The 461,373-nt window shown below is 43.7% G+C and carries 432 protein-coding genes, 27 pseudogenes and 7 riboswitches; of the genes and pseudogenes, 158 read left to right on the top strand and 301 right to left on the bottom strand.

Features of this window, described 5'->3' with window-relative positions:
* The first annotated feature begins 25 nt into the window (after positions 1-25).
* Entirely contained in the window at positions 26-781 is a 756-nt protein-coding gene (locus tag PP175_RS13350; protein WP_272438849.1) for a GNAT family N-acetyltransferase, read from the top strand.
* A gap of 53 nt (positions 782-834) precedes the next feature.
* Here the strand turns inward: PP175_RS13350 and PP175_RS13345 are convergent, their stop codons facing one another.
* Both PP175_RS13345 and hmpA (PP175_RS13340) read right to left on the bottom strand, forming a co-directional pair.
* Positions 835-1,374 (bottom strand): TraR/DksA C4-type zinc finger protein, encoded by a 540-nt coding sequence (locus PP175_RS13345; protein WP_272438848.1) that lies wholly within the window; start codon positions 1,372-1,374, stop codon positions 835-837.
* Between the two features lie 301 nt (positions 1,375-1,675).
* Positions 1,676-2,938 (bottom strand): NO-inducible flavohemoprotein, encoded by a 1,263-nt coding sequence (gene hmpA, locus PP175_RS13340; protein ID WP_272443258.1) that lies wholly within the window; start codon positions 2,936-2,938, stop codon positions 1,676-1,678.
* Positions 2,939-3,216: 278 nt separating this feature from the next.
* Between hmpA (PP175_RS13340) and PP175_RS13335 the strand changes: the two genes are divergently transcribed.
* The 6 genes from PP175_RS13335 (at position 3,217) to PP175_RS13310 (ending at position 9,388) form a co-directional block, all read left to right on the top strand.
* Positions 3,217-4,071 (top strand): tyrosine-type recombinase/integrase, encoded by an 855-nt coding sequence (locus PP175_RS13335; RefSeq protein WP_272438847.1) that lies wholly within the window; start codon positions 3,217-3,219, stop codon positions 4,069-4,071.
* An 82-nt stretch (positions 4,072-4,153) separates the two neighbouring features.
* Positions 4,154-5,209, top strand: a complete 1,056-nt coding sequence (locus PP175_RS13330) for a type III polyketide synthase (RefSeq protein ID WP_272438846.1) — start codon at positions 4,154-4,156, stop codon at positions 5,207-5,209.
* 3 nt (positions 5,210-5,212) lie between these two features.
* Complete coding sequence (locus PP175_RS13325; protein ID WP_272438845.1) at positions 5,213-5,776, top strand: isoprenylcysteine carboxyl methyltransferase family protein; 564 nt, start codon at positions 5,213-5,215, stop codon at positions 5,774-5,776.
* Between the two features lie 103 nt (positions 5,777-5,879).
* Complete coding sequence (locus tag PP175_RS13320) at positions 5,880-7,079, top strand: aminotransferase-like domain-containing protein (RefSeq protein ID WP_272438844.1); 1,200 nt, start codon at positions 5,880-5,882, stop codon at positions 7,077-7,079.
* A gap of 11 nt (positions 7,080-7,090) precedes the next feature.
* Positions 7,091-8,065, top strand: coding sequence for a cupin domain-containing protein (locus PP175_RS13315; protein WP_272438843.1), 975 nt, complete (start codon positions 7,091-7,093; stop codon positions 8,063-8,065).
* A gap of 195 nt (positions 8,066-8,260) precedes the next feature.
* Positions 8,261-9,388, top strand: a complete 1,128-nt coding sequence (locus tag PP175_RS13310; RefSeq protein WP_272438842.1) for an NADH-dependent flavin oxidoreductase — start codon at positions 8,261-8,263, stop codon at positions 9,386-9,388.
* Between the two features lie 50 nt (positions 9,389-9,438).
* On the opposite strand, the gene PP175_RS13305 is transcribed toward PP175_RS13310, so the two are convergent.
* Positions 9,439-10,029, bottom strand: a complete 591-nt coding sequence (locus PP175_RS13305) for a molybdopterin-dependent oxidoreductase (protein ID WP_272438841.1) — start codon at positions 10,027-10,029, stop codon at positions 9,439-9,441.
* Between the two features lie 191 nt (positions 10,030-10,220).
* Between PP175_RS13305 and PP175_RS13300 the strand changes: the two genes are divergently transcribed.
* From PP175_RS13300 to PP175_RS13225, 17 genes are all read left to right on the top strand, one after another.
* Positions 10,221-11,252 carry an LLM class flavin-dependent oxidoreductase gene (locus tag PP175_RS13300; protein WP_272438840.1) on the top strand — a complete coding sequence of 344 codons (1,032 nt, stop codon included), beginning with the start codon at positions 10,221-10,223 and terminating at the stop codon, positions 11,250-11,252.
* Positions 11,253-11,455: 203 nt separating this feature from the next.
* Positions 11,456-12,040, top strand: a complete 585-nt coding sequence (gene mobA / locus PP175_RS13295; protein ID WP_272438839.1) for a molybdenum cofactor guanylyltransferase — start codon at positions 11,456-11,458, stop codon at positions 12,038-12,040.
* Positions 12,037-13,290, top strand: a complete 1,254-nt coding sequence (locus PP175_RS13290) for a molybdopterin molybdotransferase MoeA (RefSeq protein WP_272438838.1) — start codon at positions 12,037-12,039, stop codon at positions 13,288-13,290. Before mobA ends, PP175_RS13290 begins: the two co-directional genes overlap by 4 nt.
* Positions 13,290-13,817: a molybdopterin-guanine dinucleotide biosynthesis protein B gene (gene mobB, locus PP175_RS13285; protein ID WP_272438837.1), complete on the top strand. Its 528-nt coding sequence runs from the start codon at positions 13,290-13,292 to the stop codon at positions 13,815-13,817. Before PP175_RS13290 ends, mobB begins: the two co-directional genes overlap by 1 nt.
* Positions 13,817-14,278, top strand: coding sequence for a molybdenum cofactor biosynthesis protein MoaE (locus PP175_RS13280; protein WP_272438836.1), 462 nt, complete (start codon positions 13,817-13,819; stop codon positions 14,276-14,278). The genes mobB and PP175_RS13280 overlap by 1 nt, the downstream gene beginning before the upstream one ends.
* Positions 14,279-14,282: 4 nt before the next feature.
* Positions 14,283-14,525 (top strand): molybdopterin converting factor subunit 1, encoded by a 243-nt coding sequence (moaD, locus tag PP175_RS13275; protein WP_272438835.1) that lies wholly within the window; start codon positions 14,283-14,285, stop codon positions 14,523-14,525.
* Between the two features lie 624 nt (positions 14,526-15,149).
* Entirely contained in the window at positions 15,150-15,665 is a 516-nt protein-coding gene (locus PP175_RS13270; protein WP_272438834.1) for an HD-GYP domain-containing protein, read from the top strand.
* Positions 15,616-16,005, top strand: a complete 390-nt coding sequence (locus PP175_RS29950) for a flagellar brake protein (RefSeq protein WP_442870372.1) — start codon at positions 15,616-15,618, stop codon at positions 16,003-16,005. Before PP175_RS13270 ends, PP175_RS29950 begins: the two co-directional genes overlap by 50 nt.
* Positions 16,006-16,369: 364 nt before the next feature.
* Positions 16,370-17,479 carry an MFS transporter gene (locus PP175_RS13265; RefSeq protein WP_272438833.1) on the top strand — a complete coding sequence of 370 codons (1,110 nt, stop codon included), beginning with the start codon at positions 16,370-16,372 and terminating at the stop codon, positions 17,477-17,479.
* A gap of 12 nt (positions 17,480-17,491) precedes the next feature.
* Positions 17,492-19,600 (top strand): formate dehydrogenase subunit alpha, encoded by a 2,109-nt coding sequence (gene fdhF / locus PP175_RS13260; RefSeq protein ID WP_272438832.1) that lies wholly within the window; start codon positions 17,492-17,494, stop codon positions 19,598-19,600.
* A 12-nt stretch (positions 19,601-19,612) separates the two neighbouring features.
* Entirely contained in the window at positions 19,613-20,155 is a 543-nt protein-coding gene (locus PP175_RS13255) for a 4Fe-4S dicluster domain-containing protein (RefSeq protein WP_272438831.1), read from the top strand.
* 34 nt (positions 20,156-20,189) lie between these two features.
* A complete protein-coding gene (locus PP175_RS13250; RefSeq protein ID WP_272438830.1) occupies positions 20,190-20,723 on the top strand; it encodes a Rieske 2Fe-2S domain-containing protein in 534 nt (177 codons plus the stop codon).
* The gene (locus PP175_RS13245; protein ID WP_272438829.1) at positions 20,707-20,925 is read left to right on the top strand and encodes a hypothetical protein; all 219 of its coding nucleotides are present in this window, start codon (positions 20,707-20,709) and stop codon (positions 20,923-20,925) included. Before PP175_RS13250 ends, PP175_RS13245 begins: the two co-directional genes overlap by 17 nt.
* A 31-nt stretch (positions 20,926-20,956) precedes the next feature.
* Positions 20,957-22,168 carry an MFS transporter gene (locus PP175_RS13240; RefSeq protein WP_272438828.1) on the top strand — a complete coding sequence of 404 codons (1,212 nt, stop codon included), beginning with the start codon at positions 20,957-20,959 and terminating at the stop codon, positions 22,166-22,168.
* Between the two features lie 59 nt (positions 22,169-22,227).
* The gene (locus PP175_RS13235; protein ID WP_272438827.1) at positions 22,228-22,671 is read left to right on the top strand and encodes a hypothetical protein; all 444 of its coding nucleotides are present in this window, start codon (positions 22,228-22,230) and stop codon (positions 22,669-22,671) included.
* Positions 22,672-22,697: 26 nt separating this feature from the next.
* On the top strand, positions 22,698-23,270 hold the full coding sequence (locus PP175_RS13230) for a hypothetical protein (protein ID WP_272438826.1): 573 nt from the start codon (positions 22,698-22,700) through the stop codon (positions 23,268-23,270).
* A gap of 14 nt (positions 23,271-23,284) precedes the next feature.
* The gene (locus PP175_RS13225) at positions 23,285-24,385 is read left to right on the top strand and encodes a TIGR04053 family radical SAM/SPASM domain-containing protein (protein WP_272438825.1); all 1,101 of its coding nucleotides are present in this window, start codon (positions 23,285-23,287) and stop codon (positions 24,383-24,385) included.
* Here PP175_RS13225 and PP175_RS13220 read toward each other — a convergent pair.
* Positions 24,377-25,054 carry a Crp/Fnr family transcriptional regulator gene (locus PP175_RS13220; RefSeq protein WP_272438824.1) on the bottom strand — a complete coding sequence of 226 codons (678 nt, stop codon included), beginning with the start codon at positions 25,052-25,054 and terminating at the stop codon, positions 24,377-24,379. The two genes, PP175_RS13225 and PP175_RS13220, sit on opposite strands and share 9 nt — an antisense overlap.
* A gap of 424 nt (positions 25,055-25,478) precedes the next feature.
* Here PP175_RS13220 and PP175_RS13215 point away from each other — a divergent pair, with 424 nt between their 5' ends.
* From PP175_RS13215 to PP175_RS13180, 8 genes are all read left to right on the top strand, one after another.
* Complete coding sequence (locus PP175_RS13215; RefSeq protein ID WP_272438823.1) at positions 25,479-27,047, top strand: ATP-binding protein; 1,569 nt, start codon at positions 25,479-25,481, stop codon at positions 27,045-27,047.
* The gene (locus tag PP175_RS13210) at positions 27,040-27,669 is read left to right on the top strand and encodes a response regulator (RefSeq protein WP_272438822.1); all 630 of its coding nucleotides are present in this window, start codon (positions 27,040-27,042) and stop codon (positions 27,667-27,669) included. The genes PP175_RS13215 and PP175_RS13210 overlap by 8 nt, the downstream gene beginning before the upstream one ends.
* Before the next feature lie 24 nt (positions 27,670-27,693).
* Positions 27,694-28,884 carry an HD-GYP domain-containing protein gene (locus PP175_RS13205; RefSeq protein ID WP_272438821.1) on the top strand — a complete coding sequence of 397 codons (1,191 nt, stop codon included), beginning with the start codon at positions 27,694-27,696 and terminating at the stop codon, positions 28,882-28,884.
* A 596-nt stretch (positions 28,885-29,480) separates the two neighbouring features.
* Positions 29,481-30,638, top strand: a complete 1,158-nt coding sequence (locus PP175_RS13200) for a hypothetical protein (protein WP_272438820.1) — start codon at positions 29,481-29,483, stop codon at positions 30,636-30,638.
* 16 nt (positions 30,639-30,654) lie between these two features.
* On the top strand, positions 30,655-31,227 hold the full coding sequence (gene sipW, locus PP175_RS13195; RefSeq protein ID WP_272438819.1) for a signal peptidase I SipW: 573 nt from the start codon (positions 30,655-30,657) through the stop codon (positions 31,225-31,227).
* Between the two features lie 94 nt (positions 31,228-31,321).
* The gene (locus tag PP175_RS13190; protein ID WP_272438818.1) at positions 31,322-31,870 is read left to right on the top strand and encodes a TasA family protein; all 549 of its coding nucleotides are present in this window, start codon (positions 31,322-31,324) and stop codon (positions 31,868-31,870) included.
* A 65-nt stretch (positions 31,871-31,935) separates the two neighbouring features.
* Positions 31,936-32,607: a TasA family protein gene (locus tag PP175_RS13185; RefSeq protein ID WP_272438817.1), complete on the top strand. Its 672-nt coding sequence runs from the start codon at positions 31,936-31,938 to the stop codon at positions 32,605-32,607.
* A gap of 156 nt (positions 32,608-32,763) precedes the next feature.
* On the top strand, positions 32,764-33,786 hold the full coding sequence (locus PP175_RS13180; protein WP_272438816.1) for a hypothetical protein: 1,023 nt from the start codon (positions 32,764-32,766) through the stop codon (positions 33,784-33,786).
* 200 nt (positions 33,787-33,986) lie between these two features.
* On the opposite strand, the gene PP175_RS13175 is transcribed toward PP175_RS13180, so the two are convergent.
* On the bottom strand, positions 33,987-34,505 hold the full coding sequence (locus PP175_RS13175) for a gamma carbonic anhydrase family protein (RefSeq protein ID WP_272438815.1): 519 nt from the start codon (positions 34,503-34,505) through the stop codon (positions 33,987-33,989).
* A gap of 193 nt (positions 34,506-34,698) precedes the next feature.
* Here PP175_RS13175 and PP175_RS13170 point away from each other — a divergent pair, with 193 nt between their 5' ends.
* On the top strand, positions 34,699-36,606 hold the full coding sequence (locus PP175_RS13170; RefSeq protein WP_272438814.1) for an ABC-F family ATP-binding cassette domain-containing protein: 1,908 nt from the start codon (positions 34,699-34,701) through the stop codon (positions 36,604-36,606).
* Positions 36,607-36,692: 86 nt separating this feature from the next.
* Positions 36,693-37,778 (top strand): enoyl-CoA hydratase/isomerase family protein, encoded by a 1,086-nt coding sequence (locus PP175_RS13165; protein WP_272438813.1) that lies wholly within the window; start codon positions 36,693-36,695, stop codon positions 37,776-37,778.
* Positions 37,779-37,911: 133 nt separating this feature from the next.
* On the opposite strand, the gene PP175_RS13160 is transcribed toward PP175_RS13165, so the two are convergent.
* Positions 37,912-38,151, bottom strand: coding sequence for an AbrB/MazE/SpoVT family DNA-binding domain-containing protein (locus tag PP175_RS13160; RefSeq protein ID WP_272438812.1), 240 nt, complete (start codon positions 38,149-38,151; stop codon positions 37,912-37,914).
* Between the two features lie 201 nt (positions 38,152-38,352).
* Between PP175_RS13160 and PP175_RS13155 the strand changes: the two genes are divergently transcribed.
* The gene (locus tag PP175_RS13155; protein ID WP_272438811.1) at positions 38,353-38,541 is read left to right on the top strand and encodes an AbrB/MazE/SpoVT family DNA-binding domain-containing protein; all 189 of its coding nucleotides are present in this window, start codon (positions 38,353-38,355) and stop codon (positions 38,539-38,541) included.
* A gap of 226 nt (positions 38,542-38,767) precedes the next feature.
* On the opposite strand, the gene PP175_RS13150 is transcribed toward PP175_RS13155, so the two are convergent.
* Positions 38,768-39,493, bottom strand: a complete 726-nt coding sequence (locus PP175_RS13150) for a hypothetical protein (protein ID WP_272438810.1) — start codon at positions 39,491-39,493, stop codon at positions 38,768-38,770.
* Positions 39,494-39,675: 182 nt separating this feature from the next.
* On the opposite strand from PP175_RS13150, the gene PP175_RS13145 reads away from it, so the two are divergent.
* The 7 genes from PP175_RS13145 (at position 39,676) to PP175_RS13115 (ending at position 44,864) form a co-directional block, all read left to right on the top strand.
* The gene (locus PP175_RS13145; RefSeq protein WP_272438809.1) at positions 39,676-40,446 is read left to right on the top strand and encodes a DUF4931 domain-containing protein; all 771 of its coding nucleotides are present in this window, start codon (positions 39,676-39,678) and stop codon (positions 40,444-40,446) included.
* A 97-nt stretch (positions 40,447-40,543) separates the two neighbouring features.
* Positions 40,544-41,332 carry a class I SAM-dependent methyltransferase gene (locus PP175_RS13140; protein WP_272438808.1) on the top strand — a complete coding sequence of 263 codons (789 nt, stop codon included), beginning with the start codon at positions 40,544-40,546 and terminating at the stop codon, positions 41,330-41,332.
* Positions 41,326-42,270: a tRNA (adenosine(37)-N6)-dimethylallyltransferase MiaA gene (miaA, locus tag PP175_RS13135; RefSeq protein WP_272438807.1), complete on the top strand. Its 945-nt coding sequence runs from the start codon at positions 41,326-41,328 to the stop codon at positions 42,268-42,270. The genes PP175_RS13140 and miaA overlap by 7 nt, the downstream gene beginning before the upstream one ends.
* Positions 42,271-42,314: 44 nt before the next feature.
* Positions 42,315-42,551 carry an RNA chaperone Hfq gene (hfq, locus tag PP175_RS13130; protein ID WP_272438806.1) on the top strand — a complete coding sequence of 79 codons (237 nt, stop codon included), beginning with the start codon at positions 42,315-42,317 and terminating at the stop codon, positions 42,549-42,551.
* A gap of 126 nt (positions 42,552-42,677) precedes the next feature.
* On the top strand, positions 42,678-42,929 hold the full coding sequence (locus PP175_RS13125; RefSeq protein WP_272438805.1) for a hypothetical protein: 252 nt from the start codon (positions 42,678-42,680) through the stop codon (positions 42,927-42,929).
* 257 nt (positions 42,930-43,186) lie between these two features.
* Positions 43,187-44,209, top strand: a complete 1,023-nt coding sequence (locus tag PP175_RS13120) for a methionine ABC transporter ATP-binding protein (RefSeq protein WP_272438804.1) — start codon at positions 43,187-43,189, stop codon at positions 44,207-44,209.
* Entirely contained in the window at positions 44,202-44,864 is a 663-nt protein-coding gene (locus PP175_RS13115) for a methionine ABC transporter permease (protein ID WP_272438803.1), read from the top strand. Before PP175_RS13120 ends, PP175_RS13115 begins: the two co-directional genes overlap by 8 nt.
* Before the next feature lie 79 nt (positions 44,865-44,943).
* Here PP175_RS13115 and PP175_RS13110 read toward each other — a convergent pair whose 3' ends face one another.
* Positions 44,944-45,069: a hypothetical protein gene (locus PP175_RS13110; RefSeq protein ID WP_272438802.1), complete on the bottom strand. Its 126-nt coding sequence runs from the start codon at positions 45,067-45,069 to the stop codon at positions 44,944-44,946.
* Positions 45,070-45,278: 209 nt separating this feature from the next.
* On the opposite strand from PP175_RS13110, the gene PP175_RS13105 reads away from it, so the two are divergent.
* A complete protein-coding gene (locus PP175_RS13105; protein WP_272438801.1) occupies positions 45,279-45,461 on the top strand; it encodes a hypothetical protein in 183 nt (60 codons plus the stop codon).
* Between the two features lie 248 nt (positions 45,462-45,709).
* Here PP175_RS13105 and PP175_RS13100 read toward each other — a convergent pair whose 3' ends face one another.
* The gene (locus tag PP175_RS13100; protein WP_442870469.1) at positions 45,710-46,357 is read right to left on the bottom strand and encodes a thiamine diphosphokinase; all 648 of its coding nucleotides are present in this window, start codon (positions 46,355-46,357) and stop codon (positions 45,710-45,712) included.
* A 173-nt stretch (positions 46,358-46,530) separates the two neighbouring features.
* On the opposite strand from PP175_RS13100, the gene PP175_RS13095 reads away from it, so the two are divergent.
* The 6 genes from PP175_RS13095 (at position 46,531) to PP175_RS13070 (ending at position 53,269) form a co-directional block, all read left to right on the top strand.
* On the top strand, positions 46,531-46,698 hold the full coding sequence (locus tag PP175_RS13095; RefSeq protein WP_272438799.1) for a hypothetical protein: 168 nt from the start codon (positions 46,531-46,533) through the stop codon (positions 46,696-46,698).
* An 84-nt stretch (positions 46,699-46,782) separates the two neighbouring features.
* Positions 46,783-47,058: a hypothetical protein gene (locus PP175_RS13090; RefSeq protein ID WP_272438798.1), complete on the top strand. Its 276-nt coding sequence runs from the start codon at positions 46,783-46,785 to the stop codon at positions 47,056-47,058.
* A gap of 198 nt (positions 47,059-47,256) precedes the next feature.
* Entirely contained in the window at positions 47,257-48,144 is an 888-nt protein-coding gene (locus PP175_RS13085; RefSeq protein ID WP_272438797.1) for a TetR/AcrR family transcriptional regulator, read from the top strand.
* Positions 48,145-48,207: 63 nt separating this feature from the next.
* Entirely contained in the window at positions 48,208-51,381 is a 3,174-nt protein-coding gene (locus PP175_RS13080) for an efflux RND transporter permease subunit (protein WP_272438796.1), read from the top strand.
* Complete coding sequence (locus PP175_RS13075; RefSeq protein ID WP_272438795.1) at positions 51,374-52,765, top strand: efflux RND transporter periplasmic adaptor subunit; 1,392 nt, start codon at positions 51,374-51,376, stop codon at positions 52,763-52,765. The genes PP175_RS13080 and PP175_RS13075 overlap by 8 nt, the downstream gene beginning before the upstream one ends.
* A gap of 78 nt (positions 52,766-52,843) precedes the next feature.
* Entirely contained in the window at positions 52,844-53,269 is a 426-nt protein-coding gene (locus PP175_RS13070) for a hypothetical protein (protein ID WP_272438794.1), read from the top strand.
* A gap of 145 nt (positions 53,270-53,414) precedes the next feature.
* Here the strand turns inward: PP175_RS13070 and PP175_RS13065 are convergent, their stop codons facing one another.
* A complete protein-coding gene (locus PP175_RS13065) occupies positions 53,415-54,149 on the bottom strand; it encodes a CAP domain-containing protein (protein WP_272438793.1) in 735 nt (244 codons plus the stop codon).
* Between the two features lie 236 nt (positions 54,150-54,385).
* Here PP175_RS13065 and PP175_RS13060 point away from each other — a divergent pair, with 236 nt between their 5' ends.
* On the top strand, positions 54,386-55,315 hold the full coding sequence (locus tag PP175_RS13060) for an AAA family ATPase (RefSeq protein ID WP_272438792.1): 930 nt from the start codon (positions 54,386-54,388) through the stop codon (positions 55,313-55,315).
* A 33-nt stretch (positions 55,316-55,348) separates the two neighbouring features.
* Here the strand turns inward: PP175_RS13060 and PP175_RS13055 are convergent, their stop codons facing one another.
* Entirely contained in the window at positions 55,349-57,238 is a 1,890-nt protein-coding gene (locus PP175_RS13055) for a DHA2 family efflux MFS transporter permease subunit (protein ID WP_272438791.1), read from the bottom strand.
* Positions 57,239-57,422: 184 nt separating this feature from the next.
* On the opposite strand from PP175_RS13055, the gene PP175_RS13050 reads away from it, so the two are divergent.
* The 6 genes from PP175_RS13050 to PP175_RS13025 all read left to right on the top strand — a co-directional run bounded on the left by PP175_RS13050 (position 57,423) and on the right by PP175_RS13025 (position 63,905).
* Entirely contained in the window at positions 57,423-58,274 is an 852-nt protein-coding gene (locus PP175_RS13050; protein ID WP_272438790.1) for an HAD family hydrolase, read from the top strand.
* A gap of 564 nt (positions 58,275-58,838) precedes the next feature.
* Positions 58,839-60,113 carry a GTPase HflX gene (gene hflX, locus PP175_RS13045; protein ID WP_272438789.1) on the top strand — a complete coding sequence of 425 codons (1,275 nt, stop codon included), beginning with the start codon at positions 58,839-58,841 and terminating at the stop codon, positions 60,111-60,113.
* A gap of 19 nt (positions 60,114-60,132) precedes the next feature.
* Positions 60,133-61,401, top strand: coding sequence for a methionine gamma-lyase family protein (locus PP175_RS13040; protein WP_272438788.1), 1,269 nt, complete (start codon positions 60,133-60,135; stop codon positions 61,399-61,401).
* 100 nt (positions 61,402-61,501) lie between these two features.
* The gene (locus PP175_RS13035; RefSeq protein WP_272438787.1) at positions 61,502-61,912 is read left to right on the top strand and encodes a MerR family transcriptional regulator; all 411 of its coding nucleotides are present in this window, start codon (positions 61,502-61,504) and stop codon (positions 61,910-61,912) included.
* A 59-nt stretch (positions 61,913-61,971) separates the two neighbouring features.
* Positions 61,972-63,306 (top strand): type I glutamate--ammonia ligase, encoded by a 1,335-nt coding sequence (glnA, locus tag PP175_RS13030; protein WP_272438786.1) that lies wholly within the window; start codon positions 61,972-61,974, stop codon positions 63,304-63,306.
* Positions 63,307-63,413: 107 nt separating this feature from the next.
* Entirely contained in the window at positions 63,414-63,905 is a 492-nt protein-coding gene (locus PP175_RS13025; protein ID WP_272438785.1) for a DUF456 domain-containing protein, read from the top strand.
* 106 nt (positions 63,906-64,011) lie between these two features.
* On the opposite strand, the gene lexA is transcribed toward PP175_RS13025, so the two are convergent.
* On the bottom strand, positions 64,012-64,635 hold the full coding sequence (gene lexA / locus PP175_RS13020; RefSeq protein ID WP_272438784.1) for a transcriptional repressor LexA: 624 nt from the start codon (positions 64,633-64,635) through the stop codon (positions 64,012-64,014).
* 219 nt (positions 64,636-64,854) lie between these two features.
* Between lexA and yneA the strand changes: the two genes are divergently transcribed.
* From yneA to PP175_RS12985, 7 genes are all read left to right on the top strand, one after another.
* Positions 64,855-65,124 carry a cell division suppressor protein YneA gene (gene yneA, locus PP175_RS13015; RefSeq protein ID WP_272438783.1) on the top strand — a complete coding sequence of 90 codons (270 nt, stop codon included), beginning with the start codon at positions 64,855-64,857 and terminating at the stop codon, positions 65,122-65,124.
* Between the two features lie 55 nt (positions 65,125-65,179).
* Positions 65,180-65,395: a DUF896 domain-containing protein gene (locus PP175_RS13010; RefSeq protein WP_272438782.1), complete on the top strand. Its 216-nt coding sequence runs from the start codon at positions 65,180-65,182 to the stop codon at positions 65,393-65,395.
* Positions 65,396-65,448: 53 nt separating this feature from the next.
* Complete coding sequence (locus PP175_RS13005; RefSeq protein ID WP_272438781.1) at positions 65,449-66,108, top strand: YneB family resolvase-like protein; 660 nt, start codon at positions 65,449-65,451, stop codon at positions 66,106-66,108.
* Positions 66,105-66,296, top strand: coding sequence for a hypothetical protein (locus PP175_RS13000; RefSeq protein WP_272438780.1), 192 nt, complete (start codon positions 66,105-66,107; stop codon positions 66,294-66,296). The genes PP175_RS13005 and PP175_RS13000 overlap by 4 nt, the downstream gene beginning before the upstream one ends.
* Before the next feature lie 245 nt (positions 66,297-66,541).
* Positions 66,542-69,052 (top strand): U32 family peptidase, encoded by a 2,511-nt coding sequence (locus PP175_RS12995; RefSeq protein ID WP_442870371.1) that lies wholly within the window; start codon positions 66,542-66,544, stop codon positions 69,050-69,052.
* Between the two features lie 232 nt (positions 69,053-69,284).
* On the top strand, positions 69,285-70,112 hold the full coding sequence (locus PP175_RS12990) for a C40 family peptidase (RefSeq protein ID WP_272438779.1): 828 nt from the start codon (positions 69,285-69,287) through the stop codon (positions 70,110-70,112).
* A gap of 177 nt (positions 70,113-70,289) precedes the next feature.
* A complete protein-coding gene (locus PP175_RS12985; protein WP_272438778.1) occupies positions 70,290-71,357 on the top strand; it encodes an NAD(P)/FAD-dependent oxidoreductase in 1,068 nt (355 codons plus the stop codon).
* Positions 71,358-71,508: 151 nt separating this feature from the next.
* Here PP175_RS12985 and PP175_RS29945 read toward each other — a convergent pair whose 3' ends face one another.
* A complete protein-coding gene (locus PP175_RS29945; RefSeq protein WP_442870370.1) occupies positions 71,509-71,622 on the bottom strand; it encodes a helix-turn-helix transcriptional regulator in 114 nt (37 codons plus the stop codon).
* A 54-nt stretch (positions 71,623-71,676) separates the two neighbouring features.
* Entirely contained in the window at positions 71,677-72,246 is a 570-nt protein-coding gene (locus tag PP175_RS12980) for a shikimate kinase (protein WP_272438777.1), read from the bottom strand.
* A 432-nt stretch (positions 72,247-72,678) separates the two neighbouring features.
* Here PP175_RS12980 and PP175_RS12975 point away from each other — a divergent pair.
* Positions 72,679-73,906, top strand: a pseudogene (locus PP175_RS12975) (ISL3 family transposase).
* Between the two features lie 363 nt (positions 73,907-74,269).
* On the opposite strand, the pseudogene PP175_RS12970 reads toward PP175_RS12975, so the two are convergent.
* Together PP175_RS12970 and PP175_RS12965 are read right to left on the bottom strand one after the other, a co-directional pair.
* A pseudogene (locus PP175_RS12970) lies at positions 74,270-74,590 on the bottom strand (type I restriction endonuclease subunit R); the annotation flags it as partial.
* Positions 74,591-74,896: 306 nt separating this feature from the next.
* Positions 74,897-75,115 (bottom strand): annotated as a pseudogene (locus tag PP175_RS12965) (hypothetical protein); the annotation flags it as partial.
* A 343-nt stretch (positions 75,116-75,458) separates the two neighbouring features.
* Between PP175_RS12965 and PP175_RS12960 the strand changes: the two are divergent.
* From PP175_RS12960 to PP175_RS12935, 6 genes are all read left to right on the top strand, one after another.
* A complete protein-coding gene (locus PP175_RS12960; RefSeq protein ID WP_272438775.1) occupies positions 75,459-75,851 on the top strand; it encodes a polysaccharide deacetylase family protein in 393 nt (130 codons plus the stop codon).
* A gap of 215 nt (positions 75,852-76,066) precedes the next feature.
* Positions 76,067-76,204: a hypothetical protein gene (locus PP175_RS12955; RefSeq protein ID WP_272438774.1), complete on the top strand. Its 138-nt coding sequence runs from the start codon at positions 76,067-76,069 to the stop codon at positions 76,202-76,204.
* Positions 76,205-76,848: 644 nt separating this feature from the next.
* Entirely contained in the window at positions 76,849-76,989 is a 141-nt protein-coding gene (locus PP175_RS12950; RefSeq protein ID WP_272438773.1) for a hypothetical protein, read from the top strand.
* A 201-nt stretch (positions 76,990-77,190) separates the two neighbouring features.
* A complete protein-coding gene (locus PP175_RS12945; protein WP_272438772.1) occupies positions 77,191-77,595 on the top strand; it encodes a DUF2642 domain-containing protein in 405 nt (134 codons plus the stop codon).
* An 847-nt stretch (positions 77,596-78,442) separates the two neighbouring features.
* Entirely contained in the window at positions 78,443-79,270 is an 828-nt protein-coding gene (locus PP175_RS12940) for an NlpC/P60 family protein (RefSeq protein ID WP_272438771.1), read from the top strand.
* Positions 79,271-79,433: 163 nt separating this feature from the next.
* Positions 79,434-80,114 (top strand): DinB/UmuC family translesion DNA polymerase, encoded by a 681-nt coding sequence (locus PP175_RS12935; protein WP_272438770.1) that lies wholly within the window; start codon positions 79,434-79,436, stop codon positions 80,112-80,114.
* 163 nt (positions 80,115-80,277) lie between these two features.
* Here PP175_RS12935 and cas5c read toward each other — a convergent pair.
* The 3 genes and pseudogenes from cas5c to PP175_RS12920 form a co-directional block, all read right to left on the bottom strand.
* Positions 80,278-81,017: pseudogene (gene cas5c, locus PP175_RS12930) on the bottom strand (type I-C CRISPR-associated protein Cas5c).
* A 349-nt stretch (positions 81,018-81,366) separates the two neighbouring features.
* Complete coding sequence (locus tag PP175_RS12925) at positions 81,367-81,519, bottom strand: hypothetical protein (RefSeq protein WP_272438769.1); 153 nt, start codon at positions 81,517-81,519, stop codon at positions 81,367-81,369.
* A gap of 932 nt (positions 81,520-82,451) precedes the next feature.
* The gene (locus PP175_RS12920; protein ID WP_272438768.1) at positions 82,452-84,920 is read right to left on the bottom strand and encodes a bifunctional YncE family protein/alkaline phosphatase family protein; all 2,469 of its coding nucleotides are present in this window, start codon (positions 84,918-84,920) and stop codon (positions 82,452-82,454) included.
* A gap of 270 nt (positions 84,921-85,190) precedes the next feature.
* On the opposite strand from PP175_RS12920, the gene PP175_RS12915 reads away from it, so the two are divergent.
* Positions 85,191-85,352 (top strand): hypothetical protein, encoded by a 162-nt coding sequence (locus tag PP175_RS12915; protein ID WP_272438767.1) that lies wholly within the window; start codon positions 85,191-85,193, stop codon positions 85,350-85,352.
* Positions 85,353-85,402: 50 nt separating this feature from the next.
* Here PP175_RS12915 and PP175_RS12910 read toward each other — a convergent pair whose 3' ends face one another.
* From PP175_RS12910 to PP175_RS12770, 29 genes and pseudogenes are all read right to left on the bottom strand, one after another.
* On the bottom strand, positions 85,403-85,756 hold the full coding sequence (locus PP175_RS12910; protein ID WP_272438766.1) for an IS66 family transposase: 354 nt from the start codon (positions 85,754-85,756) through the stop codon (positions 85,403-85,405).
* Between the two features lie 337 nt (positions 85,757-86,093).
* Positions 86,094-87,326 (bottom strand): M20 metallopeptidase family protein, encoded by a 1,233-nt coding sequence (locus PP175_RS12905; RefSeq protein ID WP_272438765.1) that lies wholly within the window; start codon positions 87,324-87,326, stop codon positions 86,094-86,096.
* 18 nt (positions 87,327-87,344) lie between these two features.
* Positions 87,345-88,835, bottom strand: coding sequence for a M81 family metallopeptidase (locus tag PP175_RS12900; protein ID WP_272438764.1), 1,491 nt, complete (start codon positions 88,833-88,835; stop codon positions 87,345-87,347).
* A gap of 25 nt (positions 88,836-88,860) precedes the next feature.
* Positions 88,861-89,745 carry an alpha/beta fold hydrolase gene (locus tag PP175_RS12895; RefSeq protein WP_272438763.1) on the bottom strand — a complete coding sequence of 295 codons (885 nt, stop codon included), beginning with the start codon at positions 89,743-89,745 and terminating at the stop codon, positions 88,861-88,863.
* A 78-nt stretch (positions 89,746-89,823) separates the two neighbouring features.
* Positions 89,824-91,062 (bottom strand): MFS transporter, encoded by a 1,239-nt coding sequence (locus PP175_RS12890; protein ID WP_272438762.1) that lies wholly within the window; start codon positions 91,060-91,062, stop codon positions 89,824-89,826.
* A gap of 21 nt (positions 91,063-91,083) precedes the next feature.
* The gene (locus PP175_RS12885; RefSeq protein ID WP_272438761.1) at positions 91,084-92,670 is read right to left on the bottom strand and encodes an N-acyl-D-amino-acid deacylase family protein; all 1,587 of its coding nucleotides are present in this window, start codon (positions 92,668-92,670) and stop codon (positions 91,084-91,086) included.
* Positions 92,671-92,898: 228 nt separating this feature from the next.
* Positions 92,899-94,008: an o-succinylbenzoate synthase gene (gene menC / locus PP175_RS12880; RefSeq protein WP_272438760.1), complete on the bottom strand. Its 1,110-nt coding sequence runs from the start codon at positions 94,006-94,008 to the stop codon at positions 92,899-92,901.
* Positions 94,009-94,863 (bottom strand): GNAT family N-acetyltransferase, encoded by an 855-nt coding sequence (locus PP175_RS12875; protein WP_272438759.1) that lies wholly within the window; start codon positions 94,861-94,863, stop codon positions 94,009-94,011.
* A gap of 113 nt (positions 94,864-94,976) precedes the next feature.
* Positions 94,977-95,633 carry an amidohydrolase gene (locus PP175_RS12870; protein WP_442870369.1) on the bottom strand — a complete coding sequence of 219 codons (657 nt, stop codon included), beginning with the start codon at positions 95,631-95,633 and terminating at the stop codon, positions 94,977-94,979.
* 163 nt (positions 95,634-95,796) lie between these two features.
* Positions 95,797-96,687, bottom strand: coding sequence for a MurR/RpiR family transcriptional regulator (locus PP175_RS12865; protein WP_272438758.1), 891 nt, complete (start codon positions 96,685-96,687; stop codon positions 95,797-95,799).
* A 67-nt stretch (positions 96,688-96,754) separates the two neighbouring features.
* Positions 96,755-98,248 (bottom strand): amidase, encoded by a 1,494-nt coding sequence (locus tag PP175_RS12860; protein WP_272438757.1) that lies wholly within the window; start codon positions 98,246-98,248, stop codon positions 96,755-96,757.
* 59 nt (positions 98,249-98,307) lie between these two features.
* A complete protein-coding gene (locus PP175_RS12855; RefSeq protein WP_272438756.1) occupies positions 98,308-98,685 on the bottom strand; it encodes a RidA family protein in 378 nt (125 codons plus the stop codon).
* 1,201 nt (positions 98,686-99,886) lie between these two features.
* Complete coding sequence (locus PP175_RS12850) at positions 99,887-100,096, bottom strand: hypothetical protein (RefSeq protein ID WP_272438755.1); 210 nt, start codon at positions 100,094-100,096, stop codon at positions 99,887-99,889.
* Between the two features lie 564 nt (positions 100,097-100,660).
* Positions 100,661-102,019: an MFS transporter gene (locus PP175_RS12845; RefSeq protein WP_272438754.1), complete on the bottom strand. Its 1,359-nt coding sequence runs from the start codon at positions 102,017-102,019 to the stop codon at positions 100,661-100,663.
* Positions 102,020-102,118: 99 nt separating this feature from the next.
* Positions 102,119-102,733 carry a nucleotidyltransferase family protein gene (locus PP175_RS12840; protein WP_272438753.1) on the bottom strand — a complete coding sequence of 205 codons (615 nt, stop codon included), beginning with the start codon at positions 102,731-102,733 and terminating at the stop codon, positions 102,119-102,121.
* Between the two features lie 13 nt (positions 102,734-102,746).
* Positions 102,747-103,886: an XdhC family protein gene (locus PP175_RS12835; RefSeq protein ID WP_272438752.1), complete on the bottom strand. Its 1,140-nt coding sequence runs from the start codon at positions 103,884-103,886 to the stop codon at positions 102,747-102,749.
* Between the two features lie 18 nt (positions 103,887-103,904).
* Complete coding sequence (locus PP175_RS12830; protein ID WP_272438751.1) at positions 103,905-104,609, bottom strand: RraA family protein; 705 nt, start codon at positions 104,607-104,609, stop codon at positions 103,905-103,907.
* Positions 104,610-104,621: 12 nt separating this feature from the next.
* Positions 104,622-106,076: a UbiD family decarboxylase gene (locus PP175_RS12825; protein ID WP_272438750.1), complete on the bottom strand. Its 1,455-nt coding sequence runs from the start codon at positions 106,074-106,076 to the stop codon at positions 104,622-104,624.
* 23 nt (positions 106,077-106,099) lie between these two features.
* Positions 106,100-107,410, bottom strand: a complete 1,311-nt coding sequence (locus tag PP175_RS12820) for an MFS transporter (protein WP_272438749.1) — start codon at positions 107,408-107,410, stop codon at positions 106,100-106,102.
* Between the two features lie 44 nt (positions 107,411-107,454).
* The gene (locus tag PP175_RS12815) at positions 107,455-107,955 is read right to left on the bottom strand and encodes a (2Fe-2S)-binding protein (RefSeq protein WP_272438748.1); all 501 of its coding nucleotides are present in this window, start codon (positions 107,953-107,955) and stop codon (positions 107,455-107,457) included.
* Between the two features lie 7 nt (positions 107,956-107,962).
* Positions 107,963-110,329 (bottom strand): xanthine dehydrogenase family protein molybdopterin-binding subunit, encoded by a 2,367-nt coding sequence (locus tag PP175_RS12810; protein WP_272438747.1) that lies wholly within the window; start codon positions 110,327-110,329, stop codon positions 107,963-107,965.
* 13 nt (positions 110,330-110,342) lie between these two features.
* Entirely contained in the window at positions 110,343-111,209 is an 867-nt protein-coding gene (locus tag PP175_RS12805) for an FAD binding domain-containing protein (protein WP_272438746.1), read from the bottom strand.
* Between the two features lie 42 nt (positions 111,210-111,251).
* On the bottom strand, positions 111,252-111,719 hold the full coding sequence (locus tag PP175_RS12800) for an SRPBCC family protein (RefSeq protein ID WP_272438745.1): 468 nt from the start codon (positions 111,717-111,719) through the stop codon (positions 111,252-111,254).
* A 12-nt stretch (positions 111,720-111,731) separates the two neighbouring features.
* Positions 111,732-112,442, bottom strand: coding sequence for a cyclase family protein (locus tag PP175_RS12795; RefSeq protein WP_272438744.1), 711 nt, complete (start codon positions 112,440-112,442; stop codon positions 111,732-111,734).
* Between the two features lie 89 nt (positions 112,443-112,531).
* Positions 112,532-113,350, bottom strand: coding sequence for an IclR family transcriptional regulator (locus PP175_RS12790; RefSeq protein WP_272438743.1), 819 nt, complete (start codon positions 113,348-113,350; stop codon positions 112,532-112,534).
* A gap of 119 nt (positions 113,351-113,469) precedes the next feature.
* The gene (gene moaA, locus PP175_RS12785; protein WP_272438742.1) at positions 113,470-114,492 is read right to left on the bottom strand and encodes a GTP 3',8-cyclase MoaA; all 1,023 of its coding nucleotides are present in this window, start codon (positions 114,490-114,492) and stop codon (positions 113,470-113,472) included.
* 509 nt (positions 114,493-115,001) lie between these two features.
* A pseudogene (locus tag PP175_RS12780) lies at positions 115,002-115,315 on the bottom strand (transposase); the annotation flags it as partial.
* A gap of 36 nt (positions 115,316-115,351) precedes the next feature.
* A complete protein-coding gene (locus PP175_RS12775) occupies positions 115,352-115,747 on the bottom strand; it encodes a DUF6933 domain-containing protein (RefSeq protein WP_272438741.1) in 396 nt (131 codons plus the stop codon).
* 406 nt (positions 115,748-116,153) lie between these two features.
* Positions 116,154-117,437, bottom strand: coding sequence for an IS110 family RNA-guided transposase (locus tag PP175_RS12770; RefSeq protein ID WP_272438740.1), 1,284 nt, complete (start codon positions 117,435-117,437; stop codon positions 116,154-116,156).
* A 445-nt stretch (positions 117,438-117,882) separates the two neighbouring features.
* On the opposite strand from PP175_RS12770, the gene PP175_RS12765 reads away from it, so the two are divergent.
* Complete coding sequence (locus PP175_RS12765) at positions 117,883-118,866, top strand: aromatic acid exporter family protein (protein WP_272438739.1); 984 nt, start codon at positions 117,883-117,885, stop codon at positions 118,864-118,866.
* Positions 118,867-119,042: 176 nt separating this feature from the next.
* Here PP175_RS12765 and PP175_RS12760 read toward each other — a convergent pair whose 3' ends face one another.
* Positions 119,043-119,693: an alpha/beta hydrolase gene (locus tag PP175_RS12760; protein ID WP_272438738.1), complete on the bottom strand. Its 651-nt coding sequence runs from the start codon at positions 119,691-119,693 to the stop codon at positions 119,043-119,045.
* Between the two features lie 278 nt (positions 119,694-119,971).
* Here PP175_RS12760 and PP175_RS12755 point away from each other — a divergent pair, with 278 nt between their 5' ends.
* Both PP175_RS12755 and PP175_RS12750 read left to right on the top strand, forming a co-directional pair.
* Entirely contained in the window at positions 119,972-121,342 is a 1,371-nt protein-coding gene (locus PP175_RS12755; RefSeq protein WP_272438737.1) for a sugar porter family MFS transporter, read from the top strand.
* 330 nt (positions 121,343-121,672) lie between these two features.
* Complete coding sequence (locus tag PP175_RS12750; RefSeq protein WP_272438736.1) at positions 121,673-122,116, top strand: hypothetical protein; 444 nt, start codon at positions 121,673-121,675, stop codon at positions 122,114-122,116.
* Between the two features lie 60 nt (positions 122,117-122,176).
* Here the strand turns inward: PP175_RS12750 and PP175_RS12745 are convergent, their stop codons facing one another.
* From PP175_RS12745 to PP175_RS12725, 5 genes are all read right to left on the bottom strand, one after another.
* Entirely contained in the window at positions 122,177-123,136 is a 960-nt protein-coding gene (locus PP175_RS12745; RefSeq protein ID WP_272438735.1) for a DMT family transporter, read from the bottom strand.
* 15 nt (positions 123,137-123,151) lie between these two features.
* Positions 123,152-124,354 carry a Gfo/Idh/MocA family oxidoreductase gene (locus PP175_RS12740; RefSeq protein WP_272438734.1) on the bottom strand — a complete coding sequence of 401 codons (1,203 nt, stop codon included), beginning with the start codon at positions 124,352-124,354 and terminating at the stop codon, positions 123,152-123,154.
* Entirely contained in the window at positions 124,338-125,093 is a 756-nt protein-coding gene (locus tag PP175_RS12735; protein WP_272438733.1) for a 3,4-dihydroxyphthalate decarboxylase, read from the bottom strand. Before PP175_RS12735 ends, PP175_RS12740 begins: the two co-directional genes overlap by 17 nt.
* A 225-nt stretch (positions 125,094-125,318) precedes the next feature.
* Positions 125,319-126,578 (bottom strand): Rieske 2Fe-2S domain-containing protein, encoded by a 1,260-nt coding sequence (locus PP175_RS12730; RefSeq protein WP_272438732.1) that lies wholly within the window; start codon positions 126,576-126,578, stop codon positions 125,319-125,321.
* 107 nt (positions 126,579-126,685) lie between these two features.
* On the bottom strand, positions 126,686-127,963 hold the full coding sequence (locus tag PP175_RS12725; protein WP_272438731.1) for an MFS transporter: 1,278 nt from the start codon (positions 127,961-127,963) through the stop codon (positions 126,686-126,688).
* A gap of 261 nt (positions 127,964-128,224) precedes the next feature.
* Here PP175_RS12725 and PP175_RS12720 point away from each other — a divergent pair, with 261 nt between their 5' ends.
* Together PP175_RS12720 and PP175_RS12715 are read left to right on the top strand one after the other, a co-directional pair.
* Positions 128,225-128,998, top strand: a complete 774-nt coding sequence (locus PP175_RS12720) for an IclR family transcriptional regulator (RefSeq protein WP_272438730.1) — start codon at positions 128,225-128,227, stop codon at positions 128,996-128,998.
* Between the two features lie 20 nt (positions 128,999-129,018).
* The gene (locus PP175_RS12715) at positions 129,019-129,714 is read left to right on the top strand and encodes a class II aldolase/adducin family protein (RefSeq protein WP_272438729.1); all 696 of its coding nucleotides are present in this window, start codon (positions 129,019-129,021) and stop codon (positions 129,712-129,714) included.
* A 227-nt stretch (positions 129,715-129,941) separates the two neighbouring features.
* On the opposite strand, the gene PP175_RS12710 is transcribed toward PP175_RS12715, so the two are convergent.
* From PP175_RS12710 to PP175_RS12670, 9 genes are all read right to left on the bottom strand, one after another.
* A complete protein-coding gene (locus PP175_RS12710; protein ID WP_272438728.1) occupies positions 129,942-131,315 on the bottom strand; it encodes an MFS transporter in 1,374 nt (457 codons plus the stop codon).
* A gap of 242 nt (positions 131,316-131,557) precedes the next feature.
* A complete protein-coding gene (locus tag PP175_RS12705) occupies positions 131,558-132,370 on the bottom strand; it encodes a DODA-type extradiol aromatic ring-opening family dioxygenase (protein WP_272438727.1) in 813 nt (270 codons plus the stop codon).
* A 13-nt stretch (positions 132,371-132,383) separates the two neighbouring features.
* The gene (locus PP175_RS12700; RefSeq protein WP_272438726.1) at positions 132,384-132,578 is read right to left on the bottom strand and encodes a 4-oxalocrotonate tautomerase; all 195 of its coding nucleotides are present in this window, start codon (positions 132,576-132,578) and stop codon (positions 132,384-132,386) included.
* 15 nt (positions 132,579-132,593) lie between these two features.
* Positions 132,594-133,373 (bottom strand): 2-keto-4-pentenoate hydratase, encoded by a 780-nt coding sequence (locus PP175_RS12695; protein WP_272438725.1) that lies wholly within the window; start codon positions 133,371-133,373, stop codon positions 132,594-132,596.
* On the bottom strand, positions 133,370-134,398 hold the full coding sequence (gene dmpG, locus PP175_RS12690) for a 4-hydroxy-2-oxovalerate aldolase (RefSeq protein WP_272438724.1): 1,029 nt from the start codon (positions 134,396-134,398) through the stop codon (positions 133,370-133,372). The genes PP175_RS12695 and dmpG overlap by 4 nt, the downstream gene beginning before the upstream one ends.
* Positions 134,399-134,401: 3 nt before the next feature.
* Positions 134,402-135,286, bottom strand: coding sequence for an acetaldehyde dehydrogenase (acetylating) (locus PP175_RS12685; protein WP_272438723.1), 885 nt, complete (start codon positions 135,284-135,286; stop codon positions 134,402-134,404).
* 18 nt (positions 135,287-135,304) lie between these two features.
* On the bottom strand, positions 135,305-136,090 hold the full coding sequence (locus PP175_RS12680; protein WP_272438722.1) for a 2-keto-4-pentenoate hydratase: 786 nt from the start codon (positions 136,088-136,090) through the stop codon (positions 135,305-135,307).
* 9 nt (positions 136,091-136,099) lie between these two features.
* The gene (locus PP175_RS12675) at positions 136,100-137,536 is read right to left on the bottom strand and encodes an aldehyde dehydrogenase (protein ID WP_272438721.1); all 1,437 of its coding nucleotides are present in this window, start codon (positions 137,534-137,536) and stop codon (positions 136,100-136,102) included.
* 250 nt (positions 137,537-137,786) lie between these two features.
* A complete protein-coding gene (locus PP175_RS12670) occupies positions 137,787-137,996 on the bottom strand; it encodes a hypothetical protein (protein ID WP_272438720.1) in 210 nt (69 codons plus the stop codon).
* A 740-nt stretch (positions 137,997-138,736) separates the two neighbouring features.
* On the opposite strand from PP175_RS12670, the gene PP175_RS12665 reads away from it, so the two are divergent.
* The 3 genes from PP175_RS12665 (at position 138,737) to PP175_RS12655 (ending at position 141,635) form a co-directional block, all read left to right on the top strand.
* Positions 138,737-139,501, top strand: coding sequence for an IclR family transcriptional regulator (locus PP175_RS12665; protein ID WP_272438719.1), 765 nt, complete (start codon positions 138,737-138,739; stop codon positions 139,499-139,501).
* A gap of 5 nt (positions 139,502-139,506) precedes the next feature.
* Positions 139,507-140,445 (top strand): amidohydrolase family protein, encoded by a 939-nt coding sequence (locus tag PP175_RS12660; protein ID WP_272443256.1) that lies wholly within the window; start codon positions 139,507-139,509, stop codon positions 140,443-140,445.
* Between the two features lie 197 nt (positions 140,446-140,642).
* The gene (locus PP175_RS12655) at positions 140,643-141,635 is read left to right on the top strand and encodes a PhnD/SsuA/transferrin family substrate-binding protein (RefSeq protein WP_272438718.1); all 993 of its coding nucleotides are present in this window, start codon (positions 140,643-140,645) and stop codon (positions 141,633-141,635) included.
* 150 nt (positions 141,636-141,785) lie between these two features.
* Here the strand turns inward: PP175_RS12655 and PP175_RS12650 are convergent, their stop codons facing one another.
* The 9 genes from PP175_RS12650 to PP175_RS12610 all read right to left on the bottom strand — a co-directional run bounded on the left by PP175_RS12650 (position 141,786) and on the right by PP175_RS12610 (position 151,700).
* Positions 141,786-142,280 (bottom strand): tripartite tricarboxylate transporter TctB family protein, encoded by a 495-nt coding sequence (locus PP175_RS12650; protein ID WP_272438717.1) that lies wholly within the window; start codon positions 142,278-142,280, stop codon positions 141,786-141,788.
* Entirely contained in the window at positions 142,267-143,778 is a 1,512-nt protein-coding gene (locus PP175_RS12645) for a tripartite tricarboxylate transporter permease (RefSeq protein ID WP_272438716.1), read from the bottom strand. The genes PP175_RS12650 and PP175_RS12645 overlap by 14 nt, the downstream gene beginning before the upstream one ends.
* A 136-nt stretch (positions 143,779-143,914) precedes the next feature.
* Positions 143,915-144,931: a Bug family tripartite tricarboxylate transporter substrate binding protein gene (locus tag PP175_RS12640; RefSeq protein ID WP_272438715.1), complete on the bottom strand. Its 1,017-nt coding sequence runs from the start codon at positions 144,929-144,931 to the stop codon at positions 143,915-143,917.
* A gap of 198 nt (positions 144,932-145,129) precedes the next feature.
* Positions 145,130-145,354 carry a Rossmann-fold NAD(P)-binding domain-containing protein gene (locus PP175_RS12635; RefSeq protein WP_272438714.1) on the bottom strand — a complete coding sequence of 75 codons (225 nt, stop codon included), beginning with the start codon at positions 145,352-145,354 and terminating at the stop codon, positions 145,130-145,132.
* A 38-nt stretch (positions 145,355-145,392) separates the two neighbouring features.
* Complete coding sequence (locus tag PP175_RS12630) at positions 145,393-146,667, bottom strand: Rieske 2Fe-2S domain-containing protein (RefSeq protein WP_272443138.1); 1,275 nt, start codon at positions 146,665-146,667, stop codon at positions 145,393-145,395.
* A gap of 229 nt (positions 146,668-146,896) precedes the next feature.
* Positions 146,897-147,661: an IclR family transcriptional regulator gene (locus PP175_RS12625; protein WP_272443137.1), complete on the bottom strand. Its 765-nt coding sequence runs from the start codon at positions 147,659-147,661 to the stop codon at positions 146,897-146,899.
* A gap of 54 nt (positions 147,662-147,715) precedes the next feature.
* On the bottom strand, positions 147,716-149,116 hold the full coding sequence (locus tag PP175_RS12620) for a hypothetical protein (protein WP_272443136.1): 1,401 nt from the start codon (positions 149,114-149,116) through the stop codon (positions 147,716-147,718).
* Between the two features lie 132 nt (positions 149,117-149,248).
* Positions 149,249-150,343 (bottom strand): zinc-dependent alcohol dehydrogenase, encoded by a 1,095-nt coding sequence (locus PP175_RS12615; protein ID WP_272443135.1) that lies wholly within the window; start codon positions 150,341-150,343, stop codon positions 149,249-149,251.
* Between the two features lie 76 nt (positions 150,344-150,419).
* Positions 150,420-151,700 (bottom strand): Rieske 2Fe-2S domain-containing protein, encoded by a 1,281-nt coding sequence (locus PP175_RS12610; RefSeq protein ID WP_272443134.1) that lies wholly within the window; start codon positions 151,698-151,700, stop codon positions 150,420-150,422.
* Positions 151,701-151,940: 240 nt separating this feature from the next.
* Here PP175_RS12610 and PP175_RS12605 point away from each other — a divergent pair, with 240 nt between their 5' ends.
* Positions 151,941-152,183 carry a Rossmann-fold NAD(P)-binding domain-containing protein gene (locus tag PP175_RS12605; protein WP_272443133.1) on the top strand — a complete coding sequence of 81 codons (243 nt, stop codon included), beginning with the start codon at positions 151,941-151,943 and terminating at the stop codon, positions 152,181-152,183.
* A gap of 108 nt (positions 152,184-152,291) precedes the next feature.
* Here PP175_RS12605 and PP175_RS12600 read toward each other — a convergent pair whose 3' ends face one another.
* A complete protein-coding gene (locus PP175_RS12600; RefSeq protein WP_272443132.1) occupies positions 152,292-153,536 on the bottom strand; it encodes an MFS transporter in 1,245 nt (414 codons plus the stop codon).
* 300 nt (positions 153,537-153,836) lie between these two features.
* Between PP175_RS12600 and PP175_RS12595 the strand changes: the two genes are divergently transcribed.
* The gene (locus tag PP175_RS12595; protein WP_272443131.1) at positions 153,837-154,730 is read left to right on the top strand and encodes a LysR family transcriptional regulator; all 894 of its coding nucleotides are present in this window, start codon (positions 153,837-153,839) and stop codon (positions 154,728-154,730) included.
* Between the two features lie 115 nt (positions 154,731-154,845).
* On the opposite strand, the gene PP175_RS12590 is transcribed toward PP175_RS12595, so the two are convergent.
* Complete coding sequence (locus PP175_RS12590) at positions 154,846-155,010, bottom strand: hypothetical protein (protein ID WP_272443130.1); 165 nt, start codon at positions 155,008-155,010, stop codon at positions 154,846-154,848.
* Between the two features lie 342 nt (positions 155,011-155,352).
* On the opposite strand from PP175_RS12590, the gene PP175_RS12585 reads away from it, so the two are divergent.
* Positions 155,353-156,117, top strand: a complete 765-nt coding sequence (locus PP175_RS12585) for an IclR family transcriptional regulator (protein WP_272443129.1) — start codon at positions 155,353-155,355, stop codon at positions 156,115-156,117.
* Between the two features lie 52 nt (positions 156,118-156,169).
* Here the strand turns inward: PP175_RS12585 and PP175_RS12580 are convergent, their stop codons facing one another.
* From PP175_RS12580 to PP175_RS12560, 5 genes are all read right to left on the bottom strand, one after another.
* Positions 156,170-156,532 carry a polysaccharide deacetylase family protein gene (locus tag PP175_RS12580; protein ID WP_272443128.1) on the bottom strand — a complete coding sequence of 121 codons (363 nt, stop codon included), beginning with the start codon at positions 156,530-156,532 and terminating at the stop codon, positions 156,170-156,172.
* An 82-nt stretch (positions 156,533-156,614) separates the two neighbouring features.
* Positions 156,615-157,973 (bottom strand): MFS transporter, encoded by a 1,359-nt coding sequence (locus PP175_RS12575; protein ID WP_272443127.1) that lies wholly within the window; start codon positions 157,971-157,973, stop codon positions 156,615-156,617.
* A 191-nt stretch (positions 157,974-158,164) separates the two neighbouring features.
* Positions 158,165-158,656 (bottom strand): aromatic-ring-hydroxylating dioxygenase subunit beta, encoded by a 492-nt coding sequence (locus PP175_RS12570; RefSeq protein WP_272443126.1) that lies wholly within the window; start codon positions 158,654-158,656, stop codon positions 158,165-158,167.
* Between the two features lie 24 nt (positions 158,657-158,680).
* Positions 158,681-159,928, bottom strand: coding sequence for an aromatic ring-hydroxylating dioxygenase subunit alpha (locus tag PP175_RS12565; RefSeq protein ID WP_272443125.1), 1,248 nt, complete (start codon positions 159,926-159,928; stop codon positions 158,681-158,683).
* 6 nt (positions 159,929-159,934) lie between these two features.
* Positions 159,935-160,969: a PdxA family dehydrogenase gene (locus tag PP175_RS12560; RefSeq protein ID WP_272443124.1), complete on the bottom strand. Its 1,035-nt coding sequence runs from the start codon at positions 160,967-160,969 to the stop codon at positions 159,935-159,937.
* A 149-nt stretch (positions 160,970-161,118) separates the two neighbouring features.
* On the opposite strand from PP175_RS12560, the gene PP175_RS12555 reads away from it, so the two are divergent.
* Positions 161,119-161,925, top strand: a complete 807-nt coding sequence (locus PP175_RS12555) for an IclR family transcriptional regulator (protein ID WP_272443123.1) — start codon at positions 161,119-161,121, stop codon at positions 161,923-161,925.
* A 263-nt stretch (positions 161,926-162,188) separates the two neighbouring features.
* Here the strand turns inward: PP175_RS12555 and PP175_RS12550 are convergent, their stop codons facing one another.
* The 3 genes from PP175_RS12550 to PP175_RS29940 all read right to left on the bottom strand — a co-directional run bounded on the left by PP175_RS12550 (position 162,189) and on the right by PP175_RS29940 (position 163,813).
* Entirely contained in the window at positions 162,189-162,533 is a 345-nt protein-coding gene (locus PP175_RS12550) for a hypothetical protein (RefSeq protein WP_272443122.1), read from the bottom strand.
* 552 nt (positions 162,534-163,085) lie between these two features.
* Positions 163,086-163,499, bottom strand: a complete 414-nt coding sequence (locus PP175_RS12545) for a Gp49 family protein (protein ID WP_272443121.1) — start codon at positions 163,497-163,499, stop codon at positions 163,086-163,088.
* Between the two features lie 170 nt (positions 163,500-163,669).
* Positions 163,670-163,813 (bottom strand): Fur-regulated basic protein FbpA, encoded by a 144-nt coding sequence (locus tag PP175_RS29940; protein ID WP_442870468.1) that lies wholly within the window; start codon positions 163,811-163,813, stop codon positions 163,670-163,672.
* A 393-nt stretch (positions 163,814-164,206) separates the two neighbouring features.
* Here PP175_RS29940 and PP175_RS12540 point away from each other — a divergent pair, with 393 nt between their 5' ends.
* The 3 genes from PP175_RS12540 to PP175_RS12530 all read left to right on the top strand — a co-directional run bounded on the left by PP175_RS12540 (position 164,207) and on the right by PP175_RS12530 (position 166,579).
* The gene (locus PP175_RS12540; protein WP_272443120.1) at positions 164,207-164,635 is read left to right on the top strand and encodes a hypothetical protein; all 429 of its coding nucleotides are present in this window, start codon (positions 164,207-164,209) and stop codon (positions 164,633-164,635) included.
* 315 nt (positions 164,636-164,950) lie between these two features.
* Entirely contained in the window at positions 164,951-165,394 is a 444-nt protein-coding gene (locus tag PP175_RS12535; RefSeq protein WP_272443119.1) for a hypothetical protein, read from the top strand.
* A 357-nt stretch (positions 165,395-165,751) separates the two neighbouring features.
* Positions 165,752-166,579, top strand: a complete 828-nt coding sequence (locus PP175_RS12530) for an NlpC/P60 family protein (RefSeq protein ID WP_272443118.1) — start codon at positions 165,752-165,754, stop codon at positions 166,577-166,579.
* A 212-nt stretch (positions 166,580-166,791) separates the two neighbouring features.
* Here the strand turns inward: PP175_RS12530 and PP175_RS12525 are convergent, their stop codons facing one another.
* The 7 genes from PP175_RS12525 to PP175_RS12495 form a co-directional block, all read right to left on the bottom strand.
* A complete protein-coding gene (locus PP175_RS12525; RefSeq protein ID WP_272443117.1) occupies positions 166,792-166,950 on the bottom strand; it encodes a hypothetical protein in 159 nt (52 codons plus the stop codon).
* Between the two features lie 77 nt (positions 166,951-167,027).
* The gene (locus PP175_RS12520) at positions 167,028-168,662 is read right to left on the bottom strand and encodes a 2-hydroxyglutaryl-CoA dehydratase (protein WP_272443116.1); all 1,635 of its coding nucleotides are present in this window, start codon (positions 168,660-168,662) and stop codon (positions 167,028-167,030) included.
* Between the two features lie 76 nt (positions 168,663-168,738).
* Positions 168,739-172,200, bottom strand: coding sequence for a BadF/BadG/BcrA/BcrD ATPase family protein (locus tag PP175_RS12515; RefSeq protein WP_272443115.1), 3,462 nt, complete (start codon positions 172,198-172,200; stop codon positions 168,739-168,741).
* Between the two features lie 702 nt (positions 172,201-172,902).
* Positions 172,903-173,103: a cold-shock protein gene (locus tag PP175_RS12510; RefSeq protein ID WP_272440957.1), complete on the bottom strand. Its 201-nt coding sequence runs from the start codon at positions 173,101-173,103 to the stop codon at positions 172,903-172,905.
* A gap of 348 nt (positions 173,104-173,451) precedes the next feature.
* Positions 173,452-174,066, bottom strand: a complete 615-nt coding sequence (locus PP175_RS12505; protein WP_272443114.1) for a C40 family peptidase — start codon at positions 174,064-174,066, stop codon at positions 173,452-173,454.
* A gap of 449 nt (positions 174,067-174,515) precedes the next feature.
* Positions 174,516-174,818 (bottom strand): IDEAL domain-containing protein, encoded by a 303-nt coding sequence (locus tag PP175_RS12500; protein WP_272443113.1) that lies wholly within the window; start codon positions 174,816-174,818, stop codon positions 174,516-174,518.
* Positions 174,819-175,092: 274 nt separating this feature from the next.
* The gene (locus PP175_RS12495; protein ID WP_272443112.1) at positions 175,093-175,332 is read right to left on the bottom strand and encodes a hypothetical protein; all 240 of its coding nucleotides are present in this window, start codon (positions 175,330-175,332) and stop codon (positions 175,093-175,095) included.
* A gap of 223 nt (positions 175,333-175,555) precedes the next feature.
* Between PP175_RS12495 and PP175_RS12490 the strand changes: the two genes are divergently transcribed.
* On the top strand, positions 175,556-176,455 hold the full coding sequence (locus tag PP175_RS12490) for an SDR family oxidoreductase (protein WP_272443111.1): 900 nt from the start codon (positions 175,556-175,558) through the stop codon (positions 176,453-176,455).
* 400 nt (positions 176,456-176,855) lie between these two features.
* On the top strand, positions 176,856-177,422 hold the full coding sequence (locus PP175_RS12485) for a class I SAM-dependent methyltransferase (RefSeq protein ID WP_272443110.1): 567 nt from the start codon (positions 176,856-176,858) through the stop codon (positions 177,420-177,422).
* 61 nt (positions 177,423-177,483) lie between these two features.
* Here the strand turns inward: PP175_RS12485 and PP175_RS12480 are convergent, their stop codons facing one another.
* From PP175_RS12480 to PP175_RS12465, 4 genes are all read right to left on the bottom strand, one after another.
* Positions 177,484-178,239: an inositol monophosphatase family protein gene (locus PP175_RS12480; RefSeq protein ID WP_272443109.1), complete on the bottom strand. Its 756-nt coding sequence runs from the start codon at positions 178,237-178,239 to the stop codon at positions 177,484-177,486.
* Positions 178,240-178,402: 163 nt separating this feature from the next.
* Positions 178,403-178,756: a Rieske (2Fe-2S) protein gene (locus tag PP175_RS12475; protein ID WP_272443108.1), complete on the bottom strand. Its 354-nt coding sequence runs from the start codon at positions 178,754-178,756 to the stop codon at positions 178,403-178,405.
* The gene (locus tag PP175_RS12470; protein ID WP_272443107.1) at positions 178,753-179,868 is read right to left on the bottom strand and encodes an amidohydrolase family protein; all 1,116 of its coding nucleotides are present in this window, start codon (positions 179,866-179,868) and stop codon (positions 178,753-178,755) included. The genes PP175_RS12475 and PP175_RS12470 overlap by 4 nt, the downstream gene beginning before the upstream one ends.
* Positions 179,869-179,912: 44 nt before the next feature.
* Positions 179,913-181,247: an MFS transporter gene (locus PP175_RS12465; protein ID WP_272443106.1), complete on the bottom strand. Its 1,335-nt coding sequence runs from the start codon at positions 181,245-181,247 to the stop codon at positions 179,913-179,915.
* A 365-nt stretch (positions 181,248-181,612) separates the two neighbouring features.
* Between PP175_RS12465 and PP175_RS12460 the strand changes: the two genes are divergently transcribed.
* Positions 181,613-183,016 (top strand): sigma-54 interaction domain-containing protein, encoded by a 1,404-nt coding sequence (locus tag PP175_RS12460; RefSeq protein ID WP_272443105.1) that lies wholly within the window; start codon positions 181,613-181,615, stop codon positions 183,014-183,016.
* Positions 183,017-183,118: 102 nt separating this feature from the next.
* Here PP175_RS12460 and cysI read toward each other — a convergent pair whose 3' ends face one another.
* The 4 genes from cysI to PP175_RS12440 form a co-directional block, all read right to left on the bottom strand.
* Positions 183,119-184,837: an assimilatory sulfite reductase (NADPH) hemoprotein subunit gene (gene cysI, locus PP175_RS12455; RefSeq protein WP_272443104.1), complete on the bottom strand. Its 1,719-nt coding sequence runs from the start codon at positions 184,835-184,837 to the stop codon at positions 183,119-183,121.
* 26 nt (positions 184,838-184,863) lie between these two features.
* Positions 184,864-186,684, bottom strand: coding sequence for an assimilatory sulfite reductase (NADPH) flavoprotein subunit (locus PP175_RS12450; protein ID WP_272443103.1), 1,821 nt, complete (start codon positions 186,682-186,684; stop codon positions 184,864-184,866).
* A gap of 378 nt (positions 186,685-187,062) precedes the next feature.
* Complete coding sequence (locus PP175_RS12445; protein ID WP_272443102.1) at positions 187,063-188,430, bottom strand: alanine/glycine:cation symporter family protein; 1,368 nt, start codon at positions 188,428-188,430, stop codon at positions 187,063-187,065.
* Between the two features lie 104 nt (positions 188,431-188,534).
* A riboswitch (glycine riboswitch) is annotated at positions 188,535-188,654 on the bottom strand.
* Between the two features lie 271 nt (positions 188,655-188,925).
* The gene (locus PP175_RS12440; protein WP_272443101.1) at positions 188,926-189,462 is read right to left on the bottom strand and encodes a hypothetical protein; all 537 of its coding nucleotides are present in this window, start codon (positions 189,460-189,462) and stop codon (positions 188,926-188,928) included.
* Positions 189,463-189,656: 194 nt separating this feature from the next.
* Here PP175_RS12440 and PP175_RS12435 point away from each other — a divergent pair, with 194 nt between their 5' ends.
* Positions 189,657-190,205 carry a hypothetical protein gene (locus PP175_RS12435; protein ID WP_272443100.1) on the top strand — a complete coding sequence of 183 codons (549 nt, stop codon included), beginning with the start codon at positions 189,657-189,659 and terminating at the stop codon, positions 190,203-190,205.
* 62 nt (positions 190,206-190,267) lie between these two features.
* Here the strand turns inward: PP175_RS12435 and PP175_RS12430 are convergent, their stop codons facing one another.
* A complete protein-coding gene (locus tag PP175_RS12430; RefSeq protein WP_272443099.1) occupies positions 190,268-191,116 on the bottom strand; it encodes a deoxyribonuclease IV in 849 nt (282 codons plus the stop codon).
* Between the two features lie 151 nt (positions 191,117-191,267).
* On the opposite strand from PP175_RS12430, the gene PP175_RS12425 reads away from it, so the two are divergent.
* Entirely contained in the window at positions 191,268-191,594 is a 327-nt protein-coding gene (locus PP175_RS12425) for a YckD family protein (protein ID WP_272443098.1), read from the top strand.
* Positions 191,595-191,710: 116 nt separating this feature from the next.
* Here PP175_RS12425 and PP175_RS12420 read toward each other — a convergent pair whose 3' ends face one another.
* The 4 genes from PP175_RS12420 to PP175_RS12405 all read right to left on the bottom strand — a co-directional run bounded on the left by PP175_RS12420 (position 191,711) and on the right by PP175_RS12405 (position 194,504).
* Positions 191,711-192,028, bottom strand: a complete 318-nt coding sequence (locus PP175_RS12420) for a hypothetical protein (RefSeq protein WP_272443097.1) — start codon at positions 192,026-192,028, stop codon at positions 191,711-191,713.
* Between the two features lie 68 nt (positions 192,029-192,096).
* Positions 192,097-192,987, bottom strand: a complete 891-nt coding sequence (locus tag PP175_RS12415; protein WP_272443096.1) for a DMT family transporter — start codon at positions 192,985-192,987, stop codon at positions 192,097-192,099.
* Between the two features lie 128 nt (positions 192,988-193,115).
* Positions 193,116-194,138 carry an LLM class flavin-dependent oxidoreductase gene (locus PP175_RS12410; RefSeq protein ID WP_272443095.1) on the bottom strand — a complete coding sequence of 341 codons (1,023 nt, stop codon included), beginning with the start codon at positions 194,136-194,138 and terminating at the stop codon, positions 193,116-193,118.
* 45 nt (positions 194,139-194,183) lie between these two features.
* Complete coding sequence (locus tag PP175_RS12405; protein WP_272443255.1) at positions 194,184-194,504, bottom strand: ArsR/SmtB family transcription factor; 321 nt, start codon at positions 194,502-194,504, stop codon at positions 194,184-194,186.
* A 345-nt stretch (positions 194,505-194,849) separates the two neighbouring features.
* On the opposite strand from PP175_RS12405, the gene PP175_RS12400 reads away from it, so the two are divergent.
* The gene (locus PP175_RS12400; protein ID WP_272443094.1) at positions 194,850-195,152 is read left to right on the top strand and encodes a hypothetical protein; all 303 of its coding nucleotides are present in this window, start codon (positions 194,850-194,852) and stop codon (positions 195,150-195,152) included.
* A gap of 52 nt (positions 195,153-195,204) precedes the next feature.
* Here the strand turns inward: PP175_RS12400 and PP175_RS12395 are convergent, their stop codons facing one another.
* The 7 genes from PP175_RS12395 to PP175_RS12365 form a co-directional block, all read right to left on the bottom strand.
* Entirely contained in the window at positions 195,205-197,085 is a 1,881-nt protein-coding gene (locus PP175_RS12395; protein ID WP_272443093.1) for a sigma-54-dependent Fis family transcriptional regulator, read from the bottom strand.
* 271 nt (positions 197,086-197,356) lie between these two features.
* Positions 197,357-198,736 carry a dihydrolipoyl dehydrogenase gene (gene lpdA / locus PP175_RS12390; protein WP_272443092.1) on the bottom strand — a complete coding sequence of 460 codons (1,380 nt, stop codon included), beginning with the start codon at positions 198,734-198,736 and terminating at the stop codon, positions 197,357-197,359.
* 15 nt (positions 198,737-198,751) lie between these two features.
* A complete protein-coding gene (locus tag PP175_RS12385; RefSeq protein WP_272443091.1) occupies positions 198,752-199,990 on the bottom strand; it encodes a dihydrolipoamide acetyltransferase family protein in 1,239 nt (412 codons plus the stop codon).
* Between the two features lie 35 nt (positions 199,991-200,025).
* On the bottom strand, positions 200,026-201,060 hold the full coding sequence (locus tag PP175_RS12380) for an alpha-ketoacid dehydrogenase subunit beta (protein WP_272443090.1): 1,035 nt from the start codon (positions 201,058-201,060) through the stop codon (positions 200,026-200,028).
* A gap of 23 nt (positions 201,061-201,083) precedes the next feature.
* A complete protein-coding gene (locus PP175_RS12375) occupies positions 201,084-202,076 on the bottom strand; it encodes a thiamine pyrophosphate-dependent dehydrogenase E1 component subunit alpha (RefSeq protein ID WP_272443089.1) in 993 nt (330 codons plus the stop codon).
* 234 nt (positions 202,077-202,310) lie between these two features.
* On the bottom strand, positions 202,311-202,508 hold the full coding sequence (locus PP175_RS12370; protein ID WP_272443088.1) for a YozQ family protein: 198 nt from the start codon (positions 202,506-202,508) through the stop codon (positions 202,311-202,313).
* Between the two features lie 132 nt (positions 202,509-202,640).
* On the bottom strand, positions 202,641-202,859 hold the full coding sequence (locus PP175_RS12365) for an alpha/beta-type small acid-soluble spore protein (protein WP_272443087.1): 219 nt from the start codon (positions 202,857-202,859) through the stop codon (positions 202,641-202,643).
* A gap of 184 nt (positions 202,860-203,043) precedes the next feature.
* Between PP175_RS12365 and PP175_RS12360 the strand changes: the two genes are divergently transcribed.
* The gene (locus PP175_RS12360; protein ID WP_272443086.1) at positions 203,044-203,340 is read left to right on the top strand and encodes a hypothetical protein; all 297 of its coding nucleotides are present in this window, start codon (positions 203,044-203,046) and stop codon (positions 203,338-203,340) included.
* An 18-nt stretch (positions 203,341-203,358) separates the two neighbouring features.
* Here PP175_RS12360 and PP175_RS12355 read toward each other — a convergent pair whose 3' ends face one another.
* The 5 genes from PP175_RS12355 to PP175_RS12335 form a co-directional block, all read right to left on the bottom strand.
* The gene (locus PP175_RS12355; RefSeq protein ID WP_272443085.1) at positions 203,359-204,576 is read right to left on the bottom strand and encodes an MFS transporter; all 1,218 of its coding nucleotides are present in this window, start codon (positions 204,574-204,576) and stop codon (positions 203,359-203,361) included.
* Positions 204,577-204,686: 110 nt separating this feature from the next.
* Positions 204,687-206,045: an MFS transporter gene (locus PP175_RS12350; protein ID WP_272443084.1), complete on the bottom strand. Its 1,359-nt coding sequence runs from the start codon at positions 206,043-206,045 to the stop codon at positions 204,687-204,689.
* A 79-nt stretch (positions 206,046-206,124) separates the two neighbouring features.
* Positions 206,125-207,315, bottom strand: a complete 1,191-nt coding sequence (locus tag PP175_RS12345; RefSeq protein ID WP_272443083.1) for a CaiB/BaiF CoA transferase family protein — start codon at positions 207,313-207,315, stop codon at positions 206,125-206,127.
* Between the two features lie 35 nt (positions 207,316-207,350).
* Positions 207,351-208,121, bottom strand: coding sequence for an enoyl-CoA hydratase/isomerase family protein (locus PP175_RS12340; RefSeq protein WP_272443082.1), 771 nt, complete (start codon positions 208,119-208,121; stop codon positions 207,351-207,353).
* Between the two features lie 31 nt (positions 208,122-208,152).
* Positions 208,153-208,800 (bottom strand): GntR family transcriptional regulator, encoded by a 648-nt coding sequence (locus tag PP175_RS12335; protein WP_272443081.1) that lies wholly within the window; start codon positions 208,798-208,800, stop codon positions 208,153-208,155.
* Positions 208,801-208,986: 186 nt separating this feature from the next.
* Here PP175_RS12335 and PP175_RS12330 point away from each other — a divergent pair, with 186 nt between their 5' ends.
* Positions 208,987-209,922, top strand: a complete 936-nt coding sequence (locus PP175_RS12330; RefSeq protein WP_272443080.1) for an aldo/keto reductase — start codon at positions 208,987-208,989, stop codon at positions 209,920-209,922.
* 129 nt (positions 209,923-210,051) lie between these two features.
* Here the strand turns inward: PP175_RS12330 and PP175_RS12325 are convergent, their stop codons facing one another.
* The 8 genes from PP175_RS12325 to PP175_RS12290 form a co-directional block, all read right to left on the bottom strand.
* Positions 210,052-211,251, bottom strand: coding sequence for a NupC/NupG family nucleoside CNT transporter (locus PP175_RS12325; RefSeq protein ID WP_272443079.1), 1,200 nt, complete (start codon positions 211,249-211,251; stop codon positions 210,052-210,054).
* Between the two features lie 272 nt (positions 211,252-211,523).
* Positions 211,524-212,387 carry a bifunctional methylenetetrahydrofolate dehydrogenase/methenyltetrahydrofolate cyclohydrolase FolD gene (gene folD / locus PP175_RS12320; protein ID WP_272443078.1) on the bottom strand — a complete coding sequence of 288 codons (864 nt, stop codon included), beginning with the start codon at positions 212,385-212,387 and terminating at the stop codon, positions 211,524-211,526.
* A gap of 51 nt (positions 212,388-212,438) precedes the next feature.
* A riboswitch (ZMP/ZTP riboswitch) is annotated at positions 212,439-212,515 on the bottom strand.
* Between the two features lie 69 nt (positions 212,516-212,584).
* Positions 212,585-213,052, bottom strand: coding sequence for a 6,7-dimethyl-8-ribityllumazine synthase (ribH, locus tag PP175_RS12315; RefSeq protein ID WP_272443077.1), 468 nt, complete (start codon positions 213,050-213,052; stop codon positions 212,585-212,587).
* Between the two features lie 60 nt (positions 213,053-213,112).
* Entirely contained in the window at positions 213,113-214,306 is a 1,194-nt protein-coding gene (locus PP175_RS12310) for a bifunctional 3,4-dihydroxy-2-butanone-4-phosphate synthase/GTP cyclohydrolase II (protein WP_272443076.1), read from the bottom strand.
* A 57-nt stretch (positions 214,307-214,363) separates the two neighbouring features.
* Complete coding sequence (gene ribE, locus PP175_RS12305; RefSeq protein ID WP_272443075.1) at positions 214,364-215,011, bottom strand: riboflavin synthase; 648 nt, start codon at positions 215,009-215,011, stop codon at positions 214,364-214,366.
* Position 215,012: 1 nt separating this feature from the next.
* Positions 215,013-216,107 (bottom strand): bifunctional diaminohydroxyphosphoribosylaminopyrimidine deaminase/5-amino-6-(5-phosphoribosylamino)uracil reductase RibD, encoded by a 1,095-nt coding sequence (gene ribD / locus PP175_RS12300; protein ID WP_272443074.1) that lies wholly within the window; start codon positions 216,105-216,107, stop codon positions 215,013-215,015.
* A gap of 241 nt (positions 216,108-216,348) precedes the next feature.
* Positions 216,349-216,496, bottom strand: a riboswitch (FMN riboswitch).
* A gap of 97 nt (positions 216,497-216,593) precedes the next feature.
* Positions 216,594-217,403, bottom strand: a complete 810-nt coding sequence (locus PP175_RS12295) for a uroporphyrinogen-III synthase (RefSeq protein ID WP_272443073.1) — start codon at positions 217,401-217,403, stop codon at positions 216,594-216,596.
* A 123-nt stretch (positions 217,404-217,526) separates the two neighbouring features.
* Positions 217,527-217,961 carry a hypothetical protein gene (locus PP175_RS12290; protein ID WP_272443072.1) on the bottom strand — a complete coding sequence of 145 codons (435 nt, stop codon included), beginning with the start codon at positions 217,959-217,961 and terminating at the stop codon, positions 217,527-217,529.
* A gap of 145 nt (positions 217,962-218,106) precedes the next feature.
* On the opposite strand from PP175_RS12290, the gene PP175_RS12285 reads away from it, so the two are divergent.
* On the top strand, positions 218,107-218,247 hold the full coding sequence (locus PP175_RS12285) for a hypothetical protein (RefSeq protein WP_272443071.1): 141 nt from the start codon (positions 218,107-218,109) through the stop codon (positions 218,245-218,247).
* 249 nt (positions 218,248-218,496) lie between these two features.
* On the opposite strand, the gene PP175_RS12280 is transcribed toward PP175_RS12285, so the two are convergent.
* The 4 genes and pseudogenes from PP175_RS12280 to PP175_RS12265 all read right to left on the bottom strand — a co-directional run bounded on the left by PP175_RS12280 (position 218,497) and on the right by PP175_RS12265 (position 220,810).
* The gene (locus tag PP175_RS12280; RefSeq protein WP_272443070.1) at positions 218,497-219,063 is read right to left on the bottom strand and encodes a TetR/AcrR family transcriptional regulator; all 567 of its coding nucleotides are present in this window, start codon (positions 219,061-219,063) and stop codon (positions 218,497-218,499) included.
* Positions 219,047-219,781, bottom strand: coding sequence for an MBL fold metallo-hydrolase (locus PP175_RS12275; protein WP_272443069.1), 735 nt, complete (start codon positions 219,779-219,781; stop codon positions 219,047-219,049). The genes PP175_RS12280 and PP175_RS12275 overlap by 17 nt, the downstream gene beginning before the upstream one ends.
* Positions 219,782-219,857: 76 nt before the next feature.
* The gene (locus PP175_RS12270; protein WP_272443068.1) at positions 219,858-220,517 is read right to left on the bottom strand and encodes an SdpI family protein; all 660 of its coding nucleotides are present in this window, start codon (positions 220,515-220,517) and stop codon (positions 219,858-219,860) included.
* 30 nt (positions 220,518-220,547) lie between these two features.
* Positions 220,548-220,810 (bottom strand): annotated as a pseudogene (locus PP175_RS12265) (autorepressor SdpR family transcription factor).
* A 150-nt stretch (positions 220,811-220,960) separates the two neighbouring features.
* Between PP175_RS12265 and PP175_RS12260 the strand changes: the two are divergent.
* Positions 220,961-221,218 carry a YciI family protein gene (locus PP175_RS12260; protein ID WP_272443067.1) on the top strand — a complete coding sequence of 86 codons (258 nt, stop codon included), beginning with the start codon at positions 220,961-220,963 and terminating at the stop codon, positions 221,216-221,218.
* 338 nt (positions 221,219-221,556) lie between these two features.
* Here the strand turns inward: PP175_RS12260 and PP175_RS12255 are convergent, their stop codons facing one another.
* The 15 genes and pseudogenes from PP175_RS12255 to PP175_RS12185 all read right to left on the bottom strand — a co-directional run bounded on the left by PP175_RS12255 (position 221,557) and on the right by PP175_RS12185 (position 237,478).
* Positions 221,557-222,243 carry a glycoside hydrolase family 76 protein gene (locus PP175_RS12255; RefSeq protein ID WP_272443066.1) on the bottom strand — a complete coding sequence of 229 codons (687 nt, stop codon included), beginning with the start codon at positions 222,241-222,243 and terminating at the stop codon, positions 221,557-221,559.
* A gap of 328 nt (positions 222,244-222,571) precedes the next feature.
* Positions 222,572-222,904 carry a TM2 domain-containing protein gene (locus PP175_RS12250; RefSeq protein ID WP_272443065.1) on the bottom strand — a complete coding sequence of 111 codons (333 nt, stop codon included), beginning with the start codon at positions 222,902-222,904 and terminating at the stop codon, positions 222,572-222,574.
* Between the two features lie 278 nt (positions 222,905-223,182).
* Positions 223,183-224,217: a TauD/TfdA family dioxygenase gene (locus PP175_RS12245; protein WP_272443064.1), complete on the bottom strand. Its 1,035-nt coding sequence runs from the start codon at positions 224,215-224,217 to the stop codon at positions 223,183-223,185.
* Between the two features lie 39 nt (positions 224,218-224,256).
* A complete protein-coding gene (locus PP175_RS12240) occupies positions 224,257-225,012 on the bottom strand; it encodes a YheC/YheD family protein (RefSeq protein WP_272443063.1) in 756 nt (251 codons plus the stop codon).
* A 356-nt stretch (positions 225,013-225,368) separates the two neighbouring features.
* Positions 225,369-225,793 (bottom strand): annotated as a pseudogene (locus tag PP175_RS12235) (hypothetical protein); the annotation flags it as partial.
* 347 nt (positions 225,794-226,140) lie between these two features.
* Positions 226,141-226,626: a translation initiation factor IF-3 gene (gene infC, locus PP175_RS12230; RefSeq protein WP_272443062.1), complete on the bottom strand. Its 486-nt coding sequence runs from the start codon at positions 226,624-226,626 to the stop codon at positions 226,141-226,143.
* Positions 226,613-227,410, bottom strand: coding sequence for an ECF transporter S component (locus tag PP175_RS12225; RefSeq protein ID WP_272443061.1), 798 nt, complete (start codon positions 227,408-227,410; stop codon positions 226,613-226,615). The genes infC and PP175_RS12225 overlap by 14 nt, the downstream gene beginning before the upstream one ends.
* The gene (locus PP175_RS12220) at positions 227,389-229,080 is read right to left on the bottom strand and encodes an ABC transporter ATP-binding protein (RefSeq protein ID WP_272443060.1); all 1,692 of its coding nucleotides are present in this window, start codon (positions 229,078-229,080) and stop codon (positions 227,389-227,391) included. Before PP175_RS12220 ends, PP175_RS12225 begins: the two co-directional genes overlap by 22 nt.
* Entirely contained in the window at positions 229,062-229,943 is an 882-nt protein-coding gene (locus PP175_RS12215; protein WP_272443059.1) for an energy-coupling factor transporter transmembrane component T, read from the bottom strand. The genes PP175_RS12220 and PP175_RS12215 overlap by 19 nt, the downstream gene beginning before the upstream one ends.
* Positions 229,944-229,952: 9 nt before the next feature.
* Positions 229,953-230,702, bottom strand: coding sequence for a DUF4430 domain-containing protein (locus PP175_RS12210; RefSeq protein WP_272443058.1), 750 nt, complete (start codon positions 230,700-230,702; stop codon positions 229,953-229,955).
* Positions 230,703-230,769: 67 nt separating this feature from the next.
* On the bottom strand, positions 230,770-234,288 hold the full coding sequence (locus PP175_RS12205) for an S-layer homology domain-containing protein (RefSeq protein ID WP_272443057.1): 3,519 nt from the start codon (positions 234,286-234,288) through the stop codon (positions 230,770-230,772).
* 172 nt (positions 234,289-234,460) lie between these two features.
* Positions 234,461-234,663, bottom strand: a riboswitch (cobalamin riboswitch).
* Positions 234,664-234,776: 113 nt separating this feature from the next.
* Positions 234,777-235,571, bottom strand: a complete 795-nt coding sequence (locus tag PP175_RS12200) for a formate/nitrite transporter family protein (protein WP_272443056.1) — start codon at positions 235,569-235,571, stop codon at positions 234,777-234,779.
* A gap of 223 nt (positions 235,572-235,794) precedes the next feature.
* Positions 235,795-235,992 carry a YwbE family protein gene (locus tag PP175_RS12195; RefSeq protein ID WP_272443055.1) on the bottom strand — a complete coding sequence of 66 codons (198 nt, stop codon included), beginning with the start codon at positions 235,990-235,992 and terminating at the stop codon, positions 235,795-235,797.
* Positions 235,993-235,994: 2 nt separating this feature from the next.
* The gene (locus tag PP175_RS12190) at positions 235,995-236,192 is read right to left on the bottom strand and encodes a hypothetical protein (RefSeq protein WP_272443054.1); all 198 of its coding nucleotides are present in this window, start codon (positions 236,190-236,192) and stop codon (positions 235,995-235,997) included.
* Between the two features lie 122 nt (positions 236,193-236,314).
* The gene (locus PP175_RS12185) at positions 236,315-237,478 is read right to left on the bottom strand and encodes an SAM-dependent methyltransferase (RefSeq protein ID WP_272443053.1); all 1,164 of its coding nucleotides are present in this window, start codon (positions 237,476-237,478) and stop codon (positions 236,315-236,317) included.
* Positions 237,479-237,602: 124 nt separating this feature from the next.
* Between PP175_RS12185 and PP175_RS12180 the strand changes: the two genes are divergently transcribed.
* Positions 237,603-238,439 carry a protein-glutamine gamma-glutamyltransferase gene (locus tag PP175_RS12180; protein WP_272443052.1) on the top strand — a complete coding sequence of 279 codons (837 nt, stop codon included), beginning with the start codon at positions 237,603-237,605 and terminating at the stop codon, positions 238,437-238,439.
* A gap of 117 nt (positions 238,440-238,556) precedes the next feature.
* Here the strand turns inward: PP175_RS12180 and PP175_RS12175 are convergent, their stop codons facing one another.
* The 4 genes from PP175_RS12175 to PP175_RS12160 form a co-directional block, all read right to left on the bottom strand.
* Entirely contained in the window at positions 238,557-239,021 is a 465-nt protein-coding gene (locus PP175_RS12175) for a CBS domain-containing protein (RefSeq protein WP_272443051.1), read from the bottom strand.
* Between the two features lie 199 nt (positions 239,022-239,220).
* On the bottom strand, positions 239,221-239,382 hold the full coding sequence (locus tag PP175_RS12170; protein ID WP_272443049.1) for a hypothetical protein: 162 nt from the start codon (positions 239,380-239,382) through the stop codon (positions 239,221-239,223).
* Positions 239,383-239,491: 109 nt separating this feature from the next.
* The gene (locus PP175_RS12165; protein WP_272443048.1) at positions 239,492-240,307 is read right to left on the bottom strand and encodes a formate/nitrite transporter family protein; all 816 of its coding nucleotides are present in this window, start codon (positions 240,305-240,307) and stop codon (positions 239,492-239,494) included.
* A 431-nt stretch (positions 240,308-240,738) separates the two neighbouring features.
* A complete protein-coding gene (locus tag PP175_RS12160) occupies positions 240,739-241,110 on the bottom strand; it encodes a Na-translocating system protein MpsC family protein (protein ID WP_272443047.1) in 372 nt (123 codons plus the stop codon).
* 323 nt (positions 241,111-241,433) lie between these two features.
* On the opposite strand from PP175_RS12160, the gene PP175_RS12155 reads away from it, so the two are divergent.
* A complete protein-coding gene (locus PP175_RS12155; RefSeq protein WP_272443046.1) occupies positions 241,434-242,261 on the top strand; it encodes a C40 family peptidase in 828 nt (275 codons plus the stop codon).
* Positions 242,262-242,335: 74 nt separating this feature from the next.
* On the opposite strand, the gene PP175_RS12150 is transcribed toward PP175_RS12155, so the two are convergent.
* A complete protein-coding gene (locus PP175_RS12150; RefSeq protein WP_272443045.1) occupies positions 242,336-243,487 on the bottom strand; it encodes a thiolase family protein in 1,152 nt (383 codons plus the stop codon).
* A gap of 19 nt (positions 243,488-243,506) precedes the next feature.
* Positions 243,507-244,679 (bottom strand): annotated as a pseudogene (locus tag PP175_RS12145) (acyl-CoA dehydrogenase family protein).
* A gap of 161 nt (positions 244,680-244,840) precedes the next feature.
* Between PP175_RS12145 and PP175_RS12140 the strand changes: the two are divergent.
* Together PP175_RS12140 and PP175_RS12135 are read left to right on the top strand one after the other, a co-directional pair.
* Positions 244,841-245,176, top strand: a complete 336-nt coding sequence (locus PP175_RS12140) for a winged helix-turn-helix transcriptional regulator (RefSeq protein ID WP_272443044.1) — start codon at positions 244,841-244,843, stop codon at positions 245,174-245,176.
* 115 nt (positions 245,177-245,291) lie between these two features.
* Positions 245,292-245,657, top strand: a complete 366-nt coding sequence (locus tag PP175_RS12135) for a DUF1516 family protein (RefSeq protein ID WP_272443043.1) — start codon at positions 245,292-245,294, stop codon at positions 245,655-245,657.
* Positions 245,658-246,455: 798 nt separating this feature from the next.
* Here the strand turns inward: PP175_RS12135 and PP175_RS12130 are convergent.
* Positions 246,456-246,947: a VOC family protein gene (locus PP175_RS12130; protein WP_272443042.1), complete on the bottom strand. Its 492-nt coding sequence runs from the start codon at positions 246,945-246,947 to the stop codon at positions 246,456-246,458.
* Between the two features lie 175 nt (positions 246,948-247,122).
* Here PP175_RS12130 and PP175_RS12125 point away from each other — a divergent pair, with 175 nt between their 5' ends.
* The gene (locus PP175_RS12125) at positions 247,123-247,383 is read left to right on the top strand and encodes a hypothetical protein (RefSeq protein ID WP_272443041.1); all 261 of its coding nucleotides are present in this window, start codon (positions 247,123-247,125) and stop codon (positions 247,381-247,383) included.
* Between the two features lie 62 nt (positions 247,384-247,445).
* Here the strand turns inward: PP175_RS12125 and PP175_RS12120 are convergent, their stop codons facing one another.
* The 3 genes from PP175_RS12120 to PP175_RS12110 all read right to left on the bottom strand — a co-directional run bounded on the left by PP175_RS12120 (position 247,446) and on the right by PP175_RS12110 (position 250,561).
* On the bottom strand, positions 247,446-248,600 hold the full coding sequence (locus PP175_RS12120; protein WP_272443040.1) for a M20 peptidase aminoacylase family protein: 1,155 nt from the start codon (positions 248,598-248,600) through the stop codon (positions 247,446-247,448).
* A 43-nt stretch (positions 248,601-248,643) separates the two neighbouring features.
* Entirely contained in the window at positions 248,644-249,756 is a 1,113-nt protein-coding gene (gene menC / locus PP175_RS12115) for an o-succinylbenzoate synthase (protein WP_272443039.1), read from the bottom strand.
* 85 nt (positions 249,757-249,841) lie between these two features.
* On the bottom strand, positions 249,842-250,561 hold the full coding sequence (locus PP175_RS12110; protein ID WP_272443253.1) for a 3-ketoacyl-ACP reductase: 720 nt from the start codon (positions 250,559-250,561) through the stop codon (positions 249,842-249,844).
* Between the two features lie 163 nt (positions 250,562-250,724).
* On the opposite strand from PP175_RS12110, the gene PP175_RS12105 reads away from it, so the two are divergent.
* Positions 250,725-251,549 (top strand): dienelactone hydrolase family protein, encoded by an 825-nt coding sequence (locus tag PP175_RS12105; protein ID WP_272443038.1) that lies wholly within the window; start codon positions 250,725-250,727, stop codon positions 251,547-251,549.
* 96 nt (positions 251,550-251,645) lie between these two features.
* Here PP175_RS12105 and PP175_RS12100 read toward each other — a convergent pair whose 3' ends face one another.
* Together PP175_RS12100 and PP175_RS12095 are read right to left on the bottom strand one after the other, a co-directional pair.
* The gene (locus PP175_RS12100) at positions 251,646-253,163 is read right to left on the bottom strand and encodes a class I adenylate-forming enzyme family protein (protein WP_272443037.1); all 1,518 of its coding nucleotides are present in this window, start codon (positions 253,161-253,163) and stop codon (positions 251,646-251,648) included.
* Between the two features lie 167 nt (positions 253,164-253,330).
* A complete protein-coding gene (locus PP175_RS12095) occupies positions 253,331-253,552 on the bottom strand; it encodes a hypothetical protein (RefSeq protein ID WP_272443036.1) in 222 nt (73 codons plus the stop codon).
* 191 nt (positions 253,553-253,743) lie between these two features.
* Here PP175_RS12095 and PP175_RS12090 point away from each other — a divergent pair, with 191 nt between their 5' ends.
* Positions 253,744-254,538 (top strand): phosphatase PAP2 family protein, encoded by a 795-nt coding sequence (locus PP175_RS12090; protein ID WP_272443035.1) that lies wholly within the window; start codon positions 253,744-253,746, stop codon positions 254,536-254,538.
* A 54-nt stretch (positions 254,539-254,592) separates the two neighbouring features.
* Here PP175_RS12090 and PP175_RS12085 read toward each other — a convergent pair whose 3' ends face one another.
* A complete protein-coding gene (locus PP175_RS12085) occupies positions 254,593-255,030 on the bottom strand; it encodes a dual specificity protein phosphatase family protein (RefSeq protein ID WP_272443034.1) in 438 nt (145 codons plus the stop codon).
* Between the two features lie 379 nt (positions 255,031-255,409).
* Here PP175_RS12085 and PP175_RS12080 point away from each other — a divergent pair, with 379 nt between their 5' ends.
* Positions 255,410-255,901, top strand: coding sequence for a hypothetical protein (locus PP175_RS12080; RefSeq protein ID WP_272443033.1), 492 nt, complete (start codon positions 255,410-255,412; stop codon positions 255,899-255,901).
* A gap of 374 nt (positions 255,902-256,275) precedes the next feature.
* On the opposite strand, the gene PP175_RS12075 is transcribed toward PP175_RS12080, so the two are convergent.
* From PP175_RS12075 to PP175_RS29935, 5 genes are all read right to left on the bottom strand, one after another.
* Positions 256,276-256,470 carry a hypothetical protein gene (locus PP175_RS12075; RefSeq protein WP_272443032.1) on the bottom strand — a complete coding sequence of 65 codons (195 nt, stop codon included), beginning with the start codon at positions 256,468-256,470 and terminating at the stop codon, positions 256,276-256,278.
* Positions 256,471-256,516: 46 nt separating this feature from the next.
* On the bottom strand, positions 256,517-256,945 hold the full coding sequence (gene psiE / locus PP175_RS12070; RefSeq protein WP_272443031.1) for a phosphate-starvation-inducible protein PsiE: 429 nt from the start codon (positions 256,943-256,945) through the stop codon (positions 256,517-256,519).
* Positions 256,946-257,181: 236 nt separating this feature from the next.
* The gene (locus tag PP175_RS12065; protein WP_272443030.1) at positions 257,182-257,397 is read right to left on the bottom strand and encodes an alpha/beta-type small acid-soluble spore protein; all 216 of its coding nucleotides are present in this window, start codon (positions 257,395-257,397) and stop codon (positions 257,182-257,184) included.
* Positions 257,398-257,602: 205 nt separating this feature from the next.
* On the bottom strand, positions 257,603-257,767 hold the full coding sequence (locus tag PP175_RS12060; RefSeq protein WP_272443029.1) for an AmiS/UreI family transporter: 165 nt from the start codon (positions 257,765-257,767) through the stop codon (positions 257,603-257,605).
* Positions 257,768-257,791: 24 nt separating this feature from the next.
* Complete coding sequence (locus PP175_RS29935; RefSeq protein ID WP_442870467.1) at positions 257,792-258,115, bottom strand: hypothetical protein; 324 nt, start codon at positions 258,113-258,115, stop codon at positions 257,792-257,794.
* A 370-nt stretch (positions 258,116-258,485) separates the two neighbouring features.
* Here PP175_RS29935 and PP175_RS12055 point away from each other — a divergent pair, with 370 nt between their 5' ends.
* Both PP175_RS12055 and hmpA (PP175_RS12050) read left to right on the top strand, forming a co-directional pair.
* Positions 258,486-258,965, top strand: coding sequence for a PaaI family thioesterase (locus PP175_RS12055; protein ID WP_272443028.1), 480 nt, complete (start codon positions 258,486-258,488; stop codon positions 258,963-258,965).
* A 165-nt stretch (positions 258,966-259,130) separates the two neighbouring features.
* Positions 259,131-260,354, top strand: coding sequence for an NO-inducible flavohemoprotein (gene hmpA, locus PP175_RS12050; protein ID WP_272443027.1), 1,224 nt, complete (start codon positions 259,131-259,133; stop codon positions 260,352-260,354).
* A 75-nt stretch (positions 260,355-260,429) separates the two neighbouring features.
* On the opposite strand, the gene PP175_RS12045 is transcribed toward hmpA (PP175_RS12050), so the two are convergent.
* The 7 genes and pseudogenes from PP175_RS12045 to PP175_RS12015 all read right to left on the bottom strand — a co-directional run.
* Positions 260,430-261,455 carry a C-terminal binding protein gene (locus PP175_RS12045; RefSeq protein WP_272443026.1) on the bottom strand — a complete coding sequence of 342 codons (1,026 nt, stop codon included), beginning with the start codon at positions 261,453-261,455 and terminating at the stop codon, positions 260,430-260,432.
* 30 nt (positions 261,456-261,485) lie between these two features.
* A complete protein-coding gene (locus PP175_RS12040) occupies positions 261,486-262,796 on the bottom strand; it encodes an MFS transporter (RefSeq protein WP_272443025.1) in 1,311 nt (436 codons plus the stop codon).
* Positions 262,797-262,856: 60 nt separating this feature from the next.
* Entirely contained in the window at positions 262,857-263,492 is a 636-nt protein-coding gene (locus PP175_RS12035) for a bifunctional 4-hydroxy-2-oxoglutarate aldolase/2-dehydro-3-deoxy-phosphogluconate aldolase (RefSeq protein WP_272443024.1), read from the bottom strand.
* A gap of 17 nt (positions 263,493-263,509) precedes the next feature.
* A complete protein-coding gene (locus PP175_RS12030; RefSeq protein WP_272443023.1) occupies positions 263,510-264,460 on the bottom strand; it encodes a sugar kinase in 951 nt (316 codons plus the stop codon).
* 12 nt (positions 264,461-264,472) lie between these two features.
* A complete protein-coding gene (allD, locus tag PP175_RS12025; RefSeq protein ID WP_272443252.1) occupies positions 264,473-265,486 on the bottom strand; it encodes an ureidoglycolate dehydrogenase in 1,014 nt (337 codons plus the stop codon).
* Positions 265,487-265,661: 175 nt separating this feature from the next.
* Positions 265,662-266,666, bottom strand: coding sequence for a LacI family DNA-binding transcriptional regulator (locus PP175_RS12020; protein WP_272443022.1), 1,005 nt, complete (start codon positions 266,664-266,666; stop codon positions 265,662-265,664).
* Between the two features lie 233 nt (positions 266,667-266,899).
* A pseudogene (locus PP175_RS12015) lies at positions 266,900-267,745 on the bottom strand (reverse transcriptase domain-containing protein); the annotation flags it as partial.
* Positions 267,746-267,831: 86 nt separating this feature from the next.
* Between PP175_RS12015 and PP175_RS12010 the strand changes: the two are divergent.
* Together PP175_RS12010 and PP175_RS12005 are read left to right on the top strand one after the other, a co-directional pair.
* A complete protein-coding gene (locus PP175_RS12010) occupies positions 267,832-269,745 on the top strand; it encodes a tyrosine-type recombinase/integrase (RefSeq protein WP_272443021.1) in 1,914 nt (637 codons plus the stop codon).
* Positions 269,738-270,511: a tyrosine-type recombinase/integrase gene (locus PP175_RS12005; RefSeq protein WP_272443020.1), complete on the top strand. Its 774-nt coding sequence runs from the start codon at positions 269,738-269,740 to the stop codon at positions 270,509-270,511. Before PP175_RS12010 ends, PP175_RS12005 begins: the two co-directional genes overlap by 8 nt.
* A gap of 272 nt (positions 270,512-270,783) precedes the next feature.
* Here the strand turns inward: PP175_RS12005 and PP175_RS12000 are convergent.
* From PP175_RS12000 to PP175_RS11990, 3 genes and pseudogenes are all read right to left on the bottom strand, one after another.
* Positions 270,784-271,209 (bottom strand): annotated as a pseudogene (locus tag PP175_RS12000) (reverse transcriptase domain-containing protein); the annotation flags it as partial.
* Between the two features lie 238 nt (positions 271,210-271,447).
* Positions 271,448-271,615, bottom strand: a complete 168-nt coding sequence (locus PP175_RS11995; RefSeq protein WP_272443019.1) for a hypothetical protein — start codon at positions 271,613-271,615, stop codon at positions 271,448-271,450.
* Positions 271,616-271,713: 98 nt separating this feature from the next.
* Positions 271,714-272,211 carry a DUF2062 domain-containing protein gene (locus PP175_RS11990; RefSeq protein WP_272443251.1) on the bottom strand — a complete coding sequence of 166 codons (498 nt, stop codon included), beginning with the start codon at positions 272,209-272,211 and terminating at the stop codon, positions 271,714-271,716.
* A 243-nt stretch (positions 272,212-272,454) separates the two neighbouring features.
* On the opposite strand from PP175_RS11990, the gene PP175_RS11985 reads away from it, so the two are divergent.
* The gene (locus tag PP175_RS11985; RefSeq protein ID WP_272443018.1) at positions 272,455-272,607 is read left to right on the top strand and encodes a hypothetical protein; all 153 of its coding nucleotides are present in this window, start codon (positions 272,455-272,457) and stop codon (positions 272,605-272,607) included.
* 33 nt (positions 272,608-272,640) lie between these two features.
* Here the strand turns inward: PP175_RS11985 and PP175_RS11980 are convergent, their stop codons facing one another.
* A complete protein-coding gene (locus PP175_RS11980) occupies positions 272,641-273,417 on the bottom strand; it encodes an enoyl-CoA hydratase/isomerase family protein (protein ID WP_272443017.1) in 777 nt (258 codons plus the stop codon).
* A gap of 247 nt (positions 273,418-273,664) precedes the next feature.
* On the opposite strand from PP175_RS11980, the gene PP175_RS11975 reads away from it, so the two are divergent.
* From PP175_RS11975 to PP175_RS11965, 3 genes are all read left to right on the top strand, one after another.
* Positions 273,665-275,281, top strand: coding sequence for an ABC-F family ATP-binding cassette domain-containing protein (locus PP175_RS11975; protein ID WP_272443016.1), 1,617 nt, complete (start codon positions 273,665-273,667; stop codon positions 275,279-275,281).
* A 181-nt stretch (positions 275,282-275,462) separates the two neighbouring features.
* Positions 275,463-278,546 (top strand): heparinase II/III domain-containing protein, encoded by a 3,084-nt coding sequence (locus PP175_RS11970; RefSeq protein WP_442870441.1) that lies wholly within the window; start codon positions 275,463-275,465, stop codon positions 278,544-278,546.
* A gap of 72 nt (positions 278,547-278,618) precedes the next feature.
* On the top strand, positions 278,619-279,035 hold the full coding sequence (locus tag PP175_RS11965) for a DUF2203 domain-containing protein (protein ID WP_272443014.1): 417 nt from the start codon (positions 278,619-278,621) through the stop codon (positions 279,033-279,035).
* A gap of 124 nt (positions 279,036-279,159) precedes the next feature.
* Here PP175_RS11965 and PP175_RS11960 read toward each other — a convergent pair whose 3' ends face one another.
* Both PP175_RS11960 and PP175_RS11955 read right to left on the bottom strand, forming a co-directional pair.
* Positions 279,160-280,851, bottom strand: coding sequence for a methyl-accepting chemotaxis protein (locus tag PP175_RS11960; protein WP_272443013.1), 1,692 nt, complete (start codon positions 280,849-280,851; stop codon positions 279,160-279,162).
* A gap of 186 nt (positions 280,852-281,037) precedes the next feature.
* Positions 281,038-282,966 carry a glycoside hydrolase family 15 protein gene (locus tag PP175_RS11955; RefSeq protein ID WP_272443012.1) on the bottom strand — a complete coding sequence of 643 codons (1,929 nt, stop codon included), beginning with the start codon at positions 282,964-282,966 and terminating at the stop codon, positions 281,038-281,040.
* Between the two features lie 161 nt (positions 282,967-283,127).
* On the opposite strand from PP175_RS11955, the gene PP175_RS11950 reads away from it, so the two are divergent.
* Together PP175_RS11950 and PP175_RS11945 are read left to right on the top strand one after the other, a co-directional pair.
* Positions 283,128-283,661 carry a mismatch-specific DNA-glycosylase gene (locus PP175_RS11950; RefSeq protein ID WP_272443011.1) on the top strand — a complete coding sequence of 178 codons (534 nt, stop codon included), beginning with the start codon at positions 283,128-283,130 and terminating at the stop codon, positions 283,659-283,661.
* Between the two features lie 93 nt (positions 283,662-283,754).
* Positions 283,755-284,342, top strand: coding sequence for a guanylate kinase (locus PP175_RS11945; protein ID WP_272443010.1), 588 nt, complete (start codon positions 283,755-283,757; stop codon positions 284,340-284,342).
* Between the two features lie 88 nt (positions 284,343-284,430).
* On the opposite strand, the gene PP175_RS11940 is transcribed toward PP175_RS11945, so the two are convergent.
* From PP175_RS11940 to PP175_RS11925, 4 genes are all read right to left on the bottom strand, one after another.
* The gene (locus tag PP175_RS11940) at positions 284,431-285,084 is read right to left on the bottom strand and encodes an HAD family hydrolase (RefSeq protein ID WP_272443009.1); all 654 of its coding nucleotides are present in this window, start codon (positions 285,082-285,084) and stop codon (positions 284,431-284,433) included.
* A 24-nt stretch (positions 285,085-285,108) separates the two neighbouring features.
* Positions 285,109-285,669, bottom strand: a complete 561-nt coding sequence (gene thpR, locus PP175_RS11935) for an RNA 2',3'-cyclic phosphodiesterase (RefSeq protein ID WP_272443008.1) — start codon at positions 285,667-285,669, stop codon at positions 285,109-285,111.
* Between the two features lie 174 nt (positions 285,670-285,843).
* Entirely contained in the window at positions 285,844-287,853 is a 2,010-nt protein-coding gene (gene tkt / locus PP175_RS11930) for a transketolase (RefSeq protein ID WP_272443007.1), read from the bottom strand.
* A gap of 243 nt (positions 287,854-288,096) precedes the next feature.
* Positions 288,097-288,834: an SIMPL domain-containing protein gene (locus PP175_RS11925; protein ID WP_272443006.1), complete on the bottom strand. Its 738-nt coding sequence runs from the start codon at positions 288,832-288,834 to the stop codon at positions 288,097-288,099.
* A gap of 166 nt (positions 288,835-289,000) precedes the next feature.
* On the opposite strand from PP175_RS11925, the pseudogene PP175_RS11920 reads away from it, so the two are divergent.
* The 5 genes and pseudogenes from PP175_RS11920 to PP175_RS11900 all read left to right on the top strand — a co-directional run bounded on the left by PP175_RS11920 (position 289,001) and on the right by PP175_RS11900 (position 294,492).
* Positions 289,001-290,088 (top strand): annotated as a pseudogene (locus tag PP175_RS11920) (tetraprenyl-beta-curcumene synthase family protein).
* Between the two features lie 326 nt (positions 290,089-290,414).
* Complete coding sequence (locus PP175_RS11915) at positions 290,415-290,945, top strand: helix-turn-helix transcriptional regulator (RefSeq protein WP_272443005.1); 531 nt, start codon at positions 290,415-290,417, stop codon at positions 290,943-290,945.
* A 36-nt stretch (positions 290,946-290,981) separates the two neighbouring features.
* Positions 290,982-292,706: a hypothetical protein gene (locus PP175_RS11910; protein WP_272443004.1), complete on the top strand. Its 1,725-nt coding sequence runs from the start codon at positions 290,982-290,984 to the stop codon at positions 292,704-292,706.
* Complete coding sequence (locus PP175_RS11905) at positions 292,703-293,629, top strand: ABC transporter ATP-binding protein (RefSeq protein WP_272443003.1); 927 nt, start codon at positions 292,703-292,705, stop codon at positions 293,627-293,629. The genes PP175_RS11910 and PP175_RS11905 overlap by 4 nt, the downstream gene beginning before the upstream one ends.
* Entirely contained in the window at positions 293,626-294,492 is an 867-nt protein-coding gene (locus PP175_RS11900) for an ABC transporter permease (protein ID WP_272443002.1), read from the top strand. Before PP175_RS11905 ends, PP175_RS11900 begins: the two co-directional genes overlap by 4 nt.
* Before the next feature lie 465 nt (positions 294,493-294,957).
* Here PP175_RS11900 and PP175_RS11895 read toward each other — a convergent pair whose 3' ends face one another.
* From PP175_RS11895 to PP175_RS11885, 3 genes are all read right to left on the bottom strand, one after another.
* The gene (locus PP175_RS11895) at positions 294,958-295,587 is read right to left on the bottom strand and encodes a TVP38/TMEM64 family protein (RefSeq protein ID WP_272443001.1); all 630 of its coding nucleotides are present in this window, start codon (positions 295,585-295,587) and stop codon (positions 294,958-294,960) included.
* A gap of 121 nt (positions 295,588-295,708) precedes the next feature.
* Complete coding sequence (locus PP175_RS11890; protein WP_272443000.1) at positions 295,709-297,103, bottom strand: S-layer homology domain-containing protein; 1,395 nt, start codon at positions 297,101-297,103, stop codon at positions 295,709-295,711.
* A gap of 105 nt (positions 297,104-297,208) precedes the next feature.
* Positions 297,209-298,168 carry a sigma-54 interaction domain-containing protein gene (locus PP175_RS11885; protein ID WP_272442999.1) on the bottom strand — a complete coding sequence of 320 codons (960 nt, stop codon included), beginning with the start codon at positions 298,166-298,168 and terminating at the stop codon, positions 297,209-297,211.
* Between the two features lie 199 nt (positions 298,169-298,367).
* Here PP175_RS11885 and PP175_RS11880 point away from each other — a divergent pair, with 199 nt between their 5' ends.
* From PP175_RS11880 to PP175_RS11870, 3 genes are read left to right on the top strand one after another with little or no spacing between them, the layout of a single operon-like run.
* Positions 298,368-299,702, top strand: a complete 1,335-nt coding sequence (locus tag PP175_RS11880; RefSeq protein ID WP_272442998.1) for a glutamine synthetase family protein — start codon at positions 298,368-298,370, stop codon at positions 299,700-299,702.
* A 51-nt stretch (positions 299,703-299,753) separates the two neighbouring features.
* Entirely contained in the window at positions 299,754-300,650 is an 897-nt protein-coding gene (locus PP175_RS11875; RefSeq protein ID WP_272442997.1) for an acetamidase/formamidase family protein, read from the top strand.
* 25 nt (positions 300,651-300,675) lie between these two features.
* Positions 300,676-302,016 (top strand): APC family permease, encoded by a 1,341-nt coding sequence (locus PP175_RS11870; RefSeq protein WP_272442996.1) that lies wholly within the window; start codon positions 300,676-300,678, stop codon positions 302,014-302,016.
* 129 nt (positions 302,017-302,145) lie between these two features.
* On the opposite strand, the gene PP175_RS11865 is transcribed toward PP175_RS11870, so the two are convergent.
* The 3 genes from PP175_RS11865 to PP175_RS11855 all read right to left on the bottom strand — a co-directional run bounded on the left by PP175_RS11865 (position 302,146) and on the right by PP175_RS11855 (position 305,662).
* Positions 302,146-302,754, bottom strand: coding sequence for a DedA family protein (locus PP175_RS11865; protein ID WP_272443250.1), 609 nt, complete (start codon positions 302,752-302,754; stop codon positions 302,146-302,148).
* A 79-nt stretch (positions 302,755-302,833) separates the two neighbouring features.
* Positions 302,834-304,402 carry an ABC-F family ATP-binding cassette domain-containing protein gene (locus PP175_RS11860; protein ID WP_272442995.1) on the bottom strand — a complete coding sequence of 523 codons (1,569 nt, stop codon included), beginning with the start codon at positions 304,400-304,402 and terminating at the stop codon, positions 302,834-302,836.
* Between the two features lie 78 nt (positions 304,403-304,480).
* The gene (locus PP175_RS11855) at positions 304,481-305,662 is read right to left on the bottom strand and encodes an AI-2E family transporter (RefSeq protein ID WP_272442994.1); all 1,182 of its coding nucleotides are present in this window, start codon (positions 305,660-305,662) and stop codon (positions 304,481-304,483) included.
* 288 nt (positions 305,663-305,950) lie between these two features.
* On the opposite strand from PP175_RS11855, the gene PP175_RS11850 reads away from it, so the two are divergent.
* Positions 305,951-306,133, top strand: a complete 183-nt coding sequence (locus tag PP175_RS11850; protein WP_272442993.1) for a helix-turn-helix domain-containing protein — start codon at positions 305,951-305,953, stop codon at positions 306,131-306,133.
* A 79-nt stretch (positions 306,134-306,212) separates the two neighbouring features.
* On the opposite strand, the gene PP175_RS11845 is transcribed toward PP175_RS11850, so the two are convergent.
* Both PP175_RS11845 and PP175_RS11840 read right to left on the bottom strand, forming a co-directional pair.
* Positions 306,213-307,256, bottom strand: a complete 1,044-nt coding sequence (locus PP175_RS11845) for an AI-2E family transporter (protein WP_272442992.1) — start codon at positions 307,254-307,256, stop codon at positions 306,213-306,215.
* 158 nt (positions 307,257-307,414) lie between these two features.
* Entirely contained in the window at positions 307,415-307,633 is a 219-nt protein-coding gene (locus tag PP175_RS11840) for a hypothetical protein (protein ID WP_272442991.1), read from the bottom strand.
* Between the two features lie 173 nt (positions 307,634-307,806).
* On the opposite strand from PP175_RS11840, the gene PP175_RS11835 reads away from it, so the two are divergent.
* Genes PP175_RS11835 through PP175_RS11825 form a run of 3 tightly spaced genes read left to right on the top strand, consistent with a single transcriptional unit; the run spans position 307,807 to position 311,355 of the window.
* On the top strand, positions 307,807-309,174 hold the full coding sequence (locus PP175_RS11835; RefSeq protein ID WP_272442990.1) for a spore germination protein: 1,368 nt from the start codon (positions 307,807-307,809) through the stop codon (positions 309,172-309,174).
* The gene (locus PP175_RS11830; protein WP_272442989.1) at positions 309,171-310,262 is read left to right on the top strand and encodes a GerAB/ArcD/ProY family transporter; all 1,092 of its coding nucleotides are present in this window, start codon (positions 309,171-309,173) and stop codon (positions 310,260-310,262) included. The genes PP175_RS11835 and PP175_RS11830 overlap by 4 nt, the downstream gene beginning before the upstream one ends.
* Positions 310,252-311,355 carry a Ger(x)C family spore germination protein gene (locus tag PP175_RS11825; protein ID WP_272442988.1) on the top strand — a complete coding sequence of 368 codons (1,104 nt, stop codon included), beginning with the start codon at positions 310,252-310,254 and terminating at the stop codon, positions 311,353-311,355. The genes PP175_RS11830 and PP175_RS11825 overlap by 11 nt, the downstream gene beginning before the upstream one ends.
* A 37-nt stretch (positions 311,356-311,392) precedes the next feature.
* Here the strand turns inward: PP175_RS11825 and PP175_RS11820 are convergent, their stop codons facing one another.
* Positions 311,393-312,295 carry a LysR family transcriptional regulator gene (locus PP175_RS11820; protein WP_272442987.1) on the bottom strand — a complete coding sequence of 301 codons (903 nt, stop codon included), beginning with the start codon at positions 312,293-312,295 and terminating at the stop codon, positions 311,393-311,395.
* A 364-nt stretch (positions 312,296-312,659) separates the two neighbouring features.
* Positions 312,660-313,391, bottom strand: a complete 732-nt coding sequence (locus PP175_RS11815) for a glycosyltransferase family 2 protein (RefSeq protein ID WP_272442986.1) — start codon at positions 313,389-313,391, stop codon at positions 312,660-312,662.
* Positions 313,392-313,570: 179 nt separating this feature from the next.
* Here PP175_RS11815 and PP175_RS11810 point away from each other — a divergent pair, with 179 nt between their 5' ends.
* Positions 313,571-314,233 carry a polysaccharide deacetylase family protein gene (locus tag PP175_RS11810; RefSeq protein WP_272442985.1) on the top strand — a complete coding sequence of 221 codons (663 nt, stop codon included), beginning with the start codon at positions 313,571-313,573 and terminating at the stop codon, positions 314,231-314,233.
* Positions 314,234-314,375: 142 nt separating this feature from the next.
* Here PP175_RS11810 and PP175_RS11805 read toward each other — a convergent pair whose 3' ends face one another.
* The 3 genes from PP175_RS11805 to PP175_RS11795 all read right to left on the bottom strand — a co-directional run bounded on the left by PP175_RS11805 (position 314,376) and on the right by PP175_RS11795 (position 317,032).
* Positions 314,376-315,068 carry a glycosyltransferase family A protein gene (locus tag PP175_RS11805; protein WP_272442984.1) on the bottom strand — a complete coding sequence of 231 codons (693 nt, stop codon included), beginning with the start codon at positions 315,066-315,068 and terminating at the stop codon, positions 314,376-314,378.
* A gap of 116 nt (positions 315,069-315,184) precedes the next feature.
* Positions 315,185-315,832, bottom strand: a complete 648-nt coding sequence (locus PP175_RS11800) for a nitroreductase family protein (protein WP_272442983.1) — start codon at positions 315,830-315,832, stop codon at positions 315,185-315,187.
* Positions 315,833-316,048: 216 nt separating this feature from the next.
* Entirely contained in the window at positions 316,049-317,032 is a 984-nt protein-coding gene (locus PP175_RS11795) for an NAD(P)H-dependent flavin oxidoreductase (protein WP_272442982.1), read from the bottom strand.
* Between the two features lie 264 nt (positions 317,033-317,296).
* Between PP175_RS11795 and PP175_RS11790 the strand changes: the two genes are divergently transcribed.
* Genes PP175_RS11790 through PP175_RS11780 form a run of 3 tightly spaced genes read left to right on the top strand, consistent with a single transcriptional unit; the run spans position 317,297 to position 320,985 of the window.
* Positions 317,297-318,274, top strand: a complete 978-nt coding sequence (locus PP175_RS11790; protein ID WP_272442981.1) for a BMP family ABC transporter substrate-binding protein — start codon at positions 317,297-317,299, stop codon at positions 318,272-318,274.
* Positions 318,275-318,302: 28 nt separating this feature from the next.
* The gene (locus tag PP175_RS11785) at positions 318,303-319,859 is read left to right on the top strand and encodes an ATP-binding protein (RefSeq protein ID WP_272442980.1); all 1,557 of its coding nucleotides are present in this window, start codon (positions 318,303-318,305) and stop codon (positions 319,857-319,859) included.
* 55 nt (positions 319,860-319,914) lie between these two features.
* Positions 319,915-320,985, top strand: coding sequence for an NAD(P)H-dependent flavin oxidoreductase (locus PP175_RS11780; protein ID WP_272442979.1), 1,071 nt, complete (start codon positions 319,915-319,917; stop codon positions 320,983-320,985).
* 66 nt (positions 320,986-321,051) lie between these two features.
* Here PP175_RS11780 and PP175_RS11775 read toward each other — a convergent pair whose 3' ends face one another.
* From PP175_RS11775 to PP175_RS11760, 5 genes are all read right to left on the bottom strand, one after another.
* Positions 321,052-321,579, bottom strand: coding sequence for a methyl-accepting chemotaxis protein (locus tag PP175_RS11775; protein WP_272442978.1), 528 nt, complete (start codon positions 321,577-321,579; stop codon positions 321,052-321,054).
* A 41-nt stretch (positions 321,580-321,620) separates the two neighbouring features.
* Positions 321,621-321,704, bottom strand: a complete 84-nt coding sequence (locus PP175_RS29930; protein WP_442870466.1) for a hypothetical protein — start codon at positions 321,702-321,704, stop codon at positions 321,621-321,623.
* Entirely contained in the window at positions 321,686-321,856 is a 171-nt protein-coding gene (locus tag PP175_RS11770) for a hypothetical protein (protein ID WP_272442977.1), read from the bottom strand. Before PP175_RS11770 ends, PP175_RS29930 begins: the two co-directional genes overlap by 19 nt.
* A 933-nt stretch (positions 321,857-322,789) precedes the next feature.
* Positions 322,790-323,479, bottom strand: a complete 690-nt coding sequence (locus PP175_RS11765; protein ID WP_272442976.1) for a VC0807 family protein — start codon at positions 323,477-323,479, stop codon at positions 322,790-322,792.
* A 204-nt stretch (positions 323,480-323,683) separates the two neighbouring features.
* A complete protein-coding gene (locus tag PP175_RS11760; protein WP_272442975.1) occupies positions 323,684-324,583 on the bottom strand; it encodes a polysaccharide deacetylase family protein in 900 nt (299 codons plus the stop codon).
* A 248-nt stretch (positions 324,584-324,831) separates the two neighbouring features.
* Here PP175_RS11760 and PP175_RS11755 point away from each other — a divergent pair, with 248 nt between their 5' ends.
* Entirely contained in the window at positions 324,832-326,076 is a 1,245-nt protein-coding gene (locus PP175_RS11755; RefSeq protein WP_272442974.1) for a S1C family serine protease, read from the top strand.
* A 284-nt stretch (positions 326,077-326,360) separates the two neighbouring features.
* Here PP175_RS11755 and PP175_RS11750 read toward each other — a convergent pair whose 3' ends face one another.
* The 7 genes from PP175_RS11750 to PP175_RS11720 form a co-directional block, all read right to left on the bottom strand.
* Positions 326,361-326,972 (bottom strand): DedA family protein, encoded by a 612-nt coding sequence (locus tag PP175_RS11750; protein ID WP_272442973.1) that lies wholly within the window; start codon positions 326,970-326,972, stop codon positions 326,361-326,363.
* Between the two features lie 23 nt (positions 326,973-326,995).
* The gene (locus PP175_RS11745) at positions 326,996-328,210 is read right to left on the bottom strand and encodes an MFS transporter (RefSeq protein ID WP_272442972.1); all 1,215 of its coding nucleotides are present in this window, start codon (positions 328,208-328,210) and stop codon (positions 326,996-326,998) included.
* Positions 328,211-328,216: 6 nt separating this feature from the next.
* Positions 328,217-329,359, bottom strand: a complete 1,143-nt coding sequence (locus PP175_RS11740; protein WP_272442971.1) for an MGDG synthase family glycosyltransferase — start codon at positions 329,357-329,359, stop codon at positions 328,217-328,219.
* 130 nt (positions 329,360-329,489) lie between these two features.
* Positions 329,490-330,182, bottom strand: a complete 693-nt coding sequence (locus tag PP175_RS11735; protein WP_272442970.1) for a response regulator transcription factor — start codon at positions 330,180-330,182, stop codon at positions 329,490-329,492.
* A 23-nt stretch (positions 330,183-330,205) separates the two neighbouring features.
* Positions 330,206-330,955, bottom strand: a complete 750-nt coding sequence (locus PP175_RS11730) for an ABC transporter permease (protein ID WP_272442969.1) — start codon at positions 330,953-330,955, stop codon at positions 330,206-330,208.
* Positions 330,952-331,689 (bottom strand): ABC transporter ATP-binding protein, encoded by a 738-nt coding sequence (locus PP175_RS11725; protein ID WP_272442968.1) that lies wholly within the window; start codon positions 331,687-331,689, stop codon positions 330,952-330,954. The genes PP175_RS11730 and PP175_RS11725 overlap by 4 nt, the downstream gene beginning before the upstream one ends.
* A 68-nt stretch (positions 331,690-331,757) precedes the next feature.
* A complete protein-coding gene (locus PP175_RS11720; RefSeq protein ID WP_272442966.1) occupies positions 331,758-332,654 on the bottom strand; it encodes a hypothetical protein in 897 nt (298 codons plus the stop codon).
* Positions 332,655-332,856: 202 nt separating this feature from the next.
* Between PP175_RS11720 and PP175_RS11715 the strand changes: the two genes are divergently transcribed.
* Both PP175_RS11715 and PP175_RS11710 read left to right on the top strand, forming a co-directional pair.
* Entirely contained in the window at positions 332,857-334,398 is a 1,542-nt protein-coding gene (locus PP175_RS11715) for a multicopper oxidase family protein (protein WP_272442965.1), read from the top strand.
* Positions 334,399-334,510: 112 nt separating this feature from the next.
* Positions 334,511-336,508, top strand: coding sequence for a peptidoglycan D,D-transpeptidase FtsI family protein (locus tag PP175_RS11710; RefSeq protein ID WP_272442964.1), 1,998 nt, complete (start codon positions 334,511-334,513; stop codon positions 336,506-336,508).
* Between the two features lie 107 nt (positions 336,509-336,615).
* Here PP175_RS11710 and PP175_RS11705 read toward each other — a convergent pair whose 3' ends face one another.
* Both PP175_RS11705 and PP175_RS11700 read right to left on the bottom strand, forming a co-directional pair.
* Positions 336,616-336,930: a spore coat protein gene (locus tag PP175_RS11705; RefSeq protein WP_272442963.1), complete on the bottom strand. Its 315-nt coding sequence runs from the start codon at positions 336,928-336,930 to the stop codon at positions 336,616-336,618.
* 17 nt (positions 336,931-336,947) lie between these two features.
* On the bottom strand, positions 336,948-337,157 hold the full coding sequence (locus tag PP175_RS11700) for a hypothetical protein (protein ID WP_272442962.1): 210 nt from the start codon (positions 337,155-337,157) through the stop codon (positions 336,948-336,950).
* A 115-nt stretch (positions 337,158-337,272) separates the two neighbouring features.
* Between PP175_RS11700 and PP175_RS11695 the strand changes: the two genes are divergently transcribed.
* Genes PP175_RS11695 through PP175_RS11685 form a run of 3 tightly spaced genes read left to right on the top strand, consistent with a single transcriptional unit; the run spans position 337,273 to position 339,020 of the window.
* Positions 337,273-337,482, top strand: coding sequence for a spore coat protein (locus PP175_RS11695; RefSeq protein WP_272442961.1), 210 nt, complete (start codon positions 337,273-337,275; stop codon positions 337,480-337,482).
* 17 nt (positions 337,483-337,499) lie between these two features.
* Positions 337,500-337,862 carry a spore coat protein gene (locus tag PP175_RS11690; RefSeq protein ID WP_272442960.1) on the top strand — a complete coding sequence of 121 codons (363 nt, stop codon included), beginning with the start codon at positions 337,500-337,502 and terminating at the stop codon, positions 337,860-337,862.
* A 21-nt stretch (positions 337,863-337,883) separates the two neighbouring features.
* Positions 337,884-339,020, top strand: a complete 1,137-nt coding sequence (locus PP175_RS11685) for a zinc-dependent alcohol dehydrogenase (RefSeq protein ID WP_272442959.1) — start codon at positions 337,884-337,886, stop codon at positions 339,018-339,020.
* 70 nt (positions 339,021-339,090) lie between these two features.
* On the opposite strand, the gene PP175_RS11680 is transcribed toward PP175_RS11685, so the two are convergent.
* Positions 339,091-339,987: a LysR family transcriptional regulator gene (locus PP175_RS11680; RefSeq protein ID WP_272442958.1), complete on the bottom strand. Its 897-nt coding sequence runs from the start codon at positions 339,985-339,987 to the stop codon at positions 339,091-339,093.
* A gap of 130 nt (positions 339,988-340,117) precedes the next feature.
* On the opposite strand from PP175_RS11680, the gene PP175_RS11675 reads away from it, so the two are divergent.
* A complete protein-coding gene (locus PP175_RS11675) occupies positions 340,118-341,344 on the top strand; it encodes a benzoate/H(+) symporter BenE family transporter (protein ID WP_272442957.1) in 1,227 nt (408 codons plus the stop codon).
* A 104-nt stretch (positions 341,345-341,448) separates the two neighbouring features.
* Here PP175_RS11675 and PP175_RS29925 read toward each other — a convergent pair whose 3' ends face one another.
* Both PP175_RS29925 and PP175_RS11665 read right to left on the bottom strand, forming a co-directional pair.
* A complete protein-coding gene (locus PP175_RS29925; protein WP_442870465.1) occupies positions 341,449-341,688 on the bottom strand; it encodes a DUF1450 domain-containing protein in 240 nt (79 codons plus the stop codon).
* Between the two features lie 50 nt (positions 341,689-341,738).
* Positions 341,739-342,710, bottom strand: a complete 972-nt coding sequence (locus PP175_RS11665) for a cupin domain-containing protein (protein ID WP_272442955.1) — start codon at positions 342,708-342,710, stop codon at positions 341,739-341,741.
* 268 nt (positions 342,711-342,978) lie between these two features.
* Between PP175_RS11665 and PP175_RS11660 the strand changes: the two are divergent.
* The 4 genes and pseudogenes from PP175_RS11660 (at position 342,979) to PP175_RS11645 (ending at position 345,589) form a co-directional block, all read left to right on the top strand.
* Positions 342,979-344,342 (top strand): annotated as a pseudogene (locus tag PP175_RS11660) (transposase).
* A gap of 236 nt (positions 344,343-344,578) precedes the next feature.
* Positions 344,579-345,007, top strand: a complete 429-nt coding sequence (locus PP175_RS11655; protein ID WP_272442954.1) for an FtsZ/tubulin family protein — start codon at positions 344,579-344,581, stop codon at positions 345,005-345,007.
* Positions 344,935-345,372 carry a hypothetical protein gene (locus PP175_RS11650; protein ID WP_272442953.1) on the top strand — a complete coding sequence of 146 codons (438 nt, stop codon included), beginning with the start codon at positions 344,935-344,937 and terminating at the stop codon, positions 345,370-345,372. Before PP175_RS11655 ends, PP175_RS11650 begins: the two co-directional genes overlap by 73 nt.
* Complete coding sequence (locus PP175_RS11645) at positions 345,344-345,589, top strand: hypothetical protein (RefSeq protein WP_272442952.1); 246 nt, start codon at positions 345,344-345,346, stop codon at positions 345,587-345,589. The genes PP175_RS11650 and PP175_RS11645 overlap by 29 nt, the downstream gene beginning before the upstream one ends.
* A 504-nt stretch (positions 345,590-346,093) precedes the next feature.
* On the opposite strand, the pseudogene tnpC reads toward PP175_RS11645, so the two are convergent.
* A pseudogene (tnpC, locus tag PP175_RS11640) lies at positions 346,094-347,086 on the bottom strand (IS66 family transposase).
* 262 nt (positions 347,087-347,348) lie between these two features.
* On the opposite strand from tnpC, the pseudogene PP175_RS29920 reads away from it, so the two are divergent.
* Positions 347,349-347,435, top strand: a pseudogene (locus tag PP175_RS29920) (IS66 family transposase); the annotation flags it as partial.
* A gap of 20 nt (positions 347,436-347,455) precedes the next feature.
* Here PP175_RS29920 and PP175_RS11635 read toward each other — a convergent pair.
* From PP175_RS11635 to PP175_RS11605, 7 genes are all read right to left on the bottom strand, one after another.
* Positions 347,456-349,285, bottom strand: a complete 1,830-nt coding sequence (locus tag PP175_RS11635) for an IS1182 family transposase (RefSeq protein ID WP_272442951.1) — start codon at positions 349,283-349,285, stop codon at positions 347,456-347,458.
* Between the two features lie 820 nt (positions 349,286-350,105).
* Positions 350,106-351,773 (bottom strand): thiamine pyrophosphate-binding protein, encoded by a 1,668-nt coding sequence (locus PP175_RS11630; RefSeq protein ID WP_334314201.1) that lies wholly within the window; start codon positions 351,771-351,773, stop codon positions 350,106-350,108.
* Between the two features lie 19 nt (positions 351,774-351,792).
* Positions 351,793-353,397 carry an ATP-binding protein gene (locus PP175_RS11625; protein ID WP_272442950.1) on the bottom strand — a complete coding sequence of 535 codons (1,605 nt, stop codon included), beginning with the start codon at positions 353,395-353,397 and terminating at the stop codon, positions 351,793-351,795.
* 534 nt (positions 353,398-353,931) lie between these two features.
* Entirely contained in the window at positions 353,932-355,143 is a 1,212-nt protein-coding gene (locus tag PP175_RS11620; RefSeq protein ID WP_334314213.1) for a Y-family DNA polymerase, read from the bottom strand.
* A gap of 496 nt (positions 355,144-355,639) precedes the next feature.
* Positions 355,640-355,900 (bottom strand): metal-sensitive transcriptional regulator, encoded by a 261-nt coding sequence (locus tag PP175_RS11615; RefSeq protein WP_272442949.1) that lies wholly within the window; start codon positions 355,898-355,900, stop codon positions 355,640-355,642.
* Between the two features lie 319 nt (positions 355,901-356,219).
* Positions 356,220-356,447, bottom strand: coding sequence for a sulfurtransferase TusA family protein (locus PP175_RS11610; RefSeq protein ID WP_272442948.1), 228 nt, complete (start codon positions 356,445-356,447; stop codon positions 356,220-356,222).
* 24 nt (positions 356,448-356,471) lie between these two features.
* Positions 356,472-357,602: an MBL fold metallo-hydrolase gene (locus PP175_RS11605; RefSeq protein WP_272442947.1), complete on the bottom strand. Its 1,131-nt coding sequence runs from the start codon at positions 357,600-357,602 to the stop codon at positions 356,472-356,474.
* A gap of 1,270 nt (positions 357,603-358,872) precedes the next feature.
* Here PP175_RS11605 and PP175_RS29915 point away from each other — a divergent pair.
* The 5 genes and pseudogenes from PP175_RS29915 to PP175_RS11585 all read left to right on the top strand — a co-directional run.
* A pseudogene (locus PP175_RS29915) lies at positions 358,873-359,391 on the top strand (spore germination protein); the annotation flags it as partial.
* Positions 359,392-359,467: 76 nt separating this feature from the next.
* Positions 359,468-359,584, top strand: coding sequence for a hypothetical protein (locus tag PP175_RS29910; protein ID WP_442870464.1), 117 nt, complete (start codon positions 359,468-359,470; stop codon positions 359,582-359,584).
* Between the two features lie 34 nt (positions 359,585-359,618).
* Entirely contained in the window at positions 359,619-359,882 is a 264-nt protein-coding gene (locus tag PP175_RS11595) for a spore germination protein (RefSeq protein ID WP_442870440.1), read from the top strand.
* Positions 359,883-360,047: 165 nt separating this feature from the next.
* Entirely contained in the window at positions 360,048-361,400 is a 1,353-nt protein-coding gene (locus PP175_RS11590) for a cytochrome ubiquinol oxidase subunit I (protein ID WP_272442946.1), read from the top strand.
* The gene (locus PP175_RS11585; RefSeq protein ID WP_272442945.1) at positions 361,397-362,431 is read left to right on the top strand and encodes a cytochrome d ubiquinol oxidase subunit II; all 1,035 of its coding nucleotides are present in this window, start codon (positions 361,397-361,399) and stop codon (positions 362,429-362,431) included. The genes PP175_RS11590 and PP175_RS11585 overlap by 4 nt, the downstream gene beginning before the upstream one ends.
* A 336-nt stretch (positions 362,432-362,767) precedes the next feature.
* Here PP175_RS11585 and PP175_RS11580 read toward each other — a convergent pair.
* From PP175_RS11580 to PP175_RS11535, 10 genes and pseudogenes are all read right to left on the bottom strand, one after another.
* Positions 362,768-363,237 (bottom strand): annotated as a pseudogene (locus tag PP175_RS11580) (rhodanese-like domain-containing protein); the annotation flags it as partial.
* A 634-nt stretch (positions 363,238-363,871) separates the two neighbouring features.
* Positions 363,872-364,201: a class I SAM-dependent methyltransferase gene (locus tag PP175_RS11575; RefSeq protein WP_272442944.1), complete on the bottom strand. Its 330-nt coding sequence runs from the start codon at positions 364,199-364,201 to the stop codon at positions 363,872-363,874.
* A 19-nt stretch (positions 364,202-364,220) separates the two neighbouring features.
* Positions 364,221-364,481: a metal-sensitive transcriptional regulator gene (locus PP175_RS11570; protein ID WP_272442943.1), complete on the bottom strand. Its 261-nt coding sequence runs from the start codon at positions 364,479-364,481 to the stop codon at positions 364,221-364,223.
* A gap of 85 nt (positions 364,482-364,566) precedes the next feature.
* A complete protein-coding gene (locus PP175_RS11565) occupies positions 364,567-365,181 on the bottom strand; it encodes a 5'-nucleotidase C-terminal domain-containing protein (protein ID WP_272442942.1) in 615 nt (204 codons plus the stop codon).
* 90 nt (positions 365,182-365,271) lie between these two features.
* Positions 365,272-365,697, bottom strand: coding sequence for a metallophosphoesterase family protein (locus PP175_RS11560; RefSeq protein WP_272442941.1), 426 nt, complete (start codon positions 365,695-365,697; stop codon positions 365,272-365,274).
* A gap of 406 nt (positions 365,698-366,103) precedes the next feature.
* Positions 366,104-366,487, bottom strand: a pseudogene (locus PP175_RS11555) (DUF302 domain-containing protein).
* Between the two features lie 34 nt (positions 366,488-366,521).
* A complete protein-coding gene (locus PP175_RS11550) occupies positions 366,522-367,100 on the bottom strand; it encodes a sulfurtransferase TusA family protein (RefSeq protein WP_272442940.1) in 579 nt (192 codons plus the stop codon).
* A 14-nt stretch (positions 367,101-367,114) separates the two neighbouring features.
* A pseudogene (locus PP175_RS11545) lies at positions 367,115-367,896 on the bottom strand (sulfite exporter TauE/SafE family protein).
* A gap of 47 nt (positions 367,897-367,943) precedes the next feature.
* Complete coding sequence (locus tag PP175_RS11540; protein ID WP_272442939.1) at positions 367,944-368,339, bottom strand: DsrE/DsrF/DrsH-like family protein; 396 nt, start codon at positions 368,337-368,339, stop codon at positions 367,944-367,946.
* A gap of 404 nt (positions 368,340-368,743) precedes the next feature.
* Positions 368,744-370,026, bottom strand: a pseudogene (locus PP175_RS11535) (IS110 family transposase).
* Between the two features lie 283 nt (positions 370,027-370,309).
* On the opposite strand from PP175_RS11535, the gene PP175_RS29905 reads away from it, so the two are divergent.
* Complete coding sequence (locus PP175_RS29905; RefSeq protein ID WP_442870463.1) at positions 370,310-370,789, top strand: cytochrome c biogenesis CcdA family protein; 480 nt, start codon at positions 370,310-370,312, stop codon at positions 370,787-370,789.
* Between the two features lie 137 nt (positions 370,790-370,926).
* Here PP175_RS29905 and PP175_RS11520 read toward each other — a convergent pair whose 3' ends face one another.
* The 27 genes and pseudogenes from PP175_RS11520 to PP175_RS11390 all read right to left on the bottom strand — a co-directional run bounded on the left by PP175_RS11520 (position 370,927) and on the right by PP175_RS11390 (position 398,908).
* On the bottom strand, positions 370,927-371,061 hold the full coding sequence (locus PP175_RS11520) for a hypothetical protein (RefSeq protein ID WP_272442938.1): 135 nt from the start codon (positions 371,059-371,061) through the stop codon (positions 370,927-370,929).
* A 27-nt stretch (positions 371,062-371,088) separates the two neighbouring features.
* Positions 371,089-371,517, bottom strand: coding sequence for an RnfABCDGE type electron transport complex subunit D (locus tag PP175_RS11515; protein WP_272442937.1), 429 nt, complete (start codon positions 371,515-371,517; stop codon positions 371,089-371,091).
* A 168-nt stretch (positions 371,518-371,685) separates the two neighbouring features.
* Positions 371,686-373,034: pseudogene (locus tag PP175_RS11510) on the bottom strand (transposase).
* Between the two features lie 217 nt (positions 373,035-373,251).
* Positions 373,252-374,616 carry a transposase gene (locus PP175_RS11505; RefSeq protein ID WP_272439706.1) on the bottom strand — a complete coding sequence of 455 codons (1,365 nt, stop codon included), beginning with the start codon at positions 374,614-374,616 and terminating at the stop codon, positions 373,252-373,254.
* Positions 374,617-374,810: 194 nt separating this feature from the next.
* Positions 374,811-375,712, bottom strand: a pseudogene (locus PP175_RS11500) (DMT family transporter).
* Positions 375,713-375,843: 131 nt separating this feature from the next.
* A complete protein-coding gene (locus tag PP175_RS11495; RefSeq protein ID WP_272442936.1) occupies positions 375,844-376,560 on the bottom strand; it encodes a transglycosylase domain-containing protein in 717 nt (238 codons plus the stop codon).
* Positions 376,561-377,277: 717 nt separating this feature from the next.
* Positions 377,278-377,820, bottom strand: a complete 543-nt coding sequence (gene cobO / locus PP175_RS11490) for a cob(I)yrinic acid a,c-diamide adenosyltransferase (RefSeq protein ID WP_272442935.1) — start codon at positions 377,818-377,820, stop codon at positions 377,278-377,280.
* A 33-nt stretch (positions 377,821-377,853) separates the two neighbouring features.
* A complete protein-coding gene (gene cobA / locus PP175_RS11485) occupies positions 377,854-378,621 on the bottom strand; it encodes a uroporphyrinogen-III C-methyltransferase (protein WP_272442934.1) in 768 nt (255 codons plus the stop codon).
* Positions 378,622-378,670: 49 nt separating this feature from the next.
* The gene (locus PP175_RS11480) at positions 378,671-380,185 is read right to left on the bottom strand and encodes a cobyric acid synthase (RefSeq protein WP_272442933.1); all 1,515 of its coding nucleotides are present in this window, start codon (positions 380,183-380,185) and stop codon (positions 378,671-378,673) included.
* Positions 380,178-381,554 carry a cobyrinic acid a,c-diamide synthase CobB gene (locus PP175_RS11475; RefSeq protein WP_272442932.1) on the bottom strand — a complete coding sequence of 459 codons (1,377 nt, stop codon included), beginning with the start codon at positions 381,552-381,554 and terminating at the stop codon, positions 380,178-380,180. Before PP175_RS11475 ends, PP175_RS11480 begins: the two co-directional genes overlap by 8 nt.
* Positions 381,547-382,701 (bottom strand): cobalt-precorrin 5A hydrolase, encoded by a 1,155-nt coding sequence (locus PP175_RS11470; RefSeq protein ID WP_272442931.1) that lies wholly within the window; start codon positions 382,699-382,701, stop codon positions 381,547-381,549. Before PP175_RS11470 ends, PP175_RS11475 begins: the two co-directional genes overlap by 8 nt.
* Positions 382,698-383,471, bottom strand: coding sequence for a precorrin-4 C(11)-methyltransferase (gene cobM / locus PP175_RS11465; RefSeq protein WP_272442930.1), 774 nt, complete (start codon positions 383,469-383,471; stop codon positions 382,698-382,700). The genes PP175_RS11470 and cobM overlap by 4 nt, the downstream gene beginning before the upstream one ends.
* Positions 383,468-384,169 (bottom strand): precorrin-2 C(20)-methyltransferase, encoded by a 702-nt coding sequence (gene cobI, locus PP175_RS11460; protein WP_272442929.1) that lies wholly within the window; start codon positions 384,167-384,169, stop codon positions 383,468-383,470. The genes cobM and cobI overlap by 4 nt, the downstream gene beginning before the upstream one ends.
* A gap of 1 nt (position 384,170) precedes the next feature.
* Positions 384,171-385,379, bottom strand: coding sequence for a precorrin-6y C5,15-methyltransferase (decarboxylating) subunit CbiE (cbiE, locus tag PP175_RS11455; RefSeq protein ID WP_272442927.1), 1,209 nt, complete (start codon positions 385,377-385,379; stop codon positions 384,171-384,173).
* Positions 385,372-386,475, bottom strand: coding sequence for a cobalt-precorrin-5B (C(1))-methyltransferase (locus tag PP175_RS11450; protein WP_272442925.1), 1,104 nt, complete (start codon positions 386,473-386,475; stop codon positions 385,372-385,374). The genes cbiE and PP175_RS11450 overlap by 8 nt, the downstream gene beginning before the upstream one ends.
* Positions 386,476-386,478: 3 nt before the next feature.
* Positions 386,479-387,126, bottom strand: a complete 648-nt coding sequence (locus PP175_RS11445; protein ID WP_272442923.1) for a precorrin-8X methylmutase — start codon at positions 387,124-387,126, stop codon at positions 386,479-386,481.
* A 17-nt stretch (positions 387,127-387,143) separates the two neighbouring features.
* Entirely contained in the window at positions 387,144-387,914 is a 771-nt protein-coding gene (gene cobK, locus PP175_RS11440; RefSeq protein ID WP_272442922.1) for a precorrin-6A reductase, read from the bottom strand.
* Positions 387,911-388,930, bottom strand: coding sequence for a sirohydrochlorin chelatase (locus tag PP175_RS11435; RefSeq protein ID WP_272442920.1), 1,020 nt, complete (start codon positions 388,928-388,930; stop codon positions 387,911-387,913). Before PP175_RS11435 ends, cobK begins: the two co-directional genes overlap by 4 nt.
* A 13-nt stretch (positions 388,931-388,943) precedes the next feature.
* Positions 388,944-390,533: a precorrin-3B C(17)-methyltransferase gene (gene cobJ / locus PP175_RS11430; RefSeq protein WP_272442919.1), complete on the bottom strand. Its 1,590-nt coding sequence runs from the start codon at positions 390,531-390,533 to the stop codon at positions 388,944-388,946.
* 92 nt (positions 390,534-390,625) lie between these two features.
* Positions 390,626-391,432 (bottom strand): HoxN/HupN/NixA family nickel/cobalt transporter, encoded by an 807-nt coding sequence (locus PP175_RS11425; protein WP_272442917.1) that lies wholly within the window; start codon positions 391,430-391,432, stop codon positions 390,626-390,628.
* A 139-nt stretch (positions 391,433-391,571) separates the two neighbouring features.
* Positions 391,572-391,769: riboswitch (cobalamin riboswitch) on the bottom strand.
* 63 nt (positions 391,770-391,832) lie between these two features.
* On the bottom strand, positions 391,833-392,144 hold the full coding sequence (locus tag PP175_RS11420) for a DUF3892 domain-containing protein (RefSeq protein WP_272442916.1): 312 nt from the start codon (positions 392,142-392,144) through the stop codon (positions 391,833-391,835).
* Between the two features lie 63 nt (positions 392,145-392,207).
* A complete protein-coding gene (locus PP175_RS11415) occupies positions 392,208-393,392 on the bottom strand; it encodes a trans-sulfuration enzyme family protein (protein WP_272442915.1) in 1,185 nt (394 codons plus the stop codon).
* A gap of 358 nt (positions 393,393-393,750) precedes the next feature.
* Positions 393,751-393,868, bottom strand: a riboswitch (SAM riboswitch).
* A gap of 60 nt (positions 393,869-393,928) precedes the next feature.
* A complete protein-coding gene (locus tag PP175_RS11410) occupies positions 393,929-395,101 on the bottom strand; it encodes a trans-sulfuration enzyme family protein (RefSeq protein ID WP_272442914.1) in 1,173 nt (390 codons plus the stop codon).
* Between the two features lie 78 nt (positions 395,102-395,179).
* A riboswitch (SAM riboswitch) is annotated at positions 395,180-395,298 on the bottom strand.
* Positions 395,299-395,385: 87 nt separating this feature from the next.
* Complete coding sequence (locus PP175_RS11405) at positions 395,386-395,925, bottom strand: undecaprenyl-diphosphatase (protein ID WP_272442912.1); 540 nt, start codon at positions 395,923-395,925, stop codon at positions 395,386-395,388.
* A gap of 34 nt (positions 395,926-395,959) precedes the next feature.
* Positions 395,960-396,157, bottom strand: coding sequence for a hypothetical protein (locus PP175_RS11400; RefSeq protein WP_272442910.1), 198 nt, complete (start codon positions 396,155-396,157; stop codon positions 395,960-395,962).
* Between the two features lie 28 nt (positions 396,158-396,185).
* Positions 396,186-397,331 carry an MGDG synthase family glycosyltransferase gene (locus PP175_RS11395; protein ID WP_272442909.1) on the bottom strand — a complete coding sequence of 382 codons (1,146 nt, stop codon included), beginning with the start codon at positions 397,329-397,331 and terminating at the stop codon, positions 396,186-396,188.
* A 104-nt stretch (positions 397,332-397,435) separates the two neighbouring features.
* Positions 397,436-398,908 (bottom strand): sensor histidine kinase, encoded by a 1,473-nt coding sequence (locus tag PP175_RS11390; protein WP_272442908.1) that lies wholly within the window; start codon positions 398,906-398,908, stop codon positions 397,436-397,438.
* A 290-nt stretch (positions 398,909-399,198) separates the two neighbouring features.
* Here PP175_RS11390 and PP175_RS11385 point away from each other — a divergent pair, with 290 nt between their 5' ends.
* The 5 genes from PP175_RS11385 (at position 399,199) to PP175_RS11365 (ending at position 402,406) form a co-directional block, all read left to right on the top strand.
* Entirely contained in the window at positions 399,199-399,843 is a 645-nt protein-coding gene (locus PP175_RS11385) for a phosphatase PAP2 family protein (protein WP_272442907.1), read from the top strand.
* A 323-nt stretch (positions 399,844-400,166) separates the two neighbouring features.
* Complete coding sequence (locus PP175_RS11380; RefSeq protein ID WP_272442906.1) at positions 400,167-400,991, top strand: STAS domain-containing protein; 825 nt, start codon at positions 400,167-400,169, stop codon at positions 400,989-400,991.
* A gap of 164 nt (positions 400,992-401,155) precedes the next feature.
* Positions 401,156-401,386: a hypothetical protein gene (locus PP175_RS11375; protein ID WP_272442905.1), complete on the top strand. Its 231-nt coding sequence runs from the start codon at positions 401,156-401,158 to the stop codon at positions 401,384-401,386.
* The gene (locus PP175_RS11370) at positions 401,355-401,723 is read left to right on the top strand and encodes a CidA/LrgA family protein (RefSeq protein ID WP_272442904.1); all 369 of its coding nucleotides are present in this window, start codon (positions 401,355-401,357) and stop codon (positions 401,721-401,723) included. The genes PP175_RS11375 and PP175_RS11370 overlap by 32 nt, the downstream gene beginning before the upstream one ends.
* Positions 401,720-402,406 carry an LrgB family protein gene (locus PP175_RS11365; RefSeq protein WP_272442903.1) on the top strand — a complete coding sequence of 229 codons (687 nt, stop codon included), beginning with the start codon at positions 401,720-401,722 and terminating at the stop codon, positions 402,404-402,406. The genes PP175_RS11370 and PP175_RS11365 overlap by 4 nt, the downstream gene beginning before the upstream one ends.
* Positions 402,407-402,528: 122 nt before the next feature.
* Here the strand turns inward: PP175_RS11365 and PP175_RS11360 are convergent, their stop codons facing one another.
* From PP175_RS11360 to PP175_RS11325, 8 genes are all read right to left on the bottom strand, one after another.
* A complete protein-coding gene (locus PP175_RS11360) occupies positions 402,529-403,713 on the bottom strand; it encodes a levoglucosan dehydrogenase (RefSeq protein WP_272442901.1) in 1,185 nt (394 codons plus the stop codon).
* Positions 403,714-403,828: 115 nt separating this feature from the next.
* Positions 403,829-404,635 (bottom strand): sugar phosphate isomerase/epimerase family protein, encoded by an 807-nt coding sequence (locus PP175_RS11355; protein WP_272442900.1) that lies wholly within the window; start codon positions 404,633-404,635, stop codon positions 403,829-403,831.
* 36 nt (positions 404,636-404,671) lie between these two features.
* Positions 404,672-405,976, bottom strand: coding sequence for an MFS transporter (locus PP175_RS11350; RefSeq protein ID WP_272442899.1), 1,305 nt, complete (start codon positions 405,974-405,976; stop codon positions 404,672-404,674).
* 174 nt (positions 405,977-406,150) lie between these two features.
* A complete protein-coding gene (locus PP175_RS11345) occupies positions 406,151-407,122 on the bottom strand; it encodes a sugar phosphate isomerase/epimerase family protein (protein ID WP_272442898.1) in 972 nt (323 codons plus the stop codon).
* Entirely contained in the window at positions 407,119-408,303 is a 1,185-nt protein-coding gene (locus PP175_RS11340; RefSeq protein ID WP_272442897.1) for a Gfo/Idh/MocA family protein, read from the bottom strand. The genes PP175_RS11345 and PP175_RS11340 overlap by 4 nt, the downstream gene beginning before the upstream one ends.
* A 335-nt stretch (positions 408,304-408,638) precedes the next feature.
* Complete coding sequence (locus PP175_RS11335) at positions 408,639-409,628, bottom strand: LacI family DNA-binding transcriptional regulator (protein ID WP_272442896.1); 990 nt, start codon at positions 409,626-409,628, stop codon at positions 408,639-408,641.
* Positions 409,629-409,804: 176 nt separating this feature from the next.
* A complete protein-coding gene (locus tag PP175_RS11330; RefSeq protein WP_272442895.1) occupies positions 409,805-410,614 on the bottom strand; it encodes a spore coat protein in 810 nt (269 codons plus the stop codon).
* Positions 410,615-410,705: 91 nt separating this feature from the next.
* Positions 410,706-411,488 carry an SDR family NAD(P)-dependent oxidoreductase gene (locus PP175_RS11325; RefSeq protein WP_272442894.1) on the bottom strand — a complete coding sequence of 261 codons (783 nt, stop codon included), beginning with the start codon at positions 411,486-411,488 and terminating at the stop codon, positions 410,706-410,708.
* Between the two features lie 258 nt (positions 411,489-411,746).
* Here PP175_RS11325 and PP175_RS11320 point away from each other — a divergent pair, with 258 nt between their 5' ends.
* Positions 411,747-411,977, top strand: a complete 231-nt coding sequence (locus PP175_RS11320) for a helix-turn-helix domain-containing protein (protein WP_272442892.1) — start codon at positions 411,747-411,749, stop codon at positions 411,975-411,977.
* An 84-nt stretch (positions 411,978-412,061) separates the two neighbouring features.
* Here PP175_RS11320 and PP175_RS11315 read toward each other — a convergent pair.
* Together PP175_RS11315 and PP175_RS11310 are read right to left on the bottom strand one after the other, a co-directional pair.
* A pseudogene (locus PP175_RS11315) lies at positions 412,062-412,151 on the bottom strand (glucose-1-dehydrogenase); the annotation flags it as partial.
* A 21-nt stretch (positions 412,152-412,172) separates the two neighbouring features.
* A pseudogene (locus PP175_RS11310) lies at positions 412,173-413,035 on the bottom strand (GRP family sugar transporter).
* A 702-nt stretch (positions 413,036-413,737) separates the two neighbouring features.
* Here PP175_RS11310 and PP175_RS11305 point away from each other — a divergent pair.
* Entirely contained in the window at positions 413,738-414,874 is a 1,137-nt protein-coding gene (locus PP175_RS11305) for a conserved virulence factor C family protein (RefSeq protein WP_272443245.1), read from the top strand.
* Between the two features lie 120 nt (positions 414,875-414,994).
* Here the strand turns inward: PP175_RS11305 and PP175_RS11300 are convergent, their stop codons facing one another.
* The 10 genes and pseudogenes from PP175_RS11300 to PP175_RS11255 all read right to left on the bottom strand — a co-directional run bounded on the left by PP175_RS11300 (position 414,995) and on the right by PP175_RS11255 (position 425,990).
* Complete coding sequence (locus PP175_RS11300) at positions 414,995-416,296, bottom strand: (Fe-S)-binding protein (RefSeq protein ID WP_272442890.1); 1,302 nt, start codon at positions 416,294-416,296, stop codon at positions 414,995-414,997.
* Positions 416,296-417,699: an FAD-binding oxidoreductase gene (locus PP175_RS11295; protein ID WP_442870462.1), complete on the bottom strand. Its 1,404-nt coding sequence runs from the start codon at positions 417,697-417,699 to the stop codon at positions 416,296-416,298. The genes PP175_RS11300 and PP175_RS11295 overlap by 1 nt, the downstream gene beginning before the upstream one ends.
* Before the next feature lie 68 nt (positions 417,700-417,767).
* Positions 417,768-419,090, bottom strand: coding sequence for an MFS transporter (locus PP175_RS11290; RefSeq protein WP_272442888.1), 1,323 nt, complete (start codon positions 419,088-419,090; stop codon positions 417,768-417,770).
* 14 nt (positions 419,091-419,104) lie between these two features.
* Positions 419,105-419,797 carry a FadR/GntR family transcriptional regulator gene (locus PP175_RS11285; RefSeq protein ID WP_272442887.1) on the bottom strand — a complete coding sequence of 231 codons (693 nt, stop codon included), beginning with the start codon at positions 419,795-419,797 and terminating at the stop codon, positions 419,105-419,107.
* A 114-nt stretch (positions 419,798-419,911) separates the two neighbouring features.
* Positions 419,912-420,226, bottom strand: coding sequence for an NIPSNAP family protein (locus tag PP175_RS11280; protein WP_272442886.1), 315 nt, complete (start codon positions 420,224-420,226; stop codon positions 419,912-419,914).
* 12 nt (positions 420,227-420,238) lie between these two features.
* On the bottom strand, positions 420,239-421,357 hold the full coding sequence (locus PP175_RS11275; RefSeq protein WP_272442885.1) for an iron-containing alcohol dehydrogenase: 1,119 nt from the start codon (positions 421,355-421,357) through the stop codon (positions 420,239-420,241).
* A 55-nt stretch (positions 421,358-421,412) separates the two neighbouring features.
* Positions 421,413-422,732 (bottom strand): MFS transporter, encoded by a 1,320-nt coding sequence (locus PP175_RS11270; RefSeq protein ID WP_272442884.1) that lies wholly within the window; start codon positions 422,730-422,732, stop codon positions 421,413-421,415.
* A 242-nt stretch (positions 422,733-422,974) separates the two neighbouring features.
* Positions 422,975-423,898, bottom strand: coding sequence for an AEC family transporter (locus PP175_RS11265; protein ID WP_272442883.1), 924 nt, complete (start codon positions 423,896-423,898; stop codon positions 422,975-422,977).
* A 95-nt stretch (positions 423,899-423,993) separates the two neighbouring features.
* On the bottom strand, positions 423,994-424,842 hold the full coding sequence (locus tag PP175_RS11260) for an STAS domain-containing protein (RefSeq protein WP_272442882.1): 849 nt from the start codon (positions 424,840-424,842) through the stop codon (positions 423,994-423,996).
* A 256-nt stretch (positions 424,843-425,098) separates the two neighbouring features.
* A pseudogene (locus tag PP175_RS11255) lies at positions 425,099-425,990 on the bottom strand (acetate/propionate family kinase).
* Positions 425,991-426,209: 219 nt separating this feature from the next.
* Between PP175_RS11255 and PP175_RS11250 the strand changes: the two are divergent.
* A complete protein-coding gene (locus tag PP175_RS11250) occupies positions 426,210-426,521 on the top strand; it encodes a helix-turn-helix domain-containing protein (protein WP_272442881.1) in 312 nt (103 codons plus the stop codon).
* A gap of 172 nt (positions 426,522-426,693) precedes the next feature.
* Here PP175_RS11250 and PP175_RS11245 read toward each other — a convergent pair.
* From PP175_RS11245 to PP175_RS11230, 4 genes and pseudogenes are all read right to left on the bottom strand, one after another.
* A pseudogene (locus PP175_RS11245) lies at positions 426,694-426,813 on the bottom strand (PduL/EutD family phosphate acyltransferase); the annotation flags it as partial.
* Positions 426,814-426,999: 186 nt separating this feature from the next.
* Positions 427,000-427,119, bottom strand: a pseudogene (locus PP175_RS11240) (5-methyltetrahydropteroyltriglutamate--homocysteine S-methyltransferase); the annotation flags it as partial.
* On the bottom strand, positions 427,115-427,936 hold the full coding sequence (locus PP175_RS11235) for a methyl-accepting chemotaxis protein (protein WP_272442878.1): 822 nt from the start codon (positions 427,934-427,936) through the stop codon (positions 427,115-427,117). The gene PP175_RS11235 and the pseudogene PP175_RS11240, both read right to left, overlap by 5 nt.
* 102 nt (positions 427,937-428,038) lie before the next feature.
* Positions 428,039-429,160, bottom strand: coding sequence for a 5-methyltetrahydropteroyltriglutamate--homocysteine S-methyltransferase (locus PP175_RS11230; protein ID WP_272442876.1), 1,122 nt, complete (start codon positions 429,158-429,160; stop codon positions 428,039-428,041).
* A 145-nt stretch (positions 429,161-429,305) separates the two neighbouring features.
* Between PP175_RS11230 and PP175_RS29900 the strand changes: the two are divergent.
* A pseudogene (locus PP175_RS29900) lies at positions 429,306-429,443 on the top strand (LysE family translocator); the annotation flags it as partial.
* Positions 429,444-429,592: 149 nt separating this feature from the next.
* Positions 429,593-429,808, top strand: coding sequence for a LysE family transporter (locus tag PP175_RS29895; protein WP_442870439.1), 216 nt, complete (start codon positions 429,593-429,595; stop codon positions 429,806-429,808).
* A gap of 128 nt (positions 429,809-429,936) precedes the next feature.
* Here PP175_RS29895 and PP175_RS11220 read toward each other — a convergent pair whose 3' ends face one another.
* From PP175_RS11220 to PP175_RS11095, 26 genes are all read right to left on the bottom strand, one after another.
* Positions 429,937-430,965, bottom strand: a complete 1,029-nt coding sequence (locus PP175_RS11220; protein WP_272442874.1) for a LacI family DNA-binding transcriptional regulator — start codon at positions 430,963-430,965, stop codon at positions 429,937-429,939.
* A gap of 109 nt (positions 430,966-431,074) precedes the next feature.
* Positions 431,075-432,265, bottom strand: a complete 1,191-nt coding sequence (locus tag PP175_RS11215) for an MFS transporter (RefSeq protein ID WP_272442872.1) — start codon at positions 432,263-432,265, stop codon at positions 431,075-431,077.
* Positions 432,266-432,369: 104 nt separating this feature from the next.
* Complete coding sequence (locus tag PP175_RS11210; RefSeq protein WP_272442871.1) at positions 432,370-432,621, bottom strand: hypothetical protein; 252 nt, start codon at positions 432,619-432,621, stop codon at positions 432,370-432,372.
* Positions 432,622-432,725: 104 nt separating this feature from the next.
* A complete protein-coding gene (gene fba / locus PP175_RS11205; RefSeq protein WP_272442869.1) occupies positions 432,726-433,580 on the bottom strand; it encodes a class II fructose-1,6-bisphosphate aldolase in 855 nt (284 codons plus the stop codon).
* 41 nt (positions 433,581-433,621) lie between these two features.
* Positions 433,622-434,467, bottom strand: coding sequence for a 2-keto-myo-inositol isomerase (gene iolI / locus PP175_RS11200; protein ID WP_272442868.1), 846 nt, complete (start codon positions 434,465-434,467; stop codon positions 433,622-433,624).
* 20 nt (positions 434,468-434,487) lie between these two features.
* Positions 434,488-435,351 carry a sugar phosphate isomerase/epimerase family protein gene (locus tag PP175_RS11195; protein ID WP_272443244.1) on the bottom strand — a complete coding sequence of 288 codons (864 nt, stop codon included), beginning with the start codon at positions 435,349-435,351 and terminating at the stop codon, positions 434,488-434,490.
* Positions 435,352-435,404: 53 nt separating this feature from the next.
* Positions 435,405-436,439: a bifunctional inositol 2-dehydrogenase/D-chiro-inositol 1-dehydrogenase gene (locus tag PP175_RS11190; protein ID WP_272442866.1), complete on the bottom strand. Its 1,035-nt coding sequence runs from the start codon at positions 436,437-436,439 to the stop codon at positions 435,405-435,407.
* Between the two features lie 33 nt (positions 436,440-436,472).
* The gene (locus tag PP175_RS11185; RefSeq protein ID WP_272442865.1) at positions 436,473-437,915 is read right to left on the bottom strand and encodes a sugar porter family MFS transporter; all 1,443 of its coding nucleotides are present in this window, start codon (positions 437,913-437,915) and stop codon (positions 436,473-436,475) included.
* Between the two features lie 21 nt (positions 437,916-437,936).
* Complete coding sequence (gene iolE / locus PP175_RS11180; RefSeq protein WP_272442863.1) at positions 437,937-438,830, bottom strand: myo-inosose-2 dehydratase; 894 nt, start codon at positions 438,828-438,830, stop codon at positions 437,937-437,939.
* Positions 438,831-438,846: 16 nt separating this feature from the next.
* Positions 438,847-440,757 (bottom strand): 3D-(3,5/4)-trihydroxycyclohexane-1,2-dione acylhydrolase (decyclizing), encoded by a 1,911-nt coding sequence (gene iolD / locus PP175_RS11175; RefSeq protein ID WP_272442862.1) that lies wholly within the window; start codon positions 440,755-440,757, stop codon positions 438,847-438,849.
* A 13-nt stretch (positions 440,758-440,770) separates the two neighbouring features.
* Complete coding sequence (gene iolC / locus PP175_RS11170) at positions 440,771-441,766, bottom strand: 5-dehydro-2-deoxygluconokinase (protein ID WP_272442861.1); 996 nt, start codon at positions 441,764-441,766, stop codon at positions 440,771-440,773.
* Between the two features lie 27 nt (positions 441,767-441,793).
* The gene (gene iolB, locus PP175_RS11165) at positions 441,794-442,609 is read right to left on the bottom strand and encodes a 5-deoxy-glucuronate isomerase (protein WP_272442860.1); all 816 of its coding nucleotides are present in this window, start codon (positions 442,607-442,609) and stop codon (positions 441,794-441,796) included.
* Positions 442,610-443,037: 428 nt separating this feature from the next.
* The gene (locus PP175_RS11160; RefSeq protein WP_442870461.1) at positions 443,038-443,940 is read right to left on the bottom strand and encodes an ABC transporter permease; all 903 of its coding nucleotides are present in this window, start codon (positions 443,938-443,940) and stop codon (positions 443,038-443,040) included.
* Positions 443,941-444,087: 147 nt separating this feature from the next.
* Positions 444,088-445,593, bottom strand: coding sequence for a sugar ABC transporter ATP-binding protein (locus tag PP175_RS11155; RefSeq protein WP_272442857.1), 1,506 nt, complete (start codon positions 445,591-445,593; stop codon positions 444,088-444,090).
* Positions 445,594-445,685: 92 nt separating this feature from the next.
* Entirely contained in the window at positions 445,686-446,675 is a 990-nt protein-coding gene (locus tag PP175_RS11150; RefSeq protein WP_272442855.1) for a sugar ABC transporter substrate-binding protein, read from the bottom strand.
* Between the two features lie 80 nt (positions 446,676-446,755).
* On the bottom strand, positions 446,756-447,769 hold the full coding sequence (locus PP175_RS11145) for a Gfo/Idh/MocA family oxidoreductase (protein WP_272442853.1): 1,014 nt from the start codon (positions 447,767-447,769) through the stop codon (positions 446,756-446,758).
* A 525-nt stretch (positions 447,770-448,294) separates the two neighbouring features.
* Complete coding sequence (locus PP175_RS11140) at positions 448,295-449,263, bottom strand: 2-hydroxyacid dehydrogenase (protein ID WP_272442851.1); 969 nt, start codon at positions 449,261-449,263, stop codon at positions 448,295-448,297.
* 47 nt (positions 449,264-449,310) lie between these two features.
* Complete coding sequence (locus tag PP175_RS11135) at positions 449,311-450,078, bottom strand: enoyl-CoA hydratase/isomerase family protein (RefSeq protein WP_272442849.1); 768 nt, start codon at positions 450,076-450,078, stop codon at positions 449,311-449,313.
* Positions 450,079-450,082: 4 nt separating this feature from the next.
* Entirely contained in the window at positions 450,083-451,825 is a 1,743-nt protein-coding gene (locus PP175_RS11130; RefSeq protein ID WP_272442848.1) for an FAD-binding protein, read from the bottom strand.
* A gap of 23 nt (positions 451,826-451,848) precedes the next feature.
* On the bottom strand, positions 451,849-453,420 hold the full coding sequence (locus PP175_RS11125; protein WP_272442846.1) for an acyl CoA:acetate/3-ketoacid CoA transferase: 1,572 nt from the start codon (positions 453,418-453,420) through the stop codon (positions 451,849-451,851).
* 15 nt (positions 453,421-453,435) lie between these two features.
* Entirely contained in the window at positions 453,436-454,083 is a 648-nt protein-coding gene (locus PP175_RS11120; RefSeq protein ID WP_272442844.1) for an RraA family protein, read from the bottom strand.
* Between the two features lie 10 nt (positions 454,084-454,093).
* Positions 454,094-455,233 (bottom strand): acyl-CoA dehydrogenase family protein, encoded by a 1,140-nt coding sequence (locus PP175_RS11115; protein WP_272442842.1) that lies wholly within the window; start codon positions 455,231-455,233, stop codon positions 454,094-454,096.
* Positions 455,234-455,392: 159 nt separating this feature from the next.
* Positions 455,393-456,892 (bottom strand): aldehyde dehydrogenase family protein, encoded by a 1,500-nt coding sequence (locus PP175_RS11110; RefSeq protein ID WP_272442841.1) that lies wholly within the window; start codon positions 456,890-456,892, stop codon positions 455,393-455,395.
* A gap of 22 nt (positions 456,893-456,914) precedes the next feature.
* Positions 456,915-458,084: an iron-containing alcohol dehydrogenase gene (locus PP175_RS11105; RefSeq protein WP_272442839.1), complete on the bottom strand. Its 1,170-nt coding sequence runs from the start codon at positions 458,082-458,084 to the stop codon at positions 456,915-456,917.
* A gap of 100 nt (positions 458,085-458,184) precedes the next feature.
* Positions 458,185-460,056, bottom strand: a complete 1,872-nt coding sequence (locus PP175_RS11100) for a TRAP transporter large permease (RefSeq protein ID WP_272442837.1) — start codon at positions 460,054-460,056, stop codon at positions 458,185-458,187.
* Positions 460,057-460,238: 182 nt separating this feature from the next.
* Positions 460,239-461,261: a TRAP transporter substrate-binding protein gene (locus PP175_RS11095; protein WP_272442835.1), complete on the bottom strand. Its 1,023-nt coding sequence runs from the start codon at positions 461,259-461,261 to the stop codon at positions 460,239-460,241.
* Positions 461,262-461,373 lie beyond the last annotated feature (112 nt).

Genomic DNA, 461,373 nt, shown 5'->3' with positions numbered 1-461,373 from the left:
ATGGAGAAAAGACAGGAGGGCAATAATGAAAACGGACAGCCAGCTTGTTTTGTTATTAGAAGAATTGGGAGCCAACGCCTGGCCCTCTTACATCCAGCAAACAATAAGAACGTGGCGGCTGCGGGCTTCCTTTGGCGTTACGAAAAGAGCAAACAGTGTGTATGCGGCTGGCCCATTTCCAGACGAAAATTGGCTGGCTCTTGTTGAGGAATTCTATCAGCGGCGTTCGATTGTACCGGCTTTTCAGGTGGGCTCAGCGTCACCGCCTGAGCTGGACAGTATATTGGAGGCAAACGGTTACCGAATTGAATATCCATGCTTTTTAATGATGGCGCTCTGCAGTGAAATCATCAATCGTGTAAGAGATGAACAGCGATTTACGTGCACGTTAGCAGAGGAAGCGGATGATGAGTGGATTCGGGATTTTCTTATTTTAGAGGATTATCCACAGGAGCAGCACAGGGGGTATTCTCACATCTTCTCAGCGATTGGTCCCAGTAAGGCATTTCTGCGTTTGTATGAGAATGACGAAGTGATTGGCCTGGGGACCGCGGTAGTAGAGCGGAGTTGGTCAGGCTTAAGTAATATTATCGTTTCGCCTAGGCACAGGCAAAAAGGAGCAGCAGCCCAGATCATTCGCCGATTAACCCGCTGGGCTGCTGGAAGGGGTGCGGAACGTACATACCTGCAGGTTTTAACGGACAACGAACCAGCCCTTGCACTTTATGACAAACTTGGTTTCACGGCGGTATCGCAGTACCACTACCGCACACTGGAATAGGAGCGTCCGTCCGAATTAAGTAGAGGGCACGCATCCGTGCTCTCTGTGTTTGCCTATTCAGCCGGGTCTACTTTATGTGTTCTGTCATTGAAGCCTTCTACATCATCCAGCGCATCTTCATGCGGATCGCTTCGCCCCCTTACGAATGGCGGACTGAGAATATCTTCCTCTGCCGGACGGTCAATGTGGATGTCGGAAAGTTTTGGCGACCGTTCTTCGCCTGTATCCATTCTGTCGTGTACTTCCTGGTGTTCGATGCAGTAGGCAGCAGCCGGGTTTGCTTGCAGCCGCTCGAACGGGATTTGAGCCCCGCATTCCAGGCATTTACCGTATATGCCCTCCTCAATACGATGGAGGGCCGCTTCTATATCATCAAGCAGTTTTTGTTCGTGTTCATTTAACGCCACGGTCAGCGATCGTTCAAATACTTCGCTCCCCATATCAGCAGGGTGGTTATCATAGCTGGACAATTCCCCGGTCGATTCTATTATCGATTTATTCAAATCAGGCTCGCTTACTAAATCGCTGCTCACCAATTGTTCTTTTTGCTGCTCCAATTCCTGTTTTAACTGCTCAAGCTGTTTGTGGTCCATAAGTGCAGCTCCTTTCTCATCTGTTGCTCTATAAACGTATTTCCCGCAAGCGATGTGGATGAAACTTCGAGATGGATTAATTGAATTCGACATCTTTTTAAACGATCGTTTAAAAAGATGTCGAATGCAAGGGGGGAATTGTTTTTTTCTTAACGAGCGTGGTAAAAATAAACAAGGTGTAAAAAGAAAATGAACCTATGTTTAATCAGGCAGGAAGGAGGGCATGCCATTGTCCACCCAACCGATGTGCGAAAGCCGGAGGACATTGTAGACGCCTCTTTTTAGGTCACTTAATCATCCATTAATCTTCCAAATCGCCGCCTGTGCCGAAGAATTCATAATGGATTCTTTCTACGGGTACGCCCCATTTTTTAAGCGCTTTGTTGACTTCTTTCATAAAAGGCACCGGGCCGCAAAAGTAGAAATCCGCCTCTTTTGGCAGAACGGACTGCATCCACTCCAGTGTAATAAATCCTTCTTTATCATAATTTTGCGCTGCCTTATCCGCTTCGGTTGGGGATTGGTAAATGACAAAAGATTTTACATTTGAATGGTTTTTAGCTACTTGTTTCACATGGTCGTTCATCGCATGGACACTGCTGTTGATGGCGGCATGCGTGTAATAGACCTTCCTGTCTGGTTGTTCTGCCACCAGGGTGTTAAGCATACTTAGCATGGGTGTTAAACCTACCCCTGCGCTTATAAGCGCCACAGGAATCTGCTTATCCATGTCTAAGTAAAAGTCGCCTGACGGCGCGCTGATTGGAATGATGTCGCCTTCTTTGACATGCTTGTGTAAAAAGGTTGACACAACACCGGGCGGGTACCCTTCTTCTCTCGGATCTTCCCGCTTTACGCTGATGCGGTAATATCCCGTGCCTGGACGATCTGAGAGGCTGTACTGGCGCAAATTATGCCTGTATTCCTCACCTTCAATCTCTACATTGACCGTAGTATATTGGCCTGGCAAATAGGAGGCAATTGCTTTGCCATCGGCTGGTTTTAAATAGAACGATGTAATGATGGAGCTTTCCGGAACTTTTTTGTCGACAACAAAGTCGCGGAACCCAGCCCAGCCCCCTGGCGCGCTCTCTGTTGTTTTGTACATTTTGTCTTCCATTCGGATAAATGCGTCTGCGATTACTTCATAGGCTGCAGCCCATGCATCCAGTACTTCTTCTGTTGCGGCCGATCCTAATATTTCTTTGATAGCCTGAAGCAAATTTTCACCTACTATGGGGTATTGTTCAGGCTTGATGTTTAAACTCTTATGCTTATACCCAATATGTTCGAGGGCCGGCATAATAGCGCTTAAGTTCTCGATGTTTGCTGCAGCTGCATACACAGCATTTGCCAGCGCTTTTGGCTGGTGGCCTATCTTCTGATGGGTCTGGTTAAAAAGGTCTTTTAATTCCGGATGATTGCCCAGCAGCCTCTGATAAAATCGTTTCGTAATTTCCTCGCCGTGCTCTAGTACCGTAGGGAGAGTGGCTTTGACGATTGCTAATTTCGCGGGTTCTAGGGTCTTAACTGTGTTAAAGACTTCTTTCCAGGAATCATCCATTTTGTGTTTTAACGACTCGGGCACGTGTGTGTCCCCCTTGTTCAGTTTTATCGCTGGCTTTTTTATTAACGCGCAATGTATAAGGTCTTTTCCATTCTTATCCTTTGTGATCCTCGCTAAAATTATTCTTCGAGAGGGATCAAGATAGCCTAAGGAAGTCCAAAGAAACTGCGCAGTAAAATAAAAAAACATCAAAAGATAATAGGTTAAAAAGGAAAAAACGTATGTTCGGCTAATTGTATATATAGTTAGTATAGAGGAAAGGAGGAAAACAGCATATGGAATACCGTTTTCCGTATATGGCTGAATACGAAGAGTATTTGCTTCAGTTGATGCGGGCAGAGCTTACGATTTCTTCTTATATGATGGAATTGACCATGTTTTTCGCCTGGCTTGGCAGGCTTTATCCGAGTAAAGAAGTGTACGAGATTGGGTTTATGAATGTAACAGAATACATTGAGGAAGAAATCATATCAGGCAAGCAAATGTCGACCATTAACAAGAAAATTACGGCCCTAAAAGCTTACTTTCACTTTTTATGGCTTAAAGGAAAAGTGGGGATAGACCCGTGTGCAAAACTAAAGCGCAGGCCAAATCGGGCGGAGGATGAAGCTTTTTACTTAAGCGAAGATGAAATTGATTATCTTCTGCATACCATTAGGGAAGAAGCGAACGCGAAAAACGATGACGCCATTTTTGACCGAAATATGTCTTTCATTACGGTTTTTCTCTGGGCCGGGCTGCGTATACAAGAAGCCGCAAGTTTATTATGGAAAGACGTACAGTGGGTAGACGAAGGCGTCATAATCGGAGTGTCGCTGGGCAATGTACGCCGATTTATACTGCCTCTCGAGAAAGGAGAGTATCTAAAAAAATATAAAGAGCGTACTGGAACCACTCCGTTTGTATTTGAATCGCGTCAGGGAAAGCGGATGAGCCCGCGCAGTATCCAGTTTGTGCTAGAGACTCTTTCGAAGAAGTCAGGCATCAAGTTTCATGCGCAGAAATTGAGGAATACGTTTGCTGTTCAGCGGCTAAAGGAGGGGAATTCCTTTGAGGAAGTGGCAGATATGCTTGGCATTGAACAGCTGATTATACCAGAAGAAGTGTATAAAGAACTTGCATCAACTTAAAAAACGTTTGCTTGTCAGGTTTCTTCCTGCAAGCGGTGGGCAAAAATAAGGGCTACTGACGTAACAGAAGGAGCGATACACTGTGGCCCGAATCCGAGCTGTTGGAACCTGTCTTCCTCCTCATATACTGCACCAAGATGAAGTAAAAACATTTGCTAGCAACTTATTTGCAGGTTCATTCCGTAATATTGAACGGCTGCTCCCTATTTTTCAAAACGGAAAAGTGAAAACCCGCCATTTTTGCATGCCGCTTGACTGGTACGGTCAACCCCATTCTTTTGCCGAAAAAAATGAACGATATCGTGAGTGGGCGGTTAAGCTCGGAACGGCAGCTGCAGCCGATTGCCTCAACAAAGCCGACAGGAGCATAAAGGATATCGATCACCTATTTTTTGTGTCAACGAGCGGGATCTCCACGCCGAGCATTGATGCGTTGATTATGAATGAGTTGAAGGCCGGCGTTCATACAAAGCGGACACCGATCTGGGGACTTGGCTGCGCAGGCGGATGTGTTGGAATATCCAGGGCTTTTGAATATGTCAAAGCCTATCCGGAGCAAAGGGCGCTCTTGATTGCCGTTGAATGCTGCGGACTCACTTTTCAGCAGGAGGATAGGTCCAAAAGCAATCTTGTAGCGACCTCGCTCTTTGCAGATGGTGCGGCCGCTGTTTTGATTGAAGGCGAGCAATGCTTACCTGAAGGGCACGGTCCTCGGATTGAGCAGACACTGAGCACGTTATGGCCGGATACGCGAGACATTATGGGCTGGGAAGTAAATGATGCCGGGCTCAAGGTGATCTTCTCACGTGACATCCCGACTTTTGTACATAGCATGTTTAAGCCCAATGTTTACGAATTTTTGGAACAGCATCATCTCCGGACTTCCGACATTACCCACTTTATTACCCATCCTGGAGGGTATAAAGTTATCGAAGCGTATGCAGAGGTGTTTGGTGTGCCGCTCGATCGGTTTTCCGCCGCCCTTGATGTGCTGCAAAAGTATGGAAATATGTCTTCCGTAACGGTGTTGTTTGTTTTAAACGAAATTCTTAGCAACGGTATTCAGCCAGGAGAGTATGGAATTCTTACTGCACTGGGGCCGGGCTTCAGTTCGGAACTGCTGCTTGTAAAGAGGTAAAACATGATATTTTTTTATGGTGTCTTCCTGTTGCTTGTTATACAACGGCTTACTGAACTGTGGATTGCTAAACGAAACAGAAAGTGGGTGCTTGCGCGGGGCGGCATTGAAATTGCAGCCCATCACTACCCGCTTATCGTGTCGATGCATACGGCTTTTTTGATCAGCCTGTTGGCAGAAGTTATGTTGCATGGCTATCCGGTATCGCCTTGGTGGGCGGCTTTACTGATTTTGATGCTGGCCGTGCAAGTGCTCCGTTACTGGGCTATTGCTTCCCTTGGTCCCTATTGGAATACGCGAATTTTCATTATACCGGGAGCTAAAATTGTACAAAAAGGCCCTTATCTTTATATGCGCCACCCAAATTATCTCGCGGTTATCCTGGAAATAGCGCTTGTACCGCTGCTTTTTGAGGCCTATGTCACATTTTTTATTTTTAGCGTGCTAAATGCGCTGATGCTGCGACACCGGATTAAAGTGGAAGAAGAGGGGCTCGCCCGTTTTAGCTCCTATCAATCGGATATGGGCAACCGGGCCAGGTTTATGCCCGGACGCTTCAAATATTAACGCATCCCGGCCTGCCACCGAGTTGTGCAGCCTGAAGCCTTGCACTTATTTGGAAAAAGGTTTACTGTATTCTTACTATTTACTAAACAGAGGTGCAAGAGAAATGGAGTATTTATTCGCTAACATAACCAAATTATTCGAATCTTCTGCGGTTAGGGATATTTTAAAAGTCGTTAGCCAGGGAGATGTTATTTCATTCGCAGGCGGGCTGCCGTACGATGAATTATTTCCTGTCCAGGCTGTTGAACAGGCTTATCGGTGTGTATTTGAGAGTGGAAAAAAATCCATGCAATATGGATTAACAGAGGGATTCATACCGCTTCGGGAAAAAATAGCCGAACGTATGGGCCAAAAGGGCATTTCAGTTGACGTAAATAATATTATGTTAACTACAGGCTCTCAGCAAGTGATTGATTTGTTTTCGCGTATTATGCTAAATCCGGGTGATACCATCCTCACTGAAAATCCGACGTATCTGGCCGCTCTCCAAGTGTTTAACTCTTACGAAGCGAAAATTGTGGCCGTAGAGACCGATGATGAAGGCATGAAGCAAGAAGACCTGGAAAATAAGATCAAGCAACACCAGCCAAAGTTTGTATATGTTGTCCCGACCTTTTCCAATCCGGCAGGCAGAGTGTGGTCTCTTGAGAGGCGAAAACATCTTGTATCGCTTGCGAAGAAATACAATGTGCTTATTTTGGAAGACGACCCGTACGGTGAGATTAAATTCCATCCGGAAGAGACCTATACACCGCTCGCCGCACTGGATGATGCTGGTATTGTTTTGTATACGAGTACATTCTCTAAGACAGTGGTTCCTGCTCTTAGAACCGGGTGGGTGGCAGGCCCACTGGAGGTTATCCGCATGATGGCCCGCTCCAAGCAGGCAGCAGACTTGCACTCAAGTTCGCTGGACCAGCAGGCGCTTTACTATTTGCTCCGGGACTTTGACTTAGATTCGCATATATCTAACATACGCACTGAATACCATAAAAGGATGCAAGTGATGCAGGGGCAGCTTGCGTCTGTTGAACTGCCTGGCCTGTCTTATGTTTCGCCAAAGGGCGGCATGTTCTTCTGGATTAAGCTGCACGAAAAAATAAATACGACGCTGCTGTTTGAAGAAGCCGTGAAAAAAGGCGTCGCCTATGTGCCGGGTGCACCGTTCTATGTTGGAAAACCCGAACATAACACCATGCGGTTAAACTTTACACATGCGACTCCGGATAAAATACGACAGGGCATGCAGCAGTTGGTGGAAGTGGTGGAGCACGCTTATTCTGCGCTGAAAGTTGAACAATAAGGAGGCAAAACATGAGAGCGTTGCTGTTAAGCATTGATTACCGTTTAGAGGAAGAGTATCTCTCTATGCTTGAAACTGTTTCGGGTGCCGAACTTCTTCGTTTCGATTTGGCGTGGGATCTTTTTCTGAAGAAAGCAGGAAAAGACAGCGACGGGAGGCTGGATATCCCTGCTGGAAATCCCCGAACGCAGTGGTTTTCACTGATCCACTGGTTTCGGCACACCCTGTCGCCTTATGTAGATATGATGGGGACTGCTGAAAAAGCCATTATTGGGTATCTGCCATCTTCGACACCTGCTGCTAAGGAATACATAATGCGTGTGCTATCCATGTACGCTGTTTCACTAGGCAGCCTTGAGTTTGAACAACTGAACCAGTCTGCAGAAGATGTTGGGCTGTGGATTAAAAGCTACTTTAAAAACGGCAGCCATGAAAAAGTACAAAATGCGTGGATGGCCCCTGTAGTGAACCCAAAAGCGCACCGTACGCCACTGCTGGAGAAAATGTCGAAAACGAAAGGCGAAGGGGATTTTACCTGGTTAACCGGTTTAATTGGATCCGACAGGCTTTTTTCACAGATGTATCGGCTCAAGCCAGGAGCCAGCGGAAATCGCCTGCACAGCCATTCGGGAATTGATGAAATGTTTTATGTAATCGAAGGCAGCGGAACGGTTGTATTTGCCCAGGGAGAACATCCCCTCCGGGAAGGTGATGTAATAACAAAGCCAGCTGGAAGCGGAACCGCAACCAAGTTTATAGCAGGCGAGGAAGGGTTAACCATACTAGACATTGAAGTGTGGGCTAATGTGGACCAAACGGATGCGGTCATTTATCACGAATATGGAGAAGCCATGCTCCGAGGCAGAGGGTTGAATCATGGGTCAGCCATTGAAAATTTCTTCCAGGGAGAGAAGATTATGGCTCACTATACCGAATTTTATAAACGTGAACGGGATGGCAGCCTTCGCTCACTGTCGAAAGAATAATGTTTAATAAAAGCCTTGAAGTCGTCTAGACCTTAAGGCTTTTTTCGTACGCAGAGAAGAATTCAAACCTGTTAACCAGTGAAAGTGCAGTTTACGGTTGAAATATTTTTAGTTACTAACTATAATAAAGCCCTGTAAGAAACTATATACTAAACCTTGTGACACAAATATACATACAGGAGGAGCGATGAAGGAATGAATTCAAAATACCAGCCTTTATTCGAACCATTTGCGCTGCGCAGCGGCGTTGAATTAAAAAATCGTGTCGTTATGGCCCCCTTAACAAACTATTCATCTAATGAAGACGGAACCGTTTCCGATCCGGAAATCGATTATTACATTCACCGTGCAAAAGGCGTCGGGATGGTCATCACGGCGTGTACCTATGTCACGCCTAATGGCAAGGGTTTTCCTGGCGAATTTGCTGCTGACAGTGATGATATGATTCCGAGCTTACGCCGTCTGGCTACTTCTCTGAAAGAACAGGGTGCCAAGGCTGTGCTGCAGATTTTCCACGGTGGAAGAATGTGCCCGCCTGATTTGGTTCCAAATGGCGATGTCGTAAGCGCCAGCGCGATTGCCGCGGAACAGGAAGGGGCACCTGTCCCTCGTGAGCTGAGCGAACAGGAAATCGAAGAGATTATCCATGCGTTCGGTGCAGCAACACGCAGGGCGATCGAAGCAGGGTTTGATGGGGTAGAAATTCATGGAGCCAACACGTACTTACTCCAGCAATTTTTCTCTCCGCACTCTAACCGCAGAACCGATAAGTGGGGGGGAAGTCTCGAGAAACGCATGACATTCCCTCTGCGCGTTGTCGATGAGGTAAAGAAAATCGTGGCCGAGAAAGCTAACGGACCTTTCCTTGTCGGATATCGCCTCTCACCAGAAGAACCGGAGACACCTGGAATTACCATGGCTGATACGCTTGAGTTGGTTGATGCACTTGCGGATAAAGAGCTGGATTATCTTCACATCTCGCTGATGGATTTCTGGTCCCATCCAAGACGCGGTGTAGAAACGAACCGTACACGAATGGAGTTAATCCAAGAGCGTGTAGGCCGTCGGGTTGCCCTCATGGGTGTCGGTTCCATCAAGACCGCAGACGACGCGTTAAAAGCTATAGAAACAGGTGTTCCGCTCCTTGCTCTTGGCCGGGAAATTATTATTGAGCCGGAGTGGGTACAAAAAGTAGAACAAGGCCGGGAAAACGACATCCGCACAACGGTCACGAAGGACGACCAGTCGGAGTTAATCATTCCGGATCCGCTGTGGCAAGCTATCATGAATACACCGGGCTGGTTCCCTGTTGTAGAAAAGTAGTAATAAATTTAAGCCGATCTGGATTTGTCCAAGATCGGCTTACTCCTTTGTCAGCGGTAGCGCTCTTCTTTGTAGGGATTAGCTGTCATGGAGTAGCCCAGTTCTTCCCAGAAACCGGCTTCATCTTCCTGCTTAAATTCGATTCCGGAAACCCATTTGGAACCTTTCCATAAATAAAAGGAAGCCGGCGGGATAAACCGAAGGGGATACCCGTGTTTGGGACTGATGTCCTGCCATTCGTGGTTTTGATCTTTCCAGCGGTACACAAATAAGGCCTCATCACCTAGAAGGCTATCAAGCGGCAAATTAGCCGAATAGCCGAACCGGTCGCCGCCGTAGTAACCGTATATTTTTACGTATTTTACACCATCATTAAGCTGTGCCAGGTTAATAAGCTCCCGCATCGCTATCCCTTCAAATGTGGTAGCGAATTTGGACCAAGTCGTTACACAATGCATGTCAACCGTTGATACCGTCTTCGGAAGTTTCATCACTTCGGCAAACGATAGCGAAATTTCCTTTTTCACTTCGCCAAAAAGTTTAAAATTCCATGTCTCCTCATCAAATTCGTAAACATCACCTTGATGGAGAACGGGCCATTTTTCGGTTTCAAATTGACCTGGAGGCAGTTGATTTTGCATATTCCTTCGTCCTTTCTGCTAACGTCTCAGTTACCTAAACCTATTCTTAACAAAGGATACCGATAATCAGAGCGGTAAGCAAGAAACCATTTCCATGTAGCCCGCTTTTGATACAGTTTATTGCTATGATTTTCCAGTATTTTTTGCGATACTAGATGTAATGAACAATAAGAGAGAAAGAAGATGAACGTATGTCTACAGACTACTCAGCCCATAACAACAAACAGCTGCGTGATATATCATTTTCAGTCCTTGATTTGTCCCCAGTTGTTCAAGGTGGCACGCCTGCTGACTCGCTGCGAAATACGCTCGATCTGGCTCGCCACGCTGAGCAATGGGGTTATACACGATACTGGTTAGCCGAACATCATAATATGCCTGGCATTGCCAGTTCGGCGACATCTGTCGTGATCGGACAAGTTGCAGCCGGTACTTCGAAAATTCGGGTTGGATCTGGCGGAATTATGCTGCCTAATCATGCCCCGCTTGTTATTGCGGAACAGTTCGGAACACTTGAATCTTTGTTCCCTGGCCGAATCGATCTAGGTCTTGGGAGAGCACCGGGAACCGATCAAATCACCATGCATGCCCTCAGACGGGATAGCAGGAGTGATGGCGATGATTTCCCTGAGCAATTAGCTGAACTGCGCGCCTATTTTGATCCGGCTTTAGCTTCAGAAAAGAATCGCGTGCATGCCATACCTGGCGAGGGACTTAACGTGCCTATCTGGTTATTGGGCTCCAGTGGCTTTAGTGCACAGCTGGCCGGGCATCTGGGACTTCCCTTTGCCTTTGCCAGCCATTTCTCGCCTGAAAATACACTTCCGGCTCTGGAATTATACCGCCGAAACTTCCATCCGTCAGGCGTGCTGGACGAGCCGTATGCGATGGTCGGGGTGAACGTGATCGCAGCAGATACGGATAAAGAAGCGCGCCGGCTGGCAACTTCGATGCAGCAGCAATTCCTGAACCTCATCCGGAATAATCGTGCCCCCCTGCAGCCGCCGGTAGATAATATGGACGAGCTAATGAGTGAGTATGAAAAAGCCGTCCTCCACAGACAGCTCGGCTCATCCATCGTCGGCGATCCTGCAGAAGTGAAAGAAAAACTTCAGGCGTTTCTCGATGAAACCCAGGCGGATGAGATGATCGTGAACGCCCAGATTTACGATCACCAGGCCCGTTTGCGTTCTTATGAAATTGTATCTGAAGTTGTTAAGTAAAACTTCGTGTACAGGTGGTAATGGCAAAACTCCTTGAAGGCCGTGTAGAACCTATCTATACGGCTTTTCTGATGCCGTCAAGAGCAGATTCGCAAAAGATCTGTCTTTTCATACCAGCCCTGGCATGTGATTTGTTTCATACCCTGCTCACGAAGAAACTGGTACAATAGATAGAAGAAGCTGGACGTTAGAGGAGGGATTCCATGCAGGGAGTGGTGCTGGCAGGTGGCCAAAGTTCGCGGATGGGACGGCCGAAAGAACTTCTAGAGGTTGGTGGGCAAACTATTATTGAGTCAACTACCCGCCTGCTACTAGAAGTGGCGGGTACGTGCATGGTGATTTCCAATCATAAGGACCGGCTGCCCCGCCTGCCGGATTCAATTCCTGTTTATCAGGACGATACACCGGGTTTAGGCCCGCTTGGCGGATTGCTTACCGCTATGCGAAGGACGTCTGAAGGGTTGCTGCTTGTTGTTGCCTGCGATATGCCGGCTTTACATGCTTCTGTGCTCCACCTGCTTGTCAGGGAGGCGCAGTCAGCAGACAGCGATGTTATTCTGCCTGTATGGAACGGGAAGGCACATCCGCTATGCGCTGTATACTGCAACGGCATGGACCCGCTTGTTTTACGCCTGCTTGGGCAAGAAAAAAGGAAAATGTTTGACCTTCTTTCGCAGGTACGGGTTAAGCAACTAGACGTAAGCGCACAATTCGATAAAGATGTGTTCTTTAATATGAATACCCCCGCGGATTATGAAATGTTTCGAAAGGAAGAGACCAGAAGATGAGATTTCACCGGGAACCAATAGAAGTAAGCGAAGCACAGAAAAAGATCCTTTCATTCATAGAAGATAAAAAGATAGAGACGGTTAAACTGCTCGACAGTGAGGGGCGGCGTCTGGCAAGAGAAATAACGGCGACTTCGCCAGTTCCCCATTTTGACAAGTCCCCCTATGATGGGTTTGCTGTCCGCGCTGCCGACACGAGTGGCGCGACGGCTCAGGAGCCCGTTTATTTAACGGTAGTAGGAACGATTGCGTGCGGGGATGCGCCGGATTTTGCGGTTGCAAAAGGCCAGGCAGCACGAATCATGACAGGGGCGGCCCTGCCAGAGGGAGCAGACGCGGTCATTATGTTTGAAATGACAACAGAAAATGAAGCGCATGCTGAAAAACGTGTTGGGGTCAAAAAAGAAATGTCACCGGGTGAAAATGTAATCAAATATGGAGAAGAGGCGAAAGAAGGAGATTTTCTTATTCCGGCAGGAAAGAAGATTGGACCGGGTGAAATGGCGATTCTGGCAACTTTTGGTTATGCAGAGGTGCCTGTCTTTCACAGGCCAAGAGTAGGCGTTCTTGCTACTGGTTCGGAACTTCTTACGCCAGATCAGCCACTGAGCTATGGTAAAATCAGGAACAGCAATAGCTACATGGTGATAAGCCAGGTAAAACAGGCTGGCGGTGAACCGATTCTTTACCCCAGCCTGGAGGACAACCCTGATGCGGCGGAGAAAACCATCCGTACGATTTTAGGCGAGGTGGATATCCTTATCACAACAGGCGGTGTTTCTGTAGGCGACTTTGACGTCATGGTTGAAGTCTTCAAGCGACTGGAGGTTGAACTGCTCTTCAACAAAATCGCCATGCGCCCGGGAAGTGTGACATCCTGTGCGCGCTTTGGAAACAAAATGATGTTTGGACTCTCGGGAAACCCGGGCGCCTGCTTTGTAGGGTTTGAATTATTTGTTCGCCCGTATCTACAGGCTGTGCAGGGCAAGTCCAACCCGCTTCTGCCACAAATGCAGGCATACATAGGCAAAGATATGCCTAAACCTTCTTCTTTTACACGGTTTGTACGTGGCAAGTGGAAAATGGAGGATGGCAAACCCGTTGCCTATCCAGTAGGTCTGGATAAATCAGCGGCGGTTACGAATATTACGGATGCCAATTGCCTTATTCAGATTCAGCCTGCTGGAAGGGGGATCGGTGGAGGAGATGCCGTACTGCTCCATTTGCTGCCTTACGGTGCGGGGGAATAATGGAGACTTTTGGAGAAGGAGCACAGCAGTCTGGTGGCAAAATGCCATACATTGTACAGGTGGTAGGTTATTCTAATAGCGGAAAAACAACGCTTGTTACAAAACTTATCCGGCTTTTTACGGAGCAGGGATTGACAGTAGGCTCAGTCAAACATGATGCACATGACTTTGAAATGGATAAGCCTGGTAAAGATACGTGGAAGCACAGAGAAGCGGGGGCGAAAGTAGTTGCGATTACTTCGGCTGATAAAGCGGCTGTGCTTTTTCAGGAACGCAAAACACTGGATGAGCTATTAACGCTATACCAGGGGCTTGACCTGGTGATCATCGAGGGATATAAATTGGCTCATTACCCCAAAATTGTCGTGGTGCGCAATAAGGAGCATGAGGAGCTGCTTGACAACGTTACCGGTATTCTTGCTGTTGCTGCGTGGCGTGCGATTCCAAATTGTGATTATCGGCAGTTTCATGTGGACGATGCAGAGGCGATAGCGAGTGAAATTTTGAATAGAGTGAGGATTTCGTGATGAGACTATTTGAAGTGGTAGATACGCCCATTTCCGTAGAAGAGGTTATGAATAAGACCGTCCATCCCAACTGCGGGGCCGTGAATCTATTTGTTGGAACGGTTCGTGAGCTGACGAAGGGTAAAAAGACGCTTTTTCTTGAATATGAAGCGTATAAAGAAATGGCTGAGAAGCAGCTGGCCCGGATTGGCCAGGAAATTCAGGAGAAGTGCCCGGAAGCTGCTGTTGCGATAACCCATAGGGTTGGACGTTTAGAAATTAGCGATATTGCGGTGGTGATTGCTGTTTCTACCCCGCATCGTGCTGATTCTTACGAATACTCACGATATGCGATTGAGCGGATTAAGGAAATCGTGCCGATCTGGAAGAAAGAACACTGGGAGAACGGTAAGAAGTGGATTGGGGATCAGAAAGAAAATATAGCGTATCCGACAGGAAAACCTGAACTCAAGGAGGAATAGCGCAATGGTAACGATTAAACTATTTGCCGCGATGGCAGAGGAAGCGGGCGTGGATACGCTTCAGGTTGAATGGAAGCAGGGGATGAGTACGCAAGATATTAAACAGCTTCTCATTGACAAATATCCGCTGCTCCGTCCCAGAGTGGCGAATGCTATGGCAGCGGTCAACCAGGAATATACGCCAAGCGTTCAAGAACTACAGGATAACGATGAAATCGCCTTTATCCCTCCGGTAAGCGGGGGCTGACATACCGGGAATTTTTATTCCGCGACCTATTAAATACGGCTTAGCCGCCAATCCAATACAGTGAGAAAAAGCAGCAAGTATGGAGGAATCCGCACTTGCTGCTTTTATAATGAGCAAAATTTCTTAAGACAAAGAAGAGTCAGTCATGGCGCGGTTTATCTTGCACCAGCATCGCTGCACTCGTAAATTCCCTAATCACATCTAATTCCAGATGGTTATGTAGGATTGTTCGACTCGTAGGTAATTGGTAATTTATACTTTTGTTATTATAGTATATTTATATCATATAATTGAAATCGTAAGCAACTTATTTATATAGCAAATTGTGACATATCTCACTACGCTACTTGTGTTAATATAGTTAAAATTCATTATTTAATACTAATTCTAAATACTCATATTTCTTCGGTTCGCATCATAGGCTTCTTTATAGCATTTTCCCTAACTGCGTTATCAATAGGGAAGGAGGACACCAAATGGCACTAGAACAAACGTTCATTGGCAGGAGAATAAAGCGAGATATCATAACTAGGGAGGGAAAGTTTTTACTTTCAAAGAATACGTTGCTTCAACGCGTACACCTTACACTTTTAGCTAAAAACGAAATTTTTTTGGAGAAAGAAGATGTCTTTAAATTCAGAAGAAGCAGTTATACAGGAAACCGTTGAACAAATAAAAGAGATTTTTTCCTTTACAAAAGAAAGCAAACAAGTCCCTTTAACAGAGATTCAAAGAGTGATTATCCCTAACATTCAACAACTATCAGAGAAACAAGATGTTTTTACGATTCTTTCTCAATTACAATCAAAAGATGATTATACCTACAGACATAATATTGGGGTTTGTGTACTCTCTACCTTGATTGGTACATGGATCAATCTAAACGCTGCTGACTTATCTGCCCTTTCTACTGCTGCTCTTCTCCATGACATAGGCAAGGTGGGAATCCCCAATGATATCTTAAATAAGCCTGGCAAATTAACGGACACAGAATTTCAAATAATGAAAAGGCATACAAACTATGGTTATGAAATTTTAAAGAACACAAAATACTGTGAAGAGGTTTATTCGACTGTTGCTATAGAGCATCATGAATCGTATTCAAAGAAGAGAATTTTTACGGGTACCCGCTACGTTTGATGTAAAAATCCTAATTTCCGAACTGGAAAACAGAGAAAATGAAATCCTCATAACTACTAGGAACATAAGTGGAGGCGGTTTACGATTATCCGGAATTAATCAACCTCTTCAAATAGGTACCAATCTAAATGGGGTTTTATGGTTTGAAAAGGACCAAAACATGAATATGGAAATCGAATTCGAAGGTACCATTGTTAATGCTGTTCCAACTTTTCAAAAAGAAGAGCTAATCGAGTATGGGGTCAAGTTTATTAAAATTTCACGGCTACATCAAGAAATGATTATTCGATATTGCCTAAAAAGACAAATTGAAATTAATAATACGTTGGCAATTAAATAGGTTCCGATGGCCGTCAATTTTTTCGTGATAGGATCTTTTCCACTTGCAGTACAACTGCTGTAAGTATATCAACAGCTTTCAATTTATGATGATTAAAGAACGGTGGTTGGACTTCTGGTATATTTTCTCCTCTAGGTACACAGTAAAAGTCTTTTTTACAGTCTACCTAGAGGGGATTTTTGTGTCGGAATAAAAACGTAAAAATGTCCATCTTACGAGTTAATAAACTTAGTTTGTGACCGTCTTGTGAAATATGTCACGAGAGTGAAAAAGATCACACCAAGGCCTGTGCATTTACATTACTATAAAAACTATCAAACGGCCGTAATGAAAATCACCAATTAGTTTAAAAGGAAGTGGGGAAATGAACGCATTCCAAAGATCTTTTTATTCCCGGGTCAGCATGTACGCTTTTTTTCTAGTAATCGTTTTGTTTATTACGGTGCTGCTAGGGACTAAGAATTTTAGACATATTGACCTCGCGTTAACAGGCTACATGGCAGCATCCGTTGTTTGTTTTATCGGACTTGTATTCAGAATCGTAGCCTTTGCGTTTCGGCCGGCCACTAACCGGGTGGGAAAACGGACCCGTAAAAATGCTCGGACCGCAAGCAGAAAAAAACGTTCTATTAAAGCCATCCTTGTTACGCTGTTTGAAAACATCGTGCTTCAGAAGTTTATTTTCAAGCGCGGTCTTTACCGGGGCCTGCAGCACTTTCTAGTGGCATGGGGCTGTATCGGATCGTTTGCCATCACATTCGGGCTCGTATTCGGCTGGTTTCACTTTGAATTAGTAGACCCCAACCATTATGCTGTATCGGTGTTCGGGGTCAAAGCTTTCGTCATGGACGTGGAAGGTTTTCTGGCTTTTATGATCTATAACGGCCTCAACTGGACTGCCGCCATGTGCCTAACTGGTCTGTCTATGATGCTGTATCGCCGGATTAAAGACCGTGATTTAAAAGTAACACAGCGATTTGAATTCGACCTTGTACCGATTTTCATCCTGCTTGCGGTTACGGTTTCAGGACTTGCATTGACGGTCAGCGCTGTACTGTTCCACGGAGCGTTTTACTCCAGCATTGGAATGGTTCATGAGATGGCGGTGGTTACACTGCTGATTTACTTCCCATTCGGCAAACTGTTCCATGTTCCGATTCGTCCGCTGGCAACGGCTGTCCCAATGAACTACGAAGCAGGGAGTGATATTGAAATGCACAACTGTAAAGGCTGCGGCAAGGAATACGCTGCCAAAGAGCAGATCGAAGACGTGGTCGCGATTCTTAAAGACAATGAATTTGATTTGCAGCTAGACGACGGAAGCTATCTTGCAGAATACTGCTGGGACTGCCGCCGCAGAATGAGGGCCATGCGCCAGATGAATCTGCTAAACCCGCGGAGCAAGGATCCGTATGCGCCGCTTGATACCAACACAGGAATTTCAATGCCTGGCTTTGGCCGGAAGAAAGCGTAGGAGGTAACAGATATGGTTACAGTACTGAAAAACCTGGACCGTCAGGGTCAAAGCTTTATTCCTACCCACTGCAGCTATTGCGGAATGCAGTGCGGAATGAATATTCGAATAGATGATACATCAGGAAAAGTAGTAGGTGTAGAGCCCCGTTATGAGTGGCCGGTAAACCAGGGGCGCCTTTGTCCGAAGGGTGTTACCGCATACCAGCAGGTGGACCATCAGGACCGGATTCTTCGCCCGCTCATCAAGAAAAACGGTAAGTTCGTTGAATCCTCCTGGGAAGAAGCGTACGACTTAATTGAAAAAAGGTTTAAAGAAATCCAGAGCACATATGGGAAAGACGCGCTAGGCGTATACGGCGGCGTATCCATGACGACCGAAAAATGCTACCTGGTTGGCAAATATGCGCGCGTGGCGCTTGGGACAAAGCATATAGACTACAACGGGCGGTACTGCATGTCGTCTGCGGCAGGAGGATTTAATGCAACGCTTGGCATGGACAGGGGATCCACGCTGCCGTGGCCGGATCTTATGCACTCCGACTGCTTCTTCCTTGCCGGTTCGAACTCCGCCGAATGCCATCCGACAAGCATCACCTGGTTCTGGAGAGGACGCGACAGAGGAGCCAAATTAATCGTAGCGGACCCGCGAGAAACACCGACTGCCCGCATCGCTGATGTGCACCTTGACTTGCGTTCCGGTACAGATTCTGCGCTGGCGAACGGCATTATGCACTTGCTTATTAAAGAAGGATATACAGATAACGACTATATAGAGAAACGCGTTAACAACTTTGAAGAGCTGAAGAGAATGGTGGAACGGTTCACGCCGGAGTTCACCTCAGAAATTACCGGCGTAGATAAAGAAAAAATCATTAAAGCTGCCCGCATCTATGGGCAGGCGGAAAAATCAGTTGTCATGTTTGCCCGCGGAGTTGAACAGCAGCGAAAAGGCGTCGATAATGTGGCCTGCTACACAAACCTGGCACTTGTGCGCGGACAGATTGGGAAATTTGCCAGCGGCGTTGCGACGTTTACCGGCCAGGGCAATGGACAGGGCGGACGCGAACACGGACAAAAAGCCGACCTGCTGCCGGGCTACCGGAAGCTGACGGACCCAGAAGCGGTTAAGTATGTTTCAAAGGTGTGGGGCATTGATCCAAGTGAAATGCCTGGACCTGGCGTATCTGCATACGAAATGCTTGATTCTATTAATCAGGGAACGGTTCGCGGCATGCATGTTATCTGCAGCAACCCTGTTGTATCATCGCCAAACTCCCAGCATGTGACACGTTCTATGGAAAAGCTGGACTTCCTTGTCGTAAATGATTTCTTCCTTTCAGAAACAGCTGAACTAGCGGATGTTGTACTTCCTTGCACAACTTGGGCGGAGGACGAAGGAACGACAACCAACACAGAAGGGCGCGTCATTAAAATCAACAAAATCGTCGAACCGCGCGGAAAGTCAAAAACGGACTGGAAAATCATGAGCGAAATCGCTGAACGAATGGGTCGTGGAGAGTTTTTCCAGTATGAGAAATCAGAGGATATCTTTAATGAACTGCGGATTGCAAGCAAAGGCGGAAAAGCCGATTATTATGGAATTACGTACGAAAAGATTGAGAAAAACGAAGGGGTATTCTGGCCTTGCCCGGATCTAGATCATCCCGGAACGCCTTATGTATACGAGGACAAATTTGCTTTTCCTGACGGCAAAGCCAACCTTCGCGTTGTAGATTGGCAGGAGCCAGGTGAAATGACGAGCAAGGAATACCCGGTCATTCTCACGACGGGACGGGTTGTTTTCCACTATTTATCTGGAAACCAAACCAGGCGGATTCCATTTCTAATGGAGCAGTGCCCAGAACCTTATGCCGAGATGCATCCGTCGCTGGCCAGCCAGTACCATTTCAGCGATGGGGAAGTCATCGAGCTTGAAACCCGCCGCGCCAACATGAAGCTGAAAGTGCGGTTGACGAAGGCCATTCGCAAAGATACCGTATTCGTTCCGTACCACTGGGGCAAAGAACTGGCCATAAATCAGTTGACCAACCCGTGCTTAGACCCGATCTCGCGGATGCCTGAATTTAAAGTTTGCGCTGTCCGCATGAGAAAATTGTAGGGAGTGAACCTCATGAATAAAGTACTCTACCTTGAATTTGAACGCTGCATTGGCTGCCGATCCTGTATGGCGGCATGCCGGGAGTGCGGCGGACACGACGCAAAAGAGCGCAACTATGTAGAATATGTCGATTTCATCGAAAGCCGCCAGACGTTTCCCATGATGTGCATGCACTGTAAAGACCCGGCCTGTGCCCGCGTGTGCCCGGCCAATGCCATCCAGATTACAAAGGAAGGCGTTGTGCTGTCGGCGATGGAAGAGAAGTGCATCGGCTGCCGGAATTGTACATTCGGGTGTCCATTCGGAATTCCGAAATTCGATTTTGAGAAAAACATCATGTACAAATGCGACATGTGCTATGAACGCACCTCCCAGGATATCCCGCCGATGTGTGCCTCCGTTTGTCCGTCCGAAGCCATTCGGTTTATCGATTTTGATGAGATGATGCAGCTGCGCCGCAGGCGGACCCAGATGAATTTAGCCGAGGGCAGGAAGCCGTCAGAGCAGGATAAGTGGAAATACGTTCCGGAAACCTTCGGCGTTTATACAGAATAACAACGTTGCGAATCAAAAGAAAGGCGGTATACGCATGCCCAAACACGAAACCGCAAAACAAACAGAATCTGATCTGCTTCACCTGGTTGATAACGTAAACAGGCAAGAAGATGTTGATTACAACCGCAGAAGCTTTCTGCGTGCCATGGTAGCCGCCGGTGTAACGATGTCGCTTGCTACCCTGCCTTTTTCAGCCAATTCGATCCTTGGCAAAAGTAAGGAAAAAACGCCCCGGGTTAAAATTATCGACGCCAAAGATTTACCCCCCGGCAAGTCAGTGGTTTTCAACTACCCGGATGACAGCCAGCCGGCGGTCCTGGTGCGTCTCCAGGACGGTACTCTTAAAGCTTACAACAATAAATGTACACACCTGCAGTGTGGCGTCTTCTGGAGTGAAGAAGAAGAGAAGCTTGTATGCCCGTGTCATCATGGTTTCTTCTCGGTTCAGACCGGCCACCCCATTGCAGGTCCGCCGCAGCGTGAACTGCCGCTGATCGAGCTTGAACAAAGAAATGGCGCGATATACGCCGTGGGAAGGAAGGTGCGTCACGGTGCCCAGAACGTTTAACCGGAAGGCGGGCCGGCCCTACTTTTACGCTCTTATTCTATTAACGTTTGTGCAGGCTGGCATTTTGCAACAGATAATAGAATTATACTTTGGACAGGAGGATGGACGCATTCCGCTTCTTTCCAGTCTGTCGCTTGTGGTTACTGCCATTATCCTGGTTTTATATAGGATATGGAACAAAAAAGAAAATAGTAAAGCCTAAAAAAGAAAGCCTCATGGAAGGGGAATGTACAATGAATCACAAAGGTCAAACTACCGTACTCATTATGGCTACAATTGCGATGGCCGTAACGTTTGCAGCCTGGGCTAGCTTGTCACCGCTCGCATCTCAGCTGCAGAAGCTGTACCACTTAACCGCAACACAGAAAAGCCTTCTCGTCGCCACTCCGGTTCTGCTGGGCTCTATTATGAGGATTCCGCTTGGGATTTTAACCGACCGGTTCGGCGGCAAGAAAATGTTCGCCCTGTTGCTCATGTTTATCGTAATACCGCTTGTCGGCGTGAGCTTTGCAAACAGCTATGGCGCGTATCTGTTCTGGGCGCTGTTCATTGGTATGGCGGGAACAAGCTTTGCGATTGCGATTGCTTATGTATCCCGCTGGTATCCTGCTGAAAAACAGGGTACCGTTCTTGGCATCACCGGTATGGGTAACTTTGGTACCGCGATTGCGGGCTTTGCAGTTCCTACCCTTGCAAAAGCGTTTGGCATCCACAATGTATTCCTTATCCTGGCCGCTGCCGTTGTGGCGATGACAGTCGTATTCTGGTTCACGACTAAAGAGCTGCCAAAACCGGCCCAGACGAAAACATTTAAGCAGGCACTATCTGTCGTGAAGTTTAAAAACACGTGGCTTTTGTCGACCTTTTATTTCTTAACATTCGGAAGTTTCATGGCTTTCAGCCTTTATCTGCCAACACTCCTGACAGACCTATTTAAAATTTCACCGGTAGATGCCGGAATGCGCGCAGCAGGTTTTGTTGTAATCGCAACGCTATTCCGTCCGGTGGGAGGCTACCTTGGCGATAAAATTGGAGCCGGCCGTGTATTAAGCTTTGTGTTCTTGCTGATTATTATCTCCGGTGGAGTCGTTGCTTTTCTGACATCGAACATGGTAGCCTTCTCGATAGGTTGCCTGGCAATCGCCCTGCTCGCCGGGGTCGGTAACGGATCGGTATTTAAAATTGTACCGGAAGTGTTCCCTGGCAATACGGGAGCTGTTACCGGCTTTGTTGGAGCTGCCGGCGGGCTTGGCGGCTACTTCCCGCCAATCATACTGGGAACCGCAAAAGACATAACGGGCAGCTACTTTATGGGTTTTGTGCTTTTCATCGCGTTTGCCATCCTCTGCCTGATTTTAAACAAACACTTCTTTGACAGGCAGAACACGTCGACTCCGGACGGCAAATCACGCAGGACTCCAGCTGCAAAAAGCAAGGCCGTTTAATTTACAGTAAGCTCCCACCACAACGGTGGGGGCTTTTGCATAAAAACGGAGGAATGCAAATGTGTAAAGGGTCTGTAAAGAATGTGAACCACGAACCAATTAATCAGGTTTTACCAGAGTCGGGTGGTTATTCCGCTGTGGCAGGCTTGCCACCGTACGCCTTTATCGTTTTTCACATGATTGAAGAAATGTATACCGAGAAAAAGAACCTGCTGCAGCATCCGGGGTACACCCCATACTTTATGCAACGTAATTACAGGGAACGTACGCAAAAGAAACAGAAATGGGAAATACGCAGTGCTGCTGAGATAGTAACCCAATTTTTGTATGCTTTGCATCTGACCGAGCTGGATGATTGTCTTGATCCGCAGGTTGAGGAAATGGCCTGCGAAGTAGTGCGTATCATCGATGATTCACTTGAGAACGGCGTTCAGTTGGATCGGATTAAACTGGCACAGCAGGCGGCGCGCGCTCTGCTGTCAAAAGCCCATGCATCCGTATAATAAAAAACCAGAAAAGGGAGAATCCAATGGCTATCATCATATACCTTCGCAATGTAACGGCCGACTTTCACACAGTTGCCGAACTGCTGATGGAGGCAGGTTATAAACAGAAGACGCTTAATGATTATTCGTATTTTATTGACCACCGGGAAACGACAGCCCAACTGGGATTGGACAAAACGATAACCTTTAATGTAAATGAACATCATTCGCTACAGGGGCTCGAAATCGTGCGCCATACGATTTTGGATACGAAAAAAAAAGCCGGGGGAATTCTGGAGGAAGAAAACTATCATATTGGCTATCTAGCAGACGAATCCAAAGTGAGGCTGTTTCACAACTGGGAGAGCTGGCTGAGCTTTCTCTACCGGGCGAGGTACCAGACCATGCAAGGCCAGCAAGTTAGAGTCTATACACCTGCTTATCAACTATTGGATGAAGGAATTCTTCTGGAATACACTGCAGCGGACGATCGTGCGGGTGTGTCCCGCGTCGTGTCGTGCAGTATTAAGAAAGAGACAGAGGAGAGCGTTGTAAAAGGGGAACCCTATTTGATTATAGAGGCAACGGGAGAGCTATTCATTTTACCTGAAGAATAGAGAGGGTGTCCGTAATGTTTACTAGTGATTATAACGAAAATCCATTTATTGTGATATGGGAAGTTACCCGAGCCTGTGCGTTGAAATGCCTGCATTGCCGGGCAGAGGCGCAATATACGCCGGACCCCCGCGAGCTGACATTTGATGAGGGCAAGCATTTGATCGATCAGATATACGCCATGGATAATCCTTTGTTTGTGTTCACGGGCGGGGATCCGCTCATGCGCCGTGATTTATATGAGCTAGCTGATTATGCGGTCAAAAAGGGACTCCGTGTGTCGATGACTCCCAGCGCTACGCCTAAGGTGACAAAGGAGGCGATTCGCCGGGCTAAAGAGGTGGGGTTAGCGCGCTGGGCGTTTAGCGTTGATGGCCCAACCGCTGAAATCCATGACAGGTTTCGCGGCGCTCCCGGATCTTTTGAACTTACACAGAGAGCCCTGGCTTATCTAAATGAACTTGAAATACCGATCCAGATTAATACCACAATATCGCGTTACAATGTCGATTATTTAGAAGAGATGGCCACATGGATGCAGCAGTGGGATGCTGTGTTGTGGAGTGTATTTTTCCTGGTTCCAACCGGCAGAGGAAAAGAAACAGACATGATTAGCCCGGAGCAGCATGATAGGGTGTTTGCCTGGCTGTATGAGAAAAGCAAAACGGCTTCCTACGATATTAAATCAACCGCTGCCCAGCACTATCGAAGGGTGGTTCTCCAACACAAGCAGAAGGAGAACCAGGTTTCGACTAACCGCTATGAGGACACCCTGCACAGCGGAATGCTGCACGCTTCAGACGGTCTTGGCCGGGCGCCCAGGGGAGTCAACGATGGCAATGGCTTTTTGTTTATTTCCCATATTGGGGATGTCTATCCAAGCGGCCTGCTGCCGATACACTGCGGAAATGTCCGGGAAACGCCACTTGCTGAAATTTACCGAAACCATCCGGTATTTAAGCAGCTGCGCAATCCCGATTTATATAAAGGCAAGTGCGGCATTTGCGAGTATCGCCACGTCTGTGGCGGTTCGCGCGCCCGGGCCTACGCGGTAACAGGCGATTACATGGCGAGTGAACCGTACTGCGCATACCAGCCTAAGGGTCTATCACTTTAGAAAGGTTTCCAGCATTTCTTTATCCTGTATGAGGATACGGCTTTTCTCTACTGAAATGATGTTTAGTTTCTTGAGGTCATTAATAATCCGGTTTACACTTTCACGCGTTGCGCCAATAAAGGTGCCAAGCTCCTGGTGGGTGAGCTCCAGATCGATAAGAATGCCTTTGTTTGTTTGCTTTCCGTGCTCACTCGCCAGGCGCAATAGCGTGGCACAGAACGATCCCAGTTTCCCGTATAAGGCCACATCCCGCAGAATGGTCTGGGCTGTGCGCAGTCTCTGCCCCATAACCTGAAAAATGGATATTGCGAGATCCGGGCTCTTGCGTAAAAGCCTCTCGAGGTCAGCATGGAGCAGCATTAACAAGTAACCTTCCTCAATCATGGTAGTCGTCGCCGGGTATGTCGCATTTGGATTAAACAACCCAACCTCTGCAAATAAATCCCCTGGTTTTCGTATGTAAAGTGTAAATTCCCTGCCGTCAGGTGTAGACTTAACCAAACGCACCCGCCCTGATTTGACAAAAAACACAGCTTCAGCTTTATCCCCTTCATGAAAGATAATTTCGTTTTCACGATAAAACCGTTCAATAATCATTTCCTCCAGCTCCTTCATATGCCCGGGCGACAGCCCCGCGAAAAAAGGGATAGAAGACAAAAAATTATTCATATGTATGTATCTCCCACAAAATAAGAATCATTTGACTAGCATATGCGTCCGCTGTCTGTTTCCTTCTATTATAGAGCAAGAAAACGGAAAACATAATGCAAAAGAAGTAACTAAAGGATACTTTTCAAAGAAAAGTCATAAATAAAAGCAAGTTTATTGTAACGGTCTAAAAGAACTAATTCTTTCATAAGGTTATATAGCAGTGCTCATGGGTAGAGATACATCAATGTATGAAGCCATCAGTTCGCTCCGCTAATCGAGTATTGAAAAGATAAATCAACAAAATATCCGAAAACATTACAGATACGATTGATATGGTGAAAAATTTGTGAAATAAAATGAGTTGTTATGACTTATTAACTATAATAATATGAAAATAGTTAATATACTGATTTATCAAATATATCAGCAAGAGGTTAATGTCGTGAGCCGAATCTTAGGTTATTTACGCTTGTATTTGTTTATTTTTCGGTGGATTCTCCTGCTCATTATCTTTTTATTTTATTTTAAGTCGTTTGCTAATCAATTTACCTTGTTACTTTTTTTAATAGGGATCAATGTGTTATATAGCTTTCTCATTTTTAGGAAATATTTTGAAAAATACTGGATTACGCTCATATTGATTGAATTAGTGGTAAATGCTTTCTTACTTTGTAAGACAGGTGAGTGGAATAGCCCATTTGTACAATATGCGTATGCAGACCTTTTATGGATCACCACGTATATGAGCAGAACAAAAGCCATTTTAACGGTATTATCGTTTGTCTCTTTTTGTATGATCCTTCCCCATTTCTCCTACGATTTCACAAACAAATTTATTTTACCAACTAACACAAACAACCAGGTTAAATTCCTCATGCAGATGGTTCTGTTCCTTGGTCTATATGTGCTTGCGTTTGTTGTTTTCTCACAACTCAAATTGATTCAAAATGACTTTCGGCTTTTACTATCTACGCTAAAAAAAATGCCACGAATGCAAAACTTACAGGAAATTTGCGAGCTGGCTGAACAGGCTGTACAGCGTATGGCCGGTACAGACCGGATCTATTTGTGCTGGTTCGATCCACCTGAAAGGATTGCCAATTGTGAACGTAGATATTATTCGACTCTGTTGCTAAAAAATGACCAGGCGAAACAACAAAAGTCAAAGATGATACGGGTGCACAATTATACAGGCCAGGATGAATTGTTTTTATTTTTTCCACTGCAACGAAATCGCAGGAACGTAGGAGCCTTTCTGATTCCGCCAAATGAAAAATTCACCTTTCTGCGCTATCCGTACTGGTTTTTACATATTTTAGCCGCTTGTATTGTTAGCAGGCAGCAGCAGGTGAGGCTAAAACAGGAAATGACACAAGCGCTATTAGCTGAATCACGTAGTAAAATGGCACAGGATATGCACGATGGCCTTGCTCAACAGCTGTTTTTTCTTTCAGCCCAACTCTATCGGCTCAAGCAGGAGGTTATCCCATTAATGACAGATGAGTTGGCGATTTCGCTGGATCGTATGGAGAATCAGATTAAAACGTGCCACCTGGAGGTGAGAGGGTATATTTCCGACTTGCGCAATGAACGCGAAGATTCACATGTTTTTATAGCAGTACGTCAGCTGTTGGAGCGAATTGTAGAAGGGAGTGGCGTAGCGCTTCATTACGTAACAAGCGGGGTCGTTCTTGACGAAAATTTAATCGTCCAGGATCAAATTTACCATATAGTTGAAGAGGCTGCTTACAATGTGTTGAAACACGCAGAAGCTACATCTCTCGAGGTGAGCCTTGAAGCAACGATCGTACAATGGACCATAAAAATAGAAGACAATGGAAAGGGTTTTTCGACTGTAAAGAAAGAGAAGGATATAACGGGATATGGGTTGGTTGGGATCAATGAAAGAGTCAGTCGAGTAGGCGGAACGTTGGAAATACGCTCACAGCCAGCCAAGGGTACTGAATTAATTGTCATTATACCTAGAGGAGGAATAAAAGTAGATGTCTAAGATTAAATTGTTAATCGCCGACGATCATTTCATAGTAAGGGAAGGTGTAAAAATGATACTTGAAAGTTCCTCCAGGTATCAGGTTGTTGCAGAAGCATCAGATGGAGACGAGGTGTTAGCTAAGGCTATTGAATTAAAACCCGATCTGATTATATCGGATTTAAAAATGTCTGGAATCTCTATTATCGATAGTGCCAGGAAGATAAAGGAATCGGTGCCTGACATTAAAATAATGATTTTAACTGCGTATGATGCAAGTGAAGATATCTATCGGGCATTGGATTCCGGAATCGATGGGTACGTAATGAAAGCTACACTTCCCGAACAGATTATTAGAACACTTGACATGGTTATGATGGGTTATTCGTGTTTTCAACCTAAGCTGGGCAGGAAAAAGGAGGAGACAGATAGTGAATCATTATTGTTAACTAGCAGAGAACAAGAAATCTTTCGTTTAATTATTGAAAATCTTACGAATGCAGAAATTGCTCAAAAGCTTTTCATCTCTGAGGCGACAGTTAAAACACATGTCAGCAGCATACTGCGTAAAACCGGTCAACCCAATCGTTCACAAGCCGTTTTGTATGCGTTAAAAAAAGGTTTTATGAAGGTTATATCTTAAAAAGATCGGGGTATGAGGATCTACATGGATAATAAAGAGATAACCGGCAAACTAGGAGATATGCTAATTTTATGTATGGCGCTGCTTAATAGTGTGTTGTTTGTGATTCAGTTGATTCAGTGGATCATTGGGAGTAAGGATGGCTCTTCAACACTCGTTGTCTCACTGGGAATCTCGGGAATTATATACTGGGTGTTTTATCTTTTACATAAGTCCAGCGGTTATCAGCTGCTTTTTTGTGAGCATCGAACGGCTTTTTTTTGTCTATCTTTATTTGTTTTTATTGACGTGTTTAATCCGTATGAGTTACATGATATGGGGATTCTCCTTTTACTTTACCCTGTTATCATAAGCCTTCTGCAAAATACGAAAGTTCTTCTCATATGGGGTTCTTTATCTTATGTTATATATAGTATGTTTGTATTATTTGATCCCGACATGGATCTAAGCAATGAAAAAGCGATAAAATCCCTGATAGGTCACGTACTTCTTGGGGTGTTTAGTTCTGCTGTGAGCTGGATTATCAGCACCCACCTTTCGACTATTAAAAGAAATTTTTTGGAGAAGAATGAACAGAAAGACCGCGAATACCTTGTAAAAATGCTTCACGAGTTTGTGCCAATAGTCGAGCGCAAGTTACAGGGAACAAGCAAAGAAATCGAGACGATGGAAGAGCTCATGAGAAAGATTATGGTAAACTTTCCTGATGAAAAGGTAGACGATTGGGAAATACAGTTTCTTTCCTTGCTTCATTATGTGAGCCGGATTAAATGGCCGGATTATTTATTTGAGAAAAAGGAAAAGTTAACGAATTATGAGTATAAAATCGTGCAGGAGCATTGTTTTATAGCGTCCCATATATTAAAAGATGACGCATCGCTTAAGCGCGTAAGTGAGGCGCTTTATTATCATCATGAACGATATGACGGAATGGGATATCCTGTACAATTAAAAGGCAGCGCCATTCCCTGGTTAGCTCAAGCACTTGGTATCGTAGAGTGCTTTCTAGCCATGACAGCACCGCGTTCTTATCGGGACGCCTTAACACCGAAAGATGCATTTATTGAAATTCAATCCATGGCAGGCACCGCCTTTTCTGTTGAGATGGTGGATGCTTTATACTATTCAATTGAGCTGCCAGAAGGTGAACATTCTGGGTTAAAACTTCACGATATACAGGCATTGAAATCGGGTCAAACTCCGCTTGTTGGTTAGTTAGCTGATGTTATGCCGAATAATCAAGTAATGTGAACCTGCTCAAATAGCGGGTTTTTTTGTTTGCGAAAAAAATCAATCCGCCTCGATTCATCCTAAAGTTGGAGATCACTAAACCTGGACACCGATATTCTAAGGACAATATCACTGGTATGATAAGAAGATTACGGCAGGGGAGGGGCAAATGATACGAAAAACGTGTGATAACTGTAAAATGCATTCTTATGGCAGCAATGAAAGTAAAAAGTGGATTTGCCCCTACTGCCAAAATGATATAAGTCATGTAAAGGCAGAGGGGGCGACAAATGTTGTCCTGTTTAATAGAACCACCTTATTTGACAAAAGAAAGAAATGAGAGCCGCGTGCATGGAGGGCTCTTTTTTTTGCCGCCTCATCCTGAAGTATGAGAGTACCTCCCTAATAGGTTGATACCCGGCTCCATCCAGGAGAAGGCAGGAATCATCCTGGTCCCCGATACTCGCAAAGTCAGGGAGAAGGTAAGATAAGAAATGTAAAGAGCAGCCAAGAACACAAAGCAAACCAACAACAAACACGTGCGGCTCACAAGTAAAGGTATTGTCCAGCGGGGGAATGAAATGAGACGTACACGATATGAGAAGTATAGGAGAAGGCGTCGTCGAAGTGCGGTAAAGGTACTGAGCATTCTTGCACTTTCAACTTTTGGAATGGGCCAGCTAACGCGATCCTCATACGCACTGTTGCTGGACCAAACGCAGGTGCAGGCAACAGCGTCCGCTGCCTTTGTCTTTCCAGAAACCATTGAGGCACTTTCTGCGATGGCGAAAAAGGCCAGAGAGGATAATCTTCTTGCCTATCAAACTATCCAAAGTTTGCTGGTTGGCTGTATGAATGCCGGAAGCTACGGTGAAGCCAGGACAATAGCCCAACAAATTTTGGATAAAGGACAGCAAGCGCGCAGAGCAGTGGATCAGGCGAATAAAGCAGTCCAAAAATTAACCGAATATTCTAACCAATCGCGCAGCAAACTGAATGAACCGCAACAAGTTATAAGTCAACTTGAGTCTAAGATCTCAACAATAAAAGGGCAGTTAACAAAAGAAGAAGAGCAGTTGAGGTTGTTACAACAAGAAGCGGATCAATATCAATTTCAAGTGGTTTACAGTGAGGCTGAAATTAAAGATAAGCTTCGAACGTGCCAGCGCAATGTAGAACAGCTGCAGGGTACCTTGACTGCTTTACAAAGTCAGCTGGAGCAAAGTCAAAAGCTGCTTCTCTCCGCTAAAAGGGTTCAGGATTATGTGGATAAGGGATTAAATGAAGCGAAACCTGCAGCACAGACGGCGGAACAGTATGCAGGTTATATCCAACCGCTGGAAAATGAGGCGATGAATCTCGCTGCCAGTAAACAACAGTTGAAGGTCAGTGCCCCAGAATCAGCGGATGGGGGAAATGGCGGCGGATCTTCTTCACCTGCCTCATCGGTTACTAGGACGAAGGATAATACTGCACCTGCAACACCGAATGCTGACAAGCCACAGCCCGCTAGCGGTCCGGCTCACGAAGAGACTCCCTCTTCAGCAACAGGCAATAACACGCCTTCAGGTAGTGAAAAAGTAACCGCTACGGACAATAACAGTTCTACACCACAAGGTGAAAATGGTCCGCCATCAGGAAGCAACGCATCAAGTTCTACTCAAGAAAAAGCCACATCGCCAGGTGACAGCGGTTCAAACTCAACCAGCGATCATTCTGCTGCGCAGGGTGGCAATTAAAAAGGCGGTGTAAAAATTGAATGTAAAAAAATTAATAAGCAATCTTATAACAGTCTTATTGGCCATTATTTTGCTCCTCACGCTGACGCTCGCAATATCAACAAAGCTATCCGGTTCAGCGCCAAAAGTTTTCGGTTATCAAATCATGACGGTTTTATCCGGTTCTATGGAACCTTCTATACACACAGGGTCGATTGTGGCCATTAAGCCTCTACAAGACCCTAAAAATCTAAAGGTAGGAGATGTCGCGACCTACAAATCTCTTGAAAAGCAGGATATGTTAATTACCCACAGGATCAAAGGCATCAAAGGTTCAGGTTCACAGCTTGAGTATATCTTCAAGGGTGATGCAAATGACGCAACGGATCCGAAACCAGTACCAGCAACCAATGTTGTAGGGCAATACGCTGACGTCACAGTTCCGTATGTAGGATACATGCTTACCTTTTCGAAATCGAAGACGGGTATTGTCCTGCTGCTTATCGTGCCTGGTATCTCGCTCATCATCTGGCAAATCATTAGTTTGTGGCGCACCATTACACGCCTGGAAGAACAAAAAAAGTCACCTGAATCACCTGAAAATGTTTGAAATCTTCTAATGGAGCGAATTCGTTAGCAATTCGGGCCTGCGAAGTTCAATATAAACAACCCTTCATAAGGGAAAATAAGAGGAGGAATTTGAAATGAGTTTAAAAACAAAGATCGGTTTGGCATTAGCAACTACGGCGGTCGGGGCAACATTGGCAGGAGCAGGTACTTTTGCATTGTTTACATCTAGTGCAACGAACACTGGCAACACTTTTACAGCTGGTAAAGTAGTAATTAATGATACAACAGGCCACGCCGCATATTCATCAACATTACATTACGGTAATCTTGCACCCGGAGATGCAGAAGACGCGACCATCACTGTAACAAACAATGGAAATTTGGATGAATGGGTTGCAATTAAAGATATTACGAAAGCGGCTGACCCAGCAGCTCCAGCTGGTACACCAAACATTTTTGCTGGTGCATATCCACTAGCACTGACCTTCACTGAAGGTGAAAATGCTCCTGTTAAAATCGCAGCAGGTAATAGTACAACGCTACACGTTCACTATAACTTCCCATCTGGAGCGGGAAACGAGTATCAAGGAGCACAAGGGATAGCAACGGTTAACATTGAGGCTGTTCAAGCACGTAACAACGAAACAGGAGCCACTCCAACTGGTCCTAACTCCTGGCAGTAATTTTAAACTAAATAAACAAAGGGGTGGTGTTCACACCACCCCTTTCGTGTAGGGAGGAAAAATCCTTGAAAAAAAATATTGTCGCCTTAGCAATTGGTAGTGTAGTAGGAATTGGGTTATTAACAGGTGGTGCTACTTATGCTTTATTCAGTTCTGCTGCAATTAACGCAAATAACACATTTACTTCAGGTACAGTAAATATTGATATGCAACGTGATCTATCAGATACTGTGCCCGGCCCTATGTTCTATTCAGCATCTTCTGACCCAACCGGACAGTACCCTTATGACACAAATAAAAATGCACCTAATCAACCGCCTGGTGGAGATGCATTTGGGGGATGGGCACCGGGTGATGATGTGACACGTGCAATGAATATATACAACAGGGGAACACTTCAGGCTAAGCTTACTAAGCTGAAGGCAAGTGTTAATGCGGCTGGAGTGACATCTGGTGATGCGTACAACGAATTTATTCAAAAAATGAATGTAAAGGTCATGTATCCAGGAACAAATAAAGTTTTGTATAATGGTCCGTTAGCAGGATTACTAACCGGTGATTATGTATCCATTCCAAATGTAACATTAATGCCAAATCCCTCGAATCCAAGTGCTGCTTCACCCGCTAATATTACTTTTGAAGCAAAGTTAGATCCAAGTGCTGATAATTTAATACAAGGCAAATCTTTTGTGTTTGATTTTAGTTTCCAAGCAGAACAGTCTAGAAACAATCCATAAGGCATTAAGAAAACAACAATGCGTAGAGGGCTACAGTTAGGACAGTTTATTATAGATGATAGAAACAGTCCTTTCTTTAGCCCCTTTTTAAATCTATTTTCAAATTATAGAGAGGGATTTTAACTACCTAAACCCCTTTAGTTGGGGAGGTTGCTGATGAAACAAATTGGTCTACTTGTCATAAGTATAATAATTGTGCTCAGTTTGTTAACGAGTGTAGGGACTTATGCCTTGTTGAGTGCATCTACCACGGTGGCAACAGGTGAATTTTCTGCATTCTCGTCTGAGTCTATTAACATCGTAAACGCTCCTCCTCCTACATCAGGACTTTTACGTACGAGATACAGTACCCAACAAATCACCTTCCCTATGTTTTACGACAGCGCCACTTATCCAACCGGTCCGAATCCTTACGATGCCAAAAAAGTTACTTCGCCATCCGGGGAAATTCCAGGAGGCTGGGCACCTGGTGACCAGGTGACCCGCTCGTGGAACTTTCAGAATAAAGGTGCTGCTGCAAAATTTACTAAGGTGTCAGCCAATCTGAAAAGCCTAACAGATAAACTAGGGAAATCTATTTCACCTGGAACACCGGCCTATCAAGATTTTTTAAAAAATATGAAGGTCACTGTGTATTCGCCGGACGATGGTTGGAGGAATCCTGTATTTAATGGAACGTTTCAACAGTTGATCAACGGAAATCAGACATTGAACACCATGATGTACCTGTATAGCGGGTGTTCGAATTATCAGCCAAAGTTTGTCGCCGCGATGGATTTGAATGCAGGAAATGACCTACAGGGAGTCAAAGGTGTAATCGACTTTACTCTATTGGCAGAGCAATGCCGGAACAACTGGTTTGACCCGGAGGATAGTGACGACGATTACCACCAATGGTTAAATTGTAATTCAACAACCCCTATTAAATTTGAATGCTATGATTCGAATGATCGTCTTCAGGCCACGCCTGATTCCAACGTTTGCGTTGTACTCACAGGTCCAAATTGTTGGGGAGGCTTAAAGTTCACGTTAAACAGCGGCCTTACCTGCATAGATGGACATTATCAACTGAATTTTGACGGAAATAAATATGGGCTTAGCCCTGGTGGACAGTACACAGCCAGTATATATAACGGATCGAGGCTGTGCAGCCAGACGGTGTATCAATGCAGGCAGTAAATTGGTTCATGAAAATCGACTAAAGTTAGGGTTTTAAAAGAAAGTAAGCTATCCTCATGGGTTAGCTTATTTTCTTTTAGAACTATGATTGAAATTAGGGGAGTAATCTTTTAATCTATTTCGAATAAATCCATTTGGAAATGTTTTGGAATGAAACCTTATTTGGTCACATCTCGTATGGAACCACCAGTGTGTAAACTTTAATCAATTATGCTTTCATCCAAAAATTTTTTCCCGTTTGCCACATAATGCTGGGAACCCTGCTTCATTCGTTCAACATCTTCCTCTGTTAACTTGCGAATTACTTTGGCTGGGGAACCCATCACAAGTGTATAAGGAGGGACTTTTTTTCCTTCTGGAACAAGAGAGCCTGCGGCAACTAAAGCATATTCACCAATGTCAGCCTGATTCATAATGATGGAGCCCATGCCAATCAAGGCCCCTTTTCCGATCGTACAACCATGAAGAATCACCTGGTGACCAACAGTCACTTCATCTCCTACAGTAAGAGGTACACCTTCATCTACATGACATATTGTACCGTCTTGAATATTCGTTTTATCCCCAATCGTAATCGGTGCGTTATCTCCCCTTAATACACAATTGAACCAGATAGACGATTGGCTCCCAATCGCCACATTACCTATTAATTTCGCTCCTGGTGCAATGTAGACTGAATCATCAACCTTTGGATAATGACCGTTATACTTGCATAACATTCAGTTTTCCCCCCTGTTTAATTGTTTTATTTGTTGGTTAATTTCGATAGATTACTCGAATTTTCCTTCCTATCGTCTGTGGGAAGGGTTAGATGGTTTTTCTCCTGCATACCTGACAGCAAGTATGGTACGATTAAAGAATATGCGGCAATGCCGCCAAAACCTATAGGATAATGATATGAGGGATCAGTTCATGAATATAGTATCAATTGAATCCATTTCGAAATCGTTTGGAATGAAAACATTATTTGACCAAATTTCGCTTGGGATCCACCATGGTGACCGAATTGGGATTATTGGGGTGAATGGAACGGGGAAATCTACGTTCCTTAAAGTTGTGGCCGGCCTTGAAAGCCCGGATAGCGGAACCGTATCGATTGGCAATGATATTAGGATCGAATACCTGGCACAGAATCCTGCTTTTCATGAAGAAGGGGCTGTGCTTGATCAAATATTTGTCGGAACCTCCCCTGCAGTGCAAGTTGTGAAAGCGTACAGGCTGGCGATGGAAACGCTGGCTTCGTCACCGGACAATGCATCGCTTCAGAATAAAATGGTTTCATTAAGCCAGCAGATGGATGCCATGAATGCATGGGATCTGGAAAGTAATGCGAAAGCCGTTTTAACCCGGCTGGGCATTACAAATTTCTCACAGCCTGTAAGCCAGCTTTCAGGCGGCCAGCGCAAGCGCGTGGCGATGGCCCGGGCTCTTATCAACCCGGCGGACCTGCTTATCCTTGACGAGCCTACCAACCACATCGACAACGAAACGGTAGAATGGCTAGAAGGCTATTTAGCCCGCTTCAAAGGAGCCTTGCTCCTTATTACGCATGACCGCTATTTCCTGGATCGCGTTGTAAACCGAATCGTGGAACTGGATCGCGGCCAGCTCTTTGAATATAGCGGCAATTACAGCCGTTTCCTCGAACTGAAGGCAGAGAGAGAAGAGCAGGAAGCGGCCAGTGAGGATAAACGGCAGAATCTTCTCCGGCGCGAACTGGCGTGGCTCAGGCGGGGCGCCAAAGCGCGTACAACCAAGCAAAAAGCCAGAATAGATCGGGTGCATGCCCTTCAAGAAGCGGGGCCTAATGGCAATTCAGAGAGTATTGAAATGGCGCTTAAGTCCAGCAGGCTGGGCAAAAAAATCATTGAAATCGACCAGCTGGATGTAACAGTGGAAGGCAGAGAACTGATTCGAGACTTTACGTATACGACGGTTCCAGGGGATCGGGTCGGCATAGTCGGACCGAATGGGAGCGGTAAATCGACGCTGCTTAACGTGATAACAGGCTCCCTGTCTGCGTCGGCGGGCGCAGTGGAGATCGGCTCGACCGTGAAAATCGGCTATTACCGCCAGGAAAATGCGGAAATGGACGGCGAAATGCGAGTCATTGATTATATAAAGGAAGCGGCAGAAGTTATCCATTTAGCTGATGGTAAAACCGTGTCCGCCGGGCAAATGCTCGAGAGATTTCTTTTTCCGCCAGAGATTCAATGGACCGCAATCAAGCGCCTATCCGGCGGGGAAAAACGCAGGCTTTACCTGCTGCGTGTGCTGATGGGTGAACCAAATGTGCTGTTGCTCGATGAGCCAACTAATGATTTGGATATCCAGACGCTCACCGTGCTCGAAGATTACTTGGACCAGTTTGATGGGGTTATGTTTGCCGTGTCGCATGATCGGTATTTTCTGGATCGTACGGTTGATCGCGTGTTTGCTTTTGAAGGAAATGGGATTGTGCGCGAGTATACAGGCAACTACAGCAGTTATATTGAAAAAAGAGGCATGAGGCAACAGGATGAGCTGCAAACGCAGCCCGAAAAACTAAGAACGGTGGTGCCTGCTGCTGAACCGAAGAAGAATAAGACAAAGCTCTCTTATAAAGAGCAGCGGGAATATGATCAGATTGATGACAAAATCAAGTCGCTTGAAGACCGCAGCAGCCAGCTGGAACAGGATATGGCTGCGGTCACTTCGGACTATGAACGGCTCCAGCAACTGACAAATGAAAAGGAAAAAGTGGACCAGGAGCTGGAACAGACGATAGAAAGATGGGCTGAGTTAAGTATTCTCTTAGAAGAAATAAATGCAAATAAGTAGGCTGAACATTCTATGAAAAGAAGGTTTTCCCCTCCTCGTGCTCGAAAGAAGGTATAGATGATAGAGAATGAGGAGGGAGCAGCACCATGGAGAATCACATACTTTTTCACGTAGAAAATGGGGCCGGCTGGATTACCCTGAACAGGCCTAAAGCAGTAAATTCGCTTTCCGTTTCCATGGTTGAGGAATTGGGATCGAGGCTTGCTGAATGGAAGCAAGATGACAGCGTCCGTATCGTCTGCATTGAAGGGGCCGGAGAGAAAGGGCTCTGTGCCGGTGGGGATATGCGCTCTCTTTACGACAAAAAGGATAGCGGTGTTGAGAAATATGCGAAAGCTTTTTTTGAGACGGAGTACAGGATGAACGCAGCGCTGCACCATTTCCCAAAGCCCGTATTGGCCTATATGAACGGAATCGTGATGGGCGGCGGGATGGGAATTGCCATGCCGGCTTCAGAGCGTATTGTGACAGAAAAATCGCGCATTGCGATGCCTGAAATGAATATCGGCTTTTTCCCGGATGTGGGCGCCAGTTATTTTTTGAACAAAATGCCTGGCTATACCGGGAGATACCTGGCCCTTACTGCCGGGAGTATTACAGCTGGAGATGTGCTGTACCTTGGCGCTGCCGATCATTTTATGGAATCCAGAAGATGGGCAGAACTGAGCCAGGCTATTCGAGCGTGCAACTGGCAGGAAGCGGGGGACAATCCGACGGCCACTCTTCGTGAAATCATTGCTCAGTATGCCGCACCTGCTCCGGAATCGTTGCTTGCTCCGCACCAGGCAGATATTGACAAGCATTTTACCTATGAGAGTGTAGGGAGGATCCTGGACTCGCTTGATGGAGCAGCGGAAGAAGGAAATGAATGGGCACACCAGACAGCATCAGCCATTAAAACGAAATCGCCTGTGTCTCTCGCTGTTGCGCTGGAACAGCTGATCCGGGGCGAAAAAATGGCGCTGGGTGATTGTTTTCGCATGGAGTTAAACATGAGCCTGAATTTTATGCGCAGCCATGATTTTTACGAAGGGGTGCGCTCCGTTCTGGTAGACAAAGACAGAAATCCAAAATGGGAGCCCGCATCTTTGGAAAACGTAAAAATAGAAGACATAGAAGCGTTTTTTTCCGATCCATGGAAAGGCAGGCTGCATCCGCTGCATGACCTATAAACAATACTGGGCTCCAGCACAAGATCCTTTGGAGCCTTGCTATGCGCTTGTGATTGTATGATGTTCTTTTCTTGTTAAAATTGAATATACCCCGCACTCAAATCTGTGCGGGGTTTCGTTAAATATTTTGTCATTAACGGTACTTACTATGTATGTCCGCAAGGCAGATCTGGCAGATACCTCTGTTGTGGAACGTTGTAATATCATCTACTGAATTGCAGAAGGTGCAGTAGAGGTCATGCCTTTTTAGAACGACTCTTTCCTTATCAATATAAAATTCCATTTCCTGCATACCCAGTACCCGGCGCAGCTCTACTGGAAGAACTACGCGCCCAAACTGATCCACTCGACGAATTACGCCAGTTGCCTTCATTTTTCTTTATAATCCCTGCCTTTATTAAAAAAATCAGTGAACAGCGCACCACCTAATCGTGTCCTATTCAACAAATTTTTTCATTTTTCTACTACTAACTATAATTGGGATCGCCTATGGTGGGTATAGGAAAAAAGTGGTCATATTCTACAAGAGATTTTGGGTATATAATTGCAGGAGCAGGGGTGGTGAGAACGTATAATGGACATTAGGTATATCCTTCGTGTGGATGAACATGGGAGAATTGTCCTGCCGAAAGAAATTGAGGAAAAACTTGGTGGCGGAAGGGTTGAAATGGAATTAGTTAATGGAAGAGTCCGGCTTTTTCAGGCGAAACCCGATTATGCATTTACATGGAAGACTGAAAAAAAGAAGCGTAGTGATACATAGCGAGACGAAGACAGCCGAAACCGGGAATGGGGATTCGGCTGTCTTCGTTTTTATATAAACAAAAGGCCCGCCCAACGCATAAGATATGTTGACCTAGAATTTAACAGAAGGGAACATTAGCAATGGGCTGGATTATTTTGGCGACGATTTTTTTGTGTATTGATGATTTAATACAGATATGGAATGGAAAATAACAGAGCGGTCCCCGTTTGGGGATCGCCTGGACTCAATCATTTGAAAGTTGATCAAAGTTGATAAGTTTGTTTAACTCTACGATTCGTTGAACGGCTGTTTTAAAAGAGCTTGGGTCATTTCGAATAAAGGAATTGATTTCAATCAGATACCCGGTCACATCGGTAAGATTCATGGCATCTGTATAGTCTTCAAGTTCATTGATTCGTGAAATGATTTCAAATACATGACTGCTTGCGTCCGGGTTGTTTACAGCCTGGGCTAGTTGGGCAGAGAGAGTGCGGACTAGAGGGGGAATCAGGTCGCCTGTGGCGCCCATTGGCTTGCCTTCTTTATTATTGGGGCGGACGATAACGCGCCCCTGCTTTGATACGACAAAACCATCGGTGTAAACCGGATTGCCCTTTGCATCTTTTGAGGTAATAACATAGGTCGCGTTGCCTGTAGAATCATCGTATTTCATTTTGTAACTGAAGGGCTGGCTGATATTGGAAAACGTATCCTGCACGCGCGCCAGCCGCGGATCCGATACGGGAATTTTAGGTTTGTTGATGATGGTATTCTCTAAATGATCCTGGATATACTGCATTTCATCCAGTCCTTTTTGTTTATCGGCATCATCGGCTGATGGAGCCTGGTGAACCTGGGGAATCCAGCCATCGGCTTGTACTTGTTCTTTCTTCGGCGAGAACGTATAAATCAACCCTCCTGCAGTCAACAGTACAATGAGCAGAACAAAGACCCCGAATTTTTTATTCATTTCTACCTTTCTCCTCGTCTAACCAGTCTCTTGGTAATACTATGTAATATATCATATTTTGTAGATTATTTCGGTTATCTGCAATAGGAATAACGGCCTGATATACGCATTCTAACGTTTTCAAATGGATCAAAAATGAGTATCATTTGGTTTACAGACATAAAACGAGAAAGGATATTCCCATGAATACATACATGCGTTTTCGAACGAGTATCGCACGCGAAAAGCCTACAACCCATGGCAATACAGACACAGCCTGCCCATTCTGCGACAGGGAAACCATTCGCAGAGAAGGGGTTGTCATCAGTGAACAGGGGCCGTTTATGCTGATAGAAAATAAATTCCAGACACTTGAGAAGGCGTACCAAATGGTGCTGGTGGAGACGTTTACCTGTGAAGAAGGGGATATATCCACATATAGCAGCGACTATCTACATGACTTAATGCGTTTTGCCGTTACCCAGTGGCTTGCTATGGAGCAGAGTGGCAAATACCGCTCTGTCGCTTTCTTTAAAAACCACGGGATCCACGCAGGGGGCTCCATCTACCATCCGCATATGCAGATTGTCGGGCTGGTAGACGTGGACTATAGAGCACATGTGCAGGCTGAGCATTTTATCGGCCTTGTAATTGACAGCATGCCTGGTGTAGAGTTGAACCTCTCAAGCTGCCCGCTTTCCGGCTTTACGGAATTTAATGTTCTGCTGGATGATTTTGCACAGCTAAATATCATGGCCGACTACATTCAGAAATCGGCACACTTCATCCTTACACATATGAACCGCAGGTTTAGCAGCTATAACCTATTTCTTTATTTTATGGAAGGCAAGATCAGGGCAAAAATGATTTTGCGCGCCCCGGCCTCACCTTACTTCATGGGATATTCTATTGTTCAAATTCCTAATAACCAGCAGGAAGTTGTAGACAGGTTCCAATCTTTATACTTTAATTAGCGGGCAAAGGAATCCGATGACAATGCGGGTTTCAATTTCGACTGACACCATATGATGCGCCGAACAACTGATGAAAAAGGAGTAATACGAAGAGAAGATGATGGTAACCACCTCTTATGAACCTACTGAAGGGCTTGTTGAACAGGCCGTCCGGCTGGCTGAGGCCATGAACGCAGCGTATGGAGATAGAAAAAAGCTATCGGTTTCCCGGCTGCACGCCGTGGACGAAGATGTGCTTGTCGTGACTTCTAATGGCTTGAAAGCATACAAAAAAGGATATGCTGACCCTTTTTTCTTTCACCCGGATATGGCAATGCTGCGTATAAAACGCTTGATCAACGGTGATAATGATCTAATGGTTACAGCATGCGGGCTGGAACCCGGAATGACGTTTCTCGACTGTACGCTGGGGATGGGGTCGGATGCGCTGGTGGCTTCATTTGTCACTGGAGCGTGCGGACGTGTGGTTGGAATTGAGTCTGAGCCAATCCTCGCTTGCGTTGTAGAGAGCGGTCTGGCGGAATATCATTCAGGGAACGAAAATATAAACCAGGCGATGCGGCGGATTGAAGTCGTCTGCAGGAATCATTTGACTTTTTTACAGGGTTGTGAAAATAATAAGTTTGACGTTGTTTACTTTGATCCAATGTTTCATGCACCGATTATGCAATCCGCAAGTTTTGCGCCGCTTCGTCCCTTTGCCAATTATGCGCGCCTGGCCAGTGATGTGGTAGAAGAAGCCAAGCGTGTGGCAGCCCTGCGTGTTGTAATGAAAAATCATTCTGGCAGCCCTGACTTCGAGCGGCTCGGGTTTAATCGAGTTAACCGGCTGGGTAGAAGCTTCACGTACGGTGTGATTGAAATCGGGGGAGCACAGCCATGTTAGAGAAAATGCAGGATGTCTTTGCGATTGTAGGCCCTACTTCTGTTGGTAAGACAGCATTAAGCTTGCGTCTTGCCCGGGATTTCAACGGGGAGATTATCTCCGGGGATTCTATGCAGGTATACAGGGGGATGGATATTGGCACGGCAAAAGCAAGTCATGAAGAGCGGGCGCTGGTGCCGCATCACTTAATTGACATTTGCAGTCCCGATGAGGAATTTTCCGCGGCAGATTTCCAGAGCAGGACCAGGGTATTGATAGAGGGGTTAAACCTTCGCGGCAAGCTGCCTATGATTGTAGGCGGGACAGGCCTATACGTACAGGCTGCCCTTTATAATTATGAATTCTCGCAAGCTGGAGAAAATCCGAAGTACCGGCAGCAGCTACTGGATTTTGCCCAGGAGAATGGCAGCGAAGCGCTGCATAACAGGCTGGCGGAGATCGACCCGGTGACAGCCGGGCGGTTGCATGCGAATGATGAGAAGCGGGTTATTCGTGCGCTGGAGATTTATCATTTAACCGGGCGGACGATGGCAGAACATCAAAACCGAAGCCGCACGTCTCCTTATAACCTGTTAATGATCGGGCTCACTATGGATCGAGCTGTACTCTATGAACGGATTAACCTCCGCGTCGATAAGATGGTAGCAGAAGGACTTATAGAAGAAGTTCAATCCCTTCTGCATCTGGGATGCACCTCCGGGATGCGTTCCATGCAGGCTTTAGGTTATAAGGAAATTATTATGTATTTGGAAGGGAAAAGTTCACGGGAAGAAGCAATTGAGCTTGTGAAGAAGAAAACCAGGAATTTTGCAAAACGCCAGCTTACGTGGTTTCGCGCGATGAAGGATATTATCTGGTTTGATGTAACCCCTGGACGTGGGAACCCTGAGCGAACCTACCAGAGAATTTATGAGTTAATGGAAGGAAAGTTCAGGTAAGCGGCGAATATATAAATAAATAAAGATATATAGGAGGTATTCTTATGGCAAATACCATTAACATCCAGGACACGTTTTTAAATCATTTGCGTAAAGGCAACGTACCGGTAACCATCTACTTGGTAAATGGTTTTCAGCTACGCGGCCTAATTAAGGCATTTGATAACTTTACTGTCGTAATTGACACGGAAGGAAAACAGCAGTTGGTATATAAGCATGCCATTTCTACCTTCTTACCACAACGGCCGGTCTCATTGATGCCAGAAAACGGCGAATCATAAGCTGAATTCCGGTAGCCGGGCAGGATTTTACCTGCCCGGTTTTTTGTGCTTCAAGCACTCATAAATCGAGGGATTCTGTAGATATTAAAGCCTGTACGATCCCATAATTCGAAAGGTGGATAAGCCATGCCTAATCATAACAGCAGCATGCAAGCCCAAAATCCGGTATCTGATGCGCAGAATGCTGTACAAAATGTGGTGAATGCCGTTTCGCAATTAAGGTCCCACCCAACCCCTCAAGTCTATGAGGGTACACAAAATGCGATAAAGCAGGCGGAAAGGGCACTTGATCAGGCAAGTCTTAGTGATAATCAGCAGGCTGTAGAGCAGGCCCGGGAAGAACTCGATCGAGCCAGGGCAAAGCTTGAAGAGGCTTAATCTTTTACCAGTGTTTGTGGGTGAGCTACAAGGAGATTTAGAAGGCGGGTGGGGCCACTCAGGCCCGCCCGCCTTCATTTTGCTGGCGCTTGCGCGGGTTGTCTTTGTATTGTTCTTATTATTTTTCTTCTACCTATTCATTTATTTTTGATACATGCTATAATCATTTGAGTAAAATAGCTTTTTGGTCAACCGCTTTTGTTTGACAAAAGAGGTTTTTCTTCCTGTATTCAAAGCAATAAAGAGGAGGCAACTCGTTGATTTCCATTCAGAATGTTGTAAAAACGTATGGGACAGGAAATTCAGCTGTCCAGGCGATAAAAGGCGTAAACATCGAAGTTAAAAGAGGGGAAATTTTCGGGGTAATTGGCTTCAGCGGTGCGGGAAAAAGTTCGCTCATCCGCTGCGTCAATCTGCTGGAACGCCCTACTTCCGGCTCGATTGTGATAAATGACATCGATTTAGTGAAGCTTTCCCCGAATGAATTGCGGAAAGCAAGACGGAAAATCGGCATGATTTTCCAACACTTTAACTTGCTATCTTCCAGCACAGTGTATGAAAATGTTGCAGCACCGCTTCGCCTAAGCAGAACACCAAAAGACAAGTTGCATAAAAAAGTGACGGAACTGCTTGAGCTGGTAGGGCTCTCCGGACGTGCCCAGGCGTATCCATCCCAGCTTTCGGGCGGACAGAAACAGCGCGTTGCTATTGCACGGGCACTGGCTAATGAGCCTGAGATTTTGCTTTGTGATGAAGCTACCTCGGCTCTTGATCCACAGACAACGGATTCTATACTAGACCTGCTGCTGGATATCAACAGAAAGTACAACTTGACGATTATGCTTATCACACATGAAATGCATGTCGTTAAAAAGATTTGCGATCGGGTGGCGGTTATGGAAGATGGGCAGGTAGTGGAAATGGATTCCGTTCTTAATTTGTTTGCGCATCCAAAAACCGCTACAACAAAGAACTTTATCAGCAGCATTTTTGATGATTCACTTCCTGAAGGTTTTCTCGAACGGGTGCAGCAGGAACCTGGCAGCCGCATTGTACGCCTCACATTTATCGGCGAGAGTGCACGAAACCCTGTTTTAGCTGAGTTAACAGCACGTTATCATTTAAAACCGAGCATACTGTTTGGCAATATAACCGAAATCAAAGATACCACCTTTGGCTATCTGGTTGTGTCGCTTAATGGAACTCCGGCTGTTATGGACGAAGCACTGTCTTTTGTTGCGTCAGAGGGGATTGAAGCGGAGGTGATTCACCATGTTTAATGGAATGGACCCACAATGGGATTTGTATGGCCCTGCTTTGCGTGAAACACTTTATATGGTTGGGTTCTCCATTGTACTGGCGACCCTAATTGGCATTCCGCTCGGCGTTATTCTGGTGATAACCCGCCCCGGGCATATCTTTCAGCAATCGGTTGTTTACCAAATCACCAGTACGATAATTAACATTATCCGGTCGGTGCCTTTTATTATTTTGCTCTTTGCATTGATTCCTTTTACCAAGTTGCTCGTTGGAACCTTTATTGGGGTACAGGGTGCCATTGTGCCGCTTGTCGTGTATGCGGCACCATACATTGCCCGCTTGATGGAATCTGCGCTGCTTGAAGTGGACCCCGGTTTAATTGAAGCGTTTCAAGCGATGGGGGCAACCCGCCGCCAGATCATCTTTAAGGTGATGTTGAAAGAGGCCCGTCCGGCGCTTGTACTTGCTGTGACCATTGCTGTTATCGGCCTTGTAGATGCAACCGCGATGGCAGGCATCATCGGGGCCGGTGGATTGGGGAATCTGGCTTATACTTACGGATTTGAACGCTGGGATACACTGGTGATGACGCTCACCGTTATTATCCTCATCATTATCGTCCAAATCCTGCAAACCCTTGGCAACTCGATTGCTAAAGCCATGCGTAAAGAGTAGCAAAACAAACGCGGACATGAGACTTCAGAAAAAACGCCTGTACACTGGAAACAGTGTTCAGGCGTTTGTCATATATTGGTCACTGTATTGTTGGGGATTCTTCTGTGTCTACTTTCTGAGAGTCAACTTTGCAGTCTTCACATACCCAGTGGGTGCCGATTTCCTGACCATCAGTAAACTTTCCGCATGTTTCACATGTAATCATACGTGCCTCCTGAGGTTTTTTTAATAGTATACCTAGTTTTTATATACCATATTCATCCGTTTAATGAAATGGTTTTCATTCACAATGGTAAATCTTTTTTTGCATGAGCTAAGCTGGTTGAAAAAGGTTTTTCCCCTTGGGCGTCGAATACGTTCACGCTATAGAGCGGTAATTAGTCAGCTACAACATCGAAAAAAGGAGAGGGTATCATGTTCTATGTCGTATACGAGTCCGAATCATTATTTCGGCCTACAAATTACAAAAATGTAGCTGGTTTCGAATCTGAAGAGGAAGCGATTACTTTTGCAAAAGAAAAGCTGGAAGAAGGCTACCCCAAGGTTGTCGTAGCCAAGTCAGTTGCCGTCTACCACAAGAAGGCCGAAAAAGAATAATGAAAACGTCAATTAAATCCCAGATGTTATTAAAAAACTGCCGCGCTTGGTTTTCACCAGCGTTAGGCAGTTTTTTTGTATAGAAAATGGCCTTTGTTTTACTATACGCATGGATTATTTCACGTTTCACTCAAGCCAAGACCACGCGGGTCCCGACTTTTATGGTAAGCCACATCACTCATGCCCAGCAATCGGTCACCTCTTTAAAGCGGAATATGCCCATGCCTGTTTTTTGCGAGGCCACTGTCCTAGTCCCTGCTTTGTATAACGAGCAGCAGACCCGATTTTATCTCTACTGAACCGACGCTGTCCGTCAGTTTATTGCTAATGGCTAAGGAATGTCCAAGGGTAAGGGTTGCATTCTCAAGAGGATACATGAAACCCGTTAATGTAACCCCTCTAACAGACAAACTTAGCGGTAGCAGAGAAATATACGGGTATTTTCCTGGTGCGATGGCAGCGGTGCGCTCAATTAACTGAATATCATTCGTCTCATCTAGAATACGGCAGGCAACGCCGGCTTCAAGAGCCCGTTTTAACAAATGAACGTTCGCCAGCGTATGATCAAATCTTGTGCCTGTAACACCCAGCATAATGATTTCCCTTGGATTTTGCAGGAGGGCCCATTGCAGGGCCATCTCGGTGTCGCTTAAATCCTTGGCTATCGGATCACATTCGTTAAACACGTGTGAACTGTTTTTTATCCACTCGACATCGGCCCGCTCCACCGAGTCAAAATCGCCAAGTGATGCATGCGGTTTATAGCCATTGCGCAAGAGAAACAAGGCTCCTGCGTCGACGCCAACCAGTACATCGTTAACTTTGATTTCTTGAAGCGCCCAGTCGCCAAGCTGCCCGCCAGCGAAAAGCAGAATGCGCCGTTTTTCATCCTTCATCATCTACGCCTGCTCCTTCCATTCTGAGGCTAACAGATGCAACAAAAATTATACTCTTTTCTTCTTGTTCAGCAAGGGCAGATACGCAAATTTGGTTTTGAAACTGAGTTCTACCAACGTAAAGGCTGCATATATATATAAAGGTTTGAAAGGATTAATTGGAGGGATTGAATATGTACGTGGGTGTTTTTGATGTGGAACAGAGGCTTGAACAAATGAAGAAACTGCTCAAAGAGAAAAAGCGGCTCAAGGAGCTGCTCGAGAGCGACATTGAGCAGATTGAGCGTGACGTTCACACGCTGGAGGCACGAATGGAAAGTTTTCGACAAACTGTCGTATAATCCATATGGATATATGTCCTTTAACCTAAATGGGTTTTGCTGCGTAAGATAAAGCAGTGAGACCTTTAGTAAGCAGGTGAGAGCATGAATCGGCGGGAAATCAAACGTTACGCAAATGAGAATCCAGCATTTAAGGCATGGGCGGAAAAGCACTATAAGCAGATCCCATTAAAGAAGAGGGGAGATTATAGCGTTTGGGTCGATAAATGGAAAGAATCGAGTAAAACGCTGAATGAAAGATTTGATGTGCGGCCGCTTGCTGAATCCATGGAGGATGTTCAGGATTTTGTGCAGAACATGCAGACGTTTTTTGCGCAGGTAAAAACGCTGCGTGAAAAAGCGAAAAACCCTTTAAGGTAGAGACCTTTGGGGTTTTTTTGCTGTCCGGAATAAGCGGGAGATTTCTACTTGATTTTTGGTGCAGATGCATTAGAATGAACAAGGATTCACAATTTAATAATTTTTTAATATCCCAGTACTTTTGTTTTATGTTACAATCGGTTGGACCGATTAGTCATTTAGAGAACCGGTGGGACAGTGAGGTGGAGGGGAAAGCGTGTGAACGAAAAAAATACAGAGAAAAAGAAATTCATTTTAAAAACGGCTATGAAGCTTTTTTCTGTTAAAAATTATCAGCAAACATCTATGAAAGAAATAGCTGATGCGTGCGAAATGTCAAAAGGGAGTTTGTACCTTTACTTTAAGTCAAAGGAAGAATTGTTTTTAACTATCCTGCAGCATTATTTTCGTTTAATTGAGGACCAGGCTGTTTTAATTGACCGAAATGCTGGCTTATCAGCCAAAGAAAAATTTATGAAACAAATCGAAATCCGCCTTAGTCATTACATAGAATTCCGGGAGTTTTATATGGTGCAAATGCGGCAAATCCCCGGGTTAATGGACAAGTCCATTAACGCGTACATTCAGCAAAAGAATGTTTCGGAAATGAAATGGTTGGAAAATAGCCTGACTAACCTGTATGGCGCTAAACTCTCACCTTACATAGCAGATTGCTCGCTTCTCCTAATGGGCATGACCGCTTCTTATATGAAGCTTATCATGGTTAAACAGGTGCCTCTGGCCGTTGACAGAGTTACTCGGTTTATCGTGAAGCAGCTAGAATGCTTGATAGAAGGGTTTTTAAGGGAAGATACGAAGCCGCTTGTTAGCATGGAAATATGGAAAGTTTATGAAGAGGATACACCTCCCGCAGAAATGCATCCTCTGGTAATCCTCAAGAAAATCAAGGATTTTCTTGCGAATGAGCCGCTTTCTAACACAGACCGTGAGGAAGCTATACAATCGCTACGAATTCTCGAGCACGAACTGATGGAACTGGAGCCAAGAGCAGTGGTTATCCGCGGGATGCTGCGCAATCTGGAAAGCATCCCGGATTTAAACAGCATGTGTGAGAAGCTTTCACAAGCGCTGCAGCTCCGCTATTAAAGTCGCGTTTATCCCGGTAATATCCTACATGTAGTATAGAAATGCGTAAAAGGAGAGATAGGAGTGAAAATAGCCGATTTTTCGGTAAGGAGACCGGTCACCATTGCCATGATCATCATTGCGGCAGTGTTATTTGGTATTATTTCTCTGACAAAGCTAAAGGTGGACTTGTACCCGGAACTTAACCTGCCGGTTGCAGTAGTGGCAACCAGCTATCAGGGGGCCTCACCGTCTCAAGTAGAGAAATTAATATCCAAGCCCATTGAAGAAGCCGTGGGAACGGTCAGTAATATCAGTAAGGTGCAGTCGCAGTCGGCAAACGGCTCATCCATAGTTATCGTCCAGTTTAACTGGGGAACAAACATGGACCAGGCTACGCTTGACATGCGCGATAAAATCGACCGTGTAAGAGGCAGCCTACCTAAAGACGCCGATTCACCGCGCGTTATGAAACTCGACCCGAACAGCCAGCCGATTATTACGATGGCCATGTCGGGGCCCGTTGACGTCGTTGAATTAAATAAAATTGCCCAAAATTTAATCCAGCCTCGAATCGAGCGGATAGACGGGGTGGCCTCTCTAGGCATATCCGGCGGAAGAACAAGGGAGATTCAGCTTACCGTGAATCCCGATGCGCTTACTGCATACGGCATTACAGTGGACCAGATCAACCAGGCTCTTGCCGCACGAAATCTATCCGGATCGGCTGGTAGTTTAACAGAGGGCGGCAGGGATATCAACATTAAGGTAACTGGTGAATTTGACAGCCCTCAAGATATTGGGCATACGCCGATTACGCTTCCGAAAACGGCTAACGGCGGCGGAGGTGTTATCCAGCTAGCTGACGTTCTCACTGTTACCGATGGCTACCAGAAGATTACCCAGGAATCAAGGGTAAACGGTCAGCCAAGTATTGGATTAAATGTAACGAAAGCGAGCGGAGCCAATACGGTGACCGTGGCGCAGAGCGTGTTGAAGGAATTGGATGCCATCCGGCCCCTGCTGCCTAAAGGAGTTAAAATTGTCACCATTCTCGATTCTTCCATTTATATTAAAGATTCGATCCACACGCTTGAACAGCATGGCCTTGAAGGAAGCATTCTGGCGATTCTTATCTTATTCATATTTTTAAATAGCTTCCGATCGATGCTTGTGGCAGCCATCGTTATACCGATATCGCTTATCTCAACCTTTGCCTTAATGTATTTTACAGGGCAAACCATCAACTTGATCTCGCTGATGGGCTTGATGCTTGGCATAGGTTCACTTGTGGACTTCTCTGTTGTTGTGCTGGAAAGTATTTACCGAAAGCGGCAGCAGGGCCTTCCCATTGACTTGTCGTCTATTGCAGGCGCTAAAGAAGTGGGAACGGCGGTCATGGCTTCGGCTCTGGCGCAAATTGCCGTGTTTCTCCCGATTGTCTTTGTTAATGGCATTGCGGGGCAGCTGTTTGGCCCATTGGCTTTAACCGTTGTGTTCTCGCATATTGCAGCCCTTATTGCGGCTATAACGCTAGTACCTATGATGTCATCTAAGCTTTTAACGCAAATACCAAAAGACCCTCAAGAATACGTTCATTCAACCAGCCGTTCTCCATTGGTCGCTTTCCAGAAAGGCTTTTACCGGTTGAGTAAATCTTACGGACGTCTTGTGAACTGGTCCTTGAACCATCGCAAAACCATTTTAATTACAACCCTTGTTGTTTTTCTTGCGTCTGTAGGCGTTTTTGCCTCCCCTCTGATTGGCAAGGAGTTTCTTCCATCCTTTGACCAGGGGGACATCACGGTCAACGTGAAATTACCTCCAGGCTCACGGCTGCAGGATACGGAAGCCACGATAAAACAGGTCGAACAAATGGCATTAAGCGTTCCAGAGAAGGACCTTGTATATACATCCATCGGTTCAGGCGGCAGCCCCGTTGTGGCTACCTCTTCATCTAATCAGGGTTCTGTTGAGCTGAAGCTTGTGCCAAAAGAAAAGCGCTCGAGATCAACCGACCAGGTAATGGAGGATCTTAGAAACCATACGAAAAACATTGTCGGCGCTGATATTACCGTTGCGGCAAAGAGCTCGGGTATGCCTACTGGCAGCCCGATTAGCATACAGCTTGAAGGGGATGACTTAAATACCCTGAAAGACATCAGCAGTACGATGGTTGATATCATTAAAAATGTTAAAGGTACGCGAAATGTTACTTCTTCGTTTGATAACGTGAACGATGAGATTCAAGTACAGGTGGATAGCAATACAGCTTCCCAATACGGAATCACAACCAACCAAATCCTATCCGCAGTCAACACGGCTTTTGGCGGACAGGTTGCAACCAAATACCGGACAGGCGACGATCAGATTGATGTCCGTGTACAGTTCCCGGAAAGCTACCGCAGCGAAGTCAATAACTTAAACAGCCTGATGCTGTCTACTCCGACAGGTGCACAAGTTTCGGTTGGACAAGTAGCGCAGATTACGAAGTCCGCTATTCCGCAGCAGATCAACCGGAATAATCAAACGCGCGCCGTAAGCATTACTGCTGATATTCAAGGGCGGGACCTCAATTCTGTTAATACGGAAATCAACGCCCAATTGGCTGCTTTAAAACTGCCGCAGGGCTATATGATTGATAAGAGCGGCGGCCAGGGACAAAATATGGCGGATTCATTCAGCAGCCTGGGGTTGGCCATTGTGCTTTCTGTTCTGCTTGTTTATATGGTAATGGCTGGCCAGTTTGAGTCGCTGTTCTATCCGTTTGTGATTATGTTCTCCATACCGCCTACCTTAATTGGTGTGGTTGTAGGACTGTTGGTCACCGGTCAAAAGCTTGGCGTAATGGCTATCATGGGCTACATCTTGCTCATAGGTATTGTTACGAATAACGCCATCGTGCTGATTGATTATATCAACACCCTGCGCAAAGAAGGCATGGAGCGAAATCAAGCGGTGCTAACTGCGGGTCCGGTTCGTCTTCGCCCGATCCTGATGACGACCCTTGCAACTGTGTTGGCGATCCTCCCGCTAGCATTCGGTGGCGGACAGGGAAGCGAGGGGCAGACTCCGCTTGCCGTAGTGGTTGCCTTCGGCCTTACCTTCTCGACGCTTGTAACGCTTGTTCTGGTGCCGGTAGTCTATACCTTGTTCGACGATATGATTATAAAACGACGTGCGCGCCGGGAAAAACGGCGTGCACGTAAACTAGAGAGACGCTTAAGCAAAACGGGAGGGGAAAATTTCAATGCGTAAGTTATTTATTGGGGTGACAATCGCTTCGCTTACGATAGGCTCAAGCCTACTGGCTGGCTGTGGCAGTAAAGCGGCCGTGCAGGTCAACACGATGAAACTGATACCTGTTGAAGTTGCCAGGGCGGCGGAGGGCTCGCTTGACAAAGGACGCGTTCTTACCGGGACAACCCAGGCCTATCAGCAAGTAAACGTTGTGCCTAAAGCGAGTGCTAAGGTGGTTGCCATTAATGTTAAAGTCGGCCAGAAAGTTAACCAGGGTGATGTATTGTTCCGTCTCGACGACGTTGATCTGCGCCATGCTGTTGAGCAGTCACAGGCGGCGGTGGCCAGCGCCCAGGCAAATCTTGCGCAAGTTATTACCCAGCATAACAGCGGTTCACAGTCCGCACAGGTCGGCATAACTCAGGCTTCTAACGGATTGACCCAGGCAGATAATACGATAAACAAAGCAAATAACGGAGTGAGCCAGGCGGATAACGGCGTTGCTCTGGCCCAGTCGCAGTTAAACGATGCAAAGGTTAACCTCGACCGCATGAACCAGTTGTTCAGTCAGGGAGCCGTCTCCCAACAGCAGGTTGACCAGGCAAAAACAACGTTTACACAAGCAGAAAATGCGTTGAAGAACGCGAATGTGGCCCGTCAGAATGCAGTTGCTGCCGTAAAAGATGCAGACATAGCCCGGAAAAATGCCGCGGCTGCGATGCAGAATGCGCAAATCCAGGCCGGTACTGCGGGGAGCACTGCTGGAATTGAAGCATCCCAGCAGCAGGTTAACCAGGCGCAGGTTGGCTTGCAAATTGCGGAGGACAACCTGGCAAATGCCTCGGTTCCAGCTCCTATCGCCGGTACCATTGGCGCGATAAACGGAGAGATTGGCGATTTCGCGTCCCCGCAATCTCCGTTTATGATCTTATCCAATCTGGATCCGATGAAGGTAACCATCAATACGCCTGAGAATTTGTTAAGCTTGTTTGCGCCGAACCAGTCAGTGGATATTAAGATTCCTTCCATAGGTTATTCCGGTAAAGGAAGAATTGCTTCGATTAGCCCGATCAATCAGCAGAATGCAGGGTATCCGGTAACATTTGAGATTCCGAATCAGGATGGCAAGGTGAAAGCAGGCATGATTGCGCAGATTACCGTCATTCCGCCCACGGCGAAAAAGGGGATTGTGATTCCGACTGCAGGCATTCTCGATGATAGCGGCCGATCCTATGTGTATGTTGCGAAGGGTGATAAAGCGGTGAAAAAACCGGTTACCGTTCTTGGGCAAAACAGTGATCAATCGATGGTGGACGGCCTCACAGTTGGGGATGCAGTGATCGTGAAAGGGCAAACCCTTGTTAATACAGATGTAAAAATTTCAGTAAAAAATAGCAAATAAGCATAACGAGACCCTGGAATAGAACGATTCGCAGTAGTCCATCCTTTATAAAGAAGAAATAAAAAGGGGGATGGGCCCATGAATAAACGAATCGCCCTTATCTCAGGGTCTTTGCTTGTGTTAACCGTTTCTTTTTCTAGCGTGCCGTTTGTAACCGTAATGCCAATCACCGCGGCAGGACCTGCAGGCGCACAGGAAGCCGGTCTGCAAGCAGCCGGTACCCCTGCGCTTGAAGTGGAGCATTCAATTGAAGGTAAATCCGTACAGCTGTATTTCAGTACGAACAACTTTCAAATAGCAAGCCCAGGAGCACGTGCTGGCAAACGAGCAGGGGAAGGCCATATTCTTCTGTGGGTGGATGGAAAGATTACCAAGCAATACAAGAAAGAGGTACAGCTGCCTGCTCTCACTTCCGGCAATCATAAGTTTGCCGTAGAGCTTGCCGGCAATGATGATACACCTTATCCAAATACCCGAATTGAGTTTGACGTTACATTGCCTTGAAATAGCAGATGACAAAGTGAAATGAGTTAGGGCGCTGTGATTTAAACCTGCAGCGCCCTAACTCATTTTATTTAGCTAAAATGTGATTTTCCTCATTTTTATGCCGTTATTATGCATGAAGAATGAGCGATCGGACATACTTATATTATCCGATAAAGTCCTGTACGAACATTTTGCCGTAAGGGCCGCCATTCACAATGCCGATTCCTACTTGCGTGAAACTTCCGTTCAGAATATTGGCACGATGGCCTGCAGAGTTCATGAGCGCTGTGTGAGCAGCGCTCACCGTTTGATTGCCGGCAATATTCTCACCTGCTGTTTGGTATGAGATGCCGAATGTTTTCATCATATCAAATGGCGAGCCATAAGTAGGAGATTGGTGGCTAAAGTAATTATTATCGATCATGTCTTTTGCTTTTACACGGGCCATTTTAACAAGCTGCATGTTTGCTTTAAGCGGTGCCAGCCCATTTTTTTGACGTTCCTGATTAACGAGGTTAAGCATCTGTTGTTCTTCCTGTGTTAAGCCTGCTGTAGCCTGGCCTTTTGAACCACCAGCCTGCTGGGCGGGTTGTGGCGCAGCTTTTTGTGCAGGTGCTACTTGTACAGGTGCCGCTTGTGTAGGTGCTGTATATTGTTTTTGCGGTGTTTGCTGTACAGGCACAGCAGCTTTAGTATTCCAATTAGCGAAATTAACACTATTTCCGAAATATTGCGAGATCAATTGGTTGAGTTGGTCCTGACTTAATGTTTGGCTGCCGCTGTATGTTACCACTTTATATTGTGTGTTCGTGTTTGGGCAGGTTGCTGCCTGTGCTCCGGCGACATTAACGCCCACCAGTGCAGTAGTTAGAAGAGTAGCAGCTAATAATTTTTTCATCGAATCACTCCCGTTGATTTAGTAGTTGGCTAACTCATGTATCATCCTAACATACAAAACGGGCAGTTTTACCTGGTAATGTTTTCTTTCCCCCTCTTTCATTTTTTCTCCTAATTGCCCATAAACCCGCATACACTGGTAAAAGCCAGTGTTTTTACAGTGCTATTTCAAACCTTTTCATTCCAATAATTACATGTTTATATTTCGAGAAGATGAGCTTTCCGGGGGAGATTGACATGAAATCCACAAGCCAAGCTGCCAATCAAATTAAAGTTGTTTTTAATAACGAAAAAATTCTTTCGCAGCCGAGAGAGAAGATTATTAGCACAAGGATGGAAAAGTCGCTTGAACACGAATCGGGGGCTTTAAAAGAACTCGAATGCCTGGTTGGGCTTGATGGTGTTAAAAAATTAGTCTACGAAATTTATGCGTTCTTAACCATACGAAAATTGCGGGAAGGCCAGGGGCTTCATAATGCACCCCACATGTTTCATATGGTTTTTAAGGGAAACCCGGGAACTGGAAAAACAACAGTAGCCCGAATTTTTGGAAAACTGTTTAAGGATATGGGAATTCTTGAAAAAGGCCACTTGATTGAAGTAGAAAGGGCGGATCTGGTAGGGGAATACATCGGCCATACGGCTTCGCGCACCCGGGACATCATAAAAAAAGCGCTCGGGGGCGTTTTATTTATTGATGAAGCCTACTCGCTTGTGAGAGGCGGAGAGAAGGATTTTGGAAAGGAATGCATCGATACACTGATTAAGAGCCTCGAGGATAACCGGAAACAGCTTATTGTGATTCTGGCGGGGTACAATGACGAGATGGACTATTTTCTTGCCTCTAACCCTGGTCTTCCCTCGCGTTTTCCGATAAAGCTAGAATTTCCGGATTACACCATTCCGCAGCTTCTCGACATTGCGAACGGGATGTGCCAGGAGCAGGCTTATTATTTAGCCCAGGATTCCCGGAATCTTGTCAGGCGGCTTCTGATACGTGAAATGGAAGATGGTCTGAACCATTTCAGCAACGCCAGATATGTGCGCAATATGATTGAGAAAGCAATCCGCCAGCATGCCATTCGCGTAGTGACGGAATACACCGCTGGTGAAATAGACAAGAATTTGCTTATGGAACTTCGTGCGGAGGACTTTAACGTGCAGTGAGGAGAAAGCCCGCTTTTAAACCAACGGGCTTTTTTATTTTTGCCTGGATCTCATTCTGCGCAGCGCTCTTCGGTACTCTGAGTCGCCCATTGGCTCGTTGCTGTTTTCCGCTTCATAAGTTTTGGCTGGCTCCAGCGATTTCCCGGAAAGAAAACGGCGGATCGCTTCCCGGAAGGCTGCATCGCTGTTATCTTCTCTCTGCTCATCGTTCGCCTGGGGGTTCTCCTGCAAACGGCGTAGTCCGCTGCGGAACGCTCTGTCTGGGTTATGCGGTGCGGATCTCGGTTCTGCCCGCTCCTGATAACGCCGGACTGTTTGTGCGACAGGCTCCCCATTTTCCTTTTCCTGTTCGATGCGGGTTTCGTAAACAGGCTTAAATGGCCCTTGTGCAGCAACAGGCTGTGGCTCCTGATTCCAATCTGCAATTTTTTGTTCTGGATCGTTCTTTTCTTGCTCCGTTTTCTTCTGGTCGGCCGGGGCCGTCTTGCGTATGAAAAAGGATAGCACCAGCGACAGCACGGTTAAGCCCGTTGCAATGAGAAAAGCGTCATTTATACCCATCGCTGTTCCCCTTGCGGTAGCAAGCGCCATGTGAGCTTTATCGGTCAATGAAAACTGTTCGCGCTCAACAATATCCCTGATATGAATGGCACTGTTATTGGCCATAACGGAGACGAAAAAAGCCATACCGACAGCACCCGCCACCATCCGCAGCGTATTAACCATAGCGGTTCCGTAACGGTTGAACTTAAACGGCAGATCGTTCAAGGAGGCTGTGAAAATTGGCATCATAAGGATGGCCATACCAAACATTCGCGCGGTGAAAACGGCTGTGACATACGTGAAGGAGGTGTTAATGTCAAGCTTGGCCAGTGCGTACGTCGTGATAGCCGTAATAAGCAGCCCGGGAATCGCAAGCCATTTGGCACCCATTTTATCAAAAAGTCTTCCGGTAATGGGGGACATGACTCCCATAATCACCCCGCCAGGCAACAGCATGAGACCCGACAAGAACGGGGAAAACCCGCGCACATTTTGCATGTATATAGGCATTAAAATCATGCCCGCGAACATCGCCATCGTAACAATCACGTTGATGATCGTTAAGAGGGTAAACATGCGGTATTTGAAAATCCTAAACTCTAGAATCGGGTGGTCCACAACAAATTGGCGCCAAATAAACAGAACCAGGCAGACACCGCCAACAATAAACGTAGCAACCACGTTTGTGCTGCTCCATCCGGAACTTCCAGCTGTAGCAAAGCCGTATAAGACCCCGCCGAAGCCCAATGTGGAGAGGATGACACCCAGGACATCTAATTTTGGCCGGCTAGTTTCCGCTACATTCCTAATCAAAAAAAACGAGACAATTAAGTTGAGCAGCGCGATGGGAAATACAATATGGAACAGCACCCGCCACGAGTAGGATTCAACAATCCACCCGGATAAGGTAGGCCCTATCGCTGGCGCGAAGTTAATGGCAACCCCGAACATCCCCATGGCCGCTCCACGCTTTTCCAGCGGAAACAATGTAAAGATAACATTGGTAATCAAAGGGAAAAGGATCCCTGCGCCAGCTGCCTGTACAACACGGCCGATCAAAAGTACTGAAAAGCTGGGTGCAATCCCGCAGATAAGTGTTCCAACTGTAAAAAGTGTCATTAAAGTGAAGTACAGCTGCCTGGTGGTAAAGCGCTCCATCAGGAAAGCTGTAACAGGAATGACAATGCCATTAACTAACATGTAGATGGTTATCAACCAGTTCGCTTGAACAGCTGAGATGTTCAAATGCTGCATGATCTGAGGCAAAGCTACGTTTATCAACGTCTGGTTCAAAAACGCTATGAAGGCTCCAACCAACATGATGCCAAAAATAGGGCCCGTCCGAATCGCCGGTTTTTTTGCTGCCGTTCTATTTTCCATTTTGCCTTTTCTCCTCAAACCGTTTTTGGTTTTTTTATTTTAACCCTTGTCCTGTTATTTCTTACCCCGCAATTGACCTTTTTATTTCGAAATGGCCAGCCTTTTTCTCATTTACAACTCCTTAATACAAATTGGGATTTTATTTTATATTTCACATAAACTTGCTTAACAAAATAAGGCTACTATGAAGGTAACAAGTATATTCATCCGGAAGACTGCAGGCTTACACGAAGTGTTTTTAACAGGTATTCCACTAAAGGAGCTGGGTTCTGTTGTGAATCAGCAAGAATTTATTCAGCAAATGGTGAAAAAGAAAAAAATGGCCTTGTATAAGAACATCAAACAATGGCCATCCAAGGTATATACGACGCTTCTCTTTGATTTAGACGGCACCCTTATGAACAGCAGGTTATCCGTAATGCATGCAGCCTATGAAGTGGCTTGTTCTTACATCCCTGGAAAATTCACATTTGCTGAGCTTAATAAGCGCTTCGGCGAACCCTTTTCTTCTTTTGTTGAGTTTACCGGTCTTAGCCATTTGCATGATGAGATACGCCGTTCTTACGTCAAACAAGTTAAAAAAAACCATGACTTGCTTGTCAAACCGTATCCTTTTGTTAAAGAAGGGCTTACACAACTAAAGAAGCTGGGGTATAAGCTTGGAATTGTCACCAATAAAGAACGGGAACTTGTTGAGCTCGGATTATCCCGGGTGGGAATCGATGGTTTGTTCCACGGAGTTGTTTGTATAGAGGATGTACATGCAGGAAAACCTGCAGCTGAACCGATATTGAAGGCGCTGTCACTTATGCAGTCACAACCGGAAGAAACACTTATGATTGGCGATACCCTGTTTGACATTCAAGCGGCAGTGCGCGCAGGAACAGCAAGTGCCCATCTGCAAAACGAGGATTATGCCCATCCCAACCCTTTTCAGGCTACTTATTGTTTTAAAGATTTCTCCGGGCTTTTTGCGTTTTTGAAGGAATTGCATCAGCGCAATGGCGGAATCGGGCCCTGGCAGCAACAGGGATAAAAAATCAAAGAGTTGCGGTGCCGCTGCTTTGTCGCAGCAAATAAACCAAACAATAAGAGCGAAAAAGTTTTCCACACAAAATGTGACGGGGACTGCTGAATCCAAAGCGGTCCTTTTTTGTCGTATAGGGAAGTATATTTTGCTTTAACGTGTTGAAGTGCGTTGAGCGATTTTTTAAATGGGACCTCCGGTCCCGAAACACCCAAGGAAAACATCCTGAGGCGCATGTCCGCACCTTTCTTTCCCCCAGGCCGAAAAGTCTTTCGATTTTACCTTTCGGCATAAGTGCAACTTAGGTCGCTGCCTGCACTATAGCTTGGCCGCAACCTAGTTTTCTAATGGAGCGTGTGGAACAGAGGGCGATAATGACCGGCAACCTGTCTCCATCATTGAGAAACCCAAATGTTTTGCCGGTCCGTCCGACGTTCCACAAAGCGGCCGTAAAAACTTCTGTGAGGGGAAAGGAGAGAGCGGCATGGCCCGGGATGTTTTCTCAATTTCGATTACGCCTATACAGTTCGTGTTTCAGTCCTTGTTCTGCTACAATAAGGACTGATAAGGAGCGTGATTTTTATTCATACAATTGAACAAAATCAGCCTGAGCGAGCCGTGCTTGTCGGTTATTATAAAAAGAATAGCAGCCAGCGCCGCTTTGAGCTTTCACTTGAAGAACTCAAAGAACTGACATATACTGCACAGGCTGAAGTTGTAGCGGTTCTAACCCAGGGCAGAGACCTGGCGGATAGCCGCTGGTATGTAGGTAAGGGCAAGGTGGAAGAGATCAATCAGGTTGTCCAGCAACTGAATGCTAACTTGGTTATTTTCAATGACGAGCTGACACCTATGCAGATCCGAAATCTTGAGCAGGCAATAGATTGCAGAGTGGTGGATCGCACGCAGCTCATTCTCGATATTTTTGCCCAGCGGGCGCAGTCCAGGGAAGGAAAGCTTCAGGTCGAACTGGCCCAGTTAAAGTACAGACTGCCAAGGCTCACTGGCAAGGGGGCTGAACTCTCGCGCCTGGGTGCCGGCATTGGAACGAGGGGGCCGGGGGAAACTAAGCTCGAAAGCGACCGCCGCCACATTCGCCGGCGAATCGGGGAAATTGAGGCGCACATTGAAGAAGTTAAGCGGCACAGACGCCTGCACCGGGAACGGCGCAAAAAAAATGAAGCGTTTCAGGTTTCGATCGTGGGCTATACGAATGCAGGTAAATCCACGATTTTAAACCGGTTGACCGATGCTGGTATTCTTGAAGAAGACAAGCTTTTTGCAACGCTGGATCCCACCTCGAGGCGCGTGGAACTGCCTGGCGGCCAGGAAATCATCATGACGGATACGGTCGGTTTTATTCAGGATCTTCCGCACCAGCTTGTTGCGGCTTTTCGCTCAACACTGGAGGAAGCCGCCGAAGCGGATTTGCTACTTCATGTGATAGACGCTTCCAACCCGGATTATAGCGTACACATGGAAGTGGTGGATTCCATTCTTGAGGATTTAGAAGCACAGTCCATTCCGCGGATCACTGTTTTTAACAAAATGGATAAGATGGGCGAAAAACCAGTTGCATCTGTGGCCGGAGAAGTGATTTATGTATCAGCCAATAAAGATGAAGATATGAAAAAACTGCTTGCTGCGGTACAAGCGCACATGGAAGAACTAAACGCGCGGTATTTGCTGCATATTCCCGTACAGCGTGGCGACCTGCGCGCCCTTGTACATCGGTCTGCTTACGTTGAAGAAGAAACCATCACGGAAGACGGTATGTTTTACGACTTGTTGGTGAAGAGTCGAAGCCTTGAGCAGATATCGCCGGAATTAAAACACTTCATGGTTTAGGCAAAAAGGAGAGAAGCATTTGTATTCGTATTTGGAACACGGGGATAAGCTGTCCCCTTATATAGAAGAGATAGAGAATGTGATTGGGCCCCGCCGCAGAGAGATTGAGAAGATGGCGGACTACAATCAATTTAAGGTGCTGCGCGCCTTTCAAAAATTTCAGGTGAGCGATTTTCATTTCAGCCCATCTACCGGCTATGGGTATGATGATGTAGGGCGCCAGACGCTGGAGAAAATATACGCGGAAGTTTTCGGTGGGGAGGCGGCGCTGGTACGCAACCATATTATCAGCGGGACCCATGCGATTGCCATCTGTTTGTTTGGGATTTTGCGGCCAGGCGATGAGCTCCTCTACATAACAGGAGCGCCATATGACACGCTGGAATCCGTGATCGGTGTCCGCGGTGAAGGTCAGGGGTCACTAAAAGACTACGGAATTGGCTACAAAGCGGTGCCGCTTCTTCCGGATGGCCGGATCGATAAAGAAGAGATTAGCCGTCAGATAACGCCTAATACGAAACTGATTGGGATACAGCGTTCCCGGGGGTATGCGGATCGGCCATCTTTTACAATAGAAGATATAGAAGAAATGGTTGCTTTTGTAAAAGGAATCAAACCGGATGTAGCATTTTTTGCCGATAATTGTTATGGTGAGTTCACTGAAGATCGAGAACCCCTGCAGGTAGGCGTCGACATAATAGCCGGTTCCCTTATAAAAAATCCGGGCGGAGGCCTTGCTAAAACCGGGGGATACATCGTTGGCAGAAAAGACCTCGTTCAGCTTGCGTCTTACAGGATGGCAGCCCCGGGAATTGGCGGGGAAGGCGGGGCGTCGCTGTATAGCCTGCATGAGATGTATCAGGGCTTCTTTCTCGCTCCTCACGTTGTGGGGGAAGCGTTGAAGGGAGCGGTATTTACAGCCGCGCTCCTGGAGCGATTAGGCTTTAAAACCAATCCGCGCTGGAGCGATCCGCGTACAGATCTGATCCAGTCGGTTGAATTCGGGACAGCAGAAGGCTTGATCGCCTTTTGCCAGGGCATACAAAAGGCTTCGCCCGTCGATTCGCATGTTGTTCCAAAGCCTAGTTACATGCCTGGATACGCAGATGATGTCATTATGGCTGCCGGGGCTTTTGTGCAGGGGGCAAGCATAGAATTGTCTGCCGACGGGCCTATACGGGAGCCTTACCTGGGGTTTGTCCAGGGTGGATTAACCGCTTCCCATGTGAAAGTAGGCGTGCTCACAGCCTTAAATGAAATGATTAAAAGAAATTTGCTAACGATTTAAAAAATTATCGTGTTAATTTACCTTACATGTATTGACGAGGTAAGCTGACACATGTAAAATGAGAAACATAAACCGGATGGCGAAAGGAGTAAACGTACTCGTGAGTGATGATATTCGCCGCAATATGGCTCTGTTTCCTATCGGTATTGTTATGCAGTTAACGGAATTAACAGCGCGTCAGGTTCGGTACTATGAACAGCAGGAACTGATTTATCCCGCCCGTACGAAGGGAAATCAGCGGCTTTTTTCTTTCAATGATGTGGACCGGCTGCTGGAAATTAAATCACTGCTGGAGAAAGGTTTGAACATTGCCGGCATCAAGCAGGTGCTTGAGATGCGCAAGCAGAAAGAGCTTGAGCAGAAAACCGTGATGAATGAACAGACCGAGGAAAAGAGAAAAGAAATGAGTGACCAGGATCTTCGCAGTTTGCTTAAACAGCAGATTGTGCATGAGAACCGGCCATGGCAAACACCGCTTATTAGAGGAGAGCTTTCCCGCTTCTTTCACTAATATAGAAATTTAACAGTAAAATCCTTTTATAGGAGAGATTATTAGGAGGTTTGATCAGGATGTCAGCTAAGTATACCCGTGAAGACATTGTACGCTTGGTAAAGGAAGAGAATGTAAAATATCTTCGCCTGCAGTTCACTGATCTGCTTGGTACCATTAAAAACGTTGAAATTCCAGCTAGCCAGTTAGATAAGGCACTGGATAATAAAATGATGTTTGACGGTTCTTCAATCGAAGGATTTGTTCGCATTGAGGAATCCGATATGTACCTGTATCCTGATATTGATACATTTGTGATCTTCCCGTGGACGACAGAAGGCGGCAAAGTGGCGCGCTTTATCTGTGACGTATTTACGCCGGAAGGCAACCCATTCATGGGAGATCCGCGCCAAATATTAAAAGCTAACTTGAAAAAAGCAGAAGAACTTGGATTTACTGCGTTCAATCTTGGACCTGAACCTGAATTCTTCTTATTCAAACTTGATAGCAATGGAAATCCTACTACGGATCTCAACGACCAGGGCGGTTACTTCGACTTTGCTCCGCTGGATCTTGGCGAAAACTGCCGTCGTGATATTGTACTGACGCTTGAAGAAATGGGATTCTCTATGGAAGCCTCACACCACGAGGTGGCTCCAGGACAGCATGAGATTGATTTTAAATATGCCAACGCAGTTCAAGCAGCTGACCAGATCCAAACCTTCAAACTGGTTGTCAAAACAATTGCCCGCAAACACGGCCTGCATGCTACTTTCATGCCGAAGCCGCTGTTCGGTATTAACGGTTCAGGTATGCACTGTAACCTGTCGCTGTTCTCCGGCAATAAAAATGTTTTCGAAGATACTACGACTGAGCTTGGGCTTAGTGAAACAGCTCTTCAATTCCTTGCAGGCGTACTTAAGCATGCTAGGGGATTTGCAGCGATTACAAACCCGACTGTAAACTCCTATAAGCGTCTTGTTCCTGGCTATGAAGCACCTTGCTATGTGGCCTGGTCTGCGAAGAACAGAAGTCCGCTTGTGCGTATCCCTGCTTCCCGCGGCCTAAGCACACGCATTGAAGTCCGCAATCCAGACCCTGCAGCTAATCCTTACCTGGCCCTGACTGCTCTGTTAAGCGCAGGCCTCGATGGCATTACAAGCAAACTGAGTGCACCGCCTGCTATTGACCGCAATATTTATGTCATGAACGAATTAGAGCGTGCTGAGAATGGAATCGACAGCCTTCCTGCTACGCTTAAAGAAGCGATTGAATGCCTGAAGAACGATGCTATTATTACTGAAGCAATCGGCAACCATGCATTGGAGCGCTTTATTGAAGCGAAAGAAATCGAATGGGATATGTTCCGTACGCACGTTCACCCATGGGAACGTGAACAGTATATGAATTATTAATTCCAGATTATCTGAAATTGGGAGCGCATCTTGCGCTCCTTTTTGGTATAAAAGAAAATAGAAGCTCTTATGGCCATGGCTAAAATTCTGACCGAGAGGAGTAACAGATGACCATTATCGTTTGGGTGATCATTTGCCTGCTATTTGCATTAAGCCTGGCGGGGGTGTTTGTTCCGGTAATTCCGGATGCGCTGCTCGTTTGGGGTGCTTTTCTGCTCTACCAATTCGGCATCGGCCACCCTGGACTGCCGTGGTATTTCTGGGTGCCGATGACGCTGCTTACCTTGCTGTTGATTGGCGCCGACATGCTGTCCAATATGTATTTTGTAAAAAAGTATGGCGGGGACAAATGGACGGCGGCTTCATCAATTGTCGGCATCATCGGGGGTCCTTTACTGCTGGGTGTTTTTTTAGGGCCTTTTGCTATTCTTGTAGGGCCTTTTCTTGCGGTCATGCTCCTTGAACTGGCGCGGCGCACAAAAGGCAAAAAAGCGCTCGCGATTGCTTTTGGGACAGTTCTAGCTTTTTTAAGCAGCGCGGCAGCAAAAATTGTGATTCAGCTTGTGATGATTACCTGGTTTATCATTCAGGTCGCATAGCATGAGAAAAGATTCCTCCTGCAGGGAAGGTATTTTATTTCAGAAAAAAACCATGCGTAAATGTAAATGCGCATGGTTTTTTTTGTGTTTTTTTGATTTTTTTTGGTTAGTGCACCATGCGATACACACCTACAACTTTTCCAAGTATGGTTACAACGGGGAGAAGGATAGGCTCCATCGAGGAATTTTCCGGCTGCAGCCTAAAGTGATTTTTCTCTTTAAAAAACCGCTTAACCGTCGCTTCGTTTTCTTCTGTCATCGCAACTACTATATCTCCATTGTTTGCTACCTGCTGCTGACGGACAATTACATAATCGCCATCCAATATTCCCGCTTCGATCATACTTTCCCCTTGTACGCGCAGCATGTACACGGTATCGTTGCCTACTGTGGACTCAGGAAGCACAAAATATTCTTCAATATTCTCAATCGCCGATATAGGCTGTCCAGCTGTAACCTTCCCAAGCACAGGAACTTTTACGGATCGGACTTCCTCAAGCTCTCTCTCAACTTCCTCGGAATCAAGGATTTCAATGGCCCGGGGCTTCGTCGGATCCCGCCGGATTAGGCCCTTTTTCTCAAGCCGGGCCAGATGGCCATGTACAGTAGAGCTTGATGCGAGCCCTACAGCTTCCCCAATCTCCCGTACGGAAGGCGGGTATCCCTTGTCCTTTACTTCGCTCTTTATGTACTCCAGGATTGCTAACTGCCTGCTTGATAGTTTCTTCATCTAGAACACCCCTCACATGCCATTTGTATCATTTGGATTTATTATACCAACGTTTGTTCGTAAATACAAACATAAGTTCTAATTTTTTGTGTTGACAGGAACGTTCGTTCGGGTTACGATTGATATGTAAAGAACAAATGTTCTGCTATTTAATCGTTCTACATTGGACAAGTATACCATAAACATGGAATAGAAATGAAAATACAGGAGGAAAGATAGATGAACAAGAAGCTGGTTTTAATAGGGGTTATATTCGCACTGTTCGTGGTTGGCATGACAAGTTTCGTGTTTGGCACCAGCAAAGCCGAGGCGGATAAGAGCATCGAAGTTGTCGTTCATAACGGGGATACCCTCTGGAATATTGCAGACAAATATCACACGCAGGCTGGTACATCTGTGCAGGAGACCCTCTTTTACATACAACAGGCCAATCATTTGAAGTCTGCGGTCATTCATCCAGGGGACAAACTTCTCATCCCGCTCAAATAGTCAATCCCTGTTTTATGTGATATAATACGGGGACATCGTTTGAGAGGAGTTCTATATGGTTACGGATGATAAAATTAAGAGAATTAACGCACTCGCTGCTAAGGCAAAATCAGTAGGGCTTACACCGACCGAGAAAATGGAACAAAGAGCACTGCGAAATGAATACATTCAAGCCGTCCGCGGTTCGCTTCGCGCCAACCTTGAATCAATTCGCCTGGTAGATGAGAATGGTAATCAGTTAGGCGCATTGCCTAAAAAACATAAACATTAACAAAACCCCTCCATTAACTAGGAGGGGTTTTGTTACGGAGGGGGTTGAAGCCTGTGAGAGTAGCGTTATACGCCAGGGTCAGCACGGAGAGAGCGGAACAGGAAACGAGCCTCATGCGGCAAATAGATGAATTAACCCGCTTTGCCCGCCAAAGCGGGTGGGAGATCGTGCGAAGCGTCCAGGAGAAAGCCAGTGGCTTTGATGAAGAGCGGTGGGGTCTGCTTGAGGTGCTCGAGGATTTTAGCGAGGGCCGAATAGAAGCCGTTCTTATCCAGGATGAGACTAGATTAGGGAGAGGCAACACTAAAATCGCGATCCTTCATCAAATTAAAAAAGCAGGCGGCCACGTTTTTTCTCTGGATAACGGGGGTGAGCTGCAGGTGAGTGAAATGGAGGGCATGGTATTGGAGATACTGGCTATTGTGGAAGAATACCAGCGCCGGCTAACCAACCAAAAAATAGCGCGTGGCATGCAGCGGGCGATAGCAGCCGGGTACAGGCCGGAGAAAAACTTAAAAAACATTGACAAGGGGGGAAGAAAACGAAACGATTTGCCGATGGAAGATATTATTCGGCTGCGCAGTAAAAAATTAACCTTCGAAGAGATTGCGGCCACTCTGCGTGGGCTTGGATACGAGGCATCGCGCGCTACCGTTCACCGGAGATACAAAGAACATATGGAAAGCTTGCCTGATGAGGAGGAATCTTTATGAGTCAAACAGCTGAGCATTGTATGGAATGCAATGCGTTAATTAAACAGCCGGTTTATGCGATTTATCAAGGAGAAGAGGTTGCTGGACATCTATGTGATAAATGCTGGTCACGCCACAGAATGAAACCGTTAAGAGAAAGGAGCCCATTTGAGAAGTTGGCAAAGCTTAAGGAGCAATTAGAAGAGTAATAGTTTCCACAGGCCGGCTTTCCTGTGATCGGTTGAATAGTAAAAAAAAACTGCGTAGTAATAAAAAACAAAAAATTACAAACAAAAGTATCAAAAAAACTACTACATAACACAAGAAGTAACAAGAAAAAAACGGTTTATACGAAGTATAGACATTTCGCACGAGATGCCTCGATAATTCACTCGTTTTTCTTCTATAAAAACTGTTAGAATAAGATTGATTGATTTCGTAAAATTCCGGAAGGATGGATAGAGTGAGAAAAGCTACAAGAGATTCGATTGAACTGCTGGCACCAGCCGGCAACTGGGATTGTATGAAAGCTGCAGTGGCTAACGGTGCCAATGCGGTCTTTTTCGGCGTCGAAAAATTTAATGCCCGTGCCAGAGCTGACAATTTTAAAATGGATGATCTGCCGGAAATTATGGGCTATCTCCACAGATATGGGGTAAAAGGCTATCTAACTTTCAATATACTAGTTTTTGAGGATGAACTGCGGGATGCCAGTGAGCTTGTAGATGTATGTATCGAAGCGGGTGTGGACGCTGTTATTGTTCAGGATATGGGCCTTGTCGAGCTAATTCGGGAAATATCCCCTGACTTTCCGATACATGGGTCTACCCAGATGACCATTACGTCTCCAGAAGCAGTGAATTTTGTTGATGAATACGGCATGGAAGTAGTCGTACTTGGCCGTGAAAATAACCTAAAGCAGATCCGGACAATCGCCGAGAAAACAACCGTACCGCTCGAAGTGTTTGTGCATGGTGCGCTTTGTGTATCCTATTCCGGTCAATGTTTAACGTCTGAAATGTGGGGTGGACGCTCCGCCAACCGTGGGGAGTGCGCTCAGGCATGCCGCCTGCCCTACGATCTAATTGTAGATGGCGTACAGAAGGAAATGGGAGATATTGCTTATCTGCTGTCACCAAAAGATTTAGCTGCGATCGATTTAATCCCCGAGTTAATTGAAACAGGCGTCAGCTCTTTTAAAATTGAAGGGCGCCTCAAATCACCTGAATATGTTGCAAATGTCGTCGGCAAGTATCGCAGAGCCATCGACGCTTACTTCGAAGGGGAAAATTATCACACCTCAATGGAAGACATGCGTGAACTTCAGCAAAGTTTCAGCCGTGGATTTACACATGGTTTTCTGAAGGGGACCAATAATAAGCAGTTAGTTGACGGAACGTTCCCGAAAAGCCGCGGCGTATACCTGGGTATGGTTAAGAAGAAGCTGAAAGATGCGGTTATATGCGAACTGGAAGCTCCATTAAAAAGAGGAGATGGAATTGTTTTTGACGCAGGGAAGCCTCAGGAAAAAGAAGAAGGCGGCCGCGTCTATGACCTTCGCAAAAACGGCCGTAAAGTTGAAGGAGAAGTTGCTGCAGGTATTATCGAGATTGTTCCGGGACGAAATGATGTCCGTCTGAACCGTGTACAAGTAGGCGATAAAATATGGAAAACGAATGACCCTGAACTTGACCGTAGACTGCGTAAAACTTTTGAACATGACCGTCCGTTTGAGTTAACGCCTATCTCAGTAACCGCTTATGGCTCAGAAGGAAAGCCACTGAATTCGGTATGGTTAGATACACAAACTGGTGCAAAGGTTATCGTTACCTCATCGCTGCCTCTTGAAACTGCGATCAAACGCCCGTTAACCGAAGAGTATCTGATGGATCAGTGGGGAAGGCTTGGGGGCACTGTTTATGAACTAAGTACAGTGGAGATGCAGATGGACAAACAGGTCATTCTGCCTGTTAAAGAGCTTAACAGGATTCGGCGCGCAGCCGTTGAACAGCTGATGGCGCTGAGAGAATTGCCGCGCAGGTTTACAAAAACAACTACGCTACATGAAAATGAGTCTATCGAATCGTCTGCAGCATTAACTGGTGAACATACCACCCGCCGGCCTGAACTTATTGTGCTATGCCGAACAATGGAACAAATACACGCTGCCACCAGGACAGATGTGGATTATCTATACGCTGACTTTGAATTTATTAAGGATTATCCGGCAGCCGTTTCAGCGGCCCATCAGTTTGGGAAGAAAATTGCACTGGCTACCCCGCGCATCCACATGCCGGGCGAAAACGGGGTATTAAACGCCATGCTTAAAGCGGCTCCAGATGCCATTCTCGTGCGTAATTTGGGAGCACTTAATTATTTTAACCAGATGCAAACAAGCCTGCCGCTGATTGGCGATTTTTCGCTCAATATCGCCAACCATAAAGCAGTGGATGTGTTTTTGGAGCAGGGGCTTACCCGTGTCACGCCTTCTTATGACTTAAATATACAACAGATGGTGGACATGCTTGAGAAATCAAGAGTGGATAAAATTGAGCTTGTTATTCACCAGCATCTTCCCATGTTTCATACCGAACATTGTGTTTATTGCACTTTCCTAAGTGACGGAACCGATTATACGAACTGTGGAAGGCCATGTGAAAGCCACCGTGTGTCTTTGCAGGATCGCATTGGTATGTCCCACCCCGTACGCGTAGACACCGGCTGCCGAAATACTGTCTATAATGCGATCGAGCAGTCAGGCGCGGAGTACATCAGCCATTTTCTTGAGCTTGGTGTTCGGGATTTCCGAATTGAATTCCTGGAAGAGTCGGAAGAAATGGTGCATGAAGTCATTCGGCTATACCGGCAAGCCCTGGACGGTAAACGGACTGGAACAAGTGTCTGGAAGAGTCTTAAGGCAACAAACCAGCTTGGGGTAACCCGCGGTCAATTAATTAAAAAGTAATAACTAGTATAAAGATAAAGGGGGTTAGTAAAATACACCCCCCTTTTTTATGCATATACTACTGCGTACAAATCTATTTAACCATACCATTATGCTAGATTATAGGATAAAATAGGGTATAGAGGGGGAAGATAGCTATTTATGTCTCCCTTCTATCAAATTCAAAATACATAGATTTACAAATTCCTTGATAATATTGCACATCAGATGATAGGACAGGATGGTGATTTATTTGAAAACAAAAATTGTTGGTTTATGCCTTCTATCGATGGCCATTGCCTCGCCTGTATCAGCTGCTACCTATAAAGTAGTCAAGAATGATAGTCTGTATATAATCAGCCAGAAATTCCATGTGACAATTGACCAGATTAAAAAGGCAAACAATCTCAAAAAAGACACGATAATAGTGGGAAAGGCTCTTACAATACCCGTTCCCGCCAGGAGTTCCACCCAAAAGTCTTCCCGTTCAGCAGGTCACCGTACACTCGCTGTTAGCCCGGCACCCGAGGAGCCCATTCATTTAATCCGGGTGGCAGCCAATAATACCGAGAGCAGTTCAACCACCACCAAGTTAATCGCAAGTACCAGCATACATCCAGCACAGCCGATACATACAACGGTTCAACCTATACATATTTCACCTGAAAATCTTTCAGTTCCTCCAGCTGGCACTGAGAATCCTTCTTCGGCTGGCAGCGTACCATTAGGTGATCTTGTAAATAATGTGTTAAATGTACCGTATAAATACGGAGGCAACACACCTGATGAGGGGTTTGACTGCAGCGGCTTTACTAAGTATGTACTTTCGCAGATGGGAGTTGATATTCCCAGGGTAGCTGCTGATCAGTTCAATGTTGGAACACAAATTGATGACGTCAGTAGTTTAAAACCCGGCGATCTGCTTTTCTTTGATTCCATGAATAGTGGAGGGATTACGCACGTCGGGATTTATATGGGTGACAATAAGATGGCGCATGCGGCATCGGCTAAAGTCAGGATTGATGATCTGGATTGGTATTTTAAGAACTATACCTATTTTGGCGCAAAACGTGTGCTATGAATGAAATGGCCCCAAAAAATTCTCTTTTGTTCTTCGTGAAGATATTTTGAAGAATAAAAGAGAATTTTTTTGAATATCTTGTGAAAATTACTTATCTTCGTTGTAGTAATACATTTTAAAAGGTATGATTAATACGAATTTTAACTCTTTGATGCAAATGAAAGAGGGGAGACTAGAATGGGTAAAGAAATTGTTTTACTCGGGGCCGGATACGGAGGTGTATCTTTTCTTAACACGGTGATTCCGTATATCCCGCCTGACATTCATATAAAGGTAATAGACAGACTAAACCATCATGCTATTAAGCCAGAATTTTATGCGCTGGCCAGCGGTTCACTTAATGAGAACAAAGTAAAGGCCCGATTCCCATCCCATCCCCAGGTGGAATATATACAGGATGAGGCGGAAGAAATTCAAATTCACCATCATAAGGTTATCTGTGCACAGCAGGAAGTCTCGTTCGAACAGCTTATTGTTTCGCTTGGCTGTGTTGACAATTACTTCAATGTACCGTGGGCGGAAGAATATACAAACAGCATTCAAACCTTTGCAAAGGCAATAAAAACAAGAAAGAGTATCGATAATCTGCCGGCTAATTCCCATTTGGTAATAGTGGGAGGCGGACTATCAGGGGTGGAGTTGGCCAGCGATTTAAGCGAGCAGCATTCTGAACATAAGATTACCCTACTTGAAAGGTCAAACGAAATACTGCCAACATTGCCGGAAAGAATCCAGAGATTCGTACGTTCCCACCTGGAAGACCAAAAAATAGACGTGTTGACCAATATAAGTGTAACGATGATTGATGAAAAAGCTGTCTACTACGCAGGCGGCACACTGGTACCTTATGATTTATGCGTGTGGGCTGCAGGGATTATGCCGCATCCGGTCTCAAATCCGCTGCTCGCTTACAGTAACGCAGATCGACTCAATCGAATCGTTGTTAAAGATAATTATGAGCTGCCGTATTACAATGATATATTTGTAATAGGGGACTGCGCCAGTTCAGCTTTTGCTCCAAGTGCACAGCTGGCACACCTGCAGGGTAAGCAACTCGGCGAATATTTCCTTTCTGTATGGCAGGGAAAGGAATATGTAGCCCATTCGCTTAAGCTTAAGGGTGTATTAGGGTATCTTGGCAAAAAGACGGGTTTTGGCATGATCAATTCCCAGGTGCTTCTTGGCAAAATTCCACATGTTATCAAATCCGGCGTGCTTTGGATGCATAAAAATCATAGTGGATAATGCTGTGCAGCTCCTTTGTATAGGGGCTGTTTTATTGTCCATAACATGAAAGTGTTGTATACAAAGCAATGTTGACAATAAAGTTTGTTTACAACATACATAACAAGTATGGAAGATTGCGCTATTCCTGTGTATTTAAAATCAAGAACCCTTATAAACGATCTAATTTACTCAGCAAACCCGTACGTGTTTTGACATCTAGTTTCTTAAAAATATTTTGAATGTGCCGTTTTACCGTATTAATACTAATATATTTTCTAAGCAAACGTTGAGAAATAGGTGGGGGAGGGGCGTAACTTTACATAACAAGGAATGGTCTTTAAAAATCAGGGTGTGGTTGATAAAGATCCCATCCAAGTTTAAGTGCGTTGACAATATAATCGGCTATTTCATCAGGCGTTTGGTTATCGGCGGAGATTTTTGAATTATGCATCGAGTAAGCGTGCTGTCTTTCTTCGAATAATCCATGAATTTCCTCTGCGGACCGATTTTGAAGAACTGGGCGGCTGTCTATGATGACATTCAATCTTTCTTTCCAGGATTCCCATGATAAATCAAGGAAAAGCACAATACAATTGGCAAGGCAGACATTCCTGATCTCTGGCTGTTGAAACGCTCCGCCGCCTAACGAAACAATTTTACAGCGATTCGTTTTACAAATATTAATAACCGTTTCTCTTTCAATCGTTCGAAAATGCTGTTCACCTTTTTCTTTAAATAACTGGGGAATCGGCATGTTGTATTTTTCTTCAATGTACTGATCAATATCTATAAAATCCCTATAGAGTTTTTTTGCTACAAGTTGGCCAATGGTTGTTTTGCCAACACCCATAAAACCGATAAGCACAATATTTTTTTCTCTAACAGGAAGCGCGATTTCGTTGTTCATTTGTTTCTCCTATTTATTAGTTGATGAAATGTGTAACGCCACTAATTCAATTATGCTACTGATTCAATTATATAGTTCTACAAGATGTTTTAAAAGATAACCATGAGCAAATTGACAATAAAAAATGCATTTGGCAATTTGATTTTCTTTTATCTCAAAAACAAGAAAAATCTTTTTAAATGAGATTTAATGAGATTTAATGAGATTTAAAGATTGTATTTTATTGTTTTTTATTTAACGTCCGATAATATATATTATGTTAACTAATAAAAAATCCAGACGTACCAATAACTTTGGGTTCGTTGTTCTTGTACAACGACATAAAACTCCCTCTATTCTGCGACATAAACATATTCGGCTTCCTCGCTGTCTAGCGTGAAACATATATGTTAATGATAGAGCTATCATACTTTTTACAAGGGGAATAGCTCAATGAAAACTAATGAACAAGACTTAGAAATGTATCAAGCAGCTTTACAACTTGAATATCCTTGGTATGTCATCCGCAAGGAATTTGATTTGAACAATGGTCGTTTGGATATTTATTTAGATTTTGATCGTAAGGGCAACTTTCCCTGTGCCACTTGTGGTACAAAGAACCAGCCCTTCTATGACATCGTGGTAAAGGAACGTGTCTGGCGACACTTGGATTTCTGGCAGTATACCTCTTTTCTGCATGCTCCTCTTCCGCGTGTACGTTGCGAGCAATGCGATAAAGTGAAAGCTGCTTCTGTTTCTTGGTCTCGCCCAGGCAGCGGCTTTACGGAACTCTTCGAGTTTCGGGTATTAGAACTTGTAAAAGAAATGCCGGTGAATGCGGCTGCTCGTATTATGCGCGAACATGACACCCGTTTATGGCGTACTCTTCGCTTCTATGTCGATAAGGAACTCGAAAAGCAAGATTTGTCAAAGGTAACGAAAGTGGCCATTGATGAAACATCCTCTAAAAGAGGACATCAATATGTGAGTTTAGTTGTTGACATACAACAGCGAAAAGTCATCTTTGCTACAGAAGGAAAAGACGCTTCTACACTGAAGCGATTTAAAGCTGAATTAGAGACGAAAAATGGAGCAGCAGAACAAATAGAAGAATTCTGCAGTGATCTATCTCCCGCTTTTATTCAAGGAGTGAAAACCCACTTTCCTAATGCAAATCATACCTTTGATAAGTTTCATATTTTGAAGCTGATTAATGAAGCGGTCGATGAGGTGCGTCGACAGGAACAAAGAGAAATACCGGAACTAAAAAAGAAGCCGGTATGTTTGGCTTAAAAATGAAAAGAATCTCAATGTAAAACAGAAAGAGCAGCTCATTCGCTTAAAAGAAATGAATCTGAAAACGACGAAAGCGTATCATCTAAAGCTGGCTTTTCAAGATTTCTGGACAAGGCCCGCCTTACTAGCCGATCTTTATTTGCAAGAATGGTACAACTGGGCTGTTCGCTCCCGGCTTGAACCGATGGTTCAAGTAGCGAAAACCATTAAGCATCACAAACAAGGCATTTTACAATGGTTTCAGTCGAAAATAACCAATGGTCTCTTGGAAGGCATCAATAGCCTTGTTCAAGCAGCAAAACGTAAAGCACGAGGCTATCGAACGATACAAAATCTTATGACGATGATTTACCTAATCGCTGGAAAGTTAGAAATAGCCAAGTAAAGAAAAAAGGACAATTACCGGTATGAAAACAAGCATCATTCGCTCGTCCAACCAATAACAGTCCCTGTCCTACTCCAAGTATGAACAGGATAAGAAAAACATATACCGGGTGGATTCAAGCGGATTTCGTGAGTTTAACCAATAACAGTTCCCTGTCCTATTAATCTTTTAAATTATCTCTAAATCATGGTAATTAGCGAAGAGCCCATATTCGTATAATTTTTGCGACATAAAACTATCTCTATTTCTCTTTAATACGTATACATTTATGTCGTAAAATGGTGACATAAATGTATACGTATAACTCACAAAAAGATATTTTTTTATCTGTGTATTTAATAAATGATTTGCTTCAAAACGATCTTATCTCAACTCGTCATTCAAAGGTACAATGACTTCATCTAATGTTTTTCTCCACTGACGCTTCATTTCTGGTCCGTATTTCAATGGTTTTGCATCTGGATTTACGGCTTTATACTTATGAAATTGCTTGCTGTTGATAATTCCCCCGATATTCGGAATAGGCTCTGTTCCCATCACATATTGAATAGCAGAAGAATGTAGCTCCCCTTCATCCACAAACCAAGTTTTTGCAAATTCTTCAATCGCTTTATTATAGGATTCAGTGAAGAAGCGTCGTTTCACTACAAGAATGTCTTCCTCTGAATCTATTTTTTTGGTATCATGTTGAGAGACACAAAAGTTGTGACAAAGTTCCTCTCCTCCAGTTTCTTACTTGAAATGCAAACTTCATTTACTTTTATTCTTTTTTATTGATAAACTGTTGTAGACTCGCACAAAAGTAGCCTTTTTCACTAAATTAATTATCTGTTTTCATCAATAGTGAATACTCCTTAATTTAGGTTTTGCTAAAGGCACCTGCCAATTGTGGTATATGCCCTTCTCTTTACTTATATATCCTTACTTTCCATCCTCCCAAAGCTCTACCACGCACTCCACATGTATAGAGTAGACAGTGATACCGATTTAAATAAATACGCGAATGTTTTCTTGTTTGATATGGGGAAATTCATTTCCTATAAAAATCAAAAATTCTAAGACCTTTTCTGCCTGTTTCGTGTTGTGACGCTGATAATCGGACCACAAAATTTCTTTGTTTATCGGATTCACCACGGTCGCTTTTACGGTTGTTGAGCCGACGTCAATGCCTATAATTAAAGAATCTACTCTTTGGTTTATATCCGACATGCAACTACTCCTTATCCAGCTAAGATAAATTTATTATTTTAATGAGATAAGATATATATGCATAGTTAAAATACTCTTTATGGATACACGTAATGAAAAAAAGCCATCCATTCTGCAATATTCACAGAACGAATGACTTTTATAGATTAAGGACCAATAATGGAATACAGCAATTGAAGACCAGATAGCGGTCCAAAATTATCGCATATTCCCCCCTTATCCCTTAATAACGATAATACCCATCAGTAGATTTTACAATACTAATAAATTCACAAAAAAATTATGAGGGCAATCCATATGAAAACATGAGAAACAAGTAAAAAGTATTGTTGCTGTTTTACTAATGTTATACATGCTTCCTGCCTGCAGAATTATCCCTACCCATAAGCCATTTAATGGACCAATTAAAGCCAAAACGGAAACCACCTTCTTTGGTTATCCGCTTTTTCCCGCTAAACCTGACGAGCAAACCAAGATGGATACATCCGTTTCAGGTGTTGTTGTGCTCATGTATCACCATCTTCTTGAAGCAAATGAAAAAAATAACGCGGCCGTTATTTCATCTGAGCAGTTTCAAGCACAAATGAAACTCCTGCATGATAATAAATATCAGGTGATTCCACTCCCTACGCTTGAACAATACGTTATAAGAAAAATAAAGCTCCCAGTTAGGTCTAATGTTTTAACCTTCGATGACGGATTAAATCAAATTTCCGGTACGCGGCTCCTGTACTAAGACGTTATCACTCAAAGCGACGCTGTTTCTGATAACAGGATCGATGAACCAAAAACCAGATACGTTTAACCCCGATAAGCTAAATTCCGTTAGCTGGGCTGAACTACTAAAATACAGCGATGTCTTTGATTATCAAACTCATCCGCATAAGTTTCACCATTTGATGGGAAAAAAGAGCTGGTTTGTGACACAACCGCTATCTGAGGTTAAAAACGGTGAAGGAATTAACACATGGCAACTACATTGCTTATTCGTACGGTCAATACAATCCATACACCATTGATCTTGTAAAACAAGAAGGATTCCCCATCTGGCGTTTTACGACAACATCCAGGAAGAGTCTATCCTGGTAGTGCCCTTTATGAACTGCCTCGCTATGCGGTGTATCCCTATACAAAGCTTATGGAATTCAAAAAATTCATTGGTTTGAAAGTCGATCATCATTCCTAGCAAACACGATATACCTGAAAAAAGCAAAGGCATGACCTCAACTGTTGCGTAATTCATAATTTTACCCCCAGTTTTTTTTAAAGACCACTAACCCCGCCGTTCTTATTGTTTTAAACCTCTTATTCTGGAACTGGTTTTTTCCAAAGTCAAGACCATCCTTCCAGAATTGCCAGTGGTGGAAAACGAAATTAATATGCAGATATTAACTGGTATTTAAACAAGGACCACAATGGCATCACATCTGGGACGAGAGCTCTTTTTTTCTCGGTCGGATTTTATACTCGACCCGCTTTTTAACATCCAGTCTGAATAACCGGAATAATAAGGGAGAAATAGACAAACGCCCATACATATTCTTACTCCTCCGCATATGTATAATTTCGTAGCTAAGGAAAACATTGGGAAGGCGAGAAAATGGTAGATAGATTAATAAATCAGCTTAAAAAAGCCAAATTGGATGGATTGTTATTGAAAATATACAAGTATGATAACCCGCAGCTGTATGACCGTTTAAAGCATTCGTATCACCCAGATTGGAAGAGCTTAGGTGCAGATGGTTGGTCAGATGGAGTATACTCTACAGCTAGGTGCTCAGGCAACGGTTGGCCAGGAAGCGGTTCACATGGAGCAGGTTGGCAAGGTATGGGGTCGTCAAGCGAAGGTAGATCCGGAAACTAATAACTTTTAAAAATTTAAGGCCTCTTGCCATCATGATAGGAAGCGATTATTTTCTATCACAACTGTGGTAGTCGTCAGGTTCTAGGAAGCTTCCAACAAATCGATACTACCGTTTACCTTTTATTAGATAAAGAAGAAGTGTCTAATAAAAGAGGCCATTTATCCACGGTAAAACCAACTTTGTGTACTCTACTATGTCAGGAGGAAAGAAATGCATTACCAATTTTATCAAAATGTTTGTCCTTATCGGTCTTACCCTTTAATGAATGAATATTGCGTCCGGCCGGTTTCTAGTCAAGTCCAATATTCACCCGTAATACAAGAGATTGTTCCTCAAAAAGAGGCTATCTTTGGGAATGAGGTAATTACACATGGTGAATTTTTTCCTAAGGAAGGCCCTATTTTTAAAGAAGAACATAGTCACCTAGATAATAAATCAATGCCTAAACAATTTATTAATCATTTGCACCAAAGAAAAGCAAGTCATATTTCTGTGGGGACATTGATTAAAGAAATTGAAGGAGAATTACAAGAAGTGTCAGAAGATTATATTGTCGTTAATAACGATGGACAACTTTATCATATCAGGCTGGAGGGTATTATTTATATCAGTTAACGTTACAACTGACTCTGCTTTCAGATTCAAATTTAAAACGAAGCCGTTCTTCAATTATAGAACGGCCCCCTCTTTTAATTTCGGCTCTTCAACTTTGTGGTAAATGTATCTCTCTTTATTTTGTAAAGCAATTACGGGATGAAAGCAAATTAACCGATCTCCCCTCAGATTAAAACGAATAAGCCATATGTCACGTTTATGGCTTTTACTCATAGACCTTTAAACTTTCTATACTTTTGAATAACATTTGCCTTTAACATAGCCTTTATACTGAACCTCTTTCTTTCACCACTAAAATCGATTTCTACAACATCTTGGTCAGTATGACAAATGGTACCTTGTCCGAAGAAAGTGTGTATAACAGTATCATTTGTTTTAAAAGTCATTTTCTACCTATCCCTCCAATAATACCATGTTTATTTTCCCCCCTTTTTTTAAAAATAAACTGCAACAAGATAAACATAAATAGACATCCCTTTAGAGTAACGGCTTTCTTTCGATTAGATTTTTACACGTGATACACGCATACCCATTTGTTTATCATGACTTATGACCGCCATAAGCGAATATATGTAGTTCTGGGATTTTAAGCTGAATTATTTCACCCATTTCATATTCATAACCTTCGTTGTTTATTTGGGCTGAATAACAAAGGATGATCCCCTGTTTCAAACAGTACCCTAAATAGCCAATGTTAATCTGGTGTCCATGAGAGTGTTGAATCATTTGATACCTAACCCTATAGTTTTAAGGTACAGGACCTCCTTTTTTAAACAATATAACGTGTGAATAATGCAATTTAATTTGAGCAATTTAAAAAGCAAAATGAAAATCAGGGAGAAAAAATATGAAGACGAAACTTTTTATCGTGACTTTTTTAACACTCATGTTATTTCCAGGAAAAAGTTTTGCAGTTCCATACGATCAATACACCTCAACAGGTAACGAGACTTTTTGGTCCCTAGCCCAAATGGCAGGTGTAAGTGTATCGGATTTGAAAGCTATTAATCCACTTGTGGATACAAGCAATATCTGGAAGGGATTGATGATTAATCTTCCAAACGGGCATGAACCAATGACGGGTTTAATTCCGGCGAGCGAAGTATCCAGAAAAACGTATACCGTACAAAGGGATGATACTTTTTGGAAAATATCAAACAAATTTGGTATCAGTCTTTCTTATTTGCTTATAGCAAATCCTAAAATCAAAGAACCAGACCGCATATTTCCGGGATGGATTCTAAATATCCCAACTGCCCCATCCTCTGGTCCTTTAACTGCTAATTGGGAAACAAAAGCAGATTACCTTATCGCAGTTGCAAAGGATCAATTTGATTTTCCGTATGTTTGGGGAGGAACAACTCCTTGGGTTGGTTTAGACTGCTCCGGATTCACTCAATACGTATATGGCAAATTGGGAATTAAAATTCCCCGTACTTCAAACTGGCAATTTCAATATGGAACTCCTGTGACAAAAGATCAATTACGGAAGGGAGACCTCGTATTTTTCAAAGAACACGGTTGTCCTTATATCACACATGTGGGCATTTATATTGGAAATGATCAAATGATTAATGCTGATACGGGTCCTAAAAACGGTGTTCAGATTGAATACATCTTTGGTGATGATTATTATGGGGCTTGTTATGCAGGGGCAAGGCGTTATATCAGCTAGAATAGATAAAGTCAACCAAAGAACCAACAGTTTGTGGCTGAGGAACTCCTTAGAGAAAAAAATCAGTATTCTAAGGTCGGATTCATCATGAAAATGACAATAGCAAGGACAATGATGTACCTATTCCTGTTACTTGTATGTATAGTAATAGGAAAGGTACTGTATGGGCAACTGTCTCCTAATGGAAAGAAATCTTCATCGGATGGGCATTCGAGAGGTTGGTCATATCGCTAACTATGATCCAAAGGTACTGGAAAAGCGTTTCGGAATAATGGGTGTTCAGTTGTACAACCACAGCTGGGGAATAGATTTTAGTCAGGTACGTCCCAATTACGACACTGAACATAAAAGTTATGGGAATGGAACCACTCTATTGCGTGATTACAGTAATCCGATGGAAGTTAAAATTGTGATTCGTGAGTTGTGCGATGAGATTTGTAGGCGTGCAAGAACAGACGGTATGCAGGGAAGAACCATTCATTTAGGAGTTGGTTATTCCAAAGAGGCATTGACTGGCGGCTTCTCCCACTCTGTTACCATTGAAACCCCTACCTATTTTGAAGACGAGGTATACGAAGCTTGCCTTCAACTCTTCAATAAATATTATCAGCATGGTGTGAGTGTAAGGAATGCGTATGTTTCGTTAATTAACTTTAGCTCAGATAATGAAGTGCAGTTAGACATGTTTAATTACCGGGCAAAGGAAAGAAAACAAAGTTTAACACGAGCCCTTGACGGTATCCGTGATCGGTTCGGAACGCAAGCGATTTTAAAGGCATCCAGTCTTGCGGATGGAGCAATTGCTATTGATCGAAGCAGGAAAATAGGTGGGCATTATGAGTAACATCTCGGGGAACGGCAGCGCGCAAAAACCAAGAAACAGATCTGAGATGCTCACCTCAATATGGGCATTTTGTGTGGTATGAGCAATAGGCAACAGCGTGAATTCTTGTTCGTTTTGCTTCTTTTCAATAATCCCCACACGATCTAAGTTAGACTCGTAGGTTTTATATAAATTTAACAACCAGCTCATGAATTCCCCCCTCTTCGATTGATCTTAGCAGTTTTTCAGCAGATTCAACATTCGCTTCACTAAACCGCTTCGCTTCCATCCCTGTTATCCTGCGGATTTGGGTGCACTGATCAGGTGGAATAAACTGGATAATACCATTCTTCATCACAGGATTCCAAAGACGCACTTCCATTTCATTTCTCCCTGTTTCATCCGGATAGTTAATTCCATGAACCATCGTCCCCAGATGAATCTCTCCGTAATTATCATAAAATCCCGGACCCTCGCCAAAGACACACGGTTCCACATAAGCCTGACATTCCCTCGTTCCTAGAAAAATGTCTCTGCGACCTCCTGCTTGTAGTGAGCGTTTCAGAATATTATGATGTTTATTTTCGTTACGGTCAAAAGCTAAATCTGGTCGATAAGGGTTAAAAATAAAATGACTTCTCACCTGATACACTACATCTTTCAAATAGGTATAATTGGCGAGTGTATTTCCTCCCCCATACTCAATGAGGCGAATTCCTTTGGACTCCATCCGTATTGCGTTCAATACCCGCACCTCATCGATAACCATTAGTAACGTCGGTTTCCAGTAAATTGATTCAACAATGCCCTTCAGTGCTTGGTAGGTAGGGACCTGATAACTTAGCTTTTCTCCACCCATTTTGTCAATGGATCGGTAAATAACGCATAGTTGCCGTACACTTCAAATTCTATTGAATTTCTCATTAAGTCACCTCCTCTTCTATTTTATTGCAATTTAATGGTTTATCTCTTCTGCTTTTCCTGTTGATTTCTTTATCAATTTTTTACTAAGATCTAAAGTTCGACAAAAATGACTAGCCACCTTCCTTTCACCAAACGCAAACTTTTATGTTATGTGCTCCTCTTTTCGCCTAACAACCGATGGCAGTCACAATAAAAAAAGCACCCACTAAGAGTGCCACACGCAATCTTCTGGGTACTTATCAAATAAAAATCCTTTAAACGATGTGGTGGCAGCGAAAAATACATAGGCTTGCAGCGCTCTTGTTATATTAAATACCATCAGGCGTTTTCACTGTAGAAAGGGCATTTTTTAACCGCTTCCCAGAGAATGTCTTCCCGGTAAATCTTGTCGTATAAGGTATGAAACCTGTGATCCGGATTTTCCTTGGCGGCAAGATATAGCTTTTTTTTGAAGTTCTTGAGCTTTTACTTTGGCGTAGTTAGCAGGGTTTACTGCATTCACTTGCTCTTACCTCCTCCACTTGCTTGAACAAAGTAGGGTATTGCCTTTCGGCGTCCTTCCCTCCAAGAGGTGTTTTGTTATCCTCGCTTCCACGGTACTATGACCCCCTCCGACTCCCTTCCCGCAGCTCGCCATTTCACCTTTCGGACTTATAGGGGCGCTCCTTACGAAAATAATTTTTTTCGTGCGGGGGAGGGTCTCCCCGGTTCCAGATACAACTTTCACAGCATACCGATCCCCAAAAACCGGAGAGTTATTCCTCGCTCCGCTTCCAAGCTCTTCACACGTTCCTTGGCCTTCGCCCATAATCACAAGGCTGGGCTCTCTCCTGTCCTTTTCAGGTTCTTTTTGACGATGCGGCAGGATTCACCTCATGTTACGGTCTGCTGTTTTGCTTGCTCCCCTTACGGGGCTACGTTTTCACAGGGCTTCAACCTTAGGATCTCTCCACCAGTTGCCTGATAGCTACGAGGCGACTTGGTTCTTACCTCGACCGGACTTTCACCGACAAGTTGTGTCTAGCTTGGCTAGGCGCGCTAATTATAACAAATAACGCCCCGTAGAGGCGTTCCTTCCTAGAAATGTAAGTGTTTTGCAGTGGCCTCCAAATGGGTGTCTTTTTTGTACCAGAACGGACGGAAATATGTGAAGCGCTTGTAAATGCTCCGTCACCATGAAAGAAGTCAATAGACATTAGAAAAGCTGACTCCTGTGGAATACAGAAATCAGCTTTTAGCAGCATAATCGTCATTTTTTCAAACTGTCCGTATGACGGGTTACAGTTCACTGTTCGAAGTATCTTCTATGGTAGTATAAACAGAGCCTCTCTTTTAATATCCACAATTAAAAGCTCGTTTTCTACGGAATAACCTAGAGCATAATTGATTTAATTTAGGTTAGAAGATCATAAAGGTAACATGGAAGATATTTTTTTACTTTTTTACAGGATAAGGCTTGCTTCCTTCAGTTGCCTTCCAAATGATATGGTTTAGCGTATCAGGGTTAGCAGAGTCCTCTTTCGAGAAGTCAAGTTGCTTAGAGATTTGGGCCATCGGTGCATTCTCACCATTTTTCAAATCAATTGGATATATAGGCTGTTCCACGTTATAAGAATCAAAATTAGGATGGTTGGTAAAAGCATTGAGCATCGGGATAGCCGAAGCATCATACTGTGTCATTGACTTTAAACCTAAAGTTAGCTCCATCGTACGAAGCATGGAGGCCGTATCATAGAAGGTACTATCCACTTTTCCGGTTTGTGTATACGGACTGATGACTAGCGCTTCGGAACGATGTGCATCTACATGATCCGGACCTGCCTGGGAATCATCTTCCACCACAAAAATCGCCGTATCTTTCCAGTCTTTCGAGTGACTAACGGTATCGACAAGTTTTCCCACCGCGTAATCGTTTTGAGATCCCATCGCATTTGGAGTCCAATGACCTGGCGATGTTCCATTCGTATGGTCGTTAGGCAGGCGAACCATCTCGAACTGTGGCAGGTTTCCATTTTTCTCGAATTGATTAAACTCCTTGGCCCATTCATCCACACGAGTAACGTCAGAAATGTCAAGATTCCAACCAGGATACTGCGGATCAACATTTTCTGCATCAATCGTAGCCTTAGGATACCATCCTTTGTTTTTATCATAGTTCACAAACTCACCGTAATCCCGGAACGAAACTCCAGCGCGCTTAGCAGCATCCCAGATAAAACCTGCTTGTGAATATGCAGCGGGATCGCCCCCTTCAAAATCATCACCACTCCGGCGGCCAGAATAATCAGCCTGCGTATTTTTTTCCGTAAAGTCATTTGCTTTAGCAGCGGTTGACCAATTGTGTCCTTGTGAACTGACTTCCGCATCCGTATAAAAATTATCAAGTGTCACAAATTGATTGGCGAGTTTATGGAGATTTGGAGTAATGTTTTTACCCCAAAATGCTAGTTTTGGATCTCCATTGCCCTTTTCTAAATCCCCAAATACTTGGTCGTAGGTTCGGTTCTCTTTAATAATATAAATGACATGTTTTATCGGGGAGTGTTCTCCGCTAAATCTGGGAATGGGGAAAGACGTCTCACCTTTAAGGCGCCGCAGTAAACCTGGTTCTTCCGCTTTGTTGATTGTGTTATTTTGTTTGACTTGCTCGGTATACTTGTTTTGCTGATTTTCGTTTGGAACTTGAATAAATGACATAGTACCCTTCATCATGGTGCCTATGTATTGGGATTGCCACTGATCCTGCGTCTGCGGGTTATATCGCAGAGATTCGTCCGTGTATGGATTTGGGCCGTTCGGATTGTGGCCTGCACCTAGTCCTTTTCCGTTTAAAACATAAAGCTGTTTTCCATCAGACGAGATGCTAACGGTTGTGGGGTACCATGCGGTCGGAATGAGCCCCTTTATTTTAGCTTTTGATCCATTTTTAGCGTTTCCTAAGTCTATTACTACAATGTCGTTATTACCGGCATTTGCCACATAAAGAGTTTTCCCATCCGGGCTAAAAGTTAACGAATCCGGTTGGCTACCCGTGAGGGCATTTTTGTAGGGAGCAAGCGAGATTGTTTGCACAACTTCACCAGGTTGTGGATCAATTACGGAGATTTCATCGGTATCCGAATTTGAGACATAAATAAAGTTGGTTGCAGGGTTTTCACCAATGGCATTTGGATGCAGACCTACATTGATTGTCTTTTTAATCGTAAGGTCTTTCGCATTTAAGACCGTAACGCTGCTTTCACCCCAGTTGCTAACGTATAATGTACTTCCATCATGGCTGAGAAGCGTCATATATGGATCTTTGCCAACAGGAGTGGTTGTCGTGATAGTACCAGTTGAGAGATTAATGCAAGAGACAGAGTTATTTTTGTTGTTCGCCGTATATAAGGATTTTCCGTCTGGAGATATGGAAATTCCGGAAGGATAAAAATTGGAGTGGTTTTGATCTTTCATGATAATAGGAGATTGCTCGGAGAGTGAACCATTATTAAAATCAAAAACACGAATTTTGTTATTTCCGGCGGCAGAGGCGTACAATTTCTGCCCATCCGGACTAAAAGTTACACCAAGAAAAAGGGATTCCGGACTTTTGTACGGAATAGTTTGGATTACCTTTTGCTGAGAAATATCCACGACTTGTAAGGACTGTGTACCTTGTCCGTCGTTCGTTACAACGAGATACTTATGATCCGGACTCATGGCCGAACCCATAGGAAATCCTCCAAGTGTGAGTTGTTTTCCAGCGGGTGTGAGGGTCCAACCGTAAGACGTTACCCCGGTCCCATTTGCTTGCGGTCCAGCTACCAAATAGGATGTTGCGTATACAGAACCTGAACCAATAAGCAATGTGGTTAATGTAATACCTGCAATTAATTTCTTGCGTTTTTCCCCATTGCCTTTCATACATCTCATCTCCTTATTTAGCTTAGTAGTTGTTTCCATAAACAACTCTAACAATGAGATGTAAATACTTAACGAATAAATTGTAAAAGTTTTGTCATATATATTCTTGATTTGTTATCTAATCCTGGAGATCACCTACTGAATATAACTTTTCCTTACAGCACATGAACACATGTATTTTGAATTACAATTGCATCAATTAATCATCGAGAAACAAATTCACTGACCCAGAGTCTAATTTTATTAATACGGCTTAATGGAGGCAATCAAATGAGCTATATGAAAGTGGCTTTATCCGGTGTATTTGCTATTGGCATTATTGCGCCAACTACTATAATATCTTCTTTACCTGCCCATGCGGCAGTATTGAAACCTGCCACAAAAATTCAACTAACAAAATTAGAAACAGAATATCTTAACTGGATACAATAGCCGAATAATTGTAAGTGAATAAGTCATAAATACAGTTTTGCTTGCAGCATTTAACCTGGTTTGGTCATTCCACTGCAATGGACGCACAAGCTGAAGGAAAACTGACCTTGACTTACTAACATTATAGACTCAAGCAGATTCCTCCCTTGTTTTCGTACGGTGGAAGTAAATCCACGAATACGAGCAAACTGAATCGCGCCCTTTTCCGTACGAAAGGAGCCTGATACTTTCTCTTTTACTTTTACCATTCGGATATCCCGCTCTGCCTGATTGTTATCAAAGGGCACAAAGGCATTCGGAAGAAACCGCAATATGTCGGTTTTGTACAGGATGAACCTTTCAGCCAGGTTCGCCGCTTTACTCTTGCCTTTCCGCCCTCTTTTTCCTTGGTACCTCCTCCCCAACCCAACGAAATGAAACTAATACCATAACCGACACGATAGTAGTTCCATCATTCCTATGAGAGACTTTGACAGATGAAAAAACACTATTTATGTGGATTAATGAATGATTTGCCCCTTTTTAGAGATTTTCCGGGTTGAAATAATAAAAAACCCATCAAAAAATAAAATGATGGGTTTAGCTGTGTAAAAATTAAAAGAAATTTGAACTGATTTTTTCTGAGAGCTCTCAGTGTTTTAACACTCCTGCAGTTACTTTCTATTTTTTGTTCTCTTCACCTTGGACTGTTTTACTTCTATAATATCTTCTACATTCTATCCATTCACTTGGACTCTCATTCTAGATCTGAATATTTGCATTAACTTCTTCCCTAGGGTCAGGCTTGATAATACCTTCGGAAAGATAATCAAAAACAGCTGATATAAATAGTTCCCCGGTGATAAGCATAGAGCGCTCGTCGACATCAAACCTAGGATGATGATGGGGATATGTGGCGTTGATCTCGGGATTGCCCCCACCCACAAAGAAAAATGTACCCGGGACTTTTTGTAAGTAATAAGAGAAATCTTCTCCCCCCATAATGGGTGTCATTCGCTTCACTTTATCGTCACCAATAAGAAGCTTCGCTAGCTGTTCCACTCTCAATGTTTCATCCGTGTGATTCCATACAGCAGGATATCCCCTGGTAAAATGATATTTTGCGGTTGCCCCTGCTCCTTCACATGTAGACGCGGCAATCTGGCCAATTGATTCCTCGATTAAATCACGAACATCTTCATCAAAACTGCGAACCGTACCGGTAAGTTTGGCTGTGTGAGGGATAACATTAAAGGCATTTCCGGCAGAAAATGTACCAACAGTTACAACAGCAGGCTTCAGAGGGTCAACACGGCGACTCACAATTTGTTGCAAGTTTAAAACTAATTGACTAGCCAAAACAAGCGAATCCACCGTTAAATGTGGAGTCGCCCCATGTCCTCCTTTGCCGTAGATTTCAATTTCAAAAGAGTCCATCGCAGCCATCATCGGGCCTTCCCCAACACCAACAGTTCCGATCGGTTCAGAGGCCCACACATGGGCTCCATAAATCACGTCGACTCCATCTAGGCAACCGTCCTCAATCATCGGCTTAGCTCCGCCAGGAATTTTTTCTTCTGCAAATTGATGAATAAACACTATATTGCCAGCGATCAGTTCCTTTGCTTCGCTAAGTACACGAGCTACTCCCAGCAAGGCAGCCGTATGAATATCATGACCACAGGCATGCATCACCCCGGGAATACGAGATTTGTATTCCACTTGTTTCTCATCTTGGATTGGAAGGGCATCAAAATCTGCACGCAATGCAACAGTCTTTCCAGTTTTTCCTCCTCGGAGTAGTCCCACCACTCCCCTGCCGCCCACTTCTGTTCTAACCTCTATTCCTAGACCACGCAGATAATCGGCAATTTTATTTGGCGTGTTTACCTCTTCAAAAGAAAGTTCGGGATACATATGCAACTCTCTACGGAACTCGACTAATTCTGGGTAAAGCTCCTTCAGTCTTGCAAACAAACTCTGTAATTCCAACATAAAAAGCACCCTCTCTTATTATATTTTGGTTGTTTCTGATCCGTAAACGCAGAAAGGATCTAATGGATATACCGATTTGTTGAGCCGATTGTATTGGAAGGTAAATAAATTTGCAGTACTCAATCCGGGTGAGTCTACCGTAATAATCGCACTTGCAACCGATTGATAATAAGCACGAAAATGTTGACTAGACTTTAGCGCCACAATTTTATATTTACTTATATCAATTCCATGAAGCAAGAAAACTTGGTCATCAAAAGTTTGTGATCGAACAGAACACACGATGACATCCACATTACCAACTTGAAGTCTTACTGATTTTCCTAAGTTAACCTTGATTCCTTGCCACATCGGCGAAGATTGAAAAAATTGTCCATCCGTCAAACTTTTCACGTAGCCGCGAATGGATAAGGGCTCTCCATGAATGGAGTCCGTTTTTCCACCTAGCTTTACCTCAATCGTAGCACCCACACCGACTCTATATGCCTCTTCGGCTACCATCGGATCGTAAATAAAACCAAAGCAAGTATTAGGGGCATTTTCTTCAATTAAGGCTTTCAGAAGGTACGTTCCATCTCCAGGCGTACCTGCGCCAGGATTATCGGATGTTTCATTTACCACGACTAGATTCCCCTCTATCGCCAATGACTGTTTGATTCCCTCTTCCGGACTTGGTAGACTAGGAGCAAATTCATCTTTTTTTTGCCAAATGATTTGGGCCACATTCTCACTAGCTTTTTCAGCCAACTCAATGTCACCATTTGTGATTGTCAAAACAGAGACACCGATATTTGGAATATCAGTATAAGGGAAACCATGGAAAAATGTACAATCGATGATATTGGGATTCTTCTCCCATTGCCAGCAAATTTCATTGATATCTTTCGATGGAGATTGATAGGTTGTAGATGTAGGAATAAGTAAGGGCAAATTAACCAAATGCATCACTGGATTAATCTTACCCTCTATCATTTGCACAATTAAACCTACAGCTTCTAACCCTCTTTCATAAGAATCCGTATGGGGATAAAAGTTGACTCCTAAGAGGGCATTCGATGTTTGAATCATCTTCTGTGTAATGTTGCTATGTAGATCCAGGGTAACAACGATAGGTATTTCATATCCAACTATTTTACGTAATTCTTCTAATAAGCTACCTTCTAAATCATCAATCCCCTCAGCTACCCCTGCACCATGCAAAGCAAGGCATATTCCATCAAGTTCACCAGCTGCGTGGATAGATGAAAGCAGTTCATTTTTCAATATTTCAAAAGTTTCGTTCGTAATGATACCGGATGGACCGGCAAAGGCAGAAAAGGTAGGCGCCACTTTAATACCTAATTGGTTGCATTGATCGATCATGCCTCCTAAATAATCCTTTACATTATCATGTCTTTCTAGTATTTCTTGTCCATGGTCCCATTCCCAACTTTTAAACACGTCCACCGTTGTTTTAACGGTTGAGAATGTATTTGTTTCGTGGGCGATCTGGCCAATTGCTATTCTCATCTTCTTCCTCCTTAACACTGGGATTCTAGTTCAAATTTTTATTAATAAAGGTAGATACAACAGAGATAAACCGTTCATATTCATCCTTAAAGACACTATGACTGCTTCCTTCAAAAACAACCAATTCGTTATTTGGTATCTTCTCAGCTAAAACCAACGATTCTTCAACGGATGTAATCCAATCATGACGGCCAGCCATAATTAATGTAGGACATGTTATTGATGACAATTGCTTAATCACATTATATTTCCTTAAAAAACCTCCGAACCCCTCATTGATCGCTTGATAATTACGATTAGACCTGCTCAACGTTTCTTCTTTCCTTTTTAATTCCTCTTTAGAAGGATTACGGTTGTACGTATACGAATAAAGCGGTTCCATAACTTCGTAGTATTGAATTAACTGTTCCTGAGATTCAAAGGCCCCTTGCCACAGAATGTTCGCCATCCGCTTCTGCTCTGTTGTTCCCTTTTCCCTGATAAATTGCTTTGCTCTTTCAATAAATTTGTAGCTTGGAGATGTGGTTAACAACAAAAGCGAAGAGACGGATTGTGGATATTCAATAGCAAAACGTAAGGCCACCATTCCACCGTATGAATGTCCAAGTAAAACAATCTTTTCTAGACCCAACTGTTGGCGCAACTCTTCCAAATCACTCGTATTATTTTCTAATGTGTAGGAAGATTGCGGACCTCTGTCTGATAAACCACTTCCCCTATTATCAATATAGACAAGCTGCATCTTTTCTGATAGAGGAGTTAAAGCTGGTTTAAAAGTTGTGTGGTCTCCTCCCGGTCCACCATGAAGAACAAAACAGACCGGCTTTTGGTGCATTATTGCCCCCTGTGGAACATAACCAGCACCTTCAATATCATAAAAGATTCGAGTCCCATTTATTTGAGCAAACATGAAAAACGACCTCCAAGACATTTCGGTGCTAGAAGAGAAAAGGATGGCAAGCGCTGCCTTTTCTCTCCTAGATACTTCTTATGAAATGTGTGCACTCGTAGCTTTGGTATTCAAAGATTTATGTGCATCTCCTAGTGTCAAGCACGCGATTACAGAAATAATAGCGGAAAAGACTAAGAAGTAGAACGCGGCGTTGTAGGAACCGTTAAAGGCAGTAATCAAAAAGCCCATGACCATAGGGGAAATAAACCCGGCAACTTGACCACCAAAATTAATCATCCCTGTTGCAGATCCAATAATATCTGTTGGAAGTACTTTTAATGGTAATGACCAAATAGCTGCAAATCCAGCGTATAAGAAAAAGGACGACAAGATTTGGAATACCACAGCTAATTCAAGAGAAGCGGTTGTAAACATTAGATAGAGAAATAGCGCACCTAACACGTCTACAACAATCACATAATATTTTTCCTTCCCAACAAAATATCTATCTACCACCCATCCACCAGCTACCATAGCAATACCGCCAGCAAGGAAAGGAAGTGATGCGACAAACCCAGCATGCAGTAGATCCAAATGACGAACTTTGAGTAAATAGGAAGGCAACCAGGATGCAAACCCCCATAGAACGATATCAAGTCCAAACCAGGCGATTACGAGTTTCCACATCGTAGGCAATCGAAGCAGATCCTTCGTAGATAGTTTTTTCATTGTTTCTTGTTGTACTTGCACTTCTTGCTGTGATGGCTTTCTGATGAATATCCAATATAGCGCAACGAAAATAAATCCAATACACCCAATCACAAAAAACATATTTCTCCAGCCTAGCCAAAGGATCATTGGGGCAGCAACTAAGGGAGCAAGACCTGCACCAAAAGCATTGGACGATAGCATACCTGACTGTGCTTTTGCTCTCTCCTCTTTTGGAAAGTATTCAGCAATAGCTTTTGAACTTGCAGCAGGAAATCCACTTTCCCCTACTCCGAAAAAAAAGCGAATTAATAACAAAGACGTTAAAGACCAGGCAAAGCCTGTAAATATGGTAAAGAGAGACCATGTGACAAATCCAATTATCATAAGTTTCTTGGAGCCATATTTATCTGATAACCAACCACCGGGGATTTGAAATAAAGCATAGCCAGCAAAAAAACTACTTAAAACCACTCCTAAGGAAGCTGCAGACAAATGCAAGTCTTTTCCAATGCCTGTAAGCGCAACACTTAAAACCATACGATCCAAGTAAGATATAATCCAGCCTGCAAACAATAAAACGAGAATAAAATATTTATTCCTTGCCAACGCTGCTACTCGACTCATAGTCTCACCCCTAAGTTTAAATTAAGTTTGATTGTGTTTTTTAATAAATATTCCATTTTTTACCAAATTAAATTCTCCATTACGAACAACCGGATATCCATTAACAAACACGTACGTAAACCCAATGGCAATTTCTGAAGGATTTTCATAGGATGCAACGTCAGCTACTGTTTTTGGATCAAAAACTACCAGATCGGCATATGCTCCTTCACGGATAATCCCGCGATCCTTCAAACCTAATTTTTTTGCTGGGAATGAAGTCATCTTACGAATGGCATCTTCCAAATGAAGAACTTTCTCATCTCTTGTATAATGGCCTAACACCCTTGCGAAGGTTCCAAAGTAGCGAGGATGAGTTTTCCCTGGGTCAGGAATGCCATCTGAACCAATCATGGTCTCAGGCTGCTGCATGATATATCGAACATCTTCTTCACTCATCATGAATACAACCATCGTGGCAATACCATCTTCTTCAATCAATGTATCCATTAGGGCGGTTAGTGGATCTTGACTACGGTCTTTAGAAATTTCTTCTATACTCTTTCCTTCGATTTCTTTGTTATTTTTAGCTGAAGCGACAAACACTTGATCCCAGCCAGAGCTTTTTACGAAGTTATCCCATCCTGGAATTCCGTGCTCCATATCGTAGCGGATTCTTTCCCTACATTCCCGAACGTGAAGACGCTGTAACATTTGCGATACCCCACCCTCATGACACCAAGGGGGTAAGAGGACGGATAGAAGGGTGCTTCCAGCCGTATAAGGATATAAATCCATATCGACATCAACACCATCTTCTCTTGCTTTCTTGATCTGTGGAATCGTAATACGTTTAGGCTTGCCCCAATTTTGCTTGCCTGCTGCTTTATGGTGAGAGATTTGAACGGAAATATTTGAATTGCGTCCAATAGTGATCGCTTCCTTCACCGATTCTTCCACAAGGTCTGATTCATTGCGCATGTGTGTCGTATAGATTCCGTCATAGTTTCGAACAACCTGACACAGTTCAATCAATTCCTCCGTTGTGCTGTATACACCTGGCGGATAGATCAATCCGCTCGAAAGTCCAAATGCACCTTGTTCCATTGTTTCGGCCAAAAGCTTTTTCATGAATTCCATTTCGTGATCTGCTGCCGGACGCTTTTCAAATCCCATGGCTGCAATACGAAGAGAACCGTGACCGACCAAGGGTATCATATTTGTGACAATGCCTCTGGAAGTAGTCACCTCGGCGAACTCTGCGAGATTCGACCAATTCCATTCTATGTCACCAAAAATGCTGCTGACATATTTCTTTAACAGGGGCGCATTTTCCGCACGAACCGGAAAAGCACTCATTCCACAATTACCTATTACTTCCGTGGTCACTCCCTGCATGATTTTGCCCTTCGATAATTTCGGAAGGAATGATGCATTATCTGAATGCGTGTGGATATCAATAAAACCTGGTGCAACAGCTAGTCCCTGAACATCAATTTCTTCATTGGCAGAAAATCCACTAACATTACCAACTCGCGCGATCCGGTCACCGCTAACGGCTATATCGGCAGCGTACCAGGTATTTCCGGTCCCATCATAAACCCTGCAATTACGTAAAATAATATTCATTTTCCACACCTCATCATGAAAAATTAATTTTTAAGTATTCAGAAATATATTCACCGAAAAATAGTGCCAAATGTCATTGTACTGTTAGTGAAATTAATACTTCCTTTTAAACTATAATAAGCAGTATAAACTTCATTGTTGGTAAAAGTATAAGCGCAAGAAGTAAAAACTTCAAGTTATATTCTGAAAATAATTAATACATTAATTACTTTTATTTATCAGAATAATTTACATACGTAACGTACTTGATTTAGTAGAATAGGCTTCTAATTGACGGCGATCCACTTCATAGCCGATCCCTGGATGATCCGGAACCGTGATTAATCCATTTTGTACGGTTACTTCCGGTTGTATTATGTCGCGATGCCAGTAGCGTGACGAAGCGGCAGTATCACCTGGCATCAAGAAGTTGTCCAATGTAGTAATGGCAATATTATGCGCCCTACCGACGCCGGACTCTAACATACCTCCACACCATATTGGAATATTTTTCATCTTGCAGAAATCGTGGATTTTGATCGATTCACTCAGTCCACCTACGCGCCCAATTTTGATATTAATAATTTTACAACTCCCAAGCTCGATGGCTTTTCTAGCATCATCGAGGGAGTGAATGCTTTCATCCAGACATATTGGTGTTTTGAGTAATGCCTGAAGCTTGGCATGATCGACAATGTCATCCGGAGAAAGCGGCTGTTCGATCATCATTAAATCAAATTCGTCCAGAGCCTTAAGCGTGTCAATATCTTCTAGAGAATAAGCTGAGTTTGCGTCCGCCATTAGAGGCAAACTAGGAAAGTGTCTACGAATCTCTCGGATGACGTCTACATCCCAACCTGGCTTTATTTTTACCTTAATACGGCGATATTCCTGCGAAACAAAATTTTCAATGATCTTAAGTAAATCACTTGTCGTTTGCTGAATTCCGATACTGACGCCAACCTCAACGGTTTTCTTTTGCCCTCCAAGCGCCTTGCTTAGAGGAACCCCGATTTTCTTAGCATAGAGATCCCATATGGCCCCTTCTATGGCCGACTTCGCCATTTTGTTTTTACGAATAAATGCGAACCGTTGACCTAATTCATCAGGATGCTCAATGGGTTTGCTTAAAACGAGAGGAATTAAAAAATCCTCTAGCATATGCCAATTGGTTTTCAACGTTTCTTCGTTATACCAAGGAGAATGGAAGGCGACCGACTCGCCCCACCCAACTACCCCGGCCGAGTCAACGGCTTCAATCAATAGAAAGTCCTTTGTTCGAAATGTGCCAAAACTTGTAGTAAATGGGGCCTTTAATTCCATTTGAACATGGCGCAAGGTTACACGCTCAATTTTCATTTAGATACCTCCGTTTTCTTTTGAGTTGTTGAATGACAATTTCTCTTTTTTAATCAAAACAGAATATTGAATAGGGCAATTTGTGCAGCGGATGGCGTGGCAAACCATCCATCCTCCAGCAAATGCCTCCCTGAATACTCTCCTTGTTTGCAAACGCCATTCAACCGCGAGCTCAAGATCGACTTGCTTGATTTTTTGGAATTCACTTGGTATTGAAACAAAAAGAAAGGGGAGGTTAGATTGCGACATAACGGCCAGATCCTTTATCAGCGCTTGGGGATACCCATCTTTTCTTAGCTGCCAACCCAGTACCATTGCATCCGGTTGGATCGACAGATTAGCAAAAAGTATCCTTTTATGCAGGTAAGGACTGTTAATGTGCCATTCCACGTTAAACCTATCCGATGCAATCCCCCGATTTAAACCATCTGTCATTTCACCGTAGCAATTCTCGATATACTCCGAACAGATGGCCCCTAGTTTAACGATATTTAAATAAGCATTCCTGCTTTCCAGTGGGTCATAGGTCCATTTAATTTTGTCATATCCCAATTTTCTTGCTTCTTCTGCTTGTTTCATTTTTAACAGATAGCCTATTCCTCGGTTTTGATAATCTGAATCAATTCCCATCATATGCGAGCAAAGATAAGGTTCACCCTGTGCAAAACCTGGAAAACTATAAATAAATCCTATCATTTGCTGTCCTTCATATGCCCCAATAACAATGCCGCCATTCTTAGCTGCCGTAAAGGTTTGGTGCAAGGGAATTGGTTTCATCGCCCATACTCTCGTTTCTAGACTGGCCATTGCTTCTAGTTCCTTAATGGTTTCAAGCTTTTTGAACAAAACCTCCATGACAATCCCTCTCTTGGCAGTATTCAAATGTATTCATAATTGCTGTCACCAAAATCTCGATGCCCTCGCGAGCTTCTTCATTAACAACCGCGGCAGCCACACGGACACCTTCTTTAATATGAATTTCTGCACAATAGATCAAACCGAGACCATGTGTGATTCTTTGAACATTTGAGTAACTGATTCATAATCTCATTTGTCTGCGCTCTTACATCAAGGGTAAACTCCGCATAATCTGGAATAATGTTTTCGCTTTTTTCCCCAGCCACAAAGCGGGTCATTTTGATCGAAGAAGGTACAAGCGGATCTGTATGAATTTTACTTAATTCCTGAATTAGTGCCCCACCTACGTCGATTGCATTGATGCCAAGATGAGGCCTTGCGGCGTGGGCAGAAGTTCCGCGAATTTCTCCTCTTATTAACTGTGCTGCACCGTGTAGGATAGCAGGGCTCGCAAATCCTCCTGCCAACTCTTGAATCGGCCTAAGATGAACGCCATATAAGTAATCCACATCATCGAGTATGCCTTTGTCCATCATTTTTAGCGCGCCCGTACCTTTTTCCTCTGCCGGTTGAAAAATAACTTTTAATTTTCCTGCCGGTTGATACGCTAGCTTATTTAGCACCTTTATTACGCCAAGCACGAGGGTCATGTGTGCATCATGGCCGCAGGAATGAATCGCCTGCCATTTTCCGTTTATCTCTTGCCATAAGGCGTCCATATCAGCGCGTAATGCAACCCTTATGCTGCCGTTACCTAATTCCCCCATCACTCCAGGACAATCGGTAAAGGTTTGAATTTGATATCCCTCGCACTCTAATTGTTACTTATAAATTTGGTAGTGGAGTATTCCTCCCAGCTAAGCTCCGGATTTTGATGCAGATAGTCAAATATTTCGTAAATTTCAGCCTGCAATTCCTTAATGATCTGTTTCATTTTACGTTCTCCCCGGAATCGCCGTTTTGTCTATAGAAAGAAATAGTATCGCCTGTCATATCATAAGCCTTCATTCTTTGTTCAACCTGATCGATGTTTGATAAGGAGTAACCGGCTAGCAAACTATTTAACACTGAAATTAATGCTGTGGTTATATCTAGAGTTGAAGTATGCTCGATTTCAAGCGGTACCACAATATCGGCATACTTAGCAACCGGCGCGACTAAGGAATCCGTAATCGCAATTACCTTTGACCCATTTTGTTTTGCGAGTTTGGCGATCTCTAAACTATTCTTCGCATATCGGTGAAAGGATAACACCAAGACAGCCCAACTTGGATCCAGTTCAGTCGACAGTAAAAAAACATTGTCTGTATCCGGTCGATAAATTCGGGTTTTCCCCCTCAGTAAGTTTAGAGCAAAGCCGAACCAAAGGGCCGCGGGATAAGAAGTTTGTAATCCGGCAACCAGAACATTTGATGCTTCATTTAAGCAATGGATGACTTCATCCAATTGTTGTTCATCCAATTTTTCCATCAGAGTCGTGATATTCTCACAATCTTTACCCATGACTTCGGCGTAAAAATGCTGACCATTGGCAAATTTCCGTTTACTCTCTACGAACGTCTCCAAACTACTCTTGGATATCAACAAATGGCGCTGCAACTCTTTTTGTATTTCCGTAAATCCTTCATAACCCAGGGCATAACAAAACCGAATGACGGTTGTTTCGCTAATCCCCGCTTTCTTTCCAATTTCCGCAGCGGATGAGACAGCGGATTCATGAGCATGTCTCAGTAAAAATTCCGCAACTCGTTTTTGTCCTTCAGTCAATGAGTCATAATGTTTTTGAATTCGTTCTTTAAAACCGGGAGATTTAATATTCATAAGACACCTTTCCTATAAACAATAAAATATAAACGCTTTCATTTTCGGAAAAAATTTAGTGATTGATTTATTCAACTATGTCCAAGGGGCGATTTTTACAAATATCATAGGTATGATACCAAGGCTTGAGTTGTTCAAAGACGGCACTCGCCGTTAAGACGTCCACATCTCCATATCGTTTACCTATAATTTGCATACCAACAGGGAGACGCTGATCCACAAGTCCAGCCGGAATTGATGCACATGGATGACCAGTGAAATTTGTTAAGTATGTCAAACAATACCCGATCAGTGGATCCACTTCTTCACCGTTAATATGTGTTGGTCCCATTGTATTGCCATCCGCTGCGTTTTCAGCGGGAAGGCAAGCTACAGTCGGTGTTATTAATAAATCATAGTTTTTAAAGACATTTTGGATCGAATCATAAATCGTCGTTCGCATGATTTGATCTCGATTAATATCCAGTAAGTTCATTTGATAAACTTTATCCATCCATTGAAGGCATTGTGGAGTCAAATCTTGGCGATAATCTTTTAGTAAATCAATTCCCTTTGTTTTATAGCCTTCGAAGAAAGAAATGCATCCCCTCATCGCAATGCGACAGAACAAATCACTTAACTCACGTTGTGGATAGGGGATGACTAGATCCACCTCTTCCACGATTGCCCCCGCCTGTTTAAATATATTTACAGCCTTAGCCACAACGTCTGCTACACGCTTGTCGACAGGATAAACACCAAAGTTCGGACTGTATGCAATACGCCAGCCTTTGATAGAACCGCGTAATGCTGACAAAAAATCCAATTTTTCATTTACGCTATATGGATCGCGATCATCATACCCAACTAAAGCGCTAAGACCTAAGGCAGCGTCCTCTACGGTACGTGTCAGCGTTCCCTCGGTAGAGAAAATGTGAGTTCTAAACCCGTCTGGTCGCGAGAAGTACGGAACACGTCCTCCGGCGGGTTTAAAGCCGAAGATACCACACCAAGCTGCTGGAATCCGTGTGGACCCTCCGCTATCGGAGCCCTCCGCTATCGGAAGAAGTCCATCCGCTACAGCTGCTGCGCCTCCACCTGATGAACCTCCGGGATTTCTGCTTAAATCAAACGGATTTCGCGTAGGCCCGAAAAAATAGTTATCTGTTACCGCGCGAAAACCCAAAATCGGACTATTGGTTTTTCCTACAAAAATAGCGCCTTCCTTTTCTAAACGTTCGCAGTAAGGATTGTCGTAATTAACCACATTATCCTTCAATGCCCTTATACCGCCAAACGTTGAAACCCACCCTCGCTTAGCACCAAACAGATCTTTTAAGGCGGTTGGCACCCCATGAAGCAATCCCACGTCTTCACCAGCCAATATGGCTCGCTCTGCTTCCTTCGCTTTTTCCATCGCATCGTCATAGCCAAAGTAAACAAAGGAATTTAAGCTCTTGTTCCTTTCTTCAATGCGCGTTATGAAAGCCTCAGTGACTTCTACAGGGGATAATTCGCGTGTTTTTATTTTGCTTGCCAATTGACTAGCGGACATATAGGCCACTTCGTTAGGAGAGATCAATTTTGTACCTCCTCAATTTTTGCTAGGGGAAACGAGAAATTACTGTTTGTGCTCCTTCCTTATTGATTTTCTGCTATCACTTCGACTTCAACCAACATGGTAGCTAGTAACTGGCTTCCAATGGTAGTTCGAACAGGGTATGGTTCTTGAAAATACTCTATGTAGACCTGGTTAAACGCAGCAAAGTCTTTTAAATCAGCGAGATGAACCGTTGTCTTTACTACATCCCTAAGTGTCGCTCCTGCATCGGCCAAGATGGCCTGGATATTTTCTAGTGTGGTTTTTGTCTGGTCTTCAATGGTATTCCCTACGATTTGACCCGTAGCCGAGTCAATCGGACCCTGACCCGCCAGGTAGATTCTGTTACCGATCCGCAACCCTTGCGAATAAGGACCCAGGGGCTTCGGTGCTTTATTTGTATGAATTTGTTGTTTCATATTCTTCTCTCCCTTACAGTCTGTAATCAAAAGTCAGATACACGATCTAATGTTGGTGTGTTTATCCGATTATAATGAAACATTGATATTTTCGCGGTGCTTAATCCAGACTTTGAATTCCCTCTTCTCTTTCCGTATCCACTTTTTCCAAGGCACTTTATATCTCGACTCCGTTCCCCAGCCATTTTAAAATGGAAAATGTGAAGTCTTAGCCTGCACACCCTTGCAACGTCAATTACTTTATCTAAGGCTTCTGAAGAATGAGTGCTTTCATTTCTAGTATGAACTACAAAACAACCGTCGTATCTCGCCGCTCCCTTGCAGATTTCAATCCACTTCTGTTTTTTGATAAAACAGAAGTGGTAACACTAATTTAGAAGCCAACGGCACCTTGACTTATGCCATCATTATACCTATTATCTCATTTTCTTAATTTCAAACTCTGTAGTCGTTCTTCCTTCAAACACAATAAAGATATGAACCAAACCATGTGGCACGACATAAGCGACCTTTCATATTATTTGGGAATTGCAAAAAAGATAGGTATTCTTCATTGTTATTCCAGGGCCAATTCCTAATATCACCATTTAATCACTTGTTTTTTGCTCTAGATCAGATACAGTGCAATAGAAATTACACCTTTACATAATAATTCCGTTTTACCAAATCTTAAATTTTACAGTTTGTGAACCGTGCAAAGAAGGTCCTAGTGTACATGCGTATAAATAAATCCTGGCGAAACAGCCATTCCTTGAAGGATGAAATGAGTTTATTTCAACGTTTTTATATTCCTTTTACATTTGCCGAGCAAAACAAGCAGAATCGCTTCAATTTACGAATATTAAACTTCTTAAAAACATCGTTTAAGAAGTATAGACTTCATTGTTAATACAAGTATAAGTGATGGTAACAAAAACATCAATATATTCTAAAAATAATAAATACTTTAAATATAATATAATGTAATTTAATGTCTTGAATGTGTGCCCCTTACTAATTAGAGTTACATCAAAAGCTAATTTCCATAATAAAAACCCTGCTCGTATGAATCGAGTAAGGTCTTTATAGAATTATTTATTTACTACCCTAAAGATCGCTATTGATAACTTATTTAGAATTAGCTTATAGAAGAGGGAGAAGCAGTCATACCAAAAAATATCTTCAACGTCCTCCTATTGTTATATGCAAAATCTGTTGAATGTTAAGCGCGATCCGCCACTAGAATAAATCGTTGATCAAGGAATTCTTCCATCATGGGACTGTCATGGCGGAGCCCAGAGGTCTCGATGACCTTATACGGCATTTGCGATGCTTCTAGAAGCCCAACGTGAAGTTTAATACCTGAACGTTTTCCATGATACGGAGCCCAAGGAAGTCGCCTCTTTTCGTAAAAGTTTGTAGTCGTGTACAAACTCTTTTTCCCGAAAAAGGTGCCTCTTTTTCGTTTTTTATTTACTATTTTTGGTTAATCAACACTCGTGATATATTGTATATAACCAGTCTGAACTTCCCCATCAGTTTGATATCTTACGATTTCTGATTCAAAATCGTGTACTCTATTTAATTGTAGGCATCAGGTAGCTCATTCAAGTATGTATAACCTTTTGACTGGTATCAAAAAAGAACACACTTATTAAATCAACTATTTTGATCAACATAACATCTAGTGGTGATGGTTCGTGACTATTATAATCTTTTATAAATCCTTTTATTTCAACGTAAAAATCACCGTCATCACTCCGGCAAATAAAAATTTCTCTCAGTGGTAAATGTAAGAGGGTTTGTGTCACTGGACATCTGATATATGACGAGTGAATACTTGTCGGGAATTACTCGCCAAGATAGGATTGGATGCATTAAAAACATTAGATTAGGATTATATATAGCCCGAGGACCAACGGCAAACTATACAAAAAAAGGATAACCATGTCCACTGGTTATCCTTTTTCACCTTTATATAGGGGAAGGTGCTGTATCACTCTGGCAATTGTTGCCCTTTGGTTTCTGGATAAAAAAATGCGACCACAAAACCAAGAAGATAAATTAATCCAACTACAGTTGCCGCTATTCCGTATCCCCCAAGCTTCGAAATAATCAGTCCTGAACACAATGGACCAAGAAATGCTACAAACCTAGCAGCATTAAAAACAAAGGCTACAGCTGTTCCTCTTATTCTTGTGGGGAAGCATTCAGGAAGCCAAACTGGCATCCATGTGTATTGACCAAGGGTGAAGATCCCATTAATAAGTGTAAAAATTAGAATGGTGTATAAGTTGTGCGTAAATAAAAATAGTATGGGCGTCAGAACGAGTGATAAAAAAAAGTATAAGATGGTCGTCGTCTTGCGGCCAATTGAATCAGCGAGAAATCCGAGTAAAATGTACCCACCAATGGCCCCCACATTATAAATCATGCCTGCCAAACTAGCCCACTGTGCTGCCGAAAATTGGTGTTGTGCCGCGATTGATGCCACATAACTTGGTACCCAGGTGGAGATTCCCCACCAACCCACTGTTGTTGTAAGAGACATTAACGAACCCAAAATCGTTAATCTTCTTAATTTTCTGTCTGAAAAGAGTTCAGATAGTGTAAATTTGGTATAGTGCTGCTCTTCTTCGTTTAATGTTTCTCCCCTCTTGCTTTTAGCTGAGGCCTCTTTTCGAATTTTATTTGCATTATCCCACAGCTTGGACTCATCCACACTCTTCCGTACCCAAAGAGTAGCCAAAGCTGGAAGTACGCCAATTAAAAACATAATTCTCCATGCATTCGGGCCCATACCACTCATAAAATACCAAACAGCAGATGCTATAAAAAAACCAATCCCCAGACCACTCTGCATGAGGCCAGCGCCTTTTGCTCGTGCATTATCCGGCCAAACTTCTGCCATGATAGCTGTTCCAGTACCCCATTCAGAGCCAATACATAACCCTACTATAAAGCGGAAAATTACTAACGATGCCAAAGACCAGGAAAATGCACTTAGCCCCGTAGTGATCGAATAAGCTAGGATGGAGATCATCATAGCTTTTCTTCTTCCTATGTAATCAGCCAAAATTCCACCGAGTATCCCACCAATGCCCCACCCTAACAAAGTTATGGCAATAATCAGGCCCGCATAAAATGGAATTTCAGCCAAATGAGCCGTTGTTAATAACTGTTTCACTGCTAACCCTACAGTCAAAATCAATGCATACGTCTCATACCCATCAAACATCCATCCTAAATTTGCGGCAATGAGTGTGTACCATTGTTTACGGCCTAAAGCCTGATACCAAGGAACGCTTACGGTCTCTTTCGTTACAACTTCAGACACTGGAGACACCTCAGACATAAATATCCCTCCCATTAATTTAAAGATAATAGATCTTCATGTTATGTCCACCACTTCTACAAGGGGTATTGCTGGCAAGGATATGAGACACAACTAAACTTAAATTATTCCTTTTACTAATTTATGGTAGTCTTCCTGAGTATCAATATCAATCAAAATCCCAGGATCATTTGCCACAACTTTCTGGTAATTAAACGATTGTTTGATTATACGTTTCCCACCTTCGTCTCCTTCTAGCATTTCAAACAATGGAAATAAATTGTTTGAAAAAAAAACGGGATGTCCTTTTCTCCCTGAAAAACATGGTTGTATTGCAATCTTCTTTTCTTGTTGTAAAAGCTGTTCTTTCGCTTTATTAAATACCAGTGCTATTGTTTCCGGAAGAATCAATGGCTGATCTGCTAGAAAAACCATCATTCCATCAACATCTGAAAGACTTTTCACTGCTTTTTTTAAAGCAGCACTCTGTCCCTCCATAAACTTTTCATTAATTACCCAGTTAAACCGCGAATCTTCTATTCGAATCTGGCCCAAGATTTCCTCATGGTGATTTCCAATCACAGCATGAATGCTTTCAAACGGAAAAGGAAGGAGTTTGCGTATTACACATTCCAAAATAGAAGATCCGTTGTAAGGTAATAGTTGTTTAACTGTACCCATTCGTTTTGACATGCCTGAGGCAAGAACCACTGCTGATATTCGGATGTTCCCCATAATTAACTCACCACTATAACATACAGACGAAACTATCTGTAGCCCTTCTCTTTTGGTGTTGGTTGTCATTGCTTATTTGAGTAATCGTATGAGAGTCTTCACGTGACTCATCATGTATATTTCCTTCCTTTTCGCGAAGAAATATGGGATTTCTACCGTTTTTTATAGCCAACAGCTCAGACACAATACTATGTGCCACTTCCTCTGCTGTTTCTGCACCCAGGTCAAGACCTATTGGGGCAAAAATACGATTTTGAATGGAGTTCAAGGTTACCTCATCAATCTGAATCATTTCTTTTATAATTTTTTGAGCTCTTCGTTTTGGACCGAGAAAGCCAAAGTATTTTAGAGGATACTGAGAACAATATTGAAAAGCCTGCGCATCTATATCGATACGATGCGACATGAATAAAGCATAGTCGTTTGTAAACAAATTTATTTTCGTATCGTATTCTTCTGGATGGGCATGTATAAAATTTTCAGCACGCGGAAACCGATCATTGTTCAGAAAAACTGAACGTTGATCGACCACCGTAACATCAAAACCTGCCCTAGAAGCAAGCTCAACAACAGGAACAACATCATGACCAGCTCCGAATATAAGCAATCGTGGTGCAGATTCAATACTTTCAACAAAGAGATGATGATCGCCCAACTGACTTATCAGGTCAGTTCCTGAGTTAATTTCCTGGTAGACTCGCTGTATAGAGATTTGATTATGTTCTTCATCAAACTTAAAATCGAGAGGCCTCGAGAATAGGTGTTCAATAGTTAATCCGGTTCGATTGGCAATGCATTGGCCGAGCTTATCCAGCAATTCCTCACCTAGTTCCACAGTTAAAGATTCAACAAGAACATAGACACTACCATTACAGCCAAGTCCAAGCCCCCATACATGGTCATCAGCCATATCGTAAAGACGAAGCTTGGGAATTCCTGTTTCTATCACTTCTAATGCTGTTTCCTTTATATCCGCATCAAAACAGCCTCCACCAATCATTCCAAATGATTCCCCATCTTCAGACACAACCATCCTTGCACCAGGCCTGCGATAAGCTGAACCTTTAACAGCTACAACGGTAGCCATAGCCACCTTTTTCCCCTCTATTCCCATTTTTTCCACAGCGCTGCATATCATTTTAAGTTCTTTCACGAAAATTCACTCCCAGAACTACTCGAGTATTTTCTCTTTTTTCATACCAGGTACTAATCCTTTATCCTGCATCGTCGCAGCAAACCATTTCGGAAGTACTTGACCCCCCGCAATTTCTTTGGTACGGAGCAACTCGCGCTCCTCAATCTTTTGCAAATTTTCAATCACAGAATGGATATGACACCTGTTAACAACGACAACACCATCATCGTCACCAACAATAACATCACCGGGTCGAACGACTACTCCTCCGCACGTAATTTCACCATTTACGAATCCGGGACCGTTTTTCTCTACACTGACCGGGGAGGTTCCCCGGCAAAAAATTGGAAAGTCTAGCAAACGATTAGCATGACCATCACGAATTAGCCCATCGACCACAAGTCCGCCTAACTGTAACGTCATGGCCGATTTTGTCATCAACTCTCCCCATATTGCCTTGGAATCGTTTCCATTTGTATTTACAACTAAAATATCACCGAGCTGTGCCAAATCTAATGCTTTATAAAGCATTAGATTATCCCCCATTGGAAGTTCAACTGTAATGGCTGAACCTATAATTTTTTTTCCTGCTGCAATTGGCTTTATCCCTGGATCCATAGATCCGGTTCGATGTTGAGCATCTGTGATATTAGCTGCATCCGTATGTGCTAATTTCGTGATTAAATCTCCATCAACTCGTTCAATTTTTTCAATGAAACCGAATCCCAACTGACCTACCATTGTACCGCTCCTTTAGAAAAGTTCTTTCCATTTAGATTTGATTTGTTCTTGTAATTCTTTGCTCGCTTCTGCTACTTCCGGAAACTCATTTAAATAATCGAACGGACGACAGGCATCAATAATTGCCCTTGAACTAAACGCCGTTTTAGATTGATACGTAACGAACATCGGATCATTTTTCGACCCCACTGATCTTTTGATAATATCAATGTCGAGGTCAGGATCTGTTCTTGTTGCAACAGCCCACATTACTTCCTGTAGGTTCGCCGGATCAATATCTTCATCAACCACAATAGAATAGCGCCCTAAATATGCACCTACTCCACACTGGCTTAATATATGACCTGCCTGTTTCGCATGACCTGCATATCGCTGTTTAATGGATACGACGGTAAACATCCGCGCTCCGCCAATTTCGTGAGCCCACACACCTTTGACATCAGGAACTCCACCGGCGATTAGTGCCTCAAACAGCAAGGCGGATCTCATTACTGCTTTAGAGTAAGAATAATCATTCGGTGGCTTGGCAGGGGGACTCCCTACGATGATCGGTTGATTCCGGTAGTAAACGCGATCAATTTTTACAACAGGAGCCGTAGTTAGCTTGCCTGGATAGTATCCATGAAACTCTCCGAACGGACCTTCTATCTTTTCTGCACCCGGGTAAACCCAACCTTCAAGAACAATCTCCGCTGAAGCGGGAATTGGTAATCCGGTAAGTTCTCCTTTGACCACTTGTACCGGTTTATTTAAGATCGCACCGATGTAATTGTATTCGCACATTCCAAATGGAACCTCAATACCTGAAATTAAGTAATGAAGTGGATCTGCACCAATACATATAGCCACTGGGAAAGGTTCGTTTGCTTGCATGAATTTTTGATATTGGATATGGCCATGTTTGCCTGGAACCATATCAAGGCCAACATGTTTATCATCATGAATCATCACACGATACGTTCCTACGTTTACCCAATCGGAATCATAATCTTTGGTGACAACCGAACATCCTGTCCCGATATAGCGACCGCCATCTTTTTCATGCCATAGAGGAGAAGGAAATGAGAGCACATTAACCGACTCATCTCGTTGAATGTTTTCAAATATCGGTCCCTTTTCTGTGTAAACAGGATCAAACTTAGGGGCTTCAGCAACCCATTGCTTTGGCTTGCCGCGCAGTTGCTGAACCAAACCATCATGCGTCTTCTCAATATCCAGCCGGAGAATGGACGAAAGTCTCGCAGGACTGCTAGTACTGCAAGTTAAGACGCGAAATCCATCAGGATAGCCCGGAATTTGATCGAATAATAAAGCAGGGTTATTTTCCCTTTTTACATTAAGCTCACTGATCGCTCCCAACTCTAACTTCCAGTCGGCTCCATACACATCCTTTAATTCTCCAAATTCCCGTACTTGATCTAACCAAACACGCAAATCTAGTGGATTTGCTTCAGCAGAATCTTTCAAAACGAATCCTCCTGTTCCGGCGATTAACCTGTCACTTCTGTTTTAATCGTATAGCCATCTACATCATCTGTTTTTATCGAACCATAGGATTTCTCTACCTTTGTGAGAATTAAAAGATAAGAACCTACGCCAAAAATTAAAGCGATTAATCCTGTGATAATTAAAGGTATTTCAAAACTTTTCGTCACATTGTATAGAATGCCTGTTACCAATGGGGCTACAGCAGCACCTAGATTCCCACCAAAATTCTGCAGGGAACTAAGGGAAGAGACAATTTCCCTAGGCGCTAAATCCATAGGCAAAGCATTAACACTACCTGTAACCAGGCCCATTGCAGCCATAGTCAATGAAAGGAAGATGATCGCAGGCACTATGGCTTGTGCATAAGCGGCAATAATAATAAAAATCGTACTAAGCGCCATTCCACCGCCAATGATCGTTTTTCGCACCAAAGTTTTATTTTGGGTTTTCATAATCCATTTATCGGCCACCCAACCACCCAGAAGAGTGGTAACGATAGCAATAATGAATGGCAAGGATCCCAAAGAACCGCTGTTGCCAATGCTAATATGATGCTGCAGAACAAGATACCCTGGCAGCCACGTAACAAATACATAAAAAACATATAAATATCCAAATTGGCCCAGGATTAAAGCCCATGTATTTCTGTAAGCAAATAATTTTGACCATTTGACTTTACCTGATGGATTTGCAGATGGTGTCTCGGATACTTCAATTCCTTTATTCTTGCGGTAAATCGCAAACCATAAACCTACCCAAACTAACCCAATAACACCCGTAATATAAAATACCATCTGCCAACCGTAAGCAACCAAGAGAAATGAGGCCAACGGAATACCAACTGTAGGGCCAATTTTATTTCCAGAATAATAGAGACTTATAGCCTTACTCCTATCTTTATCCTGGATATTTTCTACAATTAGTTTAGGTGCCGACGGCAGAAGAGTGGATTCACCGAGACCCAGCAGGGCTCGGGAACCCGCAAGCACTGAAAACTTGGTAGTGAAACCGGAAATAAATGTAGCGATAGACCAAAGAACAACCCCTAAAGGAAGTACTTTTCTCGGATGAAATTTGTCAACAATAGGCCCGGCAAACAATAAAAAGAATATAATGGACCAACCAAAAATGGATTGAATCAGTCCAGCCTCCGCAGCTGTCATCGTTTTATTTTTTATCCAATAGGAAATGGTAACCGATATATTCACTCGATCAACAGCCGATAGAATCAAGCCCAGAAGCAGAAGCAGTACAATACTCCACTGGTAAGGTGTCCAATTACTCCTTAGTTTTGCACCATCCGAGTCTTTCACAGAATAACCTCCATTTTTATTTCGTTGCACTACCTTTTTACTTTTTAAACATTTAAAAGTTTTGCTTGTTTATCCCCTTCTAATAACCTGCCTGCTTCGTGTATTGCTTCCATTATTTGCTTATAACTAGCACAACGGCAAATGTTACCAACCATATATTCCTTGATTTCATCGTCTGTAGGATGAGGATTTTCCTCAAGCAGCTTCTTCGCCATTAGAATCATACCGGAGGTGCAATAGCCGCACTGGAATCCGGTTTTTTGGTAGAAGGCTTCTTGGACTGGGTGAAGTTCTCCGGTCGTAGACTCTAAACCTTCGACAGTTAAAACTTCTTCACCATCCACAAATGGTGCCAAATATAAGCAACTGCTTACCGGGTTACCAGAGACCTGCACCGTACAAACCCCGCAAAGACCTAAAGCACAGGTTTCCCTTGCTCCATACATCTGAAATTGATCTCTCAAAACTTCCAACAGCGTGTCGCTAGGTGATACCAGTGCAGTCACCTTTTTCCCGTTCAGTGTGAAATTCACTTGTTTTTTCATCTATAGATCACCCTTTAATTGTTTGTTTCTCACTGCTACTTGCCGAATTTTCGGCTTCTTTGATAGCTCGGAGAACACGTTCAGGAGTTAGTGGAATGTCTTTAACCCGTGCACCTGTTGCATGATAAAGTGCGCTCGCAATGGCTGGCATAACACCAAACGTTGCAGTTTCACCTACACCCTTTGCACCAAACGGACCTTCCGGATGAGGAACCTCTACGATAATCGTTTCGTTATGCTGAGGTAGATCCTTAAAGGTTGGGACTTTATAATCCGCCATATTAGCGTTAATCATTTGGCCATAGTCAAATTGGCATTCCTCAAACAGTGCTTGCCCTAACTGCATAATCGCCGCGCCATATAGCTGCTGATGGACAAGGAATGGATTGATCGCTTTTCCTACATCTCCGGCGGAGATTAGTTGCAATACATCAATTTTTCCTGTTTCGGTATCCACTTCAATCTCAACTGCCGTTCCACCAGGGAACCAAAAGATGGCAACATCGTCTGACTGCCCTGTTTCCGGATCCGGGCTTTTATAATGGCTTTCAAACACATAGCGACCAATAACAGCTCCAGCTGGCATATGGAATATTCCTTTGATGGCATCCTTGAGCGTCATATTTAATTCAGGCTGATCAGCCATGATCACTTTTTCATCCTTTAGAATTAACTGGTCTGGCTGAACACTAAAATGATTTGCAGCAAAGTCAAGAATTTGTTTTTTTACTTCCTCTGCAGCCTTATAGATTGCATTTCCCATATAAAAAGTAGAGCGGCTGGCGGCGGTAATGGTATCGTAAGGGGTAAAATCGGTATCCGGATGTGTCACATGAACCTTTTCTCTTGGAAGTCCGAGGACCTCAGCAGCAATTTGGCCCATCATTGTATCCGATCCTTGCCCCATATCCACTGTACTGCAGTAAACCGATGCACTTCCATCGGCAAACAAGTTTACGATAGCCCCCGAAATGGATGGTGTTAATACGGCTTTAAGCCCGATCGCAACTCCTTTTGCTCGGATTTTACTACCATTTTTTTTAATGAGTCCTTGCTCCCTTTTTGCAAAATACTCTTCCCAACCAATGCTTGTGTTTAATTGTTCAATAATTTTATCCAATCCAACTGAGGTCATCTTTTGCCCTGTGGCATGTGTACTGCCTTCCACTAATACTTGCTTGCGCCGGAAATCTAAAGGATCCCATCCCATTTTTTCTGCAATGATATCCATTTGGGACTCATAGGCCCAAACAAGCTGCGGAATGCCAAAGCCTCGGAATGCACCCGCCGGAGCTTTGTTCGTATACACCTGATAAGAATCAATATCTACATTTGGAATGTCATAAGGGCCTGCTGCTGTAAAGCCAGATTTCTGAGTTACCCGGGGGCCAATATCCGCATAAGCGCCGCCATCCCAATATACTGCACAGTGACGCGCCACGATTCTACCATCATTGGTAACCCCTGTTTTCATTTTGAAAACGGTTCCATGTTTTGTTAATGTTATAAAAACTTCTTCCATCGTTAACGCTAATTTAACTGGCTTTCTAACAATTAAAGCACAAACAGCCACGAGGGCCTCAATCTTCACATAGAGCTTTGTTCCGAATCCACCACCAAGATAAGGAACTCTTACTCGCAAACGACTCTCTGGTATGTTCAGAACATGCGCAACCTCACTTCTAACAAAGGAAGGACTTTGGTTTGCCGTCCATAAATTCATTCTGCCGTCTGGTTCGACATAAGCTAATGCTACATGCTGCTCCATTGGCAAATGAACGGCTGGCGGAGTAGTAAAGGTGTCTTCAAAGATATGATCCGCCTCTTCAAATCCCTTTTGTGTGTCTCCATGGCGAAGTTTAAAGTGAATGCTCACATTACTATTTTCTTTAGGCAGCAAATTCTTTAAATCGGCAAAGCTCCCAGCGGGACGAATAACTTCATGAATAATAGGAGCGCCTTCTTTGGCTGCTTCCAGAACATCAAATACCGGTTCAAGTTCTTCATACTCAACATCAATATAATTTAAAGCATCTGCAGCAATTTTTGGATCCTGAGCAATAACAGCGGCAACAGGATCACCAACATATCTAACCTTATCAATAGCGAGCACAGGTTGGTCGCGGAAGGCGGGCCCAAAATAAGGATTAATATTCATTGATTTTAAATCTTCCCCGGTGACTACCTTCACTACTCCTTCAATCTGTTCAGCAGCGCTTACATCGATTCGCTTAACCAATCCATGGGGAATTGTACTGCGTAATACTTTGATATGGAGCATTCCCGGCATCTCCATATTCATCACATACTCAGTCCGCCCTGTTACCTTAGCCTTTGATTCCACCCTTTTAGGGGATTTTCCTAAAACAGACACACTGCGCCCTCCCTTAAGCTCTCAAGATTAATTCTTTAAGCACTCGGCGAATATGGACCTTAGCCATTTCCTTTTTATACCAAACAGATCCTCTAAGATCCTCCAACGGTTCTATGAGCTCACATGCACTTTGTCCAGCTTCATCAAGTAGGGCCTCTGTCGCTTCTTGTCCTATTAACATATCTTCGATTTCTACCAAACGATTTGGCACATCTGTTACAGCGCTTATAACAAGGCGTATATCCGCGATTTTATCGTCATCCCTCTTTACAAATGCTGCAACGCCTAATGTGGGCCAGTCATCATTTGATAAAGTCGTGTACTTATAATAAGTACCAATCAATCTGTGATCTGGTTTTGGGATGAAAACTTCTGTTAATATTTCGTCTGACCTAAGCGAGGTTACATAGTACCCCTGAAAGAAATCTTTCAGTTCAATCCAGCGTTCACCTGCTGTACTTTCCGCCTTAACCTTTGCCTCTAAAGCTAAAAGAATAGGGGGTAAATCTAGATGAGCATCCCCATGTGACAAGTTACCTCCGATACTTGCTACATAACGAATTCTGGGATTTGCTACGTGCTGAAGTGCCTGTGTAATCACAGGCGCAAATACCTTCACCATGGGTGAGACTTCAATTTCCCGCAAGGTTGTCATAGAACCAATATGTAGATTTCCTTGTTCATCGGTTTTGATGTAGCTTAAGTTGTTCTTCACACGCTTTAAGCACACCAGTCGTTCAGGTGCATAAATTCCCTGCTTCATGATCAGAGAGAGGGCTGTACCCCCACTGACTATTCTTGTTCCTTCATCACCTGAACCTATTGCCTCTTTTACTTCATCAAGTGTTTCCGGCTCAACCCATTCAAAATCCAATGGCATGGATTGCAACTCCTTCCGTTTGTATTAAATTAAGAAAGTCTACTAAGCGGTCTCTGCATTTTCACTTTTTTCTAGCTGCTTACGGATATTTTGGGCAAATTCCCCTCCCATTTCGGTAGCCTTCGAACGAAAAGCAGATTGTCCTAACGAACCTAGCTTCCCAGAGAGACTCATATCCATGTGATACTGCACCTGGGTTACTCCGTCGGTGACTGTAGTTAAATTCATCTTGGCTTTCATCTTAAGCTGTCCTACTAGTGACATTGGCTTTCCATCTACTTCTGAAGATAACTCCTCTGGAGCATTCATGTCAGTAATCCTAACATTCAAGTTAAATTTGAGTTTCATAAAAGCAATCTTTACAGCAGCAACTGCTTGATAAATACCGTTGCCGATGTCTTTAACCTCTTCACACCCGGGCAAGCACCGAGCTAATGATTCCGTATCCATTAAAAAGTTCCAAACCTCTTCCCGACATGCTTTCACTTCGAATTCACTTTCAATAACCACTATGAATTCCTCCTAATCGTTAATTTGTACATCCATTAACGCCACAGCTCTTGTCGGCCCTGCTGTACCCCCGCGAACTTTCAACGGCAATCCAATGTAAAAGAAGCTTTTTCCTGCTACAGGTTGAAGATCCCCTAAGTTCTCTGTGTTCAATATCCCTCGTTCTCGGCAAACGGTATGGGCTGGTTTCCACTCTTCTCCTTTATGTGGACTTACATCAATACTCACCGCGTCGATTCCGATATTAATTACTCCGTTATCTGCCAGCCATTCAGCAGCTTCTCGATCGAGACCGGGATTCTTTTGATTATAGACAGGCGTAGGAAAGTGTCGCTGATAAGTTCCTGTATAAAGAAGTGCCGTCCCCCCTTTAGGAATGGTAAGGTCTGCCTCTTCACAGGCTTTTTCCAAGTCTTTTCGGGTAATAAACTCTGAATCAGCAACATGGCTCACATCAATACACACCGCAGGACCTAAAAATCTGCTTAAAGGTAGGTGCTCGATTGATTTTGCGTCAGGGCTCGGGTCCATGTGTGTAAAGGAATCCGTATGAGTTCCGGCATGTTCAGACATCAGAATGGTGTTTACGGCAAATGTCCATTTCCCATCATCTTTTGCCATTAACTTTGTCATAGGAAATATAACGGTCGGTTGGTGACCCGGGTATACGGGCTGCCCCTTAAAAATTTCTTGAGAAAGATCAATAATATTTATAATATTCACTCCTTAAATAATAATCAGAAAATATAAGCTAAAAAAAGTTTATTTAAGAAACTTTGTTTCCGTAATTGAAAATAAAACAAGAACCATGCTTACTTGTTCAACGAGGTTATTAACCTTTGCGACTGGTAACCTAGTCCAAAACTCGCTAAGGGAGAACTGTCGAAACTGGCTGTTTCTTCTTTACATATTTCAAAAAGTTCTTCAATCCTGGCAGAATTCATTTTAAATTTCGGTGCAGCAACTACAATGGAAGCTATCACCTTTGATCTCATACGATGATCATAAATGGGCACCGCTATAGCAATAATATCTTCATTTATCTCCTCATTAGCGATAGAATATCCCTTTTGCCTGATTTTAGCTATTTCCTCCAGTAATGCGTTTGGAGTGGTGATCGTTTTTTCAGTGAAGGCCTTTAACCCAGTTCGCCATATCACATTCATAACTTCTTCATCACTCAAACTAGCTAGCCAAATCTTACCTGCTGCCGTAGCGTGTAATGGAGCTTTACGCCCCAGCATAGTTGCGATTTTAAGTGGGTTACTTCCCTCAACTTTTGCTACAAAGTAAATCCCGTCTTCTTTAACCAGTGTTAGCTGAATCAATTCCCCTGTTCTTTCAGCAAGCCTTTCAAGTAGCGGATAAAATATATCCTCAATTTCCAATGCATTAATATGTCTGTAAACAGTACTGATATATCCCAATGACAGTTTATAAAAACGGGTTCTAGCATCTTGCTCCACATATCCAGTTCCCTTTAAAGTAGTCAATATCCTAGAAACCATACTCTTGGAGAGTCCTGATTCATTCACAATCTCTGTCACACTCACCCCATCTACTTTTCCAATTAGAATCTCAATGACCTGGAGGGTCCTTTCAACTGCAGCTAAAGAACTGTACGAATCCATTTATAGTATCCTCACGTTAAAGTTTTAAAAACAACAAAATTACTTCCTGAAACAAAGTTTAACACAACACCTTTATTCAAACAATACCATTATTAAAATTATATAGAATATTCAAATCATTAACCACCCATCCTAGACATCTCAACTTTTGTCCTTAATATATCCGTATTATTCAGTCGGACTTCGGAATAATGATCTTGACGAGTTTCCCATTGCTGAGTAATTAAATTAGCTATTTCATAGTCACTTATATTGCTACGTAGGGGTTCACGTAAATCTAAACCTTCCGATGCAAACAAACAAAGGTATAATCGACCATCAGCAGTAAGCCTTGCTCTTGTACATGTTGAACAAAAAGCCTGGGTAACGGAGGAAACAAATCCAATCTCTTTATCAGTACCTTTATATCTGTACCGCGAAGCCACTTCTCCAAAATATGCAGGTGGGATTGCCTCCAACTGCATTTCTCTTTGTATCATTGCAAGTATCTCTTTGCTCGGAACTACTTTATCTAATTTCCACCCGTTGCTATTTCCTACATCCATAAATTCTATAAACCTTAAAGTATGCCCCTTTTCAAAAAAATAACGGGCCATTGGTAAAATATCCTCATCGTTTAACCCTTTTTGAACAACCATATTAACTTTCACTTGCAATCCGATATCAGCAGCCCAATCAATTCCTTCCAAAATATCGTCTACACTGTAACCTCGACCGTTAATAATCCCAAATCTTCCACTATCCAAACTATCCAAACTCACCGTCACTCTTTTAAGTCCTGCTTGTTTCAAAGCATGGGAGTGTTCTGCTAGAAGTGAGCCATTTGTAGTCATTGCGATATCTTTAATTCCCTGAACATGGCTGATCTTTTGTATAAACTGATTGAGATTTTTACGTATCAAAGGCTCTCCACCGGTGATTCTGATCTTTTCAACTCCAAGTTTTGCGAATATAACTGTCAATCGATTCATTTCTTCAAAACTTAATAATTGTTCCTTTGGAAGAAATGCAAAGTCAGGACCAAATATTTCAACAGGCATACAGTACGAACACCGAAAATTGCACTTATCAGTTACCGAAATTCTTAAATCTCTAAGAGGCCTTTTTAAAACATCACGTACCCTATTAGTTCCGTTGTTCATATTTTTAAGTCACCTCCAGATTGATCTAGAAATGTCTTGATTATACTTACTCTTATTTATTTAATCAACCCTTCGAAATAAATTAAGGGAAGACCCATCTGCTGCGTAAAGATTCTCTTTAGCTTACAGGCCTCGTTTTCTGTGAGCGCCATGTTTTATCATGTATATTTTAAATTGATGACTATACTTGGCATTATGAAAGGACGCAGATTCAGTCAGATTTGTATGTACCTTTTTAATTACTTACTTAGTATCGTAACCAAAATTGTGAAACACAGCCTGACCCTCTGGGGAAAGCATCATTGAATGATATCCTCATCAAATTTAGGATCTTTGCCAATTGGTCCCAAACCAAACTTACTGCTCTATATCCTTGCTTGGCGTATTCTTCTGCTAATCTAACGGCCTCAATTGGGGTTTCCGGCATAAGGGCGCTTGCAAACGCCTTCAACTTTTTTTGGAAAACTCCCCCCATTGCTTCGCTCACTGAGCTGTTGTTCGCCTTGCCGATAACAAGCACGGCACAGTTGTTGGGAGCCACGTTTATAATTTGATTCAATGTTGCCACAAATTTGCCGGAGGTATATACACTAGGATCAACGCTTACAAAAGCAAGCAACTTCTTCGGATGATCAAACCGTTCAATCTCCTCGATCTCGGACAAAATGGTTGCCACAATTTTATTTCCAATGCCGGGTATTGAGAGGAGGAGATTAAACTCTTTGATCTCTTTTGCCAAGGCGTGTATCTGTTGTTCAAAAGTAGATAAATGTTCTTGGTACTGAAGGAGCAAGGTAATAAGCATCCGTAAATTGATTACATGTTCGTTTTTGTCCAAAACGTTGCAATCTCATCTCTCTTAGGTCATCTCTTGTCTCATCTTGTTCTTAGAAGCCATTATCATCTCGTTGATTTGACTTATAATGCCCCTTTCGCTTGTAACGGTATATGAAACCGCAGTACAGTTCTGTATGTACTTTTCAATAACAACTTTGTCAACTCCATCCATCGACAAGTTTTCAACTATGCTCTTTACAATAAGATTGTTAAACTCTTTAAAATCATCCTTCTTAAGGGCAACCAAAATAAAATTATACCTCGTCTTGTTATTCATAAATAATACACATTTTCGACGATTATATAAAAATAAATGGGCGTGCCAAGAATAAAGCGGATCAGTATCTATAGGTTTAACTTTTGATACTTCTGCTTTCAACTCATCCGAAGGCTTTTTTGTGCATTGGATTGTAAGCATTATTCCTAACCTCCCTCTATAAAATAAGTTTTTCTCTTGAATACTCTTATTTTCTCAGTATTTCTTGCAAGTCAGCAAACGTTATAAAACCAAAAATAATAAGAAGTGGTTTTATATGGATAGAAGAAAAGGGCAAAAACGGGGTGACCGAATTTTCTTATAAAAAATAAAAATTATGGTAGCACAATGGATCTCCACAATAGCCCAGGTGGTGTACCCTCCCATGTCTCACGGGGTCCTTACGGCCCTTACATTCCTTCGTTCTACCTATCCGTGGGGTGGAGGCTGAAAAAGCTCCTTTGCAGGGTCAAATGCCCGAATGGTAAAAAATAACGCTCAGCTTCTCCGTGCTTACTTTTTTACAATGATGAATGAGAAAAACTAAGTATGTTCAAGAAAAAATAGATTACGCAACGTTTATTTTAAGTGCATGTTGAGATGGATTACTCACAAGCGTAGCGTCATATGGCTGTTGTTTGCGCCCTAATGCAAAGAAAATACGAATCAATTTACAACATAAAGCAATAAGCGACTGCTTCTTACGAAGCGGGTTCACAGCTCGGGTAGTAAACTCATGGTGTAGGGCTTTAAACTGCTGGTTTTTAGCGACAAGTGGCATCACACATTTAAACAGGAGGGCACGCAGTTTCGGACGACCTCTTTTCGTAATACGGGTTCTGCCTTTATGCTTGCCTGAACTGTTTTCTTTTAAATTAAAGCCAGCTAATTTTTGAATCTGACGAGGGTGAGAGTAACCCATAAGATCCCCGACTTCCGCAAGGAAGCCTGCCACTGTAACCAGTCCTATACCAGGGATCGTCATCATCTGAGCGGATCCAGGAATCTCTTGAATCAGACACTTGATTTGTTCCATACACGCTTCAAGCTGTTCACAAAGCAACTTGTGTTGGCTCAACAGAGCTTGGAGTCCTTGTCGGGCCATTCTTACTCCAGACTGAAGCCCGATAGACTTCTGAGCCACTTCAATAAGCTGAGAGGCTTTTTTTATCCCAACAGCACGTTTAACCTCAACTCTCCACACTTGGACAATACCTTCTGCATCTCGCTGTACAATATCCTCTGGTAAAGGAAAATGACGAAGTGTAGATTGCGCTGCTTTTCCCTCCCAATCTTTAAAGACTGTTAAAAACTCAGGGAAATAGCGATCTAGCCAGTTGTGAATTCGCCCTTTAACTTGCAATAAGTCTTTAGATAGCTGTTCTCGTATGTTCATTCCGACACGAAGTTCGGCATAGATTCCTTGCGGAATCTGGGGTTCAGAGTAACGACCATCTTTCATAAGTTGTGCAATGACACGGGCATCTTTCACATCATTTTTGGTTGGTGAGTTATCATCAAGTTCTTTACTACGCTTAACGTGCAGCGGATTAACCAGAACAACGGGAACGCCTTCGTGACGTAAAAACTGAGCTAGAGGCATCCAGTAGTGCCCCGTCGGTTCCATTCCAAATAAAACGTGAGTTTTACAATGGGCTTCCATAAGCGAACGTGTCCATTTCCACAAATGAGTAAATCCAGACCGTGAGTTGTCAAACGTACAAGGTTTCCCAATTTCGATGCCTCGATAATCCTGCGCCCTCGCAACATGTTTGTGCTTGGCGATGTCAACCCCTACCACTAATGTAAACTCATTCATTTGCTCGATACGCTGATTTTGCTTATAATTCATGGTGTGTACCTCCTCTGTTATTTAAAGGTCGCCTGCAGGCTGACACCTCGTATGTTAACAGGAGGTACTTTTTTTATCGAACCTCAAATTTTCCCTTAACAGGAATGCTCCAATTCTAATTTTAAAATTAAATCCCGTTTAATCCCCAATGAATATTTTCTCATAACAAATAGCACCTGCCAATTACTCAGCAGATGCCTTTTTTTCTAAATTTACTTATTTTCCATCCCCTAAATTTACAATTTTCTGTATCTGGCTATCGAAATCCTCCCTTTATATTTTCTTGTAAATATTACATCTTATTTTAGAAGGGTATTTTGTTCAGGAATACAGCCTCTTTTGTTGGGGTGATTTTTATTTACTAGACACAATTTTTTTGCGTTTCGCGAAAAACCTTTAGGCATTTGTTTTATAATGATATGACTTGATCGAAAAGGAGAAGTGTATGAAAATCGGATACCGGACTTTAAAAACAGCATTAGGAACCTTTGTCTCGATTGCCGTAGCGCAGGCCTTCGCACTTCAATTCGCGTCCTCGGCAGGAATTCTCACTATTTTATGCATTCAAGTGACAAAAAAACGATCTTTGAAGCATGCTTATTCCCGTTTTTTTGCCTGTTTGCTTGGGCTTGTATTTGGATTTGTTGTATTTAATCTTTTTGGATATCATCCCATTGGTTTTTTTGTGTTGTTTCTTTTCTTTATTCCTTTGTTGGTGCGTTTAAGGATCCAACAAGGTTTTGTGACATCTTCGGTCATTTTGTTTCATTTGTATACGGTACAACACTTTACACTTCATTTTCTTTACAATGAACTCTCGATTATGGGGATCGGAATCGGGACAGCTCTCTTGTTAAACAGCTATATGCCGAATATGGATCGCGAACTTCGAATCTATCAGCAGAAAATAGAAGACCATTTTTCTATCATTCTAAAAGAGATGGCGGTGTATTTGCGAAACCACGAGAGTTTATGGAGCGGCAAGGAACTAATTGAAACAGAAGTTTTGCTTAACCAAGCAAAAAGTTTAGCGATCCGGAATGTTGAGAACCATCTGCTTCGCAATGAAGATCTCTATTATCGGTATTTTTCGATGAGAGAAGAACAATTCGATCTCATCAAGCGTATGGTTCCGCTGGTTTCTTCATTATCGGTTTCACTTCCGCAAAGTGAGATTATTGCATCTTTTCTGGACCAGTTAAGTGAAAATATTCATCCTGGTAATACAGCTTACTTGTACTTGGATCAAATCAATCAAATGAAACGTGAGTTTGAGGAATCAAAGCTTCCAGAGACAAGAGAAGAGTTTGAAACACGAGCCAATTTGTTTTATCTGTTGCACGAAATGGAGCGGTATTTAACGTTCAAACGGCAGTTTCAGCCGACTCCTATAAAAAAATGTATCTATGATTCAAGCCTGGAGAAGTAAACATTGATATTTCGCTATTCTCGAATATATCAAAAAGTACCAGTGCCATTAAAGTTAATATAAAACCTAAGAATGTTTGCATATGGCTCTTCATCCACATGCAAACATCTGTATGAAAGTCCACCCTTCATCTCTTGTGTAAAAAGATGGCTGTCTTTGGAGTAGCCATCTGCAACTTATTTACTCGAATTCAAATCCTGATATACCCATTTAACAAAGTCTTTTTGGTTTTCATGTGAAACTTCATGTCCAACAGGATATGTAGTAAAACGAACATTTTGACTTCGTTCCGTGAAGAAATCCTTATTTTCTTTTCCGATTTGCAAAGGGAAAATCGGGTCAAATTCCCCGTGTGAAATGTAGATGGATACATCATCAATCCGTTTGATTCGATACTCCTCTTTTACGAATTGTGGAACGTAACCATTTAATGCTACAATTCCTTTGATTTTGTTCCCCATAGTAAGAGCAAGCGTCATGGATAAAATAGCCCCTTGACTAAAGCCCAAAAGATATTGATGGTTTTCGTCAATTGGATAAGTCTGAGCGGCATAATCAATGAATTTTTCTAACTTCGCTATGCTTTCATCGAATATGTCTCTATGAGGGTTACCATATCCCTGTATGGTAAAATAGGCGAACCCATTTCCTTGATTAAGCGGACCACGAATCCCAATAAGAATAAAGTCATCTCTTAGTTCTTGAACAAGACTCAGTACATTCTCTTCATTGCTACCTATTCCATGCATGACAAAAATGACAGGATACTTTTTTTCCTCTTCTATTTTGGCAGGAAGAAGGATTTTATATGGTAATGGACTTTTCATGCTTTGGCCTCCATTCATTATTCATAATACTAAAACGTTAATTTTGTCAAGTTACTTATAAAGGGTAGTTTTACATGTGCGTCTTTGGAGAAAATGAGACGAACCAGTTTTCTCCAAAAACTTTAGTAATGTTTGTTTTATACTTTAAGTAAGTTATTATATAAAAATGATGGTTGAGTCATAAAGTAAATTGCTTAAAACATACTATACTCGCCGCATGCCGTAAAATAACGATTGGTTTAAAAATTGGCGAGAGGGGTTTAAAAGGAGATGTTTAAATGGTAAAAGGAACAGAGTATGAAGAAAGGGGAAGTATAGGCTTCGTCAGTCTTATTGCCACTGTTGCAGCAGTCGGCGGACTTTTGTTCGGTTATGATACAGCTGTAATTTCCGGTGCGATCCGGTTTATACAATTGAAGTTTACGTTAGGTAATTTTATGGTTGGTTGGGCAGTGGCGTGCCTCATTATCGGTGCCACCATTGGGACAGGCTTCGCAGGAAAAATAAGTGATTTATATGGTAGAAAAAAGGCACTTATTTTAGCGGCCATTCTATTCACGCTGGGATCCGTTTTTTCAGGACTGGCAACTAATTTTACATGGTTTGTTATTGCACGCATAATCGGAGGGTTGGGGATTGGGATTTCATCTGTTCAGTCTCCTCTTTATATTGCGGAAATTGCACCTGCAAAGATTCGGGGGCGATTGGTGTCTTTAAATCAATTGGCGGTTGTAACAGGGATTTTTGCTGTATACTTCCTTGATTTAGGGATTGCAAGCCGCGGGAACCTTGTGTGGAATGTTTCTACCGGTTGGAGATGGATGTTGGGATTTGGTGTGTTACCAGGTGTTTTGTTCTTCATTCTACTGTTACTTGTTCCCGAAAGCCCAAGATGGCTTCAGCTAAAAGGAAGGGAACAGGAAGCATTCAACATTTTAAAAAGGATTCATGGTGAGAGTCAGGCTCAAATAGAATTGAAAACAATCAAGCCTTCCTCTAACAATGGATACGGATTGCTTAAGCAGCTTTTTAAACCAGGTCTACGCCATGCGCTTTTGATAGGTGTTGTCTTAGCTGTTTTACAGCAAGTCACCGGTATCAATGCGATTATGTACTACGCCCCTGAAATCTTTAAACATACCGGTGCGGGCCAGAACTCGTCTTTAGTCGAAACGGTTTGGGTGGGAATAATTAATTTGATCTTTACGATTGTTTCTCTCTGGCTCATTGATAAACTGGGACGCAAATTTTTGCTGTTAGCGGGAACGGCGATGATGACGATTAGCCTTTTGGTTATCGGCTACGCATTCCATGCCGGAACAGCGGGTTCATGGGTACTTATTTTTATTTTGCTCTATGTTGCATCCTTTGCCGTTTCAATGGGGCCTATTGTTTGGCTTGTTATCGCTGAAATATTCCCGAATAGGGTTAGAGGAACTGCATCCTCTATTGCTTCTGTTGCTCTATGGCTGGCAGACTATGTGGTGTCACAAACCTTTCCTGTTCTGTTGAACTCAGTTGGGGTTGCGCTGACATTTTGGATTTTTGGGATCCTGTCAGCTTTTGCGTTTTTCTTTACGCTAAAAGCAGTCCCTGAAACAAAAGGGAAATCGCTTGAGGAAATTGAACATATGTGGAGCCGAAGTTAAACACGGGTGTTGCTCGTGTGAATGTATGGCTAACAATAACGAGGCTGTCCTGTTTGCTTGCGGGATAGCCTTGTTTTTATTATAAATCTGGGCCACGGTTTGAAGATAGATAAGGTTGTTTGTTTGACTCATTCTGGCTTAAGGGTAATAACGCATAAGTTGAACTGATTGCACAGGAGGGACATAACTATGCAGCGCGTTAATTTTGGTGGGTAAACCGAAAATGTCGATCCGCGAGACGTGTACAAATACTACCTCACTGTCGATCGAGAGAAGATCGCACATTGGGATAAGAAAACCAGACAGAAACGATTAGGAAATTTTAAACAGATGGTGATCAGGGGCCATCGTTGGAAAAAGGCAGAAATGCGGGTTGACGAGGTAATGAAGCTTTACATGAATCCAGGCTCGCCTTGGCTTAAGCGATTTTCTTGCACTTGCGGAAAGATAGCTTATCCCTGTCCAGTATGCGCAAAAAACAACCTTACGTTCTTCGGTTTTATCAACAATTATCGGAAAGTATGGTCTAAAATGGATGAGACTGGCGCCAATGTGAAAGAGGAGCCGCAAAGTGGTCAGGAGCATAGGCGGGAATTGGAAAGCATCCGTGACCAATTACGAGACGGATCGCTTTCCTACCCTATCATCTTAATTCACGAAACAAACACTGATGTTAATCATCGTTTGGCAGCGAGTTTAATGGCGAAAAAGGCGAACGATACACTCACCGTCTATTATGGCGAGCTTAAAATGCAAAAACATAAGATTGCTTGAACAGCTGTAACCCTTGTTGTTTGTATTTTTTGATGGGTAGTATAAATTAGTGACGACTCTTCAGGGTAATAAAATAATGGAAATTCCAACAAGTACAAGAGCACTTCCCACTATTGTATAGCGTGTGATCCCTTCTTGGTTTTTCAAGAAAAAATAACTAATCGGGAGCACCAATAGAGGTTGAGACATTGAAATTAAGTTTGCGATTGACACGGGGATGGTACGCATTGAAGCAATTACAAGAATCTGTGCCGATATTGTTAAGATGCCGCTTATCAAAAATAAAACCAACCCAACCTTGTTGCTTTTACGGAAGGAAAAGCTCTTTAATTTCTGTATGTTTGTTAAAAAGTATAGGGAGCCTCCCAGTGAAGCTCCTAAAAGAGCTCCTAAAACAGGCTCATTCCATCCCTTGATTGCTAGTCCCCTCACTATGTTTCCTACAGCATAAGAAGTAGCGCTAAGTAAGGCTAGCATAACGCCTGAGTGAATATTTAACCGTATGGGCCGAAACTTCGCAACTTGCTCGTCCTCAGAACTAACTGCGACAAATGAATTTGCATTTGAAGCGTTGCTTTCGTATGCTGGTGCACGACGAGGTGTATAGCTAACAAAGAATAAGCCTAAAAGTGTAAGTATTATGGCTAGCATATCTAATTTAGACAATTTTTCTTGAAAGAAAATGCAGGCCAGCAATACAGTAAACAAGGGATTGCTAACTTGGAAGGCACTTGCCTTTGCAGGTCCGAGTTTTATGATAGCGTCAAAATATGACCAACGACCTAGGTATGTACTGAACAAGCCCGAGGCAAGGAATAGAAAAAAGCTAGTCATTTCAAAAGTAAATGGCACATGGCTAAATAATCGCTCACACGCAAAAACCAATATAGAGAAAACAATATTTACAGATACGGATAGTACAAAACCATGATCAATGGGCATATATTCAGAGGCTATTTTTGTAACAACAACATTAATTGAAAAAAAAATGAGTGCTAGGACTGCAAATAATTCCCCCATATAAACCTTCTTTCTTCAGTCCCTGTGACCTATTGAAACCTGGTGCTGAAGGAGAATTTCACTTCTTGTTTTCGCTGATTCGAGAACAGCCATACATACTTCCAAATTGGCTAATCCCCATTTTCCATCGTGTAGAGGGACGCTATCCTCCACTACTGCTGAATATAGTTCATTGATTAAATTATCACGTCCAGTTCGCTTAGGTAGGGAAATCTCATATTTTCGATTTTCACCATAAACCCACAATCCATCAGGCGATTGCCGGATATCTCCTTTTTCACAACTAACAAGAGTCAGACCGAAAAAAGCCGGCTGGATATCTGCGTCACTGCCTTTTATAACATTTGCTCCACCATACCTCGTCTCCCTTTTTAGTGCGATTTCCAGTTGAGGGTTTGAAATGTTTTGAATTCTTAGGCGTGAGCTTCCATACTCTGGTAGGGTACGAAGGGGTCCTCCTTCACCTATATTAAAAGTAAGCTCAGTAGAATGAAAGTGGTCGTAACCGTTGTACACAGCAGTTGCTGCCACTCCTTCTTCAAACTCTAGAAAGGCAACATGTGCCCCTTCGGTTGGCCTCGCAGGATCCCAGACCCCGGTCATAGCGCGAACGCTTCTTAGTTTTCCTCCGCCTATTAGCCGGATAATATCAAATTGATGAGAGCCCTGTCTAAATGTGACTCCCCCACCTTGCTGTGTATTAAGCTCTTCTGGAATACGAGGTCGATACATCCAGTCATTATAGTACCAGTTATGGATCATCCTTAGGGACCCGATCTTACCACTCTCAACAATTTCTCTCATCGTCATTATTGCTGGTTCGAAACTATGCGAATGTCCAACAATCAATTTTACCCCATTACGTTCTGCTACTTCCACTGCTCGAATTGCGTCCTCAATTGTAATGGCGATGGGTTTTTCAACAATAATATGCTTTTTAGATTCCGCCGCTGTGATTACATGTTCCGTGTGAAATCTTGATGGTGTAGCAATATAGATTACATCAACTTTTGAACTATCGGATAGCTGTTCCACTGTGCTAAACACATCTACTCCGTAGTCTTGAGCAAATTTTGTTCTCACTAATAGATCTGGATCACATGCTGCAGTAACACTAATGTGGGGATGCTTCTGAATAGCTGGGAGAAGGGAACTGCCTGCCATTCCCAAACCAGCTATTCCTACTCTCAGATTACTGTCCTTATAAGTATTCTTCATTTGCTATTCCCCACCCCTTTCGATCTAGAATTTTGACGTAATACCTCCAAACCCATCGGTTATTGAATTTATTTCCTAAATCAGGGAGGCCATCGATATCTTCCTGGGAAATACGCGGCACTTCTTTTCCCTTTTGTGTTACTTCCCATGTAATTTTGGCTAGTGTGTTGAAATTTATCGCTTTCACTGTAGCTTCTTCGACTGTTCTCCCAGTAACAGTAATTCCATGTCCTTTCATCAAACAGACTGATTTATCCCCCATAAAGTCAATCAATTGCTGTGCCAATTCAGAACGGTTGATTAAGACAGAGCGCGGAAAAACAGGAATTCCTTCCAAAGCCATACGCATTGCAGGAATGTTATATGCACCAAAAATCGGCTGAAATTCAAGTTCAGAGATTCCGCACAGTAACGCCATAGGGGGATGAGCATGTATCACACAACCTACAGATGGATGGTTCTTATACATTTCACCGTGAATAGGATATTCTTTTGGAATCTCATACTGATCCGTAAAATCGATCCCCTTGCCGTCAAAGTTAACTCGTCTTATGTCTGACTCCGTTGTAAAGGGAAGACCGAAGTCATCTTCACCCCTACATCGGATAAACATCTCTTCACTTTTAGGAACGCGAGCGCTTACATGTCCAAGCAAGCCTTCCACTAGTCCTTCCATTGCTAAAATGCGGCAGGAGAGAGCAATTTTGTGTTTTAATTCATGTTCAGATCCTTCTGTCAATTCTATCACTCCTTTGTTCAAATCAGTTCAGGAGCCGTTATTTTGCTCACAAGCACGATTTCTCCTGTCCAGTTACAACCACTGCACCAGCAAAAATATACCGTATCACTACCATTCCAATATTCATTTGAAATGCTCATCGGATCCTGTAAACAATTGCTACAGTGTGGACAAAATTTAATGACGGGAGTCGCATCTTTTCCTTTCACTCGCCAATTCCTTTCTTCAGGTATTTTTTGTGGTCGCTGCTTTTTTCTTGGCTAACATTTCTACTATTTCATCAATGTTTGGTGCATAGCGTGTGTTCCATTCACGTGCTACATTGGATAGTAAAGCACCTTCACTAAATTTGTCTTCCTCCTGCGGCAGGTTAATGTATTCGTTTATCTTAGGATCACGAATCACGCACATAGGGTCAATTCCGTCTTTCACCTTATTCATTTCACTCATAAGCAGTTTTCGCAACAAGATAATTCCTTTGTCTGATGTCCCTAATTTTTCTATTGTCCGATTGGCAGTTTCCCCCTGCGTGACCCATGCCATCATATCCTGCCCATCTATATAGTCAGTGATAAATTCTCCCTTTTCATCGTAAAGCGGGCATTCATAGAACGTAATGGGGTAATCTTCGGGAATTTCTGTGGACGGGCCGGGAACAAAACACGTATACCAAAAATGCAACGTGCGTGTGTCGTCCATCGGAACTCTTATTTGGAAAGAATGTGCACCATGATCGCCAACCCTAAGCATATTCGGAAAGATTACAGGGTGTCCTACACGCCAGTCCTCACAATCTTCAGTTTGTCCTTCTAGCACTCTGCGTTTAAGGATTCCATATTCAAATACATCAAATCCTATTTTTATATGATGCTTACTGATTGGCCATGTCTCCACAGGTTTCCCTCTTTGCTCAAACACATGTTCAAAATATCGTCCATGTAACCACTCTAAATGGACAGGATCCATAGAGTTCTCCATGATTTGCAACCAATTACAAGGGATAACAGCAAATCCTATTGTTTTTATGACATCTTTTCGAACAAAAAGATCATACCGTGGTAGTAAAGGAGCTGGATTAGGACCTAAATAGGCGAAAATTAGCCCCCCTAGTTCCTCTACCGGATAGGCTTTTATTTTAATCCGATCTTTAAAAGTACTGTCTTTTGGCTCATTTGGTTGTTCAAGACATGAGCCATCATGATCGAACAGCCAACCATGATAATGACAGCGCAGGCCATTACATTCTGGTACACCATATACCATTGAAACACCGCGATGAGGGCAACGTTGCTGAATGAGTCCTAAATTGCCTGATTTATCCTGATAAAGCACGAGGTCTTCTCCCAATAGTTTTATTTTTTTGGTGGGCTTTTCTTGAAGTTCACTCATCGCTGCGATAGGATGCCAATAGCTCCGAAGTAAATTTCCCATAGGAGTTCCTGGACCTACTTGTGTTAACGTTTGATTTTGTTCTGCGCTTAGCATCTAAGCATCCCTCCTTATTTTTAGTTACATCTTATAAGCAATGCACGAAAAGTTGAAGGCAACTGTCCCTGTATAAGGGACAGCATGCCACACAGTTTTAAATTCCGTTAATAACCTTGACGCTTTAGGACAAAGCTGCAAACTGCTCCTACGAAGAAAGAAACAATGAGAAACGCAAAAGCATAACTGTATTGCCCTTTTCCCAAGGAGATTAGTGCACCCATGACTGCTGGTCCGAACGCTCCTAATATGTTAGAAACCCCAGTCATAATCCCAGCATCTTTGCCCATTCTATCCACTGTTGACATGCTATGAAGCAGGCTGTGCGCAATAAAAGTAGTTACCCCGTTCACTAGGCAGATGGCCAAGGCCACCAGTAGAACACTTATAATTGGGGAAGACATTCCTCCCGCAAGGAACAAAAGTATACCGCATGCGATAAACGCCCAAACATTCCAAATCGCTTTTTTGTGGGTTTTATCCGTCATTCTACCTGCAATAAACATAGTAGGAATGCCGAGTGCCCAGGCCAACAAGATGTATCCACTTGCTGCTGCTGGACTTATATGTTTAGCTACTGCCAAATAAGTAGGAAACCAGGTGCCTAAGCCAAACACACCGTAGATTGTAGCGGTGAAACTGATAATCACGAGGGGAAAACTCCATGCATTTCGGCGAGGTTCCAAAGAGTGATTTACAATTGCTTCATGCAACTGCTGAATATGTTCCAGTTCTACTGATGAGACTCGTTTATCATCACGTGGATTATCCTTAATAAGAAATACAATCATGGGGATACAAACAAGGGCAGCAAAGACTGTTAAAAACCAAAATACGCCTCTCCATTGAAACTGATGGATCAACAAAGTTACAACAAAACCAGATATGGCAGGTCCGATATTTGTTCCGTTAACCCATATTGACTTTGCTCGACCACGTTCATGAGTCGGAAACCATCGAGCGGTAAGAGAATTTGAGACTGGCCATAAGAATGCTTCAGAAAAACCAAGAACAATACGGGAGATAAATAAGAGTTGGAAGTTTGGCGTCACAGCCGCCAGCAGCGTACTTAAAGCCCACAATGATAAACCCCAAATTGCACACCTTTTCGGACCAAATTTGTCTACCAGCCAGCCCCACACAAAAAAACCGATACCATAAGAAAATAACAATGCGGAAACTAAACTACCGATTAAAGCGTTATTCCCCATTAAATGCATTTCCGAAAGGAAGTTGCGATTGGTTGCAACTACCGCTACTCCAATCTTATCGATCATACCTATTATCCAAATAACCAGAAGAGTTGGAGCTACACTGGTCCAGCGGATAGATGTTTTCGGCTTAGGTCCAACATAGGTTTCGGCGTTAGCCAAGTTTTGGTTCATTAACTGTTCCCCTCCTCAAAAATAAAACGCTTTCAATTTTGCTTGATTTAATTGACTTAATCACCCTCTCCCCGCACCTCACACTAATTAATTGTATTTTCAAAAGGTTCTTACTTATATTTTAGGAAGAAAAACTACTTTCTTAAATATCGTCGTCCCGATATAAGGGACACACAACTAAAAAATAATTTAATAATTGTTATAATAGGGATAACCACTCCAAAAAGTATAAAGGAGAAGTTATTAGTGGAGGGGATACCTATGAAACAAGAAACAAATGAGTCAGAAAATGTACTCTCATCAGTAAGGAATGCACTTCGAATCTTACGTTCCTTTTCAATGGATGAACCGGAGAAGGGTGTTCGAGAATTAGCAAAATCCCTTGGATTAGGAAAAAGTTCAGTCAGTCGATTGATGGCTACGCTTGCTTGTGAAGGGTTCCTGAAGAAAAATCCTGAAACTCAGCAGTATCGTTTGGGTGCATCCGTTCTCTCCCTCGCAACCATTGCCACTTCTAATTTAGAACTTTATACAGAAGCTGTCCCCTTTATTAAAAAGCTGGTTGACAGAATTGGAGAAACGGCCCACTTGGGTATATTAGAGGGAACAGATGTCGTATACCTTCACAAAGTGGAATGTACCCATGCGGTACGAATATTCACCCATATAGGAAAGCGAAGTCCAGCACATTCCTCTGGTTGTGGAAAAGCAATTCTTGCTTTTCAAAATGAAGAGGTCATCAACAAAGTAATTGAAAAAGGACTCCAATCCATCACCCAACAAACAATTACAAACCCAGATGATCTTAGAAATCATCTAGATGTAATTAGAAAACAAGGGTACGCCATTGGCATGGAAGAGTTATTCGATGGCATTGTATCGATCGCAGCACCGATTCGAGATTATACTAGGCAAGTCATCGCAGCATTAAATGTTGTTGGGCCTGCACAACGGATTAAACGAAAGGATATTCCCTATTATTCAAAAGAGGTTATACAGGTAGCGAATTATATATCTGAAAATTTAGGCTATTAAAATTATACGGGGGGGTCTATATGAAAACAATTGATGCCATTTCAAAACTGGTTCTTGCTAATAAGATTTTGAGCCAAGAAGGAATACTCGAAGCATTCGGACATGTAAGCATGCGTAATCCAGAAAACCAAGATGAATTTCTTCTTTCTTGTTCCCGTGCACCTTTACTCGTTTCAGAAGATGATATTATGCGTCATAATTTCGATGGAGATGTTTTGGATAAAACTTACAAACCTTACGCTGAACGTATACTTCATGGCCAAATATATAAATCTCGTCCTGATGTTCAGGCTATCTGTCATAATCATGCTGTTTCTCTCCTTCCCTTCACAACAACAGGAACAGAAATTAAACCTGTCATTCACATTGGCTGTATGTTTTATGATGGCATACCCCTTTACGATGATTACGATGTTTCCGATGGAATGCTTATTAAAAACGCGAATGAGGGTTTAAGAATTGCAAGATCATTAGCTGATAAAAGAGCCCTTCTCCTACGAGGACATGGAGTTATTGTAGTAGGCGGGTCCATAGAGGAAGTGGTTATGGGCTCTATATATTTATCGATCAATGCGGAGGTACAGTTCCAGTCCATGCAATTAGGGACTCCAAAATATCTTTCTTATGAAGAAGCGAGAGCTGCAACCGAAGTAATGTACAGCGATTTTGCCCTAAAAAGGGCGTGGGATTACTGGCAAGCTAGAACCAATTTGTGACAGATTATTTTTGACAGCGATATCATTCGATTGGATTTTACAACGCAATCATAAAAGATACTAATAAGAAAGCTTCAATATTTTGTTTTGGATACATCAAATAATAGAGTTTCAACACGAACCTTTTGTTAATCAAAAAGCGGATACTTTGCTTGTACGAACGTATCCGCTTGTTTTCTGTGCTTTCTAGGCGAATCCTATAAGGATCCTTGTTGCTACAATGATCCTTAAGCAGCCTTTTGGTCCTGGGGAATGGTTTTCGCATAACGCAAACTCATAATGATACTTAGAACACTGACCGCAATAAGAACAATGCCTAAAATTTCAAAGTGTCCAGCCGATATTGCTTTCCCAAACACCAATCCAAGAACGACAGAAGAAAGGATAGATCCTAAATATCGGCATGTTTGAAAGAGGCCTGAGGTCGTTCCAACCATGTCAGGTGGGCTAGCCTCTAACATAGCGACTTGCAACGCTACATTTCCAAGGCCATAGCTAATCCCTAATAAGGAAAGAATCAGGCCCTTGATGATAATAGGTGCAGGGATAAAAAAGATCGTCAATAGTATGGCTCCCAGTGCCATTAATAGGGTACCTACTATAATAGGCTGTATTGTTCCTGCTTTATCGACCCACTTGCCGGTGAGAGGTGACACGACTATACTAACTCCCGACATAAAGAGCATGAGTAGGCCGCTTGTTTGAACACTAAAGTGCATTTGGTCTTGAAAATAGCTTGGTAAACCGAAAAACAAGCAATAGTTAAAAATATTTAACAGAATGAATTGTAAATAAACCCATGAAAGATCAAGATGGGACTTAAATAGACGAACATTAATAAAGGGATCCTTTGCTTTTAGTTCTCTCCATATAAACAAAAGTAGAAATCCAACCCCTGCTATACCGGATCCATAATGAGTGGACGATTTAAATGATAATAAAAACCATAATAAAAAGATCATTCCTGCCGCAAACAAGAAAATTCCTGCCAGATCAAGATGATACAGGACATCCTTGAAATTTGTTCCTTCTCTTTTCGAATCCTTTGGAAACAGGAACAGTCCAAGTAAAAAACTAATGACAATGAAAGGAAAGTTCACTGTAAAAATGGATGGCCATCCACTCCATACAATCAAGAAACCTCCCACTGTAGGCCCTAAAGCAGTCATGGCGGATGCAAATATGGAAAGAACGGCCAAAGCTGCAGCTTGACGCTCATGAATGTGGCTTCTTACGAGTCCGATGCCAGCTGGGTAAATGGCACTACTTCCAACGGCTTGTATTAACCTCATCAATAGTAAAACGAGAAAAGTAGGGGCAAAAGGTGCTCCCAATGCTGAAATTGCTACTAGCAATAAGCCAAATAAAAAAATCTTCCTCCGCCCCACTAAATCTCCTAGTTTGCCTGTTACCGGTTGTGCTACCGCACTAGCTAAATAAAAGGATGAAATCAGCCAGGATACCGTTATAAAAGAAAGATGGAAATCGCGCTGGATGCTATGGAGGGCAAGGGAAATCATAGATGAATTCAGCGGATTTAACATCGTGCCCGTTGCCACAGCGGTTAAAAATAAGGAACGACTTTTCTTCAAATTTACCATCTTGTTGCCTCAGATAAGAATTTATTTGTTATACGACGTTTGAATATCATAAAGGGTTTGGGTGAAAGCACACTCACACATCCGTCTCTTTGATCTACATACCGCTGTATGAATCCTCTGGTCTGCAAAGAAGTCACTTGTCTGCTTACGGTACAAAAATCCCGCCTAGGTGGTCTTCTGACCAACGAGATAACGAGCCCTAGAGAATATGCTAGCGGCTCGTTTTTCCTTAAAGACATGGCCTATGCTTTTGGTTTGAACGTAATCACAACATTCGCACTGCCAGATGATTGACCATATCCAAAATATTCACTTTGATATTCATGATTCGCATTCATGACGCCGAGCATCAGGGCTATATGTCGTCCCCCCGATTCAACGGCAGAGATCTTCGCATATTGTGGAAGCATCTTCCATGCTGAATCGAAATCAGAGGAATTAAGATACGATAGGAACTGCTTATCCATGGCCTGCTCGGAAATTGATGGCATGAGGTGTGCACCTCGATGAAGATTATGTGATAATGCCCCACTGCTGGCAAACATGGCACGTTTACCGCTTTCATTTAGCACTTTGCCAATTTCCTGTCCCCAACGATAGGTTTCTTCGAGAGTAGCAGCCCAGCAAACGGATAAATCAATGACAGGTACATTCACTCTCGGTAACAAATATCGAAGGGGGACGACCGTTCCATAATCCCAAACATAGGTTGGATCATCCACAGCTTTAACCGGGATGCCTGCGTCTTTTCCCGCTTGCGCAATCTTTAAGGCAAGTTCCTTATCGCCAGCATGGTGATAAGGAATGTCGGAAATTAAATCTGGACATTCAAATGCAGTGAGGACCCCTTTATGGTCCGCCGTCGCATCAATTAAATGATCGAAGCTTGACATCCAATGACAGGATACAAGCAGTAACACATCGGGTTGAGAGCTTTCAATGATGCCTGCCACTTGATGCATTCCCTGAACCAATTCTCTTTGGAACTCGGGAGCAAATTCTTCATGACACATCCGTGGTGTGTGAGGAACTAACATAGCAAGTTCAAGACTCATTCTATTTCAACTCCTATCTATTAGGGATGTTTGAAACTGGCATACCACCGATGCCCCAATGCGTTTTCGGGATTTCTGTGACGATCACGCGAATGCTTTCTTTTGGTGCACCCAACGTTTCATGAACAGTATTCGTTACATTTTCGATGACTTCTTTGATTTTATCCTCAGGTCTACCTTGTATCAATTGAATTTGGATTAATGGCATATTCCCCGCTCCCTTCTATTCGACAACCTTGAATGTAACTTCTCCCAAACCATCGGCCTTTCCTGCAACCGAGTCCCCGACAGATAGCATGACAGCCCCGGTAATGCCACCAGTCAAGATTATTTGACCTGCTTTCAGTTTTTCCCCCTTTCTAGCTAGCATATTGGCAAGCATGGCAACCGAATTGGCAGGGTGTCCAACAACGGCTGCTCCCGCACCTAATTCTTTGATTTCTCCATTAATAGATAGAGTCATCCCTACCAGGTCTAAATCTAATCCATCTGGATGAGTGAGTTTATTTCCGAATACCACGCGTGAAGCAGAAGTATTATCTGCGATGACATCTGGCAATGTAAATTTAAAGTTTTCGTAACGGCTGTCAATAATTTCAAGTGCAGGCAACACATATTCGGTGGCTGCTAAAACTTGTGCCCCTGTGATGCCAGAACCTTCGATATCTTTTCCTAGAATAAAGGCAATTTCTGCTTCTACTTTCGGATGGATGAGGTCACTGATTTTTAGCTCTCCGCCTTCCGGGATGACCATATAATCAAAAACATACCCGTAAATCGGCTCATTGACGTTCATTTGTTTCATTTTTGCTTGGCTAGTTAATCCCATTTTCGGCCCGACAATGCGATGACCTTGACCGAGTTTAATGTTCACTAATTCCTGTTGAATTTTATAAGCAGCCTCAATGTCAAAAGGTGTTTGTTCCGTCACACGAACCACTTCACGCTTTTCTACTTCGGCTAGGTGTAATAAATTTGCAATTGAGTTATGATCCACACTCATGTCGTTACCTCCTGATTTCTGGTTGCCGCAAGCTGTGCCGCAACGTCTACGATCATATCTTCTTGTCCGCCAACTACTTTACGTTTACCTAACTCGACTAAGATGTCGCGCGCATCGATATTAAACCGTTGTGCAGCTCGCTGAGCATGTAACGCAAAGCTGGAGTAAACTCCTGCGTAACCTAACACTAAACTGTTTCTTGTAATTTCTTGGGGAACCGTAAGGATTGGAGCTACTATGTCTTCCGCTAAGTCCATCATTTTATACAAATCGATTCCGGTAGAAATGCCTAACCGATCGAGAACTGCAATCAAGACTTCCGTTTGGGTATTCCCTGCTCCAGCACCCAAGCATCGAACACTACCGTCGACCCGTGTTGCTCCTGCCTCGATCGCACATAGCGTATTGGCCATCGCCAAGGAAAGGTTGTTGTGTCCATGAAACCCAATGTTGACGCTGAGCGATTCGCGAAGAGCTTTGATTCGCTCGGTTACCTGATGAGGCAGTAACGCCCCTGCGGAATCGACCACGTATACCGTATCCGCACCATAGCTTTCCATCAGTTTAGCTTGTTCTACTAATTTTTCAACCGGTGCCATATGCGCCATCATCAGAAATCCTACTGTTTCCATTCCGATTTCCTTCGCATAGGCGATATGTTGAGCAGATACGTCTGCTTCCGTCACATGTGTAGCGATACGCGCTAATTTAGCTCCAAGATCGGCCGCATGTTTCAATTCTTTGATCGTTCCGATTCCCGGTAGAAGAAGGACCGCCACTTTCGACCGATCACAAACCGAGACAGCTGCTTCAATTAACTCAAACTCATTAGTGCGGGATAATCCATATTGCAAGGAAGAACCAGCAAGACCGTCACCATGAGATACTTCTATATAAGGGACACCCGCGTCATTTAATGCTTTTGTCACGTTTAAAACTTGCTCAACAGTGTATTGGTGTGCCACTGCATGACTACCGTCACGCAGTGCAACTTCAGTGATTGTGATTTGACGTTGTTTTGACATCGCCTATACCTCCAGAGCCAATCGATGTTTGGCGAATTCTTCAGCTACTTTTACAGCGGCTGCAGTCATGATATCGAGATTTCCAGAATAGGTAGGTAGATAATCTCCCGCCCCTTCAACCTCTAAAAATACCGTTACACGATTTCCATCGAAGATCGGTTCATTTCGTAAACGATACCCAGGTACATAGGATTGAACCGATTTCACCATGTCATGGATGGAAGCAGAAATCGCCGCTTCATCCATTTTTCCTTCTTCGACGATCGCATGAACCGTATCTCTCATTAAAATCGGTGGTTCTGCTGGATTGAGAATAATGATGGCTTTACCTTTCTTCGCTCCACCGATCGCTTCGATCGCATGTGAAGTGGTTTCTGTAAATTCATCAATGTTTGCTCGTGTACCAGGCCCGGCACTCTTACTAGAGATTGTAGCTACGATTTCCGCATAGTCTACTGATGCCACACAATTGATGGCATGAACGATGGGAATCGTCGCCTGTCCACCGCAAGTCACTAAGTTCACGTTATCTGCTTCTCCAACTAATTGGGATAAATTCACCGGAGGAACAATAAATCCCCCTACCGCTGCAGGCGTTAAATCCAAAGCAAATTTACCGGCTTCTTTTAAAAGTACCGAATGGTGTAAATGCGCTTTGGCAGACGTTGCATCAAACACAAAGTCGGCTAATTCAGGACGCTCTAAAAACCCTTGGATTCCATTATCAATAGCAAAATATCCACGTTCTTTTGCTCTTCTTAACCCCTCGGACTCGGGATCTACCCCAATCATTGTGGTAAATTCTAATACTTCGGAACGTTCCAGTTTCATCATCAAGTCGGTTCCAATGTTCCCCGAACCTAGAATGGCAACTTTAACTTTAGACATTAGATTTCACTCCTCGCTTTATTTCGAAAAACGAACGCTTACTTCGCCAAGATGGGCAAAACGCGCATGGAAATGGTCTCCCGGCTCTGCATTAACGGCAGCAGACAGGGCACCTGATAGAATGACTTCACCTGCTTGTAAATGAATCCCAAATTCTGATAGTTTATTAGCTAACCAAGCCACACAAGTAGCTGGATGTCCTAAAGCAGCAGCCCCTACCCCTGTGTTCATGATTTCGCCATTTTTATAAAACACTACGCCGGTTAAGGACATATCCAATTGATTTACACGCAACGGTTTACCGCCTAGGACATACAATCCGGAAGACGCATTGTCCGCTACGGTATCCTGTAATTTAATCTTCCAATTGGCAACGCGACTGTCTACAATCTCGAGGGCAGGTAAAACATAATCCGTGGCCAAAAGAACATCCGATGTGGTTACCTTAGGTCCTACCAAATTTTTCTTCAACACAAATGCGATTTCCGCTTCAACACGCGGCTGTAGCACGCGGCTAAAAGCAATTTCTTCTCCATTTTCAACAACCATATCATCTAGGAGATGTCCATAATCCGGTTGATCAACGCCAAGCAGGGTTTGCATCGCACGAGATGTGAGTCCGATCTTTTTTCCTACAATTTTTTGACCTGACTCCACCTTGTTTTGAATCGTATGAAGCTGGACTTGATAGGCCTCTTCGATGGTCAGATTGGCATCCAGTTCGGTAAGAGGGGAAACCCCTCTACCTGCTCTCTCTGCCTCGGCTAAATGTTGAGCAAATCTAACTGTTTTATCCATGTCCATGTTCTCCTCTTATAGCTTAATACAGATATTTGACAATTCACTGAAAAATTCAAAGCTGTGGATTCCACCTTCACGACCAATACCGCTTTGCTTCATACCACCAAATGGTGTGCGAAGGTCACGTAAGAACCATGTATTGACCCAAATGATTCCAGCCTCAATTTGGCCAGCTACGCGATGAGCACGACGCAAATCATTCGTCCAAAGGGAAGCACTCAATCCATAATGCGTATCATTTACTTGCTCAATAACTTCCTCTTCACTATCGAAAGGAATAACAGTTACAACAGGACCGAAGATTTCTTCTTGAACCACACGGCAATTACGATCTAATCCAACGATGATGGTAGGCTCTAGGAAGTATCCGTGCTCTAACCCTTCTGGGCGCTGACCACCGGTAAGAATTGTACCACCTTCTTCAACCGCTAATTTGATATAACTAGTGACGCGCTCAAAATGTTCTTCAGAAATCAAAGCACCTACATTGGTCTTTGGATCAAACGGATCGCCAACCACCATTTGTTTTGTTTTTGCCACGAATTTTTCTAAGAACTCTTCATAAGCAGAACGCTCAACGTAGATACGAGATCCACACATGCAAACTTCCCCTTGGTTTACGAAACTAGATCTCATCGTGGTTTCAATCACTTCATCTAAATTGGAATCTGCGAAGATGAGATTCGGGTTTTTTCCTCCTAATTCGTACGATAAACGCTTTAATGTCTTTGACGCAGCTTGCATGATAATTTTTCCTGTGGTTGTTTCCCCTGTGAAGGAAATCGCGTTGACATCCGGATGCTCGGTTAAAACAGCTCCAGCTGAATCTGGACCAAATCCATGGACGATATTCACTACACCGTCAGGAACCCCTGCTTGCTGACAGATCTCACCTAGTACCGTTGCTGTCATCGGTGTCAATTCCGCTGGTTTGATCACACAGGTATTTCCAGCTGCGAGACAAGGAGCCAACTTCCAGGTTAAAAGAAGAAGGGGTAAGTTCCATGGGTTAATCAAGCCCACTACTCCTACCGGGCGGCGAATCGCGTAGTTGATTGCTTGATCATCTGTTTGATAAGCCTCTGTACCAATTCCTCTTAAGTAATCTGCAAAGAAGTGGAAATTGTAAGCGGCACGAGGGATATCCAAATGGCTAGACAAAGAAAGAGGTTTACCGGTATCCAATGTCTCTAATCGTGCAAGTTCATCTTGTCTTTCCAGAATGATATCTCCGATTCGACGGATCACAGCAATTCGGTCATTTGTCGTTATTTTCGACCATGGACCTTTTAACGCTTTTTTAGCCGCGGCAACAGCTAAGTCAATTTCCTCTTTTCCACCTTCAGCAACCCAACCAAGACGTTGTTGGTTAGCTGGATTTACATTTTCAAATGTCTTCTCATTTAGAGAATTCATAAACTCGCCATTAATAAAGTGTTTACAGTTCATCGTTAGATCCTCCTTAAATTTGAAAGGGTATTCAATATTTCCTTGAGTTCATCATATCGCGAGATTGTTGCTCATACAATGACTAAGTTCCTCTATATGGAACAAAATTAAAAATTTTTAAATTATTTTTTTTGCCTGTTCTTTTACTATTTTTAGAACTATTCTTATAAATAGAGAAAACTTGTGCAATACATTTGTTCTATACGCAACAACTAAAAAGGAAAAAATATAATTTATTAGTCTAGCATCGTTAATAACCTTTTCTGGTCAGCATCAATCCGCAGAAAGCAGCAATCAGGAATGCCACGATTAATAAAGCAAAAGCATAAGCATAACTTCCATGACCAAAGGTGATCAACGCACCCATCGCGGTTGGCACGAACGCCGCAATGAAGTTGGCGACTCCAGACATGATTCCTGTATTCTTTCCGATTTCTTCCGTCGTTGACATACTGTGCATAAGTCCATGGATCATAGGTGTCGTAAAAGCTTGAAGAAGGGTTAACGCTCCTCCGACCAAGATCGCGTCAATAACAGGAGAAGAAATTTGAGAACTTAAAAATAGAAAGATAGCAGCTCCTACGTAACCTCTGAAGGTCCAGACGGCCTTTTTATGTGTCTTATCTGTATGTGAACCGATCCAAATCGTAAGAATGAGTGCGATTCATAAGCGAATAACATATAAAAGCTTGTCGTTTTCGGACTGAAATGCTTTGCATTGGCCAAATAACTTGGGAACCATGTAGCGAGGCCATACACACCAAGAATATTGATACCGAAGCCGACCACTACTAACCAGTACTTTAAGGTTTTACGGATTATCCCCCTTTTAAATTTATTAACGCTTACATTTATTACTCTCAATCTTTATAAAAAAAGTCATCATCTCCCCACTCCATGGCATTGTTCATTGCTTTAAACCGATAACCACATTTGTGGAGTGGAACGATTTAAACATGTGTAACAGAAATAACTAAAACTATCATAAATTAAAGATAATTCAGACACAATATCACAGTTCTTTTATATGCAACAATTTATTTTTTTATAATTATATAACTATTATGTCTTCATTTCGTTTCTTATCTATGTTAAACTTTTGCGTAGTAAAATAGCGGAATTACGTTCTTTCATGCGCAACAAACTTAGTGGTTTAGAAAAAATTATTCCAACCCAAATGATAAAGAAAGGAGAATTTCAATGACAAGGGACTACACGCTTTCATCAGTAAAAAATTCACTTCGTCTATTACAAAGCTTTACTATGGAAGAACCTGAACGCAAAGTGACCGAGTTAGCCCAGATGTTGGGAATGGGACATAGCAGCGTAAGCCGGATGTTAGCTACGATGGCGAGTGAAGGATTCGTGACCAAAGATCCAGAAACCCAAAAATATCGTCTTAGTTTATCTATTTTAGGCTTAAATTCCGTGATTATTTCCAATCTACAAATAACGAGAACATCACAGTCCACATTGCAAAAGCTAGTTGATGAAATCGGGGAAAGCTCCCACCTGGGAGTGATGGAAGGAACAGATGTAGTCTATATCAATAAAGTCGGATGTAATCACCCCGTACAGATTCTTTCTTACATAGGTAGAAGGAATCCCCTTCACTCCACTAGCTCCGGCAAAGTAATCCTAGCACTCCAAGAGGAAGAGGTCATTAATCGTTATATAGAGAATGTGTTAGATAAATTTACAGTAAATACGATTATTCATTCTGATGAGTTTCGGCGAACACTCCACGAGATCAAAGAGCAAGAATACGCCGTGACCACTGAAGAGCTTCGGGATAGTGTGGCGTCAGTCTCAGCGCCGATACGCGATCACACTGGAAAAGTGGTTTATGCGGTAACTGTGGTCGGTCCTGTTCATCGGATGGATCCACAAGACGCGAGGATTATTGCTAAACTAAAAACGGCGGCCAAAGAAATATCTTCACTATTAGGTTATAGGAAAGGATGATTATGATGTACGATATGCACACCCATTTTATCCCCCCAGAACTTTTAACTTGGATTCGAGATCATCAAAAAACCATTGATGCCACGTGGGAGCGAAAATCACCCAAACAGAACGAATTTTTAACGATTAATGGCAAATGGGGTTTTGAATTGAAGGAGTCTTTTGTAAACCCTATCAAATATTTAAAAGAACAAGCCCAAGCAGGTGTAGAACATTCACTCATTTCACCGATCCCGCAATTGTTTATGTATGAGTTTTCTTCTGGCATCACGAGTGAAATGGTTCATGTGTATAATCAGTCTTTAGCCGATTGGAGCCGCCAACATCCCGAACACATATCAGCATTGGCCACCGTTTGCCTGCAAGATCCTGTTCAAGCTGCTGAAGATTTACGTTCCGCGATGAATGATGGATTAAAAGGGGCCATCATCGGACCTGGCTTATCAGGAAAGTTGTTAACGAACGAATGTTTTATTCCTTTTTGGGAAGAAGCCAATACGCAGCGTGCCATCGTGTTCATTCACCCACTTTTATCTGAAGACCCACGATTGAAGCAACGTATGATGCCAAACTTAATCGGCGTACCATGGGAAACAACAGTCTGTGCCACCGATCTTTTGCTCAGCGGGCTATTGGATCGATATCCGTATGTGAAAATTTTACTTGCTCACGGCGGTGGTTTCCTTCCCTATCAGATCGGACGTTTGGACAAAGGCTATGAGAAATGGCAATCCGTATCCGGAGCATTGCAGGCTCCTCCGATCGAATATCTCCGTCGATTCTGGTTTGATACTGTGTTGTGGAATCCTGATACGTTACAATATTTAACCACCTTGGTCGGTGAAGATCGTGTGGTTCCAGGTTCGGATTACCCGTTTGATTTATGCGCATTCCCTCCCGTTGCTTTAAGTGTTCTTGGCGTACAATCTCTATTAGCAAAATAAAACAGCATGCAAAAGCCGGCATTTCAGTAGAAATGCCGGCTTTTTGTACACCATCTATGCCTATCATCATTTTCCGGAAAAAATCAAGTCCTATCATTCCGTATACAGGAACGTGGTTACCACCCTTCTATTTCTCAATGTCATAATTCTATTATCAGATCAATCAAGTATATTAAATATAGAAAGAAGGCGTTCTCTTGTCAAAATTACCGTTATCATTTGCCTGTTGGGATTACGATCGAATTCGTGCTCTTACCGATGGAACCACAGAGCCAAAGGGAATTGATCTAAATTGGCTCAACTTGCCTGTAGAAGAAACTTTTTGGCGTATGATGCGTCATCAGGAATTTGATGTATCTGAATTATCCTTGTCATCTTATTTAATTGCAAAAGATCGTGGTTATCCGAAATTGACAGCCATCCCTGTTTTTATGTCTCGCGCCTTCCGCCACTCCGGTATCTATATTAATAGACATTCAGGAATTAAAGAACCACAAGATTTACGCGGAAAGCGTGTGGGTATCCCTGAATATCAACTGACAGCCTGTTTATGGATTCGCGGTATTCTTCATCACGATTACGGAGTAAGCCCAACGGATATCGAATGGTTTATGGGGGGAGAAGAAACACCAGGAAGAATAGAGAAGGTGAAACTAGATTTACCATCGGATATTCAGATTCGATCCATCAATGACGACCAAACCTTAAATCAAATGCTGGAGGATGGCATGATTGATGCGATCATTGCGCCACGTGCACCATCCTGCTTTTTAAATGGATCACCCAATGTTCAACGATTGTTCCCGGATTTTGTTTCGGTAGAAAAGGACTATTACACTCGAACCGGTATATTCCCGATCATGCACGTGGTCGCCATTAAGGACGAAATCTTAGAGAAACATCCATGGGTAGCCGCCAATTTATATCAGGCTTTTGTCGCGGCTAAACAGAAGGTGTATGATGGATTCAAGCAAACTGCTGCATTAAAAGTCACCCTACCATGGTTAATCTCTGAATGGCAAAATACAAAGGAACTCATGGGGGAAGATTTTTGGCCTTATGGTTTAGATAAGAACCGTACTACATTGGAAGCAGCGGTTAGTTATTCTTATGAACAGGGAATGATAAAAAGAAAGCTGGATATCGAAGAGTTATTTGTGAAATCGACGCTTGAGGAATATACGGTATAAACATTGTGAGTAGAGGGTGGCCCCTAGCAGAGCCCCCCTCTGTTTTGTTTGGTATGGGCTAATCTGTGCAAGAAAAAATCGCCTACTTGGAGATAGATGCTTGCCATAAACATACCACCTACACAGACGATTTTTATTTTCATAGAGTAACTAGAATGTAACAGCAAGACAAAGATCAAATAAAAGGTAGAAAAATACCGTTGTACCAATAGAAAGGACGATTGATTTTCGGATGGCTGTGCGACCTTCAATCCAAGACACGAGAAACACAAACAATGCAGTTGCAATTTTGTAATTGGTCCATTCAACAGCTACAACAAATACAATCAGCCATAATACAATGCGAAGGATATTTTTCCATTCTGTTTCTGCCGTCTTTTGGTGTGTCACTTGGTCCTGTATCATACTCTCTTGCTCCGGTCCCTGCTCTTGCTGTTTTACCCCTTTGTTCACTTTTGATTGAAGGTTTGGAAAGACATCCAATAATAAAAGACTGAACGTAAATACAACTCCAATCAGGGCGATGGGAAGGGGCAATTCACGTGCCAAGGGTTGAAACTGAATTGCAAGTATAGTGAGTGTCAGAAAGATAAGGAACAAAAATCCATCAAATAGGATACGATCAATCGACCTAGGTGCTTTCACTTACATCACCCACCATTCCCATTTTAACCGTCCTGTTTTTACGTAATGTGATAAAGATGACGGCGATTACAATGACTAATATGACTATCGAGATGGGTCGCGTTACGAAACCCTTCCACCCCATCGCTAGTAGGGTTTGATGGAAGGATGTTTCCATCAATTTGCCAACCATTAAAGGGATGACAATATTAATCTTCGGAAAGCCGAAACGATTCAACAAATAGCCAAGGATACCAAAGGCTAATGCTACATAGACATCCCCCATCTCCCCTTTTAACGCATAGGCGCCAATAATGGAAATGGCCAATATAATAGGAGCTAATACTTGTTTAGAAACTAGTGCTAATTTTGTAAGATACCCGCCAATCAATAAGGCGACAATCGCTGTAATTAAATTACCTGCAACTAAAGCATAGATAACCATTAATATCTTTCCAGGATCTGTTTCAATTAGCTTTGGTCCTGGTTCGATCCCTAATATCGTTAAAGAACCTAGTAATACAGCCATTTCCACATGACTCGGGATACCAAAAATGAGCGAGGGGATAAATCCGCTGGCGTCCTTTGAATTATTCGCCGCTTCCGGAGCAATAACGCCGGCAATTTCGCCTTTTCCATATCGCTCAGGGTGTTTACTTGTCTGGACGGCCTGCCCATAAGCAACAATCGTTGTAATCGCTCCACCTACACCCGGAATCATGCCCATGAATGTTCCAATGGCACTACTGCGAATAAACACGCCAAAGTTTTGAAACACAGACTTCATCCCATCGACTACACCGGTTAATCGCGAAGATACATGGGACTGATCAGCCACACTGCCCTTCTTATGCATCATTTCTATGCCTTCGCTAACGGCAAAGAGGCCAATTAATGTCGGAACAATCTCAATTCCATTGTATAAATACATACTTCCAAACGTAAATCGTGTCATCCCCGTAATGGGATCATATCCAAAAAACGAAATCATTAGCCCCATGACGGCGGCGATCAATCCCTTTAAAATGGATCCACGTCTAGAAATGACGGTAATCATGCTCAAACCAGCAAGGGCCATCATAAAAAACTCAGGATAGGAAAAAGCCAAGACGACCTTTTCTCCAAAGGGCAAAATCAACGTCAAAACAATCGCACCAAAAATAGCTGACAATAAGGCACTACAAGCGGAAGCACCTACGGCATACCCACCTTTTCCCTTGAGGGTCAGAGGATATCCATCAAACGTAGACGCTACACTTGGAGCATGGCCAGGTAGGTTAAGTAAAATAGCTGCTAGAGATCCTGACAAAGGAATCGCACTCATCGCCCCTATTAACATCACAATCGCTGAAGCGGGGTCCATTTTATAGGTTAAAGGTGTTAATAAAGCTAAGACTTGAGGACCGCCAAGGCCTGGCAGGATGCCAAACAAAATGCCGACCAGGACCCCAACTAGCAAAAACAAAGGGGCTGGCCAAGTGAAAAACGATTGAAGAGCAGGCAAAACGAGATGTCCCATAACCTCTTATATCCCTCCCTTGAATAAGTTTGGTATCATTAACATCGTTTCAATGATAAAAATATTTTAAAAAGAATAACAGACTGTGGTTATTCAATCATGACAGTCTGTTATTTTGTTTATACCTTGTAGACATTTAATTTTTGATGCTATTCTTAATCGGATCTGCATATTTTTTCAAAGATTCGATATCGTCCTTAACTTCCTTCAACGTATCGTCTGCGTTAAGATATTGAGGAGAATGGTACTGTTTATTCATTTTGTCTAAAAACTTTGGATCCTCCATCGCCTTTTTTAAGGCATCGCGAAGGATTTGTAAATGTTCTTTGGAGACACCCGGGGTTGTGCCAACAGCCCCCACCAAGTTAACCAGACCAGACAACTGCGGATATCCCAATTCGCCGATCGTTGGGACATTCGGAAGGTTCTTTAATCTTTCTTTAGAATAAGTCCATACGGGTTTGATTAATCCTGCCTCAATTTGTTGACGCATAGCAGGATAAGGGAATTGAACAAAATCAACGGACCCTTGGGATGCGGCCATGACGCTTTCGGAACTACCACCACTTGGAACAAAGGTTGGATGAATGTTTAATTCTTTACTCGCAATGAAGGAACCCAGACCCGCTGACGTGGTTATACCTGTTGTACCCACACGCAATTTTGGTAATGCCTTCAAACTTTTAATATCTTTGATGTTAGCCGTTTTTGAAGCGGCCGCAACATAAGGAAGGTTAAAGACTTGCCCGATCCATTCTACTTTGGTTAAGTCATAATCTCCATTTCCGATTAGTGGACCAAGCGCAATACCTGGTAAAGTAAAGTAACCGATAGTATATCCATCAGGTTTTGCATGAAGGATATTCTCTGTTCCTACCACACTATTTCCGCCAGGTACATTTTTTACGATAACGGAGGGTTTATTCGGTAAGTATTCGGATAGAAAGGGAACTAAGATTCTTGCCGTTGTATCAAAATCACCGCCTGGCGAATACGGAACGACAAATGTGATGGTCTGCTTAGGATATTGGTCAGATGATCCTTTGGCCGAATTCGAAGTCTTTGCTGCGCTGCAGCCTGAAAGGATTGTGGTAATGCCAAGCGCAGCGCAAACAATTTTTAGTAAACCTTGTTTTCTTCGTATGTTTTTCATAGGTTTCCTCCCTCATTCTAAAAAAGAATCCGCTTACAGAAGTGATAGTGTGAAAGTACCTTCATTTTATACATAATTTGGTTCCAGAAAAATACACGGTTCCTTTATACGGCACACGAAAGTAAACACTTAAGAAAGCTTTCTTTGAAATCTAGTCACCCAACGAGCGCCTTCATCGGAAGCCGGCAAAATTTCATCTTACCAGACTTGTATAATGTCGGCTGCTTGGACCGCATCCCATAATGTTAACACGCGAAAGCCATCGTGCTCGGCCCTCGACCATACTTCATCAACCTTACGCAGCCCTATGACAACTTCGATATCATTGTCTCTGAGCAATCGAGCAAAGGTTTCGCCATTCGCATTGTATCCCAAAATCGCTATCTTTTTATCTCTCAAATACTGGGGAATTTGAACATCCATAAAAGAGAAGCTCCCTTCTATCACCTACACTCTTAACTCTAAAAAACAGCCTTCATATCTCCTTTTAATCCTTCCCGCCAATCCACTTCTTTGGGCAGGAAGCGGTCACATGCCCGCACGTCACGATACGTTTCTGGATTTACTCCACGAGGAGCTCTTCCTTCTTCGACGTCCCTAGTCGCTTCTAGCAAAAGTTGTCTCGCAGCGATAATCGCCAGATCTGCAGTTCCTAGCTTTTCTTTGGTTCGATCAACGAAAGGTTTCTCCATGGTTTCTTGAAGCGCATAGTCCTGGGTGTTAATGCCGGTAATACCAGTAAATGTTTTGGTTCTCTGCAGCTCACGATCGATCAAATAATCGTTCGATGCATTTCTCTTTAAGCGGTATCCCGGTAACATATCCTCAGGACCCCTTCCAAAGTTGATCTCTTCCTGCAGGGCAAAATCAGGATCTAGCGGAATGTCGCGTTCCGTCGTATATTTAAAATTCCAAACCCATACGCTCGCATCATCAATTGGCACCCAAATATGCCCTCTGATTGTTGGATAATTCTCCCTGCTTCCATCATGCCATTTTATCATTTGCCCACGCATTTGCTGGTTTGGCATGATGAATTGATAGGCCCTGATATAATTTCCATCTTCCTTCAAATCACGGATTCCCACGTATCTAAATCCGTAATCTGTTTTATCCACTTCTAGCTTTGGATTCGTAGAGCGAGACCTGAGGGATTTCTTATCCTGGATATTGTTGTTGTGTGCAAATGATGAGTGGGAAGTATCGATTCCACCCTCTAACGCTTGCAGCCAATTACATGCCTCGAAGGTTTTGGAAACTTGAAGATGAGTATCTGGCGCTCTTAGCCATTCGTAATCTGGAAAGCTTGGCTGCTCATCCTTTGGTCCCATATAGGTCCACACAATGCCTGCCTTTTCCCACGTCGGGTAAGACTGAATTTTCACTTTATCTTTGAAATGGCTGTCTTCTGGCTCGTTCGGCATATCCATGCAGTTTCCTTCATGGTCAAACTTCCATCCGTGATAAACACACCTTAATCCACATTCCTCATTGCGTCCCCAAAAAAGATGTGCACGTCGATGAGGACAGTAAGCATCCACTAAACCTACTTTTCCTTCTGAATCCCGAAAGGCAACTAAGTCTTCCCCCAATAGTTTTACTTTTACCGGAGGGCAGTTGACTTCTGGCAGCTCCTCTGCAAGCAAAGCCGGTATCCAAAATCTTCGAAATACTTTTCCCATTGGGGTACCTTGACCCGTTAGACATAAGCGTTGATTATCTTTTTGTTTTAACATGAAACATCGCCCCTTCTATTTCATTCGAGTGTTGACCCTTTGTAATCTCATTATAATTTCTGCTAATTACTTTCAAACAACAGGGTTCCTCTATACGGCACAGCTAGCAGTACTTTTCTTTTTTGCATTCGCTACCCTGCCGTCTCGAAGAAGGGTTCAAATGATTACATTTTACATTTGAATGTTTCAGGTGCCATCTTGTATTCATCTGGTTTTGTTCAGGAGAACCTTAATCCATATTGAGCCTTTCGGTTATCAACCGGCTGTACATTTTCATTTCTTTTACATACTGTTGAATTTGATTAGGGTAAAAATGAGCCTTCTGACCCGTAACACTGATCGCGGCCATCACTTTTCCCATATCATTGTATACCGGTATCGCGACGGAACAAATTCCAATCCTCAGTTCTTCCATCGTTACGGCATAACCAACCCTGCGAATTTCATCAATCTGCTGTTTAAAATGCTCCTCATTCGTAATTGTTTTAGCTGTATAAGGATAGAGTCCTTCCCCAATGACATTGTCGATTTCACTATCATCCTGATAAGCTAATAGAAGTTTGCCAACCGCTGAGCAATAACTTGGTGTCCGGTCGCCGATCTTTGAAATCGTGGCCTGATCAGAATCAGGAGTATGTTTACTTAAATACACAATTCCCCCATTGTCATAAACACCTAATCGGACTACTTTTCTCACCGATTCCATTAATTTTTCTAAATAGGGTATAGAAATCCGGTGTAGTTGCATTGAGTGATAGGCCGTGAACCCCAATTCAAAGGCACCAATCCCTAGCTGATATTTCTGAGTATCCTCATTTTGTCTAACCAAACGGGTTTCAGTTAACGTTTTCATTAGACGATACACGGTACTTTTGGCTAAGCCTAATCGTACACTCAACTCGCTAATCCCGAGTTCCGTTTCAGTTGAGGAAAACGTTTTCAATATTCGGATGGCATTGTATACGGACGACAAAACTTCCTGCTGCCTTGCCATATTCTTCACCCTCTTATTAAGGTTGATTTTTAGCTAGTTATTTGACCTGAGATTCTAAAGCAATAAGATGGCAGCTGTCAAAATCAGAGAAAAGGCGATCACATAGACTACACTCCAACTAGCAATTCGCAAGGGGGCTACCTGAATCATCGATGACATCAACCCCAGCGTACCGCTAAAAGGCCCCATGAAAAACGTCATAACGGCACCACCTAGGAAAGCAACCGCCATTTGGTCCGTCGAAATGCCTACAACATCAGTTGTCAGAGATTGGGCTAACAAATTCACAACAACAATCGGATGTAGGCCAACAAAAGATAAAAATAAAACAATAAATGGAAGAAGAAAAACAAAAATGTGAATCCCGACTATATCATGCAATTCAATAAATAGTTGATTAACCAAATGGTCATTTCCTGAATAGCGAAGGGCCTCCACAAAGAAACCTGCAGTTAAAAAAACAGCAAACGACTCACTCATCTCAGGCATTTTATGCTTAAAATGGTTCTTAACCTCGGCCCAGAAAGCTGGGCTTTTTTTGAGGAGCAAACACCAAATCCAAGAAAAGGGAACGGTAAATAGGGTAACAATGACGACTAAGCCCAAGGTTGAAACGCTATCGATACTTACCACCAAAACGAGGAGCAAGACAATCGCAGCAATAATTTGAAGCAACATGGAACGAATGGATGAGTCTTCTTCAACCGATGCAGGTGAACTAGCAGCGGCTGTTTCGTTATGGGTAATCTTCAGTTGTTTGTTACCTTCTATCACACTGAAAATGATCCAATTAAAGACCATTGTGGCTAAACTAATGGCTAGAAGAATAGGGAAAATGTGTACCCATCGTACATGGGTTACATGAAGAACAACCCCGACAATACCGGAAAAAGGAGTCCAAATAATAGGCAACGAATACCCTTGAATGATGCCACTGGCTAAAAAACGTTTGTGATTTCTAATGGGCCATGCTTTCACAACTGATTTGACACTTGAGTGAACGAGTGGAATGGTAGCCATGTTCAAAAAAGTACCAAGAAAATAAGACAAGGCTGTGACTACCCGGTACAATTGAGAAACGGATTTAACCCTTCCATCAAATAACCGTTCAAATGCCTCTCGGTATCCTCCGACCTGGATCGGTATCGATAATAAAGGAACAACAGCAAACAGAGAAAGCAAGTAGAGCATGTCCCCGTTAAGCTTCACATAAGAAAGAAAATCAATTCCTTTCTTCCAAACCATCCAAGTCCCTAAACCTAGAAATACAATCGAGATCACTCGACTAAAAAAATGACATGACGAAAGAGAAATCACGATAGCGAGCATCGAAATCAGCGCAAGGGAAATGTCCAAATAATTACATTTAATTACCTGATCAACCATAAATAGCATGACCGCAAGAGTAAAAACAATAGATTTCGAGTACAGGAAGAAGAAGTGTTTTGTTTTCATTCTGCTATTTTCCTTTCCTGCAGGTTTTCCTGTGACTAACCAAACAAGAATTAGAAAAGCCTCTTTGGCAGAAAGCAAAGAAGCTAATCTTCATTATCCGAGGCGTATCCTATCCTCGCTAACCCCATAAACTTACAACCACGGAGAAACAGTAACCAACAACGGAGATGGTTCTCCCTCTCCTCCAGCTGTCCTGAGAGCTAAATCCGTATCGGATAGTTTATAATTATGGGAATTCATGATAGCAAGTGGGAACTTTCCGGAAGCGACAAACTCTACCGCCATTTGTACGGATTCATAGCTATGTCCACGAACCCCTTTGATGATCAACGATTTATTGTAAATGATATCGAGATCGAAGTCATTGAAAAGCTGATGTTTCAACGCTCCCAATAAAACCGTCCCCCGCGTTTTGGCCACTTGTAAAGATGAAATCACAGGGTCCGTTCCCCCGCTCGTTACGTCGATCACCAAATCAGCCATTTTTCCACTGGTGATTTCAACTACCCTTTTGACCAAATCTTCTTTACTGACATTAATGGTATAATCAGCGCCTAATTTGCTAGCGAGTTCTAAGCGTTTTTGACTGCTGCTTCTTCCAGTAACAATCACGGTTTCAGCTCCGGCTGCCTTAGCTGCTAAGGCACAAGCAAGTCCTTGTTGACCGGGCCCTTGGATCACCACTACATCGCCAGGTCCAACATTACCGATGATTCTCATCCATTCAAATCCGTTCGATAAAGGTAAAGTCAAGGCCGCTTCAACAGCTTCTACATGTTCGGGAAGTTTGTGGATCACCGCATTCGGATGCAGATACATATGTTGACTAAATCCACCAAAGAGTGCTGGATCTACACTCATCGGTGTAGCACCATACCGAATCCCGCCTAACTTTGGATTGGTGTCAGGGCACAAACGATAAAAACCGGACCGGCATGATTCGCATTGACCGCAAGGAATATATTCCTCCATGACCACACGTTCTCCCTCTTTGACTCCCCACCGTTTTGAAGCCTGTTCACCGATTTTATAGATATGTCCTACTACATGATGCCCTAAAATCATAGGCTCTTTTAAGCTCCGGTAATAGGATACATCTGTACCGCAAACGCCGACAATTTCTACCTTTAGAATGCCTGCATCGGGTTCCACATGAGGCAAGTTTAACTCTTGAATTTCTGTAAGTTTGACATTGGTCGCAACCGCAGTCCATGTTTTTTCACGCATATCCGTCAACCTCCAATAAAGTACCATCACAATCGCCTATCCCTAATTTGGCGGACCTCATTTTAGTAGATTAATATTAAACAGCCTCAAAATCTTTTTCCGCTAGTTTAAGTGCTTCCTTTGCCCCTTCATGGAAAGGTACACCCTTGGGAAGCAAGACAGATGCAGCACGAACCTTATGGCTCTCTGGATCCAATCCAGGTAACAGTTCGCCATTTTCTAACGTTTTTACTGCGTTTAGCAGGCAGCGGCGAGACTTTATAATCGCAGTGTCGCTGGTTCCTAATTTCTCTTGTGAACGATCCACAATCGGTCCCGCACTCACTTGAACAGCATGATCCTCCATTCCGAGACCATAAATCCCTGCAAAAGAGTCCCCTCTTTTTTGCATTTCTCGATCAATGAGGAAATCATTCTCCTTGTTCGCTTTTGTTCGGAAAGTGCCAGGAATTATTTGTGAGTGAATGCCTGCGCCAGAATCCATTTGTTCAATTTCCTCTTTTGTTAAATCACGACCCGGAGTCCAACTCCAGCTCCATACCCAACAATGCTCATCATCAATCGGTACCCAAGCATGGCCTCCACGAGGAGCTCCACCGAAAGGAGGGATCATGGTATACCATGGCATGATAAACTGGGTAATCCTCCAATAAAAATTTTCTTCGTCAGCGTTTCGTCTGGCCCCAATTAATAGTCCATAATCCGTGTCTACTACTTCAAAGCGTGGTGCAGCGTCTTGAGCCAATAGTGACGTACTGTTGCTTTTCTTAGAGACTCCTATACCGCCAACTGAACCTGAATGAAGGATCGATACATGACTGGAATCAATTCCTCCTTCCAGCGCTTGATAGTAATTGCATTCTTGAATTTTTTTCGAAATATACCGTTGGCTATCGGACACTAACATCCACTCTTGCTCAGGTAGTTCAGGTTTTTGCTCGGGTTCCCCCATATAGGTCCAAATCACACCACCTCGTTCTTCGCAAGGGTACGATTTAATTTGAATGTTATGTTTAAAATTACTTTCCGGTGGTTCAGATGGCAAATCGACACAGTTTCCATTCACATCAAATTTCCATCCATGATAGGCACAGCGTAGACCACACTGTTCATTCCGTCCAAAAAATAAAGATACCTTTCGATGCGGGCAATATTCATCAACTAAACCAATTTTTCCATCCGTATCACGGAAGGCGATTAATTCCTCCCCTAAGAGTTTGACTCGTACAGGTGGACAATCCGGTGAAGGAAGTTCGCTAATCATGAGAGCCGGAATCCAATAGCGTCTTAGTGTCTTTCCCATCGGCGTGCCTGCATCTGTCCTTGTTAGAGTTTGGTTGTCTTGAAAAGATAACATGTTCAAATCCCTCCTGTTGATGATTATATTCACATTGTTACTTAAAAATAGAACGCTTTCAAATTGATAGTTTTTATCCTACCTATACAAAAAATTAATAAACTGTTCACCGTATTTATATTTTATATAGGATAAATTAAAATCATTAATTTGAAATACTGCCAATTTTCACTATATAATCAAACAAAGATGTATACAGTGGCTGTACTGGTTCATTTTGATGAAAGAGGGGAAAACCGAATGAACGATAGAGATTTCGAAGAATTGATTTTAAGATGCTACACGGGAAAAAGCGTTGCCATAATTGGTTATCAAGATGTTGAAGCGCGACAACGGGCAAGATTTTTAAAAAATCATGGCATTGATGTCATGATTGGCATGCGACCTGGCGATGAATGCTGGGAACAAGCACAAAGAGACGGATTTAAGGTATTAACCGTTTGGGAGGCTGCAGAACAAGCGCAAGTCGCTCAAGTGTGGTAAAAGACTACTTGATATTAAAAACGGTAACCATAGCACAAAGCTTTGGTTACCGTTTTTTCGTACAAATAAGAAAAAAGCCACCTGACGGTGACTTTTTTAATAATGTTTCTATGTTTGTGTAGCCTCTACAAAAGCGACCTGTTTCTCCTTGTCTTGTACTACGGGACTCTTTCCACCTTTAACAAATAAGATAGCAAAAGCTCCTAATACCGGACCCGCACCTAAAGTTGCAAAAACGAAAAAGTAATTATGTGTCATGTCAATGACAGCGCCTACAGCTAATGGTGCTATGAGAGCACCCAATTGCCACATGGCATTAACTAAACCAGAAGCGGTTCCTACAAATTTTTTATCCACTGAATCACATATCAATGTATTTAATGGAGGGTAAAATGCATAGCCCAGAATACCTATAATTGGAAGTAAAAAATATAAATAGGAAATGTTTTGGTTCACACCAAACCAAAGTAAAATCGGGCCAAGCAATAACAAAATCCAAAATGACAGCGTTTTACGATTAACAATGTCAGATAAAATCCCTGTGATTGGCTTGCACAATAAAGCTGCTGTCCCAAAGAAAGACATGAATAAACCTGCTTGTACAAGAGAAAGATGCAACGATTTATTTAAATACGCATTCGCCCATGTTGCAATTCCCAGTGTAGCCCATTGTCCACCAAACCCAGCAATCCCTGTTAATAATAGGTTTCTATTTTTAAATAATAAGATAACATCCTGCCAATAACTTTTATTATCTTTTGCCTCTGTGCTCTGTTGCGTCACAGGTGTACGTTCTTTTAGTAGAAAAAATGCCAGGATGAAACCTAACAAAGGAAGCAGTCCGGACACCAAAAACGAAGTACGCCAGCCATACCCTTTTGATAGAGTTGGAACATATAAATTTACAAGAGACACACCTAAAGAGGTCGATGTCATGAATAAACCGTTGGCTAGCCCACGTCTATTTTGAGGAAACCAATCTGTGATGGCTAGCAATCCAGCAGAGAAAATGGCCCCTGATCCCACACCGGCTAAAACTCTAGTTAGAAATCCTAAAGTAAAAGTAGCCGTGAACGAGGTAAGTAAAGTGGATATGCCAATGATAAACAATGAACCTAGTAATACTTTTCGATAACCATAACGATCTGTTAAAAATCCACCTGGAATTTGAGTCAGGACATATCCAATATAGAACGCGGTCATGAAACTTCCAGCCTGAGTAGCATTTATTCCAAGGTCATGTGAAGCTAAAGGTATAATCGGGGGCCACGACATTCTACTTACATAAGACAATAAATATACCAACCATGCAAAAAATAAAGCTAAAAAAGCTGGCCTGAGCCCCGTCTTCATAAATAAAAACCTCCTGATGGTAAATAGTTGACAGTTGTCTGTCACTTTTTGTAGCGCTTACATTTGTCTTTAAACAATTCATTACATTGTGAAGCCATTTTAGCATTTGTCTTCCATGTTCACATGAAGCTTTTGTTTCTAAATTGAATCACCACCCTTAATAACACTTTAGAAGTTTGTGTTTATTATTTATATTTAGATTAGTTAAAATTACGAAATTTTACAAATTGATTGTTTTTATAAAACCTATTAATATAATTAATAAAGTATAAAACATCAAAAAGAAGGAAGAACGCCCTTATGCAATTAAAGAACATTGAAGCTTTTTTAAAAATTGTGGAGAAGGGAAGTTTTTCTGCAGCTGCAGAGGCTTTATATATTAGTCAACCGACCATAAGCGTTCGTATCCAACAGCTCGAACAGCAACTGAATTCTCCATTGTTTGAACGGATCAACGGTAGAAAGGTACAGTTGACGCAAGCTGGAGAAAAAATATTACCATATTTCCAAGAAGCCTTCAAACTTATTGAAAAGGCTTACGGTGAACTTAGGGAAATGCCTATTCAGAAGAAGATATTACGAATCTCCTGCCCCAATCATATGGGGGTCGAAATCATGCCGGAAGTACTCAACGTTTTGTATGATTGTTTTCCAAACTTTGAATTCCCAGTTAAAATCAGTACAACTGATCTTATCATGCAAGATATTCGAACCGGTGTAGTCGATGTTGGTTTCGGTTACATTCAGGTGGAAGAAAACTATCCAGATGTCTCCATGATCAAAATTGCAAACGAACAGAACATTCTAGTTTGTGCACCTGATCATCCCCTTACAAAATTAGAAAAGGTTGTAACGTCCGATTTATCTTATCAAAGGATTATTGTATACAACAAAGAATTTTATTCCACACGAATAGTAGAACAATTTCTAGAAAAAAAACAACTGAAAGAATATCAGCAAATCGAAATCAGCAACATCGGTTGGTTAAAAATGATGGTTCGAAAAGGGATGGGAATTGCTTTTTTACAAGAGGTTATCGTTCGGGAAGAACTCAATAATGGAACACTTGTAAAACTTAATCTTCGCAAGTCACTTCCCTCTACACCGATTTACTTAATTTTCCATCCTTCGGTAGACCAAAAAATAAAAGATACGATGATTGAAACGTCGAAAAATTTGTTCTCGAAATATTAAGTTGATAGAAACAAATTTCAGGATCTCACCCATACTCCTTTGGTTCACTTTAATGTTGACCATGAAAAAAGGGGCACATAAGAAAAAAGGATGGACACCCGGTCCATCCTTTTATTTATACCATATCAAATTGTTTAAACCCGGTTTTATCAGCCAGGTAATCAAGTTTTTTGTTACGGAAGTAGTGCACGCGCATTTGTAATCGTACCAGTTGTTTTGATGGACGAGACTGGTTCCTCTTTTGCAGTTCTTTCCTCGCTTCTTCCGTCATTTGGAACATCGATTCACCCTCCAACCTTTATTTCTTCCCTTTATGAAATCACGTTTTCTGTACCAAAAAAACAAAACCAAAATCCCACTGGAAATGAAGCACCTTGGCTTGTGTCACCTAAACAGTCAGTTGGTCCATAGTAATCTTCCCGTCTGTCAAATTGTACGAATGTGCTATCAATCTATTGGAAAATGAATCCCATTTTTTTTTTGCTAATCTTTTGTGATCTGTGTTGTCCTCCCTTTTTAATAGATATTCATTTTATATAACATCCGTGGTATATTAGTTGTAGCTTATAAAAGATCATCTTTCTTCTATAAACAACAAACATTTGATGAGGTATAACGAGCGATGGAAAATAAAAATCAAGAATATTTATTATCATCGGTAAAAAATGCACTCAGACTATTGCGGAGTTTTTCATTGGATGAACCAGAAAAAAAAGTAACAGACCTAGCTAATTCATTAGGAATCGGTAAAAGCACCGTGAGTCGTTTATTAGCAACCCTGGCTAGTGAAGGATTCGTGATTAAAGACCCCGAAACACAGAAATACCGTTTAGGTTTGTCCATTCTTAGTTTAAATACCGTCGTGACATCTAATCTAGAAATTAATCGAGAAGCACAACCAATTCTTAAGCGATTAGTGGACGAGGTTGAGGAAACCTCGACTATCGCTGTGTTAGAAGGGATGGACGTCGTTTACTTAACACGGGTGGAGTGTAAGCATCCTGTACAAATCTTAACTCACACAGGGAGAAGAAACCCTTTTCATTGTACCAGTTCCGGAAAAGTGATGCTTGCATACCAAAAGAAAGACCTTATTGAACAATTTATTGAAAGCGGGCTGCAGAAATATACCATTAGCACTATCACCGATCCTGATGATTTTCGTTCTGCCCTAAATACCATAAATCAGCAGGGATATGCCATCAGTATTGAGGAGTTTCGAGAAGGTGTCACCTCGGTAGCAGCACCTATCCGCGATTATACCGGAAAAGTGGTTTACGCCATCAGCGTAACAGGGCCTACCCATCGAATGAATCCTTACAATACTACCCTCATCAATAAAGTGAAAAATGCAGCCAAAGAAATCTCTGATCGGCTTGGTTACTGAAAATTTGATACGTAGAATAACCCGGTGTACGTTCACCGGGTTATTTGCATTTCTAAGTGTCTCCTAAAACGTAAAACTCCTCTTGGCTGCGCGCATGCCCCAACCGCACCGCCGGAAGTTGCTTTAATAATGACTGGATAACCATGTTCAGTGTCTTGTGTAAAGATTCGATTCTATTGAATGTTTCACTTAAAGACGGGCTGAGCCATCCCTTGGGCCGTTTTCCTGTTGATTTTTCAATGGTATCTAACACATTCCGAATGGTAGCCCGTTCTTGTTCTTCTTCTAAATTGTTAATGAAGAAAGAGTTTGACGTTCCGTGCCCCATCCATTCCCAGTCTAATTCTTGTCCCGCTTGAATAATCTGCGGATAGAAATCACAGACATCGGAATTAAAAGCCGCGGTCCCCCTCACACCCTCCATTGAAACCCAATATCATAATCGATGGGAATGGGCAGGATAAACAATGTTACTTCTCACAACCAATAGTGGATTATTAAACGCTTTCACTTTTTGGTACATAACCTGCCTGACTGGGGATGGAAGAATAATCATGAACACGTGTCGGTATGAGAGCAAGCATGGCAAGAATAGCCATAACAGCAAAGGAAAGCATGTAACCCTCAAGATTTAAAGAAAAGCCCCCTAACCATCCTACTACGATCGGGCCAAATATCGAACCAAGCCTTCCAATTCCAGCGTTCAAACCAATTCCACTTGCCCGCACATTTGTTGGATAAATCTTAGCTAGAATTGTATTAATCCCAGCTTGAACTGCCGTAAATAATCCGACTAATACACCTAAGAAATAGATATACACATTGGAGCTCCCCATTCCGAACAATACAATACTAATAATCAGAAAAACAAAATAATAAATGGTAATCTTTTTGGCACCAAACCGATCCATTAATTCACCTAAGATTAGATTTCCGGCAACTTGGGCGATGCTGACTACAAGTCCATAGCTGTAACTGCGCACTAATCCATGTCCAGCCTTGACCATCAGTGTGGGAAGCCAGCTCGCATACCCATACATAAATAACAGAGTAAAAAAAGTTGTAAACCATAAAAGCACGGTGGTCAAGGCCATGTTTCCTTTAAACAAAAGACTGACTTGAGCCAAGGAATTATTATCCTCTATAGCTTCAAGCCTGAGATTTTCAACGCTGTTTGAATACTCTGCATAACCTAAGCGTTGCAGGACCTGTCGAGCCTTCTGTATGTCCCCGCGTTTAATCAAGATTTGTAATGATTCTGGTAGCCAACGTGCAAGAACAATGGCGTAAAGGATGGGTAGTAATCCAATAGAAAACATACTCCTCCAACCAAATGAAGGAACCACAAGGATCGCCAAAACACCAGATAATACCCAACCAACAATCAAACCAGCATAAACAGAAGATACGTAGAAGCCACGTCTATGGGGCGGTGCGTATTCTGCAGCTAAAGAAGCGGCAATTGGCATGACTCCACCCATTCCAATTCCTGCCAGTATTCGTAATATCGCAAAACTAGTGTAACTATTAGACAAAATAGTGAGACCCGTAAAAACAGAAAACCATACAAGACCAAAGATCATTATAGGTCGGCGTCCAAATCGATCAGCTACTGGCCCTAAAAACAATGAACCAATTAACAATCCGATTGCTCCGTATGAGGCAAGGGATCCCAATTGCAACGGGGAAAGATGCCATAGATGTTCTAATTTAGGCATGACGTATGGCATAATCATCGTATCGTAACCTTCAAATATCATGACGAAAACAACCATGATGAGCACCATGTACCGCTGTCTGGTCATGGGAAGTTTTTCCATCATACTGTTCAAACTAACGTTTTTTATTTTTTCCACTCTATTACCTCCTGTTACAGGGCTTCAATTTAAAGAATCCTCTATACTCTATCTCACATGCTTTCGTTCTTTTTCTCAAGTTGTGAAAAAGCTTAAAAAATGCGGCTTGAAGGGGATGGCGAGCCGCCCTTCAATGGAGACGGAAAGAACGGGCACAAAGTAATTGCTTACTTTGTGCCCCTTTTTGTATCTTAAATCGGTGTTACGAGTAAAGTCGGTATCACCAACGAATCATACACCACCTTTTTCTCCTTAAATTTTGGCCTGTTTCCTTCAAATATCACTTTGTCAATATATCTACCCACGTTGTATACTTCGGAATAGCCATCCATCCTCGTTTGGAAGACAGCATAGTTGGTATGGACCATATAGCCATCCCTTTCCTGGTCAACGATGCGTATACTGCTCACCAGGTGGCGGTATACATGCGATTCAAAAATGTTCGCTTGACGGTGTGCTGTAACCCGATCCTTCAGCATCCCTTTGCTATCACAATAGATGATCGAAGCCGGCATATTTCTTTGGTGATTCTCTCTGGAGATGATCTGATAAAGACAATCTTCCGCAAAAAATTCAGGCCATTCCTCTAGTCGATCTTCATCGATACACTGTACATAAGCATGTATAAGTTCCTCGATTTCTGCCTGGATTTCTCTTTTCTCTTTAAAAGCTTTAACTTCCATAATCTTTTCATCCTCTCCTCTCTATTAATAACCCATCAATTCTCGATAGTTCTTCCAAAAGCCGCGAATGGAACTCTCCGTGGCCCGGAACGGTTGGCTTTCTACACTTGTCCCTCCCATTTCGACAAACGACTGTTCCTTTTCTCCACCAACAATGCCTTTTTGAACTAACTCTCCTACTCCCCCATCCTCAAGGGATACAAAACCTGCAGGGCCAACTAAATTAGATTGTTTCAACCGAATTTTCGTCATTTCGTCATCATCATCTGCAAAACCTAGGTAGGTCCAGACTAACTCACAGGAATCCACCCCTTTTGGTAGGAGCTGGCGAACGGCTAGGGCATTGTGAATTTGCTGTACAATCATATTAGGAAATAAGGATTGAATAGCGAGAGTAATGCCATCAGGGAATTCGTTACGGCCTACAAGCAGGGAAGGATCCTTTAATTCATACTTGGAAGAATACGAACGCAAATCCGAATTTCGATAAGCTTCGAGATCCTCATTAAGACTTCCATAGGTGTAGCTAACATGATGACGACCTGTTTCGTCCAAATCGATCCCGCCCCGCTGAGACAAGCGATTAACGCCAAATGTTGAGAAAAATAGATGGAGCAGGCTGGCATGATAAGAGTCTTTCACATTTTCAAAGTAAAGTTTCCAGTTATTTTTCATAAGCTGGCGTTGATATCCAAGAACGGTGACAGGTCGACTGAAAATACGGGATAGATAACCACACATCTTTTCCCCTAAATATTCTTGAACCGATTGTATTTGTTGATCAAAGGAACCAAAGATTACACCCAAATGGGTATCCACCTTTACTTTTTGCAGGGAAAGCTTCTCCATATCAAATCCCTGGGGCATTCCACCTTGTCCGTTTACGCCATTTTTAAACGGGACACCTTTTAAATCCCCTTTCATGTCATACACCCATGCATGATAGACACAAGTCAATGTTTTTGCATTCCCGCACTGATCCATACACACCGTAGCGCCACGATGTGCACAACGATTGACGAAGGCCTGAATGGACCCATCCATGTCCCGTGTTACGACAACGGGTGTATCTCCAATAAATGTGGTTTTATAATCCCCACGGTTCGGAATTTCCACTTCCAAACCCAGATAGTTCCACGTCGATCCTCTAAAAATAAAATCCATTTCTCTTTTATAAATCGTTGGATCTCCATAAACCTGGTATGGCACCCGGCTTACACCCTCATCTGGCCAGACCAACCAATCCCTCTCGTCTACTTTTGCTGTTGTCATATTGATTTATCTCCCTTCATTCATAGCGTTTCTGAAATTTCTAGTTTCTGATCTCACACAACTTAATAGTTCAATGGTTTTCAGTAGACCCGTTGGATCCGCAACTCCTTTGCCGGCAATATCCGGCGCGCTTCCATGGCCAATCGATGAAAAAAGTATGGGAGTTCCAATGGTCATGGCCGCTATGTGTTTAAACGCTTTCATTTTCATAGGGATATGGGCTTGATCATGGTACATGGCCAAATACATATCAAAGTTACCAATATTCGCAAATAAGGTATCACTGGCAAACGGCCCCTGGACATCCAAGCCATCCATTTGTGCCTGGACTATAGCCGGAATAATCACCTCTTGTTCCTCTGCACCAAACAATCCTCCTTCACCTGCATGAGGGTTAAGACCTGCTACGGCAATTTTGGGGCGATCTAACCCTAACATTCGGCCAGCGTGATGGGTGGCTTGAATCGCCTTGAGAATCAAGGGATACGTGATCAGTTCCAACGCTTTCCTCAATGAAACATGAAGAGTGGCGTTGACCACACGGAGTTGGTCACTCACTAGCATCAAAAAAGCTTCTTCTTCCTTCGTTCCTGTGAGACTGGAGACCAAACTTGGATAACCTTCAAAGAAAATACCGGCTTTTACTGCTGCAGATTTCGTATGTGGACCACCGATCACCACATCCACTTCACTCTTTAACGCCAAATCCACGGCCAATTTTGTATATTCGATCATCGCCCTGCCTGTCATAGCATCGCCTGCGCCGAATTGGAAGCCTTCCCTATTGATGATGTCCACATGGAAGAGGTCAATCACGCCGGGAATTGATACCGCTTGGCTCATCATGCTTATGGGATTCAATTCCACAGGTAGTTGAAACTTTTCTAAACATAAGGAAAGAATATTCAAATCCCCAATCAATACAGGCTGGCATGATCGATATACCTCATTGTGTTGTAACGCCTTCAAGGCAATTTCCGGCCCAATTCCAGCAGCATCGCCGATCGTAATGGCCATTCTGGGTTTTGCCAAACGTTTCACTTCTAGCCTCCTTGTGTGATGTGTCAATAATTACTAACTGTTTGAATTGTTTGTATTTTCATTATAGAATCAATTTAAATAGTGAAAATATGTGTTTTTCGCTATCCGACACAAGGGATCATTTTTTTGTCAAAGTAGAAGGGGGGATAATGATGGGACAACCCGAATTACTTGCTTCCGTTCAAAATGCCATACGAATTATGCGGGAATTTTCCTTCGATGAACCCGAACTTGGGATTACTGAATTAAGTAAACGGTTAGGCTTATCCAAGAGTGCTGTATACAGAATTTTGCAAACCTTATGTACAGAGGAAATCGTCCAACGAAATCCGAGAACTCGAAAATACTTTCTGGGAATTACGGCTTTTGAAATCGGTTGTGTGGTTTATAACGATATCGAAGTGTGTGAAGTGGCTCTTCCTTTGCTAAATAAACTAATGAATCGAGTTCGTGGTGTCATCCAACTCGCGATGTATGATCGGGGAAGCATTGTGTATTTACTCAAACTGCCGGAAGACAAAGAAACAAAAGTTTTCAATCGAATGGGTAAACGCGTGCCCGCTCATGCTACCGCGTCAGGAAAAGTCTTACTTGCCTTTCAGAATAAAAATGAAAGGGACAGCGTTTGCTCGGGAAAATTACAACCGCTCACTTCTTATACCATTACCGATCAAAAAACACTTCAAAATGAATTACATATGATTCCAGAGAAAGGATATGCTCTTTCCAAAGAAGAATTTAAGCTAGGTATGTACTCAGTGGCTGCCCCTATTTTCGATGAAATAACCAAACAAATTATTGCGGCCATAAGTATCACGGGAACACGAAATCTATTTTCCCACTCACAAATCCAAGCCTATGTATATGAAATGAAACACTACAGCCGCTTAATCTCTGAACAACTTCGACCACGTGAACGAGTCAGATCGACCACTACTACACTTGGTGGACCTTGAATTGACTTATCCGCCTTATCCAACTTCCATAATTCGCTTAAATTCACAACTAACCCCTCCCAAGATATCTTGTTTAATTCCAGCATTATTGGATTGGGAGGGGATTGATCGTTTATATGTTGTTTAAGTAGTGATTCGGAGGGGGAATTTTATGTATTCGGCTTTTGCTAATTCTTCTGCACAGGAAGCACATACTTTTTTACACTTGAAGTATGTATGAAGTCAAAATAAAAAAAGCCTCCTATCATTTTGCTAAATGAGAATCAACTATTGACAGGCGTTTTCTTATGTTGTTTTGCAAGATAGCGCCGGGCAAAATTTAAAGCCAAGTAACGGGTATTAAAACATGTAATCCCCTCAGGTACTTGATCATCTTTGATAAAAACAAAAACTCCATTTGCTTCAATTCTTGGGAACCACTTTTCTTCAATTTGCTGGTGGTCAGACCCTTCTTTAACCGTTAGAAGTTTAGCACTGGCCCTGTGACCGAATTTAATAACCCTTAACGATTCAGTTCCTTTTTCAGATACGACCTCAATAATGGGTTGTCCATTCAGCTCCGTGATTCGTTTTATACCATTTAAATCACCAAAATTTAAAACACACATTCAATTACCTCCTAATTTCTTTAAATTACATTACCTTAATTACTAAAGATCGTTTTTTATATGTAGGTTAATTACATTACCTTTATTTGATGGAACCGGAATGGTTCCCATAGTACAAAAATAATATGTCAGAGTGATGTCGGTTAGGCTAATTGGAATAAAATCTTTTACATGCGTTCGACCAGATTTATAAAAATACAGTAAAAGACAAAGATCTGTCTGCGTATTAGGGCGAATGTATGTGAATCGTTTAGGGTCTTTCTTAATATAACGCATTTGTATGAAAAAAATGTGTCTGATCTTTTATAAATTTGCGTGCTAACCGAGCTTATTAGAAATTGATTCTGGGATCTTAAAAAGAACCGAAATATAACCCTTTCCCAACCTAGTTTGCGCTCGACCAATCGTTGTAATATCTAAGAACAAATGTTTGCAATAAGGGTGAGTGAATTGGGGAAGGTTTCAAAGAGACAAATCTAGATTATGAAATTCATTCAGGAGCAAGTGATAGTTGAGGGATACCCGCCGACCATGGGTAAGCGGGTCGTTTTGTTATTTTAAATCTTCTTTATTTAAAAAAGCACCCAAGGCGATGATTGCTTTTTTCATCGCATCTTCGAAGGCATATTTTTTACCTATTTCTTCATCGAATGCTGCTTCATCAGCTACAGCAGATTTACCTACCGCTTCATATCCGCCTTTTAAAGTCAACAAACATATCGTCGTCCGCTTACCTATAAATGCAAATTCTTTGTTCTCAATTAATGACTTTATTTTGTTCCTCAACTTTTCTTCTGGAGTATACTCTTTAACGATGACATGTTGATGAACTACATGAAGATAATTATGTCCATGAGTGCAATGTTTGCAATGAACTTCTACCATCCGTTCCCCCACTCTCGCTCTTACATGATTAATCCCGTCACACTTAGGACAGATGGAGTCGAATTCAACATGTTCTGTCATTTGATACCTCCCTGATTTTTTACTTATCATAAAATCTGAAAAGATATTATTCAAGTGAATATTTTAAATTTTTTCTCATTTAACTCTAATGTTTATTTTGACAAAATAAAATAAACCCGCCACCCATGAAGGGCAGCAGGTTTGAGTCTATTCCTTAAGATATTCGATTGTTAAATATGTGACTTTTTATTCCTTTTATTGAATAACGCGTTGTATAAAGCTTGTTTTATTTCTTTTGTTGAGCATTCATATAATTGGCGACCTTTAATTTTGAAAATACCCATCTGAATTAATCGGTCGATATATTTTTGCATGTTATTTTTTATATCATTCATAAATACACCTCTATATATGGTATTGCTTCTTCTTCCTACAGATTTAATTATAGGTCACCTATATTACAACAATATGTTGAACAAATAAAAAATTATTAAGTTTAATTGAAAGTAAGACGGAAATGTACGTCTTATAACTAGGATTTAGTTAAAAGAGAAATAAAGATGGAAAATGTTCATCATAAGTATTTATGATAGTGAAGGGGATCCGCCAGTTTGAACATTTGCTCATCCGGACCAAAATCAGGTCAATTTCGACAAAACAATCTTTTTTACCATCTATTTATGTAGTTAATTGTCTAGCAAATAAACCTATCCGCTCCGCTAGATCGGCATATAATTAAGGTGAGAATCAGATAGGAATGAAAAGGAATGGTGAAAATGACCGGAGAGCATGTTTATAATTTGGTACAGCTTGGCATACAACCAGAAGTCACCTTTACTGACGATTGTCTGGTGGAATCTTTATCATTCCCTATTTATAAAGGGATGAAGGGAAGGCTGTTAAATTGTATTGCAGGAGATACCCGGTATTTAGGTGTATTTGATCTTTCTACCTATGCTCAATTTAATGAGGAAATCGAATTTAAGCGAAATAATTTGGACAATGAATGGAAACATGAGGAACTTGCTACGTTCGAATTTAAAAAAGGTACGCGATTTTGTTATTTTATTAAGCATGGCGAACTCAAGTTCACCGTCCAAACAAATGATGATTTTTATGCCAATTATTACACGAAGAAACCTGAACTTTTTTCTATGCAATACCTAGATTCCTGCATCAATCACTGTAGCTGGTAATACAATATCATAAGTCTAAAAGTGGTGGTATTATTTTTGCTACCCCGGCCACCTTTGCCAACGCGGTAGCCCCCGGTAAAGTTCCAGTAATCTTTGGATCCGGAGCCGGAGCCGGCGCCGACGACATGTTTGGGGCTGATAGGAAAGAGTACAATATTTGGATAATTTATTGAGGGTTCGTACATAATAACATCAGAATATCATCAGAGCAATCTCCCTGTTTATGGTATTGCTCCTCTCTATTTAGCAGACGTGTCATAGTGGCACGTCTTTTTATTCACGATTATTGACCGCTCCTTACTTAGAGGTGAGAATTTGAAACGGTTAGCAGCAGCCCTTCTTTCTCTTACGTTGCCTGGTATAGGGCAAATGTATAATGATCAATTGCTAAAGGGACTGATATTTATCTTGATTGAGTCCGTCATCAACATTTATGGACATCTAAACCAAGCAATATATTTGGACTTCCGTGGCTTTCACCGGGAGGCTGTCCAAACCATTAATTTTCAATACGCCTTATTTTACCCTCCATTTTATACCTATGTGGTATGGGACGCCTTCTTCCATGCAGAACCCAATGGACATCCCTATTCTATATTTATTTTTATTATTTCTGGATTCATTGGTACTCTTGTGGCTATTTTCGGATCATTATCGTTCGACGCCAAAGCGATAACGATTGGAATTTCAATGATTATCCCAATGATTACTGGTATCTTTATTTACAAAAATAAGACTATCGCCTCATCGAAAACCTGATTATACAAATAAAAACACGCCTAAGTTATTTACCCCTTACAATAGGCATACAAGTGTAGTTTGGTATTGTACAAGGTATGTTTTATTATTATATTTGGGATTTCAAGAGGGGTACGTGTCGCTCGGTCTTTTCCAGCCGATTCTTTTTGAGAAATCGGTCTTTTTTATGCGCAAGTCATCTGTTTATTTTGTCCTTTATTCTGTTGGTGACTGTAGCAACGTCTGGCACTAAATACCTTGGTATAATTATCTGACCAGGTGCGTGAAAAAAACGGATTTGGTTGAAATACCCAAACATGATCGGGGGAATTTTTGTACAAGATAATGCTGCAATGTAATGAAATAGGGAGAACCAATATGAAGATGAAACTTTTTATCGTGACTTTGTCACTACTCATGTTATTTCCAGGAACAAGTTATGCAGTTCCATATGATCAATACACATCAACAGGTAAGGATACTTTTTTCTCCTTAGCACAGCGGGCAGGTGTCAGTGTATCTGATTTGAGAGCCATTAATCCACTTATAGATCCAAGGAATATCTGGAAGGGATTGATGATTAATCTTCCAAACGGACATAAACCAATGACGGGGTTAATTCCGGCGAGTGAAGTATCCAGAAAAACATATACCGTACAAAGGGATGATACTTTTTGGAAAATATCCAACAAATTTGGTATCAGTCTTTCTTACTTGATTACGGCAAATCCAAAAGTAAAACATCCAGATCGCATATTTCCGGGATGGATCCTAAATATCCCAACTGCTCCATCCTCTGTTCCTTTAACTGCTAATTGGGAAACAAAAGCAGATTATCTTATCGCAGTTGCAAAGGATCAATTTGATTTTCCATATGTATGGGGAGGAACAACTCCGTGGGTTGGTTTAGACTGTTCTGGATTGACGCAATACGTATTTAATAAATTGGGAATTAAAATTCCTCGGACTTCAAATTGGCAATTTCAATCTGGAACCCCTGTAACAAAAGATCAATTACGCAAAGGAGACCTCGTATTTTTCAAAGAACATGGTTGTCCTTTTATCACCCATGTAGGCATCTATATTGGAAACGATCAAATGATTAATGCAGATACGGGTCCAAAAAACGGTGTTCAGATCGAATACATCTTCGGTGATGATTATTATGGGGCTTGTTATGCAGGGGCAAGGCGTTATATTAACTAGTGTGAAGTAATTGATAAAAAATCCAGGATGTGCCAACCAACCGGCGCATCTTTTTTGTTGACCAGCCTTTATTCCCATTATCGTATAAGTCTCCTTAAAACAGATGTGCCATGTTTGACACACCTCTATCACTGTTTTAAAGTTAACATCAGCATTTACTTAAACGGTTTCAGTTGTCACATGAACAAGCGAATGACCAATAGAATAATGGTTCAACCAACGAATATTGATATTACTTTAGCTAACAGCGCCAGTAATGCAAACACTTCTAACAGCCTTATAACCACGCGTAAATTTTTTTCCATTGAAAAATACCACTCAATCTGAATTATTTTACTTTCCACTTCCTGCTTCTTTTTGCATTCAACCACTACAAATTAAGCCTCCAAAATTTTTTTGGAGGCTTAGTTTGTAACTTTATTTTTATGCCTATAAATTCATATATTAGTTAAACCCCTTCCACACCCTCTTTGTTTCGCCGAAAGGAGAATCCGCTTAAACTGCGCATCCCATAAACCACATTTGCCGCCGTACACGCAACGACGTGTTTATTTGTTTTCAATGGTTGAGTAAATTTCGTATGATCCGGTATTTGTTTAAGTTGATGAGCCGTGAGTCCTTTTTTGGATAAGGCTTCCTCGAACTCCTTCTGAGCAGCCTGTTTCGCTTTAAACAGCATCATCTGTATCCTGCTCTGTACGTTGATCGCTCCATCCCCTGTCGTTTCAATCGGAAGAAAGATCGCTTCAGGATATTTTTCAGTGATGAGCGATTGAACGCCATCGGATACTCCGGAAGACGGCATGCAGCCGAATGGCTTGACGGAAACTGTCATATTCACTTTACGCTTGGCCACGTTAAGAATCAATTTTCCCACTTCCATATGTCCTTCTCCGCCGCGTAGCTGGTTGTTGTAATGGTCATGGGCAACCTTCGCGATTTCATCCATATCGGGCAAATGATAATCATAAAAGCCGAGTGCCTTGGCGTACATTTGGAAAGCTACTCGAATGGTACGGTCAGCCAATCCCAACATACGCAATACTACAGCGGGATTTTTCCCTTCTAAGCCATGACGGCCGGAGTCTGCTTTTCGTAGCTTCATTCTTTGAACGGTATCATAGCGCCCTTCCCAAATGAGATACAAGATCCAGGCCGTAACGGATTGCACTTCAACTTCAGCCCCTTCCTTTTCCAAAAAACGCTGCAATTGATAGTTGCCATCTCCTTCTGTTGTCATGGCCCAAAACTCGCCGATGATGCTGACTTTAGGTTTCACCTGAATCCGGTCAACGCGAACGGCTTTTAATTCTTTGCGGCATTTAAGCAATGCTGATCCGAGCCACTTTCGCTTACTTAAGGCATGATGCAAATACTGTTTGCAACGATCTATAGCGGCATCCGTTGCCCCTGCCTCCACTTCATAAGGACGAATACGGTAGCCTGCCGCATTCAAAATATCTCCCAAGAGGATCGCTTTCAGAAATCCAGCAAAAAATGACGTATCTAACTTAAGAGCCGATTCCTCACCGGTGGCCTGTTTTAAACCCGACTGTTGTTGGAACAATAGAACCCGAAACCCATCAAATCCTGCATCCCGCAGTGCCTTTCGGTACTCTGTAACATAGGTTCCAAAGCGGCAGGGACCGCAGGAACCTGCCGTTATAAAAAGGTAATTACGGACGATCTCCTCCTTTGATTTTCCTTCCACATCGCGAAGATGATGCAGATATTTAATGAGATTGCCTACCGTAAAATAAGTGGGATTGCACTGTCCCCGATTGCCGAACTCTTTTCCGTAACGAAGCGACTCGTTGTCCGGGCAGTCCATATGCTTTACCTGGTAACCCAATCCTTCTAATGCTCCCTCGACCAGATAATCCTGCGCCATGGTGAGCCCCCCAAAAAGAATGGTTGTACTTACTCGATCTTTAAGTAAAAACTGACGGGGAACAGGATCAAACCACTGTTCCTTTTTTTCTTTATTTAAACCTAATGCCGCTTCCTGTTCCTCTTGAAACATACGGAGCTCATCCTCAACGGAATGACGATTCTGGGGTTGTTCTTTATATGTGGTAGTCATGATGTGCTTCACTCCTTAGTCTAATAAAGTACGGACATCTTAATTTTCCGTGTGAAAAACTATATGCCTTTTCATATCACATTACCTGTTCGTTCTGTTTCTGGCTCAGCAGTTCCGTCCGTTTTCGCTCAATACGCTGTTGAAGTTCCGCTTTTTTGTGTGCCAAATCCTGCAACCGTTCTTCATGCAGGCTCAGGCTATGCGCATATGTCTTGACACGAATTTTAATGGAACCGCTCGGCTTATTGGCATCGATGTCATGTAATGCCGAATACGGTGTGCCTGCAGTTGATATGATCGAGTCAATCATTCCATAAGTTGGAGCATCATGTCCGCATTTAAAGCTCGACAGGTCCAACACGGCTACGTTCGGATGACGCGCGGCAAATTTGGCGGCCCATACCTTTTGTACACTGTTGGAACTGAAGTTTTCTGGCCACACATCGGTCACTTCCAATGCATATTCAACACGCCCGCTTTCCAGGTCCTCTTTGAAAAAACGGTGAAGCCACTCCTCATCCTTAGGTATCGAGCGCATAGACAAGATGGGATAGCCCATCACTTGAAACTCATCTAAAACGTTGTGGTTTAGACCCGGGTCTGAGTGATAAGGACGTCCAATCATGAGAATCGCAAGGCGATTTTCCTTTTCAACCTGCTCAAGAATCAATCGTCCCTTCTCCTGCATTTCCGAATCAAACAACTCCATGGCTTTCCAACCCTCGTCCACCGCGAAGTTACTTTCATCCTCCGTGATTTGAAGGTAATCTTTAAAAGCCTCATAGAGCTGCTTCCTCATTAGATTGGGTTCTGTAAATGTAACTGCCGGATCAAGGTACGCAATCCCTCTTGTCGCAAAAAAGTCGGTTTCTTTTGTAAAGGCGGCCTTAATGACATTTGGAGCACCGGCTACGATGGGGCAGCTGGCCGAGTCTATTACGTTTTGCAGATGGGTTGGTATATGCGTGATACAAGGGAAAAAGATGTAATCAAGCGGTTTTCGTTCACTATGGTGCTTAAACAATAGGTTATGGATATGAGCCTGCGCCACCTTAGATGGATAGCACGGATCAATTGAACCGTACTTTCCTCCTTCCTGCCACATTTCCTCACTTGTATTATCGCTAAAAATAAGGTTACGCTGGTCGATGCCAAGCGTTTCGAAATAGGTCCGCCAAAAAGGGGCAGTAGACCAAATGTTAAGTACCTTAGGTATCCCGATCCGAAGCTTGCTACGCCGTTCCATGGCTTCGATAGACGAGCGTTGAAACAAACGCCGAACATTCCTTTTTCTCACCCCGAACCAGCTGCGCTCTATGCGAATATCATCCACTGACGTATCCGGTTCAGGTAATGGCAGATAATCATAGAAATGCTGGAACATGCGACGTGCTTCGTATTCTACCAGGTTCGGATAGTGTTTCTTGAGTTCCTGCCGCTCTTTGGTTAGTTTGATAACGGCTTCCTTATTTTCAACTGTTCCTTTTTCGCAGCTAAAACCGGATATATAGCGTGCCATGTTTCCATCTGGTGTTTTCGAATCGATAAAGGTTCGGCTGCAATTGTTGGGGCAAAATGTACAGCGGGTTGATTCATCATTACGGGTCATATAATACAGGTTAATCGCTGCATCGAGGCCCAAAAACGTGGAATACCCCCGGCGCTTGACAACACGCAGTGTTTCCATGGCGGCCCCAATCGCCCCTGCTTCTCCTGGATGTGGGTGAACATATACTTCTGCATCTGGAACCCGCTGTTTAATGTAATCGACCTGAGCTTTTACGGCCGCTAAGTTATATTGAGTGCCTCCCTGTAAAACGAATTTGCGTCCCAGTTCCGCCATGCGTGGAATCTGCACCACATACTGCCATATATTTTTAGGCAATACGAGCGCTAAACCGGCTAATAATTCCTCCTTCGAATAACCTTCCTTTTGAAAATTCACCCGATCCGCATCCAGAAATACCGCGCAACCATATGAAAATTTAGGCGACAATTGCGCGTTAAAGGCTGTATCCGCATACTCCTGAACCGGAATACCGAACTGGTCCGCCATGGCTTGCAGTAACATTCCGTTCCCGGCGGAACATTGATTGGAGAGCCTAAAATTACGGATATCCCCGTTTTTAAGAAAAAGAACCTTGATATCCTGGCCGCCAATGTCACAGATGACGTCGATATCGCCAAATTGATGAACGGCACTCATCATATGGGCAACGGTCTCCACGATGTTGACATCAGCCTTTAACGTTTTTTCTAAAACATCCGCCGCATAGCCCGTGGCGCCAAAACCGATAATCTCCAAATCAGCTCCCTGTCCAGTCACCCTATCCCGGATTCTCTTTAACATTTCTTTCGTATCTTCGAGGGGATTGCCTTTGGAAAGCTGGTATTCCTTTAGTAAAATATTTCCACTCTCATCAACCAGCACAGCTTTTGAAGAAGTAGAGCCGCCGTCAAGTCCGATCACGCCTCTTACCTTCTGTCCAGGCAGGAAGGGAGCTGGTGTAAAATGTGGAATGCGATAGTGCTTACGAAATTCGTCCATTTCATTTACACTGCTTACTAGAGGCGGACCGGCATTTTCCCCGAGTTTTGCTTTACGGCCGTGAGCGATAAATTCTTTTAGACTTTCCAGCCCTGTATAGCTGCCCACGCCAACCGGTTCATGCATGCCGTACATAACCGCACCGTAAGCAGCATAATACTGTGAATTCTCCGGTACAAAAATCAGTTGATCTATGGGGACGTCTTTTGGATATTGGTATCCCCGCTCTTCCCACGTCTCAGGTATCCGCTTTCGCCAGCATTCTTGCAGAAAGGGAAGGTACGTATTTGGACCGCCAAGCAAAAGAACACGGTGTCGAAGCGTATTTCCACGAGTTAGGACGGAAAGGTTCTGCATAACAATCGCATCCGCTAAGGAGCACATGATTTCGGCAGACGGGATTCCGCTTTTCACCAGATTGACAATATCCGTTTCTGCAAATACACCGCACTTGGCAGCTACATGGTGTAATTTTGTATCGTCAAAGTGTAGATTGCCCACTGCGTCCATTGGCATACCAACTTTAATCATGCACTTATCAATCGTAGCTCCAGTGCCAGATGCACACTTGTCATTCATGGATGTCAGTGCTTGCTTACTCCCCGTTTCCTCGTTTTCCTTGAAAATGATGATTTTAGCATCCTGTCCCCCTAGTTCCACTACACTGCCAACATCGGGATGAAGTTGTTCCACCGCCATCGTGACGGCATTCACTTCCTGAACAAACTTCGCTCCAATGTGTTCGGCAATTGGGCCGCTACCGGATCCTGTAATAAATACACGAATGTTTTCTTGTTTGATATGGGAAAATTCATTTCCAATGAAAATTAAAAATTCTAAGACCTTTTCTGCTTGTTTTGTATTGTGACGCTGATAATCGGACCACAAAATTTCTTTGTTTATTGGATTCACTACTGTTGCTTTCACAGTCGTTGAGCCGACGTCAATCCCTATAATTAAAGAATCTACCCTTTGGTTTATATCCGCCATGAAACTACTCCTTATCCAGCTAAGATAAATTTATTATTTTTACTTGGTAAGTTATATATACATAGTGAAAATATTCTTTATGGATACACGTAATCAAAAAAAGCCATCCATTCTGCAATATTTACAGAACGAATGACTTTTTGTGTAGTACAAATTGGTGCAAGAGACGACTTCTTGCAGACGCATTATGGTAAAGTAGCCCACCTGACCTCAGGTGGGCTTTCCTTTTACTTGGATAAATTGGTTATTCAATTAATCACAAGCACACGCGATAATGACTAACAGAATGAAGAGGACAAGAATGACCCCAATTTCTTCTCTTTCACCAAAAAAACTCATGCTATCTCCTCCCATGTTCAAAGGATTTAACTACGTTTCATACTATGCAGCTGAGTAAGGACGAGTGTTAGATGAATACCCTTCTTTAACTAGTGGAATAGCCTGGTTTCACTGAACATCGAATTACGCTTGTCTATGTAATAAAAGATTATACTGTCTGGTGTATGAAATAATGAAATTACCATTATTCAACACAAAAAATCCCCGGCGACTTCAAGTAAGATAAAAGTACCTGACAGGGAACTTCAATCTTATCACCAACACACCATATATGGAGGTTGAAGTCACACGGGGTTGACATAGTACGCTTATACATTAAAAAAGGCTGCTAACATGGTTGTTAACAGCCTAACAGTTTACAGTTTATAACTTTACAACGTTTGCAGCTTGAGCTCCGCGGTTACCTTGGGTAATGTCAAAACTTACTCGCTGTCCTTCTTCAAGAGATTTAAATCCATCTCCAGTGATTGCAGAAAAATGTACAAATACATCTTCTCCACCTTCGACTTCAATAAACCCAAAACCTTTTTCTGCATTAAACCATTTTACTGTACCTGTGTTCATTAAGAACCTCCAAAAGATTTATTATAATATGTTTTTGATATTTACCGTAGAAAATAAAAATTCACATATTATCACGAGACATATACATCGAAAATATAACTCCTGATAACATGTGAATTATAAACATCAATACATATTTAAGCTTTAAATGAATTATAGCATAGGCATTGCCAAATAACAACAAGTAATCATCATTTTTCTTTTCTCTGCATAATTTATCTGATGTCCGGAAGTAGACTTATCATGCCTTATCCCTGTGCTTGTCTTGTAGGGATATAGTACATCAGGAAAAAAAGAAAGAGCTTGTGATTCTATCGATCTCAAGCTCTTCTAGCGTGCTTATGTTATTTATCGAACACGTCTGGCAGTTAAATAGCTATTTGTATACCAGGACCAGCTTAGATTGCTGTATGTTACGCCGCGCTGCGAATTGGCCGCGTCTACTACTTGTCCGTTCCCTACGTAAATGGCCACATGCTGCACATGGCTTGCGGATCCGAAGAAAACAAGATCACCTGGCTGCAGTTGTGACTTTGGCACATACTGCCCCTGGCTCATTTGACCCGCTGGACTCTTACTATGTAGATTGATTCCGTTCTGCTGGAATACGTAATACGTAAATCCTGAACAATCGAATGTTAAATGTGCAGGATCATATGTGTGAGCGTAATGTCCGCGCCCCACAATCGATTTAGCCGTTTGTACTACTCCATTTGCAGAATAAACTGGTGCAGAAGGTTGCACAACAGCTTGTTGAACAGGAGCTGGTGCAGAAGGTTGCATAGCAGCTTGTTGAACAGGAGCTGCTGTGGAAGGCTGCACATCTGTTTGTTGACTAGGAGCGGATGTTGTTACCTTTGCATGCGCATTTACTTTAAATTTAGGCACATATGAACTGTGAGCGAATGCGACATTAGTAAAGGCAAGCACACCAATGAACGTTAATGGAATAATTTTCTTCATAAAGGACCTCCGTTTAATGTGTATTTCTTGTTGCATATATATCGTATCATGTATAGCCAAGCTGTGGAGCTTCTTCATTTTTCCATTTAACGGATGTTATTAGCCTTCTTCAGTGGTATTTAAGTGGATTAATCCCTTACCGGGCTGCTCACTGGCATCCAAGACGCAAAAATCTTATGAATTTTTTACTATGACACCTTGTAGTATAAACTTGGTAATCTTACTTATCGAACCAGTATCATTAGCAATTTGCGTTGCATTTGTTAATATTGTAGAATACAATAAAGGCTTTTAATGAAGATGAGTCATGGACAAAATAAAAAGAGCCATTGAAGGCTCAAAATTAGCTACGTACCCCCATGTCACCTACATCCTACGTAGAAAGTGACACTTAATCAGATTACCAACCACAAATAAAGGCTCCCAGCAGGAACGATTTTGTATTTCAACTAATCATCTGACCATAATACACCTTTTGTTATTCCTGGAGTATTCCACAATTTGAGTTCTCTTACTAAACGATAGAACCACTCTCTGTCATTTGTATCAAGAGAAAAATCAATTAAGCTTGGTAAGTCTTTCGGATGTATCAACAAACTAGGTTTCAAGATAAGGTTTCTATTGACAACAAGCACCCCATAATTTTTTGGTATAGTCACGAAAATCCTTACCATTTTGTCATTCGTTTCCGTTATAAAGCCTGTTATTTTATGTTTTTCATGGATGGTATGGACCCAATCACCTACTTTCAATGGTATTGCCTCCTGCTGAATAAATTCCTTTACTTACAACGTATGAGCAAGCATTCGGAATCGATTGGGCAAAGCGGATTAAAAATGTAATCCCCCATATTTATCGATTTAACACAACGATATTTCCATACTTAAACTTATGGCGATAGGCAGAGTATCCGACGGTGAATTTGGTACTCCTGCCAGTTTCGCTCCACGGTACTTACCTAAAAATAATAACGCCTACCAGTGAATAACGGTAAGCGCTTGTTCGATTCTTTATCAATTCGTGCGATTATTTTTGCTGAGAAGTATTAGTAACGGTGTTCTGAGCTTGTGTTAATTGGGTTTTGGTTCGATTAACTTCTTCCTTTGCATTGTCAATGGCATCCTGAATTCCTGTTGCTTGAGCCTGTGCAAGTTCGTCCTTTGCCGCAGTTACATCATCTTGAAACGATTGAACAATGGATTGTTGAGACTTATCTACTGCTTGACTGAGATTATTATTCACTGTGTTCAGTTGTTGATTCTTCATATAAACTCTCCTTACAATTAAATTTCGCACGATGTTACTATTTGCTACAAAATGTATTTCATACTTTTTTTCTCAGGACGTTAAACGAATGTAACGCGTCCACTATTATCCTCAATAAACTATCCTCATCCCGGTAATTAGAATCAAGTGTGGCATCATGGGCACCAATCGGATACTGAGCGAATATTTTGTTTTTGACTATAAGAGCAAAGGATGATTCACGATGATTCCAATGTATCCGTATTACAGTTATGAGACACGCTGTCGGCAGGTGCCGATCACTTTTCCGCCGCAACATCAGGATGTACAGCCTGGTTTGGAGTATTTAATGAACCCGGCCCCAATTTCCGATAATCCCAAATACAAGGGAAGTGGAAAATTGGAGGGGAAAATCGCCATTATTACTGGGGGCGACAGCGGCATCGGCCGCGCCATCTCAATCGGCTTCGCAAAAGAAGGGGCGGATATAGCCATCGCCTACTTGTATGAACGCGAGGACGCCGAAGTGACTAAGCAGATGGTGGAGTATTACGGGCGCCGTTGCCTGCTGATCGAAGGTGATTTGCGCAAACCTGTATTTTGCCAGCAAGTGGTAAGGGAAACACTGGAGGTGTACGGAAAGCTTGACGTGCTTATTTTAAATCAAGCAGTTCAGTTTCCCCAAGAAAGCATTTTGGATATTTCTGAAGAACAACTCGAGGATACGTACCGAACTAACATTTTTCCGCATTTCTACATGACGAAGGCCGGGTTTCCATACCTGAAACCGGGAAGTTCAATTATATCGACGGCATCCGTGACAGCATATGCGGGCGCTCCTTTGCTTGTTGATTATTCTTCGACAAAAGGTGCGATCGTCTCGTTCACCCGTTCACTGGCACTTCAATTAGTTGGCCATGGCATCCGGGTGAACGCCGTGGCACCAGGGCCCATTTGGACACCGCTCATCGTTTCCAGTTATCCGGCCGATTATGTAAAAACGTTCGGTTTGGAAACACCCATGAAGCGCGCCGGCCAGCCGTTCGAACTTGCGCCAACCTACATATATTTGGCGTCGGACGATTCCTCTTTCGTTACGGGACAGGTGCTGCATGTCAACGGTGGTATCATAACGGAAACATAATAGTATGTTCGTCCAATGGACTCTCAGAAGCTTTTCTGTACAAAGTCACCTTCTGCAGCTTCCATTTCTGGCATTTAACTGGAAACATCGTTTTTTACTTATTCAAGTGATATAATGTTACTGTAATTTAAATTAATCTCGTTCTTTCTCACTGCCCGTAGGTTATGTGCTACGGGCATTTTTTTTGCAACGTTTATTTTTTTAGAAATTTAATGACCGTTTTTCGACCATACAGACTGTTGCTTTTATATGATGGTGTCTTGTTTTTGTATATTGTTACAAATAAATGGAATGCTAACATTAAGTTCCTGAGTAAAGTAATAATCTATTGTCTAAATCGCACGCATTTAAAGTAACGTGCCAGATTACCTAGCATCTTTAAAAAAAGAGGGTTTATTGTATGATCCAAACTTATGACTATATAAAAAATATGTTGAAAGATAAACAGGTTGCTTCGCTAATGCCTACTTCGTTGTATGGAGTAAAAAAAGTCTGTTCAAAGATGGATTTTACCCAGAAAAATGTCATCGTTGAATATGGACCAGCGACCGGCGTATTTACCGATTATATTCTGTCCCGGCTATGTCCTGAATCTCGAATCATCGTGGTTGAACGAAACAAAAGTTTCGTTTCAGTTTTACGACAAAAGTATAAGAGCCACCAGATCACTATTTACCACGACAGTGCGGAAAATATATTAGATATCCTAAATGACTCCGGCGAAAACAAGGCAACTTATATTTTGTCCGGTATCCCCTTTTCCTTCTTTAACGATCAATTAAGAGATCAAATTGTATCCGTTACATCAGAAGCCCTCTCAAAGGGTGGAAAATTTCTTTGTTACCAAACTTTTTATCAAAAAAATAATCATTTAAAACACCATATGGACCGGCATTTTACCCAAGTACATGACGAATATTGCTTGTATAATGTTCCACCTCTTCGGATCTATGAAGGAATAAAATAAAAAAGACACAGACTGTTGTCTGCGCCTAAGCGAGTTAACTAACTTCCACCTCTACGCTATTTTATAACTCAGGCAACAGCTCTGCCAACGGATTCGTTACTTTTTGGCTGCCATATACCGTATAGCCTGCTTTTTCACACCGTATACCGCCTGCTTCCTGTATCAGAAGCATACCGCCAACGACGTCATAGCGATTCGGGCGGACATAGACGGCTGCATCTAAACGACCACACGCAATGTACGCCAAAGATAATGCAGCTGACCCAACCATACGGATGCGGAACACCTCATTGGCGATGGCGCTTAACGCGGCGAGCCGGCAGTGGTTACTCTGCCGATTTCCTTCTTTCGAGAAATCCCCAAAAGAAACAAATGCCTCTGCCAGGGAGGCGTCTCGAACCTTAATTTTTTTCCCATTTAAAAATGCTCCTCCTCCTGCGCTTGCCCAGAATATTTCTCCAAGGGCAGGCAGCGAAGTGGCCGCTACTACCGTTTGTCCGCTGTGAACTAAAGCAAGGGAGATTCCATAGAACGGAAGGCCAACGGAATAATTCACAGTTCCATCGATGGGATCGATCACCCACTCGAAGTCACCGGAATTGCCAATCGCCCCCACTTCTTCACTAAAGATTCTATGTTCAGGGAAGTGTTCCTGAATGCGCTTAATCATCCAATTTTCCGCCTCCAGGTCCATTGCTGTCACAATGTCAGTCTTGCTTTTGAACGTTTCAGTACCAGCATTTCCGGCATTTGCTTTAATTATTTCCCCACATTCCTTAACAAGCTCTTTCGCAAAGGACAAATAGTTATTCCACATGATTATCTCCCCCAAGTTCTCATTCAATGTCTCTAATTTGGCTATGCTAGCCAGAGTGAATTTTGTCCAAACCATAACATAAGTACAGCACTTTGATCATGCTATCAAAGTGCCGGAATGATTAATGTTTTACATCTCTCACTTATCTACTTATTATTTTATCTCAGATGTGTAACATAATTCTATTATTTTCAACAGATACATGATAAACTTTTACTTTGTACCGATTAGGATCGACGAGTGACTCCCCAGTCTTAATATTGAACTCCCATCCATGCCAGGGACAAACCAAAATTTCTCCATCCATTCCGTAAATATATTCATGTGGTTTGGACGTCAATGTGGTTCCTGTAATTTTACCTTTACACAATTCTGCTTGTTCATGGGGACATACATTACGGATGGCAAAATAATTCTCACCGTCATAGTAAATACCGATACTTCGTCCCTCGATGCTTACAATCTTACAACTCCCCACTTCTATCTCCCCAACATTGGCTGCATCGTATTTCATCATACTAATTCACCTTCTTTATTAAGATGGTTGCTATTTATATGATAGATTTCAGCAGCGTTATCATATGCGACACGTGGGCGCAGATCCTCAGGTAGTTTATTTAAGACATACAACGGTCTGTCATTATCCCAATGTGGGTAATCTGTTGCAAACAGCACTGTTTTTTCTGCCCTCATCATTCTAAGCATTTGGATAAGTTCATAATTATCCGGTTCTTCAATAGGCTGTGTTGTAAATCGGCAATGGTCAATAATATATTCGCTAGGTTTCTTTTTTAACCATGGAACTTCGCTTCGCATCGCCCGAAAATTTTTGTCCATTCTCCACATCAAATGTGGTACCCACGCTAATCCCCCTTCGATGAAAATTACTTTTAACGTGGGAAAAGTTTCGAAAATGCCTTCACAGACCATGCTGTTGAGGTGTGACATTTGGTGGATCGCTAAGATATTGTGGCGTTCAAAATTTGTCGTAGGGTAACCTACAGCTGAAGTTGGGGGATTAATGCCTTCTCCTTGGCCACCACCGTGTATAGCAATTATTAAATTGTTACGGACTGCCGCTTTATAAATCGGATAGAATCGACGTTGTCCGTAGGGTTCACGTGATCCATCAGTTAAAAGAACCTGAACCACTTTCGGATGCGAGCCCAGACGATCAATTTCACGTGCTGCCAATAAAGGATCCTGAGTCGCAACAACGATAGATGCTAGCCACCGACTATCTGTTGGTATCCAATTGTCCAGAGTATAGTCGTTAAATGCAGAGGCAATTGCTGCCGCGTAGTCCGGATTATTATGAGCGGACACTGTAAGCAGGTTACCTGTCAGAATCGCTTTGCTTATATTGTAGCGGTCAAGTAAATCGACTTTGGCAAATTGTGGGTCTGACCCAGGTGGTAGTCCATTACCAGGTGCTGCATCACGTCGGTTCAGTGGAATCGGTTTAAAGATGGGTAGCGGGAGTGTTGCCTCATAGGCACTCAATCGATCCCACCATACCCTTGGAATATAAGGTTTTAAATCATTAAAGTCTTTTACTGACTGATGTACATCACAATCTATAATGCCGTGCTTTAAACTAGCTGCTTTATTTGTTGTGGAATGATTCATATGATCTGACCTCCCATTTTTGTTTAATGGATGTCCACCTCTTGCTATGATTCAACTGTTTCTTTCTCTATTAAGCTGAGATATACATGTTTTTTATTGGTTTCAGACGCTATACATACGGATATAAATGTTACGAGGCACGCCCCGATTAAGTAAAGGGCTACTGACCAGGGATTTCCTCCTGTCCAGGCAAGCAAAGAGGAAGCAACAAGCGGTGCTAGCCCTCCTGCAAATACTGAGCATAACTGATAACCCAGTGAAATCCCACTATAACGTACTCTTGCTTCAAAAAGTTCAGAGAAAAAGGCAACCTCAGGCCCATTCATCGCGCCGTGTCCGATAGCAAAAACAATTGCAAAAGCGAGCCAAGTGACAGTAGTTGACCCTGTATTGATCATCCAAAAGAATGGAAAAGCAAACAAAGCTGTGAAAGCCGCTCCTCCCAGAAATAATAAACGACGCCCAATTCTGTCGGAAAGTGCACCAAACAGTGGGATAGTAATAAGTTCGATAGCCGATGCCAAAGTTATTCCGTTGAGTATCATGCTCCTGGGCACATGTAAATGTGTCGTCCCATATGTGAGTGCAAATGTACTGAAGATATAGAACGACACGTTTTCAGCAAAACGCGCTCCCATGGCAAGCAGCACTTGTTTTGGATAATTTTTTAACACTTCCCAGATTGGGAAGCGAGCTTGTTTCCCCAGATCTTTTACGTTCTCAAAATCCGGTGTTTCCATAACACGTAATCGAATAAATAGCCCAACAATCACCAGGAGAATACTAATTAGGAAGGGAATCCGCCAACCCCATGATAGAAATTGATCTTCAGGAAGCATTGAAGTCATGCTGAAAATTAAGGTTGATAGTAAGAGTCCGCCTATCACTCCTGTCTGCATAAAACTGCCATACAAACCCTTCTTTCCTTCAGGGGCGTGTTCAGCAGAAATTAATGCAGAGCCTCCCCATTCGCCTCCAACTCCAATGCCCTGCAATAAACGTAAAACAATCAACAGGAGCGGCGCCATAAAACCTATGCTTTCATAAACAGGCAATAAACCAATTAGGGTAGTACAAATCCCCATTATTAGAAGAGTAATTACTAGCATGGATTTACGACCGATTTTATCCCCAAAATGGCCAAAAATAATTCCGCCGACTGGTCGAGCTAAAAACCCAAGTGTAAAGGTTGCAAATGCTTCAAGTGTTCCAACCAAGGGATCAGATTTAGGAAAGAAAAGTTGCGGAAAAACCAGCGCTGCTGCAGTCCCATATAAGAAGAAGTCATACCATTCGATGGTAGTTCCTATAAAGGCTGATAATGCCGCTTTTATTGGCTGACTTTTTTTAAGCTCTTTCCTGTTTGCGGTTTGACTCAATATAACCACCTCATTCATTGGAGTAACTGACCACTATCCGGAAGCGCTCGCATTCTGAACAGCCCCAAAACAGTTAATTAAGTGCATTACTCAACTTCGACTGACTTGTTCCCTCCTAATTTTTAAATTTGTTCTGTGCTATCTACCCTATACAAAAGCAATATTTGTTCCAATTTTTTTAATCAGGAAAACCTCTGTTTCGACCACTTATATTGTTTAAATATTTGCAATATTGCACATAAATTCAACTGTTATTATAATTGATATAAACAACTAGTTATTAAATCACTTGTGCAGAAATGCACATCATGTGCAAAAATGCATTAAATGCCTTGTATAGTTCTTTAGAATGAGACGTAGAAAGGATGAATATAATTAATATCTCATGCCTAATTTATCAGGAATTTGATGCAATGGTGGAGGCCGCCTATGACGGGATTTCCATTTCCAACGGCGATGGAATCGTAATAAAAACAAACCCATCTTTTAGTAAAATTACAGGCATACAACCTGAACAAATAATCGGTAGAAATGTACAGTATTTGCTTAATTTAGGATATTATGATCAATCTATTGTTACTCTCGTGTTAAATGAAAAAAAGCCGGTGACACGCACGCAGAACTTTCCCCATAATGGAAAGGTCGTTCTAGTATCAGGTAGTCCAGTTTTTGACAAAGACAATAAAATATCTATGGTTATCAATTTTATTCGTGATTTAACAGACTTAAATAACATTCAAAATCAATTAATAGAAAATAACAAGCTGATGATCAAATACAAAAATCAACTAGAAGAAACCAAGGCTAAATTAATACCAACCTCAGAAAACTTTGTTGTCAGAGGTGTTGAAATGTTAAAGGTAATGAATATTATCAATAAAGTTAAAGACGTTGATTCAAGTCTTTTGATATTGGGGGAATCAGGTGTAGGAAAGAGTATGTTTGTAAAATATTTACATAGTATAAGTACAAGGAAGGACCGGCCATTTTTTGTGATTAATTGCGGTGCCATCCCGGAACAATTATTAGAATCAGAATTGTTTGGATATGAAAAAGGGGCGTTTACAGGGGCTCTTTCAAATGGAAAACCAGGAATTTTTGAACTAGCCGATAAAGGGATTGTATTCCTTGATGAAATCACTGAATTAACTTCTGCCTTACAGGTTAAATTATTGACTTTTCTTCAAGATCAGCAATTTATGAGAGTAGGTGGAACAAAAAGTATAAAAGTCGATGTAAGGATTATTTCCGCAACAAATAAAGACATCAGTCAGCTTGTATCAGATGGTTTATTCAGAGAGGATCTATATTATAGAATAAATGTTATTCCCATAACTATACCTCCCTTGCGTGAACGAAAGGATGAAATTGCATCCTTTATTTGGCATTTTAGCAATATTTATAATGAGAAGTTCCAAAGAAAAACCTTTTTTAGCGCTAATGCATTTGACAGTTTGATTGAGTATGATTGGCCAGGAAATGTGCGTGAATTACAAAATATCGTAGAAAGACTGATTATCATGAATGACGGTAAAATAGATATTGATAGCCTTCCTGAAAATATTAGAAGCCATAGAATATCTCCAATAAATGTTAATAATCTCAAAGAAGCAACAGCTGAATTTGAGAAACTATTTATTTCTCAAAAATTAAAAAGTGTGACTTCAATTGAGGATTTATCGAACGCTTTAGGAGTGCATCGAACTACATTAGTACGAAAAATGTTAAAATACGGTATCCCGTATAAGGAAAAAGAATATCAAGGGTAAGGATAATTTTCATTTTCAATTTGGTATGCGTTGGGGCGTGATTTTTAAATTAGACCCAATAAAAAGAGACAGGAACAGGTTCCTGTCTCTGATGCCAATGGATCAATCATGAAAATTCGTGCCGTCTGTCACTGCTTTAACAACGCCGGCACGGATGACAAAATCACCGAAGTGCTCGCCTTCTTGTCTTTCTTTCGCGTAGCGGGCAAGAAGTACACGCAGTTCACTCAATATTTCTTCTTCACCAATATTTTCGCGGTACATTTTGTTTAAACGGCTGCCGTCAAAGGCTGCCCCAAGATGCATGTTGTATTTGCCGACCGCTTTGCCGATAAAGGCAATTTCACCGAGCGCCGGGCGGGCACAGCCATTCGGACAGCCGGTCATACGGATCGTAATTTCTTCGTTGCGCAGGCCGTTTTCATCGATAATTTCCTCGATCTTCTCAAGCAGTACCGGTAGATAACGTTCAGATTCCGCCATCGCCAATCCGCACGTCGGCAGAGCGACGCACGCCATCGAACTGCGGCGGAGTGCCGTATAATGCTTGCCATCCGTCAAACTGTATTGTTCGATCAGTTGACTAATCTTTTGCTTGTTCTCACTGGATACATTGGCAATGATCACGTTTTGATTTGGCGTCAGACGGAAATCACCGGTATGAATTTTGGCGATCTCGCGCAAGCCAGTCATCAGCTTGTAGCCATCGAAATCCGCAACGCGGCCATTCTGGATGAGCAGCGTAAAATTCCATGTTCCTTCAATACCTTCCACCCATCCGTAGCGGTCGCCGTTATGGTCGAAATGATAGGGCTTTGCTTCATCGAGACTCCAGCCGAGACGGTTTTCAAGTTCAGCCTTAACGGTTTCGAGCCCAAGACGGTCAACCGTGTATTTGAACCGGGCATTTTTGCGGACGGAACGGTTTCCGTAGTCACGCTGAATCGTGATCGTTTTTTCCGCCACATCATACATTTGTTCCGGCGTACAGAAGCCGATAACTTTAGCCAGCTGCGGATAAGTTGCTTTGTCTCCGTGCGTCATTCCCATGCCGCCGCCGATAGCCACGTTAAACCCTACAAGCTTGCCATCTTCCACAATTGCAATGAATCCGAGGTCCTGTGAAAAGACATCAATATCATTGGATGGCGGCACAGCGATACCGATTTTAAACTTCCTCGGCAAATAGAGAGGTCCATACATCGGTTCAACTTCTTCAAGCTCTGGTGTACCGGCCACTTTTTCTTCATCCAGCCAAACTTCATGATACGCCCTTGTGCGCGGCAATAAATCATTACTTAACTTCTTCGACCATTCATATACTTCAGAGTGGATCTTGGATTGATAAGGATTTGAGTTGCACATCACGTTCCGGTTCACATCACCGCACGCGGCGATGGTATCCAAAAGGGTTGCATGAATTGCCTGGATGGTGTTTTTCATATTCCATTTTAAAATCCCATGCATTTGAAACGTCTGCCGTGTGGTCAGTTTTAAAGTACCGTTGCCGTTTTTCTGGGCAAGCTCATCCATGACAAGCCATTGATTTGGTGTTGCCACCCCGCCTGGCAGACGGACACGCAGCATGAACTGATATGCGGGTTCCAGCTTTTGCTTCTGGCGTTCATTGCGAAGATCCCGGTCATCCTGCAAGTAACTGCCGTGATGTTTCATGAGGCGATTGTCATCGTCAGGAATTCCGGCACTCATCCTATCCAGCATCACTTCCTTGAGTGTGCCGCGCAAATAATTGCTTTCTTTTTTAATGCGCTCAACATCGCTTGGTGGGCCATCCGGCGCTTTTAAAATGGGATTAACCATGTTTACAAAACTCCTTTCCATCCAAATCAGTATACATCACGCTGATAACGTTTTTGCTGTTGCATGCCGGCAAGATAAGCTTCTGCTTTCTCATGGCTCATGCCGCCTTCTTTTGCGATAATTTCAAGTAAAGTGTGATGGACGTCATGCGCCATATTTTTCTCATCACCACAAATATAAATAACTGCCCCTTGTTGCATCCACTCAAACAATTCTTTGCTGTGCTCAAGCATGCGGTGCTGCACATACACTTTTTCATCGGTGTCGCGCGAAAACGCCACATCCATTTTCGTAAGCACGCCGTCTTTGACCCACTTTTGCCATTCTGTCTGGTAAAGAAAATCCGTCCTGAAATGCTGGTCGCCGAAGAACAGCCATGATTTTCCTTCCGCACCTGTTTCCTCGCGCTCCTGCAAAAAGGCGCGGAACGGCGCAATTCCTGTGCCCGGCCCAACCATGATGATCGGCGTATCTGGGTTTTCTGGCAGCTTAAAGTTTTGGTTGTGCTGAATGTAAACCGGCAGCGTATCCCCTGGCTGCAGTCGTTCCGCTGCTAAAATGGAGCAGACGCCTTTTCGTTCACGCCCGTGTGCTTCGAACCGGACGGCGCCAATAGTCAGATGCACTTCATCCGGATTCGCAGACAAACTGCTGGCAATCGAATAAAGCCGGGCCGGCATTTTCCGGAGAATGGAGATAAACGCCTGCGCCGATACACCCCATAGAACGTAATCACGGACTAAATCAAGCAAATCGCGCCCTTCAAGATACGCTTTTAATTTTTCCTCATTGCCAGGAGCTACAAGCTCACGTAAATTCTCATTCGCTGAAAGCTGCGCTGCCTGCTCGAGAAGCGGTTTTGTTAAAACCGTAATTTCATAATGACTGGTGAGGGCTTCTCTGAGCGGAAGGACGTCTCCCTGTTTGCCTACCGTCACCATCTCTTCTGGATCCCATTTCATTTCCACCAGAAGCGTGTCTACAAGAGCTGGATCGTTTTGCGGATAAATACCGAGGCTGTCACCTGGTTCATAAGTGAGGCCAGATCCTTCAAGCGATAACTCCAGGTGGCGCGTTTCTTTATTCGACCCTCGGCCGTTCAAATTTAAATTTTCAAGTACTTCCGCTTTAAACGGATTTGTTCTGGAATACACCGATTTACCAGCTTGAGGTGCTGCTGCAACGGCAGGAGCAGTACTTCCCCCCTGCGCTTCACTTAAGCTGCTAATGACTCCTTCAAGCCATTCGGCAGCAGGCTCATCATAGTCAAGGTCGCAGTCAACACGCGGGTAAAGCCTTGTTGCACCGAGCTCTTCCAGCCGCTGATCAAATTCTTTTCCCGTCTGACAGAAAAACTCATATGAGCTGTCTCCAAGCGACAAAACAGAAAAACGAATATCGTCAAGCTTTGGTGCCCGTCGGCCATGAAGAAACTCATGAAAAGACAACGCGTTATCCGGCGGGTCGCCTTCTCCATGCGTACTCGAGACAATAATCAGATTTTGCACTTTTTTCAAATTGTTCGGCTTAAAGTCACTCATCGACGAGACGGTTACTTGAAAGCCACGCCTCGAAAGTGTCTTGCCCGCATTCTCTGCTACTCCCTGCGCGTTGCCGGTCTGTGATCCGTAAAGAATGGTCACTTCTTTTGAAATTGTTTGTCCGGCGCTTGGTGCTGGAAGTTGCGCGGCCGGTGCTTCCTGTACCCCCGGAACGGAGGTAAACTGGGACGCGGCGAGATAACCGCTGAGCCAGACTTTTTGTGATTCTGTCATGGTCGGCAGCAGGCGGTTAAGGAGATCTACCTGCTCCTGATTAAACGGACTATTCATTACCTGAAGTTGCAACGATACCCACCTCACCAAAGGAATATAAACTTATTGTTCGTTATTTGATTTAGAATGACTGGATTTAACAATTAATGCTATTGAGTTGCCAGAGAAAAATGATTAAATTTATTCCATTTACATTATTCATATAAATTAAGTCAGTTTAATGACATAACCTTTTAAAAAAAATCGTTTTGGACGATTTTTCATTTACCTCTACGCTGCCTCCCCCAGCCTAGATACTTCCTTAAAAAGTATGTAATCCAACTTTACCCGAAGTCATAGCATTAGTAAAATACATATATATTATTACAGCTATTAAGATTACTTATAATAAGGTAGGGAAAAAAGGCCGTAAAGTGAGGAAATAAGCACTAAACAGCCTTTTTCACTAAGTCAACTTGCGATTTGTTCATGGGATCTCTTTGGATTATCTTTCTGTAGGAATCGTCTTGTTTCTGTCACGACGACTCCGCTTAACCCCACTAAACCGACTAAGTTCGGGATCGCCATTAGTCCATTGGCGATATCAGCGAATGTCCAAACCAATCCAAGTTTTAAACTGGCCCCTACTGCTACCATCCCGACAAAAATGTAACGGTAATAGCGAACAACCCTCGTACCGAACAGGTACTCAGCGCACTTCTCACCATAATAGGACCAGCCCAGCATCGTTGAAAAAGCAAACAAAACAATCGCAATTCCAAGTATCATGCTTCCAGTGCTGCCAAATACGGACTGGTAGGCGAGCGTCGTCGCTTCTACCCCTGTCTTTCCGGAATTCCAGGCGCCTGTTGTAATCAATACGAGAGCGGTTATGGTACAGACGACGAATGTATCAAGGAATGTTCCCGTCATGGATACAAATGCTTGTTTGGCCGGAACATCCGTTTTTGCGGCTGCGGCTGCAATAGGTGCGCTTCCCAAACCGGCTTCATTTGCGAATACACCACGCGCGACACCGATTTGAATGGCTACTGCAACGGTGGACCCCATGAAGCCGCCCATAGCTGCTGTTCCGTTAAATGCACCTGCGAAAATAAGGGATAAAGCTGTTGGAATTTGATCGATGTGGTACATGATGATTAGTAGTCCAGCAAGTATATAAAACGCGGCTTTAACCGGAACAAAATAGCCGGCGACTTTGCCTATTTTTTTCACACCACCAAGTATGACGAACGCAACAAAAACAGCCATCACAATACCGCTCACCGCGGGTGATAGGGAAAAGTTAATTTTCATGGCCTCAGCTACCGAGTTGGCCTGGACCATATTCCCGATGCCAAATGACGCCGTTGTCCCAAATATGGCGAACAGTACCGCGAGCCATTTTTTGCCCAAACCACGTTCGAGATAATACATGGGACCGCCTGAAAATTGTCCATTTTTACCCTTGATTCGGTATTTTACTGCCAAAATTGCTTCAGCGTATTTCGTCGCCATTCCAAATAATGCCGTCATCCACATCCAAAATACCGCACCCGGTCCCCCTATGGATACCGCCGTTGCCACCCCGGCAATATTTCCAGTGCCAATGGTCGCCGCCATCGCCGTCATTAGTGCCTGAAAGTGGCTGATATCCCCAGCAGACAATGTGTCATCGGATTTTCCAAATGCAAGTTTGTGGGCGTACCATAGTTTAGTGAATTGCACACCCCGCAGACGCACGGTAAGGAGGATCCCTGTTCCTACCAGAAGAATCAGTGTAGGCAGGCCCCATACATAATGACTAATCGTTTGTAATGCTTGATTTACCGTCTCCAACTCTATTCTCCTTTGCCCAAAATAAAAAAACCATTTCATTTAACGAAATGGTCTCTGGAGATACAAGTGATAGAAAAATAAACCGATGCTACGCCGGTTTTCTGTCGCTTGTCTCTGTCCTTTTACCTGAGAGATTATCCGTTGTACTGGTGGATTTGCTCCTTCGGTGCTCTGTTCCTCCGTGTCGTTTGGTGACAGAAGGGAGTCTCTCCAGAGATTCGTCCCCATGCAGTTCTACTTGATTTCAAGACCTGAGAGTTTCAAAGCTAGCCAAAGCAGCTTTTTGCCCCATCGGTAGATCGCGGATCTTCTCCTGTATGGTTCATCCGAATGCTATATAGTTAACATAAGTCATTTTAGACACTTCTAAAGAAATAAATCAAGCCTAACGTAAAATATTATTTACTCCAAATATTCTGGACTTAAATAGGTGTCCCCCTGCATTACAAGTTAAAAAACCCACAGCGGACAATGCCATATAACCTGGTTCATCACTCAACCTAATTGCTCGGCAGGCATCGATTGTGCACCCCAAGTCTGGCCAGGGAGTTCAGCTGGATCAACGGATGCAGGAGTCGCTTGTGGGATAGGTGGAGCAGTTTGATCTGCAGCACTATTTATGATGGTTTGATTCACCTGATCCTTCCACTTTAGTACATACTTCTCAACCATCTGTCCTACAATACCCTCGATTGGGCCGAGTAGTGCAACCGCTTCGTCTTTTAGTGGTCCAAGGTTTTCCAGCACCGTATTAATTGCAGATACTTTAACAGCATTCGCTGTTTCCGTTGTAAATAAGTTTTTTTGTTTCAATCCTATTACAATCCGGCTATTAGTGTCCTGTACAGCAGCTTCAGTAAGGCGCTCAACCGTATCAAGCATCGCATTTACCTTAGCTGCCATGTCTGGCGATGAGTGGGCTGCCACCATACTCTCAACTTTCTTTAAAAGGCTGTGAACCAGTACGCCAACCATCCCCACCATGATAGCAGTGATAATCGTCTGGGTAAATTCTAAAAAGATGCTTTGCACCACTATTTTCCTCCTTGTTTATCCTCTCAAAATTGGTCTTTGCAAATCACATACTTAGCTTATTCAGCAAAAGTCTATTCGTCCGCATGATAGCGGGAGATTGGGAAAGGCGAATGTTATCTATAAAGAAATTAAATAGTTGCCGATAAACAATTAGAAGGGAAAAATATTCTTTACATAAGGAGGAAAACTTTATGATCAAAAAGACACTTGCTGGTTTATTAGCGGTATCGTTATTTACTGCACCAGCTGCGGTTTTTGCAGCGCCGAACCACAGTTTTAAAAAAGCAGAAAAAAACTACATTCAGAACGTACAAAAACGGGTAGATAAACAGATCAAACAGGTTGTTAATAAGGAAGCAAAAGCTGTAAAACAGGTGCTTAAAAAAGCTGACTCTGTTGTAAAACAAAAACTTTCTACAGAAGCAGCAAAAAAACAGCTAATAAATCCGGATACTAATGCAGTTCGCGTACAGCTGGCAAAGCTTGAAGTTAAGCAGGTTAAGGATAAAAAAGCACTGTTAACAGCTATTGCGGGTAATAAATTCGATGTAGCACAAACAGCTCTTGCCACACTTAAAGTTGATTACGATCAAATTGCGGCACTTCGAGCACAACTCAAAAACGGGACTACGCCGGCACCAGTTCCCGCTGCTCCAGCTTCAACTACGACAGAAGATTCAATCAGCGTACAATCAGCCACGAATGATTCAGCTGGGCAGCCAGTAGCGGCGCAGAACTAAGAATATAGTGTATAACAGGGGATATTTTCTTCCTGATCGAGTTAAAGCCGCCAGTGGCGGCTTTAATCGCTTTTGTTCTTCAACTTGATACGGATGTAGTTTATCTCATCTTGATGAGAGTAAGAGTTAAACTCAGGCGTTTCCAACACCAGGGGAATCCAACGAATGGCGGGGCTGGATAAGAACTCCCTAAATGCCTGCTCGCCTACTTCTCCTTTCCCTATGTTGGCATGACGGTCCCGATACGACTGCGTTCCATATACCGAGTCGTTTAAGTGAATGACCTTCAACTGTTCGAAGTAGCCTAATTCTAATCCTAATCCTTTCTTTTCCACATCAGCCCAATTATCTCCACTCCATAATCCAGATGCAAAGGCATGACATGTGTCTAAACAAAAACCAATTTTCTCAGGGTAGTCGGTGAGCTTTCGAATCTGTACTATTTCCTCAAATGTGGTCCCCATACGAACACCCTGCCCCGCGTTGTTTTCAATCAATATTTGGGCAGAACCTGTCCAGTCCTTTAAACATTGATTAAGCAATTCGATCATCAACTTGTATCCTTCTATCGGATCTGAGCCTTTGTGTTTTCCAAAGTGAACAATGAGTCCAATTGAACCACACGCTTCTACTATATCAAGATCATTACGGAGCGAATGCAGCGTTGCGGTCCGTACCTCTGGATCGATGGCTGCCAAATTGGTTGGATACGTTGTATGAGCAACGGATATAATCTTGTGTTTCTTACAAAATGCAGCGCATGTTTCTGCATCCTTTTGATCAAATGATTTCACCGTCAGGCTTCGTGGATTTTTTGGAAAATATTGATAGCAATCAGCCCCTATATTCTCTGCTCTCCTAGCTGCAGCCAGATACCCGTTTCGAATGCTTAAATGACTCCCCAGTAACATGCTTTCCTCCTGCGATTGTTTGATACTTGTAGCCTTCCATCAAAGCAAGGTTGACTATGCAAAGAAGAAACCCGGGTTGCGCTTGTCATTGGAATAAAAAGACAAGAAAAACAAATAATAAGGTATCAAATTATGTAAGGAGTTTTTTTCAATGCGTAAACCGACTTTGTTAACTGTTGCGTTACTTTCATTAACCGTGTTGAGAGCAGTGCCGATCCATGCCGCGCAAAATGTAGCTGTTCAATCGGAAAAAGCCACAGTGCAGTTATCACAACAACAGAAGAACGAATTAGCTGCCCTTTACAAAGATCTCTTTGAAAAGCGCAAGCAACTGGTTTCTAAATATGTTCAATATGGCGTTATAACGGAAGAAAAAGGGGACAAAATACTGTCCCACATGGATAAACGCTATAAAAGAATGGAGCAAAATGGATTTATTCCCCACGGGGATAAATCAAGAAACAAGCTCGAACGATAGGCATGTAATAGCTGATTAACTTGGATCGAAAACACGCATAAACTCCCTGTTCTTAGCAGGGAGTTTATGCGATAAGTAAGTAAAGATAGGATGGTTCGTTGTTGATTTCGTAAACTTCACCGTACTTCTGGTAAATTTGATGCAATTGCATTGGTCTGAGCTTGATCTAACTTTTCCTCAGCCTGGTTCAATTGTTGTTGAGCTTCTTTAATTGCCTGCGGGTTTGCAGCTGCTTGTCTGTCACTTAGTGTATCCAGTGCTTGATTTAGAGCCGCTTGAGCTTGAGAAACAGCATCGGCTGCCTGGTTCTGTAATGGATTTGATTGGCCCAGTGCCGTCGTAGCTGGCTGTGTTACCGAATTCGTTGTTTGTTGGGTCACTTCATTTCTTGCTGGTGCTGTTGCATGGGTTTCTTGATTTTGCATAGTCAACATAAAACCTCCCCATATCGCTATTTGTGGGTAAATCAAGCACCTTTATAATATGAGGAAGAAATTTTGTTTTATGCACTAATTTGCTTCTCTTTTTTAAGAGCTTGCAACTGAAACGTTGCTACAATAACGCCAAACACGATCAATATCCCTCCGGTTAGTTGTGATTGGGTTATCGGTAAACCTAACGCAATATACCCCACGATCATTGCCACAAACGGTTGCAGGTTCAGTAGAATCGAAGCTTTAGACGCTCCTATTTTTGAAATTCCGCGATTCCATATCAACCCGCCAACTCCCTGTGAGAGAATACCCGATAAGGCGGCTAAAATCCAGGGCCAGAAAGAATGAGCAATAATTATATGTTGTTCATTCACATACACAAAAGGAACGAACATACAGGCTCCTAAGATGGTCGAGTAAACGGTTGTTGACATCGCTCCCAGTGTCTGGGAAAGCTTACGAATCAGAATTAAGCTGATAGAAAAGGTTAGCATAGCGCCAGCTGCCAGCAAATCCCCCAAACCTATAGAAAGCTGCTGTTTGCCGAACAGTACAAGCATATAAACACCAAAAACAGCAATGACGGAACCGACCATCATACGGACGGTGAGCGGCTCCCTAAGAAAAAAGTATCCCATAATACTTGTGCATATCGGAGCTAGCGACATAATGAGAGCAGATTCTGTAGCGTTGGTATAGTTCAAGGCTTGAAAGAAAAAGGTTTGATTTAACATGGTACCGATAAAGCCGATCAACAGAAGGTATACCCATTGCTTCTTTTTGATGCGAACAAATCGGTGTGTGAAAAAGGCAAAACCCAGGAGGAATGAAGAGGTAAATAATATACGGATTGCTGCTAATATAAGAGGATGAAAATAGCCGACTAACCAGCTTCCTACGACAAAATTGCTTCCCCAAATGACAACCGGGATCAGAAGTAACAAATAGTTGGTAATCATCGTTTCCCTTCCGTTACATACCTTTTTTTCGGTTTCTAATGTACCGTAATGCGCTTTTAATTTTACTATAATTTTCTATTGTTTAGAAGAGGGAATGGCAAAGCAAATTTCACCACACCCTCTCTTTTTTAATCGGTGATATCCGACAAAATTTCGTACGAATGAAGGCGCGCCTCGTGGTCAAAAATTTGGGAAATGACCATCATTTCGTTGGCTTGGGTATCATCTAAAAATTTCTGCAGTCTTTCTTCGACTGTATGAGGTGCGCCTACAATGGAGGAGCCCAACTGCTGCTCTACAGCTCGTTTTTCATATTCACTCCAGATGTCATCGATATTTTCCACGGGCGGCTGGAGCGGCACTTCATGATTTCGTACTAGGTTTAGGAATTGCTGTTGCAAAGTAGTTGCCAGAATGCGAGCTTCATCATCTGTATCGGCAGCAATAACGTTAACACCTACCATAGCATACGGCTCATCAAGCACTTCTGAAGGACGGAAGCTTTTGCGGTAAAGTTCGAGGGCAGGCAGTGTGTTGTTAGGCGAGAAGTGGCTGGCAAAAGCAAATGGCAAGCCAAGCTGACCTGCAAGCCGCGCGCTGAATCCGCTGGAGCCCAATAACCAAATTGGAATGTTTAAACCCTCTCCAGGGATCGCTCTTACTGACGTTTTTCTAGAAGTTAAAGATGGATTGAAGTAGGCTCTAAGTTCAGCTAATTGCTCTGGAAAATCCTCACCACTGCTGCCAAGATCGCGGCGCAGCGCGAAGGCCGTGCGCTGGTCAGTGCCTGGTGCGCGGCCGAGGCCAAGATCGATACGACCTGGAAACAATGATTCAAGTGTTCCGAACTGTTCAGCAATTACGAGGGGTGCATGATTAGGCAGCATGATTCCACCTGAGCCTACACGAATTTTATTAGTGCCAGCCGCCACATGCGCAATGACAACAGACGTCGCAGAACTTGCGATAAAAGGCATATTATGGTGTTCGGCCAGCCAATACCTGTTATAGCCCCAATTCTCAGCATGGCGGGCTAGGTCTAGCGTTTTTCGAAATGAGTCTGCAGGAGTATCCCCTTCTACAATTGGCGAAAGATCCAGGACTGAAAATGGGATTTCTCGTAATTGTTTTTTATTATTATGGTTAGCCATTTTTTCATCTTCTTTCGTTGAGACTGGTTTTGTATTTTTTTAAGCTTACAGTTTTGCACGAATGTATTGTTCAAACTGTTTAATCGTTTCTTCATTGCGGCGATAATAAGTCCATTGTCCAATTCGTTTCATCTCCACCAGACCACTTTGCTGTAAAATTGAAAGATACTGTGAAGTGGTAGACTGGGATATACCAGCTTTATTTCGTATATCGCTTACACACACACCTCCTTCAAATCCTTCTTCTTTCACAATGTGTGCCTGGGCTGAAAAGTTCTGTTCGGGATTTTTTAACATTTGAATAATGTTTACTCTTATCTGGTTAGAAAGGGCCTTACAGATTTCTACCGCTTTTTTGTCATCCATATCAGGTAGTTCCTCATTCAACTTCGCTCCCCCCTTTCAAGCCCATCAATGTTATAGAGTAAAAATAGTTGGACGGGTATCGATCAACGTTTAAACATCCAACACATCGAAAAATCGCTATATCGTAAAATAACGATATATAAATGCTATTTTATTGTTCGCGTAAAGTCAACTATGTATGCATGACAAAAAGCAAAGCCTTATCATCGAATTGTCATGGAAACACTCATAAATTTGTTTTCGGAAGCCTCTTTAAAAAAAACTTGCGACGAGATGAACAAATTCTGCCTTACAAAAATAGGCTAGAAAAAGATAAGAAATATGAAAGTGAAAAGGCAGGTAGTAATGATGCAGGATTGGCTTGAGATACTTTCATCAACCGGGCAATGTATAATGTGGTTTAGAGTCTATTCGTTTTCAGGCAATAGAACGGGCGAGATGCCGCCGGCAAAAATTGTGGCCCGAATAGGATATAAAGCATCTACACATGAAAGAATGCGGTTAACTGAAGAGAGCTGGGAATACGATGGCCAATATATGGTGTATAAAGGAGATCAGCCGGCAGAGATTGCAAATGCAGTGTCTGAATATTTGTGGGAAAACAGCGAAAATAGGTTAAATTTATCCAAATATACATGGAAAGTTTAAACAAAAAGAAATATAAAACCACCTTAATCGGTGGTTTTCTTCATTATCGGCGCTATAATCCAAATTTCTGAAGTCGTTTGTAAAAAGTACTCCTTGGAATATCTAGAAATTTTGCGGCTGCTGTAACATTTCCTTTTGTCTTTTTTAATGCGTCCAACATTAACTGCCTTTGAATTTTCTCACGTATTTTAAGTTCGGGTGCTACATCATCCATTTCCTTAAGTTCTCCTTGGGATGGTGAATCAGATTCTTGAACAGTCTCAACAACAAATAATGAGTCTAATAATTGGTTTAACTCCATTCGTCCATCTGAAAGCAAAATATGCATGCGTTCCAACGTGTTTAATAATTCTCGTATATTTCCGGGCCAGTGATGTTGTTTCAATGGATTGATTAATTTATCCGTAAATGGAATATTCCAGTTATTTTTTTGGCAGAAATAACGGACAAGGTGCGGAATATCTTCCTTTCTCTCACGCAATGATGGCAAGGCTATTGGATATACATTGAGACGATAATATAAGTCCTGTCGAAAAAGCCCTTTATTTACTAGCTCGGCAAGATTACGATGTGTCGCGGTAATGATACGTATATCTAGAGGAATTTCATTTGTCCCCCCTATCGGAACCACCACTCGCTCTTGTAACACACGCAAAAGCGCCACCTGCATCGCAGGCGGAATTTCACCGATTTCATCTAAAAAAATCGTCCCCTGGTTAGCTTGTTCAAACTTTCCTTTATATCCCCGCTTTTTTGCCCCGGTAAAAGCACCCTCAACATAACCGAACAGTTCGCTCTGCATTAATTCCTTTGGTAATGATCCGCAATTAAGAGCAATAAATGGCCCATTTTTACGGGAGCTGTTCTCATGAAGGGCGCGCGCAACTAACTCTTTCCCTGTTCCTGTTTCCCCGGTTATACACACATTTGAATCTGTAGGTGCAACCAGCTTGATTTTTTTAATCGTAGCTTGAAACGATTCACTTACCCCTAATTCTCCCCTAAAATAAAAAGGTTCAGGGGAGAAGACAGGAAAAATCATATTGTTAGATAGCGTTTGTTCTGCTAAAAACACGCATTTTCCCATTATTGCACTGTCTTCTTTCAAGCGCAAAGGGGTTTGCGTTTCAATTCGATACCCGTTTCGTAAAAATTCATGGACACTCATACCAATTGATTGAGGAACTTTATTTCGGACTAATTTGCTAGCGGCAATAATAACGTCTTTATGGTTACAAGCAACAAAAAATTGATTACTATGGGCCTCTGCTAATTCTACGGATTGTTCAAAGAGCGCCAGTTCCCTTTTAGAGAAACGGAAGGCTATTTCCCGCTCGATCGCATAGGCAATAGAGGCAACCATGCCAAGCATAAAGGGATGTGAACGATCAACTGGGCACGAAACATCAATTACGCCAAGCATTTGTCCTTCTTCGTTAAAAATAGGCATGGCTGCACAACTCCATTTGTGGGAAGCAATGGAATAATGTTCGGTACCGTTAATCATAATTCCTTCTCGTGTCTGTAAAGCCGTTCCAATTGCGTTTGTGCCGACCTCATTCTCTGTCCAACGTACACCTTCAATAAAATTTATTTTACGGGCTTCTTCAAGTGTTCTGTAGTTTCCTGACAAGGACAGTACATATCCATCTGCATCAACTAGGAGGGCCATCATTCCTGCTTCCATAATAGCCGGGCTCATTCTAGCAAAATGGGATGTCGCTGCATCTAATAGCTGTGCGTTTTTTTCTTTCTGTATGCTCAATAAGTCGCCTGATAAGACAAGCTGGGCTTTGTTTAAATAGGGATTTACCTGTTCTTTTTTGCAGCGATACCATGATTCCGTAATTCGATTGTTTAAACGGGCCGAATCAAGAACTCCTTCGTTTACAAATCGTTTCCAAGTATTTAAATAACAAATAGTTGCGGACATAAGATCCTCCTCTAATCATTCGGCTTAAACACTTTCCATATTGATTTGAGACAGCTACTTGTTGTTTATACGGTAGTGAGAGTCATATAGGGCAGTTCTTGAAATGGCCTTTAAATCGGGGTTCATTTCATTATTATAGTAGACTTATGTATTCGCTTTCAATAAAATATTTTGTTATTTTTAGAAATATTAAAATAAATAGCTTCGCGAAGTTTACGCGAAGCTCTACTGAATTCCTATTTGAATAAAACTTTTTATGAGCAGGGATTTTTTAAACATGTATAGCTTGCCCTGCGGCACTTAGTAAAGCTTCATGTAAGGACTCGGACAGTGTCGGGTGTGCTGCGATCATCCCTTCGATAAAATCTGTTGTCATCTCCGCTTGCATCATGACGGCCCCTTGGCCAATTAATTCTGTAGCATGGGGACCTACGATCGAAAAACCGATGATTTCATTATATTGAGGTTCTACGATTACTTTTACTTTTCCAATCCGTTCGTTGGAAATTAAAGCTTTTCCATTTGCTGAAAAAGGAAACTCACCTATTTTAATATCACCGTAACGTTGTCTTGCCTCGGTCTCCGTTATGCCTACGCTGGCTATCTCAGGAGAGGTATATATGCATCGGGGAACCGCCTGATAACTTACTTTTTTGTCATGCCCACACGCGTTTAACGCAGCAACGGTTCCCTCATGAAAAGCAACATGGGCAAGCTGGATTCCTCCGATAACATCACCACAGGCATAGATAGAAGGAATACTCGTTTGCATTCGCTCATTAACGTTAATTCCTTTTCCGGAAAAATCAATCCCAATATTCTCTAACCCTAGATTCGTTATTCTTGGTTTTCTACCAACCGACACTAGTGCATATTCTCCTTCAATCTCCTGGATGTCTCCGTTGTTTTCTATTAATACGGTCCTTTTTTCTGTGTTCAAGTCTTTTACAGCAGTAGAAGTATAGATTCTAACACCGTGATTTGCCAACTCCTTATGTAACACAGAAGCGATGTCTTCATCCTCACCCGGGAGCAGTTGTTTCGCCATCTCAATTATGGTTACTTTCGTTCCCATTCGGCTGTAGATGCTTGCAAATTCACATCCTATCACCCCTCCGCCTATAATCACAAGAGAAGAAGGAATGGACGGAAGCGACATTGCCTGGCCACTATGGATGATCCACTTATCATCAAAAGGTGCGAATGGCAGAGGTATCGGCTCCGAACCTGAAGCAATAATGATATGACTGTATTGGACCTCTTCCAGCGATTTATCGGTTTTTATACGCAATCGATGACTTGTTAAAAAAGAAGCTTCTCCAGTTATGACTTGAATCTTATTTTTCTTCATTAAATATTGAATGCCTTGAACAAGTGTGGCGACTATTCGGTTTTTATGCTCTTGTACTACATCCCAGTCTATGCCAATGGTTCCAGATGGCAAGTTGATACCAAACTGTGAAGCCTTTTTCACGCGCTCATATGTGTCAGCACTTTGCAATAAAGACTTGGTTGGCATGCAGCCTTCATTTAAGCAGGTCCCTCCAAGTGGCCCTTGATTAATGAGGGTGACTTTTTTTCCCTGCTGGGCGGCGGTAATTGCCGCTACATACCCAGCAGGGCCGCCTCCAATAATCGCTATTGATGTCAACGAATTTCCTCCTTTCTACAAGAGCATGATCAACGGTTGTTCCAGATATTGTTTTACTGTTCTTAAAAAAGCTGAAGCCGGAGCTCCATCAAGGATCCGATGATCAAAAGTTAGACTCAGTGGCAGCATGCTTCTTATCGTCACTTGTCCATCCATATATATGGGACTATCAAAGGCGGCACCGATTCCTAAAATACCTGCTTCAGGTGGGTTTAAGATGGGAGTGAAGAATTCTACTCCGTAACCTCCAAGATTACTAATGGTAAAAGTAGAACCCTGCATTTCTTCATTTGTCAGTTGTCCTAGTCTGGCTCGTGCGGCAAGCTCTTTGCTTTGTTGGGATAACTCTAGTACTGTGCACATATGAGCATGTTGGATCACCGGGACGACTAGCCCTTTCTCTAAAGCAACAGCCATACCTAGATGGATTTGTTCAAATATATGAATAGTGTCTTCAACAAAAGCACTATTCATTTGCGGATGCTCTTTTAGTGATAGGATGACGGAACGGGCAACAAAGTCTGTCATTGTCAGTTTAATTTCAGCCCGCTTTTCAAGCATTGAGTTTGCTTGTTTCTGCATTGCGATTAAATCTGTGACATCAGCCTTCATCGTAATTGTCAATTGTGCGCTATTTTGTAAACTATCCTGCATCCGCGACGTGATAACTTTTCGCATTCCGCTTACCGGAACCTGTTTCTTTTTTTCTTCCAATTGCGCAGGGGAAACTACATGATCTTCTTTTTGTCTGGATGTTGATACCGTTGACTGGGATCTTTTAATGGCTTCCTCCACATTTTCCTTTGTGATCCTCCCTCCTGGTCCTGTCCCTTGGATATTGTCAAGTGTAAGATTGGCATCCTGTGCCATTTTCCGGGCGACAGGAGATATTTTTAATCTAGCATTATCCTGGTTAACAGGCAGAGTTGATGGTCCAAGGTTACTTGTAGATTCGTTCCTTTCGCTTTCTTTTTTGTTTTCTTGTACGTTGACCTCGTTCGTGATTACTTCTTCACCTGGGTTCCCGACATAACATATTACAGTACCAGGAGGGACGCCTTGCCCCTCTGGTACTGTAATAGTTAGAACTGTACCCTCCGCCGGAGATTCAACGTCAATTTCAATTTTCTCCGAATTGACGCTCGCAATGGCTTCTCCCTTTTCAACCGGGTCCCCAACGTTCTTATTCCAGAACGCCACTGTGCCTTCTTTCATCGCCATTCCTAATTTTGGCATCACAACTTCTACAGCCATACCGTTTCTCTCCTTTCCGTTCTGGTTCGGTTCTCTTATACACTTAGAGGGAACGCTTCCCCTAATAATTCAGAAACCACTTTGATAACTTTTTCAGGTGTAGGAAGATAAATATCTTCTAACGGTGGTGAAAATGGCACAGGTGTATGTGGTGCAGTAATCCGTTTAATCGGTGCATCGAGCGTATCAAATCCTTTGTCTGCAACCAAAGCTGATATATCTGTGGCAATGCTGCATCTCGGATTGGCCTCATCAATAATGATTAGCCGGTTTGTTTTGGCAACAGAGGAAAGAATCGTTTCTTCATCAAGTGGTGATAAACTGCGCGGGTCTACCACTTCAATTTGGATGCCTTTTGCTGCTAACTGTTCAGCTGCCTGCAAAGCCGTATGAACTTGTTTGCCGATGGCTACAATTGTTAAATCTTTACCTTCGCGCTTAACTTCCGCTTTTCCAAATGGAATGGTATAGTATCCTTCTGGCACATCCCCGGTTATGTTATAAAGGGTTTTATCCTCAAAGAAAATCACAGGGTCGTTATCTTCGATAGCAGCAAGTAACAAACCTTTTGCATCATAAGGAGTGGATGGAACCACCACTTTAAGCCCGGGAATCGCTGTAAATAGCGCATATAAGCTTTGGGAATGTTGAGCGGCTGCCCGGAAACCTGCCCCATGCATCGTGCGAATTGTGATAGGTACCTGTGCTTTCCCTCCAAACATGTAACGGAACTTTGCACCTTGATTCATCACCTCATCCAAACAGCTTCCGATAAAATCATTAAACATTAACTCAGCAATTGGCCGTAAGCCTGTTGAAGCGGCGGCCATAGCCGCACCCATATAACCTGCTTCCGCAATGGGGGTATCTAAAATTCGGTCACGGCCAAATTCTTGTACTAACCCTTTTGTAACACCTAAGACCCCGCCCCATGCCTCTTCATCCTGTAGGTGGTCAACTTCTGCTCCACCCGCCACATCCTCCCCCAGCAAAATGACGTTTTCATCTTTTCTCATGGCGAGCTTGATCGCTTCATTAATCGCAGCTGACATGCTCAATTGTCTTGTCATTATCAATTCCTCCTATTTTTTGATTAGTAAGATACGTACACGTCGGTTAATAGTTCTGAATCATTTGGATATGGACTTTCTTCACTAAACTTAACCGCTTCAAAAACTGCCTGTTCTACTGAAGATTCTAGTAGAATTAACTCCTGCTCCGCCATTAGCTGCTGCTTTAGCAGGTACTTTTTGAATAGAGCAATGGCATCCTTTTGCTGCAAGTGTTGTTTCTTTTCTTGTTCAGGTTTATATTTCTGCGCATCACCCTCAAAGTGTCCATAATTACGGTAGGTGACACACTCTATTAATGTGGGTCCTTCACCCCTGCGAGCTCTTTGAACCGCTTCCTCTGCAGCCTGATAAACAGCTAGCACATCTTTTCCATCCACCTGAATGCCAGGGATGTTGTAACCAATAGCACGATCCACGATAGATTTACAGCTTGAGGCGTATGTGAATGGAGTCGCTTCTGCATAGCCATTATTCTCTGCCACGAATACAACAGGAAGATTCCAAATGGCAGCAAGATTAATACCTTCATGAAATGTACCGTGGTTGTTGGCTCCATCCCCAAAAAAGCAAACGCTTACATTTCTGGTCTTCTTATATTTTGCAGTTAAAGCCGAACCACAGGCTAGAGGAAAACCACCCCCCACAATGCCATTCGCTCCTAACATACCTTTATCTAAATCCGCAATATGCATTGAACCGCCTTTTCCTTTGCATAAACCCGTTACCTTTCCATAAATTTCAGCCATCATGCCATTTAAATCGCATCCTTTTGCAATACAATGACCATGTCCGCGGTGGGTACTGGTAATACTATCTTCATCGGTAAGGTGCGCACAAACCCCAACTGCTACCGCTTCCTCTCCGGCATAGAGATGAACAAAGCCGGGTAGAATCCCTTGGGCGAATAACTCATGTACTTTATCTTCAAATTTGCGAATTTCGAGCATCTTTTTATACATCCAATGCGCTTTTTCCTGAGACAATCGTATCTCTTTACTTTGCGTCGTTTCCATTTTCAGGCCTCCAATCGTAATTTTGGTTCAACATACATCAATGCAAGTATCGAGCCAAAGTGAAACGCATCCAAAACAGGGATGTCTCTCATTTATCCAGCATAAAAATAGCAAAAAAACGAGACAAAACGAGACGCTCGTCTCGTTTTGTCTCGTTTTGTCTCGTTATGACTATAAAAATTGGAATCACTTATATATAGTAAAAATGATGTTGTCCATGTTCCTCGTTAACACCTAATCTTTCCTGGGAATCGCAGGCTGATCTTCCGCGCTATCATTACCAGCTATATATTCTCCGCTCATGTAATGATCACTGACCTGTTCATGGGTAGTAGCTAATCCTATGGAAACTTGGTCTTTCCTCTTATAATCCTCAACTTCATAATTTCTGTCAGCTGTTTTTATTTCCTCTTTAAATTGATTATCTTTCATGTTTACGCTCCTTCCTTCCAATAAATATTTCCTGTTATCGAATTATGTAATTTTTTACCTTTCCCCCGTTGCTGGCTTTATTGCAGATGTAGAGGGTGCTAAAGCAGCACCCTCATCCATTTTATTCATTTTTTATCGGCTAGTAGTACCTGCTGCACCGCTGATGGATTGTTCACCAAATTGAATCAGGCGTTTTACCATTTCTCCACCTACTGAACCGTTAGCGCGTGATGCTTGCTCAGCTCCAAGTTGAATACCAAATTCAGTAGCGATTTCGTACTTCATTTGCTCCAAACCCTGGCTGGCTTGCTCAACAAGAAGACGATTTCTGCTTCCTCCACGACGTGACATAGTTGTCACCTCCCTGATTGGTTTCTACAAGGTTTTACCCTTGTGAACTTATTGTGACTTTATCGGCCACAGTTTACGCCTTGTATATAATGGGAAATGTAGAGGGAAGCAGCTTTTCAACTGAATAAATTGGTATGTTTACGCGCATTATAACTAAAGCGGCTAAATAGAGGAGGTATCCAGAATGAGTCAACAGGAAACCATCGATAAGCATAAACTGATGAGGGTTGTGAAAGAAGCGATTATTTGCGCTACTGATAAAAGAACGGGTATATCTACAGTGCGGCTTGCTTCGGAATTTAATGTTGATTATCGCGCCGTTGCAGCCGCTCTGGATGAGTTTGTTAATGAAGGCAGCATCGTCCGGGTGCATAATGAAAAGGGTTCTCCGCTTCATGAGTACAGCCTGCCGGAAGATATGCTCTCGTCCCCATCTCTGGTGGTGACATCCAAAAACGGCGAAACAGGGGTACGGGTTTAGGCAAGAATTGTTGTCCCGTTATTTTTCCGGATGAACACTTTCTCTACTCTCTTTATTTTTTAACGACATCAGCCAAATTAGGCACCCAGCAACACAACCAAAAGCCGCAACAAGCGTCTGAACTCGAAAACCATATGATGAAATTGTAGAGCCAATAATGGGACCTATAATTCCTCCTATATAGAGTGGAACGTAGATCAGGTTTAAAGCAGTTGTCCGCGTTTGCCCTGTTAGTTGAGTCGTTAACAGGGCAAAAATCATGGCAACAGTTCCGTTAAATCCGGCATAGAACACCATCAATTCTACTGTGAACCATCCCCACGTCTTGGTGAAAGATAAAAAGATTAATGAAATAATAACAATGGATCCCATAACAAACAAAATGTTCTCGAATTTATATCGGTCGCCTAATTCTCCTATAAACGCCGACACAACTGCTCCAATCAACGCTGCACCTCCCAAAATGACCCCGATGGAAACTTCTTCGCTGTGGAATGGTGTATACAACTGATGCACGAACAAGGGTAAATACGGTGTCATTAGCTGTCTAGCAGTCATGAAACAAAAATAGAGAGAAAATACAATCCAAACTAACCGACTAGAAAACGCCGCCTGAATAGACTGCCATACTGTTTGCGTGGTACGCGAAACTCTGCGTTCCGAAGAACTGAACAACAGAAGACAGGCCGAAACAACGGATAATCCACTATCCAATAAATAAAGATGAAGGAAGGACCAATGGAGCGTTCCCAGTATAAATCCTCCTATCATTGGACCCATTGCCATTCCTATTGGCGAAGCGGCGCCAAAAATAGAAATTGCTCTTCCTGTTTTGTCAGGCGGAGCCAAAGAACGAATGGTTGAGAGCATGATTCCGGTGTTACCGAGTTGAAATCCAACGAGAGCCATAGCTAAGCAAGTAAGATAAAAGTGCTGCCCCCAACTGAGTAAAGCAAACACAAGGGCTTCAACGATAGCGCTGCGAATAATTATCGATTTGGCACCATACTTATCAGCCCACACACCCCAATAAGGGACCATAGGCAATCCGACGATAAAAGTTAGCGCGTTTAACACACCAATCCAAACCGATAAGTGCGAGAGATGAAAAGTTTGCAAATAAGATGGTAAAAACGCGAATACATGGCTCATCGTAAATGACTCAATGAATGAAGTGATAAAGAAGATGATCAGCGTAGAAATCCATTTATTCTGTAATTTGCTGTGTATTGGCATATGCTCTCCTCTTCCCTTGGTTGAACTGTAGCTCTGACACAAGTAAAAAGCCACCCGAATTCCTCAGGTGGCTGGAGCTTGCGGCCGGCTAAACCTATACTCACTAATTATTACATACTTTGATCCGCTTTGACAGGTGTAATGTACACTTCATCAAGCTCTTTTACAATATCTTGCTTTGCACGCTCCTTTAACATGGACGTGGCGATGAGTGAGATCACACATAAAATGATCATGTAGATGCTGATGGCCGTTGAACTTCCGTAAGTGTGAAGTAAAAAAGCAGCAATCAGCGGTGCAGGTCCACCTGCTATAATAGACGATAATTGATACCCCAACGATGCGCCACTGTAGCGCAGATGCGTAGGAAAGTTCTCTGCAATCAGCGCAGCCTGCGGCCCATACAGCATATCATGTGGAATTAGTGATAATACGATTCCGAGTAAGACGAGCGCTGGAGCGGCAGTATTTAACAATCCGAAATAAGGGAAGGCATATAAGAGCGTTACAACACAGCCAATCATGTACATCCGTTTTCTCCCTATTTTATCGGATAAGTAGCCAAAAAACGGAATGCTGAAAAGAGAGACGAACGAAGCAAGCGAAATGGCGTCCGTTAAAAACGCTTTGCCCAATTTAAGTTCACCGGTACAGTAACTAACCACAAAGGTAATAAAAATATAGAAAGGGGCCTGCTCTGCGAGCCGCACAAGGGCAGATAAAATAATTTCTTTCGGATGTTTTTTGATAACTTCCAGAACCGGCCTTTTCGAAACACGCTTTTGGTTTTGAACGTTCGCGAAATGAGGAGATTCCATGATACCTAGGCGTATATATAATCCGATGGCCACAAGTAAAATGCTGATTAGAAAGGGAACTCGCCATCCCCAGGTATTAAAACTGTTGCCTGTTAAATGAATGAAAAGCGATATCATAAGCGAAGAGGTCAAGAGTCCCATGGGTACTCCCATCTGCGACCAGCTTCCCATTAGCCCGCGTCTTTCTTTGGAGCCCCATTCCATGGACAGTAAAACCGATCCACCCCACTCACCGCCAACACCAATGCCCTGGCACAGCCTTAGCAGGATTAAGATTACGGGCGCGGCGTATCCCGCCGTGCTATAAGTGGGGAGAATTCCAATCAGGCTGCTGCTTACTCCCATTAACATGAGGGTAATAATTAGCGTAGCTTTCCGCCCGATTCGGTCTCCGTAGTGACCAAAAATTATAGCGCCAACAGGGCGTGCGAGAAATCCAAGGAAGAATGTTGTAAACGCTTGCAAAACTCCGATGTATGGATCGGAATTTGGGAAAAACAGCTTCGGAAAAACGAGTGCAGATGCAGTCCCATACAGAAAGAAATCGTACCATTCAATGGCTGTTCCTATGGCCCCGGCAACAGCCGCTTTTTTTACCTGTTTCTTGTGCTCCGCTTGAGAAAGGCCGCTCGCTTCAAAACTGCTTGCCATTCCTTGCACCCCCATTATTAAATTTTAATGCCTTGTTGTGAACTTGTGGGCCTCTTTCCTTATGACCCCTCTTAACTTGTTACACGATGCCCTTTGCCCTCATTTCCTCGATTACCGCTTCTTCAAATCCCAAACCCGATAGAATTTCCAGTGTATGCTGACCCAGGAGAGGAGCTGGCCTATCTATCGTTCCGGGCGTTTTGGATAACTTAATTGGTATTCCGGGCATTACTATCTCTCCTGCCACGGGATGTTGCTGGTGGACCACCATTTCACGGGAAATGACCTGCGGGTGCTTAATGACTTGTTCAACATTGTGAATGGGGCTCGCAGGAATGCCTGCCTGGTCAAAGTGCTGCAGCCACTCTTCAACACTGCGATGCGCTATCACCTCTCCCATAATAGTCTCCAGTTCATCCCAGTTGTCCGTTCTAAGGGCGTTGGTTGTAAACCGATTGTCTTCAGCAAGCTCCTCTCTTCCGACTGCCTGGCACCACTTCTTCCACAACGCATCATTTCCGGCTGCTACTATAATATGTCCGTTGTTCGCCTTAAAGACTGCGAATGGCGTAATGGATGGGTGGCGATTTCCTGTCGCTTTCGGTGACTGTCCATCGACCGCATACCTTGCGATGGCATTTTCCAATATCGCCACCTGACAGTCTAACATCGCCACATCAACTTTTTGCCCCTTTCCAGTGTCACCACGTTTATGAATTGCAGAAAGGATACCGATGGTTGTGAAGAGTCCTGATGTAATGTCGCCGATGGATGCTCCTACCCTTGTAGGTGTACCATCGGGTTCACCTGTTAGACTCATGATCCCCCCCATCCCCTGTACAATTAAATCGTAAGCGGCTCTTTTGCTGTAGGGACCCGTGTGGCCAAAGCCTGAACTCGCCGCATAAATAATTTTTGGGTTTACCCTTTCCAGTTCTTCATAGCCAAGACCCAGCTTTTCCATGGTTCCTGGACGATAATTTTCGAGTACAACATCTGCGTCCTGAACCATCCGCAGAAAAATTTCTTTTCCCTCCTCGCTCTTTAAGTTTAGCGAGAGGCTCTTCTTATTGCGGTTTAAACTCATAAAATAAACACTTTCTCCATTAATAAAAGGACCATAACCTCTTGAATCATCACCCCCTTGCGGCGTCTCAATCTTTATCACTTCAGCCCCCAGGTCACCTAATACCATCGACACGTAAGGCCCTGCCAGTACTCTTGTTAAATCCAATACCTTAATACCCTGCAGCGCTTTTTCAGTCACCATCTATTCCTCCTTCAGTATGGGTATAAGAGTAGTTTCTAACTAAAACGAGGCAGCCGCTTCTCGACAAAAGCCATGCATCCCTCTGGAAAATCTACCGGATGAGCAAACTCCCAGGCGGGTGTCTGTTTCCACTCACACATCTCTACTGACTTCTTCACGGATTGCAGCGAAACCCTTGATTGGCACATAATCGTTTCCGCCATCTGAAAAAGAGACTTATCCAGTGATTCGCTATCAGGAACAAGATGATTTAGCAGACCCAGCTTCACGGCTTCCGATGCGTTATAGACATTTCCTGTATAGACCAATTCTTTTGTCCGGCTTGGGCCTATTATCCTGACGATCCTTCTGACAAAAGATGGCCCAAGCTTAATACCGAGTTTACCAACGGGGATGCCCATCCTCGCATTAGCCGTTCCGATTCTAATGTCGCATGCCAGGGAGAGTACGAACCCAGCCCCCATTGCTGGTCCATCCATTGCACATATAACCGGGATGGAAAGGCTTTCAATAGTCGATATTGCTTGTTCCATTGTTTCAAATGCCACGTTGGCCTCACTAATAGACATCCCGGCAAATTCTTTAATATCCGACCCGGAAGTGAACTGGCCGGGCATGCCGCGTAAAATGACGACCTTAACCTTTGGACGGATATGTAGTTCGCGTGCAATCTCCGCTAATTCGTTCCACATTTTTGTTGTTAAGGCGTTTCGGGCTTCCGGCCGGCTTATTGTCACAATCGCAATCTTAGAGGTTTCCTGCAGTGTAATTTTGCCATCCGCTACTCTCTTGATTAAAACCCTCACCTTGTTCACCCCCTTTATTTGAGCGCCTGAATTACTCTGTAAAATGTTGAGCAATCCGCGGTAAAACGGCATTATTATGCGCCTGTAATTGCTTTCTTGCTTGTTCAATGTCACCTGAACGCAGATGACCAATAATCGACCGGTGTTCCTTATACGAATTGCGAATGCTCTGTTCTTCTATAAAAGACATCGTTTGCAAAGAAAGAAGCGGGGCTCCAATTCGCGTGTATAAATCGTTAATCACTTCGTTTTCACTTGCTAGAATGAACTGGTAGTGAAAATTGTAGTTTAATCTGGCATACTCAGCTTTGTCCTTTAGGTTATGCTCCATTTGGTTTACTATCTCATCTAATGTATTTAGACAATCTGCAATGTTGGGCTGTTTAATCCTTTGCAGCGCCAGGTCTTCAATGAATCCCCTTATGGCCAGTACATCGCCGATCTCCTCCCTTGAATAACCTTGGACAACCGTACCTTTGCGGGGAATTTTTTTCGCAATTCCCTCTAATGTCAGCAGATAAAAGGCCTCGCGTATCGGTGCGCGGCTCGTTCCGAATTCTTCCGCATACTTGGCTTCTATCAGCTTATCTCCAGAACGGAGCCTTCCCCGCATAATGTCTTCTGTTATGCTTTCTTTAATTAAATTCGAAAGAGCTGAGTGGCTTACGGTTCGTTGCATTTTGGTCTCTCCATTTCAGGTTTCTCTCTATGTATCATCAATGTCGATTGTCGACAATTAAAAATTAACACAAATATTCTGTTTAGTCAAAATATTATAAACAAATTGATGTGCTACAATTTGCCATAACCATTTCATTGTTTGTTATAATGTTACTAACTTTATTAAAGGAGATGACTGTCTAAAATGGTTGAACAATCGAGAATAGGAAAAACAGATTTATACGTAAATAAGATTGGCCTGGGGACAAATGCCGTTGGTGGGCATAACATTTACCCCGATCTTAACGAAGAAACTGGAAAAGAAGTTGTTCGGACTGCTTTAGACAACGGCATTAACTTTTTAGATACGGCCTACATATACGGGCCTGAGCGCTCGGAGGAATTGATTGGCGAAGTAATCAAGGAAAAAGGCAGACGCGAAGACGTTGTCATTGCGACAAAAGGGGCACACAAATTTGTAAACGGTAAAATTGTGTTGGATAACTCCCCTGCCTTCTTAAAGACTGCGGTAGAAAGCAGTTTAAAACGGCTTAATACCGATTATATTGATTTATTTTATATTCATTTTCCGGATGAAAATACACCAAAAGACGAAGCGGTTGGCGCGTTAAAAGAATTAAAAGACGAAGGCAAAATTCGTTCGATCGGGGTATCTAATTTCTCCATTGACCAATTAAAAGAAGCCAACAAAGATGGCTATGTGGATGTACTTCAGTCTGAATACAATTTATTTAAACGCGAAGTAGAGAAAGATTTGCTGCCGTATACGGCGCAAAATAACATTTCTTTTATTCCGTATTTCCCGCTTGCAGCAGGATTGTTAGGCGGGAAATATAACAAAAACACGACATTCAATGATGGTCGTGCGAAAAATCCTCTCTTTCAGGGAGACGCTTTCGTCCGCAATTTAGAAAAAGTCGATCAAGTGCGTGAAGTGGCTCATGCTTTGGGGGCTGAAGTGGCACACGTGGTTCTCGCCTGGTATCTCACACGCGACTCCATTGATGTATTAATCCCGGGCGCCAAACGGCCGGACCAAGTATTAAACAACCTGAAGACACTCGATGTCACGTTAACAAATGAGGCGATCGAAAAAATCGACCGCATTTTTAAAGCATAAGGCACTTGAGCATAGGTTCAAGATTTAAAAGTGATCCACAGCCTGGAACAGTTTTCAATGAGACCATATGAATTAAAACGTTAACACAAAAACATCGTGTGGCAATTGCCCACGATGTTTTCGTGTTGTTTACCAAACAAATAATCCGACCACCATAGCGGTTAAGAAGGAAACCAGGATACCGGAGACCAATAGGCGCCAGGTGTTTTTTGCAATGAAGGCTCCCTTTTCCTCGCTAAACAAGGACTTTACGCTGCCCAGGATGATCCCTACCGTGGAAAAGTTACAGAAGGAAACAAGGAAGGTTGAAATAACGGCTTCCGTATGCCTGTTGAGTGTGTGCAGTATCGGATGCAGGCTGCCCATCGCAATAAACTCATTTGTAGCCAATTTTTCACCCATAAACTGTGCAACGGTGAATATCTGGGAGGGTGTAACGCCCATTAAGAAAGTAAAAGGTGAAAAGATGACGGCGAATATATTTTCCAGTGTAATGTTTTTGTTGATAAGACTTAAAATGCTATCACTGCAAGTAATTAAAGCGGTAAATCCCATCAGCATGGCGGCAATAATCAGTGCCATCCTTCCGCCTGTCATCATACTGTCTGTTAACATATCGAAGAAATTTCTTCTTTTATCCGATTTTACCGGGTTATAAACAACATCTTCTTCCGGTGTCACTTTATACGGGTTTAATAAGGATGTAATAATTAAAGCGCCGACTGCATTTAATGGAATAGCGATTAAGACATATTTCGGGTTAATCATCTGCATATATCCGCCAAGCACGCCGACACTCACACAGGACATGCCAAGCATACAGGCTGTAAGTAGTCGTTTATCATCCATTTTATTGAGTTGATCTCTGGTAATGGCTAATACTTCGTTGTTACCTAAAAACATCACCTGTGTCGCAAAGAAGCTCTCAAACCGAGGAGAACGTGTTATTTTGGAAAGAACCCAGCCTAACGTGTTAATGATTGCAGGCAGGATCCCGAAATAAGTGAGGATGTCAAAGAAAGCAACAATAAAAATGATCGGCATTAATACGCTGATTAGAAACGGAGCCATTCCCGTAGCAGGAACCAGACTGCCGAATACAAACCGGATGCCTGACATCGAACAATTTATCAGCCATAGGAAGAACTTAGCGACTAATTGGATAATGTCTCCGCCAATTGTAGTGGAGAGCATGAACCACGTAATGATGAGTTGAATAACTAACATGATCGCGACAGAAGTAAAATCAACTTTTCTGCGATCCCGGGAACAAAGGTAAGCGATAGCGAATACCACGATTATTCCAATTATATTAATAACAAAAAACACCGTAACTCCTCCTTTGTTGGGAATGGATTAAATGCGAATAATTACTTTGTGCATTATAAGTAACGTTCGGATCTTTATCAATCAATTTGGATGAAGTTCTTTTATTTAAAGAATTTAAAAGGTTAACTCAGTTGAATTCTATGTGTATAGGATAGGATATGGAATACTGCTTTCCTTATATTTTCCCAGTTATTGCATTTTAAAACGCAAATAAAAACCCACTCAGTTTCCGAAGAAATGAGTGGGTATATTTTGAAAGTCTCATTATTGTTTTATACAAGGACCGGTTGTTTGGATTGACTGCGTGCCGCCTGTAACGTATTGCAAAGCAGCGTCGCGATCGTCATGGGCCCTACGCCTCCGGGTACAGGAGTGATATGCGAAGCAATATCTTTAATGGAGTCAAAATCGCAATCTCCAAAAATCCGTTTGCCTTCCCGGTTAATGCCGACATCAATGACGGTTGCAGCCGGTTTTACCATGTCGCCTGTAATCAAGTGTTTTTTCCCGACGGCGACAATTAAAATATCTGCCATTTTTGTCATTTCTTTTAGATTCTCAGTATAAGCATGGCATACAGAGACAGTGGCGTTTTCATTGAGAAGGAGCGTCGCCATTGGTCTGCCAACGATATGGCTATGACCCACAATTACGGCATGCTTGCCTTGCAGCGGGATGTTATACGCCTTCAACAACTTTACAATACCAAACGGTGTGCATGGTAGCAGTGTTTTTTTCCCAACTTGCATGTTGCCGACATTTAGCGGATGAAAGCCATCTACATCTTTTTCCGGATCTATGGCATCAATAACGGTTTGAACATCAATGTGTTTAGGCAATGGAAGTTGTACAAGAATTCCATTTACCTGCGGGTCATTATTCAGCTGTGCAATCTTAGCTAGCAATTCACCTTGAGACACATTATCCGCAAAGCGAATCAGGTAGGAACGAATCCCAACCGCAAGCGCCGCTTTTTGTTTCGCTTGCACATACGTCTCGGATGCAGGATGATTTCCCACTAATATAACAGCAAGTCCTGGTTGTACCGACTGATTTTGGTACTCAGCTACCTCATCTTTTAATGTATCCCTAATCTGAGCCGCCAGTTGTTTTCCATCCATAATGATTGCGCTCAATTTGTTCACTCCCTCAACAAAACACCATGCTAAGGATCAAAAAAACCCCTGAGCATGTGCCCAGGCGGTCGGCTTTGTCGATTACACTCCCCTGTGGTTCCCCACTTCCGCCAGTTATGTAATCCGGCTTTATTTTATCATAAAAAGCAGTATTTTTCATAGAGGAATTACGTGTATAAACCTTATTTATTTGCGGATCAGCCAATAGCTCTCGTCAAATTGGCCATTTCAATCGCTGCAGAGGCAGCTTCCCAGCCCTTATTTCCGGCTTTTGTACCTGCGCGCTCAATGGCCTGTTCGATTGTATCTGTTGTTAAAACACCAAAAATTGCAGGGATTCCTGTTTGCAGGCCAATTGCAGCTGTGCCCTTGGCTACCTCGCTACAGACATAATCAAAGTGAGGTGTAGAGCCACGTATCACAGTTCCAAGCGCAATGACAGCATCATACTTTTTAGATTCTGCCATTTTTTTTAAAATAAGTGGAATTTCAAAAGCACCCGGTACCCAGGCAACTTCGACATCATCTTCGTTCACGCCGTGTCGCTTCAGAGCATCAAGCGCGCCACCGAGCAGCTTGCTTGTAATAAATTCATTAAAACGGCCAACCACCATTCCAACTTTTAACCCTGTTCCAACCAGATAGCCTTCATATGTTTTTGCCATTGTAGTTCTCTCCTCTATTTCTAAATTTTGATAATGATGTCATAATAATTACTCAATTAATCAAATGTTTAAAAGATGCCCGAGTTTGGCTTTTTTTGTTTTCAAGTACTTTTCGTTTTCGGCAACATGTTCTACTTGTATTGGCACCCTTTCGACAACTTCCAGTCCATGCCCTTCAATCCCTTTAATTTTGCGTGGATTGTTTGTAAGCAGCCGGATCTGTGTGACACCCAGATCGCGCAATATTTGCGCGCCAATTCCATATTCGCGCAGATCCGCCGGGAATCCAAGCTTTTCATTGGCCTCCACTGTGTCATAACCCTCTTCCTGAAGTTTATATGCCCTTAGTTTATTCATTAGGCCAATACCCCGCCCTTCCTGACGCATGTATAGCAGGACGCCAGTGCCTTCTTCTTCAATTTGTTTGAGTGCCGCGTGAAGCTGGGGCCCGCAGTCACAGCGGTGTGAGCCAAATACGTCGCCAGTTAAACATTCGGAATGAACCCGCACCAATATCGGCTGATCCGGTTGTATGGTGCCTTTAATTAATGCAAGGTGTTCGAGTTCGTCTACCTCGTTTGAATAAGCGGCCAGTCTAAAATCTCCATAAGCTGTTGGCAGCTCAACTTCAACCTCCCGCTTTACGAGCTTCTCCTGCTCTCTCCGGTAATGAATTAAATCTTGAATGGTAATGAATTTTAATTGATGCTTCTCAGCCACTTTAGCCAGATCCGGGACACGTGCCATTGAACCGTCTTCATTCATGATTTCACAAATAACGCCCGCCGGGTAAGACCCACATAATCGTGCCAGATCAACGGCAGCTTCCGTATGGCCAGCGCGCCGAAGAACTCCACCTTTCTTCGCGATAAGAGGAAAAACATGGCCAGGCCGGCGAAAATCAGCGCCCGTTGTATCCGGATTTGTTATAGCCTCCACCGTCGAAGCCCGTTCAAAGGCTGATATCCCTGTGGACGTTGTTCCCTTATCAACCGAAACGGTAAAAGCTGTTCCGTGTTTATCTGTATTACGCTTGACCATCGGGGGCAGGGACAGCTCAGCTGCGCGTTCTTCTGTAATTGGAACGCATATCAGGCCTCGGCCATACGTCGCCATAAAATTGATCATCGCAGCGTCCGTCTTTTCAGCCAGCGCAATAAAATCGCCTTCGTTCTCTCTGTCCTCATCGTCAACCACAATGACCGGTTTACCGCGTTTTAAATCTTGCAGCGCGTCTTCTATTGAATCGAACACTTTCTCCACACCTTTCGTTTTTTATTGTCTTCATTTTGTTTATCAAAGATTGTTATTTTACATAAAACCACTTTTTACGAGAAATTCAGCTGTAAGTTGACTATCTTTCTTAGGCTGTTTCCCCGAAACAAAGCGTTCGACGTATTTGCCTATCATATCGCATTCCAGGTTTACAATATCGCCCTTTCCTTTATGCTGTAGGACAGTTTCTCCTAGGGTGTGTGGGATAATTGAGACCGAAAAGCTTTCAGGAGTTGTTGAAACGACCGTAAGGCTGATCCCGTCTACGGCAATCGAACCTTTTGGAATAATGAAGCGTAAAATCGGCCCGTCAGCCCCGATTTCATACAATACCGCATTGCCATAAACTTTTTTGGACAGAATTGTGCCGGTGGCATCAACGTGACCCGAGACAAAATGGCCGCCAAAGCGCCCGCCGGCTGCCATGGCCCTTTCAAGGTTCACTGGTGAACCATTTTTAAGCGAAGACAGGGATGTTTTTTTCAGTGTCTCAGGCATTACATCGGCCGTAAAAAGCTGTCTGGTGTGTGTAGTCACGGTCAGGCAAACCCCATTAACGGATATACTGTCTCCTATTTTTACATCTTGTAAAATATCTTTTGCTTCTATTTCCAATACACACCAATCCTGGCCTAGCTTTATTGTACGTACCTTTCCCAGTTCTTCTATAATTCCGGTAAACATCCTATCCCTCCCAAACCGGGTAGCCCGTTATTTTGAAATCATCGCCTACCTGCTGCATCTGAACATCACGCAACGAAATGGCGCTGGCCATTTCTTCAATTCCGAATCCACCGAATGGCGTTGGTGCCGCCTGGCCCCCCACAATTTTAGGAGCGATGTAGGCAACGAGCTTGTCAATGGCATGGGCATGAAGAAACGAACTGTTAACCTGGCTGCCTCCTTCTACAAGAAGCGATGTAATTTCATGTTCACCTAACACTTTCAGTGCCTGGTCGATGTCTACTGACGAGCCATTCCCAGCAGTAAAGATACGGATCCCTCTTTCTTGAAGCCTCCTGCACTTGTCCTTGTCAGCCTGTTCAGTTGTAATAATCCAGGTTGGGGCCTGTGCATCTGTTACAACCCGGGCATAAATAGGTGTACGCAGTGTGGAATCCACAACAATTCGAATGGGGTTTCGGCCGCCCAGCGGCAACCGGGTTGTGAGCTGGGGGTCATCGGTAAGCACGGTGTTAACGCCCACTAGAATCGCATCATTCTCGTGCCTAAGTTGATGGACGTCCTCGCGGGACGTTTCACCTGTAATCCAGCGGCTGTTGCCGGTGACTGTGGCGACCTTGCCATCTAACGTGCTGGCTGTTTTAACAGTAACAAACGGCCGCTTTGTCTTGATATACTTTACAAACACTTCGTTGAGTTTTAAAGCTTCCTTCTCCAATACACCCGTAATCACCGTTATGCCTGCCTCTCGGAGCCTGTTCGCCCCGCGTCCGGCAACCATCGGATTGGGATCAAGCATGGCAATAACTACCGTTTGCACACCACTTTCAACCAGGGCATCTGCACAGGGCGGCGTTCTTCCGAAGTGACTGCATGGCTCGAGCGTAACATATGCGGTCGCACCCTGTGCCTTCTCGCCTGCCATGCGCAGCGCGTGCACTTCGGCATGCGGCTCGCCTGCCTTAAGGTGGCTACCGGTCCCAACAAGCACACCATCCTTCACGATGACGCATCCAACCATTGGATTAGGGCTTGTCTGGCCGCGTGATGCCTCTGCCAGGCGGAGCGCTAACTGCATGTATTCCCCGTGGTTCATGTTTTCTTCCTCCTTCCTGCAACTTGTCCGCATCCACCCTTGACAAGGATTTTCAAGTTTATTATATGCTCAAAAATAAAAAGCTCCGACCACGGTTAACAAACCGAACTCGGAGCTTAGTTTCTGGATATTCAGGGAACTCAAAAAAACCTATGTATGATCATCACAGCGAATAAGCGGTTGACCACAAAATAATGTTGTGGACATCCACAAATAAGCCTACAGTACAGTTGGCTTTCTTAATATCCTTCTCCCATCCAGACTATACTGTCGGTCCCGGAATTACACCGGGTCAGCATTGGCAAAGGCCGCAGCTCACGGACTAAAGAAGAAGCGTTGCTTCTTCTATCACCGCCGGTAGGGATTTTCACCCTGCCCCGAAGGATTCATAATGAAATTATCTGTATTGTATAGCTTATCCTACTTTGCTGTCAATCTTTTTTCTAGTGGCGTTAACTTTTACTGCAGCAGGCCGGGCCATATGGCTCACTTGTCAGCATAGTAGCGGGATAATTCGACAATCATCGCCCCCATCCGTTCTAACTCAGGGGCCAGCACTCGTTGTATGCCTTCCTCTTCTAAAGCCTCGCGGGTAATCTTTCCAACGGCTACCGCCAGCACACTGTGATCAAATGCAGACTTTAATTTTGTTGCATACCCTTGCTGGCTGGCAAATTCGAACAGAAATCGAACCTGTGCCGCCGTTGTAAAGCAAACGGCATCCACCAAGCTATCCATTAATTCGCGACACAACGTTTCTACTGCCTTTGTGTCTGGTGCCACATGCTGGTATGGCAAGAGTAAAGTAACATTGGCGCCTCTTTCTTCGAAGAAACGTATCAATACAGGTGCTGTTTCTCCGTGTAGCTGTATCATAACTCGTTTGCCTTCGAAATCAAAAGACTCGAGAGCGCGGATCAATCCTCTGGTTGTCCCGTCATCATCAACTGCAACAGGTAAGATTCCCAGTTTTTTTAAGGCGGAATGCGTCTTATATCCCCTTGCCGCTGCCTTCGCCTGTCTTATTCTTTCTTCAAATAAAGCACGAACGCCCAGCTTTTCAGCCATATCCAGTAGTGTTTCAAAGCCGGTTCCGGTCGTAAAAATGACCCAATCGGCGCCGTTCTCGACAAACCCGCGGAGATCTGGTTCAATTTCTTGTTCTGCTAGAAAGACTGTACCCTGCAGAGGGCGAAGGATCGGAGTTCCTCCCTGTTTTTCAATCAGCGTGCTGATCTCATCCGTTTTGCGAGTTCCCGCTATCACGATGCGCTTGCCTGTTAACCCACTGGCCATTTAATCGATCACCCCTACATAATTAAGCTTCTTTTATGCTAAGTATTTTTGAGTATATCTAGTTTTCTATGAACTGGCAAATCTATCACATTTGTTTAAAGGTTAATGAACTGCACGGCCTTCTTATAGAAACTGTTGAAGTTCTGCTGCTATTTTTTCTTTCGTTCTGTTACTTTCCCACTCTTCTTCAATTGCAGCATAAAGCCGGTTATACTCTTCATCGGAAATCAACTTTTGCTGGAGAAGCTGGTCAAAACAGCTTAGTTTGTTTGCAGTTCTTTGCACGATCTCCTCATAGGAAATTCCCTTGTCCATGGCGCGTTTATTATACAGAACATGGCCAGCCTCGTGGGACAGTATATCCACGAAAAGGTCCAGATCCATCTTTTCCTGGTCGCCCAGAATGTAAATGATATGGCCGTCATTTCGGTATTCTGCCATTCCGTTTGTGGCGTGTTCATCATGGATAAAATATACCTCACATTCATAGCGGTTCTCAATCCATTTCGCACATTTGTCCATTATTTTCTTTTTGGCCGCTCCATCACTGGTATTCATTCTCTTTTCGCCCGCCTTCCATGATACATTCAAACGTTGTTGCCTGAACCTATACTCTGTTACATGTTTCCAGAACAAGCAGTGATTAAAAAAATTGGAATAGGAAAATATAAACCTGACCTTATTTGGAAGGAGGTTAGGACTCGTGAAAAAAGGAATTGCTTTTATTATGGCCCTGTTAGTCGCTGGTTCTTTAGTTGCAGGTTGTACAACTAATAAAGGAGGCGACCAAAAGACCAAAACCCAATCAACGAAACAAGGCGGCAAGGGCGGTCAAGGAAAATAATCAAACCATTAGAGGCAGGGTTACATCGTGACTACGAAATGCTACTATTGTGAACACGAAATACAGCGTCCCCATAGGGTGACATTTTACAAAGAAACGCACGAGCACAGCGAGCTTTTATGTGAAGATTGCTACGCGGAGTGGCTGGAATCAATTAAGGGGTAAAACGTTACGCGATACCATTTCTGTCCTAAAGCTAGTCACTCCACTTTCAGTGACTAGCTTTATTTAGCTCCTGCTTAAAGCCCCTCATGCCTCGGCATTTAACCGGAGCCCAGTGATATACGTATTTAAAATTACAGCCAGTGTCTCATCGGTACTTACTTCCCTGTTAAAGCCTTTCTTCAATTCCAACGAAGCGAACCCATGGACAATACTGCGGAGACCACGAACAGCGTGTATGGCATTCAATTCACTCAGGTAAAATGGCTCCAATACGCGAAATATGAGAGCTACGATTTCATTTCCAGCTGCTTCAACTTCTGGGTCCCTAAAATCTGGAGCCCCCATCGTTGCTTCATAAAGCCCAGGGTGGCGCCTAACAAAAGACACATAAGCCTCCCCGATGCTTAGTATGGCTTCTCTGCCTGACTTTCCGATCGCTGACTCCGCCAGTTTCTCTTTTAATTTACGGATGGCATAACAAGCCAGTTCTTTTTTTAAACCTGGAAGCCCCGATATATGATTGTAGAGCGAAGGAGTCCGGATCTGTAGTTTGGCGGCAAGTGATGCAAGGCTCACCTTCTCATATCCAATCTGATCAGCAAGCTCCCCCGCTGCTATTAAAACCAAATCCTTATCAAGTCCTTGCCGCATAAGGGCCTCTTCTTTCCAGAAATTTTTCCGCATCTTTGATAGCATGCTGCATAGCTTCAGCTGGATTATTCAGCATATGGCCATGGCCCACAGCAAGCAGAGAAGGATTTACCTCAATTAACTTTCGTGTACTTTCAACAGCCGTTTGCAGGCTCCAGGTTCCCCATGCCGGAAAGGGAAAGAAAGGTTTCACAACGCCTGCTACGGCAATACCTCCCCGCGTCTGCAATGCATCACCAGCTATCAATGAATGGTCTCTTGTATCGAGAAAGGACATCGAACCCGGAGTGTGTCCTGGGGTGTAAAGGGCTGTAAGCGACCCGATCCGGTCCCCTTCTTCAAGCTGCTGGTCAGGCCGGGTTTTTAGCCATTTAGGAACGCCTCCGCGAACGGGCCGCTGAAGCTCTTCGCTGTCCAGTGTCCGATCCCCGTTCATTAGCCTTGTATCCCGTTTAGACAGCATAACTACCGCATTGGGGAGCGCATGCTTTAAGCGGTCCAATGCACCAACGTGGTCTTCATGCGCATGCGTTAATACAATGCGGGTGATGGGCTTTCCGATTGCTTGAGCGGTTTTAAGGATGCCTTTATATGTGTAGGATAACGCGGCATCAATGAGCGTTAACTCGCTGTCCTCTTCGAGAAGATAGCAATTTACCGGAAAAAAATTAGGCAAAAATGTCAGTTGATAAATAAATCCGTGCTTTTGGACACGCATAAAAATCCCCCTCATAAAAACTAATGATATTAGCATTATAACTAATATTATTAGTTTTGCAAGTAGATTATGGAAATTATCTGGTTGTTTTTTTATAAATGAGGTAGGAATAACATACGGGAAAAGCACAGGCCAGCACAATGCCAGCAATAAAAATGTAGATAAACCATGTGCTCGCAACAAAACCACACAAAATGAAAAATGCCCCTGCCGCCATATACAACGGGCCAGCCATACGGTGTGTCCTGCGCCAAACCTCTTCACTGGCGAGCGTCCACGGCGTTCGGATACCGAAGAAAAAGTTGTAACGAATTTGCACAAGGTAGTTGCCCATTATCATAAATAGAAGTCCTACTAACATTAAAGTGAAAAATTTAATATCTAATGGATAACCCAAGTTAAACATCAGTACAAGGCCGAACACGCAGCTCAACAGCACTGTGACTCCTAGGCGTATAGCTTCAAACGCGCGTTTAAATTTCCAGTAATTTTCCTGTTTTGGGTCGATTTTTCGCGTGTATTTCAGCAAAATGGGGACACCAAGCCCCAGCAGGCTGAAGAGGATAAGGGCCGACGGCTTGCTTTGGAAACCATTCGGTTTATTATCAAAGCCAAAATGAACAGCCATGCTATCCGGCAATTGATTATAGACTAGCAGAAAGGCGGCAATGGGCACAAGTGCTATCAGAATAAGCAATACATCAATCTTTCCCCAGTTCTTTTCCCCGTGTTTCATCGTAGTTCCTCCTTAGGTAAACACCTGTTATTATTTGTCCTTGCCGAGAATATCCAAAAACCACGAAATCGCTTCTTCTACCACTGTCGTATTTAAGGAATACACAATGTTTTGCCCATGCCGCTCGTCGAGTACCAGCCCCCCTGCTTCAACGATTTTAGATGGTGCGAGATACTTGGTTTCGTCATGGCAAAATGTTCCGCAATTTCCCCGGCTGTCATGTCCCGATCACGCAGCAAGCGGATAATCTGCCGTCGTGTCGGGTCTGATAAAGCTTTAAACGATTCGTTCATCAGGCCACTTCCTTAGATATTTAGAAAATCATCTAAATATAAAATATGTTTTTCTTTCTAATCTGCCAAGCAGCTTTTTCCATCATTGTATTTCCTTCGCCATCTTGTTACCATTTAAGAGCAAAATAAACCAGTAAAGGGAGAATAAATATGAACTATTATCTGTTGATTACAAGCCGGACGCCTAATTTTAATCCTGATATCCTGCCTGCTCATTTTGCTTATCTTAATAAATTAAAAGCAGCAGGACGAGTCGAGCTTTCCGGGGGCTTCAGTGATGCTTCAGGTGGAGCTTACATCGTGCGGGCCGAAACATTTGAAGAAGCCCAAAGAATAGCTGCTGGCGATCCGCTTGCTGAAAGCGGATCCTCTACGATTGCCGTGAACGAATGGTTAGTTAACAAGTGAATCCGTGAATGCGAGAAGAGGCTGAACGCATTTTCCATGCAACTTTAAAAAGGTATGGCTGCATCCATTGTTAAAAACATTAGCTTTTTCATGAAAAAAATGGGGACTATCCCAATGATTCATGGGTTAGTCCCCTTGTGAAAAGCAAAAAACTCTATTCCAAACCAGTAACAAGGCAATTTATTGCATCAAGTGCTGCGCTTTGGCGAGCTGCATTTACTGCGACAACTGGGCCTACCCACTTCTCGCCAAACTGGTTGCGGTTGTTGCTTGAATTTTTCCATAGCGAATCGACGTTTTGGGTAATAAAAGTTAAATAGGCGGGCTTCTGTGATGCATCATAAGTTCTTCATGGCACTGTCAGCTAAAAGACTGGCCGAAGCTAGATAAGAAGCATTGCCCGTACTTTTAAACAGGTCAACCAGGCCGGCTAGGATGACTCCCTGGTTATATGTCCAGGTTATTCCTCCATTGTTATGACCAGCTTTGTCCAGCCCATCATTGATTAAATGCTGAGCGTTAATCATGCCGCTGCCCTTAAACCAGTTCCACTCTTTCTGTGACCATGCCAGATAGCTTTTATCTCCGGGTGTGCGCAGGTGAAGCTTTGCCGCCACGGTAAGAAAAAGCTCGTTTGCGATCGCGTTTTTATAGTTGCGGTCCTTATTCCACCAGATTCCACTGCCATATGTGGAATCCCATCCGCCTGTCATATCCTTAAAGATGGTTTTCGCCATTGTAAGGTAGCGTATATCGTGCGTAACGTCGTAGGCCTTTATCCAGGAAAGTGCCCACCAGCCTATATGATTCCATAACCCAGTAGCCGGGTTATACCAGGCCTGAAGCGCAGAAACTGCATTTTTTGCATACGTATTGTATTTAGTATCCGGTGATATGGTTGCAGCTTTAGTAATTTGCGGGGACATTGAGATGCTAGAAGTTGAAGAAATTTCGGCTACGGGAAACAGCGCGATGACCAACACAGAAGCAAAGAAAAAAATAGCCAGCTTTCTTAAATAAAACAAAAAATACTCCCTCCGAACAAAAAAATAAATCCCCTTTTGTAAACTTCTCTCTTTTTATCTAGAATCAGATTTAAATTCCAATATTTAATAGTTTAAACCAAAATAAATTGTGGTAGTTAATTAATTTTATGGTTGAGTAAATATTTTGTTGGTAAGTAAGTTAAATAATGTAAATATAATGAACAGGCTACATTATAGATCAAATGCTTGTCTACTAAATTAAAATAGCAGATGCCGCACAAGGTTATGCAGGCATCTGCTATTTTAATCTCAAGTTTCTCATTGGTTGGGAGAATATAGCTCTGTGTGAAGGGATGCTAACCAAGTGTTAATTATGGCTGGCAGCCTTTACTATTGATATGACTTCCGCTTCAAGCTGGTCATTGAGCTGGTTGACCCGCTTGCCAATCAGAAACAAGTCGACAAGCAGCCATATACCAATAGGGATAAACAAAAGGAATACGCTTATAATCGATACAACAATCATTGCAATGCCAAGGCCTGTATCCCGCGTATAAAATCTATGTGCGCCAAAGCCCCCTAAGAAAAACCATAAAAGATAGGCAACAACTTTTGACTTTTTAACTTTCTCAAACTCTCCATTAACATGCAATTGCTGTTCAATGGTTAAACCCTGTCGCGCTATAAAATTATCCATCATACCCCCTCCTCTCCCCACTATATTTATTTCATTCTTCATTAATTAGAATAAATAAAAAATGATTGAGAATCGAAAAATAATTAACCATAATTATGTTATGTAACCTAATTGGGATATTTAAAGTGTTAACTAACACGTAAAAAAGAAGCCATTCTATATTGGTTACTGGCTCCTGTCCCGTAGTGAGGGTGAGATGTACTCATATAAATCTTATTAAGTGTATACTCTATCCTTATACACCCTTTTTTACCGGCTCAGCGAAGTTATTGTACGTTGGACTACTTAACCTGTTTCGTGTACTCGACAGTTAATGGTGAACAGATATGCTTACGCTGCCCACGGCTGAAACTGGATCTCCGAAAATCGACGATGGTAAAAAGGCGCTGCAACCAACGGTCACATCCATCAAAATTTGGCGCAAAGGGCATTCTAGCATGCGCAACCATCCTGTTGTCCATAATCAACATATCACCAGGAAGGATATTGAAAGCAACTATATTTTTAATCAATGCATTCTTTAAGGTATCCAATGCCCATCGGGCGTCCACCGTCTCAGCTTCCATTGATTTAAAATGAATGCAAATATCCGGTTCCAAAAAATGTCCAGATAGAATCGGCATCTGGACTGAGTAGTCCCCTTCCTTATTAATTTTAAAGGAAGAAGAAGGTCGTAGGCGGTACAATGGCTGTCTTAACAACGAAATACAGGTACTGGGCAGATGATGCAGGGCTGTCCGAATAGAGGTTGTTAGCGTTTTTGCAACTTTCTTATGATCTGGCCGCAGACCGATTAAGGTAAGATAATCTGGCGGATACGGGTGAAATCCATCTTCGGTGTGGAAGTTTAAGAAGTTGGAACTCGTGTTCTCCTGGCGGTTCTCATGGCCTTGCACAGGGCAGATGTTCTGGATGAGCAATCCTTCTTTTTCATCCTCATAAGAGATGGGATCTCCCAAATATAACATAAACAAGAGCAGACAATACTCACTGTAAAAAGAATTCTTTGCTGCGGAAAATCTTCCGTCCATAGGGGTGGGAGGCAACATAGAATCTGTGGGCAGATTGCGGAACAGCAGCACTCCATAAGGATTAGGTTTTCGGCGAAAACGCAGTAACGCCTCCACAAGCCGTTTTGGCAATTGCTGCCCGGTTAATTGAATCAATAGTAATAGATCATCATCAATGGATTGCATGTCCAGCGGGGGAAGTTGGCTAATAATAAAGCCAACCCCGGCTTTCTCCTCCTCCGTTAACACAATAATTGATTCTTGAAGTTCTTTGATATCTTCACCATCTTTTATAGTAAGATTCATAGCTGTCTCATTCCTTTCCTAATTTTTTTACCTATTTCCTTATCGATATTTCGAATAAATGTATCGCCGTCTTCTCAGAATTCGGTAATACATGGTTTTGTCCTTCAGATTTTTAAACGTTAAGAAAGCTGGGTTCGTATTGGCCTCGATTATCCAGAGTCGGCCATTGCTATCTATCGCTACATCTATGCCTAACTGGCGGATTCCCGGAAACCGTCGATCCAGCACTCTGGCAGTCATTGTGCAGATTCTATCTAAGGAACGAATGGTTGGGTTGATTTTTTTAGGTTGATTCTTATAAATGGAACGCAGGACGACCTCGAGGGTTTCCGGCTGTCCTCCTTGATGGTAATTGGTAGTGAATCTGCCTGCAGCTCCTATACGCACCACTCTTCCTGAGATGAGCCAGCGATCATTTGGTTTTTGCATAAATACACGGATATCAATCAGCCGATTTTTGTATTTTGCCAGTTTGAGTCCCTGCTGAATCAAATATGTTTTTTTCGGGTGAAGCAATTGTGTTAATGTATTTTTGACGTAAAACTTTTTAACTACTGTGTGTCGCAACCCCAAAGATATTTGAACTTTCCCGTTTTTCAGCTTCTTTAATCTTACGATACCTTTGCCTTGGCTTCCCTTGTCCGGTTTGATAAACAAGGTGTGATAACGCTTCATCATTTGAGTACGAACGCCGGGTTTTAAGGCATGGAATTCGGGAATGTAGCGTTTAAGAACCGGATGCTTCAACATTGCTTTTCCTTTGATTAATTTACCTTTTATTCTTCGTAATGGCATTACATACCACCCTTTTTATAGTTCAGTTAAAACTAGCATATGCATATCCACAAGGGTTTGTCTTATATATCCGTCTTGTGAGTCTTAAAAAACGATAAAATCCGCTTTTTATACCACAACGCCAAAAATCCATTTATTATGGTTCCTAGTGAAAAACGTTCGTAAGGGAGATATCAAAAAATACCTTTGGGTGGTGGAACAGAGGGGTTTAAAGAGAGCCCACCTACACCTAGGTAGGCTACTCTACTCAACAGTTTGATTATTATCTGAGGTAAATAAAAAGTTGGGACTGCGAAAGGCTTTTATCTGTTACATATACCATTCGTAGCCCTTTTTACTAGCAAAAATCGGATAATCTTCGCATTGGAACTTTCAATTGCAGCGTTCGTGCCCGCTGCACTGTCCTCTCCACCACCACTTGTAACCTGAGTAGCTGAAGATTGTTGTGCAGATGTCAATTGGTCTGATTATTGATGACAATCACAATTCCTTCCTCATTTTCCCAGTCTGCATGCTTTTTGTTCGGTTCAGTCTGATCGCCTCCCATACCTGTATTTTTTGCTAACCCGTTCGCCCCGACACTCTGTTGCTGTTCAGTATTTGACGAATCAAGAGCAGCATTATTTCCTGCTGCACTGTTTCGCCCAGCTCCGCTCGCAATTTGTGTGGTATTTGGGGCACTCGTGAACTGGTTGTTGATGACGATCACAATTTTTGGGCTATGAGGAAAAGGACCGGCAACAATTTCTTCCCCGTTTTCTTTTACTACGCGGAAGGTCATTGTTTGATTAAGATTTTTTTCACTAGAACTCGTTTTGCCAGTAGAACTTATTTTCTCACTGCAACTTATTTTCTCATAAGAACTCATTTTCTCATCTCCATTTGATTAAGCTGGCACCATGTTCACCGCATTGCTGTTGGTCATTCTGATATCCACTATCGTATTTTGATGTCTTAATAGACGTGCAAAGATCTATTCGGAAATGAGCTATTTTGAGAACCAGGGAAACAGCCATATGACGAGTCATAAAACAAGACCCGCTGCCTTAGAAAGGACAGCGGGTTTAATAGGATTACTACTTACTGTTTTTCCTCTATATTTTTTGAAAGGGATTGTAGCTTTGCAGTTTACAGCGGCCTTAACACGACGCTCACCTGTTTCCCGCTCGTGTGAACGCCTTTTTCTTTTTTGCCACAGTGGGACAGTTCAGCTGCCATGTGATCGACGACTTTTCTGGCTGCATCACTTTCCTTTCGCTGCAGGCGAACGGTAAGTTGCACAAAATCACCACTTTCAAGTATCTTTTCAGCCTGTCGTCTTTTCGTATCGAAATCGTGCGTCTCAATCCCCGCAGTCAATTGAATTTCTTTTATTTTCGGGCCCTTTTTGAGCTTGTGCTGAGCCTGCTTATCTTTCGCTTTCTTCTGCCGGGCAGTTCGCCCGTCCATCAATTGGCACGGCGGCGGACTGGAGGTCAGCGAAAGACACACTAAATCTACACAGAGTTCTTTTGCTATCCGCAAGGCTTCATTCGTCGGAAGAATCCCTAAATCTTCGCCGTATAGCCCGGTTAGTTCTACTACAGAAGCCTTTATTTTTTCATTGATAATCATGTTTAATCCTCTCTTTGTTCCTGTTTTCAGCCAGCAGCTGACCGGAGGGATTGCGTCTGCTCAAATGCGCACGATTCTTGGCTAGCCCCGGTTGTTGCTCCGTCCGCAAAAGCCCATATTTGACTTTAAAACGCTGGAGAATTTTTATCCAGCTGGACCCGAATAAGTACAGAAAGAGTGCATTGGAGCAGGCATGGGCCAGGTCAAAATAAAAACTGGTCACATATGAAGCTATAATCATTCCCCATGTTAATTCTTTTATAAACCCGATTATAACCGATATATTCATAAACCAGTCAAATACAAAACCCCATATAAACCCATAAAGCGCCAGACACCAGCGATGGGACAACCAGCGCAAGTCTTTCAACATGCCCGTAATAAAGCCTACCATTCCCCAGGCGAACATCTGCCAGGGAGTCCATGGCCCCTGCCCAAAAAATATGTTGGAGACGAGAGCCGCTGTTGACCCGATAATAAATCCTGCTTCCGCACCAAACACCATCGCACAGGCAATGATAATAAAAGTAACCGGTTTTACATTTGGTATGGCAGCGAATGGAATGCGGCTGACTGCGGCAACCGCTGATAAAATGGCAAGCAGTACAATTTCTCTTGTATCCAGGCTCCGCAATTCAAACCGGACATAGAAGGGGACAATAGACAGAAGGATGATAACAAAGCTGAGCAGCAAGTACTGGTCCGCCATGTATAAGGAAGCAAGGGATAAAACAAGCAGGCCTGCAGCCAAAATGGTTACGGTTAGGAGACGGTATGATGCCACCGATCAAGTACCTCCTCAAATGTAATGGCAGAGGGCATGATGTGCCGAAAAATCCGGTTTATCACGGTGGTATAGAAAAAGCTGCCCTGAAAAAACTCCTGTGGGGTTCCTTCGGCTGTAATCGCTCCCTCGAATAACAAGGCACAACGGGTTGCATAGCGGGCGGCAAATTCCAAATCGTGAGTAACCATCATAATCGAGATGCCACTCAACCTTAATTTCTGGAGAATCTGGGCCAATTCCTCTTTAGATACCGGGTCTAAACCTTTAGTCGGTTCATCCAATAACAGAAGTTCGGGCTTTGTCAGAAGCAACCCTGCTAGTGCGGCCTTTTGCTGTTCCCCGCCGCTGCAGTCGTAAGGGTGTTTCGTGAGAATTTGCTCAATCCCGAGCTTCTTCATAATCGGTTGATAGTCTGCTTCTGTAAGCTTATAACGTTCCACAATGTAATGTAGTTCCCTTTCCACCGTATCATGTACAAAATACAGCTTGGGATTTTGGGCTAGATACCCGATAAAGCGGTAACGGTCCGTTAATGGGATTCGCTTGATTTTCTCCCCTCTGAATCGTACGCCTCCTTTATGCGGGGTTAAGAGGCCTGCAGCAACTTTTAGCAAAGTTGTCTTCCCGGCCCCATTCCCGCCTACAACAGCGAGGAAGTCTTGCTTTCTCAATGTTAGGTTCAATTGGGATAAAACAGGCTGCCCTTTACGTTCGTATTCAAAGATCACATCTTTTATTTCAAGAAGATTCGGCTGGGCTTTTGGAGATTTCTTTTGACGTTCGGTATGTAAATCATAATCCTGTACGAATGCATCAGCTAAACTTTGATGAAGCCACTGTCTTCCCTCTTTTACAGACAAGGGGATCTCGCTCGCCGACGACGGTGTAATGAGCTCCTGATCTTGCATCGTTAGGTAGAGTTTTGCAATAGATGGCACATAAGGCATGAACAGTTCATCCTGGACCTGCCAGATTGCATCCATCACATCCGCCGATTTACCTTGGTAAGCAAGCGCGCCATCTTTCATTAGAAAGACACGGTCAGCAAGCGGCATAACCTCCTCCAGGCGATGCTCAACCAGCACAATAGTCATGCCCAGTTCTTCATTTAACCGCTGAATGATTTGCAGAAACTCTTTTGCCGCAATCGGATCGAGTTGCGCTGTAGGCTCGTCCAGCAACAGGATTTTGGGCTGCATCAACAGCACAGAAGCAAGATTTACCATCTGTTTTTGCCCGCCTGATAATTCATGTGTTTTACGCGCAAGGAGACTCTCCATGCCAAAGAAATTGGCCATCTCCGCAACTCGCTTACGAATTTCACCCGTGTGAAGCCCCATGTTTTCCAGGCCAAAGGCAAGCTCCTGCCAGACTTCGTCCATCACAATTTGATTCTCCGGATCCTGAAAAATCATGCCCATTTCTTCCGCTAATCGCTGGGGATGCTGTTCATTGAGCGGCACGCCCTTATAAGAGATTTCGCCTTCCAGAACGCCGACGGGCTGGATTTCTTTTTTGATTAGTTTGAGCAGGGTGGATTTGCCTGAACCGGAGGATCCGGCCACCACAATGAATTCTCCAGGTTGAATGTGAACCGTGACATTTTTGATAGCTGCTGTTCCATCCGGATAGGAAAAGGATACATTTTTTAATTCCAGAATTTCCATTTTTGCGCCTCTTTTCCTTTTATCAATAGAGGGGTCACCATAAATAAGATAAAAGAACAATAGATGATCCATTGGGTGTGTGTAAAGGGGTGCCACTCAAGGCTCGGATATATAGCCAGCGTTCCATATCCATGAAGCCATCCGCCTATACACACACCGCCAGAAACGAGCAACAGGCCAAGGGTTAGAAAATCCTGGCTGCGCATACGATAAGGCATGTAACTTCCCCGTCTGTTATCCATTCCATATCCTCTCGCTTTCATGGAATCAGCCGTTTGCAACGCTTCTTCCAATGACCAGGTTATCAGAATCTGAATAAGAACCGTCGCATCTTTTATTCGCTTGCGCAGCCTGCCTTCGAGCGGATTGATATCTCTTGTCATTTGCACGGTCCGTATCTCTTCCATCCGCCGTTTGAACAAGGGTACAAACCGGATCGACAGCATAAGCAACAGGCCCGTCTTTTGAAAGGCACGAGAAAAAAGAAATAAGAATTTCCCTGAAGTCATTTCCTGGTTATACGCTGCAGAGCAGATAAGAATATTTAATAAAGAAAGCATCATCGTTATCCCATACATGACCGATTCAGCCGTTATCGGCTGATTAAGAAAGTAAAATAGGATATGTCTGCCGCGATGGGTAAACAGCGGATTAACAAGCGCGATCGTTACCCCGGTTAGTAAATAGAATGGAAGGAATCCGCGCAGAAAACGGGTGCGATCAATGCTGTAGTTGATTAAGATAATTCCCAGAATACCGGTTATCAGATAAATGGGATGCAGGAGCACGATGCTTAATAGAGCATAGCCCATGAAGTAAAACAAAATCGTAAAAGGATGCAGAAATGGATATCCCGGTCTCATTTTTGTTCCTCACTTGGCTCCAATGTCTTTTCCAGAATCCATCGTATACATCCAGACAATGGAGTCGCCCGCTTTGACGCGATAGCTCCCCGCACTTTTATCGCTGAATCTGCTATTCACTTTAAACATCCAACCGCTTTTGGGTCCATCATCAAATTCATACAGATTGTCAATTCCTTTTATATAAGCGGTAGACAGGGCTCCGCTGTATTCATATTGCATATTGTTTTGCTTTAAACAGCGCGTCAAAATGTCTAGCACCGTATCGCCATCTTTCACCATGACCGATTGAACCGGCAGAATCGCCGAATGCTGTTTGTCACCTATGATCTGGAGTGTGACTACCGGTGAAACCGGTACCGTTTGATTGTGATATGCGGCTGCCTGGGTCACCGGTTTGGGCGCGTCCGATGATTCACTGGATACCTTAGCCTGTGGTGTAGAGGTGGATGTAGGTGTAGCAGCCGCTGTATGGGCAGCAGCAGAAGCTGTTACCGGGGCCTTCTTTTGTTCCACCGTTTTGGTGTTTGCTTCTGGTTGGCTTAACTGCCCTGGCTTTGCCAATTTGCCGGGCTGTGTCTCGCTCACCGCGGTACTAGAGTTGACAGTCTGCGTACCGTTGTCTGAACTGGACGCCTGCTGAACAGCTGGTGCAGAAGATGCCCCACTTTGTTGAGAAGTTGAAGCGGGACCGCTGCAACCGCTAAGTAAACCGGTGATCAGAGCACATCCGAAAACAAGCGTTTTCCAATTTGACATCCTATTTCCTCCTACCTGAGAAAAAAGAGCCGGAGATTCATCTGCGGCTCTTCATCTCTTCGAATATTTATTTATAAGGTTTGCTTGAATTATAGAGTTTAACGGCCAGCACAGCGGCCATTTCCCTTGTTACCTTGCCGCGCGGATTAAAACTTCCATTGTCTCCGACCATAATTCCGCGCTTGTATAAAGCTTGAATGGCTGGCATGGCGTAGGCATCGATCTGGCTCCAGTCTTTAAAGGACACCACGATTTTCTGCGGTGCCATATGCCATGCTTTCGCAATAATTGCCGCTGCCTGTTCTCTTGTTATCGGTTGGTCAGGCCCAAAGGCCGTGCCAGAAATTCCGCTAATGAGCCCTTTCGCTCTCGCTGTCATAACACTTCCATAGTACCAGCTTCCTGGCTTCACATCACCGAAGATGACCTGTCGTCCGCTTGATTCTTTTTCATTTAACAGGTTCACGATCACTTTGGTAAATTCCGCACGTGTTATCGCATGTTTCGGAGCAAAGGCCCCGTTGCTGCCCTGCATAAGCTTCAGCTGTTTGGCCTGCAGCACACTGGAAAGCGCCCAGGATGCAATTTGATCGGCATCCGTGTAGCTAGAATCTGGTTTACTGGAAACAGGCTTGCTGGAATCCGGTATTGCAGCATCCGGTTTTTTAGTGAATTGGTAGATAGAGCCTGTGCCTTTTATAAAGGATTGATAGGCATTAAGAGCCGCCAGCGCCTGCTCTGTCGCAATTGGATCTGATTTCTGACCAGCCTGGTGAACAAACCCGCCATCCTGCTGCTGGAACTGGAGTAAGCTCGCGATTAAGTTTTTGCCTGCCCGATTGAACTTTGCATCCGCTGGATTGCTGCCAACCGCTGCTAATCCCTGAATTTCCTGTGCAATGCTCTCGCTGTTGTCCATAGGCTGGCTGCCGGAAGTAGTCAGCCATTCAAGCGCAGCGTCCACAGCCTTCTTAACCTCTGGCTGCTGTTGGTAAGGTGCAAGTGCTGCGAGCGTCATGGAGGTTAAATCCAGATCGCTTTTGTCGCCGGCCACCAATGACCAACCGCCATCTGCGTTTTGATTTTTTATCAGCCAGTCTACTAATTTTGCCTGATTCCATAACGCCTTATCAGGTACCTGGTAGCCGTTACTGTCGAGAGCAATTAAAGCAAAAATGACCCCGTTTGTTCCCTGAGAGGTGAGGCGGCTGTTCGTATAAATTTTTTCTATTAAATTATAGCCGCTCACATTTAATGGATCACCCGATGCAGCCAAAACGCCGAGTACCATCCGCTCGTAATCCGTAATATTGCGCAAAGCGCCATTTTTTTGCTGCAGCGTTTTTTTCAAATCATCCAGGTAGTTCGCTGGTACGGGAATGCCTGCCCGGGAAAGAGCAAAGGCTGCCCAGTCTGATATATTGGTGCCTTTTAAAATATATTGCCCTGCAGCTTGCATGGCCTGTCCCACGTCAATTTGCGGGGATAATGCGGAGCGATTAATCACGGCAAACTGGGTGAAATGGTTAACTTGCCCTGTTACTTCGCCTGTTTTTGCATTGAGTACAGCGGGGATTGGCACCCACTTGTTTGTTGCTTCATCCAGCCAAGCCAGTGCTACTTGTGATAAATCCTGCACTTCGAGCGGCACCTTAACAGTAATAGAAATCGGCTTGGCAAAATGCGTTCCATTCGGCTCGAAATCATAAATAGAAGAGAGCAGCTCTTTACGTTCTGGCTGTGCGCGCTCTTCCTTCACCGAAATCGTTTTAACATCGGACAGCGCATTCTGTGGAATAAATACCTGCACTTCTTTTGCCCCGTCGCTAAGCGACTGGTCAGCAGTAGGAGTACTTGCTTGAGAAATATTAACGGAGTTATCCGTTACTGTCTGTTTTATATTTTCTGCCTGATCAGCTGTCATACGATTTTCCACTTGTTGTACTACCACCGTATGGCTAACTTGGTCGACCGGTTTTGTATTATCAACTGGAAGCGGAACGCTGTTAATCGCTTCTACTACGCTTGCGTCTGGCTGTGCAGATGTTTTACTGTCCGTTCCGGTTGAGCTGCTAGAAGGCGCACCCGCATCCTTGCCGCCGTCCGCTGTGTAAATCCACTGTACGGTATCCCCGTTCTTTAACGGGTAGCTTCCTGCTCCGACGCTAGTAAATTGCCCATTCACGGTATACATCCAGCCGCTTAAGGGGCCTTTGTCAAATTCAGCTAGCCCGCCGATGGATTTAACATACACACTGCCTCCACTCCCATCGGCTGACACGTTTCCGCTTCCCATAGCAGCGATAAGAACGGAATATGGCGTACTGTTCGGCTGTAGATCAACCGATGATGCCGGTAAAATGGGCTGACCCTGGTATCCGGTTACGTAGACTGTTACCTTTTGTCCCTGTGGGGTGATGGGAGCGCCTGCCTGTCCGCCAACTGCGGAAGGAAAGGAATCCGATTGCGTGCCTGGCCCCTTCATGGCGTAATAAATCGTTTCTGTACTGTTGCCGGAGCCATTTGCATATTTTAAATAAGCAGCTAAGGCGCCAATGGCATCCTGTGTGGAAAATGAATCAGTAGCAGCTGCCGCATTGTTATATTTAAACAGACCATCCTGCCCTGCAAAAGCGAGCAACTTTTGGACAAGGTTGGTATCATTAAAGGTGGTAGGATCCACATGGACTGAGCATAACCCAATGATCATCTGGGCTAAGCTGTTGCAGTTCGTCATGTCACCATTCGTTTGAAGAAGTTTTACGGCTCTCTCGATCGCCTGTTGCACCTGAGGATTCGCTTGATAAGGGGCCAAAGCAGTCAAAGCCATACCTGTCATGTCTGTGCTGAAGTCATAATCAGTAGCAGAACGGTATCCTAGGAACTTCCATGTAGAACTGTCGTAATTTGCGGCTTTCCAAGTTGACTGATCAAGTGTTACAAATCCCCAGCCGCCACTTGGAAGCTGTGCAGCCAGAATGCTTTGGACCAGTTGGCTCTGCGTAGTCATGGCATCCTGCGGAACAACATACGGTTTAGCATCCAGCGCAAGCAACCCATAGATCACGGTGCCAAGCGAGTTTCCATCAGTGATAACTGATTGAGAATACAACTTTTCAATCAGGTTTACTCCATTAATGTTTGTGGCATCGTTGCCTGTTGAAGTCACACCCATAAGCGTTTTTTCAAGGGTAGTGAGAGAAGTCAGCTCCTTCGGATATATATCCGTACCCGCAGTGTCTTTTTTTATACCAGAAAGCCAGGAAGTATAATCGGATGTCGGCTTGAGGTTCGCTAAATATCGCGCTACAGGCACCCATTGATAATCTGAACTACCTGTAGCCTTGGTATAGGCAGTAGCTGATAAAGGGAGCTGTGCTGCAACCTCCTGCTTAATGGTTATCGAATCATCTGTCGTTGTCGTGACTGCTATGGAGTCAGGTGTCGTCGTACTATTTGGATCAGGAGTGGGGACCGCCGATGTATCTGCAAATACTCGGCTTCCAGTTATCCCAAATGTTTGAGTAAGAAAGAATATTGCCAAAAAACATTTTAGAAATAGTTGAAAATGGCTCGACCTATGCATAAATCTTTTCTCCCTTTTTAAGAAACCTGGTTGACGTGAGGCTTTACAAAGTAAATTTTATTGGCAAGTATGTACAAAAATACAAAACCCTCTATCCATTTTGATAGAGGGCACTAAAAAATCTGTGTGGTTTTCATTACAAAAAACTACACCTCCCTATCTCCCCGTAGGTCTACGTGTTCTCCTCTCGGCAGGTCTCCTGACTTTGCTTCCCCCATTTGTTTTCTCCTTCCCAGTCTATGACCAGTGGATACTATCAAAACAAATGTCAGCATTACAGTGGCGGGACCGTATCGGATTTACACCGATTTCCCTTTTAAAACGTACTATCATTGTAAAAGCAATGATACCGTTACCGAAAAGCAACCTATTTAATTTTTCTTTACGAGAATAATCTTTTATGTAAAGTTTGTCAATGCTTATCGGGTGTTTTTGGGCGTACATAAAAAATAGTCACCGCATAATTGGGTGACTTTGGCACTTTCCTCTTAATGGTTATCGACCTTCGTTTCAGAGACGTCCCGTAAATAGCTGTACCAGTAGACTGCACCTACAAAAATGGCTCCTCCGACAGCATTTCCAAGATACACAGGTACAAAGTTGGCCAAATAGTCGATCCAGGTTGCTTTTCCTGCAAAAATAGCCGCCGGAATAACAAACATGTTGGCCACTATATGCTGAAAACCAATCGCGACAAAGGCCATAATCGGAAACCAAATGCCAAGAATCTTTCCCCCCACGTCCTCTGCTCCATAGGCCATCCATACAGCCAAGGCCACCAGCCAGTTGCAGCCTATACCTGAGAAGAATGCCTGGATGAAATTATCGTGCAGCTTGCCCTGGGCGATTGAAACGGTTTTCGCTAGAAAAGGACCAGCCTCGGTTAAACCGACCACATGGCCAAAAAAGTAGGCTACAAATATAGAGCCTATAAAATTACCAATTGTAATCCAGAACCAGTTGCGTACCAGCTGAATCCCTGTAGCACGCCGGGAAAGAACCGCGATAGGAACGGCCATCATGTTTCCGGTTAACAGTTCACCGCCTGCAATAATGACCAGCATGAGTCCTACTGGGAATACCGCCCCACCCAAAAAGGCTCCAAAGCTTCCCCATGCTTTTGGAAGGTTGCCCGTTGTACGAATATCTAACAAAAAACCAATAGCAATGAATGCGCCGGCAAGAAAACCCAGTACAAGCATCGTTGACACCGACATGTTTGCTTTCTTAATCCCACTGTGAGCGGCGGTTTCTGCAATTTCTTTTGGTGGCTTATAAGCCATTAACCTTCCCTCCTTTTCTTGTTGCTTTTTATCTACCCTTTCTTTCCCTTACCGGACTCACTTAAATCAATCCAGTATGCAGTCCCTTTTTCTTCCTATTTCATTTTCATTAGCCTGTCCTTTCAGCTCTGCCGTCATACTATCACAGCAGCCAATGCTTATTGATAACAAAATAGTAATCCTTATAAAAGCAAAAACCGCCCAGATTAGGCGGTTTTCCTACTTATTCATTGATGATTTCCTGTACTCTTCCTACTTGTCCATCCCGCAGGCGGACTTTAATCCCATGCGGATGAAAACTCGAATTCGTTAGGATGTCTTTAACAATCCCTCTTGTCCTTATGCCAGTGCGCTGATCCTTCTTTAATACAATGTCAACTTCAAGTCCCGGATGAATGTCTTTGCGGTTCTGTCCATTCATAACTACACTCCGGTTCGCCTGCGCTGGTTGTTCGCCTTCTTCGTCTGCTGGCTTTTAACTTTTTGATTGCCTGCTTTTAACTTGTTGGCCGAGATATCAGCACCCTGGCTCTGCTTTTTTTCCGCCAGCCTTTGTTTGATTGCCTCCTGTAAACTAATCTTTTTACGGTGTTCGTTTTGAGTGTTGGGCTCATCAGCCATTTTACGTCAGTCCCCCTGCATCTTTGATGATAATATAGACAAGAGAACGCAAATACAGTTCTCTTTAGTATTCATCCATTATAAGCGGACAGCCATACCGAATACAACCGGCTGCAATCCCTTTACCTGTACATATAATCACGTGTGATTTCAAGATTATTGTTGAGGCCCTTAGAAAATAAAATTTGGTGAATGTTAAGCCCGCTAAGTCGAAAAGAAGCGGCAGCTGCATTCAGGTACAGGCGCCACATGCGTACGAACCTTTCACCGTACATCCCTTTCACTGTCTCTACGTGGTTTTCAAACCTTTCCGCCCAGTTATCAAGTGTCTTTGCATAATGCAGCCGCAAACTTTCTGCATCAATTAAATGGAAATCATACTCAGGCAAGAGCTGAATGATTTCACGGAATGAAGGAATGTACCCGCCCGGGAATATATATTTCTCAATCCACGGATCACTCGGTTCTTCAGTGGGGTGAGTAATGGTGTGCAGCAGCATTAACCCTTGATCCTTTAGCATCGTTTGAACCGACTTCATAAAGTCTGGATAGTAAGCCTGTTCCACATGTTCAAACATGCCCACGCTTGAAATTTTATCAAACTTCCTGCCTGTTTTAGCCAGGGCCCGGTAGTCAAGCAGCTGCACATCAACCTGGTTTTCCAGCCCAAGCTCCGCTATACGCTCTTTCGTCTTCTTGTACTGCTCCTCGCTTAGGGTTACACCAGTAGATTTAACTCCGTACTGCTGAGCCGCTCGGATAATAAGCCAGCCCCAGCCGCTGCCGATATCGAGAAGGGTTTCCCTCTCTTTTAGCTGCAGTTTCTTCAGAACGTGGTCAATTTTTTGCAGCTGCGCTTGTTCAAGCGTATCTTCTGGGGTACGAAAATAGGCACAGGAGTAACTCATCGTTTCATCAAGCCATAACGAATAAAAATCATTTCCTAAATCATAATGGTATTGTACATTTTCTTTTTGCTTGCGCAAGTTAGGCAGGACAGCGAGCTTGGAAAGGGTCTTGCTCCAAAAAATACTCTTGTTCATGTTGGCTGCCCGGATAATCTCTTCAATAGATCCATCAATATCCACGGCACCGTTCATATAGGCTTCACCAAACGTAAGCACCGGATTTTTCGTTAACTCAGTTAGCGAGATCTTATCACGAAAAACAAGAGTGAAGCGAGGATCACCCGTTCCATACTTTTCTGTTGTTCCATCTAAATACGTTACTTGAAAGTCAGCACCTTTAATCCCGCTAAAAAACTTATGAAATAAGAAATTTTGCATAGGGTAATCTCCTTTTCATTCGATTAGAAATAATTGTTTCACTATTGAATATATTCTATTTAGGGCATTCACATCCTAAATTTTTTACCCGTAAAGCTTCTATACTGAATCAGGAGGGAGATCAATGATTCAGATTTCAGACACATCGGTTGATATTAACACACTTGACCAGGAGTTGCCAGCAAGCAGCCTGCAGCGGAAAATCCTAAATCGGCTGGCTGAAAGCCAAATCGTATATAACTATCCTTCTCTATCCCTATTAAAATTTGAGATAAAACTTAGGAGCAGTACGGTGTCTGCCGCCAGGAGGCTTGCGGTGAGCGGTTCCGAATTCGCAGTGTTTGACAAGTCTAAATGCAATGCTGCCTACTGGACACGCACAGATGAGGGCGGTTTTCTGTTGAATCAAACGGCTACACCCTCCGCTGGTATCAATGATATTTTTAAAAGCGGCTGGAAATATGCATTCGAATGCACCACATCCATTGTCATTGTGTATTATAAAGCCCTGATCGATACGATTGGTGCGGAAAGTTTTAATAACCACTTTGCTTCTCTTTACCTGTTCGACGGAACATACGACAAACATTTACACCTCATAAAAACCTTCGCCGGGCAATCCGATTACCTTCCGGGAGACGCTCTGTATTTTAAAAATCCTGAATATAATCCGGAAACACCGGAGTGGCAGGGGGAAAATGTAATTTTATTGGATAATGATACGTACTTTGCACATGGCATTGGTATAAAAACAAAAAAAGGGGTAATTGCCTCCCTGAATCAATACCGCTTCGCAGGAGCCACCGTATCTGCTTTTCTTGTGGATGAAGCAGTCCGGCCTGACTTCGCCTATCTGGCTCAGTTTGACCTTATCACAGGGGAGCGGAGTGCAGGTGTAATTGCCGATGGGAACACGCTCGTTTATGCCCAGATCGGTCCGGTCATTCAAATCCGCCCATAAAATACAGGCAGCTCCTCTGGGGGGCGTCAGATGGATTTTGCTATTGAAAAAAACCATCGCTGTCGCCTCTCTGCGATGGTTTTGTTAACGTTTTGTTCGCATTTGTCTTGAATGATCTTACTTTGCGTTTAGAATAAACTGGGCCAACTGCCTGATGATGTCCCCGCGGCTCACTACTCCGGCAACATTTTTCTGTGCGTCTATAACCGGTATTTTTTTAAAGTGATGGGTGGAAAAAATCGTCATCGCTTTCTCCAGGTCGTCTTCCGGCGCCACTGTGAACAAACCGGTTTTTTTCATGACTTTCGTTACATTTTGTTCCAGTTTACGATCGACGGTTGCTTCAAGAGTCTCCGGGTTCGTCATCACTACATAGGAGAAAAAGTCATAAACCCGCTGGTCTTTCGGTTTCATAAAACGGATAATATCGCCATCGCTAACCATGCCCGTTAGTTTTCCTTCTGCATTAAGCACCGGGACACCTCCCACTTTGTGGTTTACGAGTGTCTGCAATAACTCTTTAACGCTCGCTGTCTCTTGCACGGAAATAACATCTTTAATCATAAAATCCATAATCTTCATAAGGCGATCTTCCTTCCTTCAATTCAGATTGGATAAGCCGACTTTACTTTAAGTATAAAGAAGTTTTTACCATTCAACAACCTGGCTATTATTTTATCGTTACTTACAATTTTACACGAAAATTAACCACGGAAATTTTTTATAAAACGAAAAAAGGCGCTCATTCCGTGTACGGAATAGGCGCCTGGACTTCGTAGTTTCATCTTTTATAGTAAATAAGCGAGATAATGAGAACGACGAAGCTTATCAAAGTAACTTTATAATAGGTGATTGCGGGCTTGTTTCGTAAAGAAGCGACCATCGCCAAAATTCCAAACACAAACATCCCCAACAATCCAACAAGACTTAACACTGCCCACATACCAACCCCTCCTCCCTCGTTCATTATAGCAAAAGAAAACATCGCGGGCAGGAGCCCAGCGATGTTTCATCTAAACACTATTGAATGGATTGAATTGGCAAAATCATTCTTACGAAACTTTCTTTTGATATTCTTGTTGCTGCTCCTGCATAGTTTTATCCTGACGCAGATACGCAAACCAATAGGCACCCGCTACAAAAATGGCCCCGCCTACAAGGTTGCCAAGGAAAACTGGAACAAAGTTCGTAAAGTATTCTGCCCATGTTGCTTTGCCCGCGAAAATCGCTGCCGGGATAACAAACATATTGGCAACCACGTGCTGGAAGCCGATTGTAACAAATGCCATAACCGGGAACCAGATACCGAGCATTTTACCCCCAAGGTCTTCAGCTCCATAAGCTAGCCATACAGCAAGCGCAACAAGCCAGTTACAGCCAACTGCCGAAACAAACGCCTGGAAGAATGAATCATGAAGTTTCGCTTGTGCAATCGAGACCGTCTTGGCCAGGAAAGTACCGGTCTCTGTCAGCCCCACTACATGACCAAAGAAATAAGCAACAAACACTGCTCCGACAAAGTTGCTGATCAGAATCCAGAACCAATTGCGAATGATTTGTCCAACTGTTATCTTCTTAGAAAGCAGAGCCACAGGCAATGCCATCATGTTTCCTGTTAACAGTTCGGCGCCCGCAATGACTACTAGTACTAGGCCAAGTGGGAAAACAGCTCCCCCTAGAAAAGATCCGAAGCTGCCCCATGCTTTAGGCAGATTGCCGATCGTGCGAATATCAAGTAAGAATCCAAGGGCAATAAAAGCCCCGGCAAGAAATCCGAGTATAAGCATATTAGAAACAGACATCGACGATTTCTTGAGTCCTGCTTCTACTGCTTTATTTGCAATTTGTTGTGGTGAGTGAAAAGCCATTATAACCATCCTATCCTCTGTTTAGTGTACCTTCTACACTGTTTTTTTTAGTCTCTAGCCCATTTCTTGCAAAAGCCCCAGCGGGACGGAAAGCTTTGCCTGCGTACTATACATACACATACCCCCTAACTTATTTATACCAATGGTTTATGGCTGCCCACTGTGCTCGGTTTTATTCGTGCGATTGTTCAGAAAACATAAAAAAACCATCATAAAACAGTTGGAAAAGGCGCCTTGTCCTTCTCTACTATTTTATGATGGAATAACCTTCGGCACTTTAGTACCCATAGCCAGCCCGTCACCGTTGCAAAACAAGTAATAAGAAGTAGAAAGAATGCGTTGTATCTGCAATCCGTCCACCAACTTACTGAGCTCGTTTAAAATGGTATAAACAGAATGATGATATATGTAACATTATAGACACATTTTTGTTAGCTGTCTAGTTCTAATGGCCGATCGAACACATAAACGGTCATCGCTGTATCCAATTCAAAGCGAAAATCAACAAAAAGAGTAACCATTTTGGCTTTGACAAGCTCCTCAAGAGGCTTGCCTACAGATAAGTCATCATAAATGTTCTTTATAAACTCCGTGCGGGTGGCATGGATCATCCGCTGGCCCTCGGGGGTACGGCTCATAAACTTTTCTACACTGGTAAGATTACCCTTCATCTCACAAATTGCCCACGAACCTACAAACCGGGTTATAATATGGGTCGGGCCTTTTCCTACGTGTGTTTTTCGTATTTCTCTAACAATATTGCTAAACTCATGAGCTATTCGTGCGTTGTTTGCTTTTTCCACCGCTTTACCTCCTGTGTGTATTTTTAAATCCAACTTGTGCGTAGACCCGAATAACGGCTTCGTTATTATAAATCACCGATCAATAAATTTCATTACATTTATACAGTTTTACTATTCGACGATGAACGATGGAAGCTGCTCTAATTAACAAAATATTAGGTCCACTACTTTATCCCCGGCATATACGGCGATTTAAAGTACGATTCATTGTGGTTGGGTTACTTGCCATTTTTTGATGGATTATCCTTATGCTCCATTCGTGTTATGTTGGTTACGTACATAGAATTAATCCAACTATGTCAACAACACCTGGGGGGGAATCTATGAAAAAGAAACTATTTTTAGGAGCTTTGCTAGCGCTGTCACTATGGCCTGCCACAAGCTATGCAGCAACTTATGACCAGTATACCGTAGCCGATGGTGATGTATTTTCTTCAATTGCCCAACGTGCTGGTGTGAGTGTATCTGCCTTAACATCTGCAAATCCATTGGTAAATCCGAAAAATCTATATCACGGATTAAGGATCAGCCTTCCTGCAGGCCATAAACCCATGAATGGCGTAACACCAGCTAGTGCGGTTTCAAGGAAGACATATACCGTACAACCCAATGACACCTTTTGGAAAATCTCTCAGAAATTCTCCGTTAATTACTCCTATTTGGTTACAGCCAATCCAAAAGTAAAAGATCCTACCAGTATATATCCGGGGCTTGTTCTAAATATCCCAACCGCTCCCGCTTCCCCCTCCAAAGTTTCTGATTCGAAGACGAAAATCGAAGGGATTATCGCGCTTGCAAAAGATCAATTGGGGACGCCATATGTATGGGGAGGATCGTCTCCATGGGTCGGCCTGGACTGTTCTGGACTCACGCAGTATGTGTTTGGAAAATACGGAATTAGCCTTCCTCACAAAGCAAGCATGCAGTTTCAATCTGGAACCCCTGTAGCAAAAAATGATTTGCGCAGAGGAGACCTGGTGTTCTTCAAAGAACATGGTTCGGCTACCATTACACATGTTGGCATCTACCTCGGTAACGACCAAATGATCGATGCTGACACAGATCCGCAAAATGGCGTGCAAATTACAAACGTGTTTGGCGATGCTTATTACAGCGCTTGCTACGCGGGAGCCAAGCGTTATATCAAGTAACATTAGAAATGAGAAGGAAAACAGCCTTAATTGCTAAGGCTGTTTTTTTGGGATTTATGTTCTTAGACTTTCCACTAATCCAGACGCTCTATAATGGTAGCATTCGCCATGCCATGCCCTTCACAAATAGCCTGCAGCCCATACCGCACGCCCGTTCGCTCTAATTCGTAAAGCAGCGTCACCATAACGCGCGCGCCACTAGCTCCAAGCGGATGGCCTAGTGCGATCGCGCCTCCATTCGGATTCAATTTAGCCGGGTCAGCCCCCGTCTCTTGCAGCCAGGCAAGCGGTACCGGAGCAAAAGCTTCATTGACTTCGTATAGATCCATATCCCGAATGGTCAATCCAGCTTTGTCAAGCACTTTATACGTGGCTGCGATGGGGCCTGTTAGCATTAATTCAGGGTCTGAGCCAATCACTGATCGGGCCACAACCCGGAAGCGCGGTTTGATTCCTAACACTTCGGCCTTCTCCCTCGACATCAACAGGATGGCGGCTGCTCCATCGCTTATCTGGCTGGCATTGCCCGCATGAATCGTTCCACTTTCCAGAAAAGCAGGTTTCAACGTTCCAAGTTTCTCAAGGGTGGTCCCCCGGCGTGGGCCTTCGTCATGTTTCATTACAGCCTTAGTTCCGTCTGACAGCACAACTTCGAGCGGCATGATTTCACGATCAAAACGTCCTTCTTCTTGCGCATTTAGAGCTTTAGCGTGACTTTTTAAGGAAAATTCGTCCAACTGACGGCGGGAAAACCCCCACTTTTGCACCATCTTTTCTGCCGAAATACCTTGATTAAAGCCGCCAAAGCGCTCAGTTAATGCTTGATTCCATTCAGCTCCCTGTAAATTTGAAAACATCGGGACGCGGGACATGCTCTCGACTCCGGCTGCGACCACGACGTCCATATCCCCGCTTAAGATCGCCTGCGATGCAAAATGCACAGCCTGCTGGCTGGAACCGCACTGGCGGTCAATGGTTACACCGGGCACTTCAATGGGGTATCCGGCGAGCAGTGCGGCTACTCGCGCGATGTCACCTGCCTGTTCGCCGGATTGGGAAACGCAGCCCATGATAACATCTTCAACCACTTCCGGTGGTATGCCGGCCCTCTCGACAACTTCCTTCAGTGCCGCCGCCGCTAAATCGTCAGGTCGCATGCTGCTTAATGCACCTCCCCGGCGCCCAACTGGCGTGCGAACCGCTTCAACAATAACGACTTCCCTCATACAATCCTCTCCTTCTTCCCTATAAACCTAGATTTTTCGCGATGATCATCTTCATCACTTCATTCGTACCTGCGTAAATCGCAGACACCGGAATATCCCGGTAGCGGCGGGCGATCTTATACTCTTCCATGTAGCCGTAACCGCCGTGCAGCTGCATGCATTTGCCTGCTATACGTTTGGCCATATCGGTGATCCACCACTTAGCCATCGAAACTTCGGTGACAACATTCATGGCCAGCATGTGCTTGGCAATTAAGTTATCCAGAAACGTGCGGCCCATCTGTATTTCAGTTGCCATCTCTGCCACCGTAAACTGCGTATGCTGAAACTTGCCAATCAGCTGGCCGAACGCTTCACGCTCCTTTACATACTGAAGCGTCATATCGAACATTTCTTCTGCCGCCACCTGTGCGGAAATGGCCACACACAATCGCTCCTGCTGGAGTTTTTCCATCAAATAAACAAATCCTTGTCCCTCTTCACCAAGCAGGTTGGACGCAGGCACCCGAGCATCTTCAAAAATTAATTCAGCCGTATCGCTGCTGCGAAGCCCAATTTTATCAAGCTTTCGACCGTGGGAGAAGCCTGGCGTATTGCGCTCTACAAGCAGTAAACTTATGCCTTTATGGGGTGGTTTTGCCTGGGGATTCGTTTTGCATACGACGACTAACAGGTCGGCTTGAATCCCATTCGTGATGAATGTTTTCTGTCCGTTAAGTACATAGAAGTCATCTTGTTTTACCGCTGTCGTACGTACAGCGGCCAGATCGGAGCCTGTTCCGGGCTCTGTCATCGCGATGGCTGTGATAATGTCTCCACTTAGGCAGCCTGGCAGATATTTTTGCTTTTGCTCTTCGGTGCCATAAGAAGCAATATACGGCACAACAATATCACTATGTAAGCCAATACCGGTGAGTCCAGTTCCTACCCGTTCCATTTCTTCATTTACAATGACGGAAAAACCAAAATCGACTCCGAGCCCACCGTACTTCTCATCCACCTACGGGCAAAGAAAACCGTTTTCGCCTAATTTACTCCAGAAAGAGCGGGGAACGAATCCGTTTTTTTCCCATTCATCGAAGTACGGCACGGCTTCCTTCTCAAGAAACTTTCGCAGTGAATCACGAAACATCAGATGCTCTTCCTCAAAATAAGGACGTGTATCTTTCTCCCGTTTATCAACAACAGCCATGCTCTTCGCCTCCTCATGCTTTATTTCGTTGTTGAAAAAGTAAATCCTGCATAAAATGTCAGAATGATTCGTAAACAGCTAATATTAAGGCATATTAAAGTGACTCATACAACTTACTTATATTAAGTAACTATGCTAAAATGAATATAGAGGTGAAATAAATGGAACATCTTGATAGGCTATGCCCAAAATTTGAAGAAGCCTTTACGTTACTGGGAAAAAGATGGACAGGACTTATTATCCGTTCGCTGTTTAGTGGTCCAAAACGGTTTCGTGAAATGGCGGATATGATTCCAAATATGAGTGATCGGATGCTAGCGGAACGCTGTAGAGAACTGGAACAGCATGAAATTGTAATTCGGCATGTGTATGCTGAAACGCCTGTGCGCATTGAGTATGAATTGACTGAGAAAGGAAAAGGGCTAAAGAAGGGAATGGATGCCATTCAAGAATGGGCAGACGAGTGGATACAGCCAAACCAGGAAGTATTAAAATAACCGATAAAATTCATTTTAGAGATCACAGAGTACCGTGATGAAATGAGATTATATTTTTATCATGTAAATATTGTATACTAGGTTCATCTACTAATTAAATCAGGAGGAAATCATTTTGTCACCAAATGTACTCGCGATGCTGTTCAGAACCCATTCAGACTCTTGGTTTTGGATTATTATTTTCTTTGTCCTCAGTTTGCTTTTCCTTAAAACAGGAAAAACCACCCTGCACAAAATAAGCCAGGGTTTATTCCGGCTTATTTCTCTGATCATGATTGTTAGCGGTATTGGACAGCTCATTGGCCTCAATTTCCCTGTGACCTATGTGATAAAAGGAGTTCTGGCGATTGTGATGATCGGGGTAGCTGAAATGGTAATAGCGAAGGCTAAAAGAGGAAAAAGAACGGGCCCTTTCCTAGCAGTGTTCGTTATTCTTCTTGCACTGGTCCTTCTTCTTGCATACCGGGTGATTTCTATTTAAGATTTGCCCGTAGAATGAATTGAAAGCTGCCCATATGGACAGCTTTCTGTTTTATATAAGTGAAGTTTTACCATGGATTGTCTGTAAATCTCTTTTACCTTATTCATTGAAAAAATATAACCAGCATAGGAAACAGTAAAACAACGGAAGCCCTGCCTCTCTTCCATCCTTACGGCTCCGATGACCGTTCCAGTGTGAATTCTGTACCAAAAATAATTGAGAAAAAACTCAAATACATGCGAAATTATATAGGGGACTAAATTGAAAAAGGAGGGATAAAATCTTTAAGAGGGTGATTTGATCGAGATTGTTTGAAGGTAAAACTTAAACCATTTCTTTATTCTATCACATTTACCACGCATTGTCAATTAAATGAACTTGACTGAAGCCAAACTATATGCCACAGCCTTAATTGCCCTAATGTTAAAAGGAAAACAAAGTTTCCTATTGACTAAAAAAAGCAAATGTCGGTATCTTCTTATCCCCGGCATTTGCTTCACTGTATCATTTCTTTTGAGCTGCTGTGAAGATGTTTTTAGTCTGTGCCATCCTTTACTGCATTCTTATAACCTGCGAACAAACAACCTACACCAATGATTGCCATTACAATAAAACCAGTTATATAGATTGCGCCCATTCTAATACCCTCCCATTTCTGTCTGTTTCATTTTTACTAACATATCCTTTACACCTTTATAATAACCAAAAGTAACCAACTTTCATAATGAATAATTTGTGTCGTCATTTGTGCTGGACAAGTAGCTTGCAGACGTTAAACTGATACTTCAGTTGTTTGTCCTACAGATTTTTCTCCTTTGTTGTATCTGGTGTTGATGGATGATTCTCGAGTTCCTGAAAAGGCCGGGTTGGACACGTTTCTTCAGATGGAGGGAGGAATCTCGGCGGTCTTACCCTGCAATTAGAGATTTCTATTAAATTTAAGTCGGGGTCTCTTATATATACAGATTCGATGGGTCCCTCAGCTCCTGTTCGGGTGACAGGCCCTTCTTCAATTACTATGGTACGATGGCGCAGATGCTCGATTACTTCAGTAAGCGGGGTTGCCGTTATAAAACATAAGTCAGCTGACCCGGCCACCGGATGTGCCGCCTTAGGCTCAAACTCTCTGCCTGACTCGTGCAGGTTAATTTTCTGATTTCCAAAGTGAAGAGCTTTCCTTCCGCTTCCAAATGTATGAACTTCCATTCCCAATACATCTTGATAGAATTCACAAGTTGTATCTATGTTTTTCACCGTTAATACCAGGTGGTCAAGCCTGTTTATTCTCATAAAAAATCTCACACTCCCAGTACGTTGTTATTTAACCATAAGATGGTATTCAATTTTATTCCATTGCCCCGAAAATTGCGGAAGTAGACTTGACAATATACGCGAACACCCCGGTACAAACCATCCTCGGATTAAATAAAATAAAGCATCGTTGTAACAGAAATGAGGTGGTACCATGAACATTGACGCCATTATTAAAATTGTTAAGGGAATCCCTAGGGATAAATGGAGCGATGAAAAAACAATCAAAAAAGCAATTAAAGATGCCGCAAGTGCTTCTGGCAAAAAATTGTCAGATGAAGAGCTGACAAAATATACACAGCAATTTAAATCCCTTGCCCAAACCAAATCCCCGTTTGGACTGATCGGTATGTTGTTGAAGAGCGGAATCACCAAAGAACAAATCAGTCTAATTAAGAAGAAGATGACAAAATGAATATAGACTTCGCAATTTGATACGTAAAAACCTGCCGGAGACTTTCGGCAGGTTTCCTTCAATTAACCCCGGCTGCTAACGCCTTTTTCAAAGGTGCGCACAATCGTGCGGGCTAAGATTTCAGCTCCAGTATAAAGAGCAGAAAGGTGAAACTTCATATGCGGATGGTGCAGACCCGGTTGCAAATCGCAGCCAAGCCCCAGCATAGTCGCTTTAATAGCAGGCCGCTTGAGTGGATAAAAATGAAAATCCTCACCGCCAGGCGTCACAATTTCGCTCACATTATGTTCACCGAGAAGTTCAGCAATACTCTCGCGCAGTAATTCTTTTGCACGTTCATCAACGATCGCTGCAGCCGTTTTGTGCTTGAATGTGAGAGAGACCTGGGCACCGAAAGCTTCCCCGGAGTTCCGTATGATTTGGTCTATCTTTCCTTCCAGTTCGTCAATGGCATCGTTAGTCTGGGCACGGGCGTCAATCGAGAATTCCGCGTAGTCCGGGATAATATTTGCGCTATCTCCACCGGCAACGAGTCTCGTCATTTTAACTGTAGCAGGCACCATCGGATTCAGACGAACGGACTGCAGGAGCTGCACAATGTAGGAAGCCACCTCAATGACATTGACGCCAAGGTGTGGGCGGGCGCCGTGGGCGGAAATTCCACGGATTTCTCCTTTTATGGTCATCGAGGCTCCGTTGTAAATAGCAGGAGAAGCTTTGCCTAGCGGGAACTCCTGAATAGGGCGGAGGTGAATACCATACAGATAATCAATATCGTCTACAACACCTTTTTCCACCAGCTTTAATGCCCCCTCTCCTTTCTCTTCAGCTGGTTGAAAAATTACTTTTATTTTCCCTGGCGGTGTATATCCGCTCGTCTTAAGAATTTCAATCGCGCCAAGTACCATGGCCATATGGGCGTCATGCCCGCAGGAATGGTTCGCGCGCCACTTACCGTCTACGTATTGCCAGAGTGCATCTATATCAGAGCGAAGGGCAACCGTTAAATCAGCGGGCCCAGCTTCCCCCCACTCCCCGATTACACCGGTACAGTCTGTGAAGGTAATGGTGCGCAGACCAAGTCCGGCCAGCCTTTCCTGAAGATAGCGCGTCGTATTCGCTTCTTCCCAGCTAATCTCCGCATTCTCATGCAGATATTTCCATGTTTGAAGTATGATTTGTTTGTGAGCTGCTGCTCCGCTGCGGAAATCTATCATGATTGGTCTCCCCTTATTGTTTGTATACACAGAGTATTGCGACTCATTTTACGGTGAAAACTTTTTCAGCTGTCGTATATTTTTTCAACCGCTCCGCAACAGGTGTATAACCGATTCCCGGCCCTTTCGGCACTTCAATCGTTCCGTTCGCAGATACTGTAACTTCGGGGTCGACTACATCTTCTTCCCAATAGCGTGACGAGCCTGATGTATCTCCTGGAAGCAAAAAATTAGGCAGGGAGGTTAAGGCGATATTATGCGCGCGGCCTATGCCTGATTCCAGCATCCCTCCACACCAGACCGGAACATTGTGCTGCTGGCATAAATCGTGAATGCGTTTTGCTTCGGATAGTCCCCCCACCCGGCCGATTTTTATATTGATTACTCTGGTGCTTCCCATTTCAATCGCCTTACGTGCGTCTTCACAAGAGTGAATGCTTTCATCGAGGCAGATGGGCGTTTTGATTTTGGCCTGCAGTTTGGCATGATCAATAATATCGTCATACCCCAGTGGCTGCTCGATCATCATCAAACCCAGTTCATCCAGCTTTGTAAATACATCCATGTCCTCTAAACTATAAGCGGAATTAGCGTCAGCCATCATCGGGACATTGCCAAATCGTTTGCGTAATGCGAAAAGGACCTCCACATCGTGCCCAGGTTTAATTTTAATTTTCATTCGGCGGTAACCCTGCCCCAGGTACTGTTCTACCAGTTGAAAAAGTGACTCCATATCCTCCTGAATTCCAATACTTACGCCAACTTCTATCTTATCCTTTGTACCGCCTAAGGCTTGTGCCAGTGACTGACCACTTTGCTTTGCATACAGGTCCCAGAACGCACCTTCCAGTCCGGCTTTAGCCATGTTATTTCGTCTAATAGGTGAAAAGATCTCATCTACTTGTCCGGGATGCGTAATTTCTTTATTTAACACCAAAGGAATGAGGAAATCTTCAAGCATATGCCAGGCAGTGATCACCGTTTCTTCATTATAATAAGGTGCCCAGGATACCACGCACTCTCCAAATCCGACATGGTAAGCAGTATGTACCTCTATAATGATGAAATCGCGGTCGTATTGGGTACTGAAGCTGGTCTGAAAAGGTGACTTTAATTTCATTTTCATTCTGCGGAGCACAATTTTTTCAACCTTCATGCCTATCACTCCGTTTTTTATATTTTAAAAAGTCAAATAACTCAAAATGCACAAGAGACAAAATCGTCCCTTGTGCATTCCTATTCTATTGCGGATTGGTCATCCACAATCCTGCCGTTTTAATAAAGACGCGCGGATGAAGCTTTAGTGATGCCACGACAAGTTCAGCGACATCTTCAGGCTGCATCATATGTTCTTCTTCGCCAATTTTAAGCCCTGCGTTCTTGGCTAATTCAGTATTTACCGTACTTGGTGCTAGGGCAGTCACACGAATGTTATTCTTGCGCACTTCCTGCATGAGCGATTCTGTCATGCCCATAATCGCGAATTTGGAAGCAGAATAAGCCGTTGAAGTAGCAGCCCCTCTTTCCCCTGCAGAAGAACTGATGTTAATAATATTTCCGTGGTTTTGCTCGATCATGCCCGGCAATACAGCGCGGGTCACATAATAGGTTCCGAAAACGTTAACCTGAATAATACGTTCCCACTCTTCAGGCGGCATCTCGTGCAGCCGTGCAAAGCTGCCAATCCCCGCGTTATTTACAAGCACATCAAGCGATCCCAATTCGTTTCGAATGGAGTCTACTGCATGTTCCACTTCTAAACGGTTGGTAATGTCAGCCGCAGCGATACTCACCTGTACACCGCTTGTTTCGCGAAGATCCTTTGCCACTTTTTCGAGATCACTTGCTGTCCTGGCAAGCAGTCCAAGATTTACGCCTTCCTTAGCTAAGGCAATGGCAATAGCGCGGCCGATTCCTTTGCCAGCGCCTGTAATCAGCGCGCATTTTCCAGTTAAATCCACCATATTTTCCATCTCTTTTCTAGGTTGGTTTCTCTAAACCAATTTAGCATGTTGCTTACTATATGTCCACCAATGGGAGCATATAAACAATACAGTTCACTTTTTACATCTATTGGCAAGTGTTATATGATGGTAACGTATAAAATCTCTTGGAGGTTATGCTATGTCAATACATACCGAATGGGTGCAGTTTAGCGAACAAGAGCACGACTACAAACTGTATACATCACGCCCTGCCCATGCCAAAACGCCGCTGCCTGTGGTGCTGGTCATACAGGAAATCTGGGGGACAGATGATCATATACTGGAACTGACCGATCGTTTCGCGAAAGCCGGTTATTTAGCGGTGACACCGGATTTATATGCGGTCAACGGGGAACGGCCTTCTGTGTTTGCGGAGAATCGAATTGAACAGGTTAAAGCCTTTCTTGATACAGTTCCACCCACTGTCTGGTCTGACCCGGCGGCAAGGGATGCCGAGATGGATAAGCTGCCCGCAGGTAAGCGGGAGGATGTCAAGGCAACTTTCGCGGAGTTGTTTGGCGGGCTTGCCCGTATGCCAAAACATCTTGAAACACTTAAAGCCGCTGTTCACTTCTTAAAAGATTATGAGTACAGCAAAGGCCAAAAGGTGGCTTCCGTAGGGTATTGCATGGGCGGCGCCCTATCTGCCCTTCTTGCAAGCGCTGAACCGGAACTAGCAGGCGCAGTCATCTATTATGGAAATTTACCGGGTAAAGAACAGATTGAAACTATACAATGTCCAGTCACTGGATTTTTTGGAGGGTGGGACAAACGTATTACATCCCAGGTTCCGGGTTTTTCCCAGCTGATGGCGGAAGCTGGGAAATCTTTTACAAGCGAAATTTATGAAGGCGCGCACCATGCATTCTTTAATGATTCGCGCGCTTCCTACCATGTGGAAGCCGCCCGCGACGCGTGGGTAAAGACCTTATCGTTTTTCAAGAAAGTACTAACAGAGAACTAAGTTCAGAAAAACATCGCGAGGCTATACACCGCGATGTTTTTTATATAGTATTGGCTCCTATTTGGCCGCTTAATTTACGCTGCAATAAGCTATTTTCTATGAAAAACTGATTTCCCCCCGCAATACCGTTTTAAGAATCTTACCGCTTGCGTTCCGCGGAAGTGTATCGATGAACTCAATTTCTGCAGGAATCTTGTACTTAGCCAGGCGTTCAGAAGAGAAATGTATCACCTGGTCAGCTGTTAAAGATTGTCCTTGCTTTAGTACGATATAAGCTTTAGGGACCTCACCGTAAAGTGGGTGAGGAGTGCCAACTACCGCAGCCTCAAGCACTGCCGGCATTTCGTACAGCACTTCCTCTACTTCTATGGGGTAAATGTTTTCGCCGCCTCGAATGATCATGTCTTTCTTCCGATCCACAATATAGAGAAGGCCGTCTTCCATCCGGCCAAGGTCTCCACTGAACATCCAGCCATCCCGAATGGTACGGGCCGTTGCTTCTGGATTTTTAAGGTAACCTTTCATCACATGCGGTCCTTTCACAATAATTTCGCCAATCTCACCTGGTCGAAGTTCCCGTCCCTGCTCGTCGGCCACCCGCACTTGACAGCCAGGAAGTGGTTCACCAACCGAACTGATTTTGTCAAGGGCAAATCGGTCCTTAAGAGTCGTTGCTCCCGGTGAATTCTCAGTCTGGCCATACAAATTTTGCACTTTTACCTGTGGGAATAGCTGTTTAATTTTTTTGACCAGTTCATACGGCATGGGGGCGGCTCCATAAGCAAGCATGCGGAGTGCTGGCGCATGTACATGCTGTATATCCGGCAGATTCAACAACAGCGTATACATGGCGGGCACTCCAAAAAACAACGTAATCTTCTCATCTATTAAAGTTTGCAGCGCCTGCTTCGGGCTGAAGCTTCTTTCGATAACGAGTGTTGCACCGGCGGCAAGCGTCGGCAGCATGAACACATGTGCGGCGGCACAATGGAACAAAGGTGCCACAATCTGTACCCGTTCATTGTTTTGAAGGCCCATGGCTTGTTTCCACATTGCAGCTATCGATGTGCAGTTGCGGTGGGTGAGCATAACTCCTTTTGGCTTTCCCGTCGTGCCTGACGTATAGAAGATAACAGCCGTATCATCCTCATCCTGATGGCTCACCAGTCCCTCATCTCCCTGCCTGATCGCCTCTTCGAAGGCTGCGCCAGGCATGTTGTTATCACCTTCGGTGTAGATATATTCTTGAAGACTAGATACCTTTGGTGCGAGCTCTTTAATTACGCAAAGAAATTCCGGATCATAAATAAGCGCTTTTGCTTCCGAATGATTGAGTATGTATTCCAGTTCGCGGGCGGCCAATCGCGTATTTACAGGGAGCACGACTAAACCGGCCGCCTGACATGCAAAGTATGCGGTTACAAAATTATCGCTATTCGAAAGCAGAAGAGCGACCGCATCCCCTTTTTCAAGTCCCCGGCTTTTTAAATAATGGCCTAGTTTTTGTGACCGGGCCGCCATATGCTGATAGCTCGTCTCTCGTCCTTCAAATACTGTAACCGCTTTGTCTGGCTGTGTTTTTACGTGCTGAAGCAGTATGTCGTATGTATGCATTTTCGATGCCCCCTTCTCTATTACATGATAATTTAGAATATTGTTATCATTATAATAAAAAAGAGTTGCACTTTAAACAGCCTTTTTTTATTTTCTTGACGAAAACTAAGAAAGGGCCATCTGGATGCCACGGTTTTGTCCTGGCAAGCAGACAGCCTTTAGCAATGCTATACAGCTTTCTGAATCATGGCTACAGACTGGTTGGATAGCTTGTCCTGGTTTGGGAAAGCTGTTGCAGTGCTTTTGAGGGAATGATCACCAACCGATTTCGTTTTGATTGTCGCCTGCTTCATATCATGCACAATAAACCACACAGCTAGCACGGCTATGACAATCCAAAACCAGAGACTCATATAAAATCGTTTTTTCTTTTTTACTTCATCTGCCATTAAAAACACCCTCCCGCTTTCATGTACTGGTAATACTCTTCCTTACCCCTATCCAGAAAATGAAAACGGGCAATATCCTGGCTTCCGCCACAAAACGGGCACAATAGGACAAGGTATTTTTATCCTCGTTTCAGTTTTTTACTTATGAGGAAAAAGGAACTTGAACGATATACGTAGATGGAGTGTCCCAAATGAACAGACTAGGCAGTATCGCTTATACCAACCAATTTAAAAAATCTAAAACAAAGAACCTAATAAGAAAAATGACACCTGTATGGCTGTACTTAACGAACCCTCTGCTTGGCATGCTGTATGGGACGTTAAACAACCCTCATCGCGGGTTCCATAGCCTTATCATCCCGTTAGACGGCGGCATTCCATTTTTAAAAATTTTCGCCATTCCCTATGTTATTTGGTCGCTGTTTATCCTCGCTTCTATGGGGTTTTTCTGTGTAAAAGACCGGTCGGTTTTTTATACAGCGCTCGTGTCCTACAACGTTTCTCTTGTGGTTTGCTACATGTTTTTCTATTTCTATCAGACAGCCATAATTAGACCGCAACTCACCGGAAGCGATCTGCTCACGAAGTTGGTAGCCTACGTATACCGTCATGACGAACCCTATAACTGTTTTCCAAGCATTCACTGCGTATCGAGTTACCTTATGATACGCGCAGTGCATACTGCATCAGGCGTCTCCTGGAAAAGCAAAACGCTTATTGACACAACAGCGTTGCTGATTATCCTTTCAACTTTGTTTATTAAACAACATGCTTTTGTGGATGTTCTCGGTGCTATTGCTTTGGCTGAGATTACTTTTCGAACGATTAGCCGCTGGCTCCCAGTCACAACTAAGTATGCCCAGCGTAAAAGGATGCCCCAACCTCTGTCTTCCAACGGGACAAACATCATTCAATACCCTATAAAAGAAAAATTGTACAATCCGCTTATCGTCAACAATAATCGAACGGCTACTGAAAAAAAATGACCGTTGAAGGCCAGCCTCAAACATCTGGGGCTGGCCTTTATGTTCGGGCATGCCCTAACTTCCTTGAAGAAACGCTTCATATCTGGCTAATAGCCCCATATAATTAGGCGGCGGATTTAAATCAGGCTTTCGCTGTTTGGCCAATTCGAGCGCCTCATACCGACCCAAACCATACCTCTCCATGTAAAAAGCGGTCACAATAAAACCGCTTCTATGCATCCCTAGTCGACAATGAATTAACATGCTGTGACCGCTATTAAATAAGGTGCTTATTTGGTGCATAACAGCAATCAACCACTCAAGGTTCGGTGTTTGTGAAACAGTCAGTGGCAGCCACAACATTACCCTGTTTTGAAAAGGAAAAGGAGGATTATCTGGTTTTGTTCGAAGGTTGACAATGGCGGTTATATTTTCCTGGATAAACTCCCAATCTTGATCGCTGATTTTGCCTCCAACATATAGGCGTTGCGGAATCATTTCAACCATACTCATGGCATACCTCCACATTTATACTGTGGTACATCTTATTCAGAGTAGAATGAAAAGCAGCTACCAAGATGATCCTGGATAAGCTGCTTTGTATTGTAAGATCCTTATATGTTAAATTTACTCATGAGTTCCTTTAACTTTCCAGCCTGCTCATTTAGGATTATTCATCAAAAAAAGTTTTTATATTTTGAACAGGTAAGAATGGGCAAAAATAAGTTTAGAATAGATTATTGGGTAAACCTAAGTAAACGAGTAAAAGTGAGGGCTACTGTCCATGCGAATGATGAAAAAGCCAATCCTTCTGTCCGCCTGTGTTCTCCTGTTGCCTATTTTAATTTATGTTAGCAGTAAAAAGGGGCACAAACAACCGGGAAGTAACGAGGTGACTGAGGTGAAAGCTGATGCAACCCAAACCGGACAAAATATAACACGTTTAAAAGGCAATGCCATCGTTTTGCCGGCCGAGAACAGTAAAATGAAAAAGTTGCATGCTGATTCACTAAAGGTGGCCGTACATTTCTCGACCATTTTTTTCAGGTATGATAGTAAAAATCCTTTTTACCATATCCAAAAGGTACAACCCATCATGACCCGGGATTTTATAACCATGCTTGCAAGCGCGCCCCCGGCAGAGAAACCGGGACTTGTGAAGCGCAAAGTGTGGATTAAAGACGCCTACGTCGCGCAGGGCACCAGTCCAAATGAAATTGCCTGGGATGTTGTGACCCGTGAACAGGAAACAAGCATAACGCATTCACCTGGGGATCACAAAGCCGTGTATACGCAGTCTATTAGCACCAAATGGCATATTATTCGAATGAAAAAAAGCGGAAACCATTGGTACATTGATAATGTCGAGAATGACACTCAGTAATAATAAAACCGCCGGTGCAAAAAAAGCCGGCGGTTTTATCTTTGTTCTCGTATAAGAAAGTATATTTCGCTTTCTCTTTGTTGATATGGAGTTTATGTGCTTCACAGTGTTGAAGTGCCTTGATCGATTTTTTAAATGGGACCTCCGGTCCCGAAACACCCAAGAAAAACATCGTGAGGCGCATGTCCGCACCTTTCTTTCCCCCTGTGGAGCGTGTGGAACAGAGGGCGAAAAAGACCGGCAACAGTCTCCATCATTGAGATACCCAGATGTTTTGCCGGTCCGTCCGTCGTTCCACAAAGCGGCCGTAAAAACTTCTATGAGGGGAAAGGAGAGAGCGGCATGGCCCGCGATGTTTTTCTCACTATACGTGTTTATGGCCAGTATAAAAATTTGTATTCCTCGCCAGGATCATACTCTTCGTCCCGGGCTCTACTCACTTCATCGGTGTGAAACAGCGCGTACATATTATCTCCATGCTCCGCTAAATAGCGGTTTTCACCCGGGTCAAAGGCTGTATCATACAGGGAGGGAATTTCTTTGTCCAGTTCGTTTTGCATGTGATGCACCTTCCTTTCCCCTTTAGCATGGCTAAGGCGGTACAATTGCATGCATTCATTTTGCTTGTCGGGTTTTAATTTTGCTGATAATAAAATATGCGACAACGAGTAACAGTATCGCCAGAGAAAATAACAATGTATCGCGCGGATCTGCATGGTTCACAATGATTAACCGAATCATAGCTGTTATGCCAATATAAAGAAAATAACGGAGCGGAAAATGATAATTGTCTTTGAAGTATTTGGTAATTAAAGCGATAAACTCAAAGTACATGAAAAACACCAGAATTCGCTCTAAGAAGGTATGAAAATCAGGTCCTTTAACAAACAACAACGTATGCAGTATAAAATATACTTCATCCAACAGTAGGTAACACAGGGATAACCCTAGACATATTAATGAACCGTTGAGTATCCATTGAAAAAATGTAGAAATGGACATAATGTCTAATGGAATTTTTTTGTTTCTGTTTTGCTCGACCATTGCATGTCTCCTCTCCTATTTCTTGCTTATCTCTAGGTTTTTTCACTATTTAAGCACTGCCGAAACAAAACGCTTCGCCAATTGCCCTTTTTCCCCATTTGATCAATTACCATAATTTATATGTACGTTACGCCTTGTCGTTTTTTGCGCTTCCTACGATACATTTGATGTGGATAAAGAGCCCACAAGTAGAGAGTGCTGAAGATTCAGCACCCTCATCCATCATTATTCAATTTTTATCGGGTAGTTCCGCCCATAGCGCCGCTTAGTGACTGTTCACCAAATTGAACCAGGCGCTTTGTTATTTCTCCTCCTACAGAACCGTTAGCACGTGATGTTTGGTCAGCTCCCAATTGGACACCAAATTCAGTCGCAATTTCATACTTCATTTGGTCCAAAGCTTGGTTAGCTTGCTCAACAAGAAGACGGTTACTGCCTCCACGTCGTGACATATTTTTTCACCTCCTTGATTGCTTTATTACAAGGTTGTAACCTTGTGTACTTATTTTGTATTAATAGTGGAGTTTTACGCCTTGTATATATTGGTAAATTCGAAGGCCAAAATACAAAAAGCCTAACCTAGTATTGCCAAAAATGAGACACATATTCGGTCTCCTCATCAATTCATCCTCTGCTCAGGAAACGGCTTTCGTCTTATTATAAGAAGACCGAATTTGAGTATGATAATAAAGCATGCCCACAAGGGTGACACACAATGTGCCGATCCACCACGCTTCGCTTGGCTGAATCGATCCGGCCAAGAAGCATTAAACCATTTATAAACAGTACGGCGCCAACATACATCAATCCAACTGTTCCCATGTATTTATCCTCCTCTCCAAGTTATTAAGTTTGTAACACCAAACGATCAGCAGCATCTGTTTTAATCAATGTATTCGCTTTCAATTCTGTCCCCTCCCGGCTCAACTGTAATATCACTTGTTCTCCTTTCAGGGGACGTTTCGCCAAGTAGGAAGCCAACGGAATTTCCACATGTTTACGAACCGTGCGTTTTAGGAACCGTGCTCCAAATTTACGGTTAAAACCTTTATGTAGCAAAAACTCCTTTGCACATGAATCAAGTTTAACTTCAACGTTGTACCGGGCAATTCTTTGGTTTAGTGAGGAAATCAATGCGTCAAGTATTCGGCCAAGACCGTCATCTTCCAGTCAATTAAACACACAGACATCGTCGATCCTGTTCATGAACTCGGGGGTAAAACGCTTTTCAAGTTTTTTATGAACAATGCTTGTTAACAAATCCTGTTTGTTTTGTCCCAAGTGTGCAGGGTGCAGTTTCCATCCCTTTATCGGAAGATGAACAAGTGGGGCATCAAAGCCTGAGGGTGATACAGTCACTATTCCGTATTTTACATTATACGTAGTAAGCAATTTCAGTATTTAGTTTGCTCTGCTGGTTGGGGAAACTATTTTCAAATAAAGGTAATACTCTGTTCAATGGGTAACTTGTTACTTAAGATTTTATGATACAATAAAGGCTGAAAATTTAAATAATTTTAACGGTTTTAGGGGGAGAATAATGGAGGAAACAGTAGTTAAAGCGATTCAAGATGTTTATCCTGATGATTTTGCTTGGTGTTATGGATGCGGTCGCCTGAATGAGGCTGGTCACCACCTCCGAACTGGGTGGCAAGGAGAAAAGACCATTACGATCTATTCACCCGAGTCTAGGTATATGGGGATTCCGGGCTTCATATATGGTGGAATGATTGCCTCATTAATAGACTGCCACGGAACAGGTTCCGCTGCACTTGCTTTACATCGTAAGAATGGACACGAAATCGGAGATGGGGCTGAGCCACCTCGGTTTGTTACTGCATCATTGAACGTAGAGTTTCTTAAACCAACCCCACAAGATGTTCCGCTAAGGGCTATTGGGACTGTGGAAGAAATCCACCCAAAAAAGTGGAAGGTTCGTACCGAGATATTTGTCAATGATACACTTTGTGCTCGTGGAGAAGTCATTGCGGTGGTGATGCCTAATACGTTTTTAAAATAGCGTGCTAGACTCTGGCCATCTGGGATCGACGAAGCAATGAACCTCAAGTAAACAAAAGCCTGGTAAAAATGTGACGATCATCACGGTTTTATATATCAATTTCCACTATAATCACTATTGTAAAGATGAAATGCAGTCTAACTTCGTGATAGGAAGGGAATCGATATGTTAAACCAAGAAACCATCAACATAATTAAATCTACTGTTCCGGTATTAGAAGTACATGGGGAAGCCATCACAACAAGGTTTTACCAATTACTATTTGCGAATCACCCGGAACTCCTCAATATTTTTAACCATGCGAACCAGAAGCAGGGGCGTCAGCAGCGCGCGTTGGCCGGCGCCGTATACGCAGCTGCCGCGTACATTGATAACCTGGAAGCGATTATGCCTGTTGTTGTGCAAATCGCGAATAAACATAGAAGCCTAGGTATCATGCCTGAACATTATCCTCTCGTTGGGCAAAACCTGATTGCTGCTATTAAGGATGTTCTTGGTGACGCAGCAACCGATGAAATTATCGATGCATGGACCAAAGCATACGGTGTTATCGCAGATGCGTTTATAAGCGTTGAAGCGGATATGTACCGTGAAGCGGAAGAGCAGCCAGGCGGGTGGGAAGGATTCCGGCGGTTTATTGTAGCCAACAAAGTTAAAGAAAGCGACCTCATCACATCCTTCTATTTAAAACCTGAAGATGGCAAGCGAATCGCTTCCTACCAAGCCGGCCAATATATCAGCGTAAAGATTGAAAAAAAAGTCAACGATGACTATACTCACATTCGCCAGTATAGCTTATCGGATGCACCTGGCAAGGATTATTACCGAATAAGCGTCAAAAGAGAACCGGAAAATGGGGATAAGCCTGAAGGAGTCGTATCGAACTATTTACACCGCACAGTACAGGAGGGAGACCGTCTTCTAATAAGTGCGCCAGCAGGTGATTTTATACTGGATACGGATAGCGATATTCCGCTTGTTCTTATAAGCGGGGGCGTAGGTCTTACGCCAATGGTAAGCATGGCAAAAACAGCTGCTGATCTACAGCCTTCACGTAAAGTAACCTTCATTCATGCAGCCATTAACGGCAATCTGCACGCAATGGGTGAACAAATCAAAGAGCTATCTACTGCAAACGCAAATGTGACGTCTTACTTCTGCTACGAAAAACCTACAGATGAAGACCGTCAGAGAAACGCTTTCCACAAAGAGGGATATATCGACCTCAATTGGCTTAAGTCCATTCTGCCGGACAATGAGGCTGATTTTTATTTCTGCGGCCCCTTGCCTTTTATGAAAGCTATAAACCGTGCATTAAAAGCATGGGGAGTCCCTGAACAGCGCATTCATTTTGAATTTTTTGGTCCAAAAGGCAGCTTGGATGAATAAATCAATAATTACATGTAAAAAGCACCGGGTTTGTCTCCCGGTGCTTTTTTAGATCGGAATTATATCAATAATGTTTTATGCAAAAACGCGATAGCGGCTTTCAGACTCGGTTTCTGAAAGCTGTCCTGTTGCTTTGACCTCTTTATTAACCAAATACTTCGGATACTCGCAATACAACAATACATCCACTACTCCCATCGCTGCCTTGGTTCGCAATTCTGCAGCAGATTCTTCTGAATACCAGGCGACATGAGGTGTTAGGATAACATTGTCCATTTTTAGAAAAGGATGATTTGAAGATATTGGTTCACCTTCAACAACATCCAGTGAAGCACCAGCAATTTTTTCTTTTTGCAGGGCTTCAATTAGGGATTCTTCATGAATTAACGGGCCACGTGAAGTATTGATCACTACCGCGTTATCTTTCATTAAAGAAAACTCGTTCTTTCCGATTAACCCTCTGGTTGAAGATGTCAGCGGAGCATGAACCGATATAAAGTCTGATTGTTGGCAAAGCTCATCAAGCGAAACAAGCGTTACGTCCTGCTTTTCCGCTATCTCTTCTGGAATATAAGGGTCATAGGCGATGACTTGTATTCCCAGCGGCTTGACCTTTTCTGCCAAAGCCTGTGGAATCTTGCCAAAACCTACAAGACCGAGAACCCGGCCGCGCAACCGATAGATGGGCTGTGTCACCTTAAAATCCCAAACTCCGTTCTTTACGTATTTATTGCTAAGCGTTACCTTTCGACTCCATGAAAGCAGCAAAGCAAGCGCGTGATCGGATACTTCATCGACGCAGTAGTCGGGGACATTCGCTACACATATCCCTCTGTCTGTAGCCGCTTTCAAATCTATCGTATCCACCCCTACGCCGTAGCGGGTAATTACCTTACATTTTTTAAGGGATTCAATCACTCTTTGGCTTAAGGGTGCATACTGGTTGATGATGGCATCGGCATCCCGACAAACATTGATCACTTCTTCTTCTGTTTTGCACTGGGCAGGAATAAGTTCAATCGATTCATCGTTCAATACAGCTTGTTCAAAGCGAAGATCTTCATATTCCCAATCCGTCACAACAACTTTCCATTTTTTCATATTATTCCTCTCCTATTACCTCTGCTATTATTAGACAGCTGTGCTTTTTTGGTCGTGCTCTCTTAAAGCCGCTGGTTCTGGAATTTGTTTAATTTCACCAAGCAGGACGGTATAACACAGGATACCGAGGAACAGAATCACGCCGGCTAAAATAAAAGCACTTGAAAAACTGCCGGTTGCGGTTACAATCATTCCGGTTACAATTGGCGCTAAAATGGCGGATATGTTCCCGACAAAGTTCATGATTCCGCCAACCGTACCTACCATGCCTTTAGGTGCAATGATAGAAGGAATCGACCAGGTAACCGGACCCGTTGCAGAAATTCCAGCTACTGCGATGCTTATCCAGATAATTGCAACTTTTGGATCGGTTGTGGTTGTAGCGCCGATAACCGCCATACCTAGCACTAGCCCCAAGCACATCACCCATTGACGAACTTTAGAAGCGTTGCGCCCTTTTCGAATTAGGCTGTCTACCAGCATACCCCCGATTAAAAGGTCGGTTGCGGTGCCGCATATCCAAGGAATTGCTGCATATAGGGCTGATTTTAAAATGTCCATATGCATAGTTTTTACTAAGTAACCGGGTAGCCAAGTTAAAAACAGAAAGAAAGCATAGTTATACGCGGCAAAGCCAAGTGCGAGACCCCACATTTTTCGCTGCTTTATTAAGTAGCCAAAGCCCTGCCAGCCTTTCCCTTCTCCTTCCGCCTGACTTCCATTTGCCTCAATGAAAGCAAGCTCTTCCTGTGAAACAGAGGGGTGTTCTTTCGGATTCCGGTAAAGAACCCAAAACCAAATACAATAAACTAAACTAATAATAGCGGTTACAATAAAGGCTGTACGCCAGCCCCAACTCGTTATGATGAAGGCGACAAGCGGCACGCCTATTACATTTGAGAATTTAGCAGCGGCATCAAACATAGAAGTAGCAAAGCCGCGCTCTGAGAAAGGAAACCAATAGCCTGTTGCCTTTGAAGCAGCAGCAAAGGCAGGGGCCTCTGCCGCTCCCAAAACCATACGCAAAATAAGTAAAGGTCCTAATCCACTTATTGAGGCGGTAATGGCTGTAGATATCGCCCAGATTAACGTGCTTAAACGTGTAATCCATTTTACCCCCAGCTTATCAAGAAGCAATCCGGTAGGTATCTGTAGAAGGGTATACGTCCAGGCAAACGATGAGGCCAGAACTCCAAACATAGTGGGTGTCAAATGAAACTCTTGCATAATGGTAGGTGAGGCGGCTGTTAGGTTAACCCGGTCAAGATAGTTAACGAGTATGCCAACTCCAAGTAATAAGCCAATCAGATAGCGAAAGCGACCTGTCTTAACAGTTTGCATTTTTGTGTCTCTCCCTTGTTGGTTTATTAATAATAGTAACGCTATTTTTACAATAGTTAATCAACGAGCTTGTTTAACAGCCTGAACATACTGGGAAGCTGTGTCACGTAAAAGATTCAATGCAGCTTCATCTATTGGCTTTTTGGTGTTAACCAAATTGCTGCCGATTCCAACAGCGACGGCACCAGCGCCTATATACGCCGCCAGGTTTTCAAGATTAATGCCCCCTGTTGGCATAAGCGGAATATGCGGGAGTGGTCCTTTTATGTCTTTCAAATAACCAGGTCCAAACACATGGGCTGGAAAAACTTTTATTACGTCGGCCCCGTTTTCATAAGCCGTTAGGATTTCTGTTGGTGTCAGCGCCCCGGGAATACTGATGACCCCGTAACGTTTTGTCATGCGAATGGTTTCAATATTTACCGTGGGTGAAAAAACGAACTTCGCGCCCGCCATAATTGTGGCTCTCGCTGTCTCTGGATCCAGCACGGTTCCTGCCCCAACTATCACTTCATCTCCCATTTCCGAAGAAACTTGTTCAATAAGAGACAGAACTTTTGGCGTTTCCACCGTGATTTCAAGCGTTTTTACTCCACCATCGCGCAAAGCGCGGGCGATGGGAAGGATGTTTTCTGGCTTTGCACCACGAATGATTGCAACAACGCCATTCTCTTTTATTAGCTCTAAATTGTTCATTTCCCTCTCTCCTTTTGTTAACGATTTACGTCTACCGAAATACCTTGTGTAAACCCTTTCAAATCTTGCCTATCCGGTAACCCTTCAACATCGCCATACGTCATCGTGGCCATTGCACCTAACGCGTTTCCCCGCTGCAGCGACCCTTCCAATGACAGCCCGTCTAATTGTCCAGATAAGAACCCTGCGGCAAAAGCATCACCAGCTCCGACTGGATCGATCACTTGGTCAACTTTAAAGCCAGGTACTTCTGTTTTCTTCTCATGCGTGTACGCAATCGATCCTTTTGCCCCAACTTTTAACACCACCAGTTGTGCACCCAGTTCAAGGAAACGCTTACCGATTACATCTGGTTGCGTTTCTCCAAACATGAACTCTCCCTCTTCCACACCAGGCAGAACAATATCAGCTTTGGAAGCAATAGCAAGCAGGGTCTCTCTTGCCTTTTCCTCGCTCCATAATTTCTTTCGCAAATTGGGATCGAAAACAATTTTCACTTTGTGTTGTCTGGCTACCTCAATCGCATAAAAAATCGCTTCGAAACAGGAGTCACTTAATGCCGGTGTAATACCGGTGACATGGAGAAATTTGGCCTGCTTTATGTAATCCTCCGAAATATCATCTTTGTGTAAACAACTAGCCGCAGAAGAGCTGCGGTAGTAATACACCCGCACATCATTTTCACGCCTAATCTCTTTAAAATAAAGGCCCGTCGGCGCACTCGGATCGGTTTTTACCTGGCTGACATCGACGCCTTCCCCTCTAATGAAGGAAACCATTGCCCGGCCGAATTCATCATCCCCTACACGGCTTACCCAGCTGGCAGCGTGGCCGAGCCGCGCCAGCCCAATACACACATTCGATTCCGCGCCACCAAATTTCCTGCCGAATTGTTGGGCATATCGCATTAAACCATTGGTGTTCGGGGTGAGCAGCACCATAGTTTCTCCCAATGTTACAACATCCATCTTCGTCCCTCCTTACCCATGCATTAAATAGTTGTATACGCTTTCTGTCACGGGTACGCCATTCTGGATGCGTTCTTCCTCTCGTAACTGCTCAGGCTCTCCTGGAACCAATACCCGGTTGAATCCTTCTGCTGGCTTCGTTTCATGGATTTCGTCTATCATTCGATCCATATTCGCTAAGAAAGACTGCGGGTCGGTAAACATGGCTGGATTAATCACGCAAAAGAAGTGGCCAAGCTTCCGCATTTCATTATAGGCGCCATACATCGGCGTAATATGCGGGCCGAAGGCGGAACCCGTCATAATTCCCGATAAAATATCGACAACCATTGCCAGACCGTACCCTTTTGGTCCTGCAAACGGCAGAAGAGCTACAACCTCATTTGGATCGGTTGATGGTTTCCCGCTGCTATCTACACCCCAGTCAGCTGGAATCGTTGTTCCTGCTTCTCTCGCATGCAGAACCTTGCCGAACGCGACATTGCTCGTAGCCATATCCAAAATAACCGGCTTGTGTTTGGATGCTGGAAAACCATACGCGATTGGGTTTGTCCCAAAGTATGGTTCCGCACCGCCGAATGGCACCACAACTTTATCCGTCTGCGTCATGGCCATGCCCACAAGGTTTGCTTCTGCCGCTTGTTTAACAAAGTAGGATAAGGCGCCACAGTGACTGCTGTTAATGACACTAACCATGCCTATTCCATTTCTCTTTGCTAACTTGATAGCATGTTCCATCGCATATTTTGACACAACATGACCAAGGCCATCATCTCCGTTAAAAATCGCTGTTACTGGTCCTGTTTCTTTAACTGAAAAGTTTGGGTTTACATTTAATCCTCCTTTTTTTACACGCTTCACATAGTGTTCGGTACGAAGAACCCCGTGGGAAGTAACCCCTCGTGCATCAGCATGAACCAGCACATCTGCTACGATGTCAGCGTGATCGGAAGGCACACCAGCTATTTGTAACTTGTTGGAACAACCTAATTTCAAATCTTCATACGGTACGAGAACATCCGCCATTCTTTTTTCCACTCCTGTCACTCTTAAATGGGCATGCAATTTGGTTTGCTGCCTTGTGTATTTTCTCGGGTAGACTGATTTGCTTCGACTGCCAGTCTATGGGAAAAAACACGGTTTGAATAGAATGATAAAATTTATTTCTTTCATGCCTTTTTCACCCCTCTTGCTTAAAAAATTATACGGAACCTCGAATATTCAACAGAGGCGCATACCGAAATAAACGATCAGTGTCAGCGTTCTGGGTTTTTTTTATTTTCGCCAATAGTAAAGCAGCAGCCTCTGTACCCATCTGATAAGCAGGTTGCGAGATCGTGGTGAGGCTTGGCGAGAAGATATGGGCAAAGGACACATCATCAATCCCTATTAACGCAATGTCCTGCGGAATCCGAAGGCATCGGCCTTTTACAAAATCTAAAACCTCTATCAATGCCAGATCATTTCCTGCGAGAATGGCTGTTGGAGGCTCAGTCAGTGCAAACAACTTCTGTAAATGGCTATTGATGTCCCCAATATCCCGGCTTATGATGTAATCTTCCCGCAATGTTAAACCATTCGCTGCAATTGCCCTTTTATAACCGTCTATCCGCTCCACCCGGGGAGTAATCGAACGAAGAATCGAGGTTGTCACAATCGCAATATGGCTGTGACCTTTTTCTACAAAATAGTCCACCGCAATCCGGGCCGCTTTATCGTTGTCAAGGAGAAAGGAAGGAATCGGAAGTGCCTGGACGATACGGTCCATAAAAATGATTGGATATTTCTGTTGGATCATTGATTCATATAAATCGTAGTTTCCACCAGTTGGAAAGATAATGAGTCCATCCACTTGTTTCGCTTGTAGCATTTCAATATAGCGTTTTTCCTTCTCCGGTTGATCGTCAGCATTGCAGACAATAACATGAACATCCTGTTCCTGACATATGTCTTCAATGGCCCGGATCACTTTCGTTGAAAACGTATGCAAAATATTCGCCACGATTACGCCGATGGTACTTGTTCGCTTCTGTTTGAGACTTCTTGCCACAATATTAGGTTGATAATTCAACTCGCGTATTGCTTCTTCAATCCGCTGTTTGGTCTCCTCCCGCATATAGGTAAATCGTTTGTTCAAGTACTGGGATACCGTGCTTTTGGATACATTCGCTAAGTTGGCTACATCGTGGATTGTAATTTTACTCATGGTGGCCCACCTTTTAGGTGATTTTTCATAAACCGATTTACTAAATCGATTTAGTAAATCGGTTTTGTTTATTATAATACAGAATTTTAATAATAGACAATAGTTTTTTTGCTTTAAATCATAAAAAGTGGATCATGGCATAGCGATCTTTCCGCGAGAAATCGAGTAGGAGGGGGTGATTAACCCCCGACCTCTCACACCACCGTACGTACCGTTCGGTATACGGCGGTTCATTATGTACTCCGCAACGAGTCATATCGTTCTGCCAGACTCTTAAGCTGAAGCGATTCGTAGAATCGATTATTCAACATTCGATCCAGGACAGGACTGTTGGAAATACGCCAGTATCCCTTGCGGGAATTACCCCACTCGAAGGCTTTTGCTTTAGGAACACCTAAAGCGATAAGCCTTTTTACTTTTGTACGGGGAAGTTTCCACTGTTTCCATAGGCACATCCGCAATCGTCTGCGAATCCACATATCAAGACTTTTGAAAACACTTGGCGTATCTGCCAGCGCAAAGTATCCCAACCATCCCATGAGATATTGATTGAGTTCCTCGATTCTATCATCGATAGCCATCGGACTCTTCCGGGACGTGATCGCGCGGATTTTCTGTTTAACTCTTTTCAGAGATTGGGGAGCGATGCGGACTTTCGGATTGACATGGAAGGTAAAGCTAAATCCTAGAAATTTGCGTTTCCATGGACGGTCTACCGCACTCTTTTCCTGATTCACTTTAAGCTTGAGTGTTTCTTCAATAAAGTTGGTCACCGATGCTTTCACCCGTTCTCCCGCTTTACGTGTACGAACGTTAATATTACAGTCGTCTGCATAGCGGACAAACTTGTGTCCTCGCTTCTCCAGTTCCTTATCCAGTTCATCTAATACGATGTTGGAAAGCAACGGACTTAGTGGACCACCTTGCGGCGTGCCCTCTTCCGAATCTCTGACAACTCCATGTATCATGACACCCGCTTGAAGAAATCGACGAATCAAGAGAAGAACCGTTTTATCTTTTACTTTCTCCGCTACCTTCCTCATCAACCGATCATGATTCACTTTGTCGAAGAATTTCTCTTTAGCGATATAAGATAGACCCATAGGATCATCCCTAGACAAGATCGTGAGATCTTGTAAACTAACTTCAGAGAGGTACACATCTTATGGAATCTATCATCGAGGATTATCGAGAATATCAAACCATTATTCGAGGATATACGCCAAAAGTGGTGAAAGCTACTTGGCGGGAACTCAAAAAGCTAGCTCAATATCTGGAGAACTTATCCATCAACTTTCAAAACGTTCAACTCGTTCACCTGGAGAACTACTGTATTGAACGTACAGAAAGTAAATCTCTTGGATACCGAAATGTAATCATTAGTCAACTTCGTTCTTTTTTTAATTATTTAGTGCAGCAAGAATTCCGTTTAGAAAATCCTGCTCGTCATCTAAGGTATACGAATCTAGATCTTTATCAATCCTTACCTGAGATCGCTTCAATAGAGGAAATTCAAGATTGCCTAAAGGAATTAAAAAGGCAAATCGACAGTTGTTTGAGCCGTCGTCAATTCGACCCTATCCGAAAGCGTAATCTGGCCTTATTTGCTCTTTTGTATGCCTCCGGCATTCGAGCTGGAGAAGCAGCAAACTTACAGATCAGAGATATTCTATGGGAAGAACAAGTTCTCATCATTCGAGAAGGAAAAGGGCGAAAAGAACGGCGAGTTCCCGTCGTTAATGAGATATTAGAATTACTTCAGATTTATTTAGCTACGCGTAATGATCTTGAACCTAACGCACCGCTATTCTTAACCTGGCGGAAAGAAGCGATGGACAACAACTTAATAGGTGCTACCTTTAGGAAATATCATGAGATGTGGGAAAAATCCCTTCGCCCCCATCAACTACGCCATATTTGTGCAAGTCATCTGTATCAACAAGGAGGCAATATCGTACAAATCAAAGACTGGTTAGGCCATAAACGGCTGACAACAACCCTTCATTATACTCGGATTCAAAACCCAGAGATAGAAGCAACACTGGAGTCACACCCTATCAACGAAATGTCTTGTTCATCAAAACCCAAGTTGGAAATTGTTAACGTATCTAGCCAAAATAAACCACTACGTCGAAAATATACGATGACTCCCATAGCTGAACCTCTTACAGGAAAATTAGCAGAACAAATTCAAGAATTCCTTCGAACTGCAGAGGGTATGAAGAAATATTCGAAGGGTACGTTAAAGGAATTTCGTTTTAGTCTTACTCGATTTGCCGTAGGCTGTCCACATTGTCTGGAGAAAGGAATTGAGGTGTTACGTGCCGTAGACATCATTCGCTGGCTTAGTGCTCGTAGACAAGCCGGAATCTCTCCTTGTACGATAGACAAAAATCTATCCCACCTTCGCTCATTTATGGCTTACGCCATAGACCGTGGCTGGAGAACTGAAAATCCGATGGAGGCACTTAAAATGGTACCCAAACAACCGAAAGAACAAACCTATTTAACGGAAGAAGAGATGCTACGTATACTTTCTGCACCTGATCGCTCAACTAACCAAGGTTTTACGGACTTTATTACTCTTTTGGTACTCTATGCAACAGGGCTCCGTGTCGGAGAACTGAGTGCTCTAAACATCGAAGATGTGGACCTAAAAGAAGGCTGGATTCATGTACGAGAAGGAAAATCAGGTGATCGTCAAACAGCTATTCCTAAAGCAGCTATTGGCGACTTAAAAAAGTATGTTGGGCTCTATCGCAAAGCCAAATCGGGCCCTTTCCTATTGAATCAAAAAGGAACTCGTATTAAACCATGGACCATAACAAGGCGTATACGAAAATATTCCGAAGCTGCTCATATTGAAAAGCCTGTTAGCCCTCATACCATTCGTCATACTTTTACGGCTCATCTTATCCAACGAGGTGGAAGAGTAGAAGTCATAGCTAAAGCACTTGGACATAAGTCATTAAAAGAAACCACCCCCTATGCTCACGCCGATTTCGAGGATATCAGAAAAGCCGTTAGCCTACTTCGCAGAAATATTCCACCCGTGTCAGGAGAGAAAAAGCATGAATAATGAAGCCATTCTTAGAGAATTTCTCGACTATACCCAATTTGTTCGAGGTTGTCGTCCTAAAACCGCCGATGCCTACGCCATCGATATGAAAGTTTGGCAAACATTTTGTAGAAATGACTACCCACAAATGGACAATCCCTCCAAAGCTAAAATGGTTGTGGATTATATCCGCTACCTTCGTGTTGACCGTAAGAATGGTTCTTCTGCTGTGCAACGTAAATTGGCCACCCTTTCAGCATTTATCGACTATCTCATTCTTATGGAGATAATAACTCCTAAACAAGATGAACGAAAAAAATGGCCGAAACTTCTCGATACACCGGAACGACTTCCAGTGGTCTTAGAAAACAAAGAAATTCAACAGATACTCACCCAACCAGACACCACAACTATTTTAGGCCGCCGTGACCGGGCAATCCTTACTTTGATCTACTCAGTTGGACTACGAGTAAGTGAAATCTGCTCCCTCCAGCTACGTAATGTCCATTGGGAAGAGAAACGAATTCTGATTCAAGGAAAGGGGGGACGGGAGCGATATGTACCACTGGATTCAATCGTTGAAGACGTCATTAAGGATTACCTCACTTCTAGAACTAGCACTATTTCTGAGCTCTTTGTCAGCAAAAAGGGAGGTGCGCTAACTTCTCGAGCTATTCAGTTTATGGTTAAGAAATATGCGGCACGAGCTGGTATCGATAAGAAAGTCACTCCCCATAAATTGCGACATACATGTGCTACTCACCTTTGCAAGAAGGCGCTCATTTAGTGGCCATTCAAAAATTATTAGGCCATAAGAGCCTAAATACGACTCAAATTTATCTACACATCACCATTACAGACTTAAAACAACTTTCTCAACGCCATCCGATGCGTAAAATGCGTACTGTCATAGGCTTATGCGGTAAACCAGTAACTTGTTTTCAAGCACCTTACGGTGCCCGAACGGGTACGTAATTCTGAAATACTGCGATTTAATTAGAAAAACATAGATAATAAACGTTAATTAACTTAAATAGGCGAGGGCCACTCTAAATTAATATCGCTAAATTTCTCCAGATCCATGTCGACCACCCACCTATATCCCTGCTGCATGTAGCGCTTCGCTTTCCTTACGGCATCATGTCCACGCCTTGCAGGGCGGAATCCATAACTATGGTCAGAAAAGCCAGGGTCAAAGAGAGGCGTCAATACTTGCGCAAGTGCCTGTTGAATGAAACGGTCGGTCACGGTAGGGATGCCTAACTGCCTCACGCCGCCGTTCGGTTTCGGGATTTCGACCCGACGGACTGGGCTCGGTTTATAGGAGCCCATCTCGATGGAACGGCGAATGTCATGCCAGTGTTCCTTAATATGTGCTCGTAGGAGTTTAACTGACATACCGTCCACGCCATGACTTCCTTTATTCCGTTCCACTTGCTTTAGGGCAAGTAAGAGATTGTTCCGTGACAGCAATTGTTCAATCATAACGTATACTCCTTGCGTGAATGAAAGGCCCAATTTGTGCCGAACGCACACTCCGCCCTTCTGAAGTTCCCCGTGGATTCACCACTTCTTCCTTCAGATTCGACCTCACGGTCGACACCCTTGCCTTAAGCTATGGTTACTACTGCCTTCACCATTCGGGACTTGAACCCTATAGATAATGCCCATGCCGGGCGCACTAAAAAAAGCTCCACTGGCTAGCAGTGGAGCCTGAGTTTCATTAGCATTCTTCATATAAAAATTCAATAAGGCCCAGGTCATTTGCTTTTCTCATAATATCAGGCAGAGGTATATTTAATTTCTCTGAAAGTTCATCTGTCCTCATGGTGTCAAAGTTTTCCTTAATAAAAGAAATTTGCTCAGTTGTCCAAGTAGATGCAGATTTCAAAATTAAATCCCCCTCTTTGCAAATGTAAAGCTATTATACAGAAATACAAATGAAAAGAAAAGGGAACTTCCTGCCAGGAGGCTCCCTTGTTTTGATATTTATATGCAGGAATAAAGTTTTTGTCTTTTTTTAAGCCGGTACATTTTTTGCTTCTCGTAAAAGTAATGCACGATAAAGTATGAAATCAAGCCTAAAATCAAACCGAAGATCGACATACCAATCAATATGTGGATTCCCCCATGTAAAACACCAATTAAACCATGGAAATCAAAATGTAACAGTTGCTTCAAATTAAAGTGTGCTTCCCCCCCGCTTTTATCCGTCATTGGGTAGATCCAGTGTCCAATCTTTCTCGCAAACGGAAGAAGAAGCACCGGAAGAAACGTTAATTTTCCTACGACATTGCCGATAATGGCAGCGGGCAGAGAACCCCTCGATAATGTCACAATAGGGATAAACAAAATATAAATCAAAGAAGCTGTTGATATGACAAGCATTTCTAATCCAAATCCGATGGCAAACCCAAGTGATACCTTTTTTGCTCCGCCCGGTGAGCGAAGAAGTTTAATAAAATTCAATTTGAATACACGAATCATTCTCGTAAAAAAATTGTTTTTTCTCTTATTAGCCACTTTAATGTTCACCTCTCGTAATAAAGACGATTATAAAGCCGCATTTGTTCAATTAGAAGAGAAATTTTTGTGATCGAGAAAAAATATATACTTCTGCCCACAGAACTCTGTTTGGGATACAAATCCTGGAACCTGTAATCCATGAGTATGCTTGCGTGAATTAACCAATACTACACGGTGAAAGCAATTCAGCAGGAAGGAATGTGAGTGAAAATGTCAGATAAGCATTTGCCCACCAATCATCTTGATGAACTAAACAGCGCGCAAGAAGTTCTCTACCCTCCTGACTACAGAAAAGCTGATGCTATTCTATACAAGGGGAAAACCGAAGAGAATAATCAAGAAAAAACCAGAGAATAGTCCTCTGGTTTTTCGTTTCATTAACTATATTTATTATTTGCCTGAAAAGACCGGCTTTCTTTTCTCTAAAAATGCCCTTGCCCCTTCTTTAAAATCATCTGTTCCAATCAACTCACCTTGCACCTGTGCTTCATAAGCCAGCAGCGCGCGAAAGTCCCCTTCAAGCCCCTTATTCATGAGCTTTTTGGTAAGACCGATTGAACGGGTCGCACCCTGGGCAAGTCGTTCGGCAAGAGCTTGAGCCGCACTGACGACTTCCTGATCCGGCACTACATCAGCTACAATCCCCCACTCTTTTGCCGTTGCCGCATCAATCGCGTCTCCCGTAAAGAATAGCATTTTAGCACGATGTACACCGATTAACCGGGGCAGAAGGAATGCACCTCCCCCATCTGGCGCCAGGCCAATTTTAACAAATCCCTGGCTGAAATGAGATTGCTCACCGGCAATTAAAATATCAGCCGCCAGAGCCAGGTTAAAGCCCAGGCCTGCTGCTGCGCCATTAACAGCTGCAATAATAGGCTTCTCCATCTCCAGCATATCCAGGATAAACAAATGAATTTGATGAAGCATTTTGATTTCGTTCTGATCTGATAGGGAACTAAGACTTTGTAAATCGCCACCGGCACAGAAATTTTTTCCTGCCCCTGTAAGTACAACCGCTTTAATTTCACTATCCTGCTTGACCCGGTAAACGGCTTCTGCTAATTCGCTGCACAGTTGCTCATCCATCGAATTGGAGCGTTTTGCATTATTAAGTGTAATGGTCGCTACCGATCCCGAAATATCTACTAATACTTTTTTATCCATAAAATCCCTCCTGGTGCATCATTTATGTACTGAATAATGAATTCTCTATTTGTTCTGTTAATTCCTGCGTGAATGACGAGTTAAATTTCCAATAAGCTATCGCAACCTGACAGGGCAAAATGAACTTTGAACTATTCCTACATTTTGAACCTCTCGAATGGAAATGCGCGAATTGATAGCAGATGTATGATATAATTCATCTTTGAACAGGTTGAATATGTGATTAAAAAAAGGACGGTATGCATACATGATAAGTACGACTAGTGTTACCCTTCGGTATGGTGGGCGCGCGCTCTTTACCGATGTAAATATAAAATTCACCCCAGGCAATTGTTACGGATTAATTGGGGCAAACGGAGCCGGCAAATCTACGTTTCTCAAAATTCTTTCCGGTGAAATTGAGCCGAACAGCGGCCAGGTTAACATTACTCCTGGTGAACGTCTCGCTGTGCTGAAACAGAATCACTTTGAGTTCGATGAATGCAATGTCGTCCAAACGGTGATTATGGGCCATCAGCGCCTGTATGAAATTATGGTAGAGAAAGATTCCCTCTACGCCAAGCCTGACTTCTCAGAAGAAGATGGGATTAAAGCGGCGGAACTTGAAGGGGAATTTGCCGAGATGAACGGCTGGCAGGCTGAAGCCGATGCGGCTGAACTGTTAATCGGTCTGGGCATTACCACGGACCTTCACGATAAATTTATGAAAGAACTGGACGGAAGCGAAAAAGTTCGCGTACTCCTGGCGCAGGCGCTGTTTGGCAACCCTGATATCCTGCTGCTCGATGAGCCGACGAACCACCTGGACCTCGAATCCATTAAATGGTTGGAGAACTTCCTGCTTAACTATGAAAATACCGTTATTGTTGTCTCCCATGACAGACATTTCTTAAATAAAGTATGTACCCATATCGCTGACCTTGATTTTGGAAAAATTGAATTGTATGTTGGAAACTACGATTTTTGGTATGAGTCAAGCCAGCTGGCCCTGAAATTAATGAAAGACCAGAATAAGAAAAAGGAAGAGAAAATTAAAGAACTTGAAACATTTATTGCCCGTTTCAGTTCGAATGCTTCCAAAGCTAAACAGGCCACTTCCCGGAAAAAGCAGCTCGATAAAATTACGCTGGATGATATCAAGCCTTCCTCCCGTAAATATCCCTATATTAACTTTAAACCTGACCGTGAAGCGGGTAAGGACATCCTCACGGTACAGAATATCAGCAAAACAATTGACGGCGAAAAAGTACTGGACAATGTAAGCTTCATCGTGAATAAGGGAGATAAAATCGCCCTCGCTGGACCTAACGAATTGGCGAAAACGACACTTATGCAAATATTAATGGGTGAACTGGAAGCAGACGCCGGTGAATTTACATGGGGTGTAACCACTACACAAAGCTATTTCCCGAAGGACAACACGGCCTATTTTGATGGCATCGAGTTAAGCCTTGTGGATTGGCTGCGCCAGTTCTCCCGCGACCAGGATGAGACGTATGTACGTGGCTTCCTTGGGCGTATGCTGTTTTCCGGTGAGGAAGCACTGAAGAAAGGGAATGTGCTGTCCGGCGGCGAAAAAGTCCGCTGCATGCTCTCCCGTATGATGCTCTCAGGTGCCAATGTCCTCCTGCTGGATGAGCCAACGAACCATCTTGACCTCGAATCGATTACAGCCCTGAATAACGGATTAATCGATTTTGATGGCAGCCTGTTATTCGTCTCACACGACCACCAGTTTATGCAAACCATCGCAAACCGGGTCATTGAACTTACACCGAACGGTATAATCGATCGTAAAATGGAATACGATGAATACCTGGACAACAAAGAAGTTCAAAAACTGCGCGAAACACTTTATGTATAAATCAAAATAAAAAGCTGAATAAAACGAAAGCCGATGATTCCGGAACACACGGAACATCGGCTTTTTGTTTTAGACGGTACTGATTTCATTTCCGTGTCGGTTCACCTTCTCTAGCGACTTTCCTTTTGAATTTGAATCAATGATTACCGATGAAGTCATAAATAATCGGTAAAACTTTTTAATGGTTTGGCACTCGATAGCGTATAGTTATAGTAGAAATCCATTGATTGGCGGGCATTGTTACGAGAGGAGGGGATGGAAGTTGGCACCTAAAACAGGCTTTTATTTCAGTTTGAAACATGCAGATATCGCGAGGAAAAACATTAAAAGTCTCACCTGGGCCAAAGGCGCCTATTCCAGAATAAAGGCTGAGTGCGATGCATTTATCAGTACTTTCGATGACGAGAAGCTGTACGCTTGTATCCTGCGCATGAAGGATCAAGTTTTCGCCTATGGCATAAACGGCTGTCCGAATTGCAAGCAAACCTTTCCTATTGCACCTGACAAACAGGCGAAGATGTTTGCAAGTTATCCTCATCAACAATTTACCTGTTTGAACTGCCAGATGACCTTTCCCAATGATCGTTTCCCTGACAGCGGGGATGGGCACATGCTTGATGGCAAACCATACTATTTAATCGGAATGTGGAACTTTTACACAGCTGGCCAGCTGCTCGGCGGAGTACGGGATCACGAAGGCATGGTTACGCGGTTGGTGTATCTCTATATGATCACTGGCGAACTTGTCTACGCCCAAAAGGCGCTCGTTATATTGGACGCTTTTGCCGCGATCTATCCGGGTACGATTGGCCCAAGGGATTTTACCCCGTTTGGCAGTAAACAGGAGATGGGCCGCCTGCATCTGCTAACAAGTGTTGTGTATAGAGTGAAAGTATTTCTGGCACACGATTACGACTGGTTGTATGATCTTGAAGAGCTTGACGGTGTATCGCCTGCCCTGCTTCAACTGGGAGGAACGGAAACGATGCGCACCAATATTGAAAACATGCTCCATGATTATTTGCTGACAGAGCCTGGTGGACCGGAGTATAACCTCGATGGTGGCAGGCTGACTGGCCTGCATAACCATGAAGCAGATGGTGTGCGCGCCATGTTAGCTGTAGGTCATGTACTTAAATCTGATACTTATAAAAAATGGGGCATCAACGGGGCTGAAGCTTACTTGTATAATGCAATAGGCAGGGATGGCATGTATTTCGAGGGCTCGTACGGTTACTCCATTTCTGTCATCACCATGCTTACGGATATTGCTTTATTTGCTATGAATGCATCATCCAAAGAACAACTTGAATCATTTCACCCGTTCAACACTGCCCGTTTCTTCAAATTTTGCGTAGAAAATCCGCTGCAGATGCTGTGTCAGGGGCACCTTCCCGCATATGGAGATTGGGGAAGAGATATGGGGGATTCTACTCAGCCTGATGCTAGGGCGCTTGAGACCGTTTACCGTTCAGCGCTTCAGTTTTATCTTTTCTCAACAAACCCTTCTATTAAACAAAGAGCTCTCGATAGCATGCTCAAAGTGTATCCCCTTATAGATAATAGACTTGGCAGCGCAGGACTGGATTTATTTTTTCCCCATCCAGCTTCAGATAGAACTGCAGTATATACTCCACCGTCTCGGGCCGTTATTCTAGGGCAGGCTGGCATTAACATCCTGCGTGGCCCCGATAGTCAAACGATTCTGATGAGAACAGGCGCAAATATGACGCACAGTCACGATGATGCCCTTGGATTTACCTACTATGCGCACGGCAAAGAAATCTCAGCAGATATCGGCTATGCGATCTACGGAACCAATGGCCATTATGGCTGGGGCACGCGCGCAATCGCACACAATACGCTGGTGGTAAATCAGGATCAGGAAGTAAGACGTGGTCAAATTTACAAACCCTTCTCCGGGGGCAGCCTGCTTACCCTGTATGAATCTGATTCGGTCTGTGCCATTGAGGGAGAAGCCGTTGAGCTCTACGGTATCGACGCTTATCAGCGAATGCTGGGTATGGCCTGTCTGCCAAACACTTCGCCTTATCTGGTCGATTTTTTTTATGCTGATGGTGCGCAAGCAAGCGATTACGCCTTTCACGCCTTTCAGGAGAACAGTACGCTAAGTCTATACCACACAGACGTAGTGGGTAATAAATACTGGACATTAGCCGGGGTTGATTACAAAGGCAAGAAGCCGTACTTTGACGAGCCGGGAAAAAGCTTTGGTGAGCGCCTGACAGCCGGCGAAACCTTCACTCCGCTACTAAGTGGAGAGCGGGCGCAGGGCTGGACACCTGAAATAAATAATGGCTACGGCTTTATTTTTAATGTGCAGGAGTATAGGCCGCTTCTTAACACGTTTGCAGCCGAATGGAAATCTTTCCAGCAGCATAAACTCAAGCTGTTTCATATCTGTGATTTATCCGATCGAATTTTTAGTGGAATTTATCCAAGCCTTGAAGGAAGCCAAAGGCGCCCCATGCTCATCATTAGAAGCAGCCGGCCGCAAAAGCAATTTGCTTCTGTTATTCAAACGTTTAATGATAAGACTGATGAAGATGGTGTAGTTGACGTCCACCGCCTGTTTACGCGAGGCTGTCAGGTTATTGCTTTTTGTATTCTCCTTGCCGATGGGAATCTGGATTTCTGGGCTTATAGCCCGGTATTTCAAAGAATGACCATTCGCACACGGTTTGGCGAGTGGCACATTTATGGCCGTTGCGGCTGGATCCGAACGGATAAAACAGGGGAACTTCTTTCATCAGCCTGCATTCAGGCAAGTACCATGCAGTATTCAGGGCAAACAATTGAGGGTAAACAAACGGCCTGGCATACCATTGAAAAACTTGATCGTTTAGGGGAGCGCTTCACTTGTACAGTGCCTGAAAATTTTTCAGCCCGCCCTATCCGTTACATAAAAATCGCCTCCTTACCTACCGGTAAAAGTTCCATTTACCCGGTTTCCCGCATAGAACAGACAGGAAAAACGGCACAAATATGGTTACAAGATTCCTTTATTCTATCAAAGGGTAAAGTCACAGCAAGCACAAAAAACACGGTTCGATCTGACACTCCCCTTCCGCTCGCTCCCTCGTTTATTGGAAAGATAATCATAGGCGCAAGCGGCGGCCGGGCCATTGTAACAGGATATAAAAGTTTGACAGAGCTCACCGTTTCCTATAAAACCCGTTTCTCAATCGGGGAACCCTTTACGATCACCGATGTGGATGAAGGCTTTTATTTCACACCCCTTTAATAAAGAATGGGCTGTTGGGTGGAGAACACGGATCATTTTTTTGTATAATACAGGCAAGGAGTGTGGTAGACAGTGAAAAGGTACTTTACCCTTGATGAGGCGAATAATCTGCTGCCCCAAATTAAAGAGGCAATTGAAAGTGTGCAGGACATTCAATATGAGTTCGCGAAGAAATATCACGCTATGAATGATTATAAGAAGCGGTATGTACAGGGTGAAAAACCGCAAGACTATGAAGAATATGTCTTCCTGGAAGAAGCAGGCCTGGAGTTTATGGAAATTCAAACCCGTGCACATCTCTCCGCCATCCATGAAACGGGTGTGCTAGTAAAAGAGATAAACCCTGGCCTTGTTGATTTTCCTTCGCTGATGGATCATAAGGAAGTGCTTCTCTGCTGGAAGCAGGGGGAGCCGCAAATTAGCCATTATCATGGAGTGGACGACGGTTTTGCAGGCAGAAAGAAGCTAGACATTAGAAACCTTGGCTGACCCAAGCCGCAGGCGAAGGTCGGCAGCCTTAGTTGCTTATGTGTAAGGATACGTATATACTTACCTATCCACTAAACTAAAAAAGCCCCCGAAGGAGCGACCGCCATGCTCCTAGGGGGTTTTCCTAAATCTTGAATTTGGAAACTTCCGTCCGCAATTCCATCGATAGCTTGCTCAGAGAGTCGGCTGACGCCGTAATCTCCTGCATTGAAGCTAGCTGTTCCTCAGTTGAGGCTGCAATTCCCTGCGTGCTCACCGATATTTCAGAAGATACTTGCGCGAGCTGTTCAACGGAGGCCGTAATCTGTTCAGTGCTGGCGGACATCTCTTCTGTTGCCGCTGAGATCTCCTGAATATCCTGCGTAACTTGTTGGATCGACGATAAGATTCGTGTAAAAGCCTGACCTGCATCGTTTACCACATCCGTACCAGATTCAACTTCCCTGGTGCCCCTTTCCATTGAACCGATGGCCTTCTCCGTATTGTTCTGTATCACTTCAATAAGTGTGGCTATTTTTTCGGTAGATTGCTTGGATTGTTCCGCGAGTTTACGAACCTCATCTGCCACTACCGCAAAACCTTTGCCGTGTTCACCGGCACGCGCTGCCTCAATTGCAGCATTCAGAGCGAGTAAATTGGTTTGGTCGGAGATTTCATTAATCGTATCGATAATAAGCCCGATCTCATTTGAGCTCTGTCCCAGCGTATGGATGACTGCGGCAGAATCCTCAACAGCTGCACGAATGGCACTCATCTGTTTGATTGTTTTCCCAATTACTTCGTTTCCTTGTTCCGCCTCTTTCAACACATCCATTGTCATTTCGGAGACAGTCGAAGTGGATTCCGCAATTCGCTGAATGCCAATGGCGTTTTCCTCGATAGCCTTCTTATTTTCTTCCATGCCTTTCATTTGGGTGTCTGCCCCGCTGGCAACTTCCTGAATAGAACTTGCCACCTGGTTTGCAGCCTCAGAGGATTGCTCCGCACCTGCGTATAACTCTTGGGAAGAAGCAGCCACCTGTTCAGAGCTCTGGTGTATTTGCTCAATAAGTTGACGGAGATTAAGCTTCATCAGATTAAAAGAAGCGGCTAATTCCCCTATTTCATCTTTGTTTGTTACTTGTATATCCACTATTGATAAATTGCCGTCGGCTATCTGCTTAGCCGCTTCACCTACAATTATTACAGGCCTAGATATGAGGCGGCCAATATAGTAAGCGATTATAAGGCCTAATACTAACGTGATAAGGCTGATAATCAATACGATCAATTCGATAGAATGCACGGTTACCGATGTATCCGCACTCCCGCTGTCCAGCAAACTCTGCTGGAGTGAAGCCATCTCCGCCGCTTTATTGATAATTTGTTTCCCTATGGTGTCGCCTGAACTCGAAATAAGCTGCATGTATAAGCTCTGGTTGTTTTGCCTCTTATACGTGATTATCTGGTTGTTAATCTGGGCATACTGCTGATTTAGGTTTTTCAAATCTGATAGGATAGCTTTCGCCTTGTCCAATGTGACGATTGTATCCAATTGTTGTGTGAGCAGGTCAATTTGCTGTTTGGTCTTTTCATAATCTAACCGCTGGGATTCATCGCCCAGCAGGAGATAAGCATGAATATCTTTAGACTGCTGGCTCGTAAGCTGCATCAGTTCCTTTGTCAGAATAAGTTTTTTCGCACGGTCGCTAATTAAATTCGAGTACGTATGGTCAACCACAGAAATCTGGTAATTGCTCACCCCTGCCAGGATGCATAACAGAATAAGCACAGCAGCGAAACCGGTAAATAACTTTTTGCCAATTGTCATTCTCATACTCAGGTCCCCCATCGTTACTTTTCAGAATGATACAACTATACCCCTTCCCCTTAACCTAATACGAAAATAGTAATGGATCGATCGAAACACACCTAAATCATAACACCCAGTAGTAATTTTTGTGAAGGAATTTTCGGTGATTATGGTAAGAAAGTCCGTAATGCGGTTCTCGCCTCTCATCCATTATTCCTGCATCATCCAAACCGTAAGAACAAACATCGCGTGCGACCATGTTAGCGGAACCACCCAAGCAGGCTCTCCTGTCTTCCTGTCAATTTGTTCTGGAAGCAGCTGCATCTCCGTGGCATGTTCCACGCACCATTGAATTAACTTTACAGCTTCCCCTCTATTTCCTTGTTTTAGAAGGAATTGGGCTAACCATAGCGTTGTTAAAATCCAGGGATTTCCGCCGATATACTGATCATGTTCATACCGAAGAATTCCTCCAACATCAGGGACTGTCAAATGATGTTTTATGGCATCCGCTGTTCGCTTCATGAACTCACTGTCCGGCGCAACCATGCTAAATGGAACCGCTAAGCCCAGCAAGCTGATATCGAGAACTGGATCCCGCTCGATTTCTAGATAGGTGTACCCCTTCAACCCCTTTTTTATCTGAACTGCAATCCCCTGCTCTTCCCAGAAAGGCTTAGTTTTTTTATCTACAGCAACCTTCGCTCCGCGGTAAAATGCCTTTCGATCCGGATTCCACAGAGTTGAGAGCACAGCCTGTTTCATTTGTTCTGCCGCCGTTTGCCATTTGGCGGCCTCATCCAGATGACCAAGCTCTCTGGCTATTGCGGATATACCTATGAATCCTCCATATACGGCTGCTGCCGAATAAGTATGTTCCCCGTTTCGCTCTTCCCACAGATCCCGGCTTGGCTTAGGAAGACCGGTATGGCTGTCAACATAAGACAGCAAAAATTCGCCTCCTTTGGCTGCTGCTGTCCATATCCGTTCTAAAAATGCCCGATCTGGTGCGGCCAAGTAATGTTGCCACATGCCCCAGATGATTGAGCCACCCTCATCGATTTGCAGCCCCCACGAAGGAGCCAGCTGTCCATCATGATAGTGCCGCTGTTGCCATGATCCATCTTCACTCTGGGCGGCAAGCGCCCACAAATAAAAGCTGCGGCTGAGAGCCGTCAGGCCAGCTTTATCAAAAGCCGTTGTTATGTAGGCGGCATCCCGTCCCCAGCAATAGGCATAACCGCCACATTGAGAAAAGGTCTCATCAAATTCTGGTGCTGCAATTACCGCGCCTGTCTTATCATCGGCCATTAATTTAAACAACAGCAGCGAACGGTTGTAAATAGCTGCTGCTTTCTTGTCTGCGATTTTCGGCTTTGGAAGAGGCGCCAAATAATGTCGCCAGTAGGAGGCCGTTTTGGCATACGCCTGTTCTGCACCCGCTAACTTCGCTTCCTCTAATTGGGCTGCGGCTTCCTGAATGGAGCGGCCTGCTGCGAGGAGTAGCGGTATGCTTACGGTTTCACCGGGCTGCATATGCAGTTTCCAGCTCAAAGCTCCTGAAGGGGCCATCGCTATGGATGAGCCATTCAGTCTTCCGCCATTTATATTAGCTAATACATCACCACAGCCAAATCCATCGCATATCCGGCTGCTGCCGACAGCAAAGGCATAATCACGGCGGAAATGGATGAGGGCGTCCTCTTTTTCATCGAATAAAGTAGTGTTATAAAGCGGGTGCTCCATGATCTCCATAGATGAATAATAAAAAAAGTGACCAGTGAAGGGAGCCCTGCCGCTGTTGGTTATATGAAAATGCCGAATATAATGAGCCGAATCTGGCACAGCATAATCCAATGTTTTCACCTGCAGTTTAAGTCCAGGATGGGCTGCGATACTTTCTACAATATTGGTGTCAGCATGATACGATTGTTTATGTTCCCAGCCCATTTGCGGTTCATCAATCCAACTAATCTCCTTTAAAGCGGCTGGTATAATCGCCGCTCTTGTAACATCAACATGCTGCGGAAAATCGATATGAGGCCACCACAAGCGATACAGACGGCCATTCTGCCCTAAAGTGCCCAAAAAGGAAGAATTTCCTACAACGGCATTTGCGAGGTAAGGCTTTTTCTCCACGTGGTTGCTCCTCCCGGCCGGAAAGATTATAGTTTTACCATATATAGTTTCTCATTATTTTCATGCAGTAGCAATTATTTGATGGCAAACAAGATACGCCATTACGATTGAGGCTGTCCATGGCAAAAGTTATTGCGATCAGGGCATAGGAGGCAGACAAAATGGAATATATTCTGGATCGGATTCGTGAAAATCTGGAAGTGCTTTTTGTTGGTTTTAATCCAAGCGTGCGCTCAAGCGAAGTTGGACATCACTTCGCCAATCCATCCAACCGATTTTGGACGGTTATGTATGAAGCAGGTTTTACTCCACGTAAATATAAGCCCGAAGAAGATGATGCCATGCTTGATCTTGGATATGGATTTACAAATATCGCAGCAAGGCCAACGCGCACCGCTGCGGAAGTTACGAAAGAGGAATATGAAGAAGGCAGAGAAATTCTGCGAGCAAAAATCTTGCGCTATCGGCCGAAAGCTGTCTGTTTCGTTGGTAAAGGTGTTTATCAGATCTATAGCGGACGCCGCATTCTTCCCTGGGGCATTCAAGCCGATCCGGTTATTCCCGGAATAATGGAATTTGTCGCCCCTTCTACAAGCGGGCTTGTAAGAATGAGGCTGGATGAAATGGCCGCCATTTTTCGACAGCTAAGAGAGCTGTTAGATGCAGAGAAAGCGTTCAAAAATCAAGCAAGATAATTCGTTACAATTTTTGTTTTTTTTCAACAAATAGATTGACAAATCAGATATATTAAAATATATTTGAAGTATTACTCTATGGAGGTGATCGTTTTGTCAAACGTAACGGATACCCCCAGGATTTTTGTGTTCAGCGGCCCATATGGTGCAGGAAGAAAAACGATTGCTGATATGGTTGCCGCCACTGTTGGTATGGAGCGAATCATCCCTTATACGACCCGGATTCGGCGCTCAGCAGAGGTTGATGGCCAGGATTACCATTTCATTAGCCGCGAACAATTTGCAGAGGCGAAAAAGAAAAACGAATTTGTCGAGATACTGGAACTTGACGGCATCCTCCATGGCATCAAGGAACAAGAGGTTGACGATAAACTTCAAAAATATGGCCTTGTGTATATGATTTTGAACCGCTATGGTGCGGACCTCATGAAAGAAAAGTATGGAGATTCACTTGTCCGGCTGTTTATTCATGCCGATGTGGATACGATAACGAAGAGGCAGAGACAACGAGGATACTCGGACGACGTAATCGCCCGCCAGCTGATTCACTATGATCATGTCATGGAATATATGCACAAATGCGAGCACGCTTTTGCCAATGGCGATATTGCCCATACCGCATTTGCCGTGAGTCAAGTGATCGAGTCTTATTTAAAGCGCAAATTTATTGAAACCGCCTAACTTTATACAAAATACAGGAATTAATATAAGCCCTCTTAGCAGAGGGCTTATATTAATTCCGCTTCACCAGGCTCTTACAATGAACAAGCTATAACAAAGCCAATTTTTCAGGTATTTCAAGAAATGAATCCATATTGGCTGCCGCTGTCACTCCCCTCATGCGCAAGTCATCCGCACTCGCTTTATAAGAAATGTAAGGGATGCCCGCATCACCCGCAGCTTTCCCATCTATCCAAGAATCACCGATAAGGACCCAGCTTGATAGGGGGATGCCGGACAGTTCCCGCAGAATATAATGGACCCCAGACGGCGAAGGTTTTAACGCTGTCATTTGTTCTCTTCCGGCAATAAGGTTAAAATAACTGGTAATTCCTGTTTCTTCCAGCGCTTTGCAGGCTGCGCTCCTGGCATTGTTGGTTAAGACCGATAAAGCAAAATCTGGAGCAAGCTGTGCAAGTATGGTCGTTACATGATCCTCTAGTACCGCTCCTTCCATCCCCGCTTTTTCAAACCGTTCTACCGTTTCCCACACTTCTCGATCGAGTTCACGTGTAAAAGGTTGATTTACCCTGGCAAACTCAATAATCTGTGATGTGGTGTAGCTTGAAATATCCATATTAACATGCAAACGGCCACGTGCAATAAGCAAATCAGCCACAGCCTTTTTCATTCCGGCAAAATCAATGGATGATCGCAGAAGCGTATTGTCCATGTCAAAAATAACTCCCCGAGTCTTTGTCAACCGATCCTCCCCTTTTTATCTAGTTTAAGCTTGATCTTGAAGCTGGTATTCCCCGATCACAGTGTGAACTGCCCCGGTTCTTAACAGTTCCGATTTAAACAGACAGATATGGTCTACTTGCCAGGCTACTGACGAAAACTCCCCTACTAGCTGCTGTGCCTCGGATAAATTAAAATCATCCTTAACCTCGCGCCCCAGTGTGAGATGCGGGTGATAGGGTTTATTCTCATCATAGACACCAAGCTTGCGCAGAACTTCTGCCGTATGTTTCTGAATGTCTTGTAGCATCGATACATCTCCCTGTAGCCCGAGCCATAATACCCTGGGTGACGAAGGGCGGCCGAAAATGCCAAGCGGCCCAATTGACAGCGAGAAGGGTGGAAACTTCTCGATATTTGCTCTAAGGGATTCCTGAATTCCAGCAATACGCCCTTCTTCACATTCTCCCAGAAAATGAAGTGTGATATGCAGTGTTTTTATGGACTGCCACTTGCTGCAGTGAACAGCCGAACGGAGCGTCTCCTGAGCCTTCGATACTGCGTCTTGAGCCTGCTTGGAAAGGGTAATACCTGTAAATAACCGCAAGACCATTCACTCCTTTTTTATTAGAAAACTTGGCTGACGCCAAGCCGCAGGCGAAGGTCGACAGCCTTAGTTGCTCTTATGTGGATAGGATACGTATATACTTTCCTATCCACTTAAAAAAACGGGCACCGCTCGCATTTTATACGAAGCAGCCCCGTTTGCTACAGCAGTGTTTTAGCGGGATAGAAGCTCGGTTGCCTTCGCAACGACATTTTCCACACTAAATCCGTATTCTTTCATTACACGGTCCCCCGGAGCAGATGCGCCAAATGTCGGGATGCCAATAATTTTTCCGCTGTCACCTACATAACGCTCCCAGCCGAATGGTGCGGCCATTTCGATCGCCAGGCGTGCCTTCACGTTAGGAGGTAAAACTGAATCCTTGTATGCCTGCGGTTGCTTCTCAAATAACTCCCAGCTTGGCATGCTCACCACGCGGGCAGAAATGTTTTGTGCAGCGAGTTTCTTTTGCGCTTCTACCGCCAGGTGTACTTCTGAACCGGTCGCAAGCAGAAGAAGTTGCGGTTCCCCGTTGGAATCCGATACAATATATGCGCCTTTGGCCACACCTTGACGCGCCATTTCGGCCGTATTTTCAAGTACAGGCAGCCCCTGGCGTGATAAAGCCATCGCAACCGGGCCTTCACTTCCACTTAGAGCATAGTGATAAGCTGCCATTGTTTCATTCGCATCAGCCGGGCGCATCACGGTAAGGCCTGGCATTGTGCGCAGGGATGGAAGCTGCTCAATTGGTTCATGCGTAGGCCCATCTTCTCCGACTGCGATGCTATCATGTGTGAACACATAAATGACAGGCTGTTTCATTAGAGCTGCAAGGCGAATAGCAGGACGCAGGTAATCCGAGAATACGAAAAACGTTCCGCCAAACACTTTCACACCGCCGTGCAGCGACATACCATTCATTGCAGCGCCCATGCCATGCTCCCGTACACCGAACCAAATGTTTCTGCCTTTATATCCCTCATAGGTAAAGACTTGCTCATCTTTTATATTAGTTTTAGTGGAAGATGCGAGATCAGCAGAGCCGCCCAGGAAAAAAGGAACGGATTTAGCGATGGCATTAATCGCTTTTCCGGAAGCATCCCTTGTCGCAATCTTGCCATCTTCCGGTTTAAATACAGGAAGGTTTGCATCCCAGTTATCCGGGAGTTCACCCTTTAACGATTTTTCCAGAAGAACAGCGTCTTGGGGATATTTCTGTTTGTAATCCTGAAACATCTTATCCCACGCCGCTTCTTCGTTGGCTCCTTGCTCTTTGAGTTTACCGAAATAATCACGCACTTCCTCAGGAACATGGAACAAATCATTGTCCCAGTTATAGGCTTTTTTCACAAGCTCAACTTCTTCCGCGCCTAGGGGTGAACCATGCGCTACCGACTTGCCCCCTTTGTTAGGGCTTCCGTATCCAATAATCGTCCTGACTTCTATAATGGTAGGTTTGGATTTCTCCTGCTGTGCTTCAGAAATCGCGCGCTGTATTTCCTCTGGGTCATTGCCATTTTCTACACGCAGCACCTGCCAGCCATAAGCTTCAAAGCGTTTTGCAACATTTTCAGTGAAGGAGTGTTTTGTTTCTCCATCCAAAGAGATATTATTTGAATCATATAAAACGATTAACCGGCCCAGCCTTAAATGGCCGGCTAGCGATGCAGCTTCAGCCGACACACCCTCCATTAGGTCGCCATCCCCACACAATGAATACGTGTAGTGATCAACCAGCGGAAAACCCTCCCGGTTATATGTAGCGGCCAGAAATCTTTCAGCCATTGCCATTCCCACTGCCATGGAGATACCTTGTCCCAGCGGTCCTGTTGTTGCGTCTACGCCGGGTGTAAAACCAACCTCTGGATGCCCGGGCGTACGGCTTTCCCACTGTCGAAAATTCTTTAAATCTTCCACCGTCACATCATATCCGCTAACATGCAGGAGACTGTATAATAGGGCGGAACCATGTCCAGCTGACAGTACGAAACGGTCCCGGTTAAACCAGTGGGGATTCGCCGGATTATGCCTCATAAACCGGGTCCACAGCACGTATGCCATAGGAGCCGCACCCATTGGAAGTCCTGGATGGCCGGAATTGGCCTTTTCTACCTGGTCAATGGATAAAGTGCGCAGCGTGGCAATCGATAGCTCGTCTATTGCTTTAGTGTGGTTGATCATAAACAAACTCCCTTCTCCTAATTGTTGCAAACAGCAAAAAATGGGTTTCTTAAATCATACTACATTATTTTCCCCTTTTCTTTCATATTCAACACATTTTTTGCTTGCAGTTTACAGGAACTAAGTTTATCTTTTTTGTTACTTGTTTTGATTTTTTTATTTAAATTACTACGCAGTATTTTTGTACTTTTCATGCAGGAAGAAAGGACAGGCCTTTGGCTTTGCCTGTCCAAAAATATGGATTCAATTAAACGCGTACGTCAATGTTACGGTATCTTGCACTTTGAGCTGGCCCGGGAATACCTGGGTGATTGGCTTTGCATCGCTGATGCCTGCTCCCCCACCCATTACGACACCAGGGGAGATAGGCAGCGGCTGGCTGGTCCCCTCATTTATCTGGATGATACTCTGCAGCTTAACACCTGCATTCTTAGCCAGCCCTGCTGCTTTTTCCTTTGCATTTGCAATTGCCCGTGCAAGCGCCTGCTGCTCATAGTCATTTAATTTCTCTGAACCAAACTGTACATTGTCCACCCGATTAACCCCTGCGGCTGTTGTCTTATCAAGAATTGTGCCAATATTGTTTAAGTCGCGGTACGTGATTTGGATAATTTGTTCCACCTGATAACCTTTCAGCGTTTGTTTGTTGCCATCAAATGAATAATCTGGAGAAGTGAAATAGCGGACTGTCTGGATGTCTTTGTCGGGAATATGTAACCCCTTTAAGACATTCACGATTTTCGTGAAACCGGAGGCGTTCTCCTGCTGGGCCTGCTTTGCAGTGGGTGCTGTATGCACAAGTCCCAATTGAATATAGGCAACGTCAGGAACCACCTGCACCTCACCGTGTCCGGAAACTGTCAGTACTCGGTTGGCTGCTGTATCTGCCGCAAGAACCGGGACCCACGCCATTGAACCTGTCCATATAGCTGCAGACAGACCTGATAGCGCTACCCATTTTTTAAGAATTTGTTTCCCCATTTCTAGCCCTCCTTAGATTCAGTTAAAATAATGACGCAACGGTGCATGACAAAGTTGCATGGATAACGGATGCCCGGGGCAGCCTGCTTTGCTTGTATTCGCATTTGAGTTGCACTATCATAGACTAAGACACACGAGACATAACAAACTAAAGGTGTGAACAACTATGCATCCGACAGGACCTATCCGCTTAATGTATCGTTTATACCGATACATATTTCCAACTGTTAAAAGCGAGTTACAAAGTTGGCGTAAGCGGGCTGAACAAATTCCGGATCCGGAACTTCGCGCCCAGGCGCTTTCCAGTATAGAAAACAAAGCTTTTCACTGCGAGGGCGGCTGTGTCTATGCCGCAGCAAGCATGCCATACAGGCATTCGTTAATCCGGCTTATCGTCGCCTACCAGACAATAAGCGACTACCTGGACAACCTCTGCGACAGGTCCACTTCTTTAAATGGGAATAACTTTGAACGGCTCCACCAGTCGATGCTGGATGCGGTGTCGCTTACCCCCCTCAGTTAGACTACTATGCGTTTAACCAGGAAAAAAATGACGGCGGCTATTTAACGGATCTCGTTCGGACCGTACAGGAAGAGCTTCATAAACTCCCTCATTATCGATCTGTTAAAGAACCGGTCATTCAACTTTGTTCTTTGTACTGCCAGCTGCAAATTCACAAGCATGTAGACCCTTCGCTTCGTGAGGAACGCTTGTTAAACTGGTGGCAAACCAATAAGTCCACCGTTCCCCCCACGCTTAAGTGGAATGAGTTCGCTGCCGCTTCAGGGTCCACCATTGGTATTTTTCATCTATTTCAGGTAGCTTCCCTTGAAAACACAAGCGGCGAGCGCATCTATCGCATTGCCAATTCCTATTTTCCCTGGATTTGTTCCTTGCATATTCTGCTTGATTACCTGATTGATCTGGAGGAGGATGAGCTGGGAGGCGATTTAAATTTTATCGCTTATTACTCCGGTCAGGAAGAAACCTTCAACCGCCTGAAATTCATTGTGGATCAGGCAAAGGAAGGTGCATCCCTCCTGCCTGATCAAAAATTCCACAATATGATTATTGACGGGCTCCTGGGTTTGTATCTTTCCGATGGAAAAGTTGGACGACAGCCAATGGTTAAGCAAATTGCCGGAAAGCTAATCCGATCCTCCTCCTTATACGCCCGCTTCTTCTTTCTTAACAGCCGTGGGTATCGAGGCAGTAAAGCCGTGCTGCAGCCACCCCGCATGGTGCATAAATAAGAAACCTGACTTTTATAGTCAGGTTTTTTTGTGGCAAAGGAAAACATCGCGGGCCATGCCGCTCTCTCCTTTCCCCTCATAAAAGCTTTTACGGCCGCTTTGTGGAACGACGTTCGGACCGGAAAACATCTGGGTATCGCAATGACGGAGACAGTTGCCGGTCTTTTTCGCCCTCTGTTCCACACGCTCCACAAGGGGAAAGAAAGGTGCGGACATGCGCCTCACGATGTTTTTCTACGCAAAAAATTATTGACTTTTTCCTTGTATAGTGTAAATTTACACTATACGATTCATTTTTCCACCAATTATGAAGAAAGGAGATAAACATGAATGGGAAAAATACCCCGCAGTTTACAAAACAAACGTTCGATAGAATGATTTCGGAGAAGCTTCGACTCATTCGCACAGAGGCCCGGTTAAATCAGGAGCAGCTAGCCGACGCCATTGGTATTTCCAAAAAAACCCTCGTACAGGTCGAGAAAGACCGAAAGACGCTTGGCTTCACAGCGGCCGCCCTGGTAGGATTATTATTTCGAAATAGTGAGATCGTACAGGCCTTGTTTGGCGAATCCATTGTTGAGATTCTCGATTTGATTGCCTTCCATGGTATCGACGCTACACCAACTGAAGATTCACTGGAGTGGATTCAAGAGGCAAAAATGAAAGCCCGCTACAAATCATCAGGCCATCGCGTCTGGTGGAAAGATGAAAAAGCCGGTGCTGCCTACACCCTGCAGTCTCACATTCTTACAGGGCACCTGCGCATTGTCGATAATGCCAATGCACTCCATTATTATGGGATGGACCGGGCAGAGGCAGAAAAACATCTGCTGGCGCTGGAACAGGCGGCTAAATAAATGGACTATGGGAGAAACAAGGAGTTGATCAAAGACATGACAAAACAGAAATTAGGGAGACTCATACGCTTGCTGCTATCTATCGCCCTTCTCGCTGCCTTTATCATGATCCAGTTTCCTGCGGCGTGGGCGGATGCTACAAATCTTGTCCAGATGAAAACAAGCGTAGGTTTTAACGGGCAGTATAAATGGGATGCGAAACTGCCTATCAGGATCACCCTTACGAACAACGGGACGAAGCCGGCGGCTGGCTCATTAAAACTTGTTCTGCGCAATCATTCCAGTCTGAATGCAACCTATATAAAGCCTTTGACATTACAAGGCGGTGAGACAAGACAGGTGATTTTCCCTATCACCGGCCAATTTAATAGTACGATCAATTCATCGATTGCTGAGTGGGTTGTAGGTGGAGGAGTTGCCAACAAACAACCGTTGACAGCATCCGGTGTTCCGGCAGATTTTCTGGCAGGAATGCTTGCGGACAAATCGACAGTATCTAACCTGCTCCAGACACAGCCATCTATAAAACAGGGACCTTCCACGGCTCCAGTCCAGTTGTCTGCCGAGGATATCCCAACGGATCCGTCTTATAATTCCAGCCTCGACGGCCTTCTGATAACGAACAAACAGTACAGCCTGTTAAATTCCGAACAGAAGAAATGGATCAAACAGTGGATAGCCCACGGTGGAGTTATGGTTACGGTGGACCAAACATCGGGGGCGGCTGCTTGGAAAAAGGTCAACGAAGCTTTCGCCCAAGGTAAGCACACTCGCGTACCGGTGATGGAAAATGCCTATCAATTAGCTGATATCGCTTCCTATATACCAGGCATAGACCGGCCCAGTCTTCCCTTTCTTATCCTGCTTTTTATTGCCTATATCTTGGTGATTGGCCCTCTTTTATATTATGTATTGAAAAAACAAAAAAGGCAGGGGTGGACGTGGACTGCTGTGCCGACTGCTGCTGTTATCACGGCCTTGCTTATTTTTGGATATGGCAAATGGCAGCATGGGAGCAAGGTGCTTCTGCAGAGTGTTGACATCCTTCATATAACGAACAACGGAAGCGCGGATTTGGAATCAGCCAGTTCTTTCGTCGTGCCGACTGGAGGAGACTATACGATGCAGATCCATAAAGCCATCAACCTGTTCCCTGTAAACGAAAATGCCAACAGCCAGCGGGATGAAACTGAAGGAGCAACCGTAACTCTGGGGCAGCAAAAATCCAGCATCTTATTTCCAAAAACGAGTTTTTGGTCGCTTCACAAAGCTTTTGTAACAGACCGCATTGACAACACAGGCAACTTTTATGCTTCGCTAATAACAGGAACAAGCCGGATTACCGGGACCGTTCGCAACAATACGATTTACACTCTTCACGATGTGCGGCTTGTATATGGCGTAGCCTGCCAATCCATTCCTGTTTTAGCGCCTGGAGCAGAGATTCAGGTTAACCTGCCAACTGATAACACCAACAGCAAGCAACCGGCTTCTGATAAGCTTTCGGATGTTGCCCAGCTTCTGCCATCTTCGCTTGGTACGAAAGACAGCCAGTCCTTGCAGTCTCGACAAGGCCGCATGCTAAATTTGTTATACAACACTGAATCTTCCAACACTGATGAGCATCCTTTGCTTCGGATATTCGGATGGACGGACCAGCATCCGTACGCTTTAGATATGGCGGGAAAAGCGTATAACGGATACCGGTTAACACTCGTTGAATCCCGCATCGGGCTTCCGGAAATGGGAGGAAACAAATGATCAAGATTAATAATCTTCATAAAACATACAAAAATCATGCTGCTGTACGCAATCTTTCACTTGATATCGAAAAAGGTTGTATCTATGGTTTTGTTGGCCCCAACGGTGCAGGAAAAACAACCACCATGTCCATTCTGGCTACCCTTATTGCGCCAACCAGCGGCTCAGCTAAAATTGGGGGCTATGATTGCGTTAAAAGTCCAAAGGAGGTTCGACGGCTGATTGGCTATATGCCAGACTTCTTTGGCGTGTACGATAATTTAACCGTCTATGAGTATTTGGATTTCTATGGAGCCAGCTATGGACTATCCAGAACAGAAAGGGAAAAAATCATTCCGCAAATGCTTGAACTTGTCCATTTGACCCAAAAAGAAGATGGATATGTCGATATGCTTTCCCGCGGCATGAAGCAGCGTCTGGGACTAGCGCGTGCTCTTGTTCACAACCCTGAGGTTCTTATCCTAGATGAACCTGCATCCGGACTTGATCCAAGGGCACGGATTGAGATGAGAGAAATTATCAAGACGCTGGGCAATGCCGGTAAAACAATAATTATCAGCTCCCATATTCTGCCCGAGCTGGCTGAGATGTGCGATGAAATCGGGATTATCGAAGCAGGTGAGCTCGTTGCTTCCGGCAAGGTAAATGAGATTCACCATAAAATGCACAGCCAAAAAATGCTCAAAATACGGCTGCTTGACCAATGGGATTCCTTGGTAAACCGTCTTCGCTCGACCCGTGGTGTAGCGAATGCTGTGCGTGAGGATGACTTTATCATCGCCAGTTTTACAGGAACGGATGAGGAGCAGGCAACGCTACTGGCAGGCCTGCTTGCTGATGGATTCCCTATCGTCTCATTTGGTGAAACTGAAGGCAATCTTGAGGATCTATTTCTTGAAATTACGAAAGGAGCCGGCTCATGAACGATTTAATACACTGTGTAGCAAATCCAGTACTTGGCAAAGAGCTTCGTGTTCGCATGCGTTCCAAAAAAACACCCTGGATCATTACACTGTACCTCGCTGCATTGGGCATCGTCATTTTTAGTATTTTGTTTATGCAGGCAGCGAACAAGAATTCCTATTATTCATCCAATGGAAAGATCATTTTTGTTATCCTTTCTGTCATGCAGTACGCCTTAATTATCCTGGCAACACCAGGTTTGACAGCAGGAGCAATTAGCGGCGAAAGGGAACGCCAAACCCTTCCCCTTTTGTTGACCACCAATCTTTCCGGTGTGCAGATTATACTCGGCAAATGGCTCAGTTCGCTTAGCTTTATGATTCTCCTTGTTCTATCGTCGATTCCGCTTTACAGCATGGTCCTGTTATTTGGCGGAACATCGCCCGGTCAGTTTATCAAAATTTTCGCTGTGTACCTGATCACCATGCTCGCCATAGGGGCGGTTGGTCTGTGCATATCGACGATTATGAAACGAACAGGGGCGGCAACTGTAACCACCTATTTGCTCGTATTTGCGTTTAGCGGCTTGATTTTCTTAATCAGTGGACTTCTGTACGATTCCATGCAAAAGGATTTATTGCAAATCGCCAGCCAAACCGGAGCAGCGGTCCACCCTATCAGCACACACCCGCTGTACGGATGGCTCCAGCTATTAAATTGCATTAATCCATTTAATGTCATAACCGTTGTGTTTCTAAATCAGAACGGGCTGTTCTCTCAGCAGAGTCCAGAGAACCCATTTTGGGGATTTATCGTGTTCTACGGGATCATTACGATTGTTGCGCTAGCCGTGGCCGTTTTGTTTATCAGGAGAAAAGCATGAGAAAAACATCGCGGGCCATGCCGCTCTCTTCTTTCCCCGCATAGAAGTTTTTACGGCCGCTTTGTGGAACGACGGACGGACCGGCATTAGGGAATCTTGGCCAGTGGCAAGCGTAAGCGCAGGCAATGGCCTTAGATTCCTTTATACCGTTTAGGTGCAACATTTGGGTATCTCAATGATGGAAACAGTTGCCGGTCTTTTTCGCCCTCTGTTCCACACGCTCCATTAGAAAACTAGGTTGCGGCCAAGCTATAGCGCAGGCAGCAACCTAAGTTGCCCTTATGCCGAAAGATAAAATAGAAACATCTTTCGGCCTGGGGGAAAGAAAGGTGCGGACATGCGCCTCACGATGCTTTTCTCGGTGTATCGGGACCGGAGGTCCCATTAAAGCACATAAACTTTGAATATCAATAAATTTAAAGACGCCATCCTGCTGCGGATGGCGTCAATTTGCGACTCTATCATTTAGCTTTCTTGGGATTTTGCCATTTTTTTATAAAGAACGATGTAATTAATGATAAAAATTATCAACAAATACACACCGTAAATCCCAATCGAAAACCATTTGTTTTGCAGAAAATGTGACCCTGCAAAGTTAACGAGTAGAATATTCGGTATCTTGCCCAGAACCGAGGCCCAGAAAAACGTCCACCACCTTACGTTACTCAGCCCGCAGATAATATTGACAACTGCTGCAGGAATCACCGGAATAACACGGCTTAAAAGAATCGCCAGAAAAGAATTGTTCTCAAAATACTGTTCGTATTCTTTTATTTTGGGATACTTCTGCACGTAATTCTGAGCCCAGTCCCGAAAACCATATCGGACAAGAAAAAACAAAAGGGTCGTTCCAAGCATGGCGCCCGCCAGCGAGATAGCAGCCCCCTCCCACATACCAAAAATTGCTCCAATGATCCCTCCCAACACGGGAAAAGGAACCACCGGAAAAAATACCGTTATGGCTACAAACAGCATACTGATGCATATTGACAGGCTTCCGCCCGCCCTCATCCAGTGAAGCAGCTGATCTTTCTGGCTGTAACCTGCAATGATAATGAGAATAAATATAAGGATACTCATCGTTTTCTTTATCATGATTAAAATAAACTCCTAACCCACTGACCGTTATATACGTATTCTAGTTATACACTATCATAGATCAAAAACGCCTACCACTTTAAAGTGGTAGGCAAAGTGCTTATCCCTTGCATGTTATTCAGCTCTGACCGGAAGCTGTGGTGCTGCTAATCGTGAAATCTTTTTCGGCAATGACTGTTGTCGGATTTTTAGCATCTACTATTCGAAGTTTAATAGGATAAGAACCGGGTGCATCAGTCATTACGTATACAGGAATAGTCTGTGAGTCATTGGCTGAAAGCGATAAGCTACTAGTTGCTCCCAAACCTTCGGAATAAAGATCATACCAGTGTCCATCGCTTCCTTTAGCCCAAATTTGCACGTGTGGTTGCTGTGCGCCAGCAGTTGCAGAGGCATTAGCTGAACCAGATGAATTTGATGCAATTGAGGCGATGGTTGCCTGGACAAACCCTGTATCGCCTTTCTTGTCCGTGGTGATGGTTAAGTTTGTAGAGGTTCTATTTTTAACTGCAGCTTCAACCGCTACATCGATCTGATCCCGGCTCACATTGGTTGTCGGAATAAGCATGCCAGACTGAACTGTGAGTGTATCGCCAGATGTAGTGGTCTGGGTTAATCCACTAACATCGAGCTTATAAGTTGAATGGTTCACTGATACGGGAGGCGTCTGGTCTGTTGTACCGCCGGTTTGATTGCCCGTTTGTCCGCTGCCAGCTGATTCGCTGCCTGCGCTAAGCAAATTATGAAGATTGAAGGAAATCGCCGCTACTTCCTGTCGCTGCGCATTTTTTCGAGGATAAAAATACTGCTTGTCCCCTACCATAAGCTTTGTTTGGATGGCCGCCGCCACATACGGACGTGCCCAGTAGCTCACAACACCTTTATCGACTATGGGAAGGATTGGGTTTTGATCGATGTTTACAGCAGCTGATTTCACCAGAATCACTGCTAACTCTTCGCGTGTGATCGGTTTGCTTGGAAAGAAGTTTTTACCGTCTCCCAGCATAATTCCCGCATTCCTTACCGCCTCTATGTAGTCGCGGCTCCATGGAGCTTTTACATCGTGGAAGGAGGAGGTTGTCACGGTAGGCACATCAAGTCCCAACATTTTACTCAGTACAACCGCCACTTCCTGACGGGACATGGTATCAAGCGGTCTGAATCTGCCATCTGTATCCCCTGCGATAAACCCCAGCTCTTTTGCCGTTACGACATAATTCATCGCCCATGTACTGACCGATTTAAAGTCTTTAAACACTGGCGGATTCGTGCCTGTGCCTGGCGTCGTTGCTCCACCGGTCTCCACAGTCCCGCCCGTATTGATAGTTGTAGAGTCGCCTGTTGTCGTACTTGTGCCGGCTGTTACGGTGCTGGAACCGATTGTTGTTCCGCTTGTGGTGTTCGTTACGGTTGACCCTGATGTGGAAGTGGTGTCTGCTGCCATTGCCGTAACTGGAAGAAGCGCGTTTGAGGCTACCAGCGAGCCTACAAGAATGCGGTTCATTCGTTTCATGATGTTTCCTCCTCGTGTAAAAAGTGGGTTGTCAACCAAGTCATTTTGTATTACCCCATTTACAACGAGGCAAAACTGCCTTCGCAAGTATTATGGCAAGGGTGATTAGACCTGCTCCGCTTGTCCGGTACCGTGTTTGGATGAAATTGCGTATTTTTGAAGTTTTCTAAGCAGGGTTGTATGGCTTATTCCCAGTGCGAGCGCGGTGTCCCGGATGCTTCTGTGTTTACTCATGGCCTCTCTGAGAACCCTCTCTTCTGTTTGGTCAAGATACTGTTGGAGCGTTGCTGGATGTGTGCCCGTTCCTTCCAGACCTTCCAGGTAGTGAGCAGCATGATCACTGGTGATCTCTTGACCATCTGCTAAAACACATAATCCCTCCACAATATTTCGCAGCTCCCTTACATTTCCTGGATATGAATAATGGAGCAGCTGTTCCCATACTTCAGTAGAAAAGCGACGGGTGAAGGAAAAGTCCGTACAAACTTTTTCTAAAAAGTAGGCCAGCAGTCCTGACACGTCTTCTGGCCGTTCGCGAAGCGGGGGAACGCTTAGATGTGCGACCTTAAGCCGGAAATACAAATCCTTGCGAAACCTCCCGGAAACTACCTCCTCTTTAAGATTTCGATTGCTGCTGGCTAAAATCCGCACGTCAACCGATTTAGACCAGCTGCCGCCAACGCGCCTGACTTCGCGTTCCTGTAGAACGCGTAACAGTTTAACCTGCATCGTCATTGGCAGCTCACTCACTTCATCCAGGAGCAGCGTGCCCTTATCGGCCAGCTCGAACAATCCGGGATTACCCTCCCGCTTTGCTCCGGTAAACGCACCTTTCTCATAACCAAACAATTCCGACTCCAGCAGGGTTTCCGGAATTGCCCCGCAGTTGATTTTAATAAAGGGCATGTTTGATCGCGGGCTTTGTTCGTGAATGTAAGAAGCCACAACCTCCTTGCCTGCTCCGGTCTCCCCTTCTATTAAAACTGTAGAAGGAAAAGCGGCCACCCTTTTTGCCTGATTAAATACCAACTCCATTTTCTTACTCCGAAAAACAAAGGGTTCCACTGTTTACCCCTCCTTTTTTTTAGCTTCATTATAACCGATTTGAAATCGATTGGTTCATTTTTGAACCGCAATCCTTTCTTCAATTGGATACCCATCGTTTAAATGCTTATAATTTACGTATTTTTTTGATTTTATTTCTTGGCACACTTCTTGCATATTGAAGTAAAACGACATACCACAGAAAGTGAAGTGAATTTAATTGACTGCAGAAGAATGGAAACAGTACATTCAGCGTCTGCTGCGCGAAAACAATATTCATACGATAAGAATGTGCCTGCCGGATCATACGAATATCTCCCGCTCACGTAATATTTCCAGCGCCCATTTTCTGCAAACTGTTTTAGCAAGCGGAGCCTCTTATCCTTCTGTCCTGTTTTCTATGGATACCTCAGCCAAAATACGGCCTGAGTTAGGAAGCGGATTTGACGGAGGATATCCAAGCTGGCTGTTTGAGCCTGACCCTAAAACATTCAGCATCCTCCCCTATGCTCCAGGAATTGCGCGCATTATAGGCGACGTATATGAAACAGACGGTTCCCCCGTGTCCGTCGCGCCGCGACATGTTCTCCGGCGGGTGCTTGATGAAATCAAACAAATGGGATTTCAGGTATATGGGGCGTTTGAATATGAATTTTACGCCTTTCAAGGGAAAACCAATCCCCCGGAGCCTGCCTGGGAAGGCCTCCAGCTTTTTTCCGAATTTAAGCAGGCAGAAGTGCAGCAAATTTTCACGGCCGCTATGCTCTCTCTTTCTGAAATGGGAGCAGGTCCGCAGATAGCCAACACGGAATATGGTTCGGGCCAGTTTGAAATCACTCATGAACCATTTTGGGACATTGAAATTGCGGATATGGCATTCTACTACCGGACAAGCATCCGAGAAATTCTGCAGCAGAAAGGCCTTCGTGTGACGTTCATGAGCAAGCCGTTTACAGACATGAGCGGCAGTGGTTCACATTTGAACCTGTCCCTTTACAACCGGGATAAAGGAAATGTTTTTTATGACAACAGCAAGCCTGATGGGCTGTCAGACATATGCCGCTGGTTTCTTGCAGGCCAGTTGCATCATGCTGCCGCCTTGTGTGCACTGTCAAATCCCACTGTAAACAGCTACAAAAGGCTTGTGCCCTACTCGTTTGCCCCAACAACCGCAACATGGGGCTATGAAAACAGAACAGCGATGATCCGCATCCCGCATATACTCGGAAATGGCATGCGGATAGAAAACCGCCTCCCTGGGGCCGATACAAATCCTTATCTCACGCTTGCGGCAACCCTTGCTGCGGGCCTGGATGGCATTCGCAGGCAGCTTGAGCCACCGGCCCCTCTAGAAAGAAGCGGCTATGAATCCGGAAGTAAGTTGCCGCGTTCACTCGGTGAGGCTCTGCTAGCTCTGGGGCAGGACGAGCTATTTCACGATTTAATGGGATCCGAATTTGTCGAACATACGTTGAAACTTCGCACCGCTGAATGGGAGCGATTTTCCCGTCACGTTACAGACTGGGAAACAGCGGAATATATGGACCTGTTCTAACAAGTAGTGCATAAAAAATTTAACTAGATGATGAAAAGGAAGGTAATCAACATGAATCGTGTATCGAAAGATCATGTCATTTACGCAATGTCAAAGGACAATCAGCCAGTTATCACAGTGGAGGCAGGTTCCCAAGTTGTTTTTGAAACGTGCGATTGTTTCGAGGACCAAATCAAGACCGCTAATACACATTTTAGTGAATTGGACTGGAATCGCATTAACCCGGCGACCGGCCCGGTATTCGTGAAGGGTGCAGAGCGTGGCGATATCCTCGCAGTCCGGATCGATAAGATTGACCATAACAGCCAGGCTGTTATGGTAACCGGTCCTAATATGGGTGTCATTGGGGATCAGCTTGGCGAAAATGTCGTCCGTATCATCCCTGTCCAAGGTGGCAAAGCCCAATTTTCCAAAGAGATTGAGGTGCCGCTCAATCCGATGATCGGGGTGATTGGAACAGCCCCAGCCGGGGAAGCGATATCCTGCGGTACACCGGATTTACACGGGGGAAATATGGACTGCAAGCTTATTAAGGAAGGTTCTACTCTCTTCTTGCCTGTTAATGTTGCGGGTGCGCTGTTTGCGCTTGGCGATCTGCATGCGGCAATGGGTGATGGAGAGGTGGCTGTATGCGGGGCTGAGATAGCAGGTGAAGTCACAGTGACACTATCTGTGATCAAGGATAAGAAATGGCCACTGCCGATGATTGAAACAGACACACACGTGTATACGCTGGCTTCCGAAGTGCAGCTTGATGATGCTGCCAGCACAGCCACCCGCAACATGGTTAACCTGCTTGAACAGGAGTCAGGCATATCCAAACATGAAGCGATTGCCTTGATGAGCCTGGTTGGCAACATCCAGGTCTGCCAGGTAGTAGACCCGAAGAAGACCATTCGTTTTGAAATGCCAAAATCTATTCTTTCAAAATTAAAGGTTAGTTTATAGAGATAGTTAAGAGAGAGGTGTAAGAATGTCGGTTGAGAATTTTGGTTATAAACAGGAGTTAAAACGTGCCCTTACGTTCTGGGATTTGCTGATTTACGGTATGATTTTTATGGTTCCGATCGCCCCTTTTGGCGTGTTCGGCTATGTTTCAGATGCTTCTAAAGGAATGGTGGCTCTTGCCTATGTGATTGGCATGGGCGGCATGATTTTTACAGCCATGAGTTACGCCAGAATGTCGGAAGCCTTCCCGGTGGCTGGTTCTGTATACGCCTACGCACAACGGGGAATCAGTGATACGGTCGGTTTCCTGGCGGGCTGGGCTATACTCCTTGATTACATTTTGGTTCCTTCGCTGCTGTATCTCATTTCCGCTGCTGCCCTTACCGCGATTTACCCGGCTATTCCTATCTGGGCATGGCTGCTGATTTTCATTGCAATCAACACCGCCATTAACGTCAGAGGCGTAGAATTTACTGCAAAAGCAAATAAGATTATTCTGATTGCAGAATTTATTGTCCTTGCTATTTTTATTGCAGCCGGCATTATCGCATTGACTACTGGCACAGCGGGCCAGGGGTTTACCATCAAACCGCTGTATGATTCCCATTTCTTCAGTTTAAATCTTGTCATGAGCGCCGTCTCAATCGCTGTACTCTCTTTTCTGGGCTTTGACGGCATCTCTACGCTGTCGGAGGAAGTAAAAGGCGGCAGTAAAGTCGTTGGCAAAGCAACCATTATTGCACTGCTTGTGGTTGGCTCACTTTTCGTTATTCAAACCTGGATCGCAAGCGATTTAGGACGTGGCATGAAACTTGATAACTTAGATACTGCATTCTATGTTATCGCAGGAAAAGCAGGCGGTTTATGGCTTAAGAATACGACGATACTTGCAACTGCATTCTCATGGGGAATAGCGAACGCTCTTGCTGCCCAGGCAGCCATCTCCCGCATTCTATTTTCGATGGGGCGCGATCGAAAGCTTCCGGCTGTACTGGCGAAAATCCACCCTACTTTTAAGACACCTTACGTCAGCACCCTGGTTGTTGCCATTATTTCTATTATTGTCGGACTGTTCTTTCAAAATAGCATCGATGTATTAACGAACATTGTTAACTTTGGCGCGCTTGCCGGCTTTTTGCTGCTCCATCTATCCGTCATTAACCATTATGTTATTCGCAACAAATCCAGGCACTTGTGGAAACATCTTATTTTCCCCATTATCGGGTTTGCCGTTATTGCTTACGTTATGTATGGAATGGATAGGAAGGCTATAGTTACCGGGCTTATATGGATCGTCATCGGAACTGTTTACATTACCGTTCTGAAAAAAGTATTGAAAACCGCTCCTACTGAGCTGGACATTTAATAGAAAAGGGAAGCCCTGATACATGGTTTTGTGTACCCAGGGCTTCCCTTTTTGTTTACTTGCTAGTAGCTGCGATTCGTGTAATAAGTTAACATAATGTTATTATGGTAATCATTTGCGTGGCTGCTGTTACAGTGACCCTTCTTGGGAATCCTGCTTTATTTTTTTCACGGCTAAACAAATGGCACCGAGGCCCATTAAAACAGCAAGTCCAATTAAACCGTACCGATGTACAGCCGACCCAATAGCATCGATGGATTTTCCAAAATAAAGGCCGAGTACAAAAAAAACGAGCGTCCATACAAAACCAATGCTGTAAGAAAAGAGCGCATATCTTGCGAAAGACAGCCGCCCGATTCCCGTTAAATAGGGAACGATGTGCCTTACGACAGGAAAAAAATAGCTGATAACAAGGGAATAAGCCCCGTACTTTGCGGTTAGGAACTGGGCTATTTCAATATACCTGCCAATATTCTTTTTCTTTCTTAGCCGGTTCAATATAGGTTCGCCAATGGTTCGGCCCAAGAAGTAACCAAGAGATAATCCGGAGATTACGCCTAAATACGTAACCAACAACGCCGGGACAGGGCTTAAGAGGCCCAACGAAGCAACAAACCCGCCTGTCATCACGATCACTTCATCAGGGATTGGCATTCCAACTATTCCCAGCCACAAACAAAAAAACAGTGCAGCATAGCCGTAGTGCTGGATAATGCCAATTAACATATCAGAACCCATCACTATTTTTCCTCCCGTTTGTTAAACCCCGTTTAAAAAACCCTCCCTAAACGAAAGGGTTTCATTCAGTATCACTGCGCTAAGGAAGTAATACCCGGCTTTGCTGCATTGACCATTCTTCTACATTCCATACGCGGGTTACCCATTCTTCATAGAAATCAGGTTCATGGCAGACAAGCAGAATGGTGCCTTTATATTCTTTAAGTGCGCGCTTTAACTCGTCCTTGGCTGCCACATCCAGGTGGTTGGTCGGCTCGTCGAATAAAATCCAGTTGCTCTCACGCATCATTAGCTTGCACAGGCGGACCTTAGCCTGCTCTCCCCCGCTGAGCATGCTAAGCGGCCGGTTAATGTGTTCATTTTTAAGTCCACAGCGGGCCAGGGCGCCTCTTACCTCATGCTGGTTCATGGAAGGAAACGCATTCCATACATCATCAATCGGGGTAACATTCCCGGCTTTTACTTCCTGTTCAAAGTAGGCAGGATAAAGAAAATCACCCTGATACAGCTTTCCGCCCAGAGACGGAATGGCGCCCATAATTGTTTTGAGCAGCGTAGATTTTCCCACACCGTTACAACCCACAATGGCAATTTTTTCGCCGCGCTCGATCATCATGTCCATTTTGGGAAGCAGAGGCGATTGATAACCGATCTCCAACCCTTTCGCTTCCACAACGGTTTTCCCGCTGGCGCGGGACTCTAGAAATTGGAACGTAGGTTTGGCAGCTGTTTCCGGCCGGTCAATGCGTTCCATGTTATCCAGTTGCTTCTGGCGGCTTTTGGCCCGGCCAGAGGTGGAATAGCGCGCTTTATTACGCTGAATGAAGTCTTCCGTTTTTTTAATATGCTCCATTTGTTTCTCATAGGCATTGATATGCTGGTTTTTGTTCATCTCAGCCATATCAAGGAATTTCTCATAGTCAGCAGTGTAGCGGGTGAGCTTGGCAAATTCCAAATGGTAAATAACAGACACCACATTATTCATAAATTCCGTATCATGCGAAATTAAAATAAAAGCATGCGGATATTCTTTAAGATATGTGGTCAGCCACTGAATGTGCTCTGCGTCCAAATAGTTTGTCGGCTCATCCAATAGCAAAACAGTAGGCTTCTCTAAAAGAAGTTTGGCCAGCAGTACTTTCGTTCGCTGCCCGCCGCTGAGTGCCGCGACATCGCGATCGAGGCCGATGGCATCAAGGCCGAGGCCATTGGCCATCTCATCAACTTTGACATCCAAAAGATAGAAGCCGGAGACTTCCAGCTGCTCTTGAATTTCACCCATTTGTTCCAGCATGACCTCCAGTTCCTCCGGGGAGGCGTCAGCCATTTTATCAGTAATCGCAAGCATTTCCTTCTCTCTTTTATAGAGAGGCAGAAATGCATCCCGCAGTACATCACGGATGGTTTTACCCGGGGTGAGAACGGTATGTTGATCGAGATAGCCATAGTGTACGCGGGGCGTCCACTCCACTTTTCCACTATCCCGGATAATTTGGCCTGTTATGATATTCATCAATGTAGATTTACCAACCCCATTCGCACCGACGAGTCCTACGTGCTCGCCGGGCAGCAGGCGAAACGATACATTTTTAAACAACGTCCTGTCACCAAAACTATGGCTCAGATCTTCAACCATCAAAAGACTCATATATTATCCGATTCCTCCTGATTGCTTTTTTACCTATTGTTCCATGATACATGATACGGAAGGGGAAATAAACGGTCTTTATTCTACCTCGTGCGCCTTTTTTATCCGAATAATATCCATGTCAAAGAGGATCTTAATAAAGATTAGCAGGAAAGGCCCTGCGATAATGCCAATACCTCCAAACAACTCCACCCCCACATAGAAAGCGAAAATCAGGAGCAGCGGATGAAACCCGAGCGTGTCACCCATAACTTTCGGTTCGATGACATGCTTGACCGCCAGCGACACAATAAAGGCAATAATAACCGTGTACACGCCAAACATATTGCCAACCACAAAATAGTAAATCGCCATGGGCAGAATGATAAGCAGCGCACCCATGGGAATAAGGTTGAGAATGGCGCCGATTAATCCCAGAGCAATGGCATACGGCGATCGCACGATTAGAAAGCCGATCAACAGAAAAATGCCAGAGACAGTAATGAGAATCAACTGGCTTTTAATATAATTAAAGGCATTACGCACCACTTCATCTTTAAGCCTGATTAATAACCGGTACCATTTGGTGGGTACATATTCCACAATCAGACGGTTAATTTTATTTTTGTCTTTGCTTATGAAAAAGGAAGCAAAAAAGGCAATAAACATCGTGGCAAATACAGTAGGCACAACCTTGATAAAGAAGTGCGTGGTAGAGGAGGTGATTCTTCGTCCCAAAGCTCCCAGTGTATCCTTTACACGGTTAAGCAGGCCAATCAAATTATCCTGATATTGTGTAATGAGGCTATTTAACTGTTCAAAGCTAATGTAGCGGGCTATCAAACTGTTTTGAAAGAAATTCAATAGTGAACGCTGTGAGTTCTCGATAGACAACGACTCTATGTATCGGATAATATGCACGGTAATCGCTTCAGCCTGAACGACTGCAGCATACAGAAGCAGAAAAATAATGCCAAACAAAATAAGCAGCATCATTAATAAATTTAGGGTGACGGCCAACACGCGGGGCATTCTCCACTTCTCATGCACATACTTGTTCAGCGGCTCAAGCGCCATTGAAATCCCCATCCCAATGAGAAACGGCAGCGTAAGCCACAGAAACACGTGAAAGATCTGCAGCGTGTTTATCGCAACATACACCACAATTTTAACGAACAATACAAAGGCAAGTAGCACCGCCAGCGGCCTGGCAAAAAGATAAAAATAACGGCGGTAGAGCTCTATTAATGTCTTAAATATCGATGTGATTTCTTTATTCATTGCTTCTACTCCTCTTCATTAACGGTTATTAGTATAGCCCTAATTTGTTTTATTTAAGCGTACCGGCTCTATCGTACACATTGAACGCATCAGTTGTTTTTGAAAAATTGGAGAATAGAGATGAACGAGTTGTTCCTTGAATATAAATAACGTAAGAGTTGTCAAATCAGCTCCACAAAATTTTTACTTTTTCTTTCAAAGCAAAAGGTGTAGACTAATCGATGGGCAATTGAGATGTCCCTTTAAATTGGCAGTGATTTTGAACGATTTACTAATTGGAGGAACACCATGGAAGAAAAGGAACAAGATTTAACAGTGGAAGAAACGGCCAAGAAGATCGGGGTAAGCCAGCAGGTTGTAATCGAAATGATTTATGACGGCAGGATATTGGCTGATCATTTGGGGAATGGCTGGAGAATTCCAGCGTATCAATTTAAAGAGGAACGTTCGAAACAACTTGTTAAAAATTAGGTCTTTCAAATGAATAGCATTCTCTTTGATACAGGGTATGCGCAGTCGCGCATACCCCTTTTATTTGATTACCATTGGTTTACGATTTTAGTTTTGGTTCAAGGTATTCGAATATATGGCTGTATATCACTTTAACGATTGCATAAACAGGGACACCAAAAATAAGTCCAGGAACACCAGCAAGTTCACCCGAAAATAACAGGATCACAATAATCGTTAACGGGTGTATCTCCAGATTTCTGCCCATGATATGCGGGGTGATAACATTGCCTTCCAATATGTGAACGATAATATATGCCACCAGAACCTTTACCATCAAGGAAGGAGAAATGGACAGGGCAATCAACACAGCTGGAGCCGCCGCAATAAAAGGCCCTATATAGGGTATAAAGTTTGTAACCATTGCGATGAGGGCAAGTATGCCGGCATAGTCGAGCCCGGTTATTAGGTAGCCGATATAGAGAAGTACCCCCACGATAAAACTCACGGTAATCTGGCCTCGGATATAATCCCCGATCGTTTCATCAATTTCTGATAGGACGCTGTCCACCTCCTCCCGCTTGGACCGCGGGATTAAATATTTTATAAACTGCCAGAAGTTGCTCTCGTCCCGCAGCATATAAAACAAGATAAAAGGCACAGTCGCTACCGAAAAGATTACACCTATCATTTCAGACAGTATCGTGCTGGATTGATCTTTCATTTTCTCACCAGTTTGATTCACCATGTTTGAAAAGCTATGGGTTACTTTATCGGCAAAAGGCGATAGGTGGGATACATAGTTCTCCATCCGCGTTAACTGGGTGGGGAATCGCTGGGCCAAAGTAGCAAACTGCCCCACTAAATACGGCCTTAAGAAAAAAAATCCGGCCGTAAGCATGCCTGCCAGAACGAAATAAATAAAAGGAATCGATACGCTTCTTTTGATGTTTTTGCTCTCAAGCCACCTGACAATCGGTCGGAGTAAATAATAAGCCACCCCGGAAACAATAAAGGGAAGAAAAATCGCCCGTAAAATCGTAACGATGGGTATAAAAACAAAGTTAATTTTATAAACCATATAAATAATAACCAGTACTAATAAAAACTGTACGCCTCTTCTAAACCACTTATCTCTGAGCATCTCGGCTACCTTCCCTTTACATGTACTAATAGCCTATTACACTCCAGATGAGACTTTAAAACATATGACAAAAACATCGCTCAAGCCACATCAACACTCTATAATCAGACTGGTTTAGTAATTGAAAAAACCGGCCTTTTATCCGGCCGGCGACTTTATTATTCGCTTATCTCAACTATGGAATTAATCTTGACATCCAACAGCCTGGTTGAAATTAATTCCGACATAATATGGGCTGCGTATGGCTCTATCGCATCCTCATCGAATAAGTCGAATACGTGTTCCATTTCTTTTCTGGTCTTACGAATGTCTTCAAAAGAAAATCCTAACCTCTCCATTGTAACAATGGAATAAGCGATCGCCTGAGAATTTGTCATCGATGGCTCCCCCTAATTACTCGATACAAAAATACTACCCTTTTTTCCAGCGTTTAAACAGGGCAAATTTTGCAGCGGGTTGCCATCAACAAACGTATAGACTGGCGGATTATGGGTGACACTTCAATAGAGAAAAAAGCGGGTTCACCATAAGAATATCTTAGGAGACAACAATGTACATTCCGAAAAAAACAACGGCTGAATTGACCCTGGCGTGGCTTAAAGAGAAGTTCTCAGCATCTGTGGACGTCGTCTTCCGTGAGCTGGTTGACCAGGATAAGAAAGTAACACTTGCCTACATTAAAAGCATCTGTGACAGCAAATCGGTATCTGATTATGTCATTAAGCCTTTTTACGAAATGAACACCGTTGAAGCTTATGAACAGTATATTCATTCCCAGCCGAATGCAACGGTGACAGATAACAAGGATAAAACCCTAAAGGATATGCTAAAGGGATCTGCCGTGCTCATTATTAATGAAAAGATTTACTTACTGGATTTTAAAAACATTGTAGAGAAAACGCCAGCGGATGCCAAGGTTGAAACGACGCTGCAGGGACCGGACAAATCGATCAGCCCCGATATTTATTCCTCGATGAATATGATCCGCCACCGGTATCATAAAGCGTCTCTCATCATCGAGACAACCGAGGTTGGGGAGGACACTCACACCAGTATTGCCCTCCTGTATGATAATGAATACGCTGACCCAAAAATGGTACAGGATATTAAACAAAAATTAAAAGATTTGAAAGTTCCGGCAATCCAGGCCGCAGGCGAATTGAATATACATCTGACAAAAAAGAGAAGGTCGCTATTTCCAACAAGCATGATAACGGAGCGACCGGACCGCATTGTTCTCAATCTTACCCAGGGGAAAATTGTCATCCTGATTAACGGGACGCCTTTCGCGCTCGTCATCCCTGCTATTTTTTTTGATTTTATGACTTCTATGGATGATTTATACCAGCCGTATTTTGTTACACATTTTTTAAAAATCTTGCGCTATATTGGGCTTTTCGCCAGTACGATGCTTCCTGCAATGTATGTGGTGATTGCATCCTATAACCCTGAAATACTACGGGTAGAACTCGCTCTGTCGATTGCAGCCAGCCGGGCAGCTGTGCCTTACCCTTCTTACCTAGAAGTATTGTTTATGATGATTCCAATGGAACTCCTGGTTGAAGCAAGCTTACGCCTCCCCAAAACCATTGGCGGCGCCGCCACAACAGTTGGTGGACTTATTCTGGGGCAGGCAGCGGCTGAAGCGGGCCTGGTCAGCACCCTTATGATAATCCTCGTTGCGGCCGTCGCAATCAGTAACTTTGTCATTCCCATCAACATGATGGGGTTTTCGTTTCGGGTTATCCGCTACTTCTTATTATTTCTTACCACACTCTTTGGCAGTATTGGTTTAATAATAGGAAGTATCTTGCTCATCGCGTATTTGGTTCACATAGACAGTATGGGTATGCCTTTTCTAAAGCTGTTCCCAACATCGAAACAAGCGGTAGGAGCCCTATCGGAGGATAAGCCATGAACCGGTATTGGTTTTATTTGATTTTGGAAAATATGCTTGTAAACGTTATTATATTTATTCCTTATGCGCTAATCGAACAACGGTTTGACGGAATGATGCAATCCATCCTGTGGGGAATTCCAATCGGCGTTTTCTTTATTTACCTGTTTATGAAATCGCTTTCCAAATTCCCCGGAAAAGATCTGCCGCAAATTATGCGGGAGGCAAGCCCCAGATGGTTTGCCCTTCCCTTCATACTGCTCCACGGGGTTATGATTTATCTGGCAGGTGCGATTACAATGGTTGCCTTTTGCAACATTACGATCACTTTCATAAACCCAGATATTCCTCTTCCGCTCCTGCTTTTGGTTTTTTCCATTGTGGCCAGTGTAATCATCCAATTGCCTTCTGAGAAGATTCTCTATTTTATTGAGATCGTCATTGTTATTTACGTACCCTGGCACATTTTTATCCTGTTTAAAGCGTTTATAAGCCCGCAAATGAGGTGGGATGCCATTGTGGAAAGTTTAACTCACATTACTAATCCACCAAACTGGAGCGGAGTTGCTGCATCCAGTTATATTTTCAGCGGCTACGCCAATATGGCTATTTTTAACCGCCTGTTTAAAACTACGTTTCGCTTTCGCTGGGCGATAATCTACGGATTGATGGGTATCCTCACCCTTTTTGGTTCTGTTTTTATCCCAATTGGTCTGGAAGGGACTGGCGGAGTTGGTGATTTTACGTTTCCTGCCGTAGTAGCCGCGGATTCACTGCGGGTGCAATATGGTTTTGTTGAGCGGTTGATTTTTTTATTTCTTTTTCTCTATGCGCATATCTCCTTTATGAGCATGGTTATACACTGGCATGTGTCTATGGAAATTTTCAAGCGCTCGCTGCCCAAAAACGTAAAGCAGGGCAAAAAAAACGTCGCTGCCCGCTGGGTCGCATCCGCCCTTTTTATTGGCGGGGTCCTGATTCTTGGCAGTTTCAACGAGGAACAATTCTTTCGTTTCAGCGAGAGATGGATTTCTGTAAGGCTTGCAACCGAGGCAATGCTTGTGCTGACCATTGTATGGGCGGCAAGGAGGAAGAAGCATGCTGGGTAAGAATAAAAGGCTCCTTTATTTGCTATGTGGTTTAATTGCCCTTAGTTTGCTCTGTAGCTGCGGATTCAAAGATATCGATAAGCGCTTTTTTGTGATGAGCATTGGCATCGATCAGGGTAAAAAGAAAAAAGATTACTACCTCGTAACATTAAAGCTTGCTGTGCCCACCACGCAGAAAGAGGGAAAAGATGAATTCGTGCTTCTTTCCCAGGAAGAGCCTACGATTACCCAGGCGATCCGCAAAATCAAGGCAAAAGTAGACAAAGAGCTCGATTTTGCACACGCCAAAACGATTGTGCTTGGAGATGCGTTGGCTGACAAAGGCGTGGGAGATGCCGTTGATTGGTTAATGAGACGCCGGGATATCCAAAAAATCGCCTGGGTTGGGATTGGCCGGCCGAGTGCGGCCTCGGTGCTTAAAGTAAAGCCAAAATCTGAGCGGCTTCCCTCCCAGTCGCTGATCTTGTTCTTTGGCCGAACGGGCACGGAAACGCCCTATGTTATTTCCCAATATTTATTTGCTTTTCGGCGGGACCTGACCGAGAGGGGCATCAATGCAAAACTACCAGTTATACAGACTAGGGGCAGTGATGGGTTTATTGTCGATAAAGCTAGTATTTTTGGCAATACCAAACGCGCTATCACACTTACACCTGAAGAAACGAAAGTCCTCAATACGTTTATTGAGGTCACAGGAAAAACAAACATTAAAGTGGCCAGGCCCGGAGAATATTTCGTGGTAGACGCGGAAAGGGTTAAGTCCACTTTCAAAATTAACGAGACGCCATCCGGCAAACCGTTAATTGATGTCACCGTTGCTGTCCAGGGTACGATAGAGGAAGCGCATATCAAGGTCTCCTGGACCAAACTAACAGATTATGAAAAGATGGCCGCCTCTGAGATCGAACGCAGAATGACGGATTTTCTGACCAAAATTCAAAAGCACAACGTTGACCCTGTTGGCTTTGGGCTGCGCTATCGCGCACGGCATTCTGACCCTAACAAATGGGAAAGGTGGCAACAACTTTACCCTCAAGCGGACTTTCGCGTAAACGCAAACGTAAGGCTCGAGACAACGGGGCTGCTGAAATAGCGGCCCCGATTTGTGTTCACTGCCGTTTATTCAGCGATTAGGAAAGTGACGAGAGAACAGATTGGATCCGCGCAAAAAAGTCTACCGTGTACTGCTGAAAATAGCACGCCGCTTCTGATAGATACCTTCCTCTTAACCATGCCAGCCCAATGGTTCGCTGGCAAACCGGGTTCGTAATATGGAGCCGCTCAGGCGCTGGTTCAGGCGCGACCATCCAGGATAACGCCGGGAGAAAAGCGACGCCGAGTCCTGCTTTTACTAGACTTCTAATCACTGCCGGTTCATCGCCTTCAAAGGCAAAACTCGGGGTAAATCCAGCCTGTCGGCAGAATTCATCCGTAATGTCGCGGAAACCGTAACCCACTTTCATATTGATAAAAGGCTCCCCTGCCGCTTCTCGCAAATCGATGCTTCCACGGGCCGAAAGAGGGTGGCCAGGCGGCACAGTTAGGTAAACTTCTTCTGTCAACAAATGCCGGCTTTCAATCCCATCTCCTTCAATCGGTGGAGAAGAGATGCAGAAGTCTACTTCTGAATTCTCAAGCATACGCTTCATGTCTGCCGTTGAGGAAATAACCTGGCGAAACTTTGTATTCGGATACGAAGCCAGAAAACCGCCCAGAAGCCCCGGCAACACCCTGGGACTCGTAACGGCTAACGATATGGATGCCTTTGAAAACCCGCTCAGATCCGCTAATTCCCTTTTTCCCTCCTCTAATTCTGTAAAAATCCTTTCAACACGGCGCAAAAATGCCCTGCCGTACTGATTTAGTTGAATCTGCCTTCCTATGCGGTCAAAAAGAGGAACGCCCACGTCTTCTTCCAGACGGGAAATCGTTTTGCTTAGAGATGGCTGGGCAATATTTAATTCCTGTGCAGCTTTGGATATATGTTCCAGCCTGGCAACTGTGCGAAAATACTGTAACTGGAGAAGCTCCATACTCAACGACCTCCCTTTATAGACTGAAAGGAATATACTTATATTCTATTATGTATTGGAACTTATAAATAATAAAGTCTATCATATCCATATCGTAATAAATGACAATTCGGTGACAAACTATCGGATTTTGTGTGACAAAAGAGGATACGATTCGAGATTTGCAAATCATAGTTAGGAGGTTCATACCATGCTTAAAGCGATGAGACTTTTTACAGAGGGTGTACTTTACGGGATCGTAGCCATTGGCGGGGTTTTATTTCTAGCGATACGCGAGCTATCCAAATGTATCGATCAGTTGTTATAATCTGTCATATGCGTCAATAACCCTACCCGCAAGTAAACCGGGGTAGGGTTTTTTTAATCACATGGACGAAATTGTTCTAGCCTCCCTATAACTTTTTATACCGGATATAATCTTGTTATTCTTTGATAGTAGCTTTTTTTCACTTATCATCCACGTGTGGGTTTTCGTATTTTTCCTGCGAACTGCAATAAAGTTTTTTCTTCCCCCTGAAAAGATCTTAAAGCCTTTAGCAGTTGCGTCCTTACAGAACTTGTCATCTTCACCAATCGTTTGATTAGAAAACTTCACTTTATGAAAAACGTTCCTTTTAATGACTAAAGTAGCACCGGGGAGGAGTGAAACAAACTTATTTTCTAAATGAGGATTGCGAAGTATGAGAGTTTTACGGCCAACAAGCCACAAATAATGCGCACTTTTGCCCACAATATCTGCGCTTGTTTTCTTAAATACGTGAATAGAATCCTTTAAGTAAGAAGGTGCATAATAATCATCATCGTCAAATTTGGCCACATAATGATATTTGGATTTTTTAACGCCATAATTCAGGCATCTCCCCAATGATGTTTTTTCCGGCAGTTGATAAACAGAGATATTTTTATATTTTTTTGCCATTTTCCAGTACTTTTCAATTTCCATATTAGCTTTGTTTAATATTATGATAAGTTCTTTTTTGCCCCAGTTCTGCCTGTTGTAATTCCTAAACAGATTATGGATATAACCCGCTCGATTTGTGCACGTGATAACAGATACACCCGCGGTCTTGTGTTTTGAATATGCATGTAATTTCACCCGCACTCCATCCCTTCATACGATTTTATCCCTCTAAGTTATCCGATCTTTTGCATGTATCTTTCACTATATAAGTATGAAGTGTGTATAAAAATAGAAACCGCTTATTTACAATACATGTAACCTCGCAGATCACAATCTAAAAACGGATGTGACCTAGCCTGCTATGGAGGTAGAGTATGCACGATAAAGTGAATTTAACCATTAAACGAGCAAATTCGCACGCCCATAAAAGCCGTGATGCGCGAAAAGTTGCCTATCTGACGTTCGACGATGGACCAAATTGGGCCACAGTTCGCATACTAAATACGTTAGCCCGGTATAAGGCATGTGGCACATTCTTCATGCAGGAGCCGCAAATCTGGCGTTTTTCCAAAGTGGCGCGCCGCATTGTAAGCGAAGGCCATGCGGTTGGCTTGCATGGAGTTACCCACAAAGTAAATAGGTTTTACGCATCTAAGCAATCTGTACTTGGAGAGTTAAAGAAAACAAGGTACACGTTAAAGAAAGTGACCGGTAAAGATACCACGTTAATTCGCACCCCCTACGGAAGCATACCCCATATGAAACCATCCTATGTAAAAGCAGTTCGGAAGGCGGGATATCAATTATGGGATTGGAACGTAGATAGTTTAGATTGGAAATACCGCGATAAGCGGCTTGTGAATTTAGTCAAAAAGCGCGTAATTCAATTAGAGAAGTTTCATATTCAGCCTGTGATCCTGATGCATGACCGTCCGGAAACCGCCCGGCTGCTCCCCAACATTCTTACTTTTCTTAAAAAACGCGGCTATTCGCTAAAAAAGCTTAATCCGTCCCTTACACCAGTTTCCTTTCGTTAGGATAAAGATCGTCGTCGTTCTGGCTACCGACAGAAAAATCGGCTCCCTAACAAAGAGCCGATTTTGTTCCAACATAAGAATATATACCTTTTGTACCCACATAATTAAAGTCTAGGCTGCCGATCTTTTCCTGTGGTTGCCGTCATCCAAATTTTGTAATTAGACGCTGATAATTATTCGTTTTACACACCATCGAACACTTCTTCACTAGGCTCTTATTTGTGGCATGCCAGGTATGAGAACTTATATTCGGTCTTCTTAAGCAAACATAATTGTACCTATCCCCGGCATAAATTTTATACTTTTTCTGGATACACTTTTTGATAAAAAAGGCGTCTTCGCCGAGATTTTTTTGGGGGAATTTTATTTTCTTACAAACCTTTTTCTTAAATATCAATGTCGCCCCTTTGACTCCCCCTTTAACGAATTTATTTTCATGTCCAGGCATATGGATAGCAAGCGTTTTTTGTTTTATGAAATACATGTAGACAGATTTTTTTGCTACTACTGACGCGCTTGTTTTCTTAAAGGCTCTCATTGACCTGCTAAGGTAGAAGGGAGCATAATAATCGTCATCATCAAATTTCGCTATAAATTTGTACCTGGCCTTCTTTATTCCATAGTTTAAGCATTCTCCCAAGGTAAACTTTTCGGGAAGCTGATATACGGATACACTTTTAGATCGGTTTGCTTCTTTCAACCACTCGTTAATATCCATATCCCTGCGGTTTAAAATAATAATGAGTTCTTTTTGTTGTAAATTCTGGCTATTATAATTGTTAAAAACATTTTTCAGGTATTTTTGCCGCATTGTACAGCAGATAATTGATACCATCGTTCACCTCCATATTCCATCTTGGTAAAAAGATCGAATGCGTTACTACTAATCTATGTCAAATCCGTTGGTTGGACTATGGATCTATAAAAAAAGACCCCATCAGGGCCTTTCCCTTACAAAATATATTGAACAATTTCTGCAACTTCTTTACGGGGTAATTTCTTAGGCTGATCCTGTGGGTGTCCTAATGCGATTACCATGTTAATTTGTTTCTCCTCCCCGATTTCTAGGTACTTCCGTAATTTGTCCTGCGCTAGCAAAACAGGGCCTGTCATCGGGCACGTCCCCAGGCCTCGTGCGTGTGCCGCCAGCATTAAATTCTGGGATGCCAGGCAGCTGCTTTTTATCCCCTCTTCCTCCCACACTGAGCCAGGGACAAAATCAATCGGCTCAAAAATCTTTTCCCGGAACTTCGATTGGTACGGGGTAGCTAAACATACAATAAGGACCGGTGCATCGGAAAAAGCCGTGGCATAAGGGCCGAAAGATCGTACCAATAGTTTGCCTTCCTTTTCAAAACCCTTCTCGCTTGCCATGGCCGCCTTTTCATGAAGGGCATCCCATGTCATCTGCTCTATTTCTTTTATTTTTTCTTTGTTTTTAATGACGATGAATTCCCATGTCTGTGAATTCGTATCACTTGGAGCGTAGCGGGCACAATCTATAATTTCTTCGATATCGTCAATGGTTACATCCTGGTCTGTAAATTTGCGAACGCTACGCCGTCCATGAACAATCTCTTTAAATGCAGCATAATCCATAGTTAAAATACTCCTTTTAGTTATGTATCGTTACAGTCCACAACTCTATTATCATAAAAGTTATTTGCACAAAAGAGAAGCATTTTTTGTGCAAAGGTATGCTCCACTACTGATCAGTATCGTCCATCATACCCGTTAATAGAACATTTTTTATTCGTCTTTTTTAGAGAGGAATAATAACGCTTTAGCTTTAGCATTAAAAATGCCCCGGGAGCATTACACTCCTGGGGCCATTTTCCTGTGTTTTTCCAGTAGGGCATTCCGTGCAGCTTCATACTCGCGCTGCAGCTGCTCTACCACTTGAGCAACGGGTAGTACATGTTTTATGGTGGTTATCCCCTGTCCTGCAGACCATATATCTTTCCAGGCCTTTGCATCCCCTTCCGCTTTATTTGAGAAATCCATCGAGACTTTATCCTGAAGATTCTCTGGATCCAATCCCGCCTTCCGGATACTTGGAACCAGATAATTCGCTTTTACGCCGCTAAATACGTCTGTATAAATGAGATCTTCGAGGGTGGAATTAATCAGCATCTCCTGATAGCCGCTGCTTGCAAAGCTTTCAGCTGTTGCAATAAAGCGGGTACCCATATAAGCAAAATCTGCACCAAGTGCTTCTGCAGCGAGAATATCCTGCCCGTTTGTTATGCATCCAGCCAGAATGGCAATACCCTCCCAAAATTCTTTTACTGCTCCCATAAACGCGATAGGATTTATTGTTCCAGCATGCCCGCCGGCGCCATTACAAACAAGAATTAATCCATCTACCCCTGTCTGAGCGGCTTTTCTTGCATGTTTCACAGTACTCACATCAGAAAAAACCAATCCGCCATACTCGTGTACGATGTTTACTACCGGGCCTGGATTACCCAGTGATGTAATAACAACGGGCGGGCAGTACTTCTTTATCCGCTCCAGATCATCCCCGTAGCGGGTATTTGTTCGGTGTACGATTAAATTAACCGCCCAGGGGGCCGGTTCGTTATGTGGATTCTCCTGCCTGGCCTCATCCAGTTCTTCCGTGATCCTTTTCATCCAATCATCAAGAATGTCAACGGTGCGGGCATTTAAAGTAGGAAAAGAACCAATAATTCCCGCTTTGCAGCTTTCAATGACTAAATCCGGGCTTGATACGAGAAACATGGGTGCGGTAATGACAGGCAATGTCACGCGCGTTAAATGATTCGAGGTTTGCAGCATAGAATCTATCCCTTCATAAGTAATGGAAAAACCGCTACAATCAGTTTGATTCATTCTTTTTTATCGAAACATTATAAATATTGCAATACAATGTTACCAAACGGAAAAGGCTTCATTGTGTTTTTTTCCCCAGTTTCAAAAAAACAGCCAGGTGATTTTTTTGTCATTATTCCTTGACGGGTGTCAACCAGCTAGTACAATGAAAAAGAAACAACCGTTAAGGTTCGCTTGTATAATGTTTAAATCGTTAATTGGAGAAATCAAATGAAAAAGACTACTGCTATTATCCTATTACTAACTTTACTCGTCGGATGCTCCGCGTTCAGCGATCCCTCTTCACCTGATCCGCACACAGATAACAACACACCTACGAAGATGAAAGTTGGCCTGCTTCTGGAAGGAAATATTGTGGATCAAACTTGGGAAAGCCAGGCTTATAAAGCCTTACGAAAAATCAGGGAACAGTTCAATGCAACTGTTGAATTTAAAGAAAAAGTAGATACCCCGCAAAAAAAACTGATCGAGACCGAACGTATGGCGAAGCAGGGATTCACCTTAATAATCGGGAATGGAAGAGCGTTTGAATCTTCCTTCAACCAGTTGGCACCCCGTTATCCATCTGTGAAATTTGTATTTTTTAATGGACAACCTGCTGGGAAAAATGTTACTTCATATAATTTCGACCCGGCCCATGGGTATTTTACAGGCATGATTGCAGGGCTATTAACAAAAACACACAAAATCGGCCTCATCCCCGGCTTCGCTAATTCTAAGTCAATTTCGTATTTTATAAAGGGTGCAAAAGATCAAGACCCGCGCAACGAGGTTTATATGGAACCTGTTCTCAGCTGGGATGATAAGGCCAGGGCTGGGAAAATAGCAGATGATATGCTGAAGAAAGGTGCCGATATTCTCGCCCCTATGGGAGATGGATTCAATATAGAAGTGACGATGCGGGCATGGAAAGCGCACGCCCATGTAATCGGCTATATTTCGGATTCGTCGTTTATGGCTCGAGACACAGTATTAACAAGTTCTTTGCAAAATGTCTATCAAATATATCTTCAGATTGCCGATGACTTCGCTCACAATCGTCTGGCAAGCGGAAAGTTTATTCTAAATTATAAGAATGGCGCTGAATCCTACGCTCCTTTCAATCCCCAGGTTCCTGCAATTGTTCAGGAGAAAGTAATGCGCAAAATATCGGACTATAACAATGGAAGATTCAAGCTGCCAAATTAACCTCTAACCGGGCAATGAAGGTGAACCTATGAAAATAAGTGCTTCGTTTAAGAATGTTAAGACCACTCTGCAGAAAAAGATTATCATTATGATTTTGGGCGTCATCTTCTTCTACGGGTTTTTATTGATTTTTTATTCAAGCCAGCTTTTAACCATCATGGAACAAAATGAGCACTCGTTACACCTCAACAATGAGAAAAAAGACAATTATATCGCGATAAAAGATAATATTTTATCCCAAATCAATGTAGTACTGCTCTATATTTACACAGGAGACGAAGGAAACCTGCGAACGCTAGATTTTCTAAAAACACAACTGAAAGAGAAACAAACGATTATTTTGAATGAAACATCAGGTGACGAACGGAAGGAAGTAGATGATTTTCTATCGAAAAATGAAGACCTCTCTTTTCTTCTGCATGATCAGGTGATTCCTGTTTTCCAGTACGGGAATACGAAGGATGCCATGCATATGATGAACACGCAGGTACGTCCTTTGTCACTTGATCTTTTGGCTGATTCTAAGAAATTAGTAGCAAACGCAGCGGCAAAAATTGATCAAGAAAATAAAAAAACGGTTCTCCTAGGCCACAATGAGCTTCAGTATTTGTTTATCATGCTGGTGTGTACGGTTATCACGGTTATTGGAATATCCTATTATACCTCGCGGCGCGTGACCAATCCTATATCCACCCTGCTCGAAGCGGTACGCAAAATGGCAGAAGGTGACATGGGTGTTAAAATTCAGCTAGGAAACATTGCGGACGAATTCACCGAGCTCGGAGCTGCGTTTAACCAGATGACTTACAATATTCAGCAGTTAATGGCTGAACAGAAGTACGCAAACCAGCGGTTAAAGGAAGAGACAGCGAAGGCAAAAGAATCAAGCCGCATTCAATCTCAGTTTCTAGCTAACATGTCACATGAACTTCGCACTCCGCTTACTGTTATCATTGGCTTCTCTGAGCTGTTGATTGAAAAGGCTGATGACAAACTTAAAAACTTTGTTGCACGCATTTTAAGTTCCAGCGAACATCTGCTAACGTTAATAAACGATCTGCTGGATTTAGCTAAGATAGAAGCGGGCAAAATGGAACTGCATAAAACAGTATTTGATGCTTACCAGCTTATCGATGAAGCCTGTCGTAATTTTGAAGAAGCTGCGAAAAAGAAAAACATACATATCAAAGCCGTTACACCTGAATTGCCACTTGAAATATATGGCGACCGCACGAAGATTAAACAAGTCGTTTTCAATTTATTAAGCAACGCGCTCAAATTCAGCGAACCGGATAAACCGATCTTTATTCAATTAGAAGAAAAACGCAACGCATTTGTTCTTTCTGTTCGAGATGAGGGCATCGGGATTCCTGAGAATATGCAAAAGAAAATTTTCAACCGGTTTTATCAGGTGGACGGGGGTTTGGAACGCAAGTATGGCGGAACAGGTCTCGGGCTGCCACTTACAAAAGAGCTTGTTCAGTTGCATGGTGGAACCATCACAGTTGAAAGCAAAATCGGAATGGGCAGTAAATTTAGTGTGTTTTTACCTTTAGCTGGCACGGGCATGAAAATTTTGGAGTAAGGTTCATGCTATAATGTGAGGAGGAAATAAAAATTATTCTTGGGGAGAGATGTTTATGTGGTCAGATACGAAACTTACAGAACTACTCGGAATAAAGTATCCCATTATTCAGGGCGGAATGGCAGGACGCATTGCTAGCCCGGAGCGTCTTGTGGCCGCTGTATCGAATGCTGGCGGGCTGGGAACCCTGGGGGCAGGCTATATGAGCCCCGACCAAATTCGCTCCACCATTAAATACATCCGCACCCTGACAGATAAGCCATTTGCTGTGAATTTATTCGCGCCCGATTCGTATGAAGTGAACAATGAAGACGTTGCGCGTATGAACAATCTCCTTCGGCCTTATTATGAAGAATTGGGAATTGAATCTCAACCTCTGCCAGCGAAGTTTTCTGAGTCGTTTGCCGAACAGCTTGCCGTTATCCTTGAAGAGAATGTCCCCATATTCAGTTTTACTTTTGGTGTACCTGCAAAAGAACACATCCAGCAGTTAAAAAACAAAGGGATTTTTACCATTGGCACAGCGACAACAGTAAAGGAAGGCATGTACCTGGAGGAGAGCGGCATTGATATGATTGTGGGCCAGGGAAGCGAAGCTGGCGGCCACCGCGGCACGTTCATGGGATCCTATCAAGACGGGTTGATCGGCACGATGGCACTCATCCCCCAACTAGCAGACGCCGTTCATATCCCTGTCATTGCTGCAGGTGGCATTATGGATCACCGGGGATTGATCGCATCCCTCGCTCTTGGAGCTGCCGGCATTCAAATGGGGACTGCTTTCTTAACCTGTGCTGAATGTGGAGCCCATCATCTATACAAACAAACTGTTCTGGGAAGTGCTGCGGAAGATACGGCAATCACCACGGCTTTTTCGGGGAAAGCGGCCCGGGGTTTAAAGAATAGGTTCATGGTAGAAATGCAAGCACATGCTTCAGCCATTCTCCCGTATCCCGTGCAAAATGCGCTGACAAAAAATATGCGGTCTGCTGCAGAAAATCAAAATCAGACAGAGTTTATGTCGCTGTGGGCCGGTCAAGGGTCCAGCTTGAGCAAAACCTGGTCTGTGAGTGAGTTCATTGCCGAACTGATCAAAAACACGAACGAAAAAATGGGTGCTCAGTAAACAAGTATTCTCGTTAAGGCAGGACATCATAAAGGTTGGGAACATTTCGGTTCCCAACCTCGTGGTTTAAATGTTGAATCTTGCCACCTGCTCTTCTAACTGCTTGGACAGGTTCGCTAATTCTTCTGAACTTGTGGTCACTTCTTCGATAGAAGCTGTCTGTTGTTGTGTTGCCGCTGCAACTTCTTCGCTTGTTGCAGCAGACTCTTCGATGATTTTGGAGACTGATTTAACTGCTGCCATCACCTGGCGTACATTCTTTTCAATAACTTCCTCCATCATATGAACCACTTTGCTAACATCTTTTGATTGTATGGTGGATCCGGCCGCAATTTCGTTAATAGACACGGCGATTTGCTCGGCGGTTTGTTCTGTAATGTCGGCACTGGCCGCTAACTGTTGAGACGTTGCAGCCGTCGTGGTCGCACTATCGGAAACTTGCCGAAATAGTCCATGTAGATTCTTTAACATTTTATTCATTGCAGCAGCGAGTTTACTGATTTCATCATTGGATGTCACCTTTACCGTTTGCAATTTCAGGTTGCCATCGGCGATCTCCACAGCAACTTCTGTAATTTGTTTGATAGGCTTCATCTTCCTTGAAACCACATACCACAAGATTACAAATAATAGCGCTAAAAAATGATCACATGATAGATAGCCTGGTTTATTAATGCATCATATGGTGCATTTGGTACCCCTACAAACAACGCTCCGATGGTTTTGCCTGCTGCGTCTTTAATGGGGTCATAAAACCCGCTCCGTCGATGACGTTGTTGTGGAGTTGGTTTACCATATAACAGCCCAGCAGAAATGTACTTAAAAACAAAATAGCTGTCGAGAATAAGATAACTTTCGCTTTTAGATTCATTGTGGTGCTCCTAACCCTAATATTCGGTAATAAATAAAGACGGTAAATTAACCTTCACAAGAGCGGTTGACGGTACGCTCCCCGCTTTTTTTGTAAATTTTTCTTTCATGTGTTAAACCCTCTTTCGCTATGTATACTCGTAATGCAAACTTTATTTTATTGATATCGGTTTCGATGTTAAGGTTCTTTACATAAAATTAAAGTTCTAAACACATAAAACCTCTTTGCCGGAATGAACCACCAAAGAGGCTTTTAGTTGAGTAATCCAAACATAATTCCAGTAGTTATCCAAAAATCACTTACATAAACTATTAAAGGTTAACCTTGACTGCATTTTGTATGGTAAGTTTTGTTAGCATCCATCCCCAGGTTTATTTTGTTAAAACAAGGGTACGCTAAAACAAAATGAACTGGGGTGATTTATATGGGGATATTTAACTTTGTCGGCAACTGGAATGAAAAACGGCGGAACGAAAGAATTCAAAATGGGATATGCCCGGATTGTGCGGGAAAGGGCTTTTTTGAATTTGGGTTTGAGTTTAGTCATATTGAGGATTGCCCCAGCTGTGGCGGAAGCGGAAAATACTCCGGCGGCGAATAAACAAGATGGGATTCAATTATTTTCCTTTTTTTTCAAATAAAATTTTATGAAAGATAATCTCCCAGATTTCCTTTAAAAAATGCAGCAGCGTTTTAAAATTGGAGCAAGAAGACCTCCACTCCAAATGTCATTCTCTCCACTCCACTGACCCCGCCTAAAACGCGGGGTTCTTTTTTATTCCATGATAAGAAAATACAATCTCCATAATGCATAACATGTGTACAAAAGGGAGGCGAGTAAAGGAATATAACAAATTCTGTATATTATTCTTTCCCATGCTTTAGCTCTTGCATAGCGACTTAAATAAACGACTTTCATGGCCAACCCCGACCTTACGTACTAGAATTTATATAAGATTCAATCTGTTTATGATTTAAGTTCGCCAAACGCTTGCGGGCATGGCGCCGATAAGTTACCGTCCATAAAATCGCGGCACCTATAAATCCGTACGTAATAAAATTCGAAAGGGATAAAAATAGAGGAATCGAAACCTTGTAAACCAGTATGGTCTTCACAGCTGCTTCGCCTAGTAATACCATACCCCATACAAATGTCATTAAACGCAAAACGAATCTAAAATAGGGATACTGCCAGTTTACAGCAAAATCAGCCTTTCTGGCTTGGTCATTACCTGCAATAAAACGCAGGGCAAAATAATAGATAAACGGCCTTCGAAAAAGAAAAGAGGCTAAAAGAAAAATTCCCATAAATCCAGTAACAAATGATTCTCGAATTAAAATTAAATGTTCATCTCCACCGAAAGCTACTACCAGAAGTCCAAGGACGAACCCAACCAGCATAAAAACGGCAAACACATCCAGATGTCGATGTTTGATTAAACTGTAGAAGTTATCCACCAATGGAATAACTGTTGCAATGGACAAAGCCGTTACACTTGGCATATAAGAGCAAAGATACTCATATACAAGTAAAGGCAAAAGTCCGTTTAGAGCTAGCGTTATCAATACACCACGCAAAATCTTGTTTTTGTTGCTAGTCACTGCATTCGTTACTCTTTCCATGTTTCCCCCGCTTTCTGTTTCACACACTAACGAGTCTTAATACTGGTTGTTGCATTCGTGTTTGCCCGCTGTGTTTTTTACCAGGTATTTACTTGTGATCAACATATCATACCGACCGTCGGTTTGTAAAGCTCAAACGGTGGAGATTTTCAAAAAAAACGGAGCCCGGCTTCCTGCCTGACTCCTACTAATTCTATCGTTTATTTAGCTCTTCTCAGTTTTGGATGCCGGCATCGCTGGCAGTGCAGCAAAATTATACCCCTTGTTCCGTAAGTAATCAATCACCTTCGGCAGCATCTCTGCCGTCTGTTTACGCTCATGCATTAAAATAATGTCGCCTGGTTTCACTTTGTCTTTTTCGATATTGCTAAGTATTTTTTCGGGTTTATGTGCTAAACTCCAGTCTAAACTGTCTACCTCCCAGAATACGAGAAACTGGCCCAGTTGTTTGGAAAGTTTTTTCGTGTCCTGATTGACAGACCCATAAGGCGGGCGAAAATAAACAACCTTATTGTTGATCTTTTTTCCGATATATTCTGCTGTTTGCGTTAAATCCTTTTTCTGAGCTGCCGCATTTTCTTTACCGAGAGCCGTATGCTGCATCGTATGCGAACCAATAATATCGCCCTGCTCTATCATTTGGTGGCCAAATTGGCCGAGCTCATCTGTAACCTGTTTGCCGATCCAAAAAAAGGAGCCGTGTGCATGATTTTTTTGTAGAATAGCAGCAATCGCCTTCGTGTAAGGCCCTGGCCCATCATCGAACGTTAAATAAACGGTTTTATTATCTTTTGTTGTAATATTGGCAATCAGTTTGCCAAGTGGCAAAGCCGTTTGTACTTTTTCCACAGAATTACTTTCAGCTTTAACAATGCCTTGGCCGGGATGGTTCTCCATCTTTTTCTGCTGCTGTTTGTTCGTGTCCCCCTGCAATGAATCAGGTGTTGTGGAGCTCTGTGGAGCTGGCTTCGATCCCGTTAAATCATTCGAAATCCCATTCGCCAACGACTTCGCAGAAGGGTTAAAAATAAGATTCGTAACAATAATGATTGCAAGTATACCGATTGCCGACCAAATAAGAGCGTTTCTTCTAGGGTGTTTCAACCTTTTGCCTTCTTTCTATTAATTAATCAATTCTTTTATAATAAACTATTAAATTCCAGGCGTATACCCTACAATTTAACTGGAAATTTCGGCGTAATTTTCGCGCTGAACAGAGTACGCTGTGGGCTGCCAATTTTTGTTTTTCGCTTGTTATTTTCCTGACATATTTCTTGCTTACAATAATCCTAGATGAATTTTTACGTCCCCCGGAAACGGGACAGTCCAAAATTTATCGAGGAGGAAAATTTATGGGATTCTATAATGACCAGCAGAGCAAAGAACCTACATCCAAAGGCTTGAAAATATGGGCTGCGTCCGTCGTGTTATCCGCTTTGGTCGGCTCAGCGTCCACAGCCGTTATTATGAAATCCAACCTGATTGTGCCACAGCAAGTGGCTCCTGTCGCTGGCAGTGACACTACTCCATCCTCGGTTCCGGTAACCAATGTTTCGGTGAAGGTAAATGATGGTGTAGTAGGAGCAGTTAAAGCCGTAAAACCTGCCATAGTGGGGGTTGTCAATTACGCCGCTGCTCCTTCTGATTATATGAATCAAAGTCAGGGTCTTCAGGCTCAGGGGGAAGGCTCGGGGATTATTTTTGATAAACAGGGCTATATCGTTACAAATAACCATGTGGTGGAAGGTGCCGCAAAGGTTGAGGTTTTATTGCCTGATGGCAAGAAAACAAAAGCGGATGTAATCGGAACAGACCCTTACAGCGACCTTGCTGTGTTAAAAATCCCTGTATCTTATGTAACCGGTGTTGCCTCGCTGGGCAACTCAGACGAACTTCAAGCAGGGGAACCAGCCATTGCCATCGGAAATCCGCTGGGGGAGGCGTTTAATCAAACGGTAACTGAAGGGATTATTAGCGCCACCAAGCGTATGATGCCAGTTACCGACCAGGCCAGTGGCCAAACGCTTAACCAGCAGGCAGTTATTCAAACGGACGCAGCCATCAATCCGGGCAACAGCGGTGGTGCCCTGTGCAATATACAAGGACAAATAATCGGCATCAACAGCTCCAAAATCGCGAGCAATGGTGTGGAAGGCATGGGATTTGCTATCCCAATTAATGAAGCTCGACAAATTATATCCAGCCTGCTCCGCACCGGTCATGTTAACTACCCAGCTTTGGGCATTGGCGTTTCCGATTTACAGCAGCAGGATCCAGGCCAGTACGTTCTAAATGTTCCTGTTGATTATGGCGTTGTGGTTACCGGTGTTCAATCTGCTGAAGCAAAACAAAGCGGGCTAAAAACAGGGGATGTAATCGTTGCGCTCAATGGAACTAAAATTACGGATTCTGTTGCTCTTCACTCGGAGCTGTTTAAACACAAAATTGGAGACACTGTTACGATAACGATATACCGGGGTAATGATGAACAGCAGACGCTATCCGTCAAGCTCACAGCTTTATCGAGCTATGCGAACACCGGAAATAATTCTGCGGACTCTAACCAAAACGGTAATGTAAATGGCTTGTGGCCTTAAAAAACAGCTTGGATTTAACATCGCGGGCAGGCCGCTCCACTACTCTGTGACCGAAGCGGGAGATCACCCTCCCCTGCCCGGTGATGTTTTAATGAATTTCTAATGCAGATATAAATGAATCGCCATAAAAGCCGGGTAAGATGGAGAAGAGAAAATAACTATTAGTCTAACCGGCTAATAGATAATATATATACCTGCATAATCAAAAATCAGCCGCTATCTATTAACGATAGCGGCTGATTTTTTACTTTAAAACAACTATTTCGCGGCCCAGCCCACAGTGGCTAGGCTGTGGTTTTCCGCATGTTTTTATAAACAAACCTAATCACAAAGATAACAACGATAAGCAGTATAAGATAGCTGACCGGTTTAAAGTAAGGTTCAACTGAATGCCAGTGGTCACCAAGTTTCACGCCTAAATAGGTCAGGCCAATATTCCATGGAATGCAGCCAAGCGCAGTGAATAGAACAAATTTAGTAAAGTTCATGCGGGCAATTCCGGCTGGAAGCGAGATAAAGGTACGAATCACAGGCAAAATGCGGCCAAAGAATACGGCCCAATCGCCATATCGTCTAAACCATTGCTCCGCTTTATCAATGTGCTCAGGGTTTACTAGAATATATCTGCCGTATCTTTTAATTAACGGGACGCCTACATAAATGGCGACCCAATAGGTAAGAATGGATCCCACAAGATTACCGAGAATTCCTGCTAGTGCCACTCCCCAGAAAGTCAAGCTTCCTTTTGCGACGAGGAAGCCGCCAAACAGCATAACCACTTCACTAGGCAGCGGAATACAGGCGCTTTCTATAAGCATTGCAATAAAAATTCCGGTGTGCCCCAGGGCTTGAATCAAATTCATAACAAATGTTGATAAAGCTTCAAGTAAATGCATGCCTACCTCCAGCACTATTATATTTATATCGGGTAAATGCGATCTTCTGCTTCTTTTGTTCTGCTATCTTTAAACAAAATTTGGGAAGGAAACACCAAATAAAAGATAGAAATAAGAGCAAATAGACCGGCACTGATCCAAACGGTGACCGTGTCGCTAAACTGGTCAGTAAACCATCCTCCTAAGATAGGACCGATAATAACCCCAATCCCTTCTACGCTAGAAAAAATGCCCCACCCCAGTCCTTCGTGGTTCTCAGGCACATAATACGAGAGCAACGTATTCCAGGCTGGCAAAACGGCTGAATATGAGATACCCAGCACGATAGACCAAAGAATGGCCATTTTAAGTGAATAGGTTAACGTTAATTCATATAACGATATAGCAAAGATGCCAAATCCGGCAACCAGAAACCATTTCATGCCCGATTTATCTAGCAATTTTCCCAGAGGAATCAGGCCAATTACAGCACAAGCACCACCTATCAGAAGTACATAAGAATACTGTGAATTGGTTAGCCCCAGGTGTTTTGTCGCAAACAGCGGGAGTATAGGAACAAGCATCGAAGCTCCCATCGTCTGCAGAACCATACCGGGAAGTAAAAGACGGATCGCTTTTACCTTATCCTTTAACATCGTCCATTGCCTGTGCAGCGGAATGGTATCGATTTGCACTGTGCTTTCATTGGATATGGTTAAGGATGCGGCCCAGCCGACAAGCCACAGGATTACGAGAAACCAGTACGAAGCTGCATAGCTTGAATCCATAAAAAAATTAAGGATGACAGGCCCAAGCCCCATTCCAGCGAGCCAGAAAGAATACAGCAGACCCATCTGGGCGCCCCTGTTCTCCTCTTTCACTCTGCTTAAACAAACAAGCCATACTGGGGATATGCCGATTCCAAAGATGGTAGAACTAACGATTAAAGCCCACGAATGATGAATGAATAGAAAGGAGAACAGGCCGATGAAAGAAAGACTCAACCCAAGCCGCACAATTTTGCGGAGCGGGTAGCGATCCAGCAAGTATCCGAAAATACATTTAACAGCGGTATCAGCCAGGTAATGAAAGGTTACGGCCAGCCCTACTGTCGTAACAGAAAAATGCAGGATATTTACTGCGTATGAAGGCAGATAACTAATAAGAAAAGCCCCACGGACGAATTCGACCAGAAATAATAAAGCTAGCGGCCCAATAAAATTGGCAGGTACCGCTTCGCTTCTTATACTATTAATCATTTCCATCTACCTCAATATCGACCGGAGCGACACGGTATTTATTTCAACATTCTTTAAAATATCCTGAATGATTGTTTTCGCTGCGTTTGGTTTTTTCAGCAATTGGATAGCCTCGTGCATTTCCGCCAAACGCTCATCGCTCTGCAGCAGATTATCCACCTGGTATACCAGATCTTCTGTCTGATCGCTTATAATCGCTGCACCCTTTCCCGCTAAATAGCGGGCATTCTCCCTTTCCTGCCCTGCTACCGGTGAATAAATAACAGGCGGCACAGACATTGAAAGAGCCTCAGACAGGGTAATACCGCCTGCTTTCGTAACGATGCAGGAGGCCATTTTCATGACAAGATGCATATCCTCGACATAACCAAGTATACGAATTGATGCTTCCTCGCTGAAATCCTTCTCAAGTTCTTCCTTAAGCGGCTGGTTTCTTCCGCATACAATCATAAGCTGGTACCGGTTTAGGGACAGCAGCTCGCTGCATATTTTTTTCAGTTTTTTGCGCGAGTGAAAATCAGCCATAATAAGCACGGTTTTTTTGGAGGCTGATAATCCGTACTTTTCAAACAAACTGAAGGAATATGAAGAAGTGTTAAATTGCTCCCGCAGCGGGATACCGCACACCATAATTTGGTGGGATTCAATTCCTTCCTCTATCATCATGTTTTTTATGTCCAAAGTTGGGACATAGTGCCGCGTTATATCGGGGTGGATCCAGCGATTGTGCAGCGTAAAATCTGTTACAACCGTGTAGACCGGGATGAAAATGCCATCCCTTCTGCATAGTTCCGGCATAGCTAACATCGGGAACGTGTTGATGACCAGATCAGGCTTTTCCTGGTAGATATATTCGCGCAATTTTTTTGTCCCAAAAGAATTAAACCACCGGCTTAACATCGTATCATGTTTCATTTTCTTTGTATAGTTATAAAACCAACCGTAGAGCACGGATCCCAACGTGTAGCTCTTCTTATAAAAAGCCCGGGTCACCGTATCGATAAGGGGATGAGCCTCGGCAAATAAATCCTTTAACACGACATCCTTTACACCGGTTTCATAAAAAGTTGTCTGCAGAGCTTTCGATACCTGTATATGCCCTTCCCCGTAACGTGCATATAAGATTAAAACCTTGCTATCCTTTTTCATAAGCGATAACTCCTGTACATCTTTAAGATAATAAATTGGTTTATTTGCCCCTAATCATAACGACTAGGCAAGGGTTAAAAAAGTTCAATGGATGACTTAAGTAAAATCATTGGCAATCTTGCGATGATCGTTAAACACTAAACCGGTAACCCGCTCCCCACAACGTTTCTATATACTGTGGGTTAGACGGATCGATTTCAATTTTTTCCCGGATTTTTCGGATATGCACGCTTACCGTGCCAATATCCCCTACCGCTTCCAGATCCCACAAGCGTTCAAATAGCTCTTCCTTTGAGAAAACCCGGTTTGGGTGTGATGCAAGCATGGCGAGCAAATCAAATTCCCGCGTTGTGAGAATGACTTCTTTATTATTAACATACACTCTTCTTGACTGCTTCTCCATCACTATGCCCCGGATTTTAATCTTATCGTTTTGATCATCACGTCGTCCCATAATACGCTCATACCGGGACAGGTGGGCCTTGACCCTTGCCACCAGCTCACTTGGGCTAAATGGCTTCGTGATATAATCATCTGCGCCAAAGCCTAACCCTTTAATTTTATCGAATTCTTCTTTCTTAGCTGACACCATAAGGATCGGTATATCTTTATTTGTTCGAATTTGTTTGCATATTTCAAAACCGTCAATACCCGGGAGCATGAGGTCCAGGATAATCAAATCAAAATCATCCGCTAACGCTCTCTTTAACCCTGCATTTCCGTCCTGCTCTATTTCAACGAAAAATCCGTTTATCTCAAAATAATCGCGTTCTAATTCGGCTATGCTGCGTTCATCCTCTATGATTAAAATACGGTTGTTCAATTAAATCCCCGCCTTCATGTATCCTACCATTCTTTTCTGTCAAATAGATAAAACCCGCCAACAAAAAACAGTATACTGTAGGAAAGCACGAACATAAATGCCTGAAATATATTTCCCGCTCCTGCTGTATGGCCCAGCCACAGAGCGTACCAATCCGTATAAGAAAAAGGCAAAAGTTTTGAGATGGAAGGCAAAATCAAAGGCAGCACCTTAATTGCAATATAAGCCAGTATGCAAGAAGTCAACGCTGCGCTTGCGCTTCTAAAAAACTGGGACAAAAATACTCCCGCAATGGCCAGAGAAATCATCGGGATTGCAGAGACTACATAGGCCTTCATCGATTCAAACACGCCGAATAGCCCATGCGAACCTGCCAGGTCCAATCCGGAAACAAAAGAGGTAACAAAAATAACGAATAAATGGATAAGAATTAAAATGGCAACCGCTGAGGTTTTCGAGACGAACACATGAAGCCTGCTAATAGGCCTGGTTAAAACAAGCTTTATGGTTTTATCCCCCTCCTCCCCGGCGAAAACATCTGATGCGGTCATAAAAATAAACAACGGGAGAACGACATTGACAAATGCACCAAGCACAAATAGCGGATAGTTAACGTTATCAAACATGCTAATACCTGATTTCTCCTGCAGGAGTGAAAACAGGACGGCACTGCCTATGGGAAAGGCGCCCGTTAACAGGACAAACACCATTGTTTTCTTTCTCAGAAATATTTTCTGGGTCTCGTTCTTAATGCCTGCAGATAATGAACTCATAAGAGCGCCTTCCTCCTCTCTTCTCTCACCTCGTCGATAAATAAACTCTCAAGTGTCTTCTCTCCACCCTGCAGCAGTTCAGAAACAAATCCCTGTTTAATGATCTTTCCATTGTTTATGATACCAATACGGTTACACATCATTTCAATTTCATGAATGAGGTGGCTTGAGATTAAAAACGTCACCTTTTCTTCCTCTGCTAAGCGTGTAATAATTTCCCTGATTTTTACGGTTCCCTCCACATCGAGCCCATTAGTCGGCTCATCAAGCATGACAAATGCCGGCCTGGACAGCAGGGCACATGCAAGCCCCAGCCGTTGCTTCATGCCAAGCGAGTAGCCGGCAGCTTTTTCATGCTGCACTTCCGCTAAATCCACTAACTCAAGCACATCCTCTATTCTTGCCCGCGTAACGCCTTCGTAAAATCTAGAGGCAAGAAGTAAATTCTTGTACCCGCTTATATATTCATAGGCCGTAGCTTCTTCTACAATACAGCCAACTTTGCGCAGTGCTTTTTCGGTTTGTTCCGCTACATCATAACCAAATATTTTAACGGTCCCGCTCTGTGCCCTGCCCAACCCGGCAGTTATCTTCATTAGCGTTGTTTTCCCTGCACCGTTCGGCCCTAAAAACCCAAATATATCTCCTTCATAAATGTCAAAGTTTACATCCTGGATGCCGCGCCCATTTTTAAAGAGTTTCGTTACATTCTTTACTTCTAACACTTTTTCCATCAGGTACTCACTCCTATAAGGGAAAGCTAGAGTCTGCCTTAAGGAAACTCTAGCTGTGTGGTGCAAGTTTATTGCTGATTATCCAATTCTTTATAAGCCTTAGGCTGAATCTTTTGTACCTTTTTTCCAGTCAGGTCAACTGTTTCTGGCGTTGTACTGTTGTAATTAGAGAGGTCAGCTGCAACGTTAATCACAATATCGTGTGCTTTGCCGGCAGCATCCTGCCCGGTAATCTCAAAGGCTGCTGTCTGATGCTGGATCAGGTTGTCTTTGCTGATGTTTGCCGCAACATCCACATTTGCCACTTTAATATCGCCTGTCAGTTTTGGCATGGCAGACTGGATGCTGGCTGCAAATTGATCCTGCGGCTGCTTGTGGTGCTCCATGTGGTTCAATCCGTTTTGCACGGCAAGAGAAGCAAGTGCATTCACGACTTGAGGCAGCTGATCACTGGAAAGCTTCAAATCTACATTAGTTGAACCATCGGAACCTGATGTGGAGGTAATGTTGTTTTGAATGTTTTGCGTGAGGGCATCTACAACATTCTCAACCCCGGTTAATTTACCGTCCTTGGCTGGATCCTCAGCTTTTTCACTGTGCATGCCTGAAGGAGAAAAAACTTTGTATACATCGCTGTCACTGCTTTTGACGATTCTCGTGCCATTCTGCGTGTACATAGAGGTTGTTTTCTGCTGAGTGCCCACGGCAACAGTCGTTGTGCCGCTCATGGACTTCGCCTGTAAATTCATCTTTGTATTAGCCATTACATCTGCGAGTTTGGTTCCGCTGTCAGTTAATGACACGTGAACATCGGCAGTTAAACTCTTAGCCTGCTTTACATTGTTAAAAGCCGTTTTGTACAAATCGTAACCAGATGAAGTAGATACGCCCGCATAAGCTGTAGTAACCAGCATCGCTGCACCGACTGCTGCGCTGATGCCCATTACTGCCATTTTCTTGTTCATTGTTTCTCCTCCTAATTCAACTCAAAAGGTGACTTCATTTCACCTCTATCGTAGCGAGTACACCTGAACATCATATAAATAAAACATTAAATTTTTCTTAAATGTGGAAAGGTCTGCGCTTCTCCTAAACCCCATACCGTTCTACCGTTAAAACTGTTATGATAGATTAGTTAATTTTAATAACATTAATTAGGATTAGAAGGTGGATGTCATTCGAAAGAAAAGGATGATCCTATGTACAATAGCAGCGATATTCATACTCTTTAGCGCGATTTATATCGCCATAGTCCAGCGTTCAAAACTGCCAGCCACGATGAATATGGGGGATATGGCCGTGATGGGTTCGATGGATATGAAAAATAGCAGCAAAATAAAAGAAATTTCAGTTACCAGCCTTAAGGAGGTTTCAACTCCTGTACCAACCAGAACTTTTACGCTTACTGCAGAAGAAAAAGATATAAACCTATCGGGAAAAAACTTTCATGCGCTCACCTATAACGGACAAATCCCCGGCCCCCTCCTGCGCGTCCAGCAAGGGGATCGCGTGGTTGTCCATGTGAAAAACAAACTCGCAGAAGGTGTCACCATCCACTGGCACGGTGTAGCTGTACCCAACGCGGAAGATGGTGTTGCCGGTGTTACCCAGAATGCGATCCCGCCAAATGGGGATTTCACGTATAATTTTATCGCAAAAAACGCTGGAACATACTGGTACCATTCGCACCAGCAAAGCTACAAGGAAACAACCGCCGGTTTATACGGAATACTGGTGGTTGAACCAAAGAATAGCCCTATTAAATATGACAGGGACTTCACCATAGCGTTGCACGATTGGGACTTAAAAACGTACACGGTGAACAGCACAAGTGAAGGCGAGCATTTTGCGGCTAATCCGGGACAGCTTGTCCGCCTCAGAATCGTTAACACGGGCAATATTACGCACAACATGTCATTGGCGGGTGCCCCATTTAAAGTAATTGCCTTAGATGGGCACGACATTCAGCATCCCACCGATTTAAATCAGGCTGTGCTGCCGATCGGCGCAAGCCAGCGCTATGATATTTCGTTCCGGATGCCGGCCAGCGGCAGCGTGAAAATGATAAATATGGATACACAACCTTCTAACATTGATATCATAACCAAAACCTATTACACCCCTTCTGCCGAGAAGGAAAATCAGATGCTGACGGCAACCTTTGGCTCCGGAGATCTCGCAGCCCATAATGCTCCGGCAAATGCTTCTGTTTTTGACCCTGCGGCATATGGAAAGGCTTCGGGAAAGAGTGACTCGATAACGTTCCAGTCCAAATTTGCCCAAACGTATACCTTAAAATTAGGCGATAGTGTTGGATTTTTTGACGGCGGTTTTGCGATGATTTTTAAAATTAACGATAAATCGTTTCCGGATGTTCCTTCCATTAGGGTAAAGGAAGGTCAACTCATCAAACTTCATTTTGAAAACGATACGGGGATGGATCATCCCATGCATATCCACGGCCATACGATGAAACTGCTGGCAAAGAACGGCAAGCCTGTTTCAGGAAGCCCTGTTTATCTGGATACCATTCTTGTAAAACCCCACGAAACGTATGATGCGGCCTTCAGAGCTGACAACCCCGGCCTCTGGATGATCCACTGCCACAACCTGGCTCATTCAGATTATGGCATGGACATGATGGTTTCGTACGAAGGTGTAACCACCCCTTACCGGGTGGGCAGCCAGTCAGGCAACCATCCGGATTAAAGTGGAAGGGACTTTCTCTTTGACTTTTTTTAATCAATTTATAAAGAAATAGTAACAAATAGAGCGTATGATAGTTACTTAGGTTTTTAGCTAGCGGAAAGGTGGTAGAGTATTGGTCAAACTAGATATTTCGGAGACGGTGAAAAGAAGGCTAAATACTCTGATGCTCATTATATTTCTTGTCTTCTCACTCATCCTTATACGTCTTGCAGACGTTCAAATTGTAAACGGAACACAATACACCCAGCAAGCGAACCAGAAAGCCAATGTAAAAGTAACGATACCGGCGATGCGGGGAAATATATACGACGACAAAGGAACCTTGATCGCCTACAGTAAAGGCACCTTCACAGCGGTTTTTAAAGAGCCGAGTACGATGACCAAGAATGGTTTCCTTGATCTGGCTACCAAGCTCGCGCCGGTACTTGGAATGGACCCGGCAGAAATTTTAAACCAAATGGACTGCGGTTGGGCGCTAAAGAATGGAACAATGGCAAGAGTTCCCCGCCAAACATCTAAGTTTCTTGAAAAGGATTTAAAATATGACCTTAACGAGAAGCAAATCGCATACCTGTCCGAGCATCTCACGGAACTTCCAGGGATCGATGTATCGACCAAGCCCATACGTGTTTACGATAAGAAACAGGTAGCTGTTCAAGCCGTGGGTTACGTTCGGAAATTCGGTGTCGCGCAGCAGTCTGATATCTCCTATTACAAAGACAATAAAAATTCGTACAACCCTGACCAAATGGTAGGTCTCGATGGAATTGAATTTTCCTACGAGAAGTATCTCCAGGGCAAAAACGGCTATAAAACATATGAGGTTACGTCCGACCAGCAAATTTTAAGACAGCTAAATCAGGTGGAGCCCCAGCAGGGAGATAATCTGTATCTTACATTAGATGACCGCGTCCAGCTCGATTCCCGAGATTTTATCCATAGCTTCCTTCCCAAGCTTCGTGCTTCTGGACAACAAACAGCCAACGCCCGCACCGCCTATGCCGTTGCAATGGAAGTAAAAACCGGTAAAATCGTGGCAATGATTAGTTATCCCGAATATGATCCGAATATCTGGACAAAAAATACACTGGACAGCAACGACTACAACCAAATTGAATATTCCATTCTAAATGGCACCATTCGGAGTGCTCCTTATGATGTACGGCCTCTGACAGGCCAGGCGGCATTAGATGAAGTTGGCAAACACCCAAGCTCCATGGTTCCAACAGGTTCCGCGATTAAACCGGCAACTGAAATGATGGGGATGGGAGAACAAATTATTTCGCCTTATGATGGATGGCAGGATCCGGGTTCTTACCATTATGGTAAAGGAACGGACAGCGTGCACAACGACAATAATGAGAACTACGGTTTTCTAACGCCGCAGAAGGCACTGGAGAAATCCTCCAATACCTATATGGCACGCATCGGGGATTTGACCGAGCAGAAATACAAGCAGCAATCGATCGCCATTATGCAACGCTACCATAGGGCTTTCGGGCTCGGCATCAAAACCGGGGTGGATCTTCCGTATGAAAGCCGTGGTATTCAGGACTTTCTGACCATGAATCAAACATACGGTCCACTCGCTGCAATGGTACAGGCAGCCTTCGGACAGCAGACGCATTATACGGTAATGCAACTGGCACAGTATGCCGCTACGCTTGCAAACAATGGTACTCGGATGCAGCCACAGCTTGTAGACCACATCGTGGATTCGAAAGGAAATTTGGTCCGAGGGTTTAAACCAGTCGTACAAAGCAAGTTAAACGAGCCGGATATTTATTGGAATACCATCCGGGAGGGCATGGGATTGGTAGTCAGCAGCGGAGGTACAGCTGGAGGGGCCTTTGTCGGTTTTCCGTATCAGGTAGCCGCCAAAACAGGCACCTCTGACCAGGATATTTATGTTAAATCTCAAAACTCTAATCAATGGTATAAATACTCTTCCGTATCAAATGGGGTTTTTATCTCCTATGCACCTCTGAACAATCCAAAACTAGCGGTTGCCGTAGTGGTTCCCGAGGGCGGTTTTGGTGCCGGGTCTGCGGCGGTCATCGCCCGTCATATTTACGAAAGCTACGATAAATACATCGGTCTTGCAAAGTAGAAAAAAGTATAGATTCTAAGCAGGCCTCCCTGAAGGAGGCCTGCTTTTTTTTGGTCGGCAAGAAATTACACGTTTCTACTCACATACAGCAACTCAACAATTTATTCTTAAAAGATTGAATTGCCATTTGCAGACAGATTCTGTACGTTGTCTGCGTTTTTTACATCAAGCTGGATTTGCTCGTTAATGTTGTACGCATGATACAATCCGTTTTCCATCATATAGGCAGTAATTCGCTCGTGTGTAAGTATGGCATCCTCGAACTGTCTGCGCAGTGTTTCACGAACTTCGGGTGTAGCCGCCTCTGTAATGGCGATTGCGTAATTTCTTACCCCACTTTTTGCTGTAATAAGGAAATCAGCTGCAATGACCTGGTCTGTCATGCCTTCCATTCCCATCAAATTCTGAATGAAGGAGTTCATGTTTTCACTCGCTTTCTTTATTGTACGTTAGGCCCTTGAGACACCAATGCTTGCAACTCCTTAATGTGTCTCTGGGATACTTCCACATCCTGCGCTAGAATGCTCCGTAAGCCCTCATCCGTGACAAGCGCTTGCATCGTGGCTGATTTCGTACAGCATACGTTCTTAAATACTAATAATTCATGGAGTTCAAGTGTTTCATGAAGCGCTAAGCCTCGTTGTTCCATAGCTGACACCTCCCTTTCACCTCTTTTATGGTGATTTAAATCAAGATTATTTATTCGTATATGCAATGTATCGAAGGGGAAAATAGTGTTGTTAAAGACACAGGAGGTGAACGAGATGGACCAGCAACAACATTTAGCGTATCACGAAACGATGGAGATCCATGAGCTACTCAATTTTAAAACAATCTGCTGCGCAAAATCAAAAATGATGCAAGGTTTAGTATTTGATAAGGAGGTTAAAGCATTGATGCAAAGAGACGTTGAACAATCCATTCAAGCTATCAATGAGCTGCAAGGCCTGTACAAAAAGGTGCCAACCCAATAATCGGAGGTGAGAAATTAATGAACAACGATTTCCTGGATCCTATTAACGCCAACGGAATGCCCAACCTTGCTGATTCCCTATTTGCCCTTGACTTTTTAATGGCCGCTAAAAACGGAGTGAGAAACTGTGCGTATGCCCTTACGGAAATGGCCTCTCCCGAAGCCAGAGCACTGGCGCGCAAACAGCTTGAGCAAGCACTGGCGCTTCATGATGATATATCTAAGCTCATGATGGATAGAGGCTGGCTTCACCCCTACAACGTCAATGAACAGTTCCAATTAGACATTAAATCAGCGGAAACGACAGTTAAGATTGCGGGGATGAAGATCTTCCCTGATCATACCTCTCGTCTCGGTTCATTCGCAGATCTAAATAATTAAACGGAGGAGGAACACCCAACAATGAAAGCTGTTACGTACCAGGGCATCAAAGACGTTGAGGTCAAAGAGGTCCAGGATCCCAAGATTGAAAAAGCTGACGATATCATCGTGAAGCTGACAAGTACGGCCATCTGTGGATCAGATCTGCATCTGATCCACGGCATGATCCCGAATATGCCTGAGAATTTTATTATCGGCCATGAGCCGATGGGTGTTGTAGAGGAAGTCGGACCAGAGGTGACCAAGCTTAAAAAAGGCGACCGGGTTATCATTCCTTTTAACATTAGCTGTGGCCGATGCTGGTATTGCAACCATCAGTTGGAGAGCCAATGCGATAATTCCAATCCTCATGGCGATATGGGGGCGTACTTCGGCTATTCAGAAACGACTGGCGGTTATGCCGGCGGCCAGGCAGAATACATGCGGGTTCCGTACGGTAATTTTACCCCTTTTAAAATTCCAGAAAACAGTGAGCTTGAAGATGAGAAAATCGCACCACTTGCTGATGCGATGTCTACCGCCTACTGGAGCGTTGACAACGCGGGTGTCAAAAGCGGAGATACGGTCATTATTCTCGGATGCGGCCCAGTGGGGCTGCTGGCACAAAAAGCAGCATGGCTCAAAGGGGCAAAACGGGTTATCGCGGTAGATTACGTTGATTACCGTTTGCAGCACGCAAAGCGCACCAATAAAGTGGAAATTGTCAATTTTGAACAAGAGCAAAACATTGGCAATCACTTGAAAGAAATTACACAGGGCGGTGCCGATGTAGTCATCGACGCGGTTGGCATGGACGGAAAGATGACGCCACTAGAGTTCCTTGCAACAGGTTTAAAGCTGCAGGGCGGCGCCATGGGGGCCATTGTCATCGCTACGCAGGCCGTGCGCAAAGGCGGAACCATCCAAATCACTGGTGTTTACGGCTCCAGGTACAACGCTTTCCCGCTCGGTGATATCTTCCAGCGTAATGTTAACATTCGATCAGGACAGGCTCCGGTCATCCACTATATGCCTTTTCTTTACAATCTCATCGCTGAAGGCAAACTGGATCCGTCCGATGTTTTCACCCATATCATCCCGCTCAGAGAAGCCAAACATGGCTATGAAGTGTTTGACACGAGAACGGATGGCTGCATCAAGGTTCTGCTGAAGCCATAATACACAAATCGATTCCTACCCATCCGCAAAAAAAAACGAGCGCTATCAACGCGTCTCGTTTTATTTGCTGTTATTCCAGAGGGCATATCTGGTTTAAATACCGGCAGGTAAACTGGATCCACTCCCGTGCGGCAAAGGAAAGATACCGTCCTTTCCTCCAAATGATTGAGATATTCCAGGGAATGCAGGGCTCGATTGGTATGACTTTAATAATGGAGGGGTCAACTTCTTCTGAGATTGTTCTCGGGAGAAGAGACACGCCCAGATTGGTTGCCACCATTTCACGAATGAGATCCCACTGAGAACTTTCATATATAATTGTGGGCTGAAATCCTGCTTGGATACATTCATGGATAATGCGATCATGCAAGGTGAAATCTTCCCGAAACAAAATAAACGATTCGTGCGCCAAATCGTGCAAGTAGACGTTCGTTCGACTGGCAAAATGATGATCGCGGTGAACAAGCAGGCAAACTTCTTCATCAACTAAAGGTACAGAATGATAGAGCGCCTCCTCTACAGGGAGCACGACAACCCCGATGTCAAGGTTTCCGGCCCCAACCTCCTGCTCAACTTTCTTACTCCCGTATTCAACCAGTTCACAGTTGATGTTTGGATAACAAGCATGAAACTCGGCTAATATTTGTGGGAAATATTTCGCACCGATAATCGGAGGAAGACCGATTTGAACCTTACCTTTCTGCACATTCATAAGATCTGAAATCTTTATCGCAATGCGATCGATGATTTGCTCAATCTGCTGGCCCTCTTCAAACACAATTTTTCCCGCTTCTGTTAGATGAAGCTTCTTTGTTGATCGATCGATCAGGTCAATACCTAACTCTTCCTCCAGGTTCTTAACCATTCTGCTAATGTTCGGCTGTGTAATATGCAGGCTTTCGCTTGCCTTGGTGAAGCTGTTTAACTTGGCGACTTCGATAAAATACTGCAGCTGCCTAATATCCATTGTGTATCCCCTTCAATAAGTAAAACGCATGAAAACTATGCGAAATATGTATTTCAATTATAGTTTATCATGCTATAAACTTTGTATGTAATATAAAGTTACAATAGAATATTTTGGAGGGTTATCAGTTTTGAAACGAAATCTTGTTGAATTCCCCCAGCATTTAACGGTTGGAAACATTTCAAACGGACTGGTTTCCTGGATCTTTGGCGCCACAGGTCCCCTTTTGATTGTGCTGCAGGCCGCTTCAAAAGGAAACCTGAGTGCAGACACGGTATCGTCGTGGATTTTCGGAATTTATGGGGTTGGCGGTTTGTTAACCTTGCTTTTATCGTTCTACTACCGGCAGCCTATCGGTTATGCTTTTTCTATCCCTGGAGCCATACTGGTTGGCGCCTCGCTGTCTCACCATAGCTTCTCGCAGGTGATTGGCGCCTATCTCGTTGTAGGCGTGGTTACCCTGATCCTTGGGATGTCAGGCGCGATCCATAAAATGATGAAGGTTCTGCCTATGCCTGTCATGATGGGCATGGTATCAGGGGTTCTCCTTCCGTTTGGGACCGACATTTTTCATTCTATTGTGAGTGCGCCTATTCTCAATGGCATTCCACTCGTGGTGTTTTTTGTGCTGTCCTGTTTCAGAGGGCTCGCCAAAAGGTTCCCGCCCATTCTTGGGGCCATTGTTGCCGGGATCATTATGCTGTATGTTGTCCCTGGGATGCACGCTCAGGGTGTTGACCTGTCTGTGGTAAAACCCCACTTGTATATGCCATCGTTTGACCTGGCAACGATGGGCGAACTTGTTCTTCCGCTTGTGCTTACCATTATTGCCATCCAAAATGCGCAGGGCATTGCCGTGCTGCAAAGTGCCGGATATAAAGCCCCTGTCAATTCGATGACTTCCTGGAGCGGAGTCGGGTCTATTGTAAATGGATTTTTCGGTGCCCATTCTGCCTGTATTGCCGGTCCAATGACGGCCATCCTTTCCACCGACCATTCGCTGCATATGGATTGCCGTTATGCCGCAGCTGTTGTTCTTGGGATATTATCCTGTGTGCTCGCTTTATTTGCCCCTTTTGCGGCTTCTATCCCCCATCTTGTTCCCTCTTCATTAATTAAATTGCTTGGGGGGCTTGCCATGGTGGGTGTTTTAATCGATTCTCTGCAAAGAAGCTTTTCCGAACAGTATAAAATGGGTGCCTTATTTTCCTTTATGATTACGATTTCTGGAATTTCTGTCTTCCACATTGGAGCGCCTTTCTGGGGATTGGTTGGGGGTACACTCGTATCGCTATTTTTAGAAAGAAAAGGAACTGGCCAACGCACCCAGGCAGCTGGGAATGGGCAGGCAGCTTAATACGAACTTAGAAAAAGTCGGTGACGCAATTTTTCAACTGAAATGGATTCTACTAACAGAAAATACTCCTCTTCTTCATACAAAAGAAGAGGAGTATTTCTTATTTAGTTATTCGATGTCCCGTGCCGAATTGTTTGAAGGATTTTTTCTACCAGCGTGCTGCCGTTCCCCGCTTCGATCGTGGTTAGTTGAATTCGGCAAAAAGGCTGTGTTCTGCATGCCAGGCATCTCCTGAAACAATCAACAATACAAACTTCCACCTCATCATGATATTCCCTTCTAAGCGCGTCGATCGCTCTAGCAGTCTCGGCAAGCTTACTGTTCTGCTCGCAAAACTTGGCCACTCTCACTCTATTCCATTCCTTATCGTTCAAAACACATGCAGGGGTGTTTTTTAAGACTCCTGATCATAATGCGTAAACTGAATATCCAGCGTCCGAAGATACGTTTGGAGACCGGCATCCTGGATTGGAATAATGAATGCAGGCTCATCTGATTCGTTGTGGTGCGAGTGCCACAGGCCTGGCGGCGTAACGAAAGCCTTTCCGGTTACCCAGTCAATACGAATTGGATCAATGATTTGTTTCGTCACCGGATCGATTTTATCCCCAACAAGCGTATAAGTACCTGGCGCAGCATAAGCAACAAAGTCAAGCGCCACCGACTTATGGCTATGAGGCGCCTGGTTAGAACCAACAGGTACAATACCAAACATAGCCCAAAGCACATGTGTTATGGTAAGGGTCTGGTCGAATTTTTGGTTGTTAAGCAGTATGGAGATACGGTTCTTTAAATGGGCATCCGGAGCGTTTGCCACTTCATCCAGTTTTGCCTGTGCTTGTTCAGCTGTGAAAAGAGTTGGCTTAAAACGAGATTCTGTCGCCTTCGCTCCAAGATAATCGAGCAGCGGAGTGTCTAAAATATAGTAAATGGTTGTGTCTTCTTCCGCAGTATGGCGGCTAACGGATCCGGATGGAAGCGTCAAAAAATCGCCTTTCTTCCAGTTGATTGTATCCCCATTCACCTCTGTTGCGCCCGCTCCAGAGATAATATAGTAGAGTTCGCTTGTTGCGTTGGGTTGTGTCGTAATCGTATCCCCCGCCTCAATTCTTATGAAGTGCGCAAGAAGCGATGGGCTTGTGGCAGGATATTCTGTTCTTAGTTCTTTGGAAAGGTCAAGCGTGACCATTCGGGTTTGACCCGCATTATATAATTCAGGACCAAATTGTACGGCCGGGATTGGACTGATAATTCCACTCCCTATCGGATCGGCCGCTGTCGTATATTCATAGTAACGCGCGTCACCTGTCCAGTTTTCGTTTACCGTTCCAACAGATAATTGCCCGGGTCGAGCATTGGCAGACATATCAAGACCTCCAGTTATCTTTAAGTTAGTTCATACTGAAATGTGGAAATTTTTATTCTATTGTTATTTTATAGCAAATTAATGGTAAAGTACAATGCTTATGTACCGGCCAACGCATTCATAAGGTAAGGCTTTCTTACTTGAATCAATTTCATAACTCAAAACCCTTGAACCGTAAGGTTCAAATCAACATCAAAAAAGGAGTACCTCCCCAAATCTCGAATAGAGTAGTTGTGCAAACAACTCAATGAGAAAGGTCGGTCTCCTCATGTACTCAATTCGGCAAGGATGTTTATTTTCCCTGCAAGATTTATTAGATTTAGAACCTACCCAGCGCTACACAGCAATTTTTGAAGGGATAAACATCTTTCCTTTGCTAAAAAATGTATCAAAGAAAGTGCGGAAAGGTGCTCCACAAACACTTAATTATCCCTCCATGATTTACGCTTTATTTGCTCGTATTTTAGAAGGCATTCCAACGGTTAAGTTTCTTGTTCGTCGATTAAAAAAAGATATGCTCTTCTTTTTAGACTGCGGTTTTGCTCTTTCGGATCGAATTCCATCTGAAGCTTCTTTTTCCCGTTTAATCCGTAAAATCAAAGCCTCAAATGTGCTGGATGAAATGAATCACGCACTTGTCCTGAAAGCAGTTGAAGAAGGTTTTATAGATGGTGAACATATTGCTATTGATGCGACTCATATTGAAGCGAGAGATCAGGCTCCACACAAGGAAGAAAGTAAAGTGGGAGAACCCGTCAAAGAGCCTAAAAAACGCGGTCGCAAGAAAAAGAAGCCTCTGAATCATACAAAAAAGAACAAGAAGAGATTCAAAACGCGCTTCCTCTTTTTGAACAGAAAATCGAACAACAATTAAATCACACCTTCGGTGAACTTCAGAAAGAGATGCCATGCATTCCTAAGTGGAGAATTAAGAAGAACTCTGAGAACAAAAATGTTTTCTGGTTTGGATACAAGCTTCATTTAGCTGCGGAAACTAAAAGTCAATATATCTTGGTTCACTTGCTCTCTTCAGGAAATATGAATGATGCGAAAGCTGCTATTCCCCTGTTAAAAGGAGTGGCTGAGCATTTTCCCGTTCTTAACATCACGAAAGTGATGGCAGACGCTGGATATGACTACAATCCGATCTATGAACAGATCCATCGCATGAAGGCGGATGGTATTATTGCTTATAATAAGCGAAATGAAGCACCACCTATCGGTGTTGACAAGCATTTTGCACCCACATGTGTACGGGAGCATTCCTATCGTTATGACAGCTATGATAAGAAATACGAGACACTCAAATATACAAGACCCAAGGAATGCAGAGAATGTCCGCTAGCTCATGATACATTATGTCAAAAAATCATTAAAATCAAAAAGACAAAGGATTTACGGCGTTATCCTGCCCCAGCCAGAGGAAGTAAGGCATGGAAAGAACTTTATAAAGAGCGTACTTCTGTTGAACGAGTAAATGCCTATTTAAAAGAATATTTCCAGTTAAATAACATCCGATATCGTTCTGGAGATCTTGCAAGAGTTCACACTGATTTAATATGCTTACTGTTCAATGCCTCTAAAATTGCCGTTGACCGTATAAACATCAAATTGAATTGCAAAGCAGCCTAGCTATTACGACGACCTACTGTCGTTTTAAAATCAAAATACTGAAATTCTGGGAGCCTTAGCATCTGAGCAAAAAATGATTATGAAATTGATTCAACTGGCTTATTTTTTGAACCGGTATTTTTGTTCTTAAATCCGCACTTGATTACACATACTTTCTTACGGATAACGGAAAAACAGCAACAGCATATATGGGAGAATTCCTTAGCAAGAACCCTGAGTTATTTAGGTCCAGTAAAGTGATTGTGGTAGTAGCTTCGCTGGGGGGCGGAACGGGTATCGGATCCATAAACATGGTGATCGACGTCTGCGCTGATTATGTTGGTAAAGCGGTTATGGCCATTGTCAGCCTGCCAAATCCTCATATCGATGAAAACATCAATGCATTCGAGGCACTTAAGGAAATCGTGCCTAAGCTCGAGGAGTTCCGGGAGGATACAGAGGGCAACTCATACCGCGCGCTGGAGAATCTCATAATCATCGACAACAAAAAAATCATCGATGAGCATATCCAGGCAGTGGAGAAGGGCACAATAGAGGTCAATCTGTCCTGGGACCGCTATTCAAATTATAAAGTGGCTTCCGTTCTCCATGAATGGAATGTAGCAACCACTCTCGAATCGATAAATCGCTCGATGCAGAGGACTTCAAAAATAAATTACTCTTAACAGGCGGTATTCTCACGTTTGCAAAGAAAAAAATCAACCTACAGAACGGTGATCTGAAAAGCGAGAACGATTTAATAGACGCTATCGTTTTCACCTACCGCGAGAAAAATGTGCTAGCCAACGGGTTCGATTACCAAAATGATGCCATCGCGTTTGGTATCAAAATCGTCATGCCGAAGAATACCGAGAAGATCCTTAACCAGGATACGTTGGAAAAAATCAACCGCCGGCTTCAGGAAGAGTTAGAAGGCGTGCCAGTGTATTACGGCCGGTCAACATGGGACAGCAAGCATGCGCTTGTGTACACCATCTGCAGCCTGCGCGGCCTTCCGGGACGTGCCAAGAACCTCAAACAAAGAGTCTGAGGAGCTGCTGGCGAAACAGCGGGAGCGTGAAGCACGACATTCTGGATTCGATATCGGTGGCGAGTTGAGTGCAGCTCAGAACCGTTCGGCCAGTTCCCGGACAAGGGCTGGAAGAGCAGCTGCGCCTGCGAATCCTTTTGCAGCACTTCCAAAGTCGAAAGAGACTACCGAGAAACCGTCAAAACCTTTTAATCTGTTTGATCAAATTAAGAAATAAAGTATCAGAAAAGCCTAGCAGTTGCGGGGCTTTATTGTTTATGGGTCATCGGCACTTCGGAAATTTTGTGCGCTATAGAATGTCCGATAATAACAGTTATGCAAACAACATGCATCAAGGTTTGGTATAAGTGCATATTAAACACGAGAGTTACTTCATAGCTCCTCCTAACACGGTGAAGATGTGTCGATATACGGCACATCTTTTTAGCATGTCCGTTTTTACTTATCTCATAAAAAACGCATGTTGCCGAGGGACGCCCAACATGGGTAAATGACAGCTACAGCACAGCCAGACCGAATTGGTCATTCATCGTTGTTCATCGTTATATATTCATAATAATGTTCTGAGGTGCCTATCAGGTCCGATAATAGCAGTTACTATGTTATCGGATATACACCCAAAAAGAGTCTATTGAACACTTGTCCATAACAAAGATAAAACAAAATCATATTTATATATGGAGACTACATTTTAAATATAGAAAAAACGTAACTACTCAGGTCAGTTGAAAAAAAACTGACCTCGACCAACTAAAATTATAGAATCAAGTAGATTCCTTCCCTGTTTTCGCATAGTGGAAATAAAACCACGAATACGCGCAAACTGAATAGCGCCTTTTTGCGTACGAAAGGAACCTGATACTTTCTCTTTTACTTTTACCATTCGGATATCTCGCTCTGCCTGACTGTTATCAAAAGGCACAAGAGCATTCTGAAGAAACCGCAATATGTCGGCTTTGTACAAGATGAACCTTTCAGCTAGGTTTGCCGCTTTGCTCTTGGCTTTCCGTCCTCTTTTTCCCGATTCAGCAGATTTCAGAGGAGGACGCCATTCCTTGGCACCCCGGCTTAGAATTTCATCGTATCTGGTTTCTATGTTCGAGATTGCTTCAGGATAAAGCGGCCTTTCGGCCTCTAATACCTTTTTTCTTTCTTTCAGGGATTCTCGTAAGAGAATCTGCATGTCCGAAGCCCATTGGTGTTTATCATAATCAATGATGCCTTGGCACTCGCGAAGCAGATGCACGCCGCAAAGGGCATGCCTAAAACGATACTCATCGTTAAAATATGATTTCCAAAAATCATGGACGACTACTCCCTTATAGCGCGGCAGGACGTCGATAGCGTTTATGGCTACTTTGCCTCACTTAGGATGGATATTGTAAAGAGTCCATCTCTCATTACAGACTGTATGTAACCAATGCAATTTACCTTCGATACGCATGCCTGTTTCATCGGCATGAACCAATTTACTATCCAGAAGATTTTGCCTGATCAGCCTTTCAATAGGCTCTAATTGAATCGAAAGTTTTTCGAGATGGGACAGTAGGGTAGCTTCGCTTGGCCGGTGTCCAGTGAGGTCTTCAAACAATTGGCTGATTCGTTCAAGGGGAAGGTGTTGATAGCTGTTCAAATAGGCGCACCACGCATTCCAGCTGTCGCCATACTGAATAGGCGCCTTCACTTTCTCCGGGAATGCGGCCTGTTGTTTCATATTGCAGTTTGGACAACACTTTATCGCTACTCTATGTTCTGTAAATATCAAGCGTGGAAGAGGAATGTCAACTACCTGCCTGCGCTTATAACTCTCAATGGGCACTTCGGCAAGGGAATAATGGCAATGCAAACAGGTATCAGGTTTATGCCATTTGATTTCATCTGGATTGTCAGCCATTTTAAGTGTATGTCCGTTATGCCCCTTCGGGGCACCTTTTTTCCCGCCAGAGGGCCGAAGGCCTGAAAGGTTCATCCTGTACAAAACCGACATATTGCGGTTTCTTCCGAATGCCTTTGTGCCCTTTGATAACAATCAGGCAGAGCGGGATATCCGAATGGTAAAAGTATATCTGAGTGCATGTCTCGGCTATGTAAACATGGATAGCGTTGTTAAGGCTAACGTCAGAAGGGGCTGTCTAAAAAGTCCCTGAAACAGTAAAGAAGCTGGCGAAAAGTTTTCTTTTTTCGCCAGCTTCTTTTTCGTTCTTATCGGGTCGAGAAAAGTGGCCAGACGGATGCTCGCCACTTTTAATAGGTTGTGTGCGAGTGCCACAATTCCGAACTCGACATTCACTTTATCGAGCCCTCGCAATGAAAATCGGCGGAACGACCGATTGCCCTTGATGTGACCGAACACGCTTTCTACTTCGACCTTTCGTCGGGCATAAATAGCGGCTTTGTCTTCACATTCAAGGGCTGCTTTTGCCTTTGCTTTCATTTCTTCAAAAACTGTATTCCAATGTACCTGGCGGTTTCCTTTAGCCTTAGTGCACTGCGGCTTTAATGGGCAGTCTGTACAATCCTCACATTCGTAAATTTTATAGCTTTGTTCATGGCCGGACGCATTTTTTCTTATTTGATACTTTTTGAATACAACTTTGCGGTTATTCGGGCAGATGAAACAATCATCCTTTTCATCGTAGCTCCAATTCATTACGTTTTTGATGTCTTTTTTGGCTTTTCGAGTCTTTTCCTTCAGATAGGTCCCATACGGGATGAGGAAATCAAAGCGTGGCTCTTTTTCCTCCCCGATCGCATACAGATAGTTTTCTTCGCTCCCGTATCCCGCATCTGCGATGACGGTTTTGGGCATTGGCAAAGAGGAGGAAGTGAGCTTCTCCAAATGTGGAATGAAGCAGCGTGTGTCCGTCGGGCGTTGATGGATGGTATAAAATAGAATGAATTGATTTTCTGTTGCCATCTGTACGTTATAGCCAGGCTTGAGCTGGCCGTTTTTCATATGGTCTTCCTTCATCCGCATGAACGTTGCGTCAGTATCGATTTTGGAATAGCTGTTGCGGTCACCAAATGTTTCGTTCTGCACGTTGTATTTGGCCAGCCGTGGAAGAAAATCCTCGCGGATTAACTTGAAGGGTTTCTTCCATCCACTCCGTTTTTTCCGTTTCTCTTTACGGACCTGGGTATCCGTCTCTTCCTCGATCTCCCCTGATAAAGCACTCACGTGAGTTTCCAAACGAGCAGCGATTTGTTCCAATCCGGAAGGAGCGGTTCCTATATCCTGCAGACTTTCATTGAAAATCTCCAACTCCTCCGCCTTAGTCATCTCCTCGATGTGCCGCAGGGTTTCCTGGATTTTCTGCCTCAATTTCTCTTCGGAGCGGACAGTTGCTTTTTTCCATTCGAAAGAATACTTGTTGGCATTGTCTTCTATTTTCGTCCCGTCCAAAAAGTAATTTTCCATCGTGATATGGTTGTCCTCAATCAGCTTGAGGATCATGGTTTGAAATAACTGGTCCATCATAGGCTTCATCCGTTGCCCGCGAAAGTCGTTGATGGTTCGGTAGTCTGGTCGTTGCATCGCAGCCAGCCACATGGTGGGGAGATTCTCTTCCGTAAGCTTTTGGATGCCCCGGCAGGAGTACACTTTTTGGGAGTAGCCAAACAGGATGACTTTAAGCATCATTTTCGGATGAAACGGACGTCTTCCTCCGCCTGGATAATGGGAAAATAGGTGTTCATCAGGAATGGTCTCAACCATCTCATCCACCACACGTGCGACATGGTTTTCAGGGATAAGTTCCTCAATATCGAAGATGACCTGGACCTGGCGGTTGTTGTAGGGTTTGAATGTGGGGGCGTATTGTCTTTTTGAAACAATGATATTTTCTTCTTTTACCGCTAGAGGAAGAGTAGTTTGCGTGGTATAATTCTTATTAGTAATCATCTGATTGCTCATAAAAAATCGTCCTTTCTTGAATGTGGGTGTGGTAACTTTCATTTTACAGGAAGAGACGATTTTTTTGTGCTTTTTTATAGAAATTAAAGAGGGGCGCCGGAAAGTCAGATAAACCGACTTTCTGGACAGCCCCTTATTTATTTAGTTTTGAACATTCCGTGACCATTGTCTGAATACAGCTTATTACTTTTTATAGTGCTATAATCTGTTTTATAACGTATTAGCACGCGTTATCCCACTCCTAGTAATTGGAACTCCATACCCTTTTATGGATCCACAGCATATGTTGTGGATTTTTTTGGTTTGTAAGTTTGTTTTTAGGAATGCTTACAATTGTCTCCTTACCTAGGAACATCCCCCCATTCTGACCCTTCTGATAACGGAAGGGGTTTTTTTGTTTTAGGTCAATCATTTAGGGGGTAGAGATTAAGGACACCCTCAAAATCTACTCCCTTTCATTCCCTTCTGGTATTCAGGAGGGTTTATTTATTTTGTGGTTCTAATTCTCCTAGTCCAGCCGGTTAATGCTGCGCATCTCGCTAAAACCTTCCATCTTTGTTTTAATTTCTGAATGTTTTTTTCTGCTATGGTCTCAAGACCATCGTCCGTGTCTAGAAACCGCTTCCCCCTTCACCGCTACTGTATCCGATGCGTCAACTTATTGTACGCTTTGCCGGCCACACGGGTACATTTTCCACTTCCTGAAACCGTTTCTAAATATTACTTTCATTCGTATAATCTTGCAGTAGCGGCCTTTATATCGGAATTATCGATGCTCCCTGCATAATTACGAAAACCAAAATTCTTTAAATATTAGTGCTCAACCTCTAAGCATTGTCGGAGGAACTTCGAGAGGGTCCACCATCACTTCGATTACACTAGATTGAATATTGTTGAGTGCTTTCCGAATTGCTTTTTCGATTTCTTCGGCTGTATAGCACCTGGTCCCTTTTGCTCCAAGCGATTCTGCAAATTCCTTTACCTTAACACCCGTATTATAAATCGAACCTATCGATCTGCCCATGTGCCCTGCCATTCCTTTGTCTACCATATCCAGGCGGCTGTTATTGAACACGATAAAAATCACTGCTGCCTCCTCATTAACTGCGGTAGAAATCTCGGTACCATGCATAAAAAGTGAACCATCACCAGCAAGGCACATAATTGTTTTATCAGGTGATGCTATTTTTGCACCAATAGCGTAACCAAATGAGTAGCCCATGGTGCCAAACGCCGCATCGAAATGGAATGTTCCAGGTTCATATATATTGAAATTTTGAATAGCGTAAAAAGAATGGCTACCCTCATCACCAAATACAACAGCATCGGCTGGAAGATTAGCACGCAGTACCTTAATCGCTTCGACAGCGGAAATATAGGGTGCGTTCTTGGAACCAATCGAAGTAGTGGAAACAGCAGCTGCAGCCTCTTTTACTGCAGTGGTAAACGCTTGCATAACTTCCCCGCGGCTTCTGCTGGTGTCATCTGGAGCCCCGGCCAGAAGCACCTTTTGCAGGTTAAGTTTAATATCACCTTCTATGAAAGTTGTAGGTGCAGAGAAAGTTTTACCTATGTAAGTAGATTCACAATCAAAGTGGACAACTTGCGTCGGATACATATCTTTTATGAATCCTGCCATGGACATATCATTTAAACTAGAACCAATGACCACGGCTAAATCAATGCCGCTCTGTAGGTATGCCATGGCCTGCGGCGTGCCGCCAAGTCCGAAGCTGCCGAGAGAAAGCGGGTGATGGGTGGCAAACGTACCCTTACCACCTGGGGTGGTTACAACGGGGATTCCCCATAGTTCCGCAAATGACTGCACCTCTTGATAGGCATGTGAAGAATGTACACCTTTCCCCAAGATAATTAAGGGTTTTTGCGCTTTATTCAGGATGGGGGAAATTTTATCAATTTGTAACGATATTACTTGTGCACTGGTCTGTAGATGTATAGGAAAGAAATCAATTTCCTCTGATAAAACATCATGGGGAATAGATAAGTGTACAGGCCCCTTTGTTCCTGAAAACGCAGTTTCTACAGCGTGCTTCAAATACATTGGAAACTGATCCGCACGTTCAACTCTTCTGCTAAAGAGGGTGACCGGTTCAAATAGCTTCGCCATATCCGTTCCAAATGGAGTGGAATCCTGAGCAAGGGCTCTGCCCGTTTCTTTCATAGACGGATGTCCGGTAATAAAAAGAACCGGTAGATTAAAGGCTTTAGCCTGTCCTGCAGCTGTTATCATATTGGTTCCGCCGGGCCCGGATGTTCCAATAGCGACTCCAAGTGAACGATTTTGCAAAGCGTAACCAGAGGCTGCAAATCCTGCCCCTGCCTCATGGCGGCATAAAACGAAGTGGAGTTCATGTTTTTCGAGCCCAAATAACAAAGGAACAATAGACTTGCCGGGAATACCAAACACCGTTTTTACACCAAGGGCTTTGAGGTGATAAGCCAGCATAGATGCAACATTTTGCATCATACAACACATCCTCTTAATCTTATTTTTTCGGTAATAGGATAGTAAACGTAGTTCCAACCCCTTTTTCTGAAAAGACCATCATTTTTCCGTTATGACTTTCTATAATGCGATAGGAAATCGACAACCCTAATCCAAGACCATCTTCTTTCGTTGTAAAAAAAGGATTCATTATCTGCTGTAATTCATGTCTTTCCATACCGAAACCGGTATCTTTAATGTCAATCTGGATGTTATGCTCATCAAATTCCCTTAAACTCACATAAATGTGTCCCCCGGTTGGCATAGCGTCAATCGCGTTCTGCATGAGATTAATCAGTACCTGTTTAATTTGCATAGCATCAAGACTTAACATAATAGATCCGTAAGATGTGGTGAAATGTATTTCAACATTACGAAGCACTGCCTGACTGTACATAAAATGAACGGTTTCTAAAAGCAGTTGCGATATATCTTGTGATGTTCTTACAGGAGTATCAGGTTTGGCAACCACGATAAAATCCGTGACAAGTTTTTTAACTCTCTCAAGCTCGCTTTGGATGATGCCTAGATAATGTTGTTTAGAATCATCGGGCGGGAGTTCTTCTTTGAATAGATGGATAAATCCTGATATAGAGGTGAGTGGATTTCTTATCTCATGTGCAAAACCCGCGGATAACTTGCCAATGGCTGAGAACTTCTCTGCGGTAATGATCTGTTTTTCTAAATTGTGTCTATCCGTAATATCGCGAAACTGTCCATATGCTCCCGAAAGCTTGTTCTTTTCATCATAAATCGGAATGGTATCCAGCAAGCAGACTGTAGCGACGCCTTCCTCGGCTGTTTGTAATTCTATAAATATATCCTCATTTATTTTCTGATGTTCAAGCGTGTCCATCATGTATAGTCCCACTGGTTTAAAATCAACAATCGAGCGGCCTATCATTCTTTTTCTTTCTAATCCAGCGATTTTTTCGGTGGAATCGTTAATATCCAGGATGGTTCCTTCATTATCTGTGAGGATTATTCCATTCTTCGTGCTTCTCATCATGATCTGATTTAATAGAAATAATTTCTGATTTTGTTTATGAAGAAGCAATTCTCTTTCAACAGAATCTACGATTACCGATAGCATACCCAAATAAATGTTATTCGCATTGTTAATATTAGTGAAGATCGTTAAGGTACCTGATAGATTGTCAAAATTTCGATAGGTGAAGGGAACGGTATAGCAGGCTGCATTGCTTAGGTGATCATGAAAGTGATCGGATCCAATCAGTTTAACTGGCAGCATATGTTCCATGGCTAGGCACACAGAGCTAGTGCCCATCTGCTCCCTATTAAATCGAATACCAATGTTTATGCCAATTTTGTTTACGCTGTTTATAATGGATTCATCACCATACAGGTCCAGTACCGTTAATTCATCATCCGTAACCAGCAGCACCATTGGGTTGCTATTGGAAAAGAACAGCATTTTATTGGCAACAAAATTTATCTTATCGAGAATCTCTTTATAACGCGCTTGCTTTTCTTTAATTTCCTCTTTCGACACTTGATGGGGCCTTGGCATTTCTTGGGGGTTTAATCCTAAGTTGTGACATTTTTGATTCGATATCTGTATAAAAAGTGGTTGTTCACTGATCATTGCTTAACCCTGCCAATCAATTTCAATTTTCGATTCTATTTTTATATATTCCAAAATATAGTTCTATATCTGTATTGATTTTCCTGCTATATGTGAATTTATGGTTAATTTAGCGCACATTCATGGCCGAAGTGTTTCAGAAAAGGTGTGGTGAACATAATGTTCTGCCAGTTGGTACAATTTGCACGTTTCATAGCCCAAGAGCGACCACTATGGTATCACAGCTAATATAGCTGCGTGAGGCACAGCAGATACCGAAATTGCTCAATCGCTTCTCAAAGAACTAATACAACGAATGGAATCGATGACTCGATTAGGTAGTATTGCTAGTGCCGAGGATGTGGCGAAAGTGATTCCCTTTTATTCTGGGGATGATAGTGGATTTATGACCGGTTACGCACCGATAAAAGGCGGTTTTTCCATGGACTGGGTCTGCTGAAATTTAGTTCCTTAGATATTTTGAATTGGTCATATTATAACGCCCGGTCTTCTTGACCGGGCTACTTTTCTGTTTTTATCACCGGGTGATGCTTTTTACGCCCTATGCCTCCCTATCTGATTCGCTCGTTGCAGCATGATACCTGAATCGGTGTAACTGCTTGCGCGAAGTATTGCGGTTGGTCCGAACCGGTTTCTAATGGAGTCCATTACAAAACCAACTTCTCTTTTTTTGCTGTTATCCTGGAAAAGATTCAGTTGTAGGCCATCGTCCGTATCTAACTTTGTAATAGAAACATATACATTTCGAATCAGGTCGCCACGATAATTTTCTTTAAAAAGCTGCATGCACACCTCATATATATCCATTGTTACATTTGTGGCTTCATCAATGGTCCTAGAACGAGAGAAACCGCCTTCCCCTTCATCTCGACTGTATCCGATGCCTAAACTTATTGTACGGCCAACTTTGCCCGCCTCACGGGTACGTTTTGCTACTTCCTCTGAAAGTTCTAAAATGACGGTCTTCACTTCTTCCATTTTATAGTCACGTAGCAGCGTAATTCCGTGTGAGAACCCTTTTTCAGTATTTACAGGATCATATCCCATTGGTTCAGAGTTATCGATCCCCCAGGCATGATTTTGAAGCTGCAAAACCATAATCCCAAATGACTTCTCTAAATACTCTCTTGGAAACTTAGCAAGGTGTTCTATTGTTCTGATTCCCAAACGGTTTAAATTCCGCTCCATCCGGCTGCCTATCCCCCAAAATTCTTTAATCGGAACCGGCCACAACAACCGCTGTACATCTTCATATTTACAGTCAGCTATACCGCTAGACGAGCTTTTTGCGTGTATATCCAAAACAACCTTACTCAATAATGTATTGTCACCAATGCCTATTGTGCAGTATAAGCCTGTCTGGTCCCGCAGCTCTTTTTGGATTCGGTCAGCTACCTCCCGTCTGCTTCCAAACAGCCTCTGAGTGCCATTGGTACAGACCCATGATTCGTCAATCGAGTACGTATGGATCGCTTCGTATGGTACAAATTGGTTGAATAATTTCGTAATCTCCATTGATAAATTGAGATAATAACCCACATTAGCATTAACTACAATAATGTCTTTATCATTGGGGATCTCATAACGCCTACTCCCTGTTTTAATCCCGTAATCACGCTTCATAATGGGACTGGCTGCCAACACTACGCTGCCTGGACGGTTAACATCCCCTACTACTACAAGCTTAGCAGAAAGCGGATCTAACCCCCTTTTCACGGCCTCAGCGCTGGCGTAAAAACTCTTTATATCTAGTTTCTGTTTTAATACTATGTTTTGTATTAAGCTTAATCAGTAAAGATATATGTGCATACATATGTAAGAAAAGTCCCATCCGATAACCACTTTCATTAAGCACGCTAATCTAAAGTGGAGATTAAGATGGGGATAAAATAAATAAATTCCTGAAGTTTTATTAGTTTTAAGCATAATATCGATACGGTAGGCCGAGTATATAGGTACCCAATACTCATTCTAGTTACTATTAAACTTGTCAATCTTTAAATTACTTTTCTTCCAAGGAGTAAATTTTGTTTTTATTCTATCTTTGTGTAAATTTCATAAAAGAATAAAGAGGCATGGGACGATAACCATGCCTCTTGTCACTTACTTTTTGACATTCTATTATCACAAAGCATTCAGCAAGAATTGCGATCCAAAACGTTAACTAGCCAGGAATGAGTAAGAATAATGTACCAGCTTTAATCTTGGACTTAGGTTCATTGTCGCGATCGTTTGCTGCTTATTATCTACTCTTTACAAGTAAATCTACGGCTTCTTTAATGACTAATTCTGGATTGTTTCCTTTCTCCAATTCCTGTCGAATACATTCTTCCATATTAGTCGCTACAACCAGTCCAATCGCCCGATCTACGGCAGAACGAATGGCTGATAGCTGTGTTACAACTTCCCGGCAGTCTTTCTCTTTTTCCATCATGCTAAGTACTCCGCGAACTTGGCCCTCCATCCGTCGAAGTCGGTTTTTTATTTGGTCATTGTATTCCATGTAAATCACCTCACATATAGGGGGCACGAACCCGTGTAATACCCCAACTGGTATTGTAAATTATATAGCAATATTCGTCAATTCAGTGTATATAATAAATCATACAACCTGGTTTCATATTTCAATGATTTATTTTTCTTTGCTAAGTCTATCCATTCACTCCGTTTTCTAGCCCCTTTGCTTACTATAAACCAGGAGGTTTTTTACCATTTTCAGTTACCAATAAAAAAGGAAAAAGAACCGTTGTGAGATTCCTTTTCCCTTCACTAGTTTTATTAAATATTTTCTATTTCCTGATAGCTGTATCTGTAGTCTGATTTTATGCTTTTTTTACAAAGAAACGGTAAACGCCATTAACTTCTTCCATTTTCAACAATTTATGGTTCGTTGCTTTAACCCAACTTTGAAAGTCATTGACTGAACCTTTATCAGTTGTTTCAAGCTCCATAACCTGACCACTCTCTAAAGAATCGATTGCTTTTTTTGCTTTTACAATCGGCATTGGGCAGGAAAGTCCTTTTGCATCGACTACAATATTTGTCTCCATTTTTATTTCCTCCTTAGTATTTATTTATGAATGATGGACCGCACAGCGGTTAGGCCCAATTTCAAGCGCTGTAGCATCTTCTGCTGATATATTAGCAACTCCACGGTTGATATCAACAATTTGTTGATAATTTGGCGGTGTGACACCAGCTGCACCGGCTACCATTTCCGTGAACTTTTCGCGGTTTTCAGTTCGCATCACTTCATTGCTTTTCCGAATTTCCCCAAGAAGGGCTCCTACTACACCTTGATCACTAATTTCTTTGATGTCAGCGTAGTGTGTGGGGAGTATAAGCGTATCATCAGAAAGGTTTGCAATTTTTTTAAAAACTGTATCATACAAGGACTGCGCCCATTCCCTTGCCTTTCCTCCAAGGTCTGGACGTCCAAGGCCGCCAACAAAGATGGTATCACCAGACAGCAAGAATTTATCATTCACAAGGAAGGAAACACTTCCCGGGGTATGTCCAGGCGTTGGCACTGCTAGAACTTTAACATGAACAGAGCCAAAGTTAAATTCTTGGTGATCCTCCAGCGCTTTATAAGACAGCGAAGAGCCCTTCATTTCGTTACGAGAAATATAATAGTCTGCCCGTGTTTTATCTGCTACCTCGTGGCCGCCCGATATATGATCAGCGTGCAGGTGGGTATCCATTATATGTTTGATGGATGCCTTTTCTCTGTTGGCTAATTGAATATACTGTTCGGTATGGCGGCCCGGATCAATCACCATTGCTTCCCCTTGTGAAACGATAAAATAGGACAGGCATCCTTTGGCTAAACGGTTAACCTGAATGATTTTCATCTTATCATCCTGCATAACGGTTACCGGATGGTAAAACTGGCTCCATTCGAGCATCCCTTCATCCAGGACGCTCACCTGATATCCTTTTTCATCCAGTATTTCTCCAACCATTTTGGCACTGCCGCCTTTTGCACAGATTGTGACGATTTCCGTATTTTTTGGAAGGCCTTTGTACGTCTCTTCGTTCTCGTCCAGAAAGTCAAAATACGGCACATTGATCGACTCTACTTTCTTCCCTTCAATTTTCCAATCGCTATACTCTTCCGGATTGCGAACATCAAGAATAAATACATTTTCGCCACTGTTGATTTTGTCATGTAAATCTTTTGCATGGATCGTCGTAATAGCCACGAGTAAAACCTCCTTCAATGATATATATTTGTCCCTTAAATCAGATTCTCATTTTTGAAAAAGGGAGTAATATTCCTTACCAATATGTTCAATAATATACCCCATATGGTATATACCCTTATGGGTATATTATTGAACATATTATCTGTTTTGTCAACAACCCTTAACCCTCTTCTTACCTTTCCCTTTTCCAGTTTAACTCATGTATATTCTTCACACTGTCTTTAAAAAAGTTCTTTACAATACAAATACATTAAATAAGGAGGCGTAAGATAAAGAATAAAAAAGAACAGGTACCCGTGTTAACAACATTCCTCATTATTGCTGCTATCGGGTTAGTTCTTTGCTTTGGTTGGTATTAACATTCTAAAATTCCCCCTGCGTGAAATATCAGCTTCCTAAATAGGAATAGCATACCGATTACGTGGAAACGTCTTCCAACGCACCAACCGAAATTTTTATTTAACGACAGAAGAGAAGAAATTGAATCTTGGAAACGGCAAAACGTAGAGCCATAATGGAATCTATATCGGAAACGATCAAATTATCATGCACCTGCTCCAGGTAGAGGTTAAAAATTACCAAACTAAGTTCGTCATGGTACCAAAGCCACTTTGAACAGGTGCGTAGATACCGTTTAATTTATAAATTCCCATTTTTGAAGAACAGTGGGGGATTTTTTGTCATGCTTAAACGTGACTTTCGTTGTTTACTGTAACTGTAGTTTTGAATATTATAGGCAACATTACGAATGTAAACTAAAGTAACCCACCTCAAACTGAGCTGGGCTACGTTTTGGCATTTTCTTGTATTTGAAGCAGAGCTAGTAAAGTTAGGACATCTCCAATAAGAGAGAAAAAAGCACCTGCAATCTCTAGCTCGTTTTTCTCTTGTTTTTAAAGTAGAGCTAATAAAATTAGAACATTTCCAATCACCGTAAGGACATCACCGGAAAGCTCTAAATCTAGCGAAAGATCTGGATTAGCTGAACGATTTATCTTATCAGTAATTTTTCTCTCTCCCCCTTTTGTTCGTTTAACGCAAAAAAGCCCCCGGATTGGGGACATCAACAGATTTATGCCCTTTTTAGGGTATGCATTAAAAAGTCCAAATGTGATGTGAGTAATTTATATTCTGCGTTAAACATTCATTAAATACCGCTGTATTGTTCGTAGATGCCGAGAGTTAAAAGAATACACCGATGGATCACGGGAAACACTTCAATGGAGAAAAAAGCAGGTACACCATAAGAATCACTTAGGAGAAAGCTATGGATATTCCGAAAAAAACAACAGGTGAATTAACGATAGCCTGGCTTAGAGAGAAGTTCTCAACCTCTGTGGATATCATCTTTCGTGAATTGCAGGAGAAGAAAGTTACACAGGCCTATGTAAAAAGCATTTGCGACAGTAAATTGGTATCGGATTATGTCATTAAACCTTTTTACGAAATGAACCACGTTGAAGAATATGAGCAGTATATCCATTCCCAGCCCAGTACTACGGTGGCAGATAATAAGGAAAAGGCGCTTAAGGATATGCTTAAGGGTTCCGCGGCTGATTATCAACTATAAAGTTTATTTATTGGACCTAAAAATATCATTGAAAAAGCACCAGCAGATACCAAAGTTGAAACAACACTTCAGGGTCCTGAGAAATCGATTAGCCCTGACATTTATTCCTCCATGAATATGATCCGCCACCGATATCATAAAGCAACTCTCATCATCGAGACAACAGAGATTGGAAAGGACTCTCAAACCAGTATAGCTCTCCTGTATGACAGTCAGTACGCTGATCCTAAGATGGTACAGAACATCAAACAAAAATTAAAGGCAACCGTATTTCGTTACACATTTCTTAAAAATCTTACGATATATCGGACTATTTGCCACAACAATGCTTCCGGCGTTATACGTAATTATCGCTTCTTATAATCCTGAGATACTCCGGGTGGGAACTCGCATTATCCATTGCCGCTAGCCTTGCCGGTGTACCCTACCCTTCTCTGGAAGTATTGTTTATGATGCTTCCTATGGAACTCCTAATTGAAGCAAGCTTACGCCTACAAAAAACAATTGGAGGCACCGCCACAACGGTTGGGGGACTAATACTGGGGCAAGCAGCAGCTGAAGCAGGCCTGGTCAGCACCCTTATGATTATCCTTGTTGCAGCTACTGGGATTTCCAACTTTGTCATTCCCATCAACATTATGAGTTTTTCTTTTCGAGTTATCCGGTATTTTTTATTATTACCACACCGTTTGGCAGTATCTGTTTAATAATCAGCGGCATCATATTAATCGCGTATTTGGTTCACATAGACAGTATGGGTATGCCTTTCATAAAGTTGTTCCCCAAAGAGAAACAGTCTCCTTTTCGGATACAATCAGAAAAAATGGTAAAAATACCAGAGTAATAAGAATATCTGTGAAAGGATGAGGGAATTGGATCACGTTCTAATTGCTCGGTCGCTTTTTGGCATGACGATGGGATTTCATATTATTTTTGCCACGATGGGGGTTGGGCTGCCTTTGATGATTATGTTCGCGGAGATTTATTATCTGCGCACAGGGGATAGCGATTATGCGACAATGGCGCGGCGTTGGACCAAAGGCCAGGGAGTGCTGCTCGGCGTTGCCATTCCATCCGGTACGATTGCCGCAGTTCAACTTTCACTCCTATGGCCTGGGTTTATGAAGGTAGTTGGAGAAGTAATCGCGCTCCCGTTCCAGATTGAGATTTTTGCTTTTTTCCTTGAAACGCTGTTTTTATCGATCTATGTTTACGCAGCGGATCGGCTCTCGCCTGTTATGCGGCTTGTCAGTGTGTTCCTTGTCACATTGGGAGCTACTGCATCAGCCGTTCTCATCACCGATGTCCATACATTTGAAGCAACTCCTCAGGGGTTTAGCGTTAAGAATGGCGTCATAACTAACGTGGATCCATGGGCCGCTTTTTTTAATCCGGGTTTTTTTAACTCAGCTCTCCACGTTATGTTCTCCGCTTATATGACAGGAGCTTTTGCGATTTCATCGATTGCTGCTTATAAGATGTTAAAACGCAATGTTTCGCCGAAAGAGTATAACTTTCATCAGAAAGCGCTCCTGATGACGATACTTGTCGGATCCATCTCTTCGCTGCTTACAGCACTTAACGGGCATGAGTCTGCTAAACTGTTAAATACATATAATCCGGAAAAGCTTGCAGCCGCCGAAGGACTGTTTAGAACGACCAACTACGCTCCGCTTGCCATTGGCGGTGTACCGGATCCGATTAAAGGGCAGATTCACTATTCCATTGAACTTCCGGGATTCTTGAGCTATCTCGCAACAGGCCATTTTAATGGGACTGTTCGAGGGCTGTATGACTTTCCGAGGGAATGGTGGCCGCCCTTGTATGTCCATACGTTGTTTGATGCCATGGTAGGCATCGGATCGCTTTTAATCTTTCTGCCGCTTGTTCCATGGGCGCTTCGGAAAATTTTCAAAAAGCAGCTGCAGCCGCGCTGGCTTTTGTGGTGCTTTGTGCCATCCGGTATTCTCTCGATGCTGGCAACGGAATTTGGCTGGATATTCAGCTGTACCGGCCGGCAGCCGTGGACCATATATAAACTGCAAATGACGAAGGAAGCGGCTACCACTTCAGGCCATGTGGGTCTATTGTTTGCCCTTTTTTTGGTTATGTATGCGATCTTAGGCATCGCAACCGCCCTCGTACTGCGCTATTACTTCAAGAGGCATCCACTGAAAGAGGAACTGAGTGAACGGGAAACAGGCAGCGTGGTGACTTCCTCATGAGTGAAGCCTTAATCGCGATTTCTGTTTTATGGGCGCTCATCTTTATTTATGCCATAGCCGGATCGTTTGACTTTGGCGCCGGCTTCTGGGCAATGGTCTATGAGAAGGGAAATAATCCAAGTGCAGCAGGAATTGCCAATCGGTTTCTTTCGCCCTCGTGGGAAGTAACCAATACGTTTCTCGTGCTACTCGTCGTATCGGTTGTCTCCTTTTTTCCAAAGGCTTCGTATACGCTTGGCACTGTGCTTTTGCTTCCTGGAAGCTTAATTCTTATTCTTCTCACGATACGCAGCGCTTTTATGGTGTATTCACACTCAGTAAAAAGATACAGCTACAGTACCGGGTTGAGGGTAGTGTCGGGGATTACCGGGCTTCTTATACCGGGTCTCTTAATAAGTGTATTGCCCATTATACAAGGGGAATTTATTGACACTGCGGATGGCGTCCAACGGTTGCTGATGGGAAAGTTGTTTTCCTCCCCGACGGAGTACGCCTACCTTGGATTTGGCTTAGCAAGCACACTCTTTCTCTCAACCATTCTGCTTGCTGACTATTCCCGGATCGCAGGCGATGAAGAAGCGTACGGCCGCTATCGGCAGAATGCTGTATGGCTTGGCCCGCTCACCATTTTTATGGCCGTTCTCATCATACTCACCCTAAATAAATATGCGGGTTGGCTGATGGTTAATTTAAAGGCCAGGCAAGGTTGGTTCCTGCTTTCCATTGCCGCCTTTGCCGTTGGCTATGCGGTAATGTGGTGGAAGAGAGAGGGAAGGGAATTACCAGGCGTGCCGCGGCTTACTGTCGTCGCGATTGTTATTCAGTATGCGGTGGCCAGCTATGCCTATGGAGCGGCGCACCTGCCTTATATGGTGTACCCATACAGCACGGTGATGGAAAGCATTACAAACCGAAACATGTTTCATGCGCTGATCATTTCCTATATAGTAGGCCTGATTATTCTCCTCCCTGGTTTTATCTATTTCTGGCGAATGTTTTTAAAGGATAAGCGGTATGTAACAAATAAATAACATCAATCGAATTCTTAATACTTAATTCTGCACGTTGGTGGAGCAAAATACCTTTCTTCTTCTAAATGAATGGTTTCCGTCTAGACCCGTTTAGTGAGCCCCGGATGAATTAAAATGCCCCTCTAATTATTCCTAACAAGAGGGGCATTTTAAAAAATTCATTTTCAACAACTACTTCTATTCGTTATAGCGAGACATCCACAATAACATAATAACCATGCTCCCTTGCACTAATTTTATCAATACGTTTAACTCTGGGAACAGACAAGGTAACTTTGTTTTCCTCTAACACCCAATCTTCTGCTTTTCCAGCTAAATCAGGGCGGCCAATAGAACAAATTCTATAAACACATCCACCATTCGAACAGCATCAATGACAAGAGCTTCATCTCCTGATTGAATAAAGTAGGAGAGACAGCCCTTTCCAATTCGAACAAATTGATAGATGGAACCCCCACTTTTTAAATCACCTATTTTTATCGGCTCTAAATACTCACTCCAGGCCTTCATTCCGCCTTTTAGGTAAGCAACATCTCTCCCGGCTTCTGAACGCTCTTCAGCGACAAACTTCGAAGATCCTTCCTTCGCACATACAACAAGAACCTCTTTATTAACTGGTAATTTATCCAGAATGTGATTCACGCCTTCAAGCAGATCGAAGTAGGGAATATTTAAGTTTTTAACCATCTCCCCTTCAATTTTCCAACTCTGATAATCCTCTTCATTGCGAACATCAAGAATGAATACATTTTTTTATTGATAATCCGTTCAGTTGCCTCTGCTGCCGTCATAATTTTTACACTCATACATAATCCACATCTTCCTGTCTTTTCCTTCAATGAATGTTTATTGTATAGGGTCTCCTTTTTTCATCCAAATTATTTTTTTTGAATAAAAAAAGGCAACCCTCCCTTTTTAATATTTACCCCTATAGGTATATTAAAGACGATATTCTTTTACAAAGAAGAGAAAATGGTGAATAAATTGAATAAACCAGAAGTGTTTTGATTCTTACACCAACGAATGGTAAACTAGATAAGCGACTCCTGCCAGGAGCCAGATTAGCGTGCCAGGTGAAAGTGGTATTCGCTTTCGTGGAAACTGCTCACGCCTCTTGGGTAATTTTCCAACCACACGGTGAGCAATTTTGGCGGTTTCTCATCTATTCCACCTCGTTTATAGAACCTCTACTCTATCTATCATTTTTTAAAAATAGATTAGCAAGTTGGCAGCAACTGACTCATTAAATCCATTTTAATGGAACTTGCTCTACCGGATAGACAAAATGTTTATGATCCGTGAGATCAAAATCTCGACCACAAGCTGAACTTCTAATTAAACGCGTTAATCAGTTCAATAATGGTAGGAACCGACCAATGTATTCCATCCCAATCCAATCTTCACTAATAAGCGACAATAATATAATGATTAGGATTCGGTTTAGTTACCTGGGTTTGAAAACCTGCTTGCTCGAATTTTTTTGCAGAAAAGCTGGATATTTTCTGCATCGCTTTGGATAGGGGTAATATTCTTCACGCCTGCTGCTGCTTTTTCCTTCAAAGTCTCAAGCATTTTGGGTTCTACATCAACGCCATACACCGTACCGGAAGTTAAACAAGCAGCCGGAATTGTAAAATATCCAGGGCCACAGCCAATATCGGCTAGCTTATCTTGCTTTTTGAAAAGATAGGATTTCATCAGGCGGAAGAAATTTTCTTCTTTCCGGGTTGTCCAATTGCCTATGAGAGAAGGATCAAAACGATGTCCCATTGCGAAAACCTCCTTATGATTATTTGCTCTTTACAAGTAAGTCAACGGCTTCTTTAATCAACGGTTCCGGATTGTTGCCTTTATCCAGTTCGCGGATAATGCCTTCTTCCATATTATTCGCTACAACCAACCCCATTACCCGATCCACAGCCGAACGAATGGCTGATAGCTGGGTTACTACTCCCCGGCAGTCTTTCTCTAGTTCCATCATGCCAATTACTCCGCCCAATTGGCCATCAATCCGGTGAAGACGGTTTTTTATTTGATCATTGTATTCCATGGATCTCACCTCAAGTATGGGGAAAACAAACGATTAATACCCCTATAGGTATTATATTGAGCATTGAAGCATTCGTCAATGACCATTATATGCTTATAATAGTTGGTTTCATCTCAATCCTTACTTTTTCCTGTTGGATGAAATACTCCTTAAGGAGTTCAATAGCACGGACGTTCTTATTACCTTTCCGTGAATCATAGGCTTTAAAGATTTGCTTTCCACCTCCTGCAATCCGATACACTTTATCGGATTGCAGGGGTGATCCTTGCACCTCAATATGCTGAATACGATTTCCAGCCGGATTATAAGGCTTAAAAGCCATAAATAATCCCGAGGATCGGAGAATGTACCCGCCCTTCTGGTTAAATGGATCAGGTGCAAAAACATTTTCCGAATTTTTCTCCAGTTCATTTACAAGTTCTCTTCCCTCTAATTCAAGCGTGAATAATTCTGGATTGGCCGGGATGATTTGGTACAATTCTTTGACTTTTATGTTTCCAGGCAGCACCGGTGGGCCATACCTCCAGCCATTGGAAAAGGCAAGATCAGCTCCGGTAAATGATTGATAAGCATCCGTAATTAATTTATCCATGGGCGCTTCGTTCAATGTCATACGGTGCAGAGGCGAACAGAGCTTACCCACCTGCTCAGATAATATTTCTTCATATGGAGCGACCACTTTTTCTACCAGTTCCTCCATTTTCCGATCCGGTGAAAATTGCTCGGTATATAAAGGAAGCAGTTGATGAGAAAAGTCAGTGATCTTCCCGCCTTCGATCGTAATATCTAATCAACCGAGAAAAGAGGCACTGGCCCCTGACTGAATTATAGTCGTATCCTTAACAATAATCGCCCTGTCCACCCGGTCATGGCTATGACCGCTTAAAATAATATCCACTCCCTGAACAACAGAAGCCAGTTTAGCATCCAGCGGCATTCCCATGTGGCTGATTAGAATGATTATGTTCACCTTTTCCTCTACCCGCAGAAACTGAACCGACTGTGCCACCTCCTCTAATCCGAGCGTAAAATACATATCCTCGAAAAAAGCGGGAGGAATGGTCTGATCCACAAATGGATAAGTAAGCCCAATCACACCTACACGTAACCCACTGTATTCTTTTATCACATCCGAGGTCAATGAATGAGTGGCTACCTTATCATACACATTCGCGGCAAGCATCGGAGTGGATAGCTGCTCTGCTATTAATCGCAAGTGTGCGGGACCATAGGCAGGCAAAATCCCAGTACAATAGCGTCTAACTTCAAGTATTCAAGAAGAGGGAGAATAGCCATTCCTTTTGAAAATACAAGCGGTCCAGTACCATGAAACAAGTCGCCGCTGTCCACAAACAACACATTTTCTTCTGTGTTTCGCACCTGATTAACAAACGAGGAGATCCGTGAAAAACCTCCGGTCTGGTGGTATTAAAAAGAAGGGAAACCATAAAACAATTCGGGGTGCAGCTCTAGAACACCATGGGGGTCGTTTTGTTGGGTAATGGTCAATAAGGCAAACATTCCTTCAAGCTCCTTTCGCGTAGAATAACTCTTTAGCATTATTAATTAAAAAAGCGTGCACAAAAATGAATGAACTGTGCACGCTTTTTTATTTGAGTTGTTTATTTTGCTTCATTTACAGCGTCTATCAAGGTCTGTTCGATATGTTGGGCGATTTCCTTTAAGGCGGGTTCATTTACTATATCGATTAAAACAGTAGGCTTTGGCAGACCGATTTTCACGGTCCCATTGTCTTCATATATCGCAATCTTACATGGAAGAAAATATCCAACCAGGCTATTTTGTGATACAACTCGCTTCGCCTCCTGCGGATTGCATACCTCGAGTATTCTGTATGGTTGAGTAAAATCTACACCTTTCTCCTGAAGCTTTGCTGTAAGATCAAGCTGTCAGAGTACGCCGAACTTGTGCCTTTTTAGGCTTGTTTCCACATCTAATACTGCTTGCTCCAACGTTTTGTTTGTTTCAACGGTATAATGAAACATCAACAATCACCTCAGCATAGATTTAGTAAATAACTTACTTCGTTTCTTTTTCAGTAGGTCCAGTCCATACAGCCATGCCCGGCAATACATTACGTACTCCAGTAAATCCATGTTCACTCAATACTTGGCACGCCATATCGCTGCGAGAACCCGTCCGGCATATAACATAGACATCTTCGTTTTGATGCTGACGAAGTTGATCAATTGTCTCCTCCAACTTACCAAACGGAACAAGCTTTGCACCTGGAATGTGTCCGAATGCGTACTCCATCGATTCACGAACATCGAGAATTACCGGATTTGCCTTTAATTTTCCCATTAATTCGTCATGTGAAGCACTATACGGAAATCTTTTCTCAGTCTTCACTTCATCCGAATGGGATTTGCGAATATAATGCTTAAAGACTCCATCCTCTTTCACAGTCCCTAGAAATTGATGACCAGTACGAACAGCCCAGCTTTTAACATCCGCAACAGAGCCTGGGTCGGTTGCAACCACTTCAAGTACTTCACCCGCCTGCAGTTCTTCGACCGCTTTCTTGGTACGAATAATTGGCATTGGACAGGATAACCCTTTACAATCAATCGTTTTATCTACAGTGTAAGCTGCCACTTGTAACTTCCTCCTTACTTAATTAACAAATCCCACCAAATTTTCAGGGCTGTGGCCAAAATAAGAAGGCCAGTATGCCTTGCAGAGCTTTTGCGTTGATCAGCTTGCTCACCTTCGTTCCGAGTGGAGCAGCAAGTAAGCTAGCGATCACAATGATAATGGAAGGCCAGATTAAAATGTGCCCTGCCATTACTTTTCCCACCGTTGCACCAATCGATGAAATAAACGTTATCGCAATAGATGAGGCAATCGATACAAGTGTCGGAATTTTTAGAACAGTAAGCATAATAGGGACGAGAATAAACGCACCTCCAGCGCCTACGATACCTGATGTAATTCCAACAATGAATGCCGCAATAACGGCGAGGATTGCGTTAAACTTTAGTTCCTCACCCGACGTGCCTTCTCGGCCCTTTTTGGGTACGAACATCATAATGGCTGCAATCGTGGCAAGAATGGCATATACGATATTAATGGTTGAGCCGGATAAAAATTTACCACCATAAGCACCTAGAAGGCTGCCAACAATAATCGCTGATCCCATATATGCAACCAATTTATAGTGAATCAATTTATCCTTCCGTAGTGAAAGTACCCCGCTTAGCGTCGAGAAAAACACTTGAATAGCGATCATTCCTGACACTTGATGTTCGGTATAAGAGGCTACTCCTAAAGCAGCTGGCAAAAATAATAGCAGAGGATAATTAATAATCGCTCCTCCGATCCCTAGAAGGCCGGACAGAAACGAACCGACAAAGCCGACAACAAGTAACGTAACGATTAAACTGACTGTCATATGTTCATGCCCCCTTTAGGAGGGAGCCAAAGATCGGCTCCCAAGCATTAGAACGTAAGGGTAACATCGGCATCATAAGCAAAGTCCAGGAAAGTAACGGCTCCACCCACTTCAATGCCATCGATGAAGTGTTCTTTTTCCAGACCCATTACGTCCATTGTCATCTGACAGGCAATCATTTTAACGCCCATTTCACTCGCCATTGCGACGAGTTCAGGGATCCCTGGTACGTTCGCTTTTTGGAATCCTTGAGCAAAATGTTCTTTGCCTACCGGCATCGGAAGCTGGGCATGAGCTTCTTTATGGATCAGATTTAAGCCTTCGAATGTAAAGAAGATACCCACCTCAGCGTCTGTTGCTGCAGCTGCTGTTGCAATATTAAATACCTTATAAGCGTCAAACATTCCACCGTTACTTGCAATAATTGCTACACGTTTTGCCATTTTACTATCTCCCTCTATAAAATAAGTTTTTCTCTTGAATACGCTTGTTTTCTCAGTATTTCTTGCAAGTCAGCAAACGTTATAAAACCAAAAATAATAAGAAGTGGTTTTATATGGATAGAAGAAAAGGGCAAAAACAGGGTGACCGAATTTTCTTATAAAAAATGAAAATTATGGTAGCACAATGGATCTCCACAATAGCCCAGGTGGTGTACCCTCCCGTGTCTCACGGGGTCCTTACGGCCCTTACATTCCTTCGTTCTACCTATCCGTGGGGTGGAGGCTGAAAAAGCTCCTTTGCAGGGTCAAATGCCCGAATGGTAAAAAATAACGCTCAGCTTCTCCGTGCTTACTTTTTTACAATGATGAATGAGAAAAACTAAGTATGTTCAAGAAAAAATAGATTACGCAACGTTTATTTTAAGTGCATGTTGAGATGGATTACTCACAAGCGTAGCGTCATATGGCTGTTGTTTGCGCCCTAATGCAAAGAAAATACGAATCAATTTACAACATAAAGCAATAAGCGACTGCTTCTTACGAAGCGGGTTCACAGCTCGGGTAGTAAACTCATGGTGTAGGGCTTTAAATTGCTGGTTTTTAGCGACAACTGGCATCACACATTTAAACAGGAGGGCACGCAGTTTCGGACGACCTCTTTTCGTAATACGGGTTCTGCCTTTATGCTTGCCTGAACTGTTTTCTTTGAAATTAAAGCCAGCTAATTTTTGAATCTGACGAGGGTGAGAGTAACCCATAAGATCCCCGACTTCCGCAAGGAAGCCTGCCCCTGTAACCAGTCCTACACCAGGGATCGTCATCATCTGAGCGGATCCAGGAATCTCTTGAATCAGACACTCGATTTGTTCCATACACGCTTCAAGCTGTTCACAAAGCAACTTGTGTTGGCTCAACAGAGCTTGGAGTCCTTGTCGGGCCATTCTTACTCCGGACTGAAGCCCGATAGACTTCTGAGCCACTTCAATAAGCTGAGAGGCTTTTTTATCCCAACAGCACGTTTAACCTCAACTCTCCACACTTGGACAATACCTTCTGCATCTCGCTGTACAATATCCTCTGGTAAAGGAAAATGACGAAGTGTAGATTGCGCTGCTTTTCCCTCCCAATCTTTAAAGACTGTTAAAAACTCAGGGAAATAGCGATCTAGCCAGTTGTGAATTCGCCCTTTAACTTGCAATAAGTCTTTAGATAGCTGTTCTCGTATGTTCATTCCGACACGAAGTTCGGCATAGATTCCTTGCGGAATCTGGGGTTCAGAGTAACGACCATCTTTCATAAGTTGTGCAATGACACGGGCATCTTTCACATCATTTTTGGTTGGTGAGTTATCATCAAGTTCTTTACTACGCTTAACGTGCAGCGGATTAACCAGAACAACGGGAACGCCTTCGTGACGTAAAAACTGAGCTAGAGGCATCCAGTAGTGCCCCGTCGGTTCCATTCCAAATACAACGTGAGTTTTACAATGGGCTTCCATAACCGAACGTGTCCATTTCCACAAATGAGTAAATCCAGACCGTGAGTTGTCAAACGTACAAGGTTTCCCAATTTCGATGCCTCGATAATCCTGCGCCCTCGCAACATGTTTGTGCTTGGCGATGTCAACCCCTACCACTAATGTAAACTCATTCATTTGCTCGATACGCTGATTTTGCTTATAATTCATGTTGAGTACCTCCTCTGTTATTTAAGGGTCGCCTGCAGGCTGACACCTCGTATGTTAACAGGAGGTACTTTTTTTATCGAACCTCAAATTTTCCCTTAACAGGAATGCTCCTTTTTTCAAACAGATCCCCTTCCCTTGTGGAATGGATTTTCTTTTGTTCAGATTTCACTTATTCTCTCTGCCGCTTCTGCCATTACTGCCGACTGGATAAGTACCAATAAAAAAAGACCTGCAAAATCATGCAAAAAATAAAGCCAAAAGGAGGAATGAAACCTTGGCCAATGTGTCCCTTATCTTTTCCTTTACAGCCGGCGTATTTTCGTTTTTTTCTCCATGCATCTTTCCCTTGATCCCAGCCTATGTAGCCCATCTAACGGGAGAGTATATGAAAGAAGGCCACATCGATGTTCAAAGGAAAGTGCTGATGATCCGCTCCATGAGCTTTATTCTCGGATTTAGCGTTGTCTTTGTTCTAATGGGAGCATCAGCAAGTATGATTGGCCAGCTTTTTCGGGATAACAGAGACTTGATTGCAAAAAATCAGCGGGATTTTAATTATTGTTTTCGGTTTACAGATGGCGAATATTTTACAGCTTCGTTTTTTAATGTTCGAAAAGCGATGGGAAACAAAGGAGGCAAAACAAAAAACGATCGGAAGCTCCTTCCTGCTGGGTCTTGCCTTTGGCTCAGGATGGACACCTTGTGTCGGGCTGGCTTAATCTTCGATTCTTTTACTGGCCGGTTCATCAGAAACGATGTATAACGGGATGTTGATGGTCTGGCTCTATTCACTGGGACTCGGTATTCCTTTTATGGTTATCTCCCTGGCTATTACGTATTCGATGAAAGCTGTAAACTTGACCCAGTCCGAAAAAGACAAAAAAACCATACCTCAGTTTATCAAGATGTTCGGCATGCCAGTAAATAACCTTCTTCCTCATTCTCAGCTTGATCTACTTGATATTCTTCTTCCTGTAATATTTTTGAGACGATTCTTCTTAATGGTAAATCATCCTCTACAACCAAAATACGCATGGATCTCCAACTCCCTACTTTATATTTCTACAACCCTACCTGCTGCTTTTTGATAGCGGATGCCTGTAGAGATGTGCGTTTGGTAAGGTAACTATAAAGGTTTCCAACTAACAATCCAATATACAGATACGTTAATCCACCAAAAAGCCCATAAATAATAATTCCTGATAAGCCCGTGAGCACCCCATACATAACTTGATTTTTATATTTTACAGGTGAAGTTGGCGGATCTGTCAGCATAAAAAAGCCAAAAAATAAAGCTGCATCAATAAACGGGGGACGAAGCGCATCCGTAGCATCTCCTATATTCAACTGCCCCATCAAAAACAGCAGGACAAAAAAAGTCCCCAGGAAGGAGAAAACTTGTGGATATTTATTCACTCGATCGGTTACCAAGTATCCCCCAATCAAAACAAAAATAATCGTCCATACTGGAAGGTCACCAAAAGCCCCCACCAGCTTTGTCCTGTTTGAAAAATATAGATAGATAGGAGTAACCCAAATGTTGCTGGATTAAAGATCGGCTTTTTCTTATAAGAACCAATTTCATAATTACTTTTGCGGATGCTAAGACTCCCAGAATTTCAACATTTTCATTTTAAAACGACCGTAGGTCGCAATCTGTTAGGCTGCTTTGTAATTTAATTTAGTGTTGATACGGTCAACAGCAATTTTACAAGCGTTGAATAGCAAGCATGTTAAATCTACTTGAACTCTTGCAAGCTCTCCTGAGCGGTATCGTAGGTTATTTAGCTGGAAATATTCTTTTAAATAGGCATTTACTCGTTCGACAGAAGTGCGTTTTTTATAAAGCTTTTTCCATGCTTTACTACCTCGTGATGGAGCAGGATAACGTCGTAAATCCGTTGTCTTTTTGATTTTAATAATTTTTTGACATAGCGTATCATCTGCAAGCGGACAATCTTTACATTCGTTCGGTCTGGAATATTTCAGCGTCTCGTATTTCTTATCATAGCTGTCATACCGATAGGAATGTTCCCGTACACACGTAGGGGCAAAATGCTTGTCAACACCGATAGGTGGCGCTTCGTTGCGTTTGTTATACGCAATAATACTATCCGCCTTCATGCGATAAATTTGTTCATAAATTGGTATGTAATCATAGCCAGCATCCGCCATCACTTTCGTGATATTCAGGAGAGGAAATCGCTCAGCTAGTCCTTTCAGCAATGGAATGGCGGCTTTAGCATCATTCATGTTCCCTGAAGAAAGCAAGTTAACCAGAATGTATTGGCTTTTGGCTTCTACTGCCAAGTGAAGTAAACATGTTTGTTCTCGGAATTTTTCTTAATTCCCCAACGAGGAGAACAGGGAATCTCTTTCTGGAGTTCACCGAAGGTGTGGTTTAATTGTTTTTCAATTTTCTGTTCAAAAAGAGGTAGTGCGTTTTGAATTTCCTCTTGTTCTTTTTTTCCATGATTCGACGTCTTCCTTTTTCTTGCGGCCGCGTTTTTTTGGTTCTTTGACAGGTCCTTCTGCCTTACTTTCTTCTTTTTGTGGAGCCTGGTCTCTCGCTTCAATATGGGTAGCATCAATTTCAATATGTTCACCATCTATGAAGCCTTCATTAATTGCATGTAAAAGAAGTTCATGGTTCATTTCATTCAACACATTGGATGTTTTCACTTTTTGGACCAAACGAGAAAAAGAGGCTTCAGACGGAACTCGATCCGAAAGAGCAAAACCGCAGTCTAAAAAGAACAGCACTCTTTTTTCAATCGACGAACAAGAAGTTTAATTGTTGGAATGCCTTCTAAAATACGGGCAAACAGTGAATAGATCATGGATGGATAATTAAGCGATTGTGGAGCACCATCTCTTACCTTCTTTGATACAACTTTGAGTAGCGGCATAATATTAATGCCTTCAAAAATTGCTTCAAAACGATGGGTAGGTTCCAAATCTAATAAATCTTGCAGGGAAAATAAACAGCCTTGACGAATTGAGTACATGAGGAGACCAACCTTTCTCATTGAGTTGTCTGCACAACTACTCTATTCGAGATTTGGGGAGGTACTCCTTTTTTCTATGATCATTGAACCTTACGGTTCAAGGGCTGTGAATTATGAAATTGATTCACTTGAATCAATTTCATAATTGCTTTTTAAAAATCTCAATACCTACAGAATTTTTGTATTCATTTAAAAAACGACCGGAGGTCGCGTTCTGTTAAGCGGCTTTGACGCTCAATTGGGTGTTGATACGATCAACAGCTAATTTAGAAGCATTAAACAATAGGCACAGTAAATCAACATGGACTTTCGCTAATTCTCCAGAACGATATCGGATATTGTTCAGCTGAAAATATTCCTTCAAGTACGCGTTCACTCGTTCTACAGAAGTACGTTCCTTATAAAGCTCTTTCCATGACTTACTTCCACGAGCGGGAGCTGGATACCGGCGCAAATCTGCTGTTTTTTTGATTTTCATGCTCTTTTGACATAGCGTGTCGTGAGCGAGCGGGCAGTCCTTACATTCCTTCGGTCTTGTATACTTTAGTGTTTCGTATTTTTTATCATAGCTGTCATAACGGTAGGAATACTCGCGGACACAGGTCGGTGCAAAATACTTATCGACACCGATAGGTGGCGCTTCGTTCCGCTTATTATAGGCAATGATACCGTCCGCTTTCATGCGATAAACCTGCTCATAAATCGGGTTGTAATCATAACCAGCGTCTGCCATCACTTTCGTGATGTTCAGAATAGGAAAACGCTCAGCTATCCCTTTTAATAGTGGAATCGCAGCTTTGGCATCGTTCATGTTTCCTGAAGAAAGCAAATGCCCTAAAATGTACTGACTTTTCGTTTCTACAGCTAAGTGAAGTTTGTAGCCATACCAAAAAACGTTTTTATTTTCGGAGTTCTTCTTAATTCCCCACCTGGGAGCGTTTGGCATTTGTTTTTGAAGCTCATCGAAGGTGTAATCCAATTGTTTTTCGATTTTCTGCTCAAAAATAGGCAGGTTGTTTTGGATTTCTTCCTGCTCTTTTTTCCAGGCTTCATAGTCTTCTTTCTTTTTGCGGCCTCGTTTTTTCGGTTCTTTGACATCGGGTTTCTTTTCCACTTCATCCTTTTGTGGAGCTTGATCTCGGGCCTCTATATGCGTAGCATCAATGGCAATATGGCTACCATCAATAAAACCTTCTTCCATCGTTTGGGAAAGAAGTTGATGGTTCATCTCGGCCAACACGTTTGAGGTTTTAATTTTTCGAATCAAACGTGAGAAAGAAGATTCAGATGGCACCCGATCGGAAAGGGAAAAACCGCAATCCAGAAGGAAAAGAACATCTTGTTTTAAACGGCGAACAAGAAGTTTTATGGTTGGGATCCCTTCTAAAATACGAGCCAGCATAGAATAAACCATTGCTGGATAGTTAAGCGACTGAGGGGCACCTTCACATGTGTTCTTTGACGTGATTTTAAGCAGTGGCATAATATTAATGCCTTCAAAAATCGCTGTGTAACGTTCGGTGGGTTCTAAATCTAACAAATCTTGCAGGGAAAACAAATGACCTTGACGAATAGAGTACATGAGGAGACCACCTTTCTCATTGAGTTGTCTGAGCAACTACTCTATTCGAGATTTGGGGAGGTACTCCTTTTTTTCATGCCCATTGAACCTTACGGTTCAAAGGATTTGAGTTATGAAATTGATTCACTTAAAAAAATAAAAAGACCTGTAACATTAAAATGAATTACAGATCTTAGCTAATCGTTTTATTTAATTTAACTTGAGATATTGCTTTGCTCTCCAACAAACCGGGGTTTTCGGTTGACGAGATAAATGCTGCCGACGATTAATACAATGCCAACCAACAGGTTTAACGTGAAGGGTTCGTGTAAAAAGAGGGAGCCTACAAGTATCGCAATAAGCGGAATAAGGAAAGTATAGGATGCCACTTTGCTTGCTTCTCCGGATCCGATCAGTTTAAAGAAAACGAGCCAGCCAACTGCGATTACAAAGATAGCGATAAACAACAAGAGGAAGATATACGTATCGTTCCACTCAATCTTCGACCAGCTTTCCACCTCAGAACCGACAGCCGTCATAAAGATTCCACCCACTATAAGCTGGAGTGTAACCAGCCAAATTGAATCCACCACACCGCCCACCTTTTTCACATAAACGGTGCCAATCGCCCAGCTAACAGCAGTGCCAAGGGCAAGTAAAATACCTACACTTGATATACGTCCGGTTAAACCGCCCGAGCTGATGGTCGCTACCCCTACAAATCCCAGCACTAACCCGGCAATTTTAAGCCCAAACATCGATTCACCCAGCCATAGCCAGGAAAAAACACCAAGCAGTACAGGCTGTAGGAAAACAATGACTGAAAACAGTCCGGCTGGCAGATACGTTAGTCCTATCGTTTGGAGACCGTAAAACAAGATAATATTAAAAAGAGCGGAAATAAGATAGATTGGCCACGTTTTCGTGAATTGCATTTGTTTATATCGCGGTATGGCTACAACTAGCAAAAGCAAACCACCCAATAAGGTTCGCATTCCGGCGAACAGCAGCGGGGGGTGTAGGCGAGTGCCATTTTAGATAATGGCCAGTTTACTCCCCAAATCAATACAAGGAACCCAATTAGAAAAGCCGCGCGCGTTCGCGACATTTGCTCCACATCTATCACTCCTGTTCCACTCACTTATTATTACTTACTTTATTATGATACACCACCGTGTAGCATAAATAAATTTATGGGGACACTGAAAATGACGGTTAGCGTTCTTCGATGTGGTAAAGGGCTCACGCTTACAAGCCTTTGTTGTTTGCTAATCTTATAGGTGTGTTGGCTGCTTGCTTCGCTTCTTCTGGCGTGATGTAGTGGCTTTGAACTAGATTCGACAGTACCTGTTGCTGCCTTTGTTTGGCTAAGCCCATTGCTTTATAAGGATCGTATACTGTTGGCGCTTGAGGAAGCCCAGCGAGCAGGCTTATTTCTGCTAAGCTAAGAGATGTAACCGGCTTTCCAAAATATACGAGAGACGCTTGCTCAACCCCAAATGCACCATGTCCAAAATATATAACATTAAGATAGAGTTCTAAAATTTCCTGCTTGCTCATAAATCGTTCAAGTGCGATAGCTAAGATCATTTCTTTCACTTTGCGGGACAATGTTCTTTCCTGGGTTAGGACAGTGTTTCGAATCAATTGCTGGGTTATGGTGCTTCCTCCTTCGGTTGGCTGCCGATTCTGAATATCTGTAAAGAGGGAGCGTCCTACTCCCATAATATCAATCCCAAAGTGTTCATAGAAGCGCCGATCCTCGGTGGCAATCGTTGCTTGCTTATACAGACCGGGTATATCCCCATACTTCATATAAGAACTGTGGCGGGCATGGATTTTCGTTGCGGCTGCCTGCCTCACCTGAGCAGCGATCGGATATACGGTAGAGAAGGTTAGCAAGAAACTTTCCCACAGTAAACCCACTACAAATATAAGCAATACAAGATTTTTTAAAATTTTCATTGCATGCACGAGCCTTTCTTCAAACGCAACAGATTAAATATAGTATTGCCTTGCAATTAAAAAATAGAATTTCCTGACTCGTCATTTTATCTAGCAAACGTAAACGATTGTTAAATAAAACTTTAAATTTTCCTTAAATAACAAAAAGATTGCGGGCCATGCCGCTCTCTTCTTTCCCCTCATAGAAGTTTTTACGGCCGCTTTGTGGAACGACGGACGGACCGACATTAGGGAATCTTGGCTAGCGGCAAGCGTAAGCGCAGGCGATGGCCTTAGATTCCTTTATACCGTTTAGGTGCAACATCTGGGTATCTCATGATGGAGACAGGTTGCCGGTCTTTTTCGCCCTCTGTTCCACACGCTCCATTAGAAAACTAGGTTGCGGCCAAGCTATAGCGCAGGCAGCAACCTAAGTTGCACTTATGCCGAAAGGTAAAATCGTAACACCTTTCGGCCTGGTGGAAAGAAAGGTGCGGACATGCGCCTCGCAATATTTTTCTTGAGTGTTTCGGGACCGGAGGTCCCGTTGAAAAAATCGCTCAAGGCCCTAGAACATTGTGAAGCACATAGACTTTCCATATTAACAAAGAGAATGGGACCTATCGGTCCTAGCAAAAAATAACGTTAATACTTTAATACTTTATAGCGATAATATGCTTTCCTAAACGACAATAAAGCCGCTCATACCCTTACTCGGTATAAAGCGGCTTTTACCCGTTAAAATTCGATTCCTTTGACTGCGGGTATGCCCTCGTCATAATAATGCTTAATCGGTTTCATTTCAGTCACTAAATCCGCCATTGCTAGTATTTCGTCCTTGGCAGAACGTCCCGTGATGACAAGATGCATCGTCTCAGGGCGGCTTTTGATCGTCTTTAACACATCATCCAGCGGAAGCACATCGGCTATCGGAAAGCTGTCAATCGCCAGCGCGTTGTTTAATTCATCAAGGATGACCACATCATACGCACCAGAGGCGAGCTTTTCTTTTGTAAAAGCCCAAGCACTTTTCAGTGATTCCCGGTGCTCCTCAGGTGTTTTCGTCCAGGTGAATCCACTGCCTTTCTGATAAATCTCAATCCCTATTTGATCAAACATAATTTTTTCACCGTATGTCCGTTCGGGCGATTTAATAAATTGGATCATTAAAACGCGCTTTCCTCTCCCTCGCGCACGAATCGCTAATCCGAGTGCCGCTGTCGTTTTTCCTTTTCCATCGCCCGTATAAACCAATAGAAGACCCCTTTGGTTGGCTGTCATGTTGCACTCCTTATGTATGAGGATGAGTGAAGCCTATATCTCTTCTTGTCTCGGCGCTTGAAACCAGGCTATCTTTTCTCTCATCCGCACAACCTCACCTACGAGTACAATCGCTGGGTGGGTAATGTGTTCCCTTTCCGCGATGGATTCAATGGTCAGCAGATTGCCCGTGACTGTTTTTTGCCGCTCAGTTGTTCCCCACTGGATCAGAGCTACAGGCGTTTGGGGGTCTTTTCCATGCTCAAGTAAACTTTTGCATATGTAAGGCAGGTTTCCAATTCCCATGTAAAACGCAATCGTATCAATTCCCTTAGCAAGTGCATCCCAATTAATCGTGTCCTGACCCTTATCGGCCCGTCCGTGCCCGGTTACGATGGCAAACGATGAGGCGTGATCCCTGTGCGTTACTGGAATTCCCGCGTACGCTGGTGCAGCAATGCCAGACGTAATGCCCGGAATCACCTCATAAGGAATCCCGCGCTGGGCTAATTGTTCCGCTTCTTCAGCCCCTCTGCCAAACACGAAAGGATCTCCGCCTTTCAGCCGCGTTACAATTTTCCCTTCCTGCGCCTTCTCAATTAATAATTGATTGATTTGCTCCTGGATAAGGGCGTGTTTACCGGGAAGTTTTCCGCAGTATACCAACTCTGCACCCTCTTTTGCATGCTTAAGCAAGTCCTCGTTTACAAGTCTGTCGTAGGCAATTACATCTGCTTTTTGAATGCATTCCAGGCCGTACAACGTAATCAGCCTTGGGTCTCCTGGTCCCGCTCCAACGAGGTACACCATTCCTTTGTTCAAAATCGATCTCCCTTTCCTGCCTTGAGCGCCAGTGATGAGCGCCCTGTCTTTATTTAGCTTTCAGTTGGAACTGCTTCATCTTCTCTTCAATAAAAGGCAGTTCAATATGCCTGCGTACGTGCGCAGCAAGCTCATCAAATGCTTGTTCCTGTAAGGCGTTGAAACAAACTCTGTTTGTGATAGGGGGCAGCCCTTTCATGGTCCGAATACTGTTTAGCAGGCGTTCTCTAAACAGATCGTTATGAAAAATGCCATGAAAATACGTGCCAATTATGGAACCTGTTTCGTCCACAACCCCGTCGCATCTTCCATCCAAATAGATGAAAGGAACACATTCCGCTAATGGGTAGCTTTCCCCCATATGAATTTCATAACCTTCCACCTGAATGTTCTCGCCGCAAAGCCGGATGCTTCCCGTGGACAACATAGTCGTTTTCGTTGTGGAAATGGTCGTGCGGATCGGGAGCAGGGCCAGTCCATCAATACGGTGCAGCCTGCTCTCCATTTCATGTGGATCTTCTATCATTTGGCCGAGCATCTGATAGCCCCCACAAATCCCCGCTAGTATTTTGATGGTCTTGTTGTGGCACAGATTCTTAATTTCATCCGCGAGGCCGCTCTGCTGCAGGAATTGTAAATCTTCAATCGTGTTCTTGCTTCCGGGCAAAATCACGATGTCGGGGTTTTTAAGGTGCTCGCGTTTTTTCACAAAGCGGACGTGGCAATCCGGTTCAGCGAAAAAGGGATCCGCATCCGTAAAGTTTGAAATTCTGGGGTATTGAATGACAGCAATGTCGATCTCTTTGGCCGGGTTCTGGTAAGGGGTACGCCTGTCCAGGATGACTGAATCTTCTGAATCAACGGTTAAACCGTCCATGTAAGGGACAACACCAAGCACGGGTTTGCCGGTGTATTCTTCGAACCACTTAACACCTGGTTCCAGGAGGGCAATATCACCCCGGAACTTATTAATAATGACACCGATAACGCGATCACGGTCTTCAGGGTCAAGCAGCTGAAGGGTTCCCACTAAACTCGCAAATACTCCGCCTCTTTCGATATCGCCAACCAAAATCACAGGCGAATTGGTAAGCCGGGCCACTCGCATATTTACAAGTTCGCGTGCATTAAGATTGACCTCTGCCGGACTGCCGGCCCCTTCAATTACAATTCTCTCATACTTCTCAGCTAAACGGGTATAGGAATCATGAATAATTTTTAAACCCCGCTCATAAAATTCGCTCCTGTAGTTGGAAGCCTCCATATTTTTGTAGGGCTCACCGTGGAGAACGATTTGCGATTCGTTATCGCGTGTCGGCTTAATTAAAATCGGATTCATATCGGTTGTGGCCACAATACCCGCGGCTTCCGCCTGCACACCCTGGGCCCGCCCGATTTCTTTCCCATCCAGTGTGATGTATGAATTGAGCGCCATATTTTGTGATTTAAAAGGCGCTGTGCAAAATCCCTGTTGCGCAAAAATCCTGCAAAATGCGGTTACCATGATGCTCTTGCCCGCATCTGAATGCGTGCCCTGGATCATGAGTGGAAGGGCTTTAGCCATTGACTTTGCCCTCCTTGCATTTTTTTATCCAGTTGGCAACCAGACCGCTGCAGGACGCGAAGTGCAGATGGGTATATCCAGCAACAAGGTTCTCTGTCAGATACCCTTCCTGTTTGCTGCCGCGCATTCCCTTTGTTTGATACGCATAAGGCTGGCCGCTGGCCTCTGTAATATAGGTGGAGTAGTGAAATTCATGGCCTTTGGCCTGCACACCCGGGGGAAGCAAAAAGTTCCCCATTTCACCTGTCACTTCGCGGTACCCCAATGCGGCAAGCTTTTTCTGCATTTTGACGTATCCAGGGATGATGCCAAGCATATCAAACTTCTCGCCTTCTGTTGTGACGATTGTCTCAGTGAGATACATAAAACCACCGCATTCAGCCAGCGTAGGCAGCCCCTTTTGCACAGCATTTCGAATGGTGCGTTTCACAGCTTCATGGGAAGACAGCGTGTCCGCAAATTCTTCTGGAAATCCCCCGCCTATGTACAATCCATCAACATTCTCCGGCAAACACTCCCCATTCAGCGGCGAAAAGAACACAAGCTCTGCCCCGTATGCCTCCAATAGCTCTAAATTTTCCGGGTAATAAAAATTAAACGCCGCATCTTTTGCTACTGCAATGCGAACGAATGTCTTTAATTGTTTAGGAAAAATGCTTGTGGGGGGGCTCTCAAGCTTTGGTGCCAGGGCAAGCTCATATAGCCTCTCCAGGTCAACTGTTTGCGTGATTATGTTACCCAGCTTGTCAAAGAAGGGATCCAGCTCACGACGTTCAATAGACGGGATTAAGCCGAGGTGCCGCTCAGGAATTTGGATTTCTTCGTCGCGCTGTACATAACCGAGCACAGGAATGCCGCATTCCTGCTCAATGGCCGCTTGAACCAGCTTATAGTGCCCCACGCTCCCGACATTGTTCGCAATAACCCCCACTATATTCGGCTCGTCAGCAAAGCATTGGAATCCTTTGACAATGGCAGCGGCACTCCTGGCCATGCTGGCACAGTTCACAACGAGAACGACAGGTGACCGGGTGATCACACTGATCTCGGCTGTGCTGCCCGCATTGTTTGTCGGGTCTTTTCCGTCAAAAAACCCCATCACCCCTTCAATGATGGAGAGGTCCGCACCGTCGCTTCCCCGATTATAGATTTCCCTCACCGTCTCAGGCGAAAACATCCAGCTGTCCAGATTTCGCGAACTCCTGCCTGTCACAGCGTGGTGGTACGACGGATCAATATAATCCGGGCCACATTTAAAACCCTGGACGGCAAACCCTTTTCGTTGAAAGGCTGCCATCAGTCCGATCGTTATGGTTGTTTTGCCGACTCCACTTCCGGTTCCTGCTATCACGATTCTGCGATCATTCATTGCGCCACGTCCTTTTCCGAGGTCCATTTGGTATGACAGCTACCGAAATCGTCACATTTCCTGATTTCTTCTTAACAAGTAAAAGTTCATCGGCCCCACTGCAAAGTTTAGCAGCAGGTTCGCTTACGCCATATGCGCCTGTGTATTTGAAGACCGTGGCTGAAGGCTGTTCCAGCGACACCTGATTGAGCTGCTCTGGCGTATAATAAACAAATTCCCAGTTATATTTCTGCGCCGTTTGCCTTAACCCTGCTTCATCTTTCTTTAGGTCAATGGTGGCAATTGCCTTTACACTTTTCTTTGAAAGCCGCAGCTGTACAAGCGTTTCGTCAATGACAGCTTCAATTTCATCCGCGGTAGTTCCCCGGTTGCACCCCATCCCAAGCACAAGCACCTTGGGACGATACAAAACCCCATTGGCCAGGATAGGCCATTCATCTTTTGTCAGGTTGCGGTGCGTGACGACGAGAGCCGCGGCCGGTTTGGCGAGAAGCGCCTCTTGAATAGATGAATAAAGAGTAATCGTCCCAGGCAGCGGCGCCTCATAAGTCCACCAGTTTCGCTCACCCGATTCCTGGATAACCGCAACTTGTTCCTCGTTCACTACGGAGGCGCTCACAGGCGTGAGCTTATCCGCCGATTCCCATACCCAGCCAAATTGCGCTCCAAATAAGTCCACCGCTATTGTTTTCTGCACGTCCGAGGCTGTTGTAATAATGGGCCTGGCACTTAAAACCGCAGCAATTTCTTTCGTTAATGCATTGGCACCCCCCAGATGGCCGGACAAGACGCTGATTACGTTTTCGCCTTTATCATCGATGACGAGCACAGCTGGATCCGTCTTCTTATCCTTAAGTAGCGGGGCAATCATCCGCACAACCGCTCCCAGTGAAATAATGAGGATGATCCCGCGGTACGCCTTGAAAAGAGATGGAAGGAGCAGGCGGACACTGCCTTCAAACAGCTGGATGCCATGGTCCTCTTCATCCCCTTGTGCGAATTTGCTCATGTAATACAAATCCGCTCTGTTGAACACGATAGAGAGGTTTCTTGAAAGCTTGACCCCATGCTTGGTGATCGCGACAATCGCATAAGGCTGTTGCTGTTTGATGGCCGGCTGGGTTTCTTCTTTTAAAGATAGAATCATGCTTTCACACCCCGGCGGTAGCCGTGCGTAAACGCCTTATCGTACAGTTTCGAACGGTAATCTTTTTCATGAATTTGTTCCTCCAGCGCCCATCCGGCTATGATCATCGCCTGTTTGCGGATGCCGTTCTTCCGCATATCCTCGTCCAACTGCATGAGTGTTGAACGGACAATGATTTCGTCGGGCCACGTTGCTTTATATACGACCCCAACCGGGGTATGCGGACTCCAGCCGGCATCCAGCAGTTCCGCCACTACTTTCTTTGTTAATGTGGCGCTCAGGAAGAGGGCAATCGTGCAGTTATGCATGGCGAGATCTTTTAATTTCTCACGGTCCGGGACAGGCGTTCGTCCTTCTGCCCGCGTTAAGATCACCGTCTGGGTTAAGTCCGGAATGGTAAGTTCGGCTCCAAGTGCTGCAGCTGACGCAAACACAGAGCTGACACCCGGTACGATCTCAACTTCAATGCTCTCTTTTTTAAGAAGCGCGATTTGCTCCATGATGGCCCCATAAACGGCCGGATCTCCAGTATGTACCCGTACAACCTTTTTCCCCTCAAAAATTCTGTCCTTCATGATCTGGACCATTTCCTCCAGGTGCATCCCCGCTGTCTTCAGCACTTCAGCTCCCTGTTTGGACTCATTCATCAGCTCCTCATTGACAAGTGAATCTGCGTATAAGACGACGTCTGCCTCCTGGATATGGCGCAGGCCGCGAACGGTAATCAAATCCGATGCTCCTGGACCGGCACCTACAATATATAGCTTCATTTTCTCACCACCATCAGTGTTAAATATTCCAGCTCAGCGTCCCCAAGCTCCTCCACATTCCAAACGATTTCTTCTTCAGACGTAACCTTTGTTACAACCGAAGCCTTGTTCATCAAATCCAATTCTTTTAATATGCGTATTAATGGATTCATAACCTTCGCCACTTTTATAAAGACGACGCAATCATTTTCGATGATCACTTTTTTCATCGCTTCATAATCGTCCGTGGCCGGGACAATCGCCACATGTTCATCTCCATCCGCTAAAGGCAGGCCTAATCTAGAGGCAGCACCATTGATAGATGAAATACCTGGAACCGTCTGAATCGGCACTTCTGGGTAGCGGACTTTCATCAGATTCATCATATGGATAAACGTGCTGTACAGGAGGGGATCGCCTTCTGTAACGAAGGCTACGTCTTTGCCTTCTTGTAAGCGGCTCCAGACGGTTTCAACCGTAATGCTCCATTCTCGCTCCAATATTGATTTGTCCTTGCTCATCGGAAATACAAGCCCCAGCATTTCTTTTTCTGCCGGGTTCACATAAACATCGATAATTTTATGCGCATAGCTTTTGCTTCCTTTTCGCTTTTTGGGATAGGCAATCACCGGCGAATCTTTTAATCTGCGAAAGGCCTTTACTGTGATAAGCTCCGGGTCTCCTGGCCCCACTCCAATACCATACAGTGTTCCGACCATGCTATTCTCCCTTCTTTCGGCTAGCAGTGATAATATAAATAGGATTCAGCGCATCGAAGCGGGTTAAATTCAAAATCGGTTTGCTCCGGGCAATCTGCGCTAGCGTTATGTTAGTGTTAAAGCCATTTTTATGAAAAACTTCCAAAGCTTCTGATAGATTCTCAATCGTTGCGGCATTGAGTACGATCCTTCCGTTCTCACGCAACCGGCTACAGCAAACGGCCAGAATGTCTTCCATCCCGCCGGCGGTTCCGCCAATGAACACCGCATCCGGATCCGGAAAAGACTCGAGTCCATCCGGAGCCTTGCCGTGTAAAACGGTAATATCTGTGCGGAATTTCACAAGATTTTTGCGGCAGTTTTCCAGATCCCCTTCATTTTTTTCAATGGCAAACACCTGCCCTTCAGTTGCTATCTTTGCTGCTTCTATCGCGACAGAACCCGTACATGTTCCGATATCCCACACAACGCTGTCTTCTTTTAGATTAAGTGCACTGATGCTCAAAATACGAATTTCCCTCTTAGTCAGCAATCCCTTATCAGGTTTGCGCTGGACAAACTCCTCGTCATCGATTCCAAGGGGCCATACTTTAGCCTCTTCCGTTTTCTTTAAAATAACGATATTTAACGGAGAAAATTCCTCATCCGCCATTTCTTCCAGGCTCATCCAGCGGCATCGTTCCGTGTCTCCGCCTAGATTTTCAGCTATAAAAGCGCGGTATTCCGTCATTTGATAGGTTAGGAGATAGCTTGCAATCTTTGCCGGATTGTTCTCTTCATCCGTTAAAAGCGCAACTTTCTCTTTGCCATCGATTCGCTGGGCCAGTCCCCGCATACTTCGTCCATGTAAGCTTATAACGTACGCATCCTGCCATTTTTCACCCATTCTGGCAAACGCCAGCTGAATAGAACTTACATACGGGTGGATTTCGATGTTTACTTTGCTCGCTAAGTAGCTGCCTATGCCGTAAAATAGCGGATCACCGGAAGCGAGGATGACCACCCGCCTGCCTTCCTGCCGCAACTCGTCTACGAGGCTTCCTAGTCCGCCTTTTATGGTTCGGGTTTCTCCTTCATAGTCCGGAAAAAAAGAAAGCTGCCTTTCGCCGCCTATTAAAACTTCACTCTCATAAATCCATTTCACGTAGTGAGGAAGCAGGCTTGCTTTGCCTTCATCCCCAATCCCAATTAACTTGATTGTTTCACTCATTTCGAGCCGCCTTTCCTAGTAACCTTCCTTTTAATGAATAAATCGTTGTGTCAATGGCGATTCCGCCACCCGTTTCTCGGAGGGCTGAGCGGCAGCAATAATCACACAAAACGTCAAAGAAAGATGGGCAGTTGTGCTCAAGCATGAGATCGCCCACCAAAGACGCTGAATGTGCGCCTTTAACCGCCTCAATCAATTCAGCTGCCGCTCCGGCTTCACTTGCGACACGGGACAGGAAATCAAAATCGACCGGCGCACTCTTGGAGTGAACCATCATCACACCCTGCGCCACCTTTGAAAATTTGCCCATCATGCCGACAAGCGACACATTTATAAAGCCAAGCCTCTTACACTGCTTTAGTGTGAAGCCAACAAAATCGCCCATCTCAATGAAAGATTCCTCTGGCAGGTGTGAAAATTGTTCCATGGCAAGCTTCTCGCTTCTGCCACCCGTGGTGATCACGACATGCGTGCACAGGTTCGCCTGTGCCACTTGCAGGGCCTGTACAATGCTTGCCTTATAGGCGGAAGTAGAGAATGGAACCACGATTCCTCTTGTGCCAAGTATCGATATCCCTCCGAGTATGCCAAGCCTCGCATTCAACGTTTTTTTGGCAATCTCTTCGCCATCCGGGACAGAAATAACCACTTTAACGCCTTTGTTCAAGGCATGGTGTACGAGAACTTCGGCCGCGGCTTCTGTGATCATTTTTCTGGGGACAGGATTAATAGCGGCTTCTCCAACTGCGATAGGCAGGCCGGGCTTAGTGGCCCGTCCGACTCCCTGTCCGCCATCGAGGAGAATGCCGTTCCCATCCGCCCAGCTAACGGTGGCAAAAATAAGCGCGCCATGAGTAGCATCCGGGTCGTCCCCGCCATCTTTCCGGATAGCTGCGGCTGCATATTCAGCTGTAAGGGACAATTGTTCAACCGTGAATGTGACAAGCCTTCCGATTGGCAGAAGGATAGTGGACTCCGTTTGATACTCCCCCGTAATAAGTGCCGTGAGGGCGGCCTTCGTCGCAGCGGCGGCGCAGGCTCCTGTGGTGTACCCCTCCCGCATCGGTTTATTTGTTTGTTCCTGGGTACCGTTCATGCGTTACACCCGATCAGCCAGTAGTGAAATGGCATTGACTGCAGCCACAGTAACCGTGCTTCCACCTTTTCTCCCCACATTGGTGATAAACGGAATATCAAGCTTAGCCAGCTCCTCCTTCGATTCAGCAGCAGAAACAAATCCCACAGGCAGCCCAATTATCAGGCCGGGGCGCGCATGTCCCTCTTTTATCAGCCGAATTAGTTCAAGCAGGGCTGTCGGTGCATTGCCGATGGCGTAAATGCCCCCGTCTGCTACTTTTGCCGCTTTTCGCATGGAAATAATAGCCCTTGTTGTGTTAAGCCGCTTTGCTTCTTCCATAACATCTCTGTCCGAAATGTATACGTCCACCTCGCAGCCATACTTTTCAACTCTCGGCTTGCTAATCCCCACTTGAACCATCTGTACATCGCATATGATTTTCTTTCCGCTTCTGATGGCATCGATGCCTGCCTGAATGGCTCCGCTATGCATGCGAAGGCTTTTTCCCAACTCAAAGTCAGCTGACGCATGAATGACGCGCTGTACAACCTTGTACTGTTCATCAGAAAATGGATGGTCACCTATCTCTTCATCAATAATTTGAAAGCTTCTCTCCTCAATTTGCTGCGGCTGTACGGTTTCAGGTTTAAATGCTGTATGAAAATCCATTTGTCTGTCCCCCCGTTTTAGATTGTCTGAAAAATGTGGTGCAAATGATCCATGACTTCATTAAATGTGGAATACTTATTTTGATACGCGATCTGCGGCCTGCCAATCATAATCGTGTTGATCCCAAGTTCCACAGCGGCTTCCAGCTTTTCGTCTACCGTGCCTTCTTTACCGCTTTCTTTCGTGATCATGAGCGTTACCCCATACTGTTTGTACAGCGCACGGTTGAACTCTTTCGTAAAAGGCCCCTGGATGGCGATAATATTTTTCTGCGGCAGGCCCAATTCCTCGCACTTTTCCATGTTATCTTTACGGGGCAGCATTCGGGCAAGCAGCCGAATTTCGGGGTGGCGGATGAGCTTCGCTGTAAAAATTTGTAGCGTTTTACTGCCGGTCGTCAGCATAATGACCCCGCCTTTTTGCACAGCCAGGTCAGCCGCTTCCTCATAGCTGTCAGCGTAGGTAATCAGGTTGCTTTGAAAATTTTGCGACGCCCGTTCATAGCGGATGTAAGGAATGCCAGCTTCCTCCGCCCCTTTCATCGCATTTTTGGAAGCTTCCTCTGCAAAAGGATGGCTTGCATCAACCACAGCCTCTATGGCTTTTTCCTGAATGAAAGATGCGATCCGGTCCGCGTCCATTCGCCCGGTCCGTACGGCAATTCCTGCCTGTTCCATTTCTTTTGCGGCATTCTCCGTGACAACGGTTGCGATTAAGGGATAGCCCGCTCCTTGAATCCTGAGGGCGAGTTCCCGCGCATCACTTGTGCCGGCAATCACTAGAATCATTTCGTCACCCGCTCCTTTTGTTCTGCATCAGAGGTACTGTGATGATCCGGGCCATTATGATCGCAGTGATGGTGATGCCTATCGTTATTTGGGTGAGTATGGCCATCTGGGTGGCTGTGGTCCTCGTGGTCATGATGATGGTAGTGTTCATGGCTATCGTGATGGTCATGGTCATGGTTATGGTTATGATCATGGTGATGGTGATGATCGATATGCTCCATCGCCTGCAGCCTGTACTGGCATGTATCACAGTTCATCATCACCACTCCGCCCAGCGCTTCCTCCGCTCGCTCTAGTAGAACCCTTTCAAGATTGCTGTGAAATCCAAAATAGCCAGCCAGCGAAAATTCAGCGTCCGGATATTTGGCTGCAAAAACCTGAATCAGCTCTTCAAGCCTTTTTATTAAGATGCCAGTAAACAGAAAGTACGGTAAAATAATAATTTTTTTCGCCCCTAATCGGATGCACCTGTCGACGCCTTCCTCAATTAGCGGATCGGTAACGCCCATAAAAGCGGGTTCGACGATGTTATACTTAATCCGTTCCCACAGAAGCCGGGCAATTTTATAGAGGTCACTGTTGGCGTCCGGATCACTACCGCCGCGCCCTAACAGAATAACCGCCGTATCTGGATCGGGATGATTCACATCCTCTCCCAGCTCTATCAGCCTGCTCTTGCAGATTTCGACGGTTTGGTCGTGTACACCGATTGGCTTGCCATATGTAAAGGTAACATCGGGGTAGGTCTGCCTGGCCTCATCCAGTGCTGCTGGAATATGAATCTTAGAGTGGCCAGCCGGCAGCAGCATGATCGGGATCACCGCTACTTGAGTCGCCCCTTTGTCGACACACGCGTCCAGTCCTTGCGGCACAGTCGGAAGCTCAAACTCCAGGAAGCACGATTCAACCAGTATAGCAGGATCCATTTGCGGCCTTATCCTTGTAATCAACTCACGCACCTGCTCGTTTCCTTCAAAATCCCTGCTGCCGTGACCCACAAATAAAACAGCTTTCATTTGTTTTCCTCCTCTAGTCTCCACATGGAGCCGCTTCTACCAAAACTTTAGGTGTTTCATCCTGGTACTGATAACCCTGAACTGTCTTGACCCGTTTAAAAAACTTATGGAACCGCTCGTTTGGATAGCCTTTTTCCTTATATTCATGGATAATGGCCTCAATGATTGGCACCAGCTTGTCCGGTTCAATTCCTTCGGCAACCGGCTGCCCTGCCTGAGCGGTTCTGCCCACTGTTTTTGCACCGAGAAACAAATCGAATTTCCCCCGGCGAAAAACAATGCCAATGTCTTCTTTTACGGCGCCGTAGCATGCCATAGCGCAGCCATTAAATCCGAGCATCAGCTCCTTTGGCATCTCAATACCGCCAAAACGCCTTTGGATTTCTTCTGCAAATGGAATCCCGTCTTTTTTCTCCCCATCGCAGAAGTCACATGCCTTTACTGTTAAGACATCGCCTATGGGGGACAGCAAGAAGCCTGCTTCCCGCAATCGCCTGGAAATGGCTTCTGGCTGACTGCTTGGGATGCGTAACACGATCTGGTGATGAGGAGTATATTCTATCGAGCCTTTTTCGCCCGCTATCTCGGCCAATAGGATCAGCTGATCAGGGGTAAATTTCTTATTGGCTACTCCCGGGCTAACAGCCAGCTCAAAGATGGATTCAACCTGGGTACGGGCATGCTGATAAGTTAAAACCGCTACACCCTTTTTTTCATCAAGTTTCGCCACAGCCTGCATGGCCATGTCAAGTGGCGACTCCACATCTTCCTTTCCTCCATGGAGCGCCCATGGTTCATTCTCAGGCCTCAGTCGCTCATGCGGGCGCAAAGCCTGCTTCTCAGCATTCAGCGTGTATTTCCGCTGGTATCCCCGCGGGGTAATCATCTTGTTGTCGTATAAAAAAGTTGTGGAATTGCCGATTACGATCGTTGTGAGCATGCCAATATCGTGGTCTAACATATCTTCGATGGTTGTGATAATCACCTGCTGCCGATCCCTGTACGCGCTTTTGACTAATCCTACAGGCGTCCGGGGTGAACGGTATTGCAAAAGAATGTTTCGCGCTTCAACTATTTGCCGCGTTCTCCTCCCGCTTTTTGGGTTATAGATAGCGATGACAAAATCGGCTGAAGCAGCGGCTTCGATTCGTTTGGCGATTATATCCCACGGTGTAAGATGGTCACTTAGGCTGATCGTACAGGCATCATGCATAACAGGCGCTCCGAGCAGCGAAGCACATGAGTTGATTGCCGAGATTCCAGGTATCACTTCAACTTCAATGCCATCCTTCTCTGTCCATCCTTGTTCGATTAATACTTCATACACCAGCCCAGCCATGCCGTACACCCCAGCATCCCCGCTGGATATAACGGCGACTGTTCTTCCGGATTCAGCAAGTTTAACAGCTGCCTGCGCACGGCTGACTTCTTCGGCCATCCCTGTGCTGATAATTTCCTGATGGGTTACGACGTCGAGTACAAGGTCCACGTACGTTTTATAACCGATAATACAATCGCTTTCCTGTATGGCTTCCCTGGCTCTTTCTGTGAAATGTTTGATGCTTCCAGGGCCAAAGCCAACAACTAGTATTTTTCCTGGCAACGTAAATTCACTCCTTATCAGAGGGTTCATAAAACAAGAGAACGAGTCTAGCAAAGATGCACATGGTTAGCAAGACAGCACTAATCCAAAAATTACTTGATGGCCTCGCCAGAACCTGATTTATTTTGCGATTTAAGACGCAGATTAAGAAAGGTGAAACAAAGAATGAGTAAGAAAAAGCTTACAGCTCCTGCTACTTCAAAATCTATGTTTAGGAAAGGACCAAAGAATGTAATCGTCTCGTAAAAGCAAACACCATATGCGAGAAAAACAATGACCCACCCGATCAATCTGGATGCTGCTCTCCCCACCCTGCCGGACGTTTTCATCATTTGGTAGGTGATAAAAGAATCAACCGTATCTGTAAGCATCATACCAAGCATAAACACGCATCCAACGATCACAGACATGAATCCGCCAGCATGGCCGGCTGCAAGAGCCCAGGCAGACGTTTGGCTTACGGTGTCAGCAGCCAACGCAAACATACCGCCGATTAGAATAATGAGGAGAGGATTTGTCGTGCTCTTTGCAAACTTCGGTATAAGCCTGCCCTTCAGCCCGCTTAATAGAAATTCTTGCTCTATTGATTTTGTTCGCAGGAGATTGAATAAATTTAAGCTCCCAATTACAAATAGCGATACAATCGATACCCAGGTGGAAGCGGTATCGAAATAGGCCGGGAATGTAAAGTGATTGACGAATGCCCCGAGAATGATCGCAATGCCTGCAACAACCAGCCCATGGCCAAGCGAAAACAGCGTGCCGACCCACCGGGCAATCGGGCTGCCAATCCGCCAATTATACCGGATTTGCCCGTCAATAAAGGCGAGGTGATCCGCATCTATTCCATGGCGAAGCCCTAAAACAAACACGAGAAATATGAGCGATAAGCTGTCCACAGTGAACCTCCTTTGCCGTAAAACGCAAAAACGGCATCTTTCCCGTAATAAGAAAGACGCCGTTTGTAAAAAATTATGTTCAAACAGTCTAAACCGTTTGTAATAACGTGGCACACCTCCTCATCCTCGTGAGTTTTTTTGCGTGTTGCATTTCAAGGCAGGTCTCCTGGCTTAGAATCAATGGCCTGCTGCTTCCTTCCCAAATCGCGCTAGCGAATCAGTGGAATTAACTTGCAGCAGCCCTCCTCTTTACAGTGGCGGGACCGCGCCGGCTTTTAACCGGTCTTCCCTTTTAAGTTACGGGATTATCCGTAACACCTTGAAACAATTATGCAGTTGTCAAAGAAATTATAGCATAACCTGGTAACGAGTAAACAGCTAAAATTTTAAATTTGCACAATTAAAAGGCAGGCAGATTATCTAAATTGTTCTGTTTGATGCCATCCGGCTCGCTTCTCAAGATATCCCGGCCGTACCTGTGAAATACATCCACATGGGCCAGTGTGCCAGCTTTCGCTTCGTTTAAGGCTGTAACATAGTCCAATTCCCTGCCTGTATTCGTTTTAACTGCAATAATATCACCGTCGTTATTTTTTCGAACCGCGACGATTTCTTCGGTGCCGGCCGGGAGATTTTGCACTGCCATATTCTGCATCGTCTCCAGTTCACCCCGGGCCTTGTACTGATTATAAATTTGCTCAAAATTATCCATCGGGCTTTTCCCTCCTTTTTTTAGGAGTATGCCCTTCTTGAATTGAATGTTGCACCGGGTGTTTTAAAGTGGGGTGCTCAAAACCGCGCTGGTGAGCGCCTGCTCCAAATCATTCAATAAATCTTCTTCGTCTTCCAGGCCAACGGATAACCGGAGAAGCGTGTCGGTCACACCCATCTGTATGCGTTTATCTTCCGGTATGCTCGCGTGGGACATGCGAGCGGGGTATGTGAGTATGCTTTCGACAGCCCCAAGGCTAACGGCAAGCGCCGGTATTTTAATGTTATTCACAAAATTCTTAACTTGATCGATATCATGAAGCACAAAGGAGATGATCCCGCCAAATCCTGTCGCCTGCTGCAGCGCCAACTCATGGCCCGGGTGTTCAGGAAGACCCGGATAATACACATGCTTGACTTCCGGGCGGTTCTTGAGCCAAAGCGCAAGGCTGTGAGCTGTCTTCTGGTGCTGGTCCATTCTAACCTTCAATGTTTTCAAGCCGCGCAGCATAAGCCAGGAATCCTGTGGTCCTAGTATCGCGCCAAATGCATTTTGAATGAATTTGATTTCGTCGGCTAACTCTGCTGTCGCCGCAACAACTAAGCCCCCAACTACATCGCTGTGCCCTCCGATATATTTTGTCGCACTGTGGACAACAACATCAGCGCCAAGCTGCAGAGGCTGCTGCAGGTAAGGCGTCATAAAAGTATTATCGACAACGGTTATAATGCCGTGACGCTTTGCGACCTCACTCACTGCTTTAATGTCGGTAATATTCATCTGCGGGTTAGACGGGGTTTCAAGAAAGACCATGCGCGTTTCGGGTAAGATCGCCGATTCAACCGCGTTTACATTAGTCGTATCTACAAATTCCGCTTTTATACCAAAGCGCGGGAAGAGCCGCGTTACAGCTCGGTATGTTCCCCCATATATATCAGCAGAAAGTAAAATGTGATCGCCGGCAGAAAGCAAACAAAGTACGGATGAGATAGCTGCCATTCCAGAGGAGAAGGCAAAGCCTGCGTATCCTCCCTCCAATTTCGCGATGGCGTCCTCCAGCGCTTCCCGGGTAGGATTTCCGGACCGGGAGTAATCAAAGCGGCCCGGTTCATCAAAGGAAAACTGATGGAAGGTAGACACTTGATATATCGGCGTACTTAGCGCTCCAAAATGGTTTTCATCTACGGATTCGGCGTGCACAAGCTTCGTTCCAAACGATGTGGTGGATGTTTTAGCATTAACTGGCATAAGGGCCTCCCTTTAATATCTTGTGAAAAACATCGCGGCCCATGCCGCTCTCTCCTTTCCCCTCATAGAAGTTTTTACGGCCGCTTTGTGGAACGGCGGTCGGACCGGCAAAAACATCTGGGTATCTCAATGATGGAGACACTTTGCCAGTCTTTTTCGCCTTCTGTTCCACACGCTACATCGGGGGAAAGAAAGGGCGGACATGCGCCTCGCGATGTTTTCTTCTGGTGTTTCGGGACCGGAGGTCCCATTTAAAAAATCGTTAAACGCACTTCAACACGTTAAAGCAAAATATTCATTCCTCTACGAAAATAAAAACCTCTTTATCCGAAGATAAAGAGGTGGGTGTTAGACCGTATCCTTATCTTCCAGGAAATATTCCTGTTGGATTTAGCACCTTCCGTCCCTAAATATAAAAGGGTCATTGGGGTTGCTGGGCTTCATCGGGCCAATCCCTCCGCCACTCTTGATAAGATTCATTATTCAAATTGTTCCTTAATATTACTTCTGGTCAAATATTTTGTCAAGATTCAAATTTATTTTACTGGCAAAACTTGTTCCTTACTCGATCTGTACTGATTAAATGTCTGTTTAAAATCTCCAATTAAATCGTCGATATGTTCGATTCCTACAGATAAACGAAGAAGTTGATCCGTTATGCCAAGACTATTGCGAATTTCTTCCGGGATGTCCGCATGTGTTTGTCTTGCAGGAAAAGTGATCAGACTTTCCACTCCGCCAAGGCTCTCTGCAAACGTTATAAGCTTCAAATGTTCGAGCAGATAAGGAACGAGTGCCTTATCCTTCACACTGAAAGAAAGCATGCCGCCAAACCCGGAAGCCTGCTGACTGCATGTTTCATAGCCAGGATGATCGGCTAGACCCGGATAATATACCTGTTCGACCTCAGGCTGTCGGGTAAGCCACTCGGCAATCTGCTGGGCATTTTCTTGATGGCGATCCATCCGTAGAGCCAGCGTCTTTAACCCCCGCAGCAACAGCCAACAATCCTGCGGTCCTAAAATACCGCCTGCTGAATTTTGCACAAAACGAATTTTTTCTCCCAGCGACTCTTCACGTGTAACCACTACGCCTGCGACCACGTCGTTATGCCCGCTCAAATATTTTGTAGCGGAATGCACCACAATGTCTGCACCCAGTACAAGCGGCTGTTGGAAATAGGGGGTCATAAATGTGTTGTCTACAATGGTCAGCAGGTCATGGCGTTTCGCAATGTCAATGCTCTTTTTAAGGTCGCTAATCTTCATTAACGGATTTGTCGGCGTCTCAATAAATAAAGCTTTCGTAGATTCGCGAACCGAGGACTCAATCGCCTTACTATCACTCGTATCCACATAGCTGACCTCAATGCCGTATTGGCAAAACATTTCATTTAACAATCTGTATGTCCCGCCATATAAGTCTTCGGAGACGACAAGGTGATCACCTGGTTTGAATAGAAAGAATACCGCTGTTATGGCTGCCATTCCCGTCGAAAAAGAGACGCCAACCGCGCCCTTTTCCAGGGCAGCTACAGCTTCCTCCAGCGCGGTGCGAGTGGGGTTCGCCGTACGGGAATAGTCATACCCGGTGCTCTCTCCAAGTCTCGGGTGCGCAAACGTTGCGGATTGATAAATGGGCGTACTAACAGAGCCTGTCGCTGGATCTTTACCTAAACCTGCTCTTACAAGAATGGTTTCAATTTGCATGGTATCCCTCCAAGATTATTTGTATGTAAAAAAACACTCTCCGCAGAAGGAAGAGTGTTTGTAACCAATCATTGCACTCTCTCATCTGCAAGAACATAATCGTTCTACAGGAATTGGCACCGTTCAAATGAACGTTTGATTCATTCGATGGTTGCCGGGCTTCATCGGGCCAGTCCCTCCGCCACTCTGGATAAGAGTTAACCTATTAAATTGTTCTGAACTTTATTGCTTGTTGTTCATTATACACGATAAAGCTGGCACAAATAAACAACTTTTTTGTTTTTTTACGACCTCATGCCCAAGTATGACGTTTTTTGCTGTTTGCTCTTCGCAACAAATTTCGAAACAACCATCCCGGAAAGAATGCCGACAATTGCTCCGCCCAATACATCTGTAGGATAATGGTTGCCGACAAACACACGTGAAATACCAACAAGAATAGCAATTGCCAGCAGCAGCTTTCCTAATCTTGGGTAAAAACGCCATAGAGCAAACGTAATGGAAAAAGCGCCTACTGTGTGATCACTTGGGAAAGAAGAGTCAGGAGCATGGGTTAACAATAGATTTACATGGTGTGTTACAAATGGACGAGCGCGATAAAAAACATGGTGAATCACAAAGTTTACAGCTAAACCAATCACTGCTGCCGCGATCCCCCCAAGCCCCACTCTTCTCATAGCCTTGGATTTCGAAGCAAATATAATGACGAGTAAAACAATCCCATATAAAATAGGTCCATAGGAGCTAAAAGCTTTCATAATACCATCTAGAAGCGAATTCTTGCCTGCAAAACCATTGATGAACTGAAACAATTGATAATCCACTATGTTACCTCCAAATTAATCTTTACCTTTTTCATTATTTCTTTATTTTGGCAAACGATTTAATAACCCAGCCGATAATCAGCACCAAAAAAGCGGCGCGAATACCCGTTAAGAAATCTTTGCCATTTTCTGCCGGTAAAGCCAGCGTATGAATACTGGCTGGGACATTTGCATAGGCATCCGCCCTGGGCAATAAAACAAGTACAAGTGCTAGAAAGCCAAGCTTTATCATGATAGATTTCCACCTTAACTTTCAAAGTTCAGGAATTTGCTTTAGTAAACATTCGGGGTGAATGCAGATGAAGGGCATAAGGGCACCACTTATACTCAAATTTTTTCGCATTCCTTTTCATGTGTGAAAGTTCCTCCGGGTTTCCAACTGCTTTCTGAAGCAAATCGAGTAAATCTTTCCTGTTGTGAGCTTGCAGCGCAACACCCGACCTGACCAAGAATTCAGCGTTATCCACCTCCTGGCCGGGAATCGGTTTGTAAAGGAGCATCGGCAAGTGTGCGGCAATGGCCTCTGATGTGGTTACGCCTCCGGGTTTGGTAATGATCAGATCGGAGATAGCCATGATCTCGGCAATGTGGTCAACATATCCCATAACATTTACATGATGAATGGATCGCCGTAACTCTTTATCCAGTTTTTTGCGAAGCTTATCGTTGTGGCCGCAAACGATAAGTACGTTTAACTTGACAGGCAGCGAATTTCCTTTCAGTACACGTGCCAATCCTCCAATCATACCCTCTCCCCCGCCCATAACCATTACAGTTGGCAGCGAAGAATCCACCCCGTACTTGCTTAACACTAATTTTTTGTTGTACCTCTGACTGAATTCAGCGCGAATCGGAATGCCTGTAACCATAATGCGGGACTCCGGAACGCCCATCTCGATGAGCGATTGTTTCACGTAATCGGAACCAACAATATAGTAATCCGTTTGTGGAGATAGCCAATAACCATGATCGGTGTGATCCGTTATCACGGTATAAGTAGGAACAGTTAGCATGTTCCTTGCTTTGAGGTAGGCCACAATCGTCGCGGATAATGGGCAGGTACTAATCACCACAGACGGCTGAACATCCCCAATTACATTTTGAATTTTTGGCAGCCCAATGATTTTAAGGAAAATCTTCGGCAGAAATGCAGCAACGTGACTGTCTCTTGTGGCGTTATACAGGACCCCATACACAAATGGCAATTTCTTCACCATAAGCATAAAGATAAAATGGATAATCAGATGGATATTCGGATTTATCCTTTTAATCACATCCATCACTTCGATGTCAGCACCTGGCGAACAAAAACCGAACGACTCAGAAATAGCTTCGGCCACTTTCCTATGGCCATCACCAAAGCTCCCTGTTAGTATTAAAATTTTATTATGGTTTCTTATGTTCATTATTTATCCACCCATTCAGCTTCGGCTTGCTCTTTTATATTACGAGGCATTCCTAAACTGCTTTTAAAAAAAACCTTAATTTTTTCTTAAACCTCTATAATTGGCTAAACGTCAGGCTCATCTGTGGTTGGATTTATTCTTCTTAGGGTAAAGAATATGCTTGTACCTTTTCCCTCTACACTCTTCGCCCATATTTGACCGCCATGCTCTTCAACAATCCTTTTGGAAATTGCAAGCCCAAGCCCGCTTCCGCCTGTCGAAGAATTTCTGGAGGCATCTGCCCTGTAAAACGTATCAAAGATAAAAGGAATCAATTTCTCGGGTATTCCCTGTCCATTATCCTTAATTTCAATAGTGACCGTGTGCTCGTCTGCCGTCAGATAAATATCTATTTTTCCGTTCTCTCTATTCATGTATTTGACTGCATTCTCGATAACGTTTGTAATGATCCGTTTGAGCTTTTCTCTATCTGCAATAACCGGCAGGGGTCCTTGGGCCTTATGATGAAAGTCAATGCAAACCCCGCTTCTTTCCATATCAAACTGCATTTCTTCGGTGCAATCCGTTAAATAACTATCGATATCGATTTCTTCAAAATTAAAGGGGAGCTTCTTTAAATCCAGCTTTGAAAATAGAAATAACTGATCAATAAGTTCATCGAGATCATTGGCTTTAACGTAAATGGTTTTAATATACCGCTCCATTTTCTCCTGAGTATCTGCCACCCCATCCATGATGCCTTCCACATACCCTTTGATTGCTGTTATGGGGGTTTTAAGATCGTGCGAGATTGTTGAGATTAGTTCTTTTCTATTATTCTCATACTGCATTTGCTGTTCGACAGATGACTTCAATTGAAACCGCATGGCTTCAAACGCCCCAGCCAGTTCCCCGATTTCGTCTTTTGCATACGGCTCCATCGCAAAATTCAGGTTGCCTTCCTTAATTTTCTCGGCAGCCTTTTTTAAAGATCGAAGCGGTTTTACAATACTGCGAGATACCATATAAGTGAGAATTCCGTTCGTAAAAACAATAATTAACAGGAACGCGACCCCGATTGTAATGATGAGCTTGTACGCAAACTGTCCAATTGGACCGACCCCTGTCAATAGAAAGACAGTTGCACGCTGTCCATTCGTGAAATGAAAATCATGCTGCTTAGTTAAATATAAGCGGCCGCCAATAAATTCCGGATCTTGATTCTCTTCATGGTGATACCTGAATTTGGACAGATGTGCTGCCACGTTTTGTCCATCAAACAGCTTGGAGGCATGTATCACACGGTTATTCTCCCGCACAACAATGCCGGAATTAATGAGGGTTAACTTTTGTTCGAGCCCAGAGAGGTATTTAGCATCCTTTAACTGATCCGGATTTTTATCAGCTGTTAGCTTAATGTCCGTAAATAGTTTTGACCCCTCCATAATAAGGTTGTTCTCCGTTTCACCCAGAGTGGCTATATTACGAATGCTTCCTATAGATGCTTGAATAAAGCCTAACGCGATCCCGATCGTTAAAATTATAGGAACGATGAGCATGGCAAGATAGGATAATATGAGACGTAGTTTGATCGACACGGTTTTCACCTTCATTTCTCTGCAATCAAATAAATTCCAAACCGACAACAAACAGTATACTATTTTTGCTTCAGTAAGCAATCTCATCGTAGCGGGTAGGGCTAAATTTTATATAAACAAAAGCTTAAAATTTGTTTAAATCTAAAGAAGTTGAACTTATGCTGTCCTTGGGAAGTCTCTTTAAAAAACTAAAGCATGAGTCTTGCCCTTTTCCATGGAAGGGAAGGCAAATTCAGGCATGTTTGGGAATGCAGAAGGGAATAGTAACGGCATAGGAGGAGGTCTATAATGTGGATAAACCTGGGTTGAAATTTACGCCCGTTTTTATATACAGTCTGTCGGCAGTCGCGTGTTTTGTATGGATGGCTGTATGGATAAGCACGAAACAAATAACCCGCTTTGACAATGCTATTATCGCTCTGGTGCAGGGGTATGAATCTCCTGCATTAACTTTCATCATGAAATTTTTTACTTTTATTGGATCAACCCCTTGTGTTGCTGTCCTTGCCATTCTTGTGATGGTTTTTCTCTATAAAGTGCTGCATCATCGGATGGAACTGATTGTTTTTCTTGTCGTCGTGGTCGGTACACCGCTGTTGAACGTGCTCTTAAAATCTTTATTTCGACGGCAGCGCCCCACCATACACCGGCTGATTGAGCAAGCAGGGTACAGTTTTCCGAGCGGCCATTCCATGGAAGCATTCGCCTTTTATGGCGTGCTAACCTTTCTTCTATGGCGCCATATTCCCACACGGCCCGGGCGTACACTGTTGCTTATTTTTAGTGCACTTATGATTCTTGCAATTGGCGTGAGCCGAATTTATTTGGGCGTTCATTATCCAAGTGATGTGCTTGGCGGTTACTTTGTCAGCGCCTTCTGGCTGGGCTTAACCATTTGGATTTTTCAATGGTATCAGGAACGCAGACAAAAATAATCTGAATGGCTTTTTGCGAGCCATAACCGAATATTTCAATGATGAGATAAAAACATGTAAAAAGAATCGTTACATTTATATAGGTTATAAATAACAATACGATATTACAGAACGTTTTCCGATACTGGATTAGTCGGCTGAATTTTTTCCACGCTTTCGCCCCACCTTTTCATTATCCTATAGCATTGTATGTCTATGCGCACTCAACTAGAATATTTGTGAGAAACCATTGACCAGCAGAGGAAGGCATACATTGGCTATAACCATAGTTAAGACTTTTAAGGTATAATCTTAGTATTATAATGGTGGGGACGTGGAAAATATTGAACTCGATTTCACAAGTTGCGGAATATCTTCATATAAATGCAAAACGATTAGCTGTTGCTATTGCAGAAGATCTCCTTCAAAGAATGAAATTTGAAATCTCACAACAAGAAAAAGAGCAGGGAATTCTTGCCTACGTGGAATTTCTACGGTTTTTAAGTCTATCGCTATCTCTTCCGGAAGGCGAAATGCCTAAGGGGCATAGCCAATGGATTAAAACAAATACAGAACGTGAGGTTGCTTTAGTAGGAAAAATTTCGGATGCTGTTGCGTTATATCCAACTGTTCGAATGGTGTTTACTGAACATATTACAAACACAAGTGTAGAGTTGAATCTGTCCTTAGAAGATGTTGTATTTGTAAATACACGGCTTAACTATATGTTCGACATCAGCATCAACGAAACCATTCAAACATTTGAACGCCTTAAAGACACCATAATTAAAGAGGCCCAGGATGAGATAAATGACTTATCGGCACCTGTCGTCCCTTTTCATGACGGAATTGCGGTACTGCCACTCATAGGTTCCATAGACTCTCGCAGAGCAAGATACCTTTTGGAACAGGTAGTCCCTAAGATCACCCGGTCTGCAGTGGATTGGCTGATTATCGATTTTTCCGGCATCCTGATTATTGATACAGCAGTAGCCAACCATATCTTTAAAATTCATGAAGTCCTCCGTATGTTGGGAATCCATGCAATTGCTACAGGTATTCGCCCTGAATTAGCACAAACCGTCGTGAATGGCGGCATTGATTTCTCATCCATCAAAACATACGCAAATGTTAAACAAGCAATTGACAGTATTAAAAAACAGCAATAGTAGTCGTTTCCTAATAGGAACGGCTTCTTTTTTTTCAACGAGGAACTTATCTGAGAAAATCTAAAATTATATTGTAAGGGAATATGACAAAAATGCGTAAAAAGTACAGCGACGGGTGTAGAATCTTCCATATAAACATCCCAACGAGAAAGGTGGAAGACGCCATGCTGCTGGGCCGCATTGTCTTTTTACAGCAACTTAAAGAAGAGTTGATTGAAAAATTAAAAAATCCTGCTACTACTTATTCCAGTATGACAGACATTCATAAACAATTACGCCAAATCAATAGAGAAATTCAGTCCATTAGACAAATGGAAAATAGTAAGGAAGGGGACCAAAGTGCCGGTAAGAAGGTGGTTCAAAATGCGAATCCTCCTTATGAAAATTTTATTTGAAATTGCGCTTCTCTCCATTTTGTATGAGTTAAGCGTGATTATAAGTGGCCTGCTTCCAATACCGATCCCGCCTGTGTTAATTGGAATGGGGCTGCTGATCCTTCTTCTGAAAACAAAGTTGGTAAGAACCGATCAATTGGAACACGCGAGCCATTTCTTTACCCGCCATATGCTGTTCTTTTTCATTCCTGTTATTGCAGGTGTGATGCAGTACTGGAATGTCATTCGTCAGGGTGGGTGGGATTTACTCTTCACGGTGATCCTGAGCACCGCTTCCGTTCTTATCACAACTGCGCTCATCACGTTATTGTTTAGAAAAAGGAGGAAAGTAAGATGAGTATCTATTCGATGTTTATCTGGATTATTCTTACCGTATCCCTCTATTTGGCAGCCGATAGGCTTTACAATAAAACCTCTTCTGGCTGGATAAATCCCCTATTTATTTGTCCGGCTGCTCTAATTGGTATTCTATGGCTAACCCATACGAATTATGCGACCTACCATACGGCAACGCAGCCTATCACCTTTTTCCTCGGACCTATACAACTCGCTATGGTTATTCCTTTGTACAAATACGCATCCGTTTTAAAGCAAAATGTTTTTACGATTTTGTCCGGTGTGGCAGCAGGTACATGTTCAGGTATTTTTTTAGTAATGGTTATGTCCCACTTATTTCACTTTAGCTTTTCTACGCTGGCTTCCCTGACTCCAAAATCCGTTACAGCACCCATGGCGGTTTCGGTTTCACAACTATTAGGCGGCTTGCCGGAACTGACAGCTGTGTTCACCGTGATGACTGCCTTAATTGGAATGGTTATAGGTCCTGTGATTTTGCAGGGGCTGGGAATTAAGAACACCATGGTAAAGGGATTAGCTCTTGGCACCGCCGCATCCATGGTAGGGGCTGCCCGCGCCGCACAATGGGGAGAACAAGAAGGTATTATGGGAACACTGGGCATGGTTCTTTCCGCTTTAATCATGCCAGTGGCTGCACTCGGATTGTTGTCTGCGATGTTTTAAAAATAGTCTTGCTAAAAAAAGGGTTGCTCCAGCACAAGCACGACCTTTACAAAGAGAAAACAGGCATTGCGCCAATCGCAATGCCTGTTAAGGTTGTTAATACTATTCGTTTGCTAACTGCATTATTTTACAGATGCAGCTGTTTTTTCAAGGCTAACCCATTCACCTTTTTCAGCTGATTCAAGGATGCCATCCGCAATAACTTCGATGCGATAGCCATCATTGAAGTTTGGAGAAGCTTCTGTGCCTTCTACGATTGCTTTAAAGAAGTCATATGTTTCGATGATTTTTGTTTCTCCATAACCAATACCTAATGCTGGAATTGGCCATAATCCTTCTCCGTACGGCGTAGCTGGTCCTGTGTAAACCGTTCTGAAGCCTTTAGCATCACTTGGATCATCAGCGAAACATACTTGAAGTTCATCGCGGCGCTCATAGTTAAAGTATAAGGAGCCTTTTTCACCATGGATTTCGAAAGTCAAGAAGTTGTTACGGCCCCATGCATTGCGAGTCGCTTCAATGCTTCCAATTGCTCCATTGTCAAATTTAACCAATGTGATAAATTCATCATCTACGTCAACGGCACCTTTAGGTACATCTGCACCACTTTTGACCGTGCCTAACTTGTCAACGCCACCTGTTTGAACAGGTCTTTCATGAATCCATGTTTTTGTCACAGCATTCACATCTGTAATTTCCCCAACAAGATAGCGGGCAAAATCCACTACGTGCGTTCCGATATCACCTAAAGCACCTGAACCTGCAATTTTTTTCTGGAAACGCCAGGACAGAGGTGAATTCGGATCGGCAGACCAGTCCTGGAGATAGGTTCCACGGAAGCTAAGGATTTTTCCGATTCTGCCTTCTTCAATGTATTTTTTGGCCAGAGCAACAGCTGGCGTTCTTCTGTAGTTGAAGGCCACCGCATGTTTTACACCTGCAGCTTTTACGGCATCTAACATGGTTTTAGCTTCTGCAGCGCCCAATGCTAATGGTTTTTCGGAGATAATATGTTTGCCAGCTTTTGCTGCAGCGATCGCAATTTCCGCATGGGTGTTATTTGGAGTTACAATATCAATGATATCGATATCTGGATCATTGACGACTGCTCTCCAATCCGTAGAATAATTTTCAAACCCTAATTTTAAAGCTGCATCTTTGGCTAATTCTTCCTTTACATCTACGAGGGTGTGGCGATGTGGAATAGCTGGTGCTGGCCAGAAGAACATTGGCATTCCCGCATATGCAAGGGCATGCGCTTTTCCCATAAATCCTCCGCCAATCATACCTACGTTTAATTTTTTCATGTTCGTAACCTCCTGAAAATTAGTTGAATATATATGTTAATAATTGGATTAGCTTAACTGTGTTCGCAGATGTCTGTTTCCAGTTGTTGTTACTAAACGGTTAGGCTTGCTGCGCCTATTCGAACTGGGTTAAGTATTTACGGCTGATTTCAGCGCCTTGTTTTGGGTTTGGATAACTGTCTAACTCGACTGTAATCCAGCCATCGAAGTTTGCCTCATCTAACACTTTAATCATTTCATCAAATTTCTGATGGCCTTCTCCTAATGGCAAAAACTCACCGTTTTCATAATCTTTGAGATGAACATACTTGATACGATCCATATATTTTTTCATAACTTCAACCGGATCTCCACCGCCTGCTTCAATGTGTGCGGTATCTGGACAAAGGTTAATCGTAGTCAATGGCATTAATTTATCTAACTGCTCAGGTGCCTGAACATTCGTTCCCATATGAGGATGGTAACTTGCAATTAAATTGTATTTCTCTGCAATTTTTACTACTTTATTTAAAGCATTTCCTAGTGCTGCGTAGTCGCTTTCAAGGATACCATTCGTGCGAACGGCTCCACCGCCTACTACGAGATGCCGTGCACCTAATTCGGATGCGAGCGCGGCTACACTTTCAATTTTCAACAACTCTTCTTCCAAAATGTCCGGAAAAATAAAATTACCGCCTGTGTATACCCCAATAAACGTTAAGGCATGGTCCTTTATTAGTTTGATAAATTCTTCTTTCTTATCTTTATACTGCATCAGATTGCCATCAAAAAGTTCAAAGCCTGTATAGCCAGCTGCTGCAATATCCTTAATCGCTTCTTCCGTTGAGCCATTTGCAAGATAGTAAACATCTTTTATAGAAGTTACGCCTGCTGGATGTCCAACTACGCCTCCCCAGGTATTGGTTTGATAACCTAATTTCATGTTAATGCCCCCATTTGTCATTCAATTTATTGTGTGTTATTTTGCTTGAGACAATTTCGAAACATTAAGCTGTTCGTTTTCGGATGAAATGTCGCCCTGATCAAGCGCTTCCTCTGCTGGCAGCTTCATAAATTTCATCAAAAACGCCCCAACGAAATACATGATAGCAAAGACCCACATGACCCCATGAACACCAATACTTCCGATGAAAGTCCCAACAATGGCAGGAGCAATAAAGTAAGACATGCCGGCGCCAAAACTTACCACTGCCATGGCAGACCCTTTCTTCTCCGGAGCCAATGATGTTACTAAAGCAGAAAGCGGCACAAATCCACAGAGAACGATTCCAAAAATGATTCCCACGATGTTCATCGCCAGGAAACTGTGGCCAAACACTTGAGGCGTATACAGCATGACCAACGTCATCACACCACAACCGGTGCTGCCGATCCATCTGATGGTATTGCGCCAGCCTAACCATCTATCACTGATATACGGAATAACCAGATTAAAGCAAATGTTTGCCAGCCACATTGTACCCCAAATTTGCAGCCATTGTTCAGTCGTGAATCCATATTGGGATGCCAAATAAATTGGGAAAAAGATCGGCAGAGAACCTACGCCTGTTGAGTTGATGATACGGACGATTCCACCGATTGCAACTTTTGGTTCCTCGACACAAATAGTCAATCCGTTTAATAAACTTTTCAACTTTTCTTTTGGATTGCCCGTTTGTTGGCTTACTTCACCCTTGACAACGAGAACACCCACTAATCCACCGACTAACACCCAGGCAACAGCACTCCATAACAACCCAATATAACCGATTTTCGGAATCATGTACGCTGGAAAATAACTGCCGACAACGTAAAGTCCGCCACTCCAAGCTGCCCAAAACAAGCCTACCGCGGTAGCCATAATACGTTCCGGGCTTCGATACGTAACCCATACTAAAAATGAATAACAGAACAGTGGGTATCCTAACCCACGCAGCCCATAGGTTGGAAGCATAACGGCATAATTGTGTGCCTTTAAACCAAACTGAACAAAAAGAATTTGGCCGATTAGCCAGGTTATGAGGCCTGCTATCATAACCTTTCTTGGTCCCCACCCTTCGGTCAGTACGCCAGAGAAGTAGGAAGCAATGGCTAGCACGGCTCCGTATACCGCAAAAAGAGTGGCGGTCTGTTGAACAGAAAATCCCTGTTGATTAAGATAGGGAGACAGCCAGGCGTGTTCGAGGCCGTCACCTGCCATAAATATTAATGTCGCTACGTAACCCCAGATCACTCCCATCGGAAGACCTGCGATCGTGCGTTCATTTTGTGTAATCGCGTTCATGTTTATCACCTCAAGATTTATTTCATAATTCATGGTGCCCTACCATGCCTAAAGCCTAGTTGCAACATTACCAGGACTCCCTAAACCATTGTAACCATTACCCCGTTGAATATTTTAACCGCTTACTTAAGCACGGTGTTCAATATTTTAACCGCTTACTTTAGCACGTCAGGGCTACGCCCACCACATCTCACCAGGCGATTCCCGCAAGATCGATCGCTTGAGCATTTCGACCGCCTTAGCGAAACCTTCTTCGACAGACGCGAGCGCATCCTCGTGCTCAATGCTTAGCACACCGTCATATCCGACCACGCGCAGCATGCTGACGATTTGCTTCCAGGTGGCTTCTTGCATCCCATAGCCAACGCTGCGGAATGTCCAGGAGCGGTTCATGATGTCACCGTATGGTTTTGTGTCCAGCACACCGTTGCGCTGGATATTGGTGCGGTCTAGATACACATCTTTCGCGTGCGCATGGAAGATCGCCCCGTGCTTACCTAACAGTTTGATGGCTTCTACCGGATCGATGCCCTGCCATAACAGATGGCTTGGGTCAAAATTCGCTCCAATCGAATTTCCCACCGCTTCACGCAGGCGTAAAAGCGTTTCCGGGTTATACACCATAAATCCCGGATGCATCTCAAAAGCAATTTTGCTTACATGGTGCTGATTGGCAAACGCGGCTTCTTCCTTCCAGTAGGGGGTGAGCTTCTGTTCCCACTGCCAGTTTAGAATTTCCAGGTAATCCGGCGGCCAGGCGCATGTTACCCAGTTGGGGTAGAGCGATTGGTCAGAATCGCCCGGACAGCCCGAGAATACATTAATGCAATCGATGCCTAATTTTTCTGCAAGCAGAACCGTTTTCCGCCACGTGTCATGAAATTGCTGCGCCACCTCTTTTTGCGGGTGCAGCGGATTGCCATGGCAGCTTAATGCGCTAATGATAAGTCCTTTTTCATCCAACTTTCTTTGCAGTTCGGCAATCTTTGTTTCATCCGCCAGCAGTTCATCCGGATTGCAGTAGGCATTGCCCGGATAATTTCCGGTGCCAAGCTCCACCGCGTCAAGTCCCAGACTCTTGACGATATCGAGCGTCTCATCTAATGATTTATCTTGAAACAATACGGTAAGTACACCTAGTTTCATGCTTCTACCCCCTGCACCTGCGTTGAACCTACTTTTGCCCATTTTCCTGTTTGATGGCTTTCCAGAATGGCATCGATGATGCACATGGAGCGATGCCCATCTTCGAACGTAGCAAAGTGGGGTGTATCCTTGAGTGGGTCTTTGCCTTCCCGGATAAACGAATAAAAATTCAGCATCATATTTTTCATACCGTCCGGCCAGCCTTCGTTGTGGCCGCCTGGATGATGGATGGATGATCGGGCCTCCGGCGCAAACAAGGCCGGGTCTGCTAACAGCAGTTCGTTCGATTTGTCCCGATGCCCAATCCATAGCTTCTCGGGCTCTTCCTGATTCCAAAAGGCTGAACTCTTGCTGCAATCGATTTCAAAACTAAGCCGGTTTTTTCGCCCCGCACTTACCTGTGATACGGTAAATACGCCGCGCGTTCCATCCTCAAATCGCAGTAGCACGGATGCATAATCTTCAGTGTTGATCTTGACTTCTTCGTAGCTGCCTTCAGCTGCTTCCTGGCTTCCAAAAGTCGAGCCATTTTGCTTCGGCTTCTTGCGCACTGGGATCACAGTGGCGAGGTCAGCGAACACTTCTACAATTTTGTTGCCGGTTACATATTGGACCGTGTCGCACCAATGGGAACCGATGTCCGCTATCGCTCGCGTTTTCCCGCCTGCTTTGGGATCCAGGCGCCAATTGAAGTCGGTATCATACAGCAGCCAATCCTGCAGGTAACTGCCATGTACCAGATTTACTTTTCCTAATTCCTCACGCTTTATCATGGCAGCGAGCTGGTTTACGATCGGATACTGCCTGTAGTTAAAATTCACACCATGAACGACGCCATGTTTTTTTGCGAGCGCTAACAATTCGGCGGATTCTTCGCTCGACATCGCCAGCGGCTTCTCTGATAATACATGCTTGCCGGCTAAAATAATTTCCTTATTCATTGTAAAGTGAAGGTGATTCGGCGCACAGTTATGGACGACGTCAATGTCACTGTCGCGCAGCATATCCCGGTAGTCGCCGTAGGCTTTAGGAATGTGAAGTTCGGCCGCTTTCCTGTCGGCAGATTTCTGGCCGTGCGCTGCTAGAGCAACCACTTCCACAAAACCAAGCCTTCTTACAGCTTCAATATGAGTAGGCCCAATAAAGCCCGTTCCGATCATTCCTACTTTTATTTTCTCCATGCAAGCCCCTCTTTTTTTGTAATCGATTACAGAAAACATTCAAAAACTACCTCTCTTAATTTATATACCACGAATAGCTAGGGCTTAAACAAGTCTTTGAAAACAACGAGTTGTAATCGATTTCAGCTTTATTTATAAAAGATTAATTTGATAATTTGATTGTAATCGATTTCAGTTTCGCTGTAAAGTATTTTTTTAATTCGCATCAAAAAAGTAAGTACGTAAACGGAGAATTAAAAAACAGCTGTCCCTTAATAAGAACAACTGTCTATTCTCCTACAAACTAGCAATACAAGTGAACGATTTAAACCCAATAAATGATTAATTCACTTGCATCAACGGGTTGTTTGGCGGATCATTAGTTGATGAGGGAGCACCATCTGTTTTTGAACCAGGCCCTTTCTTTCAATGATGTTCAATAGCATTTTCATAGCCTGGCTTCCGATTTCATACTTCGGCTGAGCAACGGTCGTCAATTCGGGCTCAACCAACGTACATAATGGAATATCATCGAACCCAATAATGCAGATGTCGTCAGGAATGCGCAATCCTTTGCTTTTGCACGCTTTAAGAGCACCTACCGCCATTTCATCACTCGAAGCAAAGATTGCGGTTGGCTTGTGTTCATGAGCCAGGTATTTCATCATAATTTCGTACCCTGACTTGACAGAGAAGTCCCCTTCCTGAATAAAAAAGTCCCTAAAAGGAAGGTCATGAAGCAAGAGAGCCTGGCGGTACCCTTTTACCCGATCGCGGCTCAGTATTACATCTAGCGGACCCGTTATCAGTCCAATTTCCGTATGACCTTGTTCAATTAAATATTCAGTCGCCTCCCGCGCTGCACTAATATTATCAATGGATACGGTTGGAATCTCATAGTCATCGATATACTCGCACGCTAGCACAACAGGTATTTCCTGGCTTAATTTATAAATTTCATCCTTGGCCATTCTTGCGGTTGCAAGGATAATCCCATCTACGAGTCTTTCTTTTACTAACTTTACAAACTCTTCTTCCTGACGGGTATTGTTACCTGTATCACATAAGAGAATATAATACCCGCTTTTAAGTGCTTCATCCCTGAATCCCTTGACGATCTCCGCAAAGAATGGATTGGCGATATCAGGCAAGATGACAGCCACCGTTTCCGATGTGTTTTTTCGCAAATTTGCCGCAAGCCTGTTGGGTTTATACTCTACTTGATTAATAATATCTAAAACTTTTTTGCGGGTTTTGTTTGAGACATTTTTATTGTTTGATAACACCCTTGAAACCGTCGCTGTCGACACGTTTGCTAATCGAGCAACATCCTCCATTTTCAGCATAACATCTATCCTTATCTGTCTTGACATTATTGCCATTAGCTTACACCAAAACCCGGGATTTTTCCAGAACTCTTGCGATGGAAACGTTAAAAAACCACCTATGGAATGGTACGCGCTGGGCGGACTTCTTCACAGGTGGTTTCTTTTTTTACTGCTCGATTAGAGCGAGTTTAACCTCAGCGGCTTTGGCTACCGTAGGAAGAATTTTCGGATTGGCCTGCAGCAGAAGCCGCCCCGTAAAGCGTGCTCTCCGGGGAACCGGTATAGAGCGCGCCATTCATCGCTTCGTTTTGAGTACCTACCGCGTTCGAGTAGCCATAAGCTCCATACTGCCCGCCATAACCCATGGTTTGACTGCCATATCCCATGGTTTGGCCGCCATACCCAGCATTTTGGCCAACGTAACCGGTATTTTGGCCGAAGTATAGCGATTTCAAGGATTCATTAGCAGGCTGGTATCGATGAAGTAACGTTTTTGCCGTATGGCTGTTTAGCATTGGAACCTGATACAAGCCCTGCTCATTTAAGAATAAGAAGACTTCATAAGCTTGATTCCCACAGTTCGCGGCGCTGTTCAGCAGTAAGCGGCGCAGGTTCGGATCCGCGCATTCTAAACTGGCCCACGCAGAGTTTCTAGCGGCATTTTTATGACACAGCAGCATGGCAACGGCAATTTCCCAGTCACTGAGCACGGCGTCAGACTGCGGTGCAACTTGGGGCGGGTTGTTAAGGCCATATTGAATTTGTTGCGGGCCAACGCCGCTAATCGGTGTATTTGGAGGGATAGGCGTAAATTGGTTGTAATCATGCGTATAGTTTACGAGTTCATCATACGCCCGAATTTCTTCCTGCTGATGGCGCATGATCATGTCAAGCAGCCGCTGGTTTTTTGTTTCTTTTGCATACAGGTTAAAGTGGGTGATAACATTAATTTTTTCCAATAAAATCTCATGTACTTCCATCGTTTCATGAGCACCAAATGGCATGGGAGATCACTCCTTTGACTTTTTTGCTACCAAAGGATACTATCTCCCACTGCCTGCCTGATTATGCAAGCTGTGACAGGTGCCACTTTAATCAGTACAGCCCTCTTTCCTTTAACCATTTGTCAAATTCTATGGCTACAATTCGTTCACCTGTAATCCCCTCTGAAGTGTCTGAGGCGAGAAACACAATCGGTTCACCCATTACCCTCGGATCGATAAGGGAAAATTGTTTTTCAATCTCCTGTTTAATTTCATCTGGAATCATGCCTGTTACGGTGGCACCGCCGGGTAAAAGCATATTAACAGCTACACCGTATTCCTTTAGATCTTCCGCCATGATGAAAGATAGGGATTCAGTTGCCGCGCGAGATGGTCCATACGGAACAAAACCTTTTCTTTTCATCGTTTCATAGTTCATGGAGATATTGATGATCCGCCCTTTACGCTGTTCGATCATCAGAGGTGCAAAGGCCCGGGCTACTAAGAAATAACCGGTCACATTTGTATCAATTAAATCACGAAATCCCTCGGGTTTTACTTTATAAAAAGGCTGAGGTTCAACAAGGAATCGGGGATTAACCGTTCTCATGCCGATTCCGGCGTTATTGACTAACACATCGAGTTTGCCCCATTCTTTGGTTACCCATTGTGCGGCTTCTTGCGCCGATTGTTCAGAGCGTACATCAAGCGATAACCCGTAGGCATCATACCCTTTTTGCTTAAATGCAGCCACCGCTTCATGTAATTTGCTCCCCCCGCGGGAAGTGAGTGCAACGGTTGCCCCCGCTTCTAACAGCGCTTCTGCCATCGCATAACCCAAACCGCTCGAAGCACCGGTAACAAGGGCGTGTACGCCACTTAACTTTTTACTCATTGTAATAATGCTCCTTTTCAGAGTAGATATTATTCATCGTTCCATGCTATCAAATTCTACCATGAACAAATTTTAACGGCCAAAAACATGATACGCTATATGTAGAAGGTAATGAGGCCAAATGGTAAATAAGAACGAGCGTTTATTCCACTGAAGGAAGGCTGGTTCGTAATTGATTTTATATAAATAAAATTGTATATTTATTAACAACTACAATCGTTGCATGTATTCCGCTTCCGGAGAAAGGTGGCATTAAAATTGATTAAATTTTCACTAGATAAAATCATGCACCTCACAGGGCTTTCCGAAAAGGAGATCATTCAAATAACCCAGCTGAACCCATCAACTGTTAAGGCCCTCATTTCCGGAAAAACCAAGCGTATCGAACTGTCCACCCTAGATAAAATCTGCAGTTCCCTGCATGTTTCTCCGGCGGATCTTATCGAATTTACACCCAGCACCCCGATAAAAAAAGCCTCAGGAGAATAGGGATTCTCAGTGATCCCGAGGCTGGTTTCTTTTATCCTCTTCCCGCCTGAAAGCTTTGAAATAGTTGATGACCACCTTTGCTTATTCCGCTCCAAAACGGATGGCCATTGCCCGGCCTAAACCCGAAGAAGCACCTGTAATGATAACTACTTTGCCCGCTAAATCTGGATACATAATCGTTGCTCCTATTCCTTCTTATTTTTTCGTAAAACCCAGCAGCACACCGCCTGCAATGATTAAGATACTGCTGATAATACATAAGACTAGCTGTTTTTTTTTGGTCTTTTTTCTCCAAGCACAAAAATGCCGCCAAAAGTGGATATAACTATACCTGTCTGTGATAGAGAGAAACTTGTGGCCACCCCGATGCGCGGCAGGGATAGCAGGAGCCCAAGGTTGCCAATCCCCCAGATTAAGCCAGTAAGGATATTACGAAACGCGTATTTGTTAAATGGCTTGTGCTTTAAGGTCAGGATGATGGCCCCGGCAAACATGCCTAGTGCCTGAGGCAGGAGAGCAGTCCAGCCGTTTATGTTGTACCATCGGATAACCACGACATAAACCAGGTATCCGATGGTCGACACAACCAGCACCATCATCCCTTTTTTGAGGTTGCCAGCCTTTGCATCCCGACGGTCTCCAGTTCCTGTGATGGATGTTAAGATGACGCCCGCAATAATCAAAATGATGGCCGCACTGCCGATTAAGACGGTTGCCCTCGTGGACCACTCTTTAAATACAAGCACGCCAAAAAGGGTAGTCGCCACCAGCTGCATGCCGGTTGATATAGGTGCGGTCTTGGATACGCCAAGATACGGCACGCTGGCCAGCTGGTTTTTCTGGCCAACCGACCAGAATAAACCCGAAACAATGCCAGCTATCCATGCGGTCAAATTGATCAAAGGTTGGACCCAGAAATACATGCCCAGCGCAAACACCAGTGCACCAATCGTGGTACCTAACGTCTGGCTATGGGAGTCCCCGCCAAGTTTCACACTTACAAGTACGATGCTTCCCCAAGCGATAGCCGGAATAAGCGCGATTAAAATGTCTGCCATATAAGATCTCCTCTGTTTCCTGTGCAACCTTGTCAAAAAATGTGCATGTCTCTTTATCTTCCCCTAAATAAAAAAGCCAAACAAAACGGCATTTCCCAGTTCCTCCTGGCTAACTCCTAGCTAACTCCTGGCTACTGCAATTCGCACTACCACAAGAAACAGCAACAGCCAGCCTAAAATTTTTAGGCTGGCTGTTGCTGCTTACATTCGAGAGTATCAGAATTCTTTGATGAAGTTTTCTCTATTCACTCATCTTTTATCTTTTTAAATGCCCACACACCAATGAAAGGTATACCCACTATACATAAGGCAAAAAAGGTTAAAAATAGCCAGGTGTAACTTTCCATCCCCATGTCCATTCTTTTCCCCTCCTTGTTCATTATTTTATCGAATTCACTGCCAATCTTCAATTATGACATGATGTTCAGGATAGACATCTTCTATTTTAATTGAATCAAATAAGCAAAAGGAATGACATAGCCCAACCGAGCCATTCTGTTTCAATTCGATGACAACAACCACTCCAGATGAGGTTAGGAACTAATGTATCCATTCTTTCTTTCAAACGTAATAGTAGGATGGATACCTCTATACCTGGCAACACTTCGTTCCTGTACTTTCCTTTTTGAATTGATTATCATGATAAGCATAGCAGGTAAGTTTATGAACTTTGAACCATTTCGCTGAAAGGAGAGGAACATCATAAAGATAAAATCAATCGAACCCACCCCAAGCCCTAATGTTATGAAATTAAATATGGATGAAGCGCTTCCAGAAGGTGTTGCTAGAAACTTTACCAGAGAAAAACAAGAAAACGCGCCAGATTATATTCAGCAGCTGCTGGCAGTTAATGGTGTTCAAGGTGTTTTTCAGGTGGGCGATTTCATTTCGGTTGAGCGTCACCCCAAAGCTGATTGGAAAGAAGTTATTGCTCATATTGAACAGATCTTTGGAAAAAAAACCTCCCATACAGCCGGAGCCGATGGATCACCGGCAGCGTCCTTTGGTGAAGTTCAAGTCCTCATCCAAAAATTCAAAGGCATCCCAATCCAGATCAAACTGGTGGCAGACGCGGAAGAAATGCGATTTGGACTCCCTCCAAGGTTTAGTGAAGCCGTCATGAAGGTGCAAAAGGCTTCACAGAATTATATTTTGGAGCGCATTTGGGATGAACAAGGCGTAAGATACGGAACTTTCAAAGAAATCGGAGAAGAGGTTGGAGAAGAACTGGCTGCCGCGTACGATAACGAACGTCTGGGCCAACTCATTGCTCAGGCGACAGAAGGCGAAGCAGCCGAGGAAAAAATAGAGGCACCGCTTCCTGCACAACAGGTATCTGATATGATGGAGCATCCGGATTGGGAAAAAAGATTTGCAGCCCTTGATCGAATGAACCCAACCGTGGAGGATATACCCGTTCTGGCGAAAGCACTTAACGATCCTAAAACATCCATTCGCAGACTCGCCACCGTTTATCTGGGAATGATTTCCAAGCCAGAGGTACTGCCCCATTTGTTTATGGCGTTAAAGGACAAATCTGCTGTCGTACGGCGCACGGCTGGTGATGCCTTGTCCGACATTGGCGATCCGCTGGCGACAGGACCTATGGCGGACGCATTAGCGGATCCAAATAAACTGGTTCGGTGGCGGGCAGCACGCTTTCTTTTTGAAGTCGGTGAACCCTCCGCCATTCCTGCTCTTCTTAAGGCCCAGCACGATCCGGAATTTGAAGTCAGCCTGCAGGCTAAAATGGCCTTAGAGCGCATTGAAAGCGGCGAAGCAGCAAGCGGGACAGTGTGGCAGCAGATCTCACGCAGCATGGCCAAGCCTGAGAATTAACTACCCCAACAGGTTTATCCAGCAGAAAAAGCTGAACAACCAGAAGAACATAAGGATCACTCAACTTGAAAAAGCTTGAGTGATCCTTTGTATTCATCATGGCCATCAATTTGGACTTTCTCATTTAATACCAGCAGCTTCTGCGAGAAATTCAACAAGATGCACAGCCCGCATACTGGAACCTAAGTTTTCACGTTCAATGCCAAGCTTCATCTGAAGTAAGCAGCCGGGGTTCGTTGTAATAATCGACACTGCCTGCGTCTCTTTCACACTCTCCATTTTCCTATCGAGTATTTCCATGGATGCATCGTAATTAACAATATTGTAAATGCCTGCAGAACCGCAGCACATCTCGGCCTGGTTCATTTCAATCAGCTGAACGTTCGGAATCCCTTTTATGAGCTGCAGCGGTTCATTGACCACTCTTTGTACATTCGTTAAATGGCAGGATCGTTGATAGGTAACGCGTTCAACGGGATGGTCTTCTACCGGTACACCGCCGCATAAGACGAGGACCTGGCTAATATCCCTGGATATTAAACTAAACTGCCTGGCTCTCTCGCTCCAATCGAGGTCATCAGCTAAGAAGTCCGCATACTCATGAAGCATCGCTCCGCAGCCTCCCGCATTATTTACGATGAAATCAACTTGCTCCTGCTCAAAGGCCGCAACGTTGCGTTTGGCGAGCACCCGCGCTTCCTCCATCTCACCGGAATGGGCATGCAAAGCCCCGCAGCAAGTCTGATGTTCTACGACGATAACATCACATCCTGCCTTTGCTAATAGTTCTATCGAAAGGCGATTAATGCGCTGAAACATGGCATCCATAATGCAGCCTGTAAAAAAAGCGATCGTGTACTTTTTTTCGCCTTTTGCGGCTAAACGCTTTGGCAAACGACCGCGGTCTCTCGGAGCGACTGCTTCGGGAGTGACTGCTTCAAATGATCCAAGGTGGTAAGGCAGCTTCCCCATCAAACCGGATTTTCGCATAACTTTTTGCATACCGCTCTTCTGATAAAGCCAAAGTCCGTTCCCCATCAGCTTCATAGCTTTCTTGCTGGGGAACACCTTCTTAAAAAGAACACCGCGCAGCGTTCTTACAGGTACGGAAAACTTCTTGCGCCGGGTAATCGCCGCTCTAGCCGCTTCAAGAATCGCCCCGTACTCCACTCCGGTAGGGCATGCTGTCTCACACGCACGGCAGCCGAGGCATAAATTCATCGGTTCTTCAAGCACAGCCAGATCGGTAATTCTGCCTTCCCCTACCATTTTCACCAAGTTGATGCGGCCTCTTGGGGAGTGTGTTTCCTTTCCCATCGTGGCGTAAGTTGGACACACTGGCAGGCAGTATCCACACTGAACGCAGCTATTCGTTTTATCATATTGCAGTTCTTTGCGCAAAGCTGCTAACTGGTTATCCATTACGTCAACACCAACTTTTGTCCTGGTTCAGGGAAAATCTTGCCAGGGTTCATAATGTTATTGGGATCCCACACTTGCTTAATGCGCTTCATCATATCGAGTTCTGCTGTCCCCAGTTCCATCTCCAAGAACGGGGCCTTCATCGTCCCAATACCGTGTTCTCCTGACAAGGTTCCACCCAGCTCGATGGCTGTCTGAAATATTTCTGCCACCGCTAATTCTACACGGCGCATCTCTTCTTTATCGCTTTTATCCGCTATAATATTCGGATGAAGATTGCCATCTCCCGCATGACCAAACACAACAAGGTGTACGTTATATTTCTGTTTGATCTCCTGCAGGCGGCGGCACATATCTGGAATTTTGCTGCGCGGCACCGTAGCATCCTCCGAGATTTTGGTTGGCTTAATTCGCACAATGGCGGGAGAAACCAGTTTCCGTGCTTTCCATACGTTCGCCTTCTCATCCGGTGTCTTCGGAATGCGAACCTCCCGTGCCCCTACTTCTTTGCATAGCACAGCAGCCTGCTCAGCTTCTGCGCCAACCGCTGCAGGATGTCCATCAAGCTCAATGAGAATGATAGCCTCGGCATCAATTGGCAGGTTGGACGGTTCATAATTCTCCACCGCAACAATAGAAGCTTGATCCATCAACTCCATCTTGGCCGGCAAAATACCGGATGAGAGTATTTTGGAGATGGCTGCACCCGCATCTACCAGACTGTCAAAGATAGCCATAATCGTTTCCGACGCAGGGGGCTTTGGAATGAGGCGCAGCGTTGCTTTTGTAATAATGCCAAGGGTACCTTCAGATCCTACAATTAATTTGGTTAAATCATAACCCGTAACATTCTTTACCGTTCTGCCGCCTGTTTTAATGATTTCTCCCTCAGGCGTGATCACGTCAAGCCCAATGACATAGTCTTTTGTCACGCCGTATTTTAAGCCACGCGGACCGCCTGAATTCTCTGCAAGGTTTCCGCCGATTGTAGAAACATGCGAACTGCTGGGATCAGGCGGGTACATCAGTCCCTTCTGCTCTGCAGCCTTATGAATTTCTGAAGTAAGCACTCCAGGTGATACGACAGCCACCAGATCCTCTTCATCGATCTCCAGCACATCATTCATCACGGATAAATCAAGCACCATCCCGCCCTTTACCGGTAAAGGTCCACCGCTCAGCGATGTTGACTGCCCGCGCGGATAGACAGGAATCTTTTCCCGGTTGGCGAGCTTCACAAGCGCTGCAATCTCTTGCACATCTGCCGTTTGGATGACCACATCAGGCAGATAGGTTCCAAATGAGGCATCGAACGAATAGCTATATCTATCAAACTCTTCTGTCAATACACGTCCTGTGGCTACTATTCTCTTAATCTCTTCTATATGAGCAGGTTGCAAGATTCTCCCTCCTAGCTCCGTTATGACATCCACACGAAGTTACTATCTTTCATCTTATATTCCATTGTAAACTATTTTACATTTGCGTAGGAAGAGTTATCCAGGGATTGCGGTGTTTGCTTATTACGCATAGCAAATAACAAGACACTGCATACGACAAGTGCTGCGCTCAAGAAAAAAAGCGCCAATTTAACATTTCCTGTGGCATCTTTAATTATGCCTATCACGTAAGGTCCCAAAAAGCCGCTCAAATTTCCAACGGAGTTAATAAAGGCAATTCCAACAGCGGCTGCTGACTCGGTCAGGTATTGTGTGGACAAAGACCAGAATGGACCATAGAAGCTGTACATGCCTGCTACTGCGACAGCCATCATCGCAATCGCTATTCCAGGATTAGTCGTCATGCCTGACCCCATCAATCCCAGTGCCCCGATAAGAAGCGGAACTGCGGCATGGATTCGTCTCTCGCCTAACCGATCTGAGCGGCGGGACCAAAAGATCATCGCAATCGCACCGGCGACATAGGGAATGGCGGTCAGCAGACCAACCTCAGTATTTGTTAATAGTTTAGAAAGCGATTTAATAATCTGTGGCAGCCAGAATCCAACACCGTACGCACCGATGTTAAAAGCAAAATAAATGAGGGACAGATACCATACTCTTGGATTTTTTAAAACTTCCCGAGTGCTATGCTGTTTTAGCTTGCTCTTTGTTTCCTGCTCCTGCTGAAGTGTAAGTTTTAGCCAATCCTTCTCTGGCTGTGTAAGCCATTTTGCATGATCCGGCCGATCCGTTAAATAGAAATAGGTCACGATTCCCAACAGAACCGCAGGCAGACCTTCTAAGATAAACAACCAGCGCCACCCGGGCATTCCCAACCAGTGAATATGATCCATAATAAGAGTAGACACAGGCGCCCCGATAATATAAGAGCACGCAATGGCGGTCATAAACAGAGCAATCGCCCTGGCCCGCTCCTTCGCCGGAAACCAGTATGTCATATATAAGATCAACCCTGGGAAAAATCCAGCTTCCGCCGCACCCAGTATGAATCTTAGAATATACAAGTGAGCCACGTTTTTTGAAAATGCGGTGATAATAACGACGATTCCCCAGCTTACAAGAATTCGGGCAATCCACTTTCTGGCACCCGTACGATATAAGAGCATGTTGCTTGGAACTTCAAACAAAAAATAGCCTAAAAAGAAAATGCCTGAAACAATGCCGAAAACCTCACTCGTCAACCCAAGCGCTTTGTTCATATCTAGGGCCGCATAACCTAAATTCGCCCGATCCAGGAACGCCACAATATAAAGTAAAAAAATAAAGGGTATAATCCGCTTCGTGACTTTTTTTATCGTCTGTGCAGCTATCGGAGTGGTAACATCGGGCATCTTGAACCTCCTAATTAACTGAATAGTTTTGAAATATTTTCTAAATGTCGCTTTAAGGCAGAAACAGCGCCTAGGGAATCCTGATTTTCAATATGTGAAAAAATATCCTTATGCTCTTGTAGACTTTGCCATCGTCTCTCCAGGTTTTTTTCCTTATAGGCATATTCAATGCTTTGCTTCATTACCTGTGCCAGGTTTTCTATTGTTTGAATCAGAAGCGGATTTTTGGAAGCTGAGGCAACCGCCATATGAAAGTTAAAATCAGCCTCCATTTCGGACTCACCCAATTGCAGCTTCATCTCCAGATCCAAAAGGGTTTTTCTAATTTCCTTGATATCGTTTTGATCTCTGCGGATGGCCGCGAGCTCTACAATTCCTGACTCTACGTATCGGCGCATCTCCAGTAAATGCAGCGTTTGCTGCTTTTCTGTTACGATAGAAAGAGCTAACGGATGAATATAATTACCGATCTGGATTTTCCGGACAAATGTCCCTTCACCCTGTCTGGTTTCTATAATCTCGGCTGCAGCTAACATACTGAGCGCTTCCCTTACACTAGATCGTCCGACCCCAAACTGATTGCAAAGCTCCGTCTCTGACGGGAGCTTGTCATCAGGTGAAAAAACACCCTCACTGATTAAACGTTTGATTTCATCTACAATTTCTCCTGAAATTTTCCGTCTCTGAATACGGGCAATCCTGTTCATACACCCTCCTAACCCGAATGGAGCAGTGGATACCTTGTCACCCATTGCTCCAATTGCTGTACCGCTGCTTTGCTCCATTCTTCACGAGTACTGCAGGTTTTTAACTACTTTCTTCTATTGTAGCGGCGAAAAATTCGTAGCATATAAAATTTTGTTTTCCTGCTTTTCTAGTAACGGCATGGCATGTGCAATAAACTTCTCTAGCCATTCCGGATCTTCATATAGCGCTTTGCGCCGCTCCGCACGCACATCAAGACTTTCGTACGCCCAGACGTGAACAATTTGGTTTAATTCGCCAATCTCCGTATACCAGTAACCCACAAGTTTGGCGTACTTCGAGATAATGGCGTGCCCGACATCTTCGAATAAGCCAAGATATTCCTGCATTTTTCCAATTTTAACTGTGTATGTTCTCATTTCGTAGATCATTATATTTCCTCCTTATATTACGCCGTGGTAGGCATCTTCTATAATCTGTTGGATATCAGCAGCTGTTGTTTTTCTTGGGTTTACTAGCACGTTTCCGCTGCGCATCGCATCCGTGACCAGCTTTGGCAGAACATCCAATGTAACGCCTAAATCCTTAATGTTATCGGGGATGGACATTTTTTGGTTCATGATTTGTACCCATTCCAGCGTATCTTTACCCAGCACCTGTGAAATATCAGCCATTTTACTTTCACATGCCGGCAGATTAAATTTAAGGACAAAAGGAAGAAGAGTTGCATTGGCAATGCCATGGGCGATATTAAACACGCCACCAAATGTATGGGAAATCGCATGCACATTGCCAAGCCGTGATTGTGAGAACGCCATCCCTGCTAGAAGTGAGGCGAGAAGCATTTGTTCGCGGGCTTCCACATCATCGCCGACAAAGAAACAAGTGGACAAATGCTGGTTGATTAGGTGTACCGCGCGTAACGCAAGAGCCTGTGTGATGGGTGTCGCTTGTTTCGATATGTAGGACTCGATGGCGTGTGTAAGAGCATCCATCCCGGTTGACGCTGTGATGTGTGACGGAAGACTTAGCGTTAACAATGGATCGAGTATGGCCATCGACGGATACAAATATGGGCTTAACACAGCTGCCTTAAAATGATCCGGTGTAGTGACAACCGTGGATTGTGTTGCTTCGCTTCCTGTTCCTGCAGTTGTGGGTATGGCAATATGGGGTAAAGGTCGTTCACGCAATTTATTGACCCCTTCATAATCCAAGATGTGCCCGGAATTGGTCGCAAGCGCTGCAATCCCTTTCGCGGTGTCAATACTGCTGCCGCCGCCAATGGAAACAACGATGTCACAGTTATTTTCATGCAATAAATCGTAGCCACTGTGGATCACACCCGAAGACGGATTGGGTTGTACCTGGTCGAAAACGATGTAAGGAATCTTGTCAGTTTCTAAAGATTCTTCAATCACAGCGATAAGACCGGCCGCCCGCACACCGGGGTCTGTCACAATGAGAACTTTAGTCGGCGAGAGGGGCCGAATCAATTCACCGATCTTACCGGCAAGGCCACGGCCCCATTTAATTTCAGTCGGAATATGGTATTGTTGCATCTTGACCTCCTGCACATTATGGTTTTATATTATAAAACGTTGTTTTGTTTAATGTTTAAGCAGAAATGATTTTCTCTTGTCTCTTCCTTTTCTGTTCTGCAGCTTCTTCCGGAGACGGCAATTGTTTGATTTTGCCAAGCATGAAGGTATAAGCAAGAACACCAATCAACAATATAACTGCCGCCACTAAAAATGCCGCTGAGAAATTTCCCGTCCTCTGCACGAGCCATCCCGTCAAGATTGGAGCGGCAATGCCCGCAATGTTTCCGACAAAATTCATAAAACTAGTAACGACTCCAACGTAGCCTTTTGGTGCAATAATCGTGGATATCGACCAGGTTACTGGAGCCGACATCGAAAGCCCAGCTAACGACACACTTAACCAGAAAACGGCAACCATTGGGCTTGTCGTGGTCATTGCACCCGCTACACCGAGACCCAGGATGAGGCCAACAACTAAAATCGTTTTACGAACACGGGTAGGATTTTTTCCTCTTCGGATAAGATAGTCGATGAGCCATCCCCCAATGATGAGGTCAAATGCAAATCCAAACAACCACGGAATGGCTGTATACAAACCAGACTTTAAGATGTCCATGTGCATCGTTTTTGCCATATATCCCGGGATCCAGGTTAAAAACATAAATTGGGAGTAGTCGTAGGCGGCAAAACCAATTGTAAGCCCCCATACTTTTGGCTGACGTAAAAGATAAAGAAGTCCTCTAATGGAAGACTTTTCACCGTCAACCGCCTGTGAGCCGCCTTGTTCAATATAGGCCAGCTCTTCTTTGGAAAGTTTAGGATGATTCTTTGGATCTCGATAAAGCGCTGAAAACCAAAAAAATAAAAGCAAACTGATAACGGCTGTGACAACAAATGCTGCTCTCCAACCCCAAGTCATCACAATCCATGCAACAAGAGGAACTCCGATTACATTTGCTAATCTAGTAGCCGAATCAAAAATCGACGTTGCGAGGCTTCTTTCTTGAAGTGGAAACCAGTAACCCGCCGATTTGGTTGCTGCAGCAAATGCCGGTGCTTCACCAACACCAAGCAGCATTCGCAGAACAAGCAGTGGACCCAGGCCACTAATAAACGCAGTTAATCCGGTAGACACCGTCCAAATTAAAGTTGCAATCCGTCCCACCCATTTGATGCCGATTTTATCCAAAATAAAGCCAGTGGGAATTTGCAGCAAGGTATATGTCCAGGCAAAGGAAGAGGCTAAGATTCCGAATTGTGTTGGAGTTAAATGAAAATCCTGCATTAAATAAGGGGCTGCGGCACTTAAATTTACTCTATCCAGGTAATTAACAAGAATAAGTACACCAAAGAGTCCGCCAATCCAAAAACGAAAACTTCCCACTTTTTTCATTGCTTATTTCTCCTTTCAAGCGACTGGTTGTGGCAAATCCTTGTAGTCCCATGTTTTTGATACCGCTTTCAAATCGAAACCTACCATTCCTGGAATGTTCTTTACGTATCCTCATCCTTTCTAAACCGCTTTCATATCGCAAACCTAATGATCTGTTATCAGCTTGTCAGACATCTGCTTTATAATATACAGAATTATTATCTTTTTCGCAATAGTTTTACACAATTTTCTTTCTATTACGATTAATGAATGAGGACAATGAGAACAGGCAGCACCAGAAAAGAAGCAAGCGTTGTCCAAAGTATGCACTTGGAAACAAATTTAGGAGAGGCATTAAATTTTTCCGCTAAAACAACGGCATTCACCGCAGCTGGCATAGAGGATAAAATTAACAATACGGAAAACAGAATGCCTTTTATATTCAATAGATATAAGCCGAGGAGTGCGATAAGCGGCGACAAAAAGAGGCGCACCGTGATGCCGGTCCAAAAAGCGCTCTGAACCCCTTTGGCCGGTTCAGAACTTCTGACATTAACCATTTGGGCGCCCAAAATAGCCAGTACAACAGGAGAATAAGCGCCCGCCACCATTGCGACCCCTCTTTCGATACCAACCGGCAAGTGCAGATCAAATGCCCGAAGTATCCCCGCCAATATAGCTGCATAAATGGCAGGCAGCTTAAATACTGACTTCACAGCGTTTTTAATTGAAAATTGGGAACGGGCTGCAAAATATACACCTATAGTGTTTACGATGATCATTTGAGAAATGATGTACACAGAGGCTTTGTCTAAGCCAAGTTTTCCGAAAGCCAGCAGTACAAGTGGCAATCCATAATTCACACTATTTGTAAAAGTAGAAACCAAAGTAAGGCCTGCGAGTTCAGGTGACGGCAACTTCAGTATTTTACCCAGAATATTTGCAATAATCCAAAGCAGAATAAGATTAAGAAGTGCAAAAGCGAGTGAGTTATACACGTCCCCAAAGGAAATGTCCGCTGTATCCAGGGTTTCCAAAATGATAGCGGGACTTAAGAAATATAAGTATAAAGTAAGCAAGGGCTTTGTATCGAGGTTCATAAAAAGCCTGAGGATTGCTCCCACAATTACAGGGATAGAGATGGGGACGATCACGTTAAATAGAGTAGACAAAACCGTCTGAGTCATGAGACGAAATTCCTTTCCGCTATATGTTGACATCAATCTAACAATCATTCACTTTTCATTCTAAGACGTAAAAATTAGAGCCTTCATAATTGACCCTATAAAGCTTTTTTCTTCTGTAAGTCACTGACGGCCTGCTGTAAATTAGTTCTCATCGTCAAATCTCCAAAGTTCAAGCCCAGATTTACCATAGTGTGTGCTACTTCGGGACGTATGCCGGTTATGAGCGTTCTCACTCCTACTAGTTTTAAAGCACTAAAGATCTTAAAAATCTGATCCGCCACCATCGTATCAACCACCATAACCCCTGATAGATCCATTATAAGGTGGGATAACTTTAGATTTACTGCCTCTTTCAGCGTCTCCTCCATTAATAATTTCGCTCTGTCTGTATCAACAGTTCCTATTAATGGCAATATCGCGACTCCTGTTGAAAGGGGTACAATCGGTACCGATATTTTGAGAAAATCCTTTTTGGCCTCCTCAAGAGCTGCCTGGTGCGAGTGAACGTAGGTTAGGCTAAAGGAGTACACAGCCTGATCCAGAAGAGGGTCAATAATAGATATGACATCGAAGATAGTATCCGCTGACATGTTCTGTGCTTTTGCTTCTTCCTGAATCGTTTTCCATATATAAGTCCGATAATAGCTGGTATCTTTTAACGCTTCATCCAATGGTATCCCTAAATTAAAAATATATTGTCCTATTTCCTTGCCCCAATCCAAAAATGTTTGAAAGGCTTGGTCATGACTTAATTGCTGTTCTAGGATTTTGCCAAATAAACTTATGAAATGAGCTCGAATGTTTAGGATTTCCTCTTCTATTTGAGCCAGCTGCTTTCTTTCTTCTTCTGAAATCCCGACGATTCTATTTTGATGGACTTGTTTTGCAACTTCATACTTTTTCTCTATGATTCTGGCTCCTAATAACTGCAGTTCATTATTCATCGATTGCCTCCGAAGTTTCTGAGTTTATTGAAGCATTCTGTATCATTCGACGTTGCAAGGATTAATCCTTCTGAATGCAGCGCATAAAACAGCTGCATTTGACTTCAGGTGTTCAGCGAAAAGATGCGCAACGGTTTTATGAAGATAAAAAGAAATATGCCAGAGCGAGCTATGTCTTTTCCTCAAGAAAAAACCCGGAAAACAGGCATTTCCGGGTTTTTGGTTCATTACAGTTGATAAAAACGAGTTCAAGGGGCTATATTTTGATGCTTACCACTTGTTCTACAAGCTGATATGCATCACGTGCCATAATCAATTCTTCGTTCGTTGGAATGACCATGACCTTGATCGGGGAAAATCCGGCTGCTAATAAAGCGCTCGCCTTTGCTATGATAGTTTGCCTCCTGATCTATCACAACGCCCGCGTACTCAAAACCGTTGCAGATTTTCTCCCTGATTTCCGCACTGTTCTCTCCAATACCGGCCGTGAAAATAATGCCATCAACCCCGTTTAACCGGGCCAAATACTGACCAATATAGGTATGAATCTTTTTAGTAAACACGTCAACGGCCAGCTGGCAGCGTTCGTTTCCTTCTCTCGCTGCCTGGAGAACGTCCCGAATATCATGCGACCAGCCGGAGACGCCCAACAATCCACTTTTTTTGTTTAAAATACCGTCGACGACGCCATGTACGTCCATTTGCTCAATCTCGGCCAAATACGGAATTATGCCTGGATCGATATTCCCGCTTCGTGTACCCATGCTCACGCCTGAAATCGGTGTAAAGCCCATCGTTGTCTCATATGAAATCCCATATCGGATCGCTGTCAATGAAACCCCGTTTCCGATATGGCAGCTAATGAGACGCAGTTTTTCTTTCGACAGCTTTTCTGTCCATTCAATTCCTAACAAATTCACCGCATTATGAAGCGGTGCAAATGGGTCTAGCTTTTTAATCGCTGCTTTTACGTGTTCATCAATAAGCACCGATTCCGCAAATTCTTCTCCCCCATGTACGACCCGATGGGCAATCGCATCAATCCGGTACTTCTTCATTTCCTCTGCAATCTTGCGTAAATGATGTCCGTCTTCTTCCTGTTTGATATTTTCCACAACACCAGAGGCCAGTAATTGCTTATTGGGCATCGTATACAGCTTATACTTGATGGAAGAACTGCCGCAATTAAAGAAATCGGAGGATTCACACCAAGAACGTAGCCGTCCGTTTTAGGATAAATGAGTAAGAATCCTCCGCATTTCAATGGGGAGATGAATCACTCTTCTTTTCTTTTTCTTACGCAAGAATAAATATTGAACCAAACGTATGTTCTTGTTATACTGGAGGTGGAGAAAGGAGGGCTTAGGATGGGACGGAAGAAACGGTCCAGGCAGGAACATAAACAAACGTTCGGACTGGTTGTGCAACTCTATCCAACCAAAGAGCAGGAAGTGTTGATCCATAAGTCCTTTGGCTGCCGCAGGTTTGTGTACAACATGTTTTTGGCTCAGCGCTCCAAAGCATGGACACGCCGGAAGGATAGCGTAACGTACGGCACACAGAAAGGCATGCTGCCTGCGATGAAGAAGCGGATGCCGTTTCTCTCTGAAGTCGATTCCACGGCCCTCCAGGAAACGGCGAAAGATCTGAAGGAAGGACTCCGAAAGCTCGGAGCCTAATGGATCAATTGGATTTTTCACCGTTGGAACGACGGAGTGTGCATGTGGAGATGCCATAAGACCTTGGAGCTGCGGCACCGTGGGAGTTCTATAGCGAACAACAGACCACTCCGCTTTTGGGCGGTAAGGCACGCATCGATGAAGCATGAAAAGTTCTGCTGGTCATCTGTAATCAGGCCATACGGTCTGCCCAGCAGAAGCTCTCCATTTTAATGGAGAGTAGTTCACAAATCTCAACCTGTGTCTGTTTCCGCTCAGGGCCGAGAATTCGGACATGGTGAATCTTTCCCTTCGGTCCCTCGAGCCCATTTTGCTGTTATAGCCACTTGTGCTATCCCTCCTATAGAACACGAATAACATGAAAGGAAAAGTTATGTTTTGATGTGGTATGCTTCCATATTATAAAATGGTATTTTATGCATCTGTCCTAAAAATCACATTATCAACGAAGCATAAAAAAAAGCCATCCCCCTAAGGGAACAGCTTCATAACCACCTGAAGAAATCCAGGTTGAACGGAAATTTCCACGGCAAATGTGCATGGTAATTCTCAGATCTTCCGGATGATCTGCGACCGCTTCATTTATCGTTTTCTTATAATTTTTTCGCATACTCATTGAGTTTGTTCGACATATCTTGGATTTCTTCAATAAACGTTGAAATCTGCTGCGTTGAGGCTGCTTGCTCCTGACCAATCGTAGCTATTTGCTCGATGGAACTTGAAATTTGTTGTGTGGCTTTTTGGATATGAATTAATGTTTCACTTATCTTTTCACTCGATAGGACCGTTTCCTTTGAAAACTTACGAATTTCACTGGCTACTACTTCAAATCCTCTGCCTTTTTCCCCGGCGCGCGCTGCTTCTATCGCTGCATTTAAGCCTAACAAATTCGTTTGATCCGCGATTCTTTTCAGAATCGATAACACCTCGTCTGTACTTTTGACATCTTCACCAGCCTGATAAGATTGAACCAGAAGATTCTGGGTGAACTTGGCTAGTGAATCCGATCCATTCGCGACATTCGTAATTTGTTCATTGGCCTGTGTTAAAGATATGGAAATCTGATCTGCAATGGCTCTTAACTCAGTTTGCTTGCGCATTTGAATAGCGATTCCGCCAATGACTTTACTTTTTTTGTCGTGCACAGGAACGGCTGTTCCAACAAATTCAAATCCGTAAAAATCAGCGGGCACCTCTGACTCAAGCCGTTTGTTTTCCCTTAACGCAAGAGCGAGCGGTTCATCCGGGTTTAACTGCTGGCCTGCGACAATCCTTAAATCGAGATTTTTACCCGGAAAATAGGCGATAAACTTCTCCAAATCACAAATAGCAATTGATAAATCCGCAGGAACAGCTGCTGTAAGGACAGGCACAATAGCAACAAGGCTATCCAGTGAATCAACTTTATTAATCATTGGCTTTACTCTCCATCTCTAATAAATGCGATAATAGAAAAACTTATAACGCGAATAAGCATCCAATGAACTGGATGCTTATAAGAGTACAATTTAAAAAAATTACTTCCAAACATCCTGGGCAATTTCGATTACATGCCGCAGTTTAGCCCACTGCTGTTCTTCTGTGAGCAAATTACCTTCTTCTGTTGATGCAAAACCGCATTGCGGGCTGAGACTTAATTGGTTCACGTCCACAAAACGGGAAGCTTCATCAATACGTCTTTTTATATCATCCGGGTTTTCTAGTTCCCCAACTTTCGATGTGATAAGTCCAAGCACGATCTGCAGATCTGGGCGTTTTACGAAACGAAGGGGTTCAAAACCGCCAGCCCTATCACTGTCATACTCCAGGAAGAACCCGTCAATATTGAGACCCTCAAATAACGTTTCGGCAACTGGTTCATAACCACCTGAAGAAATCCAGGTTGAACGGAAATTGCCACGGCAAATGTGCATGGTGATTCTTAGATCATCCGGGCGATCTGCAACCGCTTCATTTATCGTTTTTGCATACAAAGCGCTTAAGTAAACAGGATCCAATCCACGAGCTCGGATCTGGTCTCTTTCTTCTTCCGAGCAAAAATAAGCCCAGGATGTATCGTCCAGCTGGAGGTAGCGGCAGCCGGCATCATAGAATGCCCGGATTGCTTTTTTGTATGTACGGGCTAAATCGGAGAAAAACTCTTCTTTGTCGGCATAAACAGCCTTATTCATTTCGCCTCTGAAATGAAGCATGCTGGGACTTGGAATGGTCATCTTCGCAGTATGTTCACCTGCAATGCTATGTAAAAACTTGTAATCTTCCAGCATCGGATGATTTTTGAAATCTAATTTGCTAACGATCCTAACGGAGTGCGACTTGGTTTGTGTTTGGTGAAATTGAATGCCGCTCTCTTTATCATAGCCTTCCACCCCATCAAGGTTTTCAAGAAAGTCAAAATGCCACCATGCCCGGCGAAATTCGCCATCAGTGACGGCCTGCAGCCCGATCTCTTTTTGCTTTTCAACAATACGGGTGATCTCTTCGTTTTCAATCAACCGTAATTGTTCCGCTGTGATTTCACCGGCCGCTCGTTGCAGACGAGCCTTTTTCACTCGTTCCGATCTTAATAAGCTGCCTACCTGATCTGCTCGAAAGAACGATTTTTTACTTTGAAGTAATTGATTTGAACTTTGTGCCAATATGATTCCTTCTTTCTATTAAATATTTAAATCATAATAAATTTTCCGAAGTAAGTAAACCTATTTAATAGAATGGTTTCAAAAAGTGCCAGCAGTTTCTTTATCTTTATTGGCAAAAGCGTTTAAAATCGATTCATGTTCTTCAATGGAACGAGGAGTAAGAATAATAGATGCTTTGGGGATTTGTTCAGGACTTATCGTACATACATTTGCGGCAGTTTTGGGGCTAACAGCTATTATTGCTAAATCCGTGTTTCTTTTTGAAATGGTAAAATACGCTGGAGCTGTTTATTTGTTGTATATGGGGATATCAGCCCTCTTTTCAAAGAAACATAACGCCATGGCCGGGACAATCAATTCCTCAATTCTGCCACTCAAACCCTTTCTGATTCTGCGGAACACCGGGAAAGGTCCTGTTTTTTACAAGGTGTTTTGTCCAACCTGCTTAATCCAAAAGCTGTTATCTTCTTTTTTACTTTTATTCCGCAGTTTATTGTTACCGGCCAAAATACGTTCTTGCAGATACTCCTATTCGGTTTCACACTTATTTTTCTAGGTCTGATCTGGCTGCTCTTTTACGTGTACAGCTTAATTATGTTCGCAAGTGGTTTGCCAAACCATCTGTTCAAAGCACCTTCCAGCGAGTAACGGGGATTTAATTAATTTCACTTGGCGTTAAGCTGGTAATTGAGAGGAACTAGTATTGCATACAGGATGATTTCTTTTACACGACAAGGATGTACTCAACTCTTTTTATGCTGTATCTGCTGCCATACTCATTTTAACCCTAGATTACCAGAACTTGATGATCTGGTTGTAGAATTACGAACAATTAATTCAGGCGGCAATATAATCCGCTGCTTCATCTTTTTGGTACCTTCTATTTCTTGTACCAGCAAATCCATCACTTGACGCCCCATTTCATGTATAGGTTGGGCAATGGTGGTGAGCGGCGGATCGACAATTTCAGTTAATATCGTATTATCAAATCCAATAACAGATAAATCCTCTGGAATCATAAGTCCTAATTCTTTCGCTGCTTGATATACTCCAATAGCCATCGCATCGTTAAAAGCAAATATTGCTGTGGGACTATCTGGAGAATCAAGGAGTTTTAATGCTGCTTTTTTTCCGCCCGCTATCGTGTAATCTGCATATGAAATTAAGTTTTCATCATGTTCCAATTTATTATTATCTAACACCTGGCGATAAGCCTGGTACCGGTATTTCTCACTTGCCCGGGTCATAGTCCCAGCCAAAGCAGCAATTCGTATATGTCCCAGTGAGGCCAAATGACTGGTGGCAAGAAATCCACCTAAATAATCGTCTACTGAAACAACGTCAATCATTAATTCCGGAATATCCTGTGCGATAAATGCGATCGGAAACTTTTTTTCTAGCAATTCCGTGAGCAAGGAATAATTCTGGGTGGTCGTTCCGATGATGATCCCATCTACACTTTTCTGCTGCAATAATGAAAGGTAGTCCTCTTCTATATCCGGATTGTTATCTGTATTACACATTAAAATGTTAAAGCCCAAATCTCTTCCCTGGTCTTCTACACTTCTTGCGATTTCAGCAAAAAAAGGATTGGCTACATCCGGAATAATGAGGCCGATCGTACGCGTACGTTTTCCACTTAAAGCTGAGGCTACTAAACTCGGCTGAAATTGTAATTCCTCTATAACTTGCAGAACCTTTTTCTTTGTCTTCTCGCTGATTCGGCCGGTGTTATTGATCACCCTGGATACAGTCGTGATAGAGACTCCTGCCTTTTTAGCCACTTCGTAAATAGTTATTTTCATTTGTCATCAACTTTCACTTATGTAAGAATGGGACTGCATGATAGAGAACTAATCGTATTAAGTTTATGTGAATTGTCCCACAAAAATCAACCGATATCGCTTTGTTCGGTCATTTAGATAACACCTTTCTGTCTTTTACTCTATTCGGAATGCACCACCAGGAAAGTATGGAGCCAATCAAGCTGATGAATCCGGCAAACAAAAAACCACCATTTAGGCCAGTCCATTTGCCGATCCAGCCTGCTATAAAGGGCCCCCCAAACATACCGAGTGAATAGATAGACTGGAAAAAACCCATAGCGGTTGCCCGCTGCTCTGCAGGTATCGACCGGATAGAAAGGCTCATCAAAATCGGCATCAAAAGGCCCTGACCAAACCCGTTCAGCATTTGCGTGGCGACCAGCGAGACAAAATGGTGCGTAAAAGGGATGCTGATTGTGCAAAGGGTAACGACAACAAATCCAGTAATAATCTTTCTCCGCTCCCCAAGACGATGTACGATCACGGACCCGCTAATGTATCCAGCTACAGCGTTTGGAAGCATCGTAAGGAGCATAAGAATGCTTATATCCGCTTTTGAAACACCAATTGCTACTGCGTGCAGGGGTATAAAGCCAAACATCGTTGTGAATACAACACTTTGCACAAGAACGGCGAGAGCGGACACACCCAGCAACAGTCGATTTTCCCCTACCTGCAGCAAATTTTTTATTTTTATTGTTTCTCGCTTTGCGGGCAATGGATTTTCTTTAATCTGCACTGCGAAAAAAAGACCGATTAGACCCCCAGCGGCTCCAACATAGAACGGAGCCGCCCAGCCGAGGTATTCTACTAAAAATCCACCCGACGTAGTCGCCAGCAGCTGACCCATACTGTTGTAAAAACTGATAATGCCCATGGATTTCGCTGTTTCATGATCTCTAAAATAGCTGGCAAAAAGAACTGTAAATAACACCCAGCTGGCTGCCGCACAACCTGCTAATGAACGGAAGAGAAGCACCAACCAGACATTCGGGCTTAGGGCCAGGCCTACACTGCTTACGGCAGCGCATGTAATGCCAGCCAGAATAAACACCTTTCGCCGGCCCAATCGATCCGACCAGATGCCTAAAGGAATCCGCAATAACATTTGTGTCAATCCATAGCTTCCTATTACAAGCCCGACCATAAACAAGGAACCGCCCAAATGTTCAACGTAGGGAGAGAGAATCGGAACATATGTATACATCGAAAACCAGTATAGCGTAACCACCAAATAAAAAATGACTTTCATCCGCTTATTTGCTAGATCCAGACCCATTAATTTGCCTCCTGTATTATCTAATCTAACACAATAAGGGTGTTTTGATGGCAGGTAATTCTCAATAATTCCATTGTGGGCGACAATGGAATTGAATAAAAATTTCAACTTGTTTTATGGAAATCTCTCGGTAAAGCTTCTTTGAGAACATTCATGGATTTTTTAACACCTGTAAGTGATTCCATAGTCAAATCTTCCATTTCAAGTACGACAGGTCCTACATACCCAGTCATTTTTACAACCGTAAAAAATTCCTTCCACCAACTGGCTTCAAATCCCAACTCGACACATGTATCAAGCATTTCCTCAAATGACATGTATCCTAGAATATCGGTTACCACACCAACCTTATTCATCTTAATTACCTCCCTATCAAGAAGTAAAGAAATAAACAGCTTTTAAAAAGCCGTTTTGTAAAAAAAGGGCGCCCACAGGTTTACGACGGGGACGCCCTCTTCCCTTATGCTTTTTGGCTTGTTTTAAACTCTCTCATTTTGCTTTTGACTGTGGCTACGATTGCCTCTTTACCTGGTGTTATAATCGCCCGAGGCTCATATACTTTCTCATCCGTCGCCAAAACTTCCCGAATCGCCTGCGCCCAGGCTTGTATGCATTCTGTGTTGACATTAATTTTGGCGTGCCCAAATTCAATCGCCTTCTGGATTTGATAATCAGGTATTCCTGAGCCTCCATGAAGAACAAGCGGTACATCCGTCAATTCAGAAATTCGTTTCATCTCATCAAAGCCCAGTTTGGGTTCCCCCTGATAGGGTCCGTGAACTGAACCAAGGGCAGCCGCCAAAGCATCTATCTCCGCTTCTTTTACAATCCGTAAACATTCATTGGGGTCGGCGTATTTTATTCCGCCAACCAGCCCATCTTCCATGCCTCCGACTGTTCCAACTTCCGCTTCTACAGATACTTGTCTTGGATGCGCATAGTCAACAACCTGTTTGGTCATAGCAATATTCTTAACAATGGGATAATGGGATCCGTCGAACATAACCGATGTAAACCCGGCATCAATAGCCTTTTTACAGCGTTCAAAACTCATTCCATGATCGAGATGCAGCACAACCGGAACAGTTATTGACATTTCTTCTAGAAGGCCTTTAACTATTGCAGCAATTGTCTTAAAGCCCCCCAAATGATCGACAAGTCTGTCAGAAGCAGCCAATATGACTGGTGCACGCTCTTCTTCAGCGGCTTGCAAAAAAGCCTGTGCCGATTCGAGATTATTGATATTGTATTGGCCGACAGCGTAATTGCCTTCCTTCGCTTTAAGCAGCATGTCTTTCATTGATATTAAAGACACTAACATGCACCTCCCATTCGTAAAGCGTATCTATCTTACACTTATATTGGCTGTAGGTCGTAATGCTTGGATACCACTTTAACCGTTGTTTCTTTTGCTACTTTAATGGCTACTTCAGCATCCATTTTATAGTATTCCGGCCGGAATAACTCAACGGAGACAACTTCTGAGAATCCGATTTGCTTCAGTGTCGACAAAATGCTGTCTAAATCAATAGCACCGAGCCCAGGCCATACCCGATCTTCATCCGTCAGAAAGCCGATGGGAAAATCCTCCGTATCGTCGATATGCAGAATAAAGATTTTGGACCCATCCGCTTTTTTTAGATCTTCCAAATCGGATCCCATGGCGTGGAAGTGAAAACAATCGAGCACTAATCCTACATTCTCCCGATTAACGGTTTCGACTATATCGTAAGCCTGGCCAAATGTATTGACTGTGCATTGTGGATGTCCCACAAATTCCACTGCAATTTTTACTCCATACGGCTGTGCGATATCGGATAGCTCTTTGAGGACGTGTACACAACTGCTCTTGATATGTTGTTTTAAAATTTTCTGCTGCGTTACGAGCGGCACCGCCACCACATATTTGACGCCCAGCTTCTTTGCTGCTTCCATCATTTCTTTGAATTCGTTGATGATTTGTTTGTATCCGGCCTCGTCGCGGTTATTGAAAAACACTAAAGCGTTGAATGCCAGCGGCTTAATATGATGTGTGCGGAAGAATTCCGCCAGTTGATCCAGAGAATTCTCTTTTAAATACTCAGGTAATTTATCCATGGTGCGGATTTCAATGTAGTCGTATCCTTGTTTGTCGCACAACTCCAGATCTTTGGCCAGATTGGAGTTTTCCAGTGTCGTAGCCTGGTTAAAACAAAGTTTCATCGTAACTCCTCCACTCTTTTTTATTCAATGCCTAGTCCATCTTTCATTTTTTGCAGCATGAATTTACTAGATTCATCCGCTTTATCAATCCAGGCAAATACGGAATTTGTCGCAATACCATCAAATTCCATCTCTCTTAATTTCCTGAAGATGGTATGGAAATCCACTTCACCTTCTCCAATATTCAAGTGCTGGTGAATGGTAGCTTCGACACCCGGAGGATTGACAATATAGCGCAGTCCCTGGGCAGCTTTATGGTTGAATGTATCAGCAAATAACACATGTGTCAGGCGGTCTCCTGCATAGTCAAACATTGGGGCAATATCGCCGACTCCATCATCGTAATAAAAGGTGTGCGCTGTTGAATAAACGAGATTGATCCATGAACGATCAAGTGCACGGATCATATCGACAGCCCCTTGATTGGTCTCGATAAAATCATATGGATGTGCTTGTAGGTTCAATTTCACCCCTTCTTTTTCGAAAACCGGGATTAACTCATCCATGGATTTAATGAATTTTTCCTCGCACACAACCGCATCATATTTTGATCCGTTAAATTCACTGTTCATTAAATCAACATCTAATTCTACAGCAACTTCAATGGCACGCTTCCAGTTTCTAACCGCAGCCTGGCGGCGGTCTTCATCCGGACCTGCCCAGTAGTAGAGAGGCAGCAGGGATGAAATTTGTACCCCGGCGTCTTTTAGCCATGTCTTGAGGTTTTTGATTTGCGCTTTATCTACTTTTGGATATTTGTAGAAGGGGCAAAAATCCTCACGGGGCGATAGTTCGATATAGTCATAGCCTAATTCAGCCGTTTTATCAACCATTTCTTTCAAAGACAATTTCGTATACATAGTTGGGTCTAAAGCGAGTTTCATCATCATTCCTCCGTCACAGGGTAATTTTTTATCAGATTTCTAAAACGGAAATATTAAACGATTTGGGCTTTTTCATTTCTATAAAAGTTTGGCTTTTCCACTAATGTGACAGCTTCTTTCTCTCCTGTTTGCTGCGCTTTCACACAAGCATCTGCTGTCACAGCTGCAATGTAGCCATCCCATGCAGTCGGACCATTTGGCTCACCCTTTTGTTTGATCGAATCCATAAAATCCTGCAATTCTTTGTCGTAAGCATCAATGAAACGCTGTTTCCAATCCATCAGAATATTTGTTCCAAGCTTCGCTTCCTTTCGGGTGATGATACTTGCAACTTCTGGCAGATGGACAATGCCTTCTTCGCCAATTACTTCACATTGAATGTCGTAACCGTACTGACAGTTTACAAATACTTCTACATGAATGATAATGCCGCTATTTGTTTCCATCATGACAATTTGCGGATCCTGCAAGTGGGCGGATGCAAGTATTGTTTTCTTCGGAAATACGACTTGGACAGATTTGTAATCATCGTTAATGAGCCAGTGAAGCACATCAATTTCGTGAATCAACGTGTCAGTAATCGCCATATCTGTTGTGTAGTTTTGATCAACGGTTGGATTTCTGTGTGCGCAACGGATCATTAGAGGTTCACCGATATAATGACTGTCAATCGCTTGTTTCAGTTGGACATATCCACTATCATAGCGGCGCATAAATCCAACCTGGACTAGACGCTTTCCTTGTTTTATTTCTGCCTCAACAATTCTCATGCACCCTTCTGCTGTTGTTGCTAAGGGTTTTTCGCAGAATACATACTTTCCAGCTTCAATAGCAGCAAGCACGCTTTGTTCATGGGCAGGCCCCCAGCTTGTTACCAGTACAGCATCAACATTATGATCCGCTACAAGCGCTTTATCATCTGGATGCACAACGGCATCCAAACCGAATTGTTCAACAGCTGTTTTTGCCGCATCCTGATTGACATCGGTTACAGCGACAATCTTGCCGCCGGCTAACGTGTTTGTAATTCTTTTAATATGCTCTCTACCAATCGCGCCTGTTCCTATCACACCAATTTTTAAAGTCATGTTCATTTCCTCCTCATTTGGTTGTTTGTACGATCATCCTTTAATTTGTTTAACTCTAACGTCCAGTTCATTAAAATAAGGGGCCTGGCTACTTCCTGCATCGTGGGTACGAAAGTTATGTTCTAACTGCTCTAGTGTGAATTCGCTAGTCTCAGGTAGGTATTTCTTCACGAAAGCGATTGCACAAAGCCCCAGCGCTACGAACACGAAGAATGTTGTAGACAAACCGACTTTATCGAGCAATACCGGGAACAACAGGCCAATAAAGAAATTTACGATCCAGAGGCAAAACACTGTCACGCCCATCCCGAGGCCTCGCATCCGCAGCGGGAATATTTCCGAGAGCATAAGCCATGTTACCGGTGAAATAGCTCCCTGCTGGAAAGCAAGAAATGTGACGGTGAGGGTAAGCATAACGTATGGAAGCGCGGGAGTTCCCTTAAGCATAAGTGAGAATATCCCAATGAGCAGAAGTGCCGTCGTAGTTCCTATCAGGCCAGTCATAAGCATGGGGCGACGGCCTACTTTGCCAAGGAGCCAGATGCCGGCGAAAGTTGCTAAAACCGAGATGAGGCCATTAGCGATGTTGCCGATAAGCGCGGCTTCTGTTTGAAAGCCTGCATCTTTCAGGATTTCCGTTCCATAGTACATAATTGAGTTGACGCCGGTAATTTGCTGTACGACGGCAATGCCAATCCCGAGAAATACGATGCGGCGCACCCACGGCACAGCCAGATCTTTAAGAGTTGCTTTCTTAATCTCCGACTCTTCAACAAATGTTGCCTCAATATCTCTTAATTCCGATTTAGCCCGTTTCTCCTCGCGTATTTGCCGGAGGACATTCAGGGCATCTCCATTTTTTCCTTTTGATACAAGCCAGCGTGGACTCTCCGGCACTTTTATCATCCCAAAGAACAGAAAAACCGCTGGAAGGGCTGCAATAACGAGCATGTATCGCCAAACATGCGAGCTGTCACCCATTGTATTTCCCATTACCGCGTTTAAGATGAAGGCTAACAATTGTCCGGTGACAATCATCAGCTCGTTCTGGGTCACCATTCGGCCCCGGCTCTCCGCAGGCGACATTTCCGCTAAATAGGTTGGAACCGTTACGGATGCGCCTCCCACTGCAAGCCCCAGCAAGAAACGGCAAACAACCATAACTGTAACGTTTGGCGCGAGGGCGCATCCAAGTGTGGCAATAAAGAACAACACAGCTAGATGAAGAATGTTTTTGCGGCGGCCACTATAATCCGATAGCCTGCCGCCGAAAACGGCACCGAGCGCGGCCCCAAGAAGAAGTGAACTCGTTACAAGCCCCTGGGTGATAGAGTTGAGATTCAACTGATCCGCTTTAGACATATAAGGCAGGGCACCATTGATCACACCAGTGTCGTAGCCGAAGAGAAGCCCACCAAATGTGGAAACTAAGATGATGGTACGCAAAAACGACTTTTGGTTTACCTGTTTAGCCATGTCTATTTCCCGCCCTTTCTGTTAACAATGAAGAAGCAATTTTTCATCTATATATTTCCTAGTCAATAACGCATATTCTAATGGATGAGCTACAGAGGGATCCTGTTCTGCTTCAATGACAATCCATCCTTTGTAGTTATGATCCAGCAGGGTTGTGTAAGGTTGTGTAAAATCAATGCACCCATCGCCGGGCACTGTAAACATGCCGCACAAGAAGGATTGCACAAACGACTTTCCTTCTTTTTTGCATTCCTCAAGCACTTTTTTTCTGACATCTTTAAAATGGACATGTTTAATTCGGTCGATGTGCTTGTTTAATAGGGTCATATAATCGCCATCGGATACGTAAATGTGGCCTGTATCATAAAGTAAATGGACATCGTTTGGATCAGTGTTTTCCATCAGCCGGTCAATTTCGGCCATTGTTTGGACACCTGTCCCCATATGATGATGATAGACTAATTTAAGGCCATATTGCTCCGCAACTTTTCCCAGTTCATTTAGTCCACTGCACAACTTTTCCCATTCGGCATCAGTGAAGCAAGGCTTTTCTGCAAACACGTTTTTCTGTGTACTCTGCACACTGTAAGTTTGTTCACATACCACAGCTACATTGGCATTGACTTCATGCAAATACTGGCAATGTTTGTGAAATTTCTGCGTTGTCTCTTGAATGCCATCTCGAATGATATAACTGCTGAACCACTGGCCTGCTATTTTCAAGTTTCGAAGTTTGAGTTCTTTGTTTAATATTTTGGGTTCCGGAAAAAAACCGCCAACTTCAGTCCCTTGAAAACCTGCCACGACAATATCGCTTAACAGGTGCTGCAAAGTATTATCCGCACCGATTTCGGGCAAATCGTCATTGCGCCAGCCGATGGGGGCAATTCCCCAAACAATCGTTTGATCTCTCATGATCTGTCCCCTACTTTTAATAATGTTTTGCATACGTTAATCTCTGTTGTTTGGCCTCAAATGCTTTTTGCACACTCTCTTGTTCGGAAACTTCAGCAACACCCACATGCCACCAGGCTTCATAGCCACCTGTCATTGTCTTTGGAAGCACTTTCATTTCTATTAAAGTGGATACACGCTGTTTCCTGGCATCTTCAAGGGCCGTTTTCAGTTCTTCGGCCGTATTCGCGCGATATGCTTTTGCTCCGTATCCTTCCGCCACTTTTGCATAGTCAATGTTGAGGATGCCATTGTTATGTGTTCTAAATTCACAGAAATAGCTGCCGCTGCCATGTTCCATTTGCAGATTATTAATACAGCCAAATCCCGAATTATCAAATAAAAGAATGTTTATCTTTTGATTATATTGAATGGCTGTAATGAATTCTGAGTGCATCATCAGAAAACTGCCATCACCTACCATGGCGTAAACTTCTCTGTCGGGATGGGCTAATTTTAAGCCCAGTGTTCCTGAAACTTCATGCCCCATACAAGAGTATCCGTATTCAACATTGTAGGTGTTAGGCACAGTTGGGTACCACAGCCGCTGCAGATCTCCAGGCAGGGATCCCGCCGAACCAATGATGAGACTGTCAGGCTCAATCGTGTCATTAATTGTAATCAAGGCTGTTGTTTGGGCGAATTCCGTTTTTAATGCATCCGCATATTCATTCAATACTACTTGCGAGAACTGACCTTTAATCTCTGGATTGAAGTTGTCGCGGCTAAATCTCACATTGCTTAGCCGCTCACGTTCTGCCAGCCATTCTTCTTTTAGTTCCGTAATCGTGTCACCAAATTCACTCTTGTATCCCTCTAACAATGGAGACAATTGCTCTAACGTTGTCCTTGCATCTGCAACAACCTGAAAAGCATCCAATTTATAGGCTTGCAAACGGCTGACATTGATGTTTAAGAACTTTGTTGTATCAAAGTCGAAAGCCGTTTTGGATGATGTGGTGAAATCGGTGTACCGCGTGCCGATGCCAATAATGAGATCGGCCTGGCGTGCCGCTTTATTGGCTGCCAGTGTGCCGGTAATTCCCATGCCGCCCAAATTATTTTTAAATGTGGCCTCAACGGTTGATTTGCCGGCTTGTGTCTCCACCAGCGGAATATTGTGGTTTTCTGAAAAGGTTACTAAAATATCGCGGGCTTCGGAATATTTTGCACCTCCGCCGACGATGATCAGCGGCTTTTTGCTGGCATTAATTAATTCTGCTGCACCGGATAATTCACGTTGGGTCGGCAATTTGCGATCCAGATAGTGTACCCGTCTTTCAAAAAATTTCTCATCGAAATCAAAGGCTTCCCCTTCAACATCCTGTGAAATGCAGATGGTCGCCGGACCTGCTTTTCCAGGATCCGTCATCACTTCAAATGCACGAATCAAACTTGACATCAACTGCTCAGGACGTGTGATGCGGTCCCAATATCTCGAAACCGGCTTGAGGGCGTCGTTTGTGGTAACCGCTGCGCTGTATTCCTGTTCCACCTGCTGCAAAACCGGATCAGGCTGGCGGGTAGAAAACGTATCCGCCGGCAGCAGGAGTACTGGAATATTGTTAGAAAGGGCTGTACCTGCTGCCGCTGCGAGATTAGCCGCCCCCGGCCCAACTGAAGTCGTTACGGCATAGATTTTTTGCCGGAGCATTTGTTTGCTGTAAGCAATGGCCGCGTGTGCCATCCCTTGTTCATTCTTTCCCTGGATAACGTTTAGATGGCCCGGATCCTGTTCAAGCGCCTGACCAATCCCTAAAACGTTTCCATGTCCGAATATAGTGAATATCCCTTCTACAAAAGCAGATTCGTTGCCGTCAATACAAATATATTGCTGATTCAAAAACTTGATTAAAGCTTGCGCCGTTGTCAATCGAATGGTTCCCATCAGTTTCTCACCTCTAACTCAATTGTTTCATTCCAGATCTTTCGGCTATAAATTGCTCAATTTCTTCTGCTGATGGCATAGCTTCTGAAGAACTATGTTTGCTCACAACAATAGAAGCTGACGCGCTACCATATTTTAAAGCGGTTTGGATGCCTTTTCCGCGGATTAACGCATATAAGAAAGCTGACGCGTACGAATCACCTGCACCGAAAGTCTTCAAAACTTTTGTCGGATAGGCTTCACCTTTTAATGTTTCTCCTGATTTTGTATAGGCATAGGATCCTTGTACACCATGTTTAATGATGATCAGTTGCGGACAATGATTAAACAAGTAGCGAATGGTATTTTCGTTTGATCCATCTTGTATATTTTCCATCACATCGTATTCGTCCCTTGTACCAATCACAATATCCGCCTGTTCTGCAACCAGCGAATAATAAACAGCTGTTTCATCAGCGTTGTTCCAGGAATAAGGGCGGTAATCCAATTCAAAAATCACTGTAACCTCGTTCTTCTTAGCCAGGCTGACTGCTTTTAACACCGCTTCACGAGACGGGCTTTTTGATAGGGCTGTGCCGGAAACCAACAGTGTTCTTGATTTTTTTATGTAATCTTCCTCAACCTCTGAAGGCGCGAGATAGAGGTCTGCTACATCCTGGCGGTACATTAAAATACTGCAATCTTCCGGGCTCTTAATCTCTGTGAAAGTCAAACCTGTTTTATGTCCTTCTTTGTCTACTACTAGATTTGATGTATCAATTCCGACGCCGCGCATATACTGCTCGATAAAACGCCCATGCTGGTCATCTGAGATTTTGCCGATAAATCCGGCCCTCAAGCCTAATCTAGAGCTGCCAATTGCAATATTTGCAGGAGAACCTCCCACATATTTTGTAAAGGTCATCGTTTCTTCCATTGGACGATTGTATTCTGTTGCATTTAAATCGATGCATGCACGGCCAATCGCAATCACATCATATTCTCTCTCAACATCAAATTCACATTTCATTCCAGTAACAACTCCTTGGTTTTTCTGTTAACGACTGACTATCCATTCGTGATCCGGATCATTGTAGAATTTCCAAATGCGTTTGGGGCCTGCCATGACATTTAAGTAATAGGACGTATAACCATCTGGAACACCAACTGGATGATATCCTGCCGGCACCATCACGACATCGCCGTTTTCAACGGTCATGGTTTGATCGATGGAACGATCATCCGTGTAGACTCGTTGGAAGACAAATCCTTGTTGTGGATTCATTTCATGATAGTAAGATTCTTCTAAGAAGGATTCGTCTGGCAAGTTATCCCGATCATGCTTATGCGGTGGATAACTGGACCAATTGCCGCTTTCAGTGAAAACTTCGACAACCAGCAGACTATTGGCTGATGGATCCGAATCAGGCAAAATATTGTGCACCAAACGTTTATTGTTGAGTATGCCTCTGTGTTCGATGCCAATCTCTGACGCTTTAATCAGTTTTGTAGGCAGTTGTCTATCAGAAGGCGAATAGCATAGGGCCACGCGGGCCTGGGTCACGCCCTCTATTTCATACTTGCGGTCATTGGATACATATACACTGTCTGTAGGTATCTTCTCGAAGACGCTTTGACGAGTGCCGAGGTTTTTGAAAGTTTCTTTGCCATCTGAGACATTTATTTTTCCTGTTAGGGCAACAATGCAACATTCTTTCTTCCCTAACGATTCTGAATATACGGATTCCAGTGCGATATCCACTATTTTAAAGCCAACATACTCCAACGGAGAATTTTCTGCTAATACTTCCTGGACAACCGTAACTCCTGGTGAAATTTCGTTTTTTTCTGGTTTTCGGAGCAATTTGTTCATGTATACCTCCTAAGTTACGCAAGCATTTGCACAAGCGCTTTCTCAACTTATTTTCTATTTTAAACTCAGATAATTTAGATTGCAATAGCAAAATGCCTAAAAATATAACTTAGTTTAAATTTATTGAACTTTTTAATAACATCAGTAAAATCTCATGCTAACAACAAAACGCAGAACGCTAATCTATAAAGAGAATAGCGTTCTACGTTTGCTTCTGTCTTTACTTCTATTCAGAAATCTATTCGTTTCCCTCTCCCGTACTTTGATTGAATCCAATAAACTTAAAGAGTGGCAGATCTGAAATAAAGAAAATGGGCAACCGCTTTACCAAATGAGTTTAATAGTTCTCCAGGGGGTCGACAACACAACGGACTTTTTACATGCCTCGATGCGGACGGTTCATAGAAATCATTGGAATTCTCACACCTCTATTTTCTTCTATTTTTTCTGGAATCGATGAGGACAGCTACCGTGATAATGGCCCCTTTTAAAATTTGCTGCCAGTATGAGGATACATTTAGCTGATCCAACCCATTATTCATTACCCCAATGATGAGAGCGCCGATAATGGTACCGCCAATCGTGCCAATCCCTCCAGAAAGACTCGTTCCGCCAATAACCGCCGCTGTAATCGCATCCATCTCATACATTAGCCCTGCTGTTGGCTGACCGGATGCAATTCGGGAGGTTAGAATGATACCGCCAACAGCGGATAATAGGCCGGCAAATCCATAAATTAATATCTTGAATTTGTCTACGTTAATACCTGCAATGACTGCTGCTTGTTCATTTCCGCCTATCGCGTACACACGTTTGCCAAATTTGGTTTTGTTGAGAAGGATATAAGAAATGACCCCAACCAGGCCAAAAATGATGACAGGAACCGGAATACCGAGCAAATCCCCTTGGCCAATAAACTGAAAGGAATCGGATAAATCCCCAACCGGTCTCCCATCGGTTAATAGCATCGCCGCGCCTCTTGCCGCTGTCATCGTACCCAAGGTAACGATAAACGGGGCAATGTTTCCTTTTGCTATAATCGTTCCGTTGACCACACCCACGAGGAGGCCAATACCAAGACCGATGACAATGGTTAGAATCAGAGGATAGCTTCCTGGATGGGCAAAAGTTGCCACAGACACAGACACGAGCGCGATAACTGAGCCAGACGAAAGATCGATCCCTGTGGTGATGATGACCATGGTAACACCCATGGCTACGATCCCCACTACTGACATTTGCCTGACAATGTTAAGCAAGTTATCAGAGGTTAAAAAGTTCGAAGACAAAACGGACATGAAAATCATTAATGCGATTAAAATCAACAGCATGCCGAAGCGGCTTATAACCTGTGAAAGCCTTCCTTTTAAATTGTTCCGGCTAATCCCAGCACTTTTTTTAGTTTCAGTGACATTTTGGTTTTCGCTGACAAATGTAACTTCGCTGTTCATCTTTATTCCCTCCAAAATCTTCTTAGGTTAATTGGTCACTAATTCACCGGTCGCCAATTGCATGATTTTCTCCTGTGTCGCATCTTCTCGCTCCAATTCACCCGTTTTTCTTCCATCATGCATGACGATAATTCTGTCGCTGACACCCAAAACTTCCGGCAGCTCTGAGGAGATGACTATAATCGCTTTTCCTGCTCTCGCCAGTTTAAAAATGAGGTTATAAATTTCAGATTTGGCGCCTATGTCTATCCCTCTTGTCGGCTCATCTAAAATCAATATTTCAGGATCACGAAGCAGCCACCTTGCAATGAGTGCTTTTTGTTGGTTGCCCCCGCTCAAAAACTGTATCTTTTGGTTTAAGCTTGGCGTTTTGATTGCCAGCTGGCTGTTTTGCTTTGTGCAATCAGCTTTAATTCGTTTGTGGTTAAGGAAACCTCGTTTCGAATATCTATCTATATTCACAGTAATCATATTGTCCTGAACGGATAGCGGCAGGAATAATCCCGTTGATTTTCGATCTTCAGTCAATAAACCCAATCCGTAATTTATTGCATCGCGTGGAGAGCGAATCGCAGCTTTTTTACCATGAATGTAAATTTCACCTGAATCAATTGGGTGAATGCCAAAAACGCTTTCTAGTGTTTCAGTTCTTCCGGAACCCATCAGCCCGGCGAATGCTACGATTTCGCCTTTTCTCACCTCAAAACTGATATTTTCAAATTTTCCTTTTTTTGATATATTCCTGACTGAGAGAGCTACATCTCTGATTTCTGCCGGCTTCTTATTAAATATTTGATTTAATTCCCTGCCTACCATCATTTGGATCAGCTGTTCTTTTGAAATATGTTCACTAGGTTTGGTTCCTACATACTTCCCGTCTCTAAGCACAGTGAATTCGTCGGTAATTTGAGATAATTCATCCATTTTATGGGTAATGTAAATGATGGATACGCCGTCTTTTTTGAGGGCCCGGATAATAGCAAATAAGTGGCTAACTTCCTTTTCGGTTATGGCAGAAGTTGGCTCATCCATAATGATTAATTCCGACTCATATGAAACCGCTTTTGCTATCTCAACCATCTGTGTGTTTGCGATGCTTAATTCTGCCATCTTTGCATTTGGATTAATGTCAATATTTAATCGCTCAAAAAGTTCTCGTGTTTTTTCTACAAGCCTTTTGCTTTTGACCCAACCAGAAAATGGATAGCTGGGTTCTCTACCCAAAAATATATTTTCAGCAACAGTCATGTGGGGTATTGGGCTGAGTTCCTGATGAATCATGGAAATCCCTTTATCAAGAGCATTTTTGATATTTGATAGTTTTAATTCCTCGTTGTTAAAAGTAACAACACCTTTATCAGGGGTATAAATGCCAATTAAAATTTTCATCAGCGTTGATTTGCCAGCTCCGTTTTCCCCCATTAAAGCATGCACAGTGCCCTTCTTTACCTTTAGCTGCACATTGTCTAGCGCCTTTACACTTGGAAACTCTTTCGTTATGTTTTCCATTTGTAAAATATACTCTGTCCGCATACCCTTCCCCCATTTCCGGTAGTATAGAGAAGTTTGAAAGGGCACTGTGGCGGAGATGCCTTTCTAATGCCCTTTCAGTTAAGGCAGCTAGATTACTGCCATTTCTTCACATATTCTTCTACATTGTCTTTTGTTACCAATTCATACGGAATATAGTTGAACTTTTCTACTTTTTCCCCTTTTGCCGCTTTGATAGCCGTTTCAAGGCCAGCTTTTCCTTGTCCTCCTGCATTTTGGAACACGGTTATTTTTAATTTGCCGGATTTTACATATTGGAGTGCATCCGGTGTCGCGTCGATTCCTGCGAAAAGAATATCCTTCTGTTTGCCAACAGCTTCGGCAGCCATGATGGCTCCAATCGCCATTTCATCGTTGTTGGATACAACAGCATCGATTTTCTTGCCGGAGTGAAGCCAGTTTTCCATCAGTGTCATGCCTTTAGCTCGGTCCCAGGATCCTGTACCTTCTAACACAATCTGCATGCCTGGATTCTTTGCAACGACTTGCTTATTCCCTTCTGTTCGCTTGATTTGAGCTTCCTGGCCCATCTGTCCATTCATAATGGCAATGTTTCCTTTGCCATTAAGTGTTTTTGCAATCGCTTCCATTTGTATGATGCCTGACTTCACAGATTCGGAACCAACGTAAGCTGTAGCTTTATCAACCCCATCATACATGCGGTTAACAACAACAATTGGAATGTGGGCCTTATTTGCCTGGCTGACCATATCTTTTACAGAAACTGTATCTACCGGAACAATCATAATGGCATTCACTTTCTGAGAAATGAAATTTTCTACTTGTGCTAATTGCTTACTTGCATCATTTTGTGCATCAACATACGTTACATCCACATCTGGTTGTGTTTTCTGGTAATTTTTCATGCCATCCTGCAAGTAGCTGAGCCATTTATCACTAAAATCAGGAAGGGCAGCGCCAATCACAACTTTTTTGTTCTGACCCTGGCCGCTTGATCCCGACGCTGAACCTGATGTGTTAGACGTTTTGCTTGCGCACCCAGTGAAAACAAGCAGACAGCCAATAACCAACGCGAATAATAGACTTTTCTTTGAAAATAGCATGATAGACCCCCTCAAAAATTTAACAATATAGCAGCCTATTACTTTTACCGATTGAGAGATCGCTTGCACTATAGGCGTATTTAAGCATGAATTTTTTCAATGCGTACCGGATTGCCCGTTATGAATGATTGCGTGGCGGCTAATGCCACTTCCATATTAATTTTTGCATCGACCTCGGTTACAGCCGGTTTCACGTTGTTTTGGACACAATCAATGAAATGAACAAGTTCTAATACGTAGGCGTCTTTGAAACGGGTTTGAAAATCAGGTACAATTTCGTGGGTCGCTCCAGTTGTGTTTAAGAACGTAACATGTTGATTGCGAAGCGTACCTATGAAAAGGGAACCTTCTGTGCCAACAATTTCAGTTCGAATGTCGTGTCCGTATAAGGCGTTGCGGCTGGCTTCAATATCTCCCGCCGCCCCTGAATCAAATTCAACATATGTTAGAGCCTGATCCACATCATTGAACTCTTTCATAAACGGATTTCTCAAAATTCTTCCGTGGGCTGACACAGAGGTGATTTCTGCTCCCATTAAATATCGGGCAATATCGTAGTCGTGAATGGAACAGTCAAGAAAAATACCGCCACTATGTTTGATGAATTCAGCCGGAGGGCACTCCAAATCCCGTGTTATTCCCTTCATGTAGATCGGTTTTCCGATGTCACCAGCGGCGATTCTTCTTTTTGCATCAGCGTAGGCGGGGTCGAATCTTCGCATGAATCCAACCTGACAACTTACGTTATTTTCCTTGATTGTGTTAATAGTATTTTCTGCTTCTTCAATGGTTTGCGTTAGAGGCTTTTCTACAAAAATTTGTTTTTTGCATATAGCTGCCCTCTGTATCATCTCTGCATGGGTACTTGTTGGTGTGACGATAACTACGGCCTCTATGTTTGGATCTTCAAAGGCAAAGTTAGGGTCGGTTGACCACTTTTGTACACCCAACTCTCTTGCCACCTGTTCAGCTCTTCCGGGCACTGGGTCTATCACAGCAACGAGCTCAGCACCATGGACTTGTGTAACCATATTTTTCGCATGATGATAACCAAGGCGCCCTAATCCTAGGACAGCACAACGGATTTTACCCAAATTAAACACATCCTTTTTTAAAAAGTTTTTAAAAATTTTTGCTAATTAAAATCATTGTTTTGTTAATAGGCAATGGCAGCCGTTAATTGTGCAAACCATATGTACAACCAACCCTTCAACTTTTAAAAGCATTTAACATTCATCTGGTATAAAAGCGCTTCCATAAACGGGTGCTGCTATGCCAATTTTGCTCACGCCTCCTCTCATACAGTCACTATTTCCTAATTTGTTCTATACCCATAATTGGTTTATTTGCGCAAGCGCTTTCTCTAACTTGTTTTCTATTTTAAACGGTGATAATTTAGATTGCAATACTATTTTGTTAAAAAAAATTTATTTAATTATAATTTACAGAATTTTTTTAACATAAAATCTGCGGATACGATAAGATTGCCGTTCAAATAGGCACAAAAAAACTGCCTGGGCAGCTTTATAGCAGGCAGTTGTAAGAAGAGAAAGCTCTCTAATGTGAGTGGAGAATTCCCTATGTGGAAATGCACATCATGGCATGAATGGGTGTACACGTTAAACGGTAACCACAAGGTTAGGAGGCGTGCGATGCTGAAGAGCTTCAAGCAGATTAAAAGCAGCAAGTTTCGCCATCTTCATTCGCGTGGTAACACTTGCGCTCCCAATGTGCGGAAGAGCCGTAACGTTAGGGAGTTGTAACAGTGGATGAGTGAGCGATACAGGTTCCTGCTCAAAGACATCCAACCCAGCTGCATATATCTTCTTTTCCAGCAAGGCCTGGTATAGCGCCTCTTCGTTTACGATGCCACCACGCGACGTGTTAATAAGAATGGAGGTGGGCTTCATCAGTGCTAATTCTTTATACGAAATTAAATCATGCGTCTGAGGGGTGTATGGCGTCAAGACGACTACAAAATCCGATTCTGTAAGCAGATCGTCAAGTTCACGGTACGCGGCACCTAACGTTTCTTCTGCTGCGATTTTCCTCTTTCGATTATGGTACAGCACATTCATTTTAAATCCTTTGGCTCGACTGGCAACAGCCTCACCAATATCCCCCATGCCGATAATCCCAAGGGTTGCTCCGAATATATCCTGGCCTGTTAAACCCATGGGAGACCACGTCTTCCATTTTCCTTCTTTCACATAATTGATTGACTCTTCAAATCGGCGCGCGGTCGCAATGAGCAATCCAAAAGTAAGGTCTGCGGTTGTCTCGGTAAGCACACCTGGCGTATTGGTAACCTGAACGCCTTTACTTTTCGCTGCCTGAATGTCAATGTTGTTATAGCCAACCGCCATGTTGCTTACAACCTTCAGATTGCGGCCTTTGCCTAGCAGGCGCTCATCTATTGTTTCAGTAAGGAGGCACAGCAATCCATCCACTTCTTCTATCTCTTCCGCTAAAATTTCGGGTGGGACAGGCTCGTCTTCCTTATCCCACATTCTTACCTCACATTCATTCGATAAATAACTGATAATCACGTCAGGCAGTTTTCTCGTGACATAAATTTTTGGCTTCATAACGATACTCCTTTGAAAGGGGATAGACCGCAAACGGTTGAGCTCTCTTATTGATGGAGAAAATGAGGTGTCCTCTTTTCGATAAAGGCACTTACGGCTTCTTTTACATCATACGTTTCATGAACACCGTAAAAAAGGTCTTTCCCTGCTTCAATAAATGATTCAGGGGCGGCATCGTACATGTTAACGGCTTGCTTGATCGTTTGCAGGGCTACCCCTGGCAAATTGGCCATATATTGTGCAAGTTCTTCCGTATAGCGCAGCCCTTCTAAATCCGACACCACTTCAGAAGCCAGGCCGCATTGCAGAGCCGCACCTGCAGCAATCGGTTTGCCGGTTAACACCAGTTTCATGGCATAACTATGTCCAACAATGGCAATTAATCGTTCGAGCCCGCCATTGCCCGGAAAAACGCCGCGAAGCACTTCCGGGTACCCCACCTGTGCCTTCGAAGAAAAAATACGGATATCAAACGCACTGGCTAACTCTGCCCCACCGCCTAAAGCCTTGCCCTGTATATAGGCAATCGTGGGCTGCGGCGTATCGATGACGGATGCTAACATCTCGTGCCCGCGCAGCCACACATCGCCCGCGGTTTTGTTCTGAATGCGTTCAGGAAACTCCTTCAAGTTCGCACCACAACAGAAATGATCGCCATTGGTATGGAAGAAGATCACACGAACTGATGAATCGTTGGCAATGCGTTTAAAGGTATGGGTGATCTCTTCCTTGACTTGCTCAGAGAGTATGTTTAAGGGGGCGTGATCGAGACAAACCTCCGCTATTCCACCGTGAATCGATACATGAACATTCATATCTCTATAAGCTCCCAATTTTTTGTTCTGCTGGCCATTCATACAATTCGGAAGTCATGCCGTTTTCGTTCTTGACAATTCGAATGCTTCTTTTCCAGTTCGAATCATTTTTATGCGGGAAATCCTCGCGATAATGGCAGCTCCTGCTTTCTTTTCTTTCAAGGGCAGATAACGCAATAGATTTAGCGGTAATGATCATGTTACGTAAATCCAATGATTCTTTAATTGTTTGAGCAGATACAGCGAATTTGCCCTGTTCTAGGTCTTGCTCTGTTTCAACCAGGAAGTTCCATAACTCAGTTAATCGTTTTTCATCTCGAATAACCAGACAGTTGCGATACATGTTTTTTCGAAGTTCATTAATGGTTTCCTTTACAATGATTGTACCCTTTTCACTGCGCCTAAGCCACGTATGAATGCGCTGCAATTCCTGCTGGCACAGGTCCGCAGAGGCAGTCACCGCACCGGCTGCTGCAGCATAATCCGCAGCGGCTTTTCCGGTTCGGTAGCCAAAAATCTGGCCTTCAGCAAGGGAGTTTCCGCCTGGGCGGTCAGGGCCGCGCAACCCGCCGGCCGTTTCGCCAGCTATGAATAAACCCTGCACGTCTGTTTCGCCGTCAACCGTTGAAATTTGTGCTCCGCCATTCATACATTGGGCAACAAGCCCGATTTCAAATTTGTCGGTGTGTACATCGATGCCTTTCGACTTAAGTACACGTTTCGTCTTAGGCATTTTTTCTTCGACAATGGCTTCTGAACCAGGTGCCATTTCACACCAGACGCCTCCATGTGGAGAAGGGTTTTTCTCAAATTCTCGCTGAATTAATGTATCCAGGTAGAACGAATGGTTGGAAACGGTGAAAGGAAAGGCTTTGTGATTATAAACATCCTTTACATCGATTTCCGCCGGCAGATTATTCTCCAGGAAACGTTCACCCATCTCGTTAGATAAAATCGGATGGGTCTTCCAAACCGGGCCGGAAAGGAGGGTAACAGGCGGGTTAATAAGTCCGGGTCCAATCTGCACGAACTCCATATTGACAAGTGGAATTCCCAGCTGATAGGCCATCGCGTACCCATCACCGGTCATGTCAGGGGTGCCGACCCCATATGTATAGAGGAAATGCGCGCCGCCGCATGCCAGGATGACAGATGGCGTTTGATAAAATACGAATTCATTGCTGACGGTATCCAAGGCGATAGCGCCCACGATGCGCTTGTACTCGTCGGTTACCAATTGGAATACCATCATCTGTTCATCAATTGGTACCTCTCTCGTTTTCAATTCCCTGGCGATAATGTTTAAGATATGTCTGGCCGTAACGCCATTAACGCGGCAGGTTCGGGGATAGGTGGCGAAATCACTCATTCCCTGGACAAGCTTTCCATTTTTTTGCTTATCAAAATCAAGCCCTAACTCGATCAGATCATTAATCCGTTCTGGCGCATCTTCAGCCAGTGTTCGAACAAGTTTCGGATCAATGAACCCGCGGCCCGCGTCCATGGTGTCCTGGTAGTGAATCTCCGGTTCATCCCGTTCATCTCCATGCCCGATCGCGGCAGCTATCGCAAGCAATTCGGAAAAAGCGGTGGCAGTTGATCCGCTTTTTAGCCAGGAAGACTTCACAGCCATGCGTACAGTGGCCCCGTTTTGGGAAGCGGTTAAGGCGGCCTTAGCCGCCGCACCACCGCCGCCTACCACAAGAACATCTGTAGCAATCGTTTTTGCTATCTTTATTTCTTCCATAGTAGTCACCCCTCCTTTTTACCTTATTCTTTGAAAAGATCGGCTTCCATTTCTTTCAGATCCGGTGAGATGTTGACTTTAAAATCAATATAGGCGAGGATGTCTCTATCAATGTCCATCCCTGGTGCATATTCGATTAATGTCAATCCCTGTTCTTCGAGCCTGAATACGGCACGTTCCGTTAAATAGAGAACTTCCTGTTTATTCTTCAAGGCCATTTGGGCGTTAAATGTTAATTGTTCAACCTTTGGAATGAATTTTTTGTGCTTGCCCTCTTGTATAATCTTCATCTTTCCGTTTTCAATAGAAAGGTCTAAACCGCCGCTGGTTAACGTTCCGCAAAACATAATCTTTTTGGTTTTATGGGTGATGTCTATGAAACCGCCGGAACCGCGGAACACCCCATTAAACATGCTCACGTTAACGTTGCCGCTGCTGTCGATTTGTGCAAAACCTAAGAGCGAAGCGGATAAGCCACCGCAGTGGTAGAAATCAAATACTTGAGGTGAACTAATAATGGAGGAAGGATTGATGTGGGCGCCAAAAACCTCCTCACCCATCGGGATTCCGCCAACAGCCCCATGCTCGAGGGAAAATGTAACCTTATCAAAAAATCCCTCTTCTATCGCCAATTGAGGCAACCCTACAGGAATCCCCACACCCAGATTTATGACATCCCCATCCTGCAATTCCTTAGCCGCCCTTCTTAAGACGACTTTTTTGGAATTGAGAGGAAGCGGTTTATATACTTGTTCTAAAGGCAATTTAACTTGCCCTGTCCAGCTCGGTTCATCAGCTTCAAGCAGGCTTTGCTTCTGATCGGGATCAATGACAACGGCATCGACTAGCATGCCAGGAATGGCCACATCGCGCGGATGCAGGGTGTTATTGGCAACCACCTGTTTCACCTGAGCGATTACGTACCCTCCGCTAGCTTTGGCTGCCATCGCCATCTCTAAACCGCTTAAGGTAACCGGTTCATTTTCCAATGTGATATTTCCGCTTTCATCTGCTATTGATCCGCGAATGATAGCCGCATGGATAGGAATAGAAGGGTAGAATAAGTGCTCTTCGCCATCAATTTCAATCACTTTTGAAACATTATCAGTTGTTTTAGCATTAAGTCGACCGCCGTCGTAGCGGGGGTCTACATACGTATGCAGGCCAACTTTTGTTATGAGGCCAGATTCTCCTGCAGCCATACCCCGTATCCAATGAAAGATCGTACCCATTGAAAAACCATACGCCTCAATATCATTATCGCGGATCATTTGGGTAAGCCGAGGCCCCTCTTTTACGTTAAAGCTGCCGCTAATTAATCTTTTGAGCATGCCTCGATTGGCAACATGCTCTAAACCGGTACTTTCATTGCGGCTCCAGCCAACTCGCACAGGTGTTATAACGGTTAAATCTCTGGGTTCCCCGGTTGAGATAAACCGATTTTCAAGTTCAGCCATCACTTTTTCCGGGCAAAGCACCGAGATCAATCCGCCGATCGTTATGTTTGCACCGTTTGGTATGTTACGGACAGCTTCCTCGAATGAGATTACTTTTGATTGAATATCTTGCTTGCTTTTTGAAGCTGACGGCATCATCGTTTCGCCCCTTTGCTAGATGTCATATTTGCGGAGATCAAATAGGTCGACGGTCAAATGGCCATCATGGAGCTGTGCAATGATTTCTTTCTCCGCATTCACCTTTTCTTCAGCCTTGATGACAATATCTTCAAGCCGGTTACCAGGAATGACCACCACTCCATCTGCATCTCCAAGAATAATATCGCCCGGGTTTACGGTAACGCCCCCAACGATTACAGGAACACCAAGCTTCCCCGCATTTTTCTTATCCGTTTTTTTGATGGAAATCCCTCTTGTAAAGAGCGGGAATTGCATATCTATGATTTGCTGGGTGTCTCGCACACTTCCATCGACGACAAGTCCTGCTACCTGCTGCTGCTTGGCGGCTACGGTTAAAATTTCGCCCCATGCTCCCCCTTCGTAATGATTGCTCATAGAGGCAACGATTACGTCTCTCGGCTGTGCCTTGGACACAGCCAGATGAAGCATTAAATTATCACGTGGTGGACATTGAACCGTAAGAGCGGGCCCACAGATCTTATGGTTGGATGCTAAGGGTTTAATCCCGTTATCCATGGCAAAGCTATTATCCATTAAACAATCCGATACAATCGCTGAATCAAATTGTGAGAGCCTTTCAATGAGTGCAAGTTGGTGTTTGTTTTCCTGTACTCTTACCATCGTTATCCGCCTACTTTCTTTGATCGAATTTTTTTCCTATAACACTGGAAGCAAGCATTGTGCGGTGAACCTGTACCGTTCCTCCTGCAATAGACGCAGCCCGGGCGCAGCGATAATACCACTCCAACGGATACTGGGTGGAGAATCCGTAACCGCCATGAAGCTGTATACAGTCATCCGTAATCTTTTTGGCTGCTTCTGCAACGAAAACTTTCGCTACGCTTGCCGCGTTTTTATCCGGTTTGTTATTAGAGGCGGCCATTCCAGCCCGGTACAGTAATGTACGCGCGGCTTCGAGCTGCATATACATATCCGCCACCATCCACTGAACGCCCTGGAATTCGCAGATTTCTTTACCGAATTGTTTGCGTTCCTGAATATATTGAATTGTGCGATCAAATGCCGCCTGCGTGATACCCAGTGTCTGAGCAGCGAAACCAAGACGTACGCCGTTATAAACACCCATCAATGCCTTAAAAGCATCACGTGTGGTTAAGACGTTCTCTTTAGGAACGATGGCATCATCGAAATACAGTGCACACTGAAATTCACCGCTCATGTTTTCTTCCGGAACCCCTACTGTAAAACCAGGGGTGCCCCGTTCTACTAAAATGGCACCGATATCAGACGCTTTCCCGGTGTTGCCAAACCGTGCATAGACGACAAACAGATCCGCCAAATGGGCTTCGCTTACCCATATTTTCGATCCGTTTAATCTGTAATGATCGCCTTCTTCGATAGCTGTGGTTGTAAGGTCTGTTGCCGCGCTTCCTGCATCAGGCTCACTCATCCCAAGCCCTACATATAATTTGCCGGAAGTAATTTGCGGGAGGTATAATTGTTTCTGCTCTTCCGTTCCCAAGTGATTAATGAAGGAAGTCACCCCGATGCTTGTGTGATACACCTGTCTGCCGCTGGTAGGGCACACCCGGCACAATTCTTCAATCATAAGGATGGCATCAAATAGACTGAGATTCATGCCGCCATATTCTTCAGGAAGTGTCAGTCCTAAGAATCCCTGTTCTGCCAGCATCCTGGCATTCTCCCAGAATTCTTCGCCTTCCAGCCAATTAGTTGCCATTTTCAGCTTTCTGGAAGCAAAATCACGAGCCACGTCTCTCCATGATTGGTTGGTTTCTGTCATCAGCATGTTTTACGGTCCTCCTTAGAAGTCTTGGTTTTCACTGTATCGCCGTTTCGGCTTGAATTAATGGCACTGCAGAGTTGGAGACACCCGCGACTCCTGACTTAAATGCTTGCTTTCGGCAACATTTTGTACCAGAGGGTCACGGGTGCTGCGAGATTCGAATTATTTTGAGGAAGAATAAACCACTTTTAAGTCCGTGAAGAAATCTTTAGCTGTTACGCCAATTGAGTAAGCACCGACCGCAGAGCTCTTCAGCCCACCGAAAGGAACATGGGACTCACTGATGGTTCCATTATTTACATGGAGCATACCGGCTTCCACTTCATTTACGAATCGATCGGCATATTCCATGTTATGGGTAAAGCAAGAAGCAGCCAGGCCATACTCTGTATTGTTCGTAATTTCAATAGCTTCATCGAAACTATCAACAGGAATCACCACAAGAACCGGCCCAAAGATCTCTTCCTTAGCGATTTGCATATCAGGTGTAACATCGGTGAAAATCGTAGGTTCATAGAAATAACCGTTCGTCGCACTTTGCACACGTTTTCCGCCACACGTTAAGGTGGCACCTTCCTGGACCCCAATCTTTACGAAACTTTCAATGGTCTCCAAGTGGTCACTGGATACGAGCGGCCCTAAAGTAGTCTCGGCATCCATGCCATCACCGATGATGTAGGATTCACATTTTTCTTTGAGGTAATCAACGACTCTATCCATCACGGATCGCTCTACCACTATGCGGCTGATGGACGTACATCTCTGCCCTGTTGCCGCAAAAGCAGCGGGAACTATTTGATCGACTGCGCCTTTGATATCTTTGCAATCATACACGATGCCAGCGTTTTTACCTCCCATTTCCAGCTGGGTTTCGATCAATCTTTCAGCAGCTACCCGGTATATCGTAGAGCCTACACCTGTAGATCCTGTAAAAGTAACGCCTTTCACTAATGGATGGCCGGTCAGCGGCGTCCCAACTTCTCTTCCCGATCCGATAACAAGATTTAATACACCTTTTGGAAGGCCTGCTTTTTCGAACAGTTCAACAATTTTAGTTGCAGTAGCCGCTGTGATGCTTGCCGGCTTAAAGACGACTGTATTGCCTGCTGCGAGTGCCGGCGCTATTTTTCTCAGTGGCGTAACTATTGGAAAGTTCCATGGAGAAATGGCAGCGATTACACCTTTAGGAACTCTTTTTGTTTTGATTTCGATGCCAGCTCTTTCACTGGGAAGGGTAAGTCCTTCAATTCGGGAAGCTTCCCCAGCCGTGTAGCGGACTTCACTAATGGTCTTGTTAATTTCACCTAAGGATTCTTTAAGCGTTTTCCCTTGCTCTTTCGTAATAATTTCTGCTATCACATCACGTTCAGCGTCCAGCAGCGCGGCAAAACGGAATAACAGATCGCCACGCTGAGTAGCCGGGGTACGGGACCAGGCCGAGAATGCGGCGTTTGCAGCCTCTACTGCACTGTTCGTATCCTGCAAGGTAGAGCTCGGGCCTATGAAGGCAATTTCAGCCGGGTTGGCCGGGTTCTCTCGTTGAAAAGTCTGGTTATTAGATGAAGGAACCCATTTTCCGTCGATATAATTCTGAATGGTAATCGGGAATTTACTGCCAGATGTATGATCTTTAATGCTAATGGAAGATTTACTGCTATCCATAGAAACATTCACTCCTTAATTGTTATTGAGCTTGCACAAGCATATTTTTTAAGTCTTCAACTGTTGTGACTTTCGGGTTCGCAAGGGCAATCCCGCTATCAAAAGCTTCTTGTGCCACAATCTGTGCTTCTTCAGAAGATAATTGAACTTTATTAGCTCCAAGTGTTGGCGGGATGTTCAGATCGGATACCAATTGTTTCACGGCTTCAACGGATCGCAGGGCAGCTTCCCTTGTGCTTAATCCATCAACATTCTCTCCAAGCAGGATGGCTATTTCTTTAAACTTTTCCAGATTGGAACTTACATTAAACTCCATAACGACTGGAAGCAAAATCGAATTGGCTAAGCCATGTGGAATTTTATAGCGGCCACCTAATGGATGGGACAGTGCATGAACGGCTGCCACCCTTCCCCAAATAAAGGCAGCACCAGCAATTGTACTTGCGAGCATCATGTTAGAAGCGGCTTCTATATTCGTCCGATCCGCAACAAAAGGACGAAGGTATTTGCCAATTAATCGAATAGCATGTAACCCTAATGCTTCTGTAATGGGCTGTGCCTGATTAGAAGTATACGATTCAACTGCATGACTTAACGCGTCCATTCCTGTAATCGCCGCCAAGCCTCTTGGCAAGGTTGTGAGTAGTTGAGGATCTAAGATCGCAGCCTTTGGATGCAAGTGTTGACTCAAAATCCCCATTTTGTATTGACGTTTCGTATCTTTCAACACAGTTGCATGTGTCACTTCAGAACCCGTACCCGCTGTCGTCGGGATGGCTATGATATCAGGCCCGCGATTCGGTAATTTGTTTTTTCCTTCATATTGGGCAAGATCACCCGGGTTGGCAACTGCTGCGGATGCTCCCTTTGCTGTATCAATGGAGCTGCCACCGCCAATACCGATAAGCGCGTCGCATTGATTCTCTTCATAGACCGCTTTAACTTTCGCAATCACTTCTAATGTTGGATCAGGCTGTACTTCTTGAAAAACAGTATATTGAATATCACTGTTTGATAAGATTTGTTCGATTCTATCTAATACGCCAGACCCCGCAATGCCAGGGTCCGTACAAATCAGAACGTGCTGATAGTTATTACTTTTTAAAATTTCCGGCAGTTGATTAAGTTTTCCAATTCCATAGTGGATCTGCGTATGTACACCGAATTCAAAAGAATCAAGCAGTAAGTTCATAATAGATTCCTCCGTCTTTTATTTTTTATTGATTATGGATTATCGATAATATACTTAAAACATATCACTTGTTTTTTAATTTGTCAAAATATTTTTATCCTTACTTGCCGAACATATTAGGCAGAAAGGATACAATATCCGGGAATACAATGATCAGGATTAAATCTGCCACCAATATCAAGATAAACGGAACGACAGCTTTGGCTAACGCTTCAACCCGAATGTTGGTAATACCGCTTGCAATATACAGGATGATCCCGATGGGAGGCGTCAATAAGCCAATGGCTGAGTTAATCAGGATTAAAATTCCAAAATGGATCGGGTCAACTCCGATGTTTCCGAGTATCGGCAACAGAATTGGCACAATCAAAAGGATCGTTGAATTCGTTTCCAACACCACATGAACAAGGGCAAGGAAAATGTTTATAATAATCAGGATGATGTATGGGTTATCTGAAAGACTAAACAGGAAATGCGCGATGTTTTGAGAAAGCTGGCTCACAACCAGCAGCCACCCAAGTATAAAGGCACTTGCCACGATTAACATAACCCTGCTGGTAGAATTGATAGCGTCTACAAACGCGTGGTAAAGCGACTTCAAACTTAATTTTCGCTGAAAGACTGAAATGATGATCGTATAAAATACAGCAATAACCCCGGCTTCCGTCGTGGTAAATATTCCGGAAAGAATCCCGCCGAGTATGATTACAGGGGTCCACAAAGGGAAAAATGCACCTTTGAATGCTGACAACACTTCTTTCCCCGTAGGCCTCGGTTCCCTTGGCAAATCGCGCTTCTTAGCTGTAATAAAAATAATAAGCGCAAACGAAAGCATGACGATTAAAGCTGGTAACAGACTTGCCAGAAACATTTTCGTTACAGAAACGTTTGCGGTAATGGCGAAAATAATCATGGTGATACCGGGTGGAATTAAAACGCCAAGTGTACCAGCAGCTGATTGAATGGCCGTTGCAAATGGTTTATCATAGCCTTTTTTAACCATCCCTGGCAGCATAACAGAACCAATTGCAGCTGTGTCAGCGACAGCGGAACCTGAAATGTCCGCAAAAAATGCACTGACGAGAATATCGGCATACCCTAGACCGCCTCTGACCCATCCAACTAGAACACTTGCAAGACGGACAAGCCTCTCAGCTACTCCACCAACTTGCATGATTGCTCCCGTTAACATAAAGAACGGAATTGCCATGAGTGAAAAGTTATCACTAACTAAAAACATGCGTTGAACAATAACCGTCATCGGTATAGATGAAGTAAACAGAAATAAAAACACCGATGTTAAGCCGAGAACAAAAGCAATAGGTAAACCAAGTGAGAACAAGATAACTAAAGAGACGAGGAGAATAAAAGAAAAGTCAAACTGTAAGGGTATCTCAATGGTTGTAGCATATACCGTAACAGCAAAAGCAGCGAGCGCAATTATCCAGCCAAAGAGTGATGTCCCTTTTCGGCTTTCTAGCATGTTGGCTGCGATATGAACCAGTGATATGATTGAAAAAACAGGAAAAATCAAATAAAAATAGGAGATTGGTACTTGTAAAGCAGGTGTCAATGTTGAATAAATAGAAGGAATTAAGCTATCGCTTAGCAATAGCAAAATGACACAAAATGCTGCCACAAGCGCTTGGCCAATGACAATGACATTAGCACGGATACGAACAGGAAGCTTATTTACTACCGCTCCAAAGGATGGGTGCAGGTTCTTCTTAATACCAATTGTACTGCCCAGGAAAACAGTCCATAAAAAAAGATACCGTCCCAGTTCCTCAGACCAAGCCAGTGAGTGATTAAGCAAATAACGAAAGATAACCTGCATAGCGATATCGAGAACCATCGCAACCATCAATCCAATGCTTATAACTGTGGCTGCCCGGTTGATTCCCTGGCTCAACATACTTAATAGATTCACAGATCTCGGTTTTGCTTCAATAAGTGGAACCGAATTGTTCATAGCGTTCCCGTCCTTTACGCTTTAATATCCCATTTCAACATGTCACCAATGTTTTTAAAATGTACAAAACGCAATCTTTCGCACGGCCTTCCCCTATCCGAAGCAACGTTTCTTCTGCTCTTTTCAACGACAACTGCCTGGGAAAGCCGTACGAATTGACCTGTTTCTAATAACGAATTTGCTTACTTTTTAATTTCTTTAAAAAACTCGTCCAGATTTTGTTGCCCGATTTTACTTGCATACGTTTTGTAAATAGGTTGAACTTTATTAACAAAACCCTGGAGAGCATCCGGTGTTAATTTGGTAACTTTCATCCCTTTATCGACTAACGTTTGATAAAACTCCGCATTTTTTTCACGGTTGAGCTTACGCTGCAGGTTAGCTGCTTCAACCCCTGCTTCTTTCACAATCTTCTGTTCCTCCGGAGTCAATGAGTCAAAAAACTTTTTCGACATAACCAGCCCCATTGGGTTGTAAACATGATTTGTTAGCGTTAGATATTTTTGTACTTCATAGAATCTGTCCAGCGCTATGTTGCCAAACGGGTTTTCTTCCCCGTCTACCACATGCTGCTGCATGGAAGTAAATAATTCAGAATAAGCGATTGGAGTAGGATTGGCTCCCATTGCTTTCCAGATGTCCAGCTGCATGGGAGATTGCATCGTACGTATTTTCATGCCTGCAACATCGTCTACAGTCTTGATTTCATGCTTGCTGTTTGTTAAATTTCGAAAGCCATTTTCCATATAAGAGAGGAATACCATTCCCTGGTCTTCTAATGCATTCCCAACTTTCTGTCCATATTGGCCATCCAGCACTTTGTCTGCAGCTTTTTCATCTTTAAATACAAAAGGCAAGTCAAACGCATACATGCCTGGCGAAAAGTTTGCCAATATCGACGTTGAAACACCGAGGGCTTCAAGTGTACCCGTCTGCAATCCCTGGATCATGGTTTGGTCGTTGCCAATCTGCCCGTTTGGATAAATCTCTACTTTAATAGCCCCATGGGTTTTAGCTTCAACAATTTCTTTAAACTTTTCATATCCTTTATACAGAGTATGTTTGTCCGAATTTGCTGATCCAAGCTTAATCACTTTAACGTTTGAATTTGTAGCACTTGCACTCTTGTTCTTCACGATACCGGAACATCCCACTGTTACCATAAGCATCATAGCCAATGCTAACAAAAATGAATACGCTCTCATTTTATTGCGCCCCCTTTTAGAAAAAATAGAATTGCGGATTAACAAAAAAATACTCCCTCCCAACAGTATGAATAATGGATAATCGATAATCTATATTCACATTAACATGAAC

It is taken from the genome of Aneurinibacillus sp. Ricciae_BoGa-3 (assembly GCF_028421645.1).
GTDB lineage: Bacteria > Bacillota > Bacilli > Aneurinibacillales > Aneurinibacillaceae > Aneurinibacillus_B.
This window is presented reverse-complemented; position numbering and strand designations above follow the sequence as displayed.

What these genes read in the sequence shown, in the direction of transcription:
- PP175_RS13350 (WP_272438849.1), top strand. Translation starts at nt 26, where the DNA reads ATGAAAACGGACAGCCAGCTTGTTTTGTTATTAGAAGAATTGGGAGCC.
- PP175_RS13345 (WP_272438848.1), bottom strand. Translation starts at nt 1,374, where the DNA reads ATGGACCACAAACAGCTTGAGCAGTTAAAACAGGAATTGGAGCAGCAA.
- hmpA (WP_272443258.1), bottom strand. Translation starts at nt 2,938, where the DNA reads ATGGATGATTCCTGGAAAGAAGTCTTTAACACAGTTAAGACCCTAGAA.
- PP175_RS13335 (WP_272438847.1), top strand. Translation starts at nt 3,217, where the DNA reads ATGGAATACCGTTTTCCGTATATGGCTGAATACGAAGAGTATTTGCTT.
- PP175_RS13325 (WP_272438845.1), top strand. Translation starts at nt 5,213, where the DNA reads ATGATATTTTTTTATGGTGTCTTCCTGTTGCTTGTTATACAACGGCTT.
- PP175_RS13320 (WP_272438844.1), top strand. Translation starts at nt 5,880, where the DNA reads ATGGAGTATTTATTCGCTAACATAACCAAATTATTCGAATCTTCTGCG.
- PP175_RS13315 (WP_272438843.1), top strand. Translation starts at nt 7,091, where the DNA reads ATGAGAGCGTTGCTGTTAAGCATTGATTACCGTTTAGAGGAAGAGTAT.
- PP175_RS13310 (WP_272438842.1), top strand. Translation starts at nt 8,261, where the DNA reads ATGAATTCAAAATACCAGCCTTTATTCGAACCATTTGCGCTGCGCAGC.
- PP175_RS13305 (WP_272438841.1), bottom strand. Translation starts at nt 10,029, where the DNA reads ATGCAAAATCAACTGCCTCCAGGTCAATTTGAAACCGAAAAATGGCCC.
- PP175_RS13300 (WP_272438840.1), top strand. Translation starts at nt 10,221, where the DNA reads ATGTCTACAGACTACTCAGCCCATAACAACAAACAGCTGCGTGATATA.
- mobA (WP_272438839.1), top strand. Translation starts at nt 11,456, where the DNA reads ATGCAGGGAGTGGTGCTGGCAGGTGGCCAAAGTTCGCGGATGGGACGG.
- PP175_RS13290 (WP_272438838.1), top strand. Translation starts at nt 12,037, where the DNA reads ATGAGATTTCACCGGGAACCAATAGAAGTAAGCGAAGCACAGAAAAAG.
- mobB (WP_272438837.1), top strand. Translation starts at nt 13,290, where the DNA reads ATGGAGACTTTTGGAGAAGGAGCACAGCAGTCTGGTGGCAAAATGCCA.
- PP175_RS13280 (WP_272438836.1), top strand. Translation starts at nt 13,817, where the DNA reads ATGAGACTATTTGAAGTGGTAGATACGCCCATTTCCGTAGAAGAGGTT.
- moaD (WP_272438835.1), top strand. Translation starts at nt 14,283, where the DNA reads ATGGTAACGATTAAACTATTTGCCGCGATGGCAGAGGAAGCGGGCGTG.
- PP175_RS13270 (WP_272438834.1), top strand. Translation starts at nt 15,150, where the DNA reads ATGTCTTTAAATTCAGAAGAAGCAGTTATACAGGAAACCGTTGAACAA.
- PP175_RS29950 (WP_442870372.1), top strand. Translation starts at nt 15,616, where the DNA reads ATGAATCGTATTCAAAGAAGAGAATTTTTACGGGTACCCGCTACGTTT.
- PP175_RS13265 (WP_272438833.1), top strand. Translation starts at nt 16,370, where the DNA reads ATGAACGCATTCCAAAGATCTTTTTATTCCCGGGTCAGCATGTACGCT.
- fdhF (WP_272438832.1), top strand. Translation starts at nt 17,492, where the DNA reads ATGGTTACAGTACTGAAAAACCTGGACCGTCAGGGTCAAAGCTTTATT.
- PP175_RS13255 (WP_272438831.1), top strand. Translation starts at nt 19,613, where the DNA reads ATGAATAAAGTACTCTACCTTGAATTTGAACGCTGCATTGGCTGCCGA.
- PP175_RS13250 (WP_272438830.1), top strand. Translation starts at nt 20,190, where the DNA reads ATGCCCAAACACGAAACCGCAAAACAAACAGAATCTGATCTGCTTCAC.
- PP175_RS13240 (WP_272438828.1), top strand. Translation starts at nt 20,957, where the DNA reads ATGAATCACAAAGGTCAAACTACCGTACTCATTATGGCTACAATTGCG.
- PP175_RS13235 (WP_272438827.1), top strand. Translation starts at nt 22,228, where the DNA reads ATGTGTAAAGGGTCTGTAAAGAATGTGAACCACGAACCAATTAATCAG.
- PP175_RS13230 (WP_272438826.1), top strand. Translation starts at nt 22,698, where the DNA reads ATGGCTATCATCATATACCTTCGCAATGTAACGGCCGACTTTCACACA.
- PP175_RS13225 (WP_272438825.1), top strand. Translation starts at nt 23,285, where the DNA reads ATGTTTACTAGTGATTATAACGAAAATCCATTTATTGTGATATGGGAA.
- PP175_RS13220 (WP_272438824.1), bottom strand. Translation starts at nt 25,054, where the DNA reads ATGAATAATTTTTTGTCTTCTATCCCTTTTTTCGCGGGGCTGTCGCCC.
- PP175_RS13210 (WP_272438822.1), top strand. Translation starts at nt 27,040, where the DNA reads ATGTCTAAGATTAAATTGTTAATCGCCGACGATCATTTCATAGTAAGG.
- PP175_RS13205 (WP_272438821.1), top strand. Translation starts at nt 27,694, where the DNA reads ATGGATAATAAAGAGATAACCGGCAAACTAGGAGATATGCTAATTTTA.
- PP175_RS13200 (WP_272438820.1), top strand. Translation starts at nt 29,481, where the DNA reads ATGAGACGTACACGATATGAGAAGTATAGGAGAAGGCGTCGTCGAAGT.
- PP175_RS13190 (WP_272438818.1), top strand. Translation starts at nt 31,322, where the DNA reads ATGAGTTTAAAAACAAAGATCGGTTTGGCATTAGCAACTACGGCGGTC.
- PP175_RS13180 (WP_272438816.1), top strand. Translation starts at nt 32,764, where the DNA reads ATGAAACAAATTGGTCTACTTGTCATAAGTATAATAATTGTGCTCAGT.
- PP175_RS13175 (WP_272438815.1), bottom strand. Translation starts at nt 34,505, where the DNA reads ATGTTATGCAAGTATAACGGTCATTATCCAAAGGTTGATGATTCAGTC.
- PP175_RS13170 (WP_272438814.1), top strand. Translation starts at nt 34,699, where the DNA reads ATGAATATAGTATCAATTGAATCCATTTCGAAATCGTTTGGAATGAAA.
- PP175_RS13165 (WP_272438813.1), top strand. Translation starts at nt 36,693, where the DNA reads ATGGAGAATCACATACTTTTTCACGTAGAAAATGGGGCCGGCTGGATT.
- PP175_RS13160 (WP_272438812.1), bottom strand. Translation starts at nt 38,151, where the DNA reads ATGAAGGCAACTGGCGTAATTCGTCGAGTGGATCAGTTTGGGCGCGTA.
- PP175_RS13155 (WP_272438811.1), top strand. Translation starts at nt 38,353, where the DNA reads ATGGACATTAGGTATATCCTTCGTGTGGATGAACATGGGAGAATTGTC.
- PP175_RS13150 (WP_272438810.1), bottom strand. Translation starts at nt 39,493, where the DNA reads ATGAATAAAAAATTCGGGGTCTTTGTTCTGCTCATTGTACTGTTGACT.
- PP175_RS13145 (WP_272438809.1), top strand. Translation starts at nt 39,676, where the DNA reads ATGAATACATACATGCGTTTTCGAACGAGTATCGCACGCGAAAAGCCT.
- PP175_RS13140 (WP_272438808.1), top strand. Translation starts at nt 40,544, where the DNA reads ATGATGGTAACCACCTCTTATGAACCTACTGAAGGGCTTGTTGAACAG.
- miaA (WP_272438807.1), top strand. Translation starts at nt 41,326, where the DNA reads ATGTTAGAGAAAATGCAGGATGTCTTTGCGATTGTAGGCCCTACTTCT.
- hfq (WP_272438806.1), top strand. Translation starts at nt 42,315, where the DNA reads ATGGCAAATACCATTAACATCCAGGACACGTTTTTAAATCATTTGCGT.
- PP175_RS13125 (WP_272438805.1), top strand. Translation starts at nt 42,678, where the DNA reads ATGCCTAATCATAACAGCAGCATGCAAGCCCAAAATCCGGTATCTGAT.
- PP175_RS13115 (WP_272438803.1), top strand. Translation starts at nt 44,202, where the DNA reads ATGTTTAATGGAATGGACCCACAATGGGATTTGTATGGCCCTGCTTTG.
- PP175_RS13110 (WP_272438802.1), bottom strand. Translation starts at nt 45,069, where the DNA reads ATGATTACATGTGAAACATGCGGAAAGTTTACTGATGGTCAGGAAATC.
- PP175_RS13105 (WP_272438801.1), top strand. Translation starts at nt 45,279, where the DNA reads ATGTTCTATGTCGTATACGAGTCCGAATCATTATTTCGGCCTACAAAT.
- PP175_RS13100 (WP_442870469.1), bottom strand. Translation starts at nt 46,357, where the DNA reads ATGAAGGATGAAAAACGGCGCATTCTGCTTTTCGCTGGCGGGCAGCTT.
- PP175_RS13095 (WP_272438799.1), top strand. Translation starts at nt 46,531, where the DNA reads ATGTACGTGGGTGTTTTTGATGTGGAACAGAGGCTTGAACAAATGAAG.
- PP175_RS13090 (WP_272438798.1), top strand. Translation starts at nt 46,783, where the DNA reads ATGAATCGGCGGGAAATCAAACGTTACGCAAATGAGAATCCAGCATTT.
- PP175_RS13075 (WP_272438795.1), top strand. Translation starts at nt 51,374, where the DNA reads ATGCGTAAGTTATTTATTGGGGTGACAATCGCTTCGCTTACGATAGGC.
- PP175_RS13070 (WP_272438794.1), top strand. Translation starts at nt 52,844, where the DNA reads ATGAATAAACGAATCGCCCTTATCTCAGGGTCTTTGCTTGTGTTAACC.
- PP175_RS13065 (WP_272438793.1), bottom strand. Translation starts at nt 54,149, where the DNA reads ATGAAAAAATTATTAGCTGCTACTCTTCTAACTACTGCACTGGTGGGC.
- PP175_RS13060 (WP_272438792.1), top strand. Translation starts at nt 54,386, where the DNA reads ATGAAATCCACAAGCCAAGCTGCCAATCAAATTAAAGTTGTTTTTAAT.
- PP175_RS13055 (WP_272438791.1), bottom strand. Translation starts at nt 57,238, where the DNA reads ATGGAAAATAGAACGGCAGCAAAAAAACCGGCGATTCGGACGGGCCCT.
- PP175_RS13050 (WP_272438790.1), top strand. Translation starts at nt 57,423, where the DNA reads ATGAAGGTAACAAGTATATTCATCCGGAAGACTGCAGGCTTACACGAA.
- glnA (WP_272438786.1), top strand. Translation starts at nt 61,972, where the DNA reads ATGTCAGCTAAGTATACCCGTGAAGACATTGTACGCTTGGTAAAGGAA.
- PP175_RS13025 (WP_272438785.1), top strand. Translation starts at nt 63,414, where the DNA reads ATGACCATTATCGTTTGGGTGATCATTTGCCTGCTATTTGCATTAAGC.
- lexA (WP_272438784.1), bottom strand. Translation starts at nt 64,635, where the DNA reads ATGAAGAAACTATCAAGCAGGCAGTTAGCAATCCTGGAGTACATAAAG.
- yneA (WP_272438783.1), top strand. Translation starts at nt 64,855, where the DNA reads ATGAACAAGAAGCTGGTTTTAATAGGGGTTATATTCGCACTGTTCGTG.
- PP175_RS13010 (WP_272438782.1), top strand. Translation starts at nt 65,180, where the DNA reads ATGGTTACGGATGATAAAATTAAGAGAATTAACGCACTCGCTGCTAAG.
- PP175_RS13000 (WP_272438780.1), top strand. Translation starts at nt 66,105, where the DNA reads ATGAGTCAAACAGCTGAGCATTGTATGGAATGCAATGCGTTAATTAAA.
- PP175_RS12995 (WP_442870371.1), top strand. Translation starts at nt 66,542, where the DNA reads ATGGATAGAGTGAGAAAAGCTACAAGAGATTCGATTGAACTGCTGGCA.
- PP175_RS12985 (WP_272438778.1), top strand. Translation starts at nt 70,290, where the DNA reads ATGGGTAAAGAAATTGTTTTACTCGGGGCCGGATACGGAGGTGTATCT.
- PP175_RS12980 (WP_272438777.1), bottom strand. Translation starts at nt 72,246, where the DNA reads ATGAACAACGAAATCGCGCTTCCTGTTAGAGAAAAAAATATTGTGCTT.
- PP175_RS12960 (WP_272438775.1), top strand. Translation starts at nt 75,459, where the DNA reads ATGTTATACATGCTTCCTGCCTGCAGAATTATCCCTACCCATAAGCCA.
- PP175_RS12945 (WP_272438772.1), top strand. Translation starts at nt 77,191, where the DNA reads ATGCATTACCAATTTTATCAAAATGTTTGTCCTTATCGGTCTTACCCT.
- PP175_RS12940 (WP_272438771.1), top strand. Translation starts at nt 78,443, where the DNA reads ATGAAGACGAAACTTTTTATCGTGACTTTTTTAACACTCATGTTATTT.
- PP175_RS12935 (WP_272438770.1), top strand. Translation starts at nt 79,434, where the DNA reads ATGGGCAACTGTCTCCTAATGGAAAGAAATCTTCATCGGATGGGCATT.
- PP175_RS12920 (WP_272438768.1), bottom strand. Translation starts at nt 84,920, where the DNA reads ATGAAAGGCAATGGGGAAAAACGCAAGAAATTAATTGCAGGTATTACA.
- PP175_RS12915 (WP_272438767.1), top strand. Translation starts at nt 85,191, where the DNA reads ATGAGCTATATGAAAGTGGCTTTATCCGGTGTATTTGCTATTGGCATT.
- PP175_RS12905 (WP_272438765.1), bottom strand. Translation starts at nt 87,326, where the DNA reads ATGTTGGAATTACAGAGTTTGTTTGCAAGACTGAAGGAGCTTTACCCA.
- PP175_RS12900 (WP_272438764.1), bottom strand. Translation starts at nt 88,835, where the DNA reads ATGAGAATAGCAATTGGCCAGATCGCCCACGAAACAAATACATTCTCA.
- PP175_RS12895 (WP_272438763.1), bottom strand. Translation starts at nt 89,745, where the DNA reads ATGTTTGCTCAAATAAATGGGACTCGAATCTTTTATGATATTGAAGGT.
- PP175_RS12890 (WP_272438762.1), bottom strand. Translation starts at nt 91,062, where the DNA reads ATGAGTCGAGTAGCAGCGTTGGCAAGGAATAAATATTTTATTCTCGTT.
- PP175_RS12885 (WP_272438761.1), bottom strand. Translation starts at nt 92,670, where the DNA reads ATGAATATTATTTTACGTAATTGCAGGGTTTATGATGGGACCGGAAAT.
- menC (WP_272438760.1), bottom strand. Translation starts at nt 94,008, where the DNA reads ATGAAAATTGAGCGTGTAACCTTGCGCCATGTTCAAATGGAATTAAAG.
- PP175_RS12875 (WP_272438759.1), bottom strand. Translation starts at nt 94,863, where the DNA reads ATGGAGGTTTTGTTCAAAAAGCTTGAAACCATTAAGGAACTAGAAGCA.
- PP175_RS12870 (WP_442870369.1), bottom strand. Translation starts at nt 95,633, where the DNA reads ATGGGGGAATTAGGTAACGGCAGCATAAGGGTTGCATTACGCGCTGAT.
- PP175_RS12865 (WP_272438758.1), bottom strand. Translation starts at nt 96,687, where the DNA reads ATGAATATTAAATCTCCCGGTTTTAAAGAACGAATTCAAAAACATTAT.
- PP175_RS12855 (WP_272438756.1), bottom strand. Translation starts at nt 98,685, where the DNA reads ATGAAACAACAAATTCATACAAATAAAGCACCGAAGCCCCTGGGTCCT.
- PP175_RS12845 (WP_272438754.1), bottom strand. Translation starts at nt 102,019, where the DNA reads ATGTCTGAGGTGTCTCCAGTGTCTGAAGTTGTAACGAAAGAGACCGTA.
- PP175_RS12840 (WP_272438753.1), bottom strand. Translation starts at nt 102,733, where the DNA reads ATGGGGAACATCCGAATATCAGCAGTGGTTCTTGCCTCAGGCATGTCA.
- PP175_RS12830 (WP_272438751.1), bottom strand. Translation starts at nt 104,609, where the DNA reads ATGGTAGGTCAGTTGGGATTCGGTTTCATTGAAAAAATTGAACGAGTT.
- PP175_RS12815 (WP_272438748.1), bottom strand. Translation starts at nt 107,955, where the DNA reads ATGAAAAAACAAGTGAATTTCACACTGAACGGGAAAAAGGTGACTGCA.
- PP175_RS12805 (WP_272438746.1), bottom strand. Translation starts at nt 111,209, where the DNA reads ATGCCATTGGATTTTGAATGGGTTGAGCCGGAAACACTTGATGAAGTA.
- PP175_RS12790 (WP_272438743.1), bottom strand. Translation starts at nt 113,350, where the DNA reads ATGGATTCGTACAGTTCTTTAGCTGCAGTTGAAAGGACCCTCCAGGTC.
- moaA (WP_272438742.1), bottom strand. Translation starts at nt 114,492, where the DNA reads ATGAACAACGGAACTAATAGGGTACGTGATGTTTTAAAAAGGCCTCTT.
- PP175_RS12775 (WP_272438741.1), bottom strand. Translation starts at nt 115,747, where the DNA reads ATGCTTACAATCCAATGCACAAAAAAGCCTTCGGATGAGTTGAAAGCA.
- PP175_RS12770 (WP_272438740.1), bottom strand. Translation starts at nt 117,437, where the DNA reads ATGAATTATAAGCAAAATCAGCGTATCGAGCAAATGAATGAGTTTACA.
- PP175_RS12765 (WP_272438739.1), top strand. Translation starts at nt 117,883, where the DNA reads ATGAAAATCGGATACCGGACTTTAAAAACAGCATTAGGAACCTTTGTC.
- PP175_RS12760 (WP_272438738.1), bottom strand. Translation starts at nt 119,693, where the DNA reads ATGAAAAGTCCATTACCATATAAAATCCTTCTTCCTGCCAAAATAGAA.
- PP175_RS12755 (WP_272438737.1), top strand. Translation starts at nt 119,972, where the DNA reads ATGGTAAAAGGAACAGAGTATGAAGAAAGGGGAAGTATAGGCTTCGTC.
- PP175_RS12750 (WP_272438736.1), top strand. Translation starts at nt 121,673, where the DNA reads ATGGTGATCAGGGGCCATCGTTGGAAAAAGGCAGAAATGCGGGTTGAC.
- PP175_RS12745 (WP_272438735.1), bottom strand. Translation starts at nt 123,136, where the DNA reads ATGGGGGAATTATTTGCAGTCCTAGCACTCATTTTTTTTTCAATTAAT.
- PP175_RS12740 (WP_272438734.1), bottom strand. Translation starts at nt 124,354, where the DNA reads ATGAAGAATACTTATAAGGACAGTAATCTGAGAGTAGGAATAGCTGGT.
- PP175_RS12730 (WP_272438732.1), bottom strand. Translation starts at nt 126,578, where the DNA reads ATGCTAAGCGCAGAACAAAATCAAACGTTAACACAAGTAGGTCCAGGA.
- PP175_RS12725 (WP_272438731.1), bottom strand. Translation starts at nt 127,963, where the DNA reads ATGAACCAAAACTTGGCTAACGCCGAAACCTATGTTGGACCTAAGCCG.
- PP175_RS12720 (WP_272438730.1), top strand. Translation starts at nt 128,225, where the DNA reads ATGAAACAAGAAACAAATGAGTCAGAAAATGTACTCTCATCAGTAAGG.
- PP175_RS12715 (WP_272438729.1), top strand. Translation starts at nt 129,019, where the DNA reads ATGAAAACAATTGATGCCATTTCAAAACTGGTTCTTGCTAATAAGATT.
- PP175_RS12710 (WP_272438728.1), bottom strand. Translation starts at nt 131,315, where the DNA reads ATGGTAAATTTGAAGAAAAGTCGTTCCTTATTTTTAACCGCTGTGGCA.
- PP175_RS12705 (WP_272438727.1), bottom strand. Translation starts at nt 132,370, where the DNA reads ATGAGTCTTGAACTTGCTATGTTAGTTCCTCACACACCACGGATGTGT.
- PP175_RS12700 (WP_272438726.1), bottom strand. Translation starts at nt 132,578, where the DNA reads ATGCCATTAATCCAAATTCAATTGATACAAGGTAGACCTGAGGATAAA.
- PP175_RS12695 (WP_272438725.1), bottom strand. Translation starts at nt 133,373, where the DNA reads ATGAGTGTGGATCATAACTCAATTGCAAATTTATTACACCTAGCCGAA.
- dmpG (WP_272438724.1), bottom strand. Translation starts at nt 134,398, where the DNA reads ATGTCAAAACAACGTCAAATCACAATCACTGAAGTTGCACTGCGTGAC.
- PP175_RS12685 (WP_272438723.1), bottom strand. Translation starts at nt 135,286, where the DNA reads ATGTCTAAAGTTAAAGTTGCCATTCTAGGTTCGGGGAACATTGGAACC.
- PP175_RS12680 (WP_272438722.1), bottom strand. Translation starts at nt 136,090, where the DNA reads ATGGACATGGATAAAACAGTTAGATTTGCTCAACATTTAGCCGAGGCA.
- PP175_RS12675 (WP_272438721.1), bottom strand. Translation starts at nt 137,536, where the DNA reads ATGAACTGTAAACACTTTATTAATGGCGAGTTTATGAATTCTCTAAAT.
- PP175_RS12670 (WP_272438720.1), bottom strand. Translation starts at nt 137,996, where the DNA reads ATGCACAGTATGTCAACGACGGAAGAAATCGGAAAGAATACAGGAATC.
- PP175_RS12665 (WP_272438719.1), top strand. Translation starts at nt 138,737, where the DNA reads ATGACAAGGGACTACACGCTTTCATCAGTAAAAAATTCACTTCGTCTA.
- PP175_RS12660 (WP_272443256.1), top strand. Translation starts at nt 139,507, where the DNA reads ATGTACGATATGCACACCCATTTTATCCCCCCAGAACTTTTAACTTGG.
- PP175_RS12645 (WP_272438716.1), bottom strand. Translation starts at nt 143,778, where the DNA reads ATGGGACATCTCGTTTTGCCTGCTCTTCAATCGTTTTTCACTTGGCCA.
- PP175_RS12640 (WP_272438715.1), bottom strand. Translation starts at nt 144,931, where the DNA reads ATGAAAAACATACGAAGAAAACAAGGTTTACTAAAAATTGTTTGCGCT.
- PP175_RS12635 (WP_272438714.1), bottom strand. Translation starts at nt 145,354, where the DNA reads ATGGATGTTCAAATTCCCCAGTATTTGAGAGATAAAAAGATAGCGATT.
- PP175_RS12630 (WP_272443138.1), bottom strand. Translation starts at nt 146,667, where the DNA reads ATGTTAAAACAAAAAGATAATCAACGCTTATGTCTAACGGGTCAAGGT.
- PP175_RS12625 (WP_272443137.1), bottom strand. Translation starts at nt 147,661, where the DNA reads ATGGCAAGGCAGCAGGAAGTTTTGTCGTCCGTATACAATGCCATCCGA.
- PP175_RS12620 (WP_272443136.1), bottom strand. Translation starts at nt 149,116, where the DNA reads ATGAAAACAAAACACTTCTTCTTCCTGTACTCGAAATCTATTGTTTTT.
- PP175_RS12615 (WP_272443135.1), bottom strand. Translation starts at nt 150,343, where the DNA reads ATGCGTGAAAAAACATGGACTGCGGTTGCGACCAATGTCAAACTTACA.
- PP175_RS12610 (WP_272443134.1), bottom strand. Translation starts at nt 151,700, where the DNA reads ATGTTATCTTTTCAAGACAACCAAACTCTAACAAGGACAGATGCAGGC.
- PP175_RS12605 (WP_272443133.1), top strand. Translation starts at nt 151,941, where the DNA reads ATGAACGATAGAGATTTCGAAGAATTGATTTTAAGATGCTACACGGGA.
- PP175_RS12600 (WP_272443132.1), bottom strand. Translation starts at nt 153,536, where the DNA reads ATGAAGACGGGGCTCAGGCCAGCTTTTTTAGCTTTATTTTTTGCATGG.
- PP175_RS12595 (WP_272443131.1), top strand. Translation starts at nt 153,837, where the DNA reads ATGCAATTAAAGAACATTGAAGCTTTTTTAAAAATTGTGGAGAAGGGA.
- PP175_RS12590 (WP_272443130.1), bottom strand. Translation starts at nt 155,010, where the DNA reads ATGTTCCAAATGACGGAAGAAGCGAGGAAAGAACTGCAAAAGAGGAAC.
- PP175_RS12585 (WP_272443129.1), top strand. Translation starts at nt 155,353, where the DNA reads ATGGAAAATAAAAATCAAGAATATTTATTATCATCGGTAAAAAATGCA.
- PP175_RS12570 (WP_272443126.1), bottom strand. Translation starts at nt 158,656, where the DNA reads ATGGAAGTTAAAGCTTTTAAAGAGAAAAGAGAAATCCAGGCAGAAATC.
- PP175_RS12565 (WP_272443125.1), bottom strand. Translation starts at nt 159,928, where the DNA reads ATGACAACAGCAAAAGTAGACGAGAGGGATTGGTTGGTCTGGCCAGAT.
- PP175_RS12555 (WP_272443123.1), top strand. Translation starts at nt 161,119, where the DNA reads ATGATGGGACAACCCGAATTACTTGCTTCCGTTCAAAATGCCATACGA.
- PP175_RS12550 (WP_272443122.1), bottom strand. Translation starts at nt 162,533, where the DNA reads ATGTGTGTTTTAAATTTTGGTGATTTAAATGGTATAAAACGAATCACG.
- PP175_RS12545 (WP_272443121.1), bottom strand. Translation starts at nt 163,499, where the DNA reads ATGACAGAACATGTTGAATTCGACTCCATCTGTCCTAAGTGTGACGGG.
- PP175_RS29940 (WP_442870468.1), bottom strand. Translation starts at nt 163,813, where the DNA reads ATGCAAAAATATATCGACCGATTAATTCAGATGGGTATTTTCAAAATT.
- PP175_RS12540 (WP_272443120.1), top strand. Translation starts at nt 164,207, where the DNA reads ATGGTGAAAATGACCGGAGAGCATGTTTATAATTTGGTACAGCTTGGC.
- PP175_RS12530 (WP_272443118.1), top strand. Translation starts at nt 165,752, where the DNA reads ATGAAGATGAAACTTTTTATCGTGACTTTGTCACTACTCATGTTATTT.
- PP175_RS12520 (WP_272443116.1), bottom strand. Translation starts at nt 168,662, where the DNA reads ATGACTACCACATATAAAGAACAACCCCAGAATCGTCATTCCGTTGAG.
- PP175_RS12515 (WP_272443115.1), bottom strand. Translation starts at nt 172,200, where the DNA reads ATGGCGGATATAAACCAAAGGGTAGATTCTTTAATTATAGGGATTGAC.
- PP175_RS12510 (WP_272440957.1), bottom strand. Translation starts at nt 173,103, where the DNA reads ATGAACACAGGTACAGTAAAATGGTTTAATGCAGAAAAAGGTTTTGGG.
- PP175_RS12505 (WP_272443114.1), bottom strand. Translation starts at nt 174,066, where the DNA reads ATGAAGAAAATTATTCCATTAACGTTCATTGGTGTGCTTGCCTTTACT.
- PP175_RS12495 (WP_272443112.1), bottom strand. Translation starts at nt 175,332, where the DNA reads ATGAAGAATCAACAACTGAACACAGTGAATAATAATCTCAGTCAAGCA.
- PP175_RS12490 (WP_272443111.1), top strand. Translation starts at nt 175,556, where the DNA reads ATGATTCCAATGTATCCGTATTACAGTTATGAGACACGCTGTCGGCAG.
- PP175_RS12485 (WP_272443110.1), top strand. Translation starts at nt 176,856, where the DNA reads ATGATCCAAACTTATGACTATATAAAAAATATGTTGAAAGATAAACAG.
- PP175_RS12480 (WP_272443109.1), bottom strand. Translation starts at nt 178,239, where the DNA reads ATGTGGAATAACTATTTGTCCTTTGCGAAAGAGCTTGTTAAGGAATGT.
- PP175_RS12475 (WP_272443108.1), bottom strand. Translation starts at nt 178,756, where the DNA reads ATGATGAAATACGATGCAGCCAATGTTGGGGAGATAGAAGTGGGGAGT.
- PP175_RS12470 (WP_272443107.1), bottom strand. Translation starts at nt 179,868, where the DNA reads ATGAATCATTCCACAACAAATAAAGCAGCTAGTTTAAAGCACGGCATT.
- PP175_RS12460 (WP_272443105.1), top strand. Translation starts at nt 181,613, where the DNA reads ATGAATATAATTAATATCTCATGCCTAATTTATCAGGAATTTGATGCA.
- cysI (WP_272443104.1), bottom strand. Translation starts at nt 184,837, where the DNA reads ATGGTTAATCCCATTTTAAAAGCGCCGGATGGCCCACCAAGCGATGTT.
- PP175_RS12435 (WP_272443100.1), top strand. Translation starts at nt 189,657, where the DNA reads ATGATCAAAAAGACACTTGCTGGTTTATTAGCGGTATCGTTATTTACT.
- PP175_RS12430 (WP_272443099.1), bottom strand. Translation starts at nt 191,116, where the DNA reads ATGTTACTGGGGAGTCATTTAAGCATTCGAAACGGGTATCTGGCTGCA.
- PP175_RS12425 (WP_272443098.1), top strand. Translation starts at nt 191,268, where the DNA reads ATGCGTAAACCGACTTTGTTAACTGTTGCGTTACTTTCATTAACCGTG.
- PP175_RS12420 (WP_272443097.1), bottom strand. Translation starts at nt 192,028, where the DNA reads ATGTTGACTATGCAAAATCAAGAAACCCATGCAACAGCACCAGCAAGA.
- PP175_RS12415 (WP_272443096.1), bottom strand. Translation starts at nt 192,987, where the DNA reads ATGATTACCAACTATTTGTTACTTCTGATCCCGGTTGTCATTTGGGGA.
- PP175_RS12410 (WP_272443095.1), bottom strand. Translation starts at nt 194,138, where the DNA reads ATGGCTAACCATAATAATAAAAAACAATTACGAGAAATCCCATTTTCA.
- PP175_RS12405 (WP_272443255.1), bottom strand. Translation starts at nt 194,504, where the DNA reads ATGGATGACAAAAAAGCGGTAGAAATCTGTAAGGCCCTTTCTAACCAG.
- PP175_RS12400 (WP_272443094.1), top strand. Translation starts at nt 194,850, where the DNA reads ATGATGCAGGATTGGCTTGAGATACTTTCATCAACCGGGCAATGTATA.
- PP175_RS12395 (WP_272443093.1), bottom strand. Translation starts at nt 197,085, where the DNA reads ATGTCCGCAACTATTTGTTATTTAAATACTTGGAAACGATTTGTAAAC.
- PP175_RS12385 (WP_272443091.1), bottom strand. Translation starts at nt 199,990, where the DNA reads ATGGCTGTAGAAGTTGTGATGCCAAAATTAGGAATGGCGATGAAAGAA.
- PP175_RS12380 (WP_272443090.1), bottom strand. Translation starts at nt 201,060, where the DNA reads ATGACAAGACAATTGAGCATGTCAGCTGCGATTAATGAAGCGATCAAG.
- PP175_RS12375 (WP_272443089.1), bottom strand. Translation starts at nt 202,076, where the DNA reads ATGGAAACGACGCAAAGTAAAGAGATACGATTGTCTCAGGAAAAAGCG.
- PP175_RS12370 (WP_272443088.1), bottom strand. Translation starts at nt 202,508, where the DNA reads ATGAAAGATAATCAATTTAAAGAGGAAATAAAAACAGCTGACAGAAAT.
- PP175_RS12365 (WP_272443087.1), bottom strand. Translation starts at nt 202,859, where the DNA reads ATGTCACGTCGTGGAGGAAGCAGAAATCGTCTTCTTGTTGAGCAAGCC.
- PP175_RS12360 (WP_272443086.1), top strand. Translation starts at nt 203,044, where the DNA reads ATGAGTCAACAGGAAACCATCGATAAGCATAAACTGATGAGGGTTGTG.
- PP175_RS12355 (WP_272443085.1), bottom strand. Translation starts at nt 204,576, where the DNA reads ATGCCAATACACAGCAAATTACAGAATAAATGGATTTCTACGCTGATC.
- PP175_RS12350 (WP_272443084.1), bottom strand. Translation starts at nt 206,045, where the DNA reads ATGGCAAGCAGTTTTGAAGCGAGCGGCCTTTCTCAAGCGGAGCACAAG.
- PP175_RS12345 (WP_272443083.1), bottom strand. Translation starts at nt 207,315, where the DNA reads ATGGTGACTGAAAAAGCGCTGCAGGGTATTAAGGTATTGGATTTAACA.
- PP175_RS12335 (WP_272443081.1), bottom strand. Translation starts at nt 208,800, where the DNA reads ATGCAACGAACCGTAAGCCACTCAGCTCTTTCGAATTTAATTAAAGAA.
- PP175_RS12330 (WP_272443080.1), top strand. Translation starts at nt 208,987, where the DNA reads ATGGTTGAACAATCGAGAATAGGAAAAACAGATTTATACGTAAATAAG.
- ribH (WP_272443077.1), bottom strand. Translation starts at nt 213,052, where the DNA reads ATGGCAAAAACATATGAAGGCTATCTGGTTGGAACAGGGTTAAAAGTT.
- ribE (WP_272443075.1), bottom strand. Translation starts at nt 215,011, where the DNA reads ATGTTTACCGGAATTATAGAAGAACTGGGAAAGGTACGTACAATAAAG.
- ribD (WP_272443074.1), bottom strand. Translation starts at nt 216,107, where the DNA reads ATGAACCACGGGGAATACATGCAGTTAGCGCTCCGCCTGGCAGAGGCA.
- PP175_RS12295 (WP_272443073.1), bottom strand. Translation starts at nt 217,403, where the DNA reads ATGGCCAGTGGGTTAACAGGCAAGCGCATCGTGATAGCGGGAACTCGC.
- PP175_RS12290 (WP_272443072.1), bottom strand. Translation starts at nt 217,961, where the DNA reads ATGAATACCAGTGATGGAGCGGCCAAAAAGAAAATAATGGACAAATGT.
- PP175_RS12280 (WP_272443070.1), bottom strand. Translation starts at nt 219,063, where the DNA reads ATGCGGCAAGGACTTGATAAGGATTTGGTTTTAATAGCAGCGGGGGAG.
- PP175_RS12275 (WP_272443069.1), bottom strand. Translation starts at nt 219,781, where the DNA reads ATGCGTGTCCAAAAGCACGGATTTATTTATCAACTGACATTTTTGCCT.
- PP175_RS12270 (WP_272443068.1), bottom strand. Translation starts at nt 220,517, where the DNA reads ATGAAACACGGGGAAAAGAACTGGGGAAAGATTGATGTATTGCTTATT.
- PP175_RS12260 (WP_272443067.1), top strand. Translation starts at nt 220,961, where the DNA reads ATGAACTATTATCTGTTGATTACAAGCCGGACGCCTAATTTTAATCCT.
- PP175_RS12250 (WP_272443065.1), bottom strand. Translation starts at nt 222,904, where the DNA reads ATGATGGATAATTTTATAGCGCGACAGGGTTTAACCATTGAACAGCAA.
- PP175_RS12245 (WP_272443064.1), bottom strand. Translation starts at nt 224,217, where the DNA reads ATGAATCTTACTATAAAAGATGGTGAAGATATCAAAGAACTTCAAGAA.
- PP175_RS12240 (WP_272443063.1), bottom strand. Translation starts at nt 225,012, where the DNA reads ATGCCATTACGAAGAATAAAAGGTAAATTAATCAAAGGAAAAGCAATG.
- infC (WP_272443062.1), bottom strand. Translation starts at nt 226,626, where the DNA reads ATGATTATCAATGAAAAAATAAAGGCTTCTGTAGTAGAACTAACCGGG.
- PP175_RS12220 (WP_272443060.1), bottom strand. Translation starts at nt 229,080, where the DNA reads ATGGAAATTCTGGAATTAAAAAATGTATCCTTTTCCTATCCGGATGGA.
- PP175_RS12215 (WP_272443059.1), bottom strand. Translation starts at nt 229,943, where the DNA reads ATGAGACCGGGATATCCATTTCTGCATCCTTTTACGATTTTGTTTTAC.
- PP175_RS12210 (WP_272443058.1), bottom strand. Translation starts at nt 230,702, where the DNA reads ATGTCAAATTGGAAAACGCTTGTTTTCGGATGTGCTCTGATCACCGGT.
- PP175_RS12205 (WP_272443057.1), bottom strand. Translation starts at nt 234,288, where the DNA reads ATGCATAGGTCGAGCCATTTTCAACTATTTCTAAAATGTTTTTTGGCA.
- PP175_RS12200 (WP_272443056.1), bottom strand. Translation starts at nt 235,571, where the DNA reads ATGGCTTATAAGCCACCAAAAGAAATTGCAGAAACCGCCGCTCACAGT.
- PP175_RS12195 (WP_272443055.1), bottom strand. Translation starts at nt 235,992, where the DNA reads ATGAATGGACAGAACCGCAAAGACATTCATCCGGGACTTGAAGTTGAC.
- PP175_RS12190 (WP_272443054.1), bottom strand. Translation starts at nt 236,192, where the DNA reads ATGGCTGATGAGCCCAACACTCAAAACGAACACCGTAAAAAGATTAGT.
- PP175_RS12185 (WP_272443053.1), bottom strand. Translation starts at nt 237,478, where the DNA reads ATGCAAAATTTCTTATTTCATAAGTTTTTTAGCGGGATTAAAGGTGCT.
- PP175_RS12180 (WP_272443052.1), top strand. Translation starts at nt 237,603, where the DNA reads ATGATTCAGATTTCAGACACATCGGTTGATATTAACACACTTGACCAG.
- PP175_RS12175 (WP_272443051.1), bottom strand. Translation starts at nt 239,021, where the DNA reads ATGAAGATTATGGATTTTATGATTAAAGATGTTATTTCCGTGCAAGAG.
- PP175_RS12170 (WP_272443049.1), bottom strand. Translation starts at nt 239,382, where the DNA reads ATGTGGGCAGTGTTAAGTCTTGTTGGATTGTTGGGGATGTTTGTGTTT.
- PP175_RS12165 (WP_272443048.1), bottom strand. Translation starts at nt 240,307, where the DNA reads ATGGCTTTTCACTCACCACAACAAATTGCAAATAAAGCAGTAGAAGCA.
- PP175_RS12155 (WP_272443046.1), top strand. Translation starts at nt 241,434, where the DNA reads ATGAAAAAGAAACTATTTTTAGGAGCTTTGCTAGCGCTGTCACTATGG.
- PP175_RS12150 (WP_272443045.1), bottom strand. Translation starts at nt 243,487, where the DNA reads ATGAGGGAAGTCGTTATTGTTGAAGCGGTTCGCACGCCAGTTGGGCGC.
- PP175_RS12140 (WP_272443044.1), top strand. Translation starts at nt 244,841, where the DNA reads ATGGAACATCTTGATAGGCTATGCCCAAAATTTGAAGAAGCCTTTACG.
- PP175_RS12130 (WP_272443042.1), bottom strand. Translation starts at nt 246,947, where the DNA reads ATGAGAATAAACAGGCTTGACCACCTGGTATTAACGGTGAAAAACATA.
- PP175_RS12125 (WP_272443041.1), top strand. Translation starts at nt 247,123, where the DNA reads ATGAACATTGACGCCATTATTAAAATTGTTAAGGGAATCCCTAGGGAT.
- PP175_RS12120 (WP_272443040.1), bottom strand. Translation starts at nt 248,600, where the DNA reads ATGATAGATTTCCGCAGCGGAGCAGCAGCTCACAAACAAATCATACTT.
- menC (WP_272443039.1), bottom strand. Translation starts at nt 249,756, where the DNA reads ATGAAGGTTGAAAAAATTGTGCTCCGCAGAATGAAAATGAAATTAAAG.
- PP175_RS12105 (WP_272443038.1), top strand. Translation starts at nt 250,725, where the DNA reads ATGTCAATACATACCGAATGGGTGCAGTTTAGCGAACAAGAGCACGAC.
- PP175_RS12100 (WP_272443037.1), bottom strand. Translation starts at nt 253,163, where the DNA reads ATGCATACATACGACATACTGCTTCAGCACGTAAAAACACAGCCAGAC.
- PP175_RS12095 (WP_272443036.1), bottom strand. Translation starts at nt 253,552, where the DNA reads ATGGCAGATGAAGTAAAAAAGAAAAAACGATTTTATATGAGTCTCTGG.
- PP175_RS12090 (WP_272443035.1), top strand. Translation starts at nt 253,744, where the DNA reads ATGAACAGACTAGGCAGTATCGCTTATACCAACCAATTTAAAAAATCT.
- PP175_RS12085 (WP_272443034.1), bottom strand. Translation starts at nt 255,030, where the DNA reads ATGAGTATGGTTGAAATGATTCCGCAACGCCTATATGTTGGAGGCAAA.
- psiE (WP_272443031.1), bottom strand. Translation starts at nt 256,945, where the DNA reads ATGGTCGAGCAAAACAGAAACAAAAAAATTCCATTAGACATTATGTCC.
- PP175_RS12065 (WP_272443030.1), bottom strand. Translation starts at nt 257,397, where the DNA reads ATGTCACGACGTGGAGGCAGTAACCGTCTTCTTGTTGAGCAAGCTAAC.
- PP175_RS12060 (WP_272443029.1), bottom strand. Translation starts at nt 257,767, where the DNA reads ATGGGAACAGTTGGATTGATGTATGTTGGCGCCGTACTGTTTATAAAT.
- PP175_RS12055 (WP_272443028.1), top strand. Translation starts at nt 258,486, where the DNA reads ATGGAGGAAACAGTAGTTAAAGCGATTCAAGATGTTTATCCTGATGAT.
- hmpA (WP_272443027.1), top strand. Translation starts at nt 259,131, where the DNA reads ATGTTAAACCAAGAAACCATCAACATAATTAAATCTACTGTTCCGGTA.
- PP175_RS12045 (WP_272443026.1), bottom strand. Translation starts at nt 261,455, where the DNA reads ATGAAAAAATGGAAAGTTGTTGTGACGGATTGGGAATATGAAGATCTT.
- PP175_RS12040 (WP_272443025.1), bottom strand. Translation starts at nt 262,796, where the DNA reads ATGCAAACTGTTAAGACAGGTCGCTTTCGCTATCTGATTGGCTTATTA.
- PP175_RS12035 (WP_272443024.1), bottom strand. Translation starts at nt 263,492, where the DNA reads ATGAACAATTTAGAGCTAATAAAAGAGAATGGCGTTGTTGCAATCATT.
- PP175_RS12030 (WP_272443023.1), bottom strand. Translation starts at nt 264,460, where the DNA reads ATGGATGTTGTAACATTGGGAGAAACTATGGTGCTGCTCACCCCGAAC.
- allD (WP_272443252.1), bottom strand. Translation starts at nt 265,486, where the DNA reads ATGGCGGATGTTCTCGTACCGTATGAAGATTTGAAATTAGGTTGTTCC.
- PP175_RS12020 (WP_272443022.1), bottom strand. Translation starts at nt 266,666, where the DNA reads ATGAGTAAAATTACAATCCACGATGTAGCCAACTTAGCGAATGTATCC.
- PP175_RS12010 (WP_272443021.1), top strand. Translation starts at nt 267,832, where the DNA reads ATGGAATCTATCATCGAGGATTATCGAGAATATCAAACCATTATTCGA.
- PP175_RS12005 (WP_272443020.1), top strand. Translation starts at nt 269,738, where the DNA reads ATGAATAATGAAGCCATTCTTAGAGAATTTCTCGACTATACCCAATTT.
- PP175_RS11990 (WP_272443251.1), bottom strand. Translation starts at nt 272,211, where the DNA reads ATGATTCGTGTATTCAAATTGAATTTTATTAAACTTCTTCGCTCACCG.
- PP175_RS11980 (WP_272443017.1), bottom strand. Translation starts at nt 273,417, where the DNA reads ATGGATAAAAAAGTATTAGTAGATATTTCGGGATCGGTAGCGACCATT.
- PP175_RS11975 (WP_272443016.1), top strand. Translation starts at nt 273,665, where the DNA reads ATGATAAGTACGACTAGTGTTACCCTTCGGTATGGTGGGCGCGCGCTC.
- PP175_RS11970 (WP_442870441.1), top strand. Translation starts at nt 275,463, where the DNA reads ATGGTTTGGCACTCGATAGCGTATAGTTATAGTAGAAATCCATTGATT.
- PP175_RS11960 (WP_272443013.1), bottom strand. Translation starts at nt 280,851, where the DNA reads ATGAGAATGACAATTGGCAAAAAGTTATTTACCGGTTTCGCTGCTGTG.
- PP175_RS11950 (WP_272443011.1), top strand. Translation starts at nt 283,128, where the DNA reads ATGGAATATATTCTGGATCGGATTCGTGAAAATCTGGAAGTGCTTTTT.
- tkt (WP_272443007.1), bottom strand. Translation starts at nt 287,853, where the DNA reads ATGATCAACCACACTAAAGCAATAGACGAGCTATCGATTGCCACGCTG.
- PP175_RS11925 (WP_272443006.1), bottom strand. Translation starts at nt 288,834, where the DNA reads ATGGGGAAACAAATTCTTAAAAAATGGGTAGCGCTATCAGGTCTGTCT.
- PP175_RS11915 (WP_272443005.1), top strand. Translation starts at nt 290,415, where the DNA reads ATGAATGGGAAAAATACCCCGCAGTTTACAAAACAAACGTTCGATAGA.
- PP175_RS11910 (WP_272443004.1), top strand. Translation starts at nt 290,982, where the DNA reads ATGACAAAACAGAAATTAGGGAGACTCATACGCTTGCTGCTATCTATC.
- PP175_RS11905 (WP_272443003.1), top strand. Translation starts at nt 292,703, where the DNA reads ATGATCAAGATTAATAATCTTCATAAAACATACAAAAATCATGCTGCT.
- PP175_RS11900 (WP_272443002.1), top strand. Translation starts at nt 293,626, where the DNA reads ATGAACGATTTAATACACTGTGTAGCAAATCCAGTACTTGGCAAAGAG.
- PP175_RS11895 (WP_272443001.1), bottom strand. Translation starts at nt 295,587, where the DNA reads ATGATAAAGAAAACGATGAGTATCCTTATATTTATTCTCATTATCATT.
- PP175_RS11890 (WP_272443000.1), bottom strand. Translation starts at nt 297,103, where the DNA reads ATGAAACGAATGAACCGCATTCTTGTAGGCTCGCTGGTAGCCTCAAAC.
- PP175_RS11875 (WP_272442997.1), top strand. Translation starts at nt 299,754, where the DNA reads ATGAATCGTGTATCGAAAGATCATGTCATTTACGCAATGTCAAAGGAC.
- PP175_RS11870 (WP_272442996.1), top strand. Translation starts at nt 300,676, where the DNA reads ATGTCGGTTGAGAATTTTGGTTATAAACAGGAGTTAAAACGTGCCCTT.
- PP175_RS11865 (WP_272443250.1), bottom strand. Translation starts at nt 302,754, where the DNA reads ATGGGTTCTGATATGTTAATTGGCATTATCCAGCACTACGGCTATGCT.
- PP175_RS11860 (WP_272442995.1), bottom strand. Translation starts at nt 304,402, where the DNA reads ATGAGTCTTTTGATGGTTGAAGATCTGAGCCATAGTTTTGGTGACAGG.
- PP175_RS11855 (WP_272442994.1), bottom strand. Translation starts at nt 305,662, where the DNA reads ATGAATAAAGAAATCACATCGATATTTAAGACATTAATAGAGCTCTAC.
- PP175_RS11850 (WP_272442993.1), top strand. Translation starts at nt 305,951, where the DNA reads ATGGAAGAAAAGGAACAAGATTTAACAGTGGAAGAAACGGCCAAGAAG.
- PP175_RS11845 (WP_272442992.1), bottom strand. Translation starts at nt 307,256, where the DNA reads ATGCTCAGAGATAAGTGGTTTAGAAGAGGCGTACAGTTTTTATTAGTA.
- PP175_RS11840 (WP_272442991.1), bottom strand. Translation starts at nt 307,633, where the DNA reads ATGACAAATTCTCAGGCGATCGCTTATTCCATTGTTACAATGGAGAGG.
- PP175_RS11835 (WP_272442990.1), top strand. Translation starts at nt 307,807, where the DNA reads ATGTACATTCCGAAAAAAACAACGGCTGAATTGACCCTGGCGTGGCTT.
- PP175_RS11830 (WP_272442989.1), top strand. Translation starts at nt 309,171, where the DNA reads ATGAACCGGTATTGGTTTTATTTGATTTTGGAAAATATGCTTGTAAAC.
- PP175_RS11825 (WP_272442988.1), top strand. Translation starts at nt 310,252, where the DNA reads ATGCTGGGTAAGAATAAAAGGCTCCTTTATTTGCTATGTGGTTTAATT.
- PP175_RS11820 (WP_272442987.1), bottom strand. Translation starts at nt 312,295, where the DNA reads ATGGAGCTTCTCCAGTTACAGTATTTTCGCACAGTTGCCAGGCTGGAA.
- PP175_RS11810 (WP_272442985.1), top strand. Translation starts at nt 313,571, where the DNA reads ATGCACGATAAAGTGAATTTAACCATTAAACGAGCAAATTCGCACGCC.
- PP175_RS11805 (WP_272442984.1), bottom strand. Translation starts at nt 315,068, where the DNA reads ATGGTATCAATTATCTGCTGTACAATGCGGCAAAAATACCTGAAAAAT.
- PP175_RS11800 (WP_272442983.1), bottom strand. Translation starts at nt 315,832, where the DNA reads ATGGATTATGCTGCATTTAAAGAGATTGTTCATGGACGGCGTAGCGTT.
- PP175_RS11795 (WP_272442982.1), bottom strand. Translation starts at nt 317,032, where the DNA reads ATGCTGCAAACCTCGAATCATTTAACGCGCGTGACATTGCCTGTCATT.
- PP175_RS11790 (WP_272442981.1), top strand. Translation starts at nt 317,297, where the DNA reads ATGAAAAAGACTACTGCTATTATCCTATTACTAACTTTACTCGTCGGA.
- PP175_RS11785 (WP_272442980.1), top strand. Translation starts at nt 318,303, where the DNA reads ATGAAAATAAGTGCTTCGTTTAAGAATGTTAAGACCACTCTGCAGAAA.
- PP175_RS11780 (WP_272442979.1), top strand. Translation starts at nt 319,915, where the DNA reads ATGTGGTCAGATACGAAACTTACAGAACTACTCGGAATAAAGTATCCC.
- PP175_RS11775 (WP_272442978.1), bottom strand. Translation starts at nt 321,579, where the DNA reads ATGAAGCCTATCAAACAAATTACAGAAGTTGCTGTGGAGATCGCCGAT.
- PP175_RS11770 (WP_272442977.1), bottom strand. Translation starts at nt 321,856, where the DNA reads ATGAATCTAAAAGCGAAAGTTATCTTATTCTCGACAGCTATTTTGTTT.
- PP175_RS11765 (WP_272442976.1), bottom strand. Translation starts at nt 323,479, where the DNA reads ATGGAAAGAGTAACGAATGCAGTGACTAGCAACAAAAACAAGATTTTG.
- PP175_RS11755 (WP_272442974.1), top strand. Translation starts at nt 324,832, where the DNA reads ATGGGATTCTATAATGACCAGCAGAGCAAAGAACCTACATCCAAAGGC.
- PP175_RS11750 (WP_272442973.1), bottom strand. Translation starts at nt 326,972, where the DNA reads ATGCATTTACTTGAAGCTTTATCAACATTTGTTATGAATTTGATTCAA.
- PP175_RS11745 (WP_272442972.1), bottom strand. Translation starts at nt 328,210, where the DNA reads ATGATTAATAGTATAAGAAGCGAAGCGGTACCTGCCAATTTTATTGGG.
- PP175_RS11740 (WP_272442971.1), bottom strand. Translation starts at nt 329,359, where the DNA reads ATGAAAAAGGATAGCAAGGTTTTAATCTTATATGCACGTTACGGGGAA.
- PP175_RS11730 (WP_272442969.1), bottom strand. Translation starts at nt 330,955, where the DNA reads ATGAGTTCATTATCTGCAGGCATTAAGAACGAGACCCAGAAAATATTT.
- PP175_RS11725 (WP_272442968.1), bottom strand. Translation starts at nt 331,689, where the DNA reads ATGGAAAAAGTGTTAGAAGTAAAGAATGTAACGAAACTCTTTAAAAAT.
- PP175_RS11720 (WP_272442966.1), bottom strand. Translation starts at nt 332,654, where the DNA reads ATGAACAAGAAAATGGCAGTAATGGGCATCAGCGCAGCAGTCGGTGCA.
- PP175_RS11705 (WP_272442963.1), bottom strand. Translation starts at nt 336,930, where the DNA reads ATGAACTCCTTCATTCAGAATTTGATGGGAATGGAAGGCATGACAGAC.
- PP175_RS11700 (WP_272442962.1), bottom strand. Translation starts at nt 337,157, where the DNA reads ATGGAACAACGAGGCTTAGCGCTTCATGAAACACTTGAACTCCATGAA.
- PP175_RS11695 (WP_272442961.1), top strand. Translation starts at nt 337,273, where the DNA reads ATGGACCAGCAACAACATTTAGCGTATCACGAAACGATGGAGATCCAT.
- PP175_RS11690 (WP_272442960.1), top strand. Translation starts at nt 337,500, where the DNA reads ATGAACAACGATTTCCTGGATCCTATTAACGCCAACGGAATGCCCAAC.
- PP175_RS11685 (WP_272442959.1), top strand. Translation starts at nt 337,884, where the DNA reads ATGAAAGCTGTTACGTACCAGGGCATCAAAGACGTTGAGGTCAAAGAG.
- PP175_RS11680 (WP_272442958.1), bottom strand. Translation starts at nt 339,987, where the DNA reads ATGGATATTAGGCAGCTGCAGTATTTTATCGAAGTCGCCAAGTTAAAC.
- PP175_RS11665 (WP_272442955.1), bottom strand. Translation starts at nt 342,710, where the DNA reads ATGTCTGCCAATGCTCGACCCGGGCAATTATCTGTTGGAACGGTAAAC.
- PP175_RS11650 (WP_272442953.1), top strand. Translation starts at nt 344,935, where the DNA reads ATGGAATGTAGCAACCACTCTCGAATCGATAAATCGCTCGATGCAGAG.
- PP175_RS11635 (WP_272442951.1), bottom strand. Translation starts at nt 349,285, where the DNA reads ATGAGCAATCAGATGATTACTAATAAGAATTATACCACGCAAACTACT.
- PP175_RS11630 (WP_334314201.1), bottom strand. Translation starts at nt 351,773, where the DNA reads ATGATGCAAAATGTTGCATCTATGCTGGCTTATCACCTCAAAGCCCTT.
- PP175_RS11625 (WP_272442950.1), bottom strand. Translation starts at nt 353,397, where the DNA reads ATGATCAGTGAACAACCACTTTTTATACAGATATCGAATCAAAAATGT.
- PP175_RS11615 (WP_272442949.1), bottom strand. Translation starts at nt 355,900, where the DNA reads ATGGAATACAATGACCAAATAAAAAACCGACTTCGACGGATGGAGGGC.
- PP175_RS11610 (WP_272442948.1), bottom strand. Translation starts at nt 356,447, where the DNA reads ATGGAGACAAATATTGTAGTCGATGCAAAAGGACTTTCCTGCCCAATG.
- PP175_RS11585 (WP_272442945.1), top strand. Translation starts at nt 361,397, where the DNA reads ATGAGTGAAGCCTTAATCGCGATTTCTGTTTTATGGGCGCTCATCTTT.
- PP175_RS11575 (WP_272442944.1), bottom strand. Translation starts at nt 364,201, where the DNA reads ATGGGACATCGTTTTGATCCTTCTCTCATAGGCAATTGGACAACCCGG.
- PP175_RS11570 (WP_272442943.1), bottom strand. Translation starts at nt 364,481, where the DNA reads ATGGAATACAATGATCAAATAAAAAACCGTCTTCACCGGATTGATGGC.
- PP175_RS11565 (WP_272442942.1), bottom strand. Translation starts at nt 365,181, where the DNA reads ATGGAGGAACTGGTAGAAAAAGTGGTCGCTCCATATGAAGAAATATTA.
- PP175_RS11540 (WP_272442939.1), bottom strand. Translation starts at nt 368,339, where the DNA reads ATGGCAAAACGTGTAGCAATTATTGCAAGTAACGGTGGAATGTTTGAC.
- PP175_RS11520 (WP_272442938.1), bottom strand. Translation starts at nt 371,061, where the DNA reads ATGCGTATTTTGGTTGTAGAGGATGATTTACCATTAAGAAGAATCGTC.
- PP175_RS11505 (WP_272439706.1), bottom strand. Translation starts at nt 374,616, where the DNA reads ATGTACTCTATTCGTCAAGGTCATTTGTTTTCCCTGCAAGATTTGTTA.
- PP175_RS11495 (WP_272442936.1), bottom strand. Translation starts at nt 376,560, where the DNA reads ATGAAAATTTTAAAAAATCTTGTATTGCTTATATTTGTAGTGGGTTTA.
- cobO (WP_272442935.1), bottom strand. Translation starts at nt 377,820, where the DNA reads ATGACAGCCAACCAAAGGGGTCTTCTATTGGTTTATACGGGCGATGGA.
- PP175_RS11480 (WP_272442933.1), bottom strand. Translation starts at nt 380,185, where the DNA reads ATGGCTAAAGCCCTTCCACTCATGATCCAGGGCACGCATTCAGATGCG.
- PP175_RS11475 (WP_272442932.1), bottom strand. Translation starts at nt 381,554, where the DNA reads ATGAATGATCGCAGAATCGTGATAGCAGGAACCGGAAGTGGAGTCGGC.
- PP175_RS11470 (WP_272442931.1), bottom strand. Translation starts at nt 382,701, where the DNA reads ATGATTCTATCTTTAAAAGAAGAAACCCAGCCGGCCATCAAACAGCAA.
- cobM (WP_272442930.1), bottom strand. Translation starts at nt 383,471, where the DNA reads ATGAAGCTATATATTGTAGGTGCCGGTCCAGGAGCATCGGATTTGATT.
- cobI (WP_272442929.1), bottom strand. Translation starts at nt 384,169, where the DNA reads ATGGTCGGAACACTGTATGGTATTGGAGTGGGGCCAGGAGACCCGGAG.
- cbiE (WP_272442927.1), bottom strand. Translation starts at nt 385,379, where the DNA reads ATGAGTGAAACAATCAAGTTAATTGGGATTGGGGATGAAGGCAAAGCA.
- PP175_RS11450 (WP_272442925.1), bottom strand. Translation starts at nt 386,475, where the DNA reads ATGAACGGTACCCAGGAACAAACAAATAAACCGATGCGGGAGGGGTAC.
- PP175_RS11445 (WP_272442923.1), bottom strand. Translation starts at nt 387,126, where the DNA reads ATGGATTTTCATACAGCATTTAAACCTGAAACCGTACAGCCGCAGCAA.
- cobK (WP_272442922.1), bottom strand. Translation starts at nt 387,914, where the DNA reads ATGATTCTAGTGATTGCCGGCACAAGTGATGCGCGGGAACTCGCCCTC.
- PP175_RS11435 (WP_272442920.1), bottom strand. Translation starts at nt 388,930, where the DNA reads ATGAAAGCTGTTTTATTTGTGGGTCACGGCAGCAGGGATTTTGAAGGA.
- PP175_RS11420 (WP_272442916.1), bottom strand. Translation starts at nt 392,144, where the DNA reads ATGGATAATTTTGAGCAAATTTATAATCAGTACAAGGCCCGGGGTGAA.
- PP175_RS11415 (WP_272442915.1), bottom strand. Translation starts at nt 393,392, where the DNA reads ATGCCAGTTAATGCTAAAACATCCACCACATCGTTTGGAACGAAGCTT.
- PP175_RS11410 (WP_272442914.1), bottom strand. Translation starts at nt 395,101, where the DNA reads ATGCAAATTGAAACCATTCTTGTAAGAGCAGGTTTAGGTAAAGATCCA.
- PP175_RS11400 (WP_272442910.1), bottom strand. Translation starts at nt 396,157, where the DNA reads ATGATAAAGCTTGGCTTTCTAGCACTTGTACTTGTTTTATTGCCCAGG.
- PP175_RS11395 (WP_272442909.1), bottom strand. Translation starts at nt 397,331, where the DNA reads ATGAACATAAGAAACCATAATAAAATTTTAATACTAACAGGGAGCTTT.
- PP175_RS11375 (WP_272442905.1), top strand. Translation starts at nt 401,156, where the DNA reads ATGCTGCTGGGCCGCATTGTCTTTTTACAGCAACTTAAAGAAGAGTTG.
- PP175_RS11370 (WP_272442904.1), top strand. Translation starts at nt 401,355, where the DNA reads ATGCGAATCCTCCTTATGAAAATTTTATTTGAAATTGCGCTTCTCTCC.
- PP175_RS11365 (WP_272442903.1), top strand. Translation starts at nt 401,720, where the DNA reads ATGAGTATCTATTCGATGTTTATCTGGATTATTCTTACCGTATCCCTC.
- PP175_RS11360 (WP_272442901.1), bottom strand. Translation starts at nt 403,713, where the DNA reads ATGAAAAAATTAAACGTAGGTATGATTGGCGGAGGATTTATGGGAAAA.
- PP175_RS11355 (WP_272442900.1), bottom strand. Translation starts at nt 404,635, where the DNA reads ATGAAATTAGGTTATCAAACCAATACCTGGGGAGGCGTAGTTGGACAT.
- PP175_RS11350 (WP_272442899.1), bottom strand. Translation starts at nt 405,976, where the DNA reads ATGAACGCGATTACACAAAATGAACGCACGATCGCAGGTCTTCCGATG.
- PP175_RS11345 (WP_272442898.1), bottom strand. Translation starts at nt 407,122, where the DNA reads ATGAAACTAGGTGTACTTACCGTATTGTTTCAAGATAAATCATTAGAT.
- PP175_RS11340 (WP_272442897.1), bottom strand. Translation starts at nt 408,303, where the DNA reads ATGGAGAAAATAAAAGTAGGAATGATCGGAACGGGCTTTATTGGGCCT.
- PP175_RS11335 (WP_272442896.1), bottom strand. Translation starts at nt 409,628, where the DNA reads ATGCTGAAAATGGAGGATGTTGCTCGATTAGCAAACGTGTCGACAGCG.
- PP175_RS11330 (WP_272442895.1), bottom strand. Translation starts at nt 410,614, where the DNA reads ATGCCATTTGGTGCTCATGAAACGATGGAAGTACATGAGATTTTATTG.
- PP175_RS11325 (WP_272442894.1), bottom strand. Translation starts at nt 411,488, where the DNA reads ATGAGTAAAAAGTTAAGTGGCGTACACGCCCTTGTTACCGGTGCTTCG.
- PP175_RS11300 (WP_272442890.1), bottom strand. Translation starts at nt 416,296, where the DNA reads ATGGATAACCAGTTAGCAGCTTTGCGCAAAGAACTGCAATATGATAAA.
- PP175_RS11290 (WP_272442888.1), bottom strand. Translation starts at nt 419,090, where the DNA reads ATGCCCGATGTTACCACTCCGATAGCTGCACAGACGATAAAAAAAGTC.
- PP175_RS11285 (WP_272442887.1), bottom strand. Translation starts at nt 419,797, where the DNA reads ATGAACAGGATTGCCCGTATTCAGAGACGGAAAATTTCAGGAGAAATT.
- PP175_RS11280 (WP_272442886.1), bottom strand. Translation starts at nt 420,226, where the DNA reads ATGATCTACGAAATGAGAACATACACAGTTAAAATTGGAAAAATGCAG.
- PP175_RS11275 (WP_272442885.1), bottom strand. Translation starts at nt 421,357, where the DNA reads ATGCAACAATACCATATTCCGACTGAAATTAAATGGGGCCGTGGCCTT.
- PP175_RS11270 (WP_272442884.1), bottom strand. Translation starts at nt 422,732, where the DNA reads ATGAAAAAAGTGGGAAGTTTTCGTTTTTGGATTGGCGGACTCTTTGGT.
- PP175_RS11265 (WP_272442883.1), bottom strand. Translation starts at nt 423,898, where the DNA reads ATGACTCAGACGGTTTTGTCTACTCTATTTAACGTGATCGTCCCCATC.
- PP175_RS11260 (WP_272442882.1), bottom strand. Translation starts at nt 424,842, where the DNA reads ATGAATAATGAACTGCAGTTATTAGGAGCCAGAATCATAGAGAAAAAG.
- PP175_RS11250 (WP_272442881.1), top strand. Translation starts at nt 426,210, where the DNA reads ATGGGACGGAAGAAACGGTCCAGGCAGGAACATAAACAAACGTTCGGA.
- PP175_RS11235 (WP_272442878.1), bottom strand. Translation starts at nt 427,936, where the DNA reads ATGATTAATAAAGTTGATTCACTGGATAGCCTTGTTGCTATTGTGCCT.
- PP175_RS11220 (WP_272442874.1), bottom strand. Translation starts at nt 430,965, where the DNA reads ATGAAAATAACTATTTACGAAGTGGCTAAAAAGGCAGGAGTCTCTATC.
- PP175_RS11215 (WP_272442872.1), bottom strand. Translation starts at nt 432,265, where the DNA reads ATGGGTCTGGATCTAGCAAATAAGCGGATGAAAGTCATTTTTTATTTG.
- PP175_RS11210 (WP_272442871.1), bottom strand. Translation starts at nt 432,621, where the DNA reads ATGAATAAGGTTGGTGTGGTAACCGATATTCTAGGATACATGTCATTT.
- iolI (WP_272442868.1), bottom strand. Translation starts at nt 434,467, where the DNA reads ATGAAACTTTGTTTTAACCAGGCTACGACACTGGAAAACTCCAATCTG.
- PP175_RS11195 (WP_272443244.1), bottom strand. Translation starts at nt 435,351, where the DNA reads ATGAAACTCGCTTTAGACCCAACTATGTATACGAAATTGTCTTTGAAA.
- PP175_RS11190 (WP_272442866.1), bottom strand. Translation starts at nt 436,439, where the DNA reads ATGACTTTAAAAATTGGTGTGATAGGAACAGGCGCGATTGGTAGAGAG.
- PP175_RS11185 (WP_272442865.1), bottom strand. Translation starts at nt 437,915, where the DNA reads ATGGCTAAACAGGTAAACCAAAAGTCGTTTTTGCGTACCATCATCTTA.
- iolE (WP_272442863.1), bottom strand. Translation starts at nt 438,830, where the DNA reads ATGAGAGATCAAACGATTGTTTGGGGAATTGCCCCCATCGGCTGGCGC.
- iolD (WP_272442862.1), bottom strand. Translation starts at nt 440,757, where the DNA reads ATGGGAACCATTCGATTGACAACGGCGCAAGCTTTAATCAAGTTTTTG.
- iolC (WP_272442861.1), bottom strand. Translation starts at nt 441,766, where the DNA reads ATGAAATGTGAATTTGATGTTGAGAGAGAATATGATGTGATTGCGATT.
- iolB (WP_272442860.1), bottom strand. Translation starts at nt 442,609, where the DNA reads ATGAACAAATTGCTCCGAAAACCAGAAAAAAACGAAATTTCACCAGGA.
- PP175_RS11160 (WP_442870461.1), bottom strand. Translation starts at nt 443,940, where the DNA reads ATGCTGTTGATTTTAATCGCATTAATGATTTTCATGTCCGTTTTGTCT.
- PP175_RS11155 (WP_272442857.1), bottom strand. Translation starts at nt 445,593, where the DNA reads ATGCGGACAGAGTATATTTTACAAATGGAAAACATAACGAAAGAGTTT.
- PP175_RS11150 (WP_272442855.1), bottom strand. Translation starts at nt 446,675, where the DNA reads ATGCTATTTTCAAAGAAAAGTCTATTATTCGCGTTGGTTATTGGCTGT.
- PP175_RS11140 (WP_272442851.1), bottom strand. Translation starts at nt 449,263, where the DNA reads ATGAAGCCAAAAATTTATGTCACGAGAAAACTGCCTGACGTGATTATC.
- PP175_RS11135 (WP_272442849.1), bottom strand. Translation starts at nt 450,078, where the DNA reads ATGAATGTTCATGTATCGATTCACGGTGGAATAGCGGAGGTTTGTCTC.
- PP175_RS11130 (WP_272442848.1), bottom strand. Translation starts at nt 451,825, where the DNA reads ATGGAAGAAATAAAGATAGCAAAAACGATTGCTACAGATGTTCTTGTG.
- PP175_RS11125 (WP_272442846.1), bottom strand. Translation starts at nt 453,420, where the DNA reads ATGATGCCGTCAGCTTCAAAAAGCAAGCAAGATATTCAATCAAAAGTA.
- PP175_RS11120 (WP_272442844.1), bottom strand. Translation starts at nt 454,083, where the DNA reads ATGGTAAGAGTACAGGAAAACAAACACCAACTTGCACTCATTGAAAGG.
- PP175_RS11115 (WP_272442842.1), bottom strand. Translation starts at nt 455,233, where the DNA reads ATGCTGATGACAGAAACCAACCAATCATGGAGAGACGTGGCTCGTGAT.
- PP175_RS11110 (WP_272442841.1), bottom strand. Translation starts at nt 456,892, where the DNA reads ATGGATAGCAGTAAATCTTCCATTAGCATTAAAGATCATACATCTGGC.
- PP175_RS11105 (WP_272442839.1), bottom strand. Translation starts at nt 458,084, where the DNA reads ATGAACTTACTGCTTGATTCTTTTGAATTCGGTGTACATACGCAGATC.
- PP175_RS11100 (WP_272442837.1), bottom strand. Translation starts at nt 460,056, where the DNA reads ATGAACAATTCGGTTCCACTTATTGAAGCAAAACCGAGATCTGTGAAT.
- PP175_RS11095 (WP_272442835.1), bottom strand. Translation starts at nt 461,261, where the DNA reads ATGAGAGCGTATTCATTTTTGTTAGCATTGGCTATGATGCTTATGGTA.